This window comes from Pseudomonas sp. Irchel s3f10, from assembly GCF_900187515.1.
Lineage (GTDB): Bacteria > Pseudomonadota > Gammaproteobacteria > Pseudomonadales > Pseudomonadaceae > Aquipseudomonas > Aquipseudomonas tensinigenes.
In genome coordinates, this window is record NZ_FYDZ01000004.1 from 56,232 (window position 1) to 383,642 (window position 327,411).

254 protein-coding genes, 5 tRNA genes, 1 other RNA gene and 1 riboswitch (1 of these 261 cut by a window edge) are annotated in these 327,411 nt (G+C 59.4%); of the genes, 132 read left to right on the forward strand and 128 right to left on the reverse strand.

Translation table 11 applies throughout. The features are described from left to right. The 10 genes from sdhA to CKW17_RS11725 all read left to right on the forward strand — a co-directional run. Nucleotides 1-1,257: the 3' portion of a succinate dehydrogenase flavoprotein subunit gene (sdhA, locus tag CKW17_RS11680; protein WP_038363946.1), read on the forward strand. Its footprint begins 516 nt before the window's first position; only the last 1,257 of its 1,773 coding nucleotides appear in the window; its start codon lies off the left edge, out of view; it ends in the stop codon at nt 1,255-1,257. Between the two features lie 11 nt (nt 1,258-1,268). After that, nucleotides 1,269-1,973, forward strand: a complete 705-nt coding sequence (locus CKW17_RS11685; RefSeq protein WP_038364054.1) for a succinate dehydrogenase iron-sulfur subunit — start codon at nt 1,269-1,271, stop codon at nt 1,971-1,973. 251 nt (nt 1,974-2,224) lie between these two features. Further along, complete coding sequence (locus tag CKW17_RS11690; RefSeq protein ID WP_095119939.1) at nt 2,225-5,056, forward strand: 2-oxoglutarate dehydrogenase E1 component; 2,832 nt, start codon at nt 2,225-2,227, stop codon at nt 5,054-5,056. Between the two features lie 42 nt (nt 5,057-5,098). Then, nucleotides 5,099-6,322: a 2-oxoglutarate dehydrogenase complex dihydrolipoyllysine-residue succinyltransferase gene (odhB, locus tag CKW17_RS11695; protein WP_095119940.1), complete on the forward strand. Its 1,224-nt coding sequence runs from the start codon at nt 5,099-5,101 to the stop codon at nt 6,320-6,322. Nucleotides 6,323-6,430: 108 nt separating this feature from the next. Beyond that, nucleotides 6,431-7,867 (forward strand): dihydrolipoyl dehydrogenase, encoded by a 1,437-nt coding sequence (gene lpdA / locus CKW17_RS11700; protein ID WP_095119941.1) that lies wholly within the window; start codon nt 6,431-6,433, stop codon nt 7,865-7,867. A 182-nt stretch (nt 7,868-8,049) separates the two neighbouring features. After that, complete coding sequence (sucC, locus tag CKW17_RS11705) at nt 8,050-9,216, forward strand: ADP-forming succinate--CoA ligase subunit beta (protein WP_007919879.1); 1,167 nt, start codon at nt 8,050-8,052, stop codon at nt 9,214-9,216. After that, a complete protein-coding gene (gene sucD, locus CKW17_RS11710) occupies nt 9,216-10,097 on the forward strand; it encodes a succinate--CoA ligase subunit alpha (RefSeq protein ID WP_008082972.1) in 882 nt (293 codons plus the stop codon). Before sucC ends, sucD begins: the two co-directional genes overlap by 1 nt. A 319-nt stretch (nt 10,098-10,416) precedes the next feature. Next, on the forward strand, nt 10,417-11,730 hold the full coding sequence (gene brnQ, locus CKW17_RS11715; protein WP_095119942.1) for a branched-chain amino acid transport system II carrier protein: 1,314 nt from the start codon (nt 10,417-10,419) through the stop codon (nt 11,728-11,730). Between the two features lie 271 nt (nt 11,731-12,001). Continuing rightward, a complete protein-coding gene (locus tag CKW17_RS11720) occupies nt 12,002-12,739 on the forward strand; it encodes a DUF599 domain-containing protein (protein ID WP_095119943.1) in 738 nt (245 codons plus the stop codon). Continuing rightward, nucleotides 12,739-13,140, forward strand: a complete 402-nt coding sequence (locus tag CKW17_RS11725; RefSeq protein WP_095119944.1) for an MAPEG family protein — start codon at nt 12,739-12,741, stop codon at nt 13,138-13,140. The genes CKW17_RS11720 and CKW17_RS11725 overlap by 1 nt, the downstream gene beginning before the upstream one ends. A gap of 78 nt (nt 13,141-13,218) precedes the next feature. Here CKW17_RS11725 and CKW17_RS11730 read toward each other — a convergent pair whose 3' ends face one another. Further along, a complete protein-coding gene (locus tag CKW17_RS11730; RefSeq protein ID WP_007919867.1) occupies nt 13,219-13,455 on the reverse strand; it encodes a hypothetical protein in 237 nt (78 codons plus the stop codon). 158 nt (nt 13,456-13,613) lie between these two features. Between CKW17_RS11730 and CKW17_RS11735 the strand changes: the two genes are divergently transcribed. The 4 genes from CKW17_RS11735 (at nt 13,614) to CKW17_RS11750 (ending at nt 17,323) form a co-directional block, all read left to right on the forward strand. Next, on the forward strand, nt 13,614-14,090 hold the full coding sequence (locus CKW17_RS11735; protein WP_095119945.1) for a PaaI family thioesterase: 477 nt from the start codon (nt 13,614-13,616) through the stop codon (nt 14,088-14,090). Continuing rightward, the gene (locus CKW17_RS11740; RefSeq protein ID WP_095119946.1) at nt 14,087-14,539 is read left to right on the forward strand and encodes a PaaI family thioesterase; all 453 of its coding nucleotides are present in this window, start codon (nt 14,087-14,089) and stop codon (nt 14,537-14,539) included. The genes CKW17_RS11735 and CKW17_RS11740 overlap by 4 nt, the downstream gene beginning before the upstream one ends. A gap of 82 nt (nt 14,540-14,621) precedes the next feature. Then, nucleotides 14,622-16,526 carry a molecular chaperone HtpG gene (htpG, locus tag CKW17_RS11745; RefSeq protein ID WP_095120113.1) on the forward strand — a complete coding sequence of 635 codons (1,905 nt, stop codon included), beginning with the start codon at nt 14,622-14,624 and terminating at the stop codon, nt 16,524-16,526. Nucleotides 16,527-16,594: 68 nt separating this feature from the next. Continuing rightward, nucleotides 16,595-17,323, forward strand: coding sequence for a dienelactone hydrolase family protein (locus tag CKW17_RS11750; RefSeq protein WP_077571713.1), 729 nt, complete (start codon nt 16,595-16,597; stop codon nt 17,321-17,323). Between the two features lie 483 nt (nt 17,324-17,806). On the opposite strand, the gene CKW17_RS11755 is transcribed toward CKW17_RS11750, so the two are convergent. Both CKW17_RS11755 and CKW17_RS11760 read right to left on the reverse strand, forming a co-directional pair. Further along, entirely contained in the window at nt 17,807-18,673 is an 867-nt protein-coding gene (locus tag CKW17_RS11755) for a pirin family protein (protein WP_095119947.1), read from the reverse strand. Nucleotides 18,674-18,734: 61 nt separating this feature from the next. Further along, the gene (locus CKW17_RS11760; protein ID WP_095119948.1) at nt 18,735-19,151 is read right to left on the reverse strand and encodes an OsmC family protein; all 417 of its coding nucleotides are present in this window, start codon (nt 19,149-19,151) and stop codon (nt 18,735-18,737) included. Between the two features lie 129 nt (nt 19,152-19,280). On the opposite strand from CKW17_RS11760, the gene CKW17_RS11765 reads away from it, so the two are divergent. Both CKW17_RS11765 and CKW17_RS11770 read left to right on the forward strand, forming a co-directional pair. After that, nucleotides 19,281-20,336, forward strand: coding sequence for an amidohydrolase family protein (locus CKW17_RS11765; RefSeq protein WP_095119949.1), 1,056 nt, complete (start codon nt 19,281-19,283; stop codon nt 20,334-20,336). Nucleotides 20,337-20,466: 130 nt separating this feature from the next. Continuing rightward, entirely contained in the window at nt 20,467-22,092 is a 1,626-nt protein-coding gene (locus CKW17_RS11770; protein ID WP_095119950.1) for a methyl-accepting chemotaxis protein, read from the forward strand. Nucleotides 22,093-22,492: 400 nt separating this feature from the next. Here the strand turns inward: CKW17_RS11770 and CKW17_RS11775 are convergent, their stop codons facing one another. The 3 genes from CKW17_RS11775 to purM are packed head-to-tail and all read right to left on the reverse strand — an operon-like array spanning nt 22,493 to nt 24,923. Then, nucleotides 22,493-23,206: a DUF3108 domain-containing protein gene (locus CKW17_RS11775; RefSeq protein ID WP_095119951.1), complete on the reverse strand. Its 714-nt coding sequence runs from the start codon at nt 23,204-23,206 to the stop codon at nt 22,493-22,495. Between the two features lie 8 nt (nt 23,207-23,214). Continuing rightward, entirely contained in the window at nt 23,215-23,865 is a 651-nt protein-coding gene (purN, locus tag CKW17_RS11780) for a phosphoribosylglycinamide formyltransferase (protein ID WP_095119952.1), read from the reverse strand. Beyond that, a complete protein-coding gene (gene purM, locus CKW17_RS11785) occupies nt 23,865-24,923 on the reverse strand; it encodes a phosphoribosylformylglycinamidine cyclo-ligase (RefSeq protein WP_077571719.1) in 1,059 nt (352 codons plus the stop codon). The genes purN and purM overlap by 1 nt, the downstream gene beginning before the upstream one ends. Before the next feature lie 373 nt (nt 24,924-25,296). Between purM and CKW17_RS11790 the strand changes: the two genes are divergently transcribed. The 5 genes from CKW17_RS11790 (at nt 25,297) to CKW17_RS11810 (ending at nt 29,964) form a co-directional block, all read left to right on the forward strand. Further along, complete coding sequence (locus CKW17_RS11790; protein WP_095119953.1) at nt 25,297-26,355, forward strand: DUF2066 domain-containing protein; 1,059 nt, start codon at nt 25,297-25,299, stop codon at nt 26,353-26,355. A gap of 34 nt (nt 26,356-26,389) precedes the next feature. Continuing rightward, a complete protein-coding gene (locus tag CKW17_RS11795; protein ID WP_095119954.1) occupies nt 26,390-27,463 on the forward strand; it encodes an AI-2E family transporter in 1,074 nt (357 codons plus the stop codon). Between the two features lie 207 nt (nt 27,464-27,670). Next, nucleotides 27,671-28,375 carry a DnaA regulatory inactivator Hda gene (gene hda / locus CKW17_RS11800; protein ID WP_007919828.1) on the forward strand — a complete coding sequence of 235 codons (705 nt, stop codon included), beginning with the start codon at nt 27,671-27,673 and terminating at the stop codon, nt 28,373-28,375. Between the two features lie 214 nt (nt 28,376-28,589). Then, complete coding sequence (locus tag CKW17_RS11805) at nt 28,590-29,207, forward strand: C40 family peptidase (protein ID WP_007919826.1); 618 nt, start codon at nt 28,590-28,592, stop codon at nt 29,205-29,207. 220 nt (nt 29,208-29,427) lie between these two features. Beyond that, complete coding sequence (locus CKW17_RS11810) at nt 29,428-29,964, forward strand: C40 family peptidase (protein WP_095050233.1); 537 nt, start codon at nt 29,428-29,430, stop codon at nt 29,962-29,964. A 134-nt stretch (nt 29,965-30,098) separates the two neighbouring features. On the opposite strand, the gene CKW17_RS11815 is transcribed toward CKW17_RS11810, so the two are convergent. Both CKW17_RS11815 and CKW17_RS11820 read right to left on the reverse strand, forming a co-directional pair. Then, nucleotides 30,099-31,412, reverse strand: a complete 1,314-nt coding sequence (locus CKW17_RS11815) for a sorbosone dehydrogenase family protein (protein WP_095119955.1) — start codon at nt 31,410-31,412, stop codon at nt 30,099-30,101. Nucleotides 31,413-31,478: 66 nt separating this feature from the next. Then, nucleotides 31,479-32,063 (reverse strand): hypothetical protein, encoded by a 585-nt coding sequence (locus CKW17_RS11820; RefSeq protein WP_095119956.1) that lies wholly within the window; start codon nt 32,061-32,063, stop codon nt 31,479-31,481. 163 nt (nt 32,064-32,226) lie between these two features. Beyond that, nucleotides 32,227-32,457: riboswitch (cobalamin riboswitch) on the forward strand. Between the two features lie 80 nt (nt 32,458-32,537). Between CKW17_RS11820 and cobO the strand changes: the two genes are divergently transcribed. The 14 genes from cobO (at nt 32,538) to CKW17_RS11885 (ending at nt 44,138) form a co-directional block, all read left to right on the forward strand. Continuing rightward, nucleotides 32,538-33,149 carry a cob(I)yrinic acid a,c-diamide adenosyltransferase gene (cobO, locus tag CKW17_RS11825; RefSeq protein WP_003223053.1) on the forward strand — a complete coding sequence of 204 codons (612 nt, stop codon included), beginning with the start codon at nt 32,538-32,540 and terminating at the stop codon, nt 33,147-33,149. Beyond that, entirely contained in the window at nt 33,146-34,546 is a 1,401-nt protein-coding gene (locus CKW17_RS11830) for a cobyrinate a,c-diamide synthase (protein ID WP_095119957.1), read from the forward strand. The genes cobO and CKW17_RS11830 overlap by 4 nt, the downstream gene beginning before the upstream one ends. Then, nucleotides 34,543-35,193: a 5,6-dimethylbenzimidazole synthase gene (gene bluB, locus CKW17_RS11835; RefSeq protein WP_095119958.1), complete on the forward strand. Its 651-nt coding sequence runs from the start codon at nt 34,543-34,545 to the stop codon at nt 35,191-35,193. Before CKW17_RS11830 ends, bluB begins: the two co-directional genes overlap by 4 nt. Then, on the forward strand, nt 35,190-36,098 hold the full coding sequence (gene cbiB / locus CKW17_RS11840) for an adenosylcobinamide-phosphate synthase CbiB (protein ID WP_064117343.1): 909 nt from the start codon (nt 35,190-35,192) through the stop codon (nt 36,096-36,098). The genes bluB and cbiB overlap by 4 nt, the downstream gene beginning before the upstream one ends. Beyond that, on the forward strand, nt 36,091-37,083 hold the full coding sequence (cobD, locus tag CKW17_RS11845; protein ID WP_095119959.1) for a threonine-phosphate decarboxylase CobD: 993 nt from the start codon (nt 36,091-36,093) through the stop codon (nt 37,081-37,083). The genes cbiB and cobD overlap by 8 nt, the downstream gene beginning before the upstream one ends. Next, nucleotides 37,080-38,531: a cobyric acid synthase gene (locus CKW17_RS11850; protein WP_095119960.1), complete on the forward strand. Its 1,452-nt coding sequence runs from the start codon at nt 37,080-37,082 to the stop codon at nt 38,529-38,531. Before cobD ends, CKW17_RS11850 begins: the two co-directional genes overlap by 4 nt. Nucleotides 38,532-38,683: 152 nt before the next feature. Beyond that, the gene (cobU, locus tag CKW17_RS11855; protein WP_095119961.1) at nt 38,684-39,205 is read left to right on the forward strand and encodes a bifunctional adenosylcobinamide kinase/adenosylcobinamide-phosphate guanylyltransferase; all 522 of its coding nucleotides are present in this window, start codon (nt 38,684-38,686) and stop codon (nt 39,203-39,205) included. After that, the gene (gene cobT / locus CKW17_RS11860; protein ID WP_095119962.1) at nt 39,202-40,257 is read left to right on the forward strand and encodes a nicotinate-nucleotide--dimethylbenzimidazole phosphoribosyltransferase; all 1,056 of its coding nucleotides are present in this window, start codon (nt 39,202-39,204) and stop codon (nt 40,255-40,257) included. Before cobU ends, cobT begins: the two co-directional genes overlap by 4 nt. Continuing rightward, nucleotides 40,254-40,829: an alpha-ribazole phosphatase family protein gene (gene cobC / locus CKW17_RS11865; protein ID WP_095119963.1), complete on the forward strand. Its 576-nt coding sequence runs from the start codon at nt 40,254-40,256 to the stop codon at nt 40,827-40,829. Before cobT ends, cobC begins: the two co-directional genes overlap by 4 nt. Nucleotide 40,830: 1 nt before the next feature. Further along, complete coding sequence (locus tag CKW17_RS11870; protein WP_095119964.1) at nt 40,831-41,562, forward strand: adenosylcobinamide-GDP ribazoletransferase; 732 nt, start codon at nt 40,831-40,833, stop codon at nt 41,560-41,562. A gap of 176 nt (nt 41,563-41,738) precedes the next feature. Beyond that, the gene (locus CKW17_RS11875; protein WP_007919794.1) at nt 41,739-42,143 is read left to right on the forward strand and encodes a MarR family winged helix-turn-helix transcriptional regulator; all 405 of its coding nucleotides are present in this window, start codon (nt 41,739-41,741) and stop codon (nt 42,141-42,143) included. Nucleotides 42,144-42,195: 52 nt separating this feature from the next. Continuing rightward, nucleotides 42,196-43,404, forward strand: a complete 1,209-nt coding sequence (locus tag CKW17_RS11880) for an MFS transporter (RefSeq protein ID WP_095119965.1) — start codon at nt 42,196-42,198, stop codon at nt 43,402-43,404. Continuing rightward, nucleotides 43,401-43,523, forward strand: a complete 123-nt coding sequence (locus tag CKW17_RS30550) for a hypothetical protein (RefSeq protein WP_256586225.1) — start codon at nt 43,401-43,403, stop codon at nt 43,521-43,523. Before CKW17_RS11880 ends, CKW17_RS30550 begins: the two co-directional genes overlap by 4 nt. Nucleotides 43,524-43,577: 54 nt before the next feature. After that, on the forward strand, nt 43,578-44,138 hold the full coding sequence (locus tag CKW17_RS11885) for a glutathione peroxidase (RefSeq protein ID WP_095119966.1): 561 nt from the start codon (nt 43,578-43,580) through the stop codon (nt 44,136-44,138). A gap of 179 nt (nt 44,139-44,317) precedes the next feature. Here the strand turns inward: CKW17_RS11885 and CKW17_RS11890 are convergent, their stop codons facing one another. The 3 genes from CKW17_RS11890 to CKW17_RS11900 all read right to left on the reverse strand — a co-directional run bounded on the left by CKW17_RS11890 (nt 44,318) and on the right by CKW17_RS11900 (nt 46,719). Beyond that, a complete protein-coding gene (locus tag CKW17_RS11890) occupies nt 44,318-45,589 on the reverse strand; it encodes an OmpP1/FadL family transporter (protein ID WP_095119967.1) in 1,272 nt (423 codons plus the stop codon). Nucleotides 45,590-45,735: 146 nt separating this feature from the next. Beyond that, on the reverse strand, nt 45,736-46,218 hold the full coding sequence (locus tag CKW17_RS11895; protein ID WP_095119968.1) for a hypothetical protein: 483 nt from the start codon (nt 46,216-46,218) through the stop codon (nt 45,736-45,738). Between the two features lie 276 nt (nt 46,219-46,494). Then, on the reverse strand, nt 46,495-46,719 hold the full coding sequence (locus tag CKW17_RS11900; protein WP_034156218.1) for a hypothetical protein: 225 nt from the start codon (nt 46,717-46,719) through the stop codon (nt 46,495-46,497). Nucleotides 46,720-47,681: 962 nt separating this feature from the next. Here CKW17_RS11900 and CKW17_RS11910 point away from each other — a divergent pair. Then, nucleotides 47,682-48,005: a hypothetical protein gene (locus CKW17_RS11910; protein ID WP_095119969.1), complete on the forward strand. Its 324-nt coding sequence runs from the start codon at nt 47,682-47,684 to the stop codon at nt 48,003-48,005. Nucleotides 48,006-48,180: 175 nt separating this feature from the next. Further along, nucleotides 48,181-49,545, forward strand: a complete 1,365-nt coding sequence (gene rmuC, locus CKW17_RS11915) for a DNA recombination protein RmuC (protein WP_176470067.1) — start codon at nt 48,181-48,183, stop codon at nt 49,543-49,545. A gap of 87 nt (nt 49,546-49,632) precedes the next feature. On the opposite strand, the gene CKW17_RS11920 is transcribed toward rmuC, so the two are convergent. After that, complete coding sequence (locus tag CKW17_RS11920; protein ID WP_095119971.1) at nt 49,633-53,103, reverse strand: PAS domain-containing hybrid sensor histidine kinase/response regulator; 3,471 nt, start codon at nt 53,101-53,103, stop codon at nt 49,633-49,635. 258 nt (nt 53,104-53,361) lie between these two features. Continuing rightward, nucleotides 53,362-53,904 (reverse strand): TetR/AcrR family transcriptional regulator, encoded by a 543-nt coding sequence (locus CKW17_RS11925; protein ID WP_095119972.1) that lies wholly within the window; start codon nt 53,902-53,904, stop codon nt 53,362-53,364. A gap of 91 nt (nt 53,905-53,995) precedes the next feature. On the opposite strand from CKW17_RS11925, the gene CKW17_RS11930 reads away from it, so the two are divergent. The 4 genes from CKW17_RS11930 (at nt 53,996) to CKW17_RS11945 (ending at nt 58,776) form a co-directional block, all read left to right on the forward strand. Beyond that, nucleotides 53,996-55,183, forward strand: coding sequence for an MFS transporter (locus tag CKW17_RS11930; protein ID WP_095119973.1), 1,188 nt, complete (start codon nt 53,996-53,998; stop codon nt 55,181-55,183). A gap of 50 nt (nt 55,184-55,233) precedes the next feature. Then, nucleotides 55,234-55,545: a cupin domain-containing protein gene (locus tag CKW17_RS11935; protein ID WP_095119974.1), complete on the forward strand. Its 312-nt coding sequence runs from the start codon at nt 55,234-55,236 to the stop codon at nt 55,543-55,545. 105 nt (nt 55,546-55,650) lie between these two features. Further along, entirely contained in the window at nt 55,651-56,802 is a 1,152-nt protein-coding gene (locus CKW17_RS11940; RefSeq protein WP_095119975.1) for a TDT family transporter, read from the forward strand. A 99-nt stretch (nt 56,803-56,901) separates the two neighbouring features. Further along, on the forward strand, nt 56,902-58,776 hold the full coding sequence (locus CKW17_RS11945) for an MFS transporter (protein ID WP_095119976.1): 1,875 nt from the start codon (nt 56,902-56,904) through the stop codon (nt 58,774-58,776). A 97-nt stretch (nt 58,777-58,873) separates the two neighbouring features. Here the strand turns inward: CKW17_RS11945 and sugE are convergent, their stop codons facing one another. The 3 genes from sugE to rdgC all read right to left on the reverse strand — a co-directional run bounded on the left by sugE (nt 58,874) and on the right by rdgC (nt 61,342). Beyond that, nucleotides 58,874-59,188, reverse strand: coding sequence for a quaternary ammonium compound efflux SMR transporter SugE (sugE, locus tag CKW17_RS11950; protein ID WP_003223093.1), 315 nt, complete (start codon nt 59,186-59,188; stop codon nt 58,874-58,876). Nucleotides 59,189-59,307: 119 nt separating this feature from the next. Next, nucleotides 59,308-60,273, reverse strand: a complete 966-nt coding sequence (locus tag CKW17_RS11955; RefSeq protein WP_095119977.1) for a bile acid:sodium symporter family protein — start codon at nt 60,271-60,273, stop codon at nt 59,308-59,310. Nucleotides 60,274-60,421: 148 nt separating this feature from the next. Continuing rightward, a complete protein-coding gene (gene rdgC / locus CKW17_RS11960) occupies nt 60,422-61,342 on the reverse strand; it encodes a recombination-associated protein RdgC (RefSeq protein ID WP_064390914.1) in 921 nt (306 codons plus the stop codon). A gap of 159 nt (nt 61,343-61,501) precedes the next feature. On the opposite strand from rdgC, the gene CKW17_RS11965 reads away from it, so the two are divergent. The 5 genes from CKW17_RS11965 to CKW17_RS11985 all read left to right on the forward strand — a co-directional run bounded on the left by CKW17_RS11965 (nt 61,502) and on the right by CKW17_RS11985 (nt 63,624). After that, nucleotides 61,502-61,577 (forward strand) — tRNA-Val (locus CKW17_RS11965). Nucleotides 61,578-61,596: 19 nt separating this feature from the next. After that, nucleotides 61,597-61,673 (forward strand) — tRNA-Asp (locus CKW17_RS11970). 191 nt (nt 61,674-61,864) lie between these two features. Next, nucleotides 61,865-61,940: transfer RNA gene (locus tag CKW17_RS11975), tRNA-Val, on the forward strand. Between the two features lie 19 nt (nt 61,941-61,959). After that, nucleotides 61,960-62,036, forward strand: a tRNA-Asp gene (locus CKW17_RS11980). A gap of 205 nt (nt 62,037-62,241) precedes the next feature. Continuing rightward, nucleotides 62,242-63,624 carry a hypothetical protein gene (locus CKW17_RS11985; protein ID WP_095119978.1) on the forward strand — a complete coding sequence of 461 codons (1,383 nt, stop codon included), beginning with the start codon at nt 62,242-62,244 and terminating at the stop codon, nt 63,622-63,624. On the opposite strand, the gene CKW17_RS11990 is transcribed toward CKW17_RS11985, so the two are convergent. Then, nucleotides 63,606-64,769, reverse strand: coding sequence for a catalase family protein (locus CKW17_RS11990; RefSeq protein WP_095119979.1), 1,164 nt, complete (start codon nt 64,767-64,769; stop codon nt 63,606-63,608). The two genes, CKW17_RS11985 and CKW17_RS11990, sit on opposite strands and share 19 nt — an antisense overlap. Then, nucleotides 64,766-66,574, reverse strand: coding sequence for a di-heme-cytochrome C peroxidase (locus tag CKW17_RS11995; protein WP_095119980.1), 1,809 nt, complete (start codon nt 66,572-66,574; stop codon nt 64,766-64,768). Before CKW17_RS11995 ends, CKW17_RS11990 begins: the two co-directional genes overlap by 4 nt. Before the next feature lie 269 nt (nt 66,575-66,843). Here CKW17_RS11995 and CKW17_RS12000 point away from each other — a divergent pair, with 269 nt between their 5' ends. The 7 genes from CKW17_RS12000 (at nt 66,844) to CKW17_RS12030 (ending at nt 74,965) form a co-directional block, all read left to right on the forward strand. After that, the gene (locus tag CKW17_RS12000) at nt 66,844-67,560 is read left to right on the forward strand and encodes an FKBP-type peptidyl-prolyl cis-trans isomerase (protein WP_007919751.1); all 717 of its coding nucleotides are present in this window, start codon (nt 66,844-66,846) and stop codon (nt 67,558-67,560) included. Nucleotides 67,561-67,854: 294 nt separating this feature from the next. Further along, nucleotides 67,855-68,310, forward strand: coding sequence for a YkvA family protein (locus CKW17_RS12005; protein WP_016987828.1), 456 nt, complete (start codon nt 67,855-67,857; stop codon nt 68,308-68,310). Between the two features lie 112 nt (nt 68,311-68,422). After that, on the forward strand, nt 68,423-68,764 hold the full coding sequence (locus tag CKW17_RS12010; RefSeq protein ID WP_095119981.1) for a helix-turn-helix domain-containing protein: 342 nt from the start codon (nt 68,423-68,425) through the stop codon (nt 68,762-68,764). Further along, the gene (locus CKW17_RS12015) at nt 68,761-69,132 is read left to right on the forward strand and encodes a hypothetical protein (protein ID WP_003223109.1); all 372 of its coding nucleotides are present in this window, start codon (nt 68,761-68,763) and stop codon (nt 69,130-69,132) included. Before CKW17_RS12010 ends, CKW17_RS12015 begins: the two co-directional genes overlap by 4 nt. Then, the gene (locus tag CKW17_RS12020; RefSeq protein ID WP_095119982.1) at nt 69,133-69,540 is read left to right on the forward strand and encodes an SEL1-like repeat protein; all 408 of its coding nucleotides are present in this window, start codon (nt 69,133-69,135) and stop codon (nt 69,538-69,540) included. A 239-nt stretch (nt 69,541-69,779) separates the two neighbouring features. Further along, the gene (locus CKW17_RS12025; protein WP_095119983.1) at nt 69,780-74,540 is read left to right on the forward strand and encodes an RHS repeat-associated core domain-containing protein; all 4,761 of its coding nucleotides are present in this window, start codon (nt 69,780-69,782) and stop codon (nt 74,538-74,540) included. An 8-nt stretch (nt 74,541-74,548) separates the two neighbouring features. Then, nucleotides 74,549-74,965, forward strand: a complete 417-nt coding sequence (locus tag CKW17_RS12030; RefSeq protein WP_095119984.1) for a hypothetical protein — start codon at nt 74,549-74,551, stop codon at nt 74,963-74,965. 37 nt (nt 74,966-75,002) lie between these two features. Here the strand turns inward: CKW17_RS12030 and CKW17_RS12035 are convergent, their stop codons facing one another. Both CKW17_RS12035 and CKW17_RS12040 read right to left on the reverse strand, forming a co-directional pair. After that, complete coding sequence (locus CKW17_RS12035; RefSeq protein WP_095119985.1) at nt 75,003-76,793, reverse strand: bifunctional diguanylate cyclase/phosphodiesterase; 1,791 nt, start codon at nt 76,791-76,793, stop codon at nt 75,003-75,005. A gap of 132 nt (nt 76,794-76,925) precedes the next feature. Then, entirely contained in the window at nt 76,926-79,010 is a 2,085-nt protein-coding gene (locus tag CKW17_RS12040) for a carboxy terminal-processing peptidase (RefSeq protein WP_176470064.1), read from the reverse strand. A gap of 138 nt (nt 79,011-79,148) precedes the next feature. On the opposite strand from CKW17_RS12040, the gene CKW17_RS12045 reads away from it, so the two are divergent. Continuing rightward, the gene (locus CKW17_RS12045; protein ID WP_095119987.1) at nt 79,149-80,111 is read left to right on the forward strand and encodes a zinc-binding dehydrogenase; all 963 of its coding nucleotides are present in this window, start codon (nt 79,149-79,151) and stop codon (nt 80,109-80,111) included. 145 nt (nt 80,112-80,256) lie between these two features. On the opposite strand, the gene CKW17_RS12050 is transcribed toward CKW17_RS12045, so the two are convergent. From CKW17_RS12050 to CKW17_RS12075, 6 genes are all read right to left on the reverse strand, one after another. Beyond that, nucleotides 80,257-80,910, reverse strand: coding sequence for an HAD family phosphatase (locus tag CKW17_RS12050; RefSeq protein ID WP_007916329.1), 654 nt, complete (start codon nt 80,908-80,910; stop codon nt 80,257-80,259). Between the two features lie 111 nt (nt 80,911-81,021). Next, a complete protein-coding gene (locus CKW17_RS12055) occupies nt 81,022-82,011 on the reverse strand; it encodes an ABC transporter ATP-binding protein (protein WP_095119988.1) in 990 nt (329 codons plus the stop codon). Continuing rightward, entirely contained in the window at nt 82,008-82,808 is an 801-nt protein-coding gene (locus CKW17_RS12060) for an ABC transporter permease (RefSeq protein WP_016983774.1), read from the reverse strand. The genes CKW17_RS12055 and CKW17_RS12060 overlap by 4 nt, the downstream gene beginning before the upstream one ends. After that, the gene (locus CKW17_RS12065; protein WP_172604543.1) at nt 82,795-83,631 is read right to left on the reverse strand and encodes an ABC transporter permease subunit; all 837 of its coding nucleotides are present in this window, start codon (nt 83,629-83,631) and stop codon (nt 82,795-82,797) included. Before CKW17_RS12065 ends, CKW17_RS12060 begins: the two co-directional genes overlap by 14 nt. 5 nt (nt 83,632-83,636) lie before the next feature. Beyond that, a complete protein-coding gene (locus CKW17_RS12070) occupies nt 83,637-84,443 on the reverse strand; it encodes an alkaline phosphatase family protein (RefSeq protein ID WP_095119989.1) in 807 nt (268 codons plus the stop codon). A gap of 133 nt (nt 84,444-84,576) precedes the next feature. Next, nucleotides 84,577-85,644: an ABC transporter substrate-binding protein gene (locus tag CKW17_RS12075; protein ID WP_077571761.1), complete on the reverse strand. Its 1,068-nt coding sequence runs from the start codon at nt 85,642-85,644 to the stop codon at nt 84,577-84,579. Nucleotides 85,645-85,994: 350 nt separating this feature from the next. Between CKW17_RS12075 and CKW17_RS12080 the strand changes: the two genes are divergently transcribed. Then, a complete protein-coding gene (locus tag CKW17_RS12080) occupies nt 85,995-86,708 on the forward strand; it encodes a UTRA domain-containing protein (protein ID WP_095119990.1) in 714 nt (237 codons plus the stop codon). 533 nt (nt 86,709-87,241) lie between these two features. Here CKW17_RS12080 and CKW17_RS12085 read toward each other — a convergent pair. From CKW17_RS12085 to minC, 8 genes are all read right to left on the reverse strand, one after another. Beyond that, nucleotides 87,242-88,576 carry an amidohydrolase gene (locus CKW17_RS12085; protein WP_095119991.1) on the reverse strand — a complete coding sequence of 445 codons (1,335 nt, stop codon included), beginning with the start codon at nt 88,574-88,576 and terminating at the stop codon, nt 87,242-87,244. A gap of 64 nt (nt 88,577-88,640) precedes the next feature. Beyond that, nucleotides 88,641-90,794, reverse strand: coding sequence for a mechanosensitive ion channel family protein (locus CKW17_RS12090; RefSeq protein WP_095119992.1), 2,154 nt, complete (start codon nt 90,792-90,794; stop codon nt 88,641-88,643). A 77-nt stretch (nt 90,795-90,871) separates the two neighbouring features. Next, nucleotides 90,872-91,048, reverse strand: coding sequence for a hypothetical protein (locus CKW17_RS30355; protein ID WP_016982863.1), 177 nt, complete (start codon nt 91,046-91,048; stop codon nt 90,872-90,874). A 188-nt stretch (nt 91,049-91,236) separates the two neighbouring features. Next, complete coding sequence (locus tag CKW17_RS12095; protein ID WP_095119993.1) at nt 91,237-92,526, reverse strand: M18 family aminopeptidase; 1,290 nt, start codon at nt 92,524-92,526, stop codon at nt 91,237-91,239. Between the two features lie 117 nt (nt 92,527-92,643). Continuing rightward, on the reverse strand, nt 92,644-93,279 hold the full coding sequence (locus tag CKW17_RS12100) for an RluA family pseudouridine synthase (RefSeq protein ID WP_095119994.1): 636 nt from the start codon (nt 93,277-93,279) through the stop codon (nt 92,644-92,646). Nucleotides 93,280-93,448: 169 nt separating this feature from the next. Further along, nucleotides 93,449-93,703: a cell division topological specificity factor MinE gene (minE, locus tag CKW17_RS12105; RefSeq protein ID WP_003223146.1), complete on the reverse strand. Its 255-nt coding sequence runs from the start codon at nt 93,701-93,703 to the stop codon at nt 93,449-93,451. Further along, nucleotides 93,703-94,515, reverse strand: coding sequence for a septum site-determining protein MinD (gene minD, locus CKW17_RS12110; protein WP_007913953.1), 813 nt, complete (start codon nt 94,513-94,515; stop codon nt 93,703-93,705). Before minD ends, minE begins: the two co-directional genes overlap by 1 nt. A 169-nt stretch (nt 94,516-94,684) precedes the next feature. Then, a complete protein-coding gene (gene minC / locus CKW17_RS12115) occupies nt 94,685-95,422 on the reverse strand; it encodes a septum site-determining protein MinC (protein WP_095114357.1) in 738 nt (245 codons plus the stop codon). Between the two features lie 117 nt (nt 95,423-95,539). On the opposite strand from minC, the gene CKW17_RS12120 reads away from it, so the two are divergent. Together CKW17_RS12120 and CKW17_RS12125 are read left to right on the forward strand one after the other, a co-directional pair. Then, complete coding sequence (locus CKW17_RS12120; protein ID WP_095119995.1) at nt 95,540-96,472, forward strand: lipid A biosynthesis lauroyl acyltransferase; 933 nt, start codon at nt 95,540-95,542, stop codon at nt 96,470-96,472. Nucleotides 96,473-96,505: 33 nt separating this feature from the next. Beyond that, nucleotides 96,506-97,678: a patatin-like phospholipase family protein gene (locus CKW17_RS12125; protein ID WP_095119996.1), complete on the forward strand. Its 1,173-nt coding sequence runs from the start codon at nt 96,506-96,508 to the stop codon at nt 97,676-97,678. Nucleotides 97,679-97,768: 90 nt separating this feature from the next. Here the strand turns inward: CKW17_RS12125 and CKW17_RS12130 are convergent, their stop codons facing one another. The 8 genes from CKW17_RS12130 to puuE all read right to left on the reverse strand — a co-directional run bounded on the left by CKW17_RS12130 (nt 97,769) and on the right by puuE (nt 105,906). Further along, entirely contained in the window at nt 97,769-98,554 is a 786-nt protein-coding gene (locus CKW17_RS12130) for an outer membrane protein OmpK (protein WP_095119997.1), read from the reverse strand. Between the two features lie 373 nt (nt 98,555-98,927). Next, a complete protein-coding gene (locus CKW17_RS12135) occupies nt 98,928-99,713 on the reverse strand; it encodes an outer membrane protein OmpK (protein WP_016982869.1) in 786 nt (261 codons plus the stop codon). A gap of 162 nt (nt 99,714-99,875) precedes the next feature. Next, nucleotides 99,876-101,234, reverse strand: a complete 1,359-nt coding sequence (locus CKW17_RS12140) for a nucleobase:cation symporter-2 family protein (RefSeq protein WP_095119998.1) — start codon at nt 101,232-101,234, stop codon at nt 99,876-99,878. Nucleotides 101,235-101,401: 167 nt separating this feature from the next. After that, on the reverse strand, nt 101,402-102,709 hold the full coding sequence (locus CKW17_RS12145) for a urate hydroxylase PuuD (RefSeq protein WP_095119999.1): 1,308 nt from the start codon (nt 102,707-102,709) through the stop codon (nt 101,402-101,404). A 51-nt stretch (nt 102,710-102,760) separates the two neighbouring features. Continuing rightward, the gene (locus tag CKW17_RS12150; protein ID WP_077571770.1) at nt 102,761-103,264 is read right to left on the reverse strand and encodes an ureidoglycolate lyase; all 504 of its coding nucleotides are present in this window, start codon (nt 103,262-103,264) and stop codon (nt 102,761-102,763) included. A gap of 119 nt (nt 103,265-103,383) precedes the next feature. Next, a complete protein-coding gene (gene alc / locus CKW17_RS12155; RefSeq protein WP_095120000.1) occupies nt 103,384-104,379 on the reverse strand; it encodes an allantoicase in 996 nt (331 codons plus the stop codon). Between the two features lie 88 nt (nt 104,380-104,467). Further along, on the reverse strand, nt 104,468-104,983 hold the full coding sequence (uraD, locus tag CKW17_RS12160; RefSeq protein WP_016982874.1) for a 2-oxo-4-hydroxy-4-carboxy-5-ureidoimidazoline decarboxylase: 516 nt from the start codon (nt 104,981-104,983) through the stop codon (nt 104,468-104,470). Then, entirely contained in the window at nt 104,980-105,906 is a 927-nt protein-coding gene (puuE, locus tag CKW17_RS12165) for an allantoinase PuuE (RefSeq protein ID WP_095120001.1), read from the reverse strand. Before puuE ends, uraD begins: the two co-directional genes overlap by 4 nt. A 420-nt stretch (nt 105,907-106,326) precedes the next feature. Here puuE and uraH point away from each other — a divergent pair, with 420 nt between their 5' ends. After that, a complete protein-coding gene (uraH, locus tag CKW17_RS12170; RefSeq protein WP_008080901.1) occupies nt 106,327-106,680 on the forward strand; it encodes a hydroxyisourate hydrolase in 354 nt (117 codons plus the stop codon). Between the two features lie 144 nt (nt 106,681-106,824). Here uraH and CKW17_RS12175 read toward each other — a convergent pair whose 3' ends face one another. From CKW17_RS12175 to CKW17_RS12220, 9 genes are all read right to left on the reverse strand, one after another. Continuing rightward, complete coding sequence (locus CKW17_RS12175; protein ID WP_095120002.1) at nt 106,825-108,417, reverse strand: hypothetical protein; 1,593 nt, start codon at nt 108,415-108,417, stop codon at nt 106,825-106,827. Between the two features lie 467 nt (nt 108,418-108,884). Continuing rightward, nucleotides 108,885-110,804 carry a hypothetical protein gene (locus CKW17_RS12180; protein ID WP_095120003.1) on the reverse strand — a complete coding sequence of 640 codons (1,920 nt, stop codon included), beginning with the start codon at nt 110,802-110,804 and terminating at the stop codon, nt 108,885-108,887. 43 nt (nt 110,805-110,847) lie between these two features. Next, a complete protein-coding gene (locus CKW17_RS12185) occupies nt 110,848-112,512 on the reverse strand; it encodes a hypothetical protein (RefSeq protein WP_095120004.1) in 1,665 nt (554 codons plus the stop codon). A gap of 285 nt (nt 112,513-112,797) precedes the next feature. Then, the gene (locus CKW17_RS12190) at nt 112,798-114,312 is read right to left on the reverse strand and encodes a hypothetical protein (protein ID WP_095120005.1); all 1,515 of its coding nucleotides are present in this window, start codon (nt 114,310-114,312) and stop codon (nt 112,798-112,800) included. Nucleotides 114,313-114,726: 414 nt separating this feature from the next. Then, nucleotides 114,727-116,592 (reverse strand): hypothetical protein, encoded by a 1,866-nt coding sequence (locus CKW17_RS12195; RefSeq protein WP_141234563.1) that lies wholly within the window; start codon nt 116,590-116,592, stop codon nt 114,727-114,729. Between the two features lie 168 nt (nt 116,593-116,760). Next, nucleotides 116,761-120,294 carry a calcium-binding protein gene (locus tag CKW17_RS12205; RefSeq protein WP_095120008.1) on the reverse strand — a complete coding sequence of 1,178 codons (3,534 nt, stop codon included), beginning with the start codon at nt 120,292-120,294 and terminating at the stop codon, nt 116,761-116,763. 228 nt (nt 120,295-120,522) lie between these two features. After that, nucleotides 120,523-121,152 carry a LysE family translocator gene (locus CKW17_RS12210; RefSeq protein ID WP_095120009.1) on the reverse strand — a complete coding sequence of 210 codons (630 nt, stop codon included), beginning with the start codon at nt 121,150-121,152 and terminating at the stop codon, nt 120,523-120,525. A gap of 89 nt (nt 121,153-121,241) precedes the next feature. Then, entirely contained in the window at nt 121,242-122,591 is a 1,350-nt protein-coding gene (locus CKW17_RS12215; protein ID WP_007914003.1) for an NCS2 family permease, read from the reverse strand. A 290-nt stretch (nt 122,592-122,881) separates the two neighbouring features. After that, nucleotides 122,882-123,328, reverse strand: coding sequence for a MarR family winged helix-turn-helix transcriptional regulator (locus CKW17_RS12220; protein ID WP_095120010.1), 447 nt, complete (start codon nt 123,326-123,328; stop codon nt 122,882-122,884). Nucleotides 123,329-123,410: 82 nt separating this feature from the next. Here CKW17_RS12220 and CKW17_RS12225 point away from each other — a divergent pair, with 82 nt between their 5' ends. Continuing rightward, the gene (locus CKW17_RS12225) at nt 123,411-124,577 is read left to right on the forward strand and encodes a PLP-dependent aminotransferase family protein (protein WP_095120011.1); all 1,167 of its coding nucleotides are present in this window, start codon (nt 123,411-123,413) and stop codon (nt 124,575-124,577) included. Between the two features lie 159 nt (nt 124,578-124,736). Here CKW17_RS12225 and CKW17_RS12230 read toward each other — a convergent pair whose 3' ends face one another. The 5 genes from CKW17_RS12230 to CKW17_RS12250 form a co-directional block, all read right to left on the reverse strand. Then, nucleotides 124,737-125,108: a glutathione S-transferase N-terminal domain-containing protein gene (locus CKW17_RS12230; RefSeq protein WP_095120114.1), complete on the reverse strand. Its 372-nt coding sequence runs from the start codon at nt 125,106-125,108 to the stop codon at nt 124,737-124,739. 104 nt (nt 125,109-125,212) lie between these two features. Then, on the reverse strand, nt 125,213-125,758 hold the full coding sequence (gene folE / locus CKW17_RS12235) for a GTP cyclohydrolase I FolE (RefSeq protein WP_003442011.1): 546 nt from the start codon (nt 125,756-125,758) through the stop codon (nt 125,213-125,215). A 77-nt stretch (nt 125,759-125,835) separates the two neighbouring features. Beyond that, nucleotides 125,836-126,393, reverse strand: coding sequence for a Smr/MutS family protein (locus tag CKW17_RS12240; protein WP_038366959.1), 558 nt, complete (start codon nt 126,391-126,393; stop codon nt 125,836-125,838). Between the two features lie 74 nt (nt 126,394-126,467). Continuing rightward, nucleotides 126,468-126,788: a hypothetical protein gene (locus tag CKW17_RS12245; RefSeq protein ID WP_007914024.1), complete on the reverse strand. Its 321-nt coding sequence runs from the start codon at nt 126,786-126,788 to the stop codon at nt 126,468-126,470. Between the two features lie 130 nt (nt 126,789-126,918). After that, the gene (locus CKW17_RS12250; RefSeq protein WP_007914026.1) at nt 126,919-127,509 is read right to left on the reverse strand and encodes a cysteine hydrolase family protein; all 591 of its coding nucleotides are present in this window, start codon (nt 127,507-127,509) and stop codon (nt 126,919-126,921) included. A 239-nt stretch (nt 127,510-127,748) separates the two neighbouring features. Here CKW17_RS12250 and prmB point away from each other — a divergent pair, with 239 nt between their 5' ends. Next, complete coding sequence (gene prmB, locus CKW17_RS12255) at nt 127,749-128,657, forward strand: 50S ribosomal protein L3 N(5)-glutamine methyltransferase (RefSeq protein WP_007914027.1); 909 nt, start codon at nt 127,749-127,751, stop codon at nt 128,655-128,657. Between the two features lie 93 nt (nt 128,658-128,750). On the opposite strand, the gene CKW17_RS12260 is transcribed toward prmB, so the two are convergent. Both CKW17_RS12260 and CKW17_RS12265 read right to left on the reverse strand, forming a co-directional pair. Beyond that, nucleotides 128,751-129,542 (reverse strand): hypothetical protein, encoded by a 792-nt coding sequence (locus CKW17_RS12260; RefSeq protein ID WP_095120012.1) that lies wholly within the window; start codon nt 129,540-129,542, stop codon nt 128,751-128,753. A 99-nt stretch (nt 129,543-129,641) separates the two neighbouring features. After that, on the reverse strand, nt 129,642-130,595 hold the full coding sequence (locus tag CKW17_RS12265; RefSeq protein WP_095120115.1) for an alpha/beta hydrolase: 954 nt from the start codon (nt 130,593-130,595) through the stop codon (nt 129,642-129,644). A 130-nt stretch (nt 130,596-130,725) separates the two neighbouring features. On the opposite strand from CKW17_RS12265, the gene aroC reads away from it, so the two are divergent. The 5 genes from aroC to mtnC all read left to right on the forward strand — a co-directional run bounded on the left by aroC (nt 130,726) and on the right by mtnC (nt 134,945). Next, nucleotides 130,726-131,817: a chorismate synthase gene (gene aroC / locus CKW17_RS12270; RefSeq protein WP_007914036.1), complete on the forward strand. Its 1,092-nt coding sequence runs from the start codon at nt 130,726-130,728 to the stop codon at nt 131,815-131,817. A gap of 31 nt (nt 131,818-131,848) precedes the next feature. Next, nucleotides 131,849-132,994 (forward strand): MFS transporter, encoded by a 1,146-nt coding sequence (locus tag CKW17_RS12275; protein WP_095120013.1) that lies wholly within the window; start codon nt 131,849-131,851, stop codon nt 132,992-132,994. After that, nucleotides 132,991-133,617, forward strand: coding sequence for a methylthioribulose 1-phosphate dehydratase (locus tag CKW17_RS12280; RefSeq protein ID WP_095120014.1), 627 nt, complete (start codon nt 132,991-132,993; stop codon nt 133,615-133,617). Before CKW17_RS12275 ends, CKW17_RS12280 begins: the two co-directional genes overlap by 4 nt. A 94-nt stretch (nt 133,618-133,711) precedes the next feature. Continuing rightward, nucleotides 133,712-134,257, forward strand: coding sequence for an acireductone dioxygenase (locus CKW17_RS12285; RefSeq protein ID WP_007914042.1), 546 nt, complete (start codon nt 133,712-133,714; stop codon nt 134,255-134,257). Between the two features lie 4 nt (nt 134,258-134,261). Next, nucleotides 134,262-134,945, forward strand: coding sequence for an acireductone synthase (gene mtnC / locus CKW17_RS12290; protein WP_095120015.1), 684 nt, complete (start codon nt 134,262-134,264; stop codon nt 134,943-134,945). Nucleotides 134,946-135,128: 183 nt separating this feature from the next. On the opposite strand, the gene CKW17_RS12295 is transcribed toward mtnC, so the two are convergent. Then, complete coding sequence (locus tag CKW17_RS12295; RefSeq protein WP_008080936.1) at nt 135,129-135,407, reverse strand: DUF3509 domain-containing protein; 279 nt, start codon at nt 135,405-135,407, stop codon at nt 135,129-135,131. Between the two features lie 390 nt (nt 135,408-135,797). Between CKW17_RS12295 and CKW17_RS12300 the strand changes: the two genes are divergently transcribed. The 10 genes from CKW17_RS12300 to CKW17_RS12345 all read left to right on the forward strand — a co-directional run bounded on the left by CKW17_RS12300 (nt 135,798) and on the right by CKW17_RS12345 (nt 145,006). Continuing rightward, on the forward strand, nt 135,798-137,636 hold the full coding sequence (locus tag CKW17_RS12300; RefSeq protein ID WP_095120016.1) for a long-chain-acyl-CoA synthetase: 1,839 nt from the start codon (nt 135,798-135,800) through the stop codon (nt 137,634-137,636). Nucleotides 137,637-137,733: 97 nt separating this feature from the next. Next, entirely contained in the window at nt 137,734-138,252 is a 519-nt protein-coding gene (locus CKW17_RS12305; RefSeq protein ID WP_095120017.1) for an ankyrin repeat domain-containing protein, read from the forward strand. A gap of 167 nt (nt 138,253-138,419) precedes the next feature. Next, nucleotides 138,420-138,950: a hypothetical protein gene (locus tag CKW17_RS12310; RefSeq protein WP_095120018.1), complete on the forward strand. Its 531-nt coding sequence runs from the start codon at nt 138,420-138,422 to the stop codon at nt 138,948-138,950. A 71-nt stretch (nt 138,951-139,021) separates the two neighbouring features. Beyond that, on the forward strand, nt 139,022-139,213 hold the full coding sequence (locus tag CKW17_RS12315; RefSeq protein WP_007914053.1) for a PLDc N-terminal domain-containing protein: 192 nt from the start codon (nt 139,022-139,024) through the stop codon (nt 139,211-139,213). Between the two features lie 240 nt (nt 139,214-139,453). Then, nucleotides 139,454-140,329: a polyamine aminopropyltransferase gene (speE, locus tag CKW17_RS12320; RefSeq protein WP_016982904.1), complete on the forward strand. Its 876-nt coding sequence runs from the start codon at nt 139,454-139,456 to the stop codon at nt 140,327-140,329. Nucleotides 140,330-140,568: 239 nt separating this feature from the next. Further along, a complete protein-coding gene (locus tag CKW17_RS12325) occupies nt 140,569-140,802 on the forward strand; it encodes a hypothetical protein (RefSeq protein WP_041068889.1) in 234 nt (77 codons plus the stop codon). A gap of 209 nt (nt 140,803-141,011) precedes the next feature. Further along, nucleotides 141,012-141,359 (forward strand): ribonuclease E inhibitor RraB, encoded by a 348-nt coding sequence (locus CKW17_RS12330; RefSeq protein WP_007914059.1) that lies wholly within the window; start codon nt 141,012-141,014, stop codon nt 141,357-141,359. A 474-nt stretch (nt 141,360-141,833) separates the two neighbouring features. Then, nucleotides 141,834-143,243, forward strand: a complete 1,410-nt coding sequence (locus CKW17_RS12335; RefSeq protein WP_007914061.1) for a circularly permuted type 2 ATP-grasp protein — start codon at nt 141,834-141,836, stop codon at nt 143,241-143,243. Between the two features lie 12 nt (nt 143,244-143,255). After that, nucleotides 143,256-144,206, forward strand: coding sequence for an alpha-E domain-containing protein (locus tag CKW17_RS12340; protein ID WP_016982907.1), 951 nt, complete (start codon nt 143,256-143,258; stop codon nt 144,204-144,206). Then, a complete protein-coding gene (locus CKW17_RS12345; protein ID WP_095120019.1) occupies nt 144,203-145,006 on the forward strand; it encodes a transglutaminase family protein in 804 nt (267 codons plus the stop codon). The genes CKW17_RS12340 and CKW17_RS12345 overlap by 4 nt, the downstream gene beginning before the upstream one ends. Before the next feature lie 119 nt (nt 145,007-145,125). On the opposite strand, the gene CKW17_RS12350 is transcribed toward CKW17_RS12345, so the two are convergent. Further along, complete coding sequence (locus tag CKW17_RS12350) at nt 145,126-145,947, reverse strand: cytochrome c (RefSeq protein ID WP_095120020.1); 822 nt, start codon at nt 145,945-145,947, stop codon at nt 145,126-145,128. A gap of 583 nt (nt 145,948-146,530) precedes the next feature. On the opposite strand from CKW17_RS12350, the gene CKW17_RS12355 reads away from it, so the two are divergent. From CKW17_RS12355 to CKW17_RS12365, 3 genes are all read left to right on the forward strand, one after another. After that, entirely contained in the window at nt 146,531-147,736 is a 1,206-nt protein-coding gene (locus CKW17_RS12355; protein ID WP_095120021.1) for an acetyl-CoA C-acetyltransferase, read from the forward strand. 24 nt (nt 147,737-147,760) lie between these two features. After that, nucleotides 147,761-149,905, forward strand: coding sequence for a 3-hydroxyacyl-CoA dehydrogenase NAD-binding domain-containing protein (locus CKW17_RS12360; RefSeq protein WP_095120022.1), 2,145 nt, complete (start codon nt 147,761-147,763; stop codon nt 149,903-149,905). 106 nt (nt 149,906-150,011) lie between these two features. Continuing rightward, on the forward strand, nt 150,012-150,734 hold the full coding sequence (locus CKW17_RS12365) for an amidotransferase (RefSeq protein ID WP_095120023.1): 723 nt from the start codon (nt 150,012-150,014) through the stop codon (nt 150,732-150,734). 108 nt (nt 150,735-150,842) lie between these two features. Here CKW17_RS12365 and CKW17_RS12370 read toward each other — a convergent pair whose 3' ends face one another. The 3 genes from CKW17_RS12370 to CKW17_RS12380 form a co-directional block, all read right to left on the reverse strand. Further along, on the reverse strand, nt 150,843-151,814 hold the full coding sequence (locus CKW17_RS12370) for a magnesium and cobalt transport protein CorA (RefSeq protein ID WP_053116847.1): 972 nt from the start codon (nt 151,812-151,814) through the stop codon (nt 150,843-150,845). Nucleotides 151,815-151,948: 134 nt separating this feature from the next. After that, nucleotides 151,949-152,671, reverse strand: coding sequence for a 1-acyl-sn-glycerol-3-phosphate acyltransferase (locus CKW17_RS12375; protein ID WP_095120024.1), 723 nt, complete (start codon nt 152,669-152,671; stop codon nt 151,949-151,951). Nucleotides 152,672-152,887: 216 nt separating this feature from the next. Next, on the reverse strand, nt 152,888-153,577 hold the full coding sequence (locus CKW17_RS12380; RefSeq protein ID WP_095120025.1) for a crotonase/enoyl-CoA hydratase family protein: 690 nt from the start codon (nt 153,575-153,577) through the stop codon (nt 152,888-152,890). 295 nt (nt 153,578-153,872) lie between these two features. Here CKW17_RS12380 and CKW17_RS12385 point away from each other — a divergent pair. Then, a tRNA-Ser gene (locus CKW17_RS12385) sits at nt 153,873-153,962 on the forward strand. A 143-nt stretch (nt 153,963-154,105) separates the two neighbouring features. Further along, nucleotides 154,106-154,426: a YbjQ family protein gene (locus CKW17_RS12390; protein WP_095120026.1), complete on the forward strand. Its 321-nt coding sequence runs from the start codon at nt 154,106-154,108 to the stop codon at nt 154,424-154,426. 60 nt (nt 154,427-154,486) lie between these two features. Here the strand turns inward: CKW17_RS12390 and CKW17_RS12395 are convergent, their stop codons facing one another. Continuing rightward, entirely contained in the window at nt 154,487-154,771 is a 285-nt protein-coding gene (locus CKW17_RS12395) for a hypothetical protein (RefSeq protein WP_095120027.1), read from the reverse strand. Nucleotides 154,772-155,011: 240 nt separating this feature from the next. Between CKW17_RS12395 and CKW17_RS12400 the strand changes: the two genes are divergently transcribed. The 4 genes from CKW17_RS12400 (at nt 155,012) to CKW17_RS30360 (ending at nt 156,741) form a co-directional block, all read left to right on the forward strand. Next, entirely contained in the window at nt 155,012-155,200 is a 189-nt protein-coding gene (locus CKW17_RS12400; RefSeq protein ID WP_095120116.1) for a hypothetical protein, read from the forward strand. A gap of 322 nt (nt 155,201-155,522) precedes the next feature. Then, nucleotides 155,523-155,894, forward strand: a complete 372-nt coding sequence (locus CKW17_RS12405) for a hypothetical protein (protein ID WP_038366883.1) — start codon at nt 155,523-155,525, stop codon at nt 155,892-155,894. Nucleotides 155,895-156,031: 137 nt separating this feature from the next. Next, the gene (locus CKW17_RS12410; protein WP_007914081.1) at nt 156,032-156,451 is read left to right on the forward strand and encodes a YMGG-like glycine zipper-containing protein; all 420 of its coding nucleotides are present in this window, start codon (nt 156,032-156,034) and stop codon (nt 156,449-156,451) included. Nucleotides 156,452-156,573: 122 nt separating this feature from the next. Beyond that, nucleotides 156,574-156,741: a hypothetical protein gene (locus tag CKW17_RS30360; RefSeq protein WP_176470065.1), complete on the forward strand. Its 168-nt coding sequence runs from the start codon at nt 156,574-156,576 to the stop codon at nt 156,739-156,741. Nucleotides 156,742-157,041: 300 nt separating this feature from the next. On the opposite strand, the gene CKW17_RS30745 is transcribed toward CKW17_RS30360, so the two are convergent. Both CKW17_RS30745 and CKW17_RS30750 read right to left on the reverse strand, forming a co-directional pair. Beyond that, entirely contained in the window at nt 157,042-157,437 is a 396-nt protein-coding gene (locus tag CKW17_RS30745) for an Imm50 family immunity protein (RefSeq protein ID WP_095120029.1), read from the reverse strand. Next, nucleotides 157,437-162,224: an RHS repeat-associated core domain-containing protein gene (locus CKW17_RS30750; RefSeq protein WP_095120030.1), complete on the reverse strand. Its 4,788-nt coding sequence runs from the start codon at nt 162,222-162,224 to the stop codon at nt 157,437-157,439. The genes CKW17_RS30745 and CKW17_RS30750 overlap by 1 nt, the downstream gene beginning before the upstream one ends. A 245-nt stretch (nt 162,225-162,469) precedes the next feature. Here CKW17_RS30750 and CKW17_RS12430 point away from each other — a divergent pair, with 245 nt between their 5' ends. Continuing rightward, nucleotides 162,470-163,165: an HAD-IA family hydrolase gene (locus CKW17_RS12430; RefSeq protein ID WP_095120031.1), complete on the forward strand. Its 696-nt coding sequence runs from the start codon at nt 162,470-162,472 to the stop codon at nt 163,163-163,165. A gap of 74 nt (nt 163,166-163,239) precedes the next feature. Here the strand turns inward: CKW17_RS12430 and CKW17_RS12435 are convergent, their stop codons facing one another. Further along, entirely contained in the window at nt 163,240-163,986 is a 747-nt protein-coding gene (locus tag CKW17_RS12435; protein WP_095120032.1) for a 3-oxoacyl-ACP reductase family protein, read from the reverse strand. Between the two features lie 127 nt (nt 163,987-164,113). Between CKW17_RS12435 and CKW17_RS12440 the strand changes: the two genes are divergently transcribed. Then, the gene (locus CKW17_RS12440; RefSeq protein ID WP_095120033.1) at nt 164,114-165,040 is read left to right on the forward strand and encodes a LysR family transcriptional regulator; all 927 of its coding nucleotides are present in this window, start codon (nt 164,114-164,116) and stop codon (nt 165,038-165,040) included. A 120-nt stretch (nt 165,041-165,160) separates the two neighbouring features. Here CKW17_RS12440 and CKW17_RS12445 read toward each other — a convergent pair whose 3' ends face one another. From CKW17_RS12445 to CKW17_RS12455, 3 genes are all read right to left on the reverse strand, one after another. Beyond that, on the reverse strand, nt 165,161-165,889 hold the full coding sequence (locus CKW17_RS12445) for an aspartate/glutamate racemase family protein (protein WP_007916448.1): 729 nt from the start codon (nt 165,887-165,889) through the stop codon (nt 165,161-165,163). 55 nt (nt 165,890-165,944) lie between these two features. After that, nucleotides 165,945-167,483 (reverse strand): NCS1 family nucleobase:cation symporter-1, encoded by a 1,539-nt coding sequence (locus tag CKW17_RS12450; protein WP_095120034.1) that lies wholly within the window; start codon nt 167,481-167,483, stop codon nt 165,945-165,947. Nucleotides 167,484-168,059: 576 nt separating this feature from the next. After that, nucleotides 168,060-168,794, reverse strand: a complete 735-nt coding sequence (locus CKW17_RS12455) for a phosphoadenylyl-sulfate reductase (protein ID WP_077571815.1) — start codon at nt 168,792-168,794, stop codon at nt 168,060-168,062. A gap of 165 nt (nt 168,795-168,959) precedes the next feature. Between CKW17_RS12455 and thrH the strand changes: the two genes are divergently transcribed. Then, nucleotides 168,960-169,577, forward strand: coding sequence for a bifunctional phosphoserine phosphatase/homoserine phosphotransferase ThrH (gene thrH, locus CKW17_RS12460; RefSeq protein WP_007916444.1), 618 nt, complete (start codon nt 168,960-168,962; stop codon nt 169,575-169,577). Nucleotides 169,578-169,664: 87 nt separating this feature from the next. On the opposite strand, the gene pabB is transcribed toward thrH, so the two are convergent. From pabB to CKW17_RS12480, 4 genes are all read right to left on the reverse strand, one after another. After that, nucleotides 169,665-171,008, reverse strand: a complete 1,344-nt coding sequence (pabB, locus tag CKW17_RS12465) for an aminodeoxychorismate synthase component I (RefSeq protein WP_095120035.1) — start codon at nt 171,006-171,008, stop codon at nt 169,665-169,667. A gap of 260 nt (nt 171,009-171,268) precedes the next feature. Next, a complete protein-coding gene (locus tag CKW17_RS12470; RefSeq protein WP_095120036.1) occupies nt 171,269-172,255 on the reverse strand; it encodes an alpha-L-glutamate ligase-like protein in 987 nt (328 codons plus the stop codon). After that, the gene (locus tag CKW17_RS12475; protein ID WP_095120037.1) at nt 172,255-173,790 is read right to left on the reverse strand and encodes an inactive transglutaminase family protein; all 1,536 of its coding nucleotides are present in this window, start codon (nt 173,788-173,790) and stop codon (nt 172,255-172,257) included. Before CKW17_RS12475 ends, CKW17_RS12470 begins: the two co-directional genes overlap by 1 nt. Before the next feature lie 5 nt (nt 173,791-173,795). After that, the gene (locus tag CKW17_RS12480; protein ID WP_016983749.1) at nt 173,796-174,332 is read right to left on the reverse strand and encodes an ATP-dependent zinc protease; all 537 of its coding nucleotides are present in this window, start codon (nt 174,330-174,332) and stop codon (nt 173,796-173,798) included. Between the two features lie 347 nt (nt 174,333-174,679). Here CKW17_RS12480 and CKW17_RS12485 point away from each other — a divergent pair, with 347 nt between their 5' ends. From CKW17_RS12485 to prpD, 6 genes are all read left to right on the forward strand, one after another. Beyond that, the gene (locus tag CKW17_RS12485) at nt 174,680-175,402 is read left to right on the forward strand and encodes a GntR family transcriptional regulator (protein ID WP_172828118.1); all 723 of its coding nucleotides are present in this window, start codon (nt 174,680-174,682) and stop codon (nt 175,400-175,402) included. Further along, on the forward strand, nt 175,399-176,289 hold the full coding sequence (prpB, locus tag CKW17_RS12490; protein WP_034152882.1) for a methylisocitrate lyase: 891 nt from the start codon (nt 175,399-175,401) through the stop codon (nt 176,287-176,289). The genes CKW17_RS12485 and prpB overlap by 4 nt, the downstream gene beginning before the upstream one ends. A gap of 126 nt (nt 176,290-176,415) precedes the next feature. Then, a complete protein-coding gene (prpC, locus tag CKW17_RS12495; RefSeq protein ID WP_095120038.1) occupies nt 176,416-177,543 on the forward strand; it encodes a 2-methylcitrate synthase in 1,128 nt (375 codons plus the stop codon). A 200-nt stretch (nt 177,544-177,743) separates the two neighbouring features. Then, nucleotides 177,744-180,338: a Fe/S-dependent 2-methylisocitrate dehydratase AcnD gene (gene acnD / locus CKW17_RS12500; protein WP_095120039.1), complete on the forward strand. Its 2,595-nt coding sequence runs from the start codon at nt 177,744-177,746 to the stop codon at nt 180,336-180,338. Nucleotides 180,339-180,392: 54 nt separating this feature from the next. Continuing rightward, nucleotides 180,393-181,583: a 2-methylaconitate cis-trans isomerase PrpF gene (prpF, locus tag CKW17_RS12505; protein WP_095120040.1), complete on the forward strand. Its 1,191-nt coding sequence runs from the start codon at nt 180,393-180,395 to the stop codon at nt 181,581-181,583. 493 nt (nt 181,584-182,076) lie between these two features. Further along, on the forward strand, nt 182,077-183,561 hold the full coding sequence (gene prpD / locus CKW17_RS12510; RefSeq protein ID WP_095120041.1) for a 2-methylcitrate dehydratase: 1,485 nt from the start codon (nt 182,077-182,079) through the stop codon (nt 183,559-183,561). Here the strand turns inward: prpD and CKW17_RS12515 are convergent. Beyond that, complete coding sequence (locus tag CKW17_RS12515) at nt 183,554-184,459, reverse strand: DMT family transporter (protein ID WP_176470068.1); 906 nt, start codon at nt 184,457-184,459, stop codon at nt 183,554-183,556. The two genes, prpD and CKW17_RS12515, sit on opposite strands and share 8 nt — an antisense overlap. Nucleotides 184,460-184,573: 114 nt before the next feature. On the opposite strand from CKW17_RS12515, the gene CKW17_RS12520 reads away from it, so the two are divergent. Then, a complete protein-coding gene (locus CKW17_RS12520) occupies nt 184,574-185,983 on the forward strand; it encodes a PLP-dependent aminotransferase family protein (protein ID WP_095120043.1) in 1,410 nt (469 codons plus the stop codon). A 123-nt stretch (nt 185,984-186,106) separates the two neighbouring features. On the opposite strand, the gene CKW17_RS12525 is transcribed toward CKW17_RS12520, so the two are convergent. Further along, complete coding sequence (locus tag CKW17_RS12525; protein ID WP_007916411.1) at nt 186,107-186,925, reverse strand: pyruvate, water dikinase regulatory protein; 819 nt, start codon at nt 186,923-186,925, stop codon at nt 186,107-186,109. A gap of 174 nt (nt 186,926-187,099) precedes the next feature. Here CKW17_RS12525 and ppsA point away from each other — a divergent pair, with 174 nt between their 5' ends. The 8 genes from ppsA (at nt 187,100) to CKW17_RS12565 (ending at nt 195,345) form a co-directional block, all read left to right on the forward strand. Next, nucleotides 187,100-189,475 (forward strand): phosphoenolpyruvate synthase, encoded by a 2,376-nt coding sequence (gene ppsA, locus CKW17_RS12530; protein ID WP_016985585.1) that lies wholly within the window; start codon nt 187,100-187,102, stop codon nt 189,473-189,475. 183 nt (nt 189,476-189,658) lie between these two features. Further along, nucleotides 189,659-190,648 carry an alpha/beta fold hydrolase gene (locus CKW17_RS12535; RefSeq protein ID WP_095120044.1) on the forward strand — a complete coding sequence of 330 codons (990 nt, stop codon included), beginning with the start codon at nt 189,659-189,661 and terminating at the stop codon, nt 190,646-190,648. Nucleotides 190,649-190,874: 226 nt separating this feature from the next. After that, the gene (gene rraA / locus CKW17_RS12540) at nt 190,875-191,366 is read left to right on the forward strand and encodes a ribonuclease E activity regulator RraA (RefSeq protein WP_095120045.1); all 492 of its coding nucleotides are present in this window, start codon (nt 190,875-190,877) and stop codon (nt 191,364-191,366) included. A 21-nt stretch (nt 191,367-191,387) separates the two neighbouring features. Continuing rightward, a complete protein-coding gene (locus tag CKW17_RS12545) occupies nt 191,388-192,383 on the forward strand; it encodes a zinc transporter ZntB (RefSeq protein WP_095120046.1) in 996 nt (331 codons plus the stop codon). Between the two features lie 63 nt (nt 192,384-192,446). Continuing rightward, nucleotides 192,447-192,695, forward strand: coding sequence for a hypothetical protein (locus CKW17_RS12550; protein ID WP_008076827.1), 249 nt, complete (start codon nt 192,447-192,449; stop codon nt 192,693-192,695). Nucleotides 192,696-192,697: 2 nt separating this feature from the next. Further along, nucleotides 192,698-193,522 (forward strand): mechanosensitive ion channel domain-containing protein, encoded by an 825-nt coding sequence (locus CKW17_RS12555; protein WP_007916401.1) that lies wholly within the window; start codon nt 192,698-192,700, stop codon nt 193,520-193,522. Between the two features lie 90 nt (nt 193,523-193,612). Continuing rightward, entirely contained in the window at nt 193,613-194,203 is a 591-nt protein-coding gene (gene sigX / locus CKW17_RS12560; RefSeq protein WP_011333251.1) for an RNA polymerase sigma factor SigX, read from the forward strand. 107 nt (nt 194,204-194,310) lie between these two features. Beyond that, on the forward strand, nt 194,311-195,345 hold the full coding sequence (locus CKW17_RS12565; protein ID WP_095120047.1) for an OmpA family protein: 1,035 nt from the start codon (nt 194,311-194,313) through the stop codon (nt 195,343-195,345). 97 nt (nt 195,346-195,442) lie between these two features. On the opposite strand, the gene cobA is transcribed toward CKW17_RS12565, so the two are convergent. The 8 genes from cobA to CKW17_RS12610 all read right to left on the reverse strand — a co-directional run bounded on the left by cobA (nt 195,443) and on the right by CKW17_RS12610 (nt 207,245). Next, on the reverse strand, nt 195,443-196,210 hold the full coding sequence (cobA, locus tag CKW17_RS12570; protein ID WP_095120048.1) for a uroporphyrinogen-III C-methyltransferase: 768 nt from the start codon (nt 196,208-196,210) through the stop codon (nt 195,443-195,445). A gap of 13 nt (nt 196,211-196,223) precedes the next feature. Then, entirely contained in the window at nt 196,224-198,938 is a 2,715-nt protein-coding gene (locus CKW17_RS12575) for a nitrate reductase (protein ID WP_095120049.1), read from the reverse strand. After that, nucleotides 198,938-199,255 (reverse strand): nitrite reductase small subunit NirD, encoded by a 318-nt coding sequence (gene nirD / locus CKW17_RS12580; protein WP_095120050.1) that lies wholly within the window; start codon nt 199,253-199,255, stop codon nt 198,938-198,940. The genes CKW17_RS12575 and nirD overlap by 1 nt, the downstream gene beginning before the upstream one ends. After that, entirely contained in the window at nt 199,252-201,705 is a 2,454-nt protein-coding gene (gene nirB / locus CKW17_RS12585) for a nitrite reductase large subunit NirB (RefSeq protein WP_095120051.1), read from the reverse strand. Before nirB ends, nirD begins: the two co-directional genes overlap by 4 nt. Nucleotides 201,706-202,117: 412 nt before the next feature. Beyond that, nucleotides 202,118-203,788 (reverse strand): bifunctional protein-serine/threonine kinase/phosphatase, encoded by a 1,671-nt coding sequence (locus CKW17_RS12590; protein ID WP_095120052.1) that lies wholly within the window; start codon nt 203,786-203,788, stop codon nt 202,118-202,120. Nucleotides 203,789-203,795: 7 nt separating this feature from the next. Beyond that, nucleotides 203,796-205,007, reverse strand: coding sequence for a NarK/NasA family nitrate transporter (locus CKW17_RS12595; RefSeq protein WP_095120053.1), 1,212 nt, complete (start codon nt 205,005-205,007; stop codon nt 203,796-203,798). A gap of 435 nt (nt 205,008-205,442) precedes the next feature. Next, the gene (locus CKW17_RS12605) at nt 205,443-206,018 is read right to left on the reverse strand and encodes an ANTAR domain-containing response regulator (RefSeq protein ID WP_007916390.1); all 576 of its coding nucleotides are present in this window, start codon (nt 206,016-206,018) and stop codon (nt 205,443-205,445) included. A gap of 15 nt (nt 206,019-206,033) precedes the next feature. After that, nucleotides 206,034-207,245: a CmpA/NrtA family ABC transporter substrate-binding protein gene (locus CKW17_RS12610; protein WP_095120054.1), complete on the reverse strand. Its 1,212-nt coding sequence runs from the start codon at nt 207,243-207,245 to the stop codon at nt 206,034-206,036. Between the two features lie 223 nt (nt 207,246-207,468). Here CKW17_RS12610 and CKW17_RS12615 point away from each other — a divergent pair, with 223 nt between their 5' ends. Further along, a complete protein-coding gene (locus tag CKW17_RS12615; protein WP_095120055.1) occupies nt 207,469-208,488 on the forward strand; it encodes a quinone-dependent dihydroorotate dehydrogenase in 1,020 nt (339 codons plus the stop codon). A 252-nt stretch (nt 208,489-208,740) separates the two neighbouring features. Here CKW17_RS12615 and rmf read toward each other — a convergent pair whose 3' ends face one another. Further along, complete coding sequence (rmf, locus tag CKW17_RS12620; RefSeq protein ID WP_003223300.1) at nt 208,741-208,956, reverse strand: ribosome modulation factor; 216 nt, start codon at nt 208,954-208,956, stop codon at nt 208,741-208,743. Nucleotides 208,957-209,488: 532 nt separating this feature from the next. On the opposite strand from rmf, the gene rlmKL reads away from it, so the two are divergent. Further along, complete coding sequence (gene rlmKL, locus CKW17_RS12625; protein WP_095120056.1) at nt 209,489-211,759, forward strand: bifunctional 23S rRNA (guanine(2069)-N(7))-methyltransferase RlmK/23S rRNA (guanine(2445)-N(2))-methyltransferase RlmL; 2,271 nt, start codon at nt 209,489-209,491, stop codon at nt 211,757-211,759. A gap of 145 nt (nt 211,760-211,904) precedes the next feature. Further along, nucleotides 211,905-214,286, forward strand: a complete 2,382-nt coding sequence (locus CKW17_RS12630) for a diguanylate cyclase (protein ID WP_095120057.1) — start codon at nt 211,905-211,907, stop codon at nt 214,284-214,286. Between the two features lie 119 nt (nt 214,287-214,405). Here CKW17_RS12630 and dacB read toward each other — a convergent pair whose 3' ends face one another. Further along, entirely contained in the window at nt 214,406-215,866 is a 1,461-nt protein-coding gene (gene dacB / locus CKW17_RS12635) for a D-alanyl-D-alanine carboxypeptidase/D-alanyl-D-alanine-endopeptidase (RefSeq protein ID WP_095120058.1), read from the reverse strand. A 233-nt stretch (nt 215,867-216,099) separates the two neighbouring features. Between dacB and CKW17_RS12640 the strand changes: the two genes are divergently transcribed. Further along, a complete protein-coding gene (locus CKW17_RS12640) occupies nt 216,100-216,444 on the forward strand; it encodes a YggL family protein (protein ID WP_007916365.1) in 345 nt (114 codons plus the stop codon). Between the two features lie 242 nt (nt 216,445-216,686). Here the strand turns inward: CKW17_RS12640 and CKW17_RS12645 are convergent, their stop codons facing one another. Beyond that, complete coding sequence (locus tag CKW17_RS12645) at nt 216,687-217,877, reverse strand: benzoate/H(+) symporter BenE family transporter (RefSeq protein WP_095120059.1); 1,191 nt, start codon at nt 217,875-217,877, stop codon at nt 216,687-216,689. 356 nt (nt 217,878-218,233) lie between these two features. Between CKW17_RS12645 and CKW17_RS12650 the strand changes: the two genes are divergently transcribed. Further along, a complete protein-coding gene (locus tag CKW17_RS12650; protein WP_007918375.1) occupies nt 218,234-218,998 on the forward strand; it encodes a GntR family transcriptional regulator in 765 nt (254 codons plus the stop codon). Nucleotides 218,999-219,268: 270 nt separating this feature from the next. On the opposite strand, the gene guaD is transcribed toward CKW17_RS12650, so the two are convergent. The 4 genes from guaD to xdhA form a co-directional block, all read right to left on the reverse strand. Next, a complete protein-coding gene (gene guaD, locus CKW17_RS12655) occupies nt 219,269-220,573 on the reverse strand; it encodes a guanine deaminase (RefSeq protein ID WP_095120060.1) in 1,305 nt (434 codons plus the stop codon). A gap of 13 nt (nt 220,574-220,586) precedes the next feature. Beyond that, nucleotides 220,587-221,444, reverse strand: coding sequence for a xanthine dehydrogenase accessory protein XdhC (gene xdhC, locus CKW17_RS12660; RefSeq protein WP_095120061.1), 858 nt, complete (start codon nt 221,442-221,444; stop codon nt 220,587-220,589). A 126-nt stretch (nt 221,445-221,570) separates the two neighbouring features. Further along, nucleotides 221,571-223,964, reverse strand: a complete 2,394-nt coding sequence (gene xdhB, locus CKW17_RS12670) for a xanthine dehydrogenase molybdopterin binding subunit (protein ID WP_095120062.1) — start codon at nt 223,962-223,964, stop codon at nt 221,571-221,573. Continuing rightward, nucleotides 223,957-225,411: a xanthine dehydrogenase small subunit gene (gene xdhA, locus CKW17_RS12675; protein ID WP_095120063.1), complete on the reverse strand. Its 1,455-nt coding sequence runs from the start codon at nt 225,409-225,411 to the stop codon at nt 223,957-223,959. Before xdhA ends, xdhB begins: the two co-directional genes overlap by 8 nt. 268 nt (nt 225,412-225,679) lie before the next feature. Here xdhA and CKW17_RS12680 point away from each other — a divergent pair, with 268 nt between their 5' ends. The 6 genes from CKW17_RS12680 (at nt 225,680) to ffs (ending at nt 235,071) form a co-directional block, all read left to right on the forward strand. Continuing rightward, nucleotides 225,680-226,339: a GntR family transcriptional regulator gene (locus CKW17_RS12680; RefSeq protein WP_038365421.1), complete on the forward strand. Its 660-nt coding sequence runs from the start codon at nt 225,680-225,682 to the stop codon at nt 226,337-226,339. A gap of 2 nt (nt 226,340-226,341) precedes the next feature. Continuing rightward, nucleotides 226,342-229,830: a chromosome segregation protein SMC gene (gene smc, locus CKW17_RS12685; protein WP_095120064.1), complete on the forward strand. Its 3,489-nt coding sequence runs from the start codon at nt 226,342-226,344 to the stop codon at nt 229,828-229,830. A gap of 313 nt (nt 229,831-230,143) precedes the next feature. Further along, nucleotides 230,144-231,007, forward strand: a complete 864-nt coding sequence (gene zipA, locus CKW17_RS12690) for a cell division protein ZipA (protein WP_038365417.1) — start codon at nt 230,144-230,146, stop codon at nt 231,005-231,007. Nucleotides 231,008-231,167: 160 nt separating this feature from the next. Next, nucleotides 231,168-233,525 carry an NAD-dependent DNA ligase LigA gene (gene ligA / locus CKW17_RS12695; RefSeq protein ID WP_095120065.1) on the forward strand — a complete coding sequence of 786 codons (2,358 nt, stop codon included), beginning with the start codon at nt 231,168-231,170 and terminating at the stop codon, nt 233,523-233,525. Between the two features lie 151 nt (nt 233,526-233,676). Then, entirely contained in the window at nt 233,677-234,840 is a 1,164-nt protein-coding gene (locus CKW17_RS12700) for a putative zinc-binding metallopeptidase (RefSeq protein ID WP_095120066.1), read from the forward strand. 134 nt (nt 234,841-234,974) lie between these two features. After that, nucleotides 234,975-235,071: signal recognition particle sRNA small type (gene ffs / locus CKW17_RS12705), an RNA gene on the forward strand. Between the two features lie 196 nt (nt 235,072-235,267). Here ffs and CKW17_RS12710 read toward each other — a convergent pair. Beyond that, nucleotides 235,268-236,017, reverse strand: coding sequence for an ABC transporter substrate-binding protein (locus CKW17_RS12710; protein WP_095120067.1), 750 nt, complete (start codon nt 236,015-236,017; stop codon nt 235,268-235,270). Between the two features lie 145 nt (nt 236,018-236,162). Here CKW17_RS12710 and dnaX point away from each other — a divergent pair, with 145 nt between their 5' ends. From dnaX to CKW17_RS12740, 5 genes are all read left to right on the forward strand, one after another. Further along, nucleotides 236,163-238,265, forward strand: coding sequence for a DNA polymerase III subunit gamma/tau (gene dnaX, locus CKW17_RS12715; protein ID WP_095120068.1), 2,103 nt, complete (start codon nt 236,163-236,165; stop codon nt 238,263-238,265). Between the two features lie 68 nt (nt 238,266-238,333). Next, on the forward strand, nt 238,334-238,672 hold the full coding sequence (locus CKW17_RS12720) for a YbaB/EbfC family nucleoid-associated protein (protein WP_016984747.1): 339 nt from the start codon (nt 238,334-238,336) through the stop codon (nt 238,670-238,672). A 264-nt stretch (nt 238,673-238,936) separates the two neighbouring features. After that, nucleotides 238,937-239,971, forward strand: a complete 1,035-nt coding sequence (locus CKW17_RS12730; protein ID WP_095120070.1) for an NADP-dependent oxidoreductase — start codon at nt 238,937-238,939, stop codon at nt 239,969-239,971. A gap of 66 nt (nt 239,972-240,037) precedes the next feature. Continuing rightward, nucleotides 240,038-240,640: a recombination mediator RecR gene (gene recR / locus CKW17_RS12735; protein WP_095120071.1), complete on the forward strand. Its 603-nt coding sequence runs from the start codon at nt 240,038-240,040 to the stop codon at nt 240,638-240,640. A 157-nt stretch (nt 240,641-240,797) separates the two neighbouring features. Further along, the gene (locus CKW17_RS12740) at nt 240,798-241,946 is read left to right on the forward strand and encodes an acyl-CoA dehydrogenase family protein (protein ID WP_095120072.1); all 1,149 of its coding nucleotides are present in this window, start codon (nt 240,798-240,800) and stop codon (nt 241,944-241,946) included. 112 nt (nt 241,947-242,058) lie between these two features. Here the strand turns inward: CKW17_RS12740 and CKW17_RS12745 are convergent, their stop codons facing one another. Both CKW17_RS12745 and fnr read right to left on the reverse strand, forming a co-directional pair. Continuing rightward, entirely contained in the window at nt 242,059-242,607 is a 549-nt protein-coding gene (locus tag CKW17_RS12745) for an adenine phosphoribosyltransferase (protein WP_064116891.1), read from the reverse strand. Nucleotides 242,608-242,685: 78 nt separating this feature from the next. Further along, complete coding sequence (gene fnr, locus CKW17_RS12750) at nt 242,686-243,420, reverse strand: fumarate/nitrate reduction transcriptional regulator Fnr (protein WP_003223347.1); 735 nt, start codon at nt 243,418-243,420, stop codon at nt 242,686-242,688. A gap of 154 nt (nt 243,421-243,574) precedes the next feature. Between fnr and CKW17_RS12755 the strand changes: the two genes are divergently transcribed. Next, on the forward strand, nt 243,575-244,057 hold the full coding sequence (locus tag CKW17_RS12755; protein ID WP_095120073.1) for a hypothetical protein: 483 nt from the start codon (nt 243,575-243,577) through the stop codon (nt 244,055-244,057). On the opposite strand, the gene hemN is transcribed toward CKW17_RS12755, so the two are convergent. The 7 genes from hemN to CKW17_RS30365 all read right to left on the reverse strand — a co-directional run bounded on the left by hemN (nt 244,054) and on the right by CKW17_RS30365 (nt 251,509). Further along, nucleotides 244,054-245,436: an oxygen-independent coproporphyrinogen III oxidase gene (hemN, locus tag CKW17_RS12760; protein ID WP_095120074.1), complete on the reverse strand. Its 1,383-nt coding sequence runs from the start codon at nt 245,434-245,436 to the stop codon at nt 244,054-244,056. The two genes, CKW17_RS12755 and hemN, sit on opposite strands and share 4 nt — an antisense overlap. Nucleotides 245,437-245,636: 200 nt before the next feature. Continuing rightward, entirely contained in the window at nt 245,637-246,320 is a 684-nt protein-coding gene (locus tag CKW17_RS12765) for a sulfite exporter TauE/SafE family protein (protein ID WP_095120075.1), read from the reverse strand. Next, complete coding sequence (gene ccoS / locus CKW17_RS12770; protein ID WP_095120076.1) at nt 246,313-246,525, reverse strand: cbb3-type cytochrome oxidase assembly protein CcoS; 213 nt, start codon at nt 246,523-246,525, stop codon at nt 246,313-246,315. The genes CKW17_RS12765 and ccoS overlap by 8 nt, the downstream gene beginning before the upstream one ends. 24 nt (nt 246,526-246,549) lie before the next feature. Beyond that, the gene (locus tag CKW17_RS12775) at nt 246,550-249,000 is read right to left on the reverse strand and encodes a heavy metal translocating P-type ATPase (RefSeq protein WP_095120077.1); all 2,451 of its coding nucleotides are present in this window, start codon (nt 248,998-249,000) and stop codon (nt 246,550-246,552) included. Between the two features lie 135 nt (nt 249,001-249,135). Further along, nucleotides 249,136-249,675 (reverse strand): FixH family protein, encoded by a 540-nt coding sequence (locus CKW17_RS12785; RefSeq protein WP_095120079.1) that lies wholly within the window; start codon nt 249,673-249,675, stop codon nt 249,136-249,138. An 11-nt stretch (nt 249,676-249,686) separates the two neighbouring features. Continuing rightward, the gene (gene ccoG / locus CKW17_RS12790; RefSeq protein WP_095120080.1) at nt 249,687-251,102 is read right to left on the reverse strand and encodes a cytochrome c oxidase accessory protein CcoG; all 1,416 of its coding nucleotides are present in this window, start codon (nt 251,100-251,102) and stop codon (nt 249,687-249,689) included. Between the two features lie 233 nt (nt 251,103-251,335). After that, nucleotides 251,336-251,509, reverse strand: a complete 174-nt coding sequence (locus tag CKW17_RS30365; RefSeq protein WP_176470066.1) for a hypothetical protein — start codon at nt 251,507-251,509, stop codon at nt 251,336-251,338. A 299-nt stretch (nt 251,510-251,808) separates the two neighbouring features. Between CKW17_RS30365 and CKW17_RS12800 the strand changes: the two genes are divergently transcribed. Next, nucleotides 251,809-252,813: a metallophosphoesterase gene (locus tag CKW17_RS12800; protein ID WP_095120117.1), complete on the forward strand. Its 1,005-nt coding sequence runs from the start codon at nt 251,809-251,811 to the stop codon at nt 252,811-252,813. Nucleotides 252,814-253,050: 237 nt separating this feature from the next. Here the strand turns inward: CKW17_RS12800 and ccoP (CKW17_RS12805) are convergent, their stop codons facing one another. The 8 genes from ccoP (CKW17_RS12805) to ccoN (CKW17_RS12840) form a co-directional block, all read right to left on the reverse strand. Continuing rightward, a complete protein-coding gene (ccoP, locus tag CKW17_RS12805) occupies nt 253,051-254,034 on the reverse strand; it encodes a cytochrome-c oxidase, cbb3-type subunit III (RefSeq protein WP_007917163.1) in 984 nt (327 codons plus the stop codon). Continuing rightward, a complete protein-coding gene (locus CKW17_RS12810; protein ID WP_003175465.1) occupies nt 254,031-254,216 on the reverse strand; it encodes a CcoQ/FixQ family Cbb3-type cytochrome c oxidase assembly chaperone in 186 nt (61 codons plus the stop codon). Before CKW17_RS12810 ends, ccoP (CKW17_RS12805) begins: the two co-directional genes overlap by 4 nt. Nucleotides 254,217-254,221: 5 nt before the next feature. Continuing rightward, the gene (ccoO, locus tag CKW17_RS12815) at nt 254,222-254,830 is read right to left on the reverse strand and encodes a cytochrome-c oxidase, cbb3-type subunit II (protein ID WP_064391307.1); all 609 of its coding nucleotides are present in this window, start codon (nt 254,828-254,830) and stop codon (nt 254,222-254,224) included. Further along, nucleotides 254,830-256,272, reverse strand: a complete 1,443-nt coding sequence (gene ccoN / locus CKW17_RS12820) for a cytochrome-c oxidase, cbb3-type subunit I (protein ID WP_077571867.1) — start codon at nt 256,270-256,272, stop codon at nt 254,830-254,832. Before ccoN (CKW17_RS12820) ends, ccoO (CKW17_RS12815) begins: the two co-directional genes overlap by 1 nt. 500 nt (nt 256,273-256,772) lie before the next feature. Beyond that, entirely contained in the window at nt 256,773-257,729 is a 957-nt protein-coding gene (gene ccoP / locus CKW17_RS12825) for a cytochrome-c oxidase, cbb3-type subunit III (protein ID WP_095120082.1), read from the reverse strand. Continuing rightward, on the reverse strand, nt 257,726-257,941 hold the full coding sequence (locus CKW17_RS12830; RefSeq protein ID WP_095120083.1) for a cbb3-type cytochrome c oxidase subunit 3: 216 nt from the start codon (nt 257,939-257,941) through the stop codon (nt 257,726-257,728). Before CKW17_RS12830 ends, ccoP (CKW17_RS12825) begins: the two co-directional genes overlap by 4 nt. A 5-nt stretch (nt 257,942-257,946) precedes the next feature. Continuing rightward, entirely contained in the window at nt 257,947-258,555 is a 609-nt protein-coding gene (gene ccoO / locus CKW17_RS12835; RefSeq protein ID WP_003223389.1) for a cytochrome-c oxidase, cbb3-type subunit II, read from the reverse strand. Between the two features lie 10 nt (nt 258,556-258,565). Beyond that, a complete protein-coding gene (gene ccoN, locus CKW17_RS12840) occupies nt 258,566-259,990 on the reverse strand; it encodes a cytochrome-c oxidase, cbb3-type subunit I (protein WP_008082029.1) in 1,425 nt (474 codons plus the stop codon). Nucleotides 259,991-260,085: 95 nt separating this feature from the next. Between ccoN (CKW17_RS12840) and CKW17_RS12845 the strand changes: the two genes are divergently transcribed. Further along, entirely contained in the window at nt 260,086-260,775 is a 690-nt protein-coding gene (locus CKW17_RS12845; RefSeq protein WP_095120084.1) for an alpha/beta family hydrolase, read from the forward strand. A 1,158-nt stretch (nt 260,776-261,933) separates the two neighbouring features. After that, complete coding sequence (locus CKW17_RS12850) at nt 261,934-262,299, forward strand: DUF6124 family protein (protein ID WP_095120085.1); 366 nt, start codon at nt 261,934-261,936, stop codon at nt 262,297-262,299. A 323-nt stretch (nt 262,300-262,622) separates the two neighbouring features. On the opposite strand, the gene CKW17_RS12855 is transcribed toward CKW17_RS12850, so the two are convergent. The 6 genes from CKW17_RS12855 to inhA form a co-directional block, all read right to left on the reverse strand. Continuing rightward, on the reverse strand, nt 262,623-264,278 hold the full coding sequence (locus CKW17_RS12855; protein WP_095120086.1) for an ABC transporter ATP-binding protein: 1,656 nt from the start codon (nt 264,276-264,278) through the stop codon (nt 262,623-262,625). Nucleotides 264,279-264,290: 12 nt separating this feature from the next. Then, nucleotides 264,291-264,971, reverse strand: coding sequence for a lasso peptide biosynthesis B2 protein (locus tag CKW17_RS12860; RefSeq protein WP_095120087.1), 681 nt, complete (start codon nt 264,969-264,971; stop codon nt 264,291-264,293). A gap of 15 nt (nt 264,972-264,986) precedes the next feature. Beyond that, a complete protein-coding gene (locus CKW17_RS12865) occupies nt 264,987-266,411 on the reverse strand; it encodes an asparagine synthase-related protein (RefSeq protein WP_095120088.1) in 1,425 nt (474 codons plus the stop codon). Nucleotides 266,412-267,096: 685 nt separating this feature from the next. Continuing rightward, nucleotides 267,097-268,662 carry a PAS domain-containing methyl-accepting chemotaxis protein gene (locus CKW17_RS12870; protein ID WP_064389791.1) on the reverse strand — a complete coding sequence of 522 codons (1,566 nt, stop codon included), beginning with the start codon at nt 268,660-268,662 and terminating at the stop codon, nt 267,097-267,099. A gap of 102 nt (nt 268,663-268,764) precedes the next feature. Continuing rightward, the gene (locus CKW17_RS12875) at nt 268,765-269,556 is read right to left on the reverse strand and encodes a CPBP family intramembrane glutamic endopeptidase (protein WP_095120089.1); all 792 of its coding nucleotides are present in this window, start codon (nt 269,554-269,556) and stop codon (nt 268,765-268,767) included. 234 nt (nt 269,557-269,790) lie between these two features. Beyond that, nucleotides 269,791-270,477, reverse strand: a complete 687-nt coding sequence (gene inhA / locus CKW17_RS12880) for an isonitrile hydratase (RefSeq protein ID WP_095120090.1) — start codon at nt 270,475-270,477, stop codon at nt 269,791-269,793. A gap of 89 nt (nt 270,478-270,566) precedes the next feature. Between inhA and CKW17_RS12885 the strand changes: the two genes are divergently transcribed. Together CKW17_RS12885 and CKW17_RS12890 are read left to right on the forward strand one after the other, a co-directional pair. Then, entirely contained in the window at nt 270,567-271,550 is a 984-nt protein-coding gene (locus CKW17_RS12885) for a GlxA family transcriptional regulator (RefSeq protein WP_095120091.1), read from the forward strand. A gap of 75 nt (nt 271,551-271,625) precedes the next feature. Continuing rightward, on the forward strand, nt 271,626-272,258 hold the full coding sequence (locus CKW17_RS12890) for a hypothetical protein (RefSeq protein ID WP_095120092.1): 633 nt from the start codon (nt 271,626-271,628) through the stop codon (nt 272,256-272,258). Here CKW17_RS12890 and CKW17_RS12895 read toward each other — a convergent pair. From CKW17_RS12895 to CKW17_RS12910, 4 genes are all read right to left on the reverse strand, one after another. Continuing rightward, nucleotides 272,230-272,619 (reverse strand): hypothetical protein, encoded by a 390-nt coding sequence (locus CKW17_RS12895; protein WP_095120093.1) that lies wholly within the window; start codon nt 272,617-272,619, stop codon nt 272,230-272,232. The two genes, CKW17_RS12890 and CKW17_RS12895, sit on opposite strands and share 29 nt — an antisense overlap. Before the next feature lie 360 nt (nt 272,620-272,979). Further along, complete coding sequence (locus CKW17_RS12900; RefSeq protein WP_095120094.1) at nt 272,980-274,806, reverse strand: glycoside hydrolase family 15 protein; 1,827 nt, start codon at nt 274,804-274,806, stop codon at nt 272,980-272,982. Then, nucleotides 274,799-275,599, reverse strand: coding sequence for a 3-oxoacyl-ACP reductase FabG (fabG, locus tag CKW17_RS12905; RefSeq protein WP_095120095.1), 801 nt, complete (start codon nt 275,597-275,599; stop codon nt 274,799-274,801). Before fabG ends, CKW17_RS12900 begins: the two co-directional genes overlap by 8 nt. Nucleotides 275,600-275,728: 129 nt before the next feature. Beyond that, a complete protein-coding gene (locus CKW17_RS12910) occupies nt 275,729-276,733 on the reverse strand; it encodes a Camphene synthase (protein ID WP_095120096.1) in 1,005 nt (334 codons plus the stop codon). A gap of 328 nt (nt 276,734-277,061) precedes the next feature. On the opposite strand from CKW17_RS12910, the gene CKW17_RS12915 reads away from it, so the two are divergent. Beyond that, nucleotides 277,062-278,234, forward strand: a complete 1,173-nt coding sequence (locus CKW17_RS12915; protein WP_095120097.1) for an MFS transporter — start codon at nt 277,062-277,064, stop codon at nt 278,232-278,234. Nucleotides 278,235-278,345: 111 nt separating this feature from the next. Here CKW17_RS12915 and CKW17_RS12920 read toward each other — a convergent pair whose 3' ends face one another. Continuing rightward, nucleotides 278,346-279,479, reverse strand: a complete 1,134-nt coding sequence (locus CKW17_RS12920; RefSeq protein WP_095120098.1) for a cupin-like domain-containing protein — start codon at nt 279,477-279,479, stop codon at nt 278,346-278,348. A gap of 129 nt (nt 279,480-279,608) precedes the next feature. On the opposite strand from CKW17_RS12920, the gene CKW17_RS12925 reads away from it, so the two are divergent. The 4 genes from CKW17_RS12925 to CKW17_RS12940 all read left to right on the forward strand — a co-directional run bounded on the left by CKW17_RS12925 (nt 279,609) and on the right by CKW17_RS12940 (nt 308,929). Further along, nucleotides 279,609-280,346 carry a thioesterase II family protein gene (locus tag CKW17_RS12925; protein ID WP_095120099.1) on the forward strand — a complete coding sequence of 246 codons (738 nt, stop codon included), beginning with the start codon at nt 279,609-279,611 and terminating at the stop codon, nt 280,344-280,346. A gap of 255 nt (nt 280,347-280,601) precedes the next feature. Further along, a complete protein-coding gene (locus tag CKW17_RS12930) occupies nt 280,602-292,922 on the forward strand; it encodes a non-ribosomal peptide synthetase (RefSeq protein ID WP_095120100.1) in 12,321 nt (4,106 codons plus the stop codon). After that, nucleotides 292,922-307,900, forward strand: coding sequence for a non-ribosomal peptide synthetase (locus CKW17_RS12935; RefSeq protein WP_095120101.1), 14,979 nt, complete (start codon nt 292,922-292,924; stop codon nt 307,898-307,900). Before CKW17_RS12930 ends, CKW17_RS12935 begins: the two co-directional genes overlap by 1 nt. A gap of 69 nt (nt 307,901-307,969) precedes the next feature. Continuing rightward, complete coding sequence (locus CKW17_RS12940; RefSeq protein ID WP_095120102.1) at nt 307,970-308,929, forward strand: alpha/beta hydrolase; 960 nt, start codon at nt 307,970-307,972, stop codon at nt 308,927-308,929. A gap of 1,404 nt (nt 308,930-310,333) precedes the next feature. Here CKW17_RS12940 and CKW17_RS12945 read toward each other — a convergent pair. The 5 genes from CKW17_RS12945 to pvdM all read right to left on the reverse strand — a co-directional run bounded on the left by CKW17_RS12945 (nt 310,334) and on the right by pvdM (nt 318,297). Next, on the reverse strand, nt 310,334-312,796 hold the full coding sequence (locus CKW17_RS12945; RefSeq protein ID WP_095120103.1) for a TonB-dependent siderophore receptor: 2,463 nt from the start codon (nt 312,794-312,796) through the stop codon (nt 310,334-310,336). A 117-nt stretch (nt 312,797-312,913) separates the two neighbouring features. Next, nucleotides 312,914-314,563, reverse strand: a complete 1,650-nt coding sequence (locus CKW17_RS12950; RefSeq protein ID WP_095120104.1) for a cyclic peptide export ABC transporter — start codon at nt 314,561-314,563, stop codon at nt 312,914-312,916. Between the two features lie 146 nt (nt 314,564-314,709). Next, entirely contained in the window at nt 314,710-315,618 is a 909-nt protein-coding gene (locus CKW17_RS12955; protein ID WP_095120105.1) for a formylglycine-generating enzyme family protein, read from the reverse strand. A gap of 31 nt (nt 315,619-315,649) precedes the next feature. After that, nucleotides 315,650-316,930, reverse strand: coding sequence for an aminotransferase class V-fold PLP-dependent enzyme (locus tag CKW17_RS12960; protein ID WP_095120106.1), 1,281 nt, complete (start codon nt 316,928-316,930; stop codon nt 315,650-315,652). Next, the gene (gene pvdM, locus CKW17_RS12965; RefSeq protein ID WP_095120107.1) at nt 316,927-318,297 is read right to left on the reverse strand and encodes a pyoverdine-tailoring dipeptidase-like protein PvdM; all 1,371 of its coding nucleotides are present in this window, start codon (nt 318,295-318,297) and stop codon (nt 316,927-316,929) included. The genes CKW17_RS12960 and pvdM overlap by 4 nt, the downstream gene beginning before the upstream one ends. A 252-nt stretch (nt 318,298-318,549) precedes the next feature. On the opposite strand from pvdM, the gene CKW17_RS12970 reads away from it, so the two are divergent. Further along, the gene (locus CKW17_RS12970) at nt 318,550-320,169 is read left to right on the forward strand and encodes a PvdJ/PvdD/PvdP-like protein (RefSeq protein WP_095120108.1); all 1,620 of its coding nucleotides are present in this window, start codon (nt 318,550-318,552) and stop codon (nt 320,167-320,169) included. A 264-nt stretch (nt 320,170-320,433) separates the two neighbouring features. Here CKW17_RS12970 and CKW17_RS12975 read toward each other — a convergent pair whose 3' ends face one another. From CKW17_RS12975 to CKW17_RS12985, 3 genes are read right to left on the reverse strand one after another with little or no spacing between them, the layout of a single operon-like run. Beyond that, nucleotides 320,434-321,822 carry an efflux transporter outer membrane subunit gene (locus tag CKW17_RS12975; protein ID WP_095120109.1) on the reverse strand — a complete coding sequence of 463 codons (1,389 nt, stop codon included), beginning with the start codon at nt 321,820-321,822 and terminating at the stop codon, nt 320,434-320,436. Between the two features lie 7 nt (nt 321,823-321,829). Then, nucleotides 321,830-323,803 carry a MacB family efflux pump subunit gene (locus CKW17_RS12980; protein WP_095120110.1) on the reverse strand — a complete coding sequence of 658 codons (1,974 nt, stop codon included), beginning with the start codon at nt 323,801-323,803 and terminating at the stop codon, nt 321,830-321,832. Further along, nucleotides 323,804-324,976 carry an efflux RND transporter periplasmic adaptor subunit gene (locus tag CKW17_RS12985; RefSeq protein WP_095120111.1) on the reverse strand — a complete coding sequence of 391 codons (1,173 nt, stop codon included), beginning with the start codon at nt 324,974-324,976 and terminating at the stop codon, nt 323,804-323,806. Between the two features lie 322 nt (nt 324,977-325,298). Between CKW17_RS12985 and CKW17_RS12990 the strand changes: the two genes are divergently transcribed. After that, nucleotides 325,299-325,781 carry a sigma-70 family RNA polymerase sigma factor gene (locus tag CKW17_RS12990; RefSeq protein ID WP_038363517.1) on the forward strand — a complete coding sequence of 161 codons (483 nt, stop codon included), beginning with the start codon at nt 325,299-325,301 and terminating at the stop codon, nt 325,779-325,781. A gap of 134 nt (nt 325,782-325,915) precedes the next feature. Continuing rightward, nucleotides 325,916-327,250, forward strand: a complete 1,335-nt coding sequence (locus tag CKW17_RS12995) for a lysine N(6)-hydroxylase/L-ornithine N(5)-oxygenase family protein (RefSeq protein ID WP_095120112.1) — start codon at nt 325,916-325,918, stop codon at nt 327,248-327,250. The last annotated feature ends 161 nt before the right edge of the window (nt 327,251-327,411 follow it).

Sequence of the window (327,411 nt, forward strand, 5' to 3'; positions counted from 1 at the left end):
GTGAAAAACCAGGAAGGCGAATTCGTCGGTGTGATCGCGATCTGCATCGAAACCGGCGAAACCACCTACATTCGCGCCAAGGCCACCGTACTGGCTACCGGCGGTGCAGGTCGTATCTACGCTTCCACCACCAACGCCCTGATCAACACCGGTGACGGCGTCGGCATGGCTCTGCGTGCTGGCGTACCGGTACAAGACATCGAAATGTGGCAGTTCCACCCGACCGGCATCGCCGGCGCCGGTGTACTGGTTACAGAAGGTTGCCGTGGTGAAGGTGGTTACCTGATCAACAAGCACGGCGAGCGTTTCATGGAGCGTTATGCTCCGAACGCCAAAGACCTTGCCGGTCGTGACGTGGTTGCTCGCTCGATGGTTAAAGAAATCATCGCCGGCAACGGTTGCGGTCCGAATGGCGACCACGTAATGCTCAAACTCGACCACTTGGGCGAGGAAGTGCTGCACAGCCGTCTGCCAGGCATCTGCGAACTGTCGAAGACTTTCGCCCACGTTGACCCGGTTGTTGCGCCGGTTCCGGTTGTTCCGACTTGCCACTATATGATGGGCGGCGTTGCCACCAACATTCACGGCCAGGCGATCACCCAGAACGCCGAAGGCGTGGACCAGATCATCCCGGGTCTGTTCGCGGTAGGTGAAGTGGCTTGCGTATCGGTGCACGGTGCCAACCGTCTGGGCGGCAACTCGCTGCTCGACCTGGTGGTATTCGGCCGCGCGGCCGGCCTGCACCTGGAAAAAGCGCTGACCGACGGCATCGAATACGACGACGCTACCGAAGCCGACATCGAAGCTGCCCTGTCGCGCCTGAACGCACTGAACAACCGTACCGACGGCGAAGACGTAGCTACCCTGCGTCGCGAGCTGCAAAGCTGCATGCAGAACTACTTCGGTGTATTCCGTACCGGCGAATACATGCAGAAAGGTATCGCTCAGCTCGCTGACCTGCGTACCCGCATCGCCAATGTGAAGATCAACGATAAGTCGCAGGCGTTCAACACTGCCCGTATCGAAGCGCTGGAACTGCAAAACCTGCTGGAAGTGGCTGAAGCTACCGCCATCGCTGCCGAAGTACGTAAAGAGTCGCGCGGTGCTCACGCCCGTGAAGACTTCGAAGATCGTGACGACGAAAACTGGCTGTGCCACACCCTGTACTTCCCGGGTGACAAGCGCGTCACCAAGCGTGCCGTGAACTTCTCGCCGAAGACTGTTCCGACTTTCGAACCTAAAGTCCGGACTTATTAAGGGTGACCGCCATGTTGCAAGTCAGTGTTTATCGCTACAACCCTGATCAGGACGCTGCGCCGTTCATGCAGGAATTCCAGGTCGATACCGGTGGTAAAGACCTGATGGTGCTGGACGTGCTGGCCCTGATCAAAGAGCAGGACGAGGGTTTCTCCTATCGTCGCTCTTGCCGTGAAGGCGTCTGCGGCTCCGACGGCATGAACATCAACGGCAAGAACGGTCTGGCATGCATCACGCCGCTGTCCGCCGTTGTAAAAGGTAACAAGCTGATCGTTCGTCCGCTGCCAGGTTTGCCGGTTATCCGTGACCTGGTCGTCGATATGAGCATCTTCTACAAGCAATACGAGAAGGTGAAGCCTTACCTGCAGAACGACACGCCGGCTCCGGCCATCGAGCGTCTGCAGTCTCCGGAAGAGCGTGAAAAGCTCGACGGTCTGTACGAGTGCATCCTGTGCGCTTGCTGCTCGACCTCTTGCCCATCCTTCTGGTGGAACCCGGACAAGTTCCTGGGTCCAGCTGCGCTGCTGCAAGCTTATCGCTTCCTGGCAGACAGCCGTGATACCAAGACCAACGAGCGTCTGGCTTCACTCGATGACCCGTTCAGCGTCTTCCGCTGCCGGGGCATCATGAACTGCGTCAACGTATGTCCGAAAGGCCTGAACCCGACTAAGGCCATCGGTCACATCCGTAACATGCTGCTTTCGAGCGGCGTGTGATTCAGCTGCTGTAACCGCTGCACCGTAGAGGCTGTGGCGCGGGCTTCAACCCGCGTCATGGCTATAACCAGAGCAGTAGCCATAAGCTGCGGCTCTTATTTTGAAGAAATGAGACAAGCAGGGGCATCCGGGCTGGTACCCGGACTATCAGTGTGATCCTAAGTGGCTTGTTTTAGTCGCTGCATTCGGACTTCTGCAAGTTTGCTCGGTGTCGACATCGATGGTGTTCCCCTAACCGAGGGTGACCAAGCATGCAAGAAAGCGTGATGCAGCGCATGTGGAACAGCGCCTACCTTTCAGGTGGAAACGCTGCCTATGTGGAAGAGCTTTATGAGCTCTACCTGCACGACCCTAACGCTGTGCCAGAAGAGTGGCGCACCTACTTTCAGAAGTTGCCTGCCGACGGCAACTCTGCCACTGATGTTTCGCACTCGACAATTCGCGATCATTTCGTGCTGCTGGCAAAGAACCAGCGCCGCGCTCAACCGGTTTCCGCCGGCAGCGTGAGCAGTGAGCACGAGAAGAAGCAAGTTGAAGTGCTGCGATTGATCCAGGCCTACCGTATGCGTGGCCACCAGGCAGCCCAGCTTGACCCGCTGGGGCTGTGGCAGCGTCCTGCACCTGCAGACCTGTCGATCAATCATTACGGCTTGACCAATGCCGATCTTGATACGACCTTCCGTGCCGGCGACCTGTTCATCGGCAAAGAGGAAGCGAGCCTACGCGAAATTCACGAAGCGTTGCAGCAGACATATTGCCGCACCATCGGCGCTGAATTTACGCACATCACCGATTCCGAGCAGCGCCAGTGGTTCCAGCAGCGTCTGGAAAGCGTGCGTGGTCGTCCGACGTACTCCGCCGACATCAAGAGCCACCTGCTGGAACGCGTGACTGCCGGTGAAGGCCTGGAAAAATACCTGGGCACCAAATACCCGGGCACCAAGCGTTTCGGTCTGGAAGGCGGCGAAAGCCTGATTCCGATGCTCGACGAACTGATCCAGCGTTCCGGTTCCTACGGTACCAAGGAAGTCGTCATCGGCATGGCCCACCGTGGCCGTCTGAACGTACTGGTCAACACCTTCGGCAAGAACCCGCGCGAGCTGTTCGACGAGTTCGAAGGCAAGAAGAAGGTCGAGCTGGGTTCCGGTGACGTTAAATACCACCAGGGCTTCTCGTCCAACGTGATGACCGCCGGCGGTGAAGTTCACCTGGCCATGGCGTTCAACCCGTCCCACCTGGAAATCGTTTCCCCGGTGGTCGAAGGTTCGGTTCGCGCCCGTCAGGATCGTCGTAACGACCCGACCGGTGAGAAGGTTCTGCCGATCTCCATCCACGGTGACGCTGCATTCGCAGGTCAGGGCGTGGTCATGGAAACCTTCCAGATGTCGCAGACCCGCGGTTTCAAAACCGGCGGTACCGTGCACATCGTGATCAACAACCAGGTTGGTTTCACCATCAGCAACCCGCTGGACTCGCGTTCCACCGAGTACGCCACCGACGTTGCCAAGATGATTCAGGCGCCGATCCTCCATGTGAATGGCGATGATCCGGAAGCCGTGTTGTTCGTGACCCAGTTGGCCATCGACTACCGCATGCAGTTCAAGCGTGACGTGGTGATCGACCTGGTCTGCTACCGTCGTCGCGGCCACAACGAGGCCGACGAGCCAAGCGGCACCCAGCCTCTGATGTATCAGCAGATCACCAAGCAGCGCACCACCCGTGAGCTGTACGCTGATCGTCTGACCCAGAGCGGTGTGCTGGACGCAGAGCGTGTTCAGGCGAAAGTCGACGAATACCGCAACGCGCTGGACAACGGTCTGCACGTCGTGAAATCGCTGGTCAAAGAGCCGAACAAAGAGCTGTTCGTGGACTGGCGTCCGTATCTGGGCCACGCCTGGACTGCGCGTCACGACACCCGCTTTGATCTGAAGACCCTGCAAGAACTGTCCGCCAAGCTGCTGGAAATTCCGGAAGGCTTCGTGGTTCAGCGTCAGGTTTCGAAGATCTACGAAGACCGTCAGAAAATGCAAGCCGGCGGCCTGCCGATCAACTGGGGTTACGCCGAAACCATGGCGTACGCGACCCTGGCGTTCGAAGGTCACCCGATCCGCATGACCGGTCAGGACATCGGCCGCGGCACGTTCTCGCACCGTCACGCTGTGTTGCACAACCAGAAAGACGCAGGCACCTACATTCCGCTGCAGCACCTGTACGACGGTCAGCCACGTTTTGACCTGTACGACTCGTTCCTGTCGGAAGAAGCGGTATTGGCGTTCGAATACGGTTACTCGACCACCACGCCGGATGCGCTGGTGATCTGGGAAGCCCAGTTCGGCGACTTCGCCAACGGTGCACAGGTTGTTATCGACCAGTTCATCACCAGCGGCGAGCACAAGTGGGGCCGTCTCTGCGGTCTGACCATGTTGCTGCCACACGGTTATGAAGGTCAGGGACCTGAGCACAGCTCGGCGCGTCTTGAGCGTTACCTGCAACTGTGCGCCGAGCACAACATTCAGGTCGCCGTACCGACCACGCCAGCACAGATCTACCACTTGCTGCGTCGTCAGGTGATTCGTCCGCTGCGCAAGCCGCTGATCGTTCTGACTCCGAAGTCGCTGCTGCGCCACAAACTGGCCATCTCGACCCTGGAAGATCTGGCCGAAGGTTCGTTCCAGACCGTGATCCCGGAAATCGATACCCTGGACCCGAAAAAGGTCGAGCGTGTTGTTCTGTGTAGCGGCAAGGTCTACTACGACCTGCTGGAAAAACGCCGTGCCGAAGGCCGTGAAGATATCGCCATCGTGCGTATCGAGCAGCTGTACCCATTCCCTGAGGACGACTTGAAAGAAGTCCTGGCTCCATACACCAACGTCAAAAATGCCGTTTGGTGTCAGGAAGAGCCGATGAACCAGGGCGCCTGGTACTGCAGCCAGCACCACTTGCGTCGCAGCATCGGTAACCTCGACAAGTCTCTCGTACTTGAGTACGCGGGCCGTGAGGCTTCTGCTGCCCCAGCTTGTGGTTACGCATCGATGCACGCCGAGCAGCAGGAAAAACTCCTGCAAGACGCGTTTACCATTTAACGCCTTCGCGCACCTGAAACCGAATTTAAGGAACCACAGATAATGGCTATCGAGATCAAAGCCCCCACTTTCCCGGAATCGGTTGCCGATGGCACCGTTGCCACCTGGCACAAACAACCGGGCGACGCCGTCAAGCGTGACGACCTGATCGTCGACATCGAAACCGACAAAGTCGTACTGGAAGTGCTGGCCACCGCTGACGGCGTGCTGGGCGCAATCGTCAAGAACGAAGGCGACACCGTTCTGTCCGACGAAGTGCTGGGCTCCATCGAAGCGGGCGGCGCTGCTGCCGCTGCTCCAGCCGCCGCTGCTGCTCCGGCCGCTGCTGCCGCTGCCCCGGCTGCTGCTGAAGGCGAAGACGATCCTGTTGCTGCTCCTGCTGCGCGCAAGCTGGCAGAAGAAAACGGCATCAACATCGCTTCCGTTGCCGGCACCGGCAAAGGCGGTCGTGTGACCAAGGAAGACGTGGTTGCAGCGGTTGCTGCCAAGAAAGCCGCTCCGGCTGCCGCGCCTGCCAAGGCTGCTGCTCCTTCGGCCGCCGCTCCTGTGTTCGCTGCTGGCGACCGCATCGAGAAGCGCGTACCGATGACCCGCGTGCGTGCCACCGTGGCCAAGCGTCTGGTTGAAGCGCAGTCGAGCATGGCGATGCTGACCACTTTCAACGAAGTCGACATGACTGAAGTCATGGCCCTGCGTTCGAAGTACAAGGATCTGTTCGAGAAGTCCCACAACGGCGTACGCCTGGGCTTCATGTCGTTCTTCGTGAAAGCGGCCACCGAAGCGCTGAAACGCTTCCCGGCTGTCAACGCGTCGATCGACGGCGGCGACATCGTTTACCACGGTTATGCGGACATCGGCGTTGCCGTTTCCAGCGACCGTGGCCTGGTTGTTCCGGTTCTGCGTAACGCCGAGCTGATGAGCCTGGCTGAAATCGAAGGCGGCATCGCAACATTCGGCAAAAAAGCCCGTGACGGCAAACTGTCGATGGACGAGATGACCGGTGGTACCTTCACCATCACCAACGGTGGTACCTTCGGTTCGATGATGTCGACCCCGATCGTCAACCCGCCGCAGGCAGCGATTCTGGGCATGCACAACATCATCCAGCGTCCTATGGCCATCAACGGTCAGGTCGTTATCCGTCCGATGATGTACCTGGCACTGTCCTACGATCACCGTCTGATCGATGGCAAAGAAGCTGTGACCTTCCTGGTGACCATCAAGAACCTGCTGGAAGATCCGGCTCGTCTGTTGCTGGATATCTAAAAAGCAGCTGCAAGCTTTCAGCTACAAGCCTCAAGCTCAAGGCGAGCGGGTGGGCTTGGAGCTTGTTGCTTGCGGCTTGTAGCTTTATTGCTAAAGAGGATTTTTTGAATGTCGCAGAAATTTGACGTAGTAGTGATCGGTGCTGGCCCTGGTGGCTACGTGGCTGCCATCAAGGCCGCGCAGCTGGGTCTGACCACTGCCTGCATCGAGAAGTACACCGACGCTGAAGGCAAGCAAGCCCTGGGCGGCACCTGCCTGAACGTGGGCTGCATTCCTTCCAAGGCGCTGCTCGACAGCTCCTGGAAATACAAGGAAGCGAAAGAAAGCTTCAACGTTCACGGTATCTCGACTGGCGAAGTCAAAATGGACGTCGCTGCGATGGTTGGCCGCAAGGCTGGCATCGTCAAGAACCTGACCGGCGGCGTTGCCACCCTGTTCAAGGCCAACGGCGTTACTTCGATTCAGGGCCACGGCAAACTGCTGGCTGGCAAGAAAGTCGAAGTCACCAAGCCAGACGGCTCGGTTGAAATCATCGAAGCTGAAAACGTCATCCTGGCTCCAGGTTCGCGTCCGATCGACATTCCGCCGGCTCCGGTTGATCAGAAAGTCATCGTCGATTCGACTGGCGCACTGGAATTCCAAAGCGTACCTAAGCGTCTGGGCGTGATCGGCGCTGGCGTGATCGGTCTGGAGCTGGGTTCGGTGTGGTCGCGTCTGGGTTCGGAAGTGGTTGTTCTGGAAGCGCTGGATACTTTCCTGATGGCAGCGGACACCGCTGTTTCCAAGGAAGCGCTGAAAACCCTGACCAAACAGGGTCTGGACATCAAGCTGGGCGCTCGCGTGACCGGCTCGAAAGTGAACGGCGACGAAGTCGTTGTGAACTACACCGATGCCAACGGCGAACAGACCATCACTTTCGACAAGCTGATCGTAGCCGTTGGTCGCCGTCCGGTGACCACTGATCTGCTGGCTTCCGATAGCGGCGTGACCCTCGACGAGCGCGGTTTCGTGCACGTTGACGATCACTGCGCGACCACCGTACCGGGCGTTTTCGCCATCGGTGACGTGGTTCGCGGCATGATGCTGGCTCACAAGGCATCGGAAGAAGGCATCATGGTTGTCGAGCGCATCAAGGGCCACAAAGCCCAGATGAACTATGACCTGATCCCTTCGGTTATTTATACTCACCCGGAAATCGCGTGGGTTGGCAAAACCGAGCAGGCCTTGAAAGCTGAAGGCGTTGAAGTTAACGTCGGCACCTTCCCGTTCGCCGCTTCCGGCCGTGCCATGGCCGCCAACGATACCGGTGGTTTCGTCAAGGTCATCGCTGATGCCAAGACTGACCGCGTATTGGGCGTGCACGTGATTGGCCCGAGCGCTGCAGAACTGGTTCAGCAGGGCGCGATCGGTATGGAATTCGGCACCAGCGCTGAAGACCTGGGCATGATGGTTTTCTCCCATCCGACCCTGTCTGAAGCCTTGCACGAAGCTGCTCTGGCGGTGAATGGCGGCGCCATCCACATTGCCAACCGCAAAAAGCGTTAACAGACAATAAGAAACCACGGCGGTAACGGCCCGTCGTGAGCCTTGCGAGCAAGTCTCACCGCGGAATGTCCGCTGGACGCAGTCTTGCGTAGCTCAGCTACGCAAGCAGCAGTCACAGGTGGCGCGGCACTCAAACGAGCGCAGCGCCGAATGCGCAGTACCTAACGAAGACGGTAAAAAGCATGAATCTTCACGAGTATCAGGGTAAGCAGCTGTTCGCTGAATACGGCCTGCCAGTTTCCACTGGTTACGCAGTAGACACCCCGGAAGCAGCAGCAGAAGCTTGCGACAAAATCGGCGGCAGCGAGTGGGTTGTCAAAGCCCAGGTCCACGCCGGTGGTCGCGGTAAAGCGGGCGGCGTCAAGCTGGTTCGCAGCAAAGAAGACGCCAAAGCCTTCGCACAGCAGTGGCTGGGCAAGCGTCTGGTGACTTACCAGACTGACGCCAATGGCCAGCCAGTCACCAAGATCCTGGTTGAATCGTGCACTGATATCGCTAAAGAGCTGTACCTGGGCGCTGTCGTTGACCGTTCGAGCCGTCGTATCGTGTTCATGGCTTCCACCGAAGGTGGCGTGGACATCGAGAAAATCGCTCACGACACTCCAGAAAAAATTCTCAAGGCCACTATCGATCCACTGGTTGGCGCTCAGCCATTCCAGGGTCGCGAGCTGGCATTCCAGCTGGGTCTGGAAGGCAAGCAGGTTGCTCAGTTCGCCAAGATCTTCGTAGGTCTGGCCAAACTGTTCAAGGATCACGACCTGGCTCTGCTGGAAGTGAACCCGCTGGTGATCAAGGCTGACGGCGATCTGCACTGCCTGGACGCCAAGATCAACATCGACGCCAACGCAATGTACCGTCAGCCTAAGCTGAAGACTTTCCACGATCCGTCGCAAGACGATCCGCGCGAAGCGCACGCTGCCAAGTTCGAACTGAACTACGTGGCACTGGAAGGCAACATCGGCTGCATGGTCAACGGTGCTGGCCTGGCCATGGGTACCATGGACATCGTCAACCTGCATGGCGGCAAGCCAGCCAACTTCCTCGACGTAGGTGGTGGCGCTACCAAAGAACGCGTAACTGAAGCGTTCAAGATCATCCTGTCCGACACCAACGTCGCTGCAGTACTGGTCAACATCTTTGGCGGCATCGTTCGCTGCGACATGATTGCCGAAGGCATCATCGGCGCTGTGAAAGAAGTCGGCGTGAAAATCCCGGTTGTTGTTCGCCTTGAAGGCAACAACGCTGAGCTGGGCGCTAAAGTACTGGCAGAAAGCGGTTTGAACATCATCGCTGCTACCAGCCTGACCGACGCTGCTCAACAAGTTGTCAAAGCTGCGGAGGGCAAATAATGAGCGTCCTGATCAATAAAGACACCAAAGTTATCTGCCAGGGTATTACCGGTTCGCAAGGTAGTTTCCACACCCAGCAAGCCATCGAATACGGCACCAAAATGGTTGGTGGCGTTACTCCTGGCAAAGGCGGCACCGAGCACCTGGGTCTGCCAGTGTTCAACACCGTTAAAGACGCAGTAGAAGCCACTGGCGCTACCGCTTCCGTGATCTACGTTCCGGCTCCTTTCTGCAAAGATTCGATCCTGGAAGCGGCATTCGGCGGCATCAAGCTGATCGTCTGCATCACCGAAGGCATTCCTACCCTGGACATGCTGGACGCTAAAGTTAAGTGCGACGAGCTGGGCGTAGTCCTGATCGGCCCTAACTGCCCAGGCGTTATCACTCCGGGCGAGTGCAAGATCGGCATCATGCCAGGTCACATTCACTTGCCAGGCAAGGTCGGTATCGTTTCGCGTTCCGGCACCCTGACCTACGAAGCTGTGAAGCAGACTACTGACGCCGGTTTCGGTCAGTCGACTTGCGTCGGCATCGGTGGTGACCCGATCCCGGGTTCGAACTTCATCGACATCCTGAAGCTGTTCCAGGAAGACCCGAAGACCGAAGCGATCGTCATGATCGGTGAGATCGGCGGTTCGGCTGAAGAAGAAGCGGCTGCCTACATCAAGGCACACGTGACCAAGCCGGTTGTTTCCTACATCGCTGGTGTGACTGCTCCTCCGGGCAAGCGCATGGGCCATGCTGGCGCAATCATCTCTGGCGGCAAAGGCACTGCAGACGAGAAATTCGCTGCACTGCAAGACGCAGGCGTTAAAACCGTGCGTTCGCTGGCAGACATCGGCAAGGCCCTGGCCGAGCTGACTGGTTGGGCTGTCAAGTAAGCCTCGCGCTTAGCTGACGCTTTACCAAACAAAGGCCACCTTCGGGTGGCCTTTGTCGTTTCTGGCATTCGCTGATTTATAGGCTTGCCCCCAATTACATGCAAAAACGCGACACGGAAACGTCGCGTATCGGATAGTTCGCCCTCTAACAGTGCGTTTGCAAAGCAAATTCGTTAGGCTAGCAGCCATTTTTGCGTCTGCCGCCCACAAGGCATGCAACGCGCTTTAAGGGTCAGTCCCATACGGATCGACAGCATTTCCCTAATTACACAGGGCAATCCCCCTCTAAATTCCGATTCAGTAGTGTGGTATTACCTTAATGAAAGTTTTGAAAGGTCAGGACATCCTGGCACTTGGCTTTATGACGTTTGCCCTGTTCGTCGGGGCTGGCAACATCATTTTCCCGCCTATCGTTGGCTTGCAGGCCGGACCTCACGTCTGGATGGCCGCGCTGGGCTTCCTGATCACCGCGGTCGGTCTGCCGGTGATCACCGTCGTCGCACTGGCCAAGGTCGGTGGGGCGATGGATGCGTTGAGCAGCCCGATCGGCAAGATCGCTGGCGGCATTCTGGCGGCAGCGTGCTACCTGGCGGTCGGCCCGTTGTTCGCCACGCCGCGTACCGCGACCGTATCGTTTGAAGTGGGTCTGGCGCCGCTGACCGGCGAAAGCCCACTGGCGCTGTTCCTCTACAGCTCGGTGTACTTCCTGCTGGTGTTCTTCATCTCGCTCTACCCTGGGCGTTTGCTGGATACCGTTGGCCGTTTCCTCGCGCCGTTGAAGATCATCGCGCTGGCGGTGCTCGGCATTGCTGCATTCGCCTTGCCGGCGGGTGACATCGGCCACGGCACGCCAGAGTACGTAGCGGCGCCGTTCTCCCAAGGGTTCATCAATGGTTACCTGACCATGGATACCCTGGGTGCACTGGTATTCGGCATCGTCATCGTTAACGCGATCCGCTCCCGTGGCGTCGAGTCGCCGGCGCTGATCACCCGTTACGCGATCATCGCCGGGCTGATTGCCGGTGTCGGTCTGGCGCTGGTCTATGTCAGCCTGTTCCGCCTCGGTTCCGGCAGCCACGAAGTGGCAGCAGGCGCGACCAACGGCGCGGCGGTATTGCACGCCTACGTGCAACACACCTTCGGTTCGTTGGGCAGCGGTTTCCTCGCGGTGCTGATCTCGCTGGCGTGTCTGGTGACGGCGGTAGGTCTGACCTGTGCTTGCGCTGAATACTTCAGCCGTGTGCTGCCACTGTCCTACAAGACCCTAGTGATCATTCTGGCGGCGTTCTCGCTGCTGGTCTCCAACCTGGGCCTGACCAAGCTGATTGCGTTCTCGATTCCGGTGCTGACCGCAATCTATCCGCCGTGCATCGTGTTGGTGGCGCTGAGCTTCTGCAAAGACTTCTGGCATGAGCACGGCCGCATTCTCGGTCCGGTAATGCTGGTGTCGTTCGTGTTCGGTACCATCGACGCGTTGAAAGGCGCCGGTCTGGCCGACTGGATGCCATCGCAAATGTCGCACCTGCCACTGAGCGAGCAGGGCCTCGCGTGGCTGGTGCCGTGCGTGATGACCCTGGTGGTTGCAGTGGTTTGCGATCGTCTGCTGGGCAAGCGCAGCGAAGCGGTTGCCTGACGTTGCCTGACCCGCCAAAAGCGGGTCTTCAACGCTTAAACAGAAATGCCCCGTATCAATCGATACGGGGCATTTTTTATGCGCGTCAGGCAGTGTCTTTTTCCCTGAGCTAACGTCGAAGGGTTGCCGAAATCTCAATGTGGGAGCGAGCCTGCTCGCGAAAGCGTTGTGTCAGCCGCCATCAATGTTGCGTGATACGCCGCTTTCGTCGGAACGCCGCCCGGAGCAGGCTCGCTCCCACAGGTAGCATCCATACTCCACAGGGAATTGCATGTCGTTCATCCAAGCCAACCTGATCCACCTGCTTGCCGCCGTCTGGTTTGTCATCTGCTGGGGCGGTTACACCCGTTATGCCTCGTGGAAGGGGCGTGATACTGCATGCCTGGCCAGTGTGCTGCACTTGTACCGCGAAGACTGGATGCGCCGCATGCTGCTGCGCGACAACCGCATTGCCGATGCCAGTGTGATCGGCAATCTGGAACGCAATGCATCGTTCTTCGCCTCCAGCACGCTAATCATCCTCGCCGGTATTCTTACCGTGCTCGGTGCATCCGAACGGGCGGTGTCGTTGCTGGCAGACATCCCGATGGTGCAGCAGGCGTCGCAGGGCATGTCGGAAATCAAGTTGCTGTGTCTGGCGATGGTGTTCGTCTATGCCTTCTTCACTTTCAGCTGGTGCATGCGTCAGTACAACTTTGCGGCCGTGTTGGTCGGCTCGGCGCCAATGATCGGTGAACGACATGTTTCCGAACAGGAGCGCAAGGCCTTCGCGGCGCGGGCGGCGCGGGTGATTTCGATGGCGGCCAACCAGTTCAACTTCGGTTTGCGCTCCTATTATTTCGGCATGACCATGCTGGCCTGGTTCGTCAGCCCGTGGTTGTTCATGCTGATGAGCGCCGGGGTGGTATTGGTCTTGTACCGCCGCGAGTTTCATTCCGACGTTCTCGATGTAATGGTCTATACCCCTACAGAGGCGCCCATCCCCGAGGCGAACAAAGAGGCTGCTTGATGAGTATTCCGTTCTGGTGTGTGTTTATCAGTGCACTGATGATCTATATCGCGCGTATGCCGGTGGGCAAAGCGATGAAAGAGCAGGGCGGGTACAACAATCACCTGCCGCGCCAGCAACAGGCGCAACTGACCGGTTACGGTGCGAGGGCGCTGGCGGCTCACCAGAACAGTATCGAAGCTTTCATCCTGTTCGCAGTCGGTGTGTTGATGGCGCACACCACGCAAACGGCAGGCTGGCTGATCGATACATTGGCGATCATCTTCGTGATCGCGCGGATCCTCTACTTGTGGTTCTATCTGGCCGATCTGCCCAAGCTGCGCAGTCTGGTATGGCTAGTTGGTTTAGTCTGTTCGCTGTTACTGATGATTAGTCCGACTTTTAGAACTGTCTTGCTCTAAGGCGAGCCTGGCACTAAATGACAGGCAAAAGAAAACCCGCACTTGGCGGGTTTTCTTTTTTCTGCAGCAAAAAGCAAATTATTGCTTCTTGGCAGCTTCTTCTTGAGCAGCGGCGTTCGATTCAGCCTGAGCTTTGGCAGCTTCGGCGTTTTCTTTCGCAGCGTCGTTCACTTTATCCTGAGCTTTGTTCATGTCCTGCTGAGCTTGTTCAGCATGTTGGTTGGCATCTTGAGCTTTGTCCTCGGATTTTTTATCGCAGGCAGCGAGACCGAGGGAAGCGGTCAACATCAAGGCAATAGCAAAAGTCTTACGCATGGGGTGTTTCTCCTTATGGAAAATAACTACTGGCCTTAAGAACTCGGCGCTACAGGTTAAGTTCCTCATTTCTTTCAGATATATAAGTTTGTTTTTACACGGAACTTTTGCTGTTTTGCTTACTACTGGCAAAAGGCTCTAACGAGAGTAATTATCATATGGCCGAAAACCCCGTTTTTGAGCGTGCGACGCGATTTCTATCGGCGTTGCGTCACTGTCAGGTGCTGGGTTTACAGGTGCACAGCGCCTCAAGCGAAGGGCTGACAGTGATCCTGCCGTACAGCCCACAAATCGTCGGTAACCCGGAAACCGGGGTGATCCATGGCGGCGCGATTACGGCGTTGATGGACACCGCGTGTGGCATGTCGACGTTGTGCGTGCTGCCGGAATTCGAGGTTTGCCCGACCCTCGACCTGCGCATCGATTACATGCACGCCGCCGAGCCGAATAAAGCGGTGTATGGCTTCGCCCAGTGCTATCGCGTGACCACCGATGTGATCTTCGCCCGTGGCTTCGCTTACCAGGATGATCCCGAGCAGCCCATCGCCCATGTTGTCGGCACCTTCATGCGCATGGGCAAGGGCCTCAAAGGCAGCAAAGGTTTCGGCGGCGCGATCAAGGGAGAAAGTCGGTGAGCGAAGACCTCAAGCAACAACTGCAACAGGCCCACGCGGAAGGCGACTATGCGCCGTTGCTGAAACTGATCCCGTACGCCGGTCTGATCGGCATTGAATGTTCGCGCGTTGGCGATGAACTGTTGTTCAAGCTGCCGGCGAACAAGGACAACATTGGTAACCCTTTATTACCGGCCATCCACGGCGGGGTGATTGCCGGATTCATGGAGCTGGCTGCTGCCCTGCATCTGTTGATTTTCACCGGCGCGCCCGGCGTGCCGAAGATCATCGACTTCTCCCTCGATTACCTGCGCGCCGGGCAGTTTCGCGATACTTGGGCCAAGTGTCAGGTCTGCCGCCAGGGCCGGCGTGTTGCCAACGTTGCCATCACAGCCTGGCAAAGTACCGAAGGCGAACCGATTGCCACCGCTCGTGCACACTTCAAAATCGATGAGCCCTTGAAATCCTGAACAGCGCCCCAAACTCACAAGACAACCCGCCGCTGACCATTTCGGGTCGCGGCCACTGCCATCTGATTGGAGTTTGATGACCATGAGTGTGGAAACTCAAAAGGAAACCCTGGGCTTCCAGACCGAGGTAAAGCAGCTGCTGCACCTCATGATCCATTCGCTGTATTCCAACAAGGAAATTTTCCTTCGCGAATTGATCTCGAACGCCTCTGACGCTGTCGACAAACTGCGCTTCGAAGCCCTGGCCAAGCCAGAGTTGCTCGAAGGTGGTGCAGATCTGAAAATCCGTGTGAGCTTCGACAAGGACGCCAAAACCGTCACCCTCGAAGACAACGGTATCGGCATGAACCGTGACGATGTGATCACCCACCTGGGGACCATCGCCAAATCCGGCACCGCTGATTTCATGAAAAATCTCTCGGGCGATCAGAAGAAAGATTCGCACCTGATCGGCCAGTTCGGTGTGGGCTTCTACTCTGCGTTCATCGTTGCCGACCAGGTTGACGTATACAGCCGTCGCGCCGGCACCCCGGCCAGCGAAGGCGTGCACTGGTCGTCGAAAGGCGAGGGCGAGTTCGAAGTCGCCACCATCGACAAACCAGAGCGCGGCACCCGTATCGTTCTGCACCTGAAAGCGGCAGAAGACGAATTCGCTGATGGCTGGCGTTTGCGCAACATCATCAAGAAGTACTCCGACCACATCGCTTTGCCGATCGAGCTGCCGAAAGAAGCAACCGCAGCCGAAGGTGAAGAGGCTCCGGCCGTTGAATGGGAAACCGTCAACCGCGCCAGCGCCCTGTGGACCCGTCCGCGCACTGAAGTGAAGGACGAGGAATACCAGGAGTTCTACAAGCACATCGCTCACGACTTTGAAAACCCGCTGGCCTGGAGCCACAACAAAGTCGAAGGCAAGCTTGAGTACAGCTCGCTGCTGTACGTGCCGGCCCGCGCACCGTTCGACCTGTACCAGCGTGAAGCGCCGAAAGGCCTGAAGCTATACGTGCAGCGTGTGTTCGTTATGGATCAGGCCGAGTCATTCCTGCCGCTGTACCTGCGCTTCATCAAAGGCGTGGTCGATTCCAATGATCTGTCGCTGAACGTGTCGCGGGAAATTCTGCAGAAAGACCCGATCATCGATTCGATGAAGACCGCGCTGACCAAGCGCGTGCTCGACATGCTGGAAAAACTGGCGAAGAACGAGCCTGAGCAATACAAGGGCTTCTGGAAGAACTTCGGTCAGGTCATGAAAGAAGGCCCGGCAGAAGACTTCGCTAACAAGGAAAAAATTGCCGGTCTGCTGCGTTTCGCATCGACCCAAGGCGACGACGGCGAGCAGATCGTCGGTCTGGCCGACTACCTGGCACGCGCCAAGGAAGGTCAGGACAAGATCTACTACCTCACCGGCGAAACCTACGCGCAGGTCAAGAACAGCCCGCACCTGGAAGTCTTCCGCAAGAAAGGCATCGAAGTGCTGCTGCTGACCGACCGTATCGACGAGTGGCTGATGAGCTACCTCAGCGAGTTCGACGGCAAGACCTTTGTCGACGTGGCACGTGGTGACCTCGATCTGGGCAACCTGGACTCGGAAGAGGACAAGAAAGCCGCAGAAGAAGTCGCCAAGTCCAAAGAAGGTCTGGTCGAGCGTCTGAAAACTGCGCTGGGCGATTCCGTGGCTGAAGTTCGGGTTTCCCATCGTCTGACCGATTCGCCGGCCATTCTGGCCATCGGCGAGCAGGATCTGGGTCTGCAAATGCGCCAGATCCTCGAAGCCAGCGGTCAGAAGGTTCCGGATTCGAAGCCGATCTTCGAATTCAACCCAAGCCACCCGCTGATCGAGAAACTCGATGGCGAGCAGAGCGAAGAGCGTTTTGGCGACCTGTCGCACATCCTCTTTGACCAGGCTGCGCTGGCGGCGGGTGACAGCTTGAAAGATCCGGCCGCGTATGTGCGTCGTCTGAACAAGCTGCTGGTTGAACTGTCGGTTTAACCAAGTCGTAGAAAAACCCGCTTCGGCGGGTTTTTTCATTCTGGTGTTTAACCAATCAGGAGTCAGAAATGAGCCAAGTCACTGTACGTTCCGTGGTCTATCAGATTGACGGCCAGCCTTATGAAGGTCGCTTGGCGTTCGACGCTGAGCACAAAGGCGCGCGTCCGGGTTTGTTGATGGCGCCGAACTGGATGGGCGTCAGCGCCGGAGCCGAAGAAATCGCCAAGTCGGTCGCGGCCAAGGGCTACGTGGTGTTGATTGCTGACGTTTACGGTCAGGCTGTGCGTCCACAGAACGCCGATCAGGCTGGCGCGGCGATGATGCCGTTGAAGGACGACCGTGCGTTGCTGCGCACGCGTATGCAAGCGGCGTTCGAGCAGTTGCAGAAGCAGGGCGAAGCGGCGGTGGATACTTCGAAGCTGGCGGTGTTTGGGTTCTGCTTTGGCGGTTGCTGTGCACTGGATCTGGCGCGCACTGGTGCGCCGGTGAAGGCTGCTGTGTCGTTCCACGGCACGCTGGATTCGCCGAACCCGGCGGATGCGCAGAACATCAAGGGCTCGGTGCTGGTGTTGCACGGTGCTGCCGACCCGTTGGTGCCGAAAGAGCAGTTGCCGGCGTTTGAAGACGAGATGAATGCGGCGAAGGTGGATTGGCAGTTGCTGAGCTACGGCGGTGCGGTGCACTCGTTTACCGATCCGCATGCCAATGTGCCGGGCAAGATGATGTACGACGCGAAGACCGCCAAGCGCGCGTTCAAATCGATGCATGATTTGCTGGATGAAGTGTTTAAGGGCTGAAGCCTGAAAATCAAAAGCCCCTCACCCTAGCCCTCTCCCGGAGGGAGAGGTGACTGATTGGGGGATGCTTGAGGGTAACGCCGACCTGAAAGGGCTGTGCTGAATCCATAATCGCCAAGATTTTTCAGGTCGATGTATTACCCCAGACACCTCGGTCGGCTCCCTCTCCCTCCGGGAGAGGGCTGGGGTGAGGGTGCTGATGGTGGGTGCTCAACCAATGCGTCGACCTGAAAGTGTCTTGGTGAATCCATAATCGCCAAGATTTTTCGGGTCGATGTATGACGCAAGACACCTCGGTCGGCCCCCTCTCCCTCCGGGAGGGCTGGGGTGAGGGTGCTGATGGTGGGTGCTCAACCAATGCGTCGACCTGAAAGTGTCTTGGTGAATCCATAATCGCCAAGACTTTTCAGGTCGATGTATGACGTAAGACACCTCGGTCGGCCCCCTCTCCCTCCGGGAGAGGGCTGGGGTGAGGGTGGCTTTTCAGCGCGGCAACTCGATCCGCTCAACTTCCCCCGGCACCGTCGGCCAGTCCCCGTCCGCCCATTTGCGCCGCGCCTCATCAATCGCCGCCGGATCGCTCGCGACAAAATTCCAGTTGATCCGCCGCGGCCCGTCCAGCGCCGCGCCGCCGAACACCACCGCGTGCACATCGCTTTCGGCAAACAGGCTCATCTCTACCCCGGCCGGCAGCACCACCAGCGCATGCGGCTCGATCGCCACGCCATTCAACTGCGCATCCCCACTCAGCACATAAACCGCCCGTTCTTCATGCTCGGTCGGAATCAGCAGAGTGGTCGCCGTTTGCATTTTCACTTCCGCATACAACGTAGGAGAAAGCACCGGCACCGGCGATTCCAGGCAAAAGCCTGACCCGGCAATCATGCGGATCTGTACGCCAAGGTTATCGCTGACCGGCAAGGTCGCCGCCGGGTGGTGACTGTAATGCCCCGGACCCTGCTCGTGATCCTTGGGCGAGGCCAGCCAGATCTGCAAGCCGTGCATGGTGAAGCTCTGGTCCCACAACGGTTCCGGCGTGCGTTCAACGTGCGCAATCGCGCTGCCGGCGGTCATCCAGCTGACATCTCCAGCGCTGACCACCTGATTGGAGCCCAGGCTGTCCTTGTGCTGGATTTGTCCTTGGAACAGATATGTCAGCGTCGACAGACCGATGTGCGGGTGCTGTCGGATGTTCATGCCTTTGCCCGTCGGATAAAACGTCTCGAGCATGTGATCAAAAAACACGAACGGCCCAACGCTGCGGCATTTGGCTGACGGCAAGGGGCGCAGAATCGGCTGGCCTTCGACGTCTTCGGCGCGCGGGCGGATGATCAGAGGTTGCGTGTCCATGGTGCATTCCAGGCTGAGCGGGTGATGCCAGAAGCATAACCCGCCGCTGGCATGAGGAGGATTACTGGCTGTCGAAGCCCTGCGGTGCATGGGTTTCGATGGTCACGTCAGTGGTGGTCATCAGTTTGTGAATCGGGCAGCGGTCGGCGACGCGCAGCAGTTCCTCGCGCTGGGCGTCGGTGAGCACGCCTTTCAGGGTGAGGGTGACGTGCAGCACGTATTTGCCTTTCTGCTCTTCACTGTTGTCACGTTTGACGTCGACACCGACGCCGGTCAGCGGGATGTCTTTCTTCTTCGCGTACATCTTCAGGGTCAGCGCTTTGCAGGCGCCGAGGGCCGCATCGAAATAGTCGTGCGGCTCAGGTGCCGAGCCTTCGCCGCCGGCCGTTTTTGGTACATCGGCAAACAGTTCGTGGTCATCAATCTGTACGGTGTGACGAAAACCTTCAGCGGAGACGGTATTGACGGTAACGGTCATGTGAACCTCACTGGCAGTAGGAAAAGTCGCTTCGATCAAAAAAGACCTTGCAGTTATAGAGCATTCCCACCGGTACGCGTTCCACTTTCCTGCGGGATGAACCCTTGTCGTCAGGGCGCGGTCTAGGCTATGCCTACTTCCTGGAGATTACTTGTGTCCCTGTATCGTTTGAGTCTTGCCTGTTTGTTGGTATTTGCCGGCAACGTCAGCGCCCGCGAATACACCTACAGCGATGCACACCTGCATTACGTGGATTTTTTCCAGGAAAGCGCAGGCATGGCGAAATTGCTGACAGCCATGCAGGACAATTCCATCGAGCATGTGATGATTTCCGGCATTCCGGTCGCGAAGAAGTGGCATGAGGACGAACCCAAGCGCCCGCGCTATTACGCCGGGGATGACGCCGATGCTTACTGGTATAGCGCGACTGATGTGATTGTCGCCGACGCCGTGCAAAAACTGAGCGCAGAACAACGCCCGTACTTTCATCCGTTTCTTTCCGGATTCAACCCGAACGACAAGAACTCCGCCGCGCACATCCAGCGCATGCTCGATCTGTACCCAGGGCTGTGGCAGGGCATCGGCGAGGTGTTCACCCGCCATGACGACCTCACAGCGCTGACGTCCGGCGATACGCCGCGTGCCAACAACGAAGCCATGACCAAGATCTACCATCTGGCCGCCGAGAATGATCTGCCGGTGATGCTGCATTCCAACATCACTTCCAAGCGTGAGAGAAATCCGCTGTACCTGAAGGAAATCGAAGAACCGCTGCGTAATCACCCGCACACGCGATTTATCTGGGCGCACGCCGGCACCAGCGCTGAAATCCATCGGCATCAGATGCAACTGACATTCCTGTTGCCCACGCTGACGCGCATGCTTGAGGCGTATCCCAACCTGTTTATTGATCTGTCATGGAGCATGCTCACGCCGTATCTGCTGGACGAGCAGGGAAAACCGCGAGCGGAATGGCTGGCGTTGGTCGAGAAATACCCCGAACGCTTCATGCTTGGCTCCGATGTGGTAGGGCGTTTCAATAAGCTCGGTCAGGAAATGCACAGCTTCAAGCCGTTCCTTGATGCCCTGCCGGAGAACATTGCGCAAAAGGTCGCGAGAGATAACTTCCTGGCTATCTTGCCGCGAACGGTGCTCAAGTCCGGCAAAAGCACGCTGAATCGTTAATGCCGACAGTTCGAAGGATCAAGGCCTCTTGATATCGCCTTTTCGTCTTACGCAATTTTTCGCCGGGCCGATACCTTCTAAAGCAACCAGCTGCAGGGTTGATGCAGCGCTTTTGGAAGGAACCAGAGCAATGAGTATCCGTAGTCTCAATATTGCCCCGCGCGCCGGCCTCGGTTTTGGCTTGTTGGCGCTGATGGTATTTGCCCTTGGGGCGTTCGCTTTATTGCAAATGTCGAACATGCGCGCGCAGTCCGACGAGGTTGATAACAACTGGCTGCCGAGCGTGATGGCGGTCGGTGAGATGAGTCAGGACATGCTGCGCCTGCGCGCGCTGACCATGCGCCTGTTGCTCAATCGCGATCCGCAGGCGCTCGAGCAGAACGTTGCCAAACTCAATGAATTACGCGGTGTGCTCAGTGAAGCGCAGCAGCGTTATGACGTGCTGATCGTGCTGCCCGAGGAGCGCAAGCTGTTCGACCGCTTCAAGGTCGCCGAGCACCAGTACCTGGAGTTTCAGGCGCAGGTCATGCAGTTGTCGGCGCAGAATCGGGTCGAGGAGGCCGCGACCATTCTCAACGGTCAGATGACTCCCTTGGCCGATGAAATTGCAGTGCTTTTGCGCGAACTGGTTGAGCTGAATAAACACAATGCCAATCTCGCCACCGAAGCAGCGCGGCTGGTGTTTACCAGTTCGCGGGTGTGGGTCGGGGTGATGATCGGCGTTACCGCGCTGATCACCATTGGCCTGGCCCTGCTGCTGACGCGCAGCATCGTGCTGCCGCTGGCGCAATCGCTGGGTGTCGCCGAGGTGGTGGCCGGTGGTGATCTGACTGGCGATATCAGCATCAGTGGCAAGGACGAGCCGGCGCGACTGCTGCAGGCACTCAAGAGCATGCAACACAACCTGCGCGACACGATTCGGCAAATCTCCGAGTCCTCCAGCCAGTTGGCCTCGGCGTCGGAGGAGCTGAGTTGCGTCACGGAAGACGCTACGCGCGGGTTGCATCAGCAGAGTCTGGAGATCGAACAGGCGGCCACGGCGGTCAATCAGATGACGGCTGCGGTGGAGGAGGTGGCGAGCAATGCGGTGGCCACCTCCGAGGCTTCTCGTGAATCCGATCGCATAGCCCAGCATGGCCGCGAGCAGGTGCATCAAACGGTGTTGTCCATCGAATCGCTTGCCGATGATGTGACGGCCAATGCGAGTCAGGTGGAAGATCTGGCGCAGAAGGTCTACAGCATCAGCAAAGTGCTGGATGTGATTCGTTCGATTGCCGAGCAGACCAATCTGCTCGCCTTGAATGCTGCGATTGAGGCTGCTCGCGCCGGTGATGCCGGGCGTGGATTTGCGGTTGTAGCGGATGAGGTGCGGGCGTTGGCCCATCGCACACAGCAGTCGACCCAGGAAATCGAGCAGATGATCGGCGGGATTCAGCAGGGCACCGATTCGGCGGTCAGTTCGATGCAGCAGAGTAATGTGCGGGCGCGTTCGACGCTGGAGTTGGCCAAGGCGGCCGGGACTGCATTGGAAGAGATCGCCTCGGCGTTCACGCTGATCAACGAGCGCAATCTGGTGATCGCGAGTGCTTCAGAGGAGCAGGCGGCGGTGGCGCGGGAGGTGGATCGCAACCTGATGAACATTCGTGATCTGGCGATGCAGACCTCGGCGGGGGCCAATCAGACCAGTGCGGCGAGTCAGGAGTTGTCGCGGTTGGCGGTGGATTTGAACAGCATGGTGGCCAAATTCTCGGTTTGAGTTTTGCCTTCAAAAGCCCCTCACCCTAGCCCTCTCCCAAAGGGAGAGGGGACTGACCGTGGGAGATTGGCGAGTTACACCGACCTGATCTTGCTTTGGTGAATCCATAATCGACTCGATTTTTAGGTCGATGTATGGCGCCAGACTCTCTGTCGGCTCCCTTTCCCATTGGAAAAGGGGACTGACCGTGGGGGATTAAAGAGTTACGCCGACCTGAGTGTTCTTTGGTGAATCCATAATCGACTCGATCTTGCAGGTCGATACATAGCGTCATACATCTCGGTCAGCTCCCTCTCCCTGGGGAGAGGGCTGGGGTGAGGGGCGAGCCTGGCACAAATCTCCAATCCAGCAGGCAAAAAAAAGCCCCGCATTTCGCGAGGCTCTTTGGTATAGCGGTGGATCAGCTGCCTTTAACGGTTTTACCGTTGACCGTGCCGTCCTGGAGCATGATGTTGTACTCCTTGCCGTCGGTTTCAACCTGTTGCAGGCGAACCAGCAGGTAATCCCAATCCTTGGCGAACCAGAGGACGGTGATGCGCTTGCTTTGTGTCGGGTCGCGTACGCGCTCGACCTTGATCGCATCGATCTTGCCAGCCTTGGTTTCGACTTTTTCCGGACCCAGTACGCGGAAGTCATAGGTATCGACTTCGCCGTCATCGACTACTTGATAACTCATGGTCTTTTTGCCAGCAGCCACATCATGTTGCAGTGCCAACTGATAGGTGGACTTGTCGACCATGCCACGGTTCAGCGGGATTTTCACCGCGTCGCCACGGTCGGTGCCGGTGACCATTTTGCTGTTCCAGTCGAAATCCAGATCAGCCTTTTTCGCTTTGCCCAGGCCACCACGTTCGAAGTGGTAGGACTGCGGCAGCAGCGTGTCCTTGTCGAGGGTCAGGGTGCTTTCTTCAGTCAGGCTGGCGATCATCATCGAGGCCTTGAAGCTGAGCTTCCAGACGCCGTTGGCTTCCTTGACCAGACTGCGCTCGGCGGTGCCGCTCATGGGCAGCTGCTTCCAGTCGGCGGTGTAGCTGGCGGAGAACGGTTGAAGTTCCGCTGCCTGCGCGAAGGGCAGGGCGAGCAGAGCGCAAGCGAAGAGCAGGGCGCGACGCATAATATCTCCTAGTTTCGAATCAAGTGGCCGCTGGCCGCGAGTAACTGGCCATCCAGTAATGCACCGTGTTCACCGAGTGCCAGCCTGCCTTCGGCAAACCAGCGTACTGCCATCGGGTAGATCAGGTGCTCCTGAACGTGGACTCGCTGCGCGAGACTCTGCGGCGTGTCGTGCAACTCTACCGGTAATACTGCCTGTACGACCAGTGGTCCGCCATCGAGTTCCTCGGTGACGAAGTGCACGGAGCAGCCGTGCTCAGTGTCGCCGGCCTCGAGCGCGCGCTGATGAGTGTGTAACCCTTTGTATTTGGGCAGCAGCGACGGGTGGATGTTGAGCAGGCGACCCTGGTAGTGGCGAACGAAATCAGCGCTGAGAATGCGCATGAAACCGGCCAGCACCACAAGTTTCGGATTGAATTCGTCGATCAGTTCGATCAGAGCAGCATCGAAGGCCTCGCGACCTTCGAATGCCTTGTGATCCAGCGAGCGGGTGGCGATACCCGCGTCACTGGCGCGTTGCAGGCCGTAGGCGTCGGCGCGATTGGAAATCACTGCAGCGATGCGGACCGGGCTGTCGCCGGTCCGCGTGCTGTCGATCAGAGCCTGCAAGTTACTGCCGGTGCCGGACAACAGCACCACGACATCACAGGTTGCGGACATTAATGAGCCTTAAGGTTCTGCAGATCAACCTGAGCAGCGCCTTCGGCAGCGGCAGCGATCTGACCGATGACCCAAGGCTGTTCGCCGGCGTCACGCAGGGTGTTCAGCGCAACTTCAACGTGTTCCTGAGCCACGCAGATAACCATGCCAACGCCGCAGTTCAGCACGCGGTGCATCTCGGTTTCGTCAACGTTGCCTTTCTCTTGCAGCCAGTCGAACACGGCAGGGCGAGTCCAGCTAGCCACGTCAACCACCGCTTGAGCGCCTTTTGGCAGAACGCGCGGGATGTTGTCGAGCAGGCCACCACCGGTGATGTGGGCCATGGCTTTGACGGCACCGGTGTCTTTGATCAGCTTGAGCAGCGGCTTCACGTAGATGCGGGTCGGGGCCATCAGCAGGTCGGTCAGCGGTTTGCCGTCAAGCTGGATGTTTTCGATGTCGGCACCGGAAACTTCGATGATCTTGCGGATCAGCGAGTAGCCGTTGGAGTGCGGGCCGGACGATGGCAGCGCGATCAGCGCATCACCGGTGGCGACTTTCGAGCCGTCGATGATTTCAGCCTTTTCCACGACGCCGACGCAGAAGCCGGCCAGGTCGTAGTCTTCGCCTTCGTACATGCCAGGCATTTCAGCGGTTTCGCCGCCAACCAGCGAGCAACCCGACAGTTCGCAGCCAGCGCCGATGCCGGTGACCACTTGGGCAGCGGTGTCGACATTGAGTTTGCCGGTGGCGTAGTAGTCGAGGAAGAACAGTGGCTCAGCGCCGCAAACGACGAGGTCGTTCACGCACATGGCAACCAGGTCGATACCGATGCTGTCGTGCTTGTTCAGGTTCAGCGCCAGGCGCAGCTTGGTGCCGACGCCGTCGGTGCCGGAAACCAGTACTGGCTGCTTGTAGCCGGCCGGGATTTCGCAGAGGGCGCCGAAACCGCCCAGGCCGCCCATGACTTCCGGGCGCGCAGTGCGCTTGGCGACGCTCTTGATGCGTTCGACCAATGCTTCACCGGCGTCGATGTCTACACCGGCGTCCTTGTAGCTCAGGGAGGGTTGCTTGCTCATGATCCAGGCCTTTAGGGGAGGGGATTCAGGGGTAACGACCGAGTTCAGCGGGAACTTCGAAATCGACGGGGCGATGGCCTCACGCGAGTTTCGAGGTGCCCGGCTGTTGCCGGTCTGCGAAGGCGCGCGATTTTATCAGGCTTGAGGGGCAGCGGCCATCCTCGCACCGACGGGCAGGGCCATATCCACGGAAATTTTTTGCAATTGAGGCGAATGAACGCCTGTATAAGGTGGGGCAATTAACCGTCTATCGTTACCACTGTGCAAAAACTTACCGCTGTCGTGTGAATGTTTGGTGCTGGCAGATTGTCACAGCCTTGCTCAACCGATTCACGCGGCCTGTTCCAGCCGCTCCTGTCGACGGGAATTCTCCATGCGTTTGTGTAAATTGTTGTTTGTGGGCTGTTTGTCTCTGATCAGCCTGGCGAGTCACGCCGAAAACCTCAAAGGCCTTTATCAAGTGCGCGAGCCGGTCAACGGTCAGGCGCCGGAAGAACGTGATCGCGCCACGCAGGCGGCACTGGATACGTTGGTGCTGCGTTTGACCGGCGATACGAAAGCTGCGCAAAACCCGGGGCTGGCGGCGATTCGCAAGGATCCGCAGCAGATCATCAGTCAATTCGGTTTCGATGCCGGGCCGCCGGAGGTGCTGAAGGTCGATTTCGATCCGGCGACCACCGAGCAGGCGCTGCGACGTGCCGGGTTGTCGGTGTGGGGCGCCAGTCGCCCGTCGATTCTGAGCTGGTGGCTGAATGATTCGGCTGAGGGCTCGAGTCTGGTCGGCGACGGTCAGTCAGCTGCTGCGCCGTTACGTCGGGCTGCGCAACATCGCGGCTTGCCATTGCGTCTGCCGTTGGCAGACCTGAGCGAGCAATTGGTTGCCACGGCGCCAGCGCTGGAAGGCACGGATCCGGCACCGTTGCGCGGCGCTTCCGAACGTTACAACGCTGACGCCCTGCTGGCGGTGCATGCCCGTGAAGAAGGCGGGCAGTGGCAAGCCAAGTGGCACTTGTGGCTGGGCGATCAGAAAGAGGCGGGCAGCGTGCAGGGCGCCGATCAGGCTGCTGTCGCTGACGCAGTGATGTTGGCGGTGGCTGAGCGTCTGGCGCCACGTTTTGTCGCAAAGCCCGGCGCCTCGGGGCAGCAAACCCTGGAAGTGCAGGGTATGAATCTGGAGCATTACGCGGCGCTGTTGCGGTTACTCGAACCGTTTGGCGTGCGTCTGCAAAGTGTTGACGGTGATCGCATCGTCTATCGGGTCAATGGCAGCGCCGATCAGATGCGTGCGCAGTTGTCGCTGGCGAAGTTGCAGGAACTGCCGGCCGAGGCGCCGGCGCAGGTTTCAGCGCCACAGCCTGCGGTTGCAGGTGCAGCCCCGGTCGCGGCTCCGGCCCCGACACCGGCAGCACCATCGTTGCGGTTTCGCTGGTAAGTCTTTCCTTATATATAAGCAACAGGAGTGGTACATGGCCGATACGCGGCGTTGGTTCTGGCTCGGTGGGGTTGTCCTGCTTTGCGCGTTTGTATGGTTGCTGCACCCGATCCTTACGCCGTTTCTGGTAGCACTGCTGCTGGCCTATCTGTTCGATCCGTTAGTGGATCGCCTGGAACGGCTTGGTTTGTCGCGTACTTGGGGCGTGATCGCGGTGTTTGCTTTGTTCACCCTGATCGTCACGGCGCTGATGCTGGTGCTGGTGCCGATGCTCGCCAAGCAGTTGCTGCGACTGTACGAACTGGCACCGCAGATGCTCGATTGGCTGCAGCACACGGCAGTGCCGTGGGCACAGTCGAAGCTGGGACTGTCGGACGGTTTCTGGAAGTTCGACAAGGTCAAGGCAGCCATTAGCGAGCACATGGGTCAGACCACTGACATTGTCGGCGTGGTACTGAGTCAGGCGACGGCTTCGAGTCTGGCGCTGATTGGCTGGCTGGCCAATCTGGTGCTGATCCCGGTGGTAAGTTTTTACCTGCTGCGCGACTGGGATGTGATGATGGCCAAGATCCGCAGCCTGCTGCCGCGTGATCGGGAAGAGACCATCGTCTCGCTGGCCGGTGAATGTCATGAGGTACTGGGCGCTTTTGTTCGCGGTCAGTTGCTGGTGATGGTGGCGCTGGGCGTGATCTACGCAGCGGGCCTGATGATTGTCGGGCTGGAGCTGGGGCTGTTGATCGGCCTTATTGCGGGGCTGGCGGCGATCGTGCCTTACATGGGCTTCGTGATCGGTATTGGCGCTGCGCTTATTGCCGGGTTGTTTCAGTTCGGTGGCGATCTGTATCCGATGGTCGGGATCGTCGCGGTGTTCATAGTCGGTCAGGCGCTGGAAGGCATGGTGCTGACGCCTTTGCTGGTGGGCGATCGTATCGGTCTGCATCCGGTGGCGGTGATTTTCGCGATTCTGGCCGGCGGCGAACTGTTCGGTTTCACCGGCGTGCTGCTGGCATTGCCGGTGGCGGCGGTGATCATGGTGCTGGTGCGCCATGTGCACGACTTGTACAAGGACTCCGACATCTATAGTGGCGTTGACGATCCGCAGTTGTAATGGCACAGGGGCGGCCCGGCGAATAGCCGGGTTGGCCCGTGTCCTGCAGGCGCTGGCGCCAAAGAATCTGTCATAAAACCAGCGTGTTAACGCAAACCTTTGATTTTGCTTGGACTCTGTCGCATTGTGCGCTCAGCTTCACGGGTATAAACTTCGCAAACTTTACACAGAGGCCACTAACGGTTCCTTGAGAACTGTTCAGTCAGCATGAAACCGATTCAGCTGCCCCTAGGTGTGCGTCTGCGTGACGACGCCACCTTCATCAACTACTACCCAGGCGCCAATGCCGCTGCACTCGGCTATGTCGAGCGTCTATGCGAAGCCGACGCCGGCTGGACAGAAAGCCTGATCTACCTGTGGGGCAAACACGGCGTAGGGCGTACGCATCTGTTGCAGGCAGCGTGTCTGCGTTTTGAGCAAATGGGTGAGCCGGCGGTGTACTTGCCGTTGGCCGAGTTGATGGATCGCGGTGTCGAAATCCTCGACAACCTTGAACAGTACGAACTGGTTTGCCTGGACGACTTGCAGGTGATCGCCGGCAAGGCTGACTGGGAAGAGGCGATGTTTCATCTGTTCAACCGTCTGCGTGACAGCGGTCGGCGTCTGCTGATCGCCGCTTCCACTTCTCCGCGTGAACTGCCGGTCAAACTGGCTGACTTGAAATCGCGCCTGACCCTGGCGCTGATTTTCCAGATGCGTCCGCTCTCCGACGAAGACAAATTGCGTGCCTTGCAGTTGCGCGCATCGCGTCGCGGTCTGCACCTGACCGATGAAGTCGGGCATTTTATTTTGACTCGCGGCACCCGCAGCATGAGTGCGCTATTCGACTTGCTTGAACAGCTCGATCAGGCTTCGTTGCAGGCTCAGCGCAAGCTGACCATTCCCTTCCTGAAAGAAACGCTAGGCTGGTAACGGCGCGGCTTTCAGCGTGTCTCGGCATATTTCAGGCGCCAGAAAATCCGCTTTCCTGCAGGGTGTGCAGGCCGCGTATCGGTTCAAATGGGCTTAAGCGCTTAGATGTAAACGAGAAACCGAGAAGTCACAAAAAGATCGATTGAATTTGCAAATGAGGTTGATAGCGGGCATAGTCTCGGCTTCTTTACAACTATCAGCCACGGTCGTGCCCATGCTAAAGCGCTTCGCACCCCTCGTGCCTCTCGCACTCGTCACCCTGTTGTACGGTTGCGCTGCTCATTCTCCAGTTCAAGAGCAGCCTCAACAGGTTAAAAATTCTGCCACGGCTCAGTCTTCCGTTATTTACCAGGAAGAGCTGGACACCGAAAAAGAACTCAACGAATTCAATGGCAAGAAGCCTTATCAACTTCCTGTTCTGGCCGATAGCATCCTCGAACGCGGCATGTCCCTGATCGGTACCCGTTACCGTTTCGGCGGTACCTCTGAAGCCGGTTTCGATTGCAGCGGTTTCATCGGTTATCTGTTCCGCGAAGAAGCTGGCATGAATCTGCCGCGCTCGACACGCGAAATGATCAACGTCGATGCGCCGCTGGTCTCGCGCAGCAACCTTGAGCCGGGCGATCTGCTGTTCTTCGCCACCAACGGTCGTCGCGGTCGTGTCAGTCACGCCGGGATCTACCTCGGTGACAACCAGTTCATCCACTCCAGCAGTCGTCGCAGCGGCGGTGTTCGCATCGACAGCCTGGGTGACAGCTACTGGAGCAAGACTTTCATCGAAGCGAAACGCGCATTGGCCAACGCTCCGACTGTAGTTACTGCTCGCAAGTAATTCCCTCGATGTCGCTGCGTTCGCGGCGACAATCAGGCTCCCGGCAACGGAGTAGGCGTAGACTTTACAAGGTGAAGTTAAAGTCTTACTTGAAGTTTGCCGCGTAGCCGCTAGAATCCTGTATCTATATTGATGGCAAACCGCCTGCGTGCTCACGCAGGCGGTTTTCTTTTCTGTCCACCGGCAGAAAAAGCCGCAGCCAGATCAGGATGTTCTGCTTATGACGATGACGGCCCGCCTCACCTTGATCTTCTTCGCAGCGCTGCTCAGCGCCTGCGCCAGTCGTACACCGCCGCCTGCGCCGGTTGTTCGCGCGCCGGTCGTGTTCGGCCCATCCCAAGCTTTTTCACCGGCTGCTGAAGACGTGCTGTTTCGCGCGCTCGGTCTGGTCGGCACGCCTTATCGCTGGGGCGGCAACACGCCGGATTCAGGCTTTGATTGCAGTGGGCTGATCGGTTTTGTCTACCGTGATGCGGCGGGCATCTCTTTGCCGCGTTCGACGCGTGAGCTGATCGTTATGCAGGCGCCGAATGTCGGCAAGGAAGGCTTGCAGACCGGCGATCTGATCTTCTTCGCCACCAATGGCGGCTCGCAGGTCAGTCATGCGGGAATTTACGTCGGCGAAGGGCGATTCGTGCATGCGCCGGCTACCGGCGGCACGGTCAAGCTGGACAGTCTGTCGAAGGCGTATTGGCAGAAGGCTTATCTGAGTGCCAAGCGAGTGTTGCAGCCGGAGCATCTGGCGCATAACCCATAATTCAAGTTGCCCAAAATCTAATGTGTAGGAGTGAGCCTGCTCGCGATGACGGTGTCACATTCAACATCAATGTTGAATGATCGACCGCTATCGCGAGCAGGCTCACTCCTACAGTTGTTTGTGCATGGCGAAAACTATTTGCTGGCTGAGACTCGCCAAACCTTGTTGCCAACATCATCCGCCACCAGCAGACCACCCTGCTGATCGATCACCACGCCCACCGGCCGACCCAAAGCATTCTCGTCCTTGTCGAGGAAACCGGTCAGTACATCTACCGGTTTGCCGCTCGGCTTGCCGCCGGTAAACGGCACGAAAATCACTTTGTAGCCACTGTGCGGTTTGCGGTTCCATGAGCCGTGCTGGCCAATAAACGCGCCTTCCTTGAACTGCGCCGGCAACGTGTTGCCCTCGGCAAAGCTCAGGCCCAGCGAGGCGGTGTGTGGCCCGACCGCGTAATCCGGGGCAATGGCTTTGGCCACCAGCTCTGGGTTTTGCGGCGTAACGCGCACATCGACATGCTGACCGTAGTAACTGAACGGCCAGCCATAGAAACCACCGTCCTTCACGGAAGTGATGTAGTCCGGCACCAGGTCACTGCCGATTTCGTCGCGCTCATTCACCGCCGTCCACAACGCGCCACTGGTGGGTTCCCAGGCCAGACCGTTTGGGTTTCGGATGCCTGAGGCGAAAATCCGGTGATTGCCGGTCGCCCGATCGACTTCCCAGATCGCCGCGCGACCTTCTTCCTTATCCAGACCATTTTCGCCAACGTTGCTGTTCGAGCCGACCGTGACATAGAGCTTGCTGCCGTCCTTGCTGGCGATGACGTTTTTGGTCCAGTGATGATTCAGCGTGCCGCCGGGCAGATCGACAACCTTGATTGGCTGCGACTTGATCTCGGTCGCGCCCGGTTCGTAGTTAAAGCGCAGCAAGCGATCGGTATCGGCGACGTACAGATCGTTGCCGATCAGGGTCATGCCGAACGGCGAGTTGAGGTTTTGCAGAAACACCGTGCGTGTCTCGGCCACGCCATCGTGATCAGCGTCGCGCAGCAAAGTGATGCGATTCGGGCTTGGCACGCCAGCGCCGGCCTTGCCCATAACCTTCTTCATGACCCAGCCACGAATGCCGCTGCTGTCATCCGGTTTTGGCGGGGCATTGGTTTCCGCCACCAGCACATCGCCGTTGGGCAGCACGTAAAGCCAGCGCGGATGGTCGAGGCCTTCGGCGAATGCAGCGACTTGCGTGCCAGTCGCTGCCGTCGGTTTAGCGTCCTGGGGCCAGCCGATCGCCGGGGCGATGTTCACCGTCGGGATCAGGGTCTTGTTCGGTTCGGGCAGCTTCGGCGACGGGCCGGTGCCGTCGGAGACTTGCAGGCTGGAGGTCTCACCGCAGGCGGCGAGCCCTCCGGCGAAGGCGATGACAAAAACGAGCTGGGGCTTGCGCATTGCTGATCTTCCCTATGAATGCATTCCTAATCATAGAGGAGGGCGCAAGCCCGATGGTTCAACTGCTCAGCCGCGTGCTTCCTTGAACAGCATGGCGATGCCCGGGTGATAGTTGCCGGCTTCGCTGCGCAATTTGCGATAGGCGTAGGGGAAATACCAGGCGACGGCGCAGGTGTGTTCCTTTTGCAGATCGTCGACCATGTCCTGCAGCTCTTCGGGGCTGGCGCTGTGCTGGGCTTTTTGCGGAGCGACGAACAGGCAGCCGAGCTTGAGATCGCTGGCGTAGCTGATGCGTTTGGCGTCGTTGGTGATGTCGAGCAGGGCTTGGGTCAGATTGAGGTTGGTAACCTTCGGCCAGCGCTGAGTGGCCTGGATAAAGGCGCGGTCTTCGGCGCCGGCCAGAAACAGATCGGCGCGAGCGTTGCGCTCGCCTTCTTCGTTCTGCTTGCGCGTGGCAGTGTCATTCAAAGTCACCAGCTCAGCCATCCAGGCCGCCGCCGAGAGCAATCCGAGATTGGCTTTCTCGTCATGCCAGTAAGGGGTGTCGCTGTCGCCGCGCACGGCGTTGTAGCGGTCGATACAGTCAAACCAGCGTTCAAGCACCGGGCGCAGAAATTCCAGGCGCGGGTTGCTGATGATCATGCCTTGCATCGTCATCATCCTTTATTGTTGTAGTGGGCTTTTCGGGAAAAGCATGGCTCTTTGATATCATTTGTATCAGTGTGGCACAAGATTGGCGGCAGATAATTGATCGGCGGCAGTTATTCGCCCGATGGCCGCCTCTTTAATTGACGCTCCACCCCCAACCCTCTAACCTTCGCGGCTTGTTTCAGGTGCTCTGTGACCGCTGTCGACAGAGTGAAACAGGGAAGCCGGTGAGGGTTGTCTTCAAGCGAAGAACCACCACGATCCCGGCGCTGCCCCCGCAACGGTAAATGAGTGAAAACTGCGCCTTGAGCCACTGCCTCGAAAGAAGCGGGAAGGCGCGCAGTCAGGCCAACGCCGCTCATGAGCCCGGAGACCGGCCTGATCCATCCAGCGGCATCACGGTGGGCGATGCCAGGCTTTTTGCCGTCTATTCTTGTGCCTGCCCGCCGTTATCCAGCCTCAACGGAGAGCTCCCCCATGACTGATTCCCCCGAGCGCGACGAACGCCATCTGGCGCGTATGCAGCGCAAAAAAGCCGTGATCGACGAACGCATCGCCAACTCGCCCGACGAGTGCGGCCTGGTGCTGGTGCTGACCGGCAACGGCAAAGGCAAAAGCAGCTCGGCGTTCGGCATGCTCGCCCGTGCCATGGGCCACGGCATGCAGTGCGGCGTGGTGCAGTTCATCAAGGGCCGCAACAGCACCGGCGAAGAGTTGTTTTTCCGCCGCTTCCCCGAGCAGGTGCGTTTCCACGTGATGGGCGAAGGTTTCACTTGGGAAACTCAGGATCGCCAGCGTGACATCGCCGCCGCCGAGGCTGCGTGGGCAGTCTCGCGCGAACTGCTGCGCGATCCGTCGATTGGTCTGGTGGTACTCGACGAATTGAACATCGCCCTCAAGCACGGCTATCTCGATCTCGATCAGGTACTCAGCGATTTACAGGCGCGTCCGCCGATGCAGCATGTGATTGTCACTGGTCGTGCGGCCAAACCGGAAATGATCGAGATGGGCGACACGGTCACCGAAATGGGCATGCTCAAACACGCCTTCCAGGCCGGCATCAAAGCGCAGAAAGGCGTCGAACTTTGAATCAACCACGTCACTGCCCGGCGGTGCTCATCGCCGCGCCGGCTTCCGGTCAGGGCAAGACCACCGTCACCGCCGCGCTCGCCCGTTTGCATCGCAATCAGGGGCGCAAAGTGCGCGTGTTCAAATGCGGCCCGGACTTTCTCGACCCGATGATCCTCGAGCGCGCCAGCGGTGCGCCGGTGTATCAACTGGACATGTGGATGGTCGGCGAGCAGGAAAGCCGTCGCCTGTTGTGGGAGGCCGCTGCCGAGGCGGATCTGATTCTGATCGAAGGCGTGATGGGCCTGTTTGACGGCACGCCGTCGAGCGCTGATCTGGCGCGGCATTTTGGTGTGCCGGTGCTCGGTGTGATCGACGGCACGGCCATGGCGCAAACCTTTGGTGCGCTGGCACTGGGCTTGGCGAAGTATCAGCCGGATCTGCCGTTTGCCGGCGTGCTGGCCAATCGTGTCGGCACCTTGCGCCATGCGCAATTGCTGGAAGGCAGCCTTACTGAAGGTTTGCGTTGGTACGGCGCGTTGTCCCGCGAGACCGGTATCGAACTGCCGAGTCGCCATCTCGGCCTCGTACAGGCCAGTGAATTGAATGATCTGGATGTGCGCCTCGACGCCGCCGCCGATGCATTGGCCAGCAGTTGTGAGGTAGCGCTGCCACCGGCCGTGGAGTTCGCCGCGCCAGACGTCATTGCGGTAGAGCCGCTGCTGAAGAATGTGCGAATCGCCGTCGCCCGTGATGAGGCGTTTGCCTTCACTTATGGCGCGAGTCTGGATCTGCTGCGTGCGATGGGCGCTGAGTTGAGTTTCTTCTCGCCGATCCGTGATTCGCAATTACCTGAAGCGGACAGCGTGTATCTGCCCGGTGGTTATCCGGAGTTGCATCACGTCGCGTTGTCGCAGAACACCGCGATGCTTGAGGCGATTCGTGCGCATCATGCTGCGGGGAAACCGTTGCTCGCTGAGTGCGGCGGGATGCTGTATTTGCTGGATTCTTTGACTGACGTTGAAGGCACTCGCGCCGAGCTGGTCGGGCTGCTGAAGGGCGACGCGGTGATGCAGAAGCGTCTGGCGGCACTGGCCCTGCAAGCGGTCGATCTGCCGGAAGGTTCGCTGCGTGGGCACACTTATCATCATTCGCTGACGACTACCGAACTGGCGCCGATTGCACGGGGTTTGAGCCCGAATGGTGGGCGTGGGGCCGAGGCGGTTTATCGGGAAGGGCGGATGACGGCGTCGTACGTGCACTTTTATTTCCCGTCGAATCCTGCGGCTGTCGCTGCACTGTTCGCGCCGGACTTTGAGGACGCTATCGCGAGCAGGCTCACTCCTACAGTGGGCGATGTCGTGCCTGACGAAATGCAATCCCCTGTGGGAGCGAGCCTGCTCGCGAAAGGGCCATGACCGACAACGCATTCTCCGAAGCCGAGCGCCAAGCCGTCTATAAAGCCATCGCCGAACGCCGCGACATGCGCCACTTCACTGGCGGCACCGTCGCGCCGGATTTGTTACGCCGCCTGCTCGAAGCCGCCCACCAGGCCCCAAGCGTCGGCCTGATGCAGCCCTGGCGCTTCATCCGCATCAGCGACCGCAACCTGCGCGGGCAGATCCAGAACCTCGTGGAAGAAGAGCGCATCCGCACCGCCGAAGCCCTCGGCGAACGCAGTGACGAGTTCATGAAACTCAAAGTCGAAGGCATCAACGATTGCGCCGAAGTGCTGGTCGCCGCGCTGATGGATGATCGCGAAAAGCACATTTTCGGGCGCCGTACGCTGCCGGAAATGGACATGGCCTCGCTGTCCTGCGCGATCCAGAATTTGTGGCTGGCCTCGCGCGCCGAAGGTCTGGGCATGGGCTGGGTTTCACTATTCGAGCCTCAGGCACTGGCTGATCTTTTGAAGTTGCCCGAAGGCGCCAAACCTCTGGCGGTTTTATGCCTGGGCCCGGTCAAGGAATTCTATCCGGCGCCGATGCTGGTACTCGAAGGGTGGGCGCAGACGCGTCCGCTCAATGAGTTGCTGTATGAAAATTATTGGGGAGTGAGTCAATGAGTGTGGCGTTGTTGAGTGTCGCCGCGGTGGCGCTGGATGCGCTGCTCGGTGAACCGAAACGCTGGCATCCGCTGGTGGCGTTCGGCAATTTTGCCGGGCGCATCGAGCAACGTTTCAACGCCGGTGGTCGTGGCTGGCGCAGCCATGGGGTCACCGCGTGGGTGATCGCGGTGCTGCCGCTGACCTTGCTCGCCACGGCGTTTTCCTGGGCGCCGTACGTGGGCTGGGTCGTCGAGATTCTCGCGCTGTATTGCGCACTTGGCATGCGCAGCCTCGGTGAACATGTCGCGCCCGTCGCTGCTGCCCTACGCGCGGATGATCTGGACGAGGCACGCAAGCGTGTTGGTTATCTGGTCAGCCGTCAGACCGATGAACTCGACAGCACCGCTGTCGCCCGCGCCGCCACTGAGTCAGTGCTGGAAAACGGCAGCGATGCGGTGTTTGCCGCGCTGTTCTGGTTTGTCGTCGCCGGTGCGCCGGGCGTGGTCCTCTATCGCTTGAGCAACACGCTCGATGCGATGTGGGGTTATCGCAACGAACGCTTCGAACGTTTCGGTTGGGCGGCGGCGAAAATCGACGACGTGCTCAACTACATTCCTGCGCGTCTGGTGGCATTGACCTACGCGCTGCTGGGCAAAACCCGACTGGCGTTGAAGTGTTGGCGCACACAGGCGCCGAAGTGGGACAGCCCCAACGCAGGTCCCGTGATGGCGGCCGGCGCCGGTGCGCTGGGCGTGGAATTGGGTGGGCCGGCGATTTACCACGGTGAACTTCACGACCGTCCGCAGCTTGGCGAGGGTGCGGCGGCTGACGCAGATTCCATCGACCGTGGCTGGCAATTGGTCCAGCGCGGCGTATGGTTATGGCTGCTGATTCTCTGCGTGGGGGCTGAATTCTATGCTTGAGCACGGTGGCCGGCTGCGCAAGGCGGCACTCTATTACGGCATTGCCGAAGCGGATTGGCTCGACCTGTCCAGCGGCCTCGCGCCGTGGCCGTTCCCGATCCCGGAAATCCCGCTGCGCGCCTGGGCGCGTTTGCCGGAAACCGATGACGGCCTGGAGCAAGCTGCGTGCGATTACTACGGTGCCGCGCAAGTGCTGCCTGTGGCCGGTTCGCAGATGGCCATTCAGTTGCTGCCGCGTTTGCGCCGGGCCGGCAAGGTCGGCGTGTTGTCGCCGTGTTATGCCGAACACGCTGAAGCGTGGCGGCGCAGCGGCTACATCGTGCGCGAAGTGCTGGAGCAGGAAGTCGAATTCTTTCTCGACAGCCTCGACGTGCTGGTGGTGGTCAACCCGAACAACCCGACCGGCCTGAGCCTGACCCCGGCACGATTGCTCGACTGGCATGCGCGGCTCGCCCGGCGCGGTGGCTGGCTGGTGGTCGATGAAGCTTTCATGGATAACACGCCACAACTGAGTCTGGCGCCGCATGCGCATCAAGTCGGGCTGATCGTGCTGCGTTCGTTCGGCAAGTTTTTCGGTCTGGCCGGGGTGCGTCTGGGCTTTGTCCTGGCCGAGCGCAAGTTGCTCAAGCTGCTCGCCGAACAGGTCGGGCCTTGGGCGGTGAGTGGGCCGACGCGGGTGCTCGGGCAAGCGTGTCTGCAAGACACCGAAGGGCACACACGCCAACGGATTCGCAGCGATGAGGCCAGTGAGCGGCTGGCAGCGCTGCTTGAACGCTACGGCTTCAAGCCGCAGGGCGGTTGCGCGCTGTTCCAGTGGCTGATCACCGAGCATGCCGAAGCGATGCACGCATTCATGGCCCGTCGCGGCATTCTCCTGCGCATCTTTACCCACAACAGCAGTTTGCGTTTTGGCCTGCCTGCCGACGCGGCTGAAGAGGCGCGTCTCGAACAGGCTTTAATCGCTTTCGCCAAGGACCACGCATGACCACCCTGATGGTGCAGGGCACCACTTCCGACGCCGGTAAAAGCACACTGGTGACGGCGCTGTGCCGCTGGGCGACGCGTCAGGGCGTGGCGGTCGTACCGTTCAAGCCGCAGAACATGGCGCTCAACAGCGCCGTGACTGCCGACGGCGGTGAGATCGGTCGCGCGCAGGCGGTGCAGGCGCAAGCGGCGTTTCTTGAACCGCACACCGATATGAACCCGGTACTGCTCAAGCCGAACAGCGACACCGGTGCGCAAGTGATCATTCATGGTCGCGCGGTGACGTCGATGAATGCCGTGGCGTATCACGACTACAAAGCCATCGCGATGCAAGCTGTTTTGGCTTCTCACGAGCGACTCAGCGCTGCCTATCCGCTGGTGATGGTCGAAGGCGCGGGCTCGCCGGCCGAGATCAATCTGCGCGCCGGCGACATCGCCAACATGGGCTTCGCCGAAGCGGTGGATTGCCCGGTGTTGCTGATTGCCGACATCAATCGCGGCGGGGTTTTCGCGCACTTGGTTGGCACGTTGGAGTTGCTGTCGCCGAGTGAGCAGGCGCGGGTCAAAGGTTTCATCATCAACCGTTTTCGCGGTGACATCGCGTTGCTGCAACCGGGCCTCGACTGGCTGGAACAGCGCACCGGCAAACCGGTGGTGGGCGTGTTGCCCTATGTGATGGATCTGCACCTGGAGGCCGAGGACGGCATCGATCAGCGCCAGACCGACAAGGCCGAACAAGTGCTGAAAGTGGTGGTGCCGGTGTTGCCGCGCATCAGCAACCACACCGACTTCGATCCGCTGCGTCTACATCCTCAGGTCGATCTGCAATTTGTCGGCCCGGGGCAGGCGATTCCTGCTGCCGATCTGATCATCCTGCCGGGCTCGAAAAGCGTGCGCAGTGATCTGGCTTATCTGCGTGCCAATGGCTGGGATACGGCGATCTCTCGGCACTTGCGTTACGGCGGCAAACTGCTGGGGATCTGCGGCGGTCTGCAGATGCTCGGCGAGCAGGTGCATGACCCACTCGGTCTTGAAGGTGCGCCGGGCACGAGTGCCGGTTTGGGCTTGCTGGCGTTCGAAACCACACTTGAGGCCGAGAAGCAGTTGCGCAATGTGCGTGGACGGCTGGCGCTGGAAGATGCTGCAGTCAGCGGCTATGAAATTCATGCCGGCGTGACCAGCGGACCGGCGCTGGAGAATGCGGCGGTGCATCTGGATGATGGCCGTTGCGACGGCGCGCAGAGTGTTGATGGGCAGGTGTTTGGCACGTATCTGCATGGCTTGTTCGAGTCGCCGACGGCGAGTGCAGCGTTGCTGCGCTGGGCCGGGTTGAGCGATGTGCAGGCGGTGGATTATCACGCCTTGCGCGAGCGCGATATCGAGCGGTTGGCGGATCTGGTGGAGAAGCATCTGGATACCGAGCTGTTGCGTCGGCTCTGTGGGATTTGAGGTGAATTTAATGGCCTCATCGCGAGCAGGCTCACTCCTACAGGGTTATGTGTTTTACACAGAACTCAGGGTTGCTCGAGATCCCTTGTAGGAGTGAGCCTGCTCGCGATAGCGCCTGTGGCTTCAACATATAATTTTCAGGATGTCCCCCCATGCTCCAACTGATCCTCGGCGGCGCCCGCTCCGGCAAAAGCCGTCTGGCCGAAAAACTCGCCAGCGATAGCGGCCTGGCCGTGACTTACATCGCCACCAGTCAACCGCTGGACGGTGAAATGAGCGATCGCGTCGCCCATCACCGCGCCCGCCGTCCCGCCGAATGGGCGCTCATCGAAGAACCCTTGGAACTGGCCCGCGTCCTGCGCGAAAGCGCCAGTGCCGAGCGTTGCCTGCTGGTCGATTGCCTGACCCTGTGGCTGACCAATCTGCTGATGCTCGATGACGCCGAACGCCTCGCTGCCGAGCGCGAAGCCCTGCTCGAATGCCTGGCCTCGCTGCCGGGAGAAATCATTTTTGTCAGCAACGAGACCGGAATGGGTGTCGTGCCGCTGGGCGAATTGACTCGCCGCTACGTCGATGAAGCCGGTTGGCTGCATCAAGCTCTGGCCGAGCGCTGTCAGCGTGTTGTCCTGACCGTCGCCGGCCTGCCCCTGACTCTGAAAGGACCTGCGTTATGACTCAAACCTGGTGGCTGAACCCGTGCAAACCGGTCGATCTCAACGTCGTTGAACAAGCGACGGCGCGGCAACAGCAACTGACCAAACCGGCGGGTTCGCTGGGGCGTCTGGAATCGGTCGCGGTGCAATTGGCCGGCCTGCAAGGCCAGGTCAAACCGACGCTCTCGCAAGTGTGGATCGCGATTTTTGCCGGTGATCACGGCGTGGTCGCTGAAGGTGTTTCGGCGTTCCCGCAGGAAGTCACCGGGCAGATGCTGCTCAACTTTGTCAGCGGCGGTGCGGCGATCAGTGTGTTGGCGCGGCAGCTTGGCGCGCAGCTGGAAGTGGTCGATCTGGGCACGGTGAATCCCGCGCTGAACCTGCCGGGTGTGCGTCATTTGAACATTGGCGCGGGTACGGCGAACTTCGCTCAGGGTGCGGCAATGACTCAGGCTCAGGGCGAACTCGCCTTGCAGGCCGGTCGCGACAGTCTGTTACGGGCGAAAGCGGCGGGCGCGCAGTTGTTCATCGGCGGCGAAATGGGTATTGGCAACACCACCGCGGCGAGTGCCTTGGCCTGCGCCTTGCTCGATTGCCCGGTGGCGCATCTGACCGGCCCCGGCACCGGGCTGAATGCCCAAGGTGTCAGCCATAAAGCACAAGTGATCGAGCGTGCGCTGGCATTGCACGCCGGACAGCGTGGCGATGCGTTGCAGACCCTGTTCAATCTCGGTGGTTTCGAAATCGCCGCACTGGTCGGTGCCTATCTGGCAGCGGCTCAAGAAGGCGTTGCGGTGCTGGTCGACGGCTTTATCTGCACGGTCGCGGCGCTGGTCGCGGTGCGTTTGAATCCGGCCTGTCGCGAGTGGTTGCTGTTCGGTCATCGTGGCGCGGAGCCGGGCCATCGTCATGTGCTGGAAACGCTGAAGGCCGAGCCGTTGCTGGAACTCGGCCTGCGTCTGGGCGAGGGCAGTGGCGCTGCGCTGGCGGTGCCATTGTTGCGTCTGGCCTGCGACCTGCACGGGCAGATGGCGACGTTCGCTGAAGCGGCGGTAGCGGATCGTCCGGCATGACTCTGCAACTGGATCTGCTGCGCCATGGTGAGACTGAGCTCGGCGGTGGTCTGCGTGGCAGCCTCGACGATGCGCTGACTGAAAAGGGTTGGTTGCAGATGCGTGCGGCGGTGGTCGAGGGCGGGCCTTGGGCTCGGATTGTCAGTTCGCCGTTGCAGCGTTGTGCGCGGTTCGCCGCTGAGCTGGGTGAGCAACTGAACCTGTCAATGCATCTGGACAAGGATCTGCAGGAACTGCATTTCGGCGCGTGGGAAGGGCAGAGCGCGGCAGCGTTGATGGAGACCGATGCCGAGGCCTTGGGGTTGTTCTGGGCCGATCCGTATTCGTTCACGCCGCCGCAGGGTGAACCGGTCAGCGAGTTCGCGGCTCGGGTGCTGGCGGCCGTTGCGCGCCTGCACAATGCATACGCTGGCGAGCGGGTTTTGCTGATCAGTCACGGTGGTGTGATGCGCCTGTTGCTGGCGCAAGCGCGCGGGTTGCCGCGCGAACAACTGCTCAATGTCGAAGTCGCTCACGGCGCGTTGTTTGCGCTGACGGTTCAAGCGGATGGTTCGCTCAAGGAAGGTCGCTGACATGTTGCCGCTGTGGATCGCCCTGCAATTTCTCAGCAGCCTGCCGATTCGTTTGCCGGGGATGCCCGAACCGGAACAGCTTGGGCGGTCGCTGCTGTTTTATCCGCTGGTTGGGCTGCTGTTTGGCGTGATCCTGTGGGCGTTGAATCTGGCGTTGGCGGGCGCGCCGTTGTTGTTGCATGCGGCGCTGTTGCTGACGGTGTGGGTGTTGCTCAGTGGCGCGTTGCATCTCGATGGCCTGGCCGACAGCGCCGATGCCTGGCTCGGCGGTTTTGGTGATCGCGAGCGCACGCTGACGATCATGAAAGATCCGCGCAGCGGGCCGATTGCGGTGGTCACGCTGGTGTTGGTGTTGTTGCTCAAGTTTGCTGCGCTGCTGGCGCTGATCGAACAGCAGCAAGGTCTGGCATTGATCATCGTGCCGTTGCTCGGGCGGGCGGCGTTGCTTGGGCTGTTTCTGACTACGCCCTATATGCGGGCCGGCGGGTTGGGGCAGGCGTTGGCGGATCATTTGCCGCGCAGGGCTGGATGGTGGGTGTTGGGCATGAGTGCGCTGGCCTGCGTGATGATCGCCGGGTTGGGCGCCGTCGTTGCGCTGGTGATTGCTCTCGGAGTGTTTGTCTGGCTGCGGCAGGTGATGATGCGGCGGTTGGGCGGGACGACGGGCGATACGGCGGGGGCGTTGCTGGAATTGCTGGAGATGGTGATATTGGTTGGATTGGTTTTGGTCTGACAGTTTTGGATTGTTTGTACCGGCCTCTTCGCGTGCAGGCTCGCTCCCACAGGGGATCGCATTTTCAAATGTGGGAGCGAGCCTGCTCGCGAAATCGATCTGTCAGGCAGCACAAATGTTATGGGTAAACTCATCTGTAACTTGATTTAACACAGTCGCGGGTATATACACGCATCATGCTTCCTTCTCAGTGTTTGTGCACCAACCTGCGTCGCGCCGCTCGTGGCGTCAGCAGGCATTACGATGGCGCTCTCGATGGCTTCGGGATCAACGTTGCCCAGTATTCTTTGCTGTGCAACCTGCAGCGTCTGGATCAACCGAGCATCTCGGAACTGGCCGAAGCCATGGGTCTTGATCGCAGCACTCTCGGGCGCAATCTGCGGGTGCTGGAGGGTGAGGGGCTGGTGGCGTTGGCCGAGGGCGAGGACATGCGCAATCGCATCGTCAAACTCACCGAAACCGGCGTGCAGCGCCTGGCAGCGGCACTGCCGGCCTGGGAGGCGGCGCAGCAGCGGTTGATCGATCGACTGGGTGCCGAGAAGCGTGAAACCTTGCTCAGATTGCTGGATGAACTGGCCTGAGGCCGGTTTTTCCAAACTCAAGCGGGTATATACCCGCAAGCGGAGAATAACAATGACATCGATGTGGCGTACGTGCGGTTGGGTTTTGGTCGGAAGTGCGCTGATTTTGGCGTTGTCATTGGGCGTGCGGCACGGTTTTGGCCTGTTTCTGTCACCGATGAGCGCGCAGTTCGGCTGGGGGCGCGAGGTGTTTGCCTTCGCCATCGCTTTGCAGAATTTGATCTGGGGCCTGGCGCAACCGTTTACCGGCGCATTGGCTGACCGCTTCGGCGCGGCAAAAGTGGTGCTCATTGGTGGGCTGCTCTACGCGGCGGGTCTGGTGTGCATGGGCCTGTCGGACTCAGCGGTGACGCTGTCACTGAGCGCCGGTTTGCTGATCGGTATCGGTCTGTCCGGCACTTCGTTCTCGGTGATTCTCGGCGTCGTCGGCCGCGCCGTGCCGCCGGAGAAACGCAGCATGGGCATGGGCATTGCCAGCGCCGCCGGTTCGTTCGGCCAGTTCGCCATGTTGCCGGGCACCCTCGGGTTGATCGGCTGGCTCGGCTGGTCGGCGGCACTGTTGGTCTTGGGGCTGCTGGTGGCGATGATCGTGCCGCTGGTGAGCATGCTCAAGGACAAGCCGTTACCAGTGCTCGGCCATGAACAAACCTTGTCCGAAGCCCTGCGCGAAGCCTGTTCGCATTCGGGTTTCTGGTTGTTGGCATTCGGCTTTTTTGTCTGCGGTTTTCAGGTGGTGTTCATCGGTGTGCACCTGCCTGCGTATCTGGTCGATCAGCATCTGCCCGCCAGTGTCGGCACCACGGTGCTGGCGTTGATCGGCCTGTTCAATATCTTCGGCACCTACACCGCCGGTTGGCTCGGCGGGCGTATGTCCAAACCGCGTCTGCTGACAGCGTTGTACCTATTGCGCGCGGTGGTGATTGTGCTGTTCCTGTGGCTGCCGGTGACGACCACGTCGGCCTACCTGTTTGGCATGGCCATGGGCTTCCTGTGGCTGTCGACGGTGCCGTTGACCAACGGTACGGTGGCGACCTTGTTTGGTGTGCGAAACCTGTCCATGCTCGGCGGCATCGTGTTCCTGTTCCATCAGCTCGGCTCGTTTCTTGGCGGCTGGCTGGGCGGGGTGGTGTATGACCGAACCGGGAGTTATGACTTGATCTGGCAAGTGGCGATTCTATTGAGTCTGCTGGCGGCGGCGCTGAACTGGCCGGTGCGCGAACGGCCGGTCGCGCGCCTGCAAGCCGCTGCGAGCGCCGTATGAGTCAACTCTGGTCACGAATCGTCATCACCGCACTCGGCGCCGCATTGCTGGCGCTGGTGTGGTGGGGCTGGCATCAGGGTGGTCTGGCGTTGATGCAGTTGGGCATGAGCATTTGCTAGAAACAGGCATGGCGAGTAACGTCAAACTCTGACGACTGCTCAAGGATGCTCGACATGCTGATGCGCTGGTGTGCTGTTCCCGCGTTGCTGATGGCGTTGACTGGTCTGGCCCAGGCCGCCGACTGTCCCGAATTGCTGCAAGGCTCGCTGCCCAAACTGCGAGCCAAGGAATCCATCGATCTGTGCAAACAGTACGCCGACAAACCGTTGGTGGTGGTCAACACCGCAAGCTTCTGCGGTTTCGCGCCGCAGTTCGAAGGCCTGGAGGCGCTGCATAAGCGCTACGAAGGGCAAGGGCTGGAAATGCTCGGCGTGCCTTCCAATGACTTCAAGCAGGAGTCCAAGGACAGCGCCGAGACCGCCAAGGTCTGTTACGCCAATTACGGCGTGACGTTCGCCATGACCGAGCCGCAGAAGGTTCGTGGTGATGATGCTGCGCATCTGTTCCAGGTGCTGGCCGCACAGAGCAGCGCACCGAAGTGGAATTTCTACAAGTATGTGGTCGATCGCCAGGGCAAGGTGATCGCCAATTTCTCCAGCCTGACCAAGCCTGATGATCCGGAATTTATTGCCGCGATCGAAAAGGCTATCGCCTCGAAACCCTTGAAGCCCTGACCTGTAGGAGCTGCGGCACGCTGCGATCTTTTGATTTTAAAAAAACAGATCAAAAGATCGCAGCCTCGTTGCACTCGACAGCTCCTACAGGTCGCACAAATTTCAGGCATTAAAAAGCCCCGCCTCTGCAAAGAGAGCGGGGCTTTTTGTGGGCGAGGGGTTAGCCTCGCCACACAGCATCAGAAGCGGTAAGTAGCGCCGACACCGAAACCGTTTGCCGAGTTTTCATACTTGGCGTCGTAGCTCTGGCCACGGTTGTTTTCGTTGCGGATCTTCACTGACTCTTCTTTCAGGTACGAGTAAGCGACGTCGATGGTCAGGTCGTCGGTCGGGCTCCAGCCAGCACCGATACTGAAGATGGTGCGGTCGCCAGTCGGAATGCGTGGCGAACGGTCTTCGTTATTGGTCGGCGACTGGTCGAAGGTCAGACCGGTACGCAATACCCATTCCTTGTTCAACTGATACGACGTACCCACGGCGTACGCCCAGGAGTCATGCCAGTTCTGGTCTTCGTTGATCGAACCGAACTGGCCGGCCAGCAGCGGCTGAACGCCAGAGTTCTTGACGGTGATTTTTTCCAGCTGGCTCCAACGGGTCCAGGTGGTACCGGCATACACGTTCCAGCGATCGTTGATCGCCTGGGTTACCGAGAGGTCGACCGATTCAGGTGTGGTGATCTTCAGCGAAGCGTCGTACTTCTGGCTGGCGCCCAGACCGACTGCGGCCAGTGCGCCGTAGTTGACCTTGGTGTTGCCTTCGAGCTTGTAGTCGACTTTCGAGTGATAGGTCAGGCCCACGCGAGTGGAGTCGGTGGCTTGTACCAGCAGGCCGACGTTGTAGCCCAGTGCAGTGTCGTCACCCTTGATCTTGACCTTGCCGTCCGGCAGGGCTTGAGTGATCGACAGATTGGATTCCAGTGCACCGTCAATGCGGTTGATGGTTGGGCCGAAACCGATCGAAACTTTGTCGTTGAAGGCGTAGCTGACGGTCGGTTGGAAAGTGATGACTTGCACTTCGGACTTGCTGCCGAAGTAACGGCCGGCAAAGCCGTTTTCATAATCAGTGATCAGGCCGAACGGCACATAAACACCGAGGCCGAATGCCCAATGCTCATCGATCGGTTTGACGTAGAAGCCCATAGGTACAGCGGTGAAGGGCACCATGTCGCCTTTGTTGCTGCCGCCATTGGGGCTGGAGCTGGCATTGCTGATATCGGTATGAGCATCGACAACGGCTACACCACCGGTAACTTGTTCACGCTTGATGCGCGACATGCCGGCAGGGTTGCCATAAACAGTACTTGCGTCGTCAGCAGAAGAAGATCGCCCGGCAAAACCAGTCCCCATCCCACTGATGCTTTGTTCGTTGAGGGCAAAGCCGGCCGCGAAAATTTGAGTGGAGGCAAGGGTAACGGCGAGGCTAAGGGTGGTTTTGAGCATGACTTTTTTCATTATTAGAACTCCTGATGATCACCGGGGCGAAAATTACCAACATTTTCGTCCCAGCGCTATAGTCCGTATGCCTTGAGTTAGAGCGGTTTTGTAGGACAATCCGACCAAAATCGCGACCTGTTGTGCGATCTTCTGAAACCGGTCGGTCAGCAGGCGACCTGATTCACCGTTGAAACACAGGTGTGCCAGGCGTAAGTGAAGTCGCGCAGGCGACCTTGGGGTTGAAAGGTCTGACGCCAGATACGCGCCATTCCCAGCAAGTCATTCGAATCGGGGAGGGTGGGGTTTTGCTCTTCCACAAGGAGCCAGGCAATAGCCGTGGCGTAACGCAGATTCACCGTCAGTTCCAGATGCGGGCCAGTCAGGAAAGCATGCTGGCTGGCGAGGCCGCGAACCAGGCTGGCGCGCTCCGGATCGAGTGCCAGGTAATCATCCCAAAGGGCTTGATGGCGCTGCTCGGCGATGCGGTAAAGCCCGTGGCCACGGCGGTCATGCAGGGCGGAACCGAGGGCTGACTGGCTGGCGGCGATGCCCAGCAGCAGAGATTCGGCAGTCGCGCTGTGACGTCCCAGGTAGATCAGCGTGGGACGGATCACGTAGCGGCACAGTTCGCTGGCAGCGATACCCATAAAACCCTCGGTTCTTGTTATTGATGGCGAGTCCTGAAGGGGGGGGCTTGGCAGCAGTGGATCGGTTCAGGCTCGCCGCAAGCGGATCACGCCGCTTGAGTTGAAGTGTAGTGTCATATTCGCGACGTAAAGGCCTGTTTTTAAAATATTTCCGGCTTCGAGTTATAACCGTTATATCCGTTGGTACTTAAGCGCCAACGGCTAAAAGTGAAACATCAGGCAATAAAAAGCCCCGCATTTTGTGCGGGGCTTTTGCTTTTGCAGCCTTTTCGGCTCTCAGGCAATCAATGCCTGACGGGTACGGTCGATCACGGCCTGCAGCGGTTCGGCGCTGGAGTACTGATCGGGGTACAGACGCTCGCTGTGGCGGGCGATACCGTGTTCGTTGACCAGTGTGAAGCTGAAGCAGCCTTTGCGAGCGGCCATGATCAGGCAGTTCATTGGTGCAAAAGCGTTGGTTAGGGTGCGAATGGCATCCTGAGTATGGATTTGAGTAGACATAGTTATTAGGTGTTCCTACAAATGACACGGATAAGAACCGTGCAACGTTAAAACGTTCCAGTAACGTCGACCACCATTGGTCGAACGAAGAACCCGACTGGAACAAAGCAGCCAGTTTGAAGCGCAATTAAGTTGGCGCGCTTGGGCTGGCAGGTAGGTACTTAGGAGGGCAGGCAACACATCAAGGGCAAAGGTTCTGGGCCCGGGGTGAAGATCCTGATCAATTTGCAGGTTGGTTCGGTCAGAGTAAGTGGTCTTCGCAACACCCTTCGCATCATTCGAAGGCAGTGTCGTCGCAAGATTTACCTGGAAACCATCGAGGGGTCGTTCCCGCTTTTTTCGGTAGGGCTTCTTGGTAGAAGGCTGACCGTGGGGATGTGTTCGACCGGAATTGACTTTCAGCTTGGTACTAACGCCGCGGATACTAACGGATCGAAATGCTTAAAGCAAACCCTGGTTTGAAAAAGACTGAAATCGACCACTGCTTCAGCTCCGCTGATCTGCAGATTCAGGCCAGATGGTGCAGATTGCTACCGTCGGTCGGTGTAGCTCCACTCACAAAACTGTGTGTTTACGCCGCTTATCCCCAGAGTCATGGTGAAAACGCTCGGAAAAAGTGCATCGATATAACCCAGTAACAGGTACTTGTGCACATTAGTTGCGCGACCTGTAACGGCACTGTCACATCAATCCTGACCCCGATGGCTGCCTGTAACGAAAGTTTAAGTCAATGAAAAACATCGCTTTTTTTTGTTGGTGAAAAAATCGTCAGTTTGACTGCGGGCCCCATTCCATAAGGCTTTGCGAGGGTTGGAGGGCGGTTGTCCACTGAGTTATCCACAGCTTCTGTGGATTGTCCCGAGCGCTTGCTCTAGGACGGGCGTGCCGGGTTGTTTTTCGACTTTACCTGTAAGAAAAAGAGAGTAGAGTGGCGCGCCTTCCGATTCGTCCCACAGTGCTTTATGAAGTTTCGCTCAGTATCAGACTCTGTAACCTCAGAACCTCCCCGTGTTACTCCGCCCAAGCGCTTTACCGTTCGCGTTGCCGAATGGCTGCTCGACAGCCCGCGCCTGAGCGCCAGCCACAATGCCAAACACCTCGCTGGCCGCCTGCTCAAGCAACCGGCGCGTGAAGGTGTCGTCGCCGCGCAAAGTCGTCTCGGTCAACTGATGTGCCGCGAGTGCGGTAACGCTCGGGATCGGCGCATCGGTCAGGATCTGCTGCGCCAGGCCGCCCGCGCTGGTGATCGTCGCGCGCAGCAGGAACTCGGTCTGCTCGAAGACTGAGCTGTCCAAGACCTGACACCTTGGTTAACCTTCAGGCTTTATCGAATCGGCAGGAGTCGTTATGGCGATGGACTTGACCAGCGTGTTGCTCGGTCTCGCAGGGGCAGGGCTGCCATTGTTGGCACTCGCCTGGCAACTGCAGCGTCGGGCGAGCAATGGCCAAGCCGAGGTCGCCTTGCTCGAAGAACGGCTGGCCATGGCCCAACTGGCCCAGGACGGACTCAACGCGCAACTCGACGCCAGCCGCGATGAAGTGGCCGATCTCGGCCAGGCCAATGCCGCCAAGCAGGCTGATCTGGCCGCTCTGCGCCGGGAAGTCGAATTGCTGCAGATCGAGCGTGACGACGCCCGCGATGCCTCCCACGCCTGGAACCTCGAACGCGCCAATAAGGAAGCTGAACTGCGCCGCCTCGACGCACAGGCCGCTTCGCTGAACGCCGAACTGCGCGAGCAGCAGGAAAGTCATCAGCAACGCCTCAGCGACTTGCAAGGTTCGCGCGATGAACTGCGCGCGCAGTTTGCCGAACTGGCCGGGAAGATCTTCGATGAGCGCGAGCAGCGTTTTGCCGAGACCAGTCAGCAACGGCTCGGCCAGTTGCTGGATCCGCTCAAGGAGCGCATTCAATCCTTCGAAAAACGTGTGGAAGAAAGCTATCAGGCCGAGGCCCGCGAGCGCTTCTCGCTGGCCAAGGAGCTTGAACGGTTGCAGGCGCTCAACCTGCGTTTGAGCGACGAAGCGACCAACCTGACCCGCGCCCTCAAAGGCCAGAAAACCCAAGGCAACTGGGGCGAGCTGATTCTTGAACGTGTGCTCGAACACGCCGGTCTGGAGAAGGGCCGCGAGTACCAGACGCAGGTCAATCTCAAAGGCCCGGACGGCGAGCGCTTCCAGCCTGACGTGATCATCTATCTGCCGGGCGACAAGCAAGTGGTGGTGGACTCCAAGGTGAGCCTCACCGCCTATCAGCAATACGTGGCTGCCGACGACGACAGCCTCGGGCAGATTGCGATCAAGCAGCACGTCCTGTCGTTACGCAATCACGTCAAAGGCCTGGCCGGCAAGGACTACAAGCGTCTGGAAGGGCTGCACAGCCTCGATTTCGTTTTGCTCTTCGTGCCGATCGAAGCGGCGTTTTCGGCGGCGTTGCAGGCGGAGCCATCACTGTTTCAGGAAGCCTTCGACCGCAACATCGTCATCGTCAGCCCGACCACGTTGCTGGCGACTTTGCGCGTGATCGACAGTCTGTGGAAGCAGGAGCGTCAGAGCCAGAACGCCCGGGAAATCGCCGAGCGCGCCGGGTGGCTGTACGACAAGTTTGTGCTGTTTATTCAGGATCTCGACGAGGTCGGCAATCGTCTGCAACAGCTGGATAAAGCCTACAGCTCAGCGCGCAACAAGCTCACAGAGGGGCGCGGCAATCTGGTCAGTCGCAGTGAACAGCTGAAGTTGCTCGGTGCGCGGGCGAGCAAAAGCTTGCCGGCGGATTTGCTGGAACGGGCGATGACCGATGTCGATGGTCTTGTCGAACTCCCTGAATAAAGTTCAAAAGATCGCAGCCTCCGGCAGCTCCTACAGGATGTACGCCGTACCAATGTAGGAGCTGCCGGAGGCTGCGATCTTTTGCTTCTACAACGGCAAATACCGACTCAACAACGCCCGCAACGCCGCCGGCTTCACCGGTTTGGCCAGATAATCCAGCCCCGCCGCATGCACCTGCGCGACCATCTCCGGTCGCCCGTCAGCACTGATCACCACCCCCGGCACCGGCTCACCCAGATGCGTGCGCAACCACGCCATCAACTCGGTGCCGGTATCCCCGTGATCGAGGTGATAGTCGACCAGCGCCACTTGCGGTCGCACCCCGTCGTTCAACAACGCCGCGCATTCCTCACGATTACGCGCCGTCCATACCTGACAGCCCCAGCGGCTCAGCAGGCTGTTCATGCCGATCAGAATGCTGTCTTCGTTGTCGATGCACAGCACTTGCGCGCCGCTCAGCAATTTGCCACTCAATTCAACCGCGGCGCTCGCCGGCACGGCTTGTGAGCGAGCCAGCGGCACGCTGACGCTGAACACACTGCCGCGCCCCGGCCACGAACGCACACGCAAGGTATGCCCGAGTACACGGCACAAACCATCGGCAATCGCCAAACCCAGCCCGAGACCTTTTTCGGCGCGGGTCTGATGGCTGTCGAGGCGCTTGAACTCCTCGAAAATCACCTGCTGTTTATCTTCCGGAATCCCTGGTCCGCGATCCCACACCTCCAGGCACAACTCGCCGCCACGTCGACGCACGCCCAGCAACACCGGGCCTTTGGCGTAGCGAAATGCGTTGGTGAGGAAGTTCTGCAGAATACGTCTGAGCAATTTGATGTCGCTGTCGATGCGCAGATGACTGCCGCGTACACGGAAGGTCAATCCTTGTTCCTGGGCCAGCGCCTTGAACTCGGCGCCGAGAATGTCGAACAGCTCATTGACGGCGAACGGCTTGCGATCCGGGTTGATCTTGCCGTTTTCCAGTCGGGAAATATCCAGCAGATCGCTGATCAGATCCTCGGCCGAGCGCAAGGAACTGTCGAGATGTTGCACCAGTGTCTGCGCCTCGCTGCTCAAGCCGTCATCCTGATGGGAGAGGGCGGCGGAGAACAGGCGGGCGGCGTTCAGCGGTTGCATCAAGTCATGGCTGACCGCCGCGAGGAAGCGGGTTTTCGACTGGTTGGCCGCCTCGGCGGTGCCCTTGGCTTCGGTCAGCGCGACGTTGAGTTGCGACAGTTCCTGAGTGCGTTCGCTGACCCGTTGCTCCAGCCCTTCGTTGGCTTCGGTCAACGCCTGCTCGGCTTCGCGGAACGCGGTGATGTCGGTGAAACTCATGACGAAACCGCCACCGGGCATCGGGTTGCCGATCAGCTCGATCACCCGGCCGTTGGGGAACAAACGTTCAGAGGTATGCGCGCGGCCTTGACGCATCCAGTGCAAACGCCGGGCAACGTGGACTTCCGCTTCACCGGGGCCGCACAAACCGCGCTCGGCGTTGTAGCGGATGATGTCGGCAATCGGTCGGCCAACGCTGATCAAACCGTCCGGGTAGTTGAACAGTTCCAGATAGCGCCGGTTCCAGGCCACCAGTTTCAGCGACTGGTCGACCACGCTGATGCCTTGGGTGATGTTCTCGATCGCACCTTGCAGCAGAGCGCGGTTGAATTGCAGTACCTCGGAGGCTTCGTCGGCGATTCGGACGACGTCTTCCAGTTGCATTTCCCGACCTTCGATGGCGGCTTTTACTACAGCACGCGTCGAAGAAGCGCCAAGCACACCGGCCAGCAAGCGCTCGGTATGGGCAATCCATTCGCCGTCGGCATTCTGGTTCGGGTTGAAGCCTTTGCCCTGTCGATAGGCGAAGCGAATAAAGCTCTGCCGCGCACGTTCCTCACCGACGAAACGCGCGGCCAATTGCAGCAAATCGTCGATCTGCACCGCCAGCATCGAGCGTGCACTCGGCCGTGCGCTGATCTCCTGTCCGATGAAGCGCCCGGCCTGCCAGTGCTCCGACACGCGCGTGCGGGATAACACCGAAACCCAGGCAAACAGGGTGAAGTTACCGGCCAGCGACAACACCACACCTTGGGTCAGCGGGGTGATCGGCAGGTTCAGTGGATTGCTGTGCAGCCACGCCAGCCCCGGAAAACTGCTCAGCGACCAACCGAGACTGTGCGCGGCAATCGGCAGGATCAACGTGTAGAACCAGAGGAAAGTGCCCGCAGCCAAACCTGCGAAAACGCCGCGACGGTTGGCCTGTTTCCAGTACAAGGCACCGAGCATGGCGGGTGCCAGTTGAGTCACGGCGGCGAAGGCGATCTGGCCGATGGTCGCCAGACTCGCGGTCGAGCCGAGCAAGCGATAGCTGACGTACGCCAGCAACAGAATCACCACGATGCTCACGCGCCGCACCGAGAGCATCCACTGGCGGAATACTTCGAACGGGCGCTCGGCGTTATTTCTGCGCAGCAACCACGGCAACAGCATGTCGTTGGAGACCATGGTCGACAGCGCAACACTGGCGACAATCACCATGCCGGTCGCCGCCGACGCGCCACCGATAAACGCAAGCATCGCCAGTGCCGGGTGGGCTTGCGCCAGTGGCAGGCTGATCACGAAGGAGTCGGGCAAGACGTCACTTGGCAACATCATCTGACCGGCTAAAGCGATCGGGACTACGAACAGTGCAGCCAGGGCGAGGTACGCCGGAAATACCCATTTGGCCAGGCGCAGATCCTGCGGATCAATGTTCTCCACCACCGTGACGTGGAACTGCCGGGGCAGACAGATGATCGCCATCATCGCCACGCCGGTCTGCACCACCATCGACGGCCAATTGATGGTTTCTTTCCAGTATTCCTCAAGCCGCGGGGCGAGCATGGCCTGGTTGAACAGGTCATCGAAACCGTCATACAGGCCATAGGTGACGAAGGCACCGACGGCGAGAAAAGCGAACAGTTTGACCAGCGATTCGAAGGCAATCGCCAACACCATGCCACGGTGGTGTTCGGTGGCATCGAGGTTGCGCGTACCGAAGACTATGGTGAACAGTGCCAGCACCAGTGACACGATCAGCGCGGTGTCTTGGGCGCGAGTGCCCATGGCGTCGGCACCGGCGCCGATCAACAGATTCACGCCGAGAACGATGCCTTTGAGTTGCAGGGCGATGTAGGGGAGGACGCCGACCAGACAGATCAGCGCTACGACCACCGCCAGCGATTGCGATTTGCCGTAGCGTGCAGCGATAAAGTCAGCGATGGAGGTGATGTTCTCCTGTTTGCTGATCATCACCATTTTCTGCAGGACCCACGGCGCGCCCACCAACAGCAGGATCGGTCCGAGGTAAATCGGCAGGAATGACCACAGTTGTTCGGCTGCCTGGCCGACCGCACCGAAGAACGTCCAGCTGGTGCAGTAAACCGCCAGCGACAGGCTGTACACCCAGGCACGCACGCGCGGCGGCAACGGCGCGCTGCGTCGGTCGCCGTAAAAGGCGATGGCGAACATGATGGCCATATAGGCCAGGGCGACGGCGGCGATCAGCCCGGTGGACAGCGACATGCAACACTCCCGACAAAAGACTCCCCGGCACTCCTGCCCGGGCGGACAGTCTCGCATGCGCGGGGCGGTTAGTCAGTGTCGACCAAGGTCGTGGCGTGGCGGGGTGTCGCAGTTTTGAATGGAGGCGTTGTGCGTTGACATTGCCAGGCATCGAACCCTGTAGGAGCTGTCGAGTGAAACGAGGCTGCGATCTTTTTATTTTTCAAAATCAAGATCAAAAGATCGCAGCGTGCCGCAGCTCCTACATGAATATCGGCGTCAGTCCTGACGTAGCGCAATATCGATCAGCCGATGCAGCTCATCCACCTCCAGCGCCGCCGCCGAAAACAGGATACGGAACACCACCGGCGCCACCACCAGATTGATCAACCGATCAACACTCGGCGCCGCCTCATCGGGATGTCGCGCGATGATCGTCTGCAATTGCGCGCCAATGATCGTCACGCAATACCCCGGCGTAGCGCTCGCCTGCACGTCGCGCATCATGTTGCGCCCAGGCTCCGAACTCATCTCATCGAGATACTGCTCGGCCCACGCACGAATATCACTGCGCAGGCTGCCGGTTTGCGCCGGTTCGCTGTCCGGGCGCATGCGGGCGAGGGCGACGTCTGCTAGCAACGCGGACAGATCACCCCAACGCCGGTAAATCGTCGATGGCGTCACCCCGGCGCGAGCGGCGATTTGCGGGACGGTCACGCTCGAGCGCTCCTGTTCTTGCAGGAGCGCACGGACTGCCGAATGAATTGCATCTTGCACCCGGGCACTGCGGCCGCCGGGGCGTAAACCTTCTTTAATAGCCATGCGGCAGACCTTAACACAAAGAATTTGCTTTAAGCGCGAGGCAGTAGCACACTCCGCAAAAGCAAAAAATTAGCTTTTGCGGAGTGTGCCCATGATCAGCCTTGCTTCCAATCGATCCAGCCTGTGGTTTCTGGCGATCACCTTACTCAGTTTTCTCGCTGCTTCCACGGCGCCGACACCGCTGTATCACTTGTATCAGGATCAACTGCATTTCTCGGCAGCCGTTCTGACCCTGATTTTCGGCGTCTACGCCCTCAGCCTGTTGGCGGCGCTATTAACTGTCGGCTCCCTTTCCGATCACCTGGGACGTAAACCGGTGATCTTCACCGCCGTGCTGCTCAACGCGTTGGCGATGTTGCTGTTTATCTACGCCGACAGTGTGGCGTGGCTGATCAGCGCGCGTGTTCTGCAAGGATTTGCCACCGGCATGGCCACCGCTGTTTTAAGCGCGACCCTGCTCGACACGGATCGCCAGCAGGGGCCGTTGATCAACAGTGTGGCGCCGTTGCTCGGCATGGCCTTGGGCGGCATGGGCTGCGGTTTGTTGGCCGAATTTGCGCCGGCACCGCTGCAACTGACCTATTGGCTGCTGCTCGCACTGTTTGTATTGCAGGGCATTTATGTCTGGCGCTTACCGGAAAGCGTCACCCCGCAAGCCGGGGCGTGGGCATCGTTGCGGCCGACTTTGCATGTGCCGGTGCAGGCACGTTCAACGTTGTGGCGAGTGTTGCCGCTGAACACCGCAACCTGGGCGCTCGGCGGTTTCTACGCCTCCCTCGCGCCATCGCTGGTGCGCACCGCCACCGGTTCGACTTCCAATCTGATCGGCGGCGCAACCGTGGCTGCCCTGACGGTGACCGGTGCATTGATGATTTTCACGCTGCGCAATCGTCCCGCGACAAGGGCATTGCAGTTGGGCGCGAGCCTGTTGCCGATCGGCCTGGTGTTGATTCTGCTGGGGGTGCACAGCGCCAGTCTGTCGGTGTTTTTCCTCGGCACGCTGGTCGCCGGTTGCGGCTTTGGTTCGGGATTTCTCGGTGCCGTGCGTAGTCTGGTGCCACTGGCCTTGCCTCATGAGCGTGCCGGATTGATGGCGGCCTATTACGTACTCAGTTATCTGGCGTTCTGTCTGCCGGCGTTGCTCGCCGGGCACTTGTCGCGCAGCTACGGTCTGCTGGCGACCACCGATGGTTACGGGGCAATTCTGATCGTGTTGGCTTTAGGCGCCCTGTTGCTGAGCCTGCGTCCAGCGCCATCCAAAGTGTGCCGCGTTCCATAAACGGCGCGCTTTCGGTTAGCCTTGCCCCGCCTCTTCGCACGGATCGACTCATGAAGATTATTCGCAGCAAGACCTTCACCGCCGAGCGCGCCTGGGGCGCGCTGGACATCGCCAACATGAACGGCATCACCACGCGCCTGCACTGGACGGATCAGCCGTACAAATGGCACGTCAACGACGGCGAAGAAGTGTTTGTGGTGCTCGATGGCCAAGTGCTGATGCATTACCGCGAGTCAGGCGAAGAAAAACAGGTGCAGCTGGATGTCGGCGACATCTTCTATGCGAGCGTCGGCACCGAGCACGTCGCCCATCCGCAAGGTGCAGCGCGGATTCTGGTGATCGAGAGCGAAGGCAGCGTCTGAATGCTTATTGGCAAAACAGATAACAGTTAGAGATATTACCCGTTATATAGATATTCGATTCGGTTCTACCATGGACTCAACCTCACCAGAGGACAGGAGTTCATGATGATTTGCCCCAACAGTGCCAAACCCGGCATCAAGCCGCTCAGTCAGCTTCAGCATCCGCGCGAAGTGATCCGCCAGTTCACCCCGAACTGGTTCGCTGCCACAATGGGCACCGGTGTGCTGGCGTTGGCGTTGGCGCAACTGCCGTTGGCCATTCCAGGCCTGCACGCCATTGCTGAAGGTTTGTGGTTGTTCAACATTCTGTTGTTCAGCCTGTTTACCGCTGCCTACGCCGCGCGCTGGATTTTGTTCTTCGATGAAGCGCGGCGGATTTTCGGCCACTCCACGGTATCGATGTTCTTCGGCACCATTCCCATGGGCCTGGCGACGATCATCAACGGCTTTCTGTTGTTTGGTCTGTCGCGTTGGGGCGACGGTGTGATTCATCTTGCCGAAGTGCTGTGGTGGATCGATGTGGCCATGTCGCTGGCTTGCGGCGTGTTGATTCCGTACATGATGTTTACCCGTCAGGAACACAGCATCGACCAGATGACCGCCGTTTGGCTGCTGCCGGTAGTCGCAGCCGAAGTGGCGGCGGCCAGCGGTGGTTTGCTTGCACCGCATCTCACCGATGCCCACTCGCAACTGGTGGTGCTGACGACAAGCTACGTGCTCTGGGCCTTTTCCCTACCGGTAGCGTTCAGTATTCTGACGATTCTGCTGCTGCGCATGGCCCTGCACAAACTGCCCCACGAGAACATGGCTGCCTCGAGCTGGCTGGCCCTCGGCCCGATCGGCACCGGTGCGCTGGGCATGTTGCTGTTGGGCGGTGATGCGCCAGCGATTTTCGCGGCGAACGGTCTGCCAGGCATCGGCGAGATCGCTTCTGGTCTGGGACTTATTGCCGGCATTACCCTGTGGGGCTTCGGGTTGTGGTGGATGCTGATGGCGCTGCTGATCACCGTGCGTTACTTGCGTGACGGCATTCCGTTCAACCTCGGCTGGTGGGGATTCACCTTCCCGTTGGGCGTGTATTCGCTGGCAACCCTGAAACTGGCGAGCACTCTGAACCTGACGTTTTTCAGCGTCGTCGGCACGCTGCTGGTGATGTTGCTGGCGGTGATGTGGCTGATTGTCGGCAAACGCACCGTGCAAGGTGCGTGGCGTGGCGAGCTGTTTGTCTCGCCATGTATTGCAGGTTTGAAGAAATAACCTGAAAGTTTTAGGTAAGGTGTGGCCTGGATCGCGGTTCGAGAATCCAATAAGCAGTACCCAGGCCTCTCTACCTTAAACATCAGGGAAACACGGAAGATGAGTCACCCCTCACAGTTCAACCTGCTGCGCACCCGGCGCTTCTTGCCGTTCTTCATCACGCAGTCGCTCGGCGCGTTCAACGACAACGTGTTCAAGCAGTCGCTGATCCTCGCCATTCTTTATCGGCTGACCATCGAGGGTGACCGTTCGATCTGGGTCAACCTGTGTGCGTTGCTGTTTATCCTGCCGTTCTTCCTGTTCTCGGCGCTGGCCGGGCAGTTTGGGGAAAAGTTCGCCAAGGACGCGCTGATCCGTCTGATCAAACTCGCGGAAATCGCGATCATGGCCGTAGGATCGGTCGGTTTCCTGTTCGATCATTTGTCGCTGATGCTGGTGGCGCTGTTCGCCATGGGCACGCATTCGGCGCTGTTCGGGCCGGTGAAGTATTCGATCCTGCCGCAAGCGCTGCGCGAGGATGAGTTGGTGGGCGGCAACGGCCTGGTGGAAATGGGCACGTTTCTGGCGATTCTCGCCGGGACGATTGGTGCCGGGGTCATCATGTCCTCTTCGCACTATGCGCCGTTGGTGTCCTGCGCGATCGTCGGGATTGCCGTGCTGGGTTATCTCGCCAGTCGCAGCATTCCCCGCGCAGCGGCAGCGTCGCCTGAGATGCGTCTGAACTGGAACATCTTCAGCCAGTCCTGGGCCACCTTGAAACTCGGTCTGGGCCAGACCCCGGCGGTGTCACGCTCGATTGTCGGCAACTCGTGGTTCTGGTTTGTCGGGGCGATTTATCTGACGCAGATTCCAGCCTATGCCAAAGAGTGGATGCACGGTGATGAGACCGTGGTCACCCTGATTCTGACGGTGTTCTCGGTCGGTATCGCGCTCGGCTCGATGCTCTGCGAGAAACTGTCCGGGCGCAAAGTCGAGATTGGCTTGGTGCCGTTCGGCTCGTTTGGTCTGACCGTGTTCGGTTTGCTGTTGTGGTGGCACTCCGGCGGAATTCCCGACAGTGTCACTGGCCACAGCTGGATCGAGGTGCTGGGCTTCGTGCACACCTGGGCGGTGTTGATCGATATTCTTGGCCTCGGCATCTTCGGTGGTTTCTACATCGTGCCGCTGTATGCCTTGATCCAGTCACGTACCGCTGAAAACGAGCGCGCGCGGGTGATTGCCGCCAACAACATTCTCAACGCGTTGTTTATGGTGGTATCAGCCATCGTCTCGATCGTGCTGCTGAGCGTGGCCAAGCTGTCGATTCCGCAGTTGTTCCTCGTGGTGTCGCTGCTGAATATCGGCGTCAACGCCTACATCTTCAAAATCGTCCCCGAGTTCAGCATGCGTTTCATGATCTGGCTACTCAGCCATTCCATGTACCGCGTCGAGCACCGTAACCTTGAGGCGATTCCCGATGAAGGCGCGGCATTGCTGGTGTGCAACCACGTGTCGTTCGTCGATGCCTTGCTGATTGGCGGTGCGGTGCGTCGGCCGATTCGCTTTGTCATGTACTACAAGATCTACAACTTGCCGGTGCTGAACTTTATCTTCCGCACGGCGGGGACAATTCCGATTGCCGGACGTAATGAAGACATCCAGATTTACGAAAAGGCGTTCACCCGGATTGCTCAATATCTGAAGGACGGCGAGCTGGTGTGCATCTTCCCGGAAGGCAAGTTGACCGCCGACGGCGAGATGAACGAATTCCGGGGCGGGCTGACGCGGATTCTCGAGGAGACGCCGGTACCGGTGATTCCGTTGGCGTTGCAGGGGTTGTGGGGGAGTTTCTTCAGTCGCGATCCGAATAAAGGTGTGTTTCGGCGGTTGTGGTCGCGGGTGACGTTGGTGGCGGGTGCGCCGGTAGGCATTGATGTGGCTGAGCCGGCGAAGTTGCAGGGGTTGGTCGGGGAGTTGCGCGGGGCTGTCAGATAGCCGCTGATTGTGTTGGCGTTATCGCGAGCAGGCTCACTCCTACATTTGAAATGCGTTTCCCTGTAGGAGTGAGCCTGCTCGCGATTGCGGTAGATGCCTAAGCGCTGACCTTAAGCCCAATCAACCCGGTAATGATCAACGCCACACTGGCCAGCCGAATCAACGCCATCGACTCGCCAAACAGGATGATCCCGGCAATCACCGTGCCCACCGCACCGACTCCGGTCCAGATCGCATACGCCGTGCCCAACGGCAATTCTTTCATCGCCAGGCCAAGCAGGCCAAGGCTGATGGCCATGGCCGCAACGGTCAGTACGGTGGGTAGCGGGCGGGTGAAGCCGTCGGTGTATTTCAGGCCGACGGCCCAGCCGACTTCGAACAGGCCGGCGAAAAACAGAATGATCCAGGACATGCAAGACCTCCATCGATAGACGGGGTCGTCCCCAGATTAATGACTCGATCGAGCCGCAGGGTCGTCCCCGCGTTGCGCGCTAGTTTGACCAGCATTAACCCGGGGATCAAGTTTGCGCCTCAGTCGGCCGCTTGTTGCGCCAGCGAATCGCGATCTTCCTTTTCACTCATGCGCCGGAAGTACGTCGACAGCAGTGCCCCGGAAATATTGTGCCAAACGCTGAACAGCGCGCTCGGCACTGCCGCCAATGGCGAAAAATGCGCACTGGCCAATGCCGCGCCCAATCCCGAATTCTGCATGCCCACTTCCAGCGCCAGCGATTTGCGCTGGGCCAGCGGCAACTTGAACAGGCGCCCGGTGAAGTAACCCAGCAAATAACCGAAGCTGTTGTGCAGCATGACCACAGCCATGATCAGCAGCCCGGATTCGGCGATTTTCGCCTGACTGGCGGCTACTACGGCGGTGACGATGATCACGATGCTGACCACCGACACCAGCGGCAACACATCGACGGCGTGACGAACCTTGTCGCCGAGCAAACGCTGGGCAACCACGCCTAGGATGATCGGCAGCAGCACCACTTGCAGGATCGACCAGAACAACTCCATGAACGACACCGGCAGCCACGCCGAGGCCAGCAGCCAGATCAGCGCCGGGGTCAGCAGCGGGGCGAGGAGGGTGGTGACGGCAGCAATGGCCACCGACAACGCCAGATCGCCGCGAGCCAGCCAGGTCATGACGTTGGAAGAAGTGCCGCTCGGGCAGCAGCCGACCAGAATCACCCCGACGGCGATTTCTGGCGGCAGATGAAACACCTGGCAAAGCAACCACGCCACACCGGGCATGATTACGAAATGGGCAACCACGCCCAGTGCCACGCGCCATGGATGGCGGGCAACGGCAGCGAAGTCGTCGAGTTTGAGGGTCAGGCCCATGCCGAACATGACAAGTCCGAGCAACGGTACGATCGCGCTTTTCAGGCCGAGGAACCACGCCGGTTGCAGGAACGCAATCACAGCAAAAATCAGAACCCAGTAAGCGAAGGTGTTGCCGACAAAGCGGCTGAGTGCAGCCAGTGCGCGCATGGCTTGATCCTTATTATTAAATGAACACCACAAAACAAATGTAGGAGTGAGCCTGCTCGCGATAGCGATCTTTCAATCAACATATAAGTTGAATGTCAGTCCCTCATCGCGAGCAGGCTCACTCCTACAGTTTGGACATCACACGGATTTAGATGCCTTGAGGAGTCTCTTCCCCACCCAACGCTTCCACCAGCGCCGGCAGGAAATCACCGAAGGTCAGCATCATCAGGGTGAAGCTGGCATCCAGTTGACCCAGTGCCTCATCACCACCGTCCTGTTCCGCCTGATCCTGCAACAGATCTTCGAACTTCAGACGTTTGACAGTCATCTTGTCGTCGAGCATGAACGACAGTTTGTCCTGCCACGCCAACGACAACTGAGTGACCACTTTGCCGGTGCTCAGGTGCAGCTGGATTTCTTCGCTGGTCAGGTCCTGACGCTTGCAACGGACGATGCCGCCGTCTTCGTGGGTGTCGCGCAGTTCGCACTCGTCCAGTACATAGAAGTCGTCGGCAGCTTTTTGCGTGGTGACCCAATCGGTCATGACTGCAGTCGGTGCCATTTTCACGGTCAGCGGACGGACGGGCAGGGTGCCGATCACTTCACGCAGGGTCGACAGCAGGTCTTCGGCACGTTTCGGGCTGGCCGAGTTGACCAGGATCAGGCCCTGTTTCGGCGCGATGGCGGCGAAGGTCGACGAGCGACGGATAAAGGCGCGCGGCAGGAACGCCTGGATGATTTCATCCTTGATCTGGTCGCGTTCCTTCTTATAGACCTTGCGCATCTGCTCGGCTTCGATCTCTTCGACCTTTTCCTTGACCGCGTCACGCACGACGCTGCCCGGCAGAATGCGTTCTTCTTTACGCGCAGAAATCAGCAGGAAGTCGCCGCTGACGTGCACCAGCGGAGCATCTTCGCCTTTGCCGAACGGCGCGACGAAACCGTAGGTGGTCAACTCCTGGCTTGCACATGGACGCGCCAGTTTGGTGGCCAGTGCAGTTTCCAGCGCCTCGGCATCGACAGGCAGGTCTTGGGTCAGGCGATAGATAAGCAGGTTTTTGAACCACATGGGGTGAGTCTCTCCTTTATACAAAGGGGGGCATTATTGTCTTCGCCGTCTCATAGGCCAACCCTTCTCTAAGCCTTTGGAAGGCCTGAGAAAATTATTTAAAAAAGTGCTTGCCAGAGGTTGGGTCGCTCCGTAGAATGCGCGCCACACCGAAGCGAAGGGTGATTAGCTCAGCTGGGAGAGCGTCTGCCTTACAAGCAGAATGTCGGCGGTTCGATCCCGTCATCACCCACCATTCGTTTCAAGTGTTTAGCGCAGCGGTAGTTCAGTCGGTTAGAATACCGGCCTGTCACGCCGGGGGTCGCGGGTTCGAGTCCCGTCCGCTGCGCCATATTCGGTAACCTGGACCACTGAACGCCAGGTCACCACGGAAGAACCCGCCAAGGCGGGTTTTTTTCTGCTCCAAGGTTGTACCCGCGGGATGTGTCGTTTTACTGGTTTTCGGATTTATTTGAAAAAAACTTCAATTAAATCAACACTTTACGAAAACTTGTGGCATAATGCGTCCCGTAACGAAGCGAAGGGTGATTAGCTCAGCTGGGAGAGCGTCTGCCTTACAAGCAGAATGTCGGCGGTTCGATCCCGTCATCACCCACCATTCGTTTCAAGCGTTTCGCGCAGCGGTAGTTCAGTCGGTTAGAATACCGGCCTGTCACGCCGGGGGTCGCGGGTTCGAGTCCCGTCCGCTGCGCCATATTCGGTAATCTGGAACACTGAACGCCAGATCACCACAGAAAGCCCGCCTTGTGCGGGCTTTTTGCTGTCTGGGATTTGGGTATTTTTCGCGACCCATAACTATGTAGTGCCTGCCGGTTCCGTCGCTTTCGGACAATGAGCAATGTTCTTCATGACGCTTTTACGTCATAGAGCCAGCCAATTGCCCGACGAGAGCCAATCCAATGCCAAATCTTGCTGAAACTTCTGCCGCCGATGACGGCCAAGCGCTGTCGTTCCTGTCATCCAGTCCAGCCTTTCTTTCCAGCGATGACGCCGCTGCCTGCCTGCACGGCCTGTTGAAGGCCCCACGAAACGGCGAATTCAAAGGGTTCATTCTGAAAACCGTTGATGCACGATTCATTTGCGCAGAGCGTATAGATGCGCCGATGGCCGGCGACAAGAACCAGCAGAGCGACGCAACCACCGGGCAACATGGCATACCCGCTGTACTCGTCAGCGCGGCGGGGGAGCTGATTGTCCCGAGCGGCCTCACCCTTGAGGCGAGTTTTCACGCCCGCCCGGTGAAAGCGCAAGGTGCCGATGAAGCCACAACCGAATGGATTCAGCGTAATCGTTTCTTCGCAATCTCGGATTTGTCGGAAGTGATGAATACGCACCGAAAATTCGCGAAATGCTATCTATCCGCGCGTAATGGGGGGCTTCTGTCATACACGTCGAAAGACTCGCCGTTTGAGCAGGAGCTTTCGCCGCGACTTACCAGGAAAAGTAACGGTCAGCCTCGACGATTCGAGGAGTTGTATGAAGATGGTTCGATTCCAAGCAGCCTGTGGATCTTGCTGACGTTGGCCGCCGGAACAACAACGGTCATCGTAACCGGTGATCTCTGGCGGCACCGGGGCCATCTCAATGCCAGTTGGAGGGCGGATATCCTGCAAGTACAGCCGGCAAACTCAGCAATGCCGATCTTCGGGCCGATCTTTCGGGATGCCAAGGATGTTGCGCTTTATCTGCATACCAAATTACCTGAGTCGACGGCAGCGCAGCCAAATGTCGGCTTCATCCTCAAACATAATGTCAGTGATTTTTTTATCCTGACCGAACCGGTTTCCAGCCCTTACGCCAGCTTCGACCGGGCACTACTGTTTCCCAAGGATCAGCACGGCAATCCATTGATCCCCCGCGAATTTCGTGTGCACGGCATTTACCATTCAATTCAGCCATTACCAACGGCACGTCTGGCTCCGAGCGAAGTGGACCTTCAGCAGAATTTCTTCTCTGTAGCGGACCTCAAGGTCAGTCTGGACCATGTAATCGTGGCACCTCATCAACGTGTTTTCGCCATCACCCGTGATGGGGCGGTGCTACGTTTCGCCAAGCCGGTCATGCCCAAGGTCCGCACGCTGCTTGTCGAACTGGCGCAAGGCCTTGAGCAGAAGTTGATCACTGGCGGGATCACGCCAACGATATTTGTCGACAAAGTTGCCGACGCCGGGATCCTCAGTGTTCTGTTCCCGAGCAAGACTTGGCCCACCATGGGAAGGATCACGGCATCGACCAGCGTTGTTGCCAGCAGGCGCCATTCGGATCATTCGCCGTTGCGTTGATGGCGATAGTCGCTAATTGCCTCGTACACCGCTTTGCGCAGCCGGTTGATGCCGCCGATCGGGCGATGCGCCTCAACGCCAAACCAAGGATTGAACGACAGGTTGTCGCATTGCAGATTCAGCGCCGGATCATCGAAGTCCTGCGGCGGCAGCGTGATTCGCGCTACGGTTTCGAAAGGCGAATCCTGCTCACGCCATTCGATGCTGGTGTCTTCGATCGGCATGTATTTATTGGCATCCTGGCGCTGGATTTGCAGCATAAAACAGGCCGGCACCCGATCCGCCGACAACTGCTGATTCAACGCGCTGCGCAGGAAGTTCGGCAGGTCGTGGTTCTGTTTGGGCAATGTGTAAGCGGGGCAATTGTCCGGATCGGGTGCTACACGAAACTTTGCATTCGCGTCGCCGAATTTGTAGGGCGAAACCGAAAAGTATGTAGTCGCCGTCGGGCTGTCCGGCGGCGGCGACAATGTTGCCAGGGCAATAAACAAATGACGGATCTGCCAGCTGCGCGGGTCCCACCCGGGGAAAAACGCCATGACCTTCTTGCCCTCAGCCTGCGCTGCCACATTCTGACGATACTCGGCGACATCGCTGACAAAGAAGTTCGGATGGCTGAACATCACGAAATCCTGTTCATGCGCTGCCTGACGGTTGTCGAGCAACTGTTTTCCCGAAACGTCCAGCAGTTTGATCGCCATGCCCCTGGCGTCGCGGATGCTGTCGAACTGCGGGTAGGCATTGCCGTTGGACAGGCGAATCATTGCCTGCCAGGTTTTGCCTGGCTCACTGAATACGCCTTGGCGCAGCGACTGCGCCAGTTCCGGCAGAACCTGCACCTGAGCCTTGACGCAGCCATGCGCCTTGGCATGTGCGTCGCGCAGATACCGTGTGCTTTCGCGATGTTGATCGACGATGCGCACGGCAGTCTGAATCACGTCCTGAGTCATCGCAGCTTCGCCGGGCGGAATCTGCTCCAGCGTCGAAACCGGGCCGTGGTGCTGCCAGGCAAACCATGCCGTGGCAGTGGCCCAGCCGAGCAGGCCGATGACGACCATTATCAGCAGGACTTTGCCAAGCAGGCGTCCAAGCCACAACCAGACTCTGGCCAACAGCGGCAGTTCTTTCTTGAAGGCCGAGATCATGGCAGTTGCGCCTCCAGTGGGCCGCCGAGGACTTTCAGGTATTCAAGCAGCGCCCAGCGTTCTTCGGGCTGCAATAGCCGGCCAATCACGCCGTTGCCGCGTTCGCCAGCGCGGAATTCATGGCCACTGTTGTGGTTGCCAGTGATGCGCGTGTCGAACAGGAAGCCATTGGTGAAGGCTTCGGTGCGATAACCCAGATGTCGCGGATCGTATTCGAATGTGCCTTTGAAAAAGGTCGTGGCGCGCTCATCTTGCGGCGACAGCAACTGATAAATGCTCGGCACCGAGCCGTTGTGCAGAAATGGCGCAGTAGCCCAGACACCGGCCAGAGGGCGCGCCTTGTAAGCGACTTTTTCGCGCACGCCGATGGGCAAGCCGAAGCCGTCCAAGCGTGGTTTCTCCTGTGCGGTGACGTTGGCGTCGCGGTAGGCGCGGTCTTCGACGAAGGCGGTGACATAAGCCAGGCCCCTGGCCACCGACAGTTGGCTCAGGTCCAGAGGTTCCTTGGGCGTCGGATGCAGTTTGACGTCCAGGGTTTCGAGTTCCTTCAGATCCCATTGCAGGGCGGTCAGGTCGAAACGGTGGGTGGCGATATTGTTGGCGGCGGTCGGGTCGGTGCCGATGACATCGACCGGCAGCATGTGCAAATGCTGCACCCAGCGCTGACCCTCCTGCGTCTGGCGCGGTACGTGACAACCGGCGCAGTTCTCGGCAAACAGCGTGCGCCCCTTGGCTGCCATTGGTTTGTCGATGACGCCAAGCAGCTCCTCTGGCCAGGCGGGCGGCTTGAGCTTTTGCAGGGTTTCTTCGATCTTGTGCAAATCACGCACGCGCACGCTGGAGGCATAGCGTGCAGTGCCTTGTAACGGCTGACCGTTGGCATCAAAAAAATTCAGGGTGGCGCCGACGCCCAACGCTTCGCCGATGTTGCGCGCCATCGGCTGCTGCGCCGAGCCGTTCCACTGCACCCAATCGAACGTCCACATGTCCCAGAGCTGCGGGTAATCCACCGGGGCATTGGCCACGCGGTAGTTGGCGGGGGAAATTGCATCGCCAAATGTCGCGTTGGCGATGCGTCCAAAGGCGTCGGCGCGGCCGGGACCTTCTTCGGTCGGGTAGAGGCCGCGATGGGTATCGTTCCAGGCGACTTTAAGGAATGTGTTCAGTGAAGTTTTGAAGTCTTTGCGCAATTGCTCGTGGCGCGCGTCGTATTCGTCGCCCAGCACGGTTCTGGCAAAGCGTTCGAATTTCCATGGGTTGTAGTAAGTCGAGGTCAGACTTGCCACCAGAGCTTGTCCGAAACTTCCGCCGCGCAAAGTAGGAACACTGGAAGGCAACACATGTTGCGCGGTACCGCCGTCGATCCGTACGGCCTGGCCTTTGAAACGCAATTCGCCGGTGTGGCAAGCGGCGCAAGTGATGTCCAGATATTGCTCGGAGCTGCCGGGATTCTGGTGCCGGGCAAAACCGACGGGGAGGTTACCCGGATTGTTCGCCGTGGCTTTCTGCTGCGGATCAATCAGAAAACCGAAACGCGCGAGGTAATCGGGCGAGGCGAAACGTTGCGCCGAGAAGGGCAGTTCCAACGCCTGGAACCACTCATAGCGCAGGCCTTTGACCTGCGTACCCTGAGGCGTGAAATAGTAGGTTTGCCGGTCTTCGTCACTCCACTGATCGAGGTAATGCACCTGCTCGGCGGGGGTATAGGAAGGCAATTTCGGGTTGGCGACGTAATACAGCACCACTGCGAGCACGAGTCCCAGCAGCACGACGATCAGGGTCAGCACACGGAATAAAAGGCGCAAGATAAACATCCTTGTCGAATTGTTCCGCTGTTATGCCTGAGCCTGCACTATGCGGCAAGTGGCCATTACGCCAGATGATGCAAGAAGAAACGACGCTGATTGTCGGGACAAGATGACAGAAGCTTCATCGTCGCTTCGCGCCAATGCGTTTTAATCCCTGAACTTATCGGAAGTTTCCTGCTCTCATGCCGGTAGCCATTGGTCGTGGCGGCCTGATAAGCTCGCGGCTTTACTCGATTGCCCTTTCGGCGCATGAACAAGGAAATAGCATGAAACAGCATCGGTTGGCGGCGGCGGTTGCCCTGGTTAGCCTGGTCCTCGCGGGTTGTGATTCGCAGACCAGCGTAGAGCTGAAAACCCCGGCGCAAAAAGCTTCCTACGGTATCGGCCTGAACATGGGCAAGAGCCTGGCTCAGGAAGGCATGGATGATCTGGACTCCAAAGCGGTAGCCCAGGGCATCGAAGATGCCGTTGGCAAGAAAGAACAGAAGCTGAAAGATGAAGAACTGGTCGAAGCCTTCGCTGCACTGCAAAAGCGTGCTGAAGAGCGCATGGCCAAGATGAGCGAAGAGTCGGCAGCCGCCGGCAAGAAATTCCTCGAAGAAAACGGCAAGAAAGCCGGTGTGACTACCACCGCTTCGGGTCTGCAGTACGAAGTGGTCAAGAAAGCCGACGGCCCACAGCCTAAGCCGACTGACGTAGTGACTGTTCACTACACCGGCAAGCTGACCAACGGCACCGTATTCGACAGCTCCGTCGAGCGCGGCAGCCCGATCGATCTGCCGGTAAGCGGCGTGATCCCGGGTTGGGTTGAAGGTCTGCAACTGATGCACGTTGGCGAGAAGTACAAACTGTACATCCCTAGCGATCTGGCTTACGGCGCTCAGTCGCCAAGCCCGGCAATCCCGGCCAATTCGGTTCTGGTCTTCGACCTTGAACTGCTGGCCATCAAGGATCCAGCCAAAGAAGCCGCTGCTGCCAAGTAATTGGTCAAGGCTTCAACAACAACGCCTCGCTTATGCGGGGCGTTGTTGCATCTGGAGTCTGGCAAGGGTAAACAGAGCGAACCGATGTCGGTCGCGAGAGTCATAGCCATTGAGGCTGCCCGCGCTAGCCGCCCTGAGCAGCCAAGTCAATGAAATATTGGGGTTTTTTATGTGAGTAAAAAACGCCCGATCTGAGCGCAGCCCTTATGAAACGGGGCTTTCAGCGCTGAAATGCAGCTCTGTTCACAAGGTTATCCACAATTTGTGTGGATAACATTTCAACGGGAGGAATAGATGAAAGCTCCGTGGAATTTCGCTCGATTCCTGCCCCTGGCCGGTCGCCTGCTGGCACGCGGCCGCTTGCCGACCTTATTGTTTGCGGTCGCCAGCAAAGGCGCCGCGCAAGGCAATCGCCTCGGTAAACTCAAGGACGACTTACGTTTACTCCAGGCGTTGTGCCTGGCCTATTGGCGCGGCGAGTATCGGGCCATCAGTGGCAAAGCATTGATTTCGGTCGTGGCGGGGTTGATGTACTTCCTCAGTCCGGTCGACGCGATTCCGGACTTCATTCCGGTTTTCGGCATGCTCGACGACATTGCCGTCCTCGCCTGGCTGATGAAAACCCTCGACGATGAACTCAATGCTTTTCGTCTTTGGCGCAACCGTCAGCAGCCGGAAAAACTCGCCGTCGTCGAACGCCTGCCGGATACCCCCGAACAACTGCAACTTCAGGGGCCGAAAAAAACCTGATTATCAATACCCTCGTACAGATAGATACCCCCCGCGACCTTGGCCGCTGTTAGGATTACACTTCTAGGGAAAAGTGCCGACTCGCTAAGTGTTGTTGTCCTACGGGGTAGTCATGGATATTCAGATAATTGCACGCGATGGCGAACCCGAATACGCGGTTCTGCCGTGGGCTCAGTATCAGGCTCTACTAAAAGCAGCAGGCATCAACGAAACACCGTCGCGTCCGGCAGTCACGCCGCTCGCGGCCACACCAGACCCGATTCTTCCAGGCCTGGATCAACTACGCAGTTTGCGCGAAGGGAAGGGCATCGCCATTGAGGCGCTGGCCCGCACGGTAGGCATCAGCCCGTCTTATCTGGCCATGATCGAAAGTGGCGAGCGTCAGCCTGACGCCGCGATTCGCCGCAGCCTGGCCTGGGAACTGACGGTGCCAGGGTGGAGGGATGAATCGTGAGCGTACGCATCAGTCGTCAACATTGGGACGGATTGCTCGGAGAACTGGATCAGGCGCGCCGTCAGCGCCATCTGCTGACTTATCGGGCCTTGCTTGAACGGTTGCAATTGCCGACACCGGCCATGCAAACCTTGACTGCCGCGCTTGAGCATCTGGCCGCGCTGGATGCCAAGGCCGAACAACCGTTGCGCAGTTCACTGGTGATCAGCCAAGGCGCGAGTCGCCTGCCACGCACCGGTTTCTTTGAATGTGTTGAACGTCTGGGACGTTTTTCAGGGCCGTCGGATGGTGTTGCTGCGGCCTCTTGGCATGCCTCGGAAGTGGTCCGCGTTTTTGAATACGAGTACCCGGAATCGGCGGAGGCCTGAGTGTTTTTACGACTCAAGGCGCGAGCCAGTTACTGGCTGGCCCGCAGGCTGTTTCACTGGTCATGGTTTGTTCGCCAACCGCGCGGCTGGCGCTGGCTCGAAGGTCAGTTTGCGCGTATGGCCAACTTCGGCGATGTCGATGCGCAAAGCTTCTATGGGCACATCCTGACCTTTCGTGGTGTCGGCCTGGGTGCACGTGAAGAAGGTGTGCGCCTGTTGCGGCTGGCGGCACTTGCGGGTGATGGCAAAGCGGCTTACCAGATCGGTGTGATCAGCCTGGCGGGAACACCGAGCAAGTCGCCGGATCCTGTCGAAGCTGCACGCTGGTGGGGCATGGCCGCCAAGGCCGGGCATCCGTTGGCTGAGCTCAAATTGAAAGAGCTGAGTACTCGCGATTCAACACAGTAAATCCATTTATGTCCGCTCAAATAAACGCGGCGTGAGGTTTTCCTCTCGCCGCGTTTGCGTTTTTGCGCGCTTGTTTATCTATGAGCGATTTATTACAGACAAGTCCTACAGTTATCGCCTACTTGCCTGACTTCTTTCCTGATTGATCCCCCGCACAGTTCCCGCGCCTAATTTTTGCGCGAGGGAACGCTCATGTTTGATCTGCTTATTCAGTCCACTTCGCACATCCGCGTGCGCTGATGGAAGCCGTCAGCCGCATCGAGCAAGCACTCGACAGCTTTCCCGCCACCCTCAGTATTTACCGCGAACAGCTCAAGCATTGGGCCAGTCGAGCGGCGGACAAGGTCAGCCACGCCGCAGATCTGCCGTCACTGATGGGTATGGAGCGGATCATTCGCTTCGGCTCCGACAGCACTGCGGTCAGTAGCACTGACAACGAATTTTTCTCCGGCGTCGTCCAGTGCCCGGAGAGCGGCCCGATGCTGATCGAAAGCAAATTCGAGTCGGCCTACGACATCCCGCTCGGCAACATCGTGGTCGATGTGATCGCCATGGACGGTGGGGCAACCACCCCCATCACCCTTGATGCGCAAGGCAAGGGCTCTTTCAAAGGAGTACCTGGAAAGTTCTATCGGGTGCTGGTGCACAGCGATGTCACTCCGGATCAGGTCGAGGATCTTTTCAAAGCCTATGACGGCCTGACCGCTGAGCTGGATGGCTGGCTGCGCAGCGAGTGGCAGGGTTTCAAGCCGCAGTGGTCGCAGTCGGTGGCGACGGCAGCGGGCAACGGCATGCTCGCCGGGAGTTGGGCGGCGATCGAGGGGGTGTGGGACAGCATTGGTTTGCTGTCGGACATTCTCAAGGATCCCGGAGCGTTCGCCGAGCGGTTGGGTGAGGGCGCCACGCAGTTGATGGCGCTGGCAGCGACAGCCCCCGACGTCATGGAAAAGCTTCAACTTCTGGTCAGTGACGAAGCTGCACTGTGCTTGTTGCTGCGTACGGCCAGCCTTTGGCTGGAGATGCTCCCGCCCAGTGAAATCGCCGGCAAAACCGCTGAAGCGGCATCGATGATGATGGTGCAGTTGCTTATCGATGTGCTGATCAGCGTCGTCTTGACGTTCGTCAGTGGTGGCGCAGGCATCGCTTATCTGACGCTGCGTCTGGCGGATCGCGCCGTTCAGTTGCTGTCGGCGGTGAAGCGTTTGGTGCAGGCGATGTTCAGCATCGTCGAGGGCTTCATCAAATACGTCGATCAATACAAAAGCGTTGCCGCCCGAGGCATCGCCGCCGGGGTGAAAAAGGGTCGGATGCAATTGCGCTGGAATGCGCAGCGCAACACCTTGTTGAAGAAAGACGAGCCTCACGACGACTCGCCGGATCAGGCGAAAAACCCCAACGGCGACAGCGCCGATTGCGTGCCCTTCACCTGCACCAATGGTTGCCCGGTGTCGATGGTCACCGGCGAAGAGCTGCTGACCCTGAGCGATGCGGTGCTTGATGGCGTGTTGCCGTTTGAGTTCACACGGTTGTATCGCTCGAGCGCCGTCGAGATTGATGTCGGGTTGGGGTTTGGCTGGAGTCATTCGCTGGCGCATCGGCTGGTCTTTGAAGGCGACTTTGTGGTCTGGGTCGACCACGAGAACCGGCGTACGCGGTTTCCGTTGCCGAGCGTTGAACGACCGGCAATTCACAACAGCCTGTCACGGGCGGCGATTTTCCTTGGCGATGAACCGGAGGAGCTGATCCTCGCGCTGGCCGGGGACACGGCGCGGTTCTATCACTTTCGCGCAGGACGGCTGACGGCGATCAGCGATGCCTATGGCAATCGTCTGACGGTACAGCGCGATCGATCTGACCGGGTGCAGCGCCTGGACAACGGTGCCGGGCGCTCGCTGCTGTTGCGCTATGACCGGGCGCAGTTGCTGGGTGTGGATTACCAGGTTTTTCAGAACGCGGAGTGGGTAACTGAACAAGCGCTGGTCAGTTACCGCTACGACGCTTACCAGCACCTGATCGAAGCGACCAACGCCGTCGGCGACAGCGAGCGTTACGACTACGACGACGCTCACGTGATCCTGCAGCGGCAACTGGCTGGCGGCGCGAGTTTCTTCTGGGAGTGGGAACGGTCGGGGAAAGCCGCGCGTTGCGTGCGTCACTGGGCGTCGTTTTCGCAGATGGACACCCGTTACGCCTGGAAGGACGACGGCAGTGTCGCGGTGCATTACGTCGATGGCACCGAAGAGGTTTACGTGCACGACGAGCGTGCGCGGCTGGTGCGTAAAGTTTCGGCGGACGGTGGCGAGCAGCTCAAGGCCTATGACTCTTCGGGGCGGTTGATCGCCGAGCAGGATGCCTTGGGCGCCGTCACCGAATACCGCTACGACGAGGTCGGACGGCTGATCGCGCTGATTCCGCCGGACGAGGCACCCACGTCCTACGAGTATCGCAACGGTTTCCTGCATAAACGCTCTTGCGGTGACGCGGTGTGGATCTACCGACGCAATGCCGAGGGCGATGTCACCGAAGCGGTCGATCCTGACGGTCAGGTCACCCATTACTACTACGACACCCGGGGTCAGTTGCTGTCGATCCGCTACCCGGACAGCAGTCGGCATCGCTTGGTCTGGAACAGCCTTGGCCAGTTGACCGAAGAGACCTTGCCCGACGGCGGCGTGCGGCGTTTTTCCTACGATGCCTTGGGGCGGCGGACCACGACAGCGGACGAACACGGTGCGGTCACCCGTCAACACTGGGATGCCATCGGCCGACTGATCCAGACGACATCTCCTAACGGCAGCACCCGCGCCTACAGCTACGGCGCCTACGGTCAGGTCACCGCCGAGCGCGATGAGCTCGGGCGCATTACCCGCTATGAATACGACGACGACCTGCACCTGGTTTCGCGGCGGATCAACCCCGACGGCACGCGGGTGCAGTACCGCTACGACCATGCGCAACTGCTGCTCACCGAGATCGAAAACGAATCCGGGGAAAAATACCGGATCGACTACACGCCGACCGGGCTGATCCGTCAGGAAAGCGGTTTTGACGGCCGCCGTACCGCGTACGCCTATGACCTCAACGGCCATCTGCTGGAGAAGACCGAGTTTGGGGATGACGGCTCTTGTTTGCTCACCGCTTATGAGCGCGATGCTGCCGGGCGTCTTCTGGCCAAAACCCTGCCCGACGGCCTCAAGGTCAGCTATCAATACGACCGCCTCGGCCGACTGATCAGTGTCGACGACGGTCAGCAACACCCGCTGGCCTTCGAGTACGACCGTCAGGACCGGCTGATCACCGAACATCAGGGCTGGGGCACCCTGCGTTACCGCTACGACGTCTGCGGCCAGCTCCAGCGCATGCGCCTGCCGGACAACAGCCAACTCGACTATCACTACGCCAAGGGCGGTGCACTGGCCGCCATCGACCTCAATGGCGCTTCGCTGACCCGCCATGTCTTCCAGTCGGGCCGCGAACAACAACGCCAGCAAGGTCTGCTGCTCAGCGAATATGCCTACGACGACCAGGGCCGTTTGCTCGCCCACGCTGTAGGCCATCAGCATGATTCACTGTACCGCCGCGATTATGCCTACAGCGCCAACGGCAATCTGGCGCACATCGCCGACAGCCGCCACGGCCAGCGTACCTACGGCTACGACGCCCTCGATCGCCTGATCAGCGTTCGTCACTCACGCGACGAACTGCCGGAAAGCTTCGCCCACGACCCGGCCGGCAACCTGCTGATGCAGGACCGTCCTGGCCCGAGCCAGATCAAGGGCAACCGCCTGCTGATGCAGGGCGACCGCCATTACGACTACGACGCCTTCGGCAACCTGATCCGCGAACGCCGTGGTCGCGGACAAACACTCGTCACCGAATACCGCTACGACTGCCAGCACCGCCTGATCGGCCTGACCCGCCCCGACGGCCAGACCGCGTCCTACCAATACGACGCCTTCGGCCGACGCATCCGAAAAACCGTCAACGGCGAGACCACCGAGTTCTTCTGGCAAGGCGACCACCTCGTCGCCGAAAGCAGCGAACACGAATACCGCAGCTACGTCTACGAACCCGGCACCTTCCGCCCGCTGGCATTGCTCGACGGCAAAGGCCCGAAAAAAGCCTGCCCCTTCTACTACCAACTCGACCACCTCGGCACCCCGCAAGAACTCACCGACTACAGCGGCGACATCGTCTGGTCCGCGCAATACGACGCCTACGGCAAAGTCGCCGCGCTGACCCTGGCCGGCGAAGACTACCTGAACCAACCGCTGCGCTTTCAGGGGCAGTATTTCGACGGCGAAAGCGGCCTGCATTACAACCGCCACCGGTATTACGACCCGAGATTGGGGCGGTATCTGACGCCGGATCCGATCAAGTTGGCCGGTGGGCTGAATCAGTACCAGTACGTGCCGAATCCGACGGGGTGGGTGGATCCGTTGGGGTTGAGTTCTAACTGCCCGCCACCCAAAAAAAATAAGAACCAGAAGTGCTCAGTACCAACTCAGGCTAACAAGCCTAATGTAAATCAAGGGTTACCTGTCGTTCCGGCTGTTGGCAAAGATGGGCCGCAAAATGAAGCTGAAGCTAAGCGTCAGGTATTAGCTTGGAACAGACAATACAGAATGCACTCAGTAGAAAAACATGGGCCAGAGATTGATGATGCAGCTTTAAAGCAGAGGTCAATAGACGGCTCGCATCCAACAAAAAAAGGCGTTAGAGGGATGGTGGGCCCGAGTTCTCAATTCAGTAGTTGGATGATGCAATTTCGAGCGTTGCATTTTGCTTTATCTAGAATGCATAAAAAAAATCCTGAGCCGACAGGATATGATGCTGACCAAAACCCTATTGTTAGGATGAAACTGCCAGGGGCAGGCCGTGGCTACAAGCCCAATACAAGAGATCTAAGCAATCCTCGTTATATAGATAGCTTGGATGGGGCAGAAGTGAAGTTTGATAAGCGAGATGTTACACGACCATTTACTGGCTTTCCAAGATAGGTGAACTTATGTTGATGCTACCATTTACAAAGTTGCCATATGAGCCCCGGCTCTCTAACGTTCTGAGTGGAATATCGATTTATGATCGGGAAGAGACGCTTGGTCAGGCATTGTGGAATTACGATCCAAATAAGTATGATGATCGACAAGAAATAATTAAAAACTTCATTGTTCCTGAGTTTGATTATTTAACCTATCGTCATAGATATTTGATTTACAATCTCATTGAAAGCCATTTGCAGGATGCTTGTTTTGATTTTTCTGGAGAGTTTGAAAGTGACTATGAAGATCCGAGAGTGCTTGCATGGGACGAAACACAAATAATAGACGCTCGTGGTTTTTTTGAACATATATACGAAGTCGTAAGTGAGTCATGGAAGGATGATTTACTTCGAGCGAGTCTTGAAGATCAAGCACAATGGTGATTTTGATTGATCTAGCTAAATCGCGAAGTTGAAGAAATCAACGTTGGCCGACTAGTTGCGATGGATGGAGGTCTGAAGCGATGAGACTATCAATCACATGCACGCTATACCCCGGAACATTCTTCGCATGATGCTTCGCTTGGGAAGCCATTTCCGCGAGTTGGCTGGCATCGAGGTGCGCGCAGGCTTCGGGATGTAGATGCACGACGCCGATGGACAGTGACAGTAGCGGAAACTCCTGCCGCACCCCTTGGCGATTCGGCGCAATAAAACATCCCGCCTCAAGGTGTTCGGGGCGGTAGAAGCGTCGGCATTGGCTCTGAAAGTCATCAAGCAGTTGATTGAGTCGTTTGCGCCAGTCTTCGGGGCCCAAGACGAGCAGGAAGTCATCGCCGCCGATATGCCCGACGAAGTCGCGGGACGGGTCTACCCGCTCGTTGAGGCATTGCGCCAGACACAGAAGGACTTCGTCGCCGCGACCATAGCCGTAGATGTCATTGAAGGGTTTGAAGCTGTCGATGTCGACGTAGCAAATGACCGACTCGCGGCCTTGTTGCAGCAACCGCGTCAGGCATTGCTGAATCGGCACGTTGCCGGGCAGCAGGGTTAGCGGGTTGGCGTAGCGCGCCTGCTGGATTTTCAGTTCGGTAATCAGTTTAAGTACGTCGATCACCCTGCCAAGGCCGAGGTAGCCGCCGTTAAGGGTGATGATGAAGTCCTCTTCGATGCGTTGGCGGGCGCGGCTGGTGATCAGGCGGCTGACTTGTTGCAGCGACTGGCTCATTTCCACGGCGAGGAAATCGTCGTTCATCAGGCGGCTGATCGGTTTGCGCGCGAACAGGTCGGTGGCGAACGGTTTGAGCAGGGCATCGGACAGGGAATGACGATGGACGATGCCGCAGGGTTGGCCTTGTTCGTCGAGTACCGCCAGGGAGTTGAGGTTGGCCTGACGGCGGAAGGCTTCCAGCACGTTGGCGGTGGGTGTGTCGCGATGCACGGCCGGTTGGTCGTTGAGCAGGGCGCTGAGGTCGCTGCCTTCGTCGTTCAGCGCAACGCTGCTGCTGTCGTGTTTGGGCATCAAGGCGCGGGCATCGCGCGGTGGGTGTTCCTGGGGGCGGCCAAGCAGATAACCCTGCACCAGATCGACGCCCATTTCAGTCAGCACTGCGAGTTCTTCCGGCAACTCGATGCCTTCGGCAATGACTTGTGCGCGTGAGGCTTTGGCGATTTGCAGGATCGAGCCGACGAACTCGCGCTTCAGCGCGTCCTGATGAATGCCATCGATGAAGTGCCGATCGATCTTCACGTAATCCGGGCGCAATTCCGACCATAACCGCAAGCTGGAATAGCCGGCACCGAGATCATCCAGCGCAATGGAAAAACCCATCGCCCGATAGTGATGCAAGGCCGTTTGCAGCAACTGGAAATCGTCGATGGGTGTTTGTTCAGTCAGTTCGATGACCACCTGACTCGGCGGAATGCCGAAGTCCTGTAACAACTGCAACGTGCGCCCCGGTTGATGCGCGGCTTCGAGCAAGGATTCGGGGGAAACGTTGAGGAACAACTTGCCCGGCAGTTGCTGCTCGTTGAAGCGGCGGCAAGCGCTCTGGCGGCAGGCGATTTCCAGTTCGCTCAAACGCCCGGCCTGACGGGCCACGGCGAACAGTGCGATCGGCGAGTGAAGAGGGCTGTTGGACGGGCCGCGCGTGAGGGCTTCGTAGCCGAGAATGCGCCGTTCCGAGAGACTGATGATCGGTTGGAACAGGCTGTGTAAACCGCTTTGAGTCAGGATCGAGCTCAAGGCACTCAGCTGTTCGGTCGTGGTCATGGCAATCTCTGGCGATAAAAAAAGGACTGGGAGCGCTCTTTTTCAAGAGAAGCTCCCAGTCCTTTATTGCACGACAGAATGATGACTGTTTGATGACGATCCGGGGATCGTCAGCACTAAATTGCCATCACCTTACTTCTTGGCCACCTGATTGCTCAGCTTCAGGTAATCCAGCAGGACGCGCCCGGTTTCGCTCAGGTAGGCATCGTCTTCTGGTTTGACCTTGTCCGGGTCGGCGGCCGCGAGGGCGTCTTCGTCTTCTTTCTTCAGCTCTTTAAGCGGCTCTTCGCCTTTGGCCTTGCGACGAATGTTTTCCATCGTCAGCTGTTTGGCGTCGATGTCGTTGTGCTGGGCACGGCGCTCGGCTTCGTTGAGGCTGACGGTTTTTTCTTCCATCAGTTTCTGCGCCAGGGCCAGCTTGTCACGGATGAACACGAACTCGGCATCCTTGGCGGTGCGGGTGTCATGTTCGGACTTGAGCTGGGCAAGGAATGGCTTGAACGGATCGGCCGCCGGTTTGATCGCCGCGCGGATGGTGTCCCACGGCATGGCTTCCGGCAGTGCGCTCTCGCCGATTTCCTTGGTGTCGATCAGCGACGGGTAGTCGATGTCCGGCAGCACGCCCTGATGCTGGGTGCTCTGCCCGGAAACCCGGTAGAACTTGGCCAGCGTCAGTTTCAGTTCGCCATGGTTGAGCGGCTGAATGGTCTGCACGGTGCCTTTACCGAAGGTCTGGCCACCGATGATCAGCGCGCGGTGATAGTCCTGCATGGCGCCGGCGAAGATCTCCGAAGCCGAGGCGGACAAGCGGTTGACCAGCAACGCCATCGGACCTTTGTAGAACGCGCCCGGGTTTTCATCTTCGAGTACGTCGACACGGCCATCGGCATTACGTACGAGTACGGTCGGGCCTTTGTCGATGAACAGACTGGTCAGCTCGGTGGCTTCCTGCAGGGAACCGCCGCCGTTGTTGCGCAGGTCGATGACCACGCCGTCGACTTTGTCTTTCTGCAGTTCGGTGAGCAGCTTCTTGACGTCGCGGGTGGTGCTCTTGTAGTCCGGATCACCGGCACGGAACGCCTTGAAATCCAGGTAGAAGGCTGGAATCTCGATGACACCGAGTTTGTAGTCCTTGCCGTCCTGTTTCAGGTTGAGCACGGACTTCTTCACGGCCTGGTCTTCGAGCTTCACCGCTTCCCGGGTGATCGGCACGATCTTGGTGGTCTGGTCGTTCGGCGCATTGCTCGCCGGAATCACTTCCAGACGCACCACGGTGCCTTTCGGGCCGCGGATCAGCTTGACCACTTCGTCCAGACGCCAGCCGACGACGTCGACCATCTCTTTGTTGCCTTGGGCAACGCCGATGATCTTGTCGGCCGGGGCGACCTGCTTGGTCTTGTCGGCCGGGCCTGCCGGCACCAGACGCACGACTTTCACCTGGTCGTTGTCGCTCTGCAACACGGCACCGATGCCCTCGAGGGACAGGCTCATGTTGATGTCGAAGTTTTCCGCGTTATCTGGCGACAGATAGTTGGTGTGCGGATCGTACGACATGGCGAAGGTGTTGATGTACGCCTGGAAGATGTCTTCCGGACGGGTCTGGTCCAAGCGCGCCAGCTGGTTCTTGTAGCGCTTGGTCAGGGTTTCCTGAATCTGCTTCGGCTCTTTGCCGGCAATCTTCATCCGCAATACTTCGTCCTTGACGCGTTTGCGCCACAGGTCGTCGAGTTCAGCGGTGGATTTGAGCCAAGGGGCGTCCTTGCGATCGATCAGCAAGGTCTCCCTGGTGGTGAAGTCCATCTTGTCGACGCCTTTGTTCAGCTCGGCAAGGGCGAAGTCCAGCCGCGACTTGACGCGGTCCAGATAGCGCTTGTAGATGGTGAACCCGGCGTTGAGGTCGCCGCTTTTGAGGAAGTCGTCGAACTGCGTCTTCCACTTGTCGAATTCGGTGATGTCGCTGGCCATGAAGTAGCTGCGCGACGGATCCAGCAGCTTGAGGTAGCTGTCGTAGATGATCACCGAGCGCGCATCGTCAAGCGGCGGCTTGCTGTAGTGGTGACGCTTGAGCAACTCGACGACGTTCAGGCTGGCGATGACTTCATCGCGATCAGGCTGCAATTTGTCCCAGCTGTTGGCTGCGAATGTATTGCCCGACACCGGCAACAAACCGATACCGATGAAAAGAGCGAGGGCGGTGCTGGGGAGCAAATGCTTCATGCTGATTCGACGCGGGGACAATTGATAACGCATATTAGGCCGTCTTTGAAGTCGCCGGTTCTACGAGAGCCGGTCGCATAATGCAAAAAGCCCGGCGCTACAGCTTCGGGCTCAGTCCAGACTCACTATGGAGGCACTGTGAAGGCATTGCAAGGCGTTGACGGTCAAGTGGCATGGGTTGAAGAGCCGAGTCCTACGTGCGATGTAGGACAAGTCCGCATCCGAGTGGCGGCGGCAGGCCTCAATCGCGCCGATTTATTACAGAAAGCAGGGCTTTATCCGCCACCGCCAGGGGCCAGCCAAGTGCTCGGTCTTGAGTGCTCCGGGGTCATCAGCGAGGTTGGCGCGGGCAGTGCCTGGCAGGTCGGCGATCGGGTTTGCGCCTTGCTGGCCGGGGGCGGCATGGCTGAAGAGGTGGTCGTCGACGGGCGGCACGTGCTGCCGGTTCCCGAAGGCGTCTCGCTGATCGAGGCCGCGGCATTGCCCGAGGTTTATGCAACAGTCTGGCTGAATGTGTTTCAACTTGCGGCGCTCAAACCGGGTGAGAAAGTTCTCCTGCATGCCGGCGCAAGTGGAATCGGTTCAGCCGCCATTCAGTTGTGCAAGGCGTTCGGCAATCCGTGCTGGGTCAGCGTCGGTTCGGCCGAGCGTTTGGCCTACTGCGAGGCTCTGGGCGCCCAGGGCGGGGTAGTGCGCACCGATGATCTGGAGAGTCTGCGTGATTTCGGGCCGTTCAATGTGATTCTCGACCCGGTTGGCGGCAATTACTCGGCGCTGAACCTGAAGCTGATGGCGCTGGATGGGCGCTGGGTGTTGATCGGTTTGATGGGCGGGCGTGAGGCCAAATTGGATCTGGCGCAGGTCTTGGCCAAGCGCGTGCAACTGCTGGGCTCGACGTTGCGCAGCCGGGATGATCAGTTCAAGGCGGATCTGTTGAGTGATCTGGGCCAGCAGGTTTGGCCGTTGTTTGCTGAGGGGCGCTTGAGTCCACAGTTGGCCAAGGCGTTTGCGGTGAAGGATGCCGAGGCGGCGTTTGCGGAGTTGGCGAGTAATACCGTTTCTGGAAAATTGGTATTGGTGATTGACGAAAGTCTGAGCTGAGATCAAGGCGAAAAGCCCCTCACCCTAACCCTCTCCCAAAGGGAGAGGGGACTGACCGGGTTGTTCTGCCGAGCTACATCGACCTGACACATGGAGTCGAACTCAGGTTCGGGGTGTCAGCCTGCAATTGCAGATTAAATCTTTGTCATTTCCAAAGATGGATTGGCCAGTTGGCCTTTTCGGCGTGCTCCAGCAACACCGGATCCGGATTCACCACGTGTGGGAAATCCACCTTCAGCAACAGCGGCAGATCATTGCGCGAGTCGGAATAGAAACTCGCACCTTCCAGGTTCTCTTCTTCAGCATCCAGCCATTCCAGCAAGCGGGTGATCTTGCCTTCGCGGTAGGTCAGGGTGCCAACGGTATGCCCACTGTAAACGCCGTGGGCGACTTCCAGTTCGATGCCCAGAATTTCATCGATGCCCAGTCGATCGGCAATCGGTCTGACCAGATGCGTGCCCGACGCCGAGATCACCAGAATCCGGTCGCCGGCCTTGCGGTGGGCGGCGATGGTCTTGGTCGCGTCGCTGAAGATGATCGGTTCGATAAAGTCTTCAACCCATGGCCCGACCAAGTGCTCGACTTCTTCCGGCGTACGCCCGATCAACGGCTCCAGGCTGAATTCCATGTAGTCTTCCATGCGCAATTTGCCATGGCTGTAGGCGTCCATCAGTTCGTTGTTCTTGCGCATGAACGACTCGGGATCGACCCAGCCCAGGCGCCCCATCTGCTCGCTCCAGAGGGTGGCGCAGTCGCCGTGGATCAAGGTTTCGTCCAGATCAAAAATTGCCAAAGCCATCGGTTCTCTCCGAGAACAGCTGCGAGCTACAAGCGTCGAGCTGCAAGAATTGAAATCAGTTACGCCGCAGTCTACAACTTGAAGCTTGTAGCTCGAAGCTTGCAGCTGCTTTTAAGCTACTTCACACAGGGCCGTCGGATCGATGGAAAGCGCCAGACGCTGACCGTCGGGATGCAAATCAGCGGCCGAACGATTGAGCACATCCACCACCAATTCCACGCCGCGCGCTTCGATCCGGTAGCGGATGACGTTGCCGAGCAGGCTGTGGCTGCGGATCTGCGCGTCGAGTTCGCCGTTAAGGCTCAGTTCGATGGCTTCCGGGCGAATGGCGATGCGGTGGTTGATCGGACGCTGCAACAACTTTGAAGCGTCGTCGGCATCGAGCAGGTTGTAGTTGCCGATGAAGCCGGCGGCGAACACATCGACCGGCGCGGTGTACAGGGTTTCGGCATCGCCGCTCTGTACGATTTTTCCCTGATTCATCAGGAAAATGCGATCAGACATGGTCAGCGCTTCTTCCTGATCGTGGGTGACGAAAATCGTCGTCAGGCCGAGTTCGCGCTGAATCTGGCGGATCTGTTCGCGCAGGTGTTTACGAATTCGTGCATCGAGTGCCGACAGCGGCTCGTCCAGCAGCAACAAACGCGGGCGCGTGACCAGCGAACGGGCGAGGGCCACGCGCTGGCATTGGCCTCCCGACAACTGATGCGGATAGCGACTGGCGAAGTCGTTAAGTTCAACCAGTCTCAACACTTCCGAAACGCGCTTATGGCTGTCGTCGGCATTGACCTTTTGCATGCGCAAACCGAAGGCAACGTTCTGTTCCACGGTCATGTTTGGGAACAGCGCATAGCTCTGAAACACCATGCCGATCCCGCGTTTCTGCGGACTCAACGGCACGATATCGACGCCATCGAGGAGGATCTTGCCGCCATCGACCGGTGTCAGGCCGGCGATGCAACGCAGCAGTGTGGATTTGCCGCAACCGGAGGGGCCGAGCAGGGTGACGAATTCACCCTTGTTGATCTCGCAGTCGATGTCGCTGAACACGGTCGTGCCAGCGTAGCTTTTCTGCAGGTGTTGGACGCTGACATAGCTCATTCGCTTTTGTCCTTGTTCAAGATGTTGGCGATCCAGGTCAGGACCAGCACAAAAAAGAAATACGAGATGACCAGCGCACTCGTGAAGTGACCGCTGCTGTTACGCATATTGTTCAGGTAAACCTGCAGGGTTTCGTAGCGCGTGCCGACCAGAATGTTGGCAAAGACGAACTCCCCGAACAGGAACGAGAACGACAGCAGCAAGGCGACCATCAGGCCTTTGCGCAGGTTCGGCAGCACCACCAGAACGGCTGCTTGAAAGGTGCTGGCGCCGAGCAGTTGCGCGGCGTCCATCAGGTCGCGCAGGTTGATCGCTTGCAGGTTGTTGGTGATCGCCCGGTACATGAACGGCAGGGCCACGGTGAAGTAGCAACCGATCAGAATCCACGGTGTACCGACCATGGCCATCGGCCCGGAACCGTAAAGTTGCAACAGTCCCACCGACGACACCACTGGCGGCACCGCGAAGGGCAGCAGGATGAGGATGTTCATCAGCGCATCGAGTTTCGGGAAGTGGTAATGCACCACGAACAGCAGCGGCAGGATCAGCACCACCGACAGCACCAGCGCGCCTACGCAGACCAGCAATGACTGGCCGAATGCGTGAAGAAAGCGCGGATCGCTCCACAATTGGATGTACCACTTGAAGGTGAAACCGCTGGGCAGGATGGTCGCTGACCAACTGCTGGCGATCGAATAGACCAGCGTGCCCACGAGTGGCAGCAAGAGGATGGCGAACAACAGATAAACCACGACGCGGTGGTAGAGGCCGGCCGGGCCGGATTCAGCGCGAGACATGGTAGCTCCTCTTCAACAGCAGTTGATGCACGACGGTGACGATGGTCATCAGCGCCACCAGCACCACGGCCAGGGCGCTGGCCAGATTCGGGTCGAGGGAAATATCGCCGGAGACCATCGCCGCGATACGGATCGGCAGGACGTTGAAGTTGCCCGTCGTCAGCGCATATACCGTGGCATACGCGCCGAGGGCGTTGGCCAGCAGGATCACGAACGTACCGAGCAGCGCCGGGGTCAGCACCGGCAGACCGATGTGCCGCCAGAACTGCCAGCCATTGGCACCAAGCAGTGCGGCAGATTCGCGCCAGTCTTCACGCAAGGCGTCGAAGGCGGGGTAGAGCAGCAGCACGCCAAGCGGAATCTGGAAGTAGGTGTAAAGGATGATCAGGCCGGTTTTCGAGTACAGGTTGAAATCCTGAATGATCCCCGACTGCTTGAGCATGATGGTGATGCTGCCGTTGAAACCGAGCAGGATGATGAACGCGAAGGCCAGAGGCACCCCCGCGAAGTTGCTGGTCATGTTGGCGAAGGCGTTCACAAAGTTGCGCAGTTTTGAATCGACCCGGCGCAAGGAATATGCACCGAGTACGGCAATGATGATGCCGAATACGCTCGACCAGAAACTGATCTCGAGACTGTACTGGATCGCCTGCAAGTAGAACTTCGAACTGAAGATCTTGCTGAAGTTGGCGAAGCCCCAGCCGAACTCTTCCGATTGCAGGCTGTTGATCATCACCCAGACCAACGGGGCGATTTCGAAGACGATAAAGAACAGCGCGAAGGGCACCAGGCACAACGCCGCCAGCCATTTGCCGCGAGTCATCGAGTTCACTTGAGCAACTCCCGGCACACAGGTTTGTCGTGGGGCACGCCGAGCAGTTCGCAAACAGTGCCGCAGATGTCGGTCTGCTTGGGTGCGGCGCCAGCGTCGAAGCTGAACGCGTCACCGAGGACAAACAGCGGCACCTGACGTTCTTCCGGCAGCAGGCCGTTGTGCGAGCGGTCGTTGTTCATGCCGTGGTCGGCAGTCACCAATACCTGATAGCCAGCGTCGACCCAGCTCTGCAGATAATCGGCGAGGATGATGTCGGCGAAGCGCGCGCTGTTGCGGTACTGCGAGGAGTCGAGGCCGTGCTTGTGCCCGGCGTCGTCAATGTTCATCGGGTGAATCAACAGGAAGTCCGGATCGTGGCGCAGGCGCAGGTTTTCGGCGTCGGCGAACAGGTGCGAATCCGGGTAGTGATCGCTCCAGTAGAAATGCCCGTGCTGGATCGGCAGCGAAAGATTGTCGGTGTGCCGGTCGCGTGCCGCAACGAACGGCGAACGGTTATACAACTCGCTGACCCAGTGATACGCCGCCGCCGCGGTTTTCAGACCGGCGTCGCGGGCGTAGTGATAAATGCTGCGCTGGTTAGACAGGCGCGAGACGTTGTTGTGGACGATGCCGCTGTCGATCGGCGGCACGCCGGTGAGGATGCATTCATAAAGCGGTCGGGACAGGGCCGGCAGTTCGCACTCCAACTGGTAGAGCGCAGCGCGTCCTGCGCCAACATAAGCCTGCAGATGCCCCATGGCGTGACGCGCGACCTCGTAGTTGAGGCCGTCGAGCACGACAAGGATGACGTTGTGCTTCATAGGGGCAAAAACTCCGAAAACAAAACTGGAACCAACCCCTGTAGGAGCTGCCGCAGGCTGCGATCTTTTGATGTTGCTTTTAAAGGGCAAGATCAAAAGATCGCAGCCTGCGGCAGCTCCTACAGATGAAGGATTACTTCATCTCGACGATGACTTCCTCGTTCCACTGCTGTGGCAGGGCCTTGGAAGTCTTTTCCCACGCATCGGCGTCCTTGATCGGAGTGACCTTTTTGTACTGCTCGTTCGGCAGCAGTTTGGCCTTCACGTCTTCCGGCAGTTGCAGGTGCTCGGCGCGGATCGGGCGGGCGTTGCCGCGGGCGAGGTTGGTCTGGCCGGCGTCGCTGAAGATGTACTCGCGGGTCAGCTTGGCGGCGTTCGGGTTTTTCGCGTACTTGTTGATGATCGTGGTGTAGCCGGAAATCACCGAACCGTCGGACGGGATCAGCACCACGTAGTCATCCGGGTTGGCCATTTTGGCTTTGTAGCTGAGGCCGTTGAAGTCCCAGACCACACCGACTTCGATCTCGCCTTTTTCCATGGTGGCGATGGTCGGGTTAGCCATCGACAGACGACCTTGCTTGGCGATGTCGGCGAACAGCAGCAGCGCAGGCTTGATGTTTTTCTCGTCGCCACCGTTGGCCAGTGCTGCAGCCAGAACGCCGTTGGCGGCTTGTGCGGCGGTGCTCACGTCACCGATGGAAACCTTGTATTTACCGCCCTTGAGGTCAGCCCATTTGGTCGGTACTTCGGAGCCGTGCAGGAGTTTTTTGTTGACGATGAAGGCGATGGTGCCGGTGTAGGCCAGCGCCCAGTTGCCGTCCTTGTCCTTGGCCCAGTCCGGGACTTGATCCCAGGTGCTTGGCTTGTACGGTTGCACCACGCCTTGCTTGACCGCGATCGGGCCGAAGGCGGCACCGACGTCGCCGATGTCGGCGCTGGCATTGTCTTTCTCGGCGGCGAACTTGGCGATTTCCTGGGCGGAACTCATGTCGGTGTCGATGTGCTTGAGGCCGTAGGTTTTGGCCAGGTCTTCCCAGGTGCCTTTCCAGTTGGCCCAGTCATCGGGCATGCCGACACTGTTGACGGCGCCTTCCGCTTTCGCAGCGGCTTCGAGGGTTTTCAGATCGGTGCCGGCCGCCATGGCGGAGGTGCACATTGCAATGGTCGAGCCTAACAGTGTTGCCAGGAAAAGCTGTTTCATTCCGAAGCTCCTTGGTCGTGTTCAACGCTGCGATTGCGGTGTGTGTTGGTCTAGGTCAGCAATACCTGAGCCAATTTAGGCGGGCTGGATGACACTTTGATGTCGGCGGCCCTGCGGCAGGTCTTTTGTTTGCTCGGTATCAGCGGTTGCCAGATAAGCGTAGACCATGCCCAAGCCCCGGCGGACAAGGGACTTGGCCGATGTATTGCAAGTCATGAGGACGACCGTTCGGTAGTTTTGTCATCTCTCGGTCATCTGCACTGCCTAGGCTTGCAATATCACGCAACGGCTCGATTGCCGTGCGGTTTTGCCCTGAAACAGTGCTGGTCTAGTCCAGATAGGTAACGTTGATGCGCGATGAGGCAACAAAAGCGGTGACAGCGATTGGCCAGGTGCTGCAGGAACAACTCGATCACGGGTTGCTGGCGGCGGGCAGCAAGTTGCCGGCCGAGCGCAAGCTCAGTGAGTTGTTCGGCACCACACGGATTACTGTGCGTGAGGCGTTGTTGCAGTTGGAGGCGCAGGGGCAGATTTATCGGGAGGAACGGCGTGGCTGGTTCGTCTCGCCGCCGCGTCTGGCGTACAACCTGATGCAACGCAGTCATTTTCACGCGATGGTCAGTGCGCAGGGGCGGGTGCCGTCGACCGAGGTGATTTCGGCGCGGTTGCAGCCGGCTTCGGCGGCGGTTTGCGCGTGGTTGCAGTTGCCGGCGTTGTCGAGCGTGATTCAGATTTGCCGATCGCGGCGCATTGATGGGCGGTTGGTGCTTTATGTTGAGCATTATTTGAATCCGCAGTTTTTTCCGGGGATTCTGGGGTTTGATTTGAATCAGTCGATGACCGAGTTGTATGCGCGGCATTACGATTTGCACTATGGGCGGGTGCGCTTTGAGATTGTGCCTACGTCACTGTCTGTGGATGCGGCGGCGGCTTTGCGGGTGTCGGTGGGGAGTCCGGGGTTGCGGATTGCTCGGGTCAATTATGATCAGCATAAGCGGTTGATTGATTGTGATCTGGAGTTTTGGCGGCATGATGCGATTCACGTTGGGGTTGATGTTGTTTGAGGCTTTGGCCTTGGCGGCCTGTGGGCCGACCAGGCTATTGGGTTCTGGGTGAATATCCGTTTCTGCGGGTGTCGCCGCTGGCGGTTTCGCTCTTACAGCGACTCACTTTTCCAGACGCCGAAAAGTAAGCAAAAGGCTGGGCCCCGGCGTTCGGCCCGCTCGCTGGGGCTCGGGGTTCCTTCGCTCCGGGATCGATCCGGGCGCATCGCCTCCGGTTTGCTTCGCTGCACCTCCTCTCGATGTGTTTGGCTTCGCCAAACGGTCGCTACGCTCCCACCCCCGGATCAATCCCTCCACTCAGCCTGCCGAAGGGGCCAGCACGGCAAGATCAAGAGCGGTACTCGAGCTTGCGCTCATTGTGTTGAGTGGTGAGAAGCAGAAGCGATATAGGTTTACCGGTTGGACTCAATCCCTGTGGGAGCTGGCTTGCCGGCGATGGCGGCCTGACAGCCGACCTGTTTCTGACAGGCTGCACACGGTCCAAATGTGGGAGTGAGCCTGCTCGCGAAAGCGCCCCCACAGTCACCTCATCCCTACTTGCCTGTCCCCGCATTGGCATACAAATAATCCGTCGCCAACGAGGCCAATGTCCTCACGCCTACCACCAACGCCGACTCATCCACAAAGAACCCCGGATTGTGATTCGGCGCGGCCTTGCTCATGTCCTGATCCCGCGGTGTCACGCCGAGAAACACAAACAACCCCGGTACTTCCTTGGCATAGAAAGAAAAGTCTTCCGCGCCCCCCACCAGCGGCGCATTCACCACATCATCCTTGGCCGCCCACTTCAACGTCGGCAGCATCTTTTCCGTCAGCGTCGGGTTGTTGATGGTCGGGTCGTATTTTTTGATGATGGTGACATCGGCTTTCGCGCCACCGCTTTCGGCGATTTTTTCCACGGTCTGGCGGACGTCGGCGTGCAGTTTCTGGCGGATGCCGTAGTCGTAGGAGCGGATCGTGCCGGTCATGTCCACGGATTCGGGAATGATGTTGTAGCGCGTTCCGCCGTTGATGGTGCCGATGCTGACCACTGACGGGTAAGAGGATATGTCGGTGCGGCGGCTGACCACGGTTTGCAGGCCGACGATGGTTTGCGCGCCGACGGTGATCGGGTCGATGCCGTCCCATGGGCGGCCGGCGTGGGTCTGTTTGCCGAGGATTTTGATACGTAGATCGTCGGAGCTGGCGAGGGTGGCGCCGGGGCGGTAGGCGATCTGGCCGGCGGGGATGCCGGCCCAGACGTGCAGGCCGAAAACGGCGTCGGGTTTTGGCGATTTCATTACGCCTTCCTCGATCATCATTTTTGCGCCCCAGGTGTTTTTGCCGTCGGGGATGAAGTCGCTTGGGCCTTCCTCGGCGGGCTGGAAGTAGAACACCACGGTGCCGGGCAGGGTATCGCGCATGCCTGTGAGAATTTTCGCCGTGCTCAGCAGGATCGCGGTGTGGGCGTCGTGGCCGCAGGCGTGCATGACGTCGACTTCTTTGTCGAGGTAGGTGCCTTTGGCTTTCGAGGCGAACGGCAGATCGGAAACTTCCTTGACCGGCAGCGCGTCCATGTCGGCGCGCAGGGCCACGGTCGGGCCGGGGAGGGCGCCTTTGAGCACGGCGACCACGCCAGTGCGGGCGACGCCGGTTTTGACTTCCAGGCCCATGGCTTTGAGTTGTTTTGCGACCAGCTCGGCGGTGCGTTTTTCCGTGTTGCCGAGTTCCGGGTGGGCGTGGATGTCGCGGCGGGTTTCCAGTAATTCCGGTTCGAGTTTTTGCGCCTGTTCGGCGATTTGCGTGCGGGTGCTTTCCAGCGTGGCGGCGCCGGCGTGGCTGGCGAACAAGGTGAGCAGAATGGTCTGGGCAATGCGCGTCAGTTGCATCGGTTTCTCCTTGATTATTGTTGTCGGGCTTCCCTGCCTGTGACTGCAACCGCGCGCCTGAGTGCTATTCCTTCGGCTGACCGCCACCGGCAGTGATCACTTGCACGCTCATGCGTGGCGTTGCCAGATCGAGTCCGGCTTCGTCGAGATGGCGCTTGAGCGACAGGTTGAAGGCTCGGGACACTTCCCACTGTTTGATCGGCGCGGTCTTGAACCGCGCGCGCAAAATCGCGCTGCCGGACTCGAAACTTTCGACGCCCTGAATCTCCAGCGGCGACCAGATGTTGCGCCGTTGCAGTGGATCGGTACGCATCTTCTGACCGACTTCGCGCATCAGTTTGATCGCGTCATCGATTTCCATGTTGTACGGCACCGCGACGCGGAAGATCGCGTAGCCGAACTCCCGTGAGTAGTTCTTGATGCTTTTGATTTCGCTGAACGGGATGGTGTGGACGATGCCGTCGATGTCGCGCAGGCGCACGGTGCGGATGGTCAGGCCTTCGACGGTGCCGAGGTGGCCGCCGACGTCGACGTAGTCATCGATGGCCAGCGAGTCTTCGATGATGATGAACAGACCGGTGATCAAATCCGCAACCAGCGACTGCGCGCCGAAACCGATGGCCAGACCGATCACACCGGCACCGGCCAGCAGTGGCGTGACGTTCATGCCCATGTTCGCCAGCGCGACGATCAGCGCAATGATGAAGATCGCCACGAACAGCACGTTGCGGATCAGCGGCATCATCGTTTGCGCACGGGCATTCGCCAGGCCTTTGCGCGAACGGGTGAGGGCGTGATGCACGGCGGTGTCGGCGAGGATCCAGATCAGCCAAGAGAAAATCAGTGTGCCGATCAGGCTGAACAGTTTGACGCTGACATCATGCCCTTCGCCCTCGGCGAAACCGATCAGCGACTGGCCCCACACGCGAAGGCCGAGTTCGATGAAGACCAGCCAGACCACCAGGTGCGCGAGGGTGTAGAAGAAGTTTTTCAGGCGTTCGGAGTACAGCGCGTGGCGTTTCGGTCCGCGTTGCGGTTTCAGTGAGTGGCGGCGCACGAGGCCGTTGATCACCATGCACATCACCAGCAGCACGGTGCAGATCAGCGACTGGCGCAAGGCGGTGCTGGTGTCGCCAGCGGAAACGAACGTGGCGAACAGCGAGATGCCGACCAGCACCAGCGCCGGCACGTACCAGAAGGTGCCGAGGATTTCGATGGTGTCGCTGAGGGCGCGGCGGGTCAGGCGTCGCGACAGCGGCTGGTTGCGGATCAGGTGCGCGATCGGTCGACGGAAACGCAGGATGAACAGACCGGTCGACAGTGCCGCGAGGACATTGGCGATGGTCGCGGCGGTGTGGGCCAGATGCACGCCCAGACTTTCGATCAGGCGCGGATCATTCAGCGCTTCACCGAACGCGGCGAAGCTGCCGATCAGCCACAACGGCCGGAACGCCTGATGACGGAGGATGTACAGCGCGCGATGACGGTGCGGGCCATCGAGCAGGGAAAACGCGATTACGCAGATCGCCGAGAAACAGGTGCCGACCACCAACGCATAGGCGAGCACCATCGCCAGGCTTTTGCCCAGTGAAGACGGCAATGCGTAGCTCATGTAAACCGTCATCACCAAAGCGATCAGCCACGGCCCGAGCTTGCGCAAAGCGAAGCGCAGCATGTCGAGGGCTTTGGGATGTTGCGGCAGTTCTTCAGTGAGGCCAAAGCGCATGCGTACCCGATGGCCGAGCCAGATCAGCGCCGCGGCAAGCAGACTCCACACGGCGAGGATCATGGCGAAGCCGAAGATGATCGGCAGCCATTCGTTGGCCGGCAACATCATGCTGCTCAGCTCTTCCTTGGCCAGGTCGAACTCGTTGCCCCAGCGATTGAGCGGGCTGTCGGCGCCGGTAAATTGTTTTTCGAAGTTGGACAGGGTGCCGCCAATCAGGCCGAGCACGCCTTCTTCAGGGCTGGCCTGGGCTTTTTTGGTGGCGTCGCGCAGCTTCTTCAGATCGGTCAGCAACTGTGCGCGTTGCTTGTCGTTTTCCAGCGACTTGATGACTTCGTCGAGGGACTGGCCGAGCGGCTCCTGCGCTTCGGGCTGGGCTTTGTTGGTGTTGAGCAGACCGGGCAAACCGACCGCGTGGGCGGGGGCCAGCGGCAACAGCGTCATCAGGCAGACGAGGAACAGGCTGGGCAAAGCAAAAAGACGAGCGAACACTAGGCGGTCAACCTCGCAAGGGGCGGATTCGCTGGAGTGTACGAGGCCCACTAATGCATTGCGAGCCGGGCGCGGATTTATTCGTTGAGTTTGGCGAGGATCTTGTACACCACGGTGGCGAGGATCGTCAGCATGCCGACCCACATGGCAAATACCCCGGCGTTCTTGTCACGGAAGTTGAAACCGATCGCCAACAGGATCATTCCGCACAGGATGGGAATGAGCATGGCGTGGAACGAAGACATCGAGATCATGGAGACTGCCTTGTCGAAATGAATGATGTAAGTCTAGGTCGGTTTTGGCGGAGCGGTTCTGATGTGTATCAGAATTGAGCCGGTTTCAGGATGAAATTTGTAGGGTCTGAACTGGCGCTTTCGCGAGCAGGCTCGCTCCCACAGTTTGGAATGCATTCCAGGGTGGGAGCCAGTCTGCTGGCGAAGTTTTACGGCAATTCGCGGCAGGCGTAGAACGCGCTCAGCACTTTGACCAGATGCGCCAGGTCGTGGCTGCCGCACAGTTCACGGATCGAATGCATGGCGAAGGTCGGCAGGCCGATATCGACGGTGCGCACACCGAGGTGGCTGGCGGTGATCGGGCCGATGGTCGAACCGCAGCCCATGTCGCTGCGGACCACGAAGCTTTGCACCGGTACTTCTTCGGCCATGCACAGGTGGCGGAAGAACCCGGCGGTTTCGCTGTTGGTGGCGTAGCGCTGGTTGCTGTTGACCTTGATCACCGGGCCTGCGTTGAGTTTCGGGCCGTGGTTGGCATCGTGCTTTTCCGCGTAGTTAGGGTGCACGCCGTGGGCGTTGTCGGCCGAGACCAGCAGAGATTTCTGGATGGTGCGGACGAACTCGTCACCTTCCGGCAGCAGGCGGCGCAGGGTCTGTTCGAGCATCGGGCCATCGGCACCGCAGGCCGAGCAGGAGCCGACTTCTTCGTGGTCGTTGCACACCAGCACGCAGGTTTCGTCGGTTTCGGCGGTGAGCAAGGCTTGCAGGCCGGCGTAGCACGACAGCAGGTTGTCCAGGCGTGCGCCGGCGATGAAGTCGCCATTGAGGCCGATGACCGCAGCACTTTGCGTGTCGTAGAAGCTCAGCTCGTAATCGAGCACGACGTCGGCGTTCAAACCATGTTCGCGGGCCAGTTGATCAGTGAGTACGGCGCGAAAATCGACGCGCTCGTCACCGGCAAATTGCGCGAGGATCGGCGGCAGTTCGGTCTGCGCGTTGATCGCCCACCCCTGATTGGCTTCACGGTTGAGGTGAATGGCCAGGTTGGGAATGATCGCGATCGGTGCCTTGAAATCGATCAACTGGCTTTCGACCTTGCCGTCGCGGCGGAAGGTTACGCGGCCGGCCAGCGACAGGTCGCGGTCGAACCACGGTGCCAGCAGCGCGCCGCCGTAGACTTCAACGCCCAGTTGCCAGAAGCCCTGAAGCTGCAACTCCGGTTGCGGCTTGACCCGCAGGCACGGGCTGTCGGTGTGCGCGCCGACCAGGCGGATGCCGCCGTGCAGTGGCGAAGTGCGGCCCATTTTGATCGCGACTATCGAGGAGTCGTTGCGGGTGACGTAATAGCGGCCGTTCGGCTCGGTGGTCCATGGCTCGCGCTCGTCGAGGCGCACATAACCGGCAGCCTCCAGACGCTGCACCAGGCTGGCGGTGGCGTGGAATGGGGTAGGGGAGGCCTTGAGAAAGTCGATCAGGCCTTGGTTCAACTCTTCGCGCATAAGAAACTCCAGACAGCAATGGGCGGGAGTTTAACGCATCGGCCGGGGAATTGAATCTGCACCGGATCCCTGTAGGAGCAGCCTTCGGCAGCTCCTACATGGTTTCGGCGGTGTCCGTCAGAACGGCGCAGGGCACTCGAAGCGCAGGCGTTCGCCGGTTTGCGGGTGGGTGAAGCTGAGCATGCTCGCGTGCAGGCACAGACGCGGCCATGCCGCCAGCGCTTGCTCATGGGCGTAGAGCCCGTCACCAAGCAGCGGATGCCCGATCGACAGCATGTGCACGCGCAACTGGTGCGAACGACCAGTGATCGGCGTCAGCTCTACACGACACCAGTCACCGCAACGCTCCAGTACACGCCAGAAGGTCAGCGCATGCTTGCCGAATTCAGGGTCGACCACATGACGCGGTTTGGTCGGCGGGTCGTAACGCAAGGGCAAGTCGATGCTGCCACTGTCGAGTTCCGGCTGACCCCAGGCCAAAGCGGTGTAGGCCTTTTCGGTTTCGCGGTCGTGAAACTGGCGCGACAATTCGCGGTGCGTGTCGGCGTCACGGGCGAGCAGAATGATGCCCGAGGTTTCCCAGTCCAGGCGATGGACGATGCGCGCTTCCGGGTAGCCGTTTTCCTGCAAACGGGTAATCAGGCAATCCTTGTTGTCGTCAGCGCGACCGGGCACCGAGAGCAGCAACGTCGGTTTGTTCACCACCAGTACGGCGGCGTCCTGATGGAGGATGTGGATGTTGGACAGCGGCATTAAAACAGCCTCGTAACAAATGCCAACGGCGGCTCGGAACTGCTGATAACCCTGTAGGAGCTGCCGAAGGCTGCGATCTTTTGACGTTGAAGATCAAAAGATCGCAGCCTTCGGCAGCTCCTACACAAGCATCAATAGTCCGAGCCGCCGTAGCGACTGCCAAATCGACTCAGCGATCGGGCAGGGTGATGTTGAGTTCCAGAATCGAGCAACTGCCCTGGCTTTCCAGTGCAACATGTACGTCGTCGTTGCCGATGTTGACGTACTTGCGGATCACGTCGACCAGTTCCTTCTGCAAGGCTGGCAAGTAATCCGGCGTGCTGCGCTGGCCGCGCTCATGCGCCACGATGATCTGTAGACGCTCTTTCGCTACCGAGGCGGTACTTGGCTTTTTGTTGGCACGAAAGAAGTCAAAAAGGTTCATTACCTACCTCCAAACAGGCGCTCGAAGAATCCCTTCTTCTCGACATCGAGGAAACGGTGGGCTTTTTCTTTGCCCAACAGGCGGTCGACGGTATCGCTGTAAGCCTGACCGGCATCGCTCTGGTCGTCGAGAATCACCGGTACACCCTGGTTGGATGCCTTGAGCACCGCCTGGGATTCCGGGATCACGCCGAGCAGCGTTACCGAGAGGATTTCCTTGACGTCTTCAACGCCGAGCATTTCGCCCTTTTCAACACGCTCCGGGTGGTAGCGGGTGATCAGCAGGTGTTCCTTGATCGGGTCTTCGCCACGTTCGGCGCGACGCGATTTGCTCGCCAGCAGGCCGAGCATGCGGTCCGAATCTCGTACCGAGGACACTTCCGGGTTGGTCACGACGATCGCTTCGTCAGCGAAGTACATGGCCAGGTGAGCACCTTTTTCGATGCCGGCCGGGGAGTCGCAGACTACGAACTCGAATTGTTCCTTGAGCTCCATCAGGACTTTTTCCACGCCTTCGACAGTCAGCGCGTCTTTGTCGCGGGTCTGACTGGCGGCCAGTACGTAGAGGTTTTCCAGGCGCTTGTCTTTGATCAGGGCCTGTTGCAGGTTGGCTTCGCCGTTGACCACGTTGACGAAGTCATACACCACGCGGCGCTCGCAACCCATGATCAGGTCAAGGTTACGCAAGCCCACGTCGAAGTCGACGATCACTGTTTTGTGGCCGCGCAGAGCGAGGCCGGTACCGATAGCGGCGCTGGTGGTGGTCTTACCCACACCACCCTTGCCGGATGTAACCACGAGAATCTTGGCCAAGGTGTTTCACCCCTAAGGAAGAAGGACTTTTTAGCCCCTGAAAAACATCTCTTGAAAACTACTGCAGTCGGACAGCCTTGGCTGGAATTCGGCGTTGAGCCTTTTTCCTACTTCGTTTGAGCCGTTTTCGCTACGTTTTAGAGATGCTTGGAAAATGCGGCAGTATCCGTTAAAGCCGAATGATGTTCAACACGTCGCCCGACAGGCTGACCTGTACGCCCGAGCCCCACATAGGGTCGCGACGCAAATCTTCGGAAACCTTGTAATGACCGGCGATGGAGATCAGTTCAGCGCTCAATTGCTGACAGAAAATCCGTGCCTTGGTGTCACCCTTCACGCCGGCCAGCGCCCGACCGCGCATCGGGCCGTATACATGGATGTTGCCATCGGCGAGAAGTTCCGCCCCCGGACTGACCGAGGACACCACGACCAAATCGCCACCCTGCGCATATATCTGTTGGCCACCACGTACTGGCGTGGTGATGACGCGGGTCGGTTTGACCGTTGGTTCAGGCGGTTTTTCCGGTTTCTTTTTGACTTCGGCTTCGGCTGTTTCCAGCGGCCGCTCACGGGCGCCGGAAGGCGGCAGCACCGGAATGTCGATGGCGATGGCGGCGGCGATGTCTTCGATGCGGCTGGCGCGAATCGCCAGGGTGCGCAGGCCATGTTGACGGCAGACGCGCATCAGGCCCGGCAGATCGACGGCACCTTCACTCGGCGGCAGTTTGTCCAGCGCCAGAACCAGCGGCGCGTTGCTGAAGAAGTTCGGCGCCTGGGCGACTTTGGCGGCCAATTGCCGATCGAGGCTTTCGAGGTCGTTACGGGCCAGTTCCAGCACAGTAATGGCCAGCATGCTGCCCTTGAGCTGGAATACGGGATCTTGGTCTAACGGTTCGGTTTGGCTCATGTCGGCATACAACGGCTTGTCACTAAAAGTGCCGAGACTTATAACGAGAACGCCCGCAGGCCGCAAGCCGGGTCGAACGATGTAGAATGCGCGGCCACTGTATTTACGGAAGCTTTAATGGATCGCCCGCGTTTTCGAAAAGCATTTCTTGCTCCACGCTTCTGGCCGCTCTGGTGCGGTCTGGGGCTTTTATGGCTGATCGTGCAGTTGCCGTATCCGGCCTTGCTGACCATCGGTCGAGTTTTGGGCGCGTTGATGTATCGCGTGGCCGGCGACCGGCGGCGCATCGCCAAGCGCAACCTTGAGCTGTGCTTCCCGGAAAAATCCGCCGCCGAGCGCAAACGTCTGCTCAAGGAGAATTTCGCCTCCACCGGCATCGCTTTCTTTGAAATGGCCATGAGCTGGTGGTGGTCGCGTGAACGTCTGGCCAAGCTGGCCCACGTCGAAGGCCTGGAGCATTTGCAAAAGGCCCAGCGCGAAGGCAAAGGCGTGATCCTGATGGCGGCGCATTTCACCACGCTGGAAATCGGCGCGGCGTTGCTCGGCCAGCAGCACACCATCGACGGCATGTACCGCGAGCACAAGAATCCGTTGTTTGACTATGTTCAGCGTCAGGGCCGCGAGCGGCACAACCTCGATTCGCTGGCGGTGGAGCGTGACGACGTGCGCGGCATGCTCAAGCTGCTGCGCTCCGGTCGCGCGATCTGGTACGCGCCGGATCAGGATTACGGCGCCAAGCAGAGCATCTTCGTGCCGCTGTTCGGCATTCAAGCCGCGACCGTTACGGCGACGACGAAATTCGCCCGTCTCGGCAAGGCGTTGGTCGTGCCGTTCACGCAGGAACGTCTGGCCGATGGCAGCGGTTATCGCTTGGTGATTCATCCGCCGCTGGAAGATTTCCCCGGCGAAACCGAAGAAGCCGACTGCATCCGCATCAACCAGTGGGTCGAGAGCGCTTTGCGTGCCTGCCCCGAGCAATATCTGTGGGCGCACCGTCGCTTCAAGAGCCGCCCACCGGGCGAGCCGAAGTTGTACGCCAAGCGCCGCTGAACCAATCACTGACAAGCACCATGGAGTGTTGCGATGAGCCCAACTGAACCGGTCACAGGTTTGATTCTTTCCGGCGGCGGGGCTCGGGCGGCGTATCAGGTGGGCGTGTTAGCGGCGATTGCCGAATTGCTGCCGTTGGGTTCGGACAATCCGTTTCCGGTGATCGTCGGCACCTCGGCCGGGGCGATCAATGCGGTCAGCCTTGCCAGTGGCGCCACGGATTTTCGCGCCGCGATCGAGCGTCTCACCTTGTTCTGGCAAGGCTTTCGCAGCCATCGCGTGCTGCGCAGTGACTGGCCCGGGGTTATCCGTCAGGCCAGCCGCTTTGTCAGTCACAGTTTGCTCGGCATTGGTCGGCAATTGCCGGTGGCGCTGCTCAACAGTTCGCCGCTGCGCGAACTGCTCAATGAAAAACTGCACATGCCCGGCATCGCCGAATCGATTGCGCGCAAGCAATTGCATGCCGTGGCGGTGACTGCGTTCGGCTATGAGTCGGGGCAAGCGGTGACGTTCTATCAGGGTGGCGGCACGATCGATTCATGGCTGCGCCATCGGCGCATTGGCGTGCCGACGCAATTGTCGGTGGATCACTTGCTGGCCAGTTCGGCGATTCCGTTGCTGTTCGCGCCGGTGAAAATTGGCGATGAATACTTTGGCGATGGCGCGGTGCGGCAATCGGCGCCGATCAGCCCGGCGCTGCACTTAGGGGCGAGCCGGGTGCTGGTGGTGGGTGTCAGCGGCAACCCGCGCGGGTTTGATCCGCAGCAGCCGCTGGAGCGCGCTTATACGGGGCAACAGCCGACGCTGGCGCAGATTGGCGGGCACATGCTCAACAGCACGTTCATTGACAGCCTCGAGAGCGACATCGAGTTGCTGCAGCGTCTCAACCAGTTCAGCCACTTGATGCCTGCCGGCACGCCGACGCGCGAGTTGGGCGTGGCACCGGTGGAGGTGTTGGTGATTTCGCCGAGTCAGCCAATTGATGAGATCGCGGCGCGGCATCGCCAGGAATTGCCGGCGGCGTTGCGTCTGTTTCTGCGTGGGCCGGGAGCGACCAAGACCAGTGGGGCTGGGGTGTTGAGTTATCTGCTGTTCGAGGCGGGGTATTGCAGCGAGTTGATTGATTTGGGGCGCAGGGATGCGTTGGCCAAGCGCGAGGAGCTTTGCCGGTTTTTGGGGCTGTCCGAAGCGGTGATTCCGGCCTGAAATCTGCGGTGAGGCCTTCGCGAGCAGGCTCGCTCCCACATTGGAACTCGGTCGAATGTGGGAGCGAGCCTGCTCGCGAAGCTCTTGAAATCAGAAGTGGAACTTCACCAGGAAGCTCGTGGTGCTCTGATTGGTCTTGAACGCACCGGTGTCGTCGATGCCGTACTTGTCTTTCCAGTAGTCGTATTCAACACCGACATACAACTGCTTCTCGCCGAAACTCAGCGCCTTGCCCAGGTCGTATTTGACCTGTGGGTTGAAGTGCAGGTTGGCGTGGTAGTCGCCTTTGGAGTTGGAGTCGTTGTCGGTGACCCAGTCCATGAAGCCGTCGATCAGGATGTCCGACTTGCCGACCGGGATGGTGTAGGACCAGACCGGAGTGATCTGCCAGACGTTGTCACCGGCGCGAGCACCTTGGGTGTGACGCTGGTAGAAGTTCAACTGGAAGTAGTCGAAGCCCGGGATCGCCAGGTCGAAGCCTGGACCGATCAGGTACGACTCGGTGTCGCCTTCGCCGAACTCGTAAGTCATCGCCACCAGCACGTCTTTGATCGGGCCGAACTCGATCTTCTGGTCGAGCACTTTGCCCAGCGAGATGCGCGGGCTGAACTCACCGTAGTAGGTGTTTGGACCGTTGCTGAAGTCCTTGCCACCGTTGTAGAAGATCTTGTCGAAGAAGAAGAAGTTGTCGCCGTACGTCCACGCGTCGGCGTGTTCGAAAGTGACGGTCTGCTGGATGCGCGGGTTGACCTGGAAGTCCTTGCCATACAGGTAGGTCAGGCTGTTGTTCTGCCACTGCAGCAGGCCCTCGGCCATGGCCTGGCCGCCGGCCAACATCGATCCCGCGAGCATCAGGCTGGTGCACATACGTTTCATTCGGTTGCTCCCAAAGTAGGTGTTCCACGTTTATTTTTTTAAGATCGGCGCTCTGGTGTGGCGCCTTTTTTCGTTGCTGCAAAAGTCATCCGATCGGTCAGCTTCGTTGCTGTTAGCAAGAGCCGAGCCAAGGCTTTCGAAAAGCAAAAAAACACCCGCTCGGCTGCTGAAAAACAGTCGATTGAGTGTGTTTTCGGGATGCCTCGGTACTGACCGGGGCCGGGATAAGTTGGCTTTTCGGTCAGGAATTAAATCCGGGCTTTTTTTTAGACCGAATTCATGAGGCCGCGGAGAATACTGACTCAACGGCCAGGCCTCAAGTGCCCCGCAACAGAGCACCGACGACAGGCATGGGGCACGGTTGCGGGCCATCTTAGAAGTGCACCTTGACCAGCAGGCTGGCGGTGTTCTGATTGGTGTCGAAGTTGTGGGTGTTTTCGACGCCGTATTTGTTTTTCCAATAGCTGTATTCGGTGCCGACGTACAGCTGCTTGTGGCTCCAGCCCAGGGCTTTGCCCAAGTCATATTTGATCTGCGGATTGATGTGCAGGTTGGCGTGGTAGGTGCCGCGCGAGTTCTCATCGTTGTCGACCACCCAATCGAGATAGCCGTCGATCAGCACATCGGAATTGCCCAGGGGAAAGCTGTAGGACCAGCCGGGGGTGATCTGCCAGACGCCATCGCCGGGGCGCGGGCCCTCGGTCTGGCGGCGGAAGATGTTCAAGGTGACGTAGTTGAAGCCGGGCACCTTGAGGTCGAAACCGGGGCCGATCAGATAGGCCTCGCTGTCGCCTTCGCCGTACTCGTAAGTCATCGCCAGCAAGACGTCTTTGATCGGGCCGAACTCGAGTTTCTGGTCGAAGATCTTGCCGAACGAGAAGCGCGGGGTGAATTCACCGTAGAAGGCGTGCGGGCCTTTGTTCGCGTCTTCTTTGCCGTTGTAGAAGATCTTGTCGACGAACAGGAAGTTGTCGCCGTACTTCCACTTGTCGGCGTGCTCGAAGGTCAGCGTCTGCTGGATCGACGGGTTGATCGCGAAGTTCTTGCCGTACAGATAGCTCAGGCTGTTGGTCTGCCACAGCAGTAAATCGCCGGCCATGGCCTGACTCGCGGCCAGCAGGCCGCCACTCAACAGAACGTTGGTTTGCGTGCGAATCATCTGTTGCTCCCTCTTGTTTTTATTGTTTGAGGCGCAGAGCTGTTGCGCGCCCTTGTAGGAGTGAGCCTGCTCGCGATAGCGGTGAATCAGTCAACGAATCTGTTGAATCTGATAACGACATCGCGAGCAGGCTCGCTCCCACAGGGTTTTGTGGTGACTTCGTTAGTGCTGGTGGGCGTGGCAGTCGTTGATCGCTGCGCGCTCTTTGCCGCCGAGAATGTTGAACAACAGGTTCAGCGTCAGCGCGCTGAGCGTGGCCATGGCGATGCCGCTGTGAGTAATCGGACTCATCCACATTGGCAGGTGCGCGAAGAACTCCGGACGTACCACCGGGATCAGGCCCATGCCGATGCTCACCGCGACCAGCAACTGGTTGCGACGGTCACCGATGTCGGCTTCCTGAAGAATCTTGATGCCCGTTGCGGCGACCATGCCGAACATCGCAATCGCTGCGCCGCCCAAAACCGCTGGGGGAATAGAGGCAACAAGGAATGCGGCTTTCGGCAACAGGCTCAACACGATCAGCAAGCCACCGGCAACGATGGTCACCGAGCGGCAGCGCACGCCGGTCATCTGCACCAGGCCGATGTTCTGCGCGAAAGAGGAGTGGGTAAACGTGTTGAAGAAACCCGCCACGAACGAGGCGCCGGCATCGCACAGCAAGCCGCGACGCAGCATGCGTGGGCAGACTTCCTGGCCGGTGATCTTGCCCAGCGCCAAAAACATCCCGGTCGACTCGACGAAGATGATCACCACCACCAGACACATCGACAGGATCGGTGCCAGTTCGAATTTCGGCATGCCGAAATGCAGTGGAGTGACGAATTGAACCCATGGCGCGTTGGCCATGCCACTCAGATCGACCATGCCGATCGCACCGCACAGCAGGTAGCCAAAGCACATGCCGATCAGTACGGAGATGTTGACCCAGAAACCGCGCATAAAGCGGTGAATCAACAGAATCGTGCCCAGCACCAGAGCGGCGATGGCCAGATAAATCGGTGAACCGAATTGCGCAGCGGCAGCGCCGCCACCGGCCCAATTCACGGCCACGGGGAACAGCGACAAACCGATCGAGGTGATGACCGTGCCGGTCACCAGCGGCGGGAAGAAGCGTACGACCTTGGACATGAACGGCGCGATGATCATGCCGAAGAAACCGGCGGCGATCGTCGCACCGAAGATGCCTTGCAGGCCGATACCGGGCATGCCGGCCATGGCGACCATGCTGCCGACCGCGGCAAAACTGGCGCCCATCATCACCGGCATGCGAATGCCCATCGGGCCGATGCCCATGGATTGCACGATGGTGGCGATACCGGCGACCAGCAGGTCGGCGTTGATCAGGAAGGCAATTTCTTCACGACTCAGGCCAGCGGCCTGTCCAATGATCAGCGGCACCGCGATGGCACCACCGTACATCAGCAGAACATGTTGCAAACCGACCAGGATCAGTTGCAAAAGGGGCAATCGCTGAATGGCGGGTGCGTCGGGGATGCGCGCTTTGGACAGCTCGGACATGCAACACCTCGGATCTTTTTATTCTTGTGATTGAACAGCTGCCGGGTTGCTCACAGCTGTTTCTGTGCATCAGGTAAACCGCGTTAAGGCGATTCGCGAGCAGGCTCGCTCCCACAGGGATTGAAGGTGTCCTTGTGGGAGCGAGCCTGCTCGCGAAGCTTTGTTGCTTAGTTGGTCTGTGCTCCCTGGGCAATCCATGCACCGATCAGGTCACGTTCCTGCTGGGTCATCTGCGTGATGTTGCCCAGTGGCATGATCTGCGTGGTGATGGCTTGCGCCTGGATGCGCGCCGCGTTCTGACGGATCTGCTCAGGGGTGTCGAGCATCACACCCGCTGGAGCTGCGCTGAACAACGGGCTGGTTGGTTTGGCCGAGTGGCAAACCGCGCAACGTTCTTGAATCACGGTGTGGACTTTGTCAAAGCCAGGACCGGCGTTGGAAGCTTGTGCTGGTGCAGCAGGTTCAGCAGGGGCTGCCGGTGCTGCTTCAGCCGGTTTCGCGCCACCACCCAGTGCCGTTTCCGGCAGCGGTTGGTACTCGATTTTCGCTGGTGCCTTGGCCACTTCCGGCGCGGTCGACATCGGCATCGGGCCGGTGACGTACGCCAGACTGATCATGCCCACCGCTGCCACAGGCAGCGTCCAGGCAAACTTGTGGCTGTCGTGACGGGTGTTGAAGTAGTGACGCACCAACACCGCCAACACCGCTATCCCGGCGAGGATCAACCAGTTGTACTGGCTGCCATAGGTGCTCGGGAAGTGGTTGCTGATCATGATGAACAGCACCGGCAGGGTGAAGTAGTTGTTGTGACGCGAACGCAGCAAGCCTTTGGCTGGCAGCGCCGGGTCCGGCGTACGGTTCTCGGCAATCGCCGCGACCAGTGCGCGTTGCGCCGGCATGATGATGCGGAACACGTTACCGACCATGATGGTGCCGATGATCGCGCCGACGTGCAGGTACGCACCACGACCGCTGAACACTTTGCTGAAGCCATACGCCGCGCCGATGATCAGCACGAACAGAATGAAACCGAGCAGAGCAGGGCGTTTGCCCAAGGCCGAATCACAGAGGAAGGAGTAGATGAACCAGCCGATAAACAGCGAGCCGATACCGATGGCCACGCCTTCCGGGCCGCTCAGGGTGCTGCCCGGAGCCAGCAGGTAGAGCGTTGGATTGGAGTAGAACACCACGCACAGCAGCGCGATACCCGACATCCAGGTGAAGTAGGCTTCCCATTTGAACCAGTGCAGGTTCTCCGGCATCGCCGGTGGGGCCAGTTTGTATTTTTCGAGGTGATAGATACCGCCACCGTGGATCGCCCACAGGTCACCGGCCAGACCGGTTTTCGGGTTGACGCGGTTGAGGTTGTTCTCCAGCCAGACGAAGTAGAACGACGCGCCGATCCAGGCCACGCCAGTAATCATGTGAACCCAGCGCACGCTCAGGTTCAGCCATTCCAACAGATGTGCTTCCACAGTCTTTACCTCTCGCCTGTCACTCTTGTTGTCGAGTGATCAGACCTTCTCTTATTGGTGGGGGGCGAGGATCAAACGCTCATCCTCTTTGAAAAAATGCTCATCGCAGTTATTGCCTGTGCCACTGCGATCAACCACCAGGAAGTCATCCCGCTTTTCGATCGTCAGCACCGGATGGTGCCAAACGCCGCGATGGTAATTAATGCCCTGCCTGCCGTTGGTGACGAAGGCGCGGACCAAGCCTGATACAGGTTCATCGCCAATTGGCGCGACCACGATCAGAAAGGGGTTGCCGAGCAGCGGTATGAAAGCCTGGCTGCCCAGCGGATGGCGTTCCAGCATGCAAACGGTCAGCGGCATGTCCTGCGCGTCGGCGCGGAAAATGCTGATGATCGCGTTGTCCTCAGGCTGAGCGGTTTCGACCGTCGCCAGTTTGTGGAAGCGCATGGTCGAACCGTTGTTGATCATGAAGTGATCGCTGCCGTCGGTTTCGATCACGTCACCGAAAGGGGCGAAGGCTTCTTTGCTCAGCGGTTCAATCGTTAGTGTGCGCATGCTGTTCTTCTTATCCGAATTCTGTGTTGACTGTTCTGACGCCTTCGCGAGCAGGCTCGCTCCCACAGGGGATTGCATTCCAAATGTGGGAGCGAGCCTGCTCGCGAATGGGTTCAACCTTATTTAGCGACCTTGCCGAGAACCCGCAGGCGGCTCACACCACCGTCCGGGAACACGTTCAGGCGGATGTGGGTGATCGGGCCCAGCGCCTTGATCTGCTCGACGAAAGTGTGTTCGGCGTGCATCTCCAGCTTCTGGCTTGGCAGCAGTTCACGCCAGAACAGCGACTGGGTTTCGATCTGGCTGTCAGTACCGCCCTTGACGAACGCGCCCTGGATCGAGCAGGTGTCCGGGTAGTTGCCTTTGAAGTGCAGGGTGTCGACGACGATCTTCTCGATCTCGCCCGGGTGACCCAGCGCGACGATGACCCAGTCATTGCCCGGCGTGCGACGACGTGCAGTTTCCCAGCCGTCGCCCATGTTGATGCCACGGCCCGGGTTGAGGATGTTGCTCATGCGGCCAAAGTGTTCGTCGGAGCAGGCGAGGGCGCGGCCACCATTGAGGGCTGCTGCCAGATCGACTTGCTCGTTGTCGCCAACCGCCGACCAATCGCGGTGCGGCACACCGTACACGCGCAGACGGGCAACACCGCCGTCCGGGTAGATGTTGAAGCGCAGGTGGCTGAACGCTTGGTCGTTGCTGATTTCGTGGTAGTGGTGGCTGTTGCCCTGCAGCTCGACGGCCGACAGCACTTCCGTCCACTGGGTGTTTTCATCAGGCTCGCCCGAGGCCAGGAAGCACGCTTCCAGAGAGGCCGATGGCGGGAAGTTGCCGGTGAAGAATGAAGTGTCGATGTCCACGCCTTTGATCGAGCCCGGTACGCCCAGACGGATTACGGCGCTGTCGAAGCCTTCGAAGCGCTTGCGGCGCGATTCCCAGCCGTCCATCCACTTGCCGTTGTCATCGAACACGCCCTCCTTCCATACGGCCGGGGTCGGTTGGAACAGACGATTGGCGTCTGCGAACCAGTCATCGGTGACCGAGATGATTTTGGTGCCCAGACGGGCATCGGCCAGGTTGACGAATTTTTCGAAAGGTACGGCGTAAGCTTTCATTCTTCTTGTCTGCCTTTAAATAAGTGGCTGGGGATGCTTGCAAGACCCTGGGTGCTCTCCGCGTCTGATGCACTCGGGTCAGGCTTCGCTAAAGAGTCAGTAAACGGAACAGGGCGATCTTGTTGATCTCCGCCAGCGCGCATTTGAACTCGGTGTCTTGCGAGTTGTGAATACGCGTTTCGAACGCCGCGAGGATCTGATGCCGGTTGCTGCCTTTTACCGCCATGATGAAGGGAAACTTGAACTTGGCTTTGTAGGCGTCGTTCAGCTCGGTGAAGCGCTGGAACTCTTCGGCCGTGCATTGGTGAATACCGGCGCCAGCCTGTTCATTGGTGCTGGCTTCGGTCAATTGGCCCTGGACGGCGGCTTTGCCGGCCAGGTCCGGGTGAGCGTTGATCAGGGCCAGTTGACTGGCGTGATCGGCGCTCAACAGGATGTCGCTCATGCGCTGGTGCAGGGTTTCGATCTCATCGATCGAAGCGTCCGCGCCGAGGTCGTAGGCCTTCTCGGCCACCCATGGCGAATGTTCGTAGATGTCAGCGAAGGCTTTGACGAAAGCGTCGCGGCTCAGGCTCGACGGTTGCAGGGTTTGAAAGCGGCTCATTGGGCGGCCCCTTGGTACGGCTGGGTTTCGTGCCAGTGACGCGCGATGTCGACGCGACGGCTGAACCACACCTGTTCATGACTTTTGGCGTATTCGATAAAGCGTTTGAGCGAAGCGATGCGACCCGGACGGCCGATCAGGCGGCAGTGCAGACCGATCGAGAGCATTTTCGGTGCTTCAGCGCCTTCGGCGTAGAGCACGTCGAACGCGTCTTTGAGGTATTCGAAGAAGTCGTCACCCTTGTTGAAACCCTGCACTTGGGTGAAGCGCATGTCGTTGGTGTCGAGGGTGTACGGGATCACCAGATGCGGCTTGCCGGTCGGGTTGTTCGGTTCCCAGTAGGGCAGGTCGTCGTCGTAAGTATCGCAGTCGTAGAGGAAACCACCTTCTTCCATGACCAGACGACGGGTGTTCGGCCCGGTGCGGCCGGTGTACCAGCCCAGTGGGCGCTCGCCGGTGATTTCGGTGAGGACGCGGATCGCTTCGAGCATGTGCTCGCGTTCCTGCGCTTCGTCCATGTACTGGTAGTCGATCCAGCGGTAGCCGTGGCTGCAGATCTCGTGGCCGGCATCGACCATCGCGCGGATCACGTCCGGGTGGCGCTGAGCGGCCATGGCGACGGCGAAGATGGTCAACGGAATGTCGAATTCCTTGAACAGTTTCAGGATCCGCCAGACGCCGGCGCGGCTGCCATACTCGTAAAGCGATTCCATGCTCATGTTGCGCGCGCCTTGCAGCGGCTGAGCGGCAACCATTTCAGACAGGAAGGCTTCGGATTCTTTGTCGCCGTGCAGAATGTTGCGCTCGCCGCCTTCTTCGTAATTGAGTACGAACGACAGGGCGATGCGGGCATTGCCCGGCCAGTGTGGGTGAGGAGGGTTACTGCCGTAACCGATCAGGTCGCGTGGGTAGTCAGCGCTCACTGCAGTCTTCCTTCTTGTTCGTTGACAGATGTATGTGGCGGCCTGGCAGGCTGGCGTCACAGCGATGGGCTGATTGTATACAACTTTATTCGCAATTTGTAAGCCTGAATTTTCGCATTTTTCACCGACTGTCATCTTTTACTGTTATTGGCGTGAGCCTGCAAGAAACCTGCCTGACCAGTCAGCTAATGGATAGGAGGTTCAATGAATAGGCGTATCGCTGGCTCATCGGCAGGAAACCCCCGAATGGCGGGGGTGGTAAGAAAAATGTCGTTTTTATTGTGTACAATTTTTTTGAAAAGTGTCTTAATCAAACGCTCGCCGCAGCGTTTCGTGCTCCGAATCGGTGCGGTCTCCTTTTTATCTGACTTCGGGAGGCGCGAGGTCTGACTGCTCCACGCAGGCAGGCGCGCAGAATCAATGGGACGTTTGACAACACACGTTTTGGACGCTGCACACGGTTGCCCGGGCAGTTCGATCAAGGTCGAGCTGTACCGCGTTGAAGGTTCGCAACTGGAATTGGTCGCCAGTGCGGTCACCAACAGCGATGGCCGGGTCGATGCGCCGCTGCTGCAAGGCGATGATTATCGTACCGGCGTTTATCAGGTTCAGTTCCACGCGGGCGATTACTACCGCGCCCGTGGCGTTCAGTTGCCGGAACCGGCATTTCTGGACGTGGTTGTGCTGCGCTTCGGCATCTCCGCCGAACAGGATCACTACCACGTGCCATTGCTGATTTCGCCTTACAGCTATTCCACGTACCGGGGCAGCTGACCCCCAAGCAGCTGCCCCCACCGGGAAGCGACTGCGCATATAGCTTCTTTGGTCTTTCGCCCGCTCACACTGCGGGCTTTTTTTTGTCTGCGTCAGGCTGATGTCAGACCTGGCCAGGCTGAAGGCTTGAACCTGACGCGCTCGTTATTTTTGTCGGAAAACAAAAAGACTCGGTTGGCCCGAAGAATCTCTTTCCAGACCGCCGATCAAATATACGACCTTGTCTTCGGCGAGTGCTTTGTTCAACAGGGCCTCGTCGGAAGGCTCATGTTTGTTGACCAGCGCTTTGGTTCGCAGCCAGTTCGTGACATCGAAATCCAGGTAGTTGCCCTGCATCAAGGCCGGGAAGCGCAGGATGAATACAAGGTCGACACCTTGCTGCTGAATCATCAACGCATCTTGCTGGGCCGCCGATCCCCGAAAGCTAGAGGAAACCTGATAACCCTGTTCCGTCAGAACGCTCTGGAACAGGGTTCGCAGTTTTTTGCTGCGATACTCGTCGTTGATCTTGCGCAAATGCTGAGGCACGCGCTGCAAATCGAAGTCGATACGTTGCAGGCCTTCGGTGAACCCTGACGGTTTGGCAATGTAACTCTCGCCGGGTCTGGAAAGCGCAGGCAATAACAACAACGGGTCGACCAGATCGTATCGGCTGACTTTTTGATCCCATATGTTTTGCGGCCTGACTGCCCAATACTGGAAGGTTTCAAACAAATCGTTCAGCCCGTAACCGGTGAGCGTTTCGGCGTGATTGGCGCGATTGAACATGGCGCGGGCGACGGCACTCGCCGAATGCTCTGCCATGTATGGAAAAGTATCGGCCACGTACTGCGCGAGGGGGTTTTTAAATGGAGGGCCAGCGACGACCTCCCATTTGTCGTTGATCGGTATTCCCCATCTTTCCTTCAACTTCACTGCGCCCTTGGGCTGCAACTGCGGGGTGGTGCGTAACATCTGCTCGAAAGCCTCGAAGCCTTCGGCGGCGAACAGTGGGGGTTTGATAAAGACCAGGGCGTCAGTGGCATGTCCCGCCTGCGAAACGATCGAATAGTGTTGTCCGTCGATCTCGATAGAGTCTCCGGTGCCTGGTTTTACGGCGCTTCCCCAGGCATGCCAGTCGCTGGCAGATAGCACAGGAGCAGACGGCCCGGTAGCGTCCGGTTCAGCCTCCAGGCGTGGCCGTTTGCTTGGCCCGGCTGTCGGCTCCTCGGCGGCGGGGGCTGGTCGGCGATTGTCCGCTTGCACCGCGCCGCTGACCTTGCGACGCCAGAGCGTTGTTTGCGGTATCTGCTCGACCAGATCGCCGGTTGACCGCTGTCCGGACCACGCCAGTTCAAACTGGCCATCATCGTTGCGGCGCACCATGGCAGTGCCTTCTGCCATGTTGACGTAGGCATTTTTGTGCTTGTCGTAACGGATACCGTTCGTGGTGTCTGGCGCAATGGTCAGCAGCGCCGCGAGGTGCGGGGGCAGAAAGAGTGACGTCTGTGAGGGAGGCGCGGGTGCCAGCACTGGCGGTAACCGGGTTTCAGACGTTGGCGGGCGGGAATACCAGTCGGCCTCGAGACGCCAGCGTGGCTGACCGGCGATTTTTTTCAGCAGGGGAGGCGTTACACCCGGAGCGGCGGGCCAGGGAATCTGCAAGTCGCCATCGACGTTGTGTTCGGCGCGGTAATAGCCACCTTCACCAAGATGCGCATAAAGGTGACCTTCGGGACTGAAGAACAAACCGTCCACGGATTCATGCGGTCGCAGCAGATGACTCTGCAGAGGGGGCCAGGAAATCTCCCTGAGTTTCGCATTGAGGTCGGTAGTCACTGGATCGGTTATGTACGTCACCGTTACTTGTGGGCTTGTATCCCTCCCTGAACTTGCGGTGGGAACGTTGTCGAGGAACGAGGCAAGCAACGGGCCAGGCATAGGGCCAATCATAAGGGCGGGCGAATGGGGCGGCCCCTGATCCTGCACCGGTCGGGTCGTAGAAGTATCAGGTGTTCGATTGCCCATCGGGGGCTTGGGTGGTTTAGTCATTGGCGTATCTCTAAGTGATCGATCGTTGAATGTTGTCGGGCCATGGGTTGATTGAACGGGCCGTGCAGCGTTTGTTGCCGGGTGCCTGTAACGGTCGTCCCGCAGGCAACAAATGGCCATCGTCGCCTTGCGACGTTGGGTTATTTCATTGGTTGTACTTGTCCTGAAAAGACTCAGCCCTCCCTGACGATAAACAGCGTTGCCAGACGTTGCGTGCGTTTATCAATGCCACCCAATAGATGGACCAGCCGCTGTTCCTCTCTATAAGTGGCCAATGTTTGCTGTTTTTCACCCATACGGATTTGCAGGTCGGTATCGCTCCAGGCAATACCGGGCGTTGCGTTGCGCTGTATTTGCTGACCGCTGACTGCAGGGAAGGTCAATACAAACAGGCTGTTGATCTTTTCCCGGTGAAACAGCAGCGTGTTTTCACCAGTGCTGAGCGTTGCAGGCTCGAGGCGGTAGCCGTTTTTCGTCAGTACGGCGCTGAACAGTTTTCGCAGTTGAGGTGTCGCCGGCAGCACGGCATGATCGATCCAGAGCTGAGCAAATTGCCCCGGATCGAAATCCAGTCGCTGCAAACCTTCACCCAGCGAGGAAGGAAGCGCTGATGACCGTTGGGCCTCATTCAAGGGCGGCAGTTTGCGCAACAGGCAAAGTGGCTCGGCCAGATCCTGTCGCTGCACCTTGTTGTTCGTCCGGTCGGCCCAGAAGCGCAACGTCTGATTCAATACCGCCAGACCGTGGCCGTTGATGATTTCGGATCTGTTGGCCTGGTTGTACATGGCTCGGGCGAGGAAACTGGTCGATTCCTCGGTGAGATATTTGAAATGGGCTGAAATGTATTGCGTCAGCGGCAACTCGAACGGCAAGCGCTGGCCCAGAACTCTCCAACGATCATTGATCTTGACCACCCATCGGGGTTGCAAGGCGGGTTCGGTGACAAGCATGCGCTCGAAACTGTCATACAGATCCGGTGAAAACCGTGGGTGTTTCATATAGGCCATGGGGGTGTCGGCGATTAGGGTCTGAGTCACCACCGGGTAATAAAGGTTGTCGATTTCAATGTGCGTTTCCAGCGGCCAGGGGGTTGTCTTGCCCCAGTCGCGCCATGCCCCATGAGACAGATCAAGCGTGCCATCGCTGGACGAAATCAGGCTTTCGGCAAGTGCCTGCGTATCGCTGGCACTGTCTGCGTCGTTGCCCATGAACGAGCGTTTACCGGGGCTTGGTGCGGAGTCGGTCGGCGTCGCAGGTCGGCGCCTGTCCTGACGTGGATTGTCGTGGCGGGCAGAGGTTTGCGGATTTTTTTGCCGCCAGTAGAGCGTTCCGGGCATCCGTTCCAGAAATACGCCAGAGGGGTGGCGATCTGCGGCGGAGGTTTGCTGATAATCGCCCTTGTCATTTTTCCCCACCATGACCGTGCCTTCGGCGGTGTCCACATAGGTTTTTCGGTAACGGTCATACCGAATCGCATCGGGTGAGTCTGTTGCTGGAGAAAGCCGGGCCGCCAGATGCGGCGCCAGGTATGTCGGCGTGTGATCGGTAATCGGGCCAGGCGGGGGCGTAAAGAGGGCCGGTCTGCCTGAGTTTTCGACAAGCCAGTCCGGGATCTCGAAACGCCACAATGACTGGTCCCTGATTTTGCTGACGAACGGGCCGGGCACACCGGGGGCAAAATCGAAGGGAATCTGATAGCGACCGTCGGATTGGCGCTCGACCAGCAAATGGCCTTCGTTCTCGACAGCGGCATAAATCCTGCCATCGGCGCTGATGGACAGGCCGCTGTCGATATCCAGAGGAATCAACAAATGCAGGTTTTCAGCGGGCCAGGTGAGCGAGCGCAACGCTGTATTGGGTGACAATGGACGGTGGGCAGGCAGGTCGCTGACCAGCACCGATGGTGGGGGTGTCAATTCGCCGGTCGGCACATGGGGCGTGAGGTCAGCCATGCGCTGTTCACCCACCCGCACGGTGTCGATAGCCGCGCCAGGGACGGGACTGATATCAGCCGACTCCGCCGCCGGTGAACGAGGCCCCGTGGTGGAATCGGCTACGGCGGTACCCGGGATTTTTTTTGGTGGTTTGGCCATGCAGGTCATTCTCGATGGGGTTGGTTGGGGATGGACATGGCGCTCAACCTTCTCTGACGATGAACAGCAGCGTCTGCTGCGCAGAGACGGTTTGCGTGCCGCCGACCAGATAAACGACCTTGTCGGGTTCGAGCATTTGCCGCCATCTGGATCGCGCCAGGCGGGCCCTGAGTGTCGGTACCAGCAGTTCGTCGCCAGGATCGCTCCTGCGATTCACCCTCCCGTCCGGGGTGCTTGGACGCAGACGCAAGACGAACACCACGTCCAGAGTGCTGCGCTGAAACAGCAAGGCATCCTCGCTGAACAGTCGACTGGTGCGATCCACGGCATAACCGTTGTCCTGCAGAAGCTCGCTGAATAACGCGCGCAGGCTGGAGCCGGGGGCGTGCACGGCCTCACGCCATCGTTGTTCGAACAGCCGGGTATCAAAGTCGATGCGTTCCAGACCCGTGGCAAAGGGCGAGGGCAGCAACAGTGTCTGTCCATTCAGATGGGCGGAGGGTTGGGTGGGCAACACGGGAAGCATCATCAGCGGGTCAGCGAGCTCGCGTCTGGAGGCGAGGGCAAGGGTTCGGTTTTCCCAGTGATAGAAGGTGTCGAACAACACGCGCAGTCCATCACCGTTGATGACTTCGCTGTGGTTGACCTCGTTGAACGCTGCTCTGGCGATGGCGCTCAAGGAGTGGTCGGCCAAGTACCGGAAAGAGGTGGCTACAGACTCAGTCAGCGATTTTTCGAATGACGGGAGTTCCACCACTGTCCATTGGTCATCTTTCCTGATGGCCCACTTCGGTTGCAGTGACGGATTGTTCTTGAGCATCTGCTCGAACGCGTCGTATCGGCCCGGACTGAACAGCGGGTGTTGAAGAAAGACCAGGGTAGTGTCAGGCAGTACGCGTTGCGGCACGATCACGTAGTGCTGACCGTCTATGTCTATGGAGTCATGCCATTCGGGTTTGAGGGTCATCCCCCAGTGCCGCCATTCCCCGGCAGACGTGGCCGGTGCCAGCGGTCTGGCATCGGCTGTCGTCCCGGATATTGACCCTGTGTCGTCTGGTTTTTGCTCCTCTGCCAGGCGGGGACGTTTGCCGGGTGCGGGCGAATTTTCGTCGGCCTCGCTCGCAGGCCGTTTGTGCACGGGCTGCGGTAAATCATGCTGCGATGATGATTGCGGCGTTTTTATCCGCCACTGTCCGCTGCCCGGAATCTGTTCAACGTCTGCGCCGAGCCAGTTTCGTTCGTGGGCGGAAGCCTGCCGGTAGTGCCCCTCGGGTTGCCGACGCACCAGACAGAGCGTGCCGTCTTCCATCTCGACATAGGTCGCTCCGCGTTTGTCGTGACGGAGGCCGTCCGGGCTGGCTGCGGTATTTCCTGTTCGCCAGTTGGCCTGGTCGGCCGTGAGGTGACTGGGCAATTCGCCGCCTGATGCGCCTGCCCTCGCACGATCTGCCTCGGGGGAGAGCTCCGCTCGATCAACCGAATCGGGCCTCCACAAGGGCTGGCCGTCGATCTGTTGCAGAAACGGGCCGGGCTCCCCTAGAGACTCAGGCCAGAAAACTCGATAACGCCCGTTCGTTTGACGCTCGACTTGCAGGTAACCCTCGCCGATGACCTGCGCATACGTGCCGCCCTGCGGGCTGTGAAACAGGCCATTGTCGATCGCGCGCAACATATGAGCATTGGCAGCGGGCCAGGTAATGGAATTCATATTGCTCTCCAGCAACCTGGCAATCGATTCAGGCGATGCGTTGACCACTACCGATGGCAGGCGCCCGGTCGCGTCTGGTGCAACATCCGCCGACGGTTCTGGGGGGCGGACAGCGTTGCCTGCCGCGAGATCGGGAGTGTCGGTGCCGGAACGGGGGCCCGAGGACTGATTCGATCCCGGTCTCGGCGGGGTCGACAAGGTGTCGGGCGGTGTGGTCAGTGGAATTGTTTTGGGTGGCTTCACCATCCTTGGTGCTCCATTGGGTTATTGGGTTGCGAACGGCTTTCAGCCTTCTCTGACGATGAAGAAACTCTTTTTGCCCGGCTCGGTTGGTTGCACGCCGCCCACCAGATAGATGACCTGTTTCTGGGCCAGGTGAATGTTCAATTCGCGCTGGGCCGCGGGGGTCAGCCTTGCCTGAAACGCGGAACCGGAGATTTCGCTGCCTGGTAACGTGGGGCGAGGAATCGAGTGACCGGTGATGCGCGGCAGTTTCAACACGAACACCGCAGCGACGCCTTCGCGGTGAAAGATCAATGCTCCTTCCTGCAATGCGCGCGAGGACGGATGGAGCGTGTAGCCGTTGTTGCGCAGAAGCGTGCCGAACACGTTGCGCAGATTGGCAGGGGTGGGTGCTGCTGCGTATTCGGCCCATTCACCGGGAAACTTCTGTGGATCGAAATCGATCCGCTGAAACCTATGCGCGTTGGACGGGGGCAAGGAAAGGAGGCCGCCGGGATACAGTGGGTCGGGCTGTACCGACAGTCTGGGCAACAGCATCAACGGGTCGAGAAGGCCGCGTGTGGTCGGCGCTTCGTTGTTGATGCGGTCGTGCCAGTGCCGAAAGGTCAACACCATCATCGACAACGCATGGTTGTCGAGGGCTTTGGATTGTCTGCTGTGATCGAATACCCCGCGTGCGAGGGCGCGCTCGGTATGTTCCGACAAATATTTGAAGGCACTGGAGACGTATTGCGCCATTGGCATTTCGAACGGCAAATGGTTTTCCACGACGTGCCATTGGCCGTCGCGCTGGATTGCCCACTTCGGCTGATGTGAAGGCTCATTGATCAGTACCTGTTCAAAACCGTCGTAGCCCTCGGGCGAAAATCGCGGATGTTGTACGTAAACCAGGCCGGTGTGCGGTTGACCGCCAGTGGAGACAATCGAGAAGTGGGCGCCGTCTATTTCTATCGAGTCGCCCTGTTCCGGTTTGCTGGTTTTCCCCCAGTTTTTCCATTGGCCAGCAGACAGATCCAAAACATTCGGCTGTCGCGAAATCAACGACTCCATCAATGCGTCTGCCCGAGCGGTGTCGGCCTGTTCATGACGCGGCCGTTTGCTCGGCCCCGCCGTTTCAGCAGGCGGGAGCTCTGGATCTGCCTGCGGACGTTTTGCCGTCGTGGATGTCGGCTCTACTCGCCGCCAGAGTTTGCTGGCGGGAATCAGTTCAACCTCAGCGCCGAGCCAGTTTCGGTCATGGGCCGAGGCTTGCCGGTAATGCCCCTCGGGTTGTCTGCGCACCAGCCAGAGACTGCCGTCCTCCATATTGATATACGACGCACCACGTTTGTCGTGACGAAAACCTTCCGGCGTGTGCGGGGTATTCATCAGCAGTGCCGCCAGCTCAGGTGCAATGTTGAGGTTGCCGGCCCCCTCCACAGCACCTGCGTGCGGCGGCGTCGAGTCTGCTGCTCCCGGCGCCGCTTGCGTGGGTTGGACGGGTGAGTGGGGCAGCGGTTCGGGCAGGGCGTTGACGATGACGCTTGGGCGCTGGCCGGGCACATCGGAGACGATCATCGCTGAGGATGAACCCGGCGTCGGACTCCCGCCTGCCGTGTCGGGGATGGAAAGCCCGGTGCCTGCGCGCGTATCCGCCGGGGTGTCTGGCCTCGGCGGAGGCAGTGATGTATCGGCTGACGTTGAAGCCGGAATTTTCCTGGGTGGCTTAGCCATTGAAGTGCTCCGATAAAGCGGCATCCGAGGCTCTGCAGCGGACGCGCCAAAATGATCAGGCGAACTTGCGCCGCAACGATTCTGAAATCGCGCGGCGGGTTTCAAGAGCACTTATGTTCGGCAATCGGCAGTCGTGGCGTGCGGTATATACGTCTTGCTTTGTGGCCAGATGATGCAAGGCATTTCAGTGATATCGAAGAGTATCCGTGGCCGCTTGGGAACCCTCGAGGCGCGAGACACAGGGGTTCCCGGCGGGCTTCAACGCTCTCTGAGAATGAACACCGAATCGGCGGCCGACTCGGTCTTCAGCACGCCGCCGATCAACCACACCAGATTCTTTTGTGCCTCGGCGCTCGTCAGCGCGAGGTGCGCGGCACTGCCGATGCGTGCGGGCAGATCCGGATCGGCCAACTCGGTACCCGGCAGGGTGTTATGCACCACCAGTTCATGGTTGAGCACCCCAAGTTTCAGGAAAAATACCGTCTGCTGATCTGCGCGTTTGAAGACCAGCGCCGGTCTGCGGTGATCGTGCGTCAGCGGGAAAACGTCATAGCCACTGCGGATCAGCAGGGCGCCGACCAGACGCCGCAGGTTGTAGTCAGAAGGGTCAGCCGAGTAGTGCCGCCATTCGAACGCGAAATGCTGCGGATCGAAGGTGAGCCTGTGCAGTTCACCCTCGATCTGCGGGAGCAGTTTGATGACTTTCCTGCCCGCGATTTCGCTGGTGGAAGCGACGGGCAACAGGTTGAGCGGGTCGGCATAGGCAGGCACCGTGGGGAAGGGCTTGTGGTTCCACTGATGCAACACGGCCTGTATGTTCATCAGTCCGGTGGCCGTGATGGCTGGTGGGTAATCCGACAGTTCGAACAGTCTTCTGGCGACGGCCCGTGAAGTGAACGCGGAAAAATCCACGAAGGTCTCGGCGACGGATTGCGACAACGGCTTCTCGAAGAAGCGTTTGCCCGGTCGCGCCTCGCCCGGCTCATACCCGATGCGAAAGGTTGCAACCGGCTGCAAGTCAGGTGCGTCGCGCAACATCTGTTCAAAGGCATCGAAATACGCCGGCGCAAACTCCGGGTGCTGCAGGAAGTACACCTTGGGAACCCGGTTGGGGGCCGTGCCGATTGGCACGATCGAGTAATGAAGCCAGCCCAATTGCACCGACTCTCCCGATGACGGTGGGTTCAAATGGCCCCACGGCAACCAGAAATATGGTGTTTGATCCGCGTCAGCGGAGGTTGGCTGTTCCGGAATCGCGCCTGCGTCGAGCCGTGCTCGCTTGCCTGGGCCAGGCTGGGCAGCGTCTGACCCGGCAGTGGGACGCAGGCCTGATGGCGAGGGGATCGGTTCAATCGGACTGACCGGGGCTTTCCGGCGCCAGAGTTTCGTGCCCGGAATCATTTCCACCTCGGCACCGGAGGACGATCGTTCGCTGGCGGATATTTCCTGGTAGTGCCCGTCGCGGCGCTTGCCCACCAGAACCATCCCCCCTTCCATTTCGACGTAGGCTTTATTGTGCTTGTCGTAACGGATTCCGTCCGTCGAAAGTGCCGGCTCCAGCAGAGCAGTCAATTGAGGGGCAAGGTAGGCGGGTGAGCGTGAGCTTGGGGGATACTCGGCCGAGATCGGTGGTGATTGCCAGCCTGGGCGCTCGATACGCCAGCGTGGCTGGCCGTCGATTTTCGCCAGGACCGGCCCGGGAACCCCGGGCGCGAAGGAAAGAGGTACGTGGTAGATCCCCTGTGCGTTCTGCTCGACCTGAAAGCGGCCTTCCGTACCTATTTCTGCGTATATGCGCAAATCCGGCCCCTCAAACAGTCCGCTATCCGCGGCTCCGAAAGGCGCCAGTTCCGCATAGCGACTGCGCGGCCAGGCGATTTCGTTCCTCGCCGATTCGACGGCCGGTTGCGGCATGTCGCTCACGATCACGGCGGGTCGACTCAGATCAGCGTCAACCTGCACATTCGGTAAATGCGCGATGGGCGTCGGATCGCCAGGCAGTCGCACGGTGGAAGGGCCGGCTGCCTGAAGACGATTTGTCAGGGGCTCTGCCTCGGGTAGTCGTGTGGTGGCGGGTGTATCGGTACTGGCGGAACCAGCGACTTTCTTTGGGGGCTTGGCCATGAACAACATCCTGTTGATAGGCGTTTCTGAATAAGGAAATGATCTGTTTGCATTCGCCGGACGCACACGCTGCCAGCCCCGATGAGTCGGGCCTGGGAAGGTTTCGAGGCGTCAGTGATCGTTCTTGCGGATGATGCAGATTTGTCGGGCGTTACCCGGCACGGAGGCTCACGCCGCCGGAACCTCGATCAGTGGAGGTGCCGGGGTTAACAGGCTTGGTCGTTGATGCGTGCAATATCTGAAAACCTGCAGTTGCGAGTAATCGATGACTCGGCGCTTGTCGCTGTCCAGAATCCATCGCCGCATCGGCAAGCTGTAACTCAGTGTCCCGGGCTCATTGTCGGCCAGGGCGATGTACCTGACTTTCAGCACTTTGTCGGCGACCGATGCGAATTCGTCCGGCAACGCCGCCGTCGCATCGGGCTCTTCAAAGAACCGCGCGTCCAGTCCATCCTGATACACCCAGTCAAAGGAAAGGTCGACGGTGTGGACGATGCCCTTTTCGGTGATCACACGCACCTGGTCGATGAGGTCTTCGCTGTCGTAAGTCGGCAGGTGAATAACGCAGGTGCCGATTTGCAACTGGTTGTTTTCGAGGGTGATGTCGACTTTGCCGAGTTCCGTGGCGTCCAGGTCCCAGGTGGATGCAAATGGCAGGCGCAGGCTGGAGCTGGCAAGGGCGCCCGGCGTACACAGACGGATATGCATGTTGGCGGCAAGGTGAACCAGGTACGTCGAGCCCTGGCCTTCCAGAGTGTCCAGCCCGGGCTGGAGCGCATAAGCGTAGAGCTTGGCGCATCCGGCATTGGCCTTCAGTTGGTACGGCTCATTCTGCGCCAGGTCGTAGGCGTAGTCGCCGGGCAGCAGTTGCAGCGGGAGTGAAATCGGAGTGGTCCATTCGGTGAAGGCATACACGGCAAATTTGGCATCAGCCGGTTGTGCCTCGGTTTCCGGTGTCAGGCGTAAATTCGCTGCGACGCCATCCTTGAAGACCAGTGTCACTTTATGATCGAGATAAGTGTCCATGGCTCTCAGGATCTTCAGCAGATTCATCGGGTCCATGCCGCCACGCTTGGTCGAGTAGCCTTTGATGAGTAACGATTTATCTGCAAAGTGGCAGGACAGATCACACCCCACCACCAGGTCGCCATTGGCGTCGGATATTCTGGCGCCGAAGCGGGCCTCGACTTTGCTCAGTTCTGCGCTTGCATAGTCCACAAACAGACGGGTTACCGAATTGCGTTTTTTCGCTAGATAAAGCGTGGTCAGGTCATGGGTTTTCGGGATGAACAAGTCCAGCGGTCTGTCGTCTTTGATGATATGTGTATCGGCGTTAAGAATAATCGGGCCTTGTCGTCTCCCGACTTTGCTAATCACTGCATGTACATCAATGTTCTTGTTGTGTTCGATGGTTTCCGGCAAGTCCGGCACCAGGTGAAAGTCATCCTTGGTGATAAACGTCAGCTGATTGTTTTTCAGCGTGAGCCTGCTATCCACTTGCTGATAAATGTCATGGACGGAAACAACATTCCTGGGCATCTCATAAAAGTCGAATCGTGATGTGATTACCAGGCTGTTTTCTTTGATGGCCCAGCTTTCAATCTGATCCGCTCGCCAGTTCAACGCAATAACGCTGGCCTGTTCACCGTCCTCGAAGATGGCCAGATCGCCAGGGATGTGGGCAATGATGTAAGTATCCATTCCCGCGTTTCCGTGTGCAGAGGCCCCGGTGTGAGACAGGACTATCTGGTCATCGCCACCGCCTGCGGTGATCGTGTCCCTGCCTTGGGATCGGATGATATTGGGGCCGTCCGTACCGTTGACGGTTGAAGTGGCGCCAGGCACGGTCTCAATGTTTTCAATACTTTCGAGCAAACTATGGAAGGTATGTTTTTTCCCGTCCTCTGCTTCACTGTCTGTCACGCTGACATGCAACGTACCGAACTGCAGGTCGACGTCATAACCGGAGCCTTCGGGCAATCTTGAGATGTAGTTGCCTTCCAGCACCAGCGTATCGTTGCCAGAGCCGCCCCTGATCTTCGAATACCCGGGCACGTCGGCGCCCGTCTCGATCAGCTTCCCGGCCGCTTCGAAGACAAACCGGTCATCCTTTTCGCCTCCCGTGAGATCTTTTTTTCCCGCGCCGTAATGAACCGTGTTGGGTTTTTCTTTCACTCCTTTGATCACGTCTTTACCGTCGCCGATGAACCAGATGACGCCTTTGTGCGCTGCGGCGGTTCCCAGTTCTGCGCCGGGAGTATCAGGTGTGACGCCGTCTCGGGCATCGATCGTGTCATCCCTGCCTTTGATTTTTGGCACATCGACCGTTTCCCAATTGTCCTGCTTGGTCCACCAGTTTCTGATCAGCCTGCGGCTCGGCTCGAGTTCAACTTCGAATGCGCCGTTGACGACAGCTTCGAGCTTTTTCTCCCAGGTCCCATCGAGCAATCTTCGGGCGGTCCGTTTTAATTGCCGGCTATGTTCAACCGTGGCTTTGGCTATGGAATAGCGGTCCTGGACATCTTTGTCGGGACTCTTTCCCACGAACGAAAACCAGCCTGTACGCCAGCGCTCCTCGTCGGTGAGTTCGATGTAATCATCAATGTCATCGACGATCCGTACGGCGCCATAAATCTGTGAGCCGACGGCAAGCAACGCACCAGCGAGAAGGCCGACCGGCCCGGCGAATGAAAAACCGGCCAGTGCGGCCAGGCCGAGAATCACTGTCATGCCGGCACTGGCGATACTCAAGCCAGCGCTGACGTAATGGTCTATGGCCTCTTTGCCTTTGGCATTGTCGGCAGCATTGAATGACCTGACGGCGGTATAGATATCGAAAGGCAGCGTCAGGGCGCCACCGACCAGGCCTCCGGAGCGGCTCAACCTGATCGCAAATCGGGTTTTGACAAAGTCGGTGTAGGCACTGTGTCCGGCTTTGAGCATCTGCGTCGCGGACCGGGTCACGGCGATATCAACGGCAATGGAACCCAGCTCGGAGGCGAGGCCGGTGGTGTTGATCACGATCTCGTCGGTATTGTTGGTTCTTATCCCGTCATAAATTCCGCGCAAGCCCATGTAAATTCCAAACCCCTGAATACCGAGGCTCGAACCCAGCGTCGTCGTACTTTTGGCGATATTGACCCAGCGATGTGTTTTGCGGGGTAATTGCGCGTGTCTGAGATCGAGTCTCTGTGCCGCATTCAAGAGTTTCTGCAGTTTGCCGCGATAGCCGTCCGCATCGATCTCCTCGCCAACTGCTTCTTTCATTACAGGAGGCGCCGTCAGTGGACGTCGGCTGGCAACTTCGAATAGCAGCGACGGCAATAGATAACTGTCTGTACCCGCCGATTGCCGCATCTGCAGTTCGACATTGGCCGGGTTGAACTGTAACGAGTTGATGAAAGAGCGCTTCGGTGTGCGGAAAAAAGTGTTTCGACCGTTCAAGGACTGACCGTCGATCGTGGCACCCAATATATCGAGGGAAACGCGGGTCACCGACAGCGAACCAATCTCGATCGGACCGAACAAGTCATCGACCATTTTCAGTTGAGCGGTCTTTGCAGGGTTTTTAGGCAGCGCTGAATTGTCCGACTGACTGTTCAAATCCAGAGTCGAAGTTGTTTTTTCATTGGTATGAATATCGATGTCGTTAATGACGACGGTGTCATGGTGTATGACGGAGTCTTGAATCAATGTGGCCATTTGAACATCCTTGTTCAGGGCAATTTGTTGTACGGAATAGACGCGATGTTATGAGCAAATCCTTGTTGCTGTACATCGATGGGGTATTGCGATGTATTACGATTGGGCGCTAGTCAGGCCGGGCAATTAATGCCGCTACGCCGTACCGGGGATGAGAAACCACCCTGCATATTTAAATGCTCAGGGTGGTTGTCATTGGCGGTTGTTCAATGCACGGGTTTATTTCAATCAATGGCTGCTGAGCAAAGACGCGGCGCCTGCTCCACCAAACAAACCGGCGCTGATCCGGTTGAACCAACTTTGTCCTTTGCCGCTACGCAAGTAGCGTGCTGCGCCATGGGCGCCAAGGCCGTATGCCAGCTTGCACAGCAGATCCAGCACGGTCCAGGTAGCGATCATGACCAGTAACTGCGACAGGAATGGTTGCTCGGCGTTGAGAAATTGGGGCAGGAAGGCGGCGAAGAACAGGATGTCTTTCGGATTGCTTGCACCTAGCACGAAGGCGCGCCCGAACAGTGCGCGGAAGCGTGGTACGGCCGCTGTTTGCGGGACTTCGGCCCCCGTCGATGGCTGGCGCGATTGCTGCCAGCTCTGCCAGGCGAGGTGGAACAAGTAAAGAGCGCCGACAATCTTAAGGGCGCTGAACAGCTGTTCCGATGCCAGCAGTAGCGCGCCCAGGCCCAGCGCCGAGGCACTGAGCAAGCAGATCGATGCTGTTACCCCGCCAAGAAACGCCGGGTAAGAACGGCGCAAACCGTAATTCAGACTGTTGCTGATCATCAGCAGTGACAGTGGCCCCGGAATGAGGATCACCACCAATGCAGCGCCGCTGAACAGCAGCCAGGTTTCCAGACTCATCACTTTCCTCCTTTTTTGTTGGTATCGAGAATGTGCAAAAGCCCCACCCGCGAGGGTGAGGCCGTTTTGAAGCTTGAACCGCGGGCCGCTTACAAGAAGATGAACTTGGCGATGAAAATCGCGCAGAGCACCCACAGGCTGACGGAAATTTCCTTGTACTTGCCGGTACCGGCCTTCAACGCCACATAGGTGATGAAGCCCAGCGCGATGCCGTCGGCGACCGAGAAGGTCAGTGGCATCATGATCGCGGTGACGATGGCCGGGATGGCGTCAGTGGCTTCGTCCCATTCGATGTGGGCCATGCCGCCCATCATCAGCATCGCCACGTAGATCAGTGCACCGGCGGTGGCGTAAGCGGGAATCATGCCGGCCAGCGGTGCGAAAAACATTGCCGCTATAAATAGCACACCTACGGTGACTGCGGTAAGACCAGTCCGACCACCAGCGGCTACGCCGGCAGCACTTTCTACATAGCTGGTGACAGGTGGAACACCGACCACGGCGCCGAATACGCTGGACGCACTGTCGGCTTTCATCGCCCGGGAGAGGTTTTCGATACGGCCGTCAGCGTTGACCAGATTGGCGCGCTGGGCAACGCCCATCAGGGTGCCGGCGGTGTCGAACATGTGCACAAAGAGGAAGGCCAGGACCACGCTGATCATGCTGACGTTGAACACGCCGGCAACATTCATGGCCATGAACGTCGGGGCCAGGCTCGGCGGAGTCGACATGATCCCTTCGTAATGCACGATACCCAGGCCCCAACCGGCCAGGGTCACGGTGATGATGCTGATGAGGATTGCGCCGAAGACACGGTGATAACTGAGGATCGCGATCATCAGAAAGCAGATGGCCGCGAGCAGCGGACCAGGTTCACGCAGGGAGCCGAGTTTGATCAGCGTCGCCGGACTATCGACGACGATGCCGGCGGTTTTCAGGCCGATCAGGCCAAGGAACAGACCGACACCGGCACCCATCGCAAAGCGCAGGCTGACCGGAATGCTGTTGAGCAACCACTCACGAATCCGCGAGAAAGTCAGAATCATGAACAGCACACCCGAGACGAACACCGCGCCCAGCGCAGTTTCCCAGTTGTAGCCCATGGTGCCGACCACGGTGTACGTGAAAAACGCATTGAGGCCCATGCCCGGCGCCAGACCCACCGGCCAGTTGGCGTACAGGCCCATCAACAGGCAGCCCAGTGCAGCGGCGATACAGGTGGCGACGAAGGCTGCACCGTGGTCAATCCCGGCATCGGCCATGATGTTCGGGTTGACGAAGATGATGTAAGCCATGGTGATGAAGGTTGTCAGACCGGCAATCAACTCGGTCTTCACCGTGGTGCCGTGCAAGCTGAGTTTAAACAGACGTTCCAGCAGACCACTGCGTAATGGTGGCGAGAGGTCCAGCGTCGATGCTTCGGATTTGCGGCTTTCCACAGCGAGTACTCCTCAAGAGTTTTATTGTTATTTCCAGGGCCGGACCCATGAGGGGTGGCAGCGACCCTTTGAGGCATACGCGAATTTGTTGACCATGCGGTCAGGAACTCGCACGCTGTGGATTATGCTTTTGTGTACAAATAAAGCAAATATTGTTTTTGTTTTTGTTTACGAAAGTTCCGTCGATAGGGATATATCGGCTGTACTGGCCCCTTCGCGAGCAGGCTCGCTCCCACAGGGAAATGCGCTCTTATGTGGGAGCGAGCCTGCTCGCGAAGAGGGCGCACCTGTCAGTCGAGATGTGTCTGACTTTTCCCCAATGCCAGATTCACCGCCAACCAGCCATTCACCGCCGCCTCCCCAGCCTCGGCAAACACCCGCTCCAGCAATTTCACCTGCTCACGCCGCAACGCCTGCTCAAATTTCGCACCTTCCGCCGTCAACTCCAGCAGCCGCTTACGCTTGTCAGCCTCGGACGCCACGCTGTCCACCAGATGCATTTCCTGCAACTGCCGCAACGGCATGTTCAACGCCTGTTTGCTTACGCCGAGTAATCCCAACAATTCCTTCACGCTCAAATTCGGGTATCGCGCGATGAAAAACACAATGCGCTGATGCACCCGCGACAGCCCACGGCGCTCGAGCATTTCATCAGCCTTGGCGGTGAAGGCCTGATAGCCGAAGAAAAACGCTTCCATCGCCTGTTGTTGGCTTGCAGGGTTTTTAAGGTCAAGCATGTTGACGTACTCACTCAAGCTGTCGTAATTTCAGTCAACCAGTTTGACTCATTTTTCGCACCCCTTGCTACCGGTGACCGCCATGGCTTTTTCCGAACGTGTCTCGCGCCTTAAAAGTTCTTTGATCCGTGAAATCCTCGCCGCCGCCCAGCGTCCGGAGGTGATGTCGTTCGCTGGCGGCTTGCCCGCCGAAGCCATGCTGCCGAAAGTCGAATGGGCGGACATGCCGCTGGCGCTCGGCCAATACGGCATGAGCGAAGGCGAACCAGCGTTGCGCGAAGCGTTGGCGGCGGAGGCGAGGGCGCTTGGCCTGGAATGCGAGGCGGGTCAAGTTTTGGTGGTCAGTGGTTCCCAGCAGACCCTTGATCTGGCGGCCAAGCTATACATCGACAAGGGCACGGAAATTTTGCTGGAGGCGCCGACCTATCTCGCCGCATTGCAGATTTTCCAGTTGTTTGGCGCCGATTGCCTGACCGTGCCGCAAGAAGCCGACGGCCCGAATCTGGCGCAATTGCGCGAGCGTTTGGAGCAACATCACCCGGTGTTTATCTACCTGATTCCAACGTTCCAGAACCCGTCCGCCGTGCGCTATAGCGAAGAAAAACGTGCAGCGGTAGCGGCGTTGCTCGACGAGTTTGGCGTCACGCTGATCGAAGATGAGCCTTACCGTGAACTGACTTTCGATGGCGGCAGCGCCAAGCCGATTGCCGGGCGCCTGCAGAAATCCAGCTGGATCTACACCGGCACCGTGTCGAAAACCTTGCTGCCGGGTTTGCGTGTCGGCTATCTGATCGCCAGTCCCGATCTTTTTCCGCACTTGCTCAAACTCAAGCAATCGGCGGATCTGCACACTAATCGCATCGGCCAATGGCAGGCGTTGCAGTGGATTGGTACTGAAAAGTATCAGCAGCATTTGAGTGAGTTGCGCGGCTTCTATCGGCAGCGGCGCGACGCTTTTCAAACAGCATTGGAAAGGCATTTTGCCGATCTGGCCGAGTGGAACATGCCACAGGGTGGGCTGTTTTTCTGGCTGACGTTGAAGCAACCGCTGGATACGCGAACGTTGCTTAACGAGGCGTTGGCCAATGATGTGGCGTTCATGCCGGGCGAGCCGTTTTTCCCGGATCCGGATAAGCATCACGGGCATTTGCGCCTGAATTTCAGCCATATCGATCCGGCGCGGCTGGATGAAGGGTTGAAGCGACTGGCGGCGGTGGTGCGCCAGGCGCAGCTGGATAAAGCGGCCTGAAAACAAATAAACCGGCTCGAGGGCCGGTTTATTTTTGACTGGGATTTTTGGTGCCTGGAATGGCCTCATCGCGAGCAGGCTCACTCCTACAAGGGAACGCATTCCAAGTGTAGGAGTGAGCCTGCTCGCGAAGGGGCCATCAGCCCCAATACAGAAACATCAGACCGCAGCAAACCGCTTATCCAGATAATCAATAATCACCTTGGACTCATACATCCAGGTTGTCTGGCCATTCTCTTCAATGCGCAGGCAAGGCACCTTGATTCGGCCACCCTGTTCCAGCAGGGCCTGACGATCCTGCTCGTTGTTCTTCGCATCCTTCAGCGCCACCGGCACATTCAAACGACGCAGAGTACGGCGAGTTTTCACGCAGAACGGGCAAGCATGGAACTGATACAGGGTCAGGCCTTGCGCGGCGGCATTGACCTGGGCCTGAGTTTCGGCAGGGCGCTGTTTCTTGCCCGGACGGGTAATGAAGTCGATGAAGATAACCAGTTGGCCGAGGCCGACACGAAGCGCTTTGACGAACACGTTGAAAGCCTCACGGTGCAAATAAAGAAAGTCGCGCAGCTTACCCGATTTTTCACGGGCGAAAAAAAACCGGCGATGAATGCCGGTTTTCTTCGTGCAGCAAATTACTTGATCAGGCTGAGAAACTCGCTGCGAGTCGCGGCGTTTTCGCGGAACTCACCGAGCATCACCGAGGTGATCATCGACGAATTCTGCTTCTCGACACCGCGCATCATCATGCACATGTGCTTGGCCTCGATCACCACGGCTACGCCCAGCGCGCCGGTGACTTGCATCACTGCATCGGCGATCTGCCGGCTGAGGTTTTCCTGAATCTGCAAGCGGCGGGCGTACATATCAACGATCCGCGCGACCTTCGACAGCCCCAGCACTTTGCCGCTCGGGATGTACGCAACGTGCGCCTTGCCGATGAACGGCAGCAGGTGATGTTCGCACAACGAGTACAACTCGATGTCCTTGACCAGCACCATTTCGCTGTTGTCGGAGCTGAACAGGGCACCGTTGGTGACCTCTTCGAGCGTCTGTTCATAACCGCGGCAGAGGTACTGCATGGCTTTGGCGGCACGCTTTGGCGTGTCGAGCAGGCCCTCGCGGGACACGTCCTCGCCCAATTGGCCGAGAATCGCGGTGTAATTCTGTTCCAGGGACATGAAACTACCTGTGGGGATTTTCGCAAAGGGCAAGGGTACGGTGGCGGACACAACCCTGCAAGTTCGGTGTAACGCGATTATTCGTCGCGACCTTCCATCATGGTGCGTTTAAGCATCACGTAAACCGCACCGGCCCCGCCGTGTTTGGCCTGGCACGAGCAGAAACCCAGGACCTGCGCATGTTGACGCAGCCAGGTGTTGACGTGGCTTTTGATCATCGGCCGCTTGCCGTCCAGGCGCACAGCCTTGCCGTGGGTGACGCGCACGCAGCGGATTTCGAATTTGGTCGCTTCGGCGAGGAACGCCCAGAGCGTTTCGCGGGCCTTTTCCACGCTCATGCCGTGCAGGTCGAGGCTGCCTTCGAACGGAATCTGGCCGACCTTGAGCTTGCGCATCTGACTTTCCTGCACGCCGTCACGGGACCACATCAACTCGTCTTCCGGGCCGACATCAATCACGAACTGATCGGACAGGCCATCAACGGTAGCGGTGTCGGTGCGCACGGTGGCGGACTGGCGCAGCTTGGCGATCTGTGCGCGGTCAGCCTTGGGTTTGCCGGTGTCGGCGCGGTCGTGCTTGATCGGCTTGACGCCTTGGATCGCACTTTTGAACAGGGAAAAATCGTCGTCTTGCATGTCAGCCTCCGCGAAGGGCGGCCAGTTTACCCAAGTCGAAACAAAACGGCCCGGCAAAAAGCCAGGCCGGTGAGTCAGTCGTGTTTTTTCATCAGGTGCGGGGACATGTTCAGTTCCCGCGATTGCCGTGCGCGACGGCGGCAGCGGCGCCACAGGGCGACACCGAAATACAGAAACAGCAAACCGACCGCCAGAATGATTGCCGAGCCCATCGGCGTAGCGTTCAAGTCACCGAGCGCCGGCGGGCGTCCGAGCAGGCTGGCCGCCCCGGCCATCGCCAGCAGCACGCCGAACGTCGCCAGAATGGCGGCGATCGCTGCGCCGAATCGAAAACGCCAGTTGCTTTGGCCTTTGGGCCGCAAGCGGCGTGCGTCAAATCCATCGGATAACTTCATTCCGACCTTCCTCAATGGGTATCGGCCCTTCGACCGGGAGTTGACCGGGTTGTTCCTGAGGCTATGGCATTTGCGGCAAATGAGAGGATTTTGCAGATGAGCGGCGCCGCGAGCCGCCCATCAGAGCCGATCAGATCAGGTCTTGCGTCAATGCCAGCGTGGCGAAATTGTCCGCCATGATCGCCATTTCGGCTTCCTGCACCACGGCGGCGCTGAGCACGCGGCCCTTGAACGGCAAGTCGCGGGTGGCGCAGGCGTCTTCCACCAGAGTGCAACGGAAGCCCAGGTTCTTCGCTGCACGTACGGTGGTGCTGACGCTGGAATGGCTCATGAAACCGCAGACGATCAAGTCCAGCGAGCCAAGGTTTTGCAAACGATCGAGCAGCTCGGTGCCGTGGAACGCGCTCGGCAGCAGTTTGCCAATAATGGTTTCATCACCTTGTGGCTCAAGGCCGGGGATGAATTCGCCGCGTTCGCCCTGCGGGTCGAACAGGCCACCGACGGTGCCGAGGTGACGCACGTGCACGATCGGCCGACCGGCTGCACGGGCTGCGGCAACCACTTGTTTGATGTTCGCGACGGCCGCGTCCATGCCGCTCAGGGCCAGCGGGCCACTGAGATACTCTTTCTGGGCATCGATGATGACCACGGTGGCATGGCTCAGTGTGGCCGCTGCATAACCGCGACCGCTGAGTTGAAACATCGTTTTTGGAACGGACATTCTGGGGCTCCTTGGGGTGGGGCTTTTGCGACATTGTCCTCTGGCTGAGCGGTTCTGTGAATCGCTACCATCGTAGGCACCGTCGTTATTGGCCTGCAGCCTTGTCAAGTTACACGTTCTGTTCAATAGCTGATGCAAAAAACAGAAAACTCCTACCGTCGCTGCGATGTTTTTCCTGCGTCGTCGTCAGGCGTTTTGGCTGGTAGAATCGCCAGTCGTTTTTTCTGGAGTTCTGCCCCGTGATCACTTCCCGACTTCGTACCCTGCGCGACCACATCCGTTGGGCCGTCAGCCGCTTCCATGGGGAGGATCTGTTTTTCGGCCATGGCACCGACAATGCCTGGGACGAAGCGCGGCAACTGGTGCTCGGCGCTTTGCACCTGCCGTGGGAAATCGCCGACAGCTACCTCGATTGCGCGCTGGAAGACGATGAGCTGGTCAATTTGCAGCGTTTGCTCAAGCGCCGTATCGAAGAGCGCATTCCCACCGCTTACCTGTTGGGTGAAGCGTGGTTCTGCGGCATGTCGTTTATCGTCGATGAGCGTGTGTTGATCCCGCGTTCACCGATTGGCGAACTGATCGAAAACCACTTCGCCCCGTGGATCGGCACCGAACCTGCGCGCATTCTCGACCTGTGCACCGGTTCCGGTTGCATCGGTATCGCCTGCGCCTACGAGTTCCAGAACGCCGAAGTGGTGCTGGCGGATCTGTCGTTCGAAGCGCTGGAAGTGGCCAACCAGAACATCGAGCGTCATGGCGTCGATGAGCGCGTTTACACCGTTCAGGGTGATGGTTTCGATGGTTTGCCGGGTCAGCGTTTCGACCTGATCGTGTCGAACCCGCCTTACGTGGATGCGGAAGATTTCGCTGACATGCCGGACGAATATCAGCATGAGCCCGAGCTGGGTCTGGCCTGTGGCGATGATGGTCTGAATCTGGTTCGACGCATGCTGGCTGAAGCGGCCGATCATCTGACCGAGAAGGGCTTGTTGATCGTTGAAGTGGGCAACAGTCAGGTACACGTTGACGCGCTGTACCCGGAAGTCGATTTCGCCTGGCTCGAATTCGAGCGCGGCGGGCATGGCGTGTTCATGCTGACGGCGGAGCAGTGCCGCGATCATCAGGCGTTGTTCGCTTCCCGCGTCTGACCCGTTAAAAGCAAAAGATCGCAGCCTTCGGCAGCTCCTACAGGGATTACCGCATTCCAGTGTAGGAGCTGCCGAAGGCTGCGATCTTTTGATCTACCGGTGTGTGGCGATCCAGATCAACAACCCCGCCTGAAACACCGCAAACGCCACCAGACAGGTAATGGTGAAACGCAGCCCAGCGTCTTCACGCTTGAACTTGCTGACCTTGTCTTCCTGCTTCTTCAGCTTCACTTCCTGCTCGGCCAGATTCTGCTCGGCCTGCTGAAGCATCTGCGCCGCTTCAAGAATTTCGACGATCTGCAGCTTTTCGCTGTTCCAGTCACCTAGCAAATCGCCAACCTGCACTTCCTTGACGCTACCCTTCAAATGCTGGGCATCGGCGTACACCACATCAAACCCGTGCACGCGCAGGAAATGATCGCGACGCAGGCGCGTGTCTTCGTTCAGCGCATCCTTGTTGTTCAAGTCCATGCCGTCGACGGTGTAGGTCGGCCAACGCTTTTTCGCCCAATTGATGCCTTGCGCGGCCATGTAACGGCCGATGCCACGGTTCATCGGTTCGATCTGCAAGCCGCTGTCGGGGCCGAAGTGCACACGCTTGGTGGTGTGATCGACCCACACGTCCAGCTGATTCTGCTCTTTGCGCACACGCTGGCCGGGCAGTTTGATCGTCATGCGCATCAGGCTTTTTTCTTTGCTGTTGCGCTCGGCATAGCCGAATTCGACGAAGCGCAAGGGGCGTCCGCCGGTGTTGCGGTCGGTTTGCAGCGGGGCCAGGCGGAGCATCTTGTGGTGCTCGACGTGGACATCCGCCCACGGCAGCTCGACCGCTGGCGGTGCGTCTTTTTCAGCGGTGGTGTCGGGTGAAGTCTGGGTATCAGTCATAACGGCGAGATCCTGTCCAAGCCCTGCTTGTCGCCAGCCGTTGCGCTGGCGACAAAGGCTTATCGGCCGTTTTTTGCAGGACTAGAGGGCAAACAACGCTTAACTGGCGCGAAGTCCGTCAATAAACTCAATGATCTTCGCGCCGAGTTCCGCCGCCAGTGGCAAATTTGGATCCTTGTACGAAGCCAATTGCCGCTTCATATCGTTGTGGACGATGCGCATGACGTGGTTCATGCCGTCGATCACCGCCAGTTCGGCGTCGGGTTTGGCGGCCTTTAGCGCTTGCGCATCGCCAACGCCGACCTGCATGTCGTTGCTGCCCTGAACGATCAGCGCCGGCATCTGCAGTTGCGCGAAGGCTTTCGCCGGGTCCTGACGGAACAGCGAAATCAGATACGGCTGCACGCTCGGGCGGAAAATCACCTGCAACGGTTGCGGCACATTGTCATCGGTGTGGCCAGCCTTGAGGCTATCGAGCAATTCATTGCTGCGCAGCATCAGCGGTGGCGGCAGGCTGCGGGCCAGTTGTTCGCGGATCACCTGATCGACCGGGCGGGCGCTGCCGGACAGGGAAATCACCGCCGCCGCATCGACTTTCGGCGCGGCGAGGCTGGCAATCAGCGCGCCTTCACTGTGGCCGAGCAGGATCAATTTGCCGAAACGCGGGTCGGCTTTGAGCTTCTGCCCCCACGCCACCGCGTCCGCCGCGTAGGCTTCCACCGACAAATTGCGCTCATCCGGCGTCGCCGCCAGGCTCGCAGCCACCCCGCGTTTGTCATAACGCACGCTGGCGATATTGTGTTTAGCCAGCACCCAGGCCAGGCGCTTGAGGCTGTCGTTGCGCCCGCCGTCGGGGTTGTTTCCGTCGCGATCCGTAGGACCCGAGCCAGAAATAATCAGGACAACCGGCACCGGGTTGTCAGACTTTGGCAGCAGCAGCGAACCGAAAAGTTCGCCGGTGCCGGTATCCAAAGTAACCGGGCGTTGTAGGACCGTCGCTTGGGCAAAGCCCGTAAAGAGGGTAAGACTCAAGATCAAAACTCGCAGCATCATCACGCCATCATTCGCCAAGGTGCCGGTTGGACTCGCCAGCACCACTAAGGTTCGAGGATGAACTACTCGGTTAGCCTGCGTATACTGGCGCGCATCACGAATTTGGGTTTGATTTCACGGAGCGTCCTGCATGTCCGGCAATACCTACGGCAAGTTGTTCACTGTCACCACCGCTGGCGAAAGCCATGGTCCGGCGTTGGTCGCCATTGTCGACGGCTGCCCGCCGGGCCTGGAGATCTCCCTCGAAGACCTGCAGCGCGACCTCGATCGCCGCAAGCCCGGCACCAGCCGCCACACCACCCAGCGCCAGGAAGCCGACGAAGTCGAAATCCTCTCTGGCGTGTTCGAAGGGCGCACCACCGGTTGCTCGATCGGCCTGCTGATCCGCAACACTGACCAGAAGTCCAAGGACTACTCGGCGATCAAGGATCTGTTCCGCCCGGCCCACGCCGATTACACCTACCACCATAAGTATGGCGAGCGCGATTACCGTGGCGGTGGCCGCAGCTCGGCGCGCGAAACCGCGATGCGCGTGGCGGCCGGTGCGATTGCCAAGAAATACCTGGCAACCCAAGGCATCGTCATCCGTGGCTACATGAGCCAGCTCGGCCCGATCGAAATCCCGTTCAAGACCTGGGATTCGGTGGAAGAGAACGCCTTCTTCAGCCCGGATCCGGACAAAGTCCCTGAGCTGGAGGCCTACATGGACCAATTGCGCCGCGACCAAGACTCGGTCGGCGCAAAAATCACCGTCGTTGCCGAAGGCGTGATGCCCGGTCTGGGCGAGCCGATTTTCGATCGTCTCGACGCTGAACTGGCGCATGCGCTGATGAGCATCAATGCCGTCAAAGGCGTGGAAATCGGCGCCGGTTTCGCTTCGGTTGCCCAGCGCGGCACCGAACATCGCGATGAAATGACTCCGGAAGGTTTCCTCAGCAACAACGCGGGCGGCATCCTTGGCGGTATTTCCTCCGGTCAGCCGATCGTTGCCCATTTGGCGCTGAAGCCGACGTCGAGCATCACCACCCCGGGCCGTTCGATCGATATCCACGGCAATCCGGTCGATGTGATCACCAAGGGCCGTCACGACCCGTGCGTCGGCATCCGCGCCACGCCGATTGCCGAAGCGATGATGGCCATCGTGCTGATGGATCACTTGCTGCGTCACCGTGGCCAGAACGCCGATGTGCGCGTGAGCACGCCGGTGCTGGGTCAGCTTTGATGGCAGGCCTGAAAGCCGTCGCGGCATAACCGTGGCGGCGCTCCCTTACTGGCGGCTGTCCAGTTTCTATCTGTTCTATTTCGCCTTGCTCGGTTCGACAGCGCCGTTTCTGGCGCTGTACTTCGATCACCTCGGCTTCAGTCCGGCGCGGATCGGTGAGCTGGTCGCCATCCCGATGCTGATGCGCTGTGTGGCGCCGAACATCTGGGGCTGGCTCGGCGATTACACCGGCAGACGCCTGGCCATCGTGCGCTTCGGCGCGCTGTGCACGCTGCTGACGTTTTCGCTGATTTTCGTCAGCAAGACCTACGCCTGGCTGGCGATGGTCATGGCGCTGCATGCGTTTTTCTGGCACGCGGTGTTGCCGCAATTTGAAGTGATTACGCTGGCGCATTTGCAGGGGCAGACCTCGCGTTACAGCCAGATTCGTTTGTGGGGCTCGATCGGTTTCATCATTACCGTGGTGGCGCTGGGGCGCCTGTTCGAATGGCTCAGCCTCGACATCTACCCGGCGGCGCTGGTGCTGATCATGGCCGGCATAGTCCTCAGCAGTTTGTGGGTGCCGAATGCGCAACCGCCGCAAGGCAATCGGCCGAGCGGCGAGGGTTTCCTCAAGCAACTGCGCAATCCCGGCGTGCTGGCTTTTTACGGCTGCGTGGCGCTGATGCAAACGAGCCACGGCCCGTATTACACCTTTCTGACCTTGCACCTGGAACGACTCGGTTACACACGCGGCACGATCGGCATGCTCTGGGCCGTGGGTGTGGTCGCCGAAGTGCTGATGTTCATGGCGATGAGCCGGATTCTTGCGCGGTTTTCCCTGCGCCGCGTATTGATGGCAAGTTTTCTGCTGGCGGCGCTGCGCTGGTTGCTGCTAGGTTCGTTCGCCGAGTTCCTGTGGGTGCTTTTGTTTGCACAGGTGCTTCATGCGGCGACCTTCGGCAGTTTTCACGCCGCTGCCATCGCCTTCGTGCAACGTAGCTTCGGCGCGCGCCAGCAAGGGCAGGGCCAGGCGTTGTACGCCGCACTGGCCGGCACCGGCGGTGCGCTCGGCGCGTTGTATTCCGGTTACAGCTGGAATGCCCTCGGCGCGACATTGACCTTTAGTATTGCCAGTCTCGCGGCGCTCGCTGCTGCCGTTATCATTGCCACACGTATGCAAGAGGACAGGCCATGAGCCTTACGCGTGAACAACTCGCCCAGCAAATCGTCGACGCCGGGCGCTTTCTTTATGGTCGCGGCTGGTCGCCGGCCACCAGCAGCAATTATTCGACGCGCCTGTCGGCCAGCGAAGCGCTGCTGACCGTGTCGGGCAAGCACAAAGGCCAGTTGGGTCTGGACGATGTGCTCGCCACCGACCTTTCCGGCAACAGCCTGGAGCCAGGCAAAAAGCCGTCCGCGGAAACCCTGCTGCACACCCAGCTGTATAGCTGGCGGCCGGAGATCGGCGCAGTGCTGCACACCCATTCGGTGAATGCCACGGTGCTGTCGCGCCTGACCCCGCAAGACTTTATCGAGTTCGAAGACTACGAATTGCAGAAAGCCTTCAGCGGCATCTCGACTCACGAATCGCGGGTGCGCGTGCCGATTTTCGACAACGATCAGGACATTGCGCGCCTCGCCGCCAAGGTGCAGCCTTGGCTCGACACCCATCCCGATTGCGTCGGTTATCTGATTCGCGGCCACGGCCTCTACACTTGGGGCGCGCAGATGAGCGACGCGCTGCGGCAGATCGAGGCCTTTGAATTTCTGTTTGAATGCGAGTTGAAAACCCGCAGCGTCATGAACCGCCAAGGCTGACTTCACCAGAAGTAGCCCATTTGCCTGATGAAATGCTGTGCCCGACCGGTCTGCAAGAACCGGACGGCAAGGCCGATACCGAGGAATTGCCCCAATGAGCAGCCTGTCCGTCTATCACGTTTCCAGCCCCGACATTCCGAACAAGGTGCTGACCCATTTCGAAGACATCGCCTCGACCCTGGCCGAGCAGGGCGTGCGCTTCGACCGCTGGCAAGCCGCCGCAAAGATCCAGCCCGGCGCCACCCAGGAAGAAGTGATCAGCGCCTATAAAGAGCAGATCGACAAGTTGATGACCGAACGCGGTTACATCACCGTCGACGTCATCAGCCTGAACAGCGATCACCCGCAAAAAGCCGAATTGCGCGCCAAGTTTCTCGAAGAACATCGCCATGGCGAAGACGAAGTCAGATTTTTCGTCGCCGGCCGTGGCCTGTTTACCTTGCACATCGATGATTACGTCTACGCCGTACTCTGTGAGAAGAATGATCTGATCTCGGTGCCGGCCGGTACCAAACACTGGTTCGACATGGGCGAGCATCCGCACTTCGTGGCGATTCGTCTGTTCAACAACCCGGAAGGCTGGGTTGCCAATTTCACCGGCGAAGACATCGCCGGTCGTTTCCCGCGCCTGGAGGACTGATTCGATGTCGATCAAAGCCATTGTTACGGACATCGAAGGCACTACCAGTGCGGTGAGTTTCGTCTTCGACGTACTGTTTCCATACGCGGCCAAGCATCTGCCGGATTTCGTCCGCCAGAACGCCGAACGCGCCGATGTCGCCGAGCAACTCGACGCCGTGCGCCGTGACAGCAACGCACCGCAGGCCGATGTTGAACGGGTTGTCGAGATTCTCTTGAGCTGGATCGAAGAAGATCGCAAAGCCACGCCGCTCAAGGCCTTGCAAGGCATGGTCTGGGCCCAGGGTTATCACGCCGGGCAGTTGAAAGGGCATGTTTATCCGGATGCCGTTGAAGCGCTAAAACGCTGGCACGCGGCGGGTTATCAACTGTTTGTGTACTCGTCGGGATCGATCCAAGCGCAGAAGCTGATTTTCGGCTGCTCGGAGGCGGGGGATCTGACGCCGCTGTTCAGTGGTTATTTCGACACCACGTCGGGACCCAAGCGTGAGGCGCAGTCCTACACCAATATTCAGCAAGCCATCGGCGTCGAACCCGAAGAAATCCTGTTCCTCTCGGATATCGTCGAAGAGCTCGACGCCGCGCAAGCAGCCGGCCTGCAAACCTGCGGCCTCGCCCGTGAAGGCGGCGAGCTGGGCAGCCACATCACCGTCGACACGTTCACCGGCATAGAACCCGAAGCCTTCTAACCCACACAAATCAAATGTGGGAGCGAGCTTGCTCGCGAAGGCGGAATATCAGATAAAAAATTTCTCCCTGACACACCGCTTTCGCGAGCAAGCTCGCTCCCACAGGGGATTGGCGTCAGGCACAAAAAAACAGGCCGTGAAGCGCATGCTCCACGGCCTGTTTCGTTTAAAGCGGTTTAAGCGTTACAGCGAGTGATAAGTCGGCAGCGCAAAACGCTGCTGGCTCTGCAGCATGGCAATTTGCGGCAGTTCACTGGCTTGTTCAGCCAGGTCGCGGCGAATTGCACTGATCGCCCACGACAATTGGTCGCCGGCATGCAGTTGCTGATAGGTCAGTGCGCGTTTGAACACTTTGCCGTCGCTGCTGCGCAGGGTCAGCAGGATCCCGCCATCGGGACGTGGCGCAGTGGTGACGTCGAAGTTGGAGAACAGGGAGGTAAATTTTTCTTGGATCAGGCTCATGTCTTTCAGCTCCGTATGCACTTGAATGGCAAGCATGCAGAGGAGGTTGCAGCGATTGTGCCAGCATTTGAAAATAATAAATTCCTTGTAAATCAATGAGTTAAAAAATATGAAAATTCCAGGCGTCGTGCAAACTGCATGAATGGCCATCGTGCATCCTGCATTTTGCGGGATCGTTGTCGAAACAACGGAACCAATCGCTTACCCGATGATCATCGCCGCCGTCGGCCGATCAGCGGATACAAAACATTGCAAAAACCGCGTGTACAGCCCGAGAAGCGCTGACGTATTTTCGATCTCGACCCGCGCTTGAGTGCGCTGGTTGCTTCAAGCCAAAGCCCGAAAAATAAAAACATCGACCTGCACGCCAAGGTCGGACGGGGAGCTTTCATGAGCCACGCGCCAAGCGACACGATTACCTGGGGCATGATGCTCCGCAAACTGCCGATGATTGCCAAAGCCATTCCGCGAGTGGTCAAGGGCATGAAGGTCGCCAATGTCACGGATCCGACCCAAAGCTGTGGCCTTGGCTGGACATTCGAACAAGCGACGCTGCGCAATCCCGAGGGCCCGGCGTTACTGCAGGGCGATGTGCGGCTGACCTATGCGCAGGTCAACCAGTGGGCCAACCGCATCGCGCACTATCTGAACGGGCAGGGCATCGGCAAGGGCGATGTAGTCGCGGTGTTTATTGAAAACCGCCCGGAATTGCTGGTGACCATTCTGGCGCTGGCCAAGGTCGGCGCGGTCAGCGCGCTGCTCAATACCTCACAGACTCGCGACACGCTGATCCACAGCGTGAATCTGGTGGCGCCGGTAGCGATTGTGGTCGGCGAAGAATTGCTTCCGGCTTATGCGGCGATTCGCGAGCAAGTGGCGATTACCGCGCCGCGCACCTGGTTTGTCGCCGATCAGGACACCTATAGCCATCCGGGCATTGCGCCCGAAGGCTACGTCAATCTGATCAGCGCCAGTGCCGATGCCTCCAGCGAGAATCCACCGAGCAGCCAGCAGGTGTTTTTCGACGATCCATGTTTCTACATATACACCTCGGGCACCACGGGCCTGCCGAAAGCCGGGGTGTTCAAACATGGTCGCTGGATGCGCAGTTCCGCCAGTTTCGGCATGATCGCCCTCAATATGGGCCCCGACGATGTCGTCTACTGCACCTTGCCGCTGTATCACGCCACCGGTCTTTGCGTGTGCTGGGGCTCGGCAGTCAACGGCGCCTCGGGCTTCGCGATTCGTCGCAAGTTCAGCGCCAGCCAGTTCTGGAACGACGTGCGTCGTTATCGCGCGACCACCATCGGTTATGTCGGCGAGTTGTGTCGTTATCTGGTCGATCAACCGGCCAGCGCCGATGACAGTCGGCACGACGTGCGCAAGATGATCGGCAACGGCTTGCGTCCCGGCGCCTGGGCCGAATTCAAGACCCGTTTCGCCGTCGAGCACATCTGCGAGCTGTATGCGGCGAGTGACGGCAATATCGGTTTCACCAACATCCTCAACTTCGACAACACCATTGGCTTCTCGCTGATGGCGTGGGAGCTGGTGGCCTACGATCATGACCGCGGTGAACCGCTGCGCAGCGCCGACGGTTTCATGAGCAAGGTTGGCAAAGGTGAGCAGGGCCTTTTACTCGCGCGGATTGACGAAAAAGCCCCGCTGGACGGTTACACCGATCCGCAAAAAACCGCCAAAGTTGTCCTTCACGACGTGTTTAGCAAAGGCGATCGTTTTTTCAACACTGGCGATCTGCTGCGCAACATCGGTTTTGGTCACGCGCAATTTGTTGATCGCCTCGGTGATACGTATCGCTGGAAGGGCGAAAACGTCTCGACCACTGAAGTCGAAAACCTGTTGCTGCAACACCCACACATCTCCGAAGCAGTGGCTTATGGCGTGGAAATCCGCAATACCAACGGCCGTGCCGGGATGGCGGCGATAACGCCTGCCGAATCCCTTGCGACGCTGGATTTCGCCGAGTTGCTGACCTTTGCCCGGGAGCGTATGCCGGCCTATGCCGTGCCGTTGTTCCTGCGAGTGAAGGTCAAGATGGAAACCACCGGCACCTTCAAATATCAGAAAACCCGCCTGAAAAATGAAGGCTTCGACCCCGGCCAGACGGGCGATGACCCGATTTACGCCTGGCTGCCCGGGACGCAGACTTATGTTCGGGTCACTGACGACGTATTGGCCGAAATTCATCAGGGCAAACATCGTTATTGAATCTGGCTATGAGACGGCTTGAGAAAAAGGGGGTGACAGCCACCGTCGCGCTCGGGAAACTGTCGGCTTTCCGATTGACCGAAAGTGGAGTTGCCCCATGTCCGACCAAAGCCGCCAGATGACCCCTGAAGAAGCTGCCGAATTCACCGAGCAGGTTTTCAACAAGGCGCGTGACGGTGATGCTGAGATGCTCGATCGCCTGGTCAGCGCCGGTTTGCCGGTCAACCTGAAAAATAGCAAGGGTGACACGCTGCTGATGCTGGCGAGCTACTACGGCCATGTCGATGCGGTGAACGTGCTGCTTAAACACAAGGCTGACCCGGAAATGCGCAATGGCAACGGCCAGAGTCCGATTGCCGGTGCCGCATTCAAAGGTGACCTGGCGGTGGTCAAGGCGTTGGTCGAGGCGGGTGCCGAGATCGAAGGCTCGTCGTTTGATGGGCGTACCGCGCTGATGATGGCGGCGATGTTTAACCGTGTTGCAATCGTTGAATACCTGATCAGCAAAGGCGCCAACGCGCAGGCCAAGGACGCCAACGGCGTGACCGCGCTCGACGCTGCACGGACGATGGGCGCGGTTGATACCACTGCGCAGCTGGAAAAATTGTTGGGTTGATAAGATCAGAAGATCGCAGCCTGCGGCAGCTCCTACACTGATTGCGTTTGTGGCCCGTTTCGCGGTCGAACGCTGAACTTGTAGGAGCTGCCGCAGGCTGCGATCTTTTGCTTTGTGCGCTATCCTCCGCGCCCTCGAAATTCACCTTCGCCACAGGATCCGCCCTCATGAAAGCCGCACTCGTCGAACTCATCAGCAAAATCAGCTCCGGCTGCATGGGCGAGGACGAGATCGTGAAAGTCGCCGACGAAGCGGCGCAGGCCTACGGCGATGCTGATGCCTTTCTGGCAGCCAACCCCGACATCAACTACGACGACACCTTTCCGATTCCGCTGGGCGAGTGGGTGGTGGTTGGCAGTCTGCCGGAAACCGTGCTGTTCCAGGCTGACACCTACGTTGACCTGTTCGCGCAGATCGTTGCCTCGTTCGGCCCGGGTGTGGATTTCAACCTCAAACCAAAGCAACTGGCCAAGACCGAAGCGCTGGTCGCACTCAACCGCATCCAGGTGCAGATGAGCAGCATGAACAAGGAAAACGGCGGTTACACGCTGATGAACTTCAGTCAGTTGCTCGACGACGAGCTGCAGATGGTTTTGGTCTACGGCAACGACGTGCCACGGGTACTGGAGTTGTGCGCCGAAGTCGGCATCGCCGCCGCGCCATCGCTTGAAGCCCTGAAGATCGCTGTTCACGTCTGAACGCAATAAAAGGGAACCCTGCGCGCGACCGTCTATCCTAAAAGTGCATGCCACTATTCTGGAGCGACACCATGGGTTCCACGTTCAACGGTCTGATCGGCCTGATCATCCTTGCCCTCGACATCTGGGCCATCATCAACGTGTTGAAAAGCGGCGCGACCACCGGGATGAAAATCGTCTGGGTGCTGCTGATCATCCTCCTGCCGGTGCTGGGCCTGATCATCTGGGCGATTGCCGGACCGCGGGGCAACGTGCGGATCTGACACTGATCCCGAGAACACCGCAATACCCTGTAGGAGTGAGCCTGCTCGCGATAGCTATCCGTCAGTCAATGAGTCAGTGACTGAAAAACCGCTATCGCGAGCAGGCTCACTCCTACAAGGGATTGCGGGTTGCCGATGAAGTGAGGTTCGACCTGTCATCTTCGGCAACGTAGAATGCGCGCCTTTCCCGGGCAATCGTCCCCACGATTGACGCCCGCGCATTCACCGGAGCACTTCACCATGACCGTCACCAAAACCAGCGAGTACCTGGAAACCCTCTACGAAGGCTACGGCCAGCGTTTTCGCATGGAAAAACTGCTGCACGAAGTGCGCACCGAACACCAGCATCTGGTGATTTTCCAGAACCCGCGCATGGGTCGTGTAATGGCGCTGGACGGCGTGATCCAGACCACCGAAGCCGACGAATTCATCTACCACGAAATGCTCACCCACGTGCCGATCCTCGCCCACGGCAGCGCCAAGCGCGTGCTGATCATTGGTGGCGGTGACGGCGGCATGCTTCGTGAAGTGACCAAGCACGCCGGTGTCGAGCACATCACCATGGTCGAGATCGACGGCACCGTGGTCGACATGTGCAAAGAGTTCCTGCCGAACCACTCCAGCGGCGCCTATGACGATCCACGCCTGAACCTGGTGATTGACGACGGCATGCGTTTCGTCGCCACCACCACGGAAAAATTCGACGTGATCATCTCCGACTCCACCGACCCGATCGGCCCGGGCGAAGTGCTGTTCTCGGAAAACTTCTACCAGGCGTGCCACCGCTGCCTGAACGAGGGCGGCATCCTCGTGACCCAGAACGGCACGCCGTTCATGCAAATCGACGAAGTGAAAACCACTGCCGGTCGCCTGAACAGCCTGTTCCCGGACTGGCACTTCTATCAAGCGGCCGTACCGACCTACATCGGCGGTTCGATGACATTTGCGTGGGGCTCGACCAACCCGGCCTACCGCAAGCTCAGCCGTGAAACTCTGCAACAGCGCTTCATCGGTAGCGGCATCGTCACCCGCTACTACAACCCGGAAATCCACATCGGCGCGTTCGCCTTGCCGCAATACGTGCTGCAAGCGATCAACAAGCCAAGCAACGACTAAAAGAACACCGCAATACCCCCTGTGGGAGCGAGCCTGCTCGCGAAGGCGTCAGGTCAGTCAAGGAATATGTTGACTGGACAGGCCCCTTCGCGAGCAGGCTCGCTCCCACATTAGTTTGCGCCACACGATAGATATCGTTTTTTTCATCTTTGTCCGCTGTAATCCTTTTGAACCAACTTTCGGCGTTCACAGTCGAGATAGTGGTAAGCCCATTTGCGGGTTTGATCGAGGAGGCACCGATGCAAAAGTGGAAAGTCACTTTCGTGGACGATCATGGTGAAATTGTCGATGAGGTGTTCGAGCGCGCGGAATGCCCCAGCGACGATGAGGCCGCTCGATTGATCAAGGAACGGCTCCTGCCCGTCGCCGCCAAACTGGATCTCAACGATCTGGAAGGGCGAACCCCCGATGCTGGCGTCAAAAGCCTCGAAACCCAAAACAGCATCAAGATCCGCAGCATCACTCCAATCTGAAAATCTTCCTTCATCCGAAGCAACCAGGCCTTGGCAGCGGCTCTAACTTGGGGCTACTCTGCAAGCGAGATCAGCGAACGGATCGCTAAGGTCTGGTCTTGTCAGCTACATGCTTGTTCCCGCGTGCAACCACGTTGCCGTCGTACTTTGGCCTAAGGCCCGGGGCGGGAATACGGAAAGTCTATCCATCTATGCGAGGGGGACGATTCATGAGCACAGCCTATCAAGAAGACATCAGCAGCAATGTTCTGCGCCGCATGAAAGAAGGCGGTTTCGATTTTTCCCGATTCCATCCCATCGAGTTCTACGCGATTTTCCCGGACGAGGAGCGGGCGCGCAGGGCGGCAGGCAAATTTCGCGGTGAATCCATCAATGCCCAGGTCAGCGTGCGTGATGACGGTGCGTGGGCGCTGGAATTGAGCAAAGTGATGTACGCGACCTACGACGATATCGGCGACTTCGAGCAGGGTTTCTCTGCCGTGGTTGAACCTCTGGGCGGCATTATCGAAGGCTGGGGTGTGAAACAGGAGGTGCGCAACCGCCACCGTTTGAACTGATCTCTCGTTTCATTTGTTGAACAACGGCTGACCTTCGGGTTGGCCGTTGTCATTTCCGGCGTAAGCAAAACCCTGAAACAAGAAACCGAGGCAAAAAAAAGCCACCGGAGAGGGTGGCTAAAAGGGAAGACCGATAAGGAGAGGAAACCGGTCAGGGTTAAAGCGGGGCGGGCTGCGAGGGCAGTCCAGGTCAGTTGAGCTGGCGGCTTCGCGGCGCTGTGCGCGGGGAAGTTTTGCAGCGGATGCGCGGATTATCCGCAGGCAGCGCCGGGCAGTGAAATCAACTCTGACTATGCTGGTGATAGGCGATGCAGTGCGTCGCAATGAAGCGGGGGCAATCCGGCTGGGGCAATTGCCGCACAGGAATGGTGCGGTGCTTGCGGTGTGTATTTCCAACCGATTGAAATCAAAGCGTTTATGCCGATGGCACGGGCCTTGCGAAGGCCTGTATGTCCGGGTGACAAGGAGTACGGCATGATCCGCACCTATTTTGATGAGATGTACGATGCCGGCGGCCAGGTTCGCCCGCATTATCGGGAGTTCGCCCGCTGGCTGGCCGACACGCCTGACGAACTGCTGGCCCAACGGCGACGCGAGGCTGACTTGCTGTTCCATCGCGCCGGGATCACTTTCACGCTCTATGGCGACGAGCAGGGCACCGAGCGCCTGATTCCTTTCGACACCATCCCGCGCAGCATTCCCGCCAGCGAATGGCGAATCGTCGAGCGCGGCTGCATCCAGCGGGTCAAGGCATTGAATATGTTTCTCGCCGACCTCTATCACGAGCAGCGCATCATCAAGGCCGGGATCATTCCTGCCGAACAGGTGTTGGCCAACGAGCAGTATCAGCTGGCGATGCAAGGCCTGGATCTGCACCGCGATATCTATTCGCACATCTCCGGCGTCGATCTGGTGCGCGATGGCGACGGCACCTATTACGTACTTGAAGACAACCTGCGCACCCCGAGCGGCGTGAGCTATATGCTCGAAGACCGCAAGATGATGATGCGCCTGTTCCCGGAGCTGTTTGCCGCGCAGCGCATTGCGCCGATCGATCACTACCCGAACCTGCTGCTCGACACCCTGAAAAGCTCAAGTCCGATCGACGACCCGAGCGTCGTAGTGCTGACGCCGGGTCGCTTCAACAGTGCATTCTTCGAACACGCGTTTTTGGCGCGGGAAATGGGCGTGGAGCTGGTCGAGGGCGCGGATCTGTTCGTGCGTGACGACAAGGTCTTCATGCGTACCACCGACGGCCCGAAAGCGGTGGACGTGATCTACCGCCGCCTCGACGACGCGTTCCTCGATCCGCTGGCGTTCAATCCCGACTCGATGCTCGGTGTGCCGGGGCTGCTGTCGTCCTATCGCTCCGGCAACGTGGTGCTGGCCAACGCCATCGGCACCGGTGTGGCGGATGACAAATCGGTGTATCCGTTTGTTACCGACATGATCCGTTTTTATCTCGACGAAGAACCGATCCTTAAGAACGTGCCGACCTGGCAGTGCCGCAATCCGTCTGAACTTTCCCATGTGCTGGCCAATCTTCCAGATCTGGTGGTCAAGGAAACCCAAGGCTCGGGTGGTTACGGGATGTTGGTGGGGCCAGCATCGACGAAGGCCGAAATCGACGCCTTCCGCGAGCGCATCAAAGCCAAGCCACACGCGTACATCGCGCAGCCGACGTTGTCGCTGTCGACCTGTCCGACCTTTGTCGAAAACGGTATCGCGCCGCGCCATATCGACTTGCGTCCGTTTGTGCTGTCCGGGCGCGAAACACGCGTGGTGCCCGGCGGTTTGACCCGTGTCGCGCTGCGCGAAGGCTCCCTGGTGGTGAATTCCTCCCAGGGCGGCGGAACCAAGGACACCTGGGTGGTCGAGGATTGAAGGAAGCTTGCCATGTTAAGTAGAACTGCCTCGGATCTGTATTGGATGTCGCGTTACCTGGAGCGGGCGGAAAACCTCGCCCGGATGCTCGACATCAGTTACTCGCTGTCGTTGATGCCGCAGGACGGTCGCGGCGACGGTTTGCACGAATTGGCCATGCCGCTGCTGATCACCGGCACCCTCGACGATTATCTGGAACGTCACGGCGCGCTGCATGCCGAGCGCCTGCTGCACTTTTTTGCCCTCGACGCCGCCAACCCGGCGAGCATCTACAGTTGCCTCGGCGCGGCGCGGGCCAGTGCGCACGCCGTGCGCGGGCGCATCACGGCGGACATGTGGGAGAACATCAACTCGACGTGGCTGGAGATTCGCGGGATCGCTGAACAGGGCCTGAGCCGCTACGGCATGAGCCGTTTCTGCGAATGGATCAAGGAGCGTTCGCACCTGTTCCGTGGTGCGTCGTACGGCACGATCATGCGTAATGATGCGTTTCGTTTCATTCGCCTCGGTACGTTCATCGAACGCGCGGACAACACCCTGCGATTGCTCGATGCCCGCTATGAAATGGCTGGCGATCAGGCTGAAGCGGTCAGCGATGGCACCGCCCACGCCTATTACCAATGGAGTGCGTTGCTAAGGGCCTTGTCGTCGTTTGAGGCGTACACCGAAATCTACCGCGATGCGCCCGGCGCCCGGCATGTTGCCGAGTTGCTGCTGTTGCGCGCCGATGTACCGCGCTCACTGCGGGCCTGCACCGAAGAGATCGATCAGATTCTCGCGCAGTTACCCGGAGCCAACGGTCGACCGGCGCAACGTCTGGCGGCAGAGATGGACGCACGCTTGCGCTACACCGGCATCAACGAAATTCTCGAGGAAGGCCTGCACGCGTGGCTGACCGAATTCATCCCGCTGGTGCGCCAGTTGGGCAACGCCATTCACAGTTCCTACCTGGAGGCTGCATGAGACTTTCCATTAGCCACGAGACCACCTATCACTACGAAGATCAGGTGCGGGCGAGCATCCAGTACCTGCGACTGACACCTCACGACAGCGAGCGTCAGCACGTGTTGAGCTGGCAACTCGACCTGCCGCGCCCGGTGCGCGCGCAACTCGATCCGTTCGGCAACATCCTGCACGTGCTGACCATGGATGAACCGCACGAAGCGATCATCATCGGCGCGCGCGGCCAGGTTGATATCGATGAGTTGCGCGAGGCCGAGCATGAGAGCCAGTCGGCGCTGCCGTTCCTGCGTTTTACCCGGCTGACAGAGGCAGATGAGGCGTTGCGCGCGTTTGCCGAGAGGTCCTGCAAACAGCGGCGCGATCGCACCGCGCTGATCGATCTGATGCACGGTTTGAATCAGCAGATGACCTACACGCCGGGTTCCACCGAAGTCGACACCAGCGCGGCGGAAGCCTTCGCCGGGCGTGCCGGGGTTTGTCAGGATCACGCTCATGCGTTTCTGGCTTGCGCACGCAGCCTCGGGATTCCGTCGCGTTATGTGTCGGGCTATTTGTACAGTGAGGATTGCGAGCATCTGGCCAGCCACGCTTGGGCAGAAGCCTGGCTGGATGACGCTTGGTACAGCTTTGACGTGACCAATCAACTGGCGCGGCCGGAGCGGCACTTGAAACTGGCGGTGGGCCTCGATTATCTGGATGCCTGCCCGGTACGCGGCATGCGCCGGGGCGGTGGGTGTGAGCAGATGCATGCGAAGGTGTTCGTCTCGCCAACGCCGATCATCTCCGTCCAACAACAGTAACGGGTTCACGCATAACCCATGTAGGAGTGAGCCTGCTCGCGATAGCGGTCTGACAGTTACAAATGTCCTGACTGATACACCGCTATCGCGAGCAGGCTCACTCCTACAAGGAAATATGTTCAGGGCTTAACTTTGCGTCCGGCCATGTGCTTGAGATATCCCACCAGCAATTCCAGATCCCCATCCGGCAACACCTCTACCGAAAACCCCGGCATCTTCGCCTGCGGCCACTGGCGCAAACTCTGCGGATCACGAATGTAGCGCTTGAGGAAATCCGCGCCGAAATACTCGGTCGGGTTATACGGAATATTCAGATCCGGCCCGAATTGCGCGTCCCCCGCACCGTTTAATCGGTGACAGGCCAGACAGTTTTTCTGAAACAGCGCAAACCCTTGGTTCACCTGGTCATCCGCCTTCAACGCAGGATCCGGCAGCAGGGCAGGGAAGCGCTCGGCCACCGGCGCCATGCGCTTGATGCTCGTGACCTGGAATGGCCATTGCTCCGGGCTGATATTGCCCGCCTGCGGATCGGTCCAGACCAGATAAAACGGCCCGGCGCTGTGCTTGCCTTCCGACAGTGGCGGCCATGGTTGAGCCGGATCTTCGATGGCCAGCCAGGCCCGTGCGCCTTTTGCGTTGAGCAGCGGCGCAGCAGCCAGTTCCGCGGCAAACCCGTCCAGTGCCACCGCTTGCAGGTGATCTTGCGGTTTGATCCCGGTCAGCAGCGCGGCCACGGGCACGGCGCGATAGGTCATGTCCTTCTTGTAGGACACATCGTTTTTGATCGTGAGGGTTTGTATCTGAGGATGCTTGAGTAATTCCTCGGTCTGCCAGGTGCGGCTGCTTGCACCCAGTTGCAAATCCAACTGTGCGGCAGACAAGGGCATGCTCAGCAGCATGGCCCCGAACACAATGAGCGCTTTCAAATGATCGCCGTCCATGTCGTGGGAGTGCGCAAAGGTTGGCACAGCCACGCTGGCCCGGGTAGCGGGCCAGTCACATTTTCTGTGGCGATAAACAGCACCTGCCGCTTGGTTCAGCCGATGACCTTGGTCAGATTCGGCAAAATCAACAACAGCGTCGTGGCGAAAAGAATGAGCCCTGCTTGACGTACTTTCGGTTGTTTGAACATGGCTTGACCGCCTTTATTGTTATTTCCTGATGCTTGCCTGCATATCCATGACGGCACGCGTTGCACTTCCTGTTGAAGAACGCCTGCCTCGGCAAAACCCGACGACCATGACGTACATGTTCTACATTAGGGGCCACGTCACGCTTGGCTTAGATCCATTTCGTATGGAGTGCTGGGAAACTGCGATTAAAAAGGCATGAGGCGTAATGCCAGCTTCTTTGCCGCCCGCTGGCTAGACAACTCGCCGACCTGAACCGGTTCACCCGCTGGCCAATGACCGTCCGTCTGAGCGGGTGCGTCAAGCGCATTGAGCGCTGTGGTCATTGAATCCGAGAGCGCTCGGGCGAAGAGTGGAGGCAAGAAACCACTCCACGCACAGGTTCGAGGACGTCATGACCCAAGCTTTGATATTCGATGCGTTACGCACGCCCCGTGGCAGAGGCAAGGCCGATGGCGCTCTGCACAGCGTTAAACCGGTGAATCTGCTGGCCGGTCTGCTGACCGCGCTGCAGGAACGTACCTCGCTGGACACCAGTCAGGTCGATGACGTGGTGATCGGCTGCGTCACGCCGATTGGCGATCAGGGCTCGGACATCGCCAAAACCGCCGTGCAAGTGGCCGATTGGGACGTCAGCGTCGCGGGTGTGCAGATCAACCGTTTCTGCGCCTCGGGACTGGAAGCGGTCAACCTCGGCGCGATGAAAGTGCGTTCGGGCTTCGAAGACCTGGTGGTGGTCGGTGGCGTCGAGTCGATGTCGCGGGTGCCGATGGGCAGCGATGGCGGCGCCTGGGCGCTGGACCCGCAAACCAACCTGCACAGCCACTTCACCCCGCAAGGTGTTGGCGCGGACCTTATCGCCACGCTGGAAGGCTTCAGTCGTCAGGACGTCGATGTCTACGCCTTGCACTCGCAACAGAAAGCCGCACGGGCGCGGGCTGACGGCTCGTTCAACAAGTCGCTGGTGCCGGTGCAGGACCAGAACGGCATCATCCTGCTCGATCATGATGAGTTCATTCGTGCCCAGTCGACTCTGGAAGGCTTGGGCAAGCTCAAACCGAGTTTCGAAATGATCGGGCAGATGGGCTTCGATGCGACGGCCTTGCGGGTCTACAGCCACGTCGAACGAATCAACCACGTGCATACACCGGGCAACAGTTCCGGAATCGTCGACGGTGCCGCGCTAATGCTGATCGGCTCCGAAGCCAAAGGGCGGGCGCTGGGCTTGCAACCGCGGGCGCGCATCGTCGCCACGGCGGTCACCAGCACCGATCCGACCATCATGCTCACCGGCCCTGCACCAGCCACACGCAAAGCGCTGGCCAAGGCCGGGCTGCGCGTCGAGGACATCGACCTGTTCGAGGTCAACGAAGCGTTTGCCTCGGTAGTGCTGAAGTTCATCAAGGACATGGCCGTCGACCCGGACAAGGTCAATGTCAACGGCGGCTCCATCGCCATGGGCCACCCGTTGGGCGCCACCGGTTGCGCGATCCTCGGCACCCTGCTCGATGAACTGGAAGCGCGACGCCTGCGCTATGGCCTGGCGACGCTGTGTGTCGGCGGCGGCATGGGCATTGCCACCATCATCGAACGCCTCTGAGCCCCGAATTCAAGGAACCGTGTTATGAGCGAAGCCATTCGTTACGAAAAAGGCCAGGACGCTATCGTCGTGCTGACCATCGACATGCCGGGCCAGAGCGCCAATACCATGAACGCCGTGTACCGCGAGGCCATGGCCGCATGCGTGGCCCGGTTGGTGGCGGAAAAAGACAACATTGCCGGGGTGATCATTACGTCGGCAAAGAAAACCTTCTTTGCCGGCGGTGACCTGAATGAGTTGATCAAGGTCGGCAAACCAGAAGCCAAAGCCTTTTATGACATGGTGCTGACTCTCAAGGGGCAATTGCGCACTCTGGAAACCCTCGGCAAACCGGTGGTCGCGGCGATCAACGGCGCGGCGCTGGGCGGCGGTTGGGAAATCTGCCTCGCCTGTCATCATCGCGTGGCTTTGGATGATGCGGCGGTGCAACTCGGTCTGCCGGAAGTGACCCTTGGCCTGTTGCCGGGCGGTGGCGGAGTAGTACGGATGGTGCGCATGCTCGGCATCGAGAAAGCGCTGCCGTATTTGCTTGAAGGTAAAAAGGTGCGGCCGCAACAAGCGTTGCAGGCGGGTCTGATCGATGAGTTGGCGACGGATCGCGATGAATTGCTGGCCAAGGCGCGCGCCTGGATCGTTGCCAATCCGACGGCAGTGCAGCGCTGGGATGTGAGGGGCTATCAGATTCCGGGCGGCACGCCGTCGAATCCGAAAGTCGCGCAGATGCTGGCGATTGCGCCGTCGATTCTGCGCAGCAAGACCCAAGGGACACTGCCGGCGCCGGAGAAAATCCTCTGCGCGGCAGTCGAGGGCGCTCAGGTCGATTTCGACACCGCGCACCTGATCGAAACCCGTTACTTCACTGAACTGACCACCGGGCAGATCTCGAAAAACCTGATCGGCACATTCTGGTTTCAACTCAATGAGATCAACGCCGGTGGCTCGCGGCCGCAGGGCTTTGCGCCCTATAAGACGCAGAAGGTCGGCGTGCTCGGCGCCGGGATGATGGGCGCGGGGATTGCGTTTGTCAGCGCTTCTGCGGGTATTGAAGTGGTGCTCAAGGACGTCAATCTGGATGCCGCCGAAAAAGGCAAAGCACATTCTGCGGCGTTACTGGACAAGAAAGTCGCTCGCGGACAGATGGATGCTGCGAAGCGTGATGAGGTGTTGGCGCGGATCAAGCCGTCCGAAAGTGATGCCGACCTCGCGGGTTGCGATCTGATCATCGAGGCGGTATTTGAAGATCGCGATCTCAAGGCCAAAGTCTCTTCTTCAGCCCAGCGGGTGGTGGGTGCCGAAGCCGTGATCGCGTCGAATACCTCGACGCTGCCGATCACGGGGCTGGCGACGGCGGTGCCTGATCCTGGCAAGTTCATCGGACTGCATTTCTTCAGTCCGGTGGAAAAAATGCCGCTGGTGGAAATCATCAAAGGTGCGCAGACCAGCGACGAAACCCTCGCCCGAGGTTTTGATTTCGTTCTGCAAATCAAGAAGACGCCAATCGTGGTCAACGATAGTCGCGGCTTCTTCACCTCACGGGTGTTCGGCACTTTCACCAACGAAGGCATCGCCATGCTCGGCGAGGGCGTAAGTGCGCCGATGATCGAGACCGAAGCGCGCAAGGCCGGGATGCCGGTCGGGCCTCTGGCGATCTCCGACGAAGTTTCCCTCAGCCTGATGAGTCATATCCGCCAGCAAACTGCCAAAGACCTACAGGCAGAACGGAAGCCGCTGATTGAGCACCCGGCCTTCGCCGTGATTGACTTGCTGCTTCACGAATACAAGCGTCCGGGCAAAGCAGCGGGAGGCGGTTTCTATGATTACCCGGCGGGTGGCCAGAAACATTTGTGGCCAGAACTGAAGGCGCGCTTCGAGCAGCCCGACGGGCAGATTTCGCCCATGGATGTGCGTGATCGGCTGTTGTTCGTGCAGGCCATCGAAACCGTGCGCTGTGTGGAGGAGGGCGTGTTGACCTCGACGGCGGACGCCAACGTCGGCTCGATCTTCGGTATCGGTTTTGCGCCGTGGACTGGCGGTGCGTTGCAGTTCATCAACCAATACGGAGTGAAGGATTTCGTCGCTCGCGCGCAGTATCTGGCCGAGCAGTATGGCGAGCGTTTCGCGCCGCCAGCTTTGCTGCTGGATAAAGCGGCAAAAGGTGAAATGTTCTAAGGGCTATGTTTCAGGAGCAGTGCGCATTCCGGGGCTTGCCTTGCCAGGGTGTTTCAAGGCAGGCTCTGGAGTGTTCATTATTCCCATCACGTGTCAGGTATTTTTTATGTCGCTACGCATCTGCATTCTGGAAACCGACATCCTGCGTCCGGAACTGGTCGATCAATATCAGGGTTACGGGCAGATGTTCCAGCGCCTGTTCTCGCAGCAACCGATTGCCGCCGAGTTCACCGTCTACAACGTGATGCAGGGCGAATATCCAAGCGACGGCCAAACCTTCGACGCGTACCTGGTCACCGGCAGCAAGGCCGATTCGTTCGGTACTGATCCGTGGATTCAGACCCTCAAGGAATACTTGCTGACGCGTTACGAGCGCGGCGACAAACTGCTCGGCGTGTGCTTCGGTCACCAACTGTTGGCGCTGCTGCTCGGTGGCAAGAGCGAGCGCGCGACCCAGGGTTGGGGTGTTGGCACCCACAACTACAAACTGGCGGCCAAGGCGCCATGGATGAGCCCGGTACGCGAAGAGTTGACGCTGCTGATCAGCCATCAGGATCAGGTCACAGCGCTGCCGGAAAACGCGACGGTTATTGCTTCCAGCGATTTCTGCCCGTTCGCGGCCTACCACATCAACGATCAAGTGCTGTGCTTCCAGGGGCATCCGGAATTTATCCACGATTATTCGCGAGCGCTGCTGGATCTGCGTCAGGGAGCGTTGGGTTCGCAGATCTACACCAAGGGCGTGGCCAGCCTCGAGCAGGAACACCATGGTGCGACGGTTGCGGAGTGGATGATGCGTTTTGTGGCGCATAAGCCAGAAACTGTCTAAGGCCAAAAGCTTCGCGAGCAGGCTCGCTCACACATTGGATTTTCGGTGCGCCACCGATCAATGTGGAAGCGAGCCTGCTCGCGAATGTTCCAGACAACTCGGTCTGCTCTACAACCACCCCGATTTCTTGAAGCTCGCCCACAAACTTACACATCCCACCGCAATAAACCCCAGCACGCCGAAATAGCCGTAGTGCCAGCTCAACTCCGGCATGTTCTGGAAGTTCATCCCGTAAATCCCCGCTACCGCCGTCGGAAACGCCAGGATCGCCGCCCAGGCAGCAAACTTGCGCTGTACCACGCTTTGCCGTGATGCCTCGAGCAACACACCGATCTCGATGGTCTGGCTGGCGATGTCGGCCAAAGTGCTCAGGTCTTCCATCTGCCGCGTTACGTGGATCTGCACATCGCGGAAATACGGGCGCATATTCTTGTCGATAAACGGGAAGCTCAGCTTCTGCAGTTCCTCGCCAATCTCCACCATCGGCGCCGCGTACCGACGCAGGCGCACGACATCGCGGCGCAAGCCATGCAGCTTCTGAATGTCGCGTTCATTCAGCGCGCTACACAACACGTTGCGTTCCAGTTCATCGATTTCGGCATGAATCGCTTCGCCCACCGGCTGATAGTTCTCGATGACGAAATCGAGCAACGCATACAGTACGAAATCTTCCCCATGCTCCAGCAGTAGCGGGCGCGCCTCACAGCGTTGGCGGACATGGGCGTAGGACGCCGAGTGACCGTTACGCGCGGTGATGATGTAGCCCTTGCCGGCAAAGATGTGCGTCTCGATAAATTGCAGAACGCCGTTTTCGCGAATGGGCGAGTAGGTGACGATAAACAGAGCGTCGCCAAAGGTTTCCAGTTTCGGTCGACTGTGTTTTTCCAGAGCATCTTCGATGGCCAGTTCGTGCAGGTTGAACTGACGTTGCAGGTTGGAAAGCTCTTGAGCGTCCGGCTCTTCCAGACCGATCCAGACAAAGTGACCGGTTTTCGCGGCCCAGGCAGCGCCTTCGTCGAGGGAAATATTGGTGACTTTCTTGCCTGCGCTATACACCGCAGCAGCAACAACTCGACCCATGGTGGTGATTCACTTCTTCTTGGCAGGTGGCAGGGAATACAAGGCTTCAGCTTAGCCTTGTCGCTGCTTGAGAGTCAGTGAAATCTGTACAGTTCACCGGGCAAAAGAAAACCCGCACAGGGCGGGTTATCTTTTCAGGCGGCTTGCAGTTGCCGATCCATCGACTCAATGCACTCGCGCATCTGTTCGCGGCACTGATTGATGAGCATGGGCATGTCATCCATGGTCAATCCGGCTGTGGGAATTGCCGGCAACGAGCGTATGAGGATTTTCCCGCTGCGCCAGCGATTCAGACGCATGTGCTTGATGTAACTGCTGACGCAGACCGGAACGATCGGTACTCCGGCGGCGATCGCCATCTGGAATGCACCTTTCTTGAATGGCAGCAATTCTTCACCGAGGTTGCGCGTGCCTTCCGGGAATACCCAGATCGAGGTGTCTTCGTTCTGCAAGGTATTGGTCGTGGTGAGCATCGATTGGCGTGCCTTGTGCGCATTGCCACGGTCGATCAACACATTGCCGGCCAGCCAGAACAATTGTCCGAACAGCGGTACCCATTTCAGGCTCTTTTTGCCGATGCACACGGTACGGCGTGGCACTACGTTGCCAAATACGAACAGGTCATAGTTCGATTGGTGGTTGGCGATGATCACGCAGCTGTCGGGTTTGTTCAGCAAACCGCTGACATCGGATTTCACCCGTAAACGCAAAATACACATCGCCGGCAATGCGTAGAGGCGGGCGCACAGACGGCTGTTGTCCGGATTGAACGGGCGGCATATCCCGAGGATCACCCCGAGCACACCCGCTAAAATAAAGTGCAGGCCCATCAACAACATACGAAACAGGAACAGCATTTTCAGGCCCCACCGGGACAAAAGGTGGCGCAGTGTACGGATGTGCACTGTTTTCGGCAATTGCCGCTATAGAGTCCGGAGATGGCCGATGTTTAAGCGCATGTTTCCAAATGGAGGGTCAGACCTGTCCTAGAGCTGTCGCAGACTTTTAAACCTTGCGCGTAAGAAAAAGCCCGACACGACGGTCGGGCTTTCTTTACGTTCTTGAATCCAGGCTTAGCCCAGATGCTCCTGATCCTGGATGATCGCGTTATCCAGCGCTTCCAGCAGTGCCTTACGGACTTTCAACTTGGTGTTCTTGTGCGCGAGCATGTTGATCTTCTTCAACTGACGCGCAGCGGCGAGAGCAGCACCTTGCAGTTCCTCGGCGGCAACCACCTTGTCGAGGAAGCCGGCATCCACGGCGCTTTTCGGATCGAACATCTCGCCGTTGATCACCGAGCGGTGGAACGCCGAGCGACGCAGGCGATCACGGGCGAGCTCGATACCGGCGTGGTGCATGGTCATGCCGATCTGCACTTCGTTCAGACCGATGCTGAACGGGCCGTCGACACCGATACGGTAATCGGCAGACAACAGAATGAAAGCGCCCTTGGCCACGGCATGACCCGGGCAAGCGACGATCACCGGGAACGGGTGAGAGAGCAGACGACGGGCCAGCGTCGAACCGGCAGTCACCAACGCTACCGCTTCTTTAGGGCCGGCTGTCATCACCTTAAGATCATAGCCGCCGGACAAAATCCCAGGCTGACCGGTGATGATCACGATGGCACGATCAGTCACCGCCTGATCCAGCGCCGCGTTGAATGCCGCAATCACGTCCGGAGAAATGGCATTGACCTTGCCGTTGCTCAAGGTCAGGGTCGCGATACCGTCTTCGAGGTGGTAGGAAATCAACTCACTCATGACGCTATTCCTTGTAAGAAAGATGGGCAGACGTTACCCACCGCCGCAGGCCAGGTAAAGCGCCGTGACTGACCCGCCAGTCACCGTTTCACGGCCCATCCAGCGTGGCGAGGCATTGCGCTTCTATATAGAAGGGCCGCTCCCACCGAAGATTGGCCGGTTTGCCATGGCCTGCCAGCGGGCAAAACGACTTTTTCTCTTAACCGCATGAAAATTCTGAAAAAAAGTTTGCCATCGGAAAAGCTTTCGACTACATTAGCGCGCCTCGACAGACAGAAGATGTTTGAAGAGATACGGTGAAGTGTCCGAGTGGCTTAAGGAGCACGCCTGGAAAGTGTGTATACAGGAAACTGTATCGAGAGTTCGAATCTCTCCTTCACCGCCACATTCAGTACACAAAACCCCTGATTTCGAAAGAAGTCAGGGGTTTTGTGGTTTCTGGCGTCTGGATTTTATTGGCTGTGCAGTGATGTCTGCTGTGACCGAATACAATTGCGGGCTTATTTATCAGTAAAGGGACGACATTTCATGATCATTTCCACCACTCACACCATCGAAGGCCGGCAGATCACTGCATATCTGGACATTGTCAGTGCCGAGTCGGTGCAGGGGGTCAATGTGATCCGTGACATGTTTGCCGGTATGCGCGATTTTTTCGGGGGGCGTTCGCAGACGCTGGAGCGGGCGTTGAAGGAGGCGCGTATTCAGGCGACTGAGGAAATCAGGGAGCGGGCGCGTGCTCTGCAGGCGGACGCGGTGGTCGGAGTGGACTTCGAGATCAGCATGCCCGGCGGCAAGGGCGGGATGGTTGTGGTGTTTGCGACGGGGACGGCCGTGAAGTTGCGCTGAATGTTGATCGCCAGGCAAGTGAGCCCATCAAGATAATGAATGGGCTCTTTTTCTATGCCATCAGCCCTGTGGCTTGAGGATCACAGCGCCTTTAGCGTCATAGGTCAGCGGCGTGTCGATGGCGACAAGCGCAGGTGTGTCGGAAGGTTGACTCGGTTGCACCGGCTGGCTTGGATGGTAAATGACGCCAGGCTGCAGAACCGGCGTATCGGGGCCCGGATATTTGATGGTGATTTCACCGGAAGCGATCTTTTCCTTGAATTTTTCCGCCCCGGCTTTGCCGGCTGCGATTTGTTCGTCCGTGAGCTTTACGACGGGTAGATTCGGGAATCCGTTGATTTGCATGTTCTCTCCTTGAGATTCATTTGTATGAAGAAGGGCAACGGCCTGCCTCCGGAATTCTTTAGTAATGCGGGACCAACGGTTCATCGTCGAGTTTGATTTTTGTAGGCCATTCGTCGGGCTTCAGTTGATATGAACAACAAGTCCAGGAATGACCGACTAGTCTCAAAAACCATGGAGGTCGATATTTTTTCAGGCAAAAGGTTTTTTGCCGGTCTCGGCCTGTTACGAAGGGGCGAAGATATGACTGATCCGTATATCGAAGACGATGGCGCTGAGTTTTCCTTCAACAACTGCGTACGGTGCGGCCAGACCGAGTACCAGTCAGGTTTTGGCGAGGATCCGGTGCAGATCGGCAAAATCAAATCCACGGCACCGAAAGGACCGAAGGCGAAATTTCTCCCCAAAGTCACCCCGCGAGCCAGAAAATAATCTTTGTCTGAATAACCCCGTCATCGAGCGGGGTTTTTTATGACTGTGCGTGTGAAGAAATTTCTTACAGTTGATGACGGCAAATCAATTTGCTTTCACAAACTTTTCACGTCTACCGCAGTAGGGTGAAGCCATCCGTTAGAAAGCAAGTCTCCAGCCCGTCTCCCCAGCGGGCTTTTTTTTGCCTGTCATAAAACCTTTTCCAGAATCGCTGTCCAATCGGCGCTGAGCGCGCGAAGCCTCTGATTTTGGCTGGACTTTTGCGCGGCGACGGCATTAAATCCCGGCCCTTTTTGTCATCCCTATTTTTGAGGTTTACGTCATGCGTTTAACACTGCCCGCTCTGGTTCTGGGGCTTCTGGTTGCTCAAGGTGCAATGGCTGCCGGCGATGGTACTGCGGCGCTGGGCGGTGGTCTGGGTGGCGCGCTGGGTAATGTCGTCGGCCAGAAAATGGGCGGCAGCACAGGCGCGGCAATCGGTGCTGGCGTAGCAGGCGCGGCGGGCAGCGCTATGGCAGCGCGCAAGGGTAGCCGGACCAAAGCGGCGATTGGCGGCGGTGTTGGCGCGGCCGGTGGTTCGGTGATCGGCAACAGCCTGGGCGGCAAGACTGGCGCCACGATTGGTGCAGGCCTGGGCGGTGCGGCTGGCGGCGCAGTGGGCAGCAACTTGTCCAAAGGTCACAAGCGTCACTGAGACTGATCCTTTGTCAGAATAAGCCCGGCTCGATGTCGGGCTTTTTCATGGCTGAACGTTTTCCCCGTTCGACTCTCCAATCTCACATAGGCCCATGTCTGGGCGGACTGTCCCGCTTCGGGAACTGTGAGGTTCATATGCGCTTGTCATTATCTGCACTGTTTTTTGGTTTGCTGGTAGCACAAGGGGCGATGGCCGCTGGTGATGGCACCGCCGCTGTGGGTGGCGGCCTGGGCGGCGCGCTCGGTAATGTGGTCGGTGGACAACTCGGTGGCAGTACTGGCGCGGCGGTAGGTGCAGGCGTTGGTGGCGCGGCCGGCAGTGCCGTCGGGGCGAATAAACGCAATCGCACCGAAGCTGCCATTGGTGGTGGTCTCGGCGCGGCGGGCGGCTCGGTCGTCGGCAACAGCCTCGGCGGCTCTACGGGTTCGACCATTGGCGCGGGGTTGGGCGGCGCGGCGGGTGGTGCGGTCGGTAATAACCTCGGTGACGATGGTGGATCTCATTCGGGCGGCGGTCATAAGCACAAGAACAAACATAAAAACCGCCATCATTGATGGTGGGTTAAACGGAAACCCGGCATTTTGCCGGGTTTTTTGCATTTGCTCGTCGGACTCCGGAACGATTGGTTGTAGGGCTTTTCGAACGTCATACACGCCACGAGATGATGAGGTTTGCCATGACTCCCGAAACTGAAGGCAAGGAAGAGAAAGGCTCGAGTGGACTGCCGTTTATCAATGACCCGGGGAATGAGGATCCGGGGTCGTTGATTGATGATGCGACGGTGCCGTTGAATGATTCGGATGAGGCGGATATGGAGTATGAGGATGATGGGGACGATCAGTGATCGGATGTTCGTGAAGATTTGAGAGTTTTAATCCGATTTCAAGGGCCTGAGTTCAACAGGCCCTACAGAGGTATTGGTGACTCAAAAAGGCTGCTTGTCAGTCATTGGAAGTCGGTGAAGCGAATCCAGGTAGAGGCGATTTTTTTGTTGTGCTAAAAATGTAATGTGTCTGAATCTCAAGTTAGAGGTTTTAACCTATCTAGGTTTATGCTGAGCTAGTGAATGTTGAACTGGTTTCGGTATATGCATGAAGTTGTTTGATGGCTCCCGGCAACGAGACCACCCGTCGCTCAACGAAATTCAGAAACGCAAGTCTGTTAGATATACGCTAGGTTCTCTCAGTCTTAATGATGACGTGGTGAATGTTATATTCGAAGTGCTTGATACAGCGGAAATCATATATCTGTCCCCAATGCTTTGTATGGATAGATGTAAGTTTTTTTGAGTTGGAATGTTGGATGTCGTCAAATCTCTAATTTCACCGCATGTTAGTCCGATTCGGCACGCATTGTAGCCTATGGTTTCCCATTTTTTCGGGGGGGTGTCCGGAGTTTCTCTAATATCAAATGCCAAGGTCAACGTTGAAAGATTGTTGTCCATGTTTAAAGCAAATAGCTTGACCTCGCCAATAGATATATTCCTGCTGAATACCATGTTGAAGAATTTGCTGCCTTCTATCTCATTCCAGTATTTCATTATCGTCCCTTGAATGGGTAATGATCGTTCGTGTTTTTTACTTTGCCGTTGCGTGTGTCATCCGCGGGTCGTATGTTTATGTGAGGTCCTTGATCTCCTCGATTATTTATATCTCCATATTTATGTCCCGCTGAGTGGTCTTGGAGTATCAATATAAAACCATCCTCTCGGGTGAATCTATATTCTCTGGTTATAATCGGCTTTCCGCTGCTGTCTAGAATGTTATTTCCTTTTCTATCCGTCATGTTGGCATAAGTGAACTGCTTCTGCCTGCCACTTACCTCATCAATTTGAATGTCAGGCTGTTGCCCTTTCGGTATTCCGGCATCAACTTTTGCCTGCCTGAATGCGCCGCGCCTGGAAACCTCTGGGAGCTCAACTTCATCAGGTTTTGGACAATTGATCGATTTTCGACCTTTGGGTGGACAATTGGAACTCAACCCCAGCGGATCCACCCACCCCGTCGGATTCGGCACGTACTGGTACTGATTCAAGCCACCGGCCAACTTGATCGGATCCGGCGTCAGATACCGCCCCAGCCTCGGGTCGTAATACCGGTGCCGGTTGTAATGCAGTCCGCTTTCCGCATCGAAATACTGCCCCTGAAAGCGCAACGGCTGGTTCAGGTAGTCTTCGCCGGCCAGGGTCAGTGCGGCGACTTTGCCGTATGCGTCGTATTGCGCGGACCAGACGATGTCGCCGCTGTAGTCGGTGAGTTCCTGCGGGGTGCCGAGGTGGTCGAGTTGGTAGTAGAAGGGGCAGGCTTTTTTCGGGCCTTTGCCGTCGAGCAATGCCAGCGGGCGGAAGGTGCCGGGTTCGTAGACGTAGCTGCGGTATTCGTGTTCGCTGCTTTCGGCGACGAGGTGGTCGCCCTGCCAGAAGAACTCGGTGGTCTCGCCGTTGACGGTTTTGCGGATGCGTCGGCCGAAAGCGTCGTAGCGGTAACTGGCGGTCTGGCCGTCGGGGCGGGTCAGGCCGATCAGGCGGTGCTGGCAGTCGTAGCGGTATTCGGTGACGAGTGTTTGTCCGCGACCACGGCGTTCGCGGATCAGGTTGCCGAAGGCGTCGTAGTCGTAATGGCGGTCTCCCTGCATCAGCAGGCGGTTGCCTTTGATCTGGCTGGGGCCGGGGCGGTCCTGCATCAGCAGGTTGCCGGCCGGGTCGTGGGCGAAGCTTTCCGGCAGTTCGTCGCGTGAGTGACGAACGCTGATCAGGCGATCGAGGGCGTCGTAGCCGTAGGTACGCTGGCCGTGGCGGCTGTCGGCGATGTGCGCCAGATTGCCGTTGGCGCTGTAGGCATAATCGCGGCGGTACAGTGAGTCGTGCTGATGGCCTACAGCGTGGGCGAGTAATCGTCCCTGATCGTCGTAGGCATATTCGCTGAGCAGCAGACCTTGCTGGCGTTGTTGTTCGCGGCCCGACTGGTAGACATGCCGGGTCAGCGATGCGCCATTGAGGTCGATGGCGGCCAGCGCCCCGCCCTTGGCGTAGTGATAGTCGAGTTTGCTGTTGTCCGGCAGGCGCATGCGCTGGAGCTGGCCGCAGGCGTCGTAGCGGTAGCGCAGGGTGCCCCAGCCCTGATGTTCGGTGATCAGCCGGTCCTGACGGTCGTACTCGAAGGCCAGCGGGTGTTGCTGACCGTCGTCGACCCCAATCAAACGGCCGAGGCGGTCGTATTGGTAGGTGACCTCGATGCCGTCGGGCAGGGTTTTGGCCAGAAGACGCCCGGCAGCATCGCGCTCATAAGCGGTGAGCAAACAAGAGCCGTCATCCCCGAACTCGGTCTTCTCCAGCAGATGGCCGTTGAGGTCGTAGGCGTACGCCGTGCGGCGGCCGTCAAAACCGCTTTCCTGACGAATCAGCCCGGTCGGCGTGTAGTCGATCCGGTATTTTTCCCCGGATTCGTTTTCGATCTCGGTGAGCAGCAGTTGCGCATGGTCGTAGCGGTACTGCACCCGTGTGCCGTCGGGGTTGATCCGGCGCGAAACCAGGTGCAGGTCGTCGTCGTATTCGTAGCGGGTGATGCGCCCCAGTTCATCACGCTCGGCGGTGACCTGACCGTAGGCGCCGTAGCTGTAGGCGCGGGTGCTACCGGTAGGAAATGTCGTCTGAATCAGTCGGCCAACGGCGTCCCAATGCTGACGGGTGACCGCACCGTGTTCGTCTGCGGTGGTGGTCCGCCGCCCCAGTGCATCGTAGGAAAAACGCCGCACGCCGCCGTCGGGCAGGGTTTCCTCGGTCAACTGGCCGAGGGCATTCCAGACCAGCCGATGCCGGCTGCTGTCCGGGTAGCGGATCGACAGCAACTGACCCCGGGTGTCGTAGTAGTAATGGGTGACCTGGCCGTCAGGATCGACCGCTTCGGTGACATCACCCTCGGCATTGCGCCGGTAGATCCACACCGCCTCGCCGCGCGAACGCCGGTACAGGAAACCGTTGCGATACTCGTAGGACGTTGGCGCGTCAGCCGGCGGAATCAGCGCCACCAGCCGTCCGACCTCGTCGTAGCGATATTCGGTGACCGCGCCCAAGGCATCCTGCTCGGCAATCAGCCGGCCCGCATCGTCATACGCCTTGAACTGCTCGCCACCGTCCGCCGAGACTTTACGCACCAGCCGCGCACGCTCGTCGTGGACGTAGGTTTCTTCAGTGCCATCGACGTAATGCACCGCGACGCTGCCGTCGTCCTTCCAGACGTAACGGGTGTCCATCTGCGAAAACGACGCCCAGTGACGCACGCAACGCGCCGCTTTCCCCGAGCGCTCCCACTCCCAGAAGAAACTCGCGCCGCCGGCCAGTTGCCGCTGCAGGATTACGTGGGCGTCGTCGTAGTCGTAACGCTCGCTGTCACCGACGGCGTTGCTCGCTTCGATCAGGTGCTGGTAGGCGTCGTAGCGGTAACTGACCAGCGCTTGTTCAGTTACCCACTCCGCGTTCTGAAAAACCTGGTAATCCACACCCAGCAACTGCGCCCGGTCATATCGCAACAGCAGCGAACGCCCGGCGCCGTTGTCCAGTCGCTGCACCCGGTCAGACCGATCGCGCTGCACCGTCAGACGATTGCCATAGGCATCGCTGATCGCCGTCAGTCGTCCTGCACGAAAGTGATAAAAACGCGCCGTGTCCCCGGCCAGCGCGAGAATCAGTTCCTCCGGCTCATCGCCAAGAAAAATCGCCGCCCGCGACAGGCTGTTGTGAATCGCCGGTCGCGCCGCACTGGGCAACGGAAACCGCGTACGCCGGTTTTCGTGATCGACCCAAACCACCTCATCAGCGAAAAACTCCAGCCGATGCGCCAGCGAATGACTCCAGCCAAACCCCAACCCGACATCAATCTCGACGGCGCTCGAGCGATACAACCGCGTGAACTCAAACGGCAACACGCCATCGAGCACGGCATCAGTCAGGGTCAGCAGTTCCTCGCCAGTGACCATCGACACCGGACAACCGTTGGTGCAGGTACGCGGCACGCAATCAGCGCTGTCGCCGTTGGGGTTTTTCGACTGATCCGGCGAGTCGTCATGCGGCTCATGCCGCTCCAGCCGGCTCGAACCGCCAGACTTGTCACGGACAACAGGCGCCGGATTCGGCACCGTCAACACCAGCGAATCGGCCTGACGAATGTTCAGCGGTATCGCCGGTGTCGGTTTCAACTCAACGTCACGCACATTGAGCATCAGCGGCTTCAAAACGCTGGCATGCCGCGTCAAATCCGCCGAGGACGTCAGTTCGGCCAAGCGCAACGCCGAAGCCGCCAGCCATTCCCGCGCCCGTGGCGACTTGACCTTCGCCAGCACCTTGCTGCTCAAACGCAGTGGCACGCCGACGCCACCCGACAACCCCATCAGCAGAAAACTGACCAGCAGTTCGGCCCGCACCTCGGCCACCACTTCGGCCAGGTATTGCGGCGGCAGCATCTTCAGCCAACTGGTAAACGCGGCCATATGAATGAACAGCAACGGTTCGTCACTGAGGACCAGCAAGCCGTTGGCAATGGCGTCGCTGGAGGCATTCAATAACGCCTCAAGCTCGGCCTCGCTGAGGTACTCCAGCAATTTTTCGCTGTTGGCCTGCAGGTCTGCGAGGAGGGCGAATACCTGTTTGATGTCATCCCAAACGCCGTTCAGGGCTTTCTCGAATCCACGCCAATCGGCCTGTTGCAACTGACCGTAACGCTCAAGAAATCCAGCGCTGGAAAACTCCGTCCACTGTGGTTGAAACCCTGCCCACTCAGCGCGCAGCCAGTCTTCCAGGCCTGCAATGACACTTTCATAAGAGGCATACAACGCACGCACATGGTCGGTGGACACATCGGGAAAGAAGGTGATGCGATAACGCTGGCCCCGATCGCAATCGGTCACCTGCAGAATGCCGCTGGGGCCGATGGTGTAATGCAGTGGTTCGCCGAAAGTCAGCACGCCGCCGACATCGGCAAGCACCGGTTCGAGCGTCACCGGCGTATCGCCGATCGGCACGAACCGCGCGGCCTCGAACATATGCACCAGCGTCAGCGACCCGCTGGCCGAGCACATGACCACCGATGAACTGAGCGGTTGGCGCGACTTGATCGGCGCGCTGAGGCGCACGTCGTTGCCGACGGTGAAGACCTGCTCGACATCCAGCGCGGTGCCTGTCCAGAACTGCTCGGCCCAGGCGTCGTAGTGGTTCAGGCACAGGCGGAATTCGCGGATCAGGTGTTCGAAGTCCGGCTCGTCCGGGTTCAAAGCAGCAACAACGAGCAGGCCGATGCTGTTGTTCAGGGCCAGCAGCCGATCGGTTGGAAGCATTCGTAGTCTCTCGCGCACATCAAAAAGGTGCGGGGACTTTGCGGGGGATCAATCAGGAAAGAAGTCGGGCGAGTAGGCGATGTCTGTAGGATGTTTCGCTAAATACTTGCGAGTCGTTCATCGCTGCAACGGACATTGCCCGTTGCTCAATGTCTGCCGCGCTCGTTATGCTGCTGAACCCTTTAATCAGATCCGAGCAGCGGCGCTACCTGCCGCCTGGGATGTCTTTGTTAACGGATCCGATGATGAATGCACCGCTGAAGGCGTTCGGCCCGATCAAGGCCGTGATTTTCGATATGGACGGTTTGCTGCTGGACACCGAGGGCATTTATACCGAAGTCACCTCGCTGATTGTCGGGCGCTATGGGCGAACCTTCGACTGGAGCATCAAGCAGAACATCATTGGTCGCGGGGCCAATGATCTGGCCAATTACGTGGTGCAGGCGCTGGACCTGCCGATCACCGCCGAAGAGTTTCTGGTGATCCGCGAGCCGTTGATGCGTGAGCGTTTTCCCACCGCACAGGCGATGCCGGGTGCCGAGGAATTGATCCGCCATCTCAAGGCGCACAACATTCCCATCGCTGTGGGCACCAGTTCATCGCGGCAATCGTTCGGTCAGAAAACCACGCTGCACCGCGACTGGTTTGCGTTGTTCGATTTCATTGTGACGGCGGACGATCCGGAAGTCGGCGCGGCCAAACCGGCACCGGATATCTTCCTCACCGCCGCCCGGCGTCTGGGCGTCGCGCCTGAAGATTGCCTGGTGTTCGAGGATTCGCCGTTTGGTGTGACCGCAGCGAAAGCCGCCGGCATGACTGCGATCGCCATCCCCGATGCCGCCATGGCCGATGAAAAATACGCACACGCTGACGGGATTCTTCGCACACTGAAGGCGTTCACTCCGAGTGCTTGCGGCTTGCCGGCGCTGGAATGGGCGTAAACATCTGACACAAAAAAACGCCGCCCCTGCGTAAAAAGAGGGGCGGCGTTTTTCGTTCAGTCGACTCACATAAATCAGGCGCCGAAACCACCATCGATGGTCAGGCTGGCACCGGTGATGTAACCGGCTTCCGGGCCTGCCAGATAGGCGACGAAACTGGCGATTTCTTCGGCTTTGCCGTAACGACCCACAGCCATCAGTGGGATCAGGCTTTCAGCGAAGTCACCGTGCGCCGGGTTCATGTCGGTGTCGACCGGGCCGGGCTGCACGTTGTTGACGGTGATGCCGCGTGGGCCGAGGTCGCGGGCCAGGCCTTTGGTCAAACCGACCAGCGCCGATTTGCTCATTGCATACACACCGCCACCGGCGAAGGGCATGCGGTCGGCGTTGGTGCTGCCGATGTTGATGATGCGTGCGCCTTCGCCCATGTGTTTGGCGGCTTCCTGGGAGGCGATGAATACGCTGCGAATGTTGATCGCTACGGTCTGGTCGAAGTCTTCAAGTTTGAAGTCTTCCAGTGGTGCGACGGCCAGCACGCCAGCGTTGTTGACCAGAATGTCGAGGCGGTCAAAAGCTTCGACGGTGGCGCTGACGGCGTGGCGGATGGCAGCGGCATCGGCGCTGTCGGCCTTGATCGCCAAGGCTTTGCCACCGTTTGCGGTGATGCTGTTCTGCAGCTCTTCGGCTTTTGCGCTGGAGCTGACGTAAGTGAAGGCTACAGCGGCGCCTTCAGCGGCCAGACGTTTGACGATGGCTGCGCCGATACCACGGGAACCGCCTTGAATCAGAGCGACTTTGCCGCTGAGGTGTTGAGTGGTCATGTTCGATCTCCAGAGTGTTCAAGGCGGGAATGCCTTGGTGTTGGTGGCGAGTATCGGCGTGGTATCGACAACTGTGTAGACCATGATTGCTATAGTCTGTGTAAACCAGAAGTTTATAGTGACGATCATGGAAACCTTCAGCAGCATTGAATGCTTCGTGCGCAGCGCCGAAGTCGGCAGCTTTGCCGAGGCCGCACGACGCTTGAGTCTGACCCCGGCAGCCGTCGGCAAAAGTGTGGCCAAGCTCGAAGTGCGGCTCGGCGTGCGGCTGTTCCAGCGTAGTACACGCAGCCTGACGCTGACCGAGGCCGGGCAACTTTTCCTCGATCAGGTGAGTGGCAGTTTGACGACGATTCAAAATGCCGTAGCCAATCTGTCCAGTGTTGAAGGGCTGCCGGCGGGAACGCTGAAAGTCAGCATGGGCGCAGCATTTGGCTGTCTGCATATCGTGCCGATGCTCGGTGAGTTCCTGCGACGATATCCGGCGATTAATCCGGACTGGCATTTCGATAATCGACAGGTCGATCTGATCGCCCAGGGCTTTGATGCGGCCATCGGTGGCGGTTTCGAATTGCCGCAAGGCGTGATCGCACGCAAGTTGAGCCCGGCGCACCGGATATTGGTCGCGTCCACCGACTATTTACAGGCCAATCCCGAGATCATCGAACCGGACGACCTCAGCCATCACGACGGCATTCTGATCCGCTCGCCGCAAACCGGACGCGTGCGTTCCTGGCAATTGACCGGACGTAATCCACAGAACTGTCAGCCGTTGATGCTCAAGGCGCGAATGACCATGAGTGATTCCGAGGCGGCTTGCAGGACTGCAGCACAAGGCTTGGGAATCGCGCTGGTGAGCATGCCGTTTGCGGTGGGCTATCTGGAGGCGGGGACGTTGCAGCGAGTGCTGCCGGACTGGTTTGTTGATGATGGCAATATTTCGATTTACTACGCCGAGCATAAATTGTTGCCGGGCAAGACTCGGGCGTTTGTGGATTTTTTGATTGAGCAGTTTGCGGAGCGGGGGTTGGCGCGGCGGTTCAGTGCGATTTGAACAAGGCTTTAGACCGAGTCGCTGCCTTCGCGAGCAGGCTCGCTCCCACATTTGGAATGCATTTCTCCTGTGGGAGCGAGCCTGCTCGCGAATGGGTCGACTCGGTTTTCGCTGATGACCTCAGCGGGCAAACCGCCCCGGCCAGCCAATGATGTTCTTCGGTCGCGGTGTCGCATAAGTCCGCACTTTTGAAGTCGACAAGCGCAACCGCACCAGCGATTCCGCAATCGTCACCGCTGCCGTCACCCCATCCACCACCGGCACGCCGGTGCGTCGACGAATCTGTTCATCGAGCCCGGCCATGCCGCCGCAACCCAGGCAGATCACCTCGGCTTTGTCCTGCGTCACCGCCAGTTCCGCCTGATGCACGATCGCTTCCAGCGCTCGCTGCGGTTCGTGCTCCAGCTCCAGAACGGCCAACCCACTGGCCCGTACCGAGGCACAACGATCCCACAAACCTGACAGTTTCAGCCGATCCTCGATCAGCGGTACGGTGCGATCCAGCGTGGTTACCACTGAGTAGGCATGGCCAAGAAACATCGCCGTACTCGCTGCCGCATCGGTGATGTCCACTACGGGCACATTGAGCAATTCCTGCAAACCTTCACGGCCATGTTCGCCATAACCGGCCTGAATCACCGCATCGAACGGCTGATCGTAGGACATCACCCGATCCATCACCGCAATGGCCGCCAGATAGCTTTCGAAGTTGCCTTCAATCGAATCGGCGCCGAAGTACGGCGTCAAACCGACGATTTCGGTTCCGGGTGAAGCGACAGCCTGCGCCGAACGGGCGATGGCCTCGGTGATGGATTCGGTGGTGTTGACGTTGACCACGAGAATACGCATGGGGAAATCCTTATAGCGGGCAGTTCGGCGGCCCGAAGTCCGGACCGCGAGGTAGTTAATGGCAGACGTTGTCGACAGCGATCGATTCGCCGCTGATGTCGGCGTAGTGCGGTTGGCGTTTGGCGATGATCAGATAGAGCATTCCGGCGATGCCGGCACCGATCAGCCAGGAGAACGGCGAGACACTGTGGAAACCGGGAACCAAGGCCAGGACGATCGCGATCAGCGCCGCAGGAATAAACGCCGCCACCGCACGGAAATTGACCCCGTGGCTGTAGTAATAAGCGCCGTTGGGATCTTCGCTGTAGAGCTGCGGTACGTTGATCCGGCCTTTGCGGATCAGCCAGTAGTCGACCATGATCACGCCGTACAACGGGCCGAGCAGGGCGCCGAGACCGGACAGGAAGTACACGATCACCAGCGGGCTGTTGTAGAGATTCCACGGCAGGATCAGCACGGCGATGGTTGCGCTGATCAGCCCGGCGCGGCGGAACGTCAGGTACTTCGGCGCCAGGTTGCTCAGCACGAAGGCCGGGGCGACGAAGTTGGCCATGATGTTCACCGCGACAGTGACGATCAGGAACGCCAGGCAACCGAGCACCAGGAAGAAGGTGTTGGGAATCGAGGCGATGATCTCGGTCGGGCTTTCGATGATCCGGCCATTGATCTGAAATTGCGCACCGCACAGCAGGACGGTAATCGCGGCGAACACCAGAATATTCACCGGCAAACCCCAGAAGTTTCCTACCTTGATGGTCTTGCGGCACGGCGAAGAGCGGGCGAAGTCGCAGAAATTCAGAATCAGCGTGCCGTAGATCGCCAGCCACAACGCGCCGCCGGCAAAGATGTTGCGCCACATCTCGCCTCCGGTCAGTGGTTCGCGAGTCGACCAGGCGATGGTCGCGTTGGCCTGGAAGTACATCCACGCGGCCAGCGCGGCGACCGTCAGTAAAATCACCGGCCCGGCAAAGGCTTCGTAACGGCGGACCATCTCCATGCCGTAGGCGAGAATCGCCAGCTGCACGAACCAGATTGCCACGAAGCACACCCAGCCCAAGGTCGATAGCCCGAGAATCGAATCGTGGTCATATTCGGCGAAGCCGGGATGCACTGCGGTGAGCAGTACACGGAAAACCACCGACGCCAGATACGTCTGAATGCCGAACCAGGCGATGGCGATAACCGCCCGGATCAGTGCAGGAATTTGCGCGCCGTGGATGCCGAAACTGATCCGGCTGATCACCGGAAACGGCACGCCGGTTTTCTGCCCCATGTAGCCGGACAGGTTCATGAAGAAGTACACCAGCGCCGCGCCAATCCCCAGCGACAGCAGAATCTGCCAGCCACCCAGGCCAAGGGCGTAAAGGCCGATGGCGAACGAGTAGTTAGCAATGTTGTGCACATCGTTGGTCCACAGGGCGAAGATGCTGTATTTGCCCCAGCGCCGACCTTCGGCCTTGGTTGGCGCCAGGTCGCTGTTGTGCAGGCGGGGGCTCAGTTGTAACGGCTCGGTAAGCCCTTCATCGGGTAACGGCTGGTCGAGGGCAGAGGCGGGCAGATTCAGCGCGATGTTATTGGAGAGACTTGTACGCATTCCGGCAGGCTCCTGATGTGCAGGGCCGCGATGACTGTGCATGAGCGTTCAGGCTCGACATATCTTCGTCGCGGCCAGCGAACATCACTGGTTACGGGGCATCTGCAGCCTGTACGGGATAGGGCGCTTCAGGCTTGCGGATCGAAAGTGTTTATGTTTTGCATTTTTGTATACAAAACATGTATGCACTAAAGCCAGATTTGTGCCAATTGCTGATCTATGCGCAGCGCTACTCATTTCGAAAAGTTATCGGAGCGTGTTAAGTCTTTGAAAATAATTGCTTAAAAATTGACCGGTCGAACAAGTATTTATTTTTTGGTGGGGGATTTTGATGGCGGGCGGAGGCTAGGGGTTTCTGGCGGCGATGTAACTTTTCAGGGCGCTGAAAGTAAAAAGTGCACACATAAATGGCACCGATGGTGACATTCGTGTGTACACATTTATTGAGTCGCTAGTGACCTTTGTAGGAGTGAGCCTGCTCGCGATAGCGGTGTATCAGCCAAAAAATTCATCGACTGAGACACCGCTATCGCGAGCAGGCTCACTCCTACAAGGGCAGATCAGCGTGCCAGGGGTCTATGCCTTGCTAATGATATTCCCGGCATGCAACCCGCACTCTTTCTGCGTCGCCTCTTCCCACCACCAGCGACCTTCGCGCTCGTGCTGGTTCGGCAGAACAGGGCGGGTGCACGGTTCGCAGCCGATGCTGATAAAGCCGCGCTCATGCAGGCTGTTGTACGGCAGTTCGAGCATGCGGATGTAACCCCAGATCTCTTCGCTGGTCATCTGCGCCAGCGGGTTGAACTTGTACAGGGTGCGCTCAGGAGTGGAGAACGCTGTATCGATTTCCATCACCGCCACGGCACTGCGAGTGCCCGGGCTCTGGTCGCGGCGTTGGCCGGTAGCCCAGGCTTTGACGCTGGACAGTTTGCGCCGCAGCGGTTCGATCTTGCGGATCCCGCAGCATTCGCCGTGGCCGTCCTTGTAGAAACTGAACAGGCCTTTTTCCTTCACGAACGGTTCCAGTTTCGTGTAGTCCGGCGACACCAGTTCGATGTCGATCTTGTAGTGCTCGCGCACCTGATCGATGAAGCGGTAGGTCTCTGGGTGCAGGCGGCCGGTGTCGAGGCTGAACACCTTGACGTTCTTGTTGAGCTTCCAGGCCATGTCCACCAGCACCACATCCTCGGCGCCGCTGAAAGATATCCACAGATCATCGCCGAACTCGGCAAATGCGAGTTTGAGAATGTCCTGGGCGGATTTATTGGCATAGGTCGTGGCGAGTTCCACGACGTCGAACGTTGCACTCATCAGGGCGGCTTCCTACAGGTCGGTGGCGCTGGGCGCTCTATATGGCGCTGATGGTAACAAAAAGCTGCACGGCTCGGGGGCGTGCTGTGCGTTGCGCGTCTGCATGTGAGTCGCTAGAGTTCGGCCTCGCTCGACTCAAATAATCAATACAAACGGGAGTGTCTTGTGGAAATTGCTTGCCTGGATCTTGAAGGGGTGTTGGTGCCGGAAATCTGGATCGCCTTCGCCGAAAAAACCGGAATCGAATCCCTCAAGGCCACCACCCGGGACATTCCCGATTACGACGTGCTGATGAAGCAGCGTCTGCGCATCCTCGACGAGCACGGCTTGAAGCTATCGGACATTCAGGAAGTGATCGCCACGTTGAAGCCGCTGGACGGCGCGGTGGAGTTCGTCAACTGGTTGCGTGAGCGCTTTCAGGTGGTGATTCTGTCGGACACGTTTTATGAGTTCTCGCAGCCGCTGATGCGCCAGTTGGGCTTCCCGACCTTGCTTTGCCATCGTCTGATTACTGACGAGACCGGGCGGGTGACCAGCTATCAGTTGCGCCAGAAAGATCCCAAACGTCAGTCGGTGCTGGCGTTCAAGAGCCTGTATTACCGGGTGATTGCGGCAGGGGATTCGTATAACGACACGACGATGCTGGGCGAGGCGGATGCCGGGATTCTGTTTCATGCGCCGGAGAATGTGATTCGCGAGTTTCCGCAGTTTCCGGCGGTGCATACGTTTGCCGAGTTGAAGCAGGAATTCCTGAAGGCCTCGAATCGGGATTTGAGTTTGTAGTCGTCTGGAAAGACGCCATCGCGAGCAGGCTCACTCCTACAGGGGAACGCATTCCAAATGTAGGAGTGAGCCTGCTCGCGATGGCTTTTAAAGGTTCTGCAGGGTTTCGAGGAGGATTCTGACTTTGGTAATCGACTCCTGATACTCAGCCTGCCAATCCGAATCGGCGACAATCCCGCCGCCGCCCCAGCAGCACACTTGCCCATCCTTGACCAACAGACTGCGAATCGCGATGGAGCTGTCCATCTCGCCGCGCACGTCCAGGTACAGCAACGAGCCGCAATACAAGCCACGCCGGGTCGGCTCCAGTTCATCAATGATCTGCATCGCGCGAATCTTCGGCGCGCCGGTGATCGAGCCGCCGGGGAAGCTGCCGGCAATCAGATCCAGTGCATCGCGGTCATCCGCCAATTCACCGGTCACGCTGCTGACCAGGTGATGCACGTTCGGATAGCTTTCCAGACTGAACAACTCCGGCACCCGCACCGAGCCGATGCGACAGGTGCGGCCGAGGTCATTGCGCAGCAGGTCGACGATCATCAGGTTTTCCGCGCGATCCTTGGGACTGGCCAGCAGTTCGGCGGCGTTGGCGGCATCTTCGTCAGGTGTCAGACCACGCGGGCGGGTGCCTTTGATCGGGCGGGTTTCCACCTGACGCTGGCTGACTTTGACGAAGCGCTCCGGCGACAGGCTCAACACCGCGCCGCCCTCGGGGAGGCTCTGGAAACCGGAGAACGGTGTCGGGCAGGCTTCGCGCAATTTGCAGTAAGCCAGCCATGGGTCGCCCTGGTACGAAGCGCGGAAGCGTTGGGCGAAGTTGACCTGATAGCAGTCGCCGGCCTGGATGTAATGCTGAATGCGTTCGAAGGCTTGGCGGTAAGTGTCGGCCGAGAGGTCGGCGGTCATCGGAGCGTTCAATTTGAACGGGGTCAGCGCATCAGCATGTGGCTGAGTGAATAACGCAATCAGGCGTTGTTTCTCGCCGTCGATCACGGACGGGTGGAAGACCAATTGGCTGGTGGCCATCTGGTGATCGCTGATCAGTGCCCAGGCGTACAGGCCAAAACGCGCATCTGGCAATTGCAGATCATCGCGCGCCTGACTCGGCAGGTTTTCCAGATGCCGACCGAAGTCGTAGCTCAGATAGCCGATCAAGCCGCCAGCGAATGGCAGCTCGAAACCCATTGGCAATTCAGCCTCGCCCAAGCGACTGAGATTATCGCGCAGACGTTGCAGGAAAAAACTGCCGCTCTCATCCGGCAACACCGCCAGTTGTTCCAGCGGCCAGGCGCTGAGCAGGTCATATCGGCCACGGTCGGCACTCGGCCGGCCACTGTCGAGCAGCACGGCGCCGGGGGCGTTGCGGATGGCCGCGAAGTAGTCGGCGGGATTGGCGCGGTAGGGCAGCGGGTGTACGGAACAGGTCAACATGGGCGGGGCAGATCGGCCGTTGAGGCGGGGTGGGGATTGTAGTCCTCTCCGATGCCAGATCAAAGTCAAAAGCCTCCCCCTCACCCCAACCCTCTCCCCCAAGGGGGCGAGGGGGAAGGGAGCAGATCGGGGCTTTTCAAAACTTGGATTCGGCTCGGTATCTCAAGTCATTGTTAATCGCAAAATCGACTCGGTCAGTCCCCTCTCCCTCTGGGAGAGGGCTAGGGTGAGGGGCTTTTAGCTTTTCAGCTCTTGAGCTATTAGCCTTCGACCGCAGGAATATGCCCAAACATTTCCTGAGTAAACGCCACGCGCTCTTCAACCGTCTCCGCCACCCCACGCGCCTTCAGCTCTTCCAGCCGCGCTTCAACCGCGTGCGTGCGCAACGTCAGCCCACAATCATTGGCGATCTGAATATTCAGCCCCGGCCGCGCATTCAACTCCAGAATCAGCGGACCCTTCTCCTGATCGAGCACCATATCAACGCCGATATAGCCCAACCCGCACAGCTCATAACAGCCCGCCGCGAGTTTCATGAAACCGTCCCAGTAGGGCAGCTGCACGCCGTCCACTGCGTTGGTGGTGTCGGGGTGTTTGGTGATGATGTTGTTCAGCCAGGTGCCGCGCAACGTCAAACCGGTGGCCAGATCCACGCCGACGCCGATGGCGCCCTGGTGCAGGTTGGCCTTGCCGCCGGACTGCCGGGTCGGCAAACGCAGCATCGCCATCACCGGATAGCCCATCAGCACAATGATGCGGATGTCCGGCACGCCTTCATAACTGATGCTTTTGAAGATCTGATCCGGGGTCACCCGGTATTCGATCAGCGCGCGGTCACGGTGACCGCCCAGCGAATACAGGCCAGTGAGGATGCTCGAGATGTGATGCTCCAGCTCTTCATGGGCAAGGATCTTGCCCGACACCGTGCGATAGCGGCCCTCGAAGCGGTCGGCGATGACGATGATGCCGTCACCGCCAGCACCCTGCGCCGGTTTGATCACAAAGTCGCTGCGCCCGCCGATGATCTCGCCGAGTTTGTCGATTTCCTTCTCGGTGGAGATCACGCCATATAGCTCCGGCACGTGAATGCCGGCCTCGATCGCGCGTTCCTTGGTGATGATCTTGTCATCGACGATCGGGTACAGGCTGCGCTTGTTGTACTTGAGCACGTAGTCGGCGTTACGCCGATTGATGCCCATGATGCCCCGCGCCTCGAGGGCCTTCCAGGTCTTCCAGAAACCGAACATCAGGCGTCAGCCTTCTTCAGGAAAGCCTTGAAGCGCACCAGTTCAGTCAGGCGGTAGCCGCGATAGCGACCCATCGCCAGCATGAAGCCGACCAGAATCAGCAGGATCGCCGGGAAGGTAAACACGAAGTAAACCAGCTCAGGCACGGTCATGATCAGGTGCGCCAGGGAAGCGGCGAACAGCGTACCAATCGCGACTTTCATCGCATGGCTGGCGCCGCGCTCTTCCCAGGTGATCGACAGGCGTTCGATGGTCATGGTCAGAATCACCATCGGGAACAGCGCCACCGACAAGCCGCGCTCCAGGCCGAGCTTATGACTGAACAGGCTGATCGCCGCGATCAACACCACGACAAAGGTCAATACCACCGAGAGTCGCGGCAGCATTTGCAGCTTCAGGTGTTCCAGATACGAACGTAGTGACAGGCCCAGCGCGGTGATCACGGTAAACAGCAGAATGCCGAAGCCCAGTTGCGTTTCGCGGAAGGCGAGGGCGATCAGTACCGGGGTGAACGTGCCGAGGGTCTGCAGGCCGATCAGGTTGCGCAGGATCAGGATCACCAGCACGCCGATCGGGATCATCACCATGATCATGAAGGTCTGCTGGGTCTGCAGCGGCAAGCCGTACAGCGAGTATTCGAGGAAGTTCGCGTCGGTGTTTTCGTCGGTCAGCTTGGCCAGACGAATCGCGTTCATCTCGCTGTTGTTCAGGCTGAAGGTCACGTTGGCTTTTTTGCCGCCGTCGACGGTGATCAGGTTTTCATCGCCGGTCCACCACAGCAGGCGGTCGGTCGGCAGGCCTTGCTCGCCGGTTTCCGGGTTGAAGTACAGCCAGTCGTTGCCGTTGAAGCTGCGCAGCCACAGTTCAGGCATTTGTGGCTGATCGGCGACGAGACGGATGGTGTGGACCTTTTCCACCGGGACGTGGGCGATGGACAGCAGCAGTTCGACGATTTTGGCTTTGTGCGGCGTCGACGGATCGCCGGCCAGCAGCAGTTTCACGTTGTCATCGTTGACGTTGTTGACGCGTTTGATCGCCTCGCCAATAAAGGTTTCGACGTCAGCCGAGTGCTGACGGATCGGCGCGAGCAGGGCTTCGGCGGCGATTTTCTCCGGGCCTTCAATGGCGATGCTGTCGCGGAAGGTCGGGCCTTTTACCTTGGATTTTTCCGCGGTGTAACGCTTGGTCAGTACCAGACGGTAATAAAGGGTCTGGTTGCCCTTGGCGCGGCGTGCCGACCAAGTGACCTTGCGGTTGCCATCGACGCGGTTCACGGCGACGCCGTAGTTATTGGAGATAAAACTCTCGTTGAGGCTGACGTAGTCGCGGCTCAACGGTGGCACGAACATCTGGATCTTCACCGGATCCTTGGTGCTGGCGACGAACTCGACCTTGGCGTCGATGTTCCACAAGTCGTCGGTCGCATCTTCGGTCACCGGGATGCCGAGTACGAAAATCTGATAGGCCGTAACCGAAACGCCCAGGAGCACCAGAATGGTGATCAGGATTTTCAGGTGGAAGGTTAGAGAACGCATGGAAATTACTCGGCGGTATGAGCGGCGATGGTGCAGGCGGGTTTGCCGGCAGCGTATTTAAGACTGGGGTCGACCAGCGCGTCGAAGCGTTTCAGCGCCTCGGAGCCAATCAAAAGCGGATATTGGAACGCACTTCGGTCGGTCAGGTTCACTTCGATGCTGCGCATCGCTGATCCCATGCAGATATCCAGCTCGATCACCGGACGGGCGGTGTACTTCTTGCCTTCTTCCGGGTCGTAGTCGCCGGCGCGGCGCTTGATCTTGCTGACCCGGGCCAGCGGCCGTTCGATCGGGTGCGAGTGCGCGGCGTCGATGGCCAGGTAGAAACGAACCCAGGACTCACCGTTGCGTTTAAAGCGTTTGATGTCGCGGGCACTCAGCGAGGCGGTTTTCGCGCCGGTGTCGAGTTTGGCCGCGACTTCGAGATTGATGCCGTCAAGCGAAGCGTATTCGTTGAGGCCATACACGGTTTTTTCCCCCGCGGCGGCGAGGCCGGGCAGGCAAAACAGGGCAAAGAATGTGGGGAAGGGCTTGAGTCTCATAAATCCTGGTGCGCAGCGTTCCGTTTTCGGTTCAGGTCCTTGGCAAAACTTGCGCAAGGCCCTTCGTGTGCCTGGCAGCTTTATATGACAAGCCGTACAAATGGCCAGCAAATGCGGGCGGCATTCTAGCACGGTGGTTTTATGGCGCCAGCGCTGGGGGCGGTCTATGGAAGATCAAAAGATCGCAGCCTTCGGCAGCTCCTACACTGACCCCTGTAGGAGCTGCCGCAGGCTGCGATCTTTTAAGGTTATTAGACGATTGTCGACAATACCTATTTATCCTTTGACTGATTCGGGCGAATTGGCTAGTTTTTGCCGCATTGGATTTAAAGGTGTCGACAATCATGCTGGATCAACTCGATCCCCCGGTCATTAGCGGCGACGATTCCGAAACACTTTCGGAAAACGTCTTCCGGCGCATTCAAGCGGCCATCGTCAAAGGCGAGATCGCCCCGGGCAGCAAGATCTCCGAGCCGGAGCTGGCGCGCACCTACGGCATCAGCCGCGGGCCGTTGCGTGAGGCCATCCATCGGCTCGAAGGCCAGCGTCTGCTGGTGCGTGTACCGCACGTCGGTGCGCGGGTGGTCTCGCTCAGCCATGCCGAATTGCTCGAACTCTACGAAATTCGCGAATCCCTAGAAGGCATGGCCTGCCGCCTGGCGGCCGAGCGCATGAGCGTCGAAGAAATCGACGAACTGCGCCGGGTGCTGGAAACCCATGAGCGCGATGCCGCTTTTCAGGCCGGCGTCGGCTACTACCAGCAAGAAGGCGATTTCGACTTCCATTACCGGATCATCCAGGGCAGCGGCAACCGTACGCTGACGCAGATGCTCTGCGGCGAGCTCTATCAGCTGGTGCGCATGTACCGCATCCAGTTCTCGACCACGCCGAACCGCCCACGCCAGGCCTTCGCCGAACACCACCGGATTCTCGATGCCATCGCCGACCGTGACGGCGAACTCGCGGAATTGTTGATGCGCCGTCACATCGGCGCCTCGAAACGCAACATCGCCCGTCACTACCAGGACGGCGCCCACAATAAGACAGCCACTGAACGAGGTGAGTCATGAGTTCCAAGCACAGCACTCCAGGCCAGCGTTTCCGCGATGCGGTCGCCAGCGAGCATCCATTGCAGGTGGTCGGCGCGATCAACGCCAACCACGCGCTGCTGGCCAAGCGCGCCGGTTTCAAGGCGATCTACCTGTCCGGTGGCGGGGTGGCCGCAGGTTCCCTCGGCGTGCCGGATCTGGGCATCACCGGTCTGGATGACGTGCTGACCGACGTGCGCCGCATCACCGACGTTTGCGATCTGCCGCTGCTGGTCGATGTCGACACCGGTTTTGGTTCGTCGGCGTTCAACGTCGCGCGCACCGTCAAGTCGATGATCAAGTTCGGCGCGGCGGCGATTCACATCGAGGATCAGGTTGGCGCCAAGCGCTGTGGCCACCGTCCGAATAAAGAAATCGTCAGTCAGCAGGAAATGGTCGATCGCATCAAAGCCGCCGTCGATGCCCGTACCGATGACAGCTTCGTGATCATGGCGCGTACCGATGCGCTGGCGGTGGAAGGTCTGGAATCGGCTCTCGATCGCGCAGCGGCGTGCATCGAGGCCGGCGCCGACATGATCTTCCCGGAAGCGATCACTGAGCTGGAAATGTACAAGCTGTTCGCCAACCGCGTGAAAGCGCCGATCCTGGCCAACATCACCGAGTTCGGCGCGACGCCGTTGTACACCACCGAGCAACTGGCCGGCGCCGACGTGTCGCTGGTGCTCTATCCGCTGTCGGCGTTCCGCGCGATGAACAAGGCTGCGGAAAACGTCTACACCGCAATCCGCCGTGACGGCACGCAGCAGAATGTCATCGACACCATGCAGACTCGCATGGAGCTTTACGATCGTATCGATTACCACACCTTCGAGCAGAAGCTCGATGCGTTGTTTGCCGCGAAAAAATAAAGATCAAAAGATCGCAGCCTGCGGCAGCTCCTACATGAACCGCATTCCCCTGTAGGAGCTGTCGAGTGCAACGAGGCTGCGATCTTTTCGCCACACTCCCTAACAAATTCAAGATTGGAGATAGAAATGGCCGAAGCAAAAGTACTCAGTGGCGCCGGGCTCCGTGGCCAGGTTGCCGGGCAAACCGCACTGTCCACCGTGGGCCAGGCCGGTGCCGGGCTGACCTATCGCGGCTACGACGTGCGCGAACTGGCAGCCGATGCGCAATTTGAAGAAGTCGCGTACCTGCTGCTCTACGGCGAGCTGCCGACGAAGGCGCAACTCGACGAATACCAAGGCAAACTGAGCAAGCTGCGCGACCTGCCGCCAGCGCTGAAAGAAGTGCTCGAACGCATCCCCGCCGACGCCCACCCGATGGACGTGATGCGCACCGGTTGCTCGTTCCTCGGCAACCTCGAACCGGAGAAAGACTTCTCCGAGCAGCGCGACAAGACCGACCGCCTGCTCGCCGCGTTCCCGGCGATCATGTGCTACTGGTATCGCTTCAGCCACGACGGCAAACGCATCAATTGCGTCAGCGACGAGCCAACCATTGGCGGCCACTTCTTGCACCTGCTGCACGACAAGAAGCCAAGCGAACTGCACGTCAAAGTGATGAACGTCTCGCTGATCCTTTACGCCGAGCACGAATTCAACGCCTCGACCTTCACCGCCCGCGTTTGTGCGTCGACCTTGTCTGACCTGTATTCCTGCGTAACCGCCGCCATCGGTTCGCTGCGCGGTCCGTTGCACGGCGGCGCCAACGAAGCGGCGATGGAAATGATCGAGCGCTTCTCGTCGCCGGAAGACGCGATCAAAGGCACCCTCGGCATGCTCGAGCGCAAGGACAAGATCATGGGCTTCGGCCACGCGATCTATAAGGACAGCGATCCGCGCAATGAGGTGATCAAGGGCTGGTCGAAAAAACTCGCGGATGAAGTCGGTGACAAGGTGTTGTTCGCGATTTCCGAAGCCATCGACAAGACCATGTGGGAGCAGAAAAAACTGTTCCCCAACGCCGATTTTTACCATGCCTCGGCTTACCACTTCATGGGCATTCCGACCAAGCTGTTCACGCCGATCTTCGTCTGCTCGCGCCTGACTGGCTGGGCTGCGCATGTGTTCGAGCAGCGCGCCAACAACCGCATCATCCGTCCAAGCGCCGAGTACGTCGGCGTCGAACAGCGCAAGTTCGTGCCAATCGAACGTCGCTGAAATGGTGGGCTGACCCGGAACCAGAGAACACCGCTAGACCCTGTGGGAGCGAGCCTGCTCGCGAAGACGGACTGACATTCAACATGGATGTCGACTGATCTACCGCTTTCGCGAGCAGGCTCGCTCCCACAGTGGATGGTGTGTAACTCAGGTTTGTGTCAGCCACCCTTTGCAACCACCGTGACCCGAGTCCTGACCCGATGAACACAGAATTCCGCAAAACCCTGCCCGGCAGCCCTCTGGATTATTTCGACGCCCGTGCGGCGGTCGAGGCGATTCAGCCCGGCAGTTACGACACTCTGCCGTACACCTCCCGCGTGCTGGCGGAAAACCTCGTGCGTCGCTGTGACCCGGCCACGCTCACCGATTCCCTCAAGCAACTGATCGAACGCAAGCGCGACCTCGACTTCCCGTGGTTCCCGGCACGCGTGGTCTGCCACGACATTCTCGGCCAGACCGCGCTGGTCGACCTCGCCGGTTTGCGTGACGCGATCGCCTTGCAGGGCGGCGACCCGGCGCAGGTCAACCCGGTGGTGCCGACGCAATTGATCGTCGACCACTCGTTGGCGGTGGAAGCGGGCGGTTTCGACAAGCAGGCGTTCGAGAAAAACCGCGCCATCGAAGACCGGCGCAACGAAGACCGTTTCCACTTCATCAACTGGACCAAAAAGGCCTTCAAGAACGTCGATGTGATCCCGCCGGGCAACGGCATCATGCACCAGATCAACCTGGAGAAAATGTCCCCGGTGATCCAGGTGCGTGAGGGCGTCGCGTTCCCCGACACCTGCGTCGGCACTGACAGTCATACCCCGCACGTCGATGCGCTGGGCGTGATCGCCATCGGTGTCGGCGGCCTCGAAGCCGAGAGCGTGATGCTCGGTCGCGCGTCGTGGATGCGCCTGCCAGAAAGCGTCGGCGTCGAACTGACTGGCAAGCTGCAACCGGGCATCACCGCCACCGACATGGTGCTGGCGCTGACCGAATACCTGCGCAAACAGAAAGTCGTCGGCGCGTGGCTGGAGTTCTTCGGCGAAGGCGCAGCGGCGCTGACCCTCGGCGACCGCGCGACCATCTCCAACATGGCCCCGGAATACGGGGCCACCGCAGCGATGTTCTACATCGATCAGCAGACCATCGATTACCTGAAACTGACTGGCCGCGAAGACCAGCAAGTGCAACTCGTCGAGCAATACGCCAAGCTCACCGGCCTGTGGGCCGACAGCCTGACAGGCGCGCAATACGAGCGCGGGCTGAGCTTCGATCTGTCCTCGGTGGTGCGCAACATGGCCGGCCCGAGCAACCCGCACGCCCGCGTCGCGGTGTCGGATCTGGCCGCCAAAGGCATCTCCGGGCAGTGGGATGACGTGCCGGGGCAAATGCCCGACGGCGCGGTGATCATCGCTGCCATCACCAGTTGCACCAACACCAGCAACCCGCGCAACGTCATCGCCGCCGGCCTGCTTGCGCGCAACGCCAACAAGCTCGGTCTGACCCGCAAACCTTGGGTGAAATCCTCGCTGGCGCCGGGCTCGAAAACCGTGGCGCTGTACCTCGACGAAGCAGGGCTGACCACTGAGCTGGAGCAGCTCGGTTTCGGCGTCGTAGCATTTGCCTGCACCACCTGCAACGGCATGTCCGGCGCGCTCGATCCGCTGATTCAGCAAGAGATCATCGACCGCGATCTGTATGCGACTGCCGTACTCTCCGGCAACCGCAACTTCGACGGCCGCATCCACCCGTACGCCAAGCAAGCGTTCCTCGCTTCGCCGCCGTTGGTGGTCGCATACGCCATCGCCGGGACCATCCGTTTCGACATCGAAAAAGATGTGTTGGGCGTGGTCGACGGCAAGGAAATTCGCCTCAAAGACATCTGGCCAAGCGACGAAGAAATCGACGCCGTGGTGAAGTCTTCGGTCAAGCCTGAGCAGTTCCGTCAGGTCTACATTCCGATGTTCGCCGTCCACGAAGACACCGGCCCGAAAGTCACGCCGCTGTACGAATGGCGCGAGATGAGCACCTACATTCGCCGTCCGCCGTATTGGGAAGGCGCGCTGGCCGGCGCACGTCCGCTTAAGGGTATGCGCCCGCTGGCGGTGCTGCCGGACAACATCACCACCGACCACCTGTCGCCGTCCAACGCGATCATGCTCGACAGCGCCGCCGGCGAATACCTGGCGAAAATGGGCCTGCCGGAAGAGGACTTCAACTCTTACGCCACCCACCGTGGTGACCACTTGACCGCGCAGCGCGCAACCTTCGCCAACCCGAAACTGTTCAACGAAATGGTCGTGGAAAACGGCAAGGTCAAGCAGGGTTCGCTGGCGCGTGTCGAGCCGGAAGGCAAGGTCATGCGCATGTGGGAAGCCATCGAAACCTACATGGAACGCAAGCAGCCGCTGATCATCATTGCCGGCGCCGATTACGGTCAGGGTTCGTCCCGTGACTGGGCGGCGAAAGGCGTGCGTCTGGCCGGTGTCGAAGCGATTGCCGCAGAAGGTTTCGAACGCATTCACCGCACCAACCTGGTGGGCATGGGTGTGTTGCCACTGGAGTTCAAGCCGGGCACGGACCGTCACACCCTGTCCATCGACGGCAGCGAAACCTATGACGTGATCGGCGAGCGCAAACCGCGTGCGGATCTGACGCTGGTGATCCATCGCAAAAACGGCGAGCGCGTTGACGTGCCGGTGACTTGCCGTCTCGATACCGCTGAAGAAGTGTCGATCTACGAGGCTGGCGGCGTGTTGCAGCGCTTCGCTCAGGACTTCCTCGAAGAGTCGGCGGTTGCCGTTTAAATCAACTGATGTGGGCAGGGGATTTTAAGTCCCGTGCCCTCGGTAAGGAGCATCATGGCTCACGCACCACAAATAAAAATCCCCGCCACCTACATGCGCGGCGGCACCAGCAAAGGCGTGTTTTTCAGCCTCAAGGATCTGCCCGAAGCGGCGCAGATTCCAGGCCCGGCTCGCGACGCTTTATTGCTGCGCGTGATCGGCAGCCCCGACCCGTACGACAAACAAATCGACGGCATGGGCGGCGCGACTTCAAGCACCAGCAAAACCGTGATCCTGTCGAAAAGCATCAAGGCTGATCACGACGTCGATTACCTGTTCGGTCAGGTCTCCATCGACAAGCCATTCGTCGACTGGAGCGGCAACTGCGGCAACCTCTCGGCAGCGGTCGGTTCGTTCGCCATCAGCAACGGTCTGGTCGAGGCCAGCCGGATTCCGCACAACGGTGTCGCGGTGGTGCGCGTGTGGCAGGCCAACATCGGCAAAACGATTATTGCCCACGTGCCAATCACCAACGGCGAAGTGCAGGAAACCGGTGATTTCGAACTCGACGGCGTGACCTTTCCGGCGGCTGAAGTGCAAGTCGAATTCATGGATCCGGCGGCGGAAGAAGAGGGTGGCGGTGGTTCGATGTTCCCCACCGGCAACCTCATCGATGAGCTGGAAGTACCGGGTGTTGGCACGTTCAAGGCGACCATGATCAACGCCGGTATCCCGACGATTTTCGTCAACGCCGCAGACATTGGTTACACCGGCACCGAGTTGCAGAGCGCGATCAACAGCGATCCGAAAGCGCTGCAGATGTTCGAGACGATTCGAGCTTATGGCGCGTTGCGCATGGGCCTGATTGCCAATGTGGATGAAGCGGCCAAGCGGCAGCACACGCCGAAAGTTGCGTTCGTTGCCAAGCCTGCGGATTACGTGGCCTCCAGTGGCAAAGCGGTTGGCGCTGGTGACGTGGATTTGCTGGTGCGGGCGTTGTCGATGGGCAAGTTGCACCACGCGATGATGGGTACGGCGGCGGTGGCGATTGGTACTGCGGCGGCTATTTCCGGCACGTTGGTGAACCTTGCTGCCGGTGGCGTTGAACGCAATGCCGTGCGCTTCGGGCATCCGTCCGGGACGTTGCGCGTTGGCGCTGAAGCCAGTCTGGAAAACGGCGAGTGGGTGGTGAAGAAAGCCATCATGAGCCGTAGCGCGCGTGTGCTGATGGAAGGCTATGTACGCATTCCGGGCGATTCTTTTTGATTTGAGATCTTTTACCCTCACCCCAGCCCTCTCCCGGAGGGAGAGGGGGCCGACCGAGGTGTCTGGAGATGTACATCGACCTGAAAGATGCAGTCGATTATGGATTCAGGGGGCCGACCGAGGTGTCTGGGCTTGTACATCGACCTGAAAGATCAAGGCGATTATGGATTCAGCTGGCCGACCGAGGTGTCTGGAGTAGTACATCGACCTGAAAGATCGAGTCGATTATGGATTCAGGGGAACCGCTGAGGTTTCTGAATTTGTGCATTGATCTGATCAATTATGGATTCAATGTAGATCGCTCACGTCGGTGCACCTCTACAGCATCCCCCAATCAGTTCCCTCTCCCTCGGGAGAGGGCTAGGGTGAGGGGCCCACCCACTGAAGAAACCCAAAACAAGCAGGCACCCCAGACCTGCAATCAACCCGACCAAACCCGCCAAGCCCTGAGGAAGACTGCACCCACTCATCATTCCCGCACAGGAGAACCGCAATGAGCGCCAACGTCGACCTGAACAACCGCCCCGACTACGACCGTGTTCTGCAGGACATCGCCGATTACGTCCTCACCTTCAAAGCCCCCTCTGCCGAAGCCCTCGACACCGCCCGCAACTGCCTGATGGACACGCTGGGCTGCGGTCTGCTGGCGTTGCGCTTTCCCGAATGCACCAAGCATCTGGGCCCGATCGTCGAAGGGACAGTGGTTCCTTACGGTGCGCGGGTCCCCGGCACCAGCTATCGCCTCGACCCGGTGAAAGCCGCGTGGGACATCGGCTGCATCGTTCGCTGGCTCGACTACAACGACACCTGGCTCGCCGCCGAATGGGGCCATCCCTCGGACAACCTCGGCGGAATTCTTGCGGTGGCTGATCACCTCTCGCAAAAACGTCTGGCCAACGGTGAGTCACCGCTGACGATTCGCGATGTGCTCGAAGCGATGATCATCGCCCACGAAATTCAAGGCGTGATTGCCCTGGAAAACTCCTTCAATCGCGTAGGACTCGATCACGTCATTCTGGTGAAAGTTGCTTCAACCGCCGTCACCGCCAAACTCATGGGGGCCAATCGCGAGCAACTGTTGTCGGCGTTGTCCCATGCGTTTGCCGACGGTCAGGCCCTGCGCACTTATCGTCATGCGCCGAACGCCGGTTCGCGAAAATCCTGGGCAGCGGGGGATGCGACGAGTCGTGGCGTGCGTCTGGCCGACATCGCCATGCGCGGCGAAATGGGCATTCCCGGCGTGCTGACTGCGAAACAGTGGGGCTTTTATGACGTGCTGTTCAGCCACACCAATAGCGATCTGGCGCTGAAACCGGAAGATAAACGCGCTTTCAGTTTCTCGCGGCCGTTCGGCAGTTACGTGATGGAAAACGTGCTGTTCAAGATCAGCTTCCCCGCCGAATTCCATGCGCAAACCGCCTGTGAAGCGGCGGTAACCTTGCACCCGCAGGTGCGCAATCGTCTGCATGAAATCGACCGCATCGTCATCACCACTCACGAATCGGCGATCCGCATCATTTCCAAAATCGGGCCGCTGGCCAATGCCGCCGACCGCGACCACTGCATCCAGTACATGACCGCTGTGCCGCTGGCGTTCGGCAATCTGGTCGCCGAGCAGTACGAAGACGATTTCCACCGGGCGCATCCGGTCATCGATGTACTGCGCGAGAAAATGGTCATCGTCGAAGAACCGCGTTTCACCCGCGAATATCTGGAGGCCGACAAACGCTCTATCGCCAATGCCGTGCAGGTGTTTTTCAAGGACGGCAGCAGCACCGAAAACGTCGTGGTGGAATACCCGATCGGTCATCGTCGCCGCCGTGTCGAGGGCATTCCGTTGCTTGAGGACAAGTTCAAAGCCAACCTGGCCACGCGCTTCACCGGCCAGCGCAGCAGCGAGATCTGCGCGTTGTGCAAGGATCAGGCGCTGCTTGAAGCCACCCCGGTAAACCGCTTTGTGGATCTGTTCGTTATCTGAACCATTTTTCCACAGGCAACTTGGTGATCGCAAAACCGCTCAACAAAATCGCCGAATAGATCATCAGCTCCCGGGACAGGGTTTGCCCCTCGTACCAGGCGCCGATGATCACGGCGAACACCGGGAAAATGATAAACACGAACGACAGGATGATCGGGCTCAAGCGTTTAAGCAGCAAAAAGTAAACGATGAATCCACCGACCGAGGCCACCAGTCCCAGATACAGCAGGGCGCCCCACGAGCGTGCGCTGACGTCACTGAACACCGGTGTCTCAACGCGCAGTCCGACAATAAATAACATCAGCCCGGCGATGCCGATCGGCAGCGTGTTGTAGGTGATGACGCTGATGGCGCTGCCATGTTTTTTCGTCACCACGTAACACAGCGCGTGCATCACCGCTGCACAGAGAATCGCCAGCACCCCCAGCCATTCGGCCTGATCCAGGTGCAGGCCCTGACTGCGAATAATCATGAACAGACTGCCAAAGCCGATGGCGATGCCGAGCATCTGCGACGGGTAGATTCTCTCGCGCAGAAACAGCGCGGAAAACATCAGGATAAACACCGGCATGCAACTGAACAGCAGCGCTGTCAGGCCGGACGAGACGTGCATTTCGCCGTAGTTGAGCAGGTAGTAGGGCAGGCTGAAATACGACAGCGTGACGAACACAAAGAACCAGCGGCTTTGCCGGGGAAATAACAGTGGTTCCTTGCGCAACAGCGCAAAGCTGAGGAACAGCGGAAAGGCAATCAGAAAGCGCAACCCGGCGGCCGTCAGCGGCGGCACGCTTTCCACGGCAATCTTGATTCCTAGCCAGGTCGTGCCCCAGCTCAGACAGACGATCAGAAACAGCGTGCTGGTGAGCAATCCGGCGAGCCAGGGTTTGCTGATATTCATCGGTGTGCTGATGGCGGTCGACATGTGGCGTGCTCCGAACGGTGGAATTGACCTGATCGCGGAAACGGTTTATTTCTGATTGAACCTGTTTTCAGCAAGCTATTCGGGGCGAGAATGACTGTCAAAGTAAGTATTGCCATGGTGTCAATCCTCCGCGACGGCCTCGCCAATGGCGTCGGCGTGAAGTACAAACGCTTGGCCGCTGCGGTCGTACAGGCCATCGACGAAGGTGTGATCGATGCGGGATGCAAGTTGCCGCCGCACCGATTGCTGGCCGACAGCCTGGGCGTGACCATCGGTACTATCAGTCGTGCCTACGGTGAACTTGAGCGTGTCGGATTGGTGGTTGCTCGCGTAGGAGATGGCACCTATGTGTGTCAGCGCGGGATGGAGCGGCCGCAGGACAAAGGCTTTCGCAATGTCAGCGATGAGCCGTCAGGCTGTTTCGACATGAGCCGCAATCAGCCGATTCCCGCACAGGAAGCGGCGTTCATGAGCCAAAGTCTGCAGGAACTGGCCAGCGATCCGCGGGTGCTACAGCAGTTGACCGGGTACACCGCCGAAGCGGGGCTGGCACGGCACCGATTGGCCGGGGCGGTATGGTTGCAACATGCGGCGTTTGTCCCGCACGCCGATCAGGTGTTGTGCGTCAACGGCGGCCAACATGGTCTGTTGTGCGCGTTGATGGGCCTGCTCAAGGCCGGCGACACGGTGGTCACCGAGCATTTGTCCTACCCCGGATTGATTGGAGTCGCACGTCAGCTCGGGATAAAACTCATTGGCGCGGCGATGGATGACGAAGGGCTTTTATCGTCGGCGCTGGAGGACATTTGCCGTCAGCATCGTGTTTCAGCGCTGTATTGCACGCCGACGATCCAGAATCCTACAGCCGCCGTGATGTCGATTTCACGGCGCGAGGCGATTGCCGAGATCTGCCGCCAGCACAATTTGCTGATTATCGAAGACGAAGCCCACGCCGTTCTGGACCGTCAGCGTCCGTTGCCGCTGAGTTACTTTGCGCCTGAGCGCTCGGTGTTGATCGGCAGTCTGAGCAAGGCTGTTTCCGCCGGATTGCGCGTCGGTTATCTGCACGCGCCGCAAGCGTTGATCGGGCGTTTGAGTGCCGCCATCCGCGCAACGTGCTGGATGGCCAATCCGTTATCAATGGAAGTGGCGAGCCTGTGGATTGAAAGCGGCATGGCTGAGCGTTTGCTGGACGAGCAGATCAGCGAAATTGCTCGGCGCAAGGCCTTGGTGGCGCCTGTTCTGCAGGGTTTGAATTACAAGACTCACCCTTACAGCCCGCATTTCTGGGTCGAGGTGCCTGAGTTGTGGCGGGCGTCGCAGATTGCGGCGGAGTTGAAGGAGAACAACTATCTGGTGGCCACTGCTGAGGCGTTTGCTGTGGGGCATGCAGCGGTGCCGCAGTTTATTCGGGTGAGTGTGTGTAATGCGGTGGGGGATGATCGGTTGTTGCTGGCAGGGTTTGAAGCTTTAAGCCGGGCACTGACAGAGATCGTGTAATCGTTCATCGCGAGCAGGCTCACTCCTACAATCAATCTCTGTCGTCCACATGATCTGTGCCCGCTGAAGATCAACTGTAGGAGTGAGCCTGCTCGCGATAGCGGTCGCACAGACACCAGCAATCTACTTGAACCGCCGCTCCACACCTTTCTCCACCAGAATCTTCGCCGAAATCTCTTCCACCGAAAAATGCGTGGAGTTGATGTTGGGGATGTTCTCGCGGCGGAACAGATTTTCCACTTCGCGCACTTCGAATTCGCACTGGGCGTAGCTCGAATAACGGCTGTTGGGCTTGCGCTCGTTGCGGATCGCGGTGAGGCGGTCGGGGTCGATGGTCAGGCCGAACAGCTTGTGCTGATGCGCGCGCAGGGCCGTCGGCAGGGTCAGGCGCTCCATGTCGTCTTCGGTCAGCGGATAGTTGGCCGCGCGGATGCCGAACTGCATGGCCATGTACAGACACGTCGGCGTTTTGCCGCATCGCGACACGCCCACTAGTATCAGGTCGGCTTTGTCGTAATAGTGGGTGCGCGCACCGTCGTCGTTGTCGAGGGCAAAGTTCACCGCCTCGATGCGCTCCATGTAATTGGAGTTGTGCCCGATCGAATGCGATTTGCCGACGGTATAGGAAGAATGCTCGGTCAGTTCCTGCTCCAGTGGGGCGAGGAAGGTCGAGAAAATGTCGATCATGAAACCATTGGACGTTGCGAGAATCTCACGGATGTCCTGATTGACGATGGTGTCGAAGATGATCGGGCGAAAGCCGTCGGTTTCGGCGGCTTTGTTGATTTGTTGTACCATGGCTCGCGCTTTATCCACGCTGTCGATGTACGGTCGCGTGAATTTGCTGAAGGTAATGTTTTCGAACTGCGCCAGGAGGCTTTGACCCAGGGTTTCGGCAGTGATGCCGGTGCCATCGGAGATGAAGAAAGCAGATCGTTTCATTTGCACCTTGGGCCTTAAGCTAGTCATCAATCTTGGATATGATAGGCGCGATTTGCCGGCCGCCAATGGCCAGCATTCTCACTTATTTTCCAGGTCCAGGCCATACAACCGGCCAAGGCTCCCCCGGGCCGCCGGTTTCTGAGCTTTTCCAACACAGTTAGTGGAGAGATCACCTTGGTAGAGTACGTAGTTTCCCTCGATAAGCTCGGCAAACACGATGTTGAGCATGTGGGGGGCAAGAACGCATCCCTGGGCGAGATGATCAGTAACCTGGCAGGCGCCGGTGTTTCGGTCCCCGGCGGCTTCGCCACGACGGCTCAGGCTTATCGTGATTTCCTCGAACTGAGCGGCCTCAACGACCAGATCCACGCGGCCCTCGATGCGCTCGACGTCGACGACGTCAACGCCCTGGCCAAAACCGGCGCACAGATCCGTCAATGGATCATGGAAGCCGAATTCCCCGAAAAACTGAATGCCGAAATCCGCACCGCGTTCGCCGCGCTGTCGGCCGGCAACCCTGACGTGGCCGTGGCTGTGCGTTCTTCCGCCACCGCCGAAGACTTGCCGGACGCCTCGTTCGCCGGTCAGCAGGAAACCTTCCTGAACATCCGTGGTGTGGAAAACGTTATCCGCGCCGCCAAAGAGGTGTTCGCTTCGCTGTTCAACGACCGTGCGATTTCCTACCGCGTGCACCAGGGCTTCGACCACAAACTGGTCGCCCTGTCGGCCGGCGTGCAGCGCATGGTGCGTTCGGAAACCGGCACGGCCGGCGTGATGTTCACCCTCGATACCGAATCGGGTTTCCGTGACGTGGTGTTTATCACCGGCGCCTACGGTCTGGGCGAAACCGTCGTACAAGGCGCGGTCAACCCGGATGAGTTCTACGTGCACAAGGGCACGCTGGAGGCCGGTCGTCCGGCGATCCTGCGTCGCAACCTGGGCAGCAAAGCCATCAAGATGATCTACGGCGACGAGGCCAAGGCCGGTCGTTCGGTCAAGACCATCGATGTCGACAAGGCTGATCGTGCGCGTTTCTGCCTGTCCGACGCTGAAGTCAGCGAGCTGGCCAAGCAAGCGATGATCATCGAAAAGCACTACGGCTGCCCGATGGACATCGAGTGGGCCAAGGACGGTGACGACGGCAAGCTGTACATCGTGCAGGCCCGTCCGGAAACCGTGAAAAGCCGCACCCAGGCCAACGTCATGGAACGTTACCTGTTGAAAGAAACCGGCACCGTGCTGGTTGAAGGTCGTGCGATTGGCCAGCGCATCGGCGCCGGCAAAGTGCGCATCATCAAAGATGTCTCCGAGATGGACAAAGTCCAGCCGGGCGACGTGCTGGTTTCCGACATGACCGACCCGGACTGGGAACCAGTGATGAAGCGCGCCAGCGCCATCGTCACCAACCGTGGCGGGCGTACCTGCCACGCGGCGATCATCGCTCGCGAGCTGGGTATTCCGGCAGTGGTCGGTTGCGGCAACGCCACCCAGCTGCTGAAGGATGGCCAGGGCGTGACCGTGTCATGCGCCGAAGGCGACACCGGTTACATCTTCGAAGGCGAGCTGGGCTTCGACATCAAGAAGAACTCCGTCGATGCCATGCCGGAGCTGCCGTTCAAGATCATGATGAACGTTGGCAACCCGGACCGCGCTTTTGACTTCGCACAGCTGCCGAACGCCGGTGTCGGCCTGGCCCGTCTGGAATTCATCATCAACCGCATGATCGGCGTCCACCCGAAAGCGCTGTTGAACTACGACGGTCTGCCGCAGGAAATCAAGGACAGCGTCGACAAGCGCATTGCCGGTTACAACGACCCGGTCGACTTCTACGTCGACAAACTGGTGGAAGGCATCAGCACCCTGGCTGCAGCGTTCACGCCGAAAAAAGTCATCGTGCGCCTGTCGGACTTCAAGTCCAACGAATACGCCAACCTGATCGGCGGCAAGCTGTACGAGCCGGAAGAAGAGAACCCGATGCTGGGCTTCCGTGGCGCTTCGCGTTACATCAGCGAATCGTTCCGTGACTGCTTCGAACTCGAATGCCGCGCGCTGAAACGTGTGCGCAACGAGATGGGCCTGACCAACGTTGAAATCATGGTGCCGTTCGTCCGTACCCTGGGCGAAGCCAGCCAGGTCGTCGATCTGCTCGCCGAAAACGGCTTGAAGCGCGGCGAGAACGGTCTGCGCGTGATCATGATGTGCGAGCTGCCATCCAACGCGATCCTTGCTGAAGAATTCCTCGAGTTCTTCGACGGCTTCTCGATCGGCTCCAACGACCTGACTCAGCTGACCCTGGGTCTGGACCGTGATTCCGGTATCATCGCGCACCTGTTCGATGAGCGTAATCCGGCGGTCAAGAAGCTCTTGGCTAACGCGATTGCCGCGTGCAACAAGGCCGGCAAGTACATCGGCATCTGCGGTCAGGGTCCTTCGGACCACCCGGATCTGGCCAAGTGGCTGATGGAGCAGGGCATCGAAAGCGTGTCGCTGAACCCGGATACCGTGCTGGAAACCTGGTTCTTCCTCGCCGAAGGCCAAGCCCCGGCTTAATGAGTATGTGAACGGCCCGCTTCCCCTGTGGGAGCGAGCCTGCTCGCGATGACGGAGCAATATCCGCCATGGATTGGCTGACACACCGCTTTCGCGAGCAGGCTCACTCCCACAAGGGCAGGGCTTTGAGATTCAAGTAGGGCGGGCTCCTGTAGATGCCGCCCTTTTTTGTGCAAGAGCATTATGCAAAGCAGCAGTGACCTATTTCCTGTCGCCCTGATCAGCGCCGAACGGCGTGGCGATCTGAGCGAAGACGTGTATCGCCTGAAACCCGGCAACAGCCCCGACTGGTCCGTGGAAATCGCTGTGACCCGCTTGGGCATGGCCGATGACTCGGCGCCTCGCGGTGTGCCCGTCATTTTGCTGCACGGCAGTTTTTCCAATCGGCGCTTCTGGTTCTCACCCAAAGGCCTGGGCTTGGGCGCGTATCTGACGCGACTGGGTTTCGACGTGTGGATTCCGGAGATGCGCGGCCACGGCCTGTCACAGCGCAACGAGGAATACCGGCGCAACCGCGTGGCCGACTATGCCCGCTACGATCTGCCGGCGATTGCCGCGTTCGTGCGTGAGCAGAGCGGGCAGATTCCGCACTGGATCGGCCATTCGTTGGGCGGCATCACATTGGCGGCGGCGCTCGGTGGCGAATACCTTGGCGAACCGGCAGTGGCTTCGGCGGCGTTTTTCGGCACCCAGGTCAGCCGTACTTACTGGCCGCTGAAAATTCCGCCGGTGGAGTGGAGCGGGCGCTTCATTCTCAAGCGCTTCGCACAGCTGTCGGGTTCGCGCCTCAAGCGTGGCCCGGAAGATGAGCCGATCGGTCTGGCGCTGGAAAGCATGCGCTGGTACGGCTTGTTCGGCCGTTTTGGCGACAAGGACAAGGATTGGTGGGCGGGTCTGGCCGATGTTCAAGTGCCAGTGCTGGCGGTGACTGCAGCAGGGGATCATCAGGATCCGGCCTGGGCCTGTCGCAAGTTGTTCGAGCAGATCGGCTCGGAGCACAAGCAGTTCATCAATCTGGGCCGCGAGCAGGGCTTCAACGATAATTTCGGTCATGTCGAGATGTTGGTGAGCAAAGCGGCGCAGACTGAGGTATGGCCATTGGTGGCGCGCTGGTTGAACAATCAGCAGACGCCGTTGCTGGGCGAGAAGCCGGATCTGGCCGCTGCGGTCTGAGAGGGAGGCCCTGAAAAGGGCATTTCGTTCGGGTTGGCTTGCGGCTAAGATATGACGAATTGTGCGGTTCTGGTCATATTCGGTGGCAGTTTAGCGATTACGTTTCAGCGTTTGTTCAGGTTCATTCAGCCAACATTCAATGAGCTAAGGTAAACAGCGACCACCGGAGATCGTCTCAAAAGAATGCGTCATCCTTGATCGTCTTCCTTGTTACAGGAGTTTTTCGATGAACCATTACCTTACGCCTGACCTGTGCGACGCCTATCCGGAGCTGGTGCAGGTGCTGGAACCGATGTTCAGCAATTTCGGTGGCCGTGATTCGTTCGGCGGTGAAATCGTGACCATCAAATGCTTCGAAGACAACTCGCTGGTCAAGGAACAGGCTGAACTCAAGGGCAACGGCAAGGTGCTGGTGGTCGATGGCGGCGGTTCGCTGCGACGTGCATTGCTGGGCGACATGATCGCCGAGAAAGCCGCTAAAAACGGCTGGGAAGGGCTGGTGATCTACGGCTGCATCCGTGACGTCGACGTTATCGCGCAGACCGATCTGGGCGTGCAGGCGCTGGCCAGCCACCCGATGAAAACCGAAAAACGCGGCATTGGTGACCTCAACGTCCCGGTGACGTTCGCCGGCGTGACGTTCCACCCGGGCCACTACATTTATGCGGACAACAACGGCGTGATCGTCTCGCCAAGTCCGCTGAAGATGCCTGAATAAGCTTTCGACAAAGGGATGCGGATGTTCGAGGAAGAAAACGCGCAATGGGGGCTGGTGCATGCCCTGGTGCTGGACGGAAAAGGCGGTGCGCGTTCGATAGCCCGGACTGAGCTTGACGATTTGCAGTTGCAGGCCCATGAAAGCCTGTGGCTGCATTGGGATCGCAGCCATCCGCAAACCCAGACCTGGCTGCGCAAAACCAGCGGCCTCAATGAATTCACCTGCGACCTGCTGCTGGAAGAGAACACCCGGCCGCGCCTGTTGCCGCTGCCGGATGCCGAGCTGTTGCTGTTTTTACGCGGGGTCAATCTCAATCCAGGCGCCGAGCCGGAAGACATGGTCTCGGTGCGGATTTTCGCTTCGGCCCAACGGGTGATTTCCCTGCGTTTGCGCCCATTGCGCGCCACCGATGAACTGTTGGTGCAATTGGCGGACGGCAAGGGCCCGAAAACCTCTTCTGAGCTCATCCTTTATCTGGCGCAGTTCCTCACCAATAAGGTGCAGGATCTGGTCACTTGCCTCTCGGAAATCGCCGATGAGGAAGAAGAAAAGATGGATGCCGACGAACGGTATACCCCCGAGCATGGCGCCATTTTGCACATCCGGCGCAGGGCCGCTGGGCTGAAGCGTTTTCTTGCGCCGCAGCGGGATATTTTCGGACAACTCACGCGGATAAAACTGCCGTGGTTTGTCGATGACGATGCCGATTACTGGAACGAATTGAACAACAGCCTGACCCGCTATCTCGAAGAGCTCGAATTGACCCGAGAGCGCGTGGGGCTTGTGCTGGAGGCCGAAGACCGGCGTTTGAGCGAGCGTATGAATCGCACGATGTATCGCTTCGGCATCATCACCTGCATCTTTTTGCCGATGAGTTTTATCACCGGTCTGCTGGGCATCAACGTTGGCGGAATTCCATTCTCCAGCAGCCCTTATGGCTTCCTGATCGCCTGCTTGACGGTGCTCGCTCTGGCCTTCGGTCAGTGGTGGTTATTCCGTCGTTTGCGCTGGGTCTGAAAATGGCGCATGTGACCCGACCAAATCTGCCCGCGTCTTTCACAGACATCACGAGAGGTGCGTATGCACGATCCGTTTGAACAGTCTTTGCGCGACATGCTCAACGCTTCGCCGTCCAGCCGCGACGACGATGCCTGTCTGGGCCGCGTACTCAAAACCGCCAACCGCCAGGTTGGCGCCGGTGATCTGTTCAGCCTGCTGGGCCGCTGGCTGCCCGCGCTGATGATCGCCCTGAATAACGGCTCGGCCCATGTCTCGCCGGTTTCCCGTCTTCGTAAACCTACCGCTCGCACTGCTGATAAGGCTGATTGAATATGGAACTCGACCTCTGGACTCAGAGCCTCGTCACTGCAATGACTGCGTTGTGGACCAAAGTAGCCAACTTCATCCCGAACCTGTTCGGCGCACTGGTCGTGCTGCTGTTGGGTTTCGTCGTGGCCAAGCTGCTCGATACCTTGCTCTCCAAGCTGCTCGCCAAACTCGGCCTCGATCGCCTGATGGGTGGCACCGGCCTGACCAAATTAATGTCGCGGGCCGGGCTGCAAGTGCCGATCTCGACCCTTATCGGCAAAATCGTTTATTGGTTCGTTCTGCTGATATTCCTGGTTTCTGCAGCAGAATCCCTTGGCCTTGAGCGAGTTTCAGCTACGCTGGATATGTTGGCGCTCTATTTGCCGAAAGTATTCGGCGCGGCGCTGGTGTTGCTGGTAGGTGTATTGCTCGCGCAATTGGCCAACGGGCTGGTGCGCGGGGCGGCAGAAGGTGTGGGCCTGGACTACGCTTCGGGGCTTGGGCGAATTGCCCAGGGGCTGGTGATCATCATCAGCATCTCGGTCGCGATCAGTCAGCTAGAGGTCAAGACCGACCTGCTGAACCATGTGATTGTCATCGTTTTGATTACCGTTGGTCTGGCCGTTGCGCTGGCCATGGGTTTGGGAAGCCGGGAAATTGCCGGTCAGATTCTTGCGGGAATCTATGTGCGTGAGTTGTATCAGGTTGGGCAACAAGTGCGTGTTGGCGAGGTCGAAGGCCAGATCGAAGAGATAGGCACGGTTAAAACCACATTGCTGACCGATGAGGGTGAGCTAGTCTCTCTTTCCAATCGGATCCTGCTGGAACAGCATGTGAGTAGCCGCTAATCCGGCAAACCCTGCTAATGTATGCCGCCGCGAAATGCCAGCTGATGCTGGTTGCGGTGGACATTGACCTGACTGTCGGCACGACTTGTTTTGAATAAAGCCCAAACGCTATCCACGCGCTACGACCCCCGCGAGCTCTCTGATGAGGAGTTGGTCGCGCGCTCGCATACCGAGCTTTTTCACGTAACGCGCGCCTATGAAGAACTGATGCGGCGTTACCAGCGAACATTATTTAACGTTTGTGCGAGATATCTTGGGAACGATCGCGACGCAGACGATGTCTGTCAGGAAGTCATGTTGAAGGTGCTGTATGGCCTGAAGAACTTCGAGGGGAAATCGAAGTTCAAAACGTGGCTCTACAGCATCACGTACAACGAATGTATTACGCAGTATCGGAAGGAACGGCGAAAGCGTCGCTTGATGGACGCATTGAGTCTTGACCCCCTTGAGGAAGCGTCCGAAGAAAAGGCGCCGAAACCCGAGGAGAAGGGCGGACTTGATCGCTGGCTGGTGTATGTGAACCCGATCGACCGCGAAATTCTGGTGCTACGATTTGTCGCAGAGCTGGAGTTTCAGGAGATCGCAGACATCATGCACATGGGTTTGAGTGCGACAAAAATGCGTTACAAACGTGCTCTAGATAAATTGCGTGAGAAATTTGCAGGCATTGCTGAAACTTAGTTCAGCGCAAATATCTCTTACGTGTAGGCAAGTTCTGATAGACTTGCCGCCGAGTTGTCCCCCGGTTTGCGGGACTGCTTCACAATCACCAGATGGGGATTTAACGGATGAAACTGAAAAACACCTTGGGCTTGGCCATTGGTTCTCTGATTGCCGCCACTTCGTTCGGCGCTCTGGCACAAGGCCAAGGCGCAGTTGAAATCGAAGGCTTCGCAAAGAAAGAACAATTCGACAGCGCTCGTAACTTCAAGAACAACGGCAACCTGTTCGGCGGTTCGATCGGTTACTTCCTGACCGACGACGTTGAACTGCGTCTGGGCTACGACGAAGTGCACAACGTACGTGCCGATGATGGCAAGAACGTAAAAGGCGCTAACACCGCTCTGGACGCTCTGTACCACTTCAACAACCCAGGCGACATGCTGCGTCCATACGTCTCGGCCGGTTTCTCCGACCAGAGCATCGACCAGAACGGTTCGAACGGTCGTAACCGTTCTACCTTCGCTAACGTTGGTGGCGGTGCCAAGCTGTACTTCACCGAGAACTTCTACGCCCGTGCCGGCGTTGAAGCTCAGTACAACATCGACCAGGGCGACACCGAGTGGGCTCCTAGCGTTGGTATCGGTGTGAACTTCGGTGGCGGCTCCAAGCCTGCTGCTGCTCCAGTTCCAGCACCAGCTGAAGTCTGCTCCGACAGCGACAACGATGGCGTTTGCGACAACGTTGACAAGTGCCCGGACACCCCAGCCAACGTAACTGTTGACGCTGACGGCTGCCCAGCAGTTGCTGAAGTTGTTCGTGTTGAGCTGGACGTTAAGTTCGATTTCGACAAATCTGTTGTTAAAACCAACAGCTACGGCGACATCAAGAACCTGGCTGACTTCATGAAGCAGTACCCATCCACCACCACTACTGTTGAAGGTCACACTGACTCCGTCGGTCCTGACGCTTACAACCAGAAACTGTCCGAGCGTCGTGCAAACGCCGTTAAGCAAGTTCTGACCAACCAGTACGGTGTTGAATCGTCCCGCGTTCAGTCTGTTGGCTACGGCGAATCCCGCCCAGTTGCTGACAACAAAACTGAAGCTGGCCGCGCTGTAAACCGTCGCGTAGAAGCGCAGGTTGAAGCTCAAGCTAAGTAATTAGCTGCCGCTCTGAGAAAAGCCCGGCTTAGGCCGGGCTTTTCTTTGTCTGCGATTTGGCTTTGAAGCTTTAAAAGATCGCAGCCTTCGGCAGCTCCTACATGAAATCTGCATACGTCCTGTAGGAGCTGCCGCAGGCTGCGATCTTTTGATCTTCACCAGCAGCCGCCACCGCACCAATCACCAGAATCGCCGGGCTCTTCAATCCGAAAATTCCTGCGTCATCGCTCATGCTCATCAGATCACTCCGGCATTCGCGCTGCTCCGGCAACGATGCATTCTCGATCATCGCCACCGGCGTATCCGCCGCCATCCCGCCTGCCAGCAGTTGATCGCGAATCTCCCCCAGCTTGGCCACGCCCATATAAACCACCAGCGTGGTACCCCCCTGTGCCAGTGCCTGCCAGTTCAACTGGCTGTCGTCCTGAGTGTGCGCCGTCACCAGCGTCACACCTCGCGCCACACCCCGTAACGTCAGCGGAATATCGCACTGCGTCGCTCCAGCGAGCCCGGCGGTGATGCCATTGACCAGTTCCACCTCGACCCCACGCTCACGCAGCCACTGCGCCTCTTCGCCCCCTCGGCCGAAAATGCACGGATCGCCGCCCTTGAGCCGCACCACACACTTGCCGTGGCGGGCATAGCGCAGCATCAGCCGATGGATAAACGCCTGCGGTGTCGAACGGCAACCACCGCGTTTACCCACGGCAATGATTCGCGCGCCAAGGCAGTGTTCCAGCACCGCGTCGTTGACCAGATCATCGATCAGCACCACATCGGCTTCGCGCAGGGCGCGCACCGCTTTGAGGGTCAATAATTCGGGATCACCAGGACCTGCACCCACCAGCCAGACTTTTGCGTTCATGGTGTTTTCCTCATCAGATGACGGCGACTGGCTGCACATCGGCAGCCAGCAAGCGTTTTATTTCCGGGACACAGGAGCCGCATTGCGTGCCGCAACCCAGATTGTTTTTCAAGCCTTGCAGATCCAGCCCCTGGCGAATGCCGGCGCAGACAGCGTTGAGGCTGACGTTCTTGCAGTTGCACAGGGTTTTATCCGCAGCGATCTGCGCCCCAGCACTGCCTGGCGGAGCGCTCATCGGTGCAAGTAACCAGCGCCGAAGTTGTTCGTCCGCACGGCCCTCCAGCCACAACCCTTGCAACCAATGCTGCGCGAGGGTTTCGCCGGCCAGGCGAATCGCGGTGATACGACCGTTTTCAATACGCACGCGCTTGCCAATGGCCCGGCGAGGGTCGTCATAGGCCAAAACCGGGCCGTCGATCAGTGACAGGCATCGGTCGATTTCACTGAGCAACTGCGCATCCGGCGCTTCATTGCTCGCAGCGCGTATCAGCAGCGCCGATCGCTCGCGTCCGACAAGGCTGATACTCACGTAGGAAAATGCCTCACAGAGCGGTCGTAGCGTCTCGAAATGCCGTTGAACATCACCTTCGATCAGTGCGAAAAGCTGCCACGGCAGATTGACCGGTTCCAGGCGCACGCCGCTGTGTTTGAGTTCCGGTTGTTTCGACAACGGATCGAAGGCCGGCAGGGTCAGGCTGTTCACGCCGCCCTTGAGAAAGCGGTCGCCCCAGTGCATCGGCAGAAATGCTTGCCCCGGACGTACGCTGTCATCACTTCCGACCGCGACAATAACTGCACCGCGACGACTTTTAAGGTTGACCAGATCGCCCGGCTGCAAACGATGCCGGCGCATTTCGTCTGGATGCAGACTCAACACTGCTTCGCTGACATGCCCGAACAATTGCGCCGCCGTGCCGGTGCGGCTCATACCGTGCCATTGATCACGCAGGCGGCCAGTGATCAACGTCAGTGGAAAGCGTGCATCACGCTGTTCTTTGGCGGCGCGGTAAGGGTCGGCAATGAAATGAGCGCGGCCAGTGGACGTAGGAAAAATACCGTCCTCGTAGAGTCGGGTTGTTCCTTCTCGGGCACCGACAGGGAAGGGCCACTGCTGCGGCCCGATCTCGTCGATCAGCGCGTGACTGATCCCGGACAAGTCCAGGTCGCGGCCGCGGGTTAGCCCTTTGAATTCATCGAACAACTGCGCAGGTTGGTTAAACGTAAACAGGCTCGGCTCATCGGCGCGCAGACGTTTCTCCAGACGCTGCGCGAAATCTACCGTAATCGCCCAATCCGGCCGCGCCTCACCCGGTGGGAGGATGGCTTTGCGCACGTGGGAAATACGCCGCTCGGAATTGGTTACCGAGCCTTCCTTCTCGCCCCAACTGGCGGCGGGTAGCAGGAGATCGGCAAACGCTGCTGTTTCGGTGGTGCGAAAGGCTTCTTGCAGAACCACAAACGGGCAAGCTTCCAGTGCAGCGCGCACCGAGTTCTGGTCCGGCATCGACTGCGCAGGGTTGGTACAGGCAATCCACAACGCCTTGATCTTGCCGCTGCGCACTTGCTCGAACAGTTCGATGGCGCTGAGACCAGTGCTTTCCGGCAGTTGATCCACACCCCAATAAGCTGCCACTTCGGCGCGGTGTTCAGGGTTCGCCGCGTCACGATGACCCGGCAACAGGTTCGACAAACTACCGGTTTCGCGTCCGCCCATGGCATTCGGCTGACCGGTGAGAGAGAAAGGTCCTGCACCCGGACGGCCAATTTGCCCGGTGGCCAAGTGCAGATTGATCAGTGCACTGTTTTTCGCGCTGCCGGCTGTGGACTGGTTCAGGCCCATGCACCACAGCGACAAAAAACTCGGCGAAGTACCGACCCATTCGGCGCACTGCTGCAATTGCTCGACGCTGATGCCGCATAACTGCGAAACCATTTGCGGGGTGTAATCGCGCACCAGATTTTTCAGTTCGGCGAGGCCATCGGTGTGCGCTTTGACGAAATCGCGATCAATCCAGTCTTCCCACAACAACAGATGCAAAATCCCATGAAACAAAGCGACATCTGTGCCCGGCAGAATCGCCAAGTGCAAATCGGCGAGGTCGCAGGTGTCGGTGCGCCGTGGATCAATGACGATGACTTTCATCTGTGGGCGGCGGGATTTTGCCTCTTCCAGTCGACGGAAAAGTACCGGATGGGCGTAGGCCATGTTACTGCCGACGATCATCACGCAATCGCTGAGTTCCAGGTCCTCATAACTGCACGGCGGGGCGTCGGCGCCGAGGCTGCGCTTGTAGCCGACCACGGCTGAAGACATGCACAGGCGCGAATTGCTGTCGATATTGTTGGTCCCGACCAGTGCCCGCGCCAGTTTGTTAAAGGCGTAATAGTCCTCGGTCAGCAACTGTCCGGAGATATAGAACGCCACGCTGTCCGGGCCGTGCTCGGCGATGGTCTCGGCGAACACGTTGGCGGCATGCTCCAGTGCGGTGTCCCAGTCTGTCCGGCTGCGCGCCAGGCCTTTGCCCAGGCGCAGTTCCGGGTACAGCGCGCGAGCGGCAAGGTCGCCGGTCAGGTGCAGGGTCGAGCCTTTGCTGCACAGTTTGCCGAAGTTGGCCGGGTGCGCCGGATCGCCGCTGACGCCGAGGATGCGCTCGCCGTCATGCTCGATCAGCACGCCGCAGCCGACCCCGCAATAACAGCAGGTCGAGGCGGTCGTCTGGCGGTTCATCAGATGGCATCCCGCAGAGCCAACTGCACCCGACCGTTTTCGACCCGCGCCGGGTGATGGTGCGCGCAACCGATGTCCGGCGCCTGCGCCTCGCCGGATTCGAGGTCGATCTGCCAGTTGTGCAGCGGGCAGGCCACGCGTTTGCCGTAGATCAACCCTTGTGACAGTGGTCCGCCCTTGTGTGGGCAGCGGTCGTCGAGGGCGAAAACTTCGTCGTCGCTTGTGCGAAAAATCGCGATGTCACCTTTCGGCCCGGCAATGATCCGCGAACCGAGGGTATTGATCTCGTCGAGGGCACAGATATCCAGCCAGTTCATGCCGGCACCTCCAGGTTTTTCACGGGAATTACGTCGAATTCTTTCTTCAGTTGCGGCTGCGCCAGACGTTCTTTCCACGGGTCTTGCTCGAACGACAGGGAGAATTGCAGGCGCTCGTTCAGCGCTTTGCGGCGCTCCGGGTCTTCCAGCACGGCTTTTTTGATGTGCTCCATGCCGACCCGTTGCAGGTAGTGCACGGTGCGTTCGAGGTAGAAGGCTTCTTCGCGATACAGCTGCAGGAAGGCGCCGTTGTATTCGCGCACTTCTTCGGCGGTTTTCAGCTTGACGAAGAATTCGGCGACTTCGGTTTTGATCCCGCCGTTGCCGCCGATGTACATCTCCCAACCGGAGTCGACGCCGATGATTCCTACGTCTTTGATCCCCGCTTCCGAGCAGTTGCGTGGGCATCCGGAGACAGCGAGTTTCACTTTGTGCGGCGACCACATGTTGAACAGGTCGTGCTCGAGTTCGATGCCCAGTTGTGTCGAGTTCTGCGTGCCGAAGCGGCAGAACTCGCTGCCGACGCAGGTTTTCACCGTGCGGATGGATTTGCCGTAAGCGTGGCCGGACGGCATGTCGAGGTCTTTCCAGACGCCGGGCAAGTCCTGCTTCTTGATGCCGAGCAAGTCGATGCGCTGACCGCCGGTGACCTTGACCATCGGCACGTTGTACTTGTCGGCGACGTCGGCAATCCGTCGCAGTTCCGAAGGATTGGTCACGCCGCCCCACATCCGTGGCACCACCGAATACGTGCCGTCCTTCTGGATGTTGGCGTGTGCACGTTCGTTGATCAGGCGTGACTGCGGATCGTCCTTGGCTTCGCCGGGCCAGGTGGAAATCAGGTAATAGTTGAGGGCCGGGCGGCAGGTTGCGCAGCCGTTCGGCGTGCGCCAGTTGAGGTAGCTCATGGTGCCGGCGATGGTCAGCAGATGCTGTTCGCGAATCGCTTGGCGGATCTGGCCGTGGTTGAGGTCGCTGCAACCGCAGATGGCTTTTTCGCTTTTCGGTTTAACGTCGGCCGCGCCACCCACGGTGTTGATCAGGATCTGCTCGACCAGCCCGGCGCACGAGCCGCAGGAGCTGGCCGCTTTGGTGTGTTTCTTCACCTCGTCGACGCTGAACAGGCCGTGTTCCTGAATCGCTTTGACGATGGTGCCTTTGCACACGCCGTTGCAGCCGCAGACTTCGGCGGTGTCGGCCATGACCATGGCTTTGTCCTGGCCCTGATGTCCTACGTCGCCCAAAGCGTTTTCGCCAAACATCAGGTGATCGCGGATCTCGCCGATGGCGTGATTCTCACGAATCTGCCGGAAATACCAACCGCCATCTGCCGTATCGCCGTACAGACAGGCGCCAACCAGTACGTCATCCTTGATCACCAGTTTTTTGTACACGCCGCCGATCGGGTCGGAGAGAGTGATGGTCTCGGTGCCTTCGCCGCCCATGAAGTCGCCAGCGGAAAACAGGTCGATGCCGGTGACTTTCAATTTGGTCGAGGTTACTGAGCCCTGATAACGGGCGAAGCCCAATTGTGCGAGGTGGTTGGCGCACACCTTGGCCTGTTCGAACAATGGCGCGACCAGACCGTAGGCAATGCCGCGATGGCTTGCGCACTCGCCGATGGCGTAGATGCGCGGATCGTAGGTTTGCAGGGTGTCGTTGACCAGGATGCCGCGATTGCACGGGATGCCAGCCTTTTCCGCCAATTCGGTGTTAGGACGAATGCCGGCCGCCATCACCACCAGATCAGCGGGAATGATGTCGCCGTTCTTGAACTGCACCGAGCCGACCCGGCCATTGCCGGCGTCGTGCAAGGCCTGGGTCTGTTCGCACAGACGGAAGTGCAAGCCTCGGGATTCGAGGGCAGTTTGCAGGAGTTGGCCGCTGGTTTTGTCCAGTTGCCGTTCCAGCAGCCATTCGCCGATGTGCACCACGGTGACGTGCATGCCGCGCAGCATCAGGCCATTGGCGGCTTCGAGACCGAGCAGACCGCCACCGATGACCACCGCGTGTTTGTGGGTTTTGGCGGTGTCGATCATGGCCTGGGTGTCGGCGATGTCGCGGTAACCGATCACCCCGTGCAAGGTGTTGCCGGGGATCGGCAGAATGAAAGGGGTCGAGCCGGTGGCGATCAGCAGGCGATCGTATTCGGCTTCGGTGCCGTCCTCGGCGATCACCCGGCGTTTGACCCGGTCGATCTCCACCACTTTGCGGTTGAGCAGCAACTTGATGTGGTTTTCCAGGTACCAGTCGAGGTCGTTGAGGACGATCTCCTCGAAGGTCTGCTCGCCGGCCAGCACCGGCGACAGCAGGATGCGGTTGTAGTTGGTGTGCGGTTCGGCGCCGAAGACGGTGATGTCGTACAGCTCGTTGCTCAGCTTGAGCAGTTCTTCGAGGGTGCGGACCCCGGCCATGCCATTGCCGATCATCACCAGTTTGAGTTTTTTCATCAGGTTCTCCGGGGAGCTGCGGCTGGCCTCTTGTGGGCAGTCAGGCCTTGCTCGAGAAATTTTGCGCAAACAAAAAAAGGCGTCCCGCTAGTTGCCTAGCGAGGACGCCTTTGTCCTGGTCCCGTTCTCTCGGGAAGCGCAGCCTTCGTCGTTGAAGGTTGGGCTTTATGTGTGTGTTGAGTTGGGTAATGCAGTGGTTGTGCCAAGTGGGGGAATGGCGTGTTTATTGGGGTTTAGCAGTTTTTGAGGGAGATTTTTGCACTGAATCGAGGCGGGTTGCTCGTTCGTGGGGCGCTCAGGTAGATGGATTTGTGGTGATTGGGCTGACGTCATCGCGAGCAGGCTCACTCCTACAGGGGAACGCATTTCAAATTGTAGGAGTGAGCCTGCTCGCGATGGCCGCGACGCGGTGTCAGTGATGAAACAACAAAATCAGCAGCACCAGATTTCCCAACAGAGCCACCAACGCCATCGTCCGCCAGACCTTCAACGGCTCACGCTCCAGCAACGGTCTGGGCCGTACACTCAAACTCCGTCGCTCGCCCTGTTCCAACACCAACAACCACTCTTCAGCCGTTTCAAACCGTTGTTGCGGATCCGCCGCCACACCACGCTCCAGACTCTGCGCCAGCCATTCCGGCAGATCAGGCCGATAGCGACTGGCGCTCACCGGCAGACCAAAGCGCGGTCGCTGAAACGCTTCGATCTCGCCATAGGGAAAATGCCCGGTGAGCAAGAAATACAAGGTCACGCCCACCGCGTACAAATCCTGCTGCACACTTGGCGGATCCCCACGAAACGCTTCCGGGGCGATATAGCTGGGCGTTCCCGGCAACGTTGACGGCGCGTCTTCGGACAAGCCTGGGCAGTACGCCAGACCAAAATCCAGCAGACGCAATTCGCCGTCGTCGCCCACGTGCAGGTTTTCCGGTTTGATGTCCCGGTGCAGAATCTGCCGCCGATGCAGCAGTCCGACCGCGCGCAACAGGCGCTCGGCGATGTCCTGCCACTGTGACAACGGCAATGGGCCTGACTGTTGAAACAGCTGTGCCAGCGTCGCCCCGGAATATTCCCGCATCACGTAGTACAAATGCTGACGCTGCTGGCAGGCATGGACTTCAGGAAAGTGGCGACCGGCTACGCGTTTCAGAAACCATTCTTCGGACAACAGTGCTTGCCCGGCGTAGGAATCATCGGCGGAACGCGTAGGCAGGGTTTTCATAAGCCACGTCTGACCTTGTCCATCAAGCACCCGATACAGCAGCGATTGCTGGCTCTGAGCGACAACGTCCAGCACTTGCCAGCCTTCGAACGACTGACCGGGTTTCAACGGTGGCGGCAGTGGCCATTGCTGCAGATGAATCAGCGCATCGCCGATACTGGCCTCACCCAAAGCATCCACCCGCACCAGCAAAGCACTGGCATTGTCCTGGCTCCCCGCCAGATGCGCGGCGTTGACCAGCGTCTGCGCGGCGCTGTGCAGATCCGGTTGATCACGCAGAATCGCCGCAGTGGTGGTATCGCCGAGTGTCGACCAGACACCGTCACTGAGCAAAACAAAGCACTCGCCGTCGCGCAGTTCACCGTCAAGGAAGTCCAGCACCAGATGCTGATCCAGCCCCAATGCACGCTTGAGCACATGCTGCATGCCCGGCTGATCCCAGACATGATCCTCCGAGATCCGCTGCAAACTATCGTCGTGCCAGCGATACACCCGGCAATCGCCGACGTGGGCGAGGGTAAAACGCCGACCGCGCATGACCAAAGCACTGACCGTGGTGAGCAACGGTTGCCCACCACCGTTGGCCTGCAACCAGCGGTTTTGTGCGAGCAGCAGGCGATCCAGCGCCTGCGCCACGCTCCAGGTTTCCGGCGTGGCGTAGTAGTCGAGCGCCAAGGCCTGCAAGGTCGAGCGCGCAGCCAGTCCGCCATCGGCGCATTGGCTGACGCCGTCGGCGATGGCGAACAGAAAACCTTTGCTCGCCGCCAGCGCTGGCGCCGGTGTCACCGAACGCAGAGCGTCCTGATTTTCCGTGCGCGGACCGGTGGCGCTGGCTTCGGCAAAACTCAGTTGCAGGGCCATTGACGCTTCAGACCCGCGCCGCCGTCACCGCCGCTGAACCCCAGGTGGTTCTCCAGCGACGCTTGACGCCGTGCAGGCCAAACCACGCCAACACGCCAAGGCTGGCGAACAACCACAGGGCCAGTTGATAACTGCCGGTGCTCTGTTTGATCGCGCCCATGCCGGCGGCCAAGGCAAAACCGCCGATGCCGCCGGCCATGCCGATCAACCCGGTCATCACGCCGATTTCCAGACGAAAACGCTGCGGCACCAGTTGGAACACCGCGCCGTTGCCTGCCCCTAGACCGAGCATGGTGCAGACGAAAAGTGCCAGCGCCGCGTAGGAACTCGGCAAGTTGAAACCGACCGCGGCGATGCACACGGCGGCGACGGTGTACATCGCCAACAGAGTGCGGATGCCGCCGAAACGGTCAGCCAGTGCGCCCCCCAATGGGCGCATCAAACTGCCGCCGAACACGCAAGCGGCGGTGTAGTAACCGGCGGTCACCGGGCTCAAACCGTATTGATCGTTGAAATAGCCGGGCAGGGCGCTGGCCAAGCCGATAAAGCCGCCGAAGGTGACGCTGTAAAAGAACATGAACCACCAACTGTCGCGGTCGCCGAGGGCTTTGAAGTAGTCGGTCATGGCTTTGGCTTTCGGCCGCTCAGGCGCATTTTTTGCCAGCCAGGCGAACAGCACTAGGGTCAGGATCAGCGGGATCAGAGCGAAACCGAAGACATTGCTCCAGCCGAACGCGGCGGCGAGTACCGGCGCGAGCAGCGCGGCGAACACGGTGCCGGAGTTGCCCGCACCGGCAATGCCCATGGCTTTGCCCTGATGCTGTGGCGGATACCATTGCGAGGCCAGCGGCAGGGCGACGGCGAACGAGGCGCCGGCCATGCCGAGAAACAGGCCGAGGATCAATGCCTGTTCATAGCTGTGTATGCCGATTTTCCAGGCGCCGAACAGCGCGCAAATCACAATGACCTGGCCGATCAGCCCGGCGGTTTTCGGCGACAGTCGATCGGCGAGCATGCCCATCACAAAACGCAGCACCGCGCCCGCGAGGATCGGCGTGGCGACGACGAGGCCGCGTTGTTGCGTGGTCAGGTGCAGGTCGGCGGCGATTTGCACCGCCAACGGGCCGAGCAGGTACCAGACCATGAAGCTCAGGTCGAAATAGAGGAAGGCCGCGAACAGGGTCGGGGTGTGGCCGGATTTCCAGAAGCTTGAATTCATCGCGCACCTCAGCTGAAAAGAGTCTCGAAAGGAGTCGTGCAACAGCAGGTGGGGCGCCGCCACGGCCGCACCACCGGCCCCGAGCTGTGGGGCCAAAACGCAAAAACGCCGCTACCTGATTCGCCGAAGGGGCGAACGGGGTGAGCGACGTCTTTGTCGTGGGTGGGGCAACCGCCGTTGGTTACCTTTGGGTTTTACATAGCGAGATTTGTGCCAACAGCCGGAAAATCAGAAGCCCCTCACCCTAGCCCTCTCCCAGAGGGAGAGGGGACTGACCGAGGTGTCTTGCGCTAAACATCGACCTGAAAGACCAAGTCGATTATGGATTCACAGCAGAAATCACAGGTCGGCGTACTTCGAGAGCATCCCCCAATCAGTCCCCTCTCCCTCTGGGAGAGGGCTAGGGTGAGGGGCTTTTCAAGCGCTCAGAGCATTTCAGCCAAGCAACTCACTCATGGCAATAATCTGCTCCGCCACCTGAATCAGCTTCTGCTGCCGGCTCATCGCCTGGCGCCGCATCAGGGTGTATGCCTCTTCCTCGTTGCAATCCTTCATCTTCATCAATAACCCCTTGGCCAGCTCAATACGCTTGCGCTCAGCCAATTGCTGATCTCGCGCCTGCAACTGCGCGCGTAAGGCCTGATCACTCTCGAAGCGCGCCATCGCCACATCAAGGATCGGCTGCAAACGTTGTGCGTGAATGCCCTCTACGATGTAGGCACTGACCCCGGACTTGATCGCCTGGCGCATTACCCCAGGATCATGCTCATCGGTAAACATCACGATTGGCCGTGGCTGGTCGCGGCTGACCAGCACCACTTGCTCCATGACATCGCGGCTCGGTGACTCGGTATCGATCAGGATCACGTCCGGGCGCACCGTTTCGACGCGCGCGGGCAGGTCGATGGTCAGACCGGATTCATCGATGACTTCGAAACCGGCTTCAGTCAACGCAGCCTTCAGGCGCCCGACTTTTTTCGCTGTGTCGTTGATCAACAGAATGCGCAACATATTCGCGGTCTCCTGTCAGCGGCGGGCGAGAAGGGGAGCGTCGTCGTTCATCGCGTGCAGCTTGAAGCTGCGCGCGTAAGCGGCCGGGTCGCTGCCGTCCCAGATTTTGCCGTCGAGCAACTGGCTGCTGCGCATGTCGGTGCCCCATGCGGCAACACCGAGCTCAGTAGCGGCGTCGCGATATAGATCGAGTTGCTGAACCTGACGGGCGACAGCGAGGTAATCCGGGTCTTCGCGCAGTAAGCCCCAGCGACGGAACTGGGTCATGAACCACATGCCGTCCGACAGATAGGGCAGATTCACCTCGCCATTGCCGTGAAAGCGCAGCGCATGAGGATCCTGCCAACGATTGCCCAGCCCATCGGCATAGTCACCGAGAAAACGCGGTTCGATGCACGAAAGCGGCGCGTCCAGATATTCCGGAGCGCTGAGCAATTGCGCAGTGCTACGGCGATTCTCCGGGCTTTCTTCGATAAAGCGGCTGGCTTCAAGGATCGCCATCACCAGCGCGCGCGCCGTGTTCGGGTATTGCTCGACAAATTCGCGAGTGCAGCCAAGGACTTTTTCCGGGTGATCGGGCCAGATGGTCTGGCTGGTGGCCAGGGTAAAACCCAGATTCTGTTGCACCGCGCTAGCCGCCCAAGGCTCGCCGACACAAAAACCGTCGATGCGCCCGGCTTGCAGGTGCGCAACCATTTGCGGCGGAGGCACCACCACGCTGTCGACATCCTGCAACGGATGAATGCCCTGACTCGCCAGCCAGTAATACAGCCACATCGCATGAGTGCCAGTGGGAAAAGTCTGGGCGAAGGTGAGTTTTGCGCGGCTTTGGTGCACGTGGCGGTCCAGCGCTTCAGGACTGCTCACGCCAAGGTTCTGCAGACCGTGAGAGAGGTTGAGGCTCTGACCGTTCTGATTCAGCCCCATCAGCACCGCCATGTCGGTCGACGCCACGCCGCCAATGCCCAGGTGCACGGCGTAGATCAGACCGTACAGACTGTGGGCGGCATCCAGTTCGCCGCTGACCAGTTTGTCACGAAGGTTGGCCCAAGAGCTTTGGCGCTTGAGATTCAGGGTCAGCCCGTAAGGCTGGGCAAAGCCCTGTGTGGCAGCAACGACAACCGATGCACAGTCGCTCAACGCCATGAAACCGAGGTTGATTGCAGTCTTTTCCGGGGCATCGCTGCCATTGACCCAGGCCAGTGGCCCTACCGAAGGTTCATTCATACACCGCCACCTCGAAAAAAAGCGCCGCCGCGGACTTTGCGCAGGCAAAATCCGGGACGACGCCATTGTCCTTGCCCGCGTGCCGTCATTGGCCTGCGCGCTGATATTCAAGGAGGGTGCAAGGCATATGCCAGTGCCAGTGATTTGCGCGTGCGCCTCGCGCCGCAGGTCGATGCCCGGCTATAATCGCCGCCTCTTTTCGCCGCCCGAGTCATCGCCGCCCATGTATTCCCTGGCCCGTCAGCTGTTGTTCAAACTTTCCCCGGAAACCTCCCACGATCTGTCGCTGGATCTGATCGGCGCGGGTGGGCGTTTGGGCCTCAACGGCTTGCTGTGCAAGGCGCCGGCGAAGAAGCCGGTGACGGTCATGGGCCTCGAATTCCCGAACCCGGTGGGTCTGGCGGCCGGTCTGGACAAGAATGGCGCGGCCATCGATGGCTTCGCACAACTGGGTTTCGGTTTTGTCGAAATCGGCACCGTGACTCCGCGCCCGCAGCCGGGCAACCCGAAACCACGGATTTTCCGATTGCCGGAAGCCGAGGCGATCATCAACCGCATGGGTTTCAACAACCTCGGTGTCGATAACCTGCTGGCGCGCGTGGCCGCGGCGAAATACAAAGGCGTGCTGGGCATCAACATCGGCAAGAACTTCGATACGCCGGTCGAGCGCGCGGTCGACGATTACCTGATCTGCCTGGACAAGGTTTACGCCCACGCCAGCTATGTGACGGTGAATGTCAGTTCGCCAAACACCCCGGGCCTGCGCAGCCTGCAGTTCGGCGATTCGCTCAAGCAATTGCTCGCCGATCTGGCCACGCGCCGCGCTGAACTGGCGTTGCGTCACGGCAAGCATGTGCCGCTGGCGATCAAGATCGCGCCGGACATGACCGACGAAGAGACCGCGCAGGTGGCTCAGGCGCTGATCGAAACCGGCATGGACGCGGTGATCGCGACCAACACCACCCTGAGCCGTGTTGGCGTTGAAGGCATGGAGCATGGCGACGAGGCGGGCGGTCTGTCGGGCGCGCCGGTGCGGGAGAAGAGCACGAATACCGTGAAGGTGCTGGCCGGTGAGTTGGCTGGGCGTTTGCCGATTATTGCGGCGGGCGGGATTACTGAAGGCAAGCATGCGGCCGAGAAGATTCTCGCCGGTGCGAGTCTGGTACAGATATATTCCGGCTTCATCTATAAGGGCCCGGCGTTGATTCGTGAATCGGTAGACGCGATTGCAGCCCTGCGCTGATCCATAGACACCACTGTTCCCTTGTAGGAGTGAGCCTGCTCGCGATAGCTTTCTTTCGGTCACTTCATCAGCGACTGACAGACCGCTATCGCGAGCAGGCTCACTCCTACAGGTTATGCGCTCGGCACAAAAATCCAGGCATAAAAAAGGGCTCCTCGAAGGAGCCCCTGGGCCGCAGCCCGCCGTCCGGGAAGGACGTGCATGGTAAGTCGTTACAAATTCAGATTGTCGTGTCGGAATTAATGCCCTGTGTCAGCCGACGGCGTGAAGTTCGTTGAGTCTGTGGATTCCCGCAGTGCCGGTCATACCGTCCCAGTTGTCGCCGCGTCCTTCTCGCCAGCCGTTAATCCAGGCTTGGCGTACCGACGGTAGAGTAAATGGGCAAAGCTCACGGGATTTGCCACCAACGCCATATTGATATCCGCGCAAAAATGCTCTTTCCAACGGATCACGCTTAAGTCTTCTCATAGGGTGTTTCCCTCACTTGTTGACTGTTTTGTATCGCGTCGACCTCAACTGAGGTCTGGCAGAAAAAACCTGCCATGGTGCGGCTCGCTGCCGGCGTGGCGAGCCAAGGTGTTGACGCCGTTGCGACGTCAACCTGTGCTCAGTTCTAACCAATGAGTCACATCGAGGGAATGATCGTTTTGTCATAAGGACGTAACGAAATTAGTGCTACAGCCATAAGTAACGACGGGTTTCATGCACGGTTTTTCAGCAAACCCCGGTATGATCGGCCCCGCGCTGGATGATGGGGTTAATTCTTTAGTGAGAATGACCCACGTTTGCGCTGGGGTATAAAGCGACGAAGGGTCGTTTTAAGACTTTTTGTTGCATCAACTTTTTTATCTGTCCCGGCATCTAAGCTCTTTTAACCCGAGCAGCGGGGATGGAACGGCACACCTTCGTGCCACGCGGGCGTTCTTTTAGAAAAGCGCCTGATTGAAAACCGGATCGGCAATGCGTTGCCGATTCACTAGCCAAAGGCTTTGGAAATCCCATGTCCGACCGTTTCGAACTCTTCCTCACTTGCCCTAAAGGCCTTGAAGGCCTGCTCATCGAGGAAGCCGTCGGGCTTGGCCTTGAAGAAGCACGCGAGCACACTTCCGCCGTGCGTGGCATGGCGACCATGGAAACCGCTTATCGCCTGTGCCTCTGGTCGCGTCTGGCCAACCGTGTGTTGCTGGTGCTCAAGCGTTTCCCGATGAAAGACGCTGAAGACCTCTACCACGGTGTGCTCGACATCGAGTGGCAGGATCACATGCTCAGCGACGGCACCCTGGCCGTCGAATTCAGCGGCCACGGCTCAGGCATCGACAACACCCACTTCGGTGCCCTGAAAGTCAAAGACGCCATCGTCGACAAACTGCGCACCCCGCAGGGCGACCGTCCGTCGATCGACAAGCTCAACCCGGATCTGCGCATTCACCTGCGTCTGGATCGCGGCGAAGCGATTCTCTCCCTTGATCTGTCCGGCCACAGCCTGCACCAGCGCGGTTACCGTCTGCAGCAGGGCGCGGCGCCGCTGAAGGAAAACCTCGCGGCGGCGATCCTGATCCGTTCCGGCTGGCCGCGCATTGCCGCTGAAGGCGGCGCGCTGGCTGACCCGATGTGCGGTGTCGGTACGTTCCTCGTCGAAGCCGGCATGATTGCCGCCGACATGGCGCCGAACCTGCGTCGTGAGCACTGGGGCTTTACCGCTTGGCTCGGTCACGTCCCGGCGTTGTGGAAAAAACTCCATGAAGAAGCCGTCGAACGCGCCGCTGCCGGTCTGGCCAAACCACCGTTGTGGATTCGTGGCTACGAAGCTGATCCGCGTCTGATTCAGCCGGGCCGCAACAACGTTGAGCGTGCCGGCCTGAGCGAGTGGATCAAGATCTACCAGGGCGAAGTCGCGACCTTCGAGCCGCGTCCGGATCAGAACCAGAAAGGGCTGGTGATCTGCAACCCACCGTATGGCGAGCGTCTCGGTGACGAAGCCAGCCTGTTGTACCTCTACCAGAACCTCGGCGAGCGTCTGCGTCAGGCCTGCCTGAACTGGGAAGCGGCGGTGTTCACCGGCGCGCCGGATCTGGGCAAGCGCATGGGCATTCGCAGCCACAAACAGTATTCGTTCTGGAACGGCGCGCTGCCGTGCAAACTGCTGTTGATCAAAGTGCTGCCGGATCAGTTCGTCACTGGCGAGCGTCGAACCCCGGAACAGCGTCAGGCCGAGCGCGAGCAAGCGGCTTACGACCAGACTCCGGACGAGCCGCAAGAGCGCAAGTTCAACAAGAACGGCAACCCGATCAAACCGACGCCAGCCCCGGCACCGGTGATCGAGCAGCCGCGCTTGAGCGAAGGCGGGCAGATGTTTGCCAACCGCCTGCAAAAAAACCTCAAGGCCATGGGCAAGTGGGTCAAGCGCGAAGGCATCGATTGCTACCGCGTCTACGATGCCGACATGCCTGAATATGCAATGGCGATCGACCTGTACCACGATTGGGTGCACGTTCAGGAATACGCCGCGCCAAAATCGATCGACCCGGAAAAAGCCTCGGCGCGCATGTTCGACGCGCTAGCGGCCATTCCGCAGGCGTTGAATGTCGACAAGAGCCGCGTGGTGGTCAAACGCCGCGAGCGCCAGAGTGGCACCAAGCAGTACGAGCGTCAGGCTGCGCAAGGCAAGTTCAATGAAGTCAGCGAGGGCGGCGTGAAGTTGCTGGTCAACCTCACCGACTACCTCGACACCGGCCTGTTCCTCGATCACCGGCCGATGCGCATGCGCATTCAGAAAGAGGCTGCCGGCAAGCGCTTCCTCAATCTGTTCTGCTACACCGCGACTGCCAGTGTGCACGCGGCCAAGGGCGGTGCGCGCAGCACCACCAGCGTCGATCTGTCGAAAACCTACCTCGACTGGGCGCGTCGCAACCTGTCGCTGAACGGTTTCTCCGACAAGAACCGTCTGGAGCAGGGCGATGTGATGGCGTGGCTGGAAAGCAGCCGCGACGAGTACGACCTGATCTTTATCGATCCACCGACGTTCTCCAACTCCAAGCGCATGGAAGGTATCTTCGACGTGCAACGTGATCAGGTGCAGTTGATTGACCTGGCCATGGCCCGTCTGGCAACCGGCGGCGTGCTGTATTTCTCCAACAACTTCCGCAAGTTCCAGTTGGAAGAAAACCTCGCTGAGCGTTACGCGGTCGAGGAAATCAGCGCGCAGACGATCGATCCGGATTTCGCCCGTAACACCAAGATCCACCGCGCCTGGAAAATCACGGCTCGTTGACGCTTTACCGGGTTGGATCCACAGAGCCTTGATTTTTAAAGGCTCCGTGGATCTGCCCGCGCTAGCTAAATTAGTGGCTAATAGCTATAACTCACACACGGTCAATGGGGTTTTCCCGTAAATGCTGGCGTAGTGAGTTGTCTTTATGTCGTTGCACCCCGTGCGCCCAAAGATTCTGGGTTTTATCAGCGAAGACGTCTCGGCCTGGCTGGTCGCGCTGCTGGTATTGCTCGCCGGCGGGATTCTCACGGGGCTTCTCGCCTGGGCCACCCTCAATCAGTTTCAGCAACAAACCCGTCAGCGTTTTCAACTGCTGGCCAACGAACGTTACAGCCGCATCGAAGAACGCTTTCAGGATCAGGAGCAACGCCTCGACGGCCTGCGCCGCTTCTTCGCCAACTCTGAATCGGTGTCCCGCGCCGAATTCGACGGTTACACCCAACCCTTATTGATGCGTACACAGGCCTATTCGTTTGCCCTCAAGGTCAGTGGTGCCGAGCGCGCCGCATTCGAGCAGCGCGTGCGTGACGAAGGCCTGAGTAACTTCACCCTGCGCGAACTGAATGCCCAGGGCGAGCTGCAACTGGCTGGCGTGCGCGATGAATACGTGCCGGTGCTCTATAGCCAGACGCAAAGTCGGCTCGGTTCACCGTTGGGTTATGACCTGCTCGCGCAATCTTTGCGCCGTGACACCCTGCAACGTGCCGACAAGCTCGGCGGGCTGGCGGTGTCGCAACCGATGCACCTGGTCAGTATCGAGCCATCCTATGCACGCGGTGTCCTGCTGGTGGCGCCAGTGAGTCGCAACGGCGAGCGGCAGTCGTTCGGCTACGTGATGGCGGTGATCAGCATGCGCCAGTTGCTGGCCGACGGTTTGCCGGATGCCTTCCATGACTACCTGTCAGTGCGCATTCTCGACATGTCGACCAATGATCAGCACGAAGTGTTGTTCGAGTCGACCAATGAGCCGGCGCCGAGCGACCTGACCGCCACGCGCCTGGTGCGCATGGCCGATCACGATTATCAGGTCGATATCCTGCCGAGCGAGGCCTTCGTTCAGGGCAATCATTCGTCGGTCGGCAGCGTGCTCATTCTGGGCGGTTTGCTCAGTATGCTGCTCAGCGCCTTGCTCTACGTGTTGGTCAGTCAGCGCCAGCGCGCCTTGCTTATGGTTGAGCAGCGCACGCAGGAACTGCACGCCAGCGAACAGGAGTTGCGCGGCACCCACGGGCAGTTGCGCGGCGTGCTGAATGCCGCAACGCAGGTGGCGATCATCGCCACCGACCTGCGCGGGGTGATCAACACCTTCAACCCCGGCGCCGAACAAATGCTCGGTTACAGCAGCGCCGATGTCGTCGGCCACATGACCCTGGAAAACCTGCACCTGCCCCGCGAGCTGACGGCCCGTGCTGCCGAATTGAGTGCACGCTACGGCAAAAGCATCCCGACCTGCCACGCGATGCTGGTCGAGGGCGGCGAAGTCGGCGGTCACGAGGCCCGCGAGTGGACGCTGGTGCGCAGCGATGGCAGCCATATTCCGGTGAACATGCTCGCCACCCCGGTGCTGGATGAGCAGGGGTTGTGGGTCGGGCATCTGGCGATCTGCATCGACATCACCGAGCGCAAGCGCGTGCACGAAGTGCTGGCGGCGCGGGACGTGTTGCTGAAGAAACTCAGCGCGCATGTGCCCGGCGGCATCTATCAGTTCAAGATGGAATTCGATGGGCGCTTCAGCGTGATCTACGCCAGCGACGGTATTCGCGAGATCTACGAACTGGAGCCGGACGTGCTGCTGTTCAACGCCGAAGCGATCTTCACGCGTATTCATCCACAGGACGTTACCCGCGTGCGCTCTTCGATTCGCGCCTCGGCCGACAGCCTCAGCCCGTGGCGCGAGGAATACCGTGTGCAGTTGCCCGAGCGCGGTCTACGCTGGGTACGCGGCGAGGCGACGCCGGAAGAACTGCCGGGCGGCGGTGTGCTGTGGCATGGCTATATCTCGGATATTTCCGACCTGAAACGCGTGGAAGAAGAACTGCGTGCGCTGTCGGTGACCGATTCGCTGACCGGCATCCATAACCGTCGCTATTTTCAGGAACGCCTGACCACCGAAATGGCCCGGGTCGAGCGCGGCGGCGGTGAGTTGTCGGTGATCATGCTCGACATCGACCATTTCAAACGCATCAACGATCAGTATGGCCACGCCGTCGGTGACCGCGTGCTGCAAGCGGTGTGCGAACGCATCGGCCATCGTCTGCGGCGTACCGATGTGTTCTGTCGCTTGGGTGGCGAGGAATTCATGGTGCTGTGCCCGGACATCGACGGCGAGCACGCGTACATGCTGGCGGTTGAGCTGTGGCAGGGTTTGCGCAGTGCGCCGGTGGATGTGGTCGGCGTGGTGACCGCGAGTTTCGGGATCGCCAGTTGGCGACCGGGGGAGGGCGCGGATGCACTGCTGTTGCGGGCGGATTCGGGTGTGTATATGGCAAAGCAGCGCGGGCGCGATCGCGTCGAGCAGATGAGCTAGGGTCTTGCGCAAAACCTTGTAGGAGTGAGCCTGCTCGCGATTGCGGTATGTCAGTCACCTCGATGTATCGGGACTGACGCTATCGCGAGCAGGCTCACTCCTACAGGGGGCCGCGGTGATCAGAGGACCGAAGCGGTCTGCGCCAGTTTCGGCTGTTTGTACAGATCCAGCAGCACCTGATCCAGCACCGACGATGCACCAAACGGCGCCTTGTCGTTGAGGATCGCCACCACCGCCCAGGTATTGCCATTCACATCACGGCTGAAACCGGCAATCGCCCGCACGGTGTTCAACGTACCTGTCTTGACGTGTGCCTCACCGCGCATCGCCGTGGTTTTCAGACGTTTACGCATGGTGCCGTCGGTACCCGCAATCGGCAGCGAGCTGATGTATTCCGCGGCATACGGGCTGTGCCAGGCGGCTTGCAGCATGCTCGCCATTTCACGGGCGCTGACCCGTTCGGCACGGGAGAGGCCGGAGCCGTTCTCCATCACCAGGTGTGGCGCAGTGATGCCTTTCTTCGCCAGCCACTGGCGTACTACGCGCTGTGCAGCCTTGGCGTCGTCACCGTCGGCGTCGTTGCGAAAGCGTTGGCCGAGGCTGAGGAACAACTGCTGAGCCATGGTGTTGTTACTGTATTTGTTGATGTCGCGAATGATTTCCGCCAGATCCGGCGAGTAGGCGCGAGCCAGCAGTTTGGCGTTGCCCGGGGTCGAGGCCAGACGATCCTTGCCCTGAATGCTGCCGCCCAGCTCTTTCCAGATCGCCCGCACGGCGCCGGCCGTATAGGTCGCATGGTCAAGTAGCGACAGGTAAGTCTGCGAGCTGCAGCCTTCGCCCAACTGGCCGGCGACGGTCACGGTCATGCTGCCATCGGGTTGCGCCACCGGGTTGTAGCGCACGCCGCCGGTGCATTGCTTGGAGGGCAGCGCTTTGACGGTGTTTTCGATGTGGATGCTGGCAATCGGCGGTTCGACCGAGATCAGCACGCGGCCACCGTCATTACGGGCGACAAAACGCAGGGCCTTGAGGTTGACCAGCAGCGAATCCGGTTTGACCAGGAACGGCTTGTTCTCGTCATTACCGTCATCGTTGAATTCCGGCAGCACCGGTTGCACGAAGAAGTTGCGGTCGAGGATCAGGTCGCCGGTGATCTGGGTCACGCCGTTGGCGCGCAGGTCGCGCATCAGCAGCCAGAGTTTTTCCATGTTCAGCTTCGGATCGCCGCCACCCTTGAGGTAGAGATTGCCGTTGAGGATGCCGCCACTGAGGTCGCCGTCGGTGTAGAACTCGGTTTTCCACTGGTGATTAGGGCCGAGCATTTCCAGCGCTGCGTAGGTGGTCACCAGTTTCATGGTCGAGGCCGGGTTGACCGACACATCGGCGTTGAACACGGTGGCTGTGCCTGGGCCGTCGAGCGGCACCATCACCAGCGACAGGGCGCTGGGCTGCAGTTTACTGGCCTTGAGGGCTTTTTCGACGTTGGGGGTGAGGGCGGTGTTGATGGTGGCAGCAGAAACAGGCAGGGCCAGCGGCAGAAGAAGGCCGGCGAGAAGCAGAGGACGCAACGATTTGATCATATGAAATAAAACCCTACAGTCGAGGGGAAAATAACGAGGACATGGATGAAAAAGCCCTCAGCGGTCATGAAAGTGTCGGCATTATGCCCCAAGGTGTTACCGCTTGTGCCTTGTCCGGGTGGACCAATACGTTATTTTTTTACAGGCGGTCGGCTACAGGGGCCAGAGAGTCGGGCAATCGGCGGCTTAAACTGGTAAAGTGCCCGCCGTTAATACTTAAGAGGATTGTTCCAATGGCGACTAACCGTTCCCAGCGTCTGCGCAAAAAACTGTGCGTTGATGAATTTCAAGAGCTGGGTTTCGAGCTGAACCTGGACTTCAAAGAAGACTTGTCCGAAGAAGCCATTGACGCTTTCCTCGAAGCCTTCATCAAAGAAGCCATGGAAGCCAATGGTCTGGGTTATGTTGGCGGCGACGACTTCGGTCTGGTTTGCCTGCAGAAGCGTGGCTCGGTCAACGAAGAGCAGCGTGCTGCCGTTGAAGCCTGGCTGAAAACCCGCTCCGAGCTGACCAAGTATGAAGTCAGCCCGTTGCTGGACGTTTGGTATCCGGAAAAGCCGATCAACGCGGCTAAGTGATACTGAAAAAAACGGCGACCTGAGGGTCGCCGTTTTTTTTCGTCTGGGGTTTGGGTGTTTGGCTTGGGATTTGTGGTGAGTCTGCCCCTCACCCCAGCCCTCTCCCGAAGGAGACGGAGCCGATTTGCGAGCTGTTCAACACCTGAGTTCAACTCGGTATCCCACGTCGGCGTATGTCTTCCAAACACCTCGGTCAGTCCCCTCTCCCCTTGGGAGAGGGCTAGGGTGAGGGGCTTATGACCTTAAGCTTTACGCCAATTCAAAATCAATAAAGTCAAAACCCCCGCCACAATCCCCCAAAACGCCGAACCAATGGAAAACAGCGTCAGCCCCGACGCCGTGACCATAAAGGTAATCAGCGCCGCTTCCCGTTCCTTCACCTCGGTCATGGCAATGCTTAAACCATTGATGATCGAACCAAACAGCGCCAGCGCGGCAATCGACAGCACCAGCTCCTTCGGCAGCGCGGCAAACAACGCCGCCAACGTGGCGCCGAACACACCGGCAATCCCGTAGAAAACCCCGCACCAGACCGCAGCGGTGTAGCGCTTGTTGCGATCCTCATGGGCGTGCGGCCCGGTGCAGATCGCTGCGCTGATGGCGGCGAGGTTGATGCCGTGGGAGCCGAACGGCGCCAGCAATAGTGAAGCGATGCCGGTGGTGGTGATCAGCGGCGAGGCCGGGACGTTGTAACCGTCGGCGCGCAGGACGGCGATGCCGGGCATGTTCTGCGAGGTCATCGCGACCACGAACAACGGAATGCCGATGCTGATGGTCGCGGCCAGCGAGAAGTGCGGCGTGGTCCACACCGGCGTCGCCACTTCCAGATGAAAGCCGCTGAAATCCAGCAATCCCATGAAGCCCGACAGCGCGGTGCCGATCAGCAGTGCGGCGAGCACGGCATAACGCGGCGACAGGCGTTTGACTACTAAATAGGTGAAGAACATGCCCAACACCAGCCCGGTACGGTGCTGCGCGGCGACAAAGATTTCGCTGCCGATCTTGAACAGAATCCCCGCCAGCAATGCCGCCGCCAAGGAGGCCGGGATCTTTTTTACCAGCCGCTCGAAGCTGCCGGTCAAGCCGCAGATCGTCACCAGCACGGCGCAGGTGATGTAAGCGCCAATGGCCTCGCCGTAACTGACACCGCCCAGACTGGTGATCAGCAACGCCGCGCCGGGCGTCGACCAGGCGATGGTGATCGGCGTGCGATAACGCAACGACAGGCCGATCGAGCACACCGCCATACCAATGGAAATCGCCCAGATCCACGAAGAAATCTGCCCGCTGGTCAGGCCCGCCGCTTGCCCGGCCTGGAACATCAGCACCAGCGAGCTGGTGTAACCGGTCATCATTGCGATGAAGCCAGCGACGATGGCCGAGGGCGAAGTGTCGGCCAAGGGGCGCAGTTGCGTGTGGGTGGCGTCGTTCATGACAACGGTGTTCCTTATACAGATAAAGATGTCCCCTTTGACGCGATCCCTTGTAGGAGTGAGCCTGCTCGCGATGGCGGTGTGTCAGTCGAATTATTATTGAATGACACACCGCCATCGCGAGCAGGCTCACTCCTACAGGGAAATGTGCACTGAAGGCGGATTCTGCGATCAAGCCTAAACTCAAACGTAACGGATCGTTGCAATACAGCCGAAGTCACAAACAGCCGTACAGTCGTGTTGCCACCGTCCATTGTGTACAATCGCGCTGTTTTTTACGCGATACTTGCCAGCGACCTACTGTGCCGTATTACAGTCACGGTCTATTCGCCGCAGTTCTCCCGACTCGAGTGCCCATGAACGAACAGTTGCAACCCCTCAAGAAACAACCGCGAGCAGGCAAAGCCGGCCGCAGCGGAACCCAGGACGATATTGTCTACGCGCATATCTTCGAGGCCATCCTCGAACAGCGTCTGGCGCCCGGCACAAAATTGAGCGAAGAAGCGCTGGGGGAAATCTTCGGGGTCAGCCGCACCATCATTCGCCGCGCGCTCTCGCGTCTGGCCCATGAAGGCGTGGTGCTGTTGCGGCCGAACCGTGGCGCCGTGGTTGCCAGTCCGAGTGTGGAAGAGGCGCGTCAGGTGTTTCTCGCCCGCCGTCTGGTCGAGCGCGCGATCACCGAGCTGGCGGTGCAACACGCCACCGCCGAGCAGATCGCCGAATTGCGCCAGATGGTCAACGATGAGCGCGACAGCTTCTCGCGCGGTGATCGCGGCGCCGGTATTCGTCTGTCGGGCGAATTCCACCTGAAACTGGCGGAAGCGGCGATGAACGCACCGTTGATCAGCTTCCAGCGCAGTCTGGTTTCGCAGACATCGCTGATCATTGCCCAGTACGAAAGCGGCAACCGCTCGCATTGCTCGTATGACGAACACACCCAGTTGATCGACGCGATCGAGAAACGCGACGGTGAGCTGGCGGTCAATTTGATGATGCATCACATGGATCACATCGACAGCAAGCTCAACCTCGACGAGGAAGGCGCGTCGGATGATCTGCATGCGGTGTTCTCGCATTTGTTGCAGACCAAGAAGCCGGGGCGTCCTGCGGCCAAGCTCTAAGCTGATACCGAGTCGACCCCTTCGCGAGCAGGCTCGCTCCCACATTTGAGATGCATTCCCATGTGGGAGCGAGCCTGCTCGCGAAGGCGATCTGACAGGCAACAAAAAATCCCTCGGGGCTGAACACCTCCGGGGGATTTTTTGTGCCTGTCTGATCGTTCCCACGCTCTGCGTGGGAATGCCTCTGGGGACGCTCCGCGTCCAGTGACGCGGAGCGTCACGGGCTGCATTCCCACGCAGAGCGTGGGAACGATCATGGGGCGGGGGAAATTAGCGCTGATGCACCAGGGCACCCGCCGCATACGTCTGCTGCACCGTGCGGTCATCGCCCAGCGTCATCAACACAAACAATGTCTCGGCAATGTTGTTGGCCTGCTTCAAGCGATAGCTCAGCAGTGGCGTAGCGTTGTAATCCAGCACCAGGAAGTCGGCGTCGGAACCCGGTTGCAGGTTGCCGATCTTGTCTTCCAGACGCAGCGCCCGCGCACCGCCCAGTGTCGCCAGGTACAGCGACTTGAACGGGCTCAGTCGCGCACCTTGCAGTTGCATCACTTTGTACGCTTCGTTCAGCGTTTGCAGCAGCGAGAAACTGGTGCCGCCGCCAACGTCAGTGCCCAGACCGACATTGAGCTTGTGCTTCTCGGCCATTGGCAGGTTGAACAAACCGCTACCCAAGAAGAAGTTCGAAGTAGGGCAGAACGAGATCGCCGAGCCGGTCTCTGCCAGTCGCGCGCATTCGTCGTCGCACAGGTGCACGCCGTGGGCGAATACCGAGCGCTCGCCGAGCAGTTGGTAGTGATCGTAAACGTCGAGGTAGCCCTTGCGCTCCGGGAACAGCTCCTTGACCCACTCGATTTCCTTGAGGTTCTCGCTGATGTGGGTCTGCATGTACAGATCCGGGTATTCGGTCAGCAGTTGCCCGGCAAGGGTCAGTTGCTCCGGGGTGCTGGTCGGCGCGAAACGCGGGGTGACTGCGTAGTGCAAGCGGCCCTTGCCGTGCCAGCGCTCGATCAGCGCTTTGCTGTCGACGTAGCTCGATTCAGCAGTGTCGGTCAGGTAGTCCGGCGCGTTGCGGTCCATCATCACCTTGCCGGCGATCATCCGCAGGTCGAGCTTCTCGGCCGCTTCGAACAATGAGTTCACCGACTGCGGGTGCACGCTGCCGAACACCAGCGCGGTGGTGGTGCCGTTGCGCAGCAGCTCCTTGACGAAAATGTCAGCGACTTCGTCGGCGTGAGCTTTGTCGCCGAACTGGCTTTCGCACGGGAAGGTGTAGGTGTTCAGCCAGTCGAGCAGTTGCTCGCCGTAGGCGCCGACCATGCCGGTTTGCGGAAAGTGAATGTGGGTGTCGATGAAGCCCGGGGTAATCAGCGCGTCCTGGTAGTGCTCGATTTCGATGTCCGCCGGCAGGGTCGGCAGCAAATCACTGGCGTGGCCGAGGGCGCTGATCTTGCCGCCATCGACCACCAGCAGGCCGTCCTCGAAATATTCGTAGGAGGCTTCGATCCCGACTTCGGCGGGGTCGGCAATGCTGTGCAGGATGGCGGCGCGGTAGGCTTTTCGAGTCAGAGGCATGAGGGTTCTCTAATCAGTTTGAGGCTTTGAGTTTGGTCGCCTGACTGCGCCGCGAAACCGGCAGCAGTTTGGCAATCGGTTCGGCGCTGGCAGTCTGCTGGCCGAAGTTGGCGTTGTAGGTGGCGATGATTTCGCCGGCGATGGAGATGGCGATTTCCACAGGCAATTTGCCTTTGACTTCGCCGATGCCCATCGGGCAGCGCATGCGTTGCACGACGCCGCTGTCGAAACCGCGATCACGCAAGCGATGTTCGAACTTCACGCGTTTGGTCTTCGAACCGATCAGGCCGAAGTAGGCGAAGTCGTTGCGCTTGAGAATCGCGGCAGTGAGTTCAAGGTCGAGCTGATGGTTGTGGGTCATGACGATGCAGTAACTGCCGGCGGGCAGCTCATCGATTTCATCCACAGGCTCTTCGGCGACGATTTTACGCACGCCGTGGGGGATGTGTTCGGGGAATTCGGCATCACGCGAATCGATCCAGCGCACCCGGCAGGGCAGGCTGGCGAGCAGCGGCACCAAAGCGCGGCCAACGTGGCCGGCACCGAACACGGCGATTTGCGCCTGCACTTGGCCCATCGGTTCAAACAGCAACACGGTAGCGCCGCCACAGCACTGGCCCAGGCTGGCGCCGAGGCTGAAGCGCTCCAGATGAGTGTCCTGCTTGCCGCTGGCGAGCATCTCGCGGGCGATCTGCATGGCTTTGTATTCCAGGTGCCCGCCACCAATGGTGTCGAAGCTCTGGTTCGCGCTGATAACCATTTTCGAGCCGGCGTTGCGTGGCGTCGAGCCGAGTTCTTCGATGATCGTCACCAGAACGCAGGGTTCGCCCTGGTTCTGCAGGTCGGCGAGGGCGTCGATCCAGTTGTACATACACACCTCTCAGATCGTTCCCACGCTCTGCGTGGGAATGCATCACTGGACGCTCCGCGTCCGCTGTTCAGGATGCGACGCAGAGCGTCGCGGGCTGCATTCCCACGCAGAGCGTGGGAACGATCATCAAACGACCGCAGTTTCAGCTTCGACGGCTTTCACCGCTTTCAACTGACGCATCTGCTCACACCCCCACAACACCCGCTCCGGGGTCGCCGGGGCATCGATCTGCGGCTGATGTTTGTAATCACCGAGGCTCGCCACCGCATCCTTGATCGCACACCACGAAGCAATCCCGAGCATGAACGGCGGTTCGCCGACAGCCTTGGAATGGAACACCGTGTCTTCCGGGTTCTTGCGGTTTTCCACCAGCTTCACGCGCAGGTCGAGCGGCATGTCCGCCACCGCCGGGATCTTGTAGCTCGCCGGGCCGTTGGTCATCAGCTTGCCTTTGTTGTTCCAGACCAGCTCTTCCATGGTCAGCCAGCCCATGCCCTGGATGAAGCCACCCTCGACCTGACCGATGTCGATGGACGGGTTCAACGAGGCGCCGACGTCGTGCAGGATGTCGGTACGCAGCATCTTGTACTCGCCGGTCAGGGTGTCGACGATCACTTCGCAGCACGCCGCGCCGAAGGCGAAGTAGTAGAACGGACGGCCGCGCGCCTGGCTGCGGTCGTAGTAGATTTTCGGGGTCTTGTAGAAGCCGGTGCTCGACAGCGACACCTGATTGAAATACGCCTGCTGGATCAGCGCTTCAAAGGTCAGGATATGGTCACGAACACGCACGTGGCCGTTGTGGAATTCAACGTCTTCTTCAGTGACTTTGTAGTGCCGCGCAGCGAATTCGATCAGGCGTTTCTTGATGATTTCCGCCGCGTTCTGCGCCGCTTTACCGTTCAGGTCAGCGCCGCTGGACGCCGCTGTCGGCGAGGTGTTTGGCACCTTGTCGGTGTTGGTCGCGGTGATCTGCACGCGGTCGATTTCGACCTGGAACACTTCGGCCACGACCTGCGCGACTTTGGTGTTCAGGCCCTGGCCCATTTCCGTGCCGCCGTGGTTCAGGTGGATGCTGCCGTCGGTGTAGATGTGGATCAGCGCGCCAGCCTGGTTCAAGAAGCTCGCGGTGAAGGAAATGCCGAATTTCACCGGGGTCAGCGCCAGGCCTTTTTTCAGGATCGGGCTGTTGGCGTTGTAGCGCCGGATCGCTTCGCGGCGTTCGTGATACTGGCTGCTTTCTTCCAGTTCGGCGGTCATCTCTTCGAGCATGTTGTGCTCGACGGTCTGGTAGTAATGGGTGACGTTGCGCTCGGTCTTGCCGTAGTAGTTGGCCTTGCGTACTGCGAGCGGATCAAGCTGCAGGTGACGGGCAATCGCGTCCATCACTTCTTCGATCGCGACCATGCCTTGCGGGCCGCCGAAACCCCGGTAAGCGGTGTTCGACGCGGTGTTGGTCTTGCAGCGGTGACCGTTGATGGTCGCGTCGCCGAGGTAGTACGAGTTGTCGGAGTGGAACATCGCCCGGTCAACGATCGACGCTGACAAGTCCGGCGAGCAGCCGCAGTTGCCGGCCAGGTCCATGTTGATCCCGTGCAGGCGGCCGGTGCTGTCGAAGCCGACGTCGTACTCGACGTAGAACGGGTGGCGCTTGCCGGTCATCAGCATGTCTTCGACGCGCGGCAGGCGCATCTTGGTCGGTTGGCCGGTGAGGTGCGCAACCACGGCGCACAGGCATGCCGGGCTGGCGGCTTGAGTTTCCTTGCCGCCGAAACCACCGCCCATGCGGCGCATGTCGACGACGATTTTGTTCATCGACACGTCGAGCACTTCGGCGACCAGTTTTTGCACTTCGGTGGGGTTCTGCGTCGAGCAGTAAACGATCATACCGCCGTCTTCAGTCGGCATTACCGAGGAGATTTGCGTCTCCAGGTAAAAGTGTTCCTGACCGCCGATGTGCAGCGTGCCTTGAATGCGGTGTTCAGCGGTGGCGAGCGCAGAAGCCGAATCGCCGCGCTGGTGGGTGTGGCTGTCGAGCACGAAGTGGCGTTTGCGCAGCGCTTCAACCACGTCGAGCACGGGTTCGAGATCTTCGTATTCGATGATCGCGGCCATCGCGGCTTTGCGCGCGGTTTCCAGATCTTTCGCGGCCACCGCGAGCACCGGTTGACCGACGAATTGCACGTCATCGATGGCCAGCAGCGGGTCGCCCGGCATCAGCGGGCCGATGTCTTTCAGGCCCGGAACGTCTTCGTGGGTGATGGCGATGCGCACGCCTTCGAAGGCGTAGCACGGCGAGGTGTCGATGCTGATGATTTTCGCGTGGGCGCGGTCCGACATGCGTGCGTACAGGTGCAACTGGTTCGGAAATTCCAAACGATCATCGATGTACTGCGCTTCACCGGACACGTGCTTGGCGGCGCTGTCGTGCTTGACGCTGCGGCCGACACCGGAGGTCAGATCCTTGGCGAACAGTTCAGCCAGTTCAGCCTGGGTTTTTTCTACGCCGTGATGGTTAGACATAAGCGGTCACCCGAGTCTCGATGTGCGGTGTTTGCAGTTCGATGAAGTATTTGCGCAGCAGGTTCTGCGCGCTGAGCAGGCGATATTCCTTGCTGGCGCGGAAGTCCGAGAGCGGCGTGAAGTCTTCGGCCAGCGCGGCGCAGGCACGTTCGACCACGGCGTTGTTGAACGGCGCACCGATCAGCGCGGCTTCACAATGGGCGGCGCGTTTCGGGATCGCAGCCATGCCGCCGAAGGCCATGCGTGCATCGGTGATCACGCCATTTTCGACGCGCAGGTTGAACGCGGCGCAGACGGCGGAGATGTCGTCGTCCAGACGCTTGGAGACTTTGTAGGCGCGGAACAACTGCTCGGCAGTGGCGCGCGGCACGATGATCTTCTCGATGAATTCACTTTCCTGACGGGCAGTGACTTTGTAATCGATGAAGTAATCGTCGAGGTTCAGGGTGCGGCGGGTTTCGCCTTTGCATAGCACGACCTGCGCGCCGAGGGCGATCAGCAGCGGTGGCGAGTCACCGATCGGCGAGGCGTTGCCGATGTTGCCGCCGAGGGTGCCCTGATTGCGGATTTGCAGCGAGGCGAAGCGGTGCAGCAATTCGCCGAAGTCCGGGTACTCGGCGTTCAACGCTTCGTAGCAGTCGGAGAGGGCGGTGGCGGCGCCGATTTCGATGCGGTCTTCGAAGGTGTCGATGCGCTTCATTTCCGCGACGTTGCCGACGTAGATCATCACCGGCAGGGTGCGGTGGAACTGGGTGACTTCCAGTGCCAAGTCGGTGCCGCCGGCGAGCAGGCGAGCTTGTGGATAAGCGTCATAGAGATCGGCCAGATCAGCGACGGTCAGCGGTACCAGACAGCGCTTGTCGCCGCTGTTCAGTTCGCCGATATCGGTCGGGGCGATGGCTTTCAGTCGGGCGATGGTTTCCGCTTCGCGGGCATCGAACTGATCCGCTTGCTTGCCGCAGCAGGATTGCTCGGCAGCCGCCAGAATCGGCCGGTAGCCAGTGCAACGGCAGAGATTGCCGGCCAGCGCTTCGTGAGCCTTGGCGTGATCCGGTGCGTCGCTGTTCTTTTGCAGGGCGAACAGCGACATGACGAAACCGGGGGTGCAGAAGCCGCACTGCGAGCCATGGCACTCGACCATGGCTTTCTGCACGCTGTGCAGTTCGCCTTTATGTTTGAGGTCTTCGACGCTGATCAGTTGTTTGCCGTGCAGCGACGACACAAAGGTCAGGCACGAATTGAGGCTGCGATAGCGAATGTATTCGCGGCCAGCGTCATCCGTTTGCAACTCGCCGACCACCACGGTGCAGGCGCCGCAGTCACCGCTTGCGCAACCTTCTTTGGTGCCGGACTTGCCCACGTGTTCACGCAGGTAATTGAGCACAGTCAGATTCGGGTCCAGGGCGTGCTCGCTACGGAGTTCCTGGTTAAGTAAAAACTGGATCACGGAAGGCCTCGCAGACTCATTATTGTTGTTAACCGACTTGAGCCGAATTTAGCAGGTCTGACTTTTCGGTCAATGGTTTTCTGACTTAAAGGTCAGGAAAATCCATTTCGTCGATCAACAACGTGTCTATTCATTATTGACCTTCATCGGTCACCCTGCTTTTTTGCGGGATTCGTGCCAAAAACCGCTGAGTGGGCACTCCGCCATGAGCCCGCATTTGCGCTACACTGCGCCGCTTGTGCAGATCGATAGAGTTTGAAGGACAACCATGACGTTCAAGGCGCCGGACAGCCTCGCCGAGCAAATCGCTCACCACCTCGCCGAACGCATCATTCGTGGCGAAATGAAGCCGGGAGAGCGCATCCAGGAACAGAAGGTCACGCTGGCACTGAATGTCAGCCGCGGCTCGGTCCGCGAAGCCTTGCTGATCCTCGAACGCCGTCACCTGATCGCGATCCTGCCGCGCCGTGGCGCGCACGTCACTGAGCTGACGCCGCACAAGGTGCAGAGCCTGTGCACGCTGATGAGCGAGTTGTACATCCTGCTCGGCAACTCGGTGGCCAATGGCTGGCAAGTGCAGTCGGACATGGCGCCGTTCGTGCAGATCCAGCAGCGCCTGACCGCCAGCTACGAGCGTCAGGACATCCGCAGTTTCGTCGACGACAGCTTCAGCGTGATGCGCGCTGCCTATCCGTTCGCCAACAATCCTTACCTGCAAGAAACCGTCGAGAACCTGCAGCCGGCGATGAGCCGTGCATATTTCCTCGCCCTCGAACAGCGCAAGGCCTCAATGAGCGAGTTCCTCGAACTGTTCGAACGCCTGCTCGCCGCCGTGCTTGCCCGTGATTTGCCGCAGATCCGCATCGTGCTGACGGCTTACGCCCAGCGCAGCTGCGATCTGGTGGTTTCCGCCCTGACGGTTGCCTGAGCGTGCGGCTCAAGTGCATCAAACTGGCGGGATTCAAATCCTTCGTCGACCCGACCACGGTGAACTTCCCCAGTAACATGGCGGCGGTCGTCGGGCCGAACGGTTGCGGCAAGTCGAACATCATCGACGCCGTACGCTGGGTGATGGGCGAGAGTTCGGCGAAGAACCTCCGTGGCGAGTCGATGACCGACGTCATCTTCAACGGCTCGACCAGCCGCAAACCAGTGAGTCAGGCCAGCATCGAGCTGGTCTTCGACAACTCCGACGGCACGTTGTTGGGCGAATACGCGGCCTACGCCGAGATCTCGATTCGCCGCAAAGTCACCCGCGACAGCCAGACCACCTATTACCTCAACGGCACCAAATGCCGTCGCCGTGACATCACCGATATCTTCCTCGGCACCGGTCTCGGCCCGCGCAGCTATTCGATCATTGAGCAGGGGATGATCTCCAAGCTGATCGAATCCAAGCCGGAAGACCTGCGTAACTTCATCGAAGAAGCCGCCGGCATCTCGAAATACAAAGAGCGCCGCCGCGAGACCGAAAACCGCATCCGCCGCACCCATGAAAACCTTGCCCGTCTGACCGACCTGCGCGAAGAGCTGGAGCGGCAACTCGAACGGCTTCATCGCCAGGCCGAAGCGGCGAAGAAGTATCAGGAATTCAAAGCCGAAGAACGCCAGCTCAAGGCGCAACTGTCGGCCCTGCGCTGGCAGGATCTCAACGATCAGGTCGGGCAGCGCGAGTCGATCATCGGCACCCAGGAAGTCAGTTTCGAAGCACTGGTCGCCGAGCAGCGAAACGCTGACGCGGCCATCGAACGCCTGCGCGACGGTCACCATGACCTGTCCGAACGCTTCAATCTGGTGCAGGGGCGCTTCTATTCGGTTGGCGGCGACATCGCCCGGGTCGAGCAAAGTATCCAGCATGGCCAGCAACGTCTGCGTCAGTTGCAGGACGATCTGAAAGAAGCCGAGCGCGCCCGCCTGGAAACCGAGTCGCACCTGGGCCACGACCGCACGTTGCTGCTGACCCTCGGCGAAGAGCTGGACATGCTCACCCCCGAGCAGGAGGTCACCAGCGCCGCTGCCGAAGAAGCCGCCGCTGCGCTGGAAGATTCCGAGTCCGTCATGCACGGCTGGCAGGAGCAGTGGGACGCCTTCAACCTGACCGCCGCCGAGCCGCGCCGTCAGGCCGAAGTGCAGCAATCGCGCATCCAGCAGTTGGAAACCAGCATGGAGCGCCTCGCTGACCGGCAAAAGCGTCTTGGCGAAGAGCGCGCGTTGCTCTCGGCCGACCCGGAAGATGCGGCGATCATGGAGCTCAACGAGCAGCTCGCCGAGTCCGAAGCGACCCTCGAAGATTTGCAGACCAGCGAAGAAGCGCAGGTCGAAAAGCTTGAACAACTGCGTCAGGAATTGCAGCAAGCGCTGACCGCGCAGCAACAGGCGCAGGGTGATTTGCAGCGTCTCAACGGTCGCTTGGCGTCCCTTGAAGCGTTGCAGCAAGCCGCGCTCGATCCGGGCACCGGCACCGCCGAATGGCTGAAGGAACACAACCTCGCCGAGCGTCCGCGTCTGGCCGAAGGCCTGAAGGTCGAGGCCGGTTGGGAACTGGCGGTGGAAACCGTGCTCGGCGCTGATCTGCAAGCGGTGCTGGTTGACGATTTCAGCGGTTTTGATTTATCCGGTTTCACCCAGGGTGATTTGCGTCTGCTCAGCCCGGCCAGCGATGGGGTGCGCGTCGCCGGCAGCTTGCTCGATAAGGTCGACGCGCAGATCGATCTGTCGCCGTGGCTCGGTCAGGTCAAGCCGGTCGATAGCCTCGAACAGGCGTTGGCTTTGCGCGGGCAGTTGAGCGCTGGCGAGAGCCTGATCAGCCGTGACGGTTACTGGGTCGGCCGGCACTTCTTGCGCGTACGCCGGGCCAGCGAAGCAGAGAGCGGCATGCTCGCCCGTGGTCAGGAAATCGAAGCGCTGCACCTCGAGCGGGAAGAAAAAGAAGCCACGGTCGAGGCCATGGAAACCCGTCTGCAAACCCTGCGCGCGCAACAGCGTCAGCAGGAAAACGGCCGCGAACATTTGCGTCGTTTGCTGCAAGACGAAGCGCGCCAGCAAGGCGAGTTGAAAGCACAGCTGTCCGCTGGCAAAGCCAAGGCCGAACAGTTGACGTTGCGTCGTACCCGTCTTGATGAAGAGCTGGTCGAACTCGGCGAGCAACGCGAACTCGAGCACGAACAGATCGGCGAGGCGCGCATGCAATTGCAGGACGCGCTGGACGCCATGGCGCTGGACACCGAGCAGCGCGAATTGCTGTTGGCCCAACGCGACAGTCTGCGCGAACGCCTTGACCGGGTGCGTCAGGAAGCGCGGCAGCACAAGGATCACGCGCATCAATTGGCCGTGCGTCTTGGCTCGTTGCGCGCGCAGCACGACTCCACGCGTCAGGCGCTGGAGCGTCTGGAAATGCAGGCCGAGCGCCTGACGGAAAAACGCGAACAGTTGAGTCTGAATCTGGAAGAGGGCGAGGCACCGCTGGAAGAGCTGCGCCTGAAACTCGAAGAGTTGCTCGATAAGCGCATGACCGTCGACGAAGAGCTGAAGACCGCGCAGATCGCCCTCGAAGACGCCGATCGCGAATTGCGCGACGCGGAAAAACGCCGGACGCAGGCCGAGCAGCAATCGCAGTTGATTCGCGGCCAGCTCGAACAGCAGCGCATGGAATGGCAAGCCCTGACCGTGCGCCGCAAGGCTTTGCAGGACCAACTGCTGGAAGACGGCTACGATCTCAATGGCGTCCTCGCCACACTGACTGCACAAGCCAGTGAACGCGAAGCCGAAGAAGAACTCGAACGCATCAATGCGCGGATTCAGCGCCTGGGTGCGATCAACCTCGCCGCCATCGACGAATACACGCAACAATCCGAGCGTAAACGTTATCTGGATGCGCAGGACGCCGATCTGGTCGAAGCACTGGAGACCCTGGAAAACGTCATTCGCAAGATCGACAAGGAAACCCGCAACCGCTTCAAAGATACCTTTGATCAGATCAATGGCGGTTTACAGGCACTTTTTCCAAAAGTTTTCGGTGGTGGACGGGCGTATTTGGAACTGACGGGCGAAGATCTACTCGATACAGGGGTAACGATCATGGCGCAGCCGCCAGGGAAGAAGAACAGCACCATCCATTTGCTCTCCGGCGGGGAAAAAGCCCTGACCGCGCTGGCACTGGTTTTTGCCATCTTCAAATTGAACCCGGCGCCGTTCTGCATGCTCGATGAGGTTGACGCGCCACTGGATGACGCTAACGTTGGACGCTACGCACGATTGGTCAAAGAGATGTCGCAGACCGTGCAGTTCATCTATATCACCCACAACAAGATCGCCATGGAAATGGCCGAGCAGTTGATGGGCGTGACGATGCATGAACCGGGTTGTTCGCGACTGGTAGCCGTGGATGTCGAGGAGGCGATGGCGATGGTGGACGCCTAGCGGCGCAGCTTCGAGCGATAAGCTCCAAGCTGCAAGAGAAGAGCTTGTGGCTTATAGCTCGCGACTTGCAGCTGAGCTGCGCAAAGATGACAACAGGCTGACTATTTGAATGAAAGTGGCAAATCGACACAATTTGCGCAGCGATTTCGACAGACGGTGTAAAGTTGTCTTTGGTCGTGCTAGTTTAATGTCAATTTTTCGTATACGTGGGCAAAACGCCTGTCAGAACATAGAGTTGGCGCCACGTTTTAAAGCGGTTTGCACAATGTAAACCCCTTATTTTTCAGCATTTTTTATAGAGGCACGGGATTACATGGAAATCGGTCTGCGCGAGTGGCTGATCGTCATCGGCATCATTGTGATAGCCGGTATTCTTTTCGATGGCTGGCGCCGTATGCGCGGCGGCAAGGGAAAACTGAAATTCCGTCTTGACCGAAGTCTGTCCAACCTGCCGGACGAGGACACCAGTGCTGAGCTTTTGGGCCCGGCTCGCGTGCTGGATACACATAAAGAGCCGCAACTGGACGAACACGATCTGCCATCGGTGAGCATGCCGGCCCGCGAAGCACGCGAGCCTCGCGAATCTGGTTCGAAACGTGGCAAGCGCGGCAGCAACGGTCCGGCGCAGGGCGACCTGAACCTCGACCTGGATCTGGACGGCGGTCCGAGCTTCAGCAGCCGTGACGACGATTTCGCCGAAGACAGCAAGCCTTCGCCGGCGGTGGTCGACAAAGACCAGCCGCAAGCTGAAGAAGTGCTGGTGATCAGCGTGATCTGCCGTGACGCTGCCGGCTTCAAAGGCCCGGCGCTGTTGCAGAACATTCTCGAAAGCGGTCTGCGTTTCGGCGAGATGGATATCTTCCATCGTCACGAAAGCATGGCCGGCAACGGTGAAGTGCTGTTCTCCATGGCCAACGCGGTCAAGCCGGGCATTTTCGATCTGGACGATATCGACCATTTCAGCACCCCGGCGGTGAGCTTCTTCCTCGGCCTGCCAGGCCCGCGCCATCCGAAGCAGGCCTTCGACGTAATGGTGGCGGCAGCCCGCAAGCTGTCGCAGGAACTGAACGGCGAACTGAAAGATGACCAGCGCAGCGTTCTGACCGCGCAGACCATCGAGCACTACCGTCAGCGCATCGTTGAGTTCGAACGTCGCGCCCTGACCCAGAAGCGCTAAGGCCAAGATCAAAAGATCGCAGCCTCGTTTCACTCGACAGCTCCTACAGGAATGCGATTTCTGTAGGAGCTGCCGAAGGCTGCGATCTTTGCTTCTGCTGCCACAGATAGATGAATTAGAGCAGCCTCGGCTGCTCTTTTGCTTTATGAGAGAACACCCCATGACCGCCGCCAAAAACCGCATTCTCGAGCTACGCGCTGAACTCGATCAACACAACTACCGTTACCACGTCCTCGACGAGCCGAGCATTCCGGACGCCGAGTATGACCGGTTGTTCCACGAGCTCAAGGCGCTGGAAGCGGCCAACCCGGAACTGATCACCAGCGACTCGCCAACCCAGCGCGTCGGCAGCGTGGCGCTCACCGCGTTCACTCAGGTGCGTCACGAAGTGCCGATGCTCAGCCTCGGCAACGCCTTCGAAGAAAGTGACATGCGCGAGTTCGATCGCCGCGTCACCGAAGGTCTGGACCTGCCGGCCGGCGATTTGTTCGGCGGCAGTGCGGCGGTGGAATACAGCTGCGAACCGAAACTCGATGGCCTGGCGGTCAGCCTGCTGTATCAGGATGGCGTGCTGGTGCGTGGCGCCACACGCGGCGACGGCACTACTGGTGAAGACATCAGCGTCAACGTGCGCACCGTGCGCAATATTCCGCTAAAGCTGCACGGCGAAGGCTGGCCGGCGACCCTGGAAGTGCGCGGTGAAGTGTTCATGTCCAAGGCCGGTTTCGAGCGCCTCAATGCCTCGCAGCTGGACGTCGGTGGCAAGACTTTCGCCAACCCGCGCAACGCTGCCGCCGGCAGTCTGCGTCAACTGGACTCGAAGATCACCGCCAACCGTCCGCTGGAGTTCTGCTGCTACGGCATCGGTCAGGTTTCCCACGATATTTCCGACACCCACATCGGCAACCTCAAGCAGTTGCAGAAGTGGGGCATGCCGATCAGTCACGAATTGAAATTGGCCAAAGGCATCGATGAATGCCTGGATTACTACCGCGACATCGGCGCGCGCCGTAACTCGCTGACGTATGAAATCGACGGCGTGGTGTTCAAGGTCAACAGCATTGCCGATCAGCGTGAACTGGGCTTCCGGGCTCGTGAGCCGCGCTGGGCGATCGCGCATAAATTCCCGGCGATGGAAGAACTCACCGAGTTGCTCGACGTCGAGTTTCAGGTTGGCCGTACTGGCGCTGTTACGCCGGTGGCACGATTGAAACCGGTCAAGGTTGCCGGCGTAACCGTGGCCAACGCCACGCTGCATAACATGGATGAAGTTGCGCGTCTGGGCCTGATGATCGGTGACACCGTGATCATCCGCCGCGCCGGCGATGTGATTCCGCAAGTCGTACAAGTGGTCATGGATCGCCGTCCCGAAAATGCGCGCGCGGTGCAGATTCCAGAGAACTGCCCGGTGTGCGGTTCGCACGTCGAGCGCACGCAACTGATCAAACGCAGCAAAGGCAAGGAAACCGTCAGCGAAGGCGCAGTGTATCGCTGTGTCGGCCGTCTGGCCTGTGGCGCGCAACTGAAACAGGCGATCATTCACTTCGTCTCGCGCCGCGCGATGGATATCGAAGGCCTCGGCGACAAAAGCGTCGAGCAACTGGTCGATGAAGGCCTGGTCAGTTCGCCAGCCGATCTGTATGCGCTGAAGTTTGACGACATCGTCGATCTGGAAGGCTTTGCCGAGGTGTCGAGCAACAAGCTGCTCGCGGCCATCGAAGACAGCAAGAAGCCGGGGCTGGCGCGCTTCATCTATGCACTGGGCATTCCCGATGTCGGCGAAGAGACGGCCAAGGTGCTGGCGCGCTCGCTGGGTTCGCTGGAGCGTGTGCAGCAGGCGCTGCCGCAAGTGCTGACCTACCTGCCGGACGTCGGGCTGGAAGTGGCGCACGAGATTCACAGCTTCTTTGAAGATGCGCATAACCAGCAGGTGATTACCGAATTGCTCGGCCATGGTTTGCAGATTCAGGACCAGGGTGAGCTGGGCGCCGAGTTTGCCGCCAGCACCACGCTCGGTGGCTTCCTCGACAAGCTGCACATTCCTTCGGTCGGCCCCGGTGGCGCGCAGAAGCTGGCGGACAAGTTTGGTTCGCTGGAAGCGGTGATGAATGCGGACTGGCTGGACATGCGTCAGGCCTTGCCGGAGAAGCAGGCCAATTCGGTGCGCGAGTTTTTTGCTGTTCCGCAGCATCGTAAGTTGGCTGAAGAGTCCGAAAAACAACTGCGTGATTTCGGCATGCACTGGCAGAGCGAGAGGAAAGTCGTCGAAGGCTTGCCGCTGTCCGGCGAGACCTGGGTGCTGACCGGCAAGGTTGAGCTGATGAGCCGTGATGTCGCCAAGGAACATCTGGAAAGCCTGGGCGCCAAAGTCGCGGGGTCGGTGTCGGCGAAGACTCATTGCGTCGTCGCAGGCCCCGGTGCCGGTTCCAAACTGACCAAGGCCAATGAGCTGGGCGTGAAGGTGATGGACGAAGAAACCTTCATCGCCTTCCTCAAAACCCACGGCCTGAACGTCTGATCGTTCCCACGCTCCCGCGTGGGAATGCCGCTCCGGACGCTCCGCGTCCGCTGTGACGCAGAGCGTCACTGGATGCATTCCCACGCAGAGCGTTGGAACGATCAGCCCGCGGGAATGATCTAGTCTTGGCAAGCCCCAGGGAGAGATCGCCATGCACCGTTTTTTCGAGCAGCTCAGTTCCCGCATCATCGCGCCGTTCATGGGCGAATCTTCACGCAACAGCAAAGTCTGGCCGTGCCGCTGCGGCCAGTCGCTGTTCTTTCGCAACAGCCAGTGCCTGGCGTGCAATGCCTTGCTCGGTTATCAACCCGAAGAAAGCCGTCTGACTTCGCTGCAGCCGGGGCCATACGAGGGTACCTGGACGCTCGACGCCGATCCCGACTCGGGATTGTTCCGCCGCTGCGCCAACCTCGACACAGCCGCCGCGTGCAACTGGCTGCTGCCGGCCAACGATCACGACAGCCTGTGCGTCGCTTGCAGCCTCAATCGCACCATCCCCGACCTGTCCGCCCCGGACAATCCCGAACGCTGGCGCAAGGTCGAAATTGCCAAGCGTCGACTGGTCGCGCAACTGATCACCCTCGGCCTGCAAGTCATCCCGAAAACCGTCGATGAAGACACCGGTCTGGCGTTCGATTTCATCGGTGTCGACCTCGAAGGCAATGCGCCAATGACCGGCCACGCCAACGGCCTGATCACCCTCGACATCAAAGAAGCCGACGACGCCCACCGCGAGCAGGTGAGGGCGCAGATGCGCGAACCGTATCGCACGCTGCTCGGGCATTTTCGCCATGAGGTGGGCCATTATTACTGGGATCGCCTGATCGCTAACGGCCCGTGGCTCGGCTCATTCCGTAGCCTGTTCGGCGACGAACGCGCCAGTTACGCCGAGGCGCTCGATCGTCACTATCAGCAAGGCGCGCCACTCGACTGGCCGCAGCACTACGTCAGCGCCTACGCAACCATGCACCCGTGGGAAGACTGGGCGGAAACCTGGGCGCACTATCTGCACATGATGGACGCGGTGGACACGGCGCTGGGCTTCGGCATGAGCGCGCGGGAAATGGATTTTGATTACCAGCCGTTTCCGACCAGCACGCTGTATGACCCGGAACATCCCGGTGGCGAGGCGTTTCTGTCGTTCGTCAACGCGTGGATCGAACTGGCCGGGATGCTCAATGAGCTGTCACGCAGCATGGGTCAGCCGGATTTCTACCCGTTCGTGCTGCCAGCACCGGCGATTGCCAAGCTGCACTTTATTCATCTGGTGATCCAGCAGGCGGGGGGCAGGGCGGATGAGGTGTTGGCCCTGTAGGCACTGGCGTGGGCTGCGATCTTTATGTCCTTGAAGCAATTCATGTTTTTAATCTGCAACCAACGGTTGTAACTTCGTCTCAGATAGGTACAATGGCGCGGCTCGCCGACAGGCAAGCATCGTTATGGTGACCCCATCGGTCCCCCCGCAACGATTACCCGTGAACCTGGTCAGAGCCGGAAGGCAGCAGCCACAGCGGGAACATTGTGTGCCGGGGTGTGGCTGGTGGGGTTACCACCTTAACGAACAATCGAACGCTTCAACCAGAACTGCATGGGTTTCGCCCACTGCGGTTTTTTTGTGTCTGCGATTTGTCAGGTCGGCACAAATCCCTTGTAGGAGTGAGCCTGCTCGCGATGGCGGTGGGTCAGTCAACTCATGTTTGGGAGACAGGACGCCATCGCGAGCAGGCTCACTCCTACAGGGGTTATGGGGTGGCTTCAGAGGACCCGGTATAGAGCCGGATAATCTCATCAATCTCCCCCGACATCTTCATCCGCAACAACGTGCGCAATATCCGTTGCACCGGCACCTTCGGATCATTCCTCACATAGCAACCCACCTTCTGCTCCTGCAACACGGCGACACCTTGCAGTTGCTGCTCCGGCATCAAGCGCTGGTTAAACCAGTCCAGCGTCCACTGATTGCTCACCGCATAGCGATAACGCCCGGCCAGCAGCTTCTCCAACACCTGCTCCTGATTGCGCGCATCTTCGCGTTGCAGTCGGTCAGCGTCGAACAACGGTTGCAGAGTCGGGTAGGTGTAGCCAAGCACGGTGCCGATGGATTGGCGGGGCAAATGCGCGGGGACGGCACTGACAGGTTGATCTTTGCGGCTGATCAACAGATCGCGCTGGAAGAACAACGGCAGACTCCAGATGTAATCCCCCGACTGATTCGGCAGCCACGACTGCGCGGCATAGCAGCGCACATCTATTTCGCCGTGTTCCATGGCGTTCTGCACGCGGGCGCGGGGCAGGACGTGAAATTGCGCCGGTACGCCGACCTGCGTGGCCAGGCTGAGCATCAGGTCGTAAAGAATGCCCTGGGTCGGGCGGCCGCGTTCGTATTGCACCATCGGCATCGCCCAGCTGTCGGGCATGGCGAAGCGCAACGGGGCTTGCGCTGCCGTCACATTCAGGCTGATTCCCAGCAACGCCCCCACGGCCCACCGCATAAACGCTCCGGTAATTCCCGATCCCGAGCCGATAAAAGCCTCTGCTGATGCAGCTTAGCCATATTAGACGAGGACACCGGATGCAATTTTGCCCTTGCTCCGCTAGCATTAGCCGCTTCAGCTTCCTTCGTTGCGACGGTTTTCGATGAGTTATCAGGTTCTTGCACGTAAATGGCGTCCGCGCTCGTTCCGCGAAATGGTCGGCCAGACCCATGTGCTCAAGGCTCTGATCAATGCCTTGGACAGCCAACGGCTGCACCATGCGTACCTGTTCACTGGTACGCGTGGGGTGGGTAAAACCACGATTGCGCGGATCATTGCCAAATGCCTGAACTGTGAGACAGGTATCACTTCCAGCCCGTGCGGCGAGTGCTCGGTGTGCCGGGAAATCGACGAGGGCCGTTTCGTCGACTTGATCGAGATCGACGCCGCGAGCCGCACCAAGGTCGAAGACACTCGCGAGCTGCTCGACAACGTGCAGTACGCGCCGAGCCGTGGGCGCTTCAAGGTCTACCTGATCGACGAAGTGCACATGCTTTCCAGCCATTCCTTCAATGCACTGCTGAAAACCCTCGAAGAGCCACCGCCGTACGTCAAGTTCATCCTCGCGACCACTGATCCGCAGAAACTTCCGGCAACGATTTTGTCGCGCTGCCTGCAGTTCTCGCTGAAGAACATGACGCCCGAGCGTGTGGTCGAGCATTTGACCCACGTCCTGACCGCCGAAAACGTACCCTTCGAAGACGATGCGCTGTGGCTGCTCGGTCGCGCCGCTGACGGTTCGATGCGGGACGCCATGAGCCTGACCGATCAGGCGATTGCTTTCGGTGAAGGCAAGGTTCTCGCTACCGACGTGCGGGCGATGCTCGGCACGCTGGATCACGGTCAGGTTTATGACGTCCTGCATTCCTTGATCGAGGGTGATGCCAAGGCGTTGCTCGAAGCCGTGCGTCACCTGGCTGAACAAGGCCCGGACTGGAACGGCGTGCTCTCGGAAATTCTCAACGTGCTGCACCGCGTGGCCATCGCTCAGGCGTTGCCGGAAGGTGTCGACAACGGGCATGGCGACCGCGATCGCGTGTTGGCACTGGCGCAGGCCTTGCCCGCCGAAGATGTGCAGTTCTATTACCAGATGGGCCTGATCGGCCGCCGCGATTTGCCGCTGGCGCCGGATCCGCGCGGTGGTTTCGAAATGGTCCTGCTGCGGATGCTGGCCTTCCGGCCGGCAGATACGGCGGACGCCCCGAGGCAACCGCTAAAGCCAGTGGGGATCAGCCAGGCCACAGTTGATTCCGCAAACTCAGTGGCTGCCGCGCCTAAACCTGCGCCGGTAGTTGCTGCGGCGGTTGCGCCGGCTCCCGTTCCAGCGCCGACACCCGTCGCTGCACCCGCGCCGGCTCCCGAGCCCGCGCCGGTTGCTCCTGTTGCCGCGCCAGAACCTGCACCTGCACCTGCACCTGTCGTTGCCGAAGCTGTCATCGATCTGCCGTGGAATGACCCGGTAGAATCCGAAGCTGAACCCGAGCCTGCGCAGCACCCCGCCGTCGAACCGGTGCTGGAAACCACCGCCGAGCAACCCGAGTTGCCGCCAATGCCGTTGCCGACCCCGGATAGCGTCGTTCCGGAGGCTCCAGAATGGGCTGCCGCACCGATTCCCGAGCCGTCGGTCGCCGACGTCGATGCCGCCACACCGGGCATGGACATGGACGACGAGCCGCCGCTGGACGAGGACTACATCGAGCCGGACATGGATTCGGCCTACAGCTACCTCGACGAACTGGCCAGCGAACATGCCGCCGAGCCCGCGCCAGAACCTGAGCCAGAACCGGCTGCGGCACCGGCCACCGGTCTGGCGTTGCAATGGCTGGAGCTGTTCCCGAAACTGCCGATCTCCGGCATGACCGGCAGCATCGCCGCCAACTGCACATTGATCGCCGTCGATGGCGACCATTGGCTGATGCACCTCGACCCGGCGCACAGCGCGCTGTTCAACGCCACGCAGCAGCGGCGTCTGAACGATGCGTTGAACCAGTTCCACGGTCGCACGCTGAGCCTGACCATCGAGCTGATCAAGCCCGAGCAGGAAACCCCGGCCCAAGCCGCGTCCCGTCGGCGCGCCAACCGTCAGCGCGAGGCGGAGGAGTCGATCCACGGCGATCCGTTCATCCAGCAGATGGTTCAGCAGTTCGGCGCGGTGGTGCGACACGATACTATTGAACCTGTCGACGCCTTGGTCGCCCAAGGCTAATAACTGAAGGTGCTCGGCTAATCTTCGCCGGGCGCTGTTTTGATCCAAGTACTTTTGAGGTGATTCCCATGATGAAAGGTGGCATGGCCGGCCTGATGAAGCAGGCGCAGCAGATGCAGGAAAAAATGGCCAAGATGCAGGAAGAACTGGCCAACGCCGAAGTCACCGGTAAGGCCGGCGGCGATATGGTCACCGTGGTGATGACCGGTCGTCACGACGTCAAAAGCGTGAGCATCGACCCAAGCCTGGTCGAAGGCATGAGCGAAGATGACAAAGAGATGCTGGAAGCGGTTATCGCCTCTGCCGTCAACGACGCTGTGCGCAAGATCGAGAAGAACAGCCAGGACAAAATGGGCAACATGACCGCCGGCATGAACCTGCCAGCCGGTATGAAACTGCCATTCTGATTCGCCAATCGGCGGCAGATGAGCTACACAAAATGCCAGGCCTTGCGCCTGGCATTTTTGTTTCTGACTCTTGGAGGTGTGGTGTCTTTGATGCCGCCTTCGCGAGCAGGCTCGCTCCCACATTTGAAACGCATTCTCCTGTGGGAGCGAGCCTGCTCGCGAATGAACTCACCTCGGTCCACCTGAATAAACATCGAACGCGCAAAAGCCTCAATGGTCTGCTCCCTATACTCGCTGAATTCACCATTCACAGGAGACGCTGACATGTCCGACCCTCTTACGCTCAACCAACGTTTCGTCCTCGCCTCACGCCCGGTCGGTGCGCCGACCCCGGAAAACTTCCGCCTCGAACGCGAAGCGTTGCCGGATCTGGCGGACGGCGAGGTGCTGCTGAAAACCCTGTACCTGTCCCTCGATCCCTACATGCGCGGACGCATGAGTGACGCGCCGTCCTACGCCGCGCCGGTGCAAATCGGCGAAGTGATGACCGGTGGCGCGGTCAGCCGTGTCGAGGACTCGCGTCATCCGAAGTTTCATAAAGGGGATCTGGTGGTCGGTGCGACCGGTTGGCAGAGCCACAGCATCAGCGACGGTCGCAACATCATCCCGATCCCTGCCGGGCTGCCGAGTCCTTCAATGGCGCTGGGCGTGTTGGGCATGCCGGGGATGACCGCGTACATGGGCCTGATGGACATTGGCCAGCCGAAGGAAGGTGAAACCCTCGTTGTCGCTGCGGCCTCCGGCGCGGTCGGCTCGGTGGTCGGCCAGGTGGCGAAGATCAAAGGCCTGCGCGCGGTCGGCGTGGCCGGCGGTGCCGACAAATGCAAATACGTGGTCGAAGAGCTGGGTTTTGATGCCTGTATCGATCACAAGGCGCCCGATTTTGCTGAGCAATTGGCCAAGGCATGTCCCGATGGCATCGACATCTATTACGAGAACGTCGGTGGTCATGTGTTCGATGCGGTAGTGCCGCTGCTTAACGCCAAGGCGCGCATTCCGTTGTGCGGTCTGATCGCCGGTTACAACGCCTCCGAAGCGCCGCAAGGCCCGGATCGCCTGCCAATGCTGCAACGCACACTGCTGACCAAACGCGTGCGGATTCAGGGCTTCATCGTGTTCGACGATTACGGCGACCGTCAGCCGGAATTCATCAGCCACATGGTGCCGTGGGTGCGCGACGGCAAGGTCAAATTCCGCGAGGACGTGGTGGAAGGCCTGGAGCAGGCGCCCGAGGCGTTTATCGGCCTGCTGGAGGGGCGCAACTTCGGCAAACTGGTGGTGAAGGTCGCGCAGGACTGAGTATTTGACGCTGGCCAGAGGCGCGGGTATAAACCGCGTCTCGTTGTTTTGTCGGACTTTTTACCCATGAGCTTCAGCCCTTTGATTCGCCAACTGATCGACGCCTTGCGCACTTTGCCGGGCGTGGGGCAGAAAACCGCCCAGCGCATGGCGTTGCAGATGCTTGAGCGTGACCGCAGCGGCGGCTTGCGCCTGGCCCAGGCCCTCAGTCAGGCCATGGAAGGGGTCGGTCACTGCCGCCAGTGCCGCACGCTGACCGAAGACGATCTGTGCCCGCAATGCGCCGACACCCGCCGCGACGACACGTTGCTGTGCGTGGTGGAAGGGCCGATGGATGTGTATGCCGTCGAGCAGACCGGCTTCCGTGGTCGCTACTTTGTGCTCAAGGGGCATTTGTCGCCGCTCGATGGTCTCGGGCCTGAGGCGATCGGCATTCCGCAACTGATGGCGCGGATTGAGGAGGCGGAGACTTTTGCTGAAGTCATCCTCGCGACCAACCCGACGGTGGAAGGTGAGGCGACGGCGCATTACATCGCGCAGCTGCTGAGCAACAAAGGCCTGATCGCTTCGCGGATTGCCCACGGCGTGCCGCTGGGTGGTGAGCTGGAGCTGGTCGATGGCGGCACGCTGGCGCATTCGTTTGCCGGGCGTAAACCGATTTCTCTCTGATAAAAATCAAAAGATCGCAGCCTTCGGCAGCTCCTACAGGGAAACGCGTATTTCCAATGTAGGAGCTGCCGAAGGCTGCGATCTTTTGATCTTCTGCATCTTGTAAACCAAGCAAGCGCTCGGTTAAGTTCGGCGAACCCTTCCGTGGAGCTCGCCCATGCCTGCCTTTCAGGAATACTTCGACCCCAGCCACCAATTGGTCCGCGACAGCGTCAGGCGTTTCGTCGAACGCGAGATCCTGCCGGATATCGATCATTGGGAAGAAGCCGAAAGCTTCCCCCGTGAGCTGTACCTGAAGGCGGGCGCGGCGGGCATCCTCGGCATTGGCTATCCCGAAGCGCTGGGAGGCAGCCATGAAGGCGATCTGTTCGCCAAGGTTGCCGCCAGCGAGGAGTTGATGCGCTGCGGCTCTGGCGGCCTGGTAGCGGGGCTCGGCTCGCTGGATATCGGCTTGCCGCCGATCGTCAAATGGGCCCGTCCCGAGGTGCGTGAGCGTGTTGTGCCGCAAGTGCTCAGCGGCGAGAAGATCAGCGCCCTGGCGGTCACCGAGCCCGGCGGTGGCTCCGACGTTGCCAACCTGCAAACCCGCGCCGAGCGTGACGGTGACTTCTACCGGGTAAGCGGCAGCAAAACCTTTATCACCAGTGGCGTACGCGCCGATTTTTACACCGTCGCGGTGCGCACCGGTGCGCCGGGTTTCGGCGGTATCAGCCTGTTGTTGATCGAAAAGGGCACGCCGGGCTTCACCGTTGGTCGTCAGTTGAAAAAAATGGGTTGGTGGGCGTCGGACACCGCCGAGTTGTTCTTCGACGACTGCCGCGTGCCGGTGGGCAATCTGATTGGCGCCGAGAACATGGGCTTCGCCTGCATCATGGGCAATTTTCAAAGCGAACGACTGGCGCTGGCGCTGATGGCCAACATGACTTCCCAGCTTGCACTGGAACAGAGCCTGAAATGGGCGCGGGAGCGTGAAGCGTTTGGCAAACCGATCGGCAAGTTTCAGGTGATCAAGCATCGCCTCGCCGAAATGGCGACTGCGCTGGAGGTTTCACGGGAATTCACTTATCGGCAAGCGGCGAAGATGGCGGCGGGGCAGAGCGTGATCAAGGAGATTTCCATGGCGAAGAACTTTGCCACGGATACGTCAGACCGGATCACCACCGAGGCGGTGCAGATTCTTGGTGGGTTGGGTTATATGCGTGAGAGTCTGGTGGAACGGCTGTATCGGGATAACCGCATCTTGTCGATTGGCGGCGGGACGCGGGAGGTGATGAACGAGATCATCAGCAAGCAGATGGGGCTTTAGGTTTTGCGGTGAGGCTACCGGCCTCATCGCGAGCAGGCTCACTCCTACAGGGGGAGCGCATTCCAAATTGTAGGAGTGAGCCTGCTCGCGATGGCGGCCTGAAGGGCGCTGCTTACTTATCGGTCAACGCAAACTGCGTCAGGCAGAAGGTAGGAATGCCCATGTCTTCCAGCCGCTGCGACCCGTTCAGCTCCGGCAAATCAATAATCGCTGCCGCTTCATGCACCCGCGCGCCCATGCGGCGAATCAGGTTGGCTGCCGCAATCAGCGTGCCGCCCGTGGCAATCAAATCATCGAACATCACCACCGAATCGCCTTCACACAGGCTGTCGGCGTGCACTTCCAGGAACGCTTCGCCGTACTCGGTTGCGTAACCCTCGGCCAACACGTCTGCCGGCAGTTTGCCTTGCTTGCGGAACAGCACCAGCGGCTTGTTCAACTGATAGGCCAGCACCGAGCCGATCAGGAAGCCACGGGCATCCATCGCGCCGATGTGGGTGAAGTCGGCTTCCACATAGCGGTGGGCGAAGCTGTCCATCACCAGGCGCAGGGCCTTGGGCGATTGAAACAGCGGGGTGATGTCGCGAAAGATCACGCCCGGTTTCGGGAAGTCGATCACAGGGCGAATAAGCGATTTGATGTCGAAGGAGTCGAAGACCATCGTCGAGGTGTCCTGGCAGGGCTGCAAACGGCGCAGTATACCCGCGGCTGAAACGATTCGCTCGGCCGCGGGTCGAGATCAGCCTTCGAGCGAGCCACCGGCCAGCGCGCAGAGCTGGATCGGGTCGAGGATGTGAATCTCCTTGCCCTCGGCGGCGATCAGCTCGTTTTGCTGGAAGCGTGTGAACACGCGGGACACGGTTTCTACCGCCAGGCCGAGGTAGTTACCGATTTCATTGCGCGACATGCTCAGGCGGAACTGATTGGCCGAGAAGCCGCGAGCGCGGAAGCGCGCGGACAGATTGACCAGGAACGTGGCGATGCGCTCGTCGGCGGTTTTCTTCGACAGCAGCAACATCATTTGCTGGTCGTCGCGGATTTCGCGGCTCATGACGCGCATCAACTGGCGGCGCAGTTGCGGCAGTTGCAGGGCCAGTTCATCGAGACGTTCAAAAGGGATTTCGCAGACCGAGGTGGTTTCCAGCGCCTGGGCTGACACCGGGTGTTTCTCGGTGTCCATGCCGGACAGGCCGACCAGTTCGCTCGGCAAGTGGAAACCGGTGAGCTGTTCTTCGCCGCTGTCACTCAGGCTGAAGGTCTTCAGGGCGCCGGAGCGTACTGCATAAACGGAATCGAACGTGTCGCCCTGGCGGAACAGGAACTCGCCTTTTTTCAGCGGGCGGCCGCGTTTAACGATTTCGTCCAGCGCATCCATGTCTTCCAGATTCAGAGAAAGTGGCAGGCAGAGAGGGGCCAGGCTGCAATCCTTGCAATGGGCCTGGTTATGAGCGCGCAGTTTAACTGGCTCGGACATTTCTTTAATCCTTGTGGGAAAACACACATAAGCCGTAAGGGTAACCCACGGGAGGACATTCAGGCCAGTCTGGGGCGACTTTGCCCTACAGGTGTAAAGCCGCAGGGCCAGCCGCCGATAAACAGGTATCAGAACGCATACAAGGAACGCTTCGATGGCCGCCATTGGCACGCTGGGCCCCGGTAGCAGCGACGTTGCGGCAATGCCGGAAACGTTTAAAACCTCTTTAGACAATGCACGGGAAGCAGGCTCGACCGAAGAGGCAACCCCGACCTTGGTCGAGGGCGTCAAAGTGTCGCTGTCCGGTGCCTCGATTGAAAAAGCCGCCAGTGTCGGTGGCGAAAACAGCGACATTGACGACAGCGGGCTGCCTGAGAACATCCAGCAATTGCTGAAGATGATCCGCAAGCTGCAAAAACAGATTGCCGAGAAAAAGGCACTCATCGAAGCGGTCATGACCGACAAACGCCTTTCCAACGAAGAAAAGATCAACAAGGTCGCGGCTCTGCGTGGCGCCATTGCCGCGTTGAACACTGGGCTGATCACCGCCAATCTGGCCTTGTCCAAAGTGGTCGGGCAGTCGGGCCTGACGTCGGATCAGAATCTTAAAGTCGGTTCGCTGCTGACCAAAAACTAAATCACCCGCGAGAAACGCTGGCGGTTTTGCTGCTCAAGGTAGGCATCAAACACCATGCACACCGAGCGCACTAACAGGCGTCCCGCCGGCAACACCTCGATTCGTTCGCGATCCAGCTCGATCAGGCCATCGCTGGCCATGCCTTGCAGTTGCGGCCACAGCGCGCCGAAATAACCCTGAAAATCGATGTTGAACTGCTGCTCGATCTCGGCGAATTCCAGGCTGAAATTGCAGATCAGTTGCTGGATCACCGCGCGGCGCAAGCGATCATCGGCGTTGCACAGCAAACCACGGCTGGTCGCCAGTTGTGCGGCGGCGAGGCTGTTCTGGTACTCGTTGAGGTCGCTGCTGTTCTGGCAGTACAGGTCGCCGATCTGGCTGATTGCGGAAACCCCCAGACCAATCAAGTCGCAATGGCCGTGGGTGGTGTAACCCTGGAAGTTGCGTTGCAGGGTTTCCTCCTCTTGGGCAATGGCCAGCTCATCGTCGGGCAGGGCAAAGTGGTCCATGCCGATGTAGCGATAACCGGCGGCGGTGAGCTGTTCGATGGTGCGTTCGAGCATTTCCAGTTTCTGCGCGGGCGCCGGTAACTCATTGCCATTGATCCGTCGCTGCGGCATGAAGCGCTCCGGCAGGTGCGCATAGTTGAACACCGAGAGTCGATCCGGTTGCAGGCTGATCACTTCCTCGACGGTGCGGGCGAAGTTTTCCGGGGTCTGTTTGGGCAAGCCGTAGATCAAGTCGATATTGATCGAACGAAACTGCAGGGTGCGCGCGGCATCGATCACTGCGCGGGTTTCCTCCAGACTTTGCAGGCGATTGACCGCGCGCTGCACCGCCGGATCGAGATCCTGCAGGCCGATGCTGACCCGGTTGAAGCCGAGTTCGCGCAGCAGGCCCATGGTCGACCAGTCGGCTTCACGCGGGTCGATCTCGATGCCGTAATCGCCAGAGTCGTCATCCAGCAGATTGAAATGCTTGCGCAGGTGCGCCATCAACTGCCGCAGTTCGTCATGACTGAGAAAGGTCGGGGTGCCGCCACCAAAGTGCAGTTGCTCGACTTTTTGTGCCGGGTCGAGGTGGCAGGCGATCAGCTGGATTTCCTGCTCCAGCCGCTGCAAGTACGGCAACGCACGACCGCGATCCTTGGTGATGACCTTATTGCAGGCGCAGTAGTAGCAAATGTTCGCGCAGAACGGCACATGCACGTACAGCGACAAGGGGCGCAGGGCTTTGCGGCTGTCGCGCAGGGCATGGAACAGGTCGAAGGTGCCGACTTGACTGTGAAATTGCACAGCCGTCGGATAAGAGGTGTAGCGCGGCCCCGCCAGGTCGTAGCGGCGGATCAGATCAGAGTCCCAACGAATGGCGTCGAGCATGCGGGCGTTCCCCCGGATAGGCTGGCAGTGTGAGCGAGTCTATCGGGGTGCGGTGGTGGGGCTGTTGATTTGCATCAACGGGGAGAGGTGTGGTGTTAGTGCGGGCCTCTTCGCGAGCAGGCTCGCTCCCACATTGGATCGGTGGCGCAACACAGATTCCCTGTGGGAGCGAGCCTGCTCGCGAAGGCCGCGCCGCCGATCTAATGGCCCATGAGCCAATGCTGATGCGGGCCGGGCAGGGTCCAGATGCCGAACAGAATCACCAGCAATCCACCGGCCATGCGCACGCTGCGTTTGCGCAACAGCGCCGTAACCCGCTCAGCCGCAAGCCCCGTGGCGAGCAAAACCGGCCAAGTCCCCAGCCCAAACGCAAGCATCAACAACGCACTGTCCAGCGCATTGCCCTGACTCGCCGACCACAACAACGTGCTGTAAACCAGTCCGCACGGCAGCCAGCCCCACAGCGCGCCAAGCAATAGCGCACGAGGCAAACTCGACACCGGCAACAAGCGATTAGCGACCGGCTGAATGTAGCGCCACAAACCGCGTCCAAGACTTTCAATGCGCGTCAGCCCGCTCCACCAGCCGGCCAGATACAAACCCATGGCAATCAGCAGCAGCCCGGCCAGCACGCGCATGAAAAGTGCCGCTGGACTGTTGGCCACCGCCCAGCCCGCCAGGCCGATCAGCAATCCTGCGGTGGCATAACTGAGGATTCGTCCAAGGTTGTACGCCAGCAGCAGACGAAAGCGCCGGCTGCGCTGTTCCTTGGGAATCGCCAGGGTCAGCGCGCCCATCAAACCGCCGCACATGCCCAGACAATGCCCGCCACCGAGCAGGCCGAGGATCAATGCCGAGACCAGCAATGGCGCCAGTTCAAACATGGGGTGGCGCCTTATCGTCCGCTTTGTTCGCGTTTGCTTCGTCCACCGCAGCGGTGTGGTTCGGATCCTGATCATCGAAGAGGATGCTGTGCGCCGGACCGTCGAGGTCGTCGTACTGGCCGCTGTCCACCGCCCAGAAGAAGATGTAAACGGCGATGGCCACGATCAGCAGGGCGGCCGGGATCATCACGTAGAGAGCTGGCATCTGTACTCCAGACGCCCGCGCGGCTCAGGCCGGCAGCGGACGGGTTTCTGACCGGGTGCTGACGGGCGGCGGACTCGGCAGGCGAGTCAGGCGCAGCGCGTTGAGCACCACGGTCAACGAACTGATCGACATGCCGACGGCGGCCCACACCGGAGTGATCCAGCCGAGGGCGGCGAACGGCAACATGAGGCCATTGTACAGCGCCGCCCACAGCAGGTTCTCGATGATTACCCGCCGCGTGCGCCGCGCGAGCGAGAAGGCTTGGACCAGGGCGTCGAGGCGATTGGACAGCAGCACTGCATCGGCGCTGGTTTTCGCCAGATCGGTGGCTGAACCCATGGCCACGCTGATATCAGCGGCAGCCAGCACCGGCACGTCGTTGACGCCGTCGCCGAGCATCAGCACCTTGCGACCTTCCTTGTGCAGTTGTTGCAGCACTTGCAGTTTGTCGTCCGGACGCAGACCGCCGCGAGCCTCATCAATGCCCAGTTCCGCCGCCACACTGGCGACCATCGGCGAGCTGTCACCGGACAAGAGCAGCGTCCGCCAGCCACGCGCCTTGCACGCGGCGAGCAGCGCCGGGGCGTCATCACGCAAGCGATCGTCGAGGACGAACCACGCCAGTGGCCCTTGAGTGTCGCCGAGCAGCAACCATTGGCCGGCCTCGTCCGGCATCGACGGTGTTGCAGTGCCGCTGAGGGCGCAGACAAATTCCGCCTGACCGATGCGCAAACGCTGCCCATCCACCAAACCTTCAAGGCCAAGCCCCGGCGTGCTGTGGACCTCTTCAGCGGCCAGCGGGGCACGGCCGAAAGCGCGGGCAATCGGGTGCTCCGAACGGTTCTCCAGGGCGGCGGCGAGGCTCAGGCATTGATCGCTGTCGAGCGCCGTCAGCGGCCGGATCGAACGCAACACCAGTCGACCTTCGGTGAGGGTGCCGGTTTTGTCGAAGATCACCGTGTCGATCTGATTCAAACCTTCCAGCACATGCCCGCGCGTCAGCAACAACCCGAGTTTGTGCAGGGTGCCGGTGGCGGCGGTGAGGGCGGTCGGCGTCGCCAGCGACAGCGCGCAAGGGCAGGTGGCAACCAGCATGGCGAGGACAATCCAGAATGCTCGCGATGAATCCAGTTCCCACCAGAGCAGGCCGATGGCCGCTGCGGCAATCAGCGACAGCAGCAAGAACCATTGCGCGGCACGGTCGGCGATTTCCGCCAGTCGCGGTTTTTCCGCCTGGGCGCGATCGAGCAGGCGGACGATGGCTGACAGGCGTGTGTCTTGGCCCAGCGCCTGCACTTCCACGGTCAGCGCACCTTCGACATTGAGTGTGCCGGCGGTGACCGCATCGCCCGGCATGCGCGGTTGCGGCAGGTATTCGCCGGTCAGCAGTGATTCGTCGATGCTCGACTGGCCGTCGATGATCTTGCCATCCGCCGGCAGAATCGAGCCGGCCTGCACCAGAATCCGCTCGCCGAGGCGTAGCTCGCTGAGCAGGATGCGTTCGCTCTGGCCGTTGTTGTCCAGCCGCAGACACGAGGCCGGCAATAGATTCACAAGTTGCGCCGTCGCGGCGGCGGTGCGCTCGCGGGCACGACGTTCGAGATAACGCCCGGCAAGCAGAAACAGCGCAAACATTCCCACCGCGTCGAAATACAACTCGCCGACCCCGGTGATCGAGGTCCAGATCCCGGCAATGTAGGCGCTGCCGATCGCCAGCGACACCGAGACATCCATGGTCAGGTGGCGCGTGCGCAGATCACGCATCGCGCCTTTGAAGAACGGCGCGCAACTGTAGAACACGATCGGCGTGGTCAGGAACAGCGCGACCCAGCGCAGGATGGTGTGCAGCTCGGGGCTGAGGTCGATGTTGAATTCCGGCCAGGTGGCCATGGTCGCCATCATCGCCTGGAACCACAGCAGCCCGGCGACACCGAGTTGGCGCAGGGCCAGACGGTTTTCGCTGGCCAGTTGTTCGCTGGCGCGATCAGCCTGATACGGGTGGGCGGCGTAACCGATGTGACGCAGTTCGGCGAGGATCTGGCTCAGCGGTAATTGCGCGTCGGCCCAACTCACGTGCAAACGATGGTTGGACAGGTTCAGCCGCGCCTCGGCCACGGCAGGCAGCGTGCGCAGGTGTTTCTCGATCAGCCAGCCGCAGGCGGCGCAACTGATGCCTTCCATCAACAGGGTGGTTTCGGCCAGTTCGCCTTCATGGCGAACGAAGGGTTGCTGGACATCAGCGCGGTCGTACAGCGCCAGTTCGTCGGTCAATTGTACCGGCAACGCTTCGGGGTTGGCCGAGGCTTCGCTGCGGTGTTGGTAGTAGCTTTCCAGACCACCAGCGACGATGGCTTCGGCCACGGCCTGACAGCCCGGGCAGCAGAACTCACGGGATTGCCCGAGTACGACGGCGGTGAAGCGGCTGCCGGACGGGACGGGCAGGGCGCAGTGGTAGCAGGGGAGTGGGGTGGTCATGGCACGTGTTCCGATGATCGTTCCCACGCTCCGCGTGGGAATGCCTCCCCGGACGCTCCGCGTCCGCTTCGGCTGGGACGCGGAGCGTCCCTGGCTGCGTTCCCACGCAGAGCGTGGGAACGATCAGAGTCAGGCTTACTTCTTCAAGTCTTCGGCACCTTGCAGCGGTTCATCACCCAACAACAGATCCTTGTCATGGCTGACCAGTTCTTCTTCGAACATGCGCCACACATGGTCATCCTGACTGCCGAGCAATTCAACAAACCGGCGACCTTCAACCTTGTCGCCCAATTGCCCAATATAGCGGCCCGTTTCAGTCTCGCTGCGAGTCAGGACAATCTTGCGATCCTTCTCGGGCTGCGTCGGCGAAATCAGGTTCAATTCCAGCGTCTTCGGTTGGCTGTCACCGCTCAGGCGCAAATCAACTTCACCGGTCACGTCATCCAGATGCATAGCCGCACGCATCTTCAGGTTTTGCGCCAACAGTTCACGGTCCAGCGAACGGTTGATGCCTTTGCCAGCCTCGTAGTAGTTGTCGTTGACCAGGTTGTCCGGGTTGTTCACCGCAATAGTCACCATGGACAGAGTCAGGGTCACCGAACAGGCCAGAATCCCGATGATGATCCATGGCCAAAGGTGCTTGTACCAAGGACTTGCGGCGTTTGCTGCGGGCATGTTCAGTTCTCTCAACGGATTTGTGGGCCGATGAATCGGCTCTTGGCTTCAACGTGGACGCTGTCATCATCGGCATCCTTGAGGAGGAATTTCACCTCGTTGGTGCTCGATGGCAGTTGTTCCGGTGCGCTCGACAACTCGACCGGCATGCTGACGATATCGCCGGCCGCGACCTTGATCTCGCGTTTGCCTTGCAGGCGCAGATCCGGCAAACCGCTGGCTTCCAGCACGTAGGTGTGGTCGCGCTGATCCTTGTTCATGATTTTCAGGCTGTAGACGTTTTCGATTCGGCCTTCAGCGTTTTCGCGGTACAGCACGCGGTCCTTGCTGACGTCGAAACCGACCAGCGAGCGCATGAAGAACGCGGTGACCAACAGGCTGATCATTGCCAGCAACACCACGGCGTAGCCGATCAGGCGTGGCCGTAGTTTATGGGTTTTCTGCCCGGACAGGTTGTGTTCGGTGGTGTAGCTGATCAACCCGCGCGGGTAGTCCATTTTGTCCATGATGCTGTCGCAGGCGTCGATGCACGCGGCGCAGCCGATGCACTCGATTTGCAGGCCGTCGCGGATGTCGATGCCGGTCGGGCAGACCTGCACGCACATAGTGCAATCGATGCAATCACCGAGGCCCAGCGCTTTGTAATCGATACCTTTCTTGCGTGGGCCACGGCTTTCACCGCGACGCGGGTCGTAGGAAACAATCAGCGTGTCCTTGTCGAACATCACGCTCTGGAAGCGTGCGTACGGGCACATGTAAATGCACACCTGCTCGCGCAACCAACCGGCGTTGCCGTAAGTGGCGAGGGTGAAGAAGCCGACCCAGAAATACGACCAGCCATCGGCTTGGCCGGTGAAGAACTCAAAGACCAGTTCGCGGATCGGTGAGAAGTAGCCGACGAAGGTCATGCCGGTGACAAAACCGATCAACAGCCACATCGAGTGCTTGGCGGCTTTGCGCAGAAACTTGTTGGCGCTCATCGGCGCCTTGTCGAGCTTGATGCGCTGGTTGCGGTCGCCTTCGGTGACCTTCTCGCACCACATGAAAATCCACGTCCACACACTTTGCGGACAGGTGTAACCGCACCAGACCCGCCCGGCATACACGGTGATGAAGAACAGGCCGAACGCGGCAATGATCAACAGGCCCGAGAGCAGAATGAAGTCCTGTGGCCAGAAGGTCGCGCCGAAGATGAAGAACTTGCGTTCCGGTAGATTCCACCACACGGCCTGATGGCCGCCCCAGTTCAGCCACACCGTACCGAAATACAGCAGGAACAATGCGGCACCGCCCATCATCCGCAGATTGCGGAACAGGCCAGTGAAAGCGCGGGTGTAGATTTTTTCTCGAGAGGCGTAAAGATCAACGCTGTTGTTCGCGTTTTTGCTCGGTGGTGTGACGTCGTGTACCGGAATCTGGTTGCTCATCATTGCATCCCACGGCAGTGGAAAAATGCCTCGGTCGATACGTGCCAACCAAGGTCAAAAAAGGCGTTGCAGTGGCGCAATGATACGCCTGTCACGCCGACGCACGGGTGCGACCTTTGGTCGCGTTGGGGGAAGGGTATAAATGGTGTAGCAGATGGAACAAGTCATGATCCAGATCAATTGACTATAGACGATGCATGGGACTCGCTCAGACGAGCGAGTCCCAGCCTTGTTCAGATCAGCCTTCCGCCGCCGAGGCTGTCGAGTCCGCTTTCGGGGTTTTTTTTGACCACGTCGACGGTTGTGGCGTCATCACTGTCCTGGTGCTTATTGAGGTGCTCGGTATCAGAGTTGACATAGGTGAAATCCTCTTGGGATTGCACACAATCATGATCAGCTTCTCGCATGGTTATCTTCCTTGGAATCTATTGATGTATGAGGCGCTCTGACAATGTGCGTCAGGCGCTGATAAAAGTTACTGCTCGCTGAAAGTCGAGTCTAGCTGATATTCGTCTCATTTTATGAGTGTTTGTGTGATGATGAAGCTCACCTTAGTTGCGCTTTGCAAGTGGGATTATGTCGCTCTCGAAATAAAATAAATCAATTAATCTGCACTGTATGTTTGAGGATTATAAGGTTTTCGAATAGCGTGAAAGTTGACGGCGCGAGGTCGTCAGTTTATTCGACTAAATGGAAGTGTTATATGATGGCTAATAATAAAGTGGCAAGTTTGTTTGTGGGTGCGTTTTTATTGTTTTCGGTTTTCATGGCCCATGCAGTGCCGGATGCACCGAAGCACATGGTGTTCGCATCGGACACGCAATATCCCTGGACAGACAAGACGGACAGCAGAACACCTGAATCCGGTGAGGAGTTTACCAAGCGTTCTAAGTGGCTGGTAGAAAGTCAGCTGGCAAGTATTGCAGACTTTCGGACTCGTAATGGATCGCAGTCGACTATCCCTTTGATGATTAATGGCGATATCACTGCTTTCGGCCATGGCTGGCAGCGTGACTATATGGCGGCGGCATTGAAGCGGCACTTCGGCACGAATTATCTGTATGGCTTGGGTAATCATGATTATGAAAATAATGTAGATGACTGCTTCAGTAACAGTTGTGCGGCGGGGAGCATTGTCCAATTCAAAGAGTATCATGAAGGCAAGGTGGATAGTTTTGATCTGACGATTAGTGGCAGTGTGGTCAACAGACTTTATTCGGGGAGTCTTGCTTATTCAAAGACTATCGGTGACGTCCATTTGGTTCAACTCAATAATGAGCCGACCTACACAACACGGATAGCTCATTTTTTGAATCCGACTACGTTCGAAATAAACAGTGCACTGGACTGGCTCGAGAAGGATCTTCGCTTGGCGAGAGTTCAGGGTCACGCCATCATCATCAATATGCACAAACCGTTTGAGATGAAGGGCAGTCCCAGCCAGCAGAAGCGCTTTATCGAAATGCTCAAGACCTATAAGGTCACCGCAGTATTTGCCGGTCATCTGCACAAGGATGGCGGTAGTTCGTATTGGTTGGGGAATGTGCCGATGTACCTGAGTGGCGCCACTTCTCAACAAACTTACCTGATCACCAGTTTTACTGAAGATCGCAAGCAGTTGCAGATTTATCTGGTGAAGAACAATCAATGGCAAAACCGCGAGTTGATCGACACCGTTCCGGTGCAATCCATTTGGGCCAATCGTCCCTGAAAGCGGGCTCGTGGAGTTCGGCGAGGTTTTTTTGCCTGGTGTCGAACGTGGCCGTCAGTGGTGCCTTTTCGCGACCGGGTGCGTGAGACGACAGGCGAGTGCGGCGAGTGGCGACAGTTGCGCTCCGGCAACCTTTGCAGTGCAGCAAGCGCTCCCACTGTCGATGCGAATGCGTTAAAACAAAACGGCCCCGCCAAAGAGAATTGGCGGGGCCGTTCTTTGTCTGGAGCGTCGGCCTTACTCGGCGTTCGCTTCCGGTGCTTTTTCACCGTGGGACAGGCTGTAAACATACGCCGCCAGCAGGTGAACCTTGTCGTTGCCCTGCAGTTGCTCCTGCGCGGGCATCTGGCCCTGACGGCCGTAACGGATGGTCTGCTGCAGTTGTGCGAAGCTCGAACCGTAGATGAACGCGCCCGGGTGGGTCAGATCAGGCGCGCCCATGGCGGGGGTGCCTTTGCCGGCCGGCCCGTGGCAGGCCACGCAGTTGGCGGCGAACAGTTTGCCGCCGTTGGCCGGATCAGCCTTGGTGCCTTCCGGCAGTTTGCGGCCATCCAGGTTGGTCACGACAAACGCTGCCACGTCGGCAACGCCTTGCTCACCAATCACTTCAGCCCAGGCCGGCATCACCGCGTGACGACCGCCCATGATGGTGGTCTTGATGGTTTCCGGTTCGCCGCCCCAACGCCAGTCGGCGTCGGTCAGGTTAGGAAAGCCGTAAGCGCCCTTGGCGTCGGAACCGTGGCACACCGAGCAGTTGGAGGCGAATAGACGTCCACCCATTTTCAGCGCTTGCGGATCCTTGGCGACTTCTTCGATTGGCATGGCAGCGAACTTGGCGAAGATCGGACCGAACTTGGCGTCCGAACGGGCCATTTCCTTTTCCCACTCGTGCACGCCGGTCCAGCCGGTCTGGCCGTTGGCGAACGCGGTCTGCTTGTCGTTATCGAGGTAGTTGTAACCCGGCAGCAGGCCTTTCCAGTTGCCCAGGCCCGGGTACAGCACCAGGTAACCCAAGGCAAAAATGATCGTGCCGACAAACAGCATGAACCACCATTTCGGCAGTGGGTTGTCGTACTCCTCGATCCCGTCGAAGGAGTGCCCGACCGTCTCGTCCGTCTGTTCGCTGCGCTGGCCCTTGCGGGTCGACAGCAGCAGCCAGGTCAGGGCGAAGATCGTACCGAGACTGAGGACTGTGACGTACAGACTCCAGAATGTAGTCATTCTTTGTTACTCCTAGAAGCTTGCTCGACGTGCTTGATGGCTTCGGGATCATCCGCAAAAGGCAACAAGGTCGCGTCTTCAAACTCCGACTTGCGCTTGGGGCTGAACACCCACAGCGCCAGACCGATGAAGGCCACCATCACGACAACGGTGCCCAGGCCACGAATCATCCCGATATCCATCTAGATCACCGTTTGCTTTTGATGATGGTGCCCAGGCCTTGCAGGTAGGCCACCAGCGCGTCCATTTCGGTTTTGCCCTTCACGGCATCCTGTGCACCGGCGATGTCTTCGTCGGTGTAAGGGACGCCGAGCGTGCGCAAGACTTCCATTTTTTTGGCCGTTTCTTTGCCGTCGAGCTTGTTTTCCACGAGGAACGGGTAAGCCGGCATTTTCGACTCAGGCACCACGTTGCGCGGGTTGTACAAGTGCGCACGTTGCCAGTCATCGGAGTAACGACCGCCGACACGGGCCAGATCCGGCCCGGTACGCTTGGAACCCCACAGGAACGGGTGATCCCAGACGCTTTCACCGGCCACCGAGTAGTGGCCATAGCGTTCGGTTTCAGCACGGAACGGACGGATCATCTGCGAGTGGCAGCCGACACAGCCGTTGGCGATGTAAACGTCGCGGCCTTCCAGTTCCAGCGCCGAACGCGGCTTCATGCCTTCGACCGGCTTGTTGGTGACGTCCTGGAAAAACAGCGGAACGATTTGGGTCAGGCCGCCAATGCTGACGGCGATGACCATGAAGAAGGCCAGCAGGCCAATATTCTTCTCGACAGCTTCATGCTTCATCAGTGAGCTCCAACGACAGCGATCTGGGCAGCGGCTTCAGCTTCAACCGGGTTCGAGGCGCGCACGGTGCGCCAGACGTTGTAAGCCATCAGGAACATGCCGCTGGCGAAGAACGCACCGCCCAGGGCACGCACGATGTAGCCCGGGTGGCTGGCTTGCAGCGCTTCAACGAACGAGTAGGTGAGGGTGCCGTCGTCGTTGATCGCACGCCACATCAGGCCTTGAGTGATGCCGTTGACCCACATCGAAGCGATGTACAGCACGGTGCCGATGGTCGCGAGCCAGAAGTGTGCGTTGATCAGGCCGACACTGTGCATCTGCGCACGGCCGAACAGACGCGGGATCATGTGGTAGATCGCGCCGATCGAGATCATCGCTACCCAGCCGAGAGCGCCGGCGTGTACGTGGCCGATGGTCCAGTCGGTGTAGTGCGAGAGCGAGTTGACGGTCTTGATCGCCATCATCGGACCTTCGAAGGTCGACATGCCGTAGAACGCCAGCGAGACCACGAGAAAGCGCAGGATCGGGTCGGTGCGTAGCTTATGCCAGGCACCCGACAGGGTCATCATGCCGTTGATCATGCCGCCCCAGCTTGGTGCCAGAAGAATGATCGACATTGCCATGCCCAGCGATTGTGCCCAATCCGGCAGCGCTGTGTAGTGCAAGTGGTGCGGGCCGGCCCAGATATACAGGGTGATCAGTGCCCAGAAGTGCACGATCGACAAGCGATAGGAGTAGATCGGACGCTCGGCCTGTTTCGGCACGAAGTAGTACATCATCCCGAGGAAACCGGTGGTGAGGAAGAAGCCCACCGCGTTGTGGCCGTACCACCACTGGATCATCGCGTCGGTCGCGCCGGAATAGGCAGAGTAGGACTTGAACAGGTTCACCGGCAGGGAAGCGTGGTTGACGATGTGCAACATCGCCGTGACGACGATGAAGGCACCGTAGAACCAGTTACCCACATAGATGTGCTTGGTTTTGCGCTTGGTGATGGTGCCGAAAAACACCAGACCGTAGGTGACCCAGACAATGGCCAGCAAAATGGCGATCGGCCATTCCAGTTCCGCGTATTCCTTGGTGGTGGTGTAACCCAGCGGCAAGGTAATGATCGCGCCGACGATCACCGCTTGCCAGCCCCAGAAGGTGAATGCCGCGAGGCTGTCGGAAATCAGTCGCGTCTGGCAGGTTCGCTGCACGACATAGTAGGAAGTGGCAAATAGTGCACAACCACCGAAGGCGAAAATCACCAGGTTTGTGTGCAACGGGCGCAGGCGTCCAAAGCTCGTCCACGGCAGACCGAAGTTCAATTCCGGCCAGACCAGTTGCGAGGCGATGAAGACACCGAGCCCCATGCCAAGGATCCCCCAGACCACCGTCATGATGGCGAACTGGCGGACTACCTTATAGTTATAAGCAGTCGGACTGATTGCTGTGCTCATTCTAAGGTTCCACGGTTTGGGTGTTTTATTAGGATTAAAATCGGCCGCAAGTATGCAGAGAGCAGGGGGTCATTGCAACGCGCCATGACCTGGGTCAATGCTTTCCAACGCTGATTCTGCGGCCTTTCCATGCGCCGCGTAAGGTCAAAATTGGCCTCGGACAAAATGTTGCAGCGGACGAAAAAAGCGAGGGGTTCAGGTCGCTTGTAACGGGGTGTGTTCAAACGCTCAGTTCGGGTGACGGATGGCAAATGGCACGACAGCCGGTATCTACCGGCGTTTGCGGCCACATCAGTCAGCCGGTTCGCAGAACACAGCAGTCAGCGTTGACCTGGAACCGGCACAAGCCAGTCCGCATCGAGCAAGCGTAGACCCGAATCCGGGGAACCGAAAGGAGAGGGTGTGAAGGGGTGCGACAAAAAGAAGCAGCTGCGAGCTGAAAGCTGCAAGCGACAAGATGGTTCAAGTCGCCTGCAGGATTGTATACATTGCTGTTGATTTTACTTGGAGCTTTCAGCTTGAAGCTTATCGCTCAATTGCTCGCGATCTTTTGAAAGACTGTATACATAAGCGGCGAGCAATTGCACTTTATCGTTACCCAACAGCTCGTTCTGCGCCGGCATGTGGCCTTGGCGACCATGGCGAATGGTCTGTTCAAGTTGCGTCAGACTGGTGCCATAGATAAACCCGGCCGGGTGCGTCAGATTCGGCGCGCCCATGGCTTCAGTGCCCTGGCCGGTTGCCCCATGACAGGCTACGCAAGTGGTGCTGAACGCCTGCTGTCCGGCTTGCAGGTCTGCCTTGCTGTCGGCGGGCAATGGCAGACCAGCCAGTTCGTGACGCACATAAGCGGCCACGTTTTTCACCCCGGCTTCGCCCAACACTTCGCCCCAGGCCGGCATCGCCGCCATCCGCCCACCCATGATGGTGGTCTTGATAGTCTCGGCGTCGCCGCCCCAGCGCCAGTCGCTGTCGGCGAGGTTAGGGAAACCGAACGCACCTTTGGCGTCCGAACCGTGGCACACCGAGCAGTTGGAGGCGAACAAGCGGCCACCCATTTTCAGTGCCTGCGGATCCTTCGCCACTTCTTCCACCGGCATCGCAGCGAACTTGGCGAAGATTGGCCCGAACCTGGCGTCGGCCTTGTTCATTTCCTTTTCCCACTCGTGTACGCCGGTCCAGCCATCCTCGTAACCGGGCAGGATGCCTTTCCAGTTGCCCAGGCCCGGATAGAGGATCAGATAGCCGACGGAAAACACCAGCGTGCCGGCGAACAGCATGAACCACCACTGCGGCAGCGGGTTGTCGTACTCCTCGATGCCGTCGAAGCTGTGGCCCATGGTCTGGTCGACGCTGCCCTTGGTTTCGCCCCGGCGGGTGCCGATCAGCAGCCACGTCAGGCCGATCAGGCTGCCGATGGTCAGTACGCAGATCCACGTACTCCAGAAGGTGGTCATGGCCGGGTACTCCTTGGTTCAGGTGCTTGGGTTGTTTCAAATGCTGGGGTAGTTTCGGACTGTGGCTCGTCGGCAAACGGCAGCAGACGTGCTTCGGCGAACTCCGGGGTGCGCTTGCGGTTGAATACCCACAAGGTCAAGCCGACGAACGCTACAAACACGACAACGGTGCCTAAACCACGGATCAGCCCTGCGCTCATTTCAAAGACCATCGTGCTCACCTCTTGCTCTTGATCGCAGTGCCGAGCACTTGCAGGTAGGAGACGAGGGCATCCATTTCGGTCTTGCCCTTGAGGCTGGCCACCGCGCCGCTGATGTCGTCGTCGGTGTACGGCACGCCGAGGGTGCGCATGGTCTTGAGCTTGGTTTCGGTGTGGCTGCTGTCGACCGCTTGCGTGACCAGCCACGGGTAGGCCGGCATTTTCGATTCCGGTACGACGTTGCGCGGGTTGTACAAGTGCGCGCGGTGCCAGTCATCCGAGTAGCGTGCGCCGACCCGTGCGAGGTCCGGACCGGTACGTTTCGAGCCCCACAGGAACGGGTGATCCCACACGCTTTCGCCCGCTACCGAGTAGTGCCCGTAGCGCTCGGTTTCGGCGCGGAACGGCCGGATCATCTGCGAGTGGCAACCGACGCAGCCTTCGCGGATATAGATGTCGCGGCCTTCCAGTTGCAGCGCGGTGTAGGGCTTCATGCCTTCCACCGGTTTGTTGGTGACGTCCTGGAAGAACAGCGGGACGATCTGGGTCAGGCCGCCGATGCTCACGGCAAACACCATGAGCAACATCAACAGGCCGACGTTCTTTTCAATCGTTTCGTGTTTCATGGTGGACTCCTCAGGCCATCTGCGCGGCAGCGACGACGTCAGCAGGCTGCGAGGCCCGCACGGTGCGCCAGGTGTTGTAAGCCATCAGGAACATGCCGCTGAGGAAGATCGCCCCACCGATCAGCCGCACGACGAAGCCTGGGTGGCTGGCCACCAGGGTTTCGACGAAGGAGTAGGTCAGCGTGCCGTCCTCGTTCACCGCGCGCCACATCAAGCCCTGGGCAATGCCGTTGACCCACATCGATGCGATGTAGAGCACGGTGCCGATGGTCGCGAGCCAGAAGTGCGCGTTGATCAAACCGACGCTGTGCATCTGCGCTTTGCCAAAGATTTTCGGGATCATGTGGTACAGCGCGCCGATGGAAATCATTGCGACCCAACCGAGGGCGCCGGCGTGGACGTGACCGATGGTCCAGTCGGTGTAGTGGGAGAGGGCGTTGACGGTTTTGATCGCCATCATCGGCCCTTCAAAGGTCGACATGCCGTAGAACGCCAGCGAGACCACGAGGAAGCGCAGGATCGGGTCGCTGCGCAACTTATGCCAGGCGCCCGAGAGGGTCATCATGCCGTTGATCATGCCGCCCCAGCTCGGTGCCAGCAGGATCAGCGACATCACCATGCCCAGCGACTGTGCCCAGTCCGGCAGCGCGGTGTAGTGCAAGTGGTGCGGGCCGGCCCAGATGTACAGGGTGATCAAAGCCCAGAAGTGCACGATCGACAGGCGATACGAATACACCGGACGTTCGGCCTGCTTCGGCACGAAGTAGTACATCATCCCGAGGAAACCGGCGGTGAGGAAAAAACCTACGGCGTTGTGGCCGTACCACCATTGCACCATCGCGTCGGTTGCACCGGCGTATACCGAGTAGGACTTGGTGAAACTCACCGGCAACTCAAGGTTGTTGACGATGTGCAGAATCGCCACGGTGATGATGAATGCACCGAAGAACCAGTTGCCCACGTAAATGTGCTTGGTCTTGCGCTGCATGATCGTGCCGAAGAACACGATGGCGTAGGCGACCCAGACGATGGTGATCAGGATGTCGATCGGCCATTCCAGCTCAGCGTATTCCTTGGAGCTGGTGTAACCCAGTGGCAAGCTGATCGCCGCCAGCAGGATCACCAGTTGCCAGCCCCAGAAGCAGAACGCGGCGATTTTTGGTGCAAACAACTGGGTTTGGCAGGTGCGTTGCACCGAGTAGAACGAACTGGCGAACAGCGCACAGCCACCGAACGCGAAGATCACCGCGTTGGTGTGCAGCGGGCGCAGACGGCCGAAACTGGTCCAGGGCAAATTGAAGTTGAGTTCGGGCCAGACCAATTGGGCCGCGAGAAAAACCCCGAGCCCCATGCCGACGATGCCCCACACCACCGTCATAATGGCGAATTGGCGGACCACCTTGTAGTTGTAGGCGGTACTGATAGAAGTGTTCATGGTTCCCCATCCACGGTTCAGCCGAAGTGAGCGCGCGCAAAACACGCGGCGAATCCTTCGTCTGGAGTTATAGGCAGACTAAAAGCGAGGCAAGCATGGACAAACAGCACAAGGCCAGTATTGACGGGGATCAATGGGCGCAGTGCGTGCTCGATCATGGATGGCTTTGGGATGCCGCCAGTGGTGAGGCTTCAGCGACGTTGATCCTGGCCCACGGTGCTGGTGCGCCGATGGACAGTGACTGGATGAACGATATGGCTGGGCGCCTTGCCGGGCTTGGGGTGAATGTGTTGCGGTTTGAGTTTCCTTATATGGCGCAGCGGCGGGTGGATGGGGTGAAGCGGCCGCCGAATCCAGCGGGGAAATTGCAGGAATGCTGGCGTGAGGTGTATGGCGAGGTGCGGCGTCATGTCACTGGGGTTTTGGCCATTGGCGGGAAGTCGATGGGCGGGCGGATGGCGAGTCTGCTTGCTGATGAGTTGGGGTCTGATGCGCTGGTGTGTTTGGGCTATCCGTTTTATGCGGTGGGTAAACCGGAGAAACCACGGGTTGAGCATTTGGCTGGTTTGCAGACGCGGACGTTGATTGTGCAAGGCGAGCGGGATGCGCTGGGCAATCTTGCGGCGGTTGAGGGTTACTCCTTGTCACCGAGTATTGAGGTGGCGTGGCTGGCGTCCGGAGATCATGATTTGAAGCCGTTGAAGGTTTCCGGGTTTACCCATGAACAGCATTTGGCCAGCGCCGCCGGGCGTGTGAGCGGGTTTCTGCGGGGTAGATCGAGTTGAATTGGATTTTGAACTGCATGGAGATTGGCTCCCTTCCCCCTCGCCCCCTTGGGGGAGAGGGCTGGGGTGAGGGGGTAAATCTTGAACGCGACACGGTTTTCGTTTGAGTACATATCCATTCCTGCGGCAACGGCCACTTAGGGTTCCGCCCTTACGGCGGGTCACTTTTTACAAACGCCTAAAAAGTAACCAAAAACGCTTGCTCCTACGTGCGGCCCGCTCGCTGGGGCTCGGGGTTCCTTCGCTCCGGGATCGATCCGGGCGCAGCGTCTCCGGTTTGCTTCGCTGCACCTCCTCTCGCTGTGTTTGGCTGCGCCAAACGGTCGCTGCGCTCCCACGCCCGGATCAATCCCTCCACTCAGCCTTCCGACGTCGCCCGTGGATCAAGATCAAGAGCAGGCGAGCTGACACTCGGCCTATTGAGTGGTGAAGAGCGGATGTTCGGCTTTAGTGTTGTGGTGGATTTTCCCCTCACCCCAGCCCTCTCCCGGAGGGAGAGGGAGCCGATTTTTGAGCTTTTCAGAATCTGAGTTCAACTCGGTATCGCACGTCGGCGTATCTCTTCCATTCCACGCGGTCAGTCCCCTCTCCCTCTGGGAGAGGGTTAGGGTGAGGGGCTTTTGATCTGTTTTTCAGAATCTGAACTCGACTCGGTATTGCACGTCGGTGTACCTCGCCCAAACACCTCGATCAGTCCCCTCTCCCTCTGGGAGAGGGCTAGGGTGAGGGGCGATTTCGCTGACACGATAAAAAACTTGAAGCGCTCACTGTCCAGCATTTCCTGTGCGTAAACATGATTTTGTGAGCGCGTTTAAAGTACACGAACCGTTACGCCATCGGGCCTACAACACCTTGCGCCGTTACCTACGCGTACGCCAGAATCCGCCGGCTTACACGGCTACAGGCCGGGCTATATCGTTTACCTGTCACTGCAAATCAGTGATCGGGTTTGGTAGCCCGCCTTAAATTGTCGTTGTTGCGACACCGTCGATGCTGTCTCCTTTTTTGAGATATGGCTTTGTATGGTGGGCATGCGTGGGGCTCCTCTGTGAGCGCCGGGTTACCCAATTTGACCGGTCTACCAACCCGCGCATGGCCGCCACCCGCCGTTTGGTAGCGAGGGTGATGGCTCCCTTTTTTCAAATTGGAGCTTTATCTATGTTCAAAATCACACCAAACCCACCGCCCACTGATCCAATCCCCCACGACCCAGCGCTCAGCCCGCAAAAGATCAAAGACGCAACCGACCGCGCCCTCGACTACTACCTCCGACCCGAAGCCCTGGGTGCTCCGCCAAGCTCGCCCAAGTTTCGCCCCGTCTATCTCGTCGACCCCACGCTGGATGACGAAACCCTGCTGGTCGAGGCGAGCGAGTCGCTTTCATACGCCCATGCCATGGCCGGCAACATCGCCAACTCAATCGGCGGCCCGGAGTGCAAACCGCTGCTGGCGCTGCAACAGGTGATCATGCTCAACGAACTGTTGGTCAATCGCCTGCTGGATAAGTTGAAGTTGCCTCAATAGTTTCGCTGGCTGTTACGGCCTCATCGCGAGCAGGCTCACTCCTACATTGGATCTGCGGTGATCACAGATTGTGAGCCCGACAACGATCCCCTTGTAGGAGTGAGCCTGCTCGCGATGGCGTTCTGCCAAGCACCATCGATTTCAAACAGGCAATAAAAAGCCGGAAGCTTTCGCCGTCCGGGCTTTCAGAATTAAAAGATCGCAGCCTCAACAAGCACCAGTCGGCGCATTCTGGTGCAATTGTAGGCAATGTCCGCATTACTTGAGTGAGATCGTTCCCCGTAGTGATAGCGCTCATCGCGAGCGGGGAGCACGCTGAGTGGCTAAGTGCTCTGAGGGTGATTTTCAGTCAGCTCTATTGCCACTCCGTATTTTTTCTTCAAACCAGCATCATGAGTGACAATTATTAAGCAGGGTATGTTGGCGGCGAGCCACTCAATGATTTTGTAAGCCGTTGTATCATCAAGTGAAGAGGTCGGTTCATCTAATATCAATGTATGTTTATCTCTTAGAATCGCTCGGCCAATAGCAATTCGTTGTTTTTCTCCCCCGCTGAGTTCGCTATTCGCGGCGCCTATTACGGTAGCCAATAATCTCTCTATTTCAGAGTTGTCTTTTGAAAATCCCAGAAGTTCAATGACCCATCTTAGCTTTTGCGGTGAAACATTTTTCGATCCATAAAGCAGGTTGTCTTTAAAGGTGCCAGCTATGAGTATAGGTTGCTGTGGTGCGACGGAAACCTCAGAGAGTACGAATTCACTCATGGTTTCGTTTATCAAGTGCCCTCTGTAATGTACTGCTCCTGTATAATTTTCTTCGAGGCCTAATAGAGTATTGATGAGTGTCGTTTTTCCTGCGCCAGAACTCCCCGCTATAATGTTTACACCCTGTTTAAATTGATAGTTTATTCTGGAAAATATAACGTTATTGTCTTTGGTGAGTGATAGTTCTCTAAGAACAAAACCTTGTTCGGTCTGAGAAGTGTTCGGGTAATATGGGTTGTTGATTTTTTCTTCGATGTATTTAACGCCGTCATTCAGGGAGACAAGGTTTCCCTGAAGGTTTATCAGTGTTCCAGCCAATAGATGTAACTGCATCGTGAACATTGTGATATAGCCAGTGATCATGATGAAATCACCTGAGGTAAATATTGAATGATAATTAACTCCTGACAATATCACGAAAAAAGCCAGCACGGTTCCAATTGCTAATCCTTGAGCGGAAATACGTATACCCATATGAAGGTTGGCTTTTCTGATTGTCTTGACATAGTTGTCAAAAAAGCTTTTGCCTGCATGGCATTCCTTAAGCTGCGTACTATTAAGCTTTATGTCGTAAGTGCGGCCAAGTCTTTCGACTGTATAGCTGGATAATTTGGCGTCTGCCTCAAATAATTCCCGATGAATGCTGGAGCTGGACCTGGCAACATAAATCGATATGCATATAAGTACTATGGAGGAGAGAAGGAACAAGATTGCGTAGGCAGGTCCCATGATCGCGTACAGTACACTTATCGCAATGATGATTTCCACAGTAATAGGGGCAATTGTCCAAAATACGCCTATAGTTATCATGCTGAAACTGCTAGCGGATCTGTTTATGTCAGCTACAACAAATCCGGGGTCCAGGTTTTTTTGTTTTTTATATGGGTACTTAAAGATCCTGTTAATGATTGTTTCGTAGATTGTAGTGTCACACTTCGCGAGTATCCACGCTGATAAAATTCCACGTATATTCGACAGAACCTGAGAAAGAGTCCATATGGCCGAATAAGATGCCGCAAAAAACAGAAACTGTGTTTGCATGCTATTTGATTCGTGAATGGAGTTGGCCGCATTTCTCAATATAACCGGGAGGAGAGAGTTCAGGGCGCTGCAGAGGAGAAATATTGCTGATATTCCGACAAAGCTGGCTGTAAACCAGCGATAATTTTTTGAGATTATTTTAAAGATTTTTATGTATTGATACAGCCAATTCATTTTTGAGCAGCCTTATATTGTCAGTATTTTAGGTAGCTTGCGTGATAGGTGTGGATCATCGGCAATGACTTCTCCATTTATTTCGATCCACGCGTGTGAAAGGAAGTCATATAATTGAACGCCAATAAAGAAGTCGCACTTTTTATTGTTTCTCATGGCGTGTTTGAAGAGGCAGATAGAAGACTCAAGGCACTTGACCTTAAAAGGCAATACAAGTGAAGCGATGCGAACGCCTTGCGCGTAGCTTTCAATACTTTCGTGCCAAGCCGATACAGGGTTTCCTGATAGAGCTTTTTTTGAGGCTCTCATGCTATTCAGGCAGGTTTCCAGGCCACCGAGTGCGATTGTTACCTTTAAAATCAGGAGGTCCAGGCATGCCCGCATTGTCGGTAGCAATTTAACGGATTGACGAGGGTTCTGCCTTTTTATTCTCCACGTATAGTTATCAATGCCTTCGTAGTCATCATTCGCTTTTGTTAGAGGGTTGGAATTGTGAATCGAATCAGTGATGATGTTTAGAGAGGAGAGTTCGTGTCGAATCTCGTTGTATTCGTTGCAGTCCTTGTCGCCTTTAATCAGTATCGTAGTTTGTGATTCGTTAAAAATTAAGTAGGTGTCGAGCTTTTCATCAAGGATGACAAGTTGGTTGTCTAGCAAGATGGCGTGGGCGTGAGGCTGAAAAGTAAATTCCATTTTTCCTTTTCTCCTTTAAACGTTTTTTATTAAGGATGCGCATATGATTTTCAGCAAATTTTTTTCGACACCTCCAAACCCCATTGCTGAGCGATTTATAGAATTTTCAATGTTGGGCATGTTAATTATGTTTTCTTGGGTCATCCAACTGCTGCGGAGCTTTTTTATAATGTCTTTTTGATGAAATTTTAATGCTTTTTGATAGGCGCCTGTTATATGCCCCTTGTCACGTCGAAGTAGTATGTTTGGGTGTTTTTTTCTGAAGGCTCGCTTTATTGGTAGTCTGGTTTCACTTTCGTCGAACATGCTGTATGGGTTTTGTGTGAGTGCATATTCAATGATTTTTTGGCTTGTGAATGGAAAAATTATGTTGTTGAACTTGTTAAGGGTCGAACTTGTCGAGTTCTGGAAAATGGCCTGTGTTATAGCTTGTAAATGTTCCTCGGCTAGGCTCTTAGGTTTTTCTGCACCCCTTCGCGGCAAAAACTGCGAGTTAAAAAAATAACTTAACTGGTCAGTCTCGTTGTTTTGTTGTCGCCTGTTTTGAGTAAGGGTTTGGTAGAGGTTTGATCCTGTCAGTTTGGAGATCGTTGCAGCTATATTAAATCCCTTGAAAAATCTCTTTTCTCTAATTAAATGTTGGAATGCAACGGAGGGTACGGGGTCTAAGAATAAGTGATCGCCTCCATGTCCATCCAATACAATGAATTCGTGTCCTAGTTGGGAGAAGATAAAGTCTCTTTCTTTTTTGAATGCCTGCTCAGAAGCCATGCTGGAGTTGATACAGAAATGATCAGTCGGATTCACTTCCTGAAAGAAGTCTTCTGGTTCGAGCTTGAACAATATGTGGTTTACGTCAAGTGTATTGCATAAAGCGGTGGCTGTATTTCTATCATTATTTGCACTGCATTTTTCGTCGAACCAGGTGATGGCGGTAACGTGATCTTTTCCAGCGACTTCAATCGCTGCAAGTAGTAAGCACGTTGAATCGACACCTCCCGAGAAACGCACTACAAGCTCTCCATGTTTGTTTTTATTATGTTCTTCGGCGATGTAATCAATTATCAATTCAAAAGGGTCTTGATTTGCGAATGGATATTGGCCTTGAAGGTGGGTGAGGTTGCTCTCAATAATGCTGGTCTTTAGTTTGGTATCGTACGTGTATGTGTGTGAGGGCGGGAGCAATATGACCCCCTGCCAGTAAGTGGACGTTGAGGCAGGTTCGTCTTGGGTGAGTTGGCGAATTATTTGATACCTGTCCGGTTTTTTGTTGAATATGGAGTGCTCGAATTTACCACTCATAATGCTGCCGATATTGCTGTTGATTACTATCAACTTGCAGGATGATAAAGGATTTACGTGCACTATTTTTTCTGCGGTGGGTTTTTGTTGTGTTGAATTAGGGTTGTGCGTTTGATAGCGCTTTCCTTTGTTGTTCATGGCCACTCCTTGGCTTTATGTGAGTTGGACTGATTATTGAGCGCCCTATAGGGGGCGCTCAATAATGACGTTTAGGAATTACCTCGGGCTTGGAATTCTAGGGCCGCCGCAATCTGGCCGAAAAATGAAGTATTTGCCTTCCAGGACGCAGCCGCCACCATAGCCATTTATCGTTGGGGTCGCTTTAAATATCAAAGGGCGGCTTGTTTTATCGTGAGTGACGTATTTGTTTCTTTTGAACATGATCCAATCCTCTTTTTTAAGTTTAATGTCTGAATAAGTTGTGGGAGATAGTTGAGATTTGCGTATCAAGTAACGGAGCAGATTAAAAAACGTTCTATAGAACAGGCATTCCTCTGAGGAAGCCTTTTCTCCAAATCGTTTCGCGTTTTTTTGTAATAAGGTCACGATAGAGTCCGTGCGCCAGGCGTACAAGCCAGCGGATTCTGTCGTTGATGTAGGCAATGGCGAGAGGGTCTGTAGGCTTAAGGTGGTGCTGCAATGTGTGCTTTAAACGCATCTTGGGTTGATCTTAAACGCCTTCCGCGAAGTGACGTGATCATCGAGGTTCCTGTATGGCCAGCGCTTGTTGCGAAAGCGGCCAGCCCAACAACGTCCATTTCATACAGGCAACAAAAAACCCGGAAGCTCTCGCTCTCCGGGTTTTTTGTTATCGCCAGTTCAATCAGCGGTTAAACCGCTCCACCAACGAGTACTGCGTATTCGCCGTCTTCGTCAGCTCTTCACTCAACAACGCCGAGTTATGCGCTTGCTCGGAAGTCTGATCCGCCAGCTCCGAAATATTGCTGATGTTGCGGCTGATCTCTTCAGCCACCGCACTTTGCTCTTCCGTCGCCGCCGCGATCTGCGTGGTCATGTCGGTGATGTTGGCCACCGCTTCACTGATGCCGACCAACGCCTGATCCGCTTCCAGCACTCGCGCTACACCTTCTTCTGCCTGACGATGCCCGGCTTCCATGGTCTGCACGGCGCTCGAAGCCGTCTGCTGCAACTTGGCGATCAGGGCATGAATCTGCCCGGTCGATTCGCTGGTGCGTTGCGCCAGTTGACGCACTTCGTCAGCTACTACCGCGAAGCCACGGCCCATCTCGCCAGCACGTGCAGCTTCGATGGCGGCGTTGAGCGCGAGCAGGTTGGTCTGGTCAGCGATGCCTTTAATTACGTCAACCACGCCGCCGATTTCGTCGCTGTCCTTGGCCAGTTGGGTCACGGTCAGACCGGTTTCCCCAACAACCACGGACAGACGCTGAATGGCTTCGCGGGTTTCGCCGGCGATGTCACGACCGCGACCGGTCAGGCGATTGGCTTCCTGAGTGGCGTCAGCAGTGCGTTGTACGTGGCTGGCCACTTCCTGAGTAGTGGCGGCCATCTGGTTGACGGCGGTGGCGACCTGTTCGGTTTCCACGCGCTGACGTTCCAGGCCGGTGGAGCTGTTGTGCGCCAGGGCGTCGGACTGTTTGGCCTGATCGGTCAGGTGCTCGGCGGTGTCCTGCAGACGGGTCAGGCAGGTTTTCAGGCGAGCTTCCTGGCTGAGGATCGACATTTCCAGACGCGCCTGGGCGCCACGGCTGTCGGTGTACATCTGCGCGATCAGCGGGTCGGAGGTGGTCTGCTCGGCCAGGCGCAGCAGGCGTTTGAGCCCGCGTTGCTGCCATTGCAGGCCCATCAGGCCCAGCGGCACCGACAAACCGGCGGCGAGGGCGAAGCCCCACTGCGAGTTCAGGGTGGCGCCGATCACGAAGCTCAGTTGGCTGACCAGAATGAACGGCAGCCAGTCTTGCAGCACTGGCAGCCATTTATCGCTGGAAGGGATCGCCGACTTGCCTTGGTTGATGCGTTGGTAGAGCGCTTCGGCGCGGCGGATCTGTTCGGCGGTAGGTTTGATCCGCACCGACTCGTAACCGACCACCTGATTGCCGTCGAACACCGGTGTGACATAGGCGTTAACCCAGTAATGGTCACCGGTCTTGCAGCGATTCTTGACAATGCCCATCCATGGCAAGCCTTGTTTCAATGTGCCCCACATGTGCGAAAACACCGCAGCCGGGACGTCGGGGTGACGCACCAGGTTGTGCGGCGCACGGATCAGTTCTTCACGCGAAAACCCGCTGATCTCGACGAATGCGTCGTTGCAGTAGGTGATCACGCCCTTGGCATCAGTTGTGGAGATCAACCGCTGCTGAGCCGGGAAAGTCCGTTCGCGTTGTGTAATGGGCTGGTTGTTACGCATGGTTTTTCAATCCGCAAGGCTTTGAAAGGTTGTCGGCGGTGACAGCTTTTTATTGAAATTTTTTTTCAATAATCAGCACGGCGTCGCAAAACGGCGCTTGCTTCAGCCGGCGAGCATCGGATAGGTGAACAGGCCGAAGTGCAGCAGGTTCAGGCCGAAATGCGTGGCGATCGCCGCGCCGAGTCCGCCAAAACGGTAGGCCAGACCATAGCCGACGCCCGCCAGCCCTGCCAGCAACACCCAGGTCCAGCCTGCGCCGGCATGTACCAGACCAAACAGCAGCGAGGCCAGCAGCAGGGCGAGGTTTTCACCGTAAGGCAGATGGTTGAAACGCTGGCTGAGGCCGCCCTGTATATAGCCGCGAAACAGCGCTTCTTCGACCAAGGTCACCAGCAGCAGGTTGTTCAGCACCCACAACCATGCCTGATCCGGCCACTTCGGCGCCCAGGCGATCACGCCCAGCAACAGCGCGCCGCCAAGGGCGAGAACCGCGCTCAGCGTCAGGGCGAGGGCGGTGGCGTAGACGCTCAGACGCAATGAACGGCGCCCGACAATCCACGGGCACACCAGCAGCAGCCAGAAACCAATCAGCGGTTTATCAAGATTCAGGTACATCGCGAACGGCACGGCGTTGTCGGTGAAGCGCTGCGGATCGATGGCGCGCCCGTTGGCAAACCCCGGCAACCAGTGCAACGCCAACGCCAAGGCGAGCACGATGAACAGGCCATGGCCGAGAAACCGTGCGACCGGAACCTGTTGCTGGCGCACGGCAAAAACGGCGAACACCAGTAATCCAACGGAGATCAACGCCAGCCAGCCGAGGTGGCCGTAGCTCAGCGCCCATCCGTAACCGAGGCTGAGAAGCGCCAGATAGAGCCATGGCAAAGCCTTCATCGAAAGTCCCTGTGCAGAATGTGTGGAGGGGCTTTCTACACGGGTGGGGGCCTGGGGACAAGTGAAGGTGTGGCGGGAAGTGGGGACGGCAAACAAACCCAAGGCCGCACACAAAACCCATTGTGGGAGCGAGCCTGCTCGCGAAAGCGGTCGGCCAGACAACATTAATGTCGACTGCTCCGCCGTCTTCGCGAGCAGGCTCGCTCCCACAGGGGATTTGTGTAGGGCTTGGATCTAGCTCAAGTTAAGTTTCGCCGCCGCGCGCTCGGTGATTTCCGTGCGCAGCTTCAGCGATGGCGCGGCGCGCAGGCGTGCTTCATCGACAATCGCACCCGGCGCAGTCTCCGGGCTGCCTGCGTTGAACGGCGGCGCCGGAGCATATTCCAATTGCAACTGGATCAGTTGCGCCGCGTCAGCACCCACCAACTCTTCCGCCAGCACCAAGGCAAAATCAATCCCTGCCGTAATCCCGCCGCCGGTAAACAGATTACCGTCACGCACCACCCGATCCTTCACGGCAATCGCCCCCAGCGTCGGCAGCAGATCGTGATACGCCCAATGCGTGGTCGCCCGTTTGCCTTGCAGCAAACCCGCTGCGCCAAGGACCAGCGAACCGGTGCACACCGAGGTCACATACTTCGCTTGAAGAGCCTGGCGTTTGATGAAGTCCAGCGTCTGCTCGTCTTCCATCAACGGCCCGACACCGCCGCCACCGGGAATGCAGATCACATCCAGACACGGGCAGTCCTCGAACGTGATGGTCGGTTTCAGCAACAGACCGGTGCTGGCGGTGACCGGCATCAAATCCTTCCAGATCAGATGTACTTGCACGCCCGGCAGCGAGGCGAGCACGTCATAGGGCCCGGTCAAGTCAAGTTGCTGAACCTGTGGAAACAACAGAAAACCGATCTGCAACGTCATCGTTCTTGCTCCATAAAAAGGGGTGGACGGCTTCACTGTAGACGCGTAGGTTCTGGCGCATACGCCAATAACCCCACGAATTACGCCAAATGCCCAAAGCCATCCATGTACTCGCGTTTGCCAACATGCAGATCCTCGACGTCACCGGCCCCTTGCAGGTGTTCGCCTCGGCCAATGACCTCTGTCGTCAACGCGGTTTGCCCGTGCCCTATGCGCCGTCGGTGATTGCCAGCGAGGGCGGGGCGGTGATGTCCTCGGCGGGGCTGGCGGTATTGGCCGAACCGCTACCGCTGGAGCCCAGCGACACGCTGATCATCGCCGGTGGCTGGGGCATTTATCCTGCCGCCGAAGATGTGGCGTTGGTGGATTGGGTGCGCGAACATGCGGCGAAATGTCGGCGCGTAGCGTCAGTGTGCACCGGGGCATTTTTGCTCGCGGCCAGTGGCTGGCTCGACGGTCGTCGCGTCGTCACCCACTGGACCCGTTGCGAACAATTGGCGCAGCAACATCCGAAACTGCAAGTCGAGGCCAATCCGATTTTCATCACCGACGGCCCGGTATGGACCTCGGCGGGTGTCACCGCTGGCATCGATCTGGCACTGGCGATGGTTGAAGAGGATCTGGGCAGCGACATCGCCCTGGACGTCGCCCGGCACCTCGTGGTGTTTCTGAAACGTCCGGGCGGGCAATCGCAATTCAGCGTGACCTTGTCCTTGCAGAATCAGGGCAATCGTTTTGATGAGTTGCACGCCTGGATCGCCGAGAACCTCACCTGCGACCTCGGCGTCCCGACCCTGGCCGAGCAGGCGGGCATGAGTGAACGCAGTTTCGTCCGCCACTACCGCGCCGACACCGGCCAGACCCCGGCGCGGGCGATCGAATTGATCCGCGTCGAAACCGCCCGGCGCTTGCTCAGTGATACCGGTCTGCCGGTGAAACGGATCGCCGCCAATTGCGGGTTTGGCAGTGAAGAAACCTTGCGCCGCAGTTTCCTGCGGGCGATTGGCGTGACGCCGCAGGCTTATCGGGAGCGGTTTTCGGTCAGTGCTGCACCAGATCCGGTCATGCCTTGAGAGTTTCCAGCGGGGCTTCTTCGGGTTCAGATAAACTGCGCAGCTAATTCTGCCGACCGACTTCAAGGACGATGCATGTCACTCAAACCGTTGCTTGCTCTGCTGGTACTCGTCGGGATGCTGGCCGGTTGCGCCTCCCCGCCCCCGTCACTGCCGGATACCCCGCAACGCCGTGAACTGATGGAGCGCATGTTTGCCAAGTCGACGATCATGCTGTCGTTCAAGGAACTCGAAGCACGAGCTGCCGCCGAGCCGGGCGAACCAAAGCGCCAAGTCAGCGCAGACGAAGCTTTGGCCAAACATAAGCAACAAATGAATGTCGACCTGCCAGCCGCGTACTGGCAGCAGCGGCGCGCCAACCTCGCGCAACTGATCGATGCCAGGGCCAAGGGCGAAGCCGTCGGTCTGGCGGCGTACAAAGAGAAGTACTTCGAGCAGTTGTCCCAGGCTCCGACGCCTATGCTAGCGGCTCTGGCCAATGCACCGCGGATGGACGCGCTGCCAGAGTTTCCATTAGTGCTGCCGAACGATCATCAACTCAGTTACTTCTACCTGATGACCGTCGCGGAAGAGACGTTCTGGGAGATTGAGCAGTTTTACCAGCACATGGCCGATCTGGATGCACAGTACGGCGTGTGCGCGCTGTACCCGGGTTGCTACCGACCGGACTTCCGCACGGCTAAGCCTCGGCTTCCGCCACCTGATTGAAATACTTGCTCCGATCCGGGGTAAACGTCACCCGCATCTTCGTCCGCGAGCAGGTCAGCGAACGCTCTTCACTCAAATCGATATCCAGGTCCTCGCCGCGCAACCCTTGCCACTGCGCCAGATACTTCAACGAGCCATATTTTTCGTTTTTCTTCAGGCTGCGGCTCACGCCACCTTTCCAGCCGAGTACCGGCAGTTCGCCGGCGAGGCATTTTTGCGCGAGGTCGGGGAAGCGGGTGGCGCGCTGGCGGCCGATTTCCCAGCATTTGATCAGGCCTTTGTCCGCGGCTTCCCAGAGTTGGGTGCGAGTCAGGCCGCTGCGAAGGGACGTGTCGATGGTGCGCTGGACGTGCTGAGACATTCTGGTTCCTTGAATTCGGGTTTTATTGGACAGCTCCGCTGTGCCCGTTGCGGTGGATGGTAGGGGCGGATGTAACAGCTGGCAACAGGGTATTTCCGGGTGTGACTGCGAGTTGGGGGGTAGGGATGACAGGGGGGATGTTGAGCCTCTGTAGTCCGCAGGTGTGTCCAACTGTGGTGAGGGGTTTTATCCCCGTTGGCCTGCGCAGCGGCCCCAAAGTCAGAATCCCCGGTACTTCTGGATGAATGAGTTGGATGGTTTGGGGGCTGCTGCGCAGCCGAGCAGGAATAAATACCCTCGCCACAGGGATCCTACAAAGTCATCGTTTTGTAGGGTATTTCCTACAACTACTGGCGAACATTACGGCTGCCACTCACTCTTTTCCCCGCTCAAACGTCGATCCAGAAAACTCGCCGCACTGATCAACGCCAGATGTGTCAGCGCTTGCGGCGTATTGCCCAAGTGTCGACCATGGCTGTCGAATTCCTCTGCATAGAGGCCCAGCGGGTTGGCATAACGCAGCAATTGCTCAAACTCCAGATGAGCTTTTTCCACCTGCCCGGCGCGAGCCAGGCATTCGACGTACCAGAACGAACACGCGGCAAACGCGCCTTCGGTGCCAGCCAGACCATCGATATTGCTGTCGTCATTGCGATAGCGATACACCATGCCGTCGCGCACCAAGGTCTTTTCGATGGCTTTGAGGGTCGACAGCCAGCGTGGATCCTTGGCGCTGACGAAGCGCACCAGTGGCATCAACAGCATCGAACCGTCGAGCGCGGTGCCGCCCTTGTACTGGACGAAATGCCCGCGCTCTTCATCCCAGAAATTGTCCCAGATATCGGCGTAAATCGCCTGTCGGGTCTGGTCCCACTGGGCGAACGGTGCCGGCAGCGAGCGCTTCGACGCCAAACGAATCGCCCGGTCCAGCGCCACCCAGCACATCAGTCGAGAATGCAGAAAGTGGTGCTGTTCACCGCGCATTTCCCAAATGCCGACATCCTTGGTCTGCCAGGTCTCACAGACTTGATCGACCACTTCGCGCACGTGTTTCCAGCCTTCGTGGGAAATCGCGTCGCCATATTTGTTGACCAGATACACCGCGTCCATCAGCTCGCCAAAGATGTCGAGCTGGATCTGCTCGTACGCGCCGTTGCCGATGCGCACCGGTTTTGCGCCGCCGTGACCGGACAGATGATCCAGTTCGGTTTCCGGCAGTTCCTGTTGTCCGTCTATGGCGTAGAGAATATTCAGTTTCATCGGCTGGCCACAGCATTCGCTGACCCGCCCACGCAACCAGCCCATGTAGGCGTTGGCCTCGCCGACAAAGCCCAGGCGCATGAACGCGTACACCGTGAACGAGGCATCGCGGATCCACGTGTAGCGATAATCCCAGTTGCGCTCGCCGCCCGGTGTTTCCGGGAGCCCGAAGGTAGCGGCGGCGAGAATCGCGCCGTGTTTGCGCGAGGTCAGCAGCTTGAGCGCGAGGGCCGAGCGGTTGACCATCTCCCGCCAGCGCCCGCGGTAAATCGACTGACCGATCCAGTCGCGCCAGAACTTCAGCGTGCGTTCCATGCACAAGTGTCCGGCGCCTTCGGCAAATCGTGGATCATCGGTCGCCCCGAGCATGAACGCCGCCGTTTGATCTTGCTTGAGGGTGAATTGCGCCACCGCCGCTTGCGCGTCGATCTGCATCGGCTGGTCCGAAGCCAGGCGCAGTGACGGTTGGCCGGCAGCGCTGAACGTCACGTCTTGTTGATCCATCTGTGCTCGGGTGTCGGCTCGTGCGTAATCGTGGCGCACGGCGCAGCGCATCGTGAAAGTCGCCGAGCCGCTCACTACACGAACCCGCCGCATCAGCAGCGGCAGGGCGTCGTCACTGTCGCCGATAGGCAGCAGATCGGTGACTTCCACCACCGCCCGCTCACTCAGCCAGCGGGTTTGCAGGACGTTGGTATCTGGCAGATAAATCTGCTCGCGGCGCGCGTCTGGCAAGTCCGGCGCCAACTGGAAAATCCCCGCGTCCGGGGTATCCAGCAACGAACAGAAAATCGACGGGCTGTCGAATTCCGGCCAGCAGAAAAAATCGACACTGCCGCGATCATTGACCAGCGCGGCACTGCGCATGTCGCCGATGATGCCGTGGGCGTCGATCGGGCTTTGTCGTTCCAGATGATGCTCAGCCATTGCCGCGAAACTCCGGATAGAGGCTCATGCCGCCGTCGATGAACAGGGTGGTGCCGACGATGTAGTCGGCGGCGTCGGAGGCGAGAAAGACCACGGCGTTGGCGACGTCTTCAGCATCACCGATGCGTCCGTAGGGAATCAGTTCGAGCAGCTTTTCAGCGGCCGCGCCTTCGGTGGCGTCTTGATTGATCGCCGTGCGAATCGCTCCCGGGGCGATGCCGTTGATACGAATGCGTTGGTGGCTGACTTCCTGCGCGAGGGTCTGCATCAGTTGGTCGACGCCGCCCTTGGACGCGGCGTAATTGACGTGCCCGGCCCAGGGAATGCGCTGGTGCACCGAACTCATGTGGATGATCTTGCCGGCCGCGCGGGACACGCCTTCACGAACGCCTTGGCGATTGAAGATCCGCAGTGCGGCGCGGGCGCAGAGGAATTGGCCGGTGAGGTTGACGCCGATCACCGCGTTCCAGTCGTCCAGCGACATATCCACAGCGGGCGCGTCTTTTTGCATACCCGAGTTGGCCACCAGAATATCCAGTGAGCCGAAGGCATCGAGGGTTTCGGCGAACAGCCGTTCAACCTCGTCTTCCTTTGATACGTCGGCGCGGATGGCGATGGCCTGGCCACCGTCGGCGACGATCTGCCGGGCAAGTGCTTCGGCAGGTTCGGCCTGTCGGTTGTAGTTGATGACCACTGCAGCGCCGGCAGCCGCGAGGGCCTTGGCGGCGGCGTGACCGATGCCAGAACTGGCGCCGGTGATCAGGGCTACCTGGCGGGTAAGGGAGATCTGCATGAGTGTCTGGGCCTGAAGCTTTGTCTTCAATAGCTGACTGGCCAGCGCAGGCGAGAGTTCAGTGAAAAGTCTCTACACCCTCCTGGCCCAAATGCGCTGTGAGGCAGTTGAGCGTTTTATAGCGACCATTCAGATGTGGTAGCGCGCACTGTGTTTATGCCATTCCAGGTTACCCGCCACCCAAGTGGTCAAGCCCTTCAAATAGCGTTTGGTCAAAGGTGCGGCATTGTTCAGCAGTTGCTTTTCGAGCGTTGAGTATTCCTGCATGACGGCATCATGAATATCCGCCGCTTTATCGATGGCCTCTTGCAGCGAGCAGTGATGTCTGGCCGCCAGAAGGTAGGGAAGCTTGAAGTCTCCCGTTTCCTTGAGGTGCTCCTTGTACGCGGAATACAAGTCATTGACCAAAGTCGTGGCCAGTGCCGCCAAGGCGCTGATGCGATGAATCTGTGGGTGGGAATACAGGTTGGCGGGTACTTCGTAGCCACCAATAACATCAATCAGAACCTGACAAGGCCAGAAGCTGTTGACCTGTCGGCTGGCCAGATATTCGGCGATAGTGGGTTGGGTACCGTAGATACGCCACGGGGCTTCGGCAGCCATGGTGACAAACATGGCAATGGTGATTTGCCGTACTCGAGCCACTTGTGATGGGGTGGAGAATTGCCCCACGCGTTTCATGTAAGACAGCAAGCCCCTGATTACCGGGTCGCACGTTTGTTGTTGCGAAAGTTCTTCATCGAAAGGCGCAGGCAAATACACCGGATCGATTGCCGTAATGGCGAACGACAGCATTTCGGCCACTTTCTCGGGGCGGCCACCGAGCGATAGGTCGTCACAATAATGGTCATCCACGGCGAACAGTGCCGCGAAACATTGCGCAGCGAGCAGTAACCTGTCCGGATCGTCCGTGTCGGCATGGCACAACATCGCGTAGCGACCGAAGTCACTGGCGCGCAGTTTTTCGTGTTTACCGGCAAAGATACCCACGCTCGGTATCCACGTCATAAGACGCTCGTTGACTTCCTGGCCCAGCGCCTCATCAATGCGTGTCGGGGAAGGACAGAAAAGGCTGCGCACGACAAAGGGCGAAACGGCGCTGCGTGGTTGTGCCGTGAAGGTGGGTCGATTCATGGTCTGCTCCTTTTACACCGCTTGCCTCGGGACACTGGATGCAGTCGTCGGGTCTGAGCAATGTTCTCAACCTGCGAGTTCCTGCCTGGGTAACGTTGGGTATATGAATGCGCTTTGTTGGGGAACGATGCACCTGTCAGGTCTGACAGGTACGCATGATTTGCGACGAACGGTTGCGTTGCCAACAGCAGGCGGCTGAAGCTTCAAGTGTGAAAAAACGGTACTGGCTTCATTTGCATTTCAGGCCTTCACATTCCACCAACAATTGCGCGCTTCCACGCCACCCGACCCTATGGCAACTTGGCGGCCCTTGATGAGGCTGCAGTCCATGGCAAACCCCTACCGCGAATTATTCAACGCCCCCGGCGCACGAAATTTTGTGCTGGCCGGGATGATCGCGCGCATGCCGATCTCCATGACCGGTATCGGTGTGATCACCATGCTTTCGCAGTTGAAGGGTGGCTATGCGTTGGCCGGTGCGGTGGCAGCGATGTTTGCCTTGGCCACGGCGTTTTGCGCGCCGCAGGTGTCGCGTCTGGTTGACCGTTATGGCCAGCGAAAAATTCTCCCGATATCGGCGTTGATCGGCGGCGGGGCACTGTTGATGTTGCTGCTCTGCACCCGCTTGCAGGCACCGACCTGGACGCTGTTCATCTTCGCCGCGCTGGCCGGGTGCATGCCGAGCATGTCGGCAATGGTGCGGGCGCGCTGGACCGAGATCTATCGTGGCCAGCCGCAATTGCAGACCGCGTATGCGTTGGAATCGGTGCTCGACGAAGTCTGTTTCATCGTCGGCCCGCCGTTGTCGGTGGGGTTGTGTGTGGCGGTGTTCCCCGAGGCCGGGCCGTTGGCGGCGTTGTTGGCGCTCGCGATTGGTGTCGCGGCGTTCGTCGCCCAGCGCAGCACCGAGCCGGCGGTGCATCCGCAGGAGTCGCATCATCAGGGTTCGATCATTGCATCGACGGACATTCAACTACTGCTGGCGCTGATGATTGCCATGGGCATCATCGTCGGTGTGATCGATGTGGTCAGCGTCGCGTTTGCCCAGCAGCAAGGGCAGCCGGCGGCGGCGAGCATCGTCTTGTCGGTTTACGCCATCGGCTCGTGCCTGGCCGGTATCGCCTTCGGCGCCATGCGTTCGAAACTGCCGTTGCCGCGGTTGTTTTTGTACGGCGGCGTGGCGACAGCGGTGACGACGTTGCCGCTGTTATTGGCGAGCAATATTTTCGGCTTGTCGGTGGCGGTATTCATCGCCGGGCTGTTTTTTGCGCCGACGCTGATTGTGGCGATGGCGTTGATCGAGCGCATCGTGCCACCAGCCAAACTGACTGAAGGCCTGACCTGGCTGGTGACCGGTTTGAGTATCGGCGTGGCCGTCGGGGCTGCCGGCTCCGGTTGGCTGGTGGACGCTTTCGGTGCGCGCAGCGGTTTCTGGCTGGCGATTGCGGCGGGGGCGGTGGTGCTGGGTTCGGCAATACAGAGTTACCGCCATCTGAAATGAAATTTCCATTGTGGGAGCGAGCCTGCTCGCGAAAGCGGTGTGTCAGACAACATTCAGATTGAATGTGAAATGGCTTTCGCGAGCAGGCTCGCTCCCACAGGATTTGCAGTGTTACCAGCCCCGTCCCGAATTCACCCAGAAATTCACCGACAGTGATGTCGACACCGATTCCACCTGATGGAACCAGCCCTCCGGCAGGAACAGCAGATCCCCAGCCTCCAGCGTTACGCGCAGGAACGTCACGTCCCGAGCGGCGGGGAAGCGCTCGTAGTCCGGCGCATCCGGGTTGAAATCGCAGCCATCCAGACCGCCCTTGGGCGCCGTCGACCAGGTGCCCAAGGCTTCACGATGATGCGGCGCAGCGAGGGTGAATTTCTTCTGCCCCCAGACCTGCGCGAAGAGGTTGTCGGTGTCGTCACGATGCAACGGCGTCAACGTGCCTTTCGGCCCGATCCAGATACGCGGCGGAATGAATAACGAGGCGTCGAAGTAGGCCGGGTATTTGATCTGTTGCATCAACTGCGCCGGCAGGATGTTGTTGCCCATATACGCAGGCGGCTCGCCATCGGCGCCCTTGACCGCCGGTTGGTCCAGCGAGGCGATGAAGTCGGCCATCGACGTGGAGCGAAAATCACGCTCGGTGGAAAAGGTTTTCTTCACATAGTCGCCATGGCGGGTGATGCCTTGCAGCTCGGCGAAATGCACCAGCGATTCTTCACGGCTGAGCTTGAACAGTGGCCAGTCCTGCAGCGCATTGCTGATCACCACGGGAATGCCATTGGGTAGATAGCGGCTTTTGAATTCAGCGACCGACAGATCACTGCGGGAAAGGCGTTCGATGCTGCTTTGGGTCGGCAGGCTGGCGGTGAGTTTTTCACTGAAGCGCGGCGGGGTCGGGTAGCGCTTGTTCATGTCAACTTTTTCCGCCACGGCGCCACCGTGCATCGCATGTTCGATGATCTGCGGCAGCATCGTTGCCAGGCCCATGTTGCCGCCGATTTTCAGGCGCCCGCTGGCGAACAGCTCTTCGACGTTGGCCATGCCGCTCATGATCCCGAGGAAATCGCGCTCGGCGACTTCAATGGTCACGTCCGGGCTGGCGTGGCGTCCGGGCACGGTGCGGCTGCTGGCCTTGACCTCGGACCAGTAGGCCTGCTGCGGACCAAACACGAATTGAAAAACGCCTTCGATGCCGACGGCGCCGGCATTGGCGAACAGTTTGCCCAGGATGCTCTGCAGGTCCACGGTGATCCCTCATTATTGGTTTTGGCCTGAACAGTTAACGAGCGCCTGTTGGGGGAATTTACTGGTCGATGACTAATTTACCCGGCGCGGGATCCGTCTCTCTCTACAGATGAATTTTTCGAGGAAAGCGTGGTGACCAAGCTGACCCTGCTGTGTCTGCCGTATTCCGGCGCCAGTGCCATGGTCTACAGCCGCTGGCGGCCGAAACTGCCGCAATGGCTGCACTTGCAACCGGTTGAGCTGCCGGGGCGTGGCGCACGTTTTGGTGAGCCGCTGCATACCGACATGCGTGGGCTCGCGATGCAGTTGGCCAAGGAATTGCGTCCGACACTCAACGCACCTTATGCGCTGTTCGGCCACAGCCTTGGCGCGTTGCTGGCCTGCGAAATTGCTCATGCCTTGCGTGCGCTGGGTTGTCCGGAGCCGGTGGCGATGTTCGCTTCCGGCACTGCGGCGCCGACGATGCGCGCCGATTACGATCGTGGCTTTGCCGACCCCAAGACTGACGCCGAGCTGATCGAGCAGTTACGTACACTCAATGGCACCAGCGAAGAAGTGCTGGCCAACGAAGAGCTGATGAGTCTGACCCTGCCGATCCTGCGCGCGGATTTTCAACTGTGCGGCAAGTTCGAACCGCTGGCGCGACCGCTGCTCAACTGCCCGGTGCATGTGCTCGGCGGCAAGGCTGATCGTGCCACCACCGAGCAATTGATCGGCTGGAGCAAGGAGACCCGCGGCAGTTTCTCGGTGGATATGCTCGCCGGCGGGCACTTCTTTATTCACGAGCATGAGGCCAAGGTGCTCAAAGTGATCAAGGATCAGCTCGACGTGCACCATCGCCGGCATGCCATGGCCGCAACCGCCTGAACTTCCCCTCACGCAGCTCTCTCCCGTAGGAGCTGCGGCACGCTGCGATCTTTTGATCTTGTCTTTGAAAAGTAGAATCAAAAGATCGCAGCCTCGTTTCACTCGTCAGCTCCTACAGGGTTTTGGTTGGCGGCAGAATCACCGTCTGCCTCCCGCCTGACAGTTGTTCTCATTCGCTAATTTTTCCGATCTGCATTCGTTTTATAGGGATGACGTGCCTTTGTGCTTCCTGCCTACTGATCCGGATGCTGAGAAATGAATGCTGAAGACTCCTTGAAACTTGCTCGCCGGTTTATCGGGTTGCCCCTGGAAAAGCGCCAGATGTTCCTCGCGGCCCTGCAAAAGGAGGGCGTGGATTTCGCCCGGTTTCCGATTCCGGCCGGGATCGAAGCCGAGGATCGCCAGGCGTTGTCCTATGCGCAGCGACGCATGTGGTTTCTCTGGCAACTCGATCCGCAGAGCGGCGCCTACAACCTGCCGGGCGCGGTGCGCCTGAGCGGTCGCCTCAACCTCGGCGCGCTGGAGCAAGCTTTCGCCAGCCTGGTCGAGCGTCACGAAACCCTGCGCACGGTGTTCCAGCGCCAGGCTGACGACAGCCTGTTGCAGGTGCCGGCCACGGCGCCGCTGATGATCAGCCATGAAGATTTCAGTGCATTGCCGGCCAGCGAACGTGAACAGGCCGTGGTGCAGGCCGCCGAACAGCAATCGGTATTGCCGTTCGATCTGGCCGTCGGCCCGCTGCTGCGGGTGACCTTGCTCAAGCTCGCCGAGCAGGAACATGTTCTGCTGTTGACCCTGCACCACATCGTCTCCGATGGCTGGTCGATGAACGTGCTGATCGACGAATTCATTCGTTGTTACGACGCGTTCGATGCCGGCCAGCAGCCGCAACTGGCCGCGTTGCCGATCCAGTACAGCGACTACGCCTTGTGGCAGCGCCGCTGGCTCGAAGCGGGCGAACAAGCGCGGCAACTCGATTACTGGCAGGCGCAACTGGGCGACGAACACCCTGTGCTGGAACTGCCGCTGGATCATTCGCGTCCGGCGATGCCGAGCTGTCGCGGTACCCGTTACGAATTCGCCATTGATGGGCAACTGGCCGAACAGCTGCGCAACACCGCGCAGCAGCATCAGGTCACTTTATTCATGTTGTTGCTCGGTGCCTTCAATGCGCTGCTGCATCGCTATACCGGTCAAACCGACATCCGTGTCGGCGTGCCGATTGCCAACCGTAACCGTGGCGAAATCGAAGGGCTGATCGGCTTCTTCGTCAACACTCAGGTGTTGCGTACCCGACTGGACGGGCAGACGCGGGTCGATGACCTGCTGCGCGCGATCAAGGAAACTGCGCTCGGCGCTCAAGCGCATCAGGATCTGCCGTTCGAGCAACTGGTCGAAGCGCTGAAACTCGAGCGCAGCCTCAGTCACACGCCGCTGTTCCAGGTCATGTACAACCACCAGCCGCAAGTGGCCGATATCGCCACCCTCAGCACTGCATCCGGCCTGGTGCTCGACAGCCTCGACTGGCAGAGCCGCACCACTCAATTCGACCTGACTCTGGACACCTACGAGAAGGGCGGCAAGTTGCACGCCGCGCTGACGTACGCCAGCGACTTGTTCGAGCCCGCGACCATCGAGCGCATGGCGCGCCACTGGTTGCGCTTGCTCTCGGCCATGGTCGCCGACCTGTCGCAACGCATCGGTGAGCTGCCGCTGCTGGAGACCGAGGAACAGCACACGCTGGTGCATGACTGGAACAACGTCCATGCGGTCTATCCGACCGAAACACCGATACACCAACTGATCGAAGCGCAGGTGGCCCGCACGCCGAATGCGCCGGCGCTGCTGTTCGGTGAGCAGACCCTGAGCTACGCCGAACTGGATGGCCGCGCCAACCGCCTCGCGCATCTGCTGCGTGAGCAAGGCGTGCGGGCCGACAGTCTGGTCGGTGTGTGCGCCCTGCGGTCGGTGGAAATGGTCGTCGCGCTGCTGGCGATTCTCAAGGCTGGCGGCGCTTATGTGCCACTGGACCCGGAGTACCCGCAGGAACGTCTGGCCTACATGATCGAGGACAGTGGCATCACCTTGCTGCTGACCCAGGATGCTTTGCTGGCATCGCTGCCGACTGACGGCGCGCAGGTCATCACACTGGATCAACCGGGCCTGCTCGACGGCTACAGCGACAGCCGCCCGGACGTCAGCGTCGATCCGCTGAACCTGGCCTATGTGATTTACACCTCGGGCTCTACCGGTAAACCGAAAGGCGCCGGCAACAGCCACGCGGCGCTGGTCAACCGTTTGTTCTGGATGCAAGAAGCGTACGCGATCGACGCCAGCGATTCGGTGTTGCAGAAAACCCCGTTCAGTTTCGACGTGTCGGTCTGGGAGTTTTTCTGGCCGCTGCTGACCGGCGCGCGTCTGGTGGTTGCCGCGCCAGGTGCGCACCGCGATCCGCTGCAACTGATCGACATCATCAACCGCCATGGCATCAGCACGCTGCACTTTGTGCCGTCGATGTTGCAGGCGTTCATTCACGAGGCGGGCGTGGAAAGCTGCACCGGCCTCAAACGCATCGTGTGCAGCGGTGAGGCACTGCCGCTGGATGCGCAACTGCAAGTCTTCGCCAAACTGCCGAACGCCGGCCTCTACAACCTCTACGGCCCGACCGAAGCGGCGATCGACGTGACCCACTGGACCTGCGTTGACGAAGGCGCCGACAGCGTGCCGATCGGCCGGCCGATCACCAACCTGCGCACCCACGTCCTCGATGCCGAGCTGCTGCCGGTACCGAGCGGCGTGGCTGGCGAACTGTACCTGGGTGGCGCCGGGCTGGCGCGCAGTTATCACCAGCGTCCGGCGCTGACCGCCGAGCGTTTTGTGCCGTGCCCTTTCCACGACGGCGCGCGGCTGTACCGCACCGGTGACCGTGTGCGTCAGCGTGCCGACGGCGTGATCGAATACCTCGGTCGTCTCGACCATCAAGTGAAACTGCGCGGTCTGCGCATCGAGCTGGGCGAAATCGAAACGCGCCTGATGCAGCACCCACTGGTGCGCGAAGCGGTGGTACTGGTGCAGGGCGGCAAACACCTGGTGGCCTACCTTGTGCTGGAAAATGCTCAGCCGGACGAACAGTGGCAGCAGGACGTCAAGGCGTGGCTGCTCGGCAGCCTGCCGGAATTCATGGTGCCGACCTACCTGCTCACCCTGGCGAAATTGCCGGTAACGGCCAACGGTAAACTCGATCGCAAAGCCTTGCCGCAACCGGATGCGGCGCCGCAACAAGCGTTCGTCGCGCCGCAGGATGCGCTGCAAAAAGCTTTGGCGGCGATCTGGGAAGATGTGCTCGGGCTTGAGCGCGTCGGTCTGGAAGACAACTTCTTCGAACTGGGCGGCGACTCGATCATCTCGATTCAAGTGGTCAGCCGTGCGCGGCAGGCCGGGATTCGTATCAGCCCGCGCGACCTGTTCCAGTACCAGACCGTGCGCAGCCTCGCGCTGGTTGCCACGCTGGATAATCAGACCTCGGTAGACCAAGGACCGGTGACCGGCGCCGCCGTGCTCGGGCCGATCCAACAGCATTTCTTCAGCCGTGCGATGCCGCTGCGTGAACACTGGAATCAGTCGCTGCTGCTGACCCCACGCGACAGCTTGAATGCACAGTGGCTCGATGCCGCGCTGACGCAGGTGATCAATCATCACGACGCTTTGCGCCTGCGCTTTGTCGAAAGCGCAAACGGCTGGCAGCAAAGCCACGGTCCGCTGGTCGACAGTGCTGAGCTGTGGCTGCGTGACGCCGAGTCCGCTGAACAATTGCAGGCGCTGTGCAACGATGCCCAGCGCAGCCTCGACCTGCAGAACGGTCCGCTGCTGCGCGCACTGCTGGTGACGCTGGCCGATGGCTCTCAGCGCCTGGCCCTGATCATTCACCACTTGGCGGTGGACGGTGTTTCCTGGCGGGTGCTGCTGGAAGATCTTCAGCAGGCTTACGAGCAATTGGCGGCGGGCGGCGGCATTCAGTTGCCGGCCAAGACCAATGCGTTCCAGACCTGGACCGCGCGCCTCGAAAGCGAAGCGGCACGTTTCGACGCGCAACTGGATTACTGGAAAGCCCAGCATCAGGGCGCGACGGACCTGCCGTGCGAACGTCCCGATGGCAGCCTGCAAAACCTGCACGGCGAGAAAATCGAATGGCGCCTCGACGCCGAGCGCACCCGTCAGTTGCTGCAACAGGCACCGGCCGCATACCGCACGCAGGTCAATGATCTGCTGCTCACCGCATTGGCGCGCACCATCAGCCGCTGGAGCCAGCAGCCGGGCACGTTGGTCGAACTGGAAGGGCATGGTCGCGAAGACCTGTTCGACGACATCGACCTGACCCGCACCGTTGGCTGGTTCACCAGCCTGTTCGCGGTCAAGCTGACGGCCGCCGACGATCTCGACGGGTCGATCAAGTCGATCAAGGAGCAACTGCGCGCGGTGCCGGACAAAGGTCTGGGCTACGGCGTGCTGCGTTATCTGGCGGCGCCATCGGTGCGCGCCGAACTGGCGCAGTTGGCACCGCCACGGATTACGTTCAACTACCTCGGCCAGTTCGATCGCCAGTTCGACGAAGCCGCGCTGTTCGTACCGTCCGCCGAAACCAGCGGCATCGCGCAGGATCCGGCCGCGCCTCTGGCCAACTGGCTGACCGTGGAAGGTCAGGTGTATGGCGGTGAACTGTCGATGAGCTGGGGTTTCAGCCGCGAGATGTTCGACAGCACGACCGTGCAGCATCTGGTCGATCAATACGCGCTGGAACTGCATGCGCTGATCGAGCATTGCTGCACGTTGCAAGCCGCGCAAGCGACGCCATCGGACTTCCCGCTGGCGCGCGTGACGCAAGCGCAACTGGATGCGCTGCCGGTGCCGGCGGGTCAACTCGACGATGTCTATCCTCTGTCGCCGATGCAGCAAGGCTTGCTATTCCATACCCTCTACGAACAAGCGGCGGGCGAGTACATCAACCAGTTGCGCGTTGACGTGCAAGGTCTCGATCCCGAGCGGTTCCGCGCTGCGTGGCAGGCCACCGTCGATGCGCAGGACATTCTGCGCAGCGGTTTCGTCTGGCAGGGTGAGCTGACGCAGCCGGTGCAGATCGTCCACAAGCAGGTGCAACTGCCGTTCACCACGCTGGACTGGCGCGACCGCGACGATCAGCCGGCAGCGCTCGCGGCGTTGGCCGATGCCGAGCGTCAGCAAGGTTTCGATCTGAGCTGTGCGCCACTGCTGCGACTGGTTCTGGTGCAGACCGGTGCCGAGCAATGGCATTTGATTTACACCCACCATCACATCCTCATGGACGGCTGGAGCAACTCGCAGTTGCTCGGCGAAGTCTTGCAGCGCTACAGCGGCCGCACGCCGCTGAATGGCGGCGGGCGTTATCGCGACTACATCGCCTGGCTGCAACGTCAGGACGGACAACTGAGTGAAGATTTCTGGAACGGCCAATTGGCCGCCCTGCAAGAACCGACCCGACTGGCGCGCGCGGCCACCGCTGGCGAGAAACAGGGCGGCCACGGCGATCATTACCTGACACTGGACGTGCAGCGTACCCAGGCGCTGGAAACCTTTGCCCGCCAGCAAAAAGTCACCGTCAACACCTTGGTGCAAGCGGCGTGGCTGCTGTTGCTGCAACGCTATACCGGTCACGAAGCCGTGGCGTTCGGTGCGACCGTGGCCGGGCGTCCGGCGGATCTGCCGGGCATTGAGCAGCAGGTCGGTCTGTTCATCAACACCTTGCCGGTGATCGGCGCACCGCGTCCGGATCAAAGCGTTGGCAGCTGGCTGCAAGCGGTACAGGCGCAGAATCTGAGCCTGCGCGACTTCGAACACACGCCACTGGCGGACATCCAGCGTTGGGCCGGACAGGGCGGTGAAGCACTGTTCGACAATATTCTGGTGTTCGAAAACTACCCGATTGCCCAAGCGCTGAGTCAGGCCGGGCAAGGGCTGACATTCGGTGATGTTGGCAACCTCGAACAGACCCATTACGCGCTGAGTGTGGCGGTCACGCTTGGCCAGCAACTGGCGTTGCACTACAGCTTTGATCGCGGCCAGTTCGCCAGCGATGTCATCGCCGGCATCAGTGCGCACCTGCTGCAATTGCTTGAGCAGTTCGCCGCGTCGGCCGAGCGCAACCTCGGTGAAATCGCTTTGGCGGACGCTCAAGAGCAGGCGCGCCAGCAAGGCGAAAACCAGCCGCAGCCGTACCCGGTGGACATCGGCGTGCATCAGCGCATTGCCGCGTTGGCCGCGGAAAATCCGCAGCGCACGGCGGTGATCTTCAACGGTCAGCGTTTCAGCTACGGCGAGATCGACCAGCGTGCCAACCAACTGGCGCATGCGCTGATCGCCCGTGGTGTCGGTGCCGAAACCCGCGTCGGCGTAGCCCTGCCGCGCAGTGAGTCGGTGATCGTCGCGCTGTTGGCGGTGCTCAAGGCCGGCGGCGCTTATGTGCCGCTGGACACCAGTTATCCGCGCGAACGCCTGGCCTATCTGATCGAAGATTCCGGACTGGCGCTGCTGATCAGCGACTCGTCGGTGTCGGCGCAATTGCCGGTCGATGAATCGGTGCCCCTGCTGGAACTGGATCGTCTCGATTTGCGCGAGTTGCCGATCGAGGCACCGCACGTGCAACTCGATCCGCACAACCTCGCCTACGTGATCTACACCTCCGGTTCCACCGGCAATCCGAAAGGCGTCAGCGTCGCCCACGGCCCGTTGGCCATGCACTGCCAGGCCATCGGTCAACGTTATGAAATGCGTGACAGTGACTGCGAATTCCACTTTATGTCGTTCGCCTTCGACGGTGCCCACGAACGCTGGCTGACCAGCCTGACCCACGGCGCGTCGCTGCTGATTCGCGACGACAGCTTGTGGACGCCGGAGCAGACCTACAACGCGATGATCGAGCACGGCGTGACCGTGGTCGCGTTCCCGCCGGTGTACTTGCAACAACTGGCCGAACACGCCGAGCGCGTCGGCAATCCGCCGAAGGTGCGTATCTATTGTTTCGGCGGTGATGCGGTGCCGAACGCCAGTTTCGAGCGCGTTAAGCGTGCGCTCGATCCGGACTACATCATCAACGGTTACGGCCCGACCGAAACCGTGGTCACGCCGCTGATCTGGAAGGCCGGTCGCGAGGTGCCATGCGGCGCTGCGTATGCGCCAATCGGCAGCCGTATCGGTGACCGCAGCGCCTACGTGCTCGACGCTGATCTGAACCTGCTGCCGCAAGGCATGGCCGGTGAGCTGTACCTTGGTGGCACGGGGTTGGCGCGGGGTTATCTGAACCGTCCGGGGCTGACCGCCGAGCGCTTTGTGGCTGACCCGTTCAGCACCAACGGCGGTTTGCTTTATCGCACTGGCGACCTGGTCCGTCAGCGTGTCGATGGCACGTTCGACTACCTGGATCGCATCGACAATCAGGTGAAGATTCGCGGTTTCCGCATTGAGCTGGGCGAAGTCGAAGCAGCCCTGCAAGCGCTCGACGGCGTGCGCGAAGCGGTGGTCGTGGCGCAGGAAGGCAGCGCCGGCAGTGGCAAGCGTCTGGTGGCCTATGTGGTCGGCGATTCCAGCCGTGCCGACTTCACCGACGAGCTGCGTGCGCAACTCAAGGCGACGTTGCCAGCGCACATGGTGCCGGCGTATGTGCTGCGTCTGGAGCGCATGCCGCTGACACCGAACGGCAAACTCGATCGCAAGAACCTGCCGAAACCGGACGTCAGCCAACTGCAACAAACTTACGTTGCACCGCAAACCGCGCTGGAACAGCAACTGGCGGCGATCTGGCAAGACGTGCTCAAGCTTGAGCAAGTGGGCATCAGCGACAATTTCTTCGAACTGGGCGGTGATTCGATCATCTCGATTCAAGTGGTCAGCCGTGCGCGGCAAGCCGGGATTCGCTTTACACCCAAAGACCTGTTCCAGCACCAGACCATCGCCGCACTGGCGTTGGTGGCGCAGACCGGCGAAGCGCTGCAATCGATCGATCAGCAACCGGTCACCGGCAGCACGGCGCTGCTGCCGATTCATCAGGAATTCTTCGCGCAGGCGATTCCCGATCGTCATCACTGGAACCAGTCGGTGATGCTCAAGCCAACGCAGGCGCTGGACCCACGGCTGCTGGAGCAAGCGCTGGATGCCTTGGTGCTGCATCACGACAGCTTGCGTCTGGAGTTTGTCGAGCAGGCTGACGGCTGGGTCGCGCAATACCGCGACGTTGCCACGCAAGCCGGCGAGACCATCCTCTGGCAAGTCGATGTGGCTGATCTCGCGGCGCTGGAGGCCTTGGGTGAAAAGGCCCAGCGCAGCCTGCAACTGAGCGGCGGCTCGCTGATTCGCGCGGTGTTGGCGAACCTGTCTGACGGCACGCAGCGCCTGTTGCTGATCGTCCATCACCTGGTGGTCGATGGCGTGTCGTGGCGGATTTTGTTCGAAGACCTGCAAAACGCTTATCGGCAGATTCTCGCGGGTAACCCCGTGCAATTGCCCGCCAAGACCAGCGCAGTCAAAGCCTGGGCAGCAGCGTTGCAGGATTATGCGGCAACCCCGGCGCTGCAAACCGAACTGGGCTTCTGGCAGCAGCAGTTGCGAGGCGCTTCGGCTGCCTTGCCTTACGACCATCCGCACGGCGGGCAGCAACACGATCAGGCGCTGACGATCCGCAGCAAACTGGACAAAGCCCTGACCCGTCAACTCTTGCAGGATGCGCCGCAGGCCTATCGCACGCAGGTCAACGATCTGCTGCTGACGGCACTGGCGCGAGTGATGGTGCGCTGGACCGGTGCTGACAACGCGTTGGTCTTGCTCGAGGGCCACGGTCGCGAAGACCTCTTCGACAACATCGATCTGACCCGCACCGTCGGCTGGTTCACCAGTGTGTTTCCGGCGCGTCTGTCGCCGGTGGCTGAGCTGGGCGCTTCGCTGAAACAGGTCAAGGAACAACTGCGGGCGATTCCGCACAAAGGGATCGGTTTCGGTGCGCTGGCACATCTGGGCGATGCGCAGTCTCGCGAGGCACTGCAAGGCTTGCCGGCGCCGCGCCTAACCTTTAACTATCTAGGCCAGTTCGACGGCAGCTTTGCTGAGGCGGATGAGGCTTTGTTCGCACCGACCAGCGAATCCGGCGGTGCTGAAGTCAACCTGCAAGGCCCGCTGGGCAACCCGCTGGCATTGAACGGCAAGGTCTTCGGCGGTGAACTGGACCTGAGCTGGACCTACAGCGGCGCGATGTTCGACGCGGCGACCATTCAGCGTCTGGCCGATGACTATGTGCAGGAATTGACGGCGCTGATCAGCCATTGCTGTGACAGCGGCAACCGTGGCGTGACGCCGTCGGACTTCCCGCTGGCGCAACTGTCGCAAGCGCAACTGGATGCGCTGGTGCTGGAGCCGCAAGGCATCGATGACATCTACCCGCTGTCGCCGATGCAGCAGGGCATGCTGTTCCACACCCTGCTCGAACAGGGCAGTGGCGACTACATCAACCAGATGCGCCTCGACGTCGATGGTGTCGATCCGCAGCGTTTCCGCGCGGCCTGGCAAGCGGTGGTGGATGCGCACGATATCCTGCGCAGTGGTTTCTTCTGGCAGGGCGACTTGCCGCAACCGGTGCAAGTGGTGCAGCGCCAAGTGGACGTGCCGTTCAGCGTGCTCGACTGGAGCGGCAAGGCTGATCTGGAAACGGCGCTGCAAACCCTCGCTGACGAGGAGCGCGCACTGGGCCTGGATCTCAACAGTGCGCCGTTGTTGCGCCTGGTGCTGGTGCGCACGGCGACCGATCGTCATCATCTGATCTACACCAACCATCACATTTTGATGGACGGCTGGAGCAGCGCGCAGTTGCTCGGCGAAGTGCTGCAGCATTATCGCGGCGAAGCGGTGCCGCGTCCGGCGGGTCGCTATCGCGATTACATCGGTTGGCTGCAGCGTCAGGATGCGGCGGCTGCCGAGAATTACTGGTTGGCAACGCTGGGCAATCTGCAAGAGCCGACGCGTCTGGCCAACGCCATCGCGCGGCCCATCGACGCTTTGCCAAGTGTCGGTTATGGCGACCATTACCAAGTGCTGGACGCCGACCTGAGCGTGCGTCTGGGTGAATTTGCCCGCGCTTCGAAAGTCACCGTCAACACGCTGGTGCAAGCCGCGTGGCTGTTGCTGTTGCAGCGTTACACCGGCAAGGACTGCGTGGCGTTCGGCGCGACCGTGGCCGGGCGTCCGGCGGATCTGCCGGGGGCCGAAGAACAGATCGGTCTGTTCATCAACACCTTGCCAGTGGTGGCCGCGCCGCAAGCGCAGCAAAGTCTGGCCAGTTGGCTGCAAGCCGTGCAGGCGCAGAACCTCGCTTCACGCGAGTTCGAACACACGCCGCTGGCGGATATTCAACGCTGGGCCGGGCAGGGCGGTGATGCGCTGTTCGACAGCCTGATGGTGTTCGAGAACTATCCGATTGGCGAAGCGCTGGAGCGCGGCGCGCCGCAGGGTTTGCGTTTCGGTGCAGTGGTCAATCAGGAGCAGACCAACTATCCGTTGACCTTGCTGGTGAGCATGGGCGCGCAACTGTCGGTGCATTTCAGCTATCAGCGCGACAGCTTCGCCCCGGCCAGCGTGGCGCAGTTGGGCGCGCATTTGCAGCGTCTGCTCAGCCAGATGGCCGGTGCTGGCGAATGCTTGCTCAGCGAGTTGAACCTGATCGACAACGGCCCAAGTGTCGAAACCGATTTCGTCACCGAGCTGTGCATTCATCAAGGCATTGCCCTCCAAGTGGCAGCAACCCCGGATGCGCTGGCGGTGACCTTCGCCGATACACAGCTGACCTACGCCGAACTGGACGCGCAGGCCAATCGTCTGGCGCACAAGCTGATCGAGTTGGGTGTCGGCCCGGAAGTGCGCGTGGGCGTGGCGATGCCGCGTTCCGAGCAGTTGCTGATTGCCTTGTTGGCGGTGCTCAAATCCGGTGGCGCGTATGTGCCGCTGGACCCGGATTATCCGGCGGATCGCGTTGCCTACATGCTCGAAGACAGCCGTGCGCGGGTGTTGCTGACCGAGCAAGCGGTCGCCGCAACCCTGCGTGTGCCGGGTGACACGCAAGTGCTGCTGATGGATCAGGTTTCATTGAGCGGATATTCAGCGGTTGCACCTCAAACCACGGTGCAGCCGGACAACCTCGCCTACGTCATCTACACCTCCGGTTCCACCGGCAAACCGAAAGGCGTGGCCATCGCCCATCGCAACGTCATGGCCCTGATCGACTGGTCGGCCAAGGTCTACAGCCGTGACGACATTCAAGGCGTTCTGGCGTCAACTTCGGTGTGCTTCGACCTGTCCGTGTGGGAGCTATTTGTCACTCTGGCCAATGGCGGTTCGCTGATCATTGCGCGCAATGCGCTGGAGTTGCCGAACCTGCCGGCGCGCGATCAAGTGCGTTTGATCAACACCGTGCCGTCGGCCATCGCTGCACTGCAACGCGCCGGGCAGATTCCTGCGAGCGTGCGCATCATCAATCTGGCTGGCGAACCGCTCAAGCAAGGCTTGGTCGACGCGTTGTATCAACAGTCGACGGTCGAGCATGTCTACGACCTGTACGGCCCGTCGGAAGACACCACCTATTCGACCTGGACTCGCCGCACCGCCGGTGGCCAGCCGCGCATCGGTCGTGCCCTTGATCACAGCGCCAGCCATTTGCTCGACGCCGATCTGCAAGCGGTACCGCAAGGAATTTCCGCCGAGCTGTACCTGTCCGGCGCCGGTATCACCCGTGGTTATCTGGGCCGTGCGGCGATGACCGCCGAGCGCTTCGTGCCAAACCCGTTCGTCGGCAATGGCGAGCGCATGTACCGCACCGGCGATTTGATTCGCGAGCGCGAAGAGGGCGAGCTGGAGTACATGGGCCGGATCGACCATCAGGTGAAAATTCGTGGATTCCGCATCGAACTGGGGGAGATCGAGGCGCGATTGCTCGCGCAACCGGCCGTCACCGAAGCGGCGGTGCTGGCCATCGAAAGCGAAACCGGTGCGCAACTGGTGGCCTACGTGGTCGCACCACAACTGGATCTGTACGACGGCGAAGCGCAGCGGCAACTGCGCGACGGACTAAAGACTGGCCTCAAGTCTTCGTTACCTGACTACATGATTCCCGCGCACCTGCTGTTCCTTGAGCAGTTGCCACTGACGCCCAACGGCAAACTCGACCGCAAGGCCCTGCCCGCGGTGGATGCCAGCCAGATGCAGGCCGCGTATGTCGCGCCGCAGAGTGAGCTTGAGCAGCAGGTCGCGGCGATCTGGCAGCAAGTGCTCGAGGTTCAACGCATCGGTCTGAACGATCACTTCTTCGAACTGGGCGGGCACTCGCTGCTGGCGGTCAACGTGGTGTCGCGCATGGCCCTTGAACTGGGCCTGACGCTGACCCCGCAACTGTTATTCCAGCACCCCGTCCTGAGTGACTTCGTCGCTCGACTCGATACAGGAGGCGGGGCAATCAACGAACAGAAACTGAGCAAGCTGGAAGCCCTGCTTGACGATATGGAGGAAGTCTGATGGACAAGAGTGTTGCTTTGAGGGTAGCCAAGCGCTTTATCACTCTGCCGCTGGACAAACGTAAGCTGTACCTGGAAAAGATGCTCGAAGAGGGCGTCTCTCCGGCCAACCTGCCGATCCCGGAAACACGCTCCGGGTTCGCCGCCATTCCTCTGTCGTACGCTCAGGAACGCCAACTGTTCCTCTGGCAAATGGACCCGCACAGCACCGCGTATCACATCCCCAGCGCCTTGCGCCTCAAGGGGCAACTGGACGTCGCAGCGCTGGAGCGCAGCTTCAATGCCGTGGCCGCGCGCCACGAAAGTTTGCGCACCACGTTTGCCGAGCACGGCGAAACCTTCTGCCAGGTGATTCACCCGCAGTTGCCGCTGAGCATCTCCCTGGCACCGTTGCCGGCCGGCGCTGGTGAAGAGGCGGCGATCAAGGCGTTCGTCGAAAGCGAAACCGCGCGCCCGTTCAATCTGCAGCAGGGCCCGCTGCTGCGCGTGGCATTGCTCAAAATCGCCGATGACGATCATGTGCTGGTGTTGATCCAGCACCACATCATCGCCGATGGCTGGTCGATCAAAGTGCTGGTCAACGAGTTGATCCAGCATTACGCCGCCGACACCGCCGGGCAGCCACTGACATTGCCGGAACTGGAGGTGCAATACGCCGACTACGCGATCTGGCAGCGCCACTGGCTGGAAGCGGGTGAGCGCGAGCGGCAACTGGCTTACTGGATCAAGACGCTGGACGGCGAGCAGCCGGTGCTGGAACTGCCGATCGATTTCCCACGTCCGGCAGTGCAAAGTTTGCGCGGTGCGCGCTTGCAACTGGACCTGCCAGCCGCCCTCGGCGATGCGCTCAAGCAACTGGCCCAGCGCGAAGGCGCCAGCCTGTTCATGCTGTTGCTGGCGTCGTTTCAGGCCTTGCTGCATCGCTACAGCGGTCAGGCGCAGATTCGCGTCGGCGTGCCGACCGCCAACCGCAATCGGGTCGAGACTGAAGGCCTGATCGGCTTCTTCGTCAACACCCAGGTACTCAATGCCGAGGTCAACGGCCAGTTGCAGTTCAACCAACTGCTGGCGCAGGTCAAGCAAGCGGCGATGGCCGCGCAGGCACATCAGGATCTGCCATTCGAGCAGTTGATCGAAGCGCTGCAACCGGAACGCAGCCTGAGCCACAGCCCGGTGTTCCAGGTGATGTTCAACCATCAGACCAGTCGTGATCAGGGCCGTGGCGCGGTGCAACTGCCGCAGCTGAGCGTCGAGGATGTGCAGTGGGAAGGGCGCACCGCGCAGTTCGACCTGACCCTCAATACCTATGAATCGAATGACGGTTTCGCCGCCGAGCTGACCTACGCCACCGATCTGTTCAAACCGGAAACGGTCGAGCGTCTGGCGCGTCATTGGCAGAACCTGTTGCAGGGCATCATTGCCGCGCCAACCCAGCGTGTCGGCGAATTGCCGCTGCTGGACAGCGCTGAACACGGCGTGTTGTTGCAGGACTGGTTGCGTGTGGCGGATCACAGCGCGCAGGCCGAGTGCGTGCAGCAGGACTTTGCCTTGCAGGCGCAACGAAACCCGCAGGCGACGGCGCTGATCATCGGCGACGATGTACTGACGTATGGCGAGCTGGATGCCCGGGCCAACCAACTGGCGCACAAACTGATAGAGGCCGGCGTCGGCCCCGATCAGTTGGTCGGCATCGCGGTGGAGCGCAGCGTGGAAATGATCGTCGGCCTGCTGGCGATCCTCAAGGCCGGCGGCGCGTATGTGCCGCTGGACCCGGCGTATCCCGAGGATCGTCTGGCTTACATGATCGAGGACAGCGGCCTGCCATTGCTGCTGACCCAGGCGCATTTGCAGGCGCAGCTGCCGATCCCGGCGGGTGTGCAAACCCTGTTGCTCGATCAGCCACAAGGCTGGCTGGCGGCTTATCCACAAACCGCGCCGGACGTTGCCGTCAACGGCGAGCATCTGGCGTACACGATCTACACCTCCGGCTCCACCGGCAAACCGAAAGGCGTGATGGTGCGCCACGCGGCGCTGAGCAACTTTGTCGCGAGCATGATCAAGCAGCCGGGGATTGCCGCTGCGGATCGCATGCTGTCGCTGACCACGTTCTCGTTCGATATTTTTGGCCTGGAAATCTACGGCCCGCTGTTGGCTGGCGCCTGTGTGGTGCTGACCGGCAAGGACGTGCATCAGGATCCGCAAGCGGTCCTCGAGCTGATCGAGCGTCACGCCGTCAGCGTCCTGCAAGCCACGCCATCGACCTGGCGCATGCTGCTCGACAACGAACACGCAGCGATTCTCAAGGGCCGCACGTTCCTCTGTGGCGGTGAAGCGCTGCCGCAGGAGCTGGCCAATCGCATGCTGGCGCTGACGCCGAGCGTGTGGAACCTGTATGGCCCGACCGAAACCACGATCTGGTCGGCGCAACACGCACTGAGCGCGGACCACAGCCGTCCATTCCTTGGCACGCCGATCGACAACACTGCGCTGTATATCCTCGGCAGCGACCTTGAGCTGAATCCGCTCGGCGCACCGGGTGAATTGCTGATCGGCGGTGACGGTCTGGCCCGTGGTTACTTTCAGCGCCCGAGCCTGACCGCCGAACGTTTTGTGCCGGACCCGTTTTCGACAACCGGCGCGCGTCTGTACCGCACAGGCGACCTGACCCGTTATCGCGCAGAAGGCGTGATCGAGTACATCGGGCGCATCGACCATCAAGTCAAAATCCGTGGTTTCCGAATCGAGCTGGGCGAGATCGAGGCCCGTTTGCTCGCGCTGGACAGCGTGCGTGAAACCGTCGTCGTTGCTCAGGACGGCCCGACCGGGCCGCAACTGGTCGGCTATGTGGTGCCATCCGCCAGCACTGTTGATGAAGTCGAACTGCGCGCTGAATTGAAAGCCAGCCTCAAGGCCGAACTGCCGGAATACATGGTGCCGGCGCACCTGCTGTTCCTCGCGCAACTGCCGCTGACCCCCAACGGCAAAGTCGACCGCAAAGCCTTGCCGGCGCCAGACGCCAGCCAATTGCAATCAACCTATATCGCGCCGCAAACCGCGACTCAACACGCTGTCGCCGAGATCTGGCAGGCAGTGCTCAAGCTTGAGCGTGTCGGCCTGAATGACAACTTCTTCGAACTCGGCGGCCATTCGTTGTTGGTAACGCAAGTGGTCTCGCGTGTGCGTCAGGCGCTGAACGTTCAGGTGCCGCTGCGCACGCTGTTCGAGCACAGCACACTGGAAGATTTCGTTGCTGCATTGGGTGTCAATCAGGCCACTCAGGAACCGGCGATTGTTGCGCTGCCGCGTCTGCAACCCTTCGCGCTTTCCTATGCGCAGGAACGCCAATGGTTCCTCTGGCAGTTGGAACCGACCAGCACCGCTTACCACGTTCCGGCTGCGCTGCGTCTGCGCGGCGAACTGGATCTGCCGGCGTTGCAGCAAAGCTTCAATGCACTGATCGCGCGCCACGAATCCCTGCGCACCTGCTTCGTCGAAGAGCAGGGCACAACTCTGCAAGTGATTCAGGCGCAAGGCACGCTGGATCTGCAAGTGCAGGACGTGGCGGGGCTGGACGATACGGCGCTGCAAGCGCTGGTCGCCGCAGAAACCCTGCACCTGTTCAACCTGCAGCAAGGCCCGCTGCTGCGGGTGAAACTGCTGCGTCTGGCCGCCGATGATCACGCGCTGGTGATCACCTTGCACCACATCGTCTCTGACGGTTGGTCGATGAACATCATGGTCGATGAACTGGTGGCGTTGTACGCCGCGTACAGCCAAGGCCAGACCGCGCAATTGCCAACACTGCCGGTGCAATACGCCGACTACGCCGTGTGGCAGAAACAGTGGATGGACGCCGGTGAACGCGAGCGTCAGTTGAGCTACTGGACCGCGCAACTCGGCGATGGCGATCAGCCGTTGCTCGAACTGCCGACCGATCGTCCGCGTCCCGCCGAGCAAAGCTATCGCGGCGCGCGTCGCGACATCCCGCTGAGCCTCGAACTGGCCGCTGCGCTCAAGCAAGTCGCGCAGCGTGAAAACGTCACCCTGTTCGCGCTGTTGCTGGCGTCGTTCCAGACCTTGCTGCACCGCTACAGCGGTCAGGCCGACGTCCGCGTTGGCGTGCCCGTGGCCAACCGTAACCGCGTCGAGACCGAGGGCCTGATCGGCTTCTTCGTCAACACTCAGGTGCTCAAGGCCGAGTTCGACAGCCAGCAGACCTTCCGCAGCCTGTTGCAGCAAGTGAAGAACACCGTGCTCGGCGCTCAGGCGCATCAGGATCTGCCGTTCGAGCAACTGGTCGACGCGCTGCAACCGGAGCGCAGCCTCAGCCATAGCCCGCTGTTTCAAGTGATGCACAACCACCAGAGCCAGGCGCGTCAGGCACAGGGCGCGACACGCCTGCCGCAACTGCAGATCGAAGGCTTGCCGTGGGCGTCGAATACTGCGCAGTTTGATTTGACCCTGAACACTTTTGAATCGACCGACAATGTCTGGGCCGAGCTGACCTACGCCACCGACCTGTTCGACGTCGAGACCATCGAGCGCCTGTCGCAACACTGGACGAATCTGCTGCACAGCATCATCGCCGACAGCGGCCAGCGCATTGCCGAACTGCCGCTGCACGACGCCGCCGAACGCGCGGCAACGCTGCGGCAATGGAACCCGGCCGTGGCCGATTTCCCCAACGAGCAGTGCCTGCATCACTTGATCGAAGCCCAGGCTGCCCGCGCACCGCAAGCGGTGGCCGTGACGTATGCCGAGCAATCCTTGAGCTACGGTGAACTGAACAGCCGCGCCAACCAGTTGGCCCACAAGCTGATCGCCCGTGGTGTCGGCCCGGACGTGCGCGTCGGCCTCGCAGTGGAACGCAGCCTCGACATGCTGGTCGGCCTGCTGGCGATTCTCAAAGCGGGCGGTGCTTACGTGCCGCTGGACCCGAGCTACCCGGAAGAGCGTCTGGCCTACATGATCGGCGACAGCGGCATCGGCCTGCTGTTGAGCCAAAGCCACTTGCTTGCGCGCCTGCCCGTGCCGGACTCCGTACGCAGTCTGATGCTCGATCAGGATCGCGAAGACCTCGAAGGTTACAGCGACTGCAACCCGCAGGTGCAGATGAGTGCGGACAACCTCGCGTATGTGATTTACACCTCGGGTTCGACCGGCCAGCCGAAGGGCACCTTGCTCGCCCATCGCAACGTGCTGCGCCTGTTCGAAGCCACTGCAGCGTGGTTCAATTTCGGCGCGCAGGATGTCTGGAGCCTGTTCCACTCCTATGCGTTCGACTTCTCCGTGTGGGAGATTTTCGGCGCGTTGCTGTACGGCGGTAAATTGGTGGTGGTGCCTTACGAGGTCAGCCGTGCGCCGGAAGATTTCTTCGCTTTGCTCTGCCGCGAAGGCATCACCGTGCTCAACCAGACGCCTTCGGCGTTCAAGCAGTTGATGCAAGTCGCCTGCGCCCCGGAACATGCCGCGCAGCAGCTGGCGCTGCGTTACGTGGTGTTTGGCGGTGAAGCACTGGAAGTGAAGAGCCTGCGCCCGTGGTTCGAGCGTTTCGGCGATCAGGCACCACAACTGATCAACATGTACGGCATCACTGAAACCACCGTGCACGTGACTTACCGGCCATTGTCGATTGCCGATTTGCAGCGCGACGCGAGCAGCCCGATCGGCGAGCCGATTGCCGACCTGTCGTGGTACCTGCTCGACGGCGATCTCAATCCGGTCGCCAAGGGCTGCATCGGTGAGCTGTACGTCGGCCGCGCCGGTCTGGCGCGCGGTTATCTGAACCGTGCCGACCTGACCACGCTGCGTTTCATTCCCGATCCGTTTGCCGCTGACGGCGGTCGTCTGTATCGCACTGGCGATTTGGCGCGCTATCGCGCTGACGGCGTGATCGAATACATCGGGCGGATCGACCATCAGGTGAAGATTCGCGGTTTCCGTATCGAACTCGGTGAGATCGAAGCGCAACTGCTCGATCAGCCTGCCGTACGCCAAGCCGTGGTGCTGGCGCAGCCGGGTCTCAGCGGTCAGCAACTGGTCGCCTGGCTGGTGCCGAGCGATGCCACGTTGCTCGACGCCAGCCCAGCGGAACAGGCGCAGTGGCGCGACCGCGTGCGTGCCGAACTCAAGGAAAACCTGCCGGATCACATGATCCCGGCGCACCTGTTGCTGCTCGCGCAATTGCCGCTGACCGCGAACGGTAAACTCAATCGCAGCGCATTGCCGTCGCCGGACGCCAGTCAGGCGCAGCAGGCCTATCAGGCACCGCAAAGCGAGCTGGAGCAGCGTTTGGCGGCAATCTGGCAAGACGTGCTGAAGCTGCCGCAAGTCGGCCTCAACGACAACTTCTTCGAACTGGGTGGCGACTCGATCATTTCGATTCAGGTGGTCAGCCGCGCGCGACAGGCCGGCATTCGCCTGAACCCGAAAGACCTGTTCCAGCACCAGACCATTCAACGTCTGGCGCTGGTCGCGCAGTTGGGCGACGACGAAACGAGCATCGACCAACAAGCGGTGAGCGGCGCGGCGTTGCTGCTGCCGATCCAGCAGCAGTTCTTCGAAGATGATATCCCTGAGCGTCAGCACTGGAACCAGTCGGTGCTGCTCAAGCCGCGTCAGCCGCTGGACGCGGAGAAAGTCGAGCAAGTCTTGCGCGCGCTGATCGCGCATCACGATGCCTTGCGCCTGAGCTTCACTCAGCACAACGGCGTGTGGCAGGCCGAGCACCGTGCGGTTGAAGATCAGCCGCGCAACCTGCTGTGGCAGGAAGACGTCGCCGATGCCGACGCACTGGAGGCTTTGGGCAACCGCGCGCAGCGCAGCCTCGATTTGCAGAACGGGCCGCTATTGCGCGCCGTGTTGGCGAATCTGGCCGATGGCACCCAGCGTTTGCAGTTGGTGATCCATCATTTGGCTGTCGACGGTGTGTCGTGGCGGATTCTGCTTGAGGATCTGCAAAACGCTTATCAGCAATTGCTCGACGGTCAGCCACTGAAGCTGCCGTCCAAGACCAGTGCCTTCAAGGACTGGAGTGAACACTTGCAGCGCTACGCCAACAGCGCAGCGTTGCAACAGGAACTGGCTTACTGGCAGGCATGCCTGAATGATGTCGGCAGCGATCTGCCGTGCAAGCGCGTGGACGCCGGGCAGCAGAACAGACTGGCGCAGACGGTACAGACCAAACTCGGCGCGGAGCTGACCCGACAGCTGCTGCAAGAAGCGCCGGCGGCGTATCGCACTCAGGTCAACGACCTGTTGCTGACGGCACTGGCGCGGGTGATCGGGCGCTGGAGCGGGCAGTCATCGACGCTGATTCAGCTCGAAGGTCATGGTCGTGAAGAGCTGTTCGACGGTGTTGACCTGACCCGCACTGTGGGCTGGTTCACCAGTCTCTTCCCGGTGCGTCTGACCCCGGCGGCTACACCGGGCGAGTCGATCAAGCAGATCAAGGAACAACTGCGCTCGATCCCCAATAAGGGCATCGGTTTCGGTGCACTGCGTCACCTTGGCGATGTTCAGGCACAACAGAGCCTGCGCGCCTTGCCGACGCCGCGCATCACCTTCAACTACCTCGGCCAGTTCGACGGCAGTTTCGAGGGCGATGACGGCGCGCTGTTTGCACCGGCGCCGGACAATGCCGGTCTCGACCAGAGCGCGGACGCGCCGCTGGGCAACTGGCTGACCCTCAATGGTCAGGTGTATGGCGGCGAATTGCGCGTGGGCTGGACCTTCAGCAGCGAGCGTTTCGACAACGCCGTGATCGAAGCACTGGCGGCGGATTACGCCGAAGAACTGGCCGCTTTGATCGAGCATTGCCTGACCCCGGGCGTCGAAGGCCTGACGCCGTCGGACTTCCCTTTGGCGGCGCTGAGCCAGGCGCAACTCGACGGCTTGCCTTTGCCGGCCCAGCAGATTGCCGATGTCTATCCGCTGTCGGCGATGCAGCAGGGCATGTTGTTCCACAGTCTCTACGAACAGGCCACCGGTGATTACATCAACCAGGTCCGCCTCGACGTCGAAGGCCTCGACCCGCAGCGCTTCCAGCAGGCCTGGCAAGCGGCGGTGGACAACCACGACATCCTGCGCACCAGTTTCGTCTGGCAAGGTGAACTGGCGCGCCCGGTGCAAGTGGTGCACAAGCAACTGGACATGCCGTTCAGCGTGCTCGACTGGCGTGAGCGCAGCGATTGCCTGGGCGAGTTGAACGCGCTGGCCGCCGCCGAACAGGCGCAAGGTTTCGACCTGAGCCAGGGGCCGCTGCTGCGTATGGTGGTGGTGCGTCTGGACGATCAGCGTTGCCATTTGATCTACACCAACCACCACATTCTGATGGATGGCTGGAGCAATTCGCAGTTGCTCGGCGAAGTGCTGCAGCGCTACAGCGGCATTGCCCAGCCGACGCTGGCCGGGCGTTATCGCGATTACATCGAATGGCTGCAGCGTCAGGACGTGCAGGCCAGTGAACATTACTGGACCGCGCAACTGGCTGACCTGGAAGCGCCCACCCTGTTGGCGCAAGCACTTCAGGCGCAGCGTGGCGATGCTCCACGGGACGGCCATGGCGAGCACTTCTGTGTGCTCGACGCGGCGCAAACGCGGCAGTTGGGCGAGTTCGCCCGGCAGCAGAAAGTCACTCTCAATACGCTGATTCAAGCGGCCTGGTTGCTGTTGTTGCAGCGCTTGACCGGTCAACAAAGTGTGGCGTTCGGCGCTACGGTGGCGGGGCGTCCGGCGGAACTCAAAGGCGTCGAGCAGCAGATCGGTCTGTTCATCAACACCTTGCCGGTGATCGCCAGCCCTCGTTCGCCATCCAGCGTAGGCGATTGGTTGCAGAGCGTGCAGGCGCAAAACCTGACGCTGCGTGAGCATGAACACACGCCGTTGTTCGACATTCAGCGTTGGGCGGCGCGCAACGGTGAAGCGCTGTTCGACAACATTCTGGTGTTCGAGAACTACCCGGTGTCCGAGGCGCTGGCGCAGGGCGCGCCGCAGGAATTGCGCTTCGGCGAGATCAACAACCATGAGCAGACCAACTATCCGCTGACCCTGCTGGTGCATCTGAGCGATGAGTTGTCGATGCACTTCAGCTACCAGTGCGACAGCTTCGCGGCGCACAGCGTTGTGCAGTTGGGCGAGTACTTGCAGCGCCTGCTCGGGCAGATGAGCGAGTCGGGTGAGCGCACGCTCAGCGAGTTGAACCTGGTCGACAACGTCACTAGCGTCGACCCCGACTTCGTCACCGACCTGTGCATTCATCAAGCCATCGCTCGCCAAGTGGCGGCGACTCCGGATGCGCTGGCGGTAACCTTCGCCGATACACAGCTGACCTACACCGAACTCGATGCGCAAGCCAATCGTCTGGCGCACAAGTTGATCGAGCTCGGTGTCGGCCCGGAAGTGCGCGTGGGCGTGGCGATGCCGCGTTCCGAGCAGTTGCTGATTGCCTTGCTGGCGGTGCTCAAATCCGGTGGCGCGTATGTGCCGCTGGATCCGGATTACCCGGCCGATCGCGTTGCCTACATGCTCGAAGACAGCCGTGCGCGGGTGTTGCTCACCGAGCAAGCGGTCGCTGCGACGCTGAGCGTGCCGGGCGATACGCAAGTGCTGCTGATGGATCAGGTTTCGCTGAACGCTTATCCGGCTAGCGCACCTCAGACATCGGTCACACCGGACAACCTCGCCTACGTGATCTACACCTCCGGTTCCACTGGCAAACCGAAAGGCGTGGCGATTGCCCATCGCAACGTCATGGCGCTGATCGACTGGTCGGCCAAGGTCTACAGCCGCGACGACATCCAAGGTGTGCTGGCCTCGACTTCGGTGTGCTTCGACCTGTCGGTGTGGGAGCTGTTTGTCACATTGGCCAATGGTGGTTCGCTGATCATTGCGCGCAACGCTTTGGAACTGCCGAACCTGCCGGCGCGCGATCAAGTGCGCCTGATCAACACCGTGCCGTCGGCCATCGCTGCACTGCAACGCGCCGGGCAGATTCCCGCGAGCGTGCGCATCATCAACCTGGCTGGCGAGCCGCTCAAGCAAGGCCTGGTCGACGCGCTGTATCAGCAGTCGACGGTCGAGCACGTTTACGACCTCTATGGCCCGTCGGAAGACACCACCTATTCGACCTGGACCCGCCGCACCGCCGGTGGCCAGCCGCGTATCGGCCGTGCCCTCGATCACAGCGTCAGTCACTTGCTCGACGCCGATCTGCACGTCGTGCCCCAAGGCGTTTCGGCGGAGCTGTACTTGTCCGGCGCTGGCATCACCCGCGGTTATCTGGGCCGCGCGGCGATGACTGCTGAACGCTTCGTGCCCAATCCACTCGCCAGCAACGGCGAGCGCATGTACCGCACCGGCGACCTGATTCGTGAACGCGAAGAGGGCGAACTGGAATACATGGGCCGCATCGACCATCAGGTGAAAATTCGCGGTTTGCGTATCGAACTCGGCGAAATCGAAGCGCGTCTGGTGGCGCATGCCGCCGTGCGTGAGGCGGTCGTGGTGGCCAGTGAAGTGCAGGGCAGCCAACAGTTGATCGCCTACCTTGTGCCGAGCGATCCGACCATGGTCGACGCCAGCGCCGAGCAGCAACGTGACTTGCAGGACAACCTCAGTACCTGGCTGGGCGCGACCCTGCCGGATTACATGGTGCCGACGCACCGCATGTGGCTGGCGCAGATGCCGTTGACTCCTAACGGCAAGATCGATCGCAAGCGCTTGCCGGCACTGGAACTGACGGCGGCGCAACAACACGTCGATCCGGTCAATGCCATCGAGCAGGCGTTGGTGGACATCTGGAAAGAGGTGCTGGGACTGGCGCAGGTCAGCACCCGCGACAGCTTCTTTGCCTTGGGCGGCGATTCGATCATCTCGATTCAAGTGGTCAGCCGTGCCCGTCAGCAAGGCCTGGAACTGAGTCCGAAAGACCTGTTTCAGCACCCGACCATTGCGCAATTGGCCCTGCGCGTCGAAGCCTCCTGCGATAAGCCGGTGGCAGCACTGATCGAGGTGCCGCTGCATGGTCTGACTGAGGCGCAAGTCGCCGAGTTGCCGTTGGCGCAGGATCAGTTGGCCGGGCTCTATCGCCTGTCGCCGATGCAGCAGGGCATGCTGTTCCTCGGCCTGAACGCGCCGGAGTCGGATCTCTACATCAACCAATTGTGCATTCCGGTGCAGGGCCTCGACCCCGCGCGGTTGAAAGACGCCTGGGCAACCGTCAGCCGACGCCACGATATCCTGCGCACCGGGTTCCTCTGGCAGGACATGGCCGAGCCGCTGCAATTCGTCCTCGCCGATCCGCAGTTGCCGATCAGCCTGCTCGACTGGCGTGAGCAGGATCACTCGGCCGAAGCGCTGCAAGCGTTGGCCGATGCCGAGCGGGCCAAGGGCTTCGATCTCGATCAGCCGCCGCTGCAACGCCTGACCCTGGTGCAGGTGGGCGAGGACAGTTATCAACTGATCTGGACCTACCACCACATCCTGATCGATGGCTGGAGCAGTTCGCAGTTGATCGGCGAGGTGTTGAGCCAGTACTCCGGCAAGCCATTGGCCGACGCCGTGCCGTACCGTCGCTACATCAACTGGCTGCAACAGCAGGATGGCAACGCCAGTGAAGGTTTCTGGCGTGAGCATTTGCGTCTGCTTGACGAGCCGACCTACCTGGCGGATGCCGTGGCGCGCACCGGCAGTGGTCGCGGCCACGAGGCGTTGTACAGCCGCTTGGGCGAAGCTCGCACCGAACAGCTCAAGGCCTTCGCGCAAGCTCAGCACGTGACCCTCAACACCTTGGTGCAGGGCGCGTGGCTGATGCTGCTCAGCCGTTACAGCGGCCAGCGCTGTGTCGCGTTCGGCGCGACAGTGGCGGGGCGCCCGGCGAGTCTGCCGGCGTCGGAATCGATCCTCGGTCTGTTCATCAACACCTTGCCGGTGATCAAGGACGTACCGGCCGAGCAGGCGGTCGGCGACTGGCTGCGCGACTTGCAGGACTTCAACCTGGAAATGCGTGAGCGCGAATACACTCCGCTCACCGACGTGCAGCGCTGGGCCGGACGTGCCGGGCAATCGCTGTTCGACAGCATCATCGTGTTCGAGAACCACCCGATCGACCAGGCGCTGCGCGAGTGGCGCGATGACTCGCTGAAGTTCGGCGAGATCAGCAACGCCGGCCTGACCAACTTCCCGATGGACTTGATGGTCACGCTCGAGGAAGGGCTGGTGATCGAGTACATGTTCCTGCGTGAGCATTTCGACCGGGCGACCGTCGACGGTATCCGCGGCAACATGGAAGGCTTGCTCGCGGCGCTGGCCGAGGATGCGGCGCAACCGCTGGGGCGCATTGGTCTGCCGACCGGTCAGGTCGCAACCGCGCAGGCGCTGCCGGCACCTTCGCAAGCAGTCGCCGTGCATCAGCGCATTGCCCAGTGGGCGGTGGAGCGTGGCGAGCAGACGGCGCTGATCTTCAATGACCAGTCCTTCAGTTACGGCCAGATCGATGCCCGCGCCAACCGTCTGGCCCATGCTTTGATCGCTGAAGGCGTCGGTCCGGAAGTACGCGTCGGCGTGGCACTGCCGCGTAGCGAAAACATGATCGTGGCGCTGCTCGCGGTGCTCAAGGCGGGTGGCGCTTATGTGCCGCTGGATGCGACCTATCCGCGGGAACGCCTGAGCTATCTGATGCGCGATTCCGGGATTGCCTTGCTGCTCAGTGATTCGAGTCTGCGTCAGGTGCTGCCAACGCAGGACAACCTGCATGTGCTGGAGCTGGATCAACTGGAGCTGGCCGCGCACTCGGACAGCGCACCGGATGTCGCGGTGCAGCCGGGCAATCTCGCCTACGTGATCTACACCTCCGGTTCGACCGGCCAGCCGAAAGGTGTCGGTGTCGCTCACGGCCCGTTGGCGATGCACTGCCAGGCGATCGGTCAGCGTTATGAAATGAGTGAGGCCGATTGTGAACTGCACTTCATGTCGTTCGCCTTCGACGGCGCGCATGAGCGCTGGTTGACCACCCTGACTCACGGCGCACGCTTGCTGATCCGTGACGACAGCCTATGGACTGCCGAGCAGACCTATAACGCCCTGCATGAGCATGGCGTGACCGTAGCCGCGTTCCCGCCGGTGTATTTGCAGCAGTTGGCTGAACATGCTGAGCAAAACGGCAACCCGCCGCCGGTGCGCATCTATTGTTTCGGTGGCGACGCCGTGCCGGTGGCGAGTTTCGAACTGGCCAAACGCGCGCTCAAGCCGCAGTACATCATCAACGGTTACGGGCCAACGGAAACCGTGGTCACGCCGCTGATCTGGAAGGCCGGCACTGACGATCAGTGCGGTGCGGCCTACGCACCAATCGGCAGTGTGGTCGGCGAGCGCAGCGGTTATGTGCTCGACGCCGATCTCAATCCGTTGCCGGTGGGCCTTGCCGGTGAGCTGTACCTGGGCGGCGCGCTGGCCCGGGGTTATCTGGGCCGGGCTGGCGGCACCGCCGAGCGCTTCGTCGCCAACCCGTTCAGCGCCGATGGCAGTCGTCTGTACCGCACCGGTGACCTGGTTCGCCAGCGCGCCGACGGCACTGTCGACTACCTGGGACGGATCGATCATCAAGTGAAGATCCGTGGTTTCCGTATCGAGCTGGGCGAAGTCGAGGCGCGTCTCAAGCAGCAGCCGGGCGTGCGCGACGCCGCCGTGGTAGCCCGCGAGGGCGTCAGCGGTAAGCAATTGCTCGGCTATGTTCTGGCCAATGCCGATACGCAAACCGACGGTTTGTGTGAACGCCTGCGTGAGCAGCTCAAGGCCAGCCTGCCGGACTACATGGTGCCTGCGCACCTGATGTTGCTCGAACGCATGCCGCTGACGCCGAACGGCAAGCTTGACCGCGAGGCGCTGCCGAACCCGGACGCTGAACAGCGTCAGGATTACCAGGCGCCGCGCACCGAGCTGGAAAAGGCCATGGCGAAGATCTGGCAGGAGGTGCTGAAAATCGAACGCGTCGGCCTCACCGACAACTTCTTCGAACTGGGCGGTGACTCGATCCTCAGTCTGCAGGTGGTCGCTCGCAGTCGCGTGCTCAAGGCTCAGGGGCTGAGCCTGAAACTGCGCGACCTGATGCAGAAACCGAGCATCGCCGAACTGGTCGCCAGTGTGCAGGGGACAGCCGAAAAAGCTACCGGGTTGCTGGCGATGAACGCAGAGGTCAAGGGTGTTGCGCCGCTGTTCTGCATCCATGCAGGTTTCGGCACGGTGTTCGACTACGAGCCGTTGGCGCGCCGTTTGAGCGGTCGTCGTCAGGTGTTGGCGATTCAGTCGCGGATGCTGCTGGATCCGGCATTCAACGATGTTTCGCTGCCAAGCATGGCCAGCGCTTATGTAGCGCAGATTCGCGAGAAGCAGCCACACGGGCCGTATCACCTGTTGGGCTGGTCGCTGGGCGGGACGTTGGCGATGTTGATGGCCGCGCAATTGGAACAGGCCGGACAGACCGTGAAGTTTGTCGGTCTGGTGGACAGTTTTGTGCCGTCGGCCAAGGTCAACGAAGGCGCAGTGGATGACTGGCAGGCTGATCTGCGCGACTTCCTGCGGGTGACCCTGCCGGATGCCGCGTCGGATCTGAACATCGTTGGTGAAGAAACAGCGCAAAACCTGCGGGCACTGTTCGTCGGCGCCATGAGTGCCGAACATGGGGCTTCGACCTATGTGGCACTGGGTGCCGATGAGCTGGCCCATGTGTTCAGCGTCGCGCGCCGGCTCAAGCAACTGTCGTTGCAACTGGATCGCTGTGCACCTTTGGCGGTCAACCCGATCTGCTGGTGGACGTTGGGTCGCGAAGAGGAGGCCGGGGAACTGGCGGCGCAACTTGCGCAGCCGGGCATGGGCGGTGAATGGCTCGATTGCGGGCACTTCCAGATTCCGCGCGATGAAACTTTCCTGTCCGAGGCTGAAGAAATGCTCGGCGAGATCGTTGAACCAGTAGCCATGTCCTGATCTGTGTTCTGAACCTGAAAAAAACGGTCGGGCGCCTTTATGGCGCTCGACCTGTCTGGAGAAATACGAATGTCGTTGAACCCTGATATCGCCGCGTTCCTGCAACTGGTCGGCAACGGCCGGGCCAGTGGCAAGCGCGTTGGCATGCATGAGCTGAGCCCGGCAGAGGCTCGCGAACAATTTGATCAGTCGTCGCTGTTGATGGATGCCGGTGGCGACGAGCTGGAAGTGGTGGAAGAGCTGCAATTGCCGGTGCGCGATGGCACGCGCCTGCACGCACGCCTTTACAGCAATCAGCCTCTGAGCGTCGGGGCAGGGCGGCCGGCGCTGCTGTATTTTCATGGCGGCGGTTATGTGGTCGGCAGCCTCGATTCCCATGATTCTCTGTGCCGGGCGTTGGCTGCGATGGCCGATTGTGTGGTGTTGTCGGTGGCGTATCGGCTGGCGCCGGAGTTTCGCTTTCCGACCGCCGCAGATGACGCCCGCGATGCCTGGGACTGGCTGGTGGCGAGTGCTGCGGATCTGGGCATTGATGCCGCGCGTTTGGCGATTGCCGGTGACAGCGTCGGTGGTAGCCTGACCACGGTGCTCGCCGCGCAACTGGCGGATGCGGCTGTGCAGCCGCGTCTGCAAGTGCTGATCTATCCGGTCACTGATGCCAGTCGCAGCACGCCTTCGATCGAGCAGTTCGGCGAAGGGTATCTGCTGGAGAAGGCTTCGCTGCAGTGGTTCTACGAGCACTATCAGCGTGATGCCAGTGATCGTCTCGATCCGCATTTTTCGCCGTTGCTGGCTGAGGTTAACGCTAACGTTGCGCCGGTGCTGTTGGTGTTGGCCGAGTGTGATCCGTTGCACGATGAGGGCGTGGCGTATGCGCGTCACTTGCAGGCGGCGGGGGTTGCGGTGGAGCTGAAGGTTTATGAGGGGATGACCCACGACTTCATGCGCATGGGGGCGATTATTGATGAGGCTGAAGAGGCGCAGGGGCATATTGCTCGGCGCTTGGTAGAGGTGTTTGCTGTGGCTTGACGGGGGTGGGGGAATATCCGTTGCTGCGGGTGTTGCTGATTAGGGTTCCGCCCTTACGGCGGGTCACTTTTGGCAAACGCCCCAAAAGTAACCAAAAGGGCTTGCTCCTGCGTGCGGCCCGCTCGCTGGGGCTCGGGGTTCCTTCGCTGCGGGATCGATCCGGGCGCAGCGTCTACGGTTTGCTTCGCTGCACCTCCTCCCGCTGTGTTTGGCTGCGCCAAACGGTCGCTGCGCTCCCACGCCCGGATCAATCCCTCCACTCAGCCTTCCGACGTCGCCCGTGGATCAAGATCAAGAGCAGGCGAGCTGACACTCGGCCTATTGAGTGGTGAAGAGCACGGCGCGCACGGCTTTGGTTTTTGTGGTGCTCTTGCCCCTCACCCCAGCCCTCTCCCGAGGGAGAGGGGGCCGATTTGTGGGCTTTTCAAAGCCTGAGTTCAACGCGGTATTGCACGTCGGCGTACCTCACGCAAACACCACGGTCAGTTCCCTCTCCCTCTGGGAGAGGGCTAGGGTGAGGGGCTTTTGATCTGTTTCAAAACCTGAGTTCGACTCGGTATTTCACGTCGGCGTACCTCCCCCAAACACCCCGGTCAGTCCCCTCTCCCTCCGGGAGAGGGCTAGGGTGAGGGGTTCTTGATCTGGCTTGTGATCTTTGCTTTTCAAAGCCTGAGTTCAACTCGATATCGCATGTCGGCTAGCTTCCCTAAACACCTCGATCAGTCCCTCTGCTTCCGCGAAAGGCAGCCGATTTAGGGGCTTTTCAAAGCCTGAGTTCGACTCGGTATTTCACGTCGGCGTACCTCCCCCAAACACCCCGGTCAGTCCCTCTGCCTCCGCGAAAGGCAGCCGATTTATGGGCTTTTCAAAGCGTGAGTTCGACTCGGTATTTCACGTCGGCGTACCTCTTCCGAACACCCCGGTCAGTCCCCTCTCCCTCCGGGAGAGGGCTAGGGTGAGGGGCTTTTGATCTGGCTTGTGATCCTGCTTTGGCTTTTGATCTTTTGCCCCATCGGCAGGCCGAGCGGAGGTGTTCATCCGGGGGTAGGCGCGCAGCGCCGTGCGGCGTAGCCGCATACATCGAGAGGAGGTGCAGCGAAGCAAACCGTAGGCGATGCCCCCGGATGGACACCGTAGCGAGGGAACACTGAGCCTAAGCGAAGTGCCGTACGCCAGGGGCAAAGCCTTTTGGTTCCTTTTTGGCGTTTGAAAAAGGGACTCGCTGTAAGAGCGAAACCGCCAGCGGCAACACCCAAAAAAACGGATATACACCCAAAACCCAAAACCCAAAACCCAAAATCCCAAAACCCAAAAAAGCCTGGTCGGCCCACAGACCGCCAAGCCCAAATCAGCCCAAAAAAAAACGCCAGCAAATGCCGGCGTTTCAGTGAGCCGCTAAACGTATTACCAGTTATAGGTCACATCAGCAGTCATGGTACGACCTTCACCGTAGTAGCAGTCGAGCGTACCGTTACACGCGGCAACGTACTTCTCGTCAGTGATGTTCTGCAAGTTAGCCTGCAGCTTCACACCTTTGACATGCAGTGGCGATTTTTCCAGATCGTAAGAAACCATCGCGTCATACACGGTGTACGACGGCACCTGGAAGGAATCCGACTCGTAGTCCGAGCCGTAGCTTTGTTGCACGTAACGAGCACCCAGGCCCATGCCAAAACCGGCCAGAGCAGTAGAGATGTCGAAGTCGTAGTTGATCCACGCCGATGCGGTCAGCGGTGGAGCCATGGCCACGGTGCGACCTTCGCGGCCATCGTTGGCGCTGTGCCACTTGGTCTGGTTACGTGACACGGCGGCCAGTACGCGCAGGTTCTGCGTGACATTGACCTTGCCTTCCAGCTCTACGCCACGCGAACGCACCGTACCACTCTGCACGCTGAACCCCGGGTTGTTGAGGTCGGTGGTCAGCATGTTGTCCTGGTCGATCTGGTAAGCCGACAGCTGAATGAAACCGTCGACGAAGGTCGGTTCGTACTTGATGCCGACTTCGTACTGCTTGCCAGTGGTCGGTTCGAACGCACCGCCGCTCATGTCGGTACCGGTTTGCGGCAGGAACGATTCGGCGTAGCTCACGTAAGGCGTGATGCCGTTCTCGAACTCGTAGCCCAAGCCGGCGCGACCGGTGAATTTCTCGTCTTTCTGGTTGCTGTGACCGCCGGACAGCGGTTGCTTGTTGTCGGTTTCGGCGAAGTCGTAACGACCGCCGAGGGTCAGGAACCACTGGTTCCAGCGCAGTTGATCCTGAACGTACAGGCCGGTCTGGGTGATGGTGTTATCCCATTTGTACGGCTGACGGAAGTTGATCTGGCTGCCATACACCGGGTTGTACAGGTCGATACCCGGAGCGGTGCGGTCGTACAGGCCGAGGAACTTCGAGTTGAAGTGGTAGTAGTCCACGCCCAACAGCACGGTGTGATCGATATCGGCAGTCTTGAACTTGGCCTGGGCAATGTTATCGAGGCCATAGACCTTGTTGTGCTGCGACCAGTCCACGGCGTAACGGCTCTGGAAGCTGTTGTCGTTGAGGCCGGTGACCGGGTTGGTCGGGAACGAGTAGCCGTGCAGTGGTGCCACGTACTGGTCGTTGACGTCGGCGTAACGGGCATTCTGCTTGAAGGTCCAGACGTCGTTGAATTCGTGAGCGATTTCGTAACCGACGACAAACTGCTCGCGATGGTACTTGTTCACGTCCGGCTCGCCGATGAAGCGGCTGCGGCTGATGCGACCGTTGGAGGTGCTCTTGACCGTGCCGAACGCTGGCAGGCCCTGGGCTTCCGGTACGTCGTGGTCCTTCTGGTACTGGCCGAACACGGTGATGGTGGTGCGGTCGTTCGGCAGCCAGGTCAGGCTCGGCGCCAGCATCATGCGGTTCTGGCTGGCGTAGTCGATGGCCGAGTTGCTGTCGTTGACCACACCGGTCAGGCGATAGAGGAATTCACCCTGATCATCGATCGGGCCACCGAGGTCGAAGGCACCGTAGGCGCGGTCATAGCTACCGCCACCGATTTTGATTTCGTGCAGCGGTGTCGCGGTCGGACGCTTGCTGACCATGTTGACGATACCGCCAGGCTGGTTCTGACCGTAGAGCACCGAGGCCGGGCCCTTGAGCACTTCGATGCGCTCGAGGGTGTACGGGTCGATCTGCAGCGAACCGCCGGTGCTGCCGCCGCCGTAAGGCATGTGCAGGCCGTCGAGGTACAGCGGAGTAGGGGAGAAGCCGCGGGAGGTCGGCTCGTCAAAAATCTTCACGCGGTCGGCGAAGCCGCCACCGGTAATGCCCGGGGTATAACGCAGGGCCTCGGTGACCGATTGCGAACCGCGCATCTTGATTTCGTCCTGGGTGACGACGTTGATCGTCTGCGGGATGACCTTGATTGCCGTATCGGTCTTCGAGCCCGTGGCGCTGCGTTTGGCGACGATCCCGTCGACCGGACCCCAGGCCGATTCCGCGGTGGCGGAGATGTTGGTCGGTGCCAGATCCAGGCTGGCGCCGCTGTTGCTGCGCGAGCGCAACGCGACGTTATTGCCTTCAACGCTGTAGGCGATGTCGGTGCCGTTGAGCAACTGCGCGATGGCGGCAGTCGGTTCCAGGTTGCCGCTGACCGCGCTGCTGCGCAGACCACTCACTTCATCCGGGCTGTACAGCACCTGAAGGTTGGTCTGGCGACCGAATTCCTGCAAAGCGCTCCCCAGCGACTGGGCAGGAATATTGATCGCCACCGCCGCAGCCTGCGCCTGGCCGATCATCGGCAAGGTGAGGGCCATGGCGCACAGCGCTGGCAACGTGGAACGGAAAGAACGGCGGATCAGCAGAGCCTTGGCGAGCGGGTGGAGTCCGTGCGGTGCGGGCATTATTCTTCTACTCTTCAAAGTGTTGACTGAGAACTATTTCTATTAACTGTAAATAAGACGTTGAACCTTCCAAAAACCGGAAAGGCTCAACGCACTTTTTTTACAAAATTTTCACAATCAAGCGGGTTGAAGCTCGGTGACCACTTTGCCGGCGCTCATGCGCACCAATTGGTCGGCGACATCGAAGTAACGATCGTCGTGGGAAATGACGATGATGGTTTTGCCCAGACGCTTCAGGTCAGGCAGCAGCTCGGTGTAGAAAATGCGGCGGAAGGTCGGGTCCTGGTCGGCGGCCCATTCGTCGAACACCAGCACCGGACGCTCTTCCAGCCACGCGTTGATCAGCGCCAGACGCTTGCGCTGGCCGGTGGACAGGTCGGTGGTGGTGAACGAGCCGTCACGCACGCTGACCTTGTGCGCGATCTCCAGGCGCTGCAGGTATTTGTTGGCGTCTTCCGGGATATGCGTGTCGCCCTGGACCACGTCGTCGAACAAGTAATAGTCGGCGAAAATCGTGGTGAACAACTGGCGATAATCATCGCGGGTCGCGGCGTCGATGATCTGCTGGTTAAGGCGGATCTCACCCTGTTGCGGCGCGTACAGGCCCAGCAGCAGCTTGATCAGGGTGGTCTTGCCACAGCCGTTTTCACCGACGATGAAGATGATGTCGCCCTGTTCGATTTTCAGGTTCACCGGACCGAGACGGAACGGTGCCGCGCCTTCCACGGTGGGGAAACTGTACGACACGTCGGTCAGTTCCAGACTGTGCACGACTTTGTTTTTCGGGCCTTGATCGCTGAGCAACAGGTGCGGTTCGGGCGAGGAGAACTGCTCCGACAGATCAGCGATGCGGCGGAACGCGATCTGTGCGCGGCTGACAATCGGCAAGGTGCTGATCAAGTGTTCCAGCGGACCTTTCATGTACAGCAACACCAGCACGAAGCCGCTGATCACCGCTTTGTCGGCGCTCGGCCACAGCGATTGCAAGCCCAGCGCCAAGCCGATGACCACGAAAAACAGCATCGAACCGAGGGTTTTGGCGATGACGAACGTATTCACCGAACGCACTTGGGTGTCGCAGATCTTGTTTGCCGTTCCTTCGATACCGGAAACGAACATGCGGTGCCGGCGCGGGCGGTGGATGCGCAGTTCTTTCGCGCCTTCAGCCACGGCGTGGTAGTTCTTCTGCAACTCGTCTTCGTAGTCGCGGGCCTTCATGAAGCCCTGCATGCCACGCCCGCGGGCAATGTACTGAATGATCGTGCTGAGCAGAATCGCCACCACCACCATCAAAAACATCGGCCATGACAGCATCGCCAGATAGCCCATGCAGCCGAGGGTGACGGTCATGGAAATCGCCAGCGGGGCAAAGGCGAAGGCGAAGTCGCTGATGGTGTCGACGTCGTGGGTCAGCACCGGAATGAGTCGATGGCTGCGGTAGCGCTCGATCTGTTCAATGGGGGCCGAGAGGACTTTCTCGCCCAGCTCCTTACGCAGTTTGGCAATGATGTGCTGGCCGACATAATTGGTACCGATGTCGGAGAAAATCGAACTGGTCAGGGCCAGCAGGCACAACCCGGCGAAGACCGCGACCACGGTGTTGCTCAGGTCGCCTTCGGTGTGCAGCACGCTGTTGATGGTCGCCAGCAGCGCGGTGACACTCAGACCACCGACCATGCCGAGCAGGGTCGAGACGGTCACGATCAGCCGAAAGGGTTTGAGCAGGGCGAACAATTCTTTGATCACCCCGCGTGTTGGTTTGCTCATGGAGGTTCCCTGCTGGAAAAAGCGGCGAAGGCCGGCATGGTTCGCGGACTTCGCCTGGATGACGTAGAGGGCGGTGGCGCACCGTGTCGGTTCGCGCTCATCTGTAAAACGACTGGCAGGACGGCTAATTTAGCCGGGCGAGGGCGTTACAGATCGCGGGCAACGCGAAAGCCGATCCAGTCGCCGCGCGTGTCGGTGTAGGTGGCGTTGCGGTTGCCAGAGCGGGAGAACACCGGCGCTTCGCCCCAGTCGTTGCCACGGATACGGCGGATCTCGCATTTGCCGCTCAGCCAGGCGCTGCCGTCGCTCGGTGCGCCGAGGTAATTTTCGTTGTAGCAGTCGGCCGTCCATTCATAGATGTTGCCGTGCATGTCGTACACGCCGAAGGCATTGGCTGGAAAGCTGCCGGCCGGCGCAGTGAAGTTGTAGCCATCGGCGGCGCCATAAGTGTTGGCGTGTTTGGCGATGCTGTATTCCTTGCCTTCATCGAAGGGGAAGGGGAACGGCCCGCTGCTGCCGCCACGGGCGGCGTATTCGCGCAGGGATTCGCTGACCAGTCGGTATTGCTTGCCGGTCTTTTTCGACAGCCACGCCACGTACGCTTCGACTTCAGGGAAGTCCATGCACACCGCTGGATGTTTGTCGGTGTACTGTTTGCGCGGGTCGCTGCCCTGATAGTCGGGAATGCCGGCCTTGCACGCACGACCTGGACGCGTGTCACCGTCGGGCATTTTGTAGCCGCTGTCCTTGAGGTAGGCATCCCACTCGCCGCGCAGCACCTGAAAACGGCTGATCGCCAGCGGCTGGGCAAACGTCACCGGGTGCATCGGGCCTTCGTCAGGCTCGCGGCCGACTTCATCGTCCGGGGTACCCATGGTGAAGGTGCCGGTGGGCAGGACGACCATTTCCGGACAGTCCTTGCAGTCCTTGAACACCTTGCCCGGCGCCGGTGGCGTGGCGGCCTGGGCAGCGCCAGGCAGCAGGCCGGCGGCGAGGGCGGTGAGCATCAGCGCCGGCAGGGTCTTGAGGGGAAAACGACGCAGTTCACTGTTCATGGCGGGTCTCGCTAAAAGGAAAAGGGAGCGCTCAGAGGGCTTGGTCGAGCACGGCCAGCAGACGGTCGATTTGTGCTTCGTCATTGAGCAGCCCGGGTGCGGTGCGGATCACCGGGCCGACATCGCGGTGGACGGCATCGGCCACCACGCGGTTGGCCATCAGGTGCGCAGCGATCTTGTCGCTGTCCTTGCCCTTGACCCGGAAGAACGTGAAGCCGGCGGACAACTCTGGACTCAACGGCGTGACGAGTTCGGTTTGCGCGCGTTGTTGCAAATGCTCTTTGAGGTAGCTGTTGAGCGCGTGAATGCGCGCTTCGACATCAGCCTTGCCCAGTTGCAGGTGCAACTTGAACGCCTCGTCCAGCGCCCAGCGGTGCTCGAACGCGTGGTAGCCACCCGGGGTCATGGTGGTGGAAAACGCTGTGGCTTCGGAGAATGTCGGAATGATCGGCGTGACGTATCTGACCTCTTCAAAACGGCTGCAAATGATCCCGGTGCCGCGCGGGCCGAACATCCATTTGTGCGTGCCGGCAATGAAGAAGTCGCAGTTCATTTGCGCGAAGTTCAGGTTGTCCACACCGAAGCCGTGCACACCGTCGACCACGTAGACGATCCGGTCGGCATCGCTGCGACCGCGATTGTGCTTGTCGACGATTGCGCCGATCTCGCCGATTGGCAGTTTCAGGCCGCTGCCCGAATGTACCCAGCACATCCCCAGCACGCGGGTTTCGGGGCGTATGGCGTTGTCGATGTTGGCGAGGATTTCGGCTTTGCTGGCGCTGTACACATCCTTGAACAGCGGGATCTTGCGGACTCGCGTGCCATCGCGTTCGGTGCGCAAGGCGAGGATGGTGTGGGTGGCGTAATGTTCGTGGACGGTGGTGAGGATTTCCTGGTCGGCGCGCACATGCACGCCGCCGTAGATGGTCGCCAGGCCTTCGGTGGTGCTGCCGGTCAGCGCGATTTGTTTGGCGTTGGCCTGCAAGTAGCGAGCGGCCCAGACCCGCACGTTTTCCTCACGCTGTTCGATCACGCCCAGATCCCAATCCATCGCCAGGCCGGGATTTTTGTCGAGAGCCGCGCGATGTTGCTCAATCGCCTCGCGCACCGGTCTGGGGTGCGAGGTGATCAGAAAGTTGGAGAAATGCAGGTAGTCCGGATCCTGATCGAACAGTTGCTGCAACCGCGCCCACTTATTGCGCGGCAACGGTGCAGCGGCTGAAGCACTGGCGAGATCGGGCAGGCTCGCCCCCAGCGGCAGCGCCGCCGCAACGATCCCGGCCTGCTTGAGAAAGTCCCGACGATTGCTCATGGTCTGGCAGTTCCCGGTGCAGCCGCCACCGCCGGTTTTGCGGCTTTTTCGACCTGATCCCAGACGCGCAGGAAGTTGCCGCCCCACAGCTTGGCGATATCCGCCTCGGAGTAACCGCGCGAGATCAACTCGGCGGTGACGTTGCGGATTTCGCCAACGTTCTCGAAACCTTTGACGCCACCGCCCTCGTTGAAGTCGGAGCTGATGCCGACATGGTCGATGCCGATCTTGCGTACCGCGTAATCGATGGCGTCGCCGAGGTCCTTGAGGCTGGCTTTCGGTTCTTCTTCGAGGATGCCGTACAGGCGAACGGCGTACTGGCCGAACTTCTGTTCGGACCACGCGGCAATGATCGGGTCGCCGGGCATCAACGCCATGGCCAGGTTTGGCAGGGGCGGCAGATCGAAGTCCTTGCGCATCTCATTGAGCTTGTCTTGCGTGGTCTGCGTCAGTGGGCGCAAGTATTGCGAGAACGCAACTATCTGCACCACGCCACCGCTGTTCTTGATCAGCTGCATTTCCTTGTCGCTGAGGTTGCGCGGAATATCGACCATCGCGCGTGGCGCCGAGTGCGAGGCAATCAGCGGTGTACGGCTCAGTTGCGCGACTTGCTCGAGAGCCTTGGTCGACATTTGCGAGACGTCGATGATCACCCCCAGATCGTTGAGGCGCTTGACCGCTTGCTTGCCCAGATCCGAGAGGCCGTCGAGGGCATCCGGTGAGTCGTTGAGGAACGGCAACGGGCGCGAGGAATCAGCCCAGTCGTTATTGCCGATGTAGCTGAAGCCGAACATGCGCATGCCGCGCGCCGTCCACATGTCCAGCAGGCTCAGGTCGTGGCCCAGCGGGTAGGCGTTGAGCATGCTGATGAAAATCGCGAATTTGCCTTCGCCGTGCAGACGGCGGAAATCGTCCGGGGTGTAGGCGATGGCGACTTGATTGGGATAGTCGCGGACCATGCCGGAAATGATCTTGAAGCGAATTTCCTGCTGGTTGCGCGCCTCGTCAACGAAGCCGGGCGTTGGCTTGTGCGGTGCGTTCGGGCCGTTCCACATTTCCGGCCAGCCGAAGATGGTCAGTGCCGCGCCGGACAGGCGACCGCGATTGGCTTTGGCCAGATCGAACTGGCCGTCACCGTCCTTGTCGGCTTCGTGGCCGTCGGTGCCGAAGTTCTGCGTCAGGCTGACATGGCTGTCGAAAGAGAGCATGCGTTCGTGCAGCTCATCCGCCTGTTTCATGACTTTGACCGGGTAGCCGAGGTCATCCTTGAACCAGTGTTGCCAGACGGCAAAGCCTGCGCCGGCGCTGATCGCCAAGGCTAACGGCAGGCCAATGAATAGAGCCTTTTTCGAACGTGGTTTTGTCATTGCCATCTCAGTCGGGTTCGCCATTGAGGTGCAGGCGCGGGGGCCTTTGCTATCTGGGAAGAACGAGTGGATGGCCGTGGAATTTAGGTTGCCAGGTTAAAAGATCGCAGCCTTCGGCAGCTCCTACAGGGATATACATTCCATGTAGGAGCTGCCGAAGGCTGCGATCTTTTCAAACCCACATAAATTTACCTGCGCAACAAACGTTCTAGCTTGGATAAAGCCTGCTTCATGGCTGACACAGGTAGGGCAATGAAGATTTCTCGACGATGGTTCATGGCAGGCCTGGCGCTGACGGGCGCCGCCGTGCCGGCGGCTTATTTTGGGCATCGTGAATGGACGAAACCGGATCCGACGATCACGCCGGGCGAGGCCTCTTTTGATGTGGCGGACATGGCCGGTCAGCGCCTGGCGAACGCCTTGCGCGGGGTCTGGGATATCCGTTTCGAAGGCGCTGACGCGGGCCTTGAAGGCTTGCCGCAGAAAGGCCTGCAGGTGTTTCTCGACATCGGCCATAAGGGTCGGGGCGTGTGCGGTTTTCTCGATACGCCGGAGCGTTTGCGCTCCGGCGAAACACCTCGTTACCGAATTCTCGGTGATCTGGCCAAGGCCGATGCGGCGAAGCTGAGTTGGCGGCTGATCGGCGCTGATGGGCAGATCAGCTATGAGCTGGACATGATCCTCGATGAAGTCTGGGCCGACTTCGGCAATGCCGGCAGCGGCACCCTCAGCGGCAAAGCGCTGCGCCTCGACCGACCGTTGAATTTGCCCGCGCAGGACAACCGCTTCGTCGCGGTCAAGCAGCTGTTTCCCGAAGCCCGCGAACGCACGCCGCTGAACGCGACGCTGCTGGCGTGGTTGATTTCTCCTGAGCATCGCCTGTTCCACCAGTTGTGGCATGCGACGCGCGACAAGTGGCACAAACTGCCCGAGGACAAGCGCGAGGCGCTACGGGGTATCGGCTGGCAGCCCGGGCCGCGTGACAAGGAGCGCGATGCCCGTGGCCCGCGCAAGGATCGCAACGGTTCGGGAGTGGACTTCTTTTTCATGCACCGGCACATGCTCGGTACGGCGCGATCGATGCAAGACCTGCCGTCCTGGGAGTACTTCCCGTTGCCGCAGCCGGAGTTGATCCGCGACCGCATCGGTTTCGCCCGCTACTTCGACAACCACGACGGCACGGCTTTGCCGCCAACGTGGACGGCCGCGGGCGACGATGAGTTCAGTCAGTGGGTCAGCGATATCAAGACCGCCGAAACCTATGAAAGCAACTTCCAGGTCTGGGAGTCGCAATACCGCGATCCGGCGTATCTGGCCAAACTCACGTTGGGCCAGTTTGGTTCCGAGGTAGAACTGGGGCTGCACGACTGGCTGCACATGCGTTGGGCCTCGGTGCCGCGCGATCCTTCCAATGGGCAGCCGGTGCCGTTTGCGCGCGATCCGGCAGACTTCGCCGCGCGTTGGTACAACGCTGAAAACGACTTCCTCGGCGATCCGTTTTCATCCCACGTCAATCCGGCGTTCTGGCACTTTCATGGCTGGATCGACGATCGCATCGAAGACTGGTTCCGTGCCCATGAGCGCTTTCATCCGGGTGAGGTCAGTCGGCTTGAAGTCAATGGCGTGCAGTGGTTTGCGCCGGGGCGTTGGGTCGAGGTTGATGATCCGTGGCTGGGGCCGATCACCCATGGCTGCAGCACCACGCCGGGCCTGCAGGTGGGCAAGTCGGTGGAGATGGACCCGGAAACCATGAAGCTGGCCCTGCGTATCACCTTCATCACCGACGAAGAAAAACTTGCCGGGCTGTTCCGCCGTGTGCCGCAACGACCGTGGTATGCGCGCAATCTGAAGGCTAAAACCAGCCCGGCTTGAGGGCTGCGTCTTCGCTCACTCGCGAGCAGGCTCGCTCCCACAGGTTCAGGTGTCAGCCCGAGGTAGCGGCGACACCGTCAAGCAGTGTGGGAGCTGGCTTGCCAGCGATAGCATTGGCTCAGGCAACGTTGATGTCGGGAGTGCTGGCCTCATTGCTGGCAAGCCAGCTCCCACAGGTTTTTGTGTTGATCGCAGATTGCGCAAACACCGCCATTCATTGTGGGAGCGAGCCTGCTCGCGAAAACGATCTGTCAGGCAACGCGATTACTGCGTCCACCCACCGCCCAGGGCCTTGTACAGCGCAATGCTCGCCTGCACTCGTGACAGCCGTAGTTGTGCATTCTGATCCTGCGCGGCATACAGCGTGCGCTGGGTTTCCAGCACCGTGAGCAAATCTTCGGCCCCAGCCTCATAGCGACTTTGCGCGATGTTGAAAGCACTCTGCGCCTGATTCAGTTCTTCGTTCTGCCACAACCGCTGCTCGTCCAGGCGACGAATACTGTTGAGGGCTTTTTCCACGTCGGCGAAGCCGTTGACGATCGCGCCACGGTAGGTTTCCAGCAGCTCTTGCTGGCGCGCCGTGGCCTTGTCGCGTTCGGCGCCGAGGCGACCGTTGTTGAAGATCGGCGCGACCAGTCCGGCGGTCAGGTTGTAGAACGGGCTGCGAATCAGATCGTCGAACTGATTGGCGCCGGAGCCGAGCTGGGCGGTCAGGGTCAGTGCTGGCAACATCGCCGCGCGGGCGACTTTGACGTCAGCTTCGGCGGCGGCCAGTTGTGCTTCGGCGCGCGCGATGTCCGGACGATGAGTGAGCACCTCGCTGGGCACGCCGGCGGCGATGTCTGGCCATTGCAGGTGATCGAAAGACTCGGTCGGCGACAGTTGCTGCACCGGTCGGCCGAGCAGGGCGGCGAGGCTGATCAACGCGTCCTGGGCTTGCTGTTGCACGCGCGGCAATTGCCACTGCTGGGCGGCGACCAGACTCTTCTGCTGCGCCAGTTCCAGCGCGGTCGCCGAGCCTGAATCAAAACGCGTCTGCACCAGTTTCAGCACGCTTTGTGCGTTGGCCAGATTGAGTTCGGCGATGCGGCTCTGCTCGCGCAGCGATAGCGTTTGCGCATACGTGCTGGCTACGCCGCTGAGCAATGTCAGCTCGACGGTTGCCCGGTCGAACTCGCTGGCCTGCAAAGTGAACTGCGCGCTGTCCCGCGAGGCGCGTTTGCCACCCCAGAAATCGATTTCGTAAGTGGCGCTGAGATTGGTGTCGAAGTAGTCCACGGCTTTGTTGCTGCTGTTGGCATCGAGCTGGCTGTAGCCATTGCCGCGCAGCAGTTTCTGCCGATTGGCATTGAGCCCGGCCTTGATCTCCGGCAGCAATGAGCCGCCGGCGATCACTGTGCCGGCCTGCGCCTGACGCACGCGGGCAACGGCGGCCGCGAGGTCGAAACTGCCGACGCGAGCCTGTTCGATCAGACGATCCAGCTCGGGGCTGCCGAACTGCGTCCACCACTGCAGGTTGTTGCGGGCGCTGCTGGCGCTGTGCGGCGATTGCCAGCTCGCGGGCGCTTGTACGCCACTGTCGGGGCGTTGCACGGGGCTGCCGCAGGCGCTGAGGATCAGGCACACGGTCAATAAACTGAGGCGCGGTTTCATAGATCGATCATTCACTGGTAAGGGCCGTGACCGGGTCGAGCCGGGCAGCTTTGCGGGCCGGCATGAAGCCGAAGACAACACCGGTGACAAGGGCGCAGCCGAAAGCGCCGAGCACTGCCATCAACGAGAACGCGACGGCGACTTCGCTGAGAATCAGCACGCCGCCAACGATCAACGCCAAGGCAATCCCGGCAATGCCGCCGACCACCGAGAGCATCACGGCCTCGGTGAGAAACTGGCGCAAAATGTCGCGCTGCCGCGCCCCGGTGGCCATGCGGATACCGATCTCGCGGGTACGTTCACGCACGGTCATGAGCATGATGTTCATCACACCGATGCCGCCGACCAGCAGGGAAATCGCGGCAATCGAACCGAGCATCAGCGACAGGGTGTTTTGCGTGCGCGCTTCGGCCTGGATCATCGCGGCATTGTTGGTCAGTTCGAAATCCTTCTTGCCGTTGTGCAAGCGCAGCATCAGTTGCTCGATGGCCTGTTCGGCGTCCTTGACCTTGCGCGCGTCGGTGGCGGCGATGGCCACGTATTCCGGATCGCGGGTGCCGAACAGCCTGACGCTGGCGGCCGAGTAGGGGATAGCGATGCGGTTGTCGCTGTCGGAGTCGCCAGAGCTGGCGCCTTTTTCCGCCAGCACACCGACGACCTGAAACGGTACGTTCTCGATCAGGATGTATTGGCCGATCGGATTGATCACGTCCTTGAGCAGTTTGCTCCGGACTTTGTGGCCGATCACCGCCACAGCCGCGGCGTTCGCCTCGTCGGCCTCGGTGAAGTAGCTGCCTTGTACGACGGGCCAGTTGAAGATCGCCGGAAAATTGGTGTCATTGCCGCCGACGTAACTCAAATGGTCGGCATTGCCGAACCGCACGCCAGCCTCGGCGCCGTTGACCGGCATGATCCGTTGTACTTGCGGCAGGCTCGTCAGTGCGCGGACGTCGTCGAGGGTAATGATCCCTGGTGGTGTGCGCGGGTTGGGCGCCGAGCCGCTGAGGTAAATGATGTTCGAACCGAACGCGCCCATCTGCGCCATGACCTGGCGCTTGCTGCCTTCGCCGACCGCAAGCATCACCACCACCGAGGCCACGCCGATGATGATGCCGAGCAGGGTCAGCGCGGTGCGGAAGCGATTGATCCACATGACCCGCCAGGCAGCGTGCAAGGCGTCGACCAGTTCACCTTTCCAGGCGCCGGTGGCTTCGGCGCCCTCGGCCAGACGTTTGCGCAGATCGACGGCTTGCAAGGCGCCGGGGTTGGCGCTGGTCTGAGCCTCGGGGTTGTCTCGGGCGCTGTCGCTGATGATCAGGCCGTCGCGGATTTCGATGATGCGTTTGGCCCGCGCCGCCACCTCGCGATCATGGGTAATCAGGATCACCACATGGCCCTGGCTCGCCAGTTCATCGAGCAGCGCCATGACTTCTTTGCCGCTGTGACTGTCGAGGGCGCCGGTCGGTTCGTCGGCGAGAATGATATGGCCGCCGTTCATCAAGGCGCGGGCAATCGACACCCGTTGTTGCTGACCGCCGGAGAGCTGGTGCGGGCGGTTGCCGGTGCGTGAGGCCAGGCCGAGGCGGTCGAGCAGGGCGGCGGCGCGGGCGTGGCGCTCGGCGGCCGGAGTGCCGGCATAGATCGCCGGCATTTCGACGTTTTCCTGGGCCGAGCCGGACGGAATCAGGTGGTAACCCTGAAACACGAAACCAAAGGCTTCGCGGCGCAGCCAGGCGAGTTCATCGCTGTCGAGGCCGGCGACGTTTTCCCCGGCGAAACGGTATTCACCGGACGTCGGGCGGTCGAGGCAACCGAGGATGTTCATCAGCGTCGATTTGCCGGAGCCGGATGCGCCGACAATTGCCACGAATTCACCAGCGTGGATCGACAGGTCGATACCGCGCAGCACATGAACTTCAGGCGCGTCGCCGCCGCCGTAGGATTTGCGGATGTCCTGCAGGTCGATCAGGGGCGTTTGCATTTAACCCCCGTTGCCGACAGCCGGGCCGATGAGCAGGTGATCACCTTCATTCAGGCCGTCGAGTACCTGCACCTTGAGCCGATCACTGATGCCGGTGCGTACCTCGCGCGACTGGATCTTGCCGTTGGCAGCGACCACCTGGGCTGTTTGCAAGTTGGCCGTGGCGCTGCCTTGCAGGGCAGCCACCGGTGCGGTGAGGACATCCTTGGCCTGATTGGCGACGAAGAATACCTGGGTGGTCATCTCCGCCATCAACGCGTTGTCGGCGTTATCGACGTCGAGCAAAACCGTGTACAGCACGACGCGGGCGCTGCCGCTTTTACTGCTGCTGGCCGGGCTGCCGCCGCCCTGGCTGGTCTGATCGAGCGGTTTTGGCGGCACCGGCAGGATTTGCCGCACGGTGCTGCTCCAGCGCCGGTTGCCGCCGCTGAGGGTGGTGAAATAGGCGGTCATGCCCGGTTTGACATGGCCGATATCTGCCTCGGAAACCTCGGCCCAAACGGTCATCGGTGACAGCTTGGCGATGCGCAGAATCAACGGCGTCTGCTGTTGCGCGTTGAGGGTCTGGCCTTCGCGGGCATCGAGGGCGACCACGGTGCCGGCCATGGGCGCATAGATTCGCGTGTAGCCGAGTTCGGCCTGATCGCTGCGCAGGCTGGCCTCAGCCTGGCGGATCTGCGCCTGGAACATGTCGATGCGCGCTTGCGTGGCTTTCAGTTCGGCGCGGGCGGTCTGTACGTCTTCTTCGCGAGTAGCGCCGCCGGCCGCCAGATTCTGCTGGCGCTGATATTTCTGTTGCGCCAGCTCATGTTGGGCGCGTTGTTCCTGCAATTGCGCCTTGAGGTTCTCGACCGAGAAGCGCCCGGCGTCAAGTTTGGCCTTTTGCGTCGATGGGTCGATTTCCACCAGCAGTTGGCCTTCCTTGACCACGTCGCCGACTTCGACATGGATTTTCTGGATCTGCCCGGAAGCTTGCGCACCGACGTCCACGTAACGACGCGGTTGCAGGGTGCCGAGCGCGGTAACGCTGCTTTCAATGTCGCCACGGGTCACTTGCACAGTGGCGAATTTATCCCGGCCCGGCGGCAGGATCTGCCACGCGGCGTACGCGACAGCGGGGATCAGACAAAGGACTACGAGCAGGGCGCGTCGGGCGGGGCGGGGACGTTTCATGCAGGGTTCCGGCCAGTGGAAATCGGCCCGTCGTTCGGCTGGCACACAGGTTCGGGCAGCACTGAACGCTGTCGCAAGGTGCGACAGACACGGGGAGCTGTCCTGTAAACGATGGAAGTGCAGGGGAATTTAACTGCGGACACACGAAGTTACAGCTATAGAGCAGCACTATTTGTCGGTCAATGACAAACACTACTTTAAATCTATATGAGAATTACTATAAATTACGCACCTCAAGTTGCCACTATCTTGCTACTGCGTTTTGCGCAGGGGTCAATCAGTGAGCTCAAGGACAGAACCCGCAGGTTTGCGGCCGGGAGTCATGTTGGAAAACTACTATCGCGAGCTGGTGTGTTTCCTGAACGCCAAGCTCGGCAACCGTCAGGTTGCCGAAGATGTGGTGCATGACGCCTATCTGCGAGTGCTGGAACGTTCCAGCGAGACACCCATCGAGCAACCCCGGGCCTTTCTTTACCGCACCGCGCTCAATCTGGTCATCGACGACCATCGACGCAATGCTTTGCGCCAGGTCGAATCACTCGACGTACTCGATAATGAAGAGCGCTATTTCACCCCGTCGCCCCACGGCACCCTCGATCATGGCCAGCGTCTGGAAATGCTTCAGCGCGCGCTGGCCGAGTTGTCACCGCTGTGCCGCGAAAGTTTTCTGCTGCGCAAGATCGAAGGCCTGTCGCACCCGGAAATCGCTGAGCAGCTGGGCATTTCCAAGGCTCTGGTGGAAAAGCACATCGTCAATGCCATGAAGCATTGCCGTCTGCGCATCAAACAATGGGATGCCCATTGAGCCGTCCGCGGTAAATTTTATTTCACTGTCCTCGTTCCTACTCAACAGACGATCTGCTGTCCTGCTCAAGGCCAGTCAGGTCACTTAGGCTCTCCTTGCCCCTTGTTGAGGGGTTCATCCAGAGGACACTGGAAATGACTCAGGCAATTGCATCGCCCATCGTTCACGACCTGATCGGCGTCGGTTTCGGCCCTTCGAACCTGGCGCTGGCCATCGCTCTGCAAGAGCGCGGGCCGACCCACGGCGAGCTGGATGTGCTGTTCCTCGACAAGCAGGCCAACTACAGCTGGCATGGCAATACCCTGTCGACTCAGAGCGAGCTGCAGATTTCCTTCCTCAAGGATCTGGTGACCCTGCGCAATCCGACCAGTCCGTATTCCTTCGTCAATTACCTGAAGTACCACGGTCGCCTGGTCGACTTCATCAACCTCGGCACCTTCTATCCGTGCCGCATGGAATACAACGACTACCTGCGTTGGGTCGCCGGGCAGTTCACCGAACAAAGCCGTTACGGTGAAGAAGTGCTGACCATCGAGCCGGTGCTGCACAACCATCAGGTTGAAGCGCTGCGCGTCATTTCCCGTGGCACCGATGGCCAGCAATTCGTGCGCACCACCCGATCCGTTGTCGTCAGCGCCGGCGGCACGCCGCGCATTCCGGAGGCGTTCAAGGCGCTGAAGGGCGACACCCGTGTGTTCCACCATTCGCAATACCTGTCGCAGATGGCCAAGCAGCCGTGCGTGAACAATCAGCCGATGAGCATTGCGATCATCGGCGGCGGGCAGAGCGCGGCGGAAGCCTTTATCGATCTGAACGATTCGTTCCCGTCGGTGCAGGTCGACATGATCCTGCGCGGCTCGGCCTTGAAGCCTGCGGACGACAGCCCGTTCGTCAACGAAGTGTTCTCGCCTGAGTTCACCGATCTGGTGTTCCAGCAGAACAGTGCCGAGCGCGAACGTCTGGTCAACGAGTACCACAACACCAACTACTCGGTGGTCGACATCGACCTGATCGAGCGCATCTACGGCATCTTCTATCGTCAGAAGGTCTCGGGGATTGCCCGTCACGCGTTCCGCACCCTGACCACCGTCGAGAAAGCCACCGTCACCGAAAACGGTATCGAACTGGCCGTGCGCAACAACGCCACCGGCGAAGTCACCGTGCGCAATTACGACGCTGTTGTTTTGGCCACCGGTTACGAGCGGCAGATGCACCGCAAACTGCTGGCCCCGCTGGAAGAGTACCTGGGTGACTTCGAAGTCGATCGCAACTACAAACTGATCACCGACGAGCGCTGCAAGGCTGGCCTCTACATGCAGGGCTTCTGCCAGGCCAGCCATGGTCTGAGCGATACGCTGCTGTCGGTGCTGCCGATTCGTGCGGACGAGATTGCCGGCTCGCTGTATGAGCATGGCAAGAACCGTGGGCATCGTTCGATGGCGGATCTGTTGTTGGCGACTGCCAGCTAACGCCGATTTCCAGGCCAGATCGTTCCCACGCTCTGCGTCACTAGTGTCCGGTAAAAACTGAAGGGGGAGCTTGCTCCCCCTTGCTGTGCCTGCTTCCTGAGCAATAATCAGGTTTTTCAGACTCGATTTTCGACTATGTTCAGCAGCACCCGATTTGCGCA

Coding starts and splice junctions, on each gene's coding strand:
- ccoO (WP_003223389.1), bottom strand. CDS start 258,555: ATGAAACACGAAACGATTGAAAAGAACGTCGGCCTGTTGATGTTGCTC.
- CKW17_RS12330 (WP_007914059.1), top strand. CDS start 141,012: ATGAGCACAGCCTATCAAGAAGACATCAGCAGCAATGTTCTGCGCCGC.
- CKW17_RS12130 (WP_095119997.1), bottom strand. CDS start 98,554: ATGAAACGTATGTGCACCAGCCTGATGCTCGCGGGATCGATGTTGGCC.
- CKW17_RS12945 (WP_095120103.1), bottom strand. CDS start 312,796: ATGCCCGCACCGCACGGACTCCACCCGCTCGCCAAGGCTCTGCTGATC.
- ccoS (WP_095120076.1), bottom strand. CDS start 246,525: ATGCCAGCTCTCTACGTGATGATCCCGGCCGCCCTGCTGATCGTGGCC.
- CKW17_RS12895 (WP_095120093.1), bottom strand. CDS start 272,619: ATGTCTCAGCACGTCCAGCGCACCATCGACACGTCCCTTCGCAGCGGC.
- ccoP (WP_007917163.1), bottom strand. CDS start 254,034: ATGACTACATTCTGGAGTCTGTACGTCACAGTCCTCAGTCTCGGTACG.
- dnaX (WP_095120068.1), top strand. CDS start 236,163: ATGAGTTATCAGGTTCTTGCACGTAAATGGCGTCCGCGCTCGTTCCGC.
- CKW17_RS12325 (WP_041068889.1), top strand. CDS start 140,569: ATGCAAAAGTGGAAAGTCACTTTCGTGGACGATCATGGTGAAATTGTC.
- CKW17_RS12395 (WP_095120027.1), bottom strand. CDS start 154,771: ATGCAAATCAACGGATTCCCGAATCTACCCGTCGTAAAGCTCACGGAC.
- CKW17_RS12035 (WP_095119985.1), bottom strand. CDS start 76,793: ATGACCACGACCGAACAGCTGAGTGCCTTGAGCTCGATCCTGACTCAA.
- CKW17_RS12310 (WP_095120018.1), top strand. CDS start 138,420: ATGAAAGCCGCACTCGTCGAACTCATCAGCAAAATCAGCTCCGGCTGC.
- CKW17_RS11945 (WP_095119976.1), top strand. CDS start 56,902: ATGAGTCACCCCTCACAGTTCAACCTGCTGCGCACCCGGCGCTTCTTG.
- CKW17_RS12055 (WP_095119988.1), bottom strand. CDS start 82,011: ATGAGCTATGTCAGCGTCCAACACCTGCAGAAAAGCTACGCTGGCACG.
- CKW17_RS12195 (WP_141234563.1), bottom strand. CDS start 116,592: ATGGCCAAGCCCCCAAAGAAAGTCGCTGGTTCCGCCAGTACCGATACA.
- CKW17_RS12445 (WP_007916448.1), bottom strand. CDS start 165,889: ATGCGTATTCTCGTGGTCAACGTCAACACCACCGAATCCATCACCGAG.
- CKW17_RS12040 (WP_176470064.1), bottom strand. CDS start 79,010: ATGAAGCATTTGCTCCCCAGCACCGCCCTCGCTCTTTTCATCGGTATC.
- CKW17_RS12730 (WP_095120070.1), top strand. CDS start 238,937: ATGTCCGACCCTCTTACGCTCAACCAACGTTTCGTCCTCGCCTCACGC.
- CKW17_RS12225 (WP_095120011.1), top strand. CDS start 123,411: ATGGCTTTTTCCGAACGTGTCTCGCGCCTTAAAAGTTCTTTGATCCGT.
- CKW17_RS12990 (WP_038363517.1), top strand. CDS start 325,299: ATGTTGGAAAACTACTATCGCGAGCTGGTGTGTTTCCTGAACGCCAAG.
- CKW17_RS12710 (WP_095120067.1), bottom strand. CDS start 236,017: ATGCGGTGGGCCGTGGGGGCGTTGCTGGGAATCAGCCTGAATGTGACG.
- fabG (WP_095120095.1), bottom strand. CDS start 275,599: ATGCAGATCTCCCTTACCCGCCAGGTAGCCCTGATCACCGGCGCCAGT.
- xdhC (WP_095120061.1), bottom strand. CDS start 221,444: ATGTACAACTGGATCGACGCCCTCGCCGACCTGCAGAACCAGGGCGAA.
- CKW17_RS12010 (WP_095119981.1), top strand. CDS start 68,423: ATGGATATTCAGATAATTGCACGCGATGGCGAACCCGAATACGCGGTT.
- CKW17_RS12180 (WP_095120003.1), bottom strand. CDS start 110,804: ATGGCCAAACCACCAAAAAAAATCCCGGGTACCGCCGTAGCCGATTCC.
- CKW17_RS12295 (WP_008080936.1), bottom strand. CDS start 135,407: ATGAGCCTGATCCAAGAAAAATTTACCTCCCTGTTCTCCAACTTCGAC.
- CKW17_RS30745 (WP_095120029.1), bottom strand. CDS start 157,437: ATGAAATACTGGAATGAGATAGAAGGCAGCAAATTCTTCAACATGGTA.
- CKW17_RS11955 (WP_095119977.1), bottom strand. CDS start 60,273: ATGCGCGCACTGGCTGCACTCAGCCGCTTTGTCGGCAACACCTTCGCT.
- purM (WP_077571719.1), bottom strand. CDS start 24,923: ATGAGCAAGCAACCCTCCCTGAGCTACAAGGACGCCGGTGTAGACATC.
- CKW17_RS12700 (WP_095120066.1), top strand. CDS start 233,677: ATGCACCGTTTTTTCGAGCAGCTCAGTTCCCGCATCATCGCGCCGTTC.
- CKW17_RS12575 (WP_095120049.1), bottom strand. CDS start 198,938: ATGAACCGCCAGACGACCGCCTCGACCTGCTGTTATTGCGGGGTCGGC.
- CKW17_RS12855 (WP_095120086.1), bottom strand. CDS start 264,278: ATGAATTGGCTGTATCAATACATAAAAATCTTTAAAATAATCTCAAAA.
- CKW17_RS12120 (WP_095119995.1), top strand. CDS start 95,540: ATGGATCGCCCGCGTTTTCGAAAAGCATTTCTTGCTCCACGCTTCTGG.
- sugE (WP_003223093.1), bottom strand. CDS start 59,188: ATGTCCTGGATCATTCTGTTTTTCGCCGGCCTGTTCGAAGTCGGCTGG.
- CKW17_RS11815 (WP_095119955.1), bottom strand. CDS start 31,412: ATGCGCAAGCCCCAGCTCGTTTTTGTCATCGCCTTCGCCGGAGGGCTC.
- uraH (WP_008080901.1), top strand. CDS start 106,327: ATGGGACGTTTGACAACACACGTTTTGGACGCTGCACACGGTTGCCCG.
- CKW17_RS12740 (WP_095120072.1), top strand. CDS start 240,798: ATGCCTGCCTTTCAGGAATACTTCGACCCCAGCCACCAATTGGTCCGC.
- zipA (WP_038365417.1), top strand. CDS start 230,144: ATGGAAATCGGTCTGCGCGAGTGGCTGATCGTCATCGGCATCATTGTG.
- CKW17_RS11770 (WP_095119950.1), top strand. CDS start 20,467: ATGAGTATCCGTAGTCTCAATATTGCCCCGCGCGCCGGCCTCGGTTTT.
- cobC (WP_095119963.1), top strand. CDS start 40,254: ATGACTCTGCAACTGGATCTGCTGCGCCATGGTGAGACTGAGCTCGGC.
- CKW17_RS12205 (WP_095120008.1), bottom strand. CDS start 120,294: ATGGCCACATTGATTCAAGACTCCGTCATACACCATGACACCGTCGTC.
- CKW17_RS12250 (WP_007914026.1), bottom strand. CDS start 127,509: ATGTCCGTTCCAAAAACGATGTTTCAACTCAGCGGTCGCGGTTATGCA.
- CKW17_RS11870 (WP_095119964.1), top strand. CDS start 40,831: ATGTTGCCGCTGTGGATCGCCCTGCAATTTCTCAGCAGCCTGCCGATT.
- CKW17_RS12970 (WP_095120108.1), top strand. CDS start 318,550: ATGAAGATTTCTCGACGATGGTTCATGGCAGGCCTGGCGCTGACGGGC.
- CKW17_RS12980 (WP_095120110.1), bottom strand. CDS start 323,803: ATGCAAACGCCCCTGATCGACCTGCAGGACATCCGCAAATCCTACGGC.
- CKW17_RS11930 (WP_095119973.1), top strand. CDS start 53,996: ATGATCAGCCTTGCTTCCAATCGATCCAGCCTGTGGTTTCTGGCGATC.
- hda (WP_007919828.1), top strand. CDS start 27,671: ATGAAACCGATTCAGCTGCCCCTAGGTGTGCGTCTGCGTGACGACGCC.
- CKW17_RS12080 (WP_095119990.1), top strand. CDS start 85,995: ATGCGCGATGAGGCAACAAAAGCGGTGACAGCGATTGGCCAGGTGCTG.
- CKW17_RS12370 (WP_053116847.1), bottom strand. CDS start 151,814: ATGGGTCGAGTTGTTGCTGCTGCGGTGTATAGCGCAGGCAAGAAAGTC.
- pabB (WP_095120035.1), bottom strand. CDS start 171,008: ATGTTGACCTGTTCCGTACACCCGCTGCCCTACCGCGCCAATCCCGCC.
- CKW17_RS11850 (WP_095119960.1), top strand. CDS start 37,080: ATGACCACCCTGATGGTGCAGGGCACCACTTCCGACGCCGGTAAAAGC.
- brnQ (WP_095119942.1), top strand. CDS start 10,417: ATGAAAGTTTTGAAAGGTCAGGACATCCTGGCACTTGGCTTTATGACG.
- CKW17_RS11755 (WP_095119947.1), bottom strand. CDS start 18,673: ATGGACACGCAACCTCTGATCATCCGCCCGCGCGCCGAAGACGTCGAA.
- htpG (WP_095120113.1), top strand. CDS start 14,622: ATGAGTGTGGAAACTCAAAAGGAAACCCTGGGCTTCCAGACCGAGGTA.
- CKW17_RS12955 (WP_095120105.1), bottom strand. CDS start 315,618: ATGAACAGTGAACTGCGTCGTTTTCCCCTCAAGACCCTGCCGGCGCTG.
- CKW17_RS12070 (WP_095119989.1), bottom strand. CDS start 84,443: ATGAAGCACAACGTCATCCTTGTCGTGCTCGACGGCCTCAACTACGAG.
- CKW17_RS12475 (WP_095120037.1), bottom strand. CDS start 173,790: ATGCGTTCTCTAACCTTCCACCTGAAAATCCTGATCACCATTCTGGTG.
- CKW17_RS12265 (WP_095120115.1), bottom strand. CDS start 130,595: ATGATGCTGCGAGTTTTGATCTTGAGTCTTACCCTCTTTACGGGCTTT.
- CKW17_RS11990 (WP_095119979.1), bottom strand. CDS start 64,769: ATGATCTCGGCCTTCAAGAAAGAACTGCCGCTGTTGGCCAGAGTCTGG.
- CKW17_RS12365 (WP_095120023.1), top strand. CDS start 150,012: ATGTCGCTACGCATCTGCATTCTGGAAACCGACATCCTGCGTCCGGAA.
- CKW17_RS12745 (WP_064116891.1), bottom strand. CDS start 242,607: ATGGTCTTCGACTCCTTCGACATCAAATCGCTTATTCGCCCTGTGATC.
- CKW17_RS12030 (WP_095119984.1), top strand. CDS start 74,549: ATGTTGATGCTACCATTTACAAAGTTGCCATATGAGCCCCGGCTCTCT.
- CKW17_RS11725 (WP_095119944.1), top strand. CDS start 12,739: ATGAGTATTCCGTTCTGGTGTGTGTTTATCAGTGCACTGATGATCTAT.
- CKW17_RS12085 (WP_095119991.1), bottom strand. CDS start 88,576: ATGCAACTGACGCGCATTGCCCAGACCATTCTGCTCACCTTGTTCGCC.
- CKW17_RS12975 (WP_095120109.1), bottom strand. CDS start 321,822: ATGAAACCGCGCCTCAGTTTATTGACCGTGTGCCTGATCCTCAGCGCC.
- CKW17_RS12220 (WP_095120010.1), bottom strand. CDS start 123,328: ATGCTTGACCTTAAAAACCCTGCAAGCCAACAACAGGCGATGGAAGCG.
- CKW17_RS12340 (WP_016982907.1), top strand. CDS start 143,256: ATGTTAAGTAGAACTGCCTCGGATCTGTATTGGATGTCGCGTTACCTG.
- CKW17_RS12260 (WP_095120012.1), bottom strand. CDS start 129,542: ATGACTGATACCCAGACTTCACCCGACACCACCGCTGAAAAAGACGCA.
- CKW17_RS12950 (WP_095120104.1), bottom strand. CDS start 314,563: ATGAGCAAACCAACACGCGGGGTGATCAAAGAATTGTTCGCCCTGCTC.
- CKW17_RS12470 (WP_095120036.1), bottom strand. CDS start 172,255: ATGTTCGGTTTCTGGAAGACCTGGAAGGCCCTCGAGGCGCGGGGCATC.
- rmf (WP_003223300.1), bottom strand. CDS start 208,956: ATGAGAAGACTTAAGCGTGATCCGTTGGAAAGAGCATTTTTGCGCGGA.
- nirB (WP_095120051.1), bottom strand. CDS start 201,705: ATGAAAAAACTCAAACTGGTGATGATCGGCAATGGCATGGCCGGGGTC.
- CKW17_RS12300 (WP_095120016.1), top strand. CDS start 135,798: ATGAGCCACGCGCCAAGCGACACGATTACCTGGGGCATGATGCTCCGC.
- CKW17_RS12335 (WP_007914061.1), top strand. CDS start 141,834: ATGATCCGCACCTATTTTGATGAGATGTACGATGCCGGCGGCCAGGTT.
- CKW17_RS30355 (WP_016982863.1), bottom strand. CDS start 91,048: ATGATCTCGATGTCTTCGTTCCACGCCATGCTCATTCCCATCCTGTGC.
- fnr (WP_003223347.1), bottom strand. CDS start 243,420: ATGTCCGAGCCAGTTAAACTGCGCGCTCATAACCAGGCCCATTGCAAG.
- CKW17_RS11885 (WP_095119966.1), top strand. CDS start 43,578: ATGCTGATGCGCTGGTGTGCTGTTCCCGCGTTGCTGATGGCGTTGACT.
- CKW17_RS11760 (WP_095119948.1), bottom strand. CDS start 19,151: ATGACCGTTACCGTCAATACCGTCTCCGCTGAAGGTTTTCGTCACACC.
- CKW17_RS12285 (WP_007914042.1), top strand. CDS start 133,712: ATGAGCAGCCTGTCCGTCTATCACGTTTCCAGCCCCGACATTCCGAAC.
- CKW17_RS12830 (WP_095120083.1), bottom strand. CDS start 257,941: ATGGTCTTTGAAATGAGCGCAGGGCTGATCCGTGGTTTAGGCACCGTT.
- CKW17_RS12550 (WP_008076827.1), top strand. CDS start 192,447: ATGCACGATCCGTTTGAACAGTCTTTGCGCGACATGCTCAACGCTTCG.
- CKW17_RS11910 (WP_095119969.1), top strand. CDS start 47,682: ATGAAGTTTCGCTCAGTATCAGACTCTGTAACCTCAGAACCTCCCCGT.
- CKW17_RS12865 (WP_095120088.1), bottom strand. CDS start 266,411: ATGAACAACAAAGGAAAGCGCTATCAAACGCACAACCCTAATTCAACA.
- CKW17_RS12350 (WP_095120020.1), bottom strand. CDS start 145,947: ATGGACGGCGATCATTTGAAAGCGCTCATTGTGTTCGGGGCCATGCTG.
- CKW17_RS12060 (WP_016983774.1), bottom strand. CDS start 82,808: ATGTCTCGCGCTGAATCCGGCCCGGCCGGCCTCTACCACCGCGTCGTG.
- cobT (WP_095119962.1), top strand. CDS start 39,202: ATGACTCAAACCTGGTGGCTGAACCCGTGCAAACCGGTCGATCTCAAC.
- folE (WP_003442011.1), bottom strand. CDS start 125,758: ATGTCCCTGGAACAGAATTACACCGCGATTCTCGGCCAATTGGGCGAG.
- CKW17_RS12800 (WP_095120117.1), top strand. CDS start 251,809: ATGGCTAATAATAAAGTGGCAAGTTTGTTTGTGGGTGCGTTTTTATTG.
- CKW17_RS12100 (WP_095119994.1), bottom strand. CDS start 93,279: ATGCCGCTGTCCAACATCCACATCCTCCATCAGGACGCCGCCGTACTG.
- CKW17_RS12095 (WP_095119993.1), bottom strand. CDS start 92,526: ATGCGCGAAGAGTTGAACCAAGGCCTGATCGACTTTCTCAAGGCCTCC.
- CKW17_RS12810 (WP_003175465.1), bottom strand. CDS start 254,216: ATGGATATCGGGATGATTCGTGGCCTGGGCACCGTTGTCGTGATGGTG.
- CKW17_RS12525 (WP_007916411.1), bottom strand. CDS start 186,925: ATGAAACGATCTGCTTTCTTCATCTCCGATGGCACCGGCATCACTGCC.
- CKW17_RS12850 (WP_095120085.1), top strand. CDS start 261,934: ATGTTCAAAATCACACCAAACCCACCGCCCACTGATCCAATCCCCCAC.
- CKW17_RS12520 (WP_095120043.1), top strand. CDS start 184,574: ATGACTGTCAAAGTAAGTATTGCCATGGTGTCAATCCTCCGCGACGGC.
- CKW17_RS11735 (WP_095119945.1), top strand. CDS start 13,614: ATGGCCGAAAACCCCGTTTTTGAGCGTGCGACGCGATTTCTATCGGCG.
- bluB (WP_095119958.1), top strand. CDS start 34,543: ATGACCGACAACGCATTCTCCGAAGCCGAGCGCCAAGCCGTCTATAAA.
- CKW17_RS12480 (WP_016983749.1), bottom strand. CDS start 174,332: ATGAGACTCAAGCCCTTCCCCACATTCTTTGCCCTGTTTTGCCTGCCC.
- CKW17_RS12595 (WP_095120053.1), bottom strand. CDS start 205,007: ATGAATTCAAGCTTCTGGAAATCCGGCCACACCCCGACCCTGTTCGCG.
- CKW17_RS12405 (WP_038366883.1), top strand. CDS start 155,523: ATGCGTTTAACACTGCCCGCTCTGGTTCTGGGGCTTCTGGTTGCTCAA.
- CKW17_RS11920 (WP_095119971.1), bottom strand. CDS start 53,103: ATGTCGCTGTCCACCGGGCTGATCGCCGCCGTCGCCCTGGCCTATATG.
- dacB (WP_095120058.1), bottom strand. CDS start 215,866: ATGATCAAATCGTTGCGTCCTCTGCTTCTCGCCGGCCTTCTTCTGCCG.
- hemN (WP_095120074.1), bottom strand. CDS start 245,436: ATGCTCGACGCCATTCGTTGGGACTCTGATCTGATCCGCCGCTACGAC.
- CKW17_RS12280 (WP_095120014.1), top strand. CDS start 132,991: ATGAGCCTTACGCGTGAACAACTCGCCCAGCAAATCGTCGACGCCGGG.
- recR (WP_095120071.1), top strand. CDS start 240,038: ATGAGCTTCAGCCCTTTGATTCGCCAACTGATCGACGCCTTGCGCACT.
- cobA (WP_095120048.1), bottom strand. CDS start 196,210: ATGAACGCAAAAGTCTGGCTGGTGGGTGCAGGTCCTGGTGATCCCGAA.
- rlmKL (WP_095120056.1), top strand. CDS start 209,489: ATGTCCGACCGTTTCGAACTCTTCCTCACTTGCCCTAAAGGCCTTGAA.
- odhB (WP_095119940.1), top strand. CDS start 5,099: ATGGCTATCGAGATCAAAGCCCCCACTTTCCCGGAATCGGTTGCCGAT.
- CKW17_RS11805 (WP_007919826.1), top strand. CDS start 28,590: ATGCTAAAGCGCTTCGCACCCCTCGTGCCTCTCGCACTCGTCACCCTG.
- CKW17_RS11925 (WP_095119972.1), bottom strand. CDS start 53,904: ATGGCTATTAAAGAAGGTTTACGCCCCGGCGGCCGCAGTGCCCGGGTG.
- CKW17_RS12720 (WP_016984747.1), top strand. CDS start 238,334: ATGATGAAAGGTGGCATGGCCGGCCTGATGAAGCAGGCGCAGCAGATG.
- minE (WP_003223146.1), bottom strand. CDS start 93,703: ATGAACCTTTTTGACTTCTTTCGTGCCAACAAAAAGCCAAGTACCGCC.
- CKW17_RS11775 (WP_095119951.1), bottom strand. CDS start 23,206: ATGCGTCGCGCCCTGCTCTTCGCTTGCGCTCTGCTCGCCCTGCCCTTC.
- acnD (WP_095120039.1), top strand. CDS start 177,744: ATGAACACAGAATTCCGCAAAACCCTGCCCGGCAGCCCTCTGGATTAT.
- CKW17_RS12940 (WP_095120102.1), top strand. CDS start 307,970: ATGTCGTTGAACCCTGATATCGCCGCGTTCCTGCAACTGGTCGGCAAC.
- guaD (WP_095120060.1), bottom strand. CDS start 220,573: ATGCCTCTGACTCGAAAAGCCTACCGCGCCGCCATCCTGCACAGCATT.
- CKW17_RS12755 (WP_095120073.1), top strand. CDS start 243,575: ATGGCCGCCATTGGCACGCTGGGCCCCGGTAGCAGCGACGTTGCGGCA.
- sucC (WP_007919879.1), top strand. CDS start 8,050: ATGAATCTTCACGAGTATCAGGGTAAGCAGCTGTTCGCTGAATACGGC.
- CKW17_RS12450 (WP_095120034.1), bottom strand. CDS start 167,483: ATGCGTACAAGTCTCTCCAATAACATCGCGCTGAATCTGCCCGCCTCT.
- CKW17_RS12590 (WP_095120052.1), bottom strand. CDS start 203,788: ATGGCCCTGCAACTGAGTTTTGCCGAAGCCAGCGCCACCGGTCCGCGC.
- prpD (WP_095120041.1), top strand. CDS start 182,077: ATGAGCGCCAACGTCGACCTGAACAACCGCCCCGACTACGACCGTGTT.
- CKW17_RS11900 (WP_034156218.1), bottom strand. CDS start 46,719: ATGTCTACTCAAATCCATACTCAGGATGCCATTCGCACCCTAACCAAC.
- CKW17_RS11875 (WP_007919794.1), top strand. CDS start 41,739: ATGCTTCCTTCTCAGTGTTTGTGCACCAACCTGCGTCGCGCCGCTCGT.
- CKW17_RS30365 (WP_176470066.1), bottom strand. CDS start 251,509: ATGCGAGAAGCTGATCATGATTGTGTGCAATCCCAAGAGGATTTCACC.
- CKW17_RS12615 (WP_095120055.1), top strand. CDS start 207,469: ATGTATTCCCTGGCCCGTCAGCTGTTGTTCAAACTTTCCCCGGAAACC.
- CKW17_RS12025 (WP_095119983.1), top strand. CDS start 69,780: ATGGAAGCCGTCAGCCGCATCGAGCAAGCACTCGACAGCTTTCCCGCC.
- CKW17_RS11985 (WP_095119978.1), top strand. CDS start 62,242: ATGCCAAATCTTGCTGAAACTTCTGCCGCCGATGACGGCCAAGCGCTG.
- CKW17_RS12360 (WP_095120022.1), top strand. CDS start 147,761: ATGAGCGAAGCCATTCGTTACGAAAAAGGCCAGGACGCTATCGTCGTG.
- CKW17_RS12610 (WP_095120054.1), bottom strand. CDS start 207,245: ATGAATGAACCTTCGGTAGGGCCACTGGCCTGGGTCAATGGCAGCGAT.
- pvdM (WP_095120107.1), bottom strand. CDS start 318,297: ATGACAAAACCACGTTCGAAAAAGGCTCTATTCATTGGCCTGCCGTTA.
- inhA (WP_095120090.1), bottom strand. CDS start 270,477: ATGACGTTGCAGATCGGTTTTCTGTTGTTTCCACAGGTTCAGCAACTT.
- CKW17_RS12910 (WP_095120096.1), bottom strand. CDS start 276,733: ATGAATCGACCCACCTTCACGGCACAACCACGCAGCGCCGTTTCGCCC.
- CKW17_RS12630 (WP_095120057.1), top strand. CDS start 211,905: ATGTCGTTGCACCCCGTGCGCCCAAAGATTCTGGGTTTTATCAGCGAA.
- rdgC (WP_064390914.1), bottom strand. CDS start 61,342: ATGTGGTTCAAAAACCTGCTTATCTATCGCCTGACCCAAGACCTGCCT.
- CKW17_RS11880 (WP_095119965.1), top strand. CDS start 42,196: ATGACATCGATGTGGCGTACGTGCGGTTGGGTTTTGGTCGGAAGTGCG.
- CKW17_RS30550 (WP_256586225.1), top strand. CDS start 43,401: ATGAGTCAACTCTGGTCACGAATCGTCATCACCGCACTCGGCGCCGCA.
- nirD (WP_095120050.1), bottom strand. CDS start 199,255: ATGAACTGGCTGGATATCTGTGCCCTCGACGAGATCAATACCCTCGGT.
- CKW17_RS11750 (WP_077571713.1), top strand. CDS start 16,595: ATGAGCCAAGTCACTGTACGTTCCGTGGTCTATCAGATTGACGGCCAG.
- CKW17_RS12650 (WP_007918375.1), top strand. CDS start 218,234: ATGAACGAACAGTTGCAACCCCTCAAGAAACAACCGCGAGCAGGCAAA.
- CKW17_RS12455 (WP_077571815.1), bottom strand. CDS start 168,794: ATGAGTGCAACGTTCGACGTCGTGGAACTCGCCACGACCTATGCCAAT.
- CKW17_RS12555 (WP_007916401.1), top strand. CDS start 192,698: ATGGAACTCGACCTCTGGACTCAGAGCCTCGTCACTGCAATGACTGCG.
- cobD (WP_095119959.1), top strand. CDS start 36,091: ATGCTTGAGCACGGTGGCCGGCTGCGCAAGGCGGCACTCTATTACGGC.
- CKW17_RS12890 (WP_095120092.1), top strand. CDS start 271,626: ATGTCACTCAAACCGTTGCTTGCTCTGCTGGTACTCGTCGGGATGCTG.
- CKW17_RS11730 (WP_007919867.1), bottom strand. CDS start 13,455: ATGCGTAAGACTTTTGCTATTGCCTTGATGTTGACCGCTTCCCTCGGT.
- CKW17_RS11820 (WP_095119956.1), bottom strand. CDS start 32,063: ATGCAAGGCATGATCATCAGCAACCCGCGCCTGGAATTTCTGCGCCCG.
- CKW17_RS12380 (WP_095120025.1), bottom strand. CDS start 153,577: ATGAGTGAGTTGATTTCCTACCACCTCGAAGACGGTATCGCGACCCTG.
- CKW17_RS11790 (WP_095119953.1), top strand. CDS start 25,297: ATGCGTTTGTGTAAATTGTTGTTTGTGGGCTGTTTGTCTCTGATCAGC.
- CKW17_RS12400 (WP_095120116.1), top strand. CDS start 155,012: ATGACTGATCCGTATATCGAAGACGATGGCGCTGAGTTTTCCTTCAAC.
- CKW17_RS12075 (WP_077571761.1), bottom strand. CDS start 85,644: ATGAAACAGCTTTTCCTGGCAACACTGTTAGGCTCGACCATTGCAATG.
- CKW17_RS12440 (WP_095120033.1), top strand. CDS start 164,114: ATGGAAACCTTCAGCAGCATTGAATGCTTCGTGCGCAGCGCCGAAGTC.
- speE (WP_016982904.1), top strand. CDS start 139,454: ATGACCGTCACCAAAACCAGCGAGTACCTGGAAACCCTCTACGAAGGC.
- sucD (WP_008082972.1), top strand. CDS start 9,216: ATGAGCGTCCTGATCAATAAAGACACCAAAGTTATCTGCCAGGGTATT.
- CKW17_RS11720 (WP_095119943.1), top strand. CDS start 12,002: ATGTCGTTCATCCAAGCCAACCTGATCCACCTGCTTGCCGCCGTCTGG.
- CKW17_RS12875 (WP_095120089.1), bottom strand. CDS start 269,556: ATGAAGGCTTTGCCATGGCTCTATCTGGCGCTTCTCAGCCTCGGTTAC.
- CKW17_RS12000 (WP_007919751.1), top strand. CDS start 66,844: ATGAAACAGCATCGGTTGGCGGCGGCGGTTGCCCTGGTTAGCCTGGTC.
- CKW17_RS12605 (WP_007916390.1), bottom strand. CDS start 206,018: ATGTTGCGCATTCTGTTGATCAACGACACAGCGAAAAAAGTCGGGCGC.
- CKW17_RS11810 (WP_095050233.1), top strand. CDS start 29,428: ATGACGATGACGGCCCGCCTCACCTTGATCTTCTTCGCAGCGCTGCTC.
- CKW17_RS12125 (WP_095119996.1), top strand. CDS start 96,506: ATGAGCCCAACTGAACCGGTCACAGGTTTGATTCTTTCCGGCGGCGGG.
- cobO (WP_003223053.1), top strand. CDS start 32,538: ATGACTGATTCCCCCGAGCGCGACGAACGCCATCTGGCGCGTATGCAG.
- CKW17_RS11690 (WP_095119939.1), top strand. CDS start 2,225: ATGCAAGAAAGCGTGATGCAGCGCATGTGGAACAGCGCCTACCTTTCA.
- CKW17_RS12410 (WP_007914081.1), top strand. CDS start 156,032: ATGCGCTTGTCATTATCTGCACTGTTTTTTGGTTTGCTGGTAGCACAA.
- CKW17_RS12870 (WP_064389791.1), bottom strand. CDS start 268,662: ATGCGTAACAACCAGCCCATTACACAACGCGAACGGACTTTCCCGGCT.
- CKW17_RS12345 (WP_095120019.1), top strand. CDS start 144,203: ATGAGACTTTCCATTAGCCACGAGACCACCTATCACTACGAAGATCAG.
- CKW17_RS11765 (WP_095119949.1), top strand. CDS start 19,281: ATGCCTACTTCCTGGAGATTACTTGTGTCCCTGTATCGTTTGAGTCTT.
- cbiB (WP_064117343.1), top strand. CDS start 35,190: ATGAGTGTGGCGTTGTTGAGTGTCGCCGCGGTGGCGCTGGATGCGCTG.
- CKW17_RS11795 (WP_095119954.1), top strand. CDS start 26,390: ATGGCCGATACGCGGCGTTGGTTCTGGCTCGGTGGGGTTGTCCTGCTT.
- CKW17_RS12435 (WP_095120032.1), bottom strand. CDS start 163,986: ATGACCACTCAACACCTCAGCGGCAAAGTCGCTCTGATTCAAGGCGGT.
- CKW17_RS30750 (WP_095120030.1), bottom strand. CDS start 162,224: ATGCTTCCAACCGATCGGCTGCTGGCCCTGAACAACAGCATCGGCCTG.
- CKW17_RS12915 (WP_095120097.1), top strand. CDS start 277,062: ATGGCAAACCCCTACCGCGAATTATTCAACGCCCCCGGCGCACGAAAT.
- CKW17_RS12355 (WP_095120021.1), top strand. CDS start 146,531: ATGACCCAAGCTTTGATATTCGATGCGTTACGCACGCCCCGTGGCAGA.
- CKW17_RS12245 (WP_007914024.1), bottom strand. CDS start 126,788: ATGAAGTTATCCGATGGATTTGACGCACGCCGCTTGCGGCCCAAAGGC.
- ccoG (WP_095120080.1), bottom strand. CDS start 251,102: ATGAGCAACCAGATTCCGGTACACGACGTCACACCACCGAGCAAAAAC.
- xdhB (WP_095120062.1), bottom strand. CDS start 223,964: ATGTCTAACCATCACGGCGTAGAAAAAACCCAGGCTGAACTGGCTGAA.
- CKW17_RS12995 (WP_095120112.1), top strand. CDS start 325,916: ATGACTCAGGCAATTGCATCGCCCATCGTTCACGACCTGATCGGCGTC.
- CKW17_RS12645 (WP_095120059.1), bottom strand. CDS start 217,877: ATGAACGACGCCACCCACACGCAACTGCGCCCCTTGGCCGACACTTCG.
- CKW17_RS11895 (WP_095119968.1), bottom strand. CDS start 46,218: ATGGGTATCGCTGCCAGCGAACTGTGCCGCTACGTGATCCGTCCCACG.
- CKW17_RS12005 (WP_016987828.1), top strand. CDS start 67,855: ATGAAAGCTCCGTGGAATTTCGCTCGATTCCTGCCCCTGGCCGGTCGC.
- lpdA (WP_095119941.1), top strand. CDS start 6,431: ATGTCGCAGAAATTTGACGTAGTAGTGATCGGTGCTGGCCCTGGTGGC.
- CKW17_RS12785 (WP_095120079.1), bottom strand. CDS start 249,675: ATGCCCGCAGCAAACGCCGCAAGTCCTTGGTACAAGCACCTTTGGCCA.
- CKW17_RS11935 (WP_095119974.1), top strand. CDS start 55,234: ATGAAGATTATTCGCAGCAAGACCTTCACCGCCGAGCGCGCCTGGGGC.
- CKW17_RS12515 (WP_176470068.1), bottom strand. CDS start 184,459: ATGAATATCAGCAAACCCTGGCTCGCCGGATTGCTCACCAGCACGCTG.
- CKW17_RS12885 (WP_095120091.1), top strand. CDS start 270,567: ATGCCCAAAGCCATCCATGTACTCGCGTTTGCCAACATGCAGATCCTC.
- CKW17_RS12535 (WP_095120044.1), top strand. CDS start 189,659: ATGCAAAGCAGCAGTGACCTATTTCCTGTCGCCCTGATCAGCGCCGAA.
- CKW17_RS11940 (WP_095119975.1), top strand. CDS start 55,651: ATGATTTGCCCCAACAGTGCCAAACCCGGCATCAAGCCGCTCAGTCAG.
- ccoN (WP_077571867.1), bottom strand. CDS start 256,272: ATGAGCACAGCAATCAGTCCGACTGCTTATAACTATAAGGTAGTCCGC.
- CKW17_RS12140 (WP_095119998.1), bottom strand. CDS start 101,234: ATGTCCGAGCTGTCCAAAGCGCGCATCCCCGACGCACCCGCCATTCAG.
- CKW17_RS12150 (WP_077571770.1), bottom strand. CDS start 103,264: ATGCGCACACTAACGATTGAACCGCTGAGCAAAGAAGCCTTCGCCCCT.
- CKW17_RS12315 (WP_007914053.1), top strand. CDS start 139,022: ATGGGTTCCACGTTCAACGGTCTGATCGGCCTGATCATCCTTGCCCTC.
- minC (WP_095114357.1), bottom strand. CDS start 95,422: ATGAGCCAAACCGAACCGTTAGACCAAGATCCCGTATTCCAGCTCAAG.
- CKW17_RS12545 (WP_095120046.1), top strand. CDS start 191,388: ATGTTCGAGGAAGAAAACGCGCAATGGGGGCTGGTGCATGCCCTGGTG.
- aroC (WP_007914036.1), top strand. CDS start 130,726: ATGTCCGGCAATACCTACGGCAAGTTGTTCACTGTCACCACCGCTGGC.
- rraA (WP_095120045.1), top strand. CDS start 190,875: ATGAACCATTACCTTACGCCTGACCTGTGCGACGCCTATCCGGAGCTG.
- CKW17_RS12960 (WP_095120106.1), bottom strand. CDS start 316,930: ATGAGCAATCGTCGGGACTTTCTCAAGCAGGCCGGGATCGTTGCGGCG.
- CKW17_RS11685 (WP_038364054.1), top strand. CDS start 1,269: ATGTTGCAAGTCAGTGTTTATCGCTACAACCCTGATCAGGACGCTGCG.
- ccoP (WP_095120082.1), bottom strand. CDS start 257,729: ATGACCACCTTCTGGAGTACGTGGATCTGCGTACTGACCATCGGCAGC.
- CKW17_RS12930 (WP_095120100.1), top strand. CDS start 280,602: ATGAATGCTGAAGACTCCTTGAAACTTGCTCGCCGGTTTATCGGGTTG.
- CKW17_RS12375 (WP_095120024.1), bottom strand. CDS start 152,671: ATGCTGTTCCTGTTTCGTATGTTGTTGATGGGCCTGCACTTTATTTTA.
- cobU (WP_095119961.1), top strand. CDS start 38,684: ATGCTCCAACTGATCCTCGGCGGCGCCCGCTCCGGCAAAAGCCGTCTG.
- CKW17_RS30360 (WP_176470065.1), top strand. CDS start 156,574: ATGACTCCCGAAACTGAAGGCAAGGAAGAGAAAGGCTCGAGTGGACTG.
- CKW17_RS12240 (WP_038366959.1), bottom strand. CDS start 126,393: ATGCAAGACGACGATTTTTCCCTGTTCAAAAGTGCGATCCAAGGCGTC.
- ccoN (WP_008082029.1), bottom strand. CDS start 259,990: ATGAACACTTCTATCAGTACCGCCTACAACTACAAGGTGGTCCGCCAA.
- CKW17_RS12640 (WP_007916365.1), top strand. CDS start 216,100: ATGGCGACTAACCGTTCCCAGCGTCTGCGCAAAAAACTGTGCGTTGAT.
- CKW17_RS12985 (WP_095120111.1), bottom strand. CDS start 324,976: ATGAAACGTCCCCGCCCCGCCCGACGCGCCCTGCTCGTAGTCCTTTGT.
- CKW17_RS12390 (WP_095120026.1), top strand. CDS start 154,106: ATGATCATTTCCACCACTCACACCATCGAAGGCCGGCAGATCACTGCA.
- CKW17_RS12775 (WP_095120077.1), bottom strand. CDS start 249,000: ATGACCACCCCACTCCCCTGCTACCACTGCGCCCTGCCCGTCCCGTCC.
- CKW17_RS12050 (WP_007916329.1), bottom strand. CDS start 80,910: ATGGCTTTGGCAATTTTTGATCTGGACGAAACCTTGATCCACGGCGAC.
- CKW17_RS12135 (WP_016982869.1), bottom strand. CDS start 99,713: ATGATTCGCACGCAAACCAACGTTCTGTTGAGTGGCGGCCTGCTGGCC.
- purN (WP_095119952.1), bottom strand. CDS start 23,865: ATGTCCGCAACCTGTGATGTCGTGGTGCTGTTGTCCGGCACCGGCAGT.
- prpC (WP_095120038.1), top strand. CDS start 176,416: ATGGCCGAAGCAAAAGTACTCAGTGGCGCCGGGCTCCGTGGCCAGGTT.
- CKW17_RS12900 (WP_095120094.1), bottom strand. CDS start 274,806: ATGGCTGAGCATCATCTGGAACGACAAAGCCCGATCGACGCCCACGGC.
- CKW17_RS12430 (WP_095120031.1), top strand. CDS start 162,470: ATGAATGCACCGCTGAAGGCGTTCGGCCCGATCAAGGCCGTGATTTTC.
- CKW17_RS12860 (WP_095120087.1), bottom strand. CDS start 264,971: ATGGAATTTACTTTTCAGCCTCACGCCCACGCCATCTTGCTAGACAAC.
- prpB (WP_034152882.1), top strand. CDS start 175,399: ATGAGTTCCAAGCACAGCACTCCAGGCCAGCGTTTCCGCGATGCGGTC.
- CKW17_RS12065 (WP_172604543.1), bottom strand. CDS start 83,631: ATGACTCGCGGCAAATGGCTGGCGGCGTTGTGCCTGGTGCCCTTCGCG.
- CKW17_RS12765 (WP_095120075.1), bottom strand. CDS start 246,320: ATGTTTGAACTGGCGCCATTGCTGGTCTCGGCATTGATCCTCGGCCTG.
- ccoO (WP_064391307.1), bottom strand. CDS start 254,830: ATGAAGCATGAAGCTGTCGAGAAGAATATTGGCCTGCTGGCCTTCTTC.
- CKW17_RS11890 (WP_095119967.1), bottom strand. CDS start 45,589: ATGAAAAAAGTCATGCTCAAAACCACCCTTAGCCTCGCCGTTACCCTT.
- CKW17_RS12565 (WP_095120047.1), top strand. CDS start 194,311: ATGAAACTGAAAAACACCTTGGGCTTGGCCATTGGTTCTCTGATTGCC.
- CKW17_RS12185 (WP_095120004.1), bottom strand. CDS start 112,512: ATGAATTCCATTACCTGGCCCGCTGCCAATGCTCATATGTTGCGCGCG.
- CKW17_RS12210 (WP_095120009.1), bottom strand. CDS start 121,152: ATGAGTCTGGAAACCTGGCTGCTGTTCAGCGGCGCTGCATTGGTGGTG.
- ligA (WP_095120065.1), top strand. CDS start 231,168: ATGACCGCCGCCAAAAACCGCATTCTCGAGCTACGCGCTGAACTCGAT.
- CKW17_RS12845 (WP_095120084.1), top strand. CDS start 260,086: ATGGACAAACAGCACAAGGCCAGTATTGACGGGGATCAATGGGCGCAG.
- uraD (WP_016982874.1), bottom strand. CDS start 104,983: ATGAGCCGCTTTCAAACCCTGCAACCGTCGAGCCTGAGCCGCGACGCT.
- alc (WP_095120000.1), bottom strand. CDS start 104,379: ATGAAAGCTTACGCCGTACCTTTCGAAAAATTCGTCAACCTGGCCGAT.
- CKW17_RS12190 (WP_095120005.1), bottom strand. CDS start 114,312: ATGATCGTCTCCGATGTGCCCGGCCAGCGCCCAAGCGTCATCGTCAAC.
- mtnC (WP_095120015.1), top strand. CDS start 134,262: ATGTCGATCAAAGCCATTGTTACGGACATCGAAGGCACTACCAGTGCG.
- CKW17_RS12935 (WP_095120101.1), top strand. CDS start 292,922: ATGGACAAGAGTGTTGCTTTGAGGGTAGCCAAGCGCTTTATCACTCTG.
- CKW17_RS12680 (WP_038365421.1), top strand. CDS start 225,680: ATGACGTTCAAGGCGCCGGACAGCCTCGCCGAGCAAATCGCTCACCAC.
- CKW17_RS12305 (WP_095120017.1), top strand. CDS start 137,734: ATGTCCGACCAAAGCCGCCAGATGACCCCTGAAGAAGCTGCCGAATTC.
- prpF (WP_095120040.1), top strand. CDS start 180,393: ATGGCTCACGCACCACAAATAAAAATCCCCGCCACCTACATGCGCGGC.